This window comes from Pseudomonas sp. GW823-FHT02E01 (assembly GCF_058797535.1).
The window spans coordinates 57,672-519,044 of sequence record NZ_JBXAJS010000003.1 but is presented as its reverse complement, the minus strand read 5'-3'; the positions used below and the strand labels follow the sequence as shown (position 1 = coordinate 519,044).

399 protein-coding genes and 9 pseudogenes (2 of these 408 running past the window's edge) are annotated in these 461,373 nt (G+C 59.4%); 181 read left to right on the top strand and 227 right to left on the bottom strand.

Annotated elements, in window-relative coordinates:
- Positions 1-849, top strand: partial view of a patatin-like phospholipase family protein gene (locus AC1RDQ_RS09620; RefSeq protein ID WP_224795386.1) — the 3' portion only. It extends 375 nt beyond the left edge of the window; the window shows 849 of its 1,224 coding nt (coding positions 376-1,224); its start codon lies off the left edge, out of view; the stop codon is at positions 847-849.
- Between the two features lie 129 nt (positions 850-978).
- Positions 979-1,188, top strand: coding sequence for a hypothetical protein (locus AC1RDQ_RS09615; RefSeq protein WP_492587156.1), 210 nt, complete (start codon positions 979-981; stop codon positions 1,186-1,188).
- Positions 1,189-1,418: 230 nt separating this feature from the next.
- Here the strand turns inward: AC1RDQ_RS09615 and AC1RDQ_RS09610 are convergent, their stop codons facing one another.
- Positions 1,419-1,946, bottom strand: a complete 528-nt coding sequence (locus AC1RDQ_RS09610) for an SDR family oxidoreductase (protein ID WP_492587059.1) — start codon at positions 1,944-1,946, stop codon at positions 1,419-1,421.
- A gap of 444 nt (positions 1,947-2,390) precedes the next feature.
- On the opposite strand from AC1RDQ_RS09610, the gene gfa reads away from it, so the two are divergent.
- Positions 2,391-2,969 carry an S-(hydroxymethyl)glutathione synthase gene (gene gfa, locus AC1RDQ_RS09605; protein ID WP_492587058.1) on the top strand — a complete coding sequence of 193 codons (579 nt, stop codon included), beginning with the start codon at positions 2,391-2,393 and terminating at the stop codon, positions 2,967-2,969.
- Positions 2,970-3,052: 83 nt separating this feature from the next.
- Here gfa and AC1RDQ_RS09600 read toward each other — a convergent pair.
- From AC1RDQ_RS09600 to AC1RDQ_RS09570, 7 genes and pseudogenes are all read right to left on the bottom strand, one after another.
- Positions 3,053-3,181 (bottom strand): annotated as a pseudogene (locus tag AC1RDQ_RS09600) (histidine/lysine/arginine/ornithine ABC transporter ATP-binding protein); the annotation flags it as partial.
- A gap of 3 nt (positions 3,182-3,184) precedes the next feature.
- The gene (gene ctlX / locus AC1RDQ_RS09595) at positions 3,185-4,141 is read right to left on the bottom strand and encodes a citrulline utilization hydrolase CtlX (RefSeq protein WP_492587057.1); all 957 of its coding nucleotides are present in this window, start codon (positions 4,139-4,141) and stop codon (positions 3,185-3,187) included.
- 252 nt (positions 4,142-4,393) lie between these two features.
- Complete coding sequence (locus tag AC1RDQ_RS09590) at positions 4,394-4,873, bottom strand: Lrp/AsnC family transcriptional regulator (protein WP_007974731.1); 480 nt, start codon at positions 4,871-4,873, stop codon at positions 4,394-4,396.
- Between the two features lie 12 nt (positions 4,874-4,885).
- Positions 4,886-5,647 (bottom strand): ABC transporter ATP-binding protein, encoded by a 762-nt coding sequence (locus tag AC1RDQ_RS09585; protein WP_218495840.1) that lies wholly within the window; start codon positions 5,645-5,647, stop codon positions 4,886-4,888.
- A 56-nt stretch (positions 5,648-5,703) separates the two neighbouring features.
- A complete protein-coding gene (locus AC1RDQ_RS09580) occupies positions 5,704-6,414 on the bottom strand; it encodes an ABC transporter permease (protein ID WP_492587056.1) in 711 nt (236 codons plus the stop codon).
- Positions 6,411-7,136, bottom strand: a complete 726-nt coding sequence (locus tag AC1RDQ_RS09575; protein ID WP_102669631.1) for an ABC transporter permease — start codon at positions 7,134-7,136, stop codon at positions 6,411-6,413. The genes AC1RDQ_RS09580 and AC1RDQ_RS09575 overlap by 4 nt, the downstream gene beginning before the upstream one ends.
- 59 nt (positions 7,137-7,195) lie before the next feature.
- Positions 7,196-7,975, bottom strand: a complete 780-nt coding sequence (locus tag AC1RDQ_RS09570) for a transporter substrate-binding domain-containing protein (protein WP_492587055.1) — start codon at positions 7,973-7,975, stop codon at positions 7,196-7,198.
- 621 nt (positions 7,976-8,596) lie between these two features.
- Between AC1RDQ_RS09570 and ocd the strand changes: the two genes are divergently transcribed.
- On the top strand, positions 8,597-9,643 hold the full coding sequence (ocd, locus tag AC1RDQ_RS09565) for an ornithine cyclodeaminase (RefSeq protein ID WP_340311899.1): 1,047 nt from the start codon (positions 8,597-8,599) through the stop codon (positions 9,641-9,643).
- Positions 9,644-9,701: 58 nt separating this feature from the next.
- Here the strand turns inward: ocd and AC1RDQ_RS09560 are convergent, their stop codons facing one another.
- The gene (locus AC1RDQ_RS09560; protein ID WP_492587159.1) at positions 9,702-10,037 is read right to left on the bottom strand and encodes a hypothetical protein; all 336 of its coding nucleotides are present in this window, start codon (positions 10,035-10,037) and stop codon (positions 9,702-9,704) included.
- Here AC1RDQ_RS09560 and AC1RDQ_RS09555 point away from each other — a divergent pair.
- Positions 9,969-14,801, top strand: a complete 4,833-nt coding sequence (locus AC1RDQ_RS09555) for a M10 family metallopeptidase C-terminal domain-containing protein (protein ID WP_492587054.1) — start codon at positions 9,969-9,971, stop codon at positions 14,799-14,801. The two genes, AC1RDQ_RS09560 and AC1RDQ_RS09555, sit on opposite strands and share 69 nt — an antisense overlap.
- Positions 14,802-14,886: 85 nt before the next feature.
- Here AC1RDQ_RS09555 and AC1RDQ_RS09550 read toward each other — a convergent pair whose 3' ends face one another.
- On the bottom strand, positions 14,887-15,030 hold the full coding sequence (locus AC1RDQ_RS09550; RefSeq protein WP_408003763.1) for a type 2 periplasmic-binding domain-containing protein: 144 nt from the start codon (positions 15,028-15,030) through the stop codon (positions 14,887-14,889).
- Positions 15,031-15,155: 125 nt separating this feature from the next.
- Here AC1RDQ_RS09550 and AC1RDQ_RS09545 point away from each other — a divergent pair, with 125 nt between their 5' ends.
- The 4 genes from AC1RDQ_RS09545 to AC1RDQ_RS09530 all read left to right on the top strand — a co-directional run bounded on the left by AC1RDQ_RS09545 (position 15,156) and on the right by AC1RDQ_RS09530 (position 19,448).
- Positions 15,156-16,592 (top strand): NAD(P)-binding protein, encoded by a 1,437-nt coding sequence (locus AC1RDQ_RS09545; protein ID WP_492587053.1) that lies wholly within the window; start codon positions 15,156-15,158, stop codon positions 16,590-16,592.
- 198 nt (positions 16,593-16,790) lie between these two features.
- Positions 16,791-17,246, top strand: coding sequence for a glycine zipper 2TM domain-containing protein (locus AC1RDQ_RS09540; protein ID WP_154946429.1), 456 nt, complete (start codon positions 16,791-16,793; stop codon positions 17,244-17,246).
- A 200-nt stretch (positions 17,247-17,446) separates the two neighbouring features.
- Positions 17,447-18,262 (top strand): AraC family transcriptional regulator, encoded by an 816-nt coding sequence (locus AC1RDQ_RS09535; protein ID WP_492587052.1) that lies wholly within the window; start codon positions 17,447-17,449, stop codon positions 18,260-18,262.
- A gap of 109 nt (positions 18,263-18,371) precedes the next feature.
- Positions 18,372-19,448: a threonine aldolase family protein gene (locus tag AC1RDQ_RS09530; RefSeq protein WP_492587051.1), complete on the top strand. Its 1,077-nt coding sequence runs from the start codon at positions 18,372-18,374 to the stop codon at positions 19,446-19,448.
- Positions 19,449-19,515: 67 nt separating this feature from the next.
- Here AC1RDQ_RS09530 and AC1RDQ_RS09525 read toward each other — a convergent pair whose 3' ends face one another.
- The 4 genes from AC1RDQ_RS09525 to AC1RDQ_RS09510 form a co-directional block, all read right to left on the bottom strand.
- Complete coding sequence (locus tag AC1RDQ_RS09525; RefSeq protein ID WP_492587050.1) at positions 19,516-19,773, bottom strand: Atu4866 domain-containing protein; 258 nt, start codon at positions 19,771-19,773, stop codon at positions 19,516-19,518.
- Positions 19,774-19,788: 15 nt separating this feature from the next.
- Positions 19,789-20,526 (bottom strand): SDR family oxidoreductase, encoded by a 738-nt coding sequence (locus AC1RDQ_RS09520; protein ID WP_492587049.1) that lies wholly within the window; start codon positions 20,524-20,526, stop codon positions 19,789-19,791.
- A 142-nt stretch (positions 20,527-20,668) separates the two neighbouring features.
- Complete coding sequence (locus tag AC1RDQ_RS09515) at positions 20,669-21,592, bottom strand: NADP-dependent oxidoreductase (protein WP_057716605.1); 924 nt, start codon at positions 21,590-21,592, stop codon at positions 20,669-20,671.
- 75 nt (positions 21,593-21,667) lie between these two features.
- On the bottom strand, positions 21,668-22,108 hold the full coding sequence (locus tag AC1RDQ_RS09510; protein WP_492587047.1) for a DoxX family protein: 441 nt from the start codon (positions 22,106-22,108) through the stop codon (positions 21,668-21,670).
- A gap of 198 nt (positions 22,109-22,306) precedes the next feature.
- On the opposite strand from AC1RDQ_RS09510, the gene AC1RDQ_RS09505 reads away from it, so the two are divergent.
- Both AC1RDQ_RS09505 and AC1RDQ_RS09500 read left to right on the top strand, forming a co-directional pair.
- A complete protein-coding gene (locus tag AC1RDQ_RS09505; RefSeq protein WP_492587046.1) occupies positions 22,307-23,224 on the top strand; it encodes a LysR family transcriptional regulator in 918 nt (305 codons plus the stop codon).
- A gap of 34 nt (positions 23,225-23,258) precedes the next feature.
- Entirely contained in the window at positions 23,259-23,717 is a 459-nt protein-coding gene (locus tag AC1RDQ_RS09500; RefSeq protein ID WP_492587155.1) for a metallophosphoesterase family protein, read from the top strand.
- Positions 23,718-23,736: 19 nt separating this feature from the next.
- Here AC1RDQ_RS09500 and AC1RDQ_RS09495 read toward each other — a convergent pair whose 3' ends face one another.
- Complete coding sequence (locus AC1RDQ_RS09495; RefSeq protein WP_340311894.1) at positions 23,737-24,195, bottom strand: winged helix-turn-helix transcriptional regulator; 459 nt, start codon at positions 24,193-24,195, stop codon at positions 23,737-23,739.
- A 134-nt stretch (positions 24,196-24,329) separates the two neighbouring features.
- Here AC1RDQ_RS09495 and AC1RDQ_RS09490 point away from each other — a divergent pair, with 134 nt between their 5' ends.
- Positions 24,330-25,607 (top strand): MFS transporter, encoded by a 1,278-nt coding sequence (locus tag AC1RDQ_RS09490; RefSeq protein ID WP_492587045.1) that lies wholly within the window; start codon positions 24,330-24,332, stop codon positions 25,605-25,607.
- Here AC1RDQ_RS09490 and AC1RDQ_RS09485 read toward each other — a convergent pair.
- Together AC1RDQ_RS09485 and AC1RDQ_RS09480 are read right to left on the bottom strand one after the other, a co-directional pair.
- Positions 25,566-25,997: a GFA family protein gene (locus AC1RDQ_RS09485; RefSeq protein ID WP_150813169.1), complete on the bottom strand. Its 432-nt coding sequence runs from the start codon at positions 25,995-25,997 to the stop codon at positions 25,566-25,568. The two genes, AC1RDQ_RS09490 and AC1RDQ_RS09485, sit on opposite strands and share 42 nt — an antisense overlap.
- Before the next feature lie 192 nt (positions 25,998-26,189).
- On the bottom strand, positions 26,190-26,435 hold the full coding sequence (locus tag AC1RDQ_RS09480; RefSeq protein ID WP_492587043.1) for a hypothetical protein: 246 nt from the start codon (positions 26,433-26,435) through the stop codon (positions 26,190-26,192).
- A 330-nt stretch (positions 26,436-26,765) separates the two neighbouring features.
- Here AC1RDQ_RS09480 and AC1RDQ_RS09475 point away from each other — a divergent pair, with 330 nt between their 5' ends.
- A complete protein-coding gene (locus AC1RDQ_RS09475) occupies positions 26,766-28,088 on the top strand; it encodes a DUF1329 domain-containing protein (RefSeq protein ID WP_150813171.1) in 1,323 nt (440 codons plus the stop codon).
- Positions 28,089-28,249: 161 nt separating this feature from the next.
- Here the strand turns inward: AC1RDQ_RS09475 and AC1RDQ_RS09470 are convergent, their stop codons facing one another.
- From AC1RDQ_RS09470 to gabP, 5 genes are all read right to left on the bottom strand, one after another.
- On the bottom strand, positions 28,250-29,176 hold the full coding sequence (locus AC1RDQ_RS09470) for a 2-hydroxyacid dehydrogenase (RefSeq protein WP_492587042.1): 927 nt from the start codon (positions 29,174-29,176) through the stop codon (positions 28,250-28,252).
- Between the two features lie 42 nt (positions 29,177-29,218).
- Complete coding sequence (locus AC1RDQ_RS09465; protein WP_492587040.1) at positions 29,219-30,022, bottom strand: response regulator transcription factor; 804 nt, start codon at positions 30,020-30,022, stop codon at positions 29,219-29,221.
- A 114-nt stretch (positions 30,023-30,136) separates the two neighbouring features.
- The gene (eutH, locus tag AC1RDQ_RS09460) at positions 30,137-31,369 is read right to left on the bottom strand and encodes an ethanolamine utilization protein EutH (protein WP_218495873.1); all 1,233 of its coding nucleotides are present in this window, start codon (positions 31,367-31,369) and stop codon (positions 30,137-30,139) included.
- Positions 31,370-31,450: 81 nt separating this feature from the next.
- On the bottom strand, positions 31,451-32,215 hold the full coding sequence (locus tag AC1RDQ_RS09455) for an SDR family NAD(P)-dependent oxidoreductase (RefSeq protein ID WP_090455167.1): 765 nt from the start codon (positions 32,213-32,215) through the stop codon (positions 31,451-31,453).
- A gap of 197 nt (positions 32,216-32,412) precedes the next feature.
- Complete coding sequence (gene gabP, locus AC1RDQ_RS09450; RefSeq protein WP_492587038.1) at positions 32,413-33,822, bottom strand: GABA permease; 1,410 nt, start codon at positions 33,820-33,822, stop codon at positions 32,413-32,415.
- A 463-nt stretch (positions 33,823-34,285) separates the two neighbouring features.
- Between gabP and AC1RDQ_RS09445 the strand changes: the two genes are divergently transcribed.
- Complete coding sequence (locus AC1RDQ_RS09445; protein ID WP_090455163.1) at positions 34,286-34,894, top strand: trimeric intracellular cation channel family protein; 609 nt, start codon at positions 34,286-34,288, stop codon at positions 34,892-34,894.
- A gap of 333 nt (positions 34,895-35,227) precedes the next feature.
- On the opposite strand, the gene AC1RDQ_RS09440 is transcribed toward AC1RDQ_RS09445, so the two are convergent.
- The 14 genes from AC1RDQ_RS09440 to AC1RDQ_RS09375 form a co-directional block, all read right to left on the bottom strand.
- Positions 35,228-36,724, bottom strand: coding sequence for an aldehyde dehydrogenase (locus AC1RDQ_RS09440; RefSeq protein WP_489338430.1), 1,497 nt, complete (start codon positions 36,722-36,724; stop codon positions 35,228-35,230).
- The gene (locus AC1RDQ_RS09435; protein ID WP_492587036.1) at positions 36,721-37,626 is read right to left on the bottom strand and encodes a dihydrodipicolinate synthase family protein; all 906 of its coding nucleotides are present in this window, start codon (positions 37,624-37,626) and stop codon (positions 36,721-36,723) included. Before AC1RDQ_RS09435 ends, AC1RDQ_RS09440 begins: the two co-directional genes overlap by 4 nt.
- Before the next feature lie 95 nt (positions 37,627-37,721).
- Positions 37,722-39,053 (bottom strand): MFS transporter, encoded by a 1,332-nt coding sequence (locus tag AC1RDQ_RS09430; protein WP_218495877.1) that lies wholly within the window; start codon positions 39,051-39,053, stop codon positions 37,722-37,724.
- 170 nt (positions 39,054-39,223) lie between these two features.
- Complete coding sequence (locus AC1RDQ_RS09425) at positions 39,224-40,543, bottom strand: NAD(P)/FAD-dependent oxidoreductase (protein ID WP_492587034.1); 1,320 nt, start codon at positions 40,541-40,543, stop codon at positions 39,224-39,226.
- Between the two features lie 99 nt (positions 40,544-40,642).
- A complete protein-coding gene (locus AC1RDQ_RS09420; protein WP_090455155.1) occupies positions 40,643-41,365 on the bottom strand; it encodes a GntR family transcriptional regulator in 723 nt (240 codons plus the stop codon).
- 276 nt (positions 41,366-41,641) lie between these two features.
- Positions 41,642-42,625, bottom strand: a complete 984-nt coding sequence (locus tag AC1RDQ_RS09415) for a GlxA family transcriptional regulator (RefSeq protein WP_492587153.1) — start codon at positions 42,623-42,625, stop codon at positions 41,642-41,644.
- A gap of 112 nt (positions 42,626-42,737) precedes the next feature.
- A complete protein-coding gene (locus AC1RDQ_RS09410; RefSeq protein ID WP_492587032.1) occupies positions 42,738-43,736 on the bottom strand; it encodes a 4-hydroxyproline epimerase in 999 nt (332 codons plus the stop codon).
- A 12-nt stretch (positions 43,737-43,748) separates the two neighbouring features.
- The gene (locus tag AC1RDQ_RS09405; RefSeq protein WP_492587030.1) at positions 43,749-44,600 is read right to left on the bottom strand and encodes an ABC transporter permease; all 852 of its coding nucleotides are present in this window, start codon (positions 44,598-44,600) and stop codon (positions 43,749-43,751) included.
- Positions 44,597-45,445: an ABC transporter permease gene (locus tag AC1RDQ_RS09400; RefSeq protein WP_154909030.1), complete on the bottom strand. Its 849-nt coding sequence runs from the start codon at positions 45,443-45,445 to the stop codon at positions 44,597-44,599. Before AC1RDQ_RS09400 ends, AC1RDQ_RS09405 begins: the two co-directional genes overlap by 4 nt.
- Positions 45,442-46,560 carry a quaternary amine ABC transporter ATP-binding protein gene (locus AC1RDQ_RS09395; protein ID WP_057714867.1) on the bottom strand — a complete coding sequence of 373 codons (1,119 nt, stop codon included), beginning with the start codon at positions 46,558-46,560 and terminating at the stop codon, positions 45,442-45,444. Before AC1RDQ_RS09395 ends, AC1RDQ_RS09400 begins: the two co-directional genes overlap by 4 nt.
- A 78-nt stretch (positions 46,561-46,638) precedes the next feature.
- Positions 46,639-47,487 carry a glycine betaine ABC transporter substrate-binding protein gene (locus tag AC1RDQ_RS09390; protein WP_154909029.1) on the bottom strand — a complete coding sequence of 283 codons (849 nt, stop codon included), beginning with the start codon at positions 47,485-47,487 and terminating at the stop codon, positions 46,639-46,641.
- Positions 47,488-47,681: 194 nt separating this feature from the next.
- Entirely contained in the window at positions 47,682-48,368 is a 687-nt protein-coding gene (locus AC1RDQ_RS09385) for a GntR family transcriptional regulator (protein ID WP_057714869.1), read from the bottom strand.
- 427 nt (positions 48,369-48,795) lie between these two features.
- On the bottom strand, positions 48,796-48,957 hold the full coding sequence (locus AC1RDQ_RS09380) for a DUF2986 domain-containing protein (RefSeq protein WP_079246754.1): 162 nt from the start codon (positions 48,955-48,957) through the stop codon (positions 48,796-48,798).
- Between the two features lie 57 nt (positions 48,958-49,014).
- Entirely contained in the window at positions 49,015-49,581 is a 567-nt protein-coding gene (locus AC1RDQ_RS09375; protein ID WP_057716607.1) for a nucleotidyltransferase family protein, read from the bottom strand.
- 228 nt (positions 49,582-49,809) lie between these two features.
- On the opposite strand from AC1RDQ_RS09375, the gene AC1RDQ_RS09370 reads away from it, so the two are divergent.
- From AC1RDQ_RS09370 to AC1RDQ_RS09330, 9 genes and pseudogenes are all read left to right on the top strand, one after another.
- Positions 49,810-51,147 (top strand): MFS transporter, encoded by a 1,338-nt coding sequence (locus AC1RDQ_RS09370; RefSeq protein WP_218495894.1) that lies wholly within the window; start codon positions 49,810-49,812, stop codon positions 51,145-51,147.
- A 114-nt stretch (positions 51,148-51,261) separates the two neighbouring features.
- Entirely contained in the window at positions 51,262-51,798 is a 537-nt protein-coding gene (locus tag AC1RDQ_RS09365) for a P-loop NTPase family protein (RefSeq protein WP_090455142.1), read from the top strand.
- Positions 51,799-52,013: 215 nt separating this feature from the next.
- Positions 52,014-52,316 (top strand): annotated as a pseudogene (locus AC1RDQ_RS09360) (PAS domain-containing protein); the annotation flags it as partial.
- A gap of 288 nt (positions 52,317-52,604) precedes the next feature.
- A pseudogene (locus tag AC1RDQ_RS09355) lies at positions 52,605-53,579 on the top strand (methyl-accepting chemotaxis protein); the annotation flags it as partial.
- A 265-nt stretch (positions 53,580-53,844) separates the two neighbouring features.
- Entirely contained in the window at positions 53,845-54,180 is a 336-nt protein-coding gene (locus AC1RDQ_RS09350) for a hypothetical protein (protein WP_407515456.1), read from the top strand.
- Between the two features lie 312 nt (positions 54,181-54,492).
- Positions 54,493-54,771, top strand: coding sequence for a DUF2790 domain-containing protein (locus tag AC1RDQ_RS09345; protein WP_102669614.1), 279 nt, complete (start codon positions 54,493-54,495; stop codon positions 54,769-54,771).
- Positions 54,772-55,048: 277 nt separating this feature from the next.
- Positions 55,049-55,702 carry a hypothetical protein gene (locus AC1RDQ_RS09340; RefSeq protein WP_057714875.1) on the top strand — a complete coding sequence of 218 codons (654 nt, stop codon included), beginning with the start codon at positions 55,049-55,051 and terminating at the stop codon, positions 55,700-55,702.
- 72 nt (positions 55,703-55,774) lie between these two features.
- A complete protein-coding gene (locus AC1RDQ_RS09335) occupies positions 55,775-55,981 on the top strand; it encodes a co-regulatory protein PtrA N-terminal domain-containing protein (RefSeq protein WP_223504820.1) in 207 nt (68 codons plus the stop codon).
- Positions 55,982-56,092: 111 nt separating this feature from the next.
- Positions 56,093-56,545 carry a thiol-disulfide oxidoreductase DCC family protein gene (locus AC1RDQ_RS09330; protein ID WP_489340585.1) on the top strand — a complete coding sequence of 151 codons (453 nt, stop codon included), beginning with the start codon at positions 56,093-56,095 and terminating at the stop codon, positions 56,543-56,545.
- Between the two features lie 113 nt (positions 56,546-56,658).
- On the opposite strand, the gene AC1RDQ_RS09325 is transcribed toward AC1RDQ_RS09330, so the two are convergent.
- Positions 56,659-58,782 carry a TonB-dependent receptor gene (locus AC1RDQ_RS09325; RefSeq protein ID WP_057714878.1) on the bottom strand — a complete coding sequence of 708 codons (2,124 nt, stop codon included), beginning with the start codon at positions 58,780-58,782 and terminating at the stop codon, positions 56,659-56,661.
- Between the two features lie 267 nt (positions 58,783-59,049).
- On the opposite strand from AC1RDQ_RS09325, the gene pdxR (AC1RDQ_RS09320) reads away from it, so the two are divergent.
- From pdxR (AC1RDQ_RS09320) to AC1RDQ_RS09310, 3 genes are all read left to right on the top strand, one after another.
- Positions 59,050-60,558, top strand: a complete 1,509-nt coding sequence (pdxR, locus tag AC1RDQ_RS09320; RefSeq protein WP_057714879.1) for a MocR-like pyridoxine biosynthesis transcription factor PdxR — start codon at positions 59,050-59,052, stop codon at positions 60,556-60,558.
- A gap of 112 nt (positions 60,559-60,670) precedes the next feature.
- Complete coding sequence (locus AC1RDQ_RS09315; protein ID WP_492587028.1) at positions 60,671-61,741, top strand: sugar phosphate isomerase/epimerase family protein; 1,071 nt, start codon at positions 60,671-60,673, stop codon at positions 61,739-61,741.
- Between the two features lie 51 nt (positions 61,742-61,792).
- Positions 61,793-63,058, top strand: coding sequence for an MFS transporter (locus AC1RDQ_RS09310; protein ID WP_407515452.1), 1,266 nt, complete (start codon positions 61,793-61,795; stop codon positions 63,056-63,058).
- A gap of 66 nt (positions 63,059-63,124) precedes the next feature.
- On the opposite strand, the gene AC1RDQ_RS09305 is transcribed toward AC1RDQ_RS09310, so the two are convergent.
- The gene (locus tag AC1RDQ_RS09305) at positions 63,125-64,915 is read right to left on the bottom strand and encodes an acyl-CoA dehydrogenase C-terminal domain-containing protein (protein WP_492587026.1); all 1,791 of its coding nucleotides are present in this window, start codon (positions 64,913-64,915) and stop codon (positions 63,125-63,127) included.
- Positions 64,916-64,997: 82 nt separating this feature from the next.
- Between AC1RDQ_RS09305 and AC1RDQ_RS09300 the strand changes: the two genes are divergently transcribed.
- Positions 64,998-65,915 carry a LysR family transcriptional regulator gene (locus AC1RDQ_RS09300; RefSeq protein WP_090455129.1) on the top strand — a complete coding sequence of 306 codons (918 nt, stop codon included), beginning with the start codon at positions 64,998-65,000 and terminating at the stop codon, positions 65,913-65,915.
- A gap of 91 nt (positions 65,916-66,006) precedes the next feature.
- On the opposite strand, the gene AC1RDQ_RS09295 is transcribed toward AC1RDQ_RS09300, so the two are convergent.
- From AC1RDQ_RS09295 to AC1RDQ_RS09260, 8 genes and pseudogenes are all read right to left on the bottom strand, one after another.
- Positions 66,007-67,374 carry an ATP-binding protein gene (locus tag AC1RDQ_RS09295; RefSeq protein ID WP_150813186.1) on the bottom strand — a complete coding sequence of 456 codons (1,368 nt, stop codon included), beginning with the start codon at positions 67,372-67,374 and terminating at the stop codon, positions 66,007-66,009.
- Entirely contained in the window at positions 67,371-68,033 is a 663-nt protein-coding gene (locus AC1RDQ_RS09290) for a response regulator (protein WP_057714885.1), read from the bottom strand. Before AC1RDQ_RS09290 ends, AC1RDQ_RS09295 begins: the two co-directional genes overlap by 4 nt.
- Before the next feature lie 11 nt (positions 68,034-68,044).
- Positions 68,045-68,689, bottom strand: a complete 645-nt coding sequence (locus tag AC1RDQ_RS09285) for a tetratricopeptide repeat protein (protein WP_154909016.1) — start codon at positions 68,687-68,689, stop codon at positions 68,045-68,047.
- Entirely contained in the window at positions 68,686-69,495 is an 810-nt protein-coding gene (locus AC1RDQ_RS09280; RefSeq protein WP_159389897.1) for an SDR family oxidoreductase, read from the bottom strand. Before AC1RDQ_RS09280 ends, AC1RDQ_RS09285 begins: the two co-directional genes overlap by 4 nt.
- Positions 69,482-70,156 carry an iron-containing redox enzyme family protein gene (locus AC1RDQ_RS09275; RefSeq protein ID WP_090455124.1) on the bottom strand — a complete coding sequence of 225 codons (675 nt, stop codon included), beginning with the start codon at positions 70,154-70,156 and terminating at the stop codon, positions 69,482-69,484. Before AC1RDQ_RS09275 ends, AC1RDQ_RS09280 begins: the two co-directional genes overlap by 14 nt.
- Positions 70,153-71,634 carry an AMP-binding protein gene (locus tag AC1RDQ_RS09270; RefSeq protein ID WP_492587024.1) on the bottom strand — a complete coding sequence of 494 codons (1,482 nt, stop codon included), beginning with the start codon at positions 71,632-71,634 and terminating at the stop codon, positions 70,153-70,155. Before AC1RDQ_RS09270 ends, AC1RDQ_RS09275 begins: the two co-directional genes overlap by 4 nt.
- Positions 71,624-72,301 carry a thermostable hemolysin gene (locus tag AC1RDQ_RS09265; RefSeq protein WP_150813190.1) on the bottom strand — a complete coding sequence of 226 codons (678 nt, stop codon included), beginning with the start codon at positions 72,299-72,301 and terminating at the stop codon, positions 71,624-71,626. The genes AC1RDQ_RS09270 and AC1RDQ_RS09265 overlap by 11 nt, the downstream gene beginning before the upstream one ends.
- A 205-nt stretch (positions 72,302-72,506) precedes the next feature.
- Positions 72,507-72,698, bottom strand: a pseudogene (locus tag AC1RDQ_RS09260) (LysR substrate-binding domain-containing protein); the annotation flags it as partial.
- Positions 72,699-73,084: 386 nt separating this feature from the next.
- Here AC1RDQ_RS09260 and AC1RDQ_RS09255 point away from each other — a divergent pair.
- Entirely contained in the window at positions 73,085-76,003 is a 2,919-nt protein-coding gene (locus tag AC1RDQ_RS09255) for a multicopper oxidase domain-containing protein (RefSeq protein WP_492587022.1), read from the top strand.
- Between the two features lie 268 nt (positions 76,004-76,271).
- On the opposite strand, the gene AC1RDQ_RS09250 is transcribed toward AC1RDQ_RS09255, so the two are convergent.
- The 8 genes from AC1RDQ_RS09250 to AC1RDQ_RS09215 all read right to left on the bottom strand — a co-directional run bounded on the left by AC1RDQ_RS09250 (position 76,272) and on the right by AC1RDQ_RS09215 (position 83,376).
- Positions 76,272-77,777 (bottom strand): multiheme c-type cytochrome, encoded by a 1,506-nt coding sequence (locus tag AC1RDQ_RS09250; RefSeq protein WP_492587020.1) that lies wholly within the window; start codon positions 77,775-77,777, stop codon positions 76,272-76,274.
- A 411-nt stretch (positions 77,778-78,188) separates the two neighbouring features.
- Positions 78,189-78,647: a MarR family winged helix-turn-helix transcriptional regulator gene (locus AC1RDQ_RS09245; protein WP_057714893.1), complete on the bottom strand. Its 459-nt coding sequence runs from the start codon at positions 78,645-78,647 to the stop codon at positions 78,189-78,191.
- Between the two features lie 127 nt (positions 78,648-78,774).
- Positions 78,775-79,227: an Ohr family peroxiredoxin gene (locus AC1RDQ_RS09240; protein ID WP_057714894.1), complete on the bottom strand. Its 453-nt coding sequence runs from the start codon at positions 79,225-79,227 to the stop codon at positions 78,775-78,777.
- A 78-nt stretch (positions 79,228-79,305) separates the two neighbouring features.
- A complete protein-coding gene (locus tag AC1RDQ_RS09235; protein ID WP_223502248.1) occupies positions 79,306-79,746 on the bottom strand; it encodes an Ohr family peroxiredoxin in 441 nt (146 codons plus the stop codon).
- Between the two features lie 271 nt (positions 79,747-80,017).
- A complete protein-coding gene (locus AC1RDQ_RS09230; RefSeq protein ID WP_492587018.1) occupies positions 80,018-80,224 on the bottom strand; it encodes a hypothetical protein in 207 nt (68 codons plus the stop codon).
- A gap of 117 nt (positions 80,225-80,341) precedes the next feature.
- Positions 80,342-80,962 carry a hypothetical protein gene (locus tag AC1RDQ_RS09225; protein WP_223502260.1) on the bottom strand — a complete coding sequence of 207 codons (621 nt, stop codon included), beginning with the start codon at positions 80,960-80,962 and terminating at the stop codon, positions 80,342-80,344.
- A gap of 650 nt (positions 80,963-81,612) precedes the next feature.
- A complete protein-coding gene (locus AC1RDQ_RS09220) occupies positions 81,613-82,308 on the bottom strand; it encodes a tRNA (adenine(22)-N(1))-methyltransferase (RefSeq protein WP_492587016.1) in 696 nt (231 codons plus the stop codon).
- 111 nt (positions 82,309-82,419) lie between these two features.
- Complete coding sequence (locus AC1RDQ_RS09215) at positions 82,420-83,376, bottom strand: threonine dehydratase (protein WP_492587015.1); 957 nt, start codon at positions 83,374-83,376, stop codon at positions 82,420-82,422.
- Between the two features lie 96 nt (positions 83,377-83,472).
- Between AC1RDQ_RS09215 and AC1RDQ_RS09210 the strand changes: the two genes are divergently transcribed.
- Together AC1RDQ_RS09210 and AC1RDQ_RS09205 are read left to right on the top strand one after the other, a co-directional pair.
- On the top strand, positions 83,473-84,351 hold the full coding sequence (locus tag AC1RDQ_RS09210) for a helix-turn-helix transcriptional regulator (protein ID WP_492587151.1): 879 nt from the start codon (positions 83,473-83,475) through the stop codon (positions 84,349-84,351).
- 119 nt (positions 84,352-84,470) lie between these two features.
- Entirely contained in the window at positions 84,471-85,085 is a 615-nt protein-coding gene (locus AC1RDQ_RS09205; RefSeq protein ID WP_371319466.1) for an eCIS core domain-containing protein, read from the top strand.
- A gap of 51 nt (positions 85,086-85,136) precedes the next feature.
- Here AC1RDQ_RS09205 and AC1RDQ_RS09200 read toward each other — a convergent pair whose 3' ends face one another.
- Positions 85,137-86,093: an AraC family transcriptional regulator gene (locus tag AC1RDQ_RS09200; RefSeq protein WP_492587014.1), complete on the bottom strand. Its 957-nt coding sequence runs from the start codon at positions 86,091-86,093 to the stop codon at positions 85,137-85,139.
- A gap of 199 nt (positions 86,094-86,292) precedes the next feature.
- Here AC1RDQ_RS09200 and AC1RDQ_RS09195 point away from each other — a divergent pair, with 199 nt between their 5' ends.
- Together AC1RDQ_RS09195 and AC1RDQ_RS09190 are read left to right on the top strand one after the other, a co-directional pair.
- Entirely contained in the window at positions 86,293-87,246 is a 954-nt protein-coding gene (locus AC1RDQ_RS09195; RefSeq protein ID WP_492587013.1) for a hypothetical protein, read from the top strand.
- A gap of 78 nt (positions 87,247-87,324) precedes the next feature.
- Positions 87,325-87,747, top strand: a complete 423-nt coding sequence (locus AC1RDQ_RS09190; RefSeq protein ID WP_057716609.1) for an MAPEG family protein — start codon at positions 87,325-87,327, stop codon at positions 87,745-87,747.
- Between the two features lie 11 nt (positions 87,748-87,758).
- On the opposite strand, the gene AC1RDQ_RS09185 is transcribed toward AC1RDQ_RS09190, so the two are convergent.
- Positions 87,759-88,151, bottom strand: coding sequence for a GFA family protein (locus AC1RDQ_RS09185; RefSeq protein ID WP_057714901.1), 393 nt, complete (start codon positions 88,149-88,151; stop codon positions 87,759-87,761).
- A gap of 333 nt (positions 88,152-88,484) precedes the next feature.
- Between AC1RDQ_RS09185 and AC1RDQ_RS09180 the strand changes: the two genes are divergently transcribed.
- The 8 genes from AC1RDQ_RS09180 (at position 88,485) to AC1RDQ_RS09145 (ending at position 96,261) form a co-directional block, all read left to right on the top strand.
- Positions 88,485-89,165 carry a DUF3313 domain-containing protein gene (locus tag AC1RDQ_RS09180; RefSeq protein WP_057714902.1) on the top strand — a complete coding sequence of 227 codons (681 nt, stop codon included), beginning with the start codon at positions 88,485-88,487 and terminating at the stop codon, positions 89,163-89,165.
- 159 nt (positions 89,166-89,324) lie between these two features.
- Positions 89,325-89,786, top strand: coding sequence for a hypothetical protein (locus AC1RDQ_RS09175; RefSeq protein WP_150813256.1), 462 nt, complete (start codon positions 89,325-89,327; stop codon positions 89,784-89,786).
- A gap of 624 nt (positions 89,787-90,410) precedes the next feature.
- Positions 90,411-91,232, top strand: a complete 822-nt coding sequence (locus tag AC1RDQ_RS09170; protein WP_492587011.1) for a winged helix-turn-helix domain-containing protein — start codon at positions 90,411-90,413, stop codon at positions 91,230-91,232.
- Complete coding sequence (locus tag AC1RDQ_RS09165; RefSeq protein WP_090455109.1) at positions 91,229-91,711, top strand: hypothetical protein; 483 nt, start codon at positions 91,229-91,231, stop codon at positions 91,709-91,711. Before AC1RDQ_RS09170 ends, AC1RDQ_RS09165 begins: the two co-directional genes overlap by 4 nt.
- 646 nt (positions 91,712-92,357) lie before the next feature.
- Complete coding sequence (locus tag AC1RDQ_RS09160) at positions 92,358-92,690, top strand: hypothetical protein (protein ID WP_492587009.1); 333 nt, start codon at positions 92,358-92,360, stop codon at positions 92,688-92,690.
- A 127-nt stretch (positions 92,691-92,817) separates the two neighbouring features.
- Positions 92,818-93,831 (top strand): helix-turn-helix domain-containing protein, encoded by a 1,014-nt coding sequence (locus AC1RDQ_RS09155; protein WP_492587007.1) that lies wholly within the window; start codon positions 92,818-92,820, stop codon positions 93,829-93,831.
- Between the two features lie 263 nt (positions 93,832-94,094).
- A complete protein-coding gene (locus tag AC1RDQ_RS09150; RefSeq protein ID WP_492587006.1) occupies positions 94,095-95,690 on the top strand; it encodes an EAL domain-containing protein in 1,596 nt (531 codons plus the stop codon).
- Positions 95,691-95,760: 70 nt separating this feature from the next.
- Complete coding sequence (locus AC1RDQ_RS09145; protein WP_154909005.1) at positions 95,761-96,261, top strand: outer membrane beta-barrel protein; 501 nt, start codon at positions 95,761-95,763, stop codon at positions 96,259-96,261.
- A gap of 86 nt (positions 96,262-96,347) precedes the next feature.
- On the opposite strand, the gene AC1RDQ_RS09140 is transcribed toward AC1RDQ_RS09145, so the two are convergent.
- From AC1RDQ_RS09140 to AC1RDQ_RS09040, 21 genes are all read right to left on the bottom strand, one after another.
- On the bottom strand, positions 96,348-97,964 hold the full coding sequence (locus AC1RDQ_RS09140) for a mechanosensitive ion channel family protein (protein ID WP_492587005.1): 1,617 nt from the start codon (positions 97,962-97,964) through the stop codon (positions 96,348-96,350).
- A 288-nt stretch (positions 97,965-98,252) separates the two neighbouring features.
- Entirely contained in the window at positions 98,253-98,708 is a 456-nt protein-coding gene (locus tag AC1RDQ_RS09135; protein ID WP_057714911.1) for a YMGG-like glycine zipper-containing protein, read from the bottom strand.
- 536 nt (positions 98,709-99,244) lie between these two features.
- Positions 99,245-99,955 carry an NAD(P)H-dependent oxidoreductase gene (locus AC1RDQ_RS09130; RefSeq protein ID WP_057714912.1) on the bottom strand — a complete coding sequence of 237 codons (711 nt, stop codon included), beginning with the start codon at positions 99,953-99,955 and terminating at the stop codon, positions 99,245-99,247.
- A 9-nt stretch (positions 99,956-99,964) separates the two neighbouring features.
- Positions 99,965-101,611, bottom strand: coding sequence for an ABC transporter ATP-binding protein (locus tag AC1RDQ_RS09125; RefSeq protein WP_102669585.1), 1,647 nt, complete (start codon positions 101,609-101,611; stop codon positions 99,965-99,967).
- Between the two features lie 2 nt (positions 101,612-101,613).
- On the bottom strand, positions 101,614-102,441 hold the full coding sequence (locus AC1RDQ_RS09120; RefSeq protein ID WP_057714914.1) for an ABC transporter permease: 828 nt from the start codon (positions 102,439-102,441) through the stop codon (positions 101,614-101,616).
- Positions 102,442-102,444: 3 nt separating this feature from the next.
- Positions 102,445-103,404 (bottom strand): ABC transporter permease, encoded by a 960-nt coding sequence (locus tag AC1RDQ_RS09115; protein WP_492587003.1) that lies wholly within the window; start codon positions 103,402-103,404, stop codon positions 102,445-102,447.
- A 135-nt stretch (positions 103,405-103,539) separates the two neighbouring features.
- The gene (locus AC1RDQ_RS09110) at positions 103,540-105,141 is read right to left on the bottom strand and encodes an ABC transporter substrate-binding protein (protein ID WP_492587001.1); all 1,602 of its coding nucleotides are present in this window, start codon (positions 105,139-105,141) and stop codon (positions 103,540-103,542) included.
- Positions 105,142-105,240: 99 nt separating this feature from the next.
- On the bottom strand, positions 105,241-106,656 hold the full coding sequence (locus AC1RDQ_RS09105; protein ID WP_102669581.1) for an aldehyde dehydrogenase family protein: 1,416 nt from the start codon (positions 106,654-106,656) through the stop codon (positions 105,241-105,243).
- Entirely contained in the window at positions 106,649-107,839 is a 1,191-nt protein-coding gene (locus tag AC1RDQ_RS09100; protein ID WP_090455099.1) for a pyridoxal phosphate-dependent aminotransferase, read from the bottom strand. The genes AC1RDQ_RS09105 and AC1RDQ_RS09100 overlap by 8 nt, the downstream gene beginning before the upstream one ends.
- Positions 107,840-107,863: 24 nt before the next feature.
- The gene (locus AC1RDQ_RS09095) at positions 107,864-109,471 is read right to left on the bottom strand and encodes a 5-guanidino-2-oxopentanoate decarboxylase (RefSeq protein WP_492586999.1); all 1,608 of its coding nucleotides are present in this window, start codon (positions 109,469-109,471) and stop codon (positions 107,864-107,866) included.
- Positions 109,472-109,481: 10 nt separating this feature from the next.
- Entirely contained in the window at positions 109,482-111,581 is a 2,100-nt protein-coding gene (locus AC1RDQ_RS09090) for an acetate--CoA ligase family protein (RefSeq protein ID WP_492586998.1), read from the bottom strand.
- Positions 111,582-111,599: 18 nt separating this feature from the next.
- Complete coding sequence (locus AC1RDQ_RS09085) at positions 111,600-112,760, bottom strand: acyl-CoA dehydrogenase family protein (protein ID WP_008021395.1); 1,161 nt, start codon at positions 112,758-112,760, stop codon at positions 111,600-111,602.
- 40 nt (positions 112,761-112,800) lie between these two features.
- Positions 112,801-113,592 carry an enoyl-CoA hydratase/isomerase family protein gene (locus tag AC1RDQ_RS09080; protein ID WP_150813208.1) on the bottom strand — a complete coding sequence of 264 codons (792 nt, stop codon included), beginning with the start codon at positions 113,590-113,592 and terminating at the stop codon, positions 112,801-112,803.
- A 384-nt stretch (positions 113,593-113,976) separates the two neighbouring features.
- A complete protein-coding gene (locus tag AC1RDQ_RS09075) occupies positions 113,977-114,462 on the bottom strand; it encodes a hypothetical protein (RefSeq protein ID WP_492586996.1) in 486 nt (161 codons plus the stop codon).
- Between the two features lie 248 nt (positions 114,463-114,710).
- Positions 114,711-116,135 (bottom strand): amino acid permease, encoded by a 1,425-nt coding sequence (locus AC1RDQ_RS09070; protein ID WP_492586995.1) that lies wholly within the window; start codon positions 116,133-116,135, stop codon positions 114,711-114,713.
- Between the two features lie 208 nt (positions 116,136-116,343).
- Positions 116,344-118,599, bottom strand: coding sequence for an ATP-binding protein (locus AC1RDQ_RS09065; protein WP_492586994.1), 2,256 nt, complete (start codon positions 118,597-118,599; stop codon positions 116,344-116,346).
- Positions 118,596-119,369 carry a substrate-binding periplasmic protein gene (locus tag AC1RDQ_RS09060; RefSeq protein WP_492586993.1) on the bottom strand — a complete coding sequence of 258 codons (774 nt, stop codon included), beginning with the start codon at positions 119,367-119,369 and terminating at the stop codon, positions 118,596-118,598. The genes AC1RDQ_RS09065 and AC1RDQ_RS09060 overlap by 4 nt, the downstream gene beginning before the upstream one ends.
- A gap of 5 nt (positions 119,370-119,374) precedes the next feature.
- Positions 119,375-120,091: a response regulator gene (locus tag AC1RDQ_RS09055; RefSeq protein ID WP_057714926.1), complete on the bottom strand. Its 717-nt coding sequence runs from the start codon at positions 120,089-120,091 to the stop codon at positions 119,375-119,377.
- A gap of 92 nt (positions 120,092-120,183) precedes the next feature.
- Entirely contained in the window at positions 120,184-120,831 is a 648-nt protein-coding gene (locus AC1RDQ_RS09050; RefSeq protein WP_090455090.1) for a TetR family transcriptional regulator C-terminal domain-containing protein, read from the bottom strand.
- Between the two features lie 245 nt (positions 120,832-121,076).
- Positions 121,077-121,865 (bottom strand): class II aldolase/adducin family protein, encoded by a 789-nt coding sequence (locus tag AC1RDQ_RS09045; protein WP_492586991.1) that lies wholly within the window; start codon positions 121,863-121,865, stop codon positions 121,077-121,079.
- Between the two features lie 75 nt (positions 121,866-121,940).
- On the bottom strand, positions 121,941-122,990 hold the full coding sequence (locus AC1RDQ_RS09040) for an ABC transporter substrate-binding protein (protein WP_489340557.1): 1,050 nt from the start codon (positions 122,988-122,990) through the stop codon (positions 121,941-121,943).
- A gap of 315 nt (positions 122,991-123,305) precedes the next feature.
- On the opposite strand from AC1RDQ_RS09040, the gene AC1RDQ_RS09035 reads away from it, so the two are divergent.
- Both AC1RDQ_RS09035 and AC1RDQ_RS09030 read left to right on the top strand, forming a co-directional pair.
- Positions 123,306-125,267, top strand: a complete 1,962-nt coding sequence (locus AC1RDQ_RS09035; RefSeq protein ID WP_492586989.1) for an oxidoreductase — start codon at positions 123,306-123,308, stop codon at positions 125,265-125,267.
- Positions 125,268-125,446: 179 nt separating this feature from the next.
- A complete protein-coding gene (locus tag AC1RDQ_RS09030) occupies positions 125,447-126,043 on the top strand; it encodes a cupin domain-containing protein (protein WP_057714930.1) in 597 nt (198 codons plus the stop codon).
- Here AC1RDQ_RS09030 and AC1RDQ_RS09025 read toward each other — a convergent pair.
- Entirely contained in the window at positions 126,040-126,972 is a 933-nt protein-coding gene (locus AC1RDQ_RS09025; RefSeq protein ID WP_057714931.1) for a helix-turn-helix domain-containing protein, read from the bottom strand. The two genes, AC1RDQ_RS09030 and AC1RDQ_RS09025, sit on opposite strands and share 4 nt — an antisense overlap.
- A 162-nt stretch (positions 126,973-127,134) precedes the next feature.
- Here AC1RDQ_RS09025 and AC1RDQ_RS09020 point away from each other — a divergent pair, with 162 nt between their 5' ends.
- The 10 genes from AC1RDQ_RS09020 (at position 127,135) to AC1RDQ_RS08975 (ending at position 138,749) form a co-directional block, all read left to right on the top strand.
- On the top strand, positions 127,135-128,493 hold the full coding sequence (locus tag AC1RDQ_RS09020; RefSeq protein ID WP_492586987.1) for a glutamine synthetase family protein: 1,359 nt from the start codon (positions 127,135-127,137) through the stop codon (positions 128,491-128,493).
- Between the two features lie 151 nt (positions 128,494-128,644).
- Positions 128,645-129,733, top strand: a complete 1,089-nt coding sequence (locus AC1RDQ_RS09015) for a polyamine ABC transporter substrate-binding protein (protein WP_492586986.1) — start codon at positions 128,645-128,647, stop codon at positions 129,731-129,733.
- Complete coding sequence (locus tag AC1RDQ_RS09010) at positions 129,730-131,031, top strand: NAD(P)/FAD-dependent oxidoreductase (protein WP_492586985.1); 1,302 nt, start codon at positions 129,730-129,732, stop codon at positions 131,029-131,031. The genes AC1RDQ_RS09015 and AC1RDQ_RS09010 overlap by 4 nt, the downstream gene beginning before the upstream one ends.
- A 177-nt stretch (positions 131,032-131,208) precedes the next feature.
- Positions 131,209-131,805 (top strand): paraquat-inducible protein A, encoded by a 597-nt coding sequence (locus AC1RDQ_RS09005; RefSeq protein ID WP_057714935.1) that lies wholly within the window; start codon positions 131,209-131,211, stop codon positions 131,803-131,805.
- On the top strand, positions 131,802-132,458 hold the full coding sequence (locus AC1RDQ_RS09000) for a paraquat-inducible protein A (protein WP_150813220.1): 657 nt from the start codon (positions 131,802-131,804) through the stop codon (positions 132,456-132,458). Before AC1RDQ_RS09005 ends, AC1RDQ_RS09000 begins: the two co-directional genes overlap by 4 nt.
- A complete protein-coding gene (locus tag AC1RDQ_RS08995) occupies positions 132,439-134,115 on the top strand; it encodes a PqiB family protein (protein WP_429520920.1) in 1,677 nt (558 codons plus the stop codon). The genes AC1RDQ_RS09000 and AC1RDQ_RS08995 overlap by 20 nt, the downstream gene beginning before the upstream one ends.
- A gap of 17 nt (positions 134,116-134,132) precedes the next feature.
- Entirely contained in the window at positions 134,133-134,690 is a 558-nt protein-coding gene (locus AC1RDQ_RS08990; protein WP_090455082.1) for a PqiC family protein, read from the top strand.
- A 376-nt stretch (positions 134,691-135,066) separates the two neighbouring features.
- Entirely contained in the window at positions 135,067-136,080 is a 1,014-nt protein-coding gene (locus AC1RDQ_RS08985; protein ID WP_057714939.1) for an iron ABC transporter substrate-binding protein, read from the top strand.
- Positions 136,081-136,083: 3 nt separating this feature from the next.
- A complete protein-coding gene (locus AC1RDQ_RS08980) occupies positions 136,084-137,682 on the top strand; it encodes an ABC transporter permease (protein ID WP_492586983.1) in 1,599 nt (532 codons plus the stop codon).
- Positions 137,679-138,749 carry an ABC transporter ATP-binding protein gene (locus AC1RDQ_RS08975; protein ID WP_057714941.1) on the top strand — a complete coding sequence of 357 codons (1,071 nt, stop codon included), beginning with the start codon at positions 137,679-137,681 and terminating at the stop codon, positions 138,747-138,749. Before AC1RDQ_RS08980 ends, AC1RDQ_RS08975 begins: the two co-directional genes overlap by 4 nt.
- Before the next feature lie 4 nt (positions 138,750-138,753).
- Here AC1RDQ_RS08975 and AC1RDQ_RS08970 read toward each other — a convergent pair whose 3' ends face one another.
- Entirely contained in the window at positions 138,754-139,692 is a 939-nt protein-coding gene (locus AC1RDQ_RS08970) for a site-specific integrase (RefSeq protein WP_057714942.1), read from the bottom strand.
- Positions 139,693-140,153: 461 nt separating this feature from the next.
- Between AC1RDQ_RS08970 and AC1RDQ_RS08965 the strand changes: the two genes are divergently transcribed.
- The 5 genes from AC1RDQ_RS08965 (at position 140,154) to AC1RDQ_RS08945 (ending at position 145,891) form a co-directional block, all read left to right on the top strand.
- Complete coding sequence (locus AC1RDQ_RS08965; protein ID WP_492586981.1) at positions 140,154-141,533, top strand: UDP-glucose dehydrogenase family protein; 1,380 nt, start codon at positions 140,154-140,156, stop codon at positions 141,531-141,533.
- Positions 141,534-141,748: 215 nt separating this feature from the next.
- On the top strand, positions 141,749-142,927 hold the full coding sequence (locus AC1RDQ_RS08960) for an MFS transporter (RefSeq protein ID WP_492586980.1): 1,179 nt from the start codon (positions 141,749-141,751) through the stop codon (positions 142,925-142,927).
- 158 nt (positions 142,928-143,085) lie between these two features.
- The gene (locus AC1RDQ_RS08955; RefSeq protein ID WP_057714944.1) at positions 143,086-143,793 is read left to right on the top strand and encodes an HPP family protein; all 708 of its coding nucleotides are present in this window, start codon (positions 143,086-143,088) and stop codon (positions 143,791-143,793) included.
- A 97-nt stretch (positions 143,794-143,890) separates the two neighbouring features.
- Entirely contained in the window at positions 143,891-145,363 is a 1,473-nt protein-coding gene (locus tag AC1RDQ_RS08950) for a nucleobase:cation symporter-2 family protein (RefSeq protein ID WP_218495969.1), read from the top strand.
- 57 nt (positions 145,364-145,420) lie between these two features.
- Complete coding sequence (locus AC1RDQ_RS08945; RefSeq protein ID WP_218495971.1) at positions 145,421-145,891, top strand: LEA/WHy family protein; 471 nt, start codon at positions 145,421-145,423, stop codon at positions 145,889-145,891.
- 35 nt (positions 145,892-145,926) lie between these two features.
- Here AC1RDQ_RS08945 and AC1RDQ_RS08940 read toward each other — a convergent pair whose 3' ends face one another.
- Positions 145,927-146,943: an AraC family transcriptional regulator gene (locus AC1RDQ_RS08940; RefSeq protein WP_492587149.1), complete on the bottom strand. Its 1,017-nt coding sequence runs from the start codon at positions 146,941-146,943 to the stop codon at positions 145,927-145,929.
- A gap of 183 nt (positions 146,944-147,126) precedes the next feature.
- Positions 147,127-148,470, bottom strand: a complete 1,344-nt coding sequence (gene pssA, locus AC1RDQ_RS08935; RefSeq protein ID WP_492586979.1) for a CDP-diacylglycerol--serine O-phosphatidyltransferase — start codon at positions 148,468-148,470, stop codon at positions 147,127-147,129.
- A 217-nt stretch (positions 148,471-148,687) separates the two neighbouring features.
- On the opposite strand from pssA, the gene AC1RDQ_RS08930 reads away from it, so the two are divergent.
- The 3 genes from AC1RDQ_RS08930 (at position 148,688) to AC1RDQ_RS08920 (ending at position 150,753) form a co-directional block, all read left to right on the top strand.
- On the top strand, positions 148,688-149,251 hold the full coding sequence (locus AC1RDQ_RS08930) for a TetR/AcrR family transcriptional regulator (protein ID WP_057714949.1): 564 nt from the start codon (positions 148,688-148,690) through the stop codon (positions 149,249-149,251).
- A gap of 55 nt (positions 149,252-149,306) precedes the next feature.
- A complete protein-coding gene (locus AC1RDQ_RS08925) occupies positions 149,307-149,783 on the top strand; it encodes a nuclear transport factor 2 family protein (protein WP_020799197.1) in 477 nt (158 codons plus the stop codon).
- Positions 149,784-149,973: 190 nt separating this feature from the next.
- The gene (locus AC1RDQ_RS08920; protein ID WP_492586977.1) at positions 149,974-150,753 is read left to right on the top strand and encodes a TSUP family transporter; all 780 of its coding nucleotides are present in this window, start codon (positions 149,974-149,976) and stop codon (positions 150,751-150,753) included.
- On the opposite strand, the gene nudC is transcribed toward AC1RDQ_RS08920, so the two are convergent.
- Both nudC and AC1RDQ_RS08910 read right to left on the bottom strand, forming a co-directional pair.
- Complete coding sequence (gene nudC / locus AC1RDQ_RS08915) at positions 150,721-151,551, bottom strand: NAD(+) diphosphatase (RefSeq protein WP_057714951.1); 831 nt, start codon at positions 151,549-151,551, stop codon at positions 150,721-150,723. The genes AC1RDQ_RS08920 and nudC overlap by 33 nt on opposite strands.
- A 6-nt stretch (positions 151,552-151,557) precedes the next feature.
- Positions 151,558-152,370, bottom strand: coding sequence for a crotonase/enoyl-CoA hydratase family protein (locus tag AC1RDQ_RS08910; protein ID WP_057714952.1), 813 nt, complete (start codon positions 152,368-152,370; stop codon positions 151,558-151,560).
- A gap of 559 nt (positions 152,371-152,929) precedes the next feature.
- Between AC1RDQ_RS08910 and glgA the strand changes: the two genes are divergently transcribed.
- The 8 genes from glgA (at position 152,930) to AC1RDQ_RS08870 (ending at position 165,771) form a co-directional block, all read left to right on the top strand.
- Complete coding sequence (gene glgA, locus AC1RDQ_RS08905) at positions 152,930-154,513, top strand: glycogen synthase GlgA (protein ID WP_218495976.1); 1,584 nt, start codon at positions 152,930-152,932, stop codon at positions 154,511-154,513.
- A gap of 12 nt (positions 154,514-154,525) precedes the next feature.
- The gene (treZ, locus tag AC1RDQ_RS08900; protein ID WP_492586976.1) at positions 154,526-156,322 is read left to right on the top strand and encodes a malto-oligosyltrehalose trehalohydrolase; all 1,797 of its coding nucleotides are present in this window, start codon (positions 154,526-154,528) and stop codon (positions 156,320-156,322) included.
- Entirely contained in the window at positions 156,319-158,397 is a 2,079-nt protein-coding gene (malQ, locus tag AC1RDQ_RS08895; protein WP_492586974.1) for a 4-alpha-glucanotransferase, read from the top strand. The genes treZ and malQ overlap by 4 nt, the downstream gene beginning before the upstream one ends.
- Entirely contained in the window at positions 158,394-161,189 is a 2,796-nt protein-coding gene (locus AC1RDQ_RS08890; protein ID WP_492586972.1) for a malto-oligosyltrehalose synthase, read from the top strand. The genes malQ and AC1RDQ_RS08890 overlap by 4 nt, the downstream gene beginning before the upstream one ends.
- A gap of 21 nt (positions 161,190-161,210) precedes the next feature.
- The gene (locus AC1RDQ_RS08885) at positions 161,211-161,528 is read left to right on the top strand and encodes a DUF2934 domain-containing protein (RefSeq protein ID WP_223502216.1); all 318 of its coding nucleotides are present in this window, start codon (positions 161,211-161,213) and stop codon (positions 161,526-161,528) included.
- Between the two features lie 229 nt (positions 161,529-161,757).
- Positions 161,758-163,920 (top strand): glycogen debranching protein GlgX, encoded by a 2,163-nt coding sequence (gene glgX / locus AC1RDQ_RS08880; protein WP_492586971.1) that lies wholly within the window; start codon positions 161,758-161,760, stop codon positions 163,918-163,920.
- Positions 163,921-164,133: 213 nt separating this feature from the next.
- The gene (locus tag AC1RDQ_RS08875) at positions 164,134-164,892 is read left to right on the top strand and encodes a PIG-L deacetylase family protein (protein WP_492587147.1); all 759 of its coding nucleotides are present in this window, start codon (positions 164,134-164,136) and stop codon (positions 164,890-164,892) included.
- 114 nt (positions 164,893-165,006) lie between these two features.
- Positions 165,007-165,771 (top strand): endonuclease/exonuclease/phosphatase family protein, encoded by a 765-nt coding sequence (locus tag AC1RDQ_RS08870; RefSeq protein ID WP_090455067.1) that lies wholly within the window; start codon positions 165,007-165,009, stop codon positions 165,769-165,771.
- 158 nt (positions 165,772-165,929) lie between these two features.
- Here the strand turns inward: AC1RDQ_RS08870 and glgB are convergent, their stop codons facing one another.
- The 3 genes from glgB to AC1RDQ_RS08855 form a co-directional block, all read right to left on the bottom strand.
- Positions 165,930-168,161: a 1,4-alpha-glucan branching protein GlgB gene (gene glgB / locus AC1RDQ_RS08865; RefSeq protein WP_349733979.1), complete on the bottom strand. Its 2,232-nt coding sequence runs from the start codon at positions 168,159-168,161 to the stop codon at positions 165,930-165,932.
- A gap of 2 nt (positions 168,162-168,163) precedes the next feature.
- Complete coding sequence (gene treS, locus AC1RDQ_RS08860; RefSeq protein ID WP_492586969.1) at positions 168,164-171,505, bottom strand: maltose alpha-D-glucosyltransferase; 3,342 nt, start codon at positions 171,503-171,505, stop codon at positions 168,164-168,166.
- 232 nt (positions 171,506-171,737) lie between these two features.
- A complete protein-coding gene (locus tag AC1RDQ_RS08855) occupies positions 171,738-173,732 on the bottom strand; it encodes an alpha-1,4-glucan--maltose-1-phosphate maltosyltransferase (protein ID WP_492586968.1) in 1,995 nt (664 codons plus the stop codon).
- Between the two features lie 215 nt (positions 173,733-173,947).
- Between AC1RDQ_RS08855 and AC1RDQ_RS08850 the strand changes: the two genes are divergently transcribed.
- Entirely contained in the window at positions 173,948-174,115 is a 168-nt protein-coding gene (locus AC1RDQ_RS08850; RefSeq protein WP_198530240.1) for a hypothetical protein, read from the top strand.
- A gap of 36 nt (positions 174,116-174,151) precedes the next feature.
- Here the strand turns inward: AC1RDQ_RS08850 and AC1RDQ_RS08845 are convergent, their stop codons facing one another.
- Complete coding sequence (locus tag AC1RDQ_RS08845; RefSeq protein ID WP_057714964.1) at positions 174,152-174,649, bottom strand: MgtC/SapB family protein; 498 nt, start codon at positions 174,647-174,649, stop codon at positions 174,152-174,154.
- Positions 174,650-174,770: 121 nt separating this feature from the next.
- Between AC1RDQ_RS08845 and AC1RDQ_RS08840 the strand changes: the two genes are divergently transcribed.
- From AC1RDQ_RS08840 to mapR, 3 genes are all read left to right on the top strand, one after another.
- Positions 174,771-175,004, top strand: a complete 234-nt coding sequence (locus tag AC1RDQ_RS08840) for a DUF3203 family protein (protein WP_057714965.1) — start codon at positions 174,771-174,773, stop codon at positions 175,002-175,004.
- Between the two features lie 195 nt (positions 175,005-175,199).
- Entirely contained in the window at positions 175,200-176,612 is a 1,413-nt protein-coding gene (ccoG, locus tag AC1RDQ_RS08835; protein ID WP_492586967.1) for a cytochrome c oxidase accessory protein CcoG, read from the top strand.
- A 179-nt stretch (positions 176,613-176,791) separates the two neighbouring features.
- Positions 176,792-178,201, top strand: a complete 1,410-nt coding sequence (gene mapR, locus AC1RDQ_RS08830; RefSeq protein ID WP_218496000.1) for a GntR family transcriptional regulator MpaR — start codon at positions 176,792-176,794, stop codon at positions 178,199-178,201.
- A 150-nt stretch (positions 178,202-178,351) separates the two neighbouring features.
- Here mapR and AC1RDQ_RS08825 read toward each other — a convergent pair whose 3' ends face one another.
- The 8 genes from AC1RDQ_RS08825 to AC1RDQ_RS08790 form a co-directional block, all read right to left on the bottom strand.
- Complete coding sequence (locus tag AC1RDQ_RS08825) at positions 178,352-179,098, bottom strand: SDR family oxidoreductase (RefSeq protein ID WP_057714967.1); 747 nt, start codon at positions 179,096-179,098, stop codon at positions 178,352-178,354.
- A gap of 85 nt (positions 179,099-179,183) precedes the next feature.
- The gene (locus AC1RDQ_RS08820; RefSeq protein ID WP_057714968.1) at positions 179,184-181,301 is read right to left on the bottom strand and encodes a putative bifunctional diguanylate cyclase/phosphodiesterase; all 2,118 of its coding nucleotides are present in this window, start codon (positions 181,299-181,301) and stop codon (positions 179,184-179,186) included.
- A gap of 312 nt (positions 181,302-181,613) precedes the next feature.
- Positions 181,614-183,095, bottom strand: a complete 1,482-nt coding sequence (locus AC1RDQ_RS08815; protein ID WP_492586965.1) for an efflux transporter outer membrane subunit — start codon at positions 183,093-183,095, stop codon at positions 181,614-181,616.
- Positions 183,092-186,199: an efflux RND transporter permease subunit gene (locus tag AC1RDQ_RS08810; protein ID WP_090455060.1), complete on the bottom strand. Its 3,108-nt coding sequence runs from the start codon at positions 186,197-186,199 to the stop codon at positions 183,092-183,094. Before AC1RDQ_RS08810 ends, AC1RDQ_RS08815 begins: the two co-directional genes overlap by 4 nt.
- Complete coding sequence (locus AC1RDQ_RS08805) at positions 186,196-189,300, bottom strand: MdtB/MuxB family multidrug efflux RND transporter permease subunit (RefSeq protein WP_057714971.1); 3,105 nt, start codon at positions 189,298-189,300, stop codon at positions 186,196-186,198. The genes AC1RDQ_RS08810 and AC1RDQ_RS08805 overlap by 4 nt, the downstream gene beginning before the upstream one ends.
- Positions 189,297-190,613: an MdtA/MuxA family multidrug efflux RND transporter periplasmic adaptor subunit gene (locus AC1RDQ_RS08800; RefSeq protein ID WP_090455059.1), complete on the bottom strand. Its 1,317-nt coding sequence runs from the start codon at positions 190,611-190,613 to the stop codon at positions 189,297-189,299. Before AC1RDQ_RS08800 ends, AC1RDQ_RS08805 begins: the two co-directional genes overlap by 4 nt.
- Positions 190,614-190,790: 177 nt before the next feature.
- Complete coding sequence (tpx, locus tag AC1RDQ_RS08795) at positions 190,791-191,291, bottom strand: thiol peroxidase (protein ID WP_057714973.1); 501 nt, start codon at positions 191,289-191,291, stop codon at positions 190,791-190,793.
- Between the two features lie 147 nt (positions 191,292-191,438).
- Entirely contained in the window at positions 191,439-191,882 is a 444-nt protein-coding gene (locus AC1RDQ_RS08790; protein ID WP_057714974.1) for an SRPBCC family protein, read from the bottom strand.
- Between the two features lie 178 nt (positions 191,883-192,060).
- Here AC1RDQ_RS08790 and AC1RDQ_RS08785 point away from each other — a divergent pair, with 178 nt between their 5' ends.
- From AC1RDQ_RS08785 to AC1RDQ_RS08720, 14 genes and pseudogenes are all read left to right on the top strand, one after another.
- Positions 192,061-192,486 (top strand): YciI family protein, encoded by a 426-nt coding sequence (locus AC1RDQ_RS08785; RefSeq protein ID WP_057714975.1) that lies wholly within the window; start codon positions 192,061-192,063, stop codon positions 192,484-192,486.
- 364 nt (positions 192,487-192,850) lie between these two features.
- Positions 192,851-193,261, top strand: a pseudogene (locus tag AC1RDQ_RS08780) (hypothetical protein); the annotation flags it as partial.
- A gap of 4 nt (positions 193,262-193,265) precedes the next feature.
- Positions 193,266-193,367, top strand: a pseudogene (locus tag AC1RDQ_RS08775) (DUF1214 domain-containing protein); the annotation flags it as partial.
- 12 nt (positions 193,368-193,379) lie between these two features.
- Positions 193,380-194,327, top strand: coding sequence for a SphA family protein (locus AC1RDQ_RS08770; protein ID WP_340316342.1), 948 nt, complete (start codon positions 193,380-193,382; stop codon positions 194,325-194,327).
- Between the two features lie 8 nt (positions 194,328-194,335).
- Complete coding sequence (locus tag AC1RDQ_RS08765; protein ID WP_492586963.1) at positions 194,336-195,316, top strand: AAA family ATPase; 981 nt, start codon at positions 194,336-194,338, stop codon at positions 195,314-195,316.
- The gene (locus tag AC1RDQ_RS08760; RefSeq protein ID WP_057714978.1) at positions 195,313-196,248 is read left to right on the top strand and encodes a DUF58 domain-containing protein; all 936 of its coding nucleotides are present in this window, start codon (positions 195,313-195,315) and stop codon (positions 196,246-196,248) included. The genes AC1RDQ_RS08765 and AC1RDQ_RS08760 overlap by 4 nt, the downstream gene beginning before the upstream one ends.
- Positions 196,245-196,811 (top strand): DUF4381 domain-containing protein, encoded by a 567-nt coding sequence (locus AC1RDQ_RS08755; protein ID WP_492586962.1) that lies wholly within the window; start codon positions 196,245-196,247, stop codon positions 196,809-196,811. The genes AC1RDQ_RS08760 and AC1RDQ_RS08755 overlap by 4 nt, the downstream gene beginning before the upstream one ends.
- Entirely contained in the window at positions 196,798-197,790 is a 993-nt protein-coding gene (locus AC1RDQ_RS08750; protein ID WP_492586960.1) for a vWA domain-containing protein, read from the top strand. Before AC1RDQ_RS08755 ends, AC1RDQ_RS08750 begins: the two co-directional genes overlap by 14 nt.
- Position 197,791: 1 nt before the next feature.
- Positions 197,792-199,372: a VWA domain-containing protein gene (locus AC1RDQ_RS08745; RefSeq protein WP_492586958.1), complete on the top strand. Its 1,581-nt coding sequence runs from the start codon at positions 197,792-197,794 to the stop codon at positions 199,370-199,372.
- Positions 199,369-200,796 carry a BatD family protein gene (locus AC1RDQ_RS08740; protein WP_492586956.1) on the top strand — a complete coding sequence of 476 codons (1,428 nt, stop codon included), beginning with the start codon at positions 199,369-199,371 and terminating at the stop codon, positions 200,794-200,796. The genes AC1RDQ_RS08745 and AC1RDQ_RS08740 overlap by 4 nt, the downstream gene beginning before the upstream one ends.
- Positions 200,793-201,818: an HAD family hydrolase gene (locus AC1RDQ_RS08735; RefSeq protein WP_218496012.1), complete on the top strand. Its 1,026-nt coding sequence runs from the start codon at positions 200,793-200,795 to the stop codon at positions 201,816-201,818. The genes AC1RDQ_RS08740 and AC1RDQ_RS08735 overlap by 4 nt, the downstream gene beginning before the upstream one ends.
- A gap of 73 nt (positions 201,819-201,891) precedes the next feature.
- On the top strand, positions 201,892-203,472 hold the full coding sequence (locus AC1RDQ_RS08730) for an arylsulfatase (RefSeq protein ID WP_492586954.1): 1,581 nt from the start codon (positions 201,892-201,894) through the stop codon (positions 203,470-203,472).
- Positions 203,473-203,663: 191 nt separating this feature from the next.
- Positions 203,664-206,177 (top strand): spermidine synthase, encoded by a 2,514-nt coding sequence (locus AC1RDQ_RS08725; RefSeq protein ID WP_492586952.1) that lies wholly within the window; start codon positions 203,664-203,666, stop codon positions 206,175-206,177.
- Between the two features lie 223 nt (positions 206,178-206,400).
- A complete protein-coding gene (locus AC1RDQ_RS08720; RefSeq protein WP_492586950.1) occupies positions 206,401-208,761 on the top strand; it encodes a tetratricopeptide repeat protein in 2,361 nt (786 codons plus the stop codon).
- 121 nt (positions 208,762-208,882) lie between these two features.
- On the opposite strand, the gene AC1RDQ_RS08715 is transcribed toward AC1RDQ_RS08720, so the two are convergent.
- Together AC1RDQ_RS08715 and AC1RDQ_RS08710 are read right to left on the bottom strand one after the other, a co-directional pair.
- The gene (locus AC1RDQ_RS08715) at positions 208,883-209,362 is read right to left on the bottom strand and encodes a DUF934 domain-containing protein (protein WP_429520894.1); all 480 of its coding nucleotides are present in this window, start codon (positions 209,360-209,362) and stop codon (positions 208,883-208,885) included.
- Entirely contained in the window at positions 209,359-211,032 is a 1,674-nt protein-coding gene (locus tag AC1RDQ_RS08710; protein WP_057714988.1) for a nitrite/sulfite reductase, read from the bottom strand. Before AC1RDQ_RS08710 ends, AC1RDQ_RS08715 begins: the two co-directional genes overlap by 4 nt.
- Before the next feature lie 359 nt (positions 211,033-211,391).
- Here AC1RDQ_RS08710 and ccoN point away from each other — a divergent pair, with 359 nt between their 5' ends.
- A complete protein-coding gene (gene ccoN / locus AC1RDQ_RS08705) occupies positions 211,392-212,819 on the top strand; it encodes a cytochrome-c oxidase, cbb3-type subunit I (protein ID WP_492586949.1) in 1,428 nt (475 codons plus the stop codon).
- Complete coding sequence (locus tag AC1RDQ_RS08700) at positions 212,819-213,040, top strand: cbb3-type cytochrome c oxidase subunit 3 (protein ID WP_150813829.1); 222 nt, start codon at positions 212,819-212,821, stop codon at positions 213,038-213,040. The genes ccoN and AC1RDQ_RS08700 overlap by 1 nt, the downstream gene beginning before the upstream one ends.
- Before the next feature lie 57 nt (positions 213,041-213,097).
- Here AC1RDQ_RS08700 and AC1RDQ_RS08695 read toward each other — a convergent pair whose 3' ends face one another.
- From AC1RDQ_RS08695 to AC1RDQ_RS08680, 4 genes are all read right to left on the bottom strand, one after another.
- A complete protein-coding gene (locus tag AC1RDQ_RS08695) occupies positions 213,098-213,592 on the bottom strand; it encodes a hypothetical protein (protein ID WP_057714991.1) in 495 nt (164 codons plus the stop codon).
- Positions 213,593-213,737: 145 nt separating this feature from the next.
- Positions 213,738-214,259, bottom strand: a complete 522-nt coding sequence (locus AC1RDQ_RS08690) for a GNAT family N-acetyltransferase (protein ID WP_218496022.1) — start codon at positions 214,257-214,259, stop codon at positions 213,738-213,740.
- Positions 214,260-214,491: 232 nt separating this feature from the next.
- Positions 214,492-215,469, bottom strand: a complete 978-nt coding sequence (locus tag AC1RDQ_RS08685; RefSeq protein ID WP_492586947.1) for a LysR substrate-binding domain-containing protein — start codon at positions 215,467-215,469, stop codon at positions 214,492-214,494.
- Between the two features lie 73 nt (positions 215,470-215,542).
- Positions 215,543-215,983 (bottom strand): carboxymuconolactone decarboxylase family protein, encoded by a 441-nt coding sequence (locus AC1RDQ_RS08680; protein ID WP_150813834.1) that lies wholly within the window; start codon positions 215,981-215,983, stop codon positions 215,543-215,545.
- Between the two features lie 204 nt (positions 215,984-216,187).
- Between AC1RDQ_RS08680 and pdxR (AC1RDQ_RS08675) the strand changes: the two genes are divergently transcribed.
- The 5 genes from pdxR (AC1RDQ_RS08675) (at position 216,188) to AC1RDQ_RS08655 (ending at position 220,356) form a co-directional block, all read left to right on the top strand.
- Positions 216,188-217,621, top strand: a complete 1,434-nt coding sequence (pdxR, locus tag AC1RDQ_RS08675; protein WP_057714995.1) for a MocR-like pyridoxine biosynthesis transcription factor PdxR — start codon at positions 216,188-216,190, stop codon at positions 217,619-217,621.
- Positions 217,622-217,744: 123 nt separating this feature from the next.
- Positions 217,745-218,038 (top strand): putative quinol monooxygenase, encoded by a 294-nt coding sequence (locus AC1RDQ_RS08670; protein ID WP_218496030.1) that lies wholly within the window; start codon positions 217,745-217,747, stop codon positions 218,036-218,038.
- Between the two features lie 235 nt (positions 218,039-218,273).
- Positions 218,274-218,693, top strand: a complete 420-nt coding sequence (locus tag AC1RDQ_RS08665; protein WP_492586945.1) for a cupin domain-containing protein — start codon at positions 218,274-218,276, stop codon at positions 218,691-218,693.
- Between the two features lie 228 nt (positions 218,694-218,921).
- Positions 218,922-219,635 carry an ATPase gene (locus AC1RDQ_RS08660; protein ID WP_492586944.1) on the top strand — a complete coding sequence of 238 codons (714 nt, stop codon included), beginning with the start codon at positions 218,922-218,924 and terminating at the stop codon, positions 219,633-219,635.
- A gap of 145 nt (positions 219,636-219,780) precedes the next feature.
- Positions 219,781-220,356 carry a hypothetical protein gene (locus AC1RDQ_RS08655; RefSeq protein ID WP_492586942.1) on the top strand — a complete coding sequence of 192 codons (576 nt, stop codon included), beginning with the start codon at positions 219,781-219,783 and terminating at the stop codon, positions 220,354-220,356.
- Between the two features lie 90 nt (positions 220,357-220,446).
- On the opposite strand, the gene AC1RDQ_RS08650 is transcribed toward AC1RDQ_RS08655, so the two are convergent.
- Together AC1RDQ_RS08650 and AC1RDQ_RS08645 are read right to left on the bottom strand one after the other, a co-directional pair.
- Entirely contained in the window at positions 220,447-225,345 is a 4,899-nt protein-coding gene (locus tag AC1RDQ_RS08650; RefSeq protein ID WP_340316309.1) for an NAD-glutamate dehydrogenase, read from the bottom strand.
- Between the two features lie 513 nt (positions 225,346-225,858).
- Complete coding sequence (locus tag AC1RDQ_RS08645; protein ID WP_492586940.1) at positions 225,859-226,947, bottom strand: RHS repeat-associated core domain-containing protein; 1,089 nt, start codon at positions 226,945-226,947, stop codon at positions 225,859-225,861.
- Between the two features lie 211 nt (positions 226,948-227,158).
- Here AC1RDQ_RS08645 and AC1RDQ_RS08640 point away from each other — a divergent pair, with 211 nt between their 5' ends.
- From AC1RDQ_RS08640 to AC1RDQ_RS08595, 10 genes are all read left to right on the top strand, one after another.
- Entirely contained in the window at positions 227,159-227,512 is a 354-nt protein-coding gene (locus AC1RDQ_RS08640; RefSeq protein ID WP_150813843.1) for a hypothetical protein, read from the top strand.
- Between the two features lie 286 nt (positions 227,513-227,798).
- Entirely contained in the window at positions 227,799-228,758 is a 960-nt protein-coding gene (locus tag AC1RDQ_RS08635) for an AAA family ATPase (protein ID WP_057715002.1), read from the top strand.
- Positions 228,759-228,763: 5 nt separating this feature from the next.
- Positions 228,764-229,708 (top strand): DUF58 domain-containing protein, encoded by a 945-nt coding sequence (locus tag AC1RDQ_RS08630; RefSeq protein ID WP_218496037.1) that lies wholly within the window; start codon positions 228,764-228,766, stop codon positions 229,706-229,708.
- Positions 229,705-230,199, top strand: a complete 495-nt coding sequence (locus tag AC1RDQ_RS08625; RefSeq protein ID WP_057715004.1) for a DUF4381 domain-containing protein — start codon at positions 229,705-229,707, stop codon at positions 230,197-230,199. The genes AC1RDQ_RS08630 and AC1RDQ_RS08625 overlap by 4 nt, the downstream gene beginning before the upstream one ends.
- The gene (locus AC1RDQ_RS08620; RefSeq protein WP_057715005.1) at positions 230,192-231,274 is read left to right on the top strand and encodes a vWA domain-containing protein; all 1,083 of its coding nucleotides are present in this window, start codon (positions 230,192-230,194) and stop codon (positions 231,272-231,274) included. Before AC1RDQ_RS08625 ends, AC1RDQ_RS08620 begins: the two co-directional genes overlap by 8 nt.
- Entirely contained in the window at positions 231,271-233,004 is a 1,734-nt protein-coding gene (locus tag AC1RDQ_RS08615) for a vWA domain-containing protein (RefSeq protein WP_492586938.1), read from the top strand. Before AC1RDQ_RS08620 ends, AC1RDQ_RS08615 begins: the two co-directional genes overlap by 4 nt.
- Positions 233,001-234,650, top strand: a complete 1,650-nt coding sequence (locus tag AC1RDQ_RS08610) for a BatD family protein (RefSeq protein WP_492586936.1) — start codon at positions 233,001-233,003, stop codon at positions 234,648-234,650. The genes AC1RDQ_RS08615 and AC1RDQ_RS08610 overlap by 4 nt, the downstream gene beginning before the upstream one ends.
- Before the next feature lie 309 nt (positions 234,651-234,959).
- Entirely contained in the window at positions 234,960-236,204 is a 1,245-nt protein-coding gene (locus AC1RDQ_RS08605; RefSeq protein ID WP_492586934.1) for an exonuclease SbcCD subunit D C-terminal domain-containing protein, read from the top strand.
- Positions 236,201-239,842 carry an AAA family ATPase gene (locus AC1RDQ_RS08600; RefSeq protein ID WP_492586932.1) on the top strand — a complete coding sequence of 1,214 codons (3,642 nt, stop codon included), beginning with the start codon at positions 236,201-236,203 and terminating at the stop codon, positions 239,840-239,842. Before AC1RDQ_RS08605 ends, AC1RDQ_RS08600 begins: the two co-directional genes overlap by 4 nt.
- Complete coding sequence (locus AC1RDQ_RS08595; protein ID WP_492586931.1) at positions 239,839-240,435, top strand: glutathione S-transferase; 597 nt, start codon at positions 239,839-239,841, stop codon at positions 240,433-240,435. Before AC1RDQ_RS08600 ends, AC1RDQ_RS08595 begins: the two co-directional genes overlap by 4 nt.
- A 114-nt stretch (positions 240,436-240,549) precedes the next feature.
- Here the strand turns inward: AC1RDQ_RS08595 and AC1RDQ_RS08590 are convergent, their stop codons facing one another.
- The 9 genes from AC1RDQ_RS08590 to AC1RDQ_RS08550 form a co-directional block, all read right to left on the bottom strand.
- Complete coding sequence (locus AC1RDQ_RS08590) at positions 240,550-240,807, bottom strand: hypothetical protein (RefSeq protein ID WP_492586929.1); 258 nt, start codon at positions 240,805-240,807, stop codon at positions 240,550-240,552.
- The gene (locus tag AC1RDQ_RS08585) at positions 240,804-241,016 is read right to left on the bottom strand and encodes a hypothetical protein (protein WP_057716614.1); all 213 of its coding nucleotides are present in this window, start codon (positions 241,014-241,016) and stop codon (positions 240,804-240,806) included. The genes AC1RDQ_RS08590 and AC1RDQ_RS08585 overlap by 4 nt, the downstream gene beginning before the upstream one ends.
- 115 nt (positions 241,017-241,131) lie before the next feature.
- On the bottom strand, positions 241,132-241,257 hold the full coding sequence (locus AC1RDQ_RS08580; RefSeq protein ID WP_256353340.1) for a hypothetical protein: 126 nt from the start codon (positions 241,255-241,257) through the stop codon (positions 241,132-241,134).
- A 215-nt stretch (positions 241,258-241,472) separates the two neighbouring features.
- Complete coding sequence (locus AC1RDQ_RS08575) at positions 241,473-241,652, bottom strand: hypothetical protein (protein WP_492586928.1); 180 nt, start codon at positions 241,650-241,652, stop codon at positions 241,473-241,475.
- Between the two features lie 156 nt (positions 241,653-241,808).
- Entirely contained in the window at positions 241,809-242,978 is a 1,170-nt protein-coding gene (locus tag AC1RDQ_RS08570) for a lactonase family protein (RefSeq protein ID WP_492586926.1), read from the bottom strand.
- Positions 242,971-243,309, bottom strand: a complete 339-nt coding sequence (locus tag AC1RDQ_RS08565) for a DUF5629 family protein (protein ID WP_218496058.1) — start codon at positions 243,307-243,309, stop codon at positions 242,971-242,973. The genes AC1RDQ_RS08570 and AC1RDQ_RS08565 overlap by 8 nt, the downstream gene beginning before the upstream one ends.
- A gap of 120 nt (positions 243,310-243,429) precedes the next feature.
- On the bottom strand, positions 243,430-245,010 hold the full coding sequence (locus AC1RDQ_RS08560) for an aldehyde dehydrogenase (NADP(+)) (RefSeq protein WP_492586924.1): 1,581 nt from the start codon (positions 245,008-245,010) through the stop codon (positions 243,430-243,432).
- Positions 245,011-245,020: 10 nt separating this feature from the next.
- Entirely contained in the window at positions 245,021-246,013 is a 993-nt protein-coding gene (gene araD1, locus AC1RDQ_RS08555) for an AraD1 family protein (protein WP_057715016.1), read from the bottom strand.
- Between the two features lie 160 nt (positions 246,014-246,173).
- On the bottom strand, positions 246,174-247,496 hold the full coding sequence (locus AC1RDQ_RS08550) for an MFS transporter (RefSeq protein ID WP_407515374.1): 1,323 nt from the start codon (positions 247,494-247,496) through the stop codon (positions 246,174-246,176).
- A gap of 194 nt (positions 247,497-247,690) precedes the next feature.
- Between AC1RDQ_RS08550 and AC1RDQ_RS08545 the strand changes: the two genes are divergently transcribed.
- Both AC1RDQ_RS08545 and AC1RDQ_RS08540 read left to right on the top strand, forming a co-directional pair.
- Complete coding sequence (locus tag AC1RDQ_RS08545) at positions 247,691-249,427, top strand: IlvD/Edd family dehydratase (protein ID WP_057715018.1); 1,737 nt, start codon at positions 247,691-247,693, stop codon at positions 249,425-249,427.
- A gap of 176 nt (positions 249,428-249,603) precedes the next feature.
- Positions 249,604-250,323 (top strand): FadR/GntR family transcriptional regulator, encoded by a 720-nt coding sequence (locus AC1RDQ_RS08540; protein WP_032829613.1) that lies wholly within the window; start codon positions 249,604-249,606, stop codon positions 250,321-250,323.
- Between the two features lie 172 nt (positions 250,324-250,495).
- Here AC1RDQ_RS08540 and AC1RDQ_RS08535 read toward each other — a convergent pair whose 3' ends face one another.
- The 9 genes from AC1RDQ_RS08535 to AC1RDQ_RS08495 form a co-directional block, all read right to left on the bottom strand.
- Positions 250,496-252,880 (bottom strand): efflux RND transporter permease subunit, encoded by a 2,385-nt coding sequence (locus AC1RDQ_RS08535; RefSeq protein ID WP_407515372.1) that lies wholly within the window; start codon positions 252,878-252,880, stop codon positions 250,496-250,498.
- A 28-nt stretch (positions 252,881-252,908) separates the two neighbouring features.
- Positions 252,909-253,961, bottom strand: coding sequence for a WD40/YVTN/BNR-like repeat-containing protein (locus tag AC1RDQ_RS08530; RefSeq protein ID WP_492586923.1), 1,053 nt, complete (start codon positions 253,959-253,961; stop codon positions 252,909-252,911).
- 613 nt (positions 253,962-254,574) lie between these two features.
- Entirely contained in the window at positions 254,575-254,787 is a 213-nt protein-coding gene (locus tag AC1RDQ_RS08525; protein WP_492586921.1) for a hypothetical protein, read from the bottom strand.
- Between the two features lie 395 nt (positions 254,788-255,182).
- The gene (gene pepN / locus AC1RDQ_RS08520; protein ID WP_492586919.1) at positions 255,183-257,840 is read right to left on the bottom strand and encodes an aminopeptidase N; all 2,658 of its coding nucleotides are present in this window, start codon (positions 257,838-257,840) and stop codon (positions 255,183-255,185) included.
- Positions 257,841-257,850: 10 nt separating this feature from the next.
- Positions 257,851-258,681: a DUF2797 domain-containing protein gene (locus AC1RDQ_RS08515; RefSeq protein WP_492586917.1), complete on the bottom strand. Its 831-nt coding sequence runs from the start codon at positions 258,679-258,681 to the stop codon at positions 257,851-257,853.
- Positions 258,678-258,938 (bottom strand): YeaC family protein, encoded by a 261-nt coding sequence (locus AC1RDQ_RS08510; RefSeq protein ID WP_053158810.1) that lies wholly within the window; start codon positions 258,936-258,938, stop codon positions 258,678-258,680. The genes AC1RDQ_RS08515 and AC1RDQ_RS08510 overlap by 4 nt, the downstream gene beginning before the upstream one ends.
- A gap of 32 nt (positions 258,939-258,970) precedes the next feature.
- A complete protein-coding gene (locus tag AC1RDQ_RS08505) occupies positions 258,971-259,840 on the bottom strand; it encodes a rhomboid family intramembrane serine protease (protein WP_090455016.1) in 870 nt (289 codons plus the stop codon).
- Positions 259,837-260,811 carry a metallophosphoesterase gene (locus tag AC1RDQ_RS08500; RefSeq protein WP_371319467.1) on the bottom strand — a complete coding sequence of 325 codons (975 nt, stop codon included), beginning with the start codon at positions 260,809-260,811 and terminating at the stop codon, positions 259,837-259,839. Before AC1RDQ_RS08500 ends, AC1RDQ_RS08505 begins: the two co-directional genes overlap by 4 nt.
- Positions 260,808-261,698, bottom strand: a complete 891-nt coding sequence (locus AC1RDQ_RS08495; protein WP_008016128.1) for an NAD(+) kinase — start codon at positions 261,696-261,698, stop codon at positions 260,808-260,810. Before AC1RDQ_RS08495 ends, AC1RDQ_RS08500 begins: the two co-directional genes overlap by 4 nt.
- A 117-nt stretch (positions 261,699-261,815) precedes the next feature.
- On the opposite strand from AC1RDQ_RS08495, the gene AC1RDQ_RS08490 reads away from it, so the two are divergent.
- Positions 261,816-262,766 (top strand): DUF1853 family protein, encoded by a 951-nt coding sequence (locus AC1RDQ_RS08490; RefSeq protein ID WP_218498215.1) that lies wholly within the window; start codon positions 261,816-261,818, stop codon positions 262,764-262,766.
- Positions 262,767-262,961: 195 nt separating this feature from the next.
- Here the strand turns inward: AC1RDQ_RS08490 and AC1RDQ_RS08485 are convergent, their stop codons facing one another.
- A complete protein-coding gene (locus AC1RDQ_RS08485) occupies positions 262,962-263,522 on the bottom strand; it encodes an NADPH-dependent FMN reductase (protein ID WP_154860111.1) in 561 nt (186 codons plus the stop codon).
- A 174-nt stretch (positions 263,523-263,696) separates the two neighbouring features.
- On the opposite strand from AC1RDQ_RS08485, the gene AC1RDQ_RS08480 reads away from it, so the two are divergent.
- Positions 263,697-263,924 (top strand): hypothetical protein, encoded by a 228-nt coding sequence (locus AC1RDQ_RS08480; RefSeq protein WP_057715028.1) that lies wholly within the window; start codon positions 263,697-263,699, stop codon positions 263,922-263,924.
- Between the two features lie 88 nt (positions 263,925-264,012).
- On the top strand, positions 264,013-264,906 hold the full coding sequence (locus AC1RDQ_RS08475; protein ID WP_057715029.1) for a LysR family transcriptional regulator: 894 nt from the start codon (positions 264,013-264,015) through the stop codon (positions 264,904-264,906).
- On the opposite strand, the gene AC1RDQ_RS08470 is transcribed toward AC1RDQ_RS08475, so the two are convergent.
- From AC1RDQ_RS08470 to AC1RDQ_RS08450, 5 genes are all read right to left on the bottom strand, one after another.
- Positions 264,872-265,486 (bottom strand): GNAT family N-acetyltransferase, encoded by a 615-nt coding sequence (locus AC1RDQ_RS08470; RefSeq protein WP_057715030.1) that lies wholly within the window; start codon positions 265,484-265,486, stop codon positions 264,872-264,874. The genes AC1RDQ_RS08475 and AC1RDQ_RS08470 overlap by 35 nt on opposite strands.
- A gap of 14 nt (positions 265,487-265,500) precedes the next feature.
- Positions 265,501-267,756: an Orn/Lys/Arg family decarboxylase gene (locus AC1RDQ_RS08465; RefSeq protein WP_090455012.1), complete on the bottom strand. Its 2,256-nt coding sequence runs from the start codon at positions 267,754-267,756 to the stop codon at positions 265,501-265,503.
- A gap of 141 nt (positions 267,757-267,897) precedes the next feature.
- Positions 267,898-268,656, bottom strand: a complete 759-nt coding sequence (gene dnaQ / locus AC1RDQ_RS08460) for a DNA polymerase III subunit epsilon (RefSeq protein WP_046037200.1) — start codon at positions 268,654-268,656, stop codon at positions 267,898-267,900.
- A 213-nt stretch (positions 268,657-268,869) separates the two neighbouring features.
- The gene (gene rnhA, locus AC1RDQ_RS08455) at positions 268,870-269,322 is read right to left on the bottom strand and encodes a ribonuclease HI (RefSeq protein WP_007979123.1); all 453 of its coding nucleotides are present in this window, start codon (positions 269,320-269,322) and stop codon (positions 268,870-268,872) included.
- A 92-nt stretch (positions 269,323-269,414) separates the two neighbouring features.
- Positions 269,415-270,173: a class I SAM-dependent methyltransferase gene (locus tag AC1RDQ_RS08450; protein WP_007988453.1), complete on the bottom strand. Its 759-nt coding sequence runs from the start codon at positions 270,171-270,173 to the stop codon at positions 269,415-269,417.
- Between the two features lie 65 nt (positions 270,174-270,238).
- Here AC1RDQ_RS08450 and gloB point away from each other — a divergent pair, with 65 nt between their 5' ends.
- The 8 genes from gloB to fabI all read left to right on the top strand — a co-directional run bounded on the left by gloB (position 270,239) and on the right by fabI (position 280,930).
- Entirely contained in the window at positions 270,239-271,006 is a 768-nt protein-coding gene (gene gloB / locus AC1RDQ_RS08445; RefSeq protein WP_057715032.1) for a hydroxyacylglutathione hydrolase, read from the top strand.
- Between the two features lie 99 nt (positions 271,007-271,105).
- Complete coding sequence (locus tag AC1RDQ_RS08440; RefSeq protein ID WP_057715033.1) at positions 271,106-272,536, top strand: transglycosylase SLT domain-containing protein; 1,431 nt, start codon at positions 271,106-271,108, stop codon at positions 272,534-272,536.
- A 210-nt stretch (positions 272,537-272,746) separates the two neighbouring features.
- Positions 272,747-274,567, top strand: coding sequence for an extracellular solute-binding protein (locus AC1RDQ_RS08435; RefSeq protein WP_492587145.1), 1,821 nt, complete (start codon positions 272,747-272,749; stop codon positions 274,565-274,567).
- On the top strand, positions 274,564-276,405 hold the full coding sequence (locus AC1RDQ_RS08430; protein ID WP_492586914.1) for an extracellular solute-binding protein: 1,842 nt from the start codon (positions 274,564-274,566) through the stop codon (positions 276,403-276,405). The genes AC1RDQ_RS08435 and AC1RDQ_RS08430 overlap by 4 nt, the downstream gene beginning before the upstream one ends.
- Before the next feature lie 4 nt (positions 276,406-276,409).
- Positions 276,410-277,483 carry a microcin C ABC transporter permease YejB gene (locus tag AC1RDQ_RS08425; RefSeq protein WP_057715036.1) on the top strand — a complete coding sequence of 358 codons (1,074 nt, stop codon included), beginning with the start codon at positions 276,410-276,412 and terminating at the stop codon, positions 277,481-277,483.
- Position 277,484: 1 nt separating this feature from the next.
- A complete protein-coding gene (locus AC1RDQ_RS08420; protein WP_057715037.1) occupies positions 277,485-278,504 on the top strand; it encodes an ABC transporter permease in 1,020 nt (339 codons plus the stop codon).
- 1 nt (position 278,505) lies between these two features.
- Positions 278,506-280,116, top strand: coding sequence for an ABC transporter ATP-binding protein (locus AC1RDQ_RS08415; RefSeq protein WP_090455008.1), 1,611 nt, complete (start codon positions 278,506-278,508; stop codon positions 280,114-280,116).
- A gap of 19 nt (positions 280,117-280,135) precedes the next feature.
- The gene (gene fabI / locus AC1RDQ_RS08410; RefSeq protein WP_057715039.1) at positions 280,136-280,930 is read left to right on the top strand and encodes an enoyl-ACP reductase FabI; all 795 of its coding nucleotides are present in this window, start codon (positions 280,136-280,138) and stop codon (positions 280,928-280,930) included.
- Between the two features lie 176 nt (positions 280,931-281,106).
- On the opposite strand, the gene AC1RDQ_RS08405 is transcribed toward fabI, so the two are convergent.
- Entirely contained in the window at positions 281,107-281,961 is an 855-nt protein-coding gene (locus AC1RDQ_RS08405) for a LysR family transcriptional regulator (RefSeq protein WP_492586912.1), read from the bottom strand.
- A 112-nt stretch (positions 281,962-282,073) separates the two neighbouring features.
- On the opposite strand from AC1RDQ_RS08405, the gene AC1RDQ_RS08400 reads away from it, so the two are divergent.
- Entirely contained in the window at positions 282,074-282,499 is a 426-nt protein-coding gene (locus tag AC1RDQ_RS08400; RefSeq protein WP_492586911.1) for a VOC family protein, read from the top strand.
- 103 nt (positions 282,500-282,602) lie between these two features.
- Here AC1RDQ_RS08400 and AC1RDQ_RS08395 read toward each other — a convergent pair whose 3' ends face one another.
- The 6 genes from AC1RDQ_RS08395 to AC1RDQ_RS08370 all read right to left on the bottom strand — a co-directional run bounded on the left by AC1RDQ_RS08395 (position 282,603) and on the right by AC1RDQ_RS08370 (position 288,124).
- Positions 282,603-283,184 carry a GGDEF domain-containing protein gene (locus AC1RDQ_RS08395; protein WP_223502160.1) on the bottom strand — a complete coding sequence of 194 codons (582 nt, stop codon included), beginning with the start codon at positions 283,182-283,184 and terminating at the stop codon, positions 282,603-282,605.
- 74 nt (positions 283,185-283,258) lie between these two features.
- Entirely contained in the window at positions 283,259-283,840 is a 582-nt protein-coding gene (locus tag AC1RDQ_RS08390) for a hypothetical protein (RefSeq protein ID WP_154860122.1), read from the bottom strand.
- Between the two features lies 1 nt (position 283,841).
- Positions 283,842-286,010 (bottom strand): xanthine dehydrogenase family protein molybdopterin-binding subunit, encoded by a 2,169-nt coding sequence (locus AC1RDQ_RS08385; RefSeq protein WP_492586909.1) that lies wholly within the window; start codon positions 286,008-286,010, stop codon positions 283,842-283,844.
- A gap of 25 nt (positions 286,011-286,035) precedes the next feature.
- The gene (locus tag AC1RDQ_RS08380) at positions 286,036-286,491 is read right to left on the bottom strand and encodes a (2Fe-2S)-binding protein (RefSeq protein ID WP_492586907.1); all 456 of its coding nucleotides are present in this window, start codon (positions 286,489-286,491) and stop codon (positions 286,036-286,038) included.
- Between the two features lie 230 nt (positions 286,492-286,721).
- A complete protein-coding gene (locus tag AC1RDQ_RS08375) occupies positions 286,722-287,876 on the bottom strand; it encodes an NnrS family protein (protein WP_492586905.1) in 1,155 nt (384 codons plus the stop codon).
- Positions 287,876-288,124, bottom strand: coding sequence for a transmembrane sensor/regulator PpyR (locus AC1RDQ_RS08370; protein ID WP_492586903.1), 249 nt, complete (start codon positions 288,122-288,124; stop codon positions 287,876-287,878). The genes AC1RDQ_RS08375 and AC1RDQ_RS08370 overlap by 1 nt, the downstream gene beginning before the upstream one ends.
- A gap of 291 nt (positions 288,125-288,415) precedes the next feature.
- Here AC1RDQ_RS08370 and AC1RDQ_RS08365 point away from each other — a divergent pair, with 291 nt between their 5' ends.
- From AC1RDQ_RS08365 to AC1RDQ_RS08345, 5 genes are all read left to right on the top strand, one after another.
- Positions 288,416-288,940 carry a sigma-70 family RNA polymerase sigma factor gene (locus AC1RDQ_RS08365; RefSeq protein WP_150814632.1) on the top strand — a complete coding sequence of 175 codons (525 nt, stop codon included), beginning with the start codon at positions 288,416-288,418 and terminating at the stop codon, positions 288,938-288,940.
- Entirely contained in the window at positions 288,937-289,920 is a 984-nt protein-coding gene (locus tag AC1RDQ_RS08360; RefSeq protein WP_492586901.1) for a FecR domain-containing protein, read from the top strand. The genes AC1RDQ_RS08365 and AC1RDQ_RS08360 overlap by 4 nt, the downstream gene beginning before the upstream one ends.
- A gap of 99 nt (positions 289,921-290,019) precedes the next feature.
- Positions 290,020-292,509: a TonB-dependent siderophore receptor gene (locus AC1RDQ_RS08355; protein WP_492586899.1), complete on the top strand. Its 2,490-nt coding sequence runs from the start codon at positions 290,020-290,022 to the stop codon at positions 292,507-292,509.
- 103 nt (positions 292,510-292,612) lie between these two features.
- Positions 292,613-293,116 carry a VOC family protein gene (locus AC1RDQ_RS08350; RefSeq protein ID WP_057715051.1) on the top strand — a complete coding sequence of 168 codons (504 nt, stop codon included), beginning with the start codon at positions 292,613-292,615 and terminating at the stop codon, positions 293,114-293,116.
- A 33-nt stretch (positions 293,117-293,149) separates the two neighbouring features.
- Positions 293,150-293,983, top strand: coding sequence for an AraC family ligand binding domain-containing protein (locus AC1RDQ_RS08345; RefSeq protein WP_492586897.1), 834 nt, complete (start codon positions 293,150-293,152; stop codon positions 293,981-293,983).
- 176 nt (positions 293,984-294,159) lie between these two features.
- On the opposite strand, the gene AC1RDQ_RS08340 is transcribed toward AC1RDQ_RS08345, so the two are convergent.
- Positions 294,160-294,747 carry a LysE family translocator gene (locus tag AC1RDQ_RS08340; protein ID WP_492586895.1) on the bottom strand — a complete coding sequence of 196 codons (588 nt, stop codon included), beginning with the start codon at positions 294,745-294,747 and terminating at the stop codon, positions 294,160-294,162.
- Between the two features lie 91 nt (positions 294,748-294,838).
- Positions 294,839-296,170, bottom strand: a complete 1,332-nt coding sequence (locus tag AC1RDQ_RS08335; protein ID WP_492586893.1) for an aminotransferase-like domain-containing protein — start codon at positions 296,168-296,170, stop codon at positions 294,839-294,841.
- 89 nt (positions 296,171-296,259) lie between these two features.
- On the opposite strand from AC1RDQ_RS08335, the gene AC1RDQ_RS08330 reads away from it, so the two are divergent.
- The 5 genes from AC1RDQ_RS08330 to AC1RDQ_RS08310 all read left to right on the top strand — a co-directional run bounded on the left by AC1RDQ_RS08330 (position 296,260) and on the right by AC1RDQ_RS08310 (position 300,544).
- Positions 296,260-297,156 carry a DMT family transporter gene (locus AC1RDQ_RS08330; RefSeq protein ID WP_090454997.1) on the top strand — a complete coding sequence of 299 codons (897 nt, stop codon included), beginning with the start codon at positions 296,260-296,262 and terminating at the stop codon, positions 297,154-297,156.
- 91 nt (positions 297,157-297,247) lie between these two features.
- Positions 297,248-297,868 carry a LysE family translocator gene (locus tag AC1RDQ_RS08325; protein ID WP_492586892.1) on the top strand — a complete coding sequence of 207 codons (621 nt, stop codon included), beginning with the start codon at positions 297,248-297,250 and terminating at the stop codon, positions 297,866-297,868.
- A gap of 123 nt (positions 297,869-297,991) precedes the next feature.
- Complete coding sequence (locus AC1RDQ_RS08320) at positions 297,992-299,074, top strand: bifunctional transcriptional activator/DNA repair enzyme AdaA (RefSeq protein WP_340316228.1); 1,083 nt, start codon at positions 297,992-297,994, stop codon at positions 299,072-299,074.
- 35 nt (positions 299,075-299,109) lie between these two features.
- Positions 299,110-299,922: an isocitrate lyase/PEP mutase family protein gene (locus AC1RDQ_RS08315; RefSeq protein WP_492586890.1), complete on the top strand. Its 813-nt coding sequence runs from the start codon at positions 299,110-299,112 to the stop codon at positions 299,920-299,922.
- 4 nt (positions 299,923-299,926) lie between these two features.
- Complete coding sequence (locus tag AC1RDQ_RS08310) at positions 299,927-300,544, top strand: DNA-3-methyladenine glycosylase family protein (RefSeq protein WP_340316226.1); 618 nt, start codon at positions 299,927-299,929, stop codon at positions 300,542-300,544.
- Positions 300,545-300,658: 114 nt separating this feature from the next.
- On the opposite strand, the gene AC1RDQ_RS08305 is transcribed toward AC1RDQ_RS08310, so the two are convergent.
- From AC1RDQ_RS08305 to AC1RDQ_RS08295, 3 genes are all read right to left on the bottom strand, one after another.
- On the bottom strand, positions 300,659-301,756 hold the full coding sequence (locus AC1RDQ_RS08305; RefSeq protein WP_218498230.1) for an extracellular solute-binding protein: 1,098 nt from the start codon (positions 301,754-301,756) through the stop codon (positions 300,659-300,661).
- Positions 301,757-301,758: 2 nt separating this feature from the next.
- Positions 301,759-302,883 carry an agmatine deiminase gene (gene aguA / locus AC1RDQ_RS08300; RefSeq protein ID WP_057715060.1) on the bottom strand — a complete coding sequence of 375 codons (1,125 nt, stop codon included), beginning with the start codon at positions 302,881-302,883 and terminating at the stop codon, positions 301,759-301,761.
- Between the two features lie 100 nt (positions 302,884-302,983).
- Positions 302,984-303,868 carry a LysR substrate-binding domain-containing protein gene (locus AC1RDQ_RS08295; protein ID WP_090454991.1) on the bottom strand — a complete coding sequence of 295 codons (885 nt, stop codon included), beginning with the start codon at positions 303,866-303,868 and terminating at the stop codon, positions 302,984-302,986.
- Between the two features lie 251 nt (positions 303,869-304,119).
- Here AC1RDQ_RS08295 and AC1RDQ_RS08290 point away from each other — a divergent pair, with 251 nt between their 5' ends.
- Positions 304,120-304,518, top strand: a complete 399-nt coding sequence (locus tag AC1RDQ_RS08290) for a PaaI family thioesterase (protein WP_340316219.1) — start codon at positions 304,120-304,122, stop codon at positions 304,516-304,518.
- Between the two features lie 187 nt (positions 304,519-304,705).
- Positions 304,706-306,955 (top strand): TonB-dependent siderophore receptor, encoded by a 2,250-nt coding sequence (locus AC1RDQ_RS08285; protein ID WP_492586889.1) that lies wholly within the window; start codon positions 304,706-304,708, stop codon positions 306,953-306,955.
- A 152-nt stretch (positions 306,956-307,107) separates the two neighbouring features.
- Here the strand turns inward: AC1RDQ_RS08285 and AC1RDQ_RS08280 are convergent, their stop codons facing one another.
- Positions 307,108-307,716: a MiaE family protein gene (locus tag AC1RDQ_RS08280; RefSeq protein ID WP_090454987.1), complete on the bottom strand. Its 609-nt coding sequence runs from the start codon at positions 307,714-307,716 to the stop codon at positions 307,108-307,110.
- Positions 307,717-307,878: 162 nt separating this feature from the next.
- Between AC1RDQ_RS08280 and AC1RDQ_RS08275 the strand changes: the two genes are divergently transcribed.
- Positions 307,879-308,742, top strand: a complete 864-nt coding sequence (locus AC1RDQ_RS08275) for a universal stress protein (protein WP_057715063.1) — start codon at positions 307,879-307,881, stop codon at positions 308,740-308,742.
- Positions 308,743-308,890: 148 nt separating this feature from the next.
- On the opposite strand, the gene AC1RDQ_RS08270 is transcribed toward AC1RDQ_RS08275, so the two are convergent.
- Positions 308,891-309,361: a DUF1289 domain-containing protein gene (locus AC1RDQ_RS08270; RefSeq protein WP_057715064.1), complete on the bottom strand. Its 471-nt coding sequence runs from the start codon at positions 309,359-309,361 to the stop codon at positions 308,891-308,893.
- 458 nt (positions 309,362-309,819) lie between these two features.
- Here AC1RDQ_RS08270 and acnB point away from each other — a divergent pair, with 458 nt between their 5' ends.
- Positions 309,820-312,420 (top strand): bifunctional aconitate hydratase 2/2-methylisocitrate dehydratase, encoded by a 2,601-nt coding sequence (gene acnB / locus AC1RDQ_RS08265; RefSeq protein ID WP_340316407.1) that lies wholly within the window; start codon positions 309,820-309,822, stop codon positions 312,418-312,420.
- 346 nt (positions 312,421-312,766) lie between these two features.
- Here acnB and AC1RDQ_RS08260 read toward each other — a convergent pair whose 3' ends face one another.
- The 3 genes from AC1RDQ_RS08260 to AC1RDQ_RS08250 form a co-directional block, all read right to left on the bottom strand.
- On the bottom strand, positions 312,767-314,047 hold the full coding sequence (locus tag AC1RDQ_RS08260) for a serine/threonine transporter (RefSeq protein WP_057715067.1): 1,281 nt from the start codon (positions 314,045-314,047) through the stop codon (positions 312,767-312,769).
- Positions 314,048-314,527: 480 nt separating this feature from the next.
- Positions 314,528-315,913: a DEAD/DEAH box helicase gene (locus AC1RDQ_RS08255; protein ID WP_057715068.1), complete on the bottom strand. Its 1,386-nt coding sequence runs from the start codon at positions 315,911-315,913 to the stop codon at positions 314,528-314,530.
- Positions 315,910-316,491, bottom strand: coding sequence for a VspR family transcription factor (locus AC1RDQ_RS08250; protein WP_057715069.1), 582 nt, complete (start codon positions 316,489-316,491; stop codon positions 315,910-315,912). Before AC1RDQ_RS08250 ends, AC1RDQ_RS08255 begins: the two co-directional genes overlap by 4 nt.
- Before the next feature lie 111 nt (positions 316,492-316,602).
- Here AC1RDQ_RS08250 and AC1RDQ_RS08245 point away from each other — a divergent pair, with 111 nt between their 5' ends.
- Positions 316,603-316,857, top strand: coding sequence for a helix-turn-helix domain-containing protein (locus AC1RDQ_RS08245; protein WP_057716617.1), 255 nt, complete (start codon positions 316,603-316,605; stop codon positions 316,855-316,857).
- A 199-nt stretch (positions 316,858-317,056) separates the two neighbouring features.
- On the top strand, positions 317,057-317,506 hold the full coding sequence (locus AC1RDQ_RS08240; protein ID WP_057715070.1) for an Xre family toxin-antitoxin system antitoxin: 450 nt from the start codon (positions 317,057-317,059) through the stop codon (positions 317,504-317,506).
- Between the two features lie 687 nt (positions 317,507-318,193).
- Here the strand turns inward: AC1RDQ_RS08240 and AC1RDQ_RS08235 are convergent.
- From AC1RDQ_RS08235 to AC1RDQ_RS08155, 17 genes are all read right to left on the bottom strand, one after another.
- A complete protein-coding gene (locus AC1RDQ_RS08235; protein WP_057715071.1) occupies positions 318,194-319,387 on the bottom strand; it encodes an MFS transporter in 1,194 nt (397 codons plus the stop codon).
- Positions 319,387-320,124 (bottom strand): alpha/beta fold hydrolase, encoded by a 738-nt coding sequence (locus AC1RDQ_RS08230; RefSeq protein ID WP_057715072.1) that lies wholly within the window; start codon positions 320,122-320,124, stop codon positions 319,387-319,389. Before AC1RDQ_RS08230 ends, AC1RDQ_RS08235 begins: the two co-directional genes overlap by 1 nt.
- Positions 320,125-320,166: 42 nt before the next feature.
- The gene (locus tag AC1RDQ_RS08225) at positions 320,167-321,024 is read right to left on the bottom strand and encodes a cache domain-containing protein (protein ID WP_057715073.1); all 858 of its coding nucleotides are present in this window, start codon (positions 321,022-321,024) and stop codon (positions 320,167-320,169) included.
- On the bottom strand, positions 321,021-321,902 hold the full coding sequence (gene panC / locus AC1RDQ_RS08220; protein WP_057715074.1) for a pantoate--beta-alanine ligase: 882 nt from the start codon (positions 321,900-321,902) through the stop codon (positions 321,021-321,023). Before panC ends, AC1RDQ_RS08225 begins: the two co-directional genes overlap by 4 nt.
- A gap of 4 nt (positions 321,903-321,906) precedes the next feature.
- Positions 321,907-322,458 (bottom strand): glutathione peroxidase, encoded by a 552-nt coding sequence (locus AC1RDQ_RS08215; protein WP_057715075.1) that lies wholly within the window; start codon positions 322,456-322,458, stop codon positions 321,907-321,909.
- Positions 322,459-322,482: 24 nt separating this feature from the next.
- Positions 322,483-323,607, bottom strand: a complete 1,125-nt coding sequence (locus AC1RDQ_RS08210) for an acyl-CoA dehydrogenase family protein (protein WP_057715076.1) — start codon at positions 323,605-323,607, stop codon at positions 322,483-322,485.
- A gap of 42 nt (positions 323,608-323,649) precedes the next feature.
- Positions 323,650-324,450 carry a crotonase/enoyl-CoA hydratase family protein gene (locus tag AC1RDQ_RS08205; protein WP_057715077.1) on the bottom strand — a complete coding sequence of 267 codons (801 nt, stop codon included), beginning with the start codon at positions 324,448-324,450 and terminating at the stop codon, positions 323,650-323,652.
- Positions 324,447-325,520 carry an acyl-CoA dehydrogenase family protein gene (locus AC1RDQ_RS08200; RefSeq protein ID WP_057715078.1) on the bottom strand — a complete coding sequence of 358 codons (1,074 nt, stop codon included), beginning with the start codon at positions 325,518-325,520 and terminating at the stop codon, positions 324,447-324,449. The genes AC1RDQ_RS08205 and AC1RDQ_RS08200 overlap by 4 nt, the downstream gene beginning before the upstream one ends.
- Complete coding sequence (locus AC1RDQ_RS08195; RefSeq protein ID WP_057715079.1) at positions 325,520-326,668, bottom strand: acyl-CoA dehydrogenase family protein; 1,149 nt, start codon at positions 326,666-326,668, stop codon at positions 325,520-325,522. The genes AC1RDQ_RS08200 and AC1RDQ_RS08195 overlap by 1 nt, the downstream gene beginning before the upstream one ends.
- Positions 326,669-326,781: 113 nt before the next feature.
- Positions 326,782-328,089 carry an amidohydrolase family protein gene (locus tag AC1RDQ_RS08190; RefSeq protein ID WP_057715080.1) on the bottom strand — a complete coding sequence of 436 codons (1,308 nt, stop codon included), beginning with the start codon at positions 328,087-328,089 and terminating at the stop codon, positions 326,782-326,784.
- A 201-nt stretch (positions 328,090-328,290) separates the two neighbouring features.
- Positions 328,291-329,568 carry a cytochrome P450 gene (locus AC1RDQ_RS08185; protein ID WP_057715081.1) on the bottom strand — a complete coding sequence of 426 codons (1,278 nt, stop codon included), beginning with the start codon at positions 329,566-329,568 and terminating at the stop codon, positions 328,291-328,293.
- Positions 329,569-329,707: 139 nt separating this feature from the next.
- On the bottom strand, positions 329,708-330,211 hold the full coding sequence (locus AC1RDQ_RS08180; RefSeq protein WP_198530241.1) for a carboxymuconolactone decarboxylase family protein: 504 nt from the start codon (positions 330,209-330,211) through the stop codon (positions 329,708-329,710).
- 1 nt (position 330,212) lies between these two features.
- Positions 330,213-331,388, bottom strand: a complete 1,176-nt coding sequence (locus AC1RDQ_RS08175; protein WP_057715082.1) for a thiolase family protein — start codon at positions 331,386-331,388, stop codon at positions 330,213-330,215.
- Positions 331,385-332,287: a 3-hydroxyacyl-CoA dehydrogenase gene (locus AC1RDQ_RS08170; RefSeq protein WP_057715083.1), complete on the bottom strand. Its 903-nt coding sequence runs from the start codon at positions 332,285-332,287 to the stop codon at positions 331,385-331,387. Before AC1RDQ_RS08170 ends, AC1RDQ_RS08175 begins: the two co-directional genes overlap by 4 nt.
- Before the next feature lie 13 nt (positions 332,288-332,300).
- Positions 332,301-333,152: a fumarylacetoacetate hydrolase family protein gene (locus AC1RDQ_RS08165; protein ID WP_057715084.1), complete on the bottom strand. Its 852-nt coding sequence runs from the start codon at positions 333,150-333,152 to the stop codon at positions 332,301-332,303.
- A complete protein-coding gene (locus AC1RDQ_RS08160; RefSeq protein ID WP_057715085.1) occupies positions 333,152-334,216 on the bottom strand; it encodes an amidohydrolase family protein in 1,065 nt (354 codons plus the stop codon). Before AC1RDQ_RS08160 ends, AC1RDQ_RS08165 begins: the two co-directional genes overlap by 1 nt.
- A gap of 345 nt (positions 334,217-334,561) precedes the next feature.
- Positions 334,562-335,293 (bottom strand): TetR/AcrR family transcriptional regulator, encoded by a 732-nt coding sequence (locus AC1RDQ_RS08155; RefSeq protein WP_057715086.1) that lies wholly within the window; start codon positions 335,291-335,293, stop codon positions 334,562-334,564.
- A 183-nt stretch (positions 335,294-335,476) separates the two neighbouring features.
- Between AC1RDQ_RS08155 and AC1RDQ_RS08150 the strand changes: the two genes are divergently transcribed.
- The gene (locus tag AC1RDQ_RS08150) at positions 335,477-337,108 is read left to right on the top strand and encodes an ATP-dependent acyl-CoA ligase (RefSeq protein WP_057715087.1); all 1,632 of its coding nucleotides are present in this window, start codon (positions 335,477-335,479) and stop codon (positions 337,106-337,108) included.
- A gap of 205 nt (positions 337,109-337,313) precedes the next feature.
- On the opposite strand, the gene AC1RDQ_RS08145 is transcribed toward AC1RDQ_RS08150, so the two are convergent.
- A complete protein-coding gene (locus AC1RDQ_RS08145; RefSeq protein WP_057715088.1) occupies positions 337,314-338,114 on the bottom strand; it encodes an SDR family NAD(P)-dependent oxidoreductase in 801 nt (266 codons plus the stop codon).
- Positions 338,115-338,214: 100 nt separating this feature from the next.
- Here AC1RDQ_RS08145 and AC1RDQ_RS08140 point away from each other — a divergent pair, with 100 nt between their 5' ends.
- Positions 338,215-338,955: a DUF2889 domain-containing protein gene (locus AC1RDQ_RS08140; RefSeq protein ID WP_057715089.1), complete on the top strand. Its 741-nt coding sequence runs from the start codon at positions 338,215-338,217 to the stop codon at positions 338,953-338,955.
- Positions 338,956-339,039: 84 nt separating this feature from the next.
- Here the strand turns inward: AC1RDQ_RS08140 and AC1RDQ_RS08135 are convergent, their stop codons facing one another.
- The 4 genes from AC1RDQ_RS08135 to AC1RDQ_RS08120 all read right to left on the bottom strand — a co-directional run bounded on the left by AC1RDQ_RS08135 (position 339,040) and on the right by AC1RDQ_RS08120 (position 342,931).
- Complete coding sequence (locus AC1RDQ_RS08135; protein ID WP_057715090.1) at positions 339,040-339,615, bottom strand: aromatic-ring-hydroxylating dioxygenase subunit beta; 576 nt, start codon at positions 339,613-339,615, stop codon at positions 339,040-339,042.
- A gap of 95 nt (positions 339,616-339,710) precedes the next feature.
- Positions 339,711-341,111 carry a Rieske 2Fe-2S domain-containing protein gene (locus AC1RDQ_RS08130; RefSeq protein ID WP_057715091.1) on the bottom strand — a complete coding sequence of 467 codons (1,401 nt, stop codon included), beginning with the start codon at positions 341,109-341,111 and terminating at the stop codon, positions 339,711-339,713.
- A 123-nt stretch (positions 341,112-341,234) separates the two neighbouring features.
- Positions 341,235-342,233, bottom strand: a complete 999-nt coding sequence (locus tag AC1RDQ_RS08125; protein ID WP_057715092.1) for a fumarylacetoacetate hydrolase family protein — start codon at positions 342,231-342,233, stop codon at positions 341,235-341,237.
- The gene (locus AC1RDQ_RS08120; RefSeq protein ID WP_057715093.1) at positions 342,230-342,931 is read right to left on the bottom strand and encodes an SDR family NAD(P)-dependent oxidoreductase; all 702 of its coding nucleotides are present in this window, start codon (positions 342,929-342,931) and stop codon (positions 342,230-342,232) included. Before AC1RDQ_RS08120 ends, AC1RDQ_RS08125 begins: the two co-directional genes overlap by 4 nt.
- 139 nt (positions 342,932-343,070) lie before the next feature.
- On the opposite strand from AC1RDQ_RS08120, the gene AC1RDQ_RS08115 reads away from it, so the two are divergent.
- Together AC1RDQ_RS08115 and AC1RDQ_RS08110 are read left to right on the top strand one after the other, a co-directional pair.
- Entirely contained in the window at positions 343,071-343,469 is a 399-nt protein-coding gene (locus AC1RDQ_RS08115; RefSeq protein ID WP_057716619.1) for a Zn-ribbon domain-containing OB-fold protein, read from the top strand.
- Positions 343,469-344,659, top strand: a complete 1,191-nt coding sequence (locus tag AC1RDQ_RS08110) for a thiolase family protein (protein WP_057715094.1) — start codon at positions 343,469-343,471, stop codon at positions 344,657-344,659. Before AC1RDQ_RS08115 ends, AC1RDQ_RS08110 begins: the two co-directional genes overlap by 1 nt.
- Positions 344,660-344,668: 9 nt before the next feature.
- On the opposite strand, the gene AC1RDQ_RS08105 is transcribed toward AC1RDQ_RS08110, so the two are convergent.
- The 6 genes from AC1RDQ_RS08105 to AC1RDQ_RS08080 all read right to left on the bottom strand — a co-directional run bounded on the left by AC1RDQ_RS08105 (position 344,669) and on the right by AC1RDQ_RS08080 (position 350,117).
- A complete protein-coding gene (locus tag AC1RDQ_RS08105) occupies positions 344,669-345,454 on the bottom strand; it encodes an IclR family transcriptional regulator (RefSeq protein ID WP_057715095.1) in 786 nt (261 codons plus the stop codon).
- Positions 345,455-345,541: 87 nt separating this feature from the next.
- Positions 345,542-347,128 carry an MFS transporter gene (locus AC1RDQ_RS08100; RefSeq protein WP_057715096.1) on the bottom strand — a complete coding sequence of 529 codons (1,587 nt, stop codon included), beginning with the start codon at positions 347,126-347,128 and terminating at the stop codon, positions 345,542-345,544.
- Between the two features lie 39 nt (positions 347,129-347,167).
- Positions 347,168-348,052 (bottom strand): fumarylacetoacetate hydrolase family protein, encoded by an 885-nt coding sequence (locus AC1RDQ_RS08095; protein WP_057715097.1) that lies wholly within the window; start codon positions 348,050-348,052, stop codon positions 347,168-347,170.
- 1 nt (position 348,053) lies between these two features.
- On the bottom strand, positions 348,054-349,004 hold the full coding sequence (locus AC1RDQ_RS08090) for a VOC family protein (RefSeq protein WP_057715098.1): 951 nt from the start codon (positions 349,002-349,004) through the stop codon (positions 348,054-348,056).
- 66 nt (positions 349,005-349,070) lie between these two features.
- On the bottom strand, positions 349,071-349,829 hold the full coding sequence (locus AC1RDQ_RS08085; RefSeq protein ID WP_057715099.1) for an SDR family NAD(P)-dependent oxidoreductase: 759 nt from the start codon (positions 349,827-349,829) through the stop codon (positions 349,071-349,073).
- Positions 349,830-349,880: 51 nt separating this feature from the next.
- Entirely contained in the window at positions 349,881-350,117 is a 237-nt protein-coding gene (locus AC1RDQ_RS08080) for a ferredoxin (protein ID WP_057715100.1), read from the bottom strand.
- Positions 350,118-350,479: 362 nt separating this feature from the next.
- Between AC1RDQ_RS08080 and AC1RDQ_RS08075 the strand changes: the two genes are divergently transcribed.
- From AC1RDQ_RS08075 to AC1RDQ_RS08060, 4 genes are all read left to right on the top strand, one after another.
- Positions 350,480-351,742 carry an MFS transporter gene (locus AC1RDQ_RS08075; RefSeq protein WP_057715101.1) on the top strand — a complete coding sequence of 421 codons (1,263 nt, stop codon included), beginning with the start codon at positions 350,480-350,482 and terminating at the stop codon, positions 351,740-351,742.
- Positions 351,743-351,768: 26 nt separating this feature from the next.
- Positions 351,769-352,089 (top strand): 2Fe-2S iron-sulfur cluster-binding protein, encoded by a 321-nt coding sequence (locus AC1RDQ_RS08070; protein WP_057715102.1) that lies wholly within the window; start codon positions 351,769-351,771, stop codon positions 352,087-352,089.
- 20 nt (positions 352,090-352,109) lie between these two features.
- A complete protein-coding gene (locus AC1RDQ_RS08065; RefSeq protein WP_057715103.1) occupies positions 352,110-353,345 on the top strand; it encodes an NAD(P)/FAD-dependent oxidoreductase in 1,236 nt (411 codons plus the stop codon).
- 86 nt (positions 353,346-353,431) lie between these two features.
- The gene (locus AC1RDQ_RS08060) at positions 353,432-354,265 is read left to right on the top strand and encodes an oxidoreductase (protein WP_057715104.1); all 834 of its coding nucleotides are present in this window, start codon (positions 353,432-353,434) and stop codon (positions 354,263-354,265) included.
- Positions 354,266-354,321: 56 nt separating this feature from the next.
- On the opposite strand, the gene AC1RDQ_RS08055 is transcribed toward AC1RDQ_RS08060, so the two are convergent.
- The 5 genes from AC1RDQ_RS08055 to AC1RDQ_RS08035 all read right to left on the bottom strand — a co-directional run bounded on the left by AC1RDQ_RS08055 (position 354,322) and on the right by AC1RDQ_RS08035 (position 359,343).
- Entirely contained in the window at positions 354,322-354,672 is a 351-nt protein-coding gene (locus tag AC1RDQ_RS08055) for a nuclear transport factor 2 family protein (RefSeq protein WP_057715105.1), read from the bottom strand.
- 24 nt (positions 354,673-354,696) lie between these two features.
- Positions 354,697-355,998 carry an MFS transporter gene (locus AC1RDQ_RS08050; protein WP_057715106.1) on the bottom strand — a complete coding sequence of 434 codons (1,302 nt, stop codon included), beginning with the start codon at positions 355,996-355,998 and terminating at the stop codon, positions 354,697-354,699.
- A 45-nt stretch (positions 355,999-356,043) separates the two neighbouring features.
- The gene (locus AC1RDQ_RS08045) at positions 356,044-356,832 is read right to left on the bottom strand and encodes an SDR family NAD(P)-dependent oxidoreductase (RefSeq protein ID WP_057715107.1); all 789 of its coding nucleotides are present in this window, start codon (positions 356,830-356,832) and stop codon (positions 356,044-356,046) included.
- Positions 356,833-356,982: 150 nt separating this feature from the next.
- Complete coding sequence (locus tag AC1RDQ_RS08040) at positions 356,983-358,014, bottom strand: hypothetical protein (RefSeq protein ID WP_020798226.1); 1,032 nt, start codon at positions 358,012-358,014, stop codon at positions 356,983-356,985.
- A 51-nt stretch (positions 358,015-358,065) separates the two neighbouring features.
- Complete coding sequence (locus AC1RDQ_RS08035) at positions 358,066-359,343, bottom strand: cytochrome P450 (protein ID WP_198530242.1); 1,278 nt, start codon at positions 359,341-359,343, stop codon at positions 358,066-358,068.
- A 173-nt stretch (positions 359,344-359,516) separates the two neighbouring features.
- On the opposite strand from AC1RDQ_RS08035, the gene AC1RDQ_RS08030 reads away from it, so the two are divergent.
- Positions 359,517-360,182, top strand: a complete 666-nt coding sequence (locus tag AC1RDQ_RS08030) for a TetR/AcrR family transcriptional regulator (RefSeq protein WP_057715108.1) — start codon at positions 359,517-359,519, stop codon at positions 360,180-360,182.
- Between the two features lie 86 nt (positions 360,183-360,268).
- Here AC1RDQ_RS08030 and AC1RDQ_RS08025 read toward each other — a convergent pair whose 3' ends face one another.
- The 8 genes from AC1RDQ_RS08025 to AC1RDQ_RS07990 all read right to left on the bottom strand — a co-directional run bounded on the left by AC1RDQ_RS08025 (position 360,269) and on the right by AC1RDQ_RS07990 (position 371,500).
- Positions 360,269-361,870 carry a phytoene desaturase family protein gene (locus AC1RDQ_RS08025; RefSeq protein WP_057715109.1) on the bottom strand — a complete coding sequence of 534 codons (1,602 nt, stop codon included), beginning with the start codon at positions 361,868-361,870 and terminating at the stop codon, positions 360,269-360,271.
- Between the two features lie 97 nt (positions 361,871-361,967).
- On the bottom strand, positions 361,968-362,789 hold the full coding sequence (locus AC1RDQ_RS08020; protein ID WP_057715110.1) for an SDR family NAD(P)-dependent oxidoreductase: 822 nt from the start codon (positions 362,787-362,789) through the stop codon (positions 361,968-361,970).
- A 33-nt stretch (positions 362,790-362,822) separates the two neighbouring features.
- Entirely contained in the window at positions 362,823-363,641 is an 819-nt protein-coding gene (locus AC1RDQ_RS08015) for an enoyl-CoA hydratase/isomerase family protein (RefSeq protein WP_057715111.1), read from the bottom strand.
- Complete coding sequence (locus AC1RDQ_RS08010) at positions 363,638-364,609, bottom strand: VOC family protein (RefSeq protein ID WP_057715112.1); 972 nt, start codon at positions 364,607-364,609, stop codon at positions 363,638-363,640. The genes AC1RDQ_RS08015 and AC1RDQ_RS08010 overlap by 4 nt, the downstream gene beginning before the upstream one ends.
- Before the next feature lie 47 nt (positions 364,610-364,656).
- Positions 364,657-367,188 carry an efflux RND transporter permease subunit gene (locus AC1RDQ_RS08005; RefSeq protein ID WP_057715113.1) on the bottom strand — a complete coding sequence of 844 codons (2,532 nt, stop codon included), beginning with the start codon at positions 367,186-367,188 and terminating at the stop codon, positions 364,657-364,659.
- A gap of 35 nt (positions 367,189-367,223) precedes the next feature.
- Entirely contained in the window at positions 367,224-368,354 is a 1,131-nt protein-coding gene (locus AC1RDQ_RS08000; protein ID WP_057715114.1) for a WD40/YVTN/BNR-like repeat-containing protein, read from the bottom strand.
- A 95-nt stretch (positions 368,355-368,449) separates the two neighbouring features.
- Positions 368,450-369,808 (bottom strand): DUF1329 domain-containing protein, encoded by a 1,359-nt coding sequence (locus AC1RDQ_RS07995; protein WP_057715115.1) that lies wholly within the window; start codon positions 369,806-369,808, stop codon positions 368,450-368,452.
- A gap of 30 nt (positions 369,809-369,838) precedes the next feature.
- Positions 369,839-371,500, bottom strand: coding sequence for a DUF1302 domain-containing protein (locus AC1RDQ_RS07990; protein ID WP_020798236.1), 1,662 nt, complete (start codon positions 371,498-371,500; stop codon positions 369,839-369,841).
- 421 nt (positions 371,501-371,921) lie between these two features.
- Here AC1RDQ_RS07990 and AC1RDQ_RS07985 point away from each other — a divergent pair, with 421 nt between their 5' ends.
- Both AC1RDQ_RS07985 and AC1RDQ_RS07980 read left to right on the top strand, forming a co-directional pair.
- A complete protein-coding gene (locus AC1RDQ_RS07985) occupies positions 371,922-372,767 on the top strand; it encodes an SDR family oxidoreductase (protein ID WP_057715116.1) in 846 nt (281 codons plus the stop codon).
- Between the two features lie 90 nt (positions 372,768-372,857).
- Positions 372,858-373,742 carry a DMT family transporter gene (locus tag AC1RDQ_RS07980; protein WP_057715117.1) on the top strand — a complete coding sequence of 295 codons (885 nt, stop codon included), beginning with the start codon at positions 372,858-372,860 and terminating at the stop codon, positions 373,740-373,742.
- Here AC1RDQ_RS07980 and AC1RDQ_RS07975 read toward each other — a convergent pair.
- From AC1RDQ_RS07975 to AC1RDQ_RS07935, 9 genes are all read right to left on the bottom strand, one after another.
- Positions 373,739-374,524 carry a tyrosine-protein phosphatase gene (locus AC1RDQ_RS07975; RefSeq protein WP_057715118.1) on the bottom strand — a complete coding sequence of 262 codons (786 nt, stop codon included), beginning with the start codon at positions 374,522-374,524 and terminating at the stop codon, positions 373,739-373,741. The two genes, AC1RDQ_RS07980 and AC1RDQ_RS07975, sit on opposite strands and share 4 nt — an antisense overlap.
- A gap of 2 nt (positions 374,525-374,526) precedes the next feature.
- The gene (locus AC1RDQ_RS07970; protein WP_057715119.1) at positions 374,527-375,726 is read right to left on the bottom strand and encodes a phosphotransferase; all 1,200 of its coding nucleotides are present in this window, start codon (positions 375,724-375,726) and stop codon (positions 374,527-374,529) included.
- Positions 375,723-376,760, bottom strand: a complete 1,038-nt coding sequence (locus AC1RDQ_RS07965) for an amidohydrolase family protein (RefSeq protein ID WP_057715120.1) — start codon at positions 376,758-376,760, stop codon at positions 375,723-375,725. Before AC1RDQ_RS07965 ends, AC1RDQ_RS07970 begins: the two co-directional genes overlap by 4 nt.
- A 393-nt stretch (positions 376,761-377,153) precedes the next feature.
- Positions 377,154-378,515: a DUF1329 domain-containing protein gene (locus AC1RDQ_RS07960; RefSeq protein WP_057715121.1), complete on the bottom strand. Its 1,362-nt coding sequence runs from the start codon at positions 378,513-378,515 to the stop codon at positions 377,154-377,156.
- A gap of 27 nt (positions 378,516-378,542) precedes the next feature.
- On the bottom strand, positions 378,543-380,210 hold the full coding sequence (locus AC1RDQ_RS07955; protein WP_057715122.1) for a DUF1302 domain-containing protein: 1,668 nt from the start codon (positions 380,208-380,210) through the stop codon (positions 378,543-378,545).
- A gap of 64 nt (positions 380,211-380,274) precedes the next feature.
- A complete protein-coding gene (locus tag AC1RDQ_RS07950) occupies positions 380,275-381,765 on the bottom strand; it encodes an aldehyde dehydrogenase family protein (RefSeq protein ID WP_057715123.1) in 1,491 nt (496 codons plus the stop codon).
- The gene (locus AC1RDQ_RS07945) at positions 381,762-383,381 is read right to left on the bottom strand and encodes a GMC family oxidoreductase (RefSeq protein WP_057715124.1); all 1,620 of its coding nucleotides are present in this window, start codon (positions 383,379-383,381) and stop codon (positions 381,762-381,764) included. Before AC1RDQ_RS07945 ends, AC1RDQ_RS07950 begins: the two co-directional genes overlap by 4 nt.
- Positions 383,382-383,441: 60 nt before the next feature.
- Positions 383,442-383,651 carry a ferredoxin gene (locus AC1RDQ_RS07940; protein WP_057715125.1) on the bottom strand — a complete coding sequence of 70 codons (210 nt, stop codon included), beginning with the start codon at positions 383,649-383,651 and terminating at the stop codon, positions 383,442-383,444.
- A complete protein-coding gene (locus AC1RDQ_RS07935; RefSeq protein ID WP_057715126.1) occupies positions 383,648-384,928 on the bottom strand; it encodes a cytochrome P450 in 1,281 nt (426 codons plus the stop codon). The genes AC1RDQ_RS07940 and AC1RDQ_RS07935 overlap by 4 nt, the downstream gene beginning before the upstream one ends.
- Before the next feature lie 241 nt (positions 384,929-385,169).
- On the opposite strand from AC1RDQ_RS07935, the gene AC1RDQ_RS07930 reads away from it, so the two are divergent.
- Both AC1RDQ_RS07930 and AC1RDQ_RS07925 read left to right on the top strand, forming a co-directional pair.
- Complete coding sequence (locus AC1RDQ_RS07930; RefSeq protein ID WP_057715127.1) at positions 385,170-385,793, top strand: TetR/AcrR family transcriptional regulator; 624 nt, start codon at positions 385,170-385,172, stop codon at positions 385,791-385,793.
- Positions 385,794-385,930: 137 nt separating this feature from the next.
- Entirely contained in the window at positions 385,931-386,380 is a 450-nt protein-coding gene (locus AC1RDQ_RS07925; RefSeq protein WP_020798247.1) for a hypothetical protein, read from the top strand.
- A gap of 167 nt (positions 386,381-386,547) precedes the next feature.
- On the opposite strand, the gene AC1RDQ_RS07920 is transcribed toward AC1RDQ_RS07925, so the two are convergent.
- Entirely contained in the window at positions 386,548-387,459 is a 912-nt protein-coding gene (locus AC1RDQ_RS07920; protein ID WP_057715128.1) for a LysR family transcriptional regulator, read from the bottom strand.
- Positions 387,460-387,601: 142 nt separating this feature from the next.
- Between AC1RDQ_RS07920 and AC1RDQ_RS07915 the strand changes: the two genes are divergently transcribed.
- Positions 387,602-388,507 carry a helix-turn-helix domain-containing protein gene (locus tag AC1RDQ_RS07915; RefSeq protein ID WP_057715129.1) on the top strand — a complete coding sequence of 302 codons (906 nt, stop codon included), beginning with the start codon at positions 387,602-387,604 and terminating at the stop codon, positions 388,505-388,507.
- Between the two features lie 39 nt (positions 388,508-388,546).
- On the opposite strand, the gene AC1RDQ_RS07910 is transcribed toward AC1RDQ_RS07915, so the two are convergent.
- The 8 genes from AC1RDQ_RS07910 to AC1RDQ_RS07875 all read right to left on the bottom strand — a co-directional run bounded on the left by AC1RDQ_RS07910 (position 388,547) and on the right by AC1RDQ_RS07875 (position 397,565).
- Positions 388,547-389,473, bottom strand: coding sequence for a quinone oxidoreductase family protein (locus tag AC1RDQ_RS07910; RefSeq protein WP_057715130.1), 927 nt, complete (start codon positions 389,471-389,473; stop codon positions 388,547-388,549).
- A 95-nt stretch (positions 389,474-389,568) separates the two neighbouring features.
- Positions 389,569-390,816: an MFS transporter gene (locus AC1RDQ_RS07905; protein ID WP_057715131.1), complete on the bottom strand. Its 1,248-nt coding sequence runs from the start codon at positions 390,814-390,816 to the stop codon at positions 389,569-389,571.
- An 11-nt stretch (positions 390,817-390,827) separates the two neighbouring features.
- Complete coding sequence (locus AC1RDQ_RS07900) at positions 390,828-391,649, bottom strand: SDR family NAD(P)-dependent oxidoreductase (RefSeq protein ID WP_057715132.1); 822 nt, start codon at positions 391,647-391,649, stop codon at positions 390,828-390,830.
- Between the two features lie 59 nt (positions 391,650-391,708).
- On the bottom strand, positions 391,709-393,070 hold the full coding sequence (locus tag AC1RDQ_RS07895) for a phosphotransferase family protein (RefSeq protein WP_057715133.1): 1,362 nt from the start codon (positions 393,068-393,070) through the stop codon (positions 391,709-391,711).
- A 37-nt stretch (positions 393,071-393,107) separates the two neighbouring features.
- Positions 393,108-393,557: a nuclear transport factor 2 family protein gene (locus AC1RDQ_RS07890; protein ID WP_057715134.1), complete on the bottom strand. Its 450-nt coding sequence runs from the start codon at positions 393,555-393,557 to the stop codon at positions 393,108-393,110.
- Between the two features lie 33 nt (positions 393,558-393,590).
- Complete coding sequence (locus AC1RDQ_RS07885; protein WP_079246759.1) at positions 393,591-394,409, bottom strand: SDR family NAD(P)-dependent oxidoreductase; 819 nt, start codon at positions 394,407-394,409, stop codon at positions 393,591-393,593.
- A 66-nt stretch (positions 394,410-394,475) separates the two neighbouring features.
- The gene (locus tag AC1RDQ_RS07880) at positions 394,476-395,828 is read right to left on the bottom strand and encodes a DUF1329 domain-containing protein (RefSeq protein WP_057715135.1); all 1,353 of its coding nucleotides are present in this window, start codon (positions 395,826-395,828) and stop codon (positions 394,476-394,478) included.
- Positions 395,829-395,894: 66 nt separating this feature from the next.
- A complete protein-coding gene (locus AC1RDQ_RS07875; protein WP_020798258.1) occupies positions 395,895-397,565 on the bottom strand; it encodes a DUF1302 domain-containing protein in 1,671 nt (556 codons plus the stop codon).
- Between the two features lie 322 nt (positions 397,566-397,887).
- Between AC1RDQ_RS07875 and AC1RDQ_RS07870 the strand changes: the two genes are divergently transcribed.
- A complete protein-coding gene (locus AC1RDQ_RS07870; protein ID WP_057715136.1) occupies positions 397,888-401,451 on the top strand; it encodes an indolepyruvate ferredoxin oxidoreductase family protein in 3,564 nt (1,187 codons plus the stop codon).
- Between the two features lie 61 nt (positions 401,452-401,512).
- Entirely contained in the window at positions 401,513-402,070 is a 558-nt protein-coding gene (gene folE, locus AC1RDQ_RS07865) for a GTP cyclohydrolase I FolE (protein WP_057715137.1), read from the top strand.
- A gap of 39 nt (positions 402,071-402,109) precedes the next feature.
- Here the strand turns inward: folE and AC1RDQ_RS07860 are convergent, their stop codons facing one another.
- Genes AC1RDQ_RS07860 through AC1RDQ_RS07840 form a run of 5 tightly spaced genes read right to left on the bottom strand, consistent with a single transcriptional unit; the run spans position 402,110 to position 408,285 of the window.
- A complete protein-coding gene (locus AC1RDQ_RS07860; RefSeq protein ID WP_057715138.1) occupies positions 402,110-402,865 on the bottom strand; it encodes an SDR family NAD(P)-dependent oxidoreductase in 756 nt (251 codons plus the stop codon).
- 25 nt (positions 402,866-402,890) lie between these two features.
- Positions 402,891-403,943 (bottom strand): phosphotransferase family protein, encoded by a 1,053-nt coding sequence (locus AC1RDQ_RS07855; RefSeq protein ID WP_057715139.1) that lies wholly within the window; start codon positions 403,941-403,943, stop codon positions 402,891-402,893.
- Positions 403,940-405,235, bottom strand: a complete 1,296-nt coding sequence (locus tag AC1RDQ_RS07850; protein ID WP_057715140.1) for an acyl-CoA dehydrogenase family protein — start codon at positions 405,233-405,235, stop codon at positions 403,940-403,942. The genes AC1RDQ_RS07855 and AC1RDQ_RS07850 overlap by 4 nt, the downstream gene beginning before the upstream one ends.
- 24 nt (positions 405,236-405,259) lie before the next feature.
- Complete coding sequence (locus AC1RDQ_RS07845; RefSeq protein ID WP_057715141.1) at positions 405,260-405,997, bottom strand: SDR family NAD(P)-dependent oxidoreductase; 738 nt, start codon at positions 405,995-405,997, stop codon at positions 405,260-405,262.
- Between the two features lie 50 nt (positions 405,998-406,047).
- Complete coding sequence (locus AC1RDQ_RS07840; RefSeq protein ID WP_057715142.1) at positions 406,048-408,285, bottom strand: CoA transferase; 2,238 nt, start codon at positions 408,283-408,285, stop codon at positions 406,048-406,050.
- Between the two features lie 201 nt (positions 408,286-408,486).
- Here AC1RDQ_RS07840 and AC1RDQ_RS07835 point away from each other — a divergent pair, with 201 nt between their 5' ends.
- Positions 408,487-408,882, top strand: a complete 396-nt coding sequence (locus AC1RDQ_RS07835; RefSeq protein WP_237749997.1) for a VOC family protein — start codon at positions 408,487-408,489, stop codon at positions 408,880-408,882.
- Here AC1RDQ_RS07835 and AC1RDQ_RS07830 read toward each other — a convergent pair.
- From AC1RDQ_RS07830 to AC1RDQ_RS07820, 3 genes are read right to left on the bottom strand one after another with little or no spacing between them, the layout of a single operon-like run.
- Positions 408,879-409,658, bottom strand: coding sequence for an SDR family oxidoreductase (locus AC1RDQ_RS07830; RefSeq protein ID WP_057715143.1), 780 nt, complete (start codon positions 409,656-409,658; stop codon positions 408,879-408,881). The two genes, AC1RDQ_RS07835 and AC1RDQ_RS07830, sit on opposite strands and share 4 nt — an antisense overlap.
- 24 nt (positions 409,659-409,682) lie before the next feature.
- Entirely contained in the window at positions 409,683-410,711 is a 1,029-nt protein-coding gene (locus tag AC1RDQ_RS07825) for an aromatic ring-hydroxylating oxygenase subunit alpha (RefSeq protein ID WP_020798268.1), read from the bottom strand.
- 17 nt (positions 410,712-410,728) lie between these two features.
- The gene (locus tag AC1RDQ_RS07820; protein ID WP_057715144.1) at positions 410,729-411,670 is read right to left on the bottom strand and encodes a Rieske 2Fe-2S domain-containing protein; all 942 of its coding nucleotides are present in this window, start codon (positions 411,668-411,670) and stop codon (positions 410,729-410,731) included.
- A gap of 321 nt (positions 411,671-411,991) precedes the next feature.
- Here AC1RDQ_RS07820 and AC1RDQ_RS07815 point away from each other — a divergent pair, with 321 nt between their 5' ends.
- From AC1RDQ_RS07815 to AC1RDQ_RS07805, 3 genes are read left to right on the top strand one after another with little or no spacing between them, the layout of a single operon-like run.
- Positions 411,992-412,471 (top strand): MarR family winged helix-turn-helix transcriptional regulator, encoded by a 480-nt coding sequence (locus tag AC1RDQ_RS07815; RefSeq protein WP_057715145.1) that lies wholly within the window; start codon positions 411,992-411,994, stop codon positions 412,469-412,471.
- A complete protein-coding gene (locus tag AC1RDQ_RS07810; protein WP_057715146.1) occupies positions 412,464-413,645 on the top strand; it encodes an HlyD family secretion protein in 1,182 nt (393 codons plus the stop codon). Before AC1RDQ_RS07815 ends, AC1RDQ_RS07810 begins: the two co-directional genes overlap by 8 nt.
- On the top strand, positions 413,638-415,164 hold the full coding sequence (locus AC1RDQ_RS07805) for a DHA2 family efflux MFS transporter permease subunit (RefSeq protein ID WP_057715147.1): 1,527 nt from the start codon (positions 413,638-413,640) through the stop codon (positions 415,162-415,164). The genes AC1RDQ_RS07810 and AC1RDQ_RS07805 overlap by 8 nt, the downstream gene beginning before the upstream one ends.
- On the opposite strand, the gene AC1RDQ_RS07800 is transcribed toward AC1RDQ_RS07805, so the two are convergent.
- Both AC1RDQ_RS07800 and AC1RDQ_RS07795 read right to left on the bottom strand, forming a co-directional pair.
- Complete coding sequence (locus AC1RDQ_RS07800; protein ID WP_057715148.1) at positions 415,152-416,804, bottom strand: methyl-accepting chemotaxis protein; 1,653 nt, start codon at positions 416,802-416,804, stop codon at positions 415,152-415,154. The two genes, AC1RDQ_RS07805 and AC1RDQ_RS07800, sit on opposite strands and share 13 nt — an antisense overlap.
- Before the next feature lie 157 nt (positions 416,805-416,961).
- Positions 416,962-418,569 (bottom strand): IclR family transcriptional regulator domain-containing protein, encoded by a 1,608-nt coding sequence (locus AC1RDQ_RS07795; RefSeq protein ID WP_057715149.1) that lies wholly within the window; start codon positions 418,567-418,569, stop codon positions 416,962-416,964.
- A 183-nt stretch (positions 418,570-418,752) separates the two neighbouring features.
- On the opposite strand from AC1RDQ_RS07795, the gene AC1RDQ_RS07790 reads away from it, so the two are divergent.
- From AC1RDQ_RS07790 to AC1RDQ_RS07720, 15 genes are all read left to right on the top strand, one after another.
- Positions 418,753-419,565: an RraA family protein gene (locus AC1RDQ_RS07790; RefSeq protein ID WP_020798275.1), complete on the top strand. Its 813-nt coding sequence runs from the start codon at positions 418,753-418,755 to the stop codon at positions 419,563-419,565.
- Positions 419,562-420,020, top strand: a complete 459-nt coding sequence (locus AC1RDQ_RS07785; RefSeq protein WP_020798276.1) for a nuclear transport factor 2 family protein — start codon at positions 419,562-419,564, stop codon at positions 420,018-420,020. Before AC1RDQ_RS07790 ends, AC1RDQ_RS07785 begins: the two co-directional genes overlap by 4 nt.
- Positions 420,017-421,438, top strand: a complete 1,422-nt coding sequence (locus tag AC1RDQ_RS07780; protein ID WP_057715150.1) for an aldehyde dehydrogenase (NADP(+)) — start codon at positions 420,017-420,019, stop codon at positions 421,436-421,438. Before AC1RDQ_RS07785 ends, AC1RDQ_RS07780 begins: the two co-directional genes overlap by 4 nt.
- Positions 421,435-421,746, top strand: a complete 312-nt coding sequence (locus AC1RDQ_RS07775) for a Dabb family protein (protein WP_057715151.1) — start codon at positions 421,435-421,437, stop codon at positions 421,744-421,746. The genes AC1RDQ_RS07780 and AC1RDQ_RS07775 overlap by 4 nt, the downstream gene beginning before the upstream one ends.
- A 74-nt stretch (positions 421,747-421,820) precedes the next feature.
- Entirely contained in the window at positions 421,821-423,224 is a 1,404-nt protein-coding gene (locus AC1RDQ_RS07770) for an MFS transporter (protein ID WP_079246760.1), read from the top strand.
- Between the two features lie 47 nt (positions 423,225-423,271).
- Complete coding sequence (locus AC1RDQ_RS07765) at positions 423,272-424,357, top strand: mannonate dehydratase (protein WP_057715152.1); 1,086 nt, start codon at positions 423,272-423,274, stop codon at positions 424,355-424,357.
- 151 nt (positions 424,358-424,508) lie between these two features.
- Positions 424,509-426,041, top strand: a complete 1,533-nt coding sequence (locus AC1RDQ_RS07760; RefSeq protein ID WP_020798281.1) for a UxaA family hydrolase — start codon at positions 424,509-424,511, stop codon at positions 426,039-426,041.
- 187 nt (positions 426,042-426,228) lie between these two features.
- Positions 426,229-427,482, top strand: coding sequence for an OprD family porin (locus AC1RDQ_RS07755; protein WP_057715153.1), 1,254 nt, complete (start codon positions 426,229-426,231; stop codon positions 427,480-427,482).
- 429 nt (positions 427,483-427,911) lie between these two features.
- Complete coding sequence (locus AC1RDQ_RS07750) at positions 427,912-428,388, top strand: hypothetical protein (protein WP_057715154.1); 477 nt, start codon at positions 427,912-427,914, stop codon at positions 428,386-428,388.
- 262 nt (positions 428,389-428,650) lie between these two features.
- Positions 428,651-429,340 (top strand): Pycsar phage resistance system uridylate cyclase PycC, encoded by a 690-nt coding sequence (gene pycC / locus AC1RDQ_RS07745; protein WP_057715155.1) that lies wholly within the window; start codon positions 428,651-428,653, stop codon positions 429,338-429,340.
- Between the two features lie 402 nt (positions 429,341-429,742).
- Entirely contained in the window at positions 429,743-430,663 is a 921-nt protein-coding gene (locus AC1RDQ_RS07740; RefSeq protein WP_057715157.1) for a TIR domain-containing protein, read from the top strand.
- Positions 430,664-430,736: 73 nt separating this feature from the next.
- Positions 430,737-432,287 (top strand): Pycsar phage resistance system uridylate cyclase PycC, encoded by a 1,551-nt coding sequence (pycC, locus tag AC1RDQ_RS07735; protein ID WP_057715158.1) that lies wholly within the window; start codon positions 430,737-430,739, stop codon positions 432,285-432,287.
- Complete coding sequence (locus AC1RDQ_RS07730) at positions 432,284-433,063, top strand: E2 domain-associated cysteine-rich protein (RefSeq protein ID WP_131726871.1); 780 nt, start codon at positions 432,284-432,286, stop codon at positions 433,061-433,063. The genes pycC (AC1RDQ_RS07735) and AC1RDQ_RS07730 overlap by 4 nt, the downstream gene beginning before the upstream one ends.
- A 240-nt stretch (positions 433,064-433,303) precedes the next feature.
- A complete protein-coding gene (locus tag AC1RDQ_RS07725; RefSeq protein WP_057715159.1) occupies positions 433,304-433,867 on the top strand; it encodes a TIR domain-containing protein in 564 nt (187 codons plus the stop codon).
- 33 nt (positions 433,868-433,900) lie between these two features.
- The gene (locus tag AC1RDQ_RS07720; protein ID WP_241781141.1) at positions 433,901-434,737 is read left to right on the top strand and encodes a macro domain-containing protein; all 837 of its coding nucleotides are present in this window, start codon (positions 433,901-433,903) and stop codon (positions 434,735-434,737) included.
- Positions 434,738-435,407: 670 nt separating this feature from the next.
- Here the strand turns inward: AC1RDQ_RS07720 and AC1RDQ_RS07715 are convergent.
- The 3 genes and pseudogenes from AC1RDQ_RS07715 to AC1RDQ_RS07705 form a co-directional block, all read right to left on the bottom strand.
- Entirely contained in the window at positions 435,408-436,313 is a 906-nt protein-coding gene (locus tag AC1RDQ_RS07715) for a DUF4238 domain-containing protein (RefSeq protein WP_079246761.1), read from the bottom strand.
- Between the two features lie 216 nt (positions 436,314-436,529).
- Complete coding sequence (locus AC1RDQ_RS07710) at positions 436,530-437,414, bottom strand: site-specific integrase (protein ID WP_131726872.1); 885 nt, start codon at positions 437,412-437,414, stop codon at positions 436,530-436,532.
- 80 nt (positions 437,415-437,494) lie between these two features.
- Positions 437,495-437,749: pseudogene (locus tag AC1RDQ_RS07705) on the bottom strand (hypothetical protein); the annotation flags it as partial.
- A 185-nt stretch (positions 437,750-437,934) separates the two neighbouring features.
- Between AC1RDQ_RS07705 and AC1RDQ_RS07700 the strand changes: the two are divergent.
- Positions 437,935-438,384: an Xre family toxin-antitoxin system antitoxin gene (locus AC1RDQ_RS07700; protein WP_057716623.1), complete on the top strand. Its 450-nt coding sequence runs from the start codon at positions 437,935-437,937 to the stop codon at positions 438,382-438,384.
- 361 nt (positions 438,385-438,745) lie between these two features.
- On the opposite strand, the gene AC1RDQ_RS07695 is transcribed toward AC1RDQ_RS07700, so the two are convergent.
- A complete protein-coding gene (locus AC1RDQ_RS07695) occupies positions 438,746-439,570 on the bottom strand; it encodes an inositol monophosphatase family protein (protein ID WP_057715163.1) in 825 nt (274 codons plus the stop codon).
- A 265-nt stretch (positions 439,571-439,835) separates the two neighbouring features.
- Positions 439,836-439,982 (bottom strand): hypothetical protein, encoded by a 147-nt coding sequence (locus AC1RDQ_RS07690; RefSeq protein ID WP_198530243.1) that lies wholly within the window; start codon positions 439,980-439,982, stop codon positions 439,836-439,838.
- A 997-nt stretch (positions 439,983-440,979) separates the two neighbouring features.
- Here AC1RDQ_RS07690 and AC1RDQ_RS07685 point away from each other — a divergent pair.
- The gene (locus AC1RDQ_RS07685; RefSeq protein WP_057715164.1) at positions 440,980-441,633 is read left to right on the top strand and encodes a hypothetical protein; all 654 of its coding nucleotides are present in this window, start codon (positions 440,980-440,982) and stop codon (positions 441,631-441,633) included.
- 731 nt (positions 441,634-442,364) lie between these two features.
- Here the strand turns inward: AC1RDQ_RS07685 and AC1RDQ_RS07680 are convergent.
- On the bottom strand, positions 442,365-443,273 hold the full coding sequence (locus AC1RDQ_RS07680) for a site-specific integrase (RefSeq protein ID WP_057715165.1): 909 nt from the start codon (positions 443,271-443,273) through the stop codon (positions 442,365-442,367).
- A 176-nt stretch (positions 443,274-443,449) separates the two neighbouring features.
- Between AC1RDQ_RS07680 and AC1RDQ_RS07675 the strand changes: the two genes are divergently transcribed.
- The gene (locus AC1RDQ_RS07675; protein ID WP_057715166.1) at positions 443,450-444,430 is read left to right on the top strand and encodes a DNA-binding protein; all 981 of its coding nucleotides are present in this window, start codon (positions 443,450-443,452) and stop codon (positions 444,428-444,430) included.
- Positions 444,431-444,541: 111 nt separating this feature from the next.
- On the opposite strand, the gene AC1RDQ_RS07670 is transcribed toward AC1RDQ_RS07675, so the two are convergent.
- The gene (locus tag AC1RDQ_RS07670; RefSeq protein ID WP_057715167.1) at positions 444,542-445,486 is read right to left on the bottom strand and encodes a hypothetical protein; all 945 of its coding nucleotides are present in this window, start codon (positions 445,484-445,486) and stop codon (positions 444,542-444,544) included.
- Positions 445,487-445,604: 118 nt separating this feature from the next.
- Positions 445,605-445,901: a hypothetical protein gene (locus AC1RDQ_RS07665; protein ID WP_057715168.1), complete on the bottom strand. Its 297-nt coding sequence runs from the start codon at positions 445,899-445,901 to the stop codon at positions 445,605-445,607.
- Between the two features lie 255 nt (positions 445,902-446,156).
- Here AC1RDQ_RS07665 and AC1RDQ_RS07660 point away from each other — a divergent pair, with 255 nt between their 5' ends.
- The 10 genes from AC1RDQ_RS07660 (at position 446,157) to AC1RDQ_RS07615 (ending at position 458,038) form a co-directional block, all read left to right on the top strand.
- Positions 446,157-446,972 (top strand): hypothetical protein, encoded by an 816-nt coding sequence (locus tag AC1RDQ_RS07660; protein WP_057715170.1) that lies wholly within the window; start codon positions 446,157-446,159, stop codon positions 446,970-446,972.
- A gap of 330 nt (positions 446,973-447,302) precedes the next feature.
- Positions 447,303-447,956, top strand: a complete 654-nt coding sequence (locus AC1RDQ_RS07655) for a hypothetical protein (RefSeq protein WP_131726874.1) — start codon at positions 447,303-447,305, stop codon at positions 447,954-447,956.
- On the top strand, positions 447,953-449,863 hold the full coding sequence (locus AC1RDQ_RS07650; RefSeq protein WP_057715172.1) for a TnsB C-terminal domain-containing protein: 1,911 nt from the start codon (positions 447,953-447,955) through the stop codon (positions 449,861-449,863). Before AC1RDQ_RS07655 ends, AC1RDQ_RS07650 begins: the two co-directional genes overlap by 4 nt.
- Complete coding sequence (locus AC1RDQ_RS07645) at positions 449,856-450,794, top strand: TniB family NTP-binding protein (protein WP_057715173.1); 939 nt, start codon at positions 449,856-449,858, stop codon at positions 450,792-450,794. Before AC1RDQ_RS07650 ends, AC1RDQ_RS07645 begins: the two co-directional genes overlap by 8 nt.
- Positions 450,791-452,998, top strand: a complete 2,208-nt coding sequence (locus tag AC1RDQ_RS07640; protein WP_131726875.1) for a helix-turn-helix domain-containing protein — start codon at positions 450,791-450,793, stop codon at positions 452,996-452,998. Before AC1RDQ_RS07645 ends, AC1RDQ_RS07640 begins: the two co-directional genes overlap by 4 nt.
- 775 nt (positions 452,999-453,773) lie before the next feature.
- A complete protein-coding gene (locus tag AC1RDQ_RS07635) occupies positions 453,774-454,157 on the top strand; it encodes a tautomerase family protein (RefSeq protein WP_349733881.1) in 384 nt (127 codons plus the stop codon).
- Between the two features lie 28 nt (positions 454,158-454,185).
- Complete coding sequence (locus tag AC1RDQ_RS07630) at positions 454,186-454,773, top strand: TetR/AcrR family transcriptional regulator (protein ID WP_223502143.1); 588 nt, start codon at positions 454,186-454,188, stop codon at positions 454,771-454,773.
- 182 nt (positions 454,774-454,955) lie between these two features.
- Positions 454,956-455,921 carry a 2-hydroxyacid dehydrogenase gene (locus AC1RDQ_RS07625; RefSeq protein ID WP_492586882.1) on the top strand — a complete coding sequence of 322 codons (966 nt, stop codon included), beginning with the start codon at positions 454,956-454,958 and terminating at the stop codon, positions 455,919-455,921.
- Positions 455,922-456,065: 144 nt separating this feature from the next.
- Positions 456,066-457,133 (top strand): phosphotransferase family protein, encoded by a 1,068-nt coding sequence (locus tag AC1RDQ_RS07620; RefSeq protein WP_492586880.1) that lies wholly within the window; start codon positions 456,066-456,068, stop codon positions 457,131-457,133.
- A gap of 137 nt (positions 457,134-457,270) precedes the next feature.
- Positions 457,271-458,038: an SDR family oxidoreductase gene (locus tag AC1RDQ_RS07615; protein ID WP_007976320.1), complete on the top strand. Its 768-nt coding sequence runs from the start codon at positions 457,271-457,273 to the stop codon at positions 458,036-458,038.
- A gap of 144 nt (positions 458,039-458,182) precedes the next feature.
- Here AC1RDQ_RS07615 and AC1RDQ_RS07610 read toward each other — a convergent pair whose 3' ends face one another.
- From AC1RDQ_RS07610 to AC1RDQ_RS07585, 6 genes and pseudogenes are all read right to left on the bottom strand, one after another.
- Complete coding sequence (locus AC1RDQ_RS07610; RefSeq protein ID WP_139212678.1) at positions 458,183-458,404, bottom strand: hypothetical protein; 222 nt, start codon at positions 458,402-458,404, stop codon at positions 458,183-458,185.
- Positions 458,405-458,664: 260 nt separating this feature from the next.
- Positions 458,665-458,799: pseudogene (locus AC1RDQ_RS07605) on the bottom strand (response regulator transcription factor); the annotation flags it as partial.
- A gap of 57 nt (positions 458,800-458,856) precedes the next feature.
- A pseudogene (locus AC1RDQ_RS07600) lies at positions 458,857-459,282 on the bottom strand (PAS domain-containing protein); the annotation flags it as partial.
- 143 nt (positions 459,283-459,425) lie between these two features.
- Positions 459,426-460,319: an RNA polymerase sigma factor SigJ gene (sigJ, locus tag AC1RDQ_RS07595; protein WP_492586878.1), complete on the bottom strand. Its 894-nt coding sequence runs from the start codon at positions 460,317-460,319 to the stop codon at positions 459,426-459,428.
- A 3-nt stretch (positions 460,320-460,322) separates the two neighbouring features.
- Entirely contained in the window at positions 460,323-460,757 is a 435-nt protein-coding gene (locus AC1RDQ_RS07590; RefSeq protein ID WP_492586877.1) for a carboxymuconolactone decarboxylase family protein, read from the bottom strand.
- A gap of 94 nt (positions 460,758-460,851) precedes the next feature.
- Positions 460,852-461,373 carry the 3' portion of a Zn-dependent hydrolase gene (locus AC1RDQ_RS07585; protein WP_218498239.1) on the bottom strand. The gene runs 762 nt beyond the window's last position, so only the last 522 of its 1,284 coding nucleotides appear in the window; the start codon falls outside the window, past its right edge; it ends in the stop codon at positions 460,852-460,854.

The window sequence follows — 461,373 nt, the reverse complement described above, 5'->3', positions numbered from 1 at the left end:
GGCGCACTGATTGCGCCTTTCGCCTTTCTCGGGCCGAAGTATGATGCAACGCTGAAGCGGGTCTATACCACTCTATCGCCCAAAGACGTCATTGCACCGCGCAGCTTTATCTCAGGCGTTTTGAGCGACGCAATGTCGGACAATGCGCCGCTGTTGAAGCTGACGCGCCAATCGGTGACCGAGGACATGCTCAAGGAGGTCGCCGCCGAGTACGCGAAGGGCCGCTTTCTGTTGGTCGCTACCGCAGACCTCGATGCGCGTCGCCCCATTATCTGGGACATGGGAAAAATCGCGACCTATGGTGGTCCTGAGGCATTGGACCTTTTCGTGAAAATCATGATCGCTTCCGCCTCTATTCCAGGAGGATTTCCGCCGATGATGATCGATGTGGAAGTCGACGGTAAACCCTATCAGGAAATGCACGTCGACGGCGGCATCATGGCGCAGGTATTCGCTTACCCGGCCGGGATCCGTATCAACGAGGAAGCTGCAAAAGCGGGAGTCACCCGCGAGCGTAAACTCTACGTGATACGCAACGCGCGACTCGATCCGGACTGGGCGCAGGTCGAGCGCAGCACGATGAGCATCGCTGGGCGCTCGATCGCCTCGTTGATCCACAGCCAGGGCATCGGCGACCTCTACCGGATCTACGCCACCACCCAGCGCGACGGTGTGGACTTCAATCTTGGGTTCATACCGGCGAGTTTCAACTTCCCCCACAAGGAAGAGTTCGACAACGAGTACATGCGCAAGCTCTACGCCACCGGTTATGACATGGCGCTGCAGAGTTTCCCGTGGCTCAAAGTGCCGCCCGGATTCGCTTCTCCGGGTACAACAACGGGAAAATAAGCTCGATTTCGTTGAGCAAAGGAGTGGAAATGTCTCCTAGCAAAAAAACCAAAGGTACGACAAAAACAGCGGAAGTCACGGAGGACGCGCCGGTCTTTCATTGCTGATCTCTTTCACGGAGGAATGACGATTTCGAACGCTGACCTACTCCCTTCTCTGCTCTTCAAGATCAATCATAACTTACTAGCCCTCGAAGCCGCGATCATGGAGCTTACCCTTTGGGTCGAGCAGCGCGGCTCGGGTGAGATTGGAGGCAATGTGCATAATGCGTTGGCAACAATCAGCAAGAACGAAGAGTTAATCAACATAACGCTAGCGGTGGCCATGACGCCTGAATGACTTTTTCCTGACAGACAGCAATCCGCCAAAAGCAGTCCCTTTTTTTGGGGGGAACCTCAGCTGTAATTTGTCGATCGATTCTAATGTGGGTGAAAAGAGATTAGATGGTGATTTATGACGGCGACCGAGGATCTGATTGTTTGGAATGGTCGATGGCAAATTGCTAATGGCATCGTGTCTTGCCGAACTTGCCACGCCCAGCAAAAAGAGATTGATCGTGTTGACGCGTTTCAACACTCCCCAGATTGCGGGTACGCAGGACAACGGTGTAACCCGTGGAATGACCTGGATTTGATCTGTAAAAAATTCGGGAGTACTCCTAGATCCACGCAAGCACGCAATGGTTTTTGATTGATACTGCAATGTCCGATATGGGGCGACTGCTGCCCGTCACGACAGACAGAAGTCGGCTGTGGATTCAGGTCAACAGCGCAGATGCGTTCAAACTCGTCCTCATCGTAGTTGCGTAGGGTCGCCGGCGCGGCGCGCCAGGAAATACCGGCGTTGGCAAATGCCACGTCGAGACGCCCGAACTGCTTGACGGCCTTACGCACCACTGATTTCGTCGCATCGGCATCGGCATCGGCATCGGCATCGGCATCGGCATCGGCATCGGCATCGGCATCGGCATCGGCATCGGTGACGTCGTGCTGGAGGTTGCTGGCTAGTACTCCCCTATGAACATAAATCGATGAACAATATCCCCACGATTCTGCCTGTACTCCCCCAGAGCAAGGAGACGGTCCTCTTATGAACACATGACATCGCCCACAAGTTAAATTCTGTATTGAAGCAGATCCCCGCCTCAGTTCTGAGGTCCACAGCTCTAGCTCTCTGAACCAACTCTTTGAATTCTCGCGAACTGATTTGTAGATTTGCCATCGATGCTTCAGACATTAAGTTTTCGTGCTCACCCTGCGATGTGTCTGAAGCAATATCGACGCTGGATCAGTGGGAATCCACGAGCAATAAGAAACCGCTTGCTACCCGGTTTTCAGGGCGTCTTTGAACTATGATTTTCTCTGGGATACCGGAGGCGACAGCCACTCTTTCCCCCCGTGGTCGCTTGGCCCAGGCGATCTTCGGGGCGATAAATCCAAAGGCGTCGAGGGTCGCACCCAGTTGCCGAAGATGGTCCAGGATGCGATGAGGTGCACGACCCCAGGCACTTTCGTCTGACACCCTGAAACGGAGAAGCCAACGTGAACACTTTGAAACTTCACCCTGCACTGGACAATGGTCTCCAGCCTGCCGCTGCGAATTTCACAGGAGGCACCCTGCAATGCTTGTGTGCGACCGACAAGGTCGAGGTCAAGATCGACGCACAAACCCTGCATAACCACGCGTGCGGCTGCAGCAAATGCTGGAAACCGCAAAACGCGACATTCGCCGTCATTGCCGTAGTACCTCGGGATAAGGTCAGCGTCACTGCCCACGGTGAGAAACTGGTAATTGTCGACGAAACCGCCACCATTCAGCGGCACGCCTGCAAGCAGTGCCATGCCCATCTCTTCGGGCGCATCGAGAACAAAGACCATGCATTTTATGGTCTGGACTTCGTCCACACCGAGCTCTCTCCCCAAAGTGGATGGGCTGCGCCGAGCTTCGCGGCATTCGTGTCCTCCATCATCGAAACCGGCACACCGCCAGCGCAAATGAAGGCCATCCGTGAGCGCCTGCGCTCGATCGGCCTGGAGCCCTATGACTGCCTGTCCCCGGACTTGATGGACGCACTGGCGACTCATGTCGCCAAACAGAAAGGCCTGCTCCCCGCCGCCTGATTGATCGGCCGCCGCGGTTTCTTCATCGGACCGCGGCCCCGACATCCCAAAAAAACCACTTCCCGCACACTGGGCGCGACAGGTTACTTCAGACTACCCGACAAAAACTGTTTCAACCGCTCGCTACGGGGCTGTTCCAGCACAGCGCTCGGCGCCCCCTGCTCCTCCATCCGGCCCTGATGCAGGAACATGACGTGGTTCGACACCGTTTTCGGTTAGCGATCCAAGCCGCTGATGGTTGCAAGGCAGGCACTGCCACCCTGCCTGGGCAGGAATACCTCGGCCAACATGCAGCGCGCGCTGCCGCCACCGATGCGCTCGATGGTGTCGATGTTCACCGGCAACGGCGTGGTGTGAGCTTCGATCAAGCGACGCTGATTGGCGTCCAGTGATTGCCAGGCTGTGCGCGACATCACCAGCAGCGGCTCGCCCTCTGCGTTGTGCACTTCCAGCATGTTGCCGGCAAAGGACTCCAACTGCGCCCAGTTCAAGGCGATGACCTGTTTGCCGCTGGTTTCGAGCCGTTCACGCAGCGCCGTACGTTCGCCCGAATGGGGCAAGGACGCCAGGCAAGCCACCGCCAGGCGGGTGCCGACACTCATCATCACATTGGTGTGATAAATCGCCACGCCCTGGCGATCCACCGCGTTGAACGCACAGAGTTCATAGCCCAAATGGGTGACCAACTTATCCAGGGCCTGGGCGTGGGTTCGCGTGGAATACCCGGCGTAGCAAATCCGCTGTTGCCGATCCAGGACCATGCTGCCGGTGCCCTCCAGGAAAACCTCCTGCTCTTCGAGGCTGGACAGGTCTAGCAATTGCTCGACCCGGTATTCGCCCAGCAGTCCGTCGAGTACACCTTTGTCCCGCTCCAGTCGCCGGTTGTGGCCCTGCATCGGATACAGCACCAAGGTGCCATCCGGGTGGCTGCTCCACCAGTTGTTGGGGAAGATCGAGTCCGGGGTATGGGGCGCTTCTCGATCGTTATGCACCAGGACTTCAACGCCGTGCCGACGCAACGCGGCAACATAGCCATCGAACTCGGCAAGGGCCTTGAGTTGAACGTCTTCAGCAATGGTTGCCGGACGCTGGAAGCGGTTGTTCGCCGCCGTGTCCTGATTGAAGGAGAAACGTGTCGGGCGAATCATTAAAACCGTATTGGTGGTTTGCATGGGCACAGACTCAATGAGGGTCGAGAGAGGCTCATTGTCTGTTTCGAGGTGGGAAAAACCCGGTTGATAACAGCTGTTGCGCTGATGAAAACGGCTGAAGATTCTGACCTCTTCAGCCGATTCGGTGAACAACACAAAGCAAATGTGGGAGCGGGCTTGCTCGCGAAGGCGCAGGGTCATCCAACATCAATGTCGACTGACACACCGCCTTCGCGAGCAAGCCCGCTCCCACCGTGTTTATCCGTTTGACGCTTACTCCATCGTGGTCTTGACCATCGCCAGTTCCGGGTGGCTGACCAGTTTGTCGATGTGCAAATCCGGGTCGTCAAACCAGACTTCGGTCAACACCCGGTAATGCTCCATATCACGGCAGCGCATGCGCAGGCTGTAGTCGAACGCGCCACTGATCAGGCGACATTCCAGCACCTGCGGACAGGCGCGGACCTTGGCCTCGAAGGCCTTTTGCGCCGCGCGTCCGCTCTGGTTCGACAACGCCACCAGCACCAGCAACGACAAGCCCGGCGTCAGTTTCTTCTCATCGAGAATCGCACCATAACCGCGAATGACCCCGAGCTGTTCCAGCTTGCGCACCCGTTCCAGACACGGCCTGGGGGTCAGGTGTACGCGCTCGGACAGCTTTTGATAGGTGATGCGCCCTTCGTGGCGCAACACTTCAATGATTGCCTGATCGATACGATCAAGCACGATCGACAGATCGCGGATATCCGCCATGTACGCCTTGCCTCACTTCAAACGACCCGATAGAAATTGCTGCAAACGTTCGCTGGTTGGCCGGTCGAGTATCGTAGCATCACCCTGCTCTTCGACCCGCCCCTGATGCAGGAACAACACCTGGCTGGAGACCTGCCGGGCAAAGCCCATTTCGTGGGTCACCATCAACATGGTCCGGCCCTCTTCGGCCAGTGCCTGAATGACCTTCAGGACTTCACCCACCAGTTCCGGGTCGAGCGCCGAGGTTGGCTCGTCGAACAACAGGATTTCCGGTTCCACCGCCAGGGCACGGGCAATCGCCACCCGCTGTTGCTGCCCGCCGGAAAGAAACGCCGGGTACTGATCGGCCACCCGTTGCGGCAGGCCGACTTTGTCCAGATACGCCCGAGCGCTCTCTTCGGCGGCCTTGCGATTCATGCCCAGGACTCGACACGGCGCCAGCACGATGTTCTCCAGTACGGTCAGGTGGCTCCACAGATTGAAATGCTGGAACACCATCGCCAGTCGCGTGCGCAAACGCTGCAACTGCTTCGGATTGGCAACGCGCATGCCGCCAACGCCCTGACGGGTGAGGACTCGCTCGCCATCCAGAGCAATGGCGCCTTCGTCCGCCCGCTCCAGAAAGTTGATGCAGCGCAGCATGGTGCTTTTGCCCGAACCGCTGGCGCCGATCATGCTCACCACGTCCCCTGCCCTCGCGTTTAACGAGACGCCCTTGAGTACTTCGTTGTCACCAAAACGTTTATACAGATTTTCAACGGTGAGTTTGTACATGCGAATACTCCTGAAGCGGCACACTTATCGGTGCCGCTCTGGATAAAGAATGGAAGTCAGTGGGCCGGGCCTAGAAAGCTCAGCCAGCGTTTCTCTGCCAGGCGGAACGCACCGACCAGCCCGAACGACAGCACGAGGTACAGCAGGCCGGCGATACCGAAAGCCTGAAACGTCATGAAAGTCGCGGCGTTGGCATCCCGGGCGATTTTCAGGATGTCCGGAATCGTTGCGGTGAACGCCACCGAAGTCGCGTGCAGCATCAGGATCACTTCGTTGCTGTAGTACGGCAGCGCGCGGCGCAGCGCCGAAGGCAGGATCAATTGCAGATACAGGCGCCAGCCACTGAGGCCATAGGCATGGGCCGCTTCGATTTCACCGTAGGGAATGCTGCGGATCGCTCCGGCGAAAATTTCCACAGCGTAGGCGCAGGTGTTGAGCGTAAACGCCAGTAAGGTGCAATTCATGGCGTCGCGGAAAAACGCTTCGAGCAATGGCTGCGAACGAACCACCGCAATGCCGTAGATCCCGCTGTAGCAAATCAGCAACTGGATATACAACGGCGTGCCGCGAAAGATGTAGGTAAACAGCTGAACCGGCCAACGCAAGACACCCCAGCGCGAGACGCGCAAGATCGCCAGGGGCAATGACAGGAAAAACCCCATGGCAATACTCGCCACCAGCAGCCACAGGGTCATCGCCAACCCGGTGAGGGTCTCGCCATCGCTGAACAGAAAGGGTTTCCAGTATTCGGCAATCAACTCGATCATCGCGCCATCCCCCGTACACCCTGGTTGTAGCGCCGTTCCAGCACACGCAAAACGTAGTTCGAAGCGCTGGTGATCAGCAGGTAAAGCGCGGCGGCCAGCAGCAGGAAATCAAGCATATTGAACGTACTTTTACCGGCCTCCTGCGCGACTTTGACCAGGTCCGACAAACCGATGATCGATACCAGAGCCGTGGCCTTGAGCAGCACCAGCCAATTGTTGCCAAGGCTCGGCAAGGCAAAACGCATCATTTGCGGGAACACCACGAAACGAAAGCGCTGCCAACGGCTCAGGCCAAAGCACGCCGCGGCTTCCTGTTGACCGCGCGGCACACTCAGAATCGCCCCGCGAAAGGTCTCGGTGAAATACGCCCCGTAGATAAAACCGAGGGTGATGATGCCGGCCACGAATGGGTCGATTTCCATGTAGGGCCAGCCCATGGCCTCGGTCAGGGCGCTGAGCCAGCCTTGCAGGCTGTAGAAAATCAGCAGCATCAACACCAGGTCGGGCACGCCACGGATCAGTGTCGTGTAAAAGGTCGCCGGGAGATTCAACAGCTTCAGCGGCGACAGTTTGGCCGCCGCGCCGAGCAGCCCCAGCGCCATGCTCACCAAAAGCGCGAGTGCCGACAATTTGAGGGTGACCCAGGTGCCGTGCAGCAACAAAGGGCCATAGCCTTGCAGGGCCGAAAGATCGAGCCCCAGAATATTCAGGAAGGAGTTCACGCCAGTCACCTGTCTTGATGCGCCCCGGTCGCTGCGATACAACGACCGAGGCACGAGGATCAGTTGTTGTAGAGGTCCAGATCACCGAAGTGTTTCTGCTGGATCTGCGCGTAGATGCCCTTGTCGTGCAGGGCCTTGATGGCGGCGTTGAGCATGCCTTTGAGTTCTTCGTTGTCCTTGCGCACACCAATGGCGATTTCCGACGGCACCAACGGGTCGCTGATGCCTTCACTGTTGTGGAAGTCCGCCCCTTGTGGCGAGGTCAGGAAACTCATCTGCGCTTGCAGCTTGTCCTGGATCGACGCATCGAGACGGCCAAATACCAGGTCGGCATAGACCTGATCCTGATTCTGATAGGCCCGCAGTTTCACCCCACCCGGCCCCAGTTTGGCCTTGGCGTAGGTTTCCTGAATCGTGCCCTGCATGTAACCGATGGTTTTTCCGCGCAGCGATTCGGCGGTAGGCAGCAGTCCGGAGTCTTTGCGGGTGACGATGGCGGTCGGTCCTGCGTACAGGCGATCGGTAAAGTCGATCTGTTTTTTGCGCGCGTCGGTAACGGTCATCGAAGATTCGATGGCATCGAACTTACCGGCCTTGAGCCCCGGAATCAGCCCGTCGAAATCATTGCTGACCCACACGCAGGTCAGCTTCAGCTCGGCACATATCGCATTGCCCAGGTCCACGCCGAAGCCCTGAACCCCGCCATCGGCCGTGGTGGATTCAAAGGGTGGGTAGCTTGGGTTGACGCCAAATCGCAGCTCCTTCCATTCCTTGGCACTGGCGCCCGTGGTGCAGCAAAGCAACGCGAGTGCCGGCAAAGTCAGCCATTTGATGTTCATTTTCTAGAGTCCCGGATTATTTGGATTTATAGCGATCCGGCGCTTGCGTCGGACCACACTTTTTTGACAGGGGCAGAGAGTCGATGCGGTCTTCACCGCAGCCGTTTTTGTTGTTGTTTTCGACTGGAAGGTGCCAGTCGTCGGAGTTGCACTCCATCTCAAGCGACGATCGACAAGCGCTTGAAATGGACCGTCAGAATGCCAATTGCCGGGAGGGTGCTGGTGTCGTAACCCCACGTTCAAACAGCGTGCCTGTGCTGAACGAAGGGCTTTCACAGCCGATTCTGTCGTCCACTGTGTCCCCACATAAAAGGGAGCGGCACAGGACATGTGCTTGTCTATGAGGCCTTCTTTACCTGCATGACGATGCTTCGTGAAGCACATCGCGCTTGAGCCGTGCGAGCGAGATGCGAGTGGTCACTGTCACCCGGCCGATTCCGCTGTGCGCTCTGTGTTTTTCGACTTCTCTCGCTGTGTCCAGGGTCAGTATTGGCCGAAATCTACTCTCCATTGCCTCGACAATAGGTCCGTTGCAAACACATGGACCGCCTCCTGAGTCTCAGCCGCCAAAGCGAAAGGCAGTCCAGACCGGCACACCATAAAAGCCCAAAGGAACCCAATATGACCCGTTACATTGACGTCAATGATCTGAGCCGTCTCGTCCAGGAAAAAGGCTTGCCTCGTTGCCTGATCGAAATGGCCGAGTACATCCGTCAAGACTACGTACGCTGGCCGGATTTCGAAAAGTGCGCGCGCCTGGCGAACCACTCACCTGAGGGCGTCATCGAACTTATGCCTGTGTCTGATGCCTCGCTCTATGCCTTCAAGTATGTCAACGGGCATCCGAAGAACACGCACAATGGCATGCTGACGGTCATGGCGTTTGGTGCACTGGGAGACGTCGATACCGGCAAGCCTGTCTTGCTGAGTGAAATGACGCTGACTACCGCCATTCGCACCGCTGCCACTTCTGCACTCGCCGCCCGCTACCTCGCCCGACCGGACAGTCGCCGAATGGCACTTATCGGCAACGGTTCACAGAGCGAATTCCAGGCCCTGGCATTTCATACACTGCTAGGCATTACTGAAATCAGCCTCTACGACATCGATCCTGCCGCGACGGCGAAGTTGGTAGCCAACCTGCGGGCCTACCCCGCCATACAGGTGACCGTTGCAAAAACCGTCGCGGAAGCCGTACGTGGGGCCGATATCGTGACCACGGTCACGGCCGACAAGGCCTACGCAACGATTTTGACGCCTGAGATGATCGAGCCCGGGATGCACCTCAACGCAGTGGGCGGCGACTGCCCCGGCAAGACCGAACTGCACCGAGACATCGTGGAGCGTGCGCGAGTCATGGTTGAGTACGAACCACAAAGCCGCATTGAAGGCGAAATTCAGCAGATGCCCGCCGACTCACCGGTTATCGAATTCTGGAAAGTCATCAATGGTCAGACCCAAGGTCGCCAGCATGCCAAGGAAGTCACCTTGTTCGACTCGGTCGGCTTCGCCATTGAGGACTACTCCGCCTTGCGCTATGTGCTGGATGTTGCAAGAACGCTCAACATTGGCAGCGACATCCAACTGGTGCCGGAGCTGCAAGATCCCAAGAACCTGTTCTCGTTGCTGCAGCCTTCAGCAACTGACGATGTAAGGCTTCGGGCCTGACTCCACTCGACTCTCCAAAGCGTTCACCTGGCGGCCCCTTCGGCTGCCAGGCGGAACCCTATACAAGGTCTCGGTCTTTTAAGTTTTTTTTCAGCGCCATCCGCTGCGCGAGCCACCCGGTCCATTGCGGACTCGCCACCTGAATGATCGTCAACAAACCGTTATTTCTCCAAAACATCTCATAACCGCTAATCAGCTTTATCTGTTTTTTGACGCTTCCCCGATATGCGGTCACAACTTTTGCGCTCCGGTGGGTCATAACACGGTAGCTGCCGATGGAGTATTGGCATCTGCCGAGGTTTTCGCCTGATACGGAGATAAACTCATGATTTTCAATGTCCAAAATTTTGGCGCCAAAGGAGATGGCATCACTGACGATACGGCTGCGATACAAAATGCAATTGATGCGGCGGCCGCTGCAGGCGGGGGGCAGGTGTACATGCCGACCGGAACTTATATCGTTTCGGGAGGTGAGGAACCCTCCGACGGCTGCCTGATGCTCAAGAGTAACGTCTACCTTTACGGCGACGGCATGGGCGCAACCACCGTCAAGGTGGCTGACGGCTCCGACACCAAGATCACCGGAGTCATCCGCTCCGCCTATGGCGAGCAAACCCACGACTTCGGTGTCAGCAACCTCACCATCGACGGCAACCGTGACAACACCACGGGCAAGATCGACGGTTGGTTCAACGGCTACATTCCAGGCGAAGCGGGCTACGACTCCAACGTCACCCTCGACAGCGTCGAGATCAAGGATTGCTCCGGGTACGGTTTCGACCCCCACGAGCAGACCGTGAACATGGTCATCAGGAACAGCGTGTCCCACGGCAACGGCCTGGACGGTTTCGTTGCCGACTTCCTCAGCGACAGCACCTTCGAAAACAACGTCGCCTACGACAACGACCGGCACGGTTTCAACATCGTCACCAGCACCCACGACTTCACACTCACCAATAACGTTGCCTACAACAACGGCGGCACTGGCATCGTCGTGCAGCGCGGCAGCGAGGACATCCCCTCCCCCAGCAACATAACCATCACCGGTGGCGAGGTGTACGGCAACGGCGCCGAAGGGGTGCTGATCAAACTGTCCAGCGAGGTGACCGTCAGTGGCGTCGACATTCACGACAACGCCAGTGCCGGGATCCGCATCTACGGCAGCAACCACGTCGAGATCATCGACAACACGCTCAACAACAATTCCCTGGGCAGCCCCGTACCGGAGATCATCATCCAGTCCTACGACGACACCCTGGGCGTGTCCGGCAAGTACTTCAACGGCAGCGATAACACCATCCAGGGGAACCTCATCACCGGCAGCAACCTGTCGACCTATGGCGTTGCAGAGCGCAATGAAGACGGCACTGATCGCAACGCCATCATCGGCAACACCATCAGCCACACCAGCAACGGTGCCACGCTGGTCTATGGCGACGGCAGCTACGTCAGCGCCACGGTGCCGATGACCACCGTGCAAGGTACGGCTGGCAACGACACCCTGCTGGGCAGCGCCGCCAGCGAGATTTTCTACGGCGTTGCCGGCAACGACACCCTCAATGGCGGGGCCGGTGGCGACATTCTGGTGGGTGGTGCAGGCATCGACAAACTCACCGGCGGTACCGGCGCCGATACGTTCCGTTTCGCCGCTCAGTCCGACAGTTACCGCAACGCGACCACAAGCTTTGATGACACCATCACCGACTTCGACGTCACCCAGGACAAGATCGACCTCGCCGGCCTCGGCTTCACAGGCATAGGCAATGGCCGTGGCGGCACCCTGCAGGTCAGCTACAGCGCCAGCAGCGACCGCACCTACATCAAGGACTACGACGCCGACGCCAGTGGCAATCGTTTCGAGCTGATCCTCTCGGGCAACCTGACCAGCACCCTGACGGCCAATAACTTCATCTTTAATCGGGTGATCACCGGCACCAGCGGCAGCGACTCGTTGTTGGGCAGCGATTCGGCCGACACCCTGTTCGGCCTGGCGGGCAACGACAGCCTCAGTGGCGGCGCGGGCGACGACAAACTCGACGGCGGCGCCGGCATGGACACCCTCACCGGCGGTGCCGGGGCGGACACGTTCGTGTTTTCCAGTCGCCTGGACAGTTACCGCAACTACAACACCGGCGGTGCCAACCTTGGTGACCTGATCACCGATTTCGATTTCACCGCCGACAAGATCGACCTCTCGGCCATGGGTTTCACCGGCCTGGGGGATGGCAAGAACAACACCGTGTACGTGGTGCTCAACAGTGCCGGCACCAAGACTTACATCAAGTCCCTGACCGCCGACGCCAATGGCAACCGCTTCGAAGTGGCACTGGACGGCAACTACCTCAACAAGCTGACCAACGCCAATTTCATCTTCGCCACATCGTCACCGACCAACCAGGCGCCGGTGCTGACCACGCCGCTGCTGGATCAGAACGCCACCGAAAACACCGTGTTCAGCTACGTGGTGCCGGCCACCAGCTTCACCGATCCGGACAATGACAGCCTCAGCTACACCGCCACCCTGGCCGATGGCAGCGCCCTGCCCGCGTGGCTGAGCTTCAATGCCAGCAACCTGACCTTCACCGGCACGCCGACCAGCACCGCGTCCGGTAATTACAACGTGCTGGTCAGAGCCACGGACCCGGCCGGTGCATCGGTCAGCGATAGCTTCGCCCTGGCGGTGGCCGATGCGCCCGCCAACACCGTCACCGGCACCAACAATGCCGAAACCCTCAACGGCACGGCGGGTGCCGACCTGATCCTTGGCCTCGGTGGCAACGACACGATCAAGGCCGGCACTGGCGCCGACACCGTCGACGGCGGCGCCGGACGCGACTCACTGTACGGCGGCGACGGTGCCGACACCTTCCGCTACACCAACGTGCTCGACAGCTACCGCGACTACGACACCGGCGGTGTCACGGCCACCGACACGATTTATGACTTCACCGCCGGCGTCGACAAGATCGATGTTTCGGGCCTGGGCTTTCTCGGCCTCGGCGATGGCAGCAATGGCACGTTGTACATCACCCTCAACGCGGCCGGCGACAAGACCTACATCAAGTCCGCCGAAACGGATGCCGATGGCAATCGTTTTGAAATCGCGCTCTTCGGCAACTACCTCAACACCCTGACCGCCAGCGACTTCGTGTTCGGCGAGAGCACCCGGCAGGACATCCTCTATCTGCCCACCCTCGGCCAATCCAATACGCGCCTGCTGCGCATGACGGAGGACGACGGTCAGTCCGGCACCTCGATGCTGGTCAACGACCTGGACCGCTACACCCCCTATGACGTGCGCAGCCAGTTCACCGATGCCGATGGCAACGGCATCGACATCGCGGTGGGCGGCAGCACGGTCACCGGCCTCTCGACGCTGAGCGCCGGGGAACTCGAGTTGTGCTGGTGGCTGACCGACACCAACCAGCCCGGGGCCGCGTTGTTGCGCGCCGTGACGCTGCTGCGGGGTCAGCTCAGCGAACTGCAATCGATCAGTAACGTCACCATGGGCATCATTTGGGGCCAGGGCGAGGAAGCAGCCCAGGAGATCGCCCGCGCCACGGACAAAGCAGCGGCAGCAGCGGCGTACAAGGCCGCGACCCTGAAGGTGTTTGATTACCTGCATGCCCAGTTCGGCAACTTCAGCGTGTACATGATGGAAACCGGTCACTACGAACAGGACGCAGCGCGTGCCCGTGGTTATTCGGAGGAGAAAATTGCCTCCATCGTCGAGGGGGGTGGTTATGTACGCGCAGCCCAGGAAGCCATCGCCGCCGAGCGCGCCGACGTCAAGCTGGCGGTGGACTACACCGACCTCCCCTTGCGCCACGAAGTCGATCCGCTGGCGTATCCCGACGACGTCTGGCACCTGCACGAGGAGTCGGCGGAGATCGTCGGCCAGCGCCTGGCCGACTACATTGCCAATGACCTTGGCTTCCAGGGCAACCCCAACGACAACAACAGCGTGCAGGACATTTTCGACAACGCCCGGAACATGATTTCCGGTACCGACCAGGCGGATACCCTGGCGGGCAGCTCGGGCAACGACACGCTGGATGGCAAACTGGGCGCCGACACCATGACCGGTGGCAATGGCAACGACGTCTATGTGGTCGATAACGCGTTCGACCGCGTGGTGGAAACCAACACCTCGACCTCGCAGATCGATACGGTGCAGGCCTCGGTCAGCTGGACCCTGGGCGCCAATCTCGAGAACCTGGTGCTCACCGGCGTGTCGGACATCAACGGCACCGGCAATGAGCGGCACAACTTCATCACCGGCAATGCCGCCAATAACGTGCTCAATGGTGCCGCAGGGGCCGACAGCATGAGCGGCGGCGATGGCAACGATACCTACTATGTCGACAACGCCCACGACGCAGTGATCGAGACCAACAGCAATGCGGCGCCTGGAGGAGTCGACAGTGTGCACAGCAGCCTGGCGGCCTTTACCCTCAGCAATAACGTTGAACATCTGTATGTCGATAGCACTGGCGCCGCCAATGGCACGGGCAACGCGTTGGACAACACGCTGTTCGCCGGAACCGGCAACAACGTGCTGGACGGACGCGATGGCATTGACACGGTGTCCTTTGAGCGCGCCCCGTCCGGCGTTACCGTAAACCTCTCGACGTCAGCGCAACAAAACACCACGGGTTCCGGGCTCGACACCTTGAAATTCTGTGAAAATCTGACGGGAAGCGCCTACGCCGACAGTCTGTCGGGCAACAGCGCCGCGAACGTACTGAACGGTGGTGCGGGCAACGATTCGCTGGTGGGCGGTTCGGGCGATGACCGGCTGATCGGCGGTTCAGGCACCGACAACCTCATCGGTGGCACTGGCGCGGATACCTTCGCGTTCAGTGCGCTGTCGGACATGGGCGTCGGGGCTTTGCGCGATGTGATCAACGGTTACAAGAGCACTGAGGGCGATCATCTGAGTTTCACCGGCCTGGACGCTAACCCGCTGACCGCAACCGTCGACGCCTTCACCTTCATCGGCAGCAATGCCTTCGACCCTGCCAACGCCACCGGTCAACTGCGCTTTGCCAATGGCATTCTCCAGGGCAGTGTCAACGCCGACGCCACCCCCGAGTTCGAAATCCAACTGGTGGGCGTCCAGGAACTGCACGCCAGCGATTTCACAGCCTTGGGTTAAGCCCACATCCTGCGGGAGCGGGTTCGCCCTGATGCCGGTCAGACGAGGGTGATACTGAACCTGCAGGCGTAAACGATCAGATGCGCTAGTGCGCACTCATGTAGTCAATGAACACGCGCAACTTGGGCGAGGCATAACGGCTGGCTGGCCACAGCATCCAGAGGACGACCTGGCGGTCAATGTAATCGTCCAGCACAGTGACCAGCTGACCGCTTTCCAGAGTCGCCATGGTATTTAGAGAGTCTTTAAATCTGTTGGCTATGTCGGCAAGGAACAACTGTTCTTTTGCGACAAGCGAAAACAACTAGCCTGATTCGATGGAGGAGTATTTTCAACTTTCATCAGGGCGTACCTATGAACACATCCACCATGGCAACGGATTATCTGGTCATCGGCGCGGGGGCAACAGCCATGGCCTTCGTCGATACATTGCTCGATCAGTCGGATGCGAGTGTGCTGATGGTGGATCGACACGCTCAACCTGGTGGACACTGGAACGATGCCTACTCGTTCGTCCGCTTGCACCAGCCGTCTGCCTTCTATGGCGTTAACTCCTGCGAGTTGGGCTCCGGCCAGAAGGACGAATCCGAATGGGGCGGTGGCTTGTATGAATTGGCCTCAGGCGCCGAGATTGTCAGTTACTTCGATCAGCTTATGCATCATCGATTCTTGCCGTCAGGTCGGGTGCGATATTTTCCGATGCACAACTACGAAGGTGATCGCACCGATAGTCATTGCATCACTTCCCTGCTCACCGGCGAACGTAATGCTGTCCAGGTCCGAAGGAAGCTGGTGGATGCGACTATTTCACAGGCAGCCGTTCCTTCGACCCATCCTCCGCATTACCGGATAGAGCCTGGTATACGGTGCGTACCGCTCAACGACTTGCCAAAGATCGGACAGCCTTACTTGCGTTACGTGGTGGTGGGGGGAGGAAAGACCGGCATCGATGCCTGTCTGTGGCTGCTGCAGAATGGCGTGGCACCAGGCAGGATTCAATGGATCGTTCCAAACGCCCCCTGGCTGTTGGATCGCGCCAACTTTCAACCCGGCCAGGAGAATGTTGTACGAACGATCGGTAGCCTCGCGAACCAGTTCGAAGCAATAGGTGCGGCAGATTCGATCCCGGACCTGTTCCTCAGGCTCGAAAGTGCCGGCGAACTGCTGCGCATCGATCAAGCCGTCGAACCCACCGCCTTCCGTGCTGCGACCATTTCACAGGCTGAGTTGCGTGCGCTACGGCGCATAACCAATGTAGTGCGCCTGGGGCGGGTGTGCGCGATTGAAGCCAGCCGTATCTCCCTCGAAAGGGGCAGCATCGCTGGAGATCCCGACGCCCTTTATATCGACTGCAGCGCAAGCGCTGTCCCGATTATTCCTGAGGGAAGCGTGAAAGCGTTTGATGGCAATCGCATCAACCTGGTGACAGTCAGCAGTTATCAGATTCTGTTCAGCGCCGCAGTCATCGCATACGTGGAAAGCCACCTCGACGATCAGATGCAGATGAATCAACTATGTGGGTTTGTCCCGCTGCCACGCTCACCGGTGGACTGGGTCAGGATGTGGGCCGCTTATCTGGGCAATCAGCGGCAATGGAAGAACCACGCGGGGTTGTCCAACTGGCTTGCGCAGTGCCATCTGCACCTTTTGCCGACAGTGCTGAGAAGCCTGCAGGAGGGGGATCCTGAAAAGCTTGCCGTGTTGAACCGATTTACTGAAGCAAGGAAAAAAGCCCTGGAAAACATGCCCAGGCTCCTGCAGGCCGTAGCAGGTTTGGCGCAAGAGTCCTGAGCGACTGGAGTCAACCAGAACACCTGCCGCCTTTTGCGTGAGCATGGGCGGATCAGTGGCCATCCTGGTCGTGCGCTGGCGCGCTTTCTCGACCTCAAACACCTTGCACAGCCAGACAAGCGCATGAACCGGACTTTTTCGTCTAACGTCATTGGATGCGTTTGCATGATCCACTTCCTCTGAAAATGGAGTTTGACGATGAAAACAATCTTTTCCTGGCTGACGATTTCGCTTTTTGGTCTGTTGCTTGGCGGCTGTGCCGCGGTGGGAGCCGGGAGCGGAGGCGCTGGCGAGATGGAGATCCGCTCGGGGAAAATCGAGCAGATCACACAGACCCAGATGCAGACCAATCACGATAGCGGCGTCGGTGCCATCTTGGGCGGTATTGGCGGTCTGGGCCTGGGTAGCCTGATCGGCCAGGGTACCGGCCGGGATGTGGCGATGGTCGCCGGAGCTCTCGCGGGGGCGGCAGGCGGCAACTACGTCGAAAAGAAAAAATATGATCAGCCCGTGGACGCACAGCAGATCATCGTTCGCACCCAGAGCGGCGTACTGGTTTCGGTAACGCAGCCGATCAACCCGACGCTGAGAAAAGGCATGAACGTGTACGTCGAGGGTGCCGGAAACGAAGCGCGAGTGGTACCACAAAGCTAGGACGGCTACCGGGCGTTGCGCAGCGGACAAATGAGCCGTCGTCACTTGCTGCGCAACATCCTCATGGCGAGCGAGTTCGGTTGACACTCAATGACTCATGCACGACCTCAGGCCAATTGCTGGCAACCCATGGATCTATACCTCTTGCACACTTAAACTTTGAGTCTCTCGCCCTCCTCGCCGATTGTTGAACGGGTTTCATGACTGAGCAAGCCAAGTACCATCACGTGTCCGAAGTACCAGGCCTGGTGCTGGGGTCCGCACGTTTTGCGGATGTCGGCTTCGATCGCCATTACCACCTCGATTTCCACATTGGTTTTGTCACCGAAGGCATCCAGCGTCATCGAGCGAAAGGCGAGTCGTTTCTTTTGGGGCCGGGAAGTGTTGCCCTGATGCCGCCGGGTGAAATCCACGACGGTGTATCCGAGGGCGGCGGCGCTTATACGCTCAAGACATTCCGTCTATCCCAGGCGCTGGTCGCGAGCCTGGCCGAGGAAATCAGCGGTCAACCAAAAGAGCTTGAATTGACCGGTGTGTTGCTCGAAGACACGGGGCTTGCCGGCAACCTGCGCGGGTTGCACGATGCAATGCAGCAGGCCGTTGGCCCCGGCAGCCTCGCGGTGCAGACGCAATGGTTCACCCTCCTTGAACCCCTGTTGAGCCAGTCACGGGCGATCAAGCCCGAAACGATTACCGGCTCGCTATCACCCCTGCAATGGTCTCGCGTCAGGGACTATTGTTTCAGCCACATCGATGAGCGAATCACCCTCGATGATCTCGCCGGACTATGTGGGCTGGGGCGTTTCCCGTTTCTCAAGCAGTTCAAGCGGACCATCGGCATGACGCCCCACGCATGGCTGCTTCGCCTGCGTCTCGAACGGGCGTGTGGCCTGCTGTCTGGCAGTGCGCAACCGATCATCGATGTCGCCCACGCCGTCGGCTTCTACGATCAAAGCCATTTCAACCGCGCCTTTCGACAGGCATTCGGCGTCGCGCCATCACGCTACAGGACTTAGGCCGTCGACCATCGGCGAGCGTCAATTTTTTACAAGCGCAACAACCGTCCCCCTCCATAGGATGCGCCAATCCGGGCGAAACACCTTCGCCTGCGCAGCCGAGAACTGGATGATGAACGGTGAAACAAGCAGACCGCCCGCGCTGGGTTTTTCAAGTGACAACATCGCAGGTGCATCGCCGGAGGTGGCACAAGCCCTCGTCAAACACAGCTCGGGCCAGGCGGGTCCCTATGGCACCGACGAGTTGACGGCACAGGTCAAGCGCAAGTTCTGCGAGATCTTCGAGCGCGACGTGGAGGTCTTTCTCGTGCCCACCGGCACCGCCGCCAACGCCCTGTGCCTGAGTGCGATGACACCACCCTGGGGCAACATCTACTGCCACCCGGCCAGCCATATCAACAACGATGAATGCGGCGCGCCCGAGTTCTTTTCCAACGGCGCGAAGCTGATGACCGTCGACGGCCCGGCGGCCAAGCTGGATATCGTCCGATTGCGCGAGCGCACTCGCGAAAAAGTCGGCGACGTACACACGACCCAGCCCGCCTGCGTCAGCATCACTCAGGCCACTGAAGTCGGCAGCATCTACACCCTGGATGAAATCGCAGCCATTGGTGACATCTGCAAGTCCTCTTCCCTGGGATTGCATATGGATGGATCGCGTTTTGCCAACGCCCTGGTGTCGCTTGGCTGCTCCCCGGCCGAGATGACGTGGAAGGCCGGCGTGGATGCCCTGTCGTTCGGTGCCACCAAGAACGGCGTGCTGGCGGCGGAAGCGATCGTCCTGTTCAACACCTCCCTTGCCACCGAGATGAGTTACCGCCGCAAGCGTGCAGGCCATCTCTCTTCCAAGATGCGTTTTCTGTCGGCGCAGATCGATGCGTACCTGACCGACGATCTCTGGCTGCGCAATGCACGCAAGGCCAACGCTGCCGCCCAGCGCCTGGCGCAGGGGCTTGATGGCTTGGGTGGCGTCGAGGTGCTCGGCGGCACCGAGGCGAATATCCTGTTCTGCCGGCTGGACTTGGCAATGATCGATGCGCTGCTGAAGGCCGGCTTCGGGTTCTACCATGATCGCTGGGGACCGAATGTCGTTCGCTTTGTCACCTCGTTCGCGACCACCGCCGAGGATGTCGATCACCTGTTGAACCAGGTGAGGCGAGCTGCTGACCGCACACAAGAACGATAGTCGATGGCGGGTGGCGGCTGTGCTCGCTCTGGTTCCAATGAGCAGCCGCCACTACAGCGTTCGGCTTCTACATCTGGCGAAAAAGAATCATGCCGGCGTGATAGAGAACCCCGTCACGAAACTCCCCATCAGCCGTGAAGTCGGTGTCATCGACGTACTCGATGTGGTCGCCTTCCAGCCAATATCGGCCCTGATAGGCACTCGCCTGCCGGCCCCGGGCCTCATCGTATCGACCACCTGGCAGAGGCTCATGGCGAATGAGCCCGTCAGCCGTGACCCACATACCGACGTACTTGTCCTGATCTGCGGATTTTTTAGCTGTCATGTTCAAGTCCTCGATTCAGAACGGGCTGGCCGTTGGACGGACAATCAGTTCACTGACATCCACATCAGCAGGCTGCTCGATGGCGTAAGCGATAGCGCGAGCAACGGCCATTGCAGGGATGGCGATCTTGCGGAACTCGCGCATCTCGGCCCGCCCGCCTTCATCGGAAATGCTCTCGGCCAATTCAGACTCGGTCACGCCGGGTGAAATCACCGTGACACGAATGTCCCCACCGACTTCCTGACGCAATCCTTCCGAGATGGCGCGCACTGCAAACTTGGTCGCGCAATAGACCGATGCCGTGGGGCTCACGGTGTAGGCGCCAATCGATGCGATATTGATGAACTGGCCTGATTGCTGTTTTTGCATCAGCGGTAAACCGGCCGCGATACCATGCAAGACGCCGCGAATATTGACGTCAATCATCTGATCCCATTCGCAGACTTTCAGTGCCTCGAGTTTCGACAGTGGCATCACCCCGGCGTTATTGACCATCACATCGACCCGGCCATGCAGGTCCAGGGCAAAATCGACAAACCCTTGAACATCGGCTCGCCGGGTGACATCCAATGCCTGGAAATGGGCGCTTCCCCCCCTGGCGTTGGTCTCGGCGCAAAGTATTTCGAGACGCTCCGTACGACGTGCGCCGAGCACGACATGCGCGCCCTTGCTGGCTAGCAGACGCGCCGTCGCTTCGCCTATACCGCTGCTCGCGCCGGTGATCAGAACGACTTTTTTCGAGATGTTCGACATGACCCTGTTTCCTCACTTGAGTGCCTGGTGACGCGAGAGCGGTGTCTCGCTGCCAGTCCAGAGTAGGGATAACGCCGGGCGGCCAGTTAGTCAGATCCTTCTGACAACTTGCCTGATCCTGTCGGGGATGACTGGCGACAACTTACTTCGCTGTATCGAGGACAAGCCTGCCCCGTAAGTGGCGGCCCATGCTTTTCTCGATCGCGACTTTCGCCTCGCTCAACGGGTAGGTTTCTACATCGACGGTAAGGTGTCCCTTGTCGAACAGTTCGGCGATGAGCGAGAGCTGCCGGCCATCCGAACGGGTGGCAAAGTTCGCGGGGGTCACGCCATAGTCGTTGGCCAGCGACATGTTTGGGGCGCTCACCGGCGATACCAGCACGCCGTGTTTTTTCAATACCGCAAACGAACGGGTTTGCGTTTCGCCGCCCACCAGATCCAGTATCACATCGAGGCCGGATACCAACTCTTCGAAAGCCTGGGTCCTGTAGTCAATGGTGTAGTCCGCACCGATTTCCTTCAGGTAGGCATGATGGTGTGCCGAGGCCGTTGCGTAGACTTCAGCGCCCAGGTACTTGGCAATCTGCACGGCCATGCTGCCCACGCCTCCGGCCGCGGCATGGATCAACACTTTCTGGCGACGTTGCACGCCAGCGTGTTCGGTCAGCGCCTGCCAGGCCGTCAGGGCCGTTGCCGGGACAGCGCCAGCCTGCAAGGCACTGAGGGATTTTGGTTTGATCGCCAGCTTGGAAACCTGGGCAACCGCTTTGGTCGCATAACCACCGACGATATTGATGAAGCCGAACACCTCATCACCGATGTTGAATTCAGTGACGCCCTCCCCCAGCGCGGCGACGGTGCCGGCCACCTCAACGCCCGGGGTAAAAGGCAGCGGCAACGGGATGAACGCTTTCATGGCGCCGGACAGGATCTTCCAGTCAATCGGGTTGACCCCGGCGCCAGCGACATCGATCAACACCTCACCAACACCGGCGACAGGGTCTGCAATCTCTTCCAGGCGTAAAACTTCAGGACTGCCGTATTCGTACACGCGCAGGGCTTTCATGGAGGCCTCGATAATCGAAAAGAAGGGACAAAACATTTGCGCTGCGAGGGCGCGGGCCCTGCGCAGCATGGGGGATCAACGACGGCGAGCGTCGAGGCTGAAGCGACCGGCACCGAAGGCCACGATCTGCAACAGGCCACCGGCAATCGCGATGTTCTTGAAGAAGTGGATGAACTGGTTCTGATCGCCCAGTGCGTTATGGAACGCCAGTGCAGTGAACACGCTGAACACGGCCAGTACAGCGGCGACGGTGCGGGTACGGTAACCGGCGATCAATGCCAGGCCGCCGCCGATCTCTACAATGATCGCCACCGCCAGTGCCAATTGTGGAAAGGGAAGCCCGACCGAACCGATGTAACCGACCATCATGGCCGGAGCGGCGAGTTTCGAAAAACCGGAAAGGATGAAGATTGCGCTGAGCAGTACGCGGCCGATCAACGAGGCCGAGGCTTGGGTCACATCGGAACGGCTCTGTTCAGAGGTGCTTGTTTGAGCGATGTTTGCAGAGGTCGTCATGGGGTATTTCCTTCAGTTGGCTTCGATTCGACAGGAACCGCCTTGGTGAGGAAATGTTGCCCTGCATCAGCTAATCTGAATAGCCGACTAATTTAGATTATTAGATTCGATTTTTTAGAAATGTATACCCATCCAACCGGTAAAGGAGAGATCAATCGTGCAATTATTCCGAGTGACGTCTGGATCAAGGAAACAGGCATGATCTCTGACCCGGGAACACCGACTCTGGACCAACTGCGGGTGTTCCTGACGGTTGTGGAAGTCGGCAGCTTCGCGGCGGCCGCCAGAAAACTTCATCGCGCCACTTCGGTTGTCAGTTACTCGATCGCCAACCTTGAAATGCAGCTCGGCGTGTCGCTGTTCGATCGCCAGACGACCCGCAAACCCCAGCTCACCGATGCCGGCCGCACGGTGTTGGCCGAAGCCAGGACCATCGCCAACGGTGTTCATGGATTACGCGCCAAAGTGAAGGGCCTGCTCCAGGGGCTTGAAGCCGAAGTTCATGTGGTACTCGATGTCATGCTACCCCCCGAGCGCGTAGTCGATGCACTCAAGTCCTTTCGCGAAGAGTTCCCGACCGTTGCCCTGCACTTGCACATGGAAGCCCTCGGCGCCGTCACTGAACTGGTGATCAACCGTGGCGCGATCATCGGCGTCAGTGGCCCCATGAACGAGGGCATCGACGGTATCGAAAGGATGGGGGTCGGCAGCGTCGAGTTGATTCCGGTGGCGGCCCCGAATCATCCGCTGGCTTCAAGCGACGCGAATGTTCCGGGTGCCGGACGAGAGCACACGCAACTGGTGCTGTCCGACCGTTCGGTGCTGACCAAGGACAAGGACTTCGCCGTGCTCAGTACCCGCACCTGGCGCCTGGCGGACCTGGGCGCCAAGCACATGCTGCTGCGTGAAGGCATCGGTTGGGGGAACATGCCAGCCCCGATGGTCCGGGAAGACCTGGAGAGCGGCCGACTCGTGCAACTGAACATACCGGAATATAAAAGCGGGATTTATACCTTCGACGTCATCTACCGCACGGATTTGCCGCCGGGGCCGGCTGCGAGGTGGTTGATTGACCGCTTCGTTCAACAATGCTCCGCGCAGGAGACATCCGCTTGAGCCTGGAAGCAGAATGCATCTCGAGCCGCCCGCGATGAAAATCGGCGTCATCTCCGACACCCACGGTTTGCTCCGCCCCGAAGCCATTGCCGCCCTGCAAGGCTGTGATCGCATCCTTCACGCGGGTGACATCGGTAGCGAGGCGATCCTCGACCAATTGGCCGCGATCGCGCCGGTGGATGCGGTGCGGGGCAACAATGACCTGGACGCATCCTGGGCGCGGGAGTTGCCCGATTGTCTGCACCTGGAGTTCAACGGCTGGACGGTGCTGCTGGTGCATGACATCGCCGACGTGGCGGCCGATCTTGATAGCCGCATCAAGCTGGTAATCACCGGTCATTCGCACAAACCGCGCATCGACTGGCGCGGTGAACGGCTATTCCTGAATCCAGGCAGTGCCGGGCGCCGACGCTTCAAGTTGCCTGTCACCCTGGCGTTGCTTGAGGTGGTTGACCAGTCAATCGAACCGCGGCTGGTATCGCTGCTCGACTGAATCGCCGTCACCGTTCGATTCACGACTCGCCGGCAACCACCCTCACTCTGTGGCAGTCGGACGGTCCAAGTTTTTGGCCGCTCGAGGAGCGAACTTCAATCGGCATCAGGGACTGGCCGTACTCATTGTCCAACAGCACTGAACGCGTCTCGTCCCCCGTGAACAGAAACCGTTCGCCCCACTGCCTCATACTCACCACCACAGGAAAGATCTCACGCCCTTTCTCCGTCAGGACGTATTCCTTGTAGGCACTTCCATCCGACGCCGGTTGAACGTCGAATACACCGACCTCAACCAACGTCTTCAGGCGCGATGCCAGAATGTTCCTGGCCACCCCCAGACTTTTTTGAAATTCGCTGAATCGGCGAATGTCGTCAAACGCGTCGCGAATGATCATGAGCGACCAACGATCCCCGATGGCTTCCAGTGTTCGTGCTACCGGGCATTCGCTGCTTGGCGATGAAGGGTCTACGACCATCGTGTTTACCTTTTGGATAACGACTGCCAAGTCCGTCGACCGGTCTTGAGCAATGTGGTTGCAATATGAAACCTGATTCGATAACAATAAATCCAGTTGCTAATTGAAACCAGTTTAGCGCCACGGAGGCTCACGTGAAAGCAGATACCGATTCAGCCACCCATCCTTTCCTCGCGCAGGCTTCGGGGCTGTCTGCGCAACTCACGTTTTTATTTTCTGTCACCTGCGCGCTTGCCGTCGCCAACGTCTATTTCGCACAACCCTTACTCGATTCAATGGCCCGCAGCCTTGATGTTGCCCCATCAATGATCGGGTTTGTGGTGACGGCGACTCAAGTCGGTTACGCGCTGGGGTTACTGTTCATCGTCCCTCTGGGCGACTTGTTAAACCGTAAAGGGCTGATTCTGACGCAAATGCTGCTGTCTGCGATTGCGCTGGCGGGAGTCGGCGCTGCACAGCAATGGCTGACCCTGTTGGGGGCCATGATCGCCGTGGGTTTGCTGGCCGTGATGGTTCAAGTGCTGGTGGCCTGCACCGCCGCGCTGGCAACGCCGTCTCAACGTGGCCAGGCCGTGGGAACCGTCACCAGTGGCATTGTCCTGGGCATTCTTCTGGCGCGCTTCACCTCCGGTCTGATCGCCGATCTGGCGGGCTGGCGCGCCGTGTATTTCGTTTCCTCGGGATTGATGCTGACCCTCGCGGCGGTGTTCTGGAAAGTGTTGCCTGCGGCAGTGACGCCACGCAGTCGATACACCTATCCGGCACTCATCCGCTCGCTCTTCACGCTGTTCATGACCGAACCGGTGTTGCGCATCAGGGGCCTGCTGGCCTTGCTGATCTTCGCCGCTTTTTCCGTGCTTTGGACATCCATGGTGCTGCCGTTGAGCGCCCCACCACTGTCGCTTTCGCACACGGTCATCGGCCTGTTTGGCCTGGCGGGCGTCGCCGGCGCCCTTGCGGCCAGAAGATCCGGGCGCTGGGCCGACCAGGGTTTGGGGCAACGCGTCACCGGTATTTCGCTGGCGATCCTGACGCTGTCCTGGCTGCCCATCGCCTTTGCACAGTCGTCACTGATCGCGCTGGTTTGTGGAGTGGTCTTGCTCGACTTCGCTGTGCAGGCCGTACACGTCACCAACCAGAGCCTGATTTTCGCGGCACGGCCCGACGCCCATAGCCGCATGGTCGGCGCCTACATGTGCTTTTACTCGGTGGGCAGCGCGCTGGGTGCCGCCGCCGCGACGCAGGTTTATGCGCTATGGGGGTGGATTGCCGTCAGCTTGCTGGGCGCTTCGATCAGTGTGACGGCCCTGGTGCTGTGGTTGTTCACCTTCCAACTGTCAACGGGTCCCAAAGCCGACCACGCGCCTGAATCAAGCATCGACCTGCAACTCATGCAGAAGAAACCCCAGTGAATCCGGGGCTGCGCAATGACTTTTTGCCGAGCGTTGTTCATCCCACGACATAGCATCATCGGTGCAGAAATCTCCAACACACTCCATGCTCAACTCGCCATCGAGAAGTCCAAGCGGAATCCAGTAGTAAGGCGTTTCGCGAAGAACATTAGGCACGGTCGAGCCACATCGTGAGCAAAAGTCATTTCTGTACCCGCTGGGTTTGCGCCATCCCGTGATCGTCCCTTGCCCTTGCTCCCACCGAAAGTCGCGAGCGTTGACCAGCGTGGCCAGATTATGGCCAACCCCGGTTTGCTTGCGGCACAGGGTGCAATGGCAGCGATAGAAAAATCGGGGTTCAACCGCCAGGGAAAAACGTACCGCCCCGCAAAGACATTGCCCTGATGCCATGAGTATCTCCCTTGAAAATTGATTCATCCGTATTTGCCGGTCAACGGGTTGGTATTGGAAAAGGGGGGCCGTCCTGTTACTGGCCCCTTATTGCCATGTCGGCTTGGCAAAATGATAACCTTGGGCTTTTCCTGCCCCTATTTCACGCAGCTCCCCACTAGCCCCCCCTGCATTTCAATGACGTTGAACCTATCAGTCGTCGTTGTCATCGCGATCACGGTAGCGACGGTGATCGCGATCATAGTCACTGCGATCATAGTCACGACGATCATAGTCACGGTCATAACCTCGATCATCCTCCCCTCTCTGGTCGTAACCACGTCGATGGTCATGATCGTGATATCGCCCGTACCGCTCTCCGTCATCCCAGTGCGGGCCGCACCCTCCCAACAAGACGGCGCTGGAAATGGCCACGATCAAGATTACTGCGCGATTCATATGAACGTCCTAAACGTCGGAAGTATGGAAGGGTCATGGCTGCTCGAAACCTTCGTCCGGGCAGTGTTCAGACATAGCTATGACCATTCGGTAACCCAATGATTCCGCTGAAAAATACAAACAAGTGACAGTCACTCTCCCATCGAATGCCCGCCGAGACAGCCCGGGCCTGTCATCAATAGCCAAGGGGCTGTCGTCGAATGAAAAGCGCCCCTGATAAGGGGGCTATCTAATGGCAGTACTGAAAAAGTCTCTGGTGATGAGTCGACGTAAGCGACTGCTGCGCCTGAGTCACGAGTTGCCTGGTACGCCAGGCAGGAGAATAACAATATGAAATTCGTGAAAAGTCTTCTGGCTGCCGTCCCCCTCATGGCACTGGCCATCGATGCCCGCGCCTATGTATCGAGCCAGGAAGCCGCCCGGCTGGGCACCAGCCTGACGTGGGTGGGAGCCGAAAAGGCCGGTAATGCCGACGGTTCCATTCCGCCCTACAACGGTGGCCTGACCACTGCGCCGCCCGGTTTCAAGACCGGCGACAGTATGCGCCCGGACCCCTTCGCGGGCGAAAGACCGTTGCTGGTGATCAACGGCAAGAACGTCGACGCTTACAAAGGCATGCTGACCGCCACCACTGTAGCGTTGGCCAAGCGCTACCCCGCCTTTCGCGTCGACGTCTATCCGACCCACCGCACGGCATCGCTCCCACAGGCGGTACTGGACAACAGCCGCAGAAATGCCACCAACGCCAGGTCCCTCAACGGCGGGATCGCCATCGACAATGTGATGCCCGGGGTGCCTTTCCCGATTCCGCAATCCGGCGCCGAAGCGATGTGGAATTTCCTGCTGCGCTACCAGGGCGTCAACATCCACTCCAAGTACGACTCCTGGAGCGTCGACACGGCGGGTGTACCGAGCCTGGCGGTAACCGGCGAGGCATTCGTCTCCTTCCCGATCTACGAGAACCTGTCGAAACCGTTCAACAGCTCCGACATCTACTATCAGTTGAAACTGTCCTATACCGGACCTGCGCGCCGAGCCGGCGAGTCGATCATGCTCAAGAACGCGACCAACCCGGCGGAGTTCCCTGGCCGCGCCTGGCAGTACATGCCTGCCCAGCGCCGCGTCAAACAGATCTCGATCCTGGCCTACGACACCCCCAACCCCGGTACTGCCCGTGCACTCGAGCTGTACGACTGGACGCTGGTGGGCAAGCAGGAAATGATCGTGCCCTACAACACTTACAAACTCACCTACGCTCGCGCTGCCAAGTCGCTGACCACGCCTGACTTCATTTCCCCGGACTTCGTACGTTGGGAAAAGCACCGGGTCTACGTCGTGGAGGGCAACCTCAAGCCGGGGGCGAAGCACATCTACCAGAAGCGCCGCTTCTACCTGGATGAAGACACCTGGGCCGCGGTGGCCTCCGATCAGTACGACACCAGTGGCCAGCTATACCGCGGCTCCTTCGCGTTCTTCAGCCAGAGCTACGACCAGCAGGTCCCGGACGCCACCCCTTTCATGACTTACGACCTGTCCAAAGGCACCTACAACATCAATGGCGTGGTGGGCCCCCATGGCGGCATCCGCTACATCGAGCCGCTATCGACGGCGCAGTGGGTGCCAGAATCCATGGCGGGTGCCGGTATCCGTTAGGTCCGCGGCGAAGCAACTCCCGATCATGCATGACCGATGAATAGCAAAGCCCCCAGGTTCAAAAGAACCAGGGGGCTTGAGACTTCGGGTGAATGTTTTCGTGCAGATATGGAGCGATTGCAACAGGCCAACCGTAGCGTTTGTCCTTGAAAAACGGGACTCTAATAACCCTTGAAACGATCAACCTCATTCAAGAATGGTCTGCCCTCTCGCTCTCTCTGAAGGTTCTCGACGATCACTGCCACACCCCCTTCAATCTGCACATCACTCGCGATGTGCGGGGTCAAAAGTACTCGAGGGTGTTTCCAAAAAGGGTTGCCCGGGGACGCAGGTTCCTGTGCCAGGACGTCCAGCACTGCGCCTCCCACGCGACCTTCATTGAGCGCTGCAAGCAGATCTTGCTCAACCAGGTGGGCACCACGCCCCACGTTGATCAGCCCCGCTCCCTGAGGCAGTCGAGCTAGCGTTGCAGCATTGAGTATGCCCTTTGTTTCGGGGGTCAGCGGCAACATGTTCACAACGATGTCGCACTGAGCTAAGAACTCATCCAGTTGCCCAGGTCCGACATAACAACGCCCTCCAGGAACATCCTTCAAGGAGCGATTCCAGCCACTGAGTTGAAATCCCAATGGTTGAAGACGACCAAGCGCAGCTCGCCCCAGATTACCAAGCCCCATGACGCCAACTCGCCGCTGCGAAGCGAGCACGATTGGCCTGGGTTGCCAGCGTCCTTCGCGTTGATCCTGCTGATACGCGAGGATGCCTCGATGCAGGGCAAGGACGGCAAACAAAACATACTCGGCCATGATGCCGGCCATCGAATCATCAACCAGTCGGACGAGCGAGACCCCTGCCGCCAAACCGGCCAGATCGAACTGATCGACGCCAGCCCCCGCAGCGTAAAGGACTCGAAGATTGCAAAACTGATCAGCAAATTTGGGGAGAGGCTCCCAGGCCAGGAGGTAACGCACCTCTGCCGGGTTACCTGCATCAGGCCATTCGCGGAACTCCAGTTCAGGCGCCATCGATGACAGGCAATCACGCCACTTCTGCGCATCGGCCGGGTCTGCCATGTACAGGATGCACATTGAAAGCTCCTTGTCCGCAATCGGGAAACAACCACTGTTTTTTCAGAGTGGCCCCGTCAGATAGTTGATGAACCGCCGAAAAAGCTCGGCGTTCGTGGAAATATCGAGGCGCTGGTAAATATTGTGCTTGTGAACCTTCACGGTGCCTTCCGATATGTTCAGCACGGCGGCAATCGACGTATTGCTATGGCCTTGCAGGATCAGTTTCGCGATATAGCGCTGGGTCTCCGTAAGCTGTCCCTGGAGGATGTGAACGAACGCATCTTCGGATCTCGCCTCGGTACTTTCCGAGCCCATGTAAAAATCGCTGTGCTTGAGCCGGCAATGCAGTTCCAGCAACGAATTGATAACCGGTGCCAGTGTTTCCAGCGCATTCATTTCCCCGGTCAGGAAGGCTCCATTCCTGAGGTTCCTCATCATCGAATAAACGATGGCGACTCGTGCCTGGACGGGAATGATGAAGCCAATTTCTTCTATCAGCGTGCCATGCTCGGACGACACGCAGGGATGCAGATCCTTGGAGATTGAAAACCCCGAAGAAAAGAAACTGTCGGGTGCCAAATCCCTCATCCGCCAGAGGCCGGCTGGATGATTATTGATGCAAGCGACATAGAACGGGTCTAGCAGGTAGCCGCCTCGAATGTAGGCATTCAGCGTTTTCTCCGGCACCGACTTGTTGTACCCGTTGTGTATCAGGATGGGCGTGTGATTGAAGCGGAACAGATAGCCGCAGCTCATATCGAAGCCCAGGATACTTCTCAGCGCTGAATCAATGGACGCGCCCATCCGCTCCGAACCCACGGCACTGATCAGGGTTGAGAGCATTTTCGCGTCACTGGCTTTCATATTGACCACACTTGTTCTGCAAAAATGGAACCTCCCAATGGCGCAAATGTAAACGCACGACAGCATGCCAGGCCATCGTGCGTGACTTCGAGCTCAACCCGGGAACCGCAGGTCTCAGGTCAACTCAGGGGCAGCGCCGAGTCCACTCTCCTTGATGTCCTTCTCGCCCAGTTCCAGCGCCTTGGGCACCGCAAGCCAATAGGCAAGCATCATGCCGATCAGGCCGCCGCTGAGTTTGCCGATGATCAGGGGAAGAATGAGCGAAGGCTGGAAGTTGGCGGAGTAAGCCAGATGGTCGCCAAAGGTGAACGCTGCACAAACGGAAAAGGCAATCACCAGTACTTTGTCCTTGGGCGGCATGTCGGCCACCAAGCGGAACATCGCCAGTATGTTCGCCGAAGCCGCGAGCAGACCTGCCGCGCCCATAGGAGAAAGCCCCAACACAGCGGCCACTTTCTCTATGGGCTTTGAAAGGAAACGCTTGATCAGGTAGACCATCGGAAAGGCACCGCACAACATGATGCCGACATAACCTGCGATTTCGAGCGCCCGGAATTGATCTTCCTTGTCGGCAATGATGGGGGCGAAACCCCAAGTGCCGAATACCGAACTGAAGAACGAGGTGAAGTACTCGACGATCGAGGCCACCAATACCAGGGTCACGACACCGTATACGACCTGACCAAGCCTCAAGAACAACAGCACCATCAGGTTCGGGAAGTAGCGCAATGCGGCGGCCAGTGCACCGCAGAACAGAATCAACGGCATCAGGTTCTGAACCAGCATGCCAAGATTGAAATGCAATGCCTGAGTGGCCTCGCCCGCCGTGGCAATGTCCGGCCTTACACCCAGTCCAAGAAACTGCATGCCCATTGCAATAATGATGATGCTGATCGGAATGCTCAGCAGGCCCGCCATGATGCCCAGCGCCATGTACTTGTGATCGGCCTTGTTGAGCATCGCAAGGCCAACGGGGATGACGAAGATCACGGTCGAGCCGGACTGAAACCCGGTTATCAGCCCCAGGATCCAGCCTTCGGGGCTTTGTGACAGGGCATGAGCCAATTGATACCCACCCAGATCAGAGGCAATGAATATCGGCCCGGCGATACCCGCATCCGCGCCCATGGCGAGAAACATCGGAGCCAGGACCTGGCTTATGAAACTGGAGATGAAGGGGATGGCGGCCATGATCCCTGCCACAGGCAGGAAGATCGGTCCAATGCTGTGGATACCTGCGTTGAATTCCTTTCCGAGTTCGGACTCTGCATTGACGATGGAGGCTATGCCGCCAATAACGGCGCACACCATGATGATATAAATGACATACGTACCTATATGTTCCATTGCTGCCTCTGCTATTTAAGAGTTTTTGTTTGGCAGAATTCAGGTGCAAACGAATTTATTATTGGTGGTCAGTGTTCCGGCTCAGAGCGCGGTGTATCCGTTATCGACGAAAAGATGCGTGCCGTTGACGAAGCTTGAATCATCGCTGGCCAGGAACAGAGCCGCAGATGCCACCTCGCCGGGCTCACACAGACGCCCCTGCATCGCCCCGATTGCCTCGTCGCTAGCGTCCACGCCAAACCGGCGAAGCAGATCAAGCTCGCGCTGGCCATGGGCGGTACTGATAAACCCAGGGCAAATGGCATTGCTGCGAATGTTTCGATCGCGGTACTCGACCGAGATGGCCCGCGAGAACATATGGCAGGCCCCTTTGGTGGTGCAGTACAAGACTTCCATGGGCGTACCGACCACACCGGAGATAGAAGAGGTGCAGATGATGCTGCCACCGCCCGACTCGATCATCCCCGGCAGGACAGCCTTGGTGACGAGGAACATGCTCTTGACGTTGATGCTCATCAGGCGATCCCAGTCGGCCTCGCTGGTTTCCAGGAACGGCCCGGCGGAAATCGTCCCGGCATGGTTCATCAACACCGTAATGGCGCCAAAGCGCTCCTCGGCTTGCCTGACAGCGCGATTGACCTGATCGGCCACCGACACATCCGCAGGCAGGAAACAGGCTACGCCGCCAGCCGCGTTAATCCGCGCGGCGACCGCTTCGCCCTGGCTGGTTGGCAGATCCAGGATCGCGACCTTCGCGCCCTCCCTGGCAAACAATTCCGAAACGGCCAGGCCACAACCCCCTGCCCCACCACTGATCAACGCTACTTTGCCTACCAGTCGACCCATTTTTGGTTTTCCTTATTGAAATCGAAGTGAAGTTTGCGATTTCAAGCTAAGTGCCAGCGACAGGACACGTCCATATATCGACCGATATACAAGACTTCAACCTATTGTTTTTACTTGTTTTTTAGTACTGAAAGACATCGAGCAGCGACGACTGGCTTGCCGTCGCTGCTCAATCAGGGGGTTCAATCTCTAATGAATTACGACTTTGCTGAAGCGGACGACCAGACCGTCTTTTGGGCGTGACGACGAGTATTGATCAGCCCCAATGCGATGATCACGATCGTCAAGGCCCCGGTAGAAAGCACCTCGCTACGGTGCGCGGGCATCGCGACCATGACGCCCAAGGCGAAAACGATAAAACCGATGACCAGCCACGTCAGCCAAGGGAACAACCACATCTTGAATTCGATCCGGGAACTGGATTTTTCCAGCTTCGCTCGCATGCGCAATTGTGAGAACGCAATCACCAGATACACCAGCAGGGCAATAGCACCGGAACTGGCGAGCAGGAACGCGAACACCTGCGACGGTGCAAAGAAATTCAATGCTGTTGTGGCGATACCGATTACCGTACTGGCGATCACGGCACCCCGCGGTACGCCGGCCGATGACGTGCGCTGTAGAAAGCCAGGCGCTTCATTACGCTTGCTCAGCGAGTAGACCATTCGGGAGGAGATGTAGATCGCGGAGTTCAAGCAACTGGCAACGGCAAACAACACCACAATATCAACGATGGTTTTCGCGAAGGGTACATTCATGATCTCCAACGCTCGCTGATACGACCCTTGCACTGGCAGCAACGGGTCATTCCATGGCACCACGGAAATGATCACAAAAATCGAGAGCAGGTAGAAAATGCAGATTCGCCAGATGACCGACTTGGTCGCCCGGGCGATATTTTTAGCCGGATCCTTCGATTCCGCTGCAGCGATAGTGACCGCTTCCGTGCCGACGAAACTGAACATGGTGGTCAGCAACGCGCCGATGATGGCTTCCCAGCCGTTGGGCATGAAACCGCCGAACTCAGTCACTAGACGACTGACACCGCTGACTTCCCGACCGGGTAAAACCCCAGCAATGGCACAGGCTCCAAGCGCAATGAAGGAGACGATGGCTATCACCTTGACCATGGCGAACCAGAACTCGAATTCGCCGTATTTGGCGACGCTGAAGAGGTTCGTCAGGGTGAGCAAAGCGGTTACGCCTACCGCGAACACCCATGTTTCGACCTGAGGGAACCAGCTGTTGAGCACAACGCCAGCGGCAATGGCTTCAAGCGGAATCACCAACACCCAGAACCACCAATACAACCAACCAATGGTAAAGCCGGCCCAGGGACCGATGGCGCGGTCGGCATAGGTGGAAAACGAGCCCGTATCGGGACTGGCGACCGCCATCTCGCCGAGCATTCGCATCACCAGTACCACCAGCAGCCCCGCCAAGGCGTAGGCGACGATCGCTGATGGCCCGGCTGCCGCGATGGCGTGGCCCGAGCCGATAAAAAGCCCCGCGCCGATGATGCCGGCAATGGAAAGCATGGTGACATGCCGCTGTTTGAAGCCAGCGGCCAGATTGTCATCCGTTGTTAGTTTGCTGTTAGTTGACATTAGTGAGCCCTTGTTATTTTTTTGGAGGCGAGCTGCCGCAATTCAGTGACTTGCAAATATGTTTGCAAGTATCAACTCTGAACTTTGAGAACAGCGTATTTCTAATGCTGTGGAACGTGAGGGTCAGGCTGGAAAGAACGAGATTTAAAAATCTGGGGTTTTATAGTCATGCATAATGCACCTCTTGTAATTTTAAGAATCATCACAATGCAAATCCTTATGACGGCCACGATGCTACGGCTTGCCCTGAGTCGCCGAATCGACTGGGTACGTCATTCGCTTATCTGTTTGCGACACAACGCCTCGCCAGCGCATCAATAAAAAACTTCCTGCACTAAGGCACTAGTTTAGAAAGACGCCCTTTAAAAGTTCAGTTATTGTTATATGTAACGAAGTCGAAATTCGCATTGTCTTACTCATCAACGCGGTTCTACCGCCGGGTCATCTGAGAAGGGAATACAAGATGCTTTATCTTCAGGAAATGCTGGGTATTGCGGTGTTTTCCATCACAGGTGTGCTGGCCATCAAGAAAGCCGATGTCGATTTGTTTGGTGCTGTGGTGCTCGGAATCATCACGGCTATTGGCGGCGGTACCCTGCGCGATCTGTTACTGGATCTTCCGATCTTCTGGATTGCCGACTTCAATTACATTTGGGCCGCTTTGCTTGCAGCACTCCTGGCGTTTTTTCTGACCCAAAGACTACAACAGCGTTACCGTCTGTTGCTTTATCTCGATGGGTTAGCTGCAGCGCTGTTCGGATTGGCCGCTACCGAGAAAGTCCTGGCATTACATCTCGCAGCGCCATTGGCAGTGATGATGGGAGTGCTGACCAGTATTGGAGGCGGCATCGCGCGGGATGTCCTGGCCGGAAGAGTCTCACTGCTGATGTCACGTGACATTTATGCCACGCCAATTTTGCTGGGATGCACGCTCTATGTTCTGCTGCGCAACGTATTCCCCTCGATCTGGATCGCCGGCTGGATTGCGTTGATTTTTACCTTCGGCTTGAGGTTTCTCGCCATCTACAAGCATCTCCAGATGCCGGCGATCTTCTCCACCAAACAGGGCTAGCAAAGCAAAGACAAGACCGGCCCCTAATCCCCATAGAAGCGCTAGGGTGCCCTGATTGCCGAGACCGAATGAATGCGTTACAAGGATTAAACCCAATGTGACGAGAATCAGCAAAAACGATTCTGAAAAACGGATGCGATCGCGAAATATTGCAACATCCAATAAGGCAATGAATGCTGGAAAGCTGGAAAGCTGGAAAGCTGGAAAGCTGGAAAGCTGGAAAATCCAAGTGTCGCCATTATCAGTTTTTTTGCCATTGCTTGATGCAGCACTCATCCCGACATTCGTGGTATTCGGGATGAGTGTGCATACTGCTGTCATCCGTTCGGTAGATTACCGCTCAGAGACGTCGATCCAGATGGTCTTGATTTCGGTGTACTGATCGTGGGCCCAGATTGACTTGTCGCGCCCGCCAAACCCGGACTCCTTGTATCCACCAAACGGCGTGGAAGCATCACCCTCACCGAAGCAGTTGACCGTCACAATCCCCGCGCGAATTTCGCGCGAGAGCTTGATGGCGTTGCGCAGGTTGTCGGTGTACACCGATGCCGCCAGGCCATACACCGAGTCATTGGCCAGAGCGATGGCTTCGTCAACGGTGTTGAACGTAGTGACCGCCAATACAGGGCCGAAGATCTCTTCCTGGAACAGTCGGCTGTCGACACCTACGCCATCGACAACGGTAGGCTCGACAAAGATATCGCGCTCGGTGTTGCCGCCAAACACAACGTCCAGTTTCTCGACGGCCGCTTGCTCGAGGTAGGAACGAACCTTCTCGAAATGCGCTTTGCTGACCATGGCACCAAGGCGATTGTCCGGATCTAGTGGATTGCCCATTTTCCATTCGCGCATCTGCACGCCGATGCGCTTCAACAACTCGTCCTTGATGTCCGCATGCACGATCAAGCGCGAGGAAGCCGAGCAGTTTTCGCCCATGTTCCAGAATGCGCCATTGACGACGTGGCTGGCGACCAGATCCAGGTCTTCAACGTCATTCATCACCACTGCAGGATTCTTGCCGCCACACTCCAGCACAATGCGCTTGAGGTTCGAATCCGCCGCGTAGTTAAGGAACCGGCGCCCGGTGGCTGTCGAGCCGGTGAAGCTGACCATGGACACGTCCATGTGGCGGCCAAGCGGCTCGCCCACTTCACCGCCCCCGCCGGACAGCACGTTGAAAACACCGGCGGGCACGCCTGCTTCATGAGCCAGTTCGGCGACACGCAGAGCCGTCAAGGTGGTTTCCTTGGCCGGCTTGACGATGATGGAGCAGCCCGCGGCCAGCGATGGGCCGATTTTCCACGCCAGCATCAGCAGCGGGAAGTTCCAGGGCAGCACCAGACCGACGACCCCGATGGCTTCACGCACCACCAGGCTCAACGCGCCGGAACCGACCGGTGCGGTGCTGTCGTAGATCTTGTCGATCAACTCCGCATGCCAGCGGATCATGTGAATGGTTTCCGGAACGTCCGTGAGTTGGCACTCGCGAACGGGTTTCCCGCTATCCAGGCTTTCCAGGACAGAAAGCTCGTGGGAGTTCTGCTCCAGCAGATCGGCAAAGCGCAGCAACACCTTCTTGCGCTCGCCAGGGCTCAGTTTATGCCAGCGACCATCTTCGAAGGCTTCCTTGGCCTTGGCCACCGCGAAGTCAACGTCTTGAGCGTTGCAGGCCGTGATCTCGGCCAGCACGTCATTGGTCGCCGGGTTGGTTGTCGTAAAGGTTTTGCCCGACACCGATGTGTAGGACTCACCGTTGACGAACGACTGAGTCGGGAACTTCAGGTCCCGAGCGATGGCGGCATATTCTGCCGCGCTGAGAAGGCCAGTCATTTTGCGCTCCCGGTCACCTGGGCGACGTCACGTTTCAGAGTGGTGATGATGTCCTGCAAGGCCTGTTTCTCGTGTTCGTACAGAGGTTGCAGAGGCGAACGTACACCGCCAGTGCGAAGGCCGTTCAACTCGCAGCCAACCTTGATCGACTGCACGAATTTTCCGCTTTCCAGGAAGTCCATCAGCGGCATGAAGGCGCTCATGATCTTGCGGCCTTTATCGAAGTCTTTTTCCACGACACAGGCTTCGTAGAGCGCAACGTGCTCACGGGGAATGAAGTTCGATCCGGCGCAAACCCAGCTGCGTGCGCCCCAGGCGAAGAACTCCAGCGCCTGATCATCCCAGCCGCAGGACAGGCTGATGTTCGGGTATTCCCGTGCCAGGCGATGGACTTGCGCCATGTCGCCGGAGCTTTCCTTGATGGCCACGATGTTTTTGCTTTCGGCAACGGCCGCGAAATACTCCGGCCCCATGCTGACGCCCATGCGTGCCGGGTAGTTGTAGAGCATGATCGGCAAGCCGGCGGCACGATCCACGGTCAGCGCATGGATGGCGTTTTCTTTCTCGGTAGGCAATGCATAAGGCGGAGAGCCCACCAGAATCGCATCGGCCTTGATCTCGCGAGCGGCCTTGGCATATTCGACGGAGTCTTCAGTGCGGATTGCACCGGTACCAATCACCAGTGGCAGTCGTGCGCCGATCACATCTTTAGCCTGGGTCGCCAGTTCGATACGCTCTTGAGAGGTGTGGGCGTAGTACTCGCCGGTCGAACCGCCAATGATAATGCCGTGCACTTTCGACTCGATCAGATACTCCAGCACGTCGGCGAAAGCGGCCTTGTCGATTTCACGGCTCGCGGTCAAAGGGGTAATTGCCGGGGTATAAATGCCTTCGAATTTCATGATTGCCTCTCCATTACTAAGGGAATGTTATTCAACCTGGCGTCCACCGCCATTTATCAGGGACAACTCATCGCTTACGGCTCAGTTGCAGCTTCTCAACTGCTCAGCGCCGCTGCGTCGCGCAAGTTCAACGAACGTGTTTCAGGTGCCATGGCCCAAGCTGCCATCAGCCCGATAAAGGTGACCACGGCGGCCACATACATCGTGTTGCCGATACCCAGGGTCTGTAGCGAAACAGGTACCAGGTAAGTGCCAACCGCTGCTCCCACTCGGGAAAGGGAAGTTCCGATGCCTACCGCAAATGCGCGAACCTCTGTAGGGAACAACTCGTTCGGATAAACAAGCTGCAGAACTTGTGCTCCACCGATAAATACCGCGTAGGCACCGAACAGGAAGAGCACCAGTACTTCATTGCTGTGTGAAAAAGTCGCCAAGCCCAACAGCGCCAGGCCCGACCATAGAAAGCTGTGAATAAGCATGCAGCGCCGGCCAATCGTGTTGATCAGCCTTGTCGCAAGTACACAACCGACCACAAACAGCATCGTGATGATCATGGAGCCGTATGAGGCCCACTCCCCTTTCAAATTCAACGCCAGGAGAACCTTGGGGGCGAACGCATAGACTGCAAAAACAGGAATGATCGAGCATGACCAAAAGACGGAAACAAAGAACAACCGTTTCCCATATCCGGAATGAAGCAAATCCAGGAATGACGTTTTTTTCTGGTCTGGCTCCTCAGGGAGATCGCGAAGCGAATAGTGCTGACCGTACACATGCTTGATCACGCGCTCTGCATCAGCCTCGCGCCCCTTGCTCAAGAGCCAGCGCGCGGACTCCGGGGTGCCGACACGCAGCAATAGCAGCAACAGCCCGATGACGGAGGCACTCGCCAGCGCATAACGCCAGGCGTCATCTCCGCCCACATTGAGGATTGAAGTACCGACAACGTAGGCAAATGCCGCACCGGCAAACCACAGGATGGTCAGCGCCGCGAGCCTGGGGCCGCGTTGTTTCTTCGGCAGGAACTCGACCAACAACGACGTGGCCACTGGATACTCAATGCCCACCGCCAGACCGATGATAAATCTGAGGGCGAACAATACCGGTGCTGACTCAACCCAGAACTGTGCCAACGAACAAACGATGAACAGCGTAGGCCCAACGAAATAAACCTTTTTGCGACCCAGCCTGTCGGTCAACCAGCCACCGATGAAACCGCCAAAAAACACCCCCATGAGTGCCGATGCGGCAATCATTCCTTGCCAGAACTCCGACAAGTTCAGGGCGGATGTTATTTGCATCATCGCTATACCGATAATGCTCAGTACATAACCGTCTACAAATGACCCGCCCCCGGAGCGGGCGGTCAGTAAACGATGGAAATTATTGAGAGGAACATCCTCAATAGAGGTATTAGGACTTGTCATTATTGTCTCCTATTCCGCTTCGGTCATTCAGAGGGCTGAAGCGCAAGCCCAAAATCCGGGCGAATCAAAGCCGCCTCGATAAGAAACCATCAGCCTTAATGGACTAACCAATAAGCTAAAAACTTCTAACCAATTACTTAACGTTTAACTTGCCTGTCAGAGTTGCGAAATCAGCTTTCTTTCCCTGCCCGGCACTGTCCCCATAGCAAGTTCATATTCACGCCTGCTGAAAGTAAGGGTTCCGGTGGGTTTCTGTTAGGTCCTGGGGACGACAACAGAAAATCGATCAGTGGGTCCTTCTTGCCTGCCAGCCAGTCTGCCAGCAAGGTGCCTGTCACCGTGCCACGGGTCACGCCCAGTCCATTGCAGCACAGTGCACCATAGACGTTGTTGGCCAGTTGCCCGAAGTGCGCCATGTGGTTGCGCGACAACGCTAGCGACCCGCCCCAGGTGTATTCGAAATTGACATCGGGGAGCATGGGGAATCTGCGATCAAACGAATCCTTGTGTCGCTGGATAAACCGCTCCAGGTATTTCTGATGGCTGCGTCCATCGGTATTGAAGCTGAAGCTGTTGCGCACCAACAGGCGGTTATCCGTTGTCCGGCGCAATGTAGTGCCGAAAGGATCGGCAGGAATAACACCCCAATAAGGCCGACCTCCCAAGCGTGCCTGCTCATCTTCCGTCAGCTGCCGGGTCAGGCTTGCGTACGTAAAGATCGGCAGCATGCGCCCTTTCAAAAAACCGAAGCTCATGGCGAACGCGTTATTGGTCAGCAGCAACTTGTCCGCAACAATACGACCGTTCTTATGGGTGAGGATGGTTTTGTCGCCGTACTCCACGTCGGTAATCGGCGTATTTTCATAAAGCGTCACGTTGGCCGGCAGGCTGTCGGCCAAGCCCTTTACCAAGGCGGCCGGCTGGATGAGTGCCGTGCCCGGGGTGAACAGTGCCTTGCGATAGAAAGGCGTGCCGATGTGATCCGGCAAGTCCTTCTCTTCGATCATTTCGTATTCTTGACCGAGTTTGTCCAGCCCACGGCGATAAGCATCCAGAACAGAGATACCCCGGTCTTCAATGGCCGCCTGATACTTCCCGCACATGCGCAACTGACAGTCGATCCGGTGTTTTTCCACGAGGCTCTTCAGAATGTGTTGCCCTGTCAGGTTCAACGCCATACTGATTTTTGCCGTCTCGATATCGCCGATATAGTCATCGGCACCGATATCGTGTGGCAGGTCGATGGCGAAGCCGGCATTTCTGCCGGAGGCCCCGTAACCGACCTCCTGGGCCTCGATCAGGACAATCTCGTCATCCGGAAAATTCAGCGCCAGTTGCCGAGCTGCCGCAAGCCCGGTAAACCCGGCACCCAGCACGACCCAACGGGCCGAGCGGATGCCCGAGTGGGGCGCACGGGCCACTCTCGGCTGGCTAAGGTGGAACCAGCCGCATGTAGAGTCATCTGCAGGTGTGTATCTGATTTTTGCCATTTTTCGCGACCTGGGCTCTTTTGTATTTGTAGTTACTAAAAGCGTCCCTTCTGCACGTTCTCGTCACACGGTTCATGCAAGTGGCATCGGTACTGCTTTTTAGTAGGTAAGTGCCACATCCAACCCTTCCGGCGCGGCGTACTCGGACATACGACGTCGCGACAATTCCAGATGCGCGCGCACGATATCTCCCGCCAGAACCTGATCATGGTTTTCAATGGCACTGATCATTTCGTCATGTTGTTGCGCCGCCACTTCCAGGTCTTCTTGCATGTCCACTGTCGTGGGATGGCGATAGAAGATCTTCCCCAGCCGCGCATGGTCGATCAGCAGGCGTTGCAGGCTTGGCATCAAGTAAGCGTTGTGAGCCATCTTGCCGATCTGCAGATGGAACTCGTCGTTGTAGAGCACTCGCTTCTCTACATCTTTCTCTTCGATGGCCGTGCGGAAGAACGCCTGGATGCGCTTGAGCTCTGCAATCTCCGATGGCGTTGCATGGGCGGCCGCCAATTGGGTGGTGGCGATGTAAATCAACGGGGCTGCCAGGAAAAAGCTTCTGAGCGACTGGTAGCTCATCGACGACACGCGGGCGGCACGGTTCGCCTCAAGATCGATGTATCCCTCGGCCGCCATCTGCCGCATGAGTTCGCGCACAGGTGGTCGGGAAAGGCCGAACTCGTCGCACAAGGCCAGTTCGTCAACGACTGCGCCAGGTGCCAGCTCCATGCTCAGGATCCGGCGACGCAACGCCTCTCCCAGCACAGCTTTACGGTCAACGGGCAGATCCGCGGTGGCTTGCAGATCGAGTTCTTTGGTAGCCATTTATTAGAAACCTTTGTACGGGTGAGTGAACGCTGTCTACTACCTGTATTCTCACTATAAAACAACGTAATTCTTTGTGTCTACAATTAAAATACACATTCAAAACAGCCTTCATCCCGAATCGACGGGTGGTTTTTGGGAGGCGGATTTAGGGTGGCGTCAGGGCGCCGGATTTTGGCAAAAACAGGCATTGGCACGCCCAGGCATACCCTGAGCGCACTCGACTCATAAATGGCGGATGGAGAGCGCCGTGAGCATCAAATCAATGGGGTTTCTTTACTTGACCAGACGAACTTCCTTCGACGGGCGATAGCCAAAGTAGGAGCTGTAACACTTGCTGAAATGGCTGGGTGAAACAAAGCCACAGGCAACCAGCACATCGACCTGGGAGAGCTCCGTGTGCTGCAGGAGCCGACGCGCTTCGGTGATGCGCAACTCCAGGTAATAGCGTTGCGGTGTAGTGCCCAACTGCTCCCTGAACAGGCGTTCGAGTTGCCGGCGTGAGCGGCCGGCGTAGGCCGCCAGTTGCTCCAGTTCCAGGGGCTCTTCGAGGTTGGCATCCATCAGCTTGACCACCTCCCGTAGCGGCGCACTCAAACAGATGTTTTCTGTCGGCTTGATGCGCCGGTAGCGAGACTCTTCAAAAGCAAGAATGTCCTCGATGCCTTCGACCAGCGCTTTGTCGTGCAGCCCCTTGATCCAGTCCAGCGCCATGTGGAATGCCCCGGAGGGACTGGAGGCTGTAAGCCGGTCTCGATCAATCACATAGGGCTCACTGCTGACCTGTGTCGCCTTGCAGAACTCGGCGAGTGCGGGACGGTGCTCAGGATGTATGGCGCAACGGTAACCCGTGAGCAATCCGGCGCGCCCCAGGAACCATGCGCCATTCCACAATCCGGCGAGCGTGATGCCCAGCCCTGCAGCAGTCTTCAGTAATTGGATGAACTCTTCGGACGCTCTCAGCTCTGTCCTGTAGCCGCCACAAATCACCAGCAGATCCAGGTCTTGAAGTACCGAACAATTGATACGGGCATCTGGCCGGATGACCAGGCCCAGGTCACTGATGACCTCCCCGTCGTTCAAGCCGAACGTCTGGGACGAGAACAGCTTGGGACGCAGTAGATTCGCGGTGACAATCGTATCCAGCGCCTGGGTGAACGCAGGTAAAGAGAAATGTTCGAGCAACAGGAATCCGGCTCGAACCATTTGCGTCGGCTGGTTGGGGTTGTCATTCACATAGCGAAGATTCTTCCCCTTCATGCCTCCGCTAAACTGGCGTCTTTCGATCAATCTTCGATCCACTCTATTACGTTCGAGAATGCGTCATTTGTAGCGTTGAGAAGCCCATCATCCTGACGCCACTCCTGCCGGGTCAAGCAAGTTGAAAGCCATGACGAAGGGGATCTTTGTCATCCACAAAAATGGTGTTGTGTCCGGTGATCTGCGCCCAGCCACCGATACTTGGCCTGATACCGTCAAACGTTCCCACTTTCACCGACGCTTCGACTTTTCCTTCGAAGATCGTACCGATCAGGCTTTCGTTGCGGTACGTGTCCCCGACCTTCAACCGTCCTTTGCCAAACAGTTGCGCCATTCGTGCCGAAGTACCTGTGCCACCGGGCGAGCGATCAATCGCCTTGTCACCGTAGAATACTGCACCGCGCCCGTCTGCTGCCGTCGAGTGTTCCTCGTCACACCAGATGACATGGTGAACGCCACTGATTCTGCTGTTCTCTGGATGCACGGGGTCACTGACTTCAGCCAAGGCGGCGCGCAGCTTCTGACTCAGGCTGACGATGTCTGCCGTGGTCAATCCGTTCAAACCCGGCCAGTTTTCCTGCGGCTCGACCACCGCATAAAAATTGCCGCCGTAGGCAATGTCTACGACAAGCTCGCCAACACCAGGCACATCCACCACCACATCGGCGCTGTGCAGATAACTGGCGACGTTAAACAGGCGGATGGAGTCAACATACTCACCGTTCATGGTGTAGTCGACATCCACGCGACCTGCCGGTGTCTCGATGGCCAGCCGACCAGGTTCGCGAGGCATGACCAGGCCTTCTTCGATGACGACGGTAGATAATCCGATGGTGCCCGCCCCGCACATCGGCAGGCACCCGCTAACCTCGATAAACAGGGCACCGAAGTCGCAATCCTCGCGGGAGGATGGATAGATGATCACGCCGGACATGATGTCGTGCCCTCGCGGCTCAAACATCAACGCTGTGCGTACCCAGTCATGATCGCGAACGAATATTTCGCGTCGCTCCGCCATCGACACGGATGGCAGCAATGGCCCGCCACCCGTGACGACGCGAACCGGGTTCCCGCACGCATGGGAATCAACACAAAAAAAACTACGTCTCATTCTGGAAATCTCTTACACGAGTTTGCGCGGGGAGTGACGCTGCAACGCGCCGCGAGACAGCCGATCCAGAAGGAGTGCGACAGCGACGATCGCCAGGCCGGCACGCAGGCCCAACCCCATCTCCATCCTTGTGAGGCCTCGGGTGACTTCAGCACCCAGTCCACCCGCCCCCACCAGGCCTGCCAACACCACCATTGCCAGCGACAGGAGGATGCATTGGTTCAGTCCCACCAACAGCGTCGGCGCGGCAGTCGGCAATTCGATCTTGAACAGTATCGCCCTCGGCGAAGCACCGATGGCCTGGCCCAGTTCAAGGAACTCCTTGGGCAGTTGCTTGAAGGCAAGGGTCGTCAATCTGAGCATCGGTGGAATGCCGTAGACGATGGTCGCAATGATCGCGGGCACCCGTCCCAGGCTAAACAGCATCACGGCCGGGATCAGGTAAACCCAAGGCGGTACGGTTTGCATGATGTTGAGGATCGGCAAGAACGCCTCGTCGACCCGCTTCACCCGTGCTGCCAGAATGCCGAGCGGAAAGGCGATGGATACCGAAATCAGCACCGCAACCGAGACCAGGGCAATGGTCTGCATGGACGCGACCCACAGCCCGGAGAACAGGCAGAATGCCAACATCAACCCGGCAAACAGGGCCACTTTCTTGTTGGCAAAAAACAATGCCAACACCACTACCCCACCGATCAGGGCATAGGGATGCGGCGCAAGCAATGCACCCTCAACGCCGCCCAGCACCGCCTCGATCACCTGACTGATGACTTTGAACAGCCCATGCAAATTGGCGTTGAGCCAATCGACGGCGGGTGCGAGAAATGCGCCTGGTGAAAAATGGATTTCTGCTGAACTCATTTCGATTCTCCCATCCGGGAACGTGCGGCGCTCTGCGCCAATCGATCCAGAATCATGGTCAAAATCACGATGGCAATGGCTGCGTTGATCGACTTGGCGATGTCCAGCGTGCGAACAGCGCCATAGATCGATTCACCCAGACCGCCGGAACCGACGATGCCGGCAATGACCACCATGCCGAAGGCCATCATCAGACTTTGATTGACCCCGGCCATGATGCTTGGCATGGCAAACGGCAGGCGGATCTTGAAGAACATCTGCCATCCGGTGACGCCGCTGGCGTCCCCCAGTTCGATGAACTCTTTTGGCGTCATGCGAATCCCCAGGGAGGTCAGGCGCATGGCAGGTGGCACAGCAACAATGAAGGTCGCCAACAGTGCCGTGGCCGTGCCATAGCCCAGCAGCGCAATGGCCGGCAGCAAGTAGATGTAGGGTGGCATGGTCTGGATCAGATCCAGGAACGGATCCACGACCCGATCAAATGAAGGCGCGAGCCCCGCCAGCACGCCCAGTGGTATCGCCACCACCAAGGCAAGCACGGTAGATGTCAGCACCAGGGCAAGCGTGCTGACTGTTTCTGGCCATAAACCAATGACATCACAAAACAACAAGGCCAGCCCGGTGAGGATCGCGAAACGCAAACCGACAGCCCGCCAGCCGATCAGGGCAATGGCTATCGCAATGACGTAGTAAGGTGGGTAGGCGATGCACCACTGCACGCCTTCGTAAACGCCCTTCAAAAACGCATTGGTCGTGTCGAACACGGACTCTCCATTGTCCATTAGCCATTCAAGGCTCGAGTCGACGACCGAATCGAATTGGTTGGAAAAGTCAGGCGTGCTCATGTTGAGGCCTCCAGTGCAGTGGCGGCCTTCGATACCGCGAACTCGTTTGGAATACCTTGGACGCCACGCAGCAAATCACGGGGCGTAATGATCCCCACTACCACTCCGTTATCAACCACAGCGAGTGCGTCGCGCTCGGACTTCATCGTCAAGCCGATAAGCTCGTTGATATCCGCATCGACTGAGGTTTTGATGAGCCGGGCGATGTCGCAGCCGGGGTTTGCTACCTTGAATGACTCCACGGGCGTCATGACGGAGTTTGCCCTGACCAGATGCAACCTGGAGATACCGGCGACAAATTCCGCGACGTAATCGTCCGCGGGGTTGAGGACGATCTCCTCGGCAGTTCCCACCTGAATGATCGCGCCGTCCTTCATGATCGCGATCCGGTCGCCGATACGAATCGCTTCGTCCAGATCGTGAGTGATGAATACAGCAGACTTGCCCAGTTCCTTGGTCAGTTGGCGGAACTCATCCTGCAACTGCCGGCGAATCAACGGGTCGAGCGCACTGAAAGGCTCATCCATCAGGATCACTTCCGGGTCTGCGGTAATTGCCCGGGCAAGCCCTACCCGTTGTTGCATGCCCCCGGACAATTCACTGGGGTAGCGCGACATCCAGTCGCTCAACCCGACTTTGGCCAAGGCCTGCTCGGCAACCTTGTAGCGCTCGGCCTTGCCCACGCCTTGTACTTCCAGTCCAAACGCCGTGTTCTCCAGAACCGTACGGTTAGGCAGCAACGCAACGCTCTGAAAAACCATCCCGATATGACGTGCCCTCACCTCACGCAGTTGTGCGGCATTCAACGACGAGAGTTCTTTGCCCTTGACTACGATCTTGCCGGCGCTGGGTGTGATGAGTTTGTTCAACAGCCTTATCAGCGTAGATTTGCCACTGCCTGACAATCCCATGATGCAGAAGATCTCTCCCCGGCGAACCTGGAGACTGACATCCGAGACCCCGACCACGCAGCCGTAGTTTTGCAGGATCTGAGTCTTGGTGAGCCCCTGCTGAACGACGGCATTCATCGCAGCAGGTGCGGCTTTCCCGAAGATTTTCCAGACTGACTGGCAATCTATCAGCACTTCGTTGGTATCAATGTTGGGCGTTGTCATTTTTCGTACCCGTCGAACCAGTTTTTCTGGTTTTTCTAATGAATCAAAGGGCGGCAGTGGCGTTTAAAAAGATGCTCGTTATTTCTTTATGTTTTCCCAGCGCTTCAACAGGTCAGCGTGCCCATCAGTCCAGCCTTGAATGGCTTGCTCCATGGTCTTGCCGTCCTTTACTTCACCGTTTATTGCCGTGATATCTGAAATCGGCACGTATACGCTGGCCATTACTTCACGTGCACGTGGGTTTTCCTTTGAGAAATCCTTGTGGCCAATCCAGTAGTAACCTTGTGGCGGTGGGAACACACCCTTTGGATCCTTGAGGAACTTCAGGTCGAACTTCTGCGCCATCCATGAAGGCTCCCACACAGTGACGGCAACCCACTCTTTACGATCGACTGCCGATTTCAATGCGGCTGTCATGGCAGCGGTACTGCCTTCGAGCAGTTGCAACTTGATGCCGTAGTCCTTGACCGCCTTGCTCGCGTCATTCATCAAGCCCGAACCTGGTTCGATACCGATGATCTTGTTGCCGAATTTCTCGGCGTTGTCATTGAGTTGTTCGATTGAGTCGATGTCGACGTATTTAGGTACGGCGATCGCCTGGTAAAGGCCGTAGGAAACCGGGGATAGTTTTTCCAGGCGGTTCTTGTTTTTGTTCCAGTAGTCATTCGCCGCGTAGTCGGTTTGTGAGGCAAGTACCTGGATATCACCTTTGGTCAGAGCGGCATAAGCGATACCCCACTCGGAAAACTCGATGACTTTTACGCTATAACCGGAATCCTCAAGCACCTTTTTGGTAATACCGGTAATGGGGGTCAAGTCTTCCCAGGTCAACGTGCCCATGGTGATTGTTTTTTCTTCCGCGTGAACAGGCAGCATTACCATGCCCATCATCGCGACCGCGCAGACTGCCTTCCAAATCTTCTTCATGGCGTTCCTCGATCTACGTTAATACTTTTTATATTAGTCTCTAAACAATAGAGGCCCGTGGTGCACAGCTATAAGCTCACCATCTGTTTCAGTTGTTGTTGCCTATCAATCCGTATCCGGATTGATATTCAATGCCGCCGTTTCTGCGACATCAACTCGTATCGATCCTCATGCCAATTAAGCGAGGACCGGTATTATTTAAATGGAGTTGGCAGGTCTGCCTTCATTCCATTGGGCGCGATAAACATTTCCATGTTCTCGCGGGAGAGCTCCCAATGCTCAAAGACCAGGTCAACTACAGCGCTCTCGTCACGACGCTCAATGGCTTCAATAAAAGAATCGTGGTGCTCTGCGGAAAGCTGTAGCCGTTGTTCCATGTCCTCATCGCGAGGGCGGAAAAATGTATGACCAATCCGTGCGTGATCAATCAGCAGTCTTTCGAGGCTGGGCTCAAGGTACTGATTGCCCGACATTTCACCCATGATTGCGTGGAATCGATTGTTTTCCACCACCATCATCAGGGCATCACGGGACACCGTCGCAGCACGGAAACGGCGTTGCGTTTCCTTCAGGTCAACCAGCTGCTGAGCCTTGAAATTCTGAACGGCCAGGCGACCTATCGCGGCGTACACCATGGGAGCCACCAGGAAAAAATTTCGCAGTGTCGAGTGGTTCATGGGAATCACCCGGGCACCGCGGTTCTCCCTGATATCGATGTACCCCTCACCGGCAAGACGTCGAAATACTTCCCGTACCGGGGTTCTCGAAAGCCCGTACCGTTCGCTGATGGCAACCTCATCCAGCGCCTCGTCAGGATCGAGCTCCATCGTGAGGATCTGACGCTTGAGGTCGTCATAAAGAGTGCTCTTGCCGTTTTTCACAATGACCTCCCGAGGCAGTCAAATCAGCGGTTACGGCTTGTTGTTGAATTCAGATTCGCACGGGTTTCGGGTGTCGTCAATGATTTGTATTTTTTATGTATACACAGAAAATACTGTAAGAACACACATAGGAAATAGATTATTTCCTTATAAATCAGATAGATAAAATTTAAAACCGAAATCATAGGGTCGTTAACAGAAATGTAACCTGTCGCAAATTGAACGGCCCTTCGGCCTCGGGATCGGGCACCTGGCTGGGTCGGATGTCCGACGGCGCCGTTTTCAAGACCGCAAACGACATGCTGCCGACATGACAAACAGGGCAATGTTCGAGAAATGTAGCGAGGGGGGATCTGGTCATTCAAAGCCGCGAAGCGGCTTCGACTTGAAGGAAGGGGTCGACCACGTCTACGCGGTCCGACCTGAATCAGCTCTCAGAGGCGATCGTTGACTCGCCAACGGTTTCTGCCGCCAGCTTCAATCGGTCCGCTTTACAAATGTATTTAGGCTTGCTCTTCGGTGCCAGTTTGGCACTGGCCTTTTTGGCCTTAGCCTTGAACAGTTGCTTTAGTTTCTTTTGACGGTTCATGTTGTTCTACTCAGCCTGTAATTCTTGAATGATATCAGCTTGAGACATTTAACCGATTCAACGTTGCTGTTCCACGATCCTGAGCCAGGGCCAGCGAGCCTGATAACTTCTCGCCTTCTGATCGAACAGCTCTGGCTTGAGATTCTTTGGGTTGATTCGAAGTAGCCCGTGCTCGGTGTCGGCCAGGCCGTTGGGCGCATAGACCTCACCCGTTTCGATATCCAGACCAATGCAGGTGCCGGCAATCAGGTAGCGATCTATCCCGTCTTTAGCCGACTGAAGCCTTGGATAATCCCCGCCAAAGCGCTGGCGGTACCACAGGTGGACGCGGGCCTGATTCTTGATCTCAATGTTCACGTCGAGGTCCTGGAACAGACGCTGACCTGATTCGATGACCTCATTCTCAGCTTCCCATGACAGGTCATCATCGAAGTAAAAGACGTCGTAATCCTTCACGCCCCACTCTGGCGGTCGCTGTGCCTGTTGATTCCAGACGGCCTGGAACAGGCAGCCGGCCGTTAGCATGCACTGGTTCAAACCGAGCTCCGGCAAACGAGCGGAAATCTCTGCGTTTACCGGATTGGTCATTGCGATCCTGACCAGGCTTTCGACAGTCAATGTCATCTTCATCCCTTCTGATTGATCTAATCCCGGCGACCGACAATACCCTCAACGCTGTTCAAATTTGCAAAAAAGTCGCCCTTTCCTCTCCCTCGGCCAATCTGGCGCGAATCATGCCTGATGCAATGGCCTGAAGTCGGTACTGACTATGTGGGTGACACTTTTGAAGTGAACCACCTCAGTGCCTGCCACGATAATCGATAGCTTACTGACGAACTGTCGAGGTCAAGCATGACGAACGCAACTACGGAACAAGTCAGCCCACAAACACTGAGAAGAGTGATTGTGGCTGCCGGCATCGGCAATTTCGTCGAGTGGTTCGACTTTGCGGTGTATGGCTTTTTGGCCACGACCATCGCCCAGCAATTCTTCCCCAGCGGCGATGCCAGTGCCGCGCTGCTCAAGACCTTTGCGGTATTCGCCGTGGCCTTTGCGTTTCGGCCCCTTGGAGGGATTTTCTTCGGCATGCTGGGCGACAGGATCGGCCGCAAGCGCACCCTTGCGATGACCATCCTGCTGATGGCCGGTGCCACGACCTTGATCGGCCTGCTGCCCACTTATGCGGCAATCGGGGTCATGGCGCCGATTCTTCTGTCCCTGATCCGTTGCGCCCAAGGCTTTTCCGCCGGGGGAGAATACGCAGGTGCCTGTGCCTACCTGATGGAACATGCGCCGAGTGACAAGCGCGCCTGGTACGGCAGCTTCATTCCGGTGTCGACATTTTCCGCCTTCGCCGCGGCCGCCGTGGTGGCCTACGCGCTCGAGGCATCATTGTCGGCCGAAGCAATGGGGAGCTGGGGTTGGCGCCTGCCGTTCCTGATTGCCGCCCCCTTGGGCCTGGTGGGTCTTTACCTGCGCTGGAAGCTCGATGAGACACCGGCATTCCAGGCGGTGACTCAGGAACATGCTGTCGCACATTCTCCACTCAAGGAAACCTTGCGCAACCATGGTGCGGCGATCTGTTGCCTGGGCGCTTTTGTGTCACTCACGGCACTTTCGTTTTATATGTTCACCACCTACTTCGCGACCTACCTGCAAGTCGCCGGAGGCCTGAGTCGCGCAACAGCGTTGCTGGTGTCACTGATTGCATTGCTGTTCGCTGCGGCGATCTGCCCGCTGGCCGGGCTGTATTCGGACCGGGTCGGGCGTCGAGTCACGGTGATGACCGCATGCGCGCTGTTGATCCTGGTCGTGTATCCATCGTTCCTGATGGCCAGCTCCGGCTCGTTCGCCGCGTCCATCGTCGGCGTCATGCTCCTGGCGATTGGCGCGGTGTTGTGTGGCGTGGTAACCGCAGCCTTGCTCTCGGAAACCTTCCCTACCCGCACTCGGTACACCGCCTCGGCGATCACCTACAACATGGCGTACACCCTTTTCGGCGGCACCGCGCCGCTGGTCGCAACGTGGCTGATCAGCACCACCGGCAGCAACCTGTCGCCAGCGTTCTATCTGATTGCGATTGCATTGCTCGCATTGGCGGGCGGGCTGGCATTACCGGAGACTTCAAGGATTTCCCTGCATGATGTTGCGGCGCAGGAGAAAGCCGAGGGCGTGGGCGCATCCGCCTGAAAACACGAAACGAGCCGGCCAGGCGTCAGGTGATCGAGGTCTCCCTAAGCGGCCGTTGACTGGCCGTCAAAACCCTGCACAATTGCCGGCTTTTTTCGCGACAGGACGTCACTCATGCAACGGATTGTAATTCTAGGCAATGCCGGTAGCGGCAAATCCACCCTCGCCCGCGCCCTTGGCAAGCGTCTGGGCCTGCCCGTGGTGCACCTCGATACCTTGTTCTGGGAGCCCGGCTGGATAGAACCCGACGCGGAGCAATTCCGCGCGCGGGTCAGCGCCGCGATTGCAGCAGATACCTGGATTTGTGAAGGCAACTATGCCCGGCGCACCTTTGACCTTCGCCTGCCCCGGGCCGACCTGATCATCTGGCTCGATACGCCGCGCCTGACCTGCTTCGCCCGAGTGATCATGCGCAGCGTCAGCAAGCGCCCTCGCCCTGACCTTGCAGCCGGTTGCCCAGAGAAGCTCGACCGGGCGTTCCTGACCTTTCTGAACTTTGTGTGGAATTTCGATCAGGGTTACCGCCCCGGTATCGAGGCGGTGCGCCTGACCACAGGTCCGCGGATTCCTGTAGTGCATTTGTGCAATAGCCAGCAGATTGCCGCCTTTCTCCATGGCTTGCCCGCAATGCCAGGCACCTGCCCTGTATAGAGGGCGCATGATTTCACATTGATATCGCCGATTTGTCATGAAATGACAAGAAATTGTCGTCGAATGAATGGTCGATAGCCTCCCCCGTCCATAAATTTCTCTTCGGGCCCGCGCGTTGAATCCCCCGATCTGACGCCTTGCCCGGCTGGCGCAATGCCTGGGCGCATTTCTGATTTATATGCTCAACATAATAATAATCCGAGGGGTCGCATTGTATGCGTGTGAATTTACCCGTAACCGAGCATGAAAGAGTTTTCCCCACCGAACAGCGATTGATCTCCACGACCGATCTGGATAGCCGGATCACTTACTGCAACGACGCCTTTGTTGCCATCAGCGGTTTCACCTACGACGAACTGGTGGGTCAGACCCATAACCTGGTTCGACACCCCGATATGCCACCCGGGGTATTCGTGCATATGTGGCACACCATCAAGCAAGGCAAACCCTGGATGGGTATTGTGAAAAACCGCTCGAAGAATGGTGATTTCTATTGGGTCAGTGCCTATGTCACACCCATCTATGAAAACGGACGCATGAGTGGCTACGAGTCGGTCCGCTCGGTGCCCAGCCGCGACCAGGTCCGCCGGGCATCAGCGCTCTATTCCAGGATGCGGGCCGGCAAGCCGATCATTGCGCGCAGCGCGCGGATTTTCCGGCCACTGCGACAGGGGTGGCCATTATTGATGGCTGGCGGGGTTTCACTACTGGGTAGTCAGTGGCTATCGACAACCGCGGCACAAGGGGTCCTGATCGCGAGCCTTGGAGTTGCCTGGTACCTGATCGAGTCCCGAAATCGCAAGGCCATCGAGCGTACCCTGGCCGAGCATCCGAAAGCCTTTTCCGATCCGTTGGTCGCCCTCACCTACAGCGATAACCACGGCCCCCAGGGGCAACTGGACATGGCCATGGTCAGTGAGGAAGCGCGCCTGCAGACAGCCCTGAGCCGGCTCGTCGATGCCGGGGTCAATGTCAAGGCCAAGGCGGCGCAATCATCCGAGCTCTCAGGTTCCCAGGCGCAGTCGCTTGATCGTCAGCGCAGTGAAACCGATCAGTCTGCCGCCGCCATTTCACAGATGGCCGCCACCATTCAGGAAGTCACGCAGAACGTCATCAGCACCGCACATGCCGCGTCGGAGGCTGACCAGTTGACCCGTGACGGTAGTGAGTTGGCCCGGCAAAGCCTGAGCGCCATGAAAACCATGCATGAGGCGGTCAACGAGATTGGCCAGGCGGTCGATGCATTGGCGAGCGAAACGCAATCGATCGGCAGTGTCGTGGATGTCATCACCTCCATTGCCGAACAGACCAACCTGCTGGCGCTCAATGCGGCCATCGAGGCGGCCCGGGCAGGTGAGCAAGGTCGCGGTTTTGCCGTGGTTGCCGACGAGGTGCGTTCCCTTGCACAACGCACCCGCACCTCCACCGAACAGATCCACGGCATCATCGCTTCACTGTATGCCGGTGCCGATCGCGCCGTATCAACGGCCAATCGTGGCGAGCAGATTTCCCGCGAAAGCATGCAAAGTGTCGAGGCGGTGCAGTCGGCGTTGGTCGGCATCAGCCAGGCCGTCACCCGGATAACCGGCATGAGCCAGCAGATGGCCTCGGCGTCTGAAGAACAAAGTCACGTGGCTGAAGATATCAATCAGCAGATCACCCGGATTGCCCAACTGTGCGACCACAGTGCCGGGCAGGCCAAGCAAGGCGCGGCGATCAGCCAGGATCTGGAAGTCATGGCCGATTATCTGCACAGCCTGGCCGAACGTTTCAGCCGATAGCCTTTAGTGCCTGTTGACCATCTTGCATCCGGACAACGGGCAGCCATCGGCCAGAAGCACTCATTCAATATCGGACTCTGTTTTGCCAGACACCGTAGGGGCGATTTAGCGTGGCGTCACATTGCGCCCCCACAAATTCATTCAGTGGAAAACAGCGACGCGTCCCTCAACGCCCCTAGTCCCAATGATAGAATCCTGTTTTGAAAAAGGAGTTTCATCTGTGGAGGCTGGAAAAATGAGTTGCCCATATTGCGCGGAAGTCATCATGGCTGAAGCCATTCTATGCAAGCACTGCCAATCCGACCTCAGGCAGAAAATACAAATCCCGCCTGGGCGGCCACTACCGTCAGAAAAGAGAATGGGCCCTGTCAGCAAGGTCCTGATCGGAACCATTATCGCCATCACCTTGTACCTGGCTTTCGGCTCTTCTGTCAGTAACAGGTCGCAAGACAAGGAAATGATGCAGGCCCGAGATGCCGTCGAACTATGCCGCCAGGAAGTAAACAGCTACTCCGGCCCTGCAGTCGGGAAAAGCATAATCGTAGAAACTTGTCAGAAGCTTGAAGACGAATTCCGTAAGGGTTTTGGCGACGCTCTATAGGAAAAGCCGATTACGAAGCCTGCCATTGAGCGGGCTTTTTTGCCTTTGGCATCAGGCAGCAAATCACTGATTCACCCAGCATGAAAATCCATCATGACATGTTATGACATCGTTAAAAAACGGACTTTGGTCAACAAATACGGGGTTAAAAGGACGAATGGTCGAGAGGCGTCAAGCGTGGGGAATTGCCGGGAGTTTGCAGCCACTACAGGCTTTTCAGGCAGGCACGTTCGTCGCGGCAAGGTGAACTTCACTTACTCAACGTGTCACATTAGGTCCCCGTCAAGCGAACTTCAGTGGAGGTATAGCCTTATGAGCATGGCCACAATTGTCAGTGCCGTGATTTCCAGTCTCGCACCCAGTGTCTTTGACCAGAACAACCTGCAAGAACCCGGCGCGCATGTTTCAGCCGTCGATTATCACTACGGTATGGACATCGATGTGAAACAGGTACTGCAGCGCACCGATACATCCGACAAGACCGGCGTAGTACCAGTGACTGTGGTCTACCTGGACAGCCAGGGTGAGCTTCACAAGATCCGTTTCCTCGAATGGGGTGCAAGCCCTGCCAGCCCCACCAGCATTGCCTGATCCGCTCGTCGATCGGATTCCGGGCCTCACCGCCCCCCCAGAAGCGGAAGTTAAACCTCCCATGCACTCAGTGCGATTGAGGTTTTTTGTTACCTGAAAATGGACATGATCGAATGACTAGACGTTCATTCGAGAAACTCACTTTTATCTTGGTGGCTTAATGTCGCAAGATTAATTGATAACAATTGCTGGATCTAAATGGCAGTCAGCAACGGTAAGTTCCAATCAAGCCGTGCATAGAGCCAAGTTGATTCACTATTGAAACCAAGAGGTCACCATGGAACTTAGTATGTTCTCTTCGTCCACCGTGGAATATGTGCGTTTAGGCGTTGTATATTTTCATCTTATCGCCTGCTGCGTAGCAATCGGGCTGGTATTGACCAGCGACATTGCAATGGTCAAGCAACTCCTGAAGGGAGATGCGTCAGGCCACCACGATGACGCGCACATGGAAAGCCTTCAAAAAACCGTAGTGCTTGCACTTGTAGCGCTCTGGATTACGGGCATTGGTATTGTCGGGATCGATTATGCCGGCAAGGGGATGGAATATTTCCTCAATCCAAAATTGCAAGCCAAAATCGGCATAGTTGTGCTGTTGACCTTTAACGGTTTCCTGTTGCATAGCGCGGTATTGCCGGCGCTGAAAAAAGCCGGTTCGTTACTCAAACTCTCCTTCAGCTTGCGCATGCTGGCGCTGTTCTCCGGCGCCCTCTCTGGCGTGTCGTGGTTCTATGCCGCCATGCTGGGTGTTGGTCGTCCGCTGGCCTGGAAGTATTCGCTGGTGGAGTTGCTGGCAGCCTATCCGGTACTCATCGTCGGTGGTTTCGGAGCGATGGTACTGCTCACTACCTGGGCAAAAAGCAGAGACACCGAAGCACGTAGGGACCAAGGCACCTGGTCACCAGGAAACGCCGCCCTGGCTGGATGGTGAGACAAGGAAGTTCAGCTTTAGCCAAAAAACCCATTTTTAGCAGTTCGTAAAATGTCACTTGAGGATACCCAAATGAAATCCATGAAAGCCCTTTTCGTAATCGCCGCTCTGACCGCTTCTTCTCTGGCGATGGCCACAGGTGGTGGTGACAAGACGTTCAATCGCATGGAGTCGGCCCGGAAAGTCTCGATGGAGGCCTTCCTGGTTGCACAGAAACAGAAGGCTGAAGCCGCTGTCGCTGAAAGCAAAGCCAAGACTACCAATCACACCAGCAGCTGATCGATGTAGCCTGTCCCCCCGGCTGACAGAAATGTGCAGCCTCAAGCCTCGCTAGCAGCACCCAAGGTGTTGCTAGCGCCGGTTTAACCGAGATCCCTTGGACCCACGCTTATGCCAGCCTCGCAAACCCGCCCCTCACCTGCGCCGTTGCTCAAACCAGGAGAGACGGTGGTCTTGTTCGACGGTGTCTGCAAGCTATGCAATGGCTGGGTGAGATTCTTGATTCGCCATGACCGCCAGCGGCGCGTGCGGTTGGCGGCGGTTCAGTCACCCGAGGGGCAGGCGCTGCTCGCATGGGCAGGTTTGCCCGTGGATCAGTTCCACACCATGGCGGTGATCCGCGACCGACACTACTGGGAGCGTTCGCAAGCATATTTCGAAGTCATTGCCCAGTTGCCCGCACGCTGGCACCCCGTGCTTCTGTTGCGCATCTTTCCTCGCACGCTTCTGGATTGGGCATACGACCGCATTGCGCTTAATCGTTATCGGCTCTTCGGGAAATACGACACATGCCTGTTGCCGGACCCTGATCATGAACAGCGCTTTTTGAAAGCCCCCCTGTGAACGCCCTCATGCGCATTAACCGGATCGCCCTGAGGAACCGGCTATCGCTTCAGGAGACAATCCCCTCAAACAAACGCCCGACAATGCCGGGCGCCCGTTCTTCAGGTCTGTACTCAGAAGCGATAGTTGGTGCTCAGCTCCAGCGTCCGTGGGGCACCGGGTGTGATCAGATCCACTGAGCCATGCGCCGAAGCGTAATAGTCCTTGTCGAAAACGTTGCGCAGACGCAGGGCCATGTCCCATTTCGGCTCGTTGTACAGCAGCGCGGCGTCCACGGTTGTGTAAGCCGGCATGACCACATTGTTATCCAGCGCGGTATAGCGATCATCGACATAGTTGGCCCCCATGCCCACACGCCAGGTTTGCGTCAGTGAACGCACCAACCACAGGTTGGCGCTGTGGCGCGGCGTCAGAGTGGGCACCTGCCCTTCGTTGGCGACCCCGTTGGTAAAGCTGTTGGACTTGGTGATTTCGGCATCCAGAAAGGCGTAACCGGCATAGACCTGCCATTTGTCACTCAACTGCCCGCTGGCGGTCAGCTCAAGACCGTCGGTGCGCTGCTCACCCGCAAGCACCAGTTTGGTCGGGTTCGCCGGATCGCTGGTTTTCATATTGGTGCGTTCCAGACGGAACAGCGCCGCGGTCAACGCCAGGCGATTGTCGAGCAGGTCCCACTTGCCGCCGATCTCGAAGTTGGTGGTTTCCTCTGGTTCAAGATCCTGGTTCGTCGTGCTCAGGGCGAACATCTCGGCGGAGGGTTGGTAGGAGCGGCTCACCGAGACGTAATAGGACTGCACTTGATCAGGCTGGTAGACCAGACCGACTCGCGGGCTCCAGGTCGTATCGGTGCGGGACAGCTCGCTGTGCGTCAGGTCATCGGCGTACTCCTGGTCGAACACGTCGTAACGCACACCCAGCAGTGCCTTCCACTGTGGCGCCAGTTCGATCAGGTCCTGTACGTAGAAGCCGGCGGTGTCCTGGGTGTTGGTACCCTTGGCGGTTTGCCGGTTGGCCTGGAACGGCACGTCGACCAAGGCATCGCGGTACACCGGCACCCGGGCCACATTGGATTGGCTGAATACGGACTGGTCCTTCACCTGGCGCCCCAACTCCACACCATAGAGCAGGTTATGGTTCATCCCGGCAAGCACGGCGCGCTGCTTGAGTTCGGTCTGGTTGAACCACCCGTCCTCCTTGCGCTGCACGTTGCCGCGGTTGAGTTTTACCAGCAGTTCACCATTGGGAGCAGTGACGAAACGTGTCGGGCTGGAGTCAGCGAGTGTGTTGTTGCGATCCAGGTCGTAGTGGTAGTAACGACTGGTATTGCTCAGGCTGAAATCGTCGTTGATCCGGTAGTCGACACCCGCCGTGAACGAGAACACTTCGCTGCGGGTGTAGTCATCATCCGGGTCGGCGGCACCGAAGCGCTTGTCGCGGTCCACATCGACCGGGCGGTCGCCTCGTGCCGGGATGCCGAAGTCAATCAGGCGCTTGTCATACAGATAGGTAGCACCCAGGTCCAGTTCCAGATCATCCGAGAGCTTGAAGTAGGCCGAAGGCGCGATGGCCTTGCGGTCGATGTAGCCGTCATCCCGGTAGGTGTCACTGTTCTCCAGCGCGCCTGTCACACGAAAGGCTTTATTGCCCTGCTGCTGATCGGCCCAACCGGCATCGAACTGAGTGCGTTTTTCGCCCTCGCTGTCGACACTGACGCCGACCTCCTGCTTGGGTGCGAAGTTGGGTGTCTTGCTAATGCTGTTGATCAGCCCCCCCGAAGAGCCTCGGCCATAGAGCACCGCAGCCGGCCCCTTGATCACTTCCACCCGCTCGACGTTGGACAGATCCCGGAAGTACAGCGCATCGTCGCGAATGCCGTCGACATACATGTCGCCAATGGCACTGAAACCACGGATGGTGACCTGATCGCGCTGACCGTCACCATTGGACAGGCCAATACCAGGGACGTTCTTCAGCACGTCCTCCATCGACCGCGCCCCCTGATCCTTGATGACGCTCTGGGGAATCACATTGACGGTTTGCGGGATATCTCGCAGAGGGGCGTCGATCTTCAGCGCGCTCCTGCTCTCGGTCGACATGTAGCTCTGCTCGCTGTACTCACTGTTCACAGCGGTTGCCGGTAGGGTTAGAGCAGACTCCGTTTCTGCCTGTAATTCAGGTACAACCAGAACACCCAGCAACGACAGAGAGGCTGGGTAAATGCGCGATCGAGCCACCATGGACACCTTTGTTTGAATTATCGCGCGAATAATAACGATCATCTTTTGTAAGTAAATACATATCATTCCTATATGCAACTCAGAACGATCGTCTCAATTTCATGGGCGGTCGACAGAAGCGTTAGTGCAATGCCGTACTCGGCAGCCATATTATTGAGACGCTGACGCTGTGGTGGATGACTTATCCAGCCCCCCTCGATACCCTTTCGCCCCCGGGTGCCTGACGGCAATTCAGGTCAAACCACACTTCATCCAGACGAACCAAAAATGAAATCCTCCGCAGGTTTGCTGTTGTCAGGTATCGAGCTGGACCGTGCCAGTTCCATCCCCTTGTACCGCCAACTCTACTTGCAGATTCGCAAACAGATCCTCAGTGGCAGGATTCAGGGAGGCGTGCGCCTGCCCTCCACCCGGACCCTGAGCAAGGAACTGCAGTTGTCGCGAATCAGCATTCTCAATGCGTTCGATCAACTGATTGCCGAAGGTTTTCTGACGTCGAGGACCGGGGCCGGGACCTATGTCGGCCATGAATGGGAAAGCCGCGGTATTGAAGACGATGAACACAAGCGCCAGCCCCCTCGCCTGTCCGACCTGAGCCAATCCATGCTGTCATTGCGCAGCGATCATTTTCGCGGCGTTTCCTATGCCGACTGGGCGACCGGCAGCCCGACCTCGTTCCTGCCCAGCCACAGCGCCTACGATGCATTCCCGCAATCGGTCTGGAAGCGGCTGTTGAACCGCCACCTGCACAAGCCGACCAAGGCCATGCTCGGTTATGGCGAACTGCAGGGATTGCTGGCCCTGCGCGAGGCGATTGCCGAGTACGTCTTCGATGCCCGTGGCATCGATTGCACTGCCGATCAGGTGGTCATCGTGTCCGGCGCCCAGCAAGCCTTCAACCTGCTGGGCATGCTGTTGCTCAATCCGCAGGACAGTTTCTGGATGGAAGATCCGGGGCATATCGCGGCGCGAATTGCGCTCCAGGCCCAAGGTGGTCAGGTCGTGCCGTTGCGTATCGACGAACAGGGGATCGATGTCCGGCAAGGCCTGGCTTTGTGTCCTGACGCCCGCCTGGTGTTTACCACACCTTCCCGTCAGCATCCCTTGGGCGTCACCATGAGTTATGGGCGACGCCAGGAACTCATCGACTGGGCCGCCCAGAATCAAAGCTGGATCATCGAGGACGACTGCGACAGTGAATTTCGCTACAACGGTCGTCCCCTGCCGGCACTCTATGCCATGGACCAATGGGCCCGGGTCATCTACGCCGGAACCTTCAGCAAAGTGCTCTTCCCCTCGCTGCGACTGGGTTACGTGATACTGCCGAACGCCTTGATCGAACCCTTCTGCACCCTGCGGGCGGTCATGGATCGCAGCCCGCCCACGCTGCTACAGGCCGCCACGGCGGATTTCATGCGCGAAGGCCACTTTCTCGGCCATATTCGCCGAATGCGCGCCCTGTACCAGGCTCGCCAGCAGGCACTGGTCGAACAACTGCAGAAACGGTTGGGCTCTTTCTTCAGGATCACGCCAGTGGAAGCCGGCATGCACCTGATCGCCTGGTTACCCGCGCATCTCGATGACGATGCCCTGGCCAGGGAACTCGGCCAGCATGACATTCATACCTATCCCCTGAGTGACTACTGCGTCGAACATGTCTTGCCACCCGCGCTGTTGATCGGCTTTGCCAGCACCCCCGAGGACCAGGCCCAGGCGCGCGTCGAAGCACTGGCCCAGGCCTTGGACAAAATGGGCTACCTGCAACCGGCCACTTGACCCAAGGCAAGTGGTCTTATGATTTAACTGATAATGGATCTATCGAGAGTTCCTGACTGGCGCGATAAAGGCTGCGCCGGTAGACCCGGTGTCTGAACCAGGAACGACTCGAATGAACAATAAGATCCAGGAACGATTCAACGCCTTGCTCAGCCATAAGGCTGTCGAGGCCGGACCCCCCCCCGTACTGACTGAGGCACTGGCCCACCGGTTGCTCGACCGACTGGCACAGTTGCGCCTGTTTGCCCATGCGTACCCCTTGCTGACCAACCTGACCCACGGCCGTGTCACCCCTGGCGACCTGCTGGATTTTGCCTATCGCCACGAACTGCAGGGCCTGAGCCTGCACCTGCTCGACGGTGAGGAAAACAGCCTCAGTCAAATGACAGTCGCGCAGCTTCAGGCGTTCGCTGCCAAGGCCAATGCGCTGGGGCTGGATGTGCATCTGGAAATCAGCAGCACGCTGAAAAAAGATGTCGATCAAGTGATCGCCATTGCCAAGACGCTGGGCACCCGCAACATCCGTGTCTACTCACGCTACGAAGGGGCGCTGTCCCGGGTCATGGACGTGATCGAGTCAGACCTGCACTACCTCGCGCAACAGGCAGACGAGCACAACCTGTTCTTCGACTTCGAACAGCATGAAGAACTCAAGAGCGCCGAAATCGCGCAACTGCTGAACCGGCTGAACCACCCTCGCCTGCACGCGCTGTTCGACTTCGGCAACATGATCAATGCCTGCGAGCAGCCCCTGGCGGCACTGCGCACCCTGGCGCCGCACATACGCCAGACCCACCTCAAGGGTGTGCGCATCGTGCCTGAACAAAACGGCTTCGGGCATTACGGCGTGCTGCAAGGCTGTGACGAAGACGACCTGCCCAACGCACGCATGTTGTTCGAATTGCTGATGCTCGGCGAATCATCCCCGCAAGTGATCGCCTTCATTCTGGAGCAGGAAAACCACTACGTCGCCCCGGCGTTCCGCCAGCTCGACGAAGCCGCCGACCCGTTCATTGCGTACCGGGAAATGAGTGAAACAGCGCTGCCGGAAGGCTTCTCGCTGGAGCGAATGCTGGCCGATGAGCACCGTTGGGCAAACAACCAGGTCGCCTACGTACGAGGTCTTCTGGCCGAGTTCCGCACCCTGGCCGAGTTGACCCTGGCCCATTGCGCTAACGCCTGAACCTGACGTGCCGACCGGCACTGCCTACCCAATAACGCCTGGAGAACAATAATGACATCCCAAGACAAGGCCAAATGGCTCAGATTCCTGATTCTCATCCTCGGTGGCGGCACCATCTACAAGCTGGCGAATCTCAAAGACGCCTTCTACATCCCCATGCAAGAATTCATGGGGCTGTCCCACACTGAAATCGGCGTGCTGCTGAGCGCCAACGCCATCATCGCCACCGCGCTCTTCGTGGTGGGCGGCATGCTTGCCGACCGGTACGACACGCGCAAGCTGATCCCCCTTGGCTTGATCGGTACCGGCGGCCTCGGACTTTACCTGGCGACCTTCCCGCCCTTCAGCAATCTGCTGGTGGTGTTCTGCCTGCTGGCAGTGTGTGCCGACTGCCTCTTTTGGCCTTCGCTGCTCAAAGCCATCCGCAACCTGGGTGACGATAAGGAACAGGGTCGCCTGTTCGGCCTGCTCGAAGGCGGGCGTGGCGTCATCGATACCCTGGTCGCCTTCTCTGCGCTGGGCGTCTTTGTCGCCATGGGCTCCGGTGAGAACGGTCTGAAATCGGCGATCCTGTTCTACTCGGTCATCGACATTCTTGCCGGTACCCTGACCTGGCTGCTGCTCAAGAGCGGCAATACCCAGTCGACCGTCAAGCCGAAGAACGGGTTGTCGAACCTGTTCGAGGCCATCAAGGTGCCGGGCATCTGGCTGGTCAGCCTCAACGTGTTCATGGTCTATATCGTGTACTGCGGCCTGACCTATTTCATTCCCTACCTCAAGGAAATGTACGAGCTGCCGGTGGCCCTGGTGGGCGCCTACGGCATCATCAACCAGTACTTCCTCAAGATCCTGGGCGGCCCTGCCGGTGGCTTCATTGCCGACAAACAGTTCAAGAGTTCCAGCCGCTATCTGAAGTGGGCATTCCTGGCGTTGTTGCCGCTGATGGGTGTCATCATGCTCATCCCGAAAAGCCCGGATTTCATCTACGCAGGCATGGCGGCCACCCTCTCCTTCGCGCTGATTGTCTTTTCCATGCGCGGCGTGTTCTGGGCACCCATGGGTGAAGTCGGCATTCCCCAGCACATCACCGGTTCAGCCTTCGGGATCGGTTGCCTGATCGGCTATGCGCCCGGCATGTTCGCCTACGTCATCTATGGCGCCATCCTTGATCACTTCCCGGGTCAGCAGGGCTACAACTACGTGTTCTCGTTGATGAGCGTATTGGCCATTGTCGGGTTCATGGTGTCCAGCCTGCTGTATCAAGCGGTCCGCAAGAATGCCACGATCACTGGCAAGGTCAGCGCCGCGCAAGCCTGAACATAGACGGTGCATGCAGTGCGGCGGTAACCGGGGTCTCTCGGTTACCGCCGCACTGTGCTGCCATCAAAAGGCGAAATCGGCCTCGTCCATGGCCATCAGACAATGGGCTCCGCCCCGCAGGCTTTCGCGGTGGCCACTGGCACGGGGCAGCACCCGGCGCCAGTAAAAATCCGCCGCTTGCAGCTTGGCCCGATAGAACCCGGGTTCGTCGGTACCAGCATCCAGTGCCGCTTGGGCACGCACAGCCGCCTGCAACCACAGTCCGCCCACCAGCACGTAAGCGCTGTACGCCAGGAAGTCCACCGACATGGCGCCGATTTCCTGCACATCACGCCGACACGCCTCGACCACCTCGGTACCCAGTTCACGCCACTCGGCGAGACGCTGCTGCATTGCCTCGGCCATTTGCCTCAGCGCTGCTTGCGAGCCGGCCGCGTCGACATGCACGGCCAGCTCATCGATCAAGGCGCCCAGTTCCGTTGCGCCGTCGCCCAGCACCTTGCGCCGCAGCAGATCCAGCGCCTGGATACCGTTGGTACCTTCGTATAGCTGAGTGATGCGGCTGTCACGCATCAACTGCTCCATGCCCCACTCGCGGATGTAACCGTGGCCGCCGTACAACTGAACGCCCAGGCTGGCGACTTCCTGGCCGACGTCGGTAAAGAAGGCCTTGACGATCGGAATCAGCAGCGCTGCCCGACGACTCGCCTTCTGGCGAGCCTCGGGTTGTGGGTCGCCGTGTTCGAGGTCCAGTTGCAGTGCGGTGTAGGCCGCGAGCAAGCGGCAGCCTTCGCTCAAGGTTTTTTGCGTCAGCAGCATGCGCCGAACATCGGGGTGCACGATGATCGGGTCGGCGCTCTTGTCCGGCGCCACCGGGCCGCTGATGGCCCGCGATTGCAGGCGCTCACGGGCATAAGCGAGGCCACCCTGGAAGGCGGCCTCGGCGATGCCCAGTCCCTGCAAGCCAACCTGGAAGCGTGCATCGTTCATCATGGTGAACATACAGGCCAGCCCCTGATTCGCTTCACCGATCAACCAGCCTTGTGCGCCGTCGAAGTTCATCACGCAGGTGGACGCGCCCTTGATGCCCATCTTGTGTTCCAGTGCGCCACAGCTCAGCGAATTGCGCGGCCCCGGAGTTCCATCGGCAGCGGCAATGAACTTGGGAACCAGGATCAGGCTGATGCCCTTCACCCCGGCCGGTGCATCCGGCAAACGGGCAAGGACCAAATGAACGATGTTGGCGGTCAGGTCCTGCTCGCCACCACTGATGAAAATCTTGCTGCCGCTGACCTGATAGCTGCCGTCGGCTTGAGGTTGGGCACGGGTTCGCAGCAGGGCAAGGTCGGTACCGGCCTGGGGCTCGGTGAGGCACATGGTACCGGACCATTCACCGCTGACCATTTTCTCCAGGTAAGCCTGTTTGAGCGCCTCGCTGCCATGGCGATGCAGAGCCAGTACCGCGCCTTCGGTGAGGCCGGAATAAATGCGAAACGACAATGAGGCGGCCATCAGCATTTCGTGGAAGCTGGCTGAAATCAGCTGCGGGAAACCCTGGCCGGCGAACTCCAGCGGTCCGGTCATGCTCGCCCAGCCGTTTTCAACGTACTGCCGGTAGGCGTCGCGAAATCCCTGGGGCGTTGTGACGTGGCCGTCGATCAACTGACAACCCTGCTCGTCACTGTTGCGGTTCAGCGGAGCGACCACTTCGGCGGCGAAGCGGGCGGCTTCTTCGAGGACGCCGTCGATGGTTTCCCGGTCCAGCCCATTGTTCAAACGCTCGCAATGGCCGCTGACATCGAACAGTTCGTGCAGCACAAAACGCATGTCGCGCAGGGGAGCTTGATAATTCATGTCGGCCTCATGGGTTGGCGCAGTGGAAAAGATTGCCGTCACCCTAAGCAGGCGCCTACTATTTTTGAAATTTCATTTTCATATGCCTGGTATTTGTAATTTGAATTTAAAAAGCTTCGATCTGAATTTGCTCCGGGTGCTCGATATGCTGCTGCGCGAACAGAACGTATCGCGAGCGGCCGAGCGCCTGGCCCTCAGCCAGCCCACGGTCAGCAATGCCCTCGCCCGCCTGCGTTCATTGTTCGACGACCCCTTGCTGGTGCGGGTTGGCCGTCACATGCAACCCACCTCCCGGGCGCTGGCGCTTGAAGGGCCGATTCGCGCGGCCTTGCAACAGATCGAACAGACACTCAATGCCGGGGAAACCTTCGACCCACGCCTGAGCCAGCAGCAGGTGCGCATCGCCCTGACCGACTTTGTCGAGCAGCTGTGCATGCCGCCCTTGCTGGCACGCCTGGGAGAGCTGGCGCCAAACCTGCGTATCGACGTTGCTCACCTGGCCCCCAGCCTTCCTGCCGAGCTGCTGGATCGGGGTGAACTGGACATGGTTCTGGGACGCTTCGAAGAAGTGCCAGCGCGTTTCACCCGCCGGGCCTGGCACAGCGAAACCCTGCGGCTGGCCGTGCGCAAGCAGCATCCGCTGGCACACGACACACTCACACTGGATGACTTTCTGGGGCTGCGTCATCTCTGGGTGAGTGGCGGCCAGTCGCGCGGCATGGTCGACCAATGGCTGGGCAAGCAAGGCCTGTCGCGTAAAATCGTCTACACCACGCCCAACTACCTGCAGGCGGCGCACCTGGTCGCCCATTCCGACTTGAGCGTCGTCCTGCCGACCCAATTGGCCAATCAATTCGCGCAGTTGCTACCGCTACAGGTGTTCGAACTGCCATTCGACGTCGGCTCGTTCCACCTCGAACTGGTGTATCTGGCGCAACGCCAACATGAGCCGGCGCTGGCGTGGCTGATCGAGCAAATCCTGGCGGTGCGGCCGGCTTGAACGGACGCCCGGTATAACGCCTTGCCTGAGCCAACGCCTGGGGTTTGCCGAAGTGATTTTTCGGTTGCGCCAGACAACACCAGGAACAACGTCAAGAGCGACGAATTTCTAACGTAGCGCGTAACCCTCCAGGGCTGCGATTCTCCAGTTTGATCTGCCCGCCAAAGCGATCGGCAATGGCCTTGACGATAGTCAGCCCCAACCCTGCACCCTGATGATTTCCGCTGCTGTAGAAACGCTCGAAAAGCCGTTCACGATCCTGCTCATTGATGCCCGGCCCCTCATCTTCGACAGTCAGTTCGTAGCTATTTTCCTTTTCTACGAGCCTGACGGTGATCACTCCGTGCCGGGGAGAGAAATTCGCCGCATTGGTCACCAGGTTGTTCAAGGCAATATCGATCGCAGCGGGGTCGACTCTGGCAAGACTGATGTCGTCCCTGACATCAAAAACCAGCTCGAGCCCCTTGCTCAGTAGCCAGGGCGTCAACTGAACCAGGCTTTCGCGAACGGTGCTGGCCAGATCAATAGGCACAGGCGCTTTAGTCCCTGCTGTAGGCTCTATACGAGCCATCGTCAGCAATTGGTTAACCAGTCGGCTGGTACGGTCCACGCCGGCAATCAAGAATTCGAGCGATGCGCGACGATCCGCTTCACTCCCCGCCGCCATCAGGTTTTCAGCGTGGATCCTGAGCACGGCCAGTGGTGTACGCATTTCGTGGGCGGCGTCGGCGATAAAGCGTCGCTCGCGCCCCATGACGTCCTGAATTTGCGCGAGCATACGATTGAGGGCGGCCTGCATGGGCTCAAGCTCAGTGGGTAGCGGCGTCAATTGCAAGGGTTCGAGTGAACCGGGATGCCGGGCCCGCAGCGTTGCAGCCATATTGACCAGTGGCTTGAGTCCCCAGCCGATGGCCAGCCAGATCATGGCGGCCAGCAACAAGCTCCCCAGGATATTGGGCCACAGTGTGTGGCGTACGATGCGGTCCACCAAGTCCATTCGCACGTCGTCCCGTTCGCCCACCCAGATGCGCAGGTTGTTCTCCTTGTCTACAAGCAGGAAGGCACGCCAATGCCGGTTGTTCAGGTCGACTACATCGCTGAAACCTGGTGTGACCGCGGGTGTGCTGAAGGACGGAGAACTGGCCGTATGTACCAGCACTTCGTTCCTGGCGTTCCAGACCTGAAACGCAATTTTCGTTTCATACGGATGCCCCTCGCCCCCGGGCGTCGCCTCGTTCAGGGCCTGGTTGAAAGCCTTGTACAGATCCGCATGTTCCTTGCTCACCATGGGCATACGCATGACGCCTTGTAGCAGGCGAGCGTTCTGGGCCAGATGGGCATCATAGACTTCGGCGATTTCGTGGTTGCTGTCGTGCAGATTCAACACACTGATCACGGCCAGGCCAGCGAGCATCAGGCCGATGATCAGGACCAGGGTCCGACGCCGGATAGAGCTCATCGACGCTCCTCCACCAAGTAGCCGATACCACGGACGGTGCGGATCAGATCGGTGGAGAACTTCTTGCGCAGGTGATGGATGTGCACTTCCAGGGTGTTGCTTTCGGCCTCCTCGTTCCAGCCGTACAGCAACTGCATCAAATGATCGCGAGTCATTACCCGACCCGGTGGCGAGAGCAGTTCGTGGAGCAACTGGTACTCCTTAGGTGTCAGGGCCACTGGCTCGCCTTTGTAGCTGACTTGCTGGGTGCCGGGGTTCAGGCTGATACCTGCGTGCTCGATCAGCGATTGTCCACGCCCGGCACTGCGACGAAGCAACGCACGTATGCGCGCCTTCAATTCTGCCAGGTCGAAAGGCTTGATCAGGTAGTCGTCGGCGCCGGCATCCAGACCGGCGATACGGTCTTCGGTGGCATCGCGCGCGGTCAGGATCAACACCGGCAGATTGGAACCGCTGTCACGCAAGCGCCTGAGCACTTCGAGACCGTCCATGCGTGGCAGGCCAAGGTCGAGCACCGCCAGATCGAAGATTTCACTGCGCAGCGAGTGCAAGGCGCTGTTGCCGTCCTGCAACCAGTCGACGGTATAACCTTCCCGGCTGAGGGCCTGATGAATACCCTCGCCGAGCGCCACGTCATCCTCTATGAGTAATAAGCGCACAGGGTCTCCTGTCAGCCGAGTTTCTTGTTCACATCCACCAACAGCGTCTCGATCTCCTTGCGGCGCCCGGCGTCAGCGCTCTCGCGGCCAGGACGAGGCGCAGCCTGCAAGGCTTTTTGCAGCGCTGCCCTGGCTTCAACATAACGCTTCTGACGGTAGAGGTGATCGCCCCAGAAGTACAGGCTGTCGATGCCGTTGGGGTTCATTTGCAATGCCAGCTTGAGCAACTGTTCGGCCTTGTCCGAATCGCCGAAACCGATGGGCCAGCCCGGTACGCGGTCATAGAGGGCCCCCAGACTGGTATAGGCTGAGCCTTGCAGGGCCTTGGGGTCCAGAGTCAAGGCTGTTTCCAGATCGGCTTTCGCATCCTTGACCTTGCTCAGCGCACCCAGCCCACCCTGTGCGCCCGCCCAGCTACTGGTGACGATGCCAGACCAGATCCAGGCCTCAGCCACCGTTTGGCGCTCCTGCTTGAAACTCGAAGCCTGAGCGGCCAGCTTTTCAAAAGCCGCGGTCCGTTGCCCCTCGGGCAACTCGTATTGAATGTGCGCCCAGCTTTGCTGGATACCGTTGAGGCGCTGCTGGTCGGCGGGGTCCAGCGCCCAGACGCTCTGGCTCATTGCGCCAAGCAGTAGGCAAGCGATGATCTTTCTCATGGTTTGACATTCTCCTGGTCGGGTTTCTGGCTCAGGCGGCGGATCAGGGGCAATTGTTTGCGCAACCCACGGTCCACCAGATGGGGCAAAAAGCTGTTCAGGCGTACAAAAAAACGTTCGGGCCAGCCCAGGTACAAGTCGCGACGGTCACCGGCAATGGCGTGAATCACTGCGGCCGCCACGGCTTGCGGATCGTCGACATTGGTCTTGAGCGCATCATTCAGCGCCTGGGCCGCCGGGCTGTTCATGCTGGTACGGGTCGCTCGCGGGGCGACGTAAAGCACACTGACCCGAGTGTCGGCCAGCTCCCGGCGCAGGGCCTCAGAGAACCCGCGCAGGGCAAACTTGGTGGCGCAGTAACTGGCGTAGCCGGGGTAGCCGATGGAGCCATAGGTCGAACCGACGTTTACCACCATGGCACTGGCGGCTTGCTTTAGCTGCGGCAACAAAAGTTTTGTCAGGCACATGGGCGCACTGATGTTCACCGCGAGCATCGAATTGATCTCGCTGTCGTCCAGCTGTTCGAGCATGGCGAAATGATTGACCCCGGCGGCATTGATCAGCAGGTTGATGCCACCGGTGCCCTGGGCCTGCGCCAACACCTGACGGCGGTCGGAGAGCAACGTCAGGTCCGCACGGACCCAACTCAGGTTACCGGGATAACGCTCAAGCAGCGGCACCAACGGTTCCCGATGCCGAGCCACGGCCAGCACCTGGGCACCACTGGCGCACAGTGCGGTGGCAATGGCCAGGCCGATGCCGCCGCTGGCACCGGTCAACACGACGCGAGCTTCAGACAGGCGCATGCAGATTCTCCCCGTTACGCGGCAAGCCACGAAACATATCGGTGTAGAGCCGGTACACCACTTTGGAGGCGTGAATGACGGCGGCCTGGTCGCCCGGGTCATCCAGACGGTTCATCAGTCGACGGTAGGTCTGCATATGTTCGATATCCAGTGAGCCGTGGGAACTGAGGTAGCTGAAGGCGCTTTCCGGCAAGTCCAGGCGCCGGCGAATGCTGCCGGCGGCGTGTGTGGCCAAGGCGATGCTCGTGCCTTCAAGTACGTTGACCATGCCGAACAGACCCACCGGATTGTCCCTGGCAATCAGATCGTAAAGGAAGCTGACCATCAATTCGATCGGCAATGACGGGCGTCCATCCCGTACAGCGGCTCTGTCACCGCCGCAGGCTTCAATATCATTGAGTACCCATTGTTCGTGGCCGTATTCGTCCTCGATGTATTCACATACCGCTTCGCGCAGCCATTCCAGACGTGATGCCAACCGCGCACCACAGGCCATCATCAACGGCACGGTATGGCGCACGTGGTAATAGGCCTGAGCCAGAAAGGCCCGGTAACTTTCCAGGCTGACGTCGCCCTCCAGCGCATCACGGATGATCGGCAGGTTGAACAACTCAATGCGTTCTTGCTCAGTGGCTTTTTGCAACGTGTCAAAAAAACTCATGGTGCGGATTCCTCGGAAAATGCAGATTCGCTCAATTGCCCCCGGTAGCGTTCGACGATGGCGTCACGGCGGGGCCGGCCATTGGCGGTGAGCAAGCCGTTGGTGGCAGTGAAGGGTTGGTCGAGCCGGCTCCAGTGGTGGACCTGGGCGTACTCGGGCAAAGCCTCGTTGGCCTGGGCCACGGCGGCGGCCAGTTGTTCGTCGGTGCAGTCCGGGCGATACGGCCAGAGCAGTGCATGGTTATGGGGCATGGCCTCGCCATAGACGAAGGCCTGGGCGACAGGCCCGCGCTGGGTCAATTCGGCTTCCACCCACTCGGGGTTCACGTTGCGCCCGAAACTGGTGACGAACTGATGTTTCTTGCGTCCCTTGAGGTAGAGAAAACCCTCGGCGTCGAACTCGCCGAGATCACCGCTGGGCCACCACTGGGCGGTGTGCGGCGCCTCTCCCAGATAGCCCAGCAAGGTTGAACCCTTGATCAGCACTTCGCCGTCCTCCGCCAAGCGAATCTCTACATGGGGCAATGGCCGTCCAACACTGCCGGGGCGCCGTGCTTGCGGGCGATTGAGGCACACGACCGACGCGCACTCCGACAGCCCATAACCTTCATGGACGGGGATGCGCACGCGTTGGGCGCGATGCAGTAGATCTTCGCTGACCCGGGCGCCGCCCACGGCGGCAAAACGCAGGTGCTGTGGGTCGAAAGCCTTTTGCTCGGCAGCGTTGACCAGCATCAGCAACAACTGCGGTACCAGAACCAGACTCTGGGGTGATCGGCTGGACAGGCAACTCAACAATGTCGGCACATCCACACCGCTGGCGCCTTCAATTCCCAGGGTTTTCGGGCCGGGCAGGCTCAAGGTAGCGCCGGCATACAGTGCGGCGTAACAACCGATGTTCTCCAGCAAAATGGCCAGCGGCAGCAGCGCCAGATGGTGTTGCGGATCGGTGGGTTTGCTGGCCAAGTCCAGCTCACGAGCGACCCGCAAAATGCTGTCTGCACTCAAGCACACGCCCTTGGGTGTGCCTGTGGTGCCCGAGGTAAAGGTCAACTTGGCGGTGCCTTCAGGCATCCGGTTCGAGCCACTGAACGTGCGGCGCCAGAACTCGCCGCACTTCTGATATCCAGCCGCTTGCAGTTCATCCTGCAGTTGCGGCTCGGCAATGACGAGCTCGGCCTGGCTTTGCTCCAGGCAATGCCTGCGTTGCCCCGGACTGAAAAAAGGCGGCAAGGCCACACAGGTCAAACCCTCGAACAACGCGGCCAGGTCCCAGAGCAGAGCCTCGACGCCATTGTCCAGCGTCAGGGCGACCACCCTGACCCGTTCATCGCGCAGGCGCTGCTGGCGAAAAATGACCTCGGCATACAGCGTGGCGTAGTCCAGCTTCAGATGATCGCCCCACAACGCAATGGCGTTGGTTTTTTGCTCAGCATGATTACGCAGGGTCTGTTTGAAGCGCTCCATTTCAGGCGACATGGCAGGCCCCTTCAATAGAGGTCGGCAAGCCCAGGCGACTGAACAGGCCAATGTTGCGCAAATGAATGAAACCGGAGCGAACATTGCCGAAATGAACCCACGGTTTGCTTTCGTAGTAACTGCCCCAGGCGTGGCGGTCCTCGCCCAGACGCGCCGGGTCGGCAGCACACAGGGTCACGGGCTTCAAGCCAAGGCGGTGAAAGCTATTGACCAGCCCCAGGTTCCCGGTGAAGGCAACCCATTCCAGCCCCCCCATGGCCAGCAGGTAGGTCATCGCGATGATGCTCATCCGTGCGCTGCCGGTGTCGCTGGCAGCCAGATTGCCTACCTCTACGATGGCTGAGCGGCTTACGGTCTGGTCGGCCGCGGCACTGATCAGCGGATCGATCGCATCGTCCAGGTAACCTTCCAGGAACAGCGGTCCGCTGCGCGCCAGACGCACGCCAATCACCGCGCAAAGCGCGCCGGACGCCTCGCTCATGCCAAACAGCTCCGGCATGAAGTGGCGAATATCGGCACCGTGGGCCTTACGAAAGCGTTGCTGGATAAAGGCTTCGAAGGCACTTCGTTGCGGGGCGTCCGGCAAGGCCCTGACGAGATACATCTGCTGCGCTTCGGTCAGGCCAAAGTGCAGCGGCAACTGAACGTTCCAGTTGAAATCGGACATTGAAAACATCTCCCCCGGATCAATTGGGGAGAAGTATCAAAGGCATTTCTTAACGAAGTCTGAAGGTGAAAAAACGATTGTCGCCTTGGTGACAGTCCGTAATGACATGCCATGGCCTGCTTCAGGAACGGACTTAGGCCAACAAATACGGGGGTTTAACCGGAGCCCCCGACTGGCTGGCCACAGTTACTCATGGCGCGGACGCTTATGCGCCTTCCAGTTGATCGCGCAAAAACTCGATGAAGCGCTGGGTTTTCGCCGGCAACAGGCGCGTCTCGGTCAGCGCATACACTGAAACCGAAGTGGCGTGCCATTGAGGCAAGACCTTAAGCAGCTTTCCATTGATCAGGTCTTGCTCAGCGATGCTCTCGGGCAGCAAAACGATACCCAGGTCCAGTGGTCAGTATCCCTGCCCTCACGCACTAGTCACTTCTGCCAACAGCGGGCACCGATTAAGTCGGGACGAATGAAAGCAGCCGGTCATCGACACATTCAGAAAACAGCCACTTCTCCTGGCCCAGACGCCCCGCACAATCGCACCCTTTATTGGGGGATATTCCCCGTCATCGGGGTATTCATCCTGGCTGCTCATACGCCAGTTTGAAGCCCGCGGACAAGGGGAGCGTGGCGTAGAGCCATTAGTCACCTCCTGTCACTTTCGGCGGGAAATTTGCATCGTTCCCATCCCGGCTCGAAATCAAACGTTTCGCCAGCCGGGCCAGGAGCCGTGGCTCGTTGCTCATCTATTGCCACGCTCCGAGGAACCCGTCAGAGGTGTTTGCGATGAAACAGGACACCGGAAGGTTGAATCCTAGTCTTTTGTCCAAAACCAGGCTGGCGCTGAGTATCTCTGCTGCCGCGATCATGTTGGGGCTGGGCTTGTCCCAGACCCAGGCAGTCCCCCTCGACAACACCGATCCCCCGCCTCCTACCGACCCATCGGCGTTCACCAATCCGCCCGCCGACCCCAATGCCGCATTGAGGGACTTGCTCAAGCAGCCTCCCGCAAACGTCGGCGCCTTCGACTTACCCAATGGTGTGGCCGGTAACCGCCAGACCCCCTTGGTCGACAATGTGCTGCCACCCGATCTGCAACCCAGCTTCAATATCCCCACCAACGGTAATGCCAGCCCGGTGTTCGGGGTTCAACCGTTCACACAGAAGCTTGAGCTTTTCGAGGAGTTCGGCTCGAACAAACTGGATGCGGCCGACCCTCCATCACCTGTTCCGTTTCCGGTTCCGACGCTGGGGCCCGCACCGGCGCAGGATCCCTTGAAGGTGGCGCGTAGCGGCCCGTCGCCGGCTGCGCTGGATGCCTTTCTCAGGCAGCCAGCTTTGACGCCCTTCCCGACAGAGTTCTCCAATGTACTGGACCGCAACCCGTGGAAGGCGCAGATCGAGGATTTCCTCAATCGCCGAGTCGATTCGCCCGCAGAAGGCCGGCCACCGGGAAAAGGTTGGTCGCACCAGCGTTTCAATGAGTTTTTCCCGCGCAACGCCTTCAAGACTGTGCAAGCAGGCGCGCACGTCAACAGCGGCTTGCGTGATCGTATGCAACGGCATAACTACGCCGTGGGGGAATTTGCGCCAGGCGGGCTCTATCACAACACCAGCGGCAACCCGGCCAACGAGGGCACAACCAAGGGCATACAAGTGCAATTTCACGACAACTTCCCTGTCCAGGACCATAATGCGCTGTGGACATTCGACGGCACCTTTCCGCCCAAACTGCTGCAAGTACGCTATGGCCAGGCGATGCTGATGCGTCATTACGATGCCTTGCCCATTGACCCATCGGCCAACCGGGGCTTTGGCCTGCACACCATCTCCACCCACGAGCATAACGGCCACTCGCCCGCGGAAAGCGATGGCTTTGCCAACGCGTTCTTCTTCCCGGGTCAGTACTACGACTATCGCTGGCCGATCCAGTTGGCCGGTTACGACAGCATCAATACCAGCGCTCAGGATCCGCGTGCGGCGTTCCCGTGCGACCCCGGTGAAGAGCTTTTCGTCAACGACGCCAACCCCGGCTTCAAGACCTGCGACCGCGGCACCATCAAGATCCGTGGCGACTGGCGCGAAACCATGAGCACCCACTGGTTCCACGACCACATGCTCGATTTCACCGCGCAGAATGTCTACAAGGGCAATGCCACGATGATGAACTACTACAGCGCCGTGGATCGTGGCAACGAGTCGGTCGACGACGGGGTCAACCTGCGCCTGCCCAGCGGTTCGGGGCTGGGGTGGGGTAACCGCGACTATGACGTCAACCTGACGATCGCCGACAAGGCCTGGGACAAGGCCGGCCAGTTGTGGTTCAACCCCTTCAATACCGACGGTTTTCTCGGTGATCAGGTCCTGACCAACTGGGAGTACAAGCCCTTCCTGGACGTGCGTGCCCGCCGCTACCGTTTGCGCATTCTCAACGGATCGGTTTCTCGCTACTTCAAGCTGGCGTTGGTGCGTCAGGTCAATGGTAATGGTGGCGAGTTTCCTGGCCCGAAAAGCTCCGGGGTTTCATACAACCGGGTGCCGTTCCACATGATTGCCAACGACGGCAATATCATGGAGCACGCAGTGCCGTTCGATGGCAGCCTGGACCTCGATGGCGACGGCGACACACAGGACCACAATGCCATTTTGCCGATACAGGGCATTGCCGAACGCTATGACATCGTCGTCGACTTCGCGAAAAACGGCATCAAGCCGGGCGACAGGATTTTCTTCGTCAACATCGAGGAGCATGAAAACGGCAAGCGTCCCGAACGTGACATTCCATTGGCGGATGTACTCTCCGGGAAGTACCTGCCCGTTGTCAGGCAAACCAGCCACGGGCCACAGTGGGTCAACGGTGACCCGGGTGTGGGCGTGTTCATGCAACTGAACGTCAAGCCTTACACCGGCCAGGATGTCAGCATGAATCCGGTCGACTTCGAGCCCGCCAAGCCTGGCAAGCCCGAGGGCAAGTTCATGATCCCCCTGCCCTTGCACCGTGATGACCCTGCCGATATCGCCCGGCTTGCCCAGGCGCGGCACCGCACCTTTATCTTTGGCCGCTCCAACGGCACGGATTTCAAGCCCTGGACGATCAAGACCGATGGCGGCGAAGGCTTCAACATGGACCCGCGCCGGATTTCAGCCGCACCACAACTGGCCACTGGCCCGACACCGGCAGGGTTCAAGGGTGAAGGCACGCTGGAAATCTGGAAGATCGAGAACGGCGGCAATGGCTGGAGTCACCCGGTGCATGTGCACTTCGAGGAAGGGATCATTCTCACTCGAGGTGGCAAGACACCACCCGAATGGGAAAAAGGGGCGCGCAAAGATATCTACAATATAGGTCGTCATCCTGAGAGCCTCGACAATGTCGAAATGGCCATCCGCATCCGTGAGTTTGCCGGTACCTACATGGAGCACTGCCACAACACACAGCATGAGGACACGTCGATGCTGCTGCGCTGGGACTCTGAGCACCCGGGCCAGTTCCAATTGATGCCCACTCCATTGCCAAGCTGGGACGGCGTGAGATTCGTGGCCTCGGTTGCGTTACCGACATTCCGTACGGGAGATGGTGTGGGACCACAGGTCGAGGTCGACAATAACCAGGAAGATAGCAGTGGCAGCGGTAGCGGTAGCGGTAGCGGTAGCGGTAGCGGTAGCGGTAGTAGCGGCAGCGGTGTTAGCGGAGGCAAAGGCTAGCGGAGTCTCTGCTCAACTATCTGAGCAATGCGGTGAAGTTGACCGAGCGTGGGCACATCCTGGTTGAGGTGTGCCTGCGCCAGGTCGGCTTGAAAGTCGACGGTGCGGACATGGTTGGCAGACTTCGACGGGGACTGGGCCACCACAGTCTGCATGTTGATTTGCTGCGCAGTTACCAGCCCCACAAGACCCATTTGCTATAGCGCGAGTTACTGGATGCAGTGGCTATCCGTGACGCGTTACCTGTTCGACGATGGTAATGACATGTTCATTCTTTGTAGTAAGCGCTAGCGTCGTCGAGTTTCAACTTCGCGGGTATCGCCCGCTTCGCCGTATCGGATCCGGTCGACAGGGGTACGCTCTGCGTGACATTGGCCATCCGGGTGATTTCCACCTGCAGCTTATCCTTGCCGAGCAGATAGTCGGCCAGCTTCTGGGAAAACGGCCAGTAGTTCAGATCGGCTGTCAGGGTCAGCGGTCCGACGGCGTCGGCCGGCACCAGGAAGGAGAACTCCCCGATATTGTAGCCCTTGGGCAGAATGCGATTGTCCGAGAGTATCTGCGTGGCATTCCAGACCTCGACGTCCAACGGATTGCCGTTCTTGTCGCCTATGTGCACTTTGAAATTTCGCGTGTTGACTTCAGTCTTGCCGTCCTTGATCGAACCCAGGCGATAGAGCTCGCGACCACTGGCATCCTGCACCCGAAAATCGATCCACATCTCCCGCCCCTCGGGAAAGCCGGTTGGCAGCTTGTGCCCTGCGCCGACGTTGGTCACTTTGACGGCTACCGAGGCGTATTGTCCGGGAATGATGGCGGCCGGCAGTTGCTGGAACGTTATTTGCGCCGCGCGCGCGAGCATGTCGCGTGCGCGTTGCGCGCCCTCCTCCTGACCAAGATGCTTGAGCATCGTCGCGTTGGCTCCGCTGAACCAATGCGAGGCCACCTCCTTACGGTCTGGCCCCATGATCGCGGCCTTGCCCGCAAAGCCCGGCATGTGGCAACTCTGGCAGGTCACATTGTTAAGGCTGTACGTGCTCTCCTGCCATTCGTCATAAGTGCGCTCCACCGCCACGCTGCTGAACGGGTGCGTGACGTTGTGGCAGGTGCCGCAAAAGTCCGAGCGCGTGTGCAGAGCGGAATACACGGTGTCGTGATAAGGCGAAACGGCATCCTTGCGCGGGCCGAACTTGGTCGGTTTGCCGTGCGCTCGCGGGCTCAGAACATAGGCGCCGTTATCGAGGCCCGTGCGGGCACTGATGTTGTGGCAGGTGTCGCAATCGACCCCGGGCATCGGATGATTCTTCGCACTGTCTTCAATCGAGGAGCGGTTGACTTGCGAAGTGATCTGCCCGGTGGTGAGACCGATCGGGGTATGGCAGCCGGTGCAGAAGTTATCGACCTTGCCCTCGGTGGCCGCGCTCGCACGCTTGAGCAAGGCCCGATAGATGGGCTCATCCCAGGCCTGGGACATCATCGACGAGCGCCACTGCCTGTAGATCTCCGTATGGCAAGCGCCACAGACCTGGGCATTGTCGAAGTCCTTCACATTCAAGACCAGGTTGCCGGTGGTATTGGCCCGATGCGGAAAGAACGGCATCGCGCCAATCACATGCATGAGCCTGGAGCGTGCCGGCTCCAGCCACTTCTCATTGTTTTGATTGTCATCGCCCTGAAGTTCGTCAGCCGCCACCAGCGTTACCGTCAGCAGGCAGGTTAGAAAGCACAACCGGTGCAGTGCTACCTGCGCACACGTATGTCTGGAGTGGCTCATAAGCATTTCCCCTGGACGGTTGCAGAGGATGACTGCAGTAGTTCTATTGAGTAAGCCCGGTATTGAGAAGCCAGGGCTACTTCGTGATGCAAACCGATGGCTACAGGCAATCACTCAATGGAGTACTGACAGCTCCACAGCATCCCGGCCCTGCACCTTGCATGAACGGGACAAGCTCACTCAGCAATTACTCTGCCAGCGTTGTATAAAATAGGCGCGGTGACCTGAAAGATCCGCAAACATTGACCAGCGATTGAAGTAACCGGTTAATGAACATGCGAATACCGCTGAGCAATAGCCCCCATTAGTGGGGGGCTCACTCCGAATCGGGGGGTGTCAGACGGGAGGGCCAGGGTTTCTCTGCGGGGTGCGCCTCGCAAATCCGGGGCTACTCACTTTACTCGATACGACTTACTCTCTGTCCTTGGTCGATCGAATGAGATTGCCCCGTAACTTCACAATGGCCTTCTGCATCTGCACGAAGTCGTCGGGATCAAGACCGGTTTGCGGGAAGCCGTCTTCGGTGAGACCTTCGCGCAGTTTTCGCCCCTCTTTGGTCAGACTGATCCGCACCTGGCGTTCGTCTTCCGGGTCGCGCTGGCGCATTAAATAACCCATCGCTTCCAACTTCTTCAGGATCGGCGTGAGGGTATTGGATTCGAGAAACAGCTTTTCGCCGAGGCTGCCAACGGTCTGGTTGTCTTCCTCCCACAGCGCAACGAGGGTGATGTATTGCGTATAGGTCAGGCCGAGCCGTTCGAGCATCGGCTTGTAGGCCTTGCCGAAGGCCAGGTTGGTGGAATAGACCGCAAAACACAGGAAGTCGGTGAGTTTGAGATCCAGGGCGGATGTCTTGTCGGTGTTTTTCATGGGCGTTCTCCTGGCTCAATCTTGCGAGACCGAAACTATACGTCGTACGCGATGGTATCGGAAGTGCGTATAAACGCCGACGGCCAGCTCACCGGGGAAATCCCCGGTGAGCTGGCCGTGTAGTGGGTTATGCCGTCAGGACGTTGATGTCGACATCAATATTGCCGCGTGTGGCCTTGGAGTAAGGGCAGATTGCATCGGCGTTGTGGGCCAACTCGGTCGCCACTCCCTGGTCCAGCCCCGGCACCCGCAAGGTCAGTCGGGCCTGGAGGAAGTAAGCCGCGCCGGTCTGGCCCAGGTCCACTTCAATGTCGACGGCGGTGTCGGTCGGCAGTGTCACCTTCATCTGTTGGGCGGCCAGCCCCACCGCTGCGATGTAGCAGGCCGACCAGGCTCCGGCGAACAGTTGCTCGGCTTTCGGGTGCGGCTGGACGGCGGTGAGCACGTGTGCCGGTGTATCGCTGCCGGGGGACGACAGCACGATATCGAGGTTGCCGTTATGACCGCGCGAGGTGTTGCCCGCGCTGTTATGAGTGGTGTGGGTTTTGCCGCTGGCCAGTACTTTTTCGATCTTGCTCATGATGATTCCCTCAGGATTACAGTGAGTTATGTTCGTGCACGCTTTTATCGCATGCGATATTAGTGGTGCATCCAGGCATCACGCCGTAATCACGTTCAGGGCAACGTCGATATTGCCGCGTGTGGCTTTGGAGTAAGGGCAGATGGAGTCGGCAATGTGCGCCAGTTCGGTCGCGACATCGTGTGCCAGCCCTGGCACTCGCAGGGTCAGTCGGGCCTGAAGGAAATAGGCCAGACCAGTCTGGCCCAGGTCCACTTCGATGTCGACGGCCATATCCGCCGGCAACACGATACTGCGCTCCTGGGCCACCAGCCCCACTGCCGCGGTGTAGCAGGCAGACCAGGCACCGGCAAACAGTTGCTCGGCTTTCGGGTGCGGCTGTGTAGCGGCAAAGACGTGGGCTGGCTGGGCGGAACCCGGTGACGACAGTTCGATATCGAGGTTGCCGTTGTGACCGCCGACACCGCTGTGGGTGGTGTGGGTTTTGCCAGTTGCCAGTACTTTTTCGATCTTGCTCATGGGGACTTCCTCAGGACTTGATGTTTTGTGCGATTATATCGCATGCGATATTTACGGCATTTAAAAAGACAACGTTCATCAATTGGCGTGTGCAATGATCCAGTTGTTGCCGTTTTGGCCATGGGAAGCGTGAGCGGTTGAGATAAACATTGTGCGGCGGCTTCCAGTGTTCATGGCTGAGTCTCCAAACGGCAGGGGTTGTCGTTATTTTTAATCGCTATCGATCAAATCGTATGCGATGGATGAATATTCAACCAAAGCTCCAATGATGTCAAAGTTTATTTTGTGCCTTGCCGATGAGCGGTAGACGCGAGATCAACCTCGCTACCCTCTCCCTTGCGGAAAGGATGATGGGCTTCTCACCGTCCGGCCCTCCGGAGCCCCCGGTTACGCGCATCGGATCGCTTTCACCCATGACAATCAACGCTTTGGCGCTGAAGTGAAATGGACGTTTTTCTCTCGAAAAAAAACCGGCCATTCGAGCCGGTTCTTTGATTTCCTGAGCCCCACACGCAAAAACCCCCTCACAAGGAGGGGGTCTGATGTTTGAAAGGTTCAGACAGGTTCACCCGTCTTTTCCTGGAGTCTCGTCAGTTCAGCGCAGCGCAGGAATTCCCGCAAACAGCCACGAAGTTTCTTGAACCGGAGTTGCTTCGTTGCGCTTACGCGCCCACTGGGTCAGCGCCACCATCATCGCAAAGCCGAGCACGATCAACACCGGATAGGCCATCAGCAACTCGGTGAGCGAATACTTCCAGGCCAGCGGTCGACCGACACCGAGCATGGCGGCATACAGCCAGGACACGCCCGACAGTGCGCCAGAGAACAGGGCAAACATTCGCACATTGATCTGTAGATCAAGCAGCGAACCGGCCTTCAGCATTGCCGGCAATACATAGCGGTGCAACAACATGCCGTTGAACGTCAGCAACATTACAATAATAACTTTTGCTTGAAGTTTCGGATTGGCAAAATAGGTCATGCCTTTTTCAAGGTAATCAATACCTATAATCGCAGCTCCGGTGACCCACAAGAAGATCAACGCATTGGAAACAGACTTCTGAAGACTGGCCATATGTTCATTATCGTGCCCCGACGACACGCGACCTTTCAATAAGTCCTTTACCATTGCCGCATCGCTGGCAAACACCAGGCCAATAGCTACGCAGCAAGCCAACAGGTGAACGTACACTACGCCTAAACGCAAAAACTCCATGGATTCTTTCTGGCCGATCAGGCCGATAATTGTACTAATATCCAAGATTACATCTCCACTTATTGCGGCAGTGCAAATTGACCATGCCCCAGGCATGCGAATTAATTAATTAATTGCGCCTGCACGATCAAGTTCGCATTGATTGAATCAACTAAATAATTTGGTATTACAAGAGAGAGCGACTCGCCCAGCAAGTCAGTGATGACGGCATACTATCACTCCAGGTCTCAGGTAAAAAAAATCCCCATGCGCATTCCATTCAATGCAGATGAGGTATACGTCCATTTTATTAGTGAGTGCAGCGCGAACTGTCAAAGGATCCGCCTGCCGGTAAATCAGAGCGAAGCATATCAAAATCGTTCACTTTTTGAGCAGTACGCTCGACAAACGGTACTAAATTCAACACCTGGAGGTACCTGTTTTCCTGGCTGAAACCTGCATAGCTACGGTGCTGAATCGCTTCACTTGGCATACCGAAAAAAAACCCGCTATTGCGCTGAACTTTCGTCGCCAGCCCCGACCAATGGCGAAAATTGCCTACTGGTCACCGGCAAATTCGAGTCGCCTGAAGGGGCCGTCGACGCGTCTCGCTCGACTCAGCCACACCCACGCTGAATCGAGGTTCTTTTTGGGCGGTGCCCCAGGCTTGCTCAAGCCAGCAATTGGGTGATCCACCGGGCCTGCCGAGCGATGTCCTGCACCGTCTCCTCGGGCACGGCCTGCTGCGCCAGGGCAAAGTGGCTCAGGGTCTTCTGTTTCTGGCGCAACTTGCGCTGCCACTTGACCAGGAACGCCGGGCTGCGGGTCTGCATCTGCAACGGGCCAAAGTACAGCTCCTGGGCGGTGTAGATCACCGGCCCTGCGCGTTCGGCGACGATGATTTCGTAGTCGAAACGATTTTCCCGCAGCACTTCCTCGCAGAGGATGCGATAGCCATTGTCCATCAGCCATTGGCGCAGTGGCTGCTCGCCGCCGTTGGGCTGCAGGATCAGGCGCTCCTGACCGCTCAGGTACGCCTTGCCACTGTCGAGGATGTCACGGATGGTTTCGCCGCCCATGCCGCAGATGCTGACCGCTGTAATCCCGTCTCCCGGCTCGATTGCCGCCAGGCCGTTGGCCAGGCGCACGGTGATTTGCGAGTCCAGGCCGTTCTCGCGCACAGTGCGGTTGGCCGCATGGAACGGCGTCAACGCCACCTCGCCGGCCACCGCCGCCGCAATGGCGCCACGGCGCATCAAGGCCACCGGCAGGTAGCCGTGATCCGAGCCGATATCGGCCAGGCGCGCACCGGCTGGCACATAGGCAGCAACGCGCTCCAGGCGCATGGACAATGTCTGTTCGTTCAACTGCGGCCCCTTTTCACCACTAACGTCCGGCGACTTGGGCCGGATCGGGGCGTGATTCTGTCGAGCAATGCCGTGCATTTCAAATTTATGTGACCAGGGTCATGGCCCTTTTCACGCAATCACTTGCGCATACACCGATCTGTCGACGTTGCCACCGGAGAGAATCACCCCCACCCTTCTTCCCGACATGGCTTCACGCTCCGAGATGAGCGCTGCCAACGCCGACGCACCGGCCCCTTCGGCAAGGTTATGGGTATCGGTGTAATACACGCGCATGGCTTCGGCGATCAGGTCATCGCTGACCGATACGATCCGCGCAGCACCTGCCGCGTAGACGGCAAAGGCTTCAGGAATCGGCTTGCGCACGGCAAGGCCGTCGGCAAAGGTGTTGGCCGAGGCGGTTTCGCAGATTGCGCCAGCGTTAAACGATAGCTGTGCAGCCGCCGCCTGCGTGGAAACCACGCCAACCACTTCGGTTTCCAGACCCAGCGCATTGCGGGCGGCGATCACCCCGCAAATCCCCGATCCACAGCCAATCGGTACATAAACGGTATCCAGGTCCGGTGCTGCGTTGAACAGTTCCAGCGCATAAGTGGCGACGCCTTTGACCAGCTCGGTGTGAAACGGCGGAACCAGGAACAGGTCCTGCGCGTGCGCCAGACGGGCAGCCTCTTCACGGGCATCATCGAAGTCGCGGCCATACTCGACCACTTCAGCGCCAAAGCCGCGCATGGCGTTGTTCTTTTCTACCGAGTTACCTTCCGGCACGACGATCAACGCCTGCAAACCCAGTGTGCGAGCCGCCAGTGCCAGGCTCTGGCCATGGTTGCCGCGGGTCGCGCTGACAATGCCCTTCGCGCCCGGGTGCTCGCGCTTGAGCCAGTGCATGAACGTGATACCGCCGCGCACTTTGAAGGCACCGGTAGGCGTGTGATTTTCGTGCTTGACCCACACCGTGCAACCCAACCGCTGAGCCAGCAAGGGCCAAGGGTACTGGGCTGTGGCGGGCATGACCTGGTAAACGTGGCGAGCAGCTTGTTCGATATCGTCGCGAGTCAGTGTGTACATCGGTTATCTCCCGGGGATTTTGCCCAGTCTGAACACGGGTGCCGTATTGCGGCTTTCAAAAAACCGACCTGACTTTTGTCCCCCCTCTTCACTACTATGGTGTCCATGAGTCATCGAAATCGCCCGCCGCCACCACGCTTGTCCGAACCGGTCCGTCGTATCGAGGCCGGCCCTTGGGCGATCGAATTGCTCCCCGGTTGCGCCTACGCGACCCGCTATGTCGCGACCCAGGCGGGAATCGGCTTCGCCTTCGACAGCCAGCGAGGCCTGCACGCCATCGGCAGCGACCGAATACGCCCCTTCGATGCCGTGCCCAACGGCCTGGCGTTCGTCCCCGCCGGGTGTGACGTGTTGTCCGAATCCCCCCAGGGCGGCGAATACTTGCGGGTGATTCGCACCGATGGCATGGCGTTGATGGGGGATCGTGCCTTCAACAATCGCATCGACCGGCAGGCCACCGCTCTCGCGTGGCGTATGCGTGCGGCGCTGTTGCTGTCCTCTGTGGAGGACGATTGGGAGGCCTGGGCACTGGCATTGTCCGAACGGGCGACCGGTAGCGAAGCGGTGTCGACAACACCCCATGGCTCGATAACCGGCAGCCGGATGCGCTTGCTCGATGAGTTCATTGATGCAGGCCTCGAAGACCCGTTGAGCGTACCGGCGATGGCGGGCCTGCTTGGATTGTCCGAAGGGTATTTCATGCGGGCCTTCAAAAACGCCACCGGCAAAAGCCCGCACAGCTACCTGATCGACCGACGCGTCGCCAAGGCCCGTGCCCTGATGCGCGATTCGACCGCCACCCTGACGGAAATCGCCTACGCCTGCGGTTTCAACTCCCAGGCGCACATGGCGACCACCTTCAAGCAACGTCTTGGAGTGAGTCCGGCGCAGTTGCGTCAGTCTTTGGGGTTAGAGCAGATTGAAAGCGAATCCCACGCCAAAGCTGACCTGCTCGGCGTGGCCAAAAGAAACTGAGGAACCCAGGGAATCGAACGGTGTCGCAGCGGTCCAACACGCGGCAGCACAATGGGCGCGAGACGCCCAACGTATTGCCTGCCGACCGCCTTTGCCCATGGGAGGACCCATTGCCAGCTATTTTTTTGCGTCAAGTTTTCCGGTTAGCGATCGTGCTCTTTTGCGCTGGCACCTCGTCCTCGGTTTTCGCCTGCCCGGCCGGGCAGTATCAGGTCTGCATGGTCGCTTGTTTTTGTGCTCCAGGTTCCGAAGAGGAAGCTGGAACGATCTTCGACGACATGAACCAGATGGCGGCCTCTGGATTGCAGAACTGGATTGTGCAATCGCGCAACACCGCGGCAACCGGCGATATCCAGCCAATCCCGCTGAATATCCGGGCCCAGCTCGAACCCTACTATGACATTCAAGTGCTCGATTCGGTTCGCTACAAGGTAGGCGATGATGTGGAGCTGAACGCCGCACACACCATGCTGCAGAATCCTGATGTACGTGCGGTCACCCTTATCGACATCATCGTCTTTCGAAATCCCGAAGATGCACTTAACGATGTCGCGCTGTGGGCGCATGAGTTGAAGCACGTGCAGCAGTACCAGCAATGGGGCGATCGCGAGTTCGCCACTCGTTATACCCGTGATTACGAAGCCGTCGAGGCGCCTGCCTACGAGATTCAAGCCCAGGTAGCCAGAGCGCTACGAACCAGCCAGGCTCGGGCAGAATCGCCTCGATATCCTTGAGCAAGGATCAAGCCTGGTCAGGTAACCATGAAGAGGTGGCACCGCCCCTTCTCATGCGGATTGTCTGCGCCAGGTGCCGGGGGATGTGCCGAATTGGCGTTTGAATGCGCGACTGAACGCGGCTTCGGAGTCGTAGCCAACGGCAAAGCCGATTTGCGCCACATTGCCGCGACCTTCGCGCAACTGTTGAGCCGCCACGTGCATGCGCCACAGCGTCAGGTATTGCATCGGTGGCTGTCCAACCAATGCCGTGAAGCGCTCGGCGAACACCGAGCGCGACATGCCCACTTCGAGCGCCAGGGCTTCTGCCGTCCAGCCTTCGGTTGGACGGGCATGCAATAGTGCCAGTGCATGGCCGATATGCGGATCCCGCAACCCCGCCAGCCACCCACGCCGCTCAGCGGGAAGGCTGGCGACATACTGGCCGACGGCTTCGACGAATAGCAGCTCCGATAGCTTGGCGATGACCGTTGTCGAACCGACGCGGCCCGCCGCGATTTCACTGACAGCAAAACGAAAGGAGCTTTCGATCCAGGTGCCCGAAGCCGTCGCGCGCAAATCCAGCTTCAATAAGGAAGGCAACGACGAAAGCAACGGACTGAAGGGTGTTTCTGAACCGAGGAACCCGCACAGCAACTGCGTGGCCTCGCCGCCCCCGCCGTACTTGATCCGTGATATGCCGCCGACTTCTGGCGGCTGGATGACTTCTCTGGCCGGCATGGGCGCAATGCTCAGGTCGCTGCCAAAAGAATGTGCGTCGTTGCGAGGAAGCAAAACGAGTTCGCCTGCCCCTACCTCGATGGCGGCACCACCGTCGATTTGAATTTGCATGCGCCCAGCGGCGACAAAGTGCGACGCAATGATGTGTCGAGGTGCCGCCAGGAACGGCTTGCAATCATCTGCCGAGATTCTGCCGTTGATGCACCAGGGCGCAGTGAGCTCCGCCTCGAGGAAGACCCCTCCAGACAGCCGAATCACACGCAACACATCAGAAAGCGCATCCAGCACTTGACCGCCCTCCTTTCCGGAGTCCGGAGCAGGTTTTCAGGCGCACCGGTCATTCACCGCCTGAACTGCGACGCCTAGATTAGCACCAACGCGGAATCAGCGATCGAAACTGTCCCCAGAGGCTTCACCCAGGGTCATTGGCTCCGACGTCAACCGAAATTGCCCCATTCCAACGGCACCAGGGCAGCAGGAGATCCATATGAACAGCGTCGTTACCCTACCCGGTTCAGCGTCAGGCAACACCGCCCGTTATGCGCAAATGGTCAGGTCATCGAAAAAGTCCGAATGGCAGATCGATCGCGATCTGCTCCAGGACCGCAGTTTCGACTTCTCGCGCAAATTCCTCCCCGACGGACTGTCGCAGGTCGACCGCCTGACCTTTCTCGATGCGGCCCAGGCGCGCCTGCTCAGTCAGATCCAGGGCCGGACCTATGCATACATCTTTGGCCTGGTCGAGCGCTTTATCAGTGCCAAGATGCTCGATCAGGGTCGGGCCCATGTATTTGACAATCAACTGGCCCTTGAAGCGCTGGTGCGTTTTTCCAACGACGAGATCAAGCACCAGGAGTTGTTTCGGCGCATGGAGACGATGATGAGTTCGAAGTTGCCTGCGGGATATCGTCAGGTTGCCGATCCAAACGAGGTGGCGCGCTCGGTACTGGCGGCCAGTACCTGGTCGGTGCTGGCGCTGACCTGTCACATCGAGCTGTTTGTTCAGGCGCACTACGTGCAAAGCATCGCCCCGCGCGAGGAACTGTGCCCGTTGTTCAAGGATGTCTTCAAATTCCACTGGAAGGATGAAAGCCGGCACGTCGTACTCGATGAGCTGGAATGGCAGGACGAGCACGCGAAACTCTCGTCGGCCGAGCACGACCAGGCAGTGAATGACCTGATTGCGCTGGTAGCGGCCGTCGACGCGATCCTGCAGGCACAATCGGCAGCCGATGCCGACTACTTCATCAGTCATGCTTCACGATCGTTCAGTGTCGATGAGACCGCGCAAATCAAGGCCTGCGTACTGAGCGCCTACCGCTGGCAATACATTATCTCGGGTGTACGGCATCCACACTTCGGTCGACTGCTGACGCAGATGACAACGCCAGCACAGATGTCCAGGATTCAGACCGCTCTGGCCCCCATCATGAGCAATTGACCGACAGCGCGCGACTGACTGCTCGTCGGTCGCGCTGCGGGACGACGTGCTGACAATGAACCATCGAGGATGGCGGCCATGACGATACCGATGTGGATGCTGCTTGGGTTTGCGACCTGGACCTTGCTGCTATTGATGGCAACCGTCGGGGTTTATCGCTGGGTCGCAATCCTGTTCTCGAGTGTTCCGATCGCCTCTTTCCGAAGCGATCGGCTCGAAGGCGAAGATTGGTATCGCCGCGGGACAAGGGCCCACGCCAACTGTGTGGAAAACCTGCCTGTGTTTGGCGTCATCGTGTTCGTGATTACAGCCCTTGATGTCAACGGCGCCGCAGTGAACTACTTGTCCACACTCGTCCTGATCGCTCGCGTGTGCCAGTCATTGGTTCACGTCTCCCATGAGCAAACCAATGCGTTCGTGGCAGTTCGGTTTGCCTTCTTTAGCGTTCAGTTGGTGTGTTTTCTTGCGCTCATTGTCATAGCCGCTTGTTATGGCATATGAACAGGTGCCCGCTAATCCTCAAATCGCCCCGTGCCGTCTCGATCGCGCTCGTAGTGTCGGGTGAGTGCAAACGCCGGCAACCAGGCCTCGCGCCGCACAGTCCAGCTCTCGTAGGTTGGCGTCAACTGGTCGGGGGCATCCAGAGATCCAAGGTTCACCTCGACTTCGTCTGCGCTGCGTGAGAACACCGACGAACCGCACTGCGGACAGAAGTGCCGCCCGGCGTAGTCACGCGTTTCGCCCTCGATTGTCACGGCATCCTGATGAAATATCGCGGACGCGTGGAACAGCGCCCCATGGTGCTTGCGGCAGTCGAGACAGTGACAAACACCAACCCGGAACGGGCGCCCCGACGCTACAAGACGCACTTTGCCGCACAAACAACCGCCGGTGAATCGGTCCATGCGGTGCCTCCTTCAGGCCGTCCGAAACGGCGTATCAGCGTGGAAACAGGAACGTCACGGCGATGCCAAAACCGGCGTTGCAAAGGGTTAGCGTAGGCAACTGTGATCGATGTGCAATTTGTCCTGACCGAGTGTTTAACAGTTTTTGAGAGTTATTGATTCGGATTATCCCACCGCTACGGGCAGCATTCGGCCCGCATTGACCGGCGTGCAAGCACCTGCTTTGCGTAACCGACTGGCAAATACCAGTGCCTGAAAACAAGGCGCCCGGACCAATGCCCGGGGCCAGGTCGGAACCCGAATGACAACTTTCATCACTTGAGAACCAAACATATGGGCATGTCGAATAAATGGATTGCGGGTATTGCTTTGAGCTGTGTATTTCAGGTCGGCTGTGTCTCGCAAGTCGCGCAGCAAGAGCAATACTCGGGCTTCCTGGGCAATTACCAGGGCCTGGAGGAGCAAACTACGCCAAGTGAGCAGAAAGTATTGCGCTGGGTATCGCCAGGGTTCGATCCACGCGCGTATTCCACAGTGGTGTTCAGGCAGATGGAACTGTATCCATCGCCGCAGCCGACCGCGCGCGTCAGCCTGAAAACCCTGCAAGACCTGCAATTGATGGCCAGCAACAGCGTCAAGACCGCCTTTGCCCGCCGCTATGCGATCGTCCCTTATCCACAGTTGGCGCCGACCAATTCACGGTCGCTGATCCTGCAGGCGGCGATCACTCACGTCAGCGCCAACAACGAAGGTATGCACTGGTATGAAGTCGTACCAATCGGGGCCATTGTCGGGGCGACACAAGCAGCCACCGGGCACCGGGACCAGACCGCCGAGATGTACATCGAAGCCAACCTGATCGACGCCAAAACCGGTTTGCCGGTAGCGAAGATCGTGCGCAAGGTGTTCGGCGAGACCATCAAGAATGCCAAGCAGCCGATTGTTGCCAATGACTTCAAGGTTGCACTCAAAGGCATGTCAGACGATATGCAGGCCCTGCTCCTCAAGCATTGACGTTCAAGCAAACCCCATCGCAAGCGTGAAAGTGCCTGCCGTCCACCGGCATTGGATGGCATTGCAAGCAAACCGGCATGGGGTTTCAACGTGGCGCCACGCCGCGTTTTCCCTCTGACAAACCGTTAGCCGTGCCGACGCCTGACGCGAGACTCGATGATGAAAATTCTGGCCCATACCCTGGCGATCCTGATGCTGTTGATGAGCACCAGCGCCCTGGCGGCAACCGTGATTCCCCTCAAAGGTCAGACCTCCCAGACCATCCAGCAGGACACCAGTGCCTGCCAATCCCAAGCCAACGCGCAGCATCCGGTACAAAGCACCGTGCCCTCCGGTGGTCGGGTCAAGGGCGCCGCAACCGCCGCGGTAGCCGGTGCGACGGCGGCGGAAGTTCGGGGCCGCCAACATGAAAACGTCTATGACCAGATCGACGACGATACCCGCCAAGACTATCGCCAGAACCACGCACGCAGTGCCGCGGCTGCCGGCGTCGTCGTGGGGGGCGCCAGGCAACGCCAGGCGCGCCGGGAGAATCTGAGTGAGAGCGAACAAAGCATCACCGCCAACAACTCCGTCTACAGCAGCTGCCTGCAACAACGTGGCTACGATGTTTTGCCTTGATCGATGACGACAACGGCGTGAAGAACCAAAAAAAAAGCCCCGGGCCCTTCATGAAAGGACTCGGGGCAAAGTCGTAGAACGAGAGGTGAGGATCGTTGACGCCGCGAGAAACAAACCGTGAACACGCAACGTTCCTCGAGATCCATTTAAATCGGTAACGTCCCTGGTTAAAAGCTAATAAGAATCAAAAATAATCTTTCACAAGCCAAGTGCACAAGAACACCATCATTGATTTGTTTCCTGATAGTTCAGGCTGATACAGAAACCTGGCGCAACAGCGAGGTTAGTTCATTGAGGTGTAGCCGCGCGTCCCCCCTCCTGCCCGAGCTTGCAGTTTTCGGATAGCGCAGTTAATCCATTCCAAGCATTATTCATGGTGTCCAAATCGAAAACCATGGGTCATCCAGCAATGCTTTTCCTTTGTATGATTGAACGGATACCTCTGACAGACAGGGCTGTTTGCCGAACTGCACGCCTCTGAAACGAGCCAATCCAGCATCGTAAATGCAACACACAGTGCACCTTCCGCTGGGCCCTCATCTTCGTTCACTTCCCAGACCAGAATGTACCGAGCCAAATCCGGCCCCTATACTCAGGCCAGCACCGCCTGAACGGAAGATTTCTATGAGTTACACCTTCAAGTTGAAAAATGGCGCCGTCGCGGTGTTCGACCCGGACAGCGCCATGCTTTCCATTACAACACCCCATGGAGATGTACAGAATTCCACGTTAGGTAGAGCTGAGTCGCGCCTGTTGGACCTGCTGCTCATGGAGCCAGGTGTCACTAAAAGCCGCGATGAAATCATCGACTACACCTGGAATGACCGCGTGGTTGCCTCCGGCAGTTTGAATCAAACGGTTTTCTCACTACGCAATATTCTCAATGACAGCCGGGATCACGAGATCTTGATGACTGTTCCTCGACGAGGATATTGCTTCAACCGGCAATGTGTCGTCGATGCACAAGCAGATGTACCGGCACCCCGGGAGGAAACAACGCAGCCCCCCGCCCCCATCGCTGAGCAACTACCGCCGGCTGGGAGTGATGGGCTGCTTGCACCCTCAGGTAAAACCAATGAATCCGCGCGCATTACAAAAGCCCAGCTGATCGCTTATATCGTTACGCTGGCAGTCGTTGCCTTTACTGTTTTTCAATTCGACTTCGACGCGCCAAAAATTGAAATTTCCAGTACCGACAAGAATGGGCTGGTCATACACGCCGTGGGCAGCGATCTTGCCGAGGCGCAAGCGCTGATGGAGTTGTCCGCCAAACAAACCGAACAGCTGCCACCAAACCTGAAGGGCCAGGTCTGGATCAACCTGTATAAAGCCAACTATTCCGTTTCGTGCATCCGCCAGGATCTAAGCACTGCAAATCTACAATTGAACAGCAGCGAAAGGGACCTCGCCTTGATGATTCGTCAATGTCTGGAAGTCACTTTATGAAATTTGAAATTTCGCAAGCGGTTCACTGGCCTCTTATAGGCTTGATCAATGCACTGTGCATTTTCTCTTTCGTTTACTCACCTTCGCACTACATGGAAAATATCAGTTACCAGACAAAATCCCGACAATGGCTGGAAGATCTCAACCAACTCAACACCGAAGAGTACCTCACTATCGGGCATGGCAGGCTCACGGGGACCACGCTGGAAAGCCTGAATGGGAAAATCCGCAACGCGACCATCTCAGCGAACATAATCGGAGAAAGCAATAAACACGTCGAGATCAAAGTCAGCAACATCAAGCTCAGCCAGGACAATGAACTTTTTGCCATTGAAAAGACCCCTGACCTGTTCTTTAGACGTCAATACGTCTTGCAAGAAGGCGCCATTCTGAACTACGAGTTGATCCCGACCCAGGATAAAAACGCGGTGTGTTTTTACATCCATGAACTTGGCCGTTTGCGCTGCATGAACCATTAATCGGCCTCCCGAACGGGCTCGACACCCGTCTGGCAAAGGTTCACATCAAAGAATTTTCAAACAAAAATAATACTTATTGATTTGAATCAAACGTCTCCCCCGCCAAAAATCCCTCCTCGATAATCCTTGGAATCGAGCCCGCTTGATTCTCGTCCGGGACAATGCCCTACAGAGGGAATCAAGTGAACGCCATGCATTTCCTGCGAGCCCATAAATCGACGACTTTCAGATTCCTGGGGGTCTTGTTTCTGTCTGCCATTCCACTTTATTCGTTGGCGCACGACGAGCACTCCGTCGAAAGCACGACCATTGAATATTATGAAGTTGAAACAAGCCCGGATGACAGCCAGAAACTATCGCATCTGAAGATTCACAGTGAGAATGAGTATCATACAGACGAGCAGAGCAGTGATTCTACTCTCCCCGCCCCACCACAAAGTGACACAGGCATGAGCTACGCCAGTTCGCTCATACTTCTATGAGGGGCGGGCAAACGCTGACTGACCTCTTCTGACGACCTGACAAATATGAGTTATTGACTTTGGCAGGCACCATCGAAGTGAGATTATTTGCAGCCCAAGTCGTGGCAGAGATGCAGCTGACATTCTGCGCTGCCTGAATAAACTGTTAATAAGGAATCGCCTCGATGCTACTGAAAAACATCGTCACCGTGTCGTTTGGTTTATTGCTTTCTCTCAAGGCCATGGCCGACGACAAGGGTGTCTACAGTGCCAAATTGACGAGTGTCGAAACCAACAAAAAGGCCCCAACTACTGTGAAAACTGGCTATCAGGTAAAAAACGGTTATCGTATTGACGACTTTTACGCCTTTACAGCAGCAGCCATTGACCCGATGAAACCCCAATCGCAGATCTTCAGTTCGAAAATCGATCCGCGCAACGTTCAACACATGGACGACTCACCGTTGGACAGCAAGTACGCATTTTCGGCGGAACTGGAACTGATCCGGGGACTCTGAAAACCCGTTCAAAGCCAATGACAATGGGGTCGATCTCACCGACAGCGAGAACGCCCAATCGCGCATCTTCTCCATGACTGCCCGTCAGGCTTGACCCTTATCATTTAACAGATGAGCCTTCAATTTCATGAGTATCGCACCGCCCGACGAGATCTTTCATTTGTCCTCTGCCTTGCCGAGCCAACTGAATAGAACAATAGGCAAATGGGAAATGAGCCTTATTCCGACCGAGCATGAAGCGCGCATTCGGCAACACAAACTCTTTCACAGTCCGCAACTGCAGTGCAGTCGCCTTGAGTTCGACTCATCCGTGACGCTGGTCAGTTCTGTCCCTGCCGGATTCGTGACATTCGCCATCTCCCAGGCACCGATTGGCCGACCCGTCGTAAACAATCAAAAACTACGGCCTGACGAAGTCATCGTACTGCACAGTGATGAATCGGTGCATTACACCTGCGAACCGAATGAAACACTTTTCACCATCACCACGACACTGGAAAACTATGAGCGGTGCCGCCAACATCACTCTGTCATAGATATCCTTGCAAACAGAACACAACACCGCTTCCAGGCTGAAAACTTTCAATTCATACAATCGGCCATTCAAGCCATCAGCGCGTGCTGTGTCGACATCAACGACGCTGCTTCAGCACAGCGCAGCGAAACAGAAGGTTCGACGATTGAAAGTGCGGTACTCGCTTCTCTGTTGCAATCGTTGACGCCCGCTGGCCGCTTCATCCGCAAAGTCCCGACAAGAAGAAAGGTGGCGATACAAGCCATACAGTACATTCATGAAAACACAAAAAAAACGCTCACTATAAAATCGCTGGTAAGGCAACTGGAAACCACCACACGCACTTTGCATTTTGGCTTTATTGAAACGTTCGGGATATCGCCAATCGCTTATATCAGAAACTTGAGACTCGCAAGCGCCCGTCGCGACCTGATCAATAAAACGTGGCCTACCGTCACAGAAACCGCGATGTTTTGGAATTTTCACCATCTGGGCCGGTTTTCCAAGGCCTATCAACTGGCTTACGGAGAGACGCCGTCGGAAACGGCCAAGCGCAACTCGGCCAGGCCAAGGAACACGACCTCATCTGTTTACAACCAGGTCGTCGGGGAGAGAAATTTTCGTTAACAGGCGTTTATCAAAGCCCCGAAAATGATGATTAATGATTTTCCTTGATTAACCACAAGTTTCCACAATTGCTTATTTGCCTACTCAAGGAGATAAGCATGCAACATCGAATAAACACACTGCCACTCAAGCAGAAAATCGCACTGTGTATTACCGTCTATGCCAGCGGCATCTTGTTGGCTTGGGTAATTGACTGGTACTGAAGTCGCTTAATCCGTGACGACAGAAAGCACAGCGAATTAATGATACCTCGGAGTTTTTCGATGGTTGCCGCATATAAAGCGTTACTTGGAAGGCACGCAGTCACTGTATGTCTGATTGCTGCAACAGGTTGGGCCGCATGGTTCTGTGCTGGAGGGCTGGCGGATCAATTCGTTGCACGGAAGTTGAATAACGTTTATGCCGATCTGCGTGCTGCTCAAGTGGAGCCCAATGCACAGATCGACAAAGTACTGGAAACCCTCGGCGATCTCGATCGCTCGGGTCAGGAATGCTCCATAGAGCAATATTCACAACTGGCTGACCTGGTCAAGAACCTGCGATTTGTTGATCAAGCGGCAATCCAGTTGCCCAATGGCAAGATCTGTTCCTCCTACGGACAAGCACCTCCCTCGATACTGGCCGATAGCGACAAGCGCAAGTTTTCCGTTGGAAAGCGAACCTACTGGGTGGATGCTGGCCACACGGTTTCTGCGGACACCGATTTTATCATTGTGTCGGAACAGTCAACCTACGTCTGGGCAAACAAAAAGCTCCTGCTCGACAACTTGAAGTTTCCCAAGGACCTGCAACTGGACCTCATCGGCCCCGGCGGCGCAGTGCCCATTGCCTCTACGGGCCACAAACCGCTGGCGATGCAGAAACCGTTCCACCTGGAAGAACTGGTTACCTCGGCAGACAAGGTCCTCATCGCCTTTGCGGGCAACCGAAATGAACTGATCTCGGTCATTTCTCTTCCGTTGAGCTACCTGACGAGTCTCAAATTCAAATTATTCATTGGCCTTGTGTGCGTGTTCGCAGCGCTGTTTTTGCTCGCATGGTGTGTCAAACGGCATTACACCTCTACCGCCGTACGGCTTCGCAATGCCCTGAAAGCCAACAGGCTGGATGTTCACTACCAGCCTATCGTCAACCTGACGACGGGCTATCTGGTGGGCGCTGAATCACTTTCTCGCTGGAACGACAACGGCACCCAAGTGCCTGCGGATGTTTTCATTGCGGTAGCGGAAAAATCCGACTTGATCCGCGTACTAACACGTTCGGTAATTCGACAGGTGGCGGAGGATTACAGCACCTACCTTTGGGCGTGCAAGGACTTCTACATTACGGTCAATCTTTGCGCCCAGGATATTCAGGACCCAAGTTTTCCAGACTATGTGGCCAGCGTGCTGGCAACCTACAACATGCCAGTGTCCGCCATGGCTTTTGAAATCACCGAAAGGACCCTGATCGATCAGAAGCCTGCCGCCCTGCAATTGCGACGGCTTCGTGCGTGCGGACATCGCATTGCCGTGGACGACTTCGGTATCGGCTATTCCAACCTCTCGCTCCTCGATTCAGTGCCTTTCGACATTCTGAAATTAGATCGCTCATTCATCGCCGACGACAAGATCGCGGCCAAGGATGCCTTGTGGCGCCATATTGCCCAGTTGGCCAGGTCGCTGAGACTCAAGGTCGTGGCCGAAGGTGTCGAGACTCAGGAGCAACTGCCGCATCTGGTCTCGGAGGGGGTTCTATTGGCGCAAGGCTGGTTGTTCTCCAAAGCGCTGCCAATTCAAGCATTGGCAAGACGCTACTTTCAATGTCCGGAAAACATCCCGCCTTACGACTCAAAAATATCAATCAATGATTTTTATTAACCCTTCATGGCCCCTCAAATGCTCGCCGAACCCTAACACCAGACAAACCTGAACAAGGACTCCACCACCCATGCTACTTCGAAACCTTGGCTTCGCTTCACTGCTATCGCTGCTGTCTTTTCAGGCGCTCGCTGATGACAAAGGTTTATATCTTGGAGCTGGCGTAAGCAGCATACAGACCGACGAATCCAGATTGGACGACGACGACACCAGCTACAAGGTTTATGCCGGGTATCGCGTCAATAGCTACCTGGCCTTCGAGGGGGCCTACGTCGACCTGGGTCAATTCAAGGACAAGAATGTCGATTTCGATGGTAAATCGGCTCAGGCTGCCGCCCATGTCGGCTTTCCGCTGGGCGATCGGTTGCGGGTATTCGGCAGTGTCGGTGCTCACGCCTGGGACGCCGACGGCAATGCCACCGACGACGATACCGGGGTTGACCTGACCTACGGCGTCGGCGTCGAGTTCGATGTCTTTCGCAACATCGGCGTGCGCGCTGAATACGAAGTTCTGGAGGTCGGAGAGATCGACCTGAATCAGACGACTGCATCCGCCTATATGCTTTTCTGACACCGCTACAACTGAGCGGCCTCCCCCGGGTCGCTCATCGCACTCTGCACAATGCTCGTCCTCGCTCTACCTATCCCACCCTGCCATTACTTCAACGTTTCCTTCGACTCCTGCGCAGGCGCCATGTACCACTTGTCCCTGGGCACCCATTTCTCTTGTTGCGGATCGCCCAGATAGTGCGGCGACATGATCTGCACACCGTACTCGTTGAACACGTCCTGGATGTTGGCGTGCAGCATGCTTAACAGCACGGCGCGCGGTCGAGGCTGGCTGGGTATGGCCTGGGCCACCAGCCGGTATTCCGGGTAGAAGTCCGACAATGCCGTCTGGAACACCTGCGGCGGTGGGGTTTCGAGGACGCCGGGCGTGCGTCTGGCGGCTTCCAGCAACATCCCTTCGACCTGCCGCCAGGGGGTGTCATAGCCAATGGTGACTACGGTGTCGACCACATAACCGGGGCCTTGTACGACCCGTGAGTAGTTCTTGGTGACCGTGCCGGTGATCATCGAGTTGGGCAGGGTCAGCACTTCGCCCAGGCCGGTACGAATGCTCGTGGTGAACATGCCCAGTTCAGTGACCGTCCCTTCGTGCTCGCCAATGCGCACGAACTCACCGGGACGCAGGGTTCGGGTGTACGTCAGGATCAATCCGGCCGCCGCCTGCCCGACGACGCTGGAAGCACCCAGGGAGATCATCAGGCCGACCAGCACCGACAAGCCTTTGAACGCATCGGTACCCGCACCCGGCAAGTAGGGATAAGCCATGGCCAGGGCAAACAACCAGATCGCCAGCGAAGTCAGGCGCTGAGTCGGTTTCAGGGTTTCGTGGTTCAGCCAGTTGAAGGTGCCGGGCGTGGCCATGCGCCGCAGTATCCGGCGAGAGAACGCTGTCGCGCCACGCGCAATGAAAAAGATCGCCAGCGCCACGCCGAGCCCGGGGATGGCCCCTAGAATCCCTTGCAGCAAATAGTCGGCGACTTCCAGCAGATAGTTGTTAAGGCTTTCACCCCAAGGCCGGGTATAGGGAAACCGCGACAGGACAAACCCCAACCACTCGTAAGAGAGCAGCAGCACGATGACCCAGCGCAGCAACTCCAGCACGCGGCTGACCAATGGATAAAGGAAGTTGGCGTCGATCAGCGGAACCTTTCCGACTTTCAGCGCCTGGGTGTGCCGATGCATCAGTTCAGGCAGTTTCTGCAGCACTCTGCGCCGCAGGTACGACATGCCGAACAGCAGCGCGATGTAAATGCCGGTGGCCAGCAACGCAGCGACGACGGAACGCAGGATCAACTGCAGGCTACGGGCTTCCCGGGTTTCGGCCACGACCTGGCGCAGCCTGTCGGCCGCGGCTTCGGCGGCCAGTTGCACCGAGTCGAATTCGGTCTCGTCGAAATCCTTGGGCGAAACGATAAAAGCACGGCGAGACCCCAGCAGCACCATGTAGCTTTTCATGATCGGGTCGAGGGTGACATTGAGGTCGTCGGCGTCATCCAGCGCCTCACCGATCACCGCTTTCGCCCGTTTGACCCGCGAGGCCGGGGCTTCACCGAGGATGGTCGCGCGAAACACCATGATGCTGCGGTTGGCCACTTTCAATTCAACGGGAGCATCGACCACTTTCGGGGCGTCTTCGGCCCACAATTGCACCGACCAAATCATCCCGAAAACAGTAAACATTACAGCGAGCAGCCTGCTCCGCATGTGTCAGATCCTTACGTCACGAAATTCAAATCCAGAGTATGTATCGCAGCGTAGTTCACCGATGAACGGTTGTCAGATTGGAGCTACAGGCCGTTTCCTTATCCGTCTGTTTTCTTGAAACAGCGAGCTCAAGCCCCGGAAATTGTGCTCTTGACCGAATTCTCGAAACATTGAAGATCCCTGTGGGAGCGAGCCTGCTCGCGATAGCGGTGGGTCAGACACCGGGATGTCGAATGTGCCGCCGCCATCGCGAGCAAGCTCGCTCCCACAGTGTGTTCCATACCTGATTCAAGGATTGACCTGATAACCCTTTCCCTGCAAACAGCTGGTGTAGGCCGTCGTGGTGTTCGCCTGGGTGGTTTTCGATTGCTCCCGGCGTTCCTGGCGCTGACGTGAAGCACCGACCACGGCGCCGGCCGCCGCCGTCTCCTTGGCGCGGTTCTGGCGATAGTCCTGTTTCCTGTCATCGTCGACACGATCATAAGCTTCGTCATGCTGATTGCCGCGCACCTGGGCCCCGACCGCGCCGGCGGCGGCCCCGGCAGCAGCACCCTTGATCCTCCCGCCGGAAGGCGTGGAAGCCGTCGAGGCGCTCTGGCTAGCGGCGATGCTGTTGCATTCGTTGATGTCGGCCTGGGTTTGTTGCGAACTTTGCCCTTTCATCGGCACCACCGATTGCGCCCAACCCGGGGCACTCAAAATCGACAATGCGATACACAGGCTGACCGGTGAAAATCGTTTCATGATGACCTCCGACAGGCTTGCCACAACGGGCAAGCCTTTGGGTCGACTGGCGGGCGGCAAGCGGCGCCATGCGTCGCCTGCCGATCGGGTGGAGTAACTGAAAAGTGTAGTTCAACGGCCCCGCACAGAAGGACTTCCGAACAAACGGTGGACGTTGTGTAGGAGCGAGCCTGCTCGCGATGGCGGTGTATCAGGCACATAAATGTCGAATGTACGGCCGATATCGCGAGCAGGCTCGCTCCTACAGGTCTATTGGTGATCTGCGGATGTGCGGTTACTCAGCCGGATCGAGCCGATCCAGCGCCCGATTCACTGCCAATACCAAACGAGGGGTGGTGGCCATACGCAGGTTGGTAGACCGGTCCAGGAACCCGGCGCATCCGAAGACGCCCTACGCAGGCTGCAGAATACCTGGCACACACCAAAAACCTGTGGGAGCGAGCTTGCTCGCGATGGCGGTGGCTCAGTCAACATAGATGTTGAAGCTGATGTCCTCATCGCGAGCAAGCTCGCTCCCACAGGGTTTAGGGTGTTAATCAGGCATTGGTTGTCAGCGGATAGAGCTTGTCATCAAACTCCGCCAACTTCGGAAACACCAGCGGCTGATCATCGCTCAGATGCTGCAGTCGCTGCCCGTAATCCACCAGAAACTGCTGGCGCGCCTCGTCACTGATGTACGGCACATGCCAGGCCACGAACGGCTCCAGCACATCAAAACCAACATAAGCCAGGGTGCCACGCAGGATCGGCCGCAGCATGTCCTCCAGCGGGCCGTGAATCGCGCCTTCGCCAAACATGTGCTCACGCCCGCCCAGGGTCACGGTCACCAGCGCTTTCTTGCCGGCCAGACCGCCCTGATCGTAGAAACGCTTGCCGCCATAGCAGATGCCCGACACCAGCACCCGGTCGATCCAGCCCTTGAGCATGGCCGGGGTGGAGAACCAGAAGATCGGGAAGTTGAGGATCAGCAGGTCGGCCCACAGCAGTTTGTCCAGCTCAGCCTGGATATCCGCCGCCAGCGACTGGCTCTTCACGCCCAGGCGTTGTTCCAGGGCATAGACCAGGTATTCGGGGTTTTCCCGATTCGAGAAGTCCGCGTCGCTGGCCACCGGGTTCCAGTTCATTTTGTACAGGTCGCTGACCTGCACTTCGTGGCCCTGGGCTTCAAGCGTGGCGACAGCCTGGTCCCGCAGGGCGGCGGTGAAGGATTGCGGCTCCGGGTGAGCATGGACGATCAGTACTTTCATGGTGGTTCCTTAGACTTGTTCCAGCGTATCGGTTGAAGGTGTGGAAGCGCGCGTGGCCAGCAACCGGTCGAGCCAGTCGGGGTCCATTTGCGGTTCGGAAGAAAACAGCAGCCCGGTGTAGTCCTGATGCGGCGGGGTGAAGATCTGGCTGCGCGAGCCGTGGTCCACCACCCTGCCCCGTTGCATCACCAATACCTCATCGGCGATCGCCCGCACAGTAGCAACATCATGGGTGATGAACAGATAGCCGACACCCAGTTGCTGCTGGATGCGGTTGAGCAATTTCAGTACGCCTTCAGCCACCAGTTGGTCGAGGGCCGAGGTCACTTCATCGCAGATGATCAGTTGCGGCTCGGCCGCCAGGGCCCTGGCGATGCAGATGCGTTGCTTCTGCCCGCCGGACAGCTCCCGGGGCTGACGATCCATGAAGGTCGCGGGGTCGAGTTCGATCATCTCCAGCAGTTCGGCAACCCGGGCGCGCATGGCTTTACCCTTGAGACCCAGATAAAACGTCAGCGGCCGGCCGATAATGTCGACGATGCGCTGGCGCGGATTCAGCGCGGTGTCGGGGATCTGGTAGATCATCTGGATGCGCCGCAGTTGCTCCTTGCTGCGCTGGCGAAAGTCCGCCGGCAAGGGTTCGCCGTCGTACAGCACCTGGCCGTAGGTCGGTGGCAGCAAACCGGTGATCAACCGCGCGGTGGAGCTTTTGCCACTGCCAGACTCGCCGATCACCGCCAGGGTCTGACCACGGTAGAGTTTGAGGGAAACGTCGTGCAGCACCGGTTGCTGGCCATAACTGGCGCAACTGTTGCGCAGTTCCAACAGCGGTTGTTCCTGCTGCGGACAGGCCTTGGGTTCGGTGCGGAAACTGCGCACCGCCCACAACGACTTGGTGTAATCCTCCTGCGGGTCACCGAGCATCTGCCGGGTTTCGGCCTCTTCCACCAGCTTGCCGTGACGCAGCACCATGATGCGGTCGGCCATCTGCGCCACCACCGCCAGGTCGTGGCTGATGTAGATCGCCGCGCTGCCATAGGTCGCGACTGCGTCACGAATGGCTGCCAGCACCTCGATCTGGGTGGTGACGTCCAGCGCGGTGGTCGGTTCGTCGAAGATGATCAGGTCCGGATGGCAGGCCATCGCCATGGCGGTCATGACCCGCTGCAACTGGCCGCCGGAGACCTGATGCGGATAGCGCTGGCCGATGGTTTCGGGATTGGGCAAGCGCAGTACCCGGTACAACTCCACCGCCTCGCGCATGGCCTGCTCACGGCTCATGCCGCCGTTTTTCACAGCGGTTTCGACGTGCTGGTCGATCAGGCGATGGGCCGGGTTGAACGAGGCTGCCGCGCTCTGTGCCACATAGGCAATACGCAGCCCCCGCAGTTTACGCAGGGCCTCAGGCTTGGCGTTGAGCAAGTCGATGCCGTCGAAGTGCACCGAGCCGCCGGTGATCCGGCAGCCGTCGCGGGTGTAGCCCATGGCCGACAGGCCGAGGGTCGACTTGCCCGCGCCGGACTCGCCGATCAGCCCCAGCACCTCGCCCCGTTGCAGGGTCAGGTCGATGCCCTTGATCAGCGGATGCCAGGCATCTTCGTAATGGCCTTCGATGTGCAGGTTGCGGATTTCCAGCAAAGGTTTTGAGGTCGTCATGTTCAGCATTCCTTGAGGCCGCTGGATTTGTGCAGCATCCAGTCGACGACGAAATTGACGCTGACTGTGATCAAGGCCACGGCCAGGGCGGGCAGCAACGGGCTGATGTCGCCAAAGGTGATCAGCACCGCGTTGTCGCGCACCATGCTGCCCCAGTCGGCGGTGGGCGGCTGGATGCCCAGGCCGAGGAACGACAGCGCACTGATGAACAGGAACACGAAGCAGAAACGCAGGCCGAACTCGGCAATCAGCGGTGCCGCCGCATTCGGCAACACCTCGCGGGTCACCAGCCACCACAGGCCTTCACCGCGCAGGCGTGCGGCTTCGACGAAATCCTGCACCACCACGTTCATCGCCACAGCACGAGACAGCCGAAACACCCGGGTCGCATCCAGCAGCGCAATCACCAGCACCAGCGACGTCGCCGTGGTGCCGACCACGCTGAGAATCAGCAAGGCAAAGATCAGTTGCGGAATGGCCATCAGGATGTCCACCACCCGGGACAATCCCTGATCGACCCAACCGCCCTTGATCGCTGCGATCAGGCCGCTCAAGCCACCGAGCAGAAACGCCAGGACGGTGGTGAGGAAGGCAATGCCCAGAGTGTTGCGCGCGCCATAGACCAGGCGGCTGAACATGTCGCGCCCGAGGTTATCGGTGCCCAACAGGAACTGCCCGCCCCAGGGGGCGAAGCCCTCGCCCACCACCTGGGTTTCGCCGAACGGTGCCAATACCGGCGCGAACACCGCCACCAGCACGTACAGCAGGATCATCAACAAACCGAACTTGGCGCTCAGGGGCGCCTGCCACACTTGTTTTAACAGGCTCATGGTCTACCCCTTCGGATGCATCAGGCGTGGGTTGCTGGCAATCGACAGCACATCGGCACTGGTGTTGAGCAGGATGTAGGTCGCGGCGAAGATCAGGCTGCAGGCCTGCACCACCGGGATGTCACGCTTGGCCACGGAGTCCACCAGCAACTGGCCGAGCCCCGGATAGACAAACACCACCTCGACCACCACCACGCCGACCACCAGGTACGCGAGGTTCAGCGCCACTACGTTGACGATGGGGGCCAGGGCATTGGGCAAGGCGTGACGGAAGATGATCCGCGACTGGCTGATGCCCTTGAGCCGGGCCATTTCGATGTAGGGGCTGGCCAGCAGGTTGATCAAGGATGCGCGGGTCATGCGCATCATCTGCGCGATGACCACCAGACTCAGGGTCGCCACCGGCAACACCGAACGCTCCAGTACCGTGCCCAATGAGGCGTCCGGTGCGAGGTTGGAAATGCTCGGGAACCAGTTGAGCTTCACCGCGAACACCAGGATCAGGATGTAGGCGACGAAAAACTCGGGGAACGACACCGCGCTCAGCGCCGAGGTGTTGAGCAAACGGTCGAACCAGCTGTTGCGGTACAACGCCGCGAGCATCCCCAGCAGCAAAGCCAGCGGCACCGACACCAGCGCTGCCAGCAATGCGAGGCTGAAGGTGTTGCCCAAACGCGTACCCACCAGTTCGGCGATCGGCCGCTGGTTGGCCAGCGACACACCGAGATCACCGTGCAGCAACCGCCAGATCCAATGGCCAAAGCGGGACAATGGCGGCAGGTCCAGCCCCAGTTGCGCGCGGTAGGCGGCCACGGTTTCCGGGGTGGCCGACTGGCCCAGCATGGCCTGGGCGATATCGCCCGGGAGCATGCCGACGGCCAGGAAAATGATCACTGAGACGGCGAACAGCGAGAGCAGGCCTAGCGCCAGACGCTGCCCCAACAGCTTGAAAATACTTCTCATCGTGCAGTTCCTCAATACAGATAGCAGCCCCTGTAGGAGCGAGCTTGCTCGCGAAAAACCCGAAGACACCGAGGTGAATCAGGTTTCCCGCATTACCGTTGGCCTCCATCGCGAGCAAGCTCGCTCCTACAGTGCCTACGCCTGCCACCACCGCTCGATCACCCGCAGGCCATCCAGCTCGCCATAGGGCGCGGTCTGCCCGCCGTGAACCACACGGTTGGAACGCGCCGCCACGGAACTGGCGAACAACGGCACGATCGCCCCGCCCTCGTCCCGGCACAGCGCCTGCATTTCGTTGTACATCTCGCGGCGCAGCGGGTCGTTCATTTCGCCGCGAGCGGCGTTGAGCAGTTGATTGAAGCGCGGGTTGTCCCAGTGGGTTTCGTTCCACGCCGCGCCCTTGGCGTAACCGATGCTGAACATGCGGTCGGCGGTCAGGCTGCTGTACCAGAACGAAGTGGTGAACGGTTGCTTCATCCATACGTTGGAGAAGAAGCCGTCCGCCGGTTCGCGCACCACGTCGATGTCGATCCCGGCGGCGCGAGCCTGTTCCTTGAACAGCACCGAAGCATCCACGGCGCCGGTATAGGCAGCGTCAGAGGCTTGCAGGCGAACCTTGAGCGAATCCAGACCGGCCTTTTTCAGGTAGAAGCGCGACTTGTCCGGGTCGTAGGTGCGTTGCTCCAGCGCGGTGTTGATGAAGCGGCTGCCGGGCTGGATCGGATGGTCGTTGCCCACCAGGCCATAGCCGTGCAGCACCGAGGCCAGCAGGGTTTCGCGGTTGATCGCGTGCTTCATCGCCAGGCGCACGTCGTTGTTCTGGAACACCTGGCTGTCGGTGAGCATCGGGAAGGTGTAGTGCTGGGCGCCCTTGGTTTCTTCGATGACCAGGTTCGGGTTGCGCTTGAGCAGCGCGACGGTTTTCAGGTCGACCTTGTTGATCACATCCACTTGCCCGGTGACCAGCGCGTTGACCCGCGCCGCGCCGTCGGCGATGGCGATCAATTCGGCACTGGCGAAGTGTGCCCGGCCCGGTTTCCAGTAATCGGGGCTGCGTTCCAGGGTCATGCGCACGCCCGGCTCGAAGTCCTTGAGGCGATAGCCACCGGTGCCGGCGCCGGCCTGCCAGTCCGCCGCGCCATCCTTGCTCGGCATGATCGCCAGGTGGTAATCGGCGACCACATACGAGAAGTCGGCGTTGCCCGAGTGCAGTTCGAACACCACGCTGTCGCTGCCGTTGGCGCTGACCTTGGCCACGTCACCCAGCACGGTCTTGGCCGCCGAGGTGGATTTCTCGCCGAGGTGGTGCTGGATCGAAGCGACCACGTCATCGGCGGTCAGGGTCTTGCCGTTGTGGAAGGTCACGCCCTGACGGATTTTGAAGGTCCAGATGCGCGCGTCCTGGGTCGAGGTCCAGCTTTCTGCCAGCTCGGGGATGGCCGTGCCGTCGACGGCAATTTCGGTCAGGGTGTTATAGACCGCCGAGAAGCCGACGAAGGTGAAGGTGTCCGCCCAGGAGCCCGGATCCTTGGAGTCCGTGGTGCTGCCACCGGCCAGGCCCAGACGCAGAACACCGCCGGGTTTTGGCGTGGCCTCCCCGGCAAAGGCGCCAAACGGCAGGCCCATGGAGAACGCCCCGGCCACCGCTGCGGCAGCGGCGCTGTACTTGAGGAAGTCTCTACGCGGAAAACTGAATTCATGGTTCGCTTGAGTAATCTTGTTTTTGTTATCGCTCATTGCATTGCCCCTGATCAAAAAGCTAATGAATTACCGGTTCAAAACCACGCAAAACACCGGGCCATGGCCCGGTGCATACAACGTTTGAATCGCCAACCGTCACACCTGGATCGCCTTCACTTCGACGAACTCGTTCAGCCCCTCCTCACCCCATTCGCGACCGTTACCCGACTGTTTGTAGCCACCGAACGGCGCCTGATAATTGAATGCGGCACCGTTGAGGAAGCACTGACCGGCGCGTAGCTGACGCCCCAGTTGCAAGGCGCGCTCGGCACTGCCGGCCCAGACGCCGCTGGACAGGCCGAACGGCGAGTCGTTGGCGATCTGGATCGCTTGCGCCTCATCGGCGTAGGGAATCAGGCACAGCACCGGGCCGAAGATTTCTTCCTGGGCAATGCGCATGCGGTTGTCGACATCGGCGAACAGTGTCGGGCTGACATAGAAGCCGCGCTCGAACGTCGATGGCGTGTCACCGCCGCACAGCAGTCGTGCGCCTTCCTGTTGGCCGACCTTGATGTAATCGAGCACGGTGCGTTTTTGCCCGGCCGAACACATCGGGCCGAGGAAGCTTTGCGGGTCGAGGGGATCGCCCATGCGCAGACTCAACGTTTCCGCCAGCGCCAGTTCGACGGCCTCCGCGTAGCGGCTGGCCGGCAGCAGCATGCGGGTCAGCGCGGTGCAGGTCTGGCCGGAGTTGATCATCACGTCCTGCACGCCGTAGCGCACCGCCGCTGCCAGGTCGGCATCCTCGGCGATCAACAACGGCGACTTGCCGCCCAGTTCCAGGCACACGCGCTTGACTGAAGGTGCAGCCGCTTGCGCAACCCGCACCCCGGCACCGGTGGAGCCGGTAAACGACACCATGTCCACGTCCGGGTGTTTGGCCAGCGCTTCGCCGACTTTCGAGCCCGGACCGCTGACCAGGTTGAACACCCCGGCAGGCAGGCCGATGTCCTCGATCATCTGCGCCAGCAGGAAGGCATGCAGCGGGGTTTCCTGACTCGGCTTGACCACCACCGTGCAACCGGCGGCCAGTGCCGGGGCGAGTTTGCCGATCAACTGGTGCAGCGGGTAATTCCACGGATTGATGAACGCGCAGACACCCACGGCCTCGCGGATCACCAGCGAGTTGCCAACTTCGCGCACCTCGTCCATGAGATGCGCCAGTTCGACGTACTGCTCAAGGCCAGTGATCGGCCCGTCGACCTGCACCGAGCGGCACCATTGCACCGGCATGCCCAGTTCCGTTGTGATGACCGCGGCCATCTCATCGGCACGATTGCGCAGTTGATCGGCCAGTGCACGGATATAACCGGCACGCACGCTGGACGGCGTGCGCGACCATGAAGCGAAGGCCCGGCGAGCCGACGCCACGGCGTTTTCAACATCGAGTTCATCACCCAGCGGAACGCTGCCGCAGACTTCCTCGGTGGCCGGGTTGATCACCTCGGCGATGCCCCGCCCCGACGGGGTTTGCCAGCGGCCATCAATGAACAGTGTCTTGTGATTAAGCATGAACCTGGGCCTCCATCAATTCCTGGGCACAACGGGCAATGCGCTGGCAGGCATCGCGCAGCGGTTCGGCACCGACCACCAGACCGAGGCGAATGTGCCCCGCCGCGCTCGGACCAAAGGCCTCGCCCGCCAGGACCGACACGCCGTGGCGATCCAGCAGACGGTCGGCAAACGCCTGGGCGCTGAGCCCGGTCTGACGGATATCGAGCATCACGAACATTCCGCCATCGGGTTTCAACGCCCGCACGCCGGGGCAATCGGCCAGGCTGTCGCACACCAGATCGCGACGCTGGCGATAGGCTTCGCGCATGGCTTCGAGTTCCGGCAGGTTGCTTTCCAGGGCCACCACGGCGGCGTCCTGAATGAAATCCGGCGAGCCGTAGAGCATGCACAACGCGAGGTTTTCCAGGTGCGCGGCCAAAGATGGCGGCGCCACCACCCAGCCGACGCGCCAACCGGTCATGGCGTGGGATTTCGACAGGCTGTTGAGGGTCGCGGTGCGCTCGGCCATGCCCGGCAGACTCGCCGGGCTGACGTGTTCGCCTTCGAACAGCAGTTCGCTGTAGACCTCATCGGAAATCAGCCACAGGTCGTGGGCGATGCACAATTCAGCCAAAGCCGTCCATGTACTGCGCGGCAAACTGGCGCCGGACGGGTTGTGCGGGCTGTTCAGTGCCAGTGCCCGGGTGCGTGGCGTGATGCGCGCGGCGACATCTTCGGGCAACACGCGAAAGCCGTTTTCCGAGCGTACGGGCACCGGCACCACCACGGCACCGCAAGCACCGAATACCGCTTCGTAGGTGACGTACATGGGCTCGGCGACGATCACTTCGTCACCCGGATTGAGTACGCATTGGGCCACGCTGAACAGCGCACATTGCGCCCCGGCCAGTACGGTGACCTGATCGGCCGAAACGCTTTGGCCGCTGCGTTGTTGATGACGCCTGGCAATGGCCTCGCGCAGGGCACGCTTGCCGCGCACCTCGGCATAGTGCGTGTTGCCGTTTAGCAGGCTGTCGATCGCACCCTGCACGATGGGCTGTGGCGTGTCGAAATCCGGATCGCCCACGGACAACAGCAGAATGTCTTCACCTTGCTCGCGCAGTGCCAGGGCGCGGTAGTGAATGTCCCACGCGGCGGCGCCGTCACCGGCGATACGTTGAGTCAGATCGGAAAAGCGCATGGCTTCATCCCCTTAAAATACAGATCAATGCGCACAGGCATGCTTGAGTTCGATCAGGGTCACGCCGTTGCGCTTGAAGCCATGGCGCAAGTCGGTCTGCAACTCGGCGAGGCTTTGCGGCTGGGTCACGGTGCAGCCGAAGGCACGCGCAAGGGCGGCGAAATCCGGGTTGCGTGGCAAGACGCCGATGGGCTCGATGTCCAGGCCGAGCATGTCGTCGCGGATCTGCCCCAGCGCATCGTTGTTCCACAGCAGCACCACCAGCGGGCTGTCCAGTTCTTCCACGGCGGTGGCCAGCTCCTGGGCGGTGTAGAGGAAACCACCGTCGCCCACCAGCACCAGCCCAGGCCGCTGCGGCGCACCGAATTTGGCGCCGATCCCGGCCGGCAGGCCATATCCCAAGGTGCCGTAGCCGGTCGGGTGCAACCAACTGCGAATGGCGAGGCTGTCGAAGGCATAGTTGCCGGTGTAGGCCAGTTGGGTCATGTCGGTGCTGATGAAAGCGTTTTCCGGCAGCTCCGCCGCAATGCGATCCAGAATCGCCTGATGGATCGACTGCAACGGGCCATGGCTGGCCTTGACCGCTTCACGCAGTGCGGCGACCGAGGCAATCGCAGCGCTGGCCTCGCGCACGTCGGTTGGCAGGCGCTCAAGCAAGCCACTGAGGGTTTGTTGCGCATCGCCATGCAACGCCACCGCGCAGGGGTAGAAGTCGTTGAATTTGCGTGGGTCGATGTCGACGCGCAGCAGTTCGCCATTGAGTGGCAGGCGTTCGCGCCAGAAGTCGGTGTCGGCCATTTCGGTGCCGACCGCCAGCACCACGTCAGCCTCGGCGATCAGGTTCCAGCCCGGCTCCACACACAGGGATGAGCCGGCGTTGAGCGGCGCGTCCGGCGGCAGCAGGCCTTTACCGGCGACGCTGGTGAACAGTGGCGCGGCCAGTCGGGTGCTGATTTCTTGCAGTTCAGAGGTGGCATTGAGGGCGCCACCACCGGCGATGATCATCGGCCGCTTGGCAGCCTTGAGTTTGGCCACGGCTTGATCAATTGCGGTGGTCGACGCCGGGCCACGCCCCGGACGACGCACTACCTCATTGCTCCAGTCACGGGCAATCGGCGCCGACAACACGTCCAGCGGCACCGAGATGTGCACCGGGCGCGGGCGCTCGCTGTCGAACACCGCGTAGGCACGGGCGATCAGTTCCGGCAGGTCTTCGGCAGTCAGTGCCACGGCCGAGAACGCAGTGATCGGCGCGGTCATTGCGCGCTGGTCCTGGCACTCGTGCAGGCTGCCCCAGCCCTTGCCCAGGCTGGCGCTATGGTTGACGCTGGAAATCACCAGCATCGGAATCGAGTCGGCGTAGGCCTGGCCGATGCCGGTGGCGGCGTTGGTCACGCCGGGGCCGGTGATGACGAAGCACACGCCGGGTTTGCCACTGACCCGGGCGTAGCCGTCGGCCATGAAACTGGCGCCCTGCTCATGACGAGTCAGCACATGACGGATGCCGCTGCCGGGCAAGCCGCGATACAGCTCCAGGGTGTGTACGCCGGGAATGCCGAACACGGTATCGACGCCGTAGTTGGCCAACAGGCGCACCAGGGCCTGGCCACCGGTCAATGTTTTGCTTTGCATGTTCATGTCCTCACTCGTGGCCGAAGCGAATCAACGCATCGACCGCAGTCGTGCCTTGGGCACTGACCAACAATGGGTTCACATCGAGTTCCAGCAACTGCGCGGCGTTTTCGCAGGCGTAATCGGCCACGGCGCGGATCGCGGCCACCAGGGCGTCGAGATCTGCGGACTCACGACCACGGAAACCTTGCAGTAGCGGTGCGCTGCGCAGACTGAGCAAGGCATTGCGGATCGCGCCGTCGGTGGTCGGCAGCAACAGACTGCGACTGTCCTTGAGCAACTCCACCAGAATGCCGCCGGCACCGATCACCAGGGCGAGGCCGAAATCGTTTTCGCGCTTGATGCCGACAATCAGCTCAGCCAGTGGCGGCTTGGCCATGGGTTCGAGCAACAGCTGATCGAACACGACGCCCGGGGCGTAAGCGGCAATGCTGGTGCGCATCTTCTCCAGGGCAGCGCTCAATGCCGCGCCATCCTTGAGGTTCAGCGCCACGGCACCGGCCTCGGTCTTGTGTGGCAGTTGAGCGCTGACCGCTTTGAGTACCAGCGGATAACCCAGGGTTTCTGCGTCCCTCAGCGCCTTGTCCGGCGTGCTCAATTTGCCGTTGGGCGTCGGCAGGCCAAAGGCTTTTAACGCCTGTTTGGAATCCCATTCATTGAGCAAGCGTCCCTCGCCTTCCAGCGCCTGCGGGCACAACGGCACCAGCGCCGATTCCCCCAGCGCCAGCAAGGCATGGCGATTGCGCTGATAACCGGCGATGCGGCCCCACGCGGCCAACCCGTCTTCAACGCCCTGCAAGGCTGCGACGCCTTGGGCGTGCAGACGTTCACGGGCATGGGCCGGCAGCAATTCAGGGAAGGCCGAGGTGACAAAGCCGGTCTTGCCGTGACGTTGCAGTGCCGCGCAGTACAACTCCAGCAGCAGGTCGCATTCCTTGCGCTCGCCGGTGAACTCCGACGGATAGTCGAGCACCAGCATCGCCGCGTCGGCTTCGGTGCGCAGCGCGCTGTCGAGCATACGGTTCAAGGCTTCGCCGTCGCCCCAGATCGCCGTGGTGAAATCCAGCGGGTTGACCAGGTTGGCATAGGTCGGCAGCACTTGCGCGAGTTCGCCGACCTGCCCTTGATCGAGTTTCGGCAGGCCCAGGCCGTTGCGTTCGGCGTAGTCGGCAATCAGCCCGGCGTCGCCACCGGAACAGGCCAGCGCAATCAGGCTGTTGCCCGCCGGCAGATTGCCGCAGGCCGCGGCTTTAAGGGTTTCGACAAAACTCACCGGGCCGCTGACGCGAATCACCCCGAGACGGTCGAACAGCGCGTCATACAGCGCATCGGAGCCGGACAGCGAACTGGTGTGACTCAAGGCCAGTTCGGCACCGATCTGCGACACGCCGGTTTTCAGGGCGATGATCGGAATGCCCTTCTCCAGCGCCTTGTGCGCAGCGCGGGCAAAACCCGGCACATTCTTCAGGCCTTCCAGATGCAGGCCGATGGCGGTGACCCGAGGTTCGTCGAGCAACACGTCCATCAGTTCAGCCACGCCCAGTTGCGCCTGATTGCCCACCGAGGCCATGTAGGCCACCGGCAGCGAGCGGTCGCTCATGGACAGGTTGTAGGCGAAGTTGCCGCTCTGGGTCAGCACCGCCACGCCCTTCTCGACTGCCTTGCCGCCGTGGGCCACCGGCCACAGAGCGGAGCTGTGCAGGTAGTCGAGCAGGCCGTAGCAGTTGGGGCCGAGCAAGGCCATGTCGCCAGCGGCCTTGAGCAGTTGCTGTTGCAGGGCCTGGCCTTCGGCACCGGTCTCGGCGAAGCCGGAGGCGTAGCAGATCGCGCCGCCTGCGCCGATGGCGGCCAGTTCGGCCACGCAAGTCAGGGTCAACTCACGGTTGGTCGCAATAAATACCGCGTCCGGGCCGCAAGGCAGCTCGGCAACGCTGCGCACGCAAGGAACGCCTTCGAGGCTGTCGTGCTGCGGATTGACCAGCCACATTTGCCCTTGGTAGCCGCCTTCGGCACAGCGCTTGAGGGCGCGGGCCATGCTGCGGCCGCCGACGAACGCCACGTGTTGCGGCGCGAGCATGCGTTTGAGGTTGTCACGAATGGTTTGGGACATGGGAGTTCTCCGGGCCGATCAGCGCAGCAGCGGCCGCAGCAGCTCGCGGGAAATGATGTGGCGCTGGATTTCCGAAGTGCCTTCCCAGATCCGTTCGATCCGCGCGTTACGCCAGATGCGCTCCACCGGACCTTCGTCCATCAGGCCCATGCCGCCGAAGATCTGCACCGCTTCGTCGGCGGTACGGCCGAGCACTTCACTGGCGAACAGCTTGGCCATGCCGGCCTCGCCATCGGTCATGGTGCCCTGGTCCATTTTCCAGGCGGTGTGCAGGGTCAGCAGTTCCGCGGCGCGGATTTGCGTGGCCATGTCCGCCAGCTTGAAAGACACGCCTTGATAGGTGCCGATCGGCTGGCCGAATTGCTTGCGGTCCGCCGCCCATTGCAAGGACACGTCCAGTGCGCGCTGGGCCTGACCGACACAGTTGGCCGCGACCATCACGCGCCCGGCGGTCAGCCAGGCGTTGGCCACGTCCCAACCCTTGCCGACTTCGCCCAGCACTTTGCTGGCCGGTACGCGGCAATCGTCGAAGAACATTTCGAAGGTGTGATAGCCGCGGTTGCTCACGCACTTCGGCCCACGGCGGATGGTCATGCCCGGAGTGTTGCGGTCGACCAGGAACGAAGTCACGGCGTTGCGCTTCTTGCCGTTGTGCTCGTAGGTGTCGGTCACGGCGAAGACGATGGCGAAATCGGCATGGCCGGCGTGGCTGATGAAGTGCTTGCTGCCGTTGAGAATGAAGTCGTCGCCTTCACGCACGGCGCGGGTCTTGATCGCATTGGCGTCGGAGCCGGCACCCGGCTCGGTCAAGGCGAAGCAGTCGATTTTTTCGCCCTGGATGCACGGCAACAGGTAGTCGTTGATCTGCTCGCCCTTGCAAGCCATGAGGATTTTCGACGGCCGTGCGACAAACACGTGCAGCGCCCAGGACACCTTGGACAGCTCTCGCTCGATCAGCGCCTGGGACAGGTAGTCCAGACCGCCACCACCCACTTCTTCGGGCATGTTGAAGGCGTAGAAACCTGCCGCGATGGCCTTGCCGCGAATCTGCGCTGCCAGTTCCGGGGAAACCTCGTCGGCGCGGTCGACTTGCTCTTCATAGGGCAGCAGTTCCTTCTCGACGAAGCTGCGTACCGAGTCCACCAACATTTCTTGTTCTTGGGTCAGTTGGAAATTCATGGTGCTACCTGTTGTTCGTGTTCTGGGAGATGGAGAGGAATCAACGACCGATGAAGCGTGCCGGGCGTTTTTCCATGGCGGCACGCAGGGCTTCGTTGCCGTCTTCGCTGCGACCGCAGAGCAGGCCGGCGGCGAGTTCGGCCTGCAGTTGTTCGGCCAGGCTGCGTTCGGCGCCTTCACGCATGAGTTTCTTCGTCTGGGCGAAGGCAAAGGTCGGGCCAGCGGCCAGGCGTGCGGCCAGTTCGCTGGTGACCGTCAGCAATTGATCGTCGGCACAGACATCGCCGACCAGACCGGCGTCGAGGGCACGGTCGGCGCCCCACAATTCGTCCAGGAACAGCAGACGCTTGGCCTGTTCGCTGCCGATCAGGCGCGGCAAGTGCCAACTGGCGCCGGCGTCCGGCGAGTACGCCATGCTGGTGTAGCCGGCCTTGAAGCGTGCCGATTGCCCGGCGATGCGCAGGTCGCAGCACAGGGTCAGGTCCATCCCGGCGCCGACGGCGGTGCCGTTGATGGCGGCGATGGTCGGTTTTTCCAGGCTGTGCAGGCGGGTCATCAGGGCGTGGGCGGTTTCGGTCCAGCCGTAGGTTTCCAACGCACCCCGGGCTTCGGCATCGGCCCATTCATCAAGGTCCGCGCCAGCGCAGAAGCTGCGGCCGCTACCGGTGAGCACCACCACGCGCACCGCTGGATCGGCGTTGAAACCGTCGAGCAAGCCGTGCAGGTTTTTCAGCGTCGGAATGTCCAGCGCATTGCGCTGGGCAGTGCGATTGAGGGTGATCCAGGCAACGCCTGCTTCGACCTGACTGAGCAGCGACGATTGAGTGGTCATGGGAATCCTCGAATTATTGTAATGGGTCTGAGGTGATGCGACTTGAGGCCATACTAAACGAGTGTTCAGTAAGGCGGCAATCGGCGGGGAAATGGGCTGTAACAAGCTCAATAAATAGTTAAATTATTGTTTTTATTGAGTTATTTGTTGATTGGCGAGCGTGAGCCGTTGGTACTGTTACAACTTCGAACAACTGGCGACAGGACGTCAGTCGCAGATCTTTTGCCCACCACAAACCAATGTGGGAGCGAGCTTGCTCGCGATGACGGCGTCAAATTCAACATCACAGTTGACTGACTTACCGCAATCGCGAGCAAGCTCGCTCCCACAGGAGATGTAACCGGGTTTGAGGGTGATGTTGTCGGAACTGACTATGGAATTGTTTTAACCGACCGATTTATCCGAAAGATCCACTGTGTACTTCACGTTGTTGAGGTAGATCGGTCCCAACGCTGTTGGTTGAGATACAGGCGCAAGTGCAATAGACAATTGCACTTCAGTGACACTAGATCGCATATCGCCGATGTATTCAAATACTGTGCTGGTTCCGGATAACGTGAAGGGTATGAGCAATATGATTGGCATCGGTTGGGAAGGCTCGAATCCGGAGAGCGTGCAATACAACTTGGTGGTAGCGTCTTCATCACCGGGTTCAGGCACGGAAACTTCAAGGAATAGCTTGAATTTCGGCCGCCTGATTGAGAAGCGCGCTGTTTCGTGCAATACCGGCTTTCCTTTACCCAGAGTGACTCTGGCTCTGTAGCCACTTCCATCCCTCACGACTTTCGCTGTTCCGTCATTTTCGCTCACCGTCCAATGCTCGAAGTTTCCGGTTGTAAAGTCACCGTTCCTGATCCGATTGCTGTTCATTGGGTGCTCCTTCCTGGTTGATTTTAATCTCGCACGGCAGACCGACGAATTCCGCATCATTAGGCTGTGGAGTTCCGATGCAATCTACTGTCAGATCTGACAGTCGCGACCAGCGGCTAATCGCTTGAAACAACTGTGGGAGCGAGCTTGCTCGCGATAGCGGTAGACCAGTCAACAGTGATGTTGGACCTGATGCCGCCATCGCGAGCAAGCTCGCTCCCACAGGGGGAAGTGGTTATCTGGAGGTGTTATGCAGTCGGCAAGCTCGGCGCCAATACCCCCTGACGCTTGCGATGGATCAGGAAGTACGCGCCATAGCACAGCGCAATGAATCCAAAGCCCCAATACAGCGACGGACGCTGGGTTTCATCCAGGGCCAGGAACACGAACAGAGAGCAGCACAATGTGATGCACATCAGCGGCAGCACCGGGAACCACGGCGCGCGGTATTTCAGGTCGCTGAGTTTGCCGCCGTCACGCAAATACGCCTTGCGGAACTTGTACTGCGCCAGCGCGATGACAATCCAGGTCACGGTGCCGGACATGCCGCTCACCGCCATCAGCACCATGAACAAGGTGTCGGCGGCGACGAAGCTGGTCATCAGCGACACCAGTGCGAAGCACAGGGTGATGCTCAAGGCGCGCAATGGCACGCCACGCTTGCTCAAGGGCGACAGGCTTTTGGGCGCCATGCCGGTTTTCGACATCGCCCACAGGATGCGCGTCGAGGCATAGAGGCCGGAGTTGCCCACCGACAGGATCGCGGTAAGGATCACGAAGTTCATCAGGTCGGCCGCATAGGGAATGCCGACCATGTCGAACACCTGCACGAACGGGCTTTCCATCAGGCCGGCCTGCTGCCACGGCACGATGGCCGACAGCACGATGATCGCCAGCACGTAGAAGATCAGCACGCGGAACACCACATTGCGCACGGCGCGGGGAATGCTTTTTTCCGGCTGGTCGGTTTCACCGGCAGCCACGCCCATGATCTCGCAACCCTGGAACGCGTAGACCACGGTCATCATCACCGCGAACACGGCTGACAGGCCGTTGGGGAACAACGAATCGCCGATCAGGTTGGTCGCCATCGGCGCAGGTGCGCCGCTGCTCAGGGGCATCACGCCGAAGATCACCAGCACGCCGACCACGATGAAACCGAGAATCGCCGCAACCTTGATCCCCGAAAACCAGTATTCGGCTTCACCAAAGGCGCGGGTCGCCATGGCATTGATACCGAACAGCACCACCACGAACAGCGCCGACCAGTACCAGATTGGCACCTCCGGGAACCAACGGGTCATCAGCATGCCGGCGGCGGTGAATTCCAGACCCACGGTGGTGGCCCAGCTCATCCAGTACACCCAGCCAATCATGAACCCGGTGGCCGGGCCGATGTATTTTGTGGCGTGGGTCTGGAACGAACCGGACACCGGCATCTGCACCGACAGTTCACCCAGGCAGACCATCACCAGATACATCAGGAAACCCGCGACCAGGTAAGCCAGGATCGCCCCCACCGGGCCGCCCTGGTTGATGGTCACTCCGGAGCCCATGAACAACCCGGTGCCGATGACGCCGCCCAGGGACAGCATGAAGATGTGCCGGCTCTTGAGGGCCCGGGTCAGCTGGATGCCTTTGTGATCAGTGCTGCGATCAGTGTTTTCGTTCATGTCGGCACCTCAGCAGTCAGAGAGGTGCGCAGCGCGCGACAGGACGTCACGGCGCAGGGAGGGATCAGCTTTACGGCAATTCATTATTATTATCTCCAATAAGCTTCGAAGACCGCGCTGCGGCGGTTGCGTCGATTATTGGAAAGCCATGTAAGTTCGCGTTGACCGTAAAGATCGAAGTTGTACAAAGTCGTAACAAACTTGTACGTCAGCTCTGCAACAGGCCTTTGAGGGTATCGAGCGAGTGCTGCAATTGCTCATCGAGCGTGAGGCTCATGCGGCGGATCGCCGATTCATCGTTTGCCAGCGCCAAGGTCTCCAGCGCCCTTAACGTGCTGGCCAAGCCCCGAAAACCCAGGGAATCGCAGCTACCGGCCAGGCGGTGAGCCAGTTGCGCGACCTCTGTGCAGTCATCGGCGGCCATGGCTTCATTCAGCGCGTCGCGGTGCTGCAGGATCGAGTCGCGCAGAACCGCCAGCAGACCCTGGACCTTTTGCGCACCGAGCAGGCTGCGATGGGTCTGTAACAGCGGCCAGTCCATTGCCTCATCGCTGAGCAGCGATTCGGCCACAGACACATGCCCTTCCAGCACCTGGCGCAGGTTTTCCAGTTTCAGGGGCTTGGCCAGGACACCGTCCATGCCGGCCTCCAGATAACCGCGCACCAGTGCCGGTTGCACGCTGGCGGTCAGGGCGAAAATGCGGGTATGGCGGTTCGACCCGTCGCTGTGGCGGATCTGGCGGCATAGCTCGACACCACTAATGCCCGGCAGATGCACGTCCAGCAGGATCAGGTCGAACACCTGCGCCGCGCAGTGTTGCAGCGCCTGATCCGCTTCTTCGGCGAGCCACACCTGGTGGCCGTCCCGTTGCAGCAAGCCCTTGACCACTTCGCGGTTGAGCGCCACGTCTTCGACCACCAGGATGTTCAGTGCCGGCCCCGCCGCCCGAACCGGCGGGGCCTCAGCTACGCCGCTGGCCGGCTGCAAGGACAACTCGAACCAGAAGCAACTGCCGCGCCCCTCTTCACTGTCCACGCCGATGCAGCCCCCCATCTGCTCCACCAGGTGTTTGCAGATCGCCAACCCCAACCCCGTGCCCCCAAAACGTTGCGCGACTTCTTCGCTGGCCTGGGTGAAGCGCTCGAAAATCTTTTCCTGCATCTGCGGGGCAATGCCGATGCCGTCATCCGTGACACAGACCCGCAACCGTTGCCCCAACGGTTCTCCGGTTTCGCTGAGCAGCGCCACCTCGACGCTGACTTCGCCGCCTTCGGTGAACTTGATCGCGTTGGCCAGCAGGTTGCTCAGCACTTGGCGCAGGAACTGCTCGGCGCCGTGGTGATGCTCGGCAATCCGCTGATCGACGCGGCAACTGAGGATTGTATCGTTGTTCAGCGCTCGCGGTTCCAACAGAGTCAGTACCTCGTCGAGCAACTGGCGCAGCGAGAAATCCACCGGTTCGGGATGGCTGACGCCCTCCTCCAGCTTGGCGAAATACAGCACTTCGTTGAGGATTGTCAGCAAGCCTTCGCCGGCCTTGTGCAAGGCATCCAGGCGTTTGCCGTCCTGGGCATCCAGACGAGCACCGCGCAGCAATTCGGCCATGCCGAGAATGCCATTGAGGGGTGTGCGCAGTTCGTGGCTCATGGTCGCCAGGAACCGCGACTTGGCAAGGTTGGCCGCTTCCGCTTCGTCCTTGGCGCGCATCAGGCTGGCGGTACGGCGCTCGACCATTTTCAGCAATTCGTCACGGTTGTCCTGCAAGGCCAGCCGATCGGTTTCCCGGCGCTCGATGTCCCGCAGGATTGCCCGGCGCATGTCGTCCAGCGCATGGGCCACGGTGTCGATTTCGTCACTGCCGCGGCGCTTGTCCAGGTGCAAGGGTTCCTGCCATTCACCGGCGGCGATACGCCGGGCAAACTCGGCCATGACTTTCAGGTGTCGGGTCACCAGTCGATAAAACAAGCCCGACAGGGCAACGGCCAGACCGCAGAGAAACACCGCCATCCACAACAGGCTGGTCAAACCGGTGGCGTAGAGACGCTGGTACACCGCTCCCAGATCGGTGCTGACTTCCAGTTCACCCAAGTTGCGCAAAGGGCCGGACGGCGGCTGATAGTCCAGGGCAAAGCGCTCGATGCGCAGCGGTCCCGCAGGGGCCGGATTGCCCTGTACCAGGTCGAAGTCGGCGCTGGTCAAGTGCACCCGCGCGACGTCGGAGAAGTCCACCAACCCGCGCAACTGCACATTCAACTGCTCCTGGTTCAAGTCCCAGAGGCTACGTTCCAGGCTGGCCAGGTACCCGGCGCGGATCAGTTCCATGCGCGAATCGATGTCGCGCATTTCCCGTCGATACTCGATGTACAGTTGCACGCTGCTGGCCAGCACGGTGAAGCACAGGCTGAACAACAGAATGAACAGCAACAGGCGTCGCAACAGTCCACCGGGACGGGCGCGAATCATTGCGCATCCGCCGGCAGGTTGATCATGTCGCGGTAGGTCACTTCGCTTTCGTTGAGCCAGCGCTCGATGTCACCGGCATCGACCATGCGCTGCAACTGCGCATTGATCTCGGGCATGCGAGTGGCCAAGGGCGAGCGCCGCGACACGGCAACCCGCAGGTAGTCCACGTTCAACGCCTTGGGCAAGGCGACGATGTCCTGGCCGCCGGGCAGGTTTTCCACGTACAGCTGGCCGGTGCGCCGCTCCTGAGTGATGAAGTCGATGCGCCCGCGAATCAGCTTGCCGAAGTTCTGGTGGCTGTCGGAAACCCATTCGATATTGTTGTTGCGCGCGACCATACGATCGAACTCCACGCCGTAGCTCTCACCGAACAACAGGCCACCGCGGTAACGGGCCAGGTCGTCCAGTTGTTCGAATTTCACCGGATGCTGGCGGTTGACGAACAACGCCACTTCTTCACGCAATACCGGCACCGTCGAGAACAGCATGCTCTGCTCCCGTTGCGCGGTGCTGTAGGCCAGTACCACATCGACCCGGCCTTCGGCGGCGTCCAGCAGGCAGCGTTTCCAGTTGCCCAGCACGACCATCTCGACTTCATACCCCAGTTGACCGAGCAAGTGCTTCACCACGCTGGGCGCCAGGCCACGCACCTGCTTGCCATCACTCCAGGAGATCGGCGGGTACACCGGGTAATCGCAATAGCGAACCTTGTCCGCCGCGACGGCATGGCCGGCCACCAGTATCGCCAGCAGGCAAAGCCATCGCGCCATCAGCTTCAGGCCGCCACGCTGGCGGTGAACAGGTAACCGGCGCCGTGAATGGTGATGATCAACTGGGGTTCGGCCGGATCGTCATGCAACTTGCGGCGCAGGCGCCCGACCAGCACGTCGATGGAGCGGTCGTTGGGCACCCATTCGCGGTTGCGGATCTGGTCCATCAATTGATCGCGGCTGAGGGTGTGGCCGCTGTTGCGCAGGAACACGCTGAGCAACTGGTATTCGCCGTGGGTCAGCAGGGTTTCGCTGCCGGACGGATCGATCAGGCGACGGCGGTCGGTGTCCAGCGCCCAGTCGGCAAACTGCTTGACCGGTTTGGCCGCCGCGATGGCGGGCGCTGGCGTTTGCGCATGACGTACCCGGCGAATCAGGTTTTTCGCCCGGGACACCAGCTCCCTTGGATTGAGGGGTTTGATCACGTAGTCATCGGCGCCGCATTCGAGGCCGACGATGCGGTCGATTTCATCGTTGCGCCCGGTGATCAGGATGATCCCGACCTCCGAACGTACTCGCAACTCGCGGGTCAGGGTCAGGCCGTCCTTGCCCGGCAGACGGATGTCGAGCATCACCAGGTCGACGGTCTGGCTAGCGAGGAAGGTTTCCGCCAGTTCCGCCGTGGCGGCGCAATGGACGTCGTAACCTTCCTGGGACAGGTAGGCGTGTAGCAGATCGCGAATCAGCGGATCGTCATCGACGATCAATACCCGAGGAGTCATCGCTTGGTGTCCGGCATAGGCCCGAGGGCCAGTTTCTTATTAGAGTGTTTTCCTGCGTCGGCGCCAGAGAGTATCGATTGCTGAACGACTGATCAACAGTCGCTCGTCTGCACGCAGAAGCGCTGTCGTCCGCCGGCCTGCAAACCATCGACCCAGGCCTCGCAAATCTGGATGCCCTGCTCCGGGGTGAAGGTGCCGGGGTTTAGCCCGGACTCCAGCCACAAGCCGTCGAGCAAGGCGCTGAGGCTGATGGCGGCGAGGTCGGCGTCGAAGCTTTCCCAGCCCTCCTCCTGAGCCAGTTCCGCCAGCACCTTGCGCAGGATGCCGCGATACTCGCCATAGGAATGATCGTGGGCCTGGTTGATGGCCTCGGCGGTTTTCACTGCGCCCCAGAACGCCAGCCACGCATCGATCAGTTGCGGATCGAGCAGCTCGGCGGAGAACGATCCGCGGAAAAACGCCGACAAGCGTTCCCGGGCATTCGGCGCGGCTTGCTCCATGGCGTCACGCAGCAAGGTCATGACCCGCCCGGTGATCGCCATGTAAGCCTCGGCCACCAGTTCGTCCTTGCCGGAATAGTGATGGCTGATCAGCCCCACCGAGACCCCGGCCTCGGCGGAAATCTTGCGGATCGACGCGCCCTGGAAGCCATGACGCTTGAGGCACACCAGCGTCGCCTCGATCAGGTTGGCTTTACGCAACTCCGGTTCCATGCGGGAAAAACGGGCTTCCTGATTCATGGGCGACACGCTCCTTGGTTCAATCGTTTAGGCCCGCGCGGGTTAGCGGCGGGCTGAACGAATGTACAGCAAGAGCGGGCAGTTTCTCTAGTCGGGTGTAAGCCAGGGGGACCGTGGTGCGCCCATCGCGAGCAAGCTCGCTCCCACAGTGGTCTGGGTTGTTCGCAGATCTTGCGTACGCCCACTCACCCTGTGGGAGCGAGCTTGCTCGCGATGGCGTCAGTCCATACAACACAGGATCTGGATCAGTCGCGGTAACCCGGCGCCACTCGATCCAGCATTCTCAACAACGCAGCCCAGGCCAGTTGCATGGCATCCGGATCAGCCAGCTGACCCTCCTCCAACGGCCGCCCCGGATCATTGAACTGCCGCTCGGTATGCGCGCAGACCTCGTCAGACGGCAGTACAACTTCACCGGCGGCCTGGGCGGCCAACTGGATTTCACAGGCCTTTTCCAGGTAATACATGCGCAGGAATGCCTGGCTCACGGTTTCGCCAACAGTCAGCAAACCATGGTTGCGCAGCATCAGTACCGATTTGTCGCCCAGGTCCGCGACCAGCCTTTTTTGCTCGCTCAAATCCAGCGCCACGCCTTCATAGTCGTGGTAGGCGACCCGGCCATAGAACTCCATGGAAATCTGGTTCACCGGCAACAGCCCGCACTTCAACGCCGCCACCGCGCAACCGGATTTGGTGTGGGTGTGCAGCACGCATTGCGCGTCTTCGCGGGCGCCATGAATAGCGCTGTGGATCACGAAGCCAGCCGGATTGACCGGATACGGCGACGGTTCCACAGCATGGCCATCAAGGTCGATCTTCACCAGATTGGACGCGGTGATTTCATCGAACATCAACCCGTAAGGGTTGATCAGAAAGTGATGCTCCGGCCCCGGAATGCGCACCGAGATGTGGGTGAAGATCAAATCGGTCATGCGAAAGTGCGCAACCAGGCGGTAACAGGCCGCCAGTTCCTCACGCAGGCGCTGCTCGGTGGCGCTGCGTTCGGGTGCCAGGTGGGTGGCGATGTTGTTCATTCTTGTGGTTCTCCAGGCTGATCGGCTGGGGCAGACAGTAAGGCTGGACGCTCGGACACGTCCAGCCATCGGCAGTTATTTGCTGGCCCAGGCGTTGAAGCGCTCTTCGAGTTCTTCGCCATGGTCGACCCAGAAACCGACGTTCATCGACAGTGCGCCCTTGAGGTTCTGCGGCGCGGTGGGCACCCATTGCGCCAGTTTGTCGTCCAGCCGTGCGGCGGCCTGGGTGTTGGTCGGGCCGTAGGGGATCTGTTGCACGTAGTTGACCTGGGCGTCCGGTTGATTGGCGAAGGCAATGAATCGCTTGGCCTGATCCACATGTTTGGACCCTTTGATGATCGCCCAGTAATCCATGCCGTACAGGCTGCCGGGCCAGACCAGACCCAGGTGGCTGCCTTTCTGCGCGGCGTCGGCGATGCGCCCGCTGTAGGTCGAGGTCATTACCACATCGCCGGCGGTCAGCCATTGCGGCGGTTGCGCGCCCGCCTCCCACCACTGGATGTAAGGCTTGAGTTCAGTGAGTTTGGCGAATGCCCGGTCCACACCCTGCGGGGTGCTGAGTACCTTGTAGACGTCTTCGGTCTTGACCCCGTCCGCCAGCAAGGCGAATTCCAGGTTGTACACCGCGCGTTTACGCAGCCCACGCTTGCCGGGGGTTTTCTTCACGTCCCAAAAGTCTGCCCACGAGGTCGGGGGCTGGGCCAGTTTGTCGGTGTCGTAGGCAATGGCCACGCTCCACACCAGCGCAGCGGAGCCGCATTCCTGTGCCGCTTCGGGGATCAACTGGTCGGCATGGCCCAGACGGGTCCAGTCCAGGCGCTCGTACATGCCTTCCTCGCAACCGCGCATCAGGTCCGGGCCTTCGATCTGCACTACGTCCCAGTCGACGTTGCCGGTATCGACCATCACTTTGATTTTGGCCATTTCGCCGTTGTATTCGCTCTGGATCACTTTGCTTTGATCCACGGCGGCGAAGGGTTGAAAGAACGCCACGTCCTGGGCTTTTTGTCCGGCTCCGCCGTATCCGACCACCACCATGTCCGATGCTGCCTGAGCGCTGCCCAGGCCCATGGCCACGGACAACACCAAGGGATAAAAACCGTGCTTGAGCGTGTGCGATTTCATCAGTGGTTCCTCTTGCAGGTGCCACGGGACCCAAGGCCCGCGCAGCCCTTTTTTATTGTTGTGAGGTTTGGCCCTGGAGCGGGCTCGAGACGAAACTACTGCAAGGCATAGTAAAAAAACAAGTTGATTTTTTACTAAAGGTAAATTTCTATAGATAAAAATAACAACACCGAAAACCTTATGCCTCTGTAGGAGCGAGCTTGCTCGCGATGGACCTGAGGGCGACGCGTTCATCCAGACAACACGCGTTATCGTTAACGTCCATCGCGAGCAAGCTCGCTCCTACAGAGGTAGCCTGCCAGGAGTACCCGCCACATGACGACCTCTGCACCCGCCTTCGCGCACCTGTTCGAACCCCTGGAGATCCGTGGCAAGCGCCTGAAGAACCGCATCATGTCCAGCGGTCACGACACGTCGATGCCCACCGACAACCTGGTCAATGAACAATTGATCGCCTATCACCGGGCGCGGGCCGAAGGCGGAGCCGGGCTGATCGTGCTGCAAGTGGCCGGCGTGCATGACAGTGCGCGCTACACCTCCCACGTGCTGATGGCCACCGACGATGCGTGCATCGAGGGCTACCGCAAACTGGCGCAAACCTGCCATGCCCACGGCACCCTGGTGTTGTCCCAGGTGTTCCATCCGGGGCGGGAGATCATGGAGTCCAGCGATGGCCTGCTGGCGGTGGCCTATTCCGCATCGTCGGTGCCCAACGAACGTTTCCGGGTGATGCCCCGCGCGCTGGACCAGGCAATGATCGACGAGATCGTCGCCGGTTATGCCGCTGCCGCCCGCCGCCTGCATCAGGCAGGCATTGATGGCGTCGAGGTCGTGGCCAGCCACGGTTACCTGCCGGCACAGTTCATCAATCCGCGGGTCAACCGGCGTACCGATGGCTACAACGGTGAGCTGGACCAGCGTTTGCGTTTTCTGCGCGAGGTCATCGCCGCCGTGCGCGCGGCGACCGACCCGCAGTTCATCATCGGCCTGCGCATTTCCGCCGACGAGCGCGACCCGGAAGGCCTGACCGAGGACGAATCCCTGGCCGCCGTGCAGTCACTGCAAGCGCAGCTCGATTACGTGCATATCGTCGCCGGCACCTCGGCTTCCCTTGGCGGCGCGGTACATATCGTGCCGCCCATGGCGATCGAAGCCGCTTACCTGGCCAAGGAAGCCGGGACGTTCAAGGCCAGTTTGAACATTCCGTTGTTCGTCACCGGGCGCATCAACCAGCCCCAGGAAGCCGAGCTGATCCTGGCTCGTGGCCAGGCCGATGTGTGCGGCATGACCCGGGCACTGATCTGCGATCCGCAAATGCCCAACAAGACCGACACCGGCCGCGTCGAAGACGTGCGGGCGTGCATTGCCTGCAATCAGGCGTGCATCGGCCACTTCCACAAGGGCTTGCCGATTTCCTGTATCCAGCACCCGGAAACCGGACGCGAACTGATCTTCGGCGAACGGCGACAAGCGCCACAGCGCAAACGCATCATGATCGCCGGCGGTGGCCCGGCCGGGATGAAAGCCGCCACCGTCGCGGCCCAGCGCGGGCATGAGGTGACGTTGTACGAAGCCAATTCGCAACTGGGCGGTCAGGTGTTGCTCGCGCAATTGCTGCCACGGCGCAGCGAATTCGGCGGTGCCAGCACCAACCTGCAGCGGGAAATGGAACTGGCCGGCGTGCGCGTAGTGCGCAATACCCGAGTCGACCGGGCACTGGTGGAGCAGGAAAAACCGGACATGGTGATCGTCGCTACCGGTGCCGAGCCCTACTGGCCGCCCTTCGAGCGCGGTGGTGAGTTGCAGGTGGTGGACGCCTGGCAGGTATTGCGCGATGAAGTACGGATCGGCCGTTCGGTGGTGGTGGTCGACTGGCGCTGCGACTGGATCGGCCCCGGCATCGCCGAACGCCTGGTTCGCGCCGGGCACCAGGTACAACTGGCGGTCAACGGCACCCATTGCGGGGAAAACCTGCCGCTGTACGTGCGCGATCAACTGGCCGGCGAGCTGCATAAACTGGGCGTGCCGATCACGCCATATGCGCGGTTGTATGGCTGCGATGACAACACGGTTTACCTGCAACACACCGCCAGTGGCGAACCGATGCTGATGGAGAACATCGACACGCTGGTGCTGTGCCAGGGGCATCAGCCGGTCGATACCCTGGGCGCGGAGTTGCAAGGGCTGGTGGAGTTTCGCCGGATCGGTGACTGCCTGGCGCCGCGCACCGCCGAAGAAGCAATTTATGAAGGCCTTAAAGTCGCGTGGGAGCTTTAAGGCTGTTTATACTCCGGGGCTTAGACGGCTAACACCAACCCTGTAGGAGCGAGCTCTGCTCGCGATGAACCCGAGAACACCGCTGGGTGTCAGGCTTCCAGCGTTATCGTTGGCGACCATCGCGAGCAAGCTCGCTCCTACAAGGGATTTGCGCCACTCCTCCCGGTTCGGATTTGACCATGAGCAACAGCAGCACCACACAGCCCGCACCCGGCAGCGCCGAACCGCATTTTCTCGGCACGCGCATTCGCGGCCTGCGCAAGCGTCGGGGCATGACCCTGACGGAACTGGCGCAACAGAGCGAACTCACCGCCGGCTACATCAGCCAGCTGGAACGCAACCTCGCCTACCCGTCGATTCCGGCGCTGTTCAACATTGCCCGCAGCCTCGGCGTCACCATCCAGTGGTTCTTCGCCAGTGAAGCGGTCACCGCGCCCGAAGACGATGGCATCGTGGTGCGCAAGAACAGCCGCCTTAACGTGCATTACGAAGACGGCATCGTCGACCAGTTGCTGACACCGCAAGCCAACCGCCAACTGGAAATGCTCCATTCGCGTTTCCCGCCCGGCACCTATAGCCAGCAAAGCTACAGCCACGACGGTGAAGAAGCCGGCTACTTGCTCTCGGGGAGTTTCGAGTTGTGGGTGGGCGAGCGCCATTTCCAGCTCAATGAAGGCGACAGCTTCAGCTTTTCCAGCCAGGAACCGCACCGCTATGGCAACCCTGGCGATGTCGATGCGGTGGTGATCTGGGTGATTACACCGCCGACGTTCTAACGTCGGCCGCGACCAGGGGACGGCGTGACACTCGCACGCTTGAGGGTGTCGCTCGGCAACTCCTTGAACAGCGCACGATAGCTGCTGGAAAACCGCCCCAGATGCCAGAACGACCAACGCATCGCCACTTCAGCCACGGTGGTTTGCGTCGGCGTGCGACTCAGCAATTCGCGGTGGGCGCTGTTGAGTCGGCGCAGGCGCAGCCACTGGGTCGGCGACATGCCGGTGTAGGTCTTGAACGCATGCTGCAACTGACGCAGTGAAAACCCCGCGATTTGGGACAGCTCCAGCAGATTGAGATGTTCTTCCGGGGTGTCAGCGGCCCATTCCCCTACCCGTTTCATGATCGAGCGCTCCCCGGCCCGACGCTGTAAGGCGCCCTGGTCGAGGCCGACACACGCGTTGTCGAGGATGAACAGGCAATCTTCCAGCAGTTGCTGGGTCAGCGCTTCGCGGCTCGGTGGATCGAAGGTCTGCGACAGCCGCGTCAAGGTTCCGCTGAGCCAACGGCAAAACAGCGCGTTCTGCTGGGCGTTGAGCGGTGCCATGAACAACCCTTCAAGCCTGGCGATGTCCAGGCTGTGGCGCTTTACAAACTCCGGCCCGAACACCACGGCGATTTCCTGGTAGTTCTCCGGGGTGATCCAGATGTTGCGGCTTTCGCCATTCAACACGTACAGCGCGTTGTCACCGCGATCGAAACAGAACGATAACGAACCCTGGGGCGCGCTGAAATTCTGCTCGACCCGGGTGTTCATCGACTCTTCGTAAATCTCCACGCCCTGCAGATCCAGATAACGCACCCTACCCGCGAAGTGCCCCGGCGACATCTGCTGGTATTGCTGCACCCAGCCCGGCGTGGCGCGGATTTGCTCGGCGACATCGGCGGTGTTGAACGCTTGGACCTGGAGGGAACTGGAACCTGTCATGGGGCGACCTTACGCACTCTTTTGGTGCGTTTTGTGCTGCTTAAAGTGGATAGATGGAACCGCAAGGCTCGCACAAGATAGTCGTCAACGCGCTACAGGGGAAGTGTCCGGCGGATGAAACCGGTCTCTCCTGGCGTTAATAAAACCAATAACGAGGTCTTTATGAATGTCCCTTTCGATCAGCTGTTCACTTGGCTGAAAGATCACAAGATTACCGAAGTCGAGTGCGTCGTCAGCGATCTGACCGGCATTGCACGCGGCAAAATTGCACCGACCAACAAGTTCCTGCATGAGCGAGGCATGCGCCTGCCGGAAAGTGTCCTTCTGCAAACGGTAACCGGGGACTTTGTCGACGACGACATCTACTACGACCTGCTCGACCCGGCCGATATCGACATGGTCTGCAAGCCGGACGCCGACGCCGTCTACGTGGTGCCATGGGCCATCGAGCCGACCGCCATCGTGATCCACGACACCTTCGACAAGTTCGGCAACCCGATCGAACTGTCGCCGCGCAATGTGCTGAAGAAAGTCCTGCAGTTGTACACCGATAAAGGCTGGCGGCCGATTGTCGCGCCGGAAATGGAGTTCTACCTGACCCAGCGCTGCGAAGACCCGGACCTGCCGCTCAAGGCGCCGATGGGCCGTTCGGGCCGCGCCGAAAGCGGTCGTCAGTCGTTCTCCATCGACGCGGCCAACGAATTCGACCCGCTGTTCGAAGACGTCTACGACTGGTGCGAACTGCAAGGTCTGGACCTCGACACGCTGATCCACGAAGACGGCCCGGCGCAGATGGAAATCAACTTCCGTCATGGCAACGCCCTGGACCTGGCCGACCAGATCACCGTGTTCAAGCGCACCATGCGTGAAGCGGCGCTCAAGCACAACGTGGCGGCAACCTTCATGGCCAAGCCGGTCGGCGACGAGCCCGGCAGCGCCATGCACCTTCACCAGAGCGTGGTGGACATTGCCACCGGCCAGCCGATCTTCGCCGATGTCGATGGCAACATGAGCGAGCTGTTCCTGCATCACATTGGCGGCCTGCAGAAGTACATCCCGAAAGTGCTGCCGATGTTCGCGCCGAACGTCAACTCGTTCCGCCGCTTCCTGCCGGATACCTCGGCGCCGGTGAACGTCGAATGGGGCGAAGAAAACCGCACCGTCGGCCTGCGCGTGCCAACCTCCAGCCCCGACGCCATGCGTGTCGAGAACCGTCTGCCGGGCGCTGACGCCAACCCGTACCTGGCCATCGCCGCCAGCCTGCTGTGTGGTTACCTGGGCATGGTCGAACGCATCGAGCCAAGCGCTGCGGTACAGGGCCGCGCCTATGAGCGCCGCAACCTGCGCCTGCCGATCACCATCGAAGACGCCCTGACCCAAATGGAAGAATGCGACACCATCAGCCGCTACCTGGGCAGCAAGTTCGTGCGGGGCTATGTCGCGGTCAAACGCGCCGAGCACGAGAACTTCAAACGGGTGATCAGCTCCTGGGAGCGTGAGTTCCTGATGCTCAGCGTCTGAGATCTTCACTGTCCGTAACGGCCTCATCGCGAGCAAGCTCGCTCCCACATTTGAAATGCGCTCCCCTGTGGGAGCGAGCTTGCTCGCGATGAGGGCCGCCAGAACACCAAAGAAACATCGATATAACCCAATAATTCCAAGAGGTATCGACATGCGTCTTTTGAAATCCATGGTCCCGGTCGCGCTGGCAGCACTGTTCAGCGCCGTTGCCCAGGCCCAGCCACAGGTCAGCGTCTACAACTGGACCGACTACATCGGCGAAACCACCCTCGCCGACTTCCAGGCCAAGACCGGGATCAAGGTGATCTACGACGTATTCGATTCCAACGAAACCCTTGAAGGCAAACTGCTTGCCGGTCGTACCGGGTATGACGTGGTGGTGCCGTCCAACCACTTCCTCGCCCGCCAGGTGAAGGCCGGCGCGTTCCTCAAGCTCGATCGCGAGCAACTGCCGAATTTCAGGAACCTCGACCCGAAATTGCTGGCGCTGCTGGAGAAAAACGATCCGGGCAACGCGCACTCGGTGCCGTACCTGTGGGGCACCAACGGCATCGGCTATAACGTCGACAAGGTCAAGGCTGTGCTGGGCATCGACAAGATCGACTCCTGGGCCGTGCTGTTCGAACCGGAGAACATCAAGAAACTCAGCGCCTGCGGCGTGTCGATGATGGACTCGGCGGACGAAGTGTTCCCGGCGATGCTCAACTACATGGGCATGGACCCGCGCAGCGAAAACCCCGAGGACTTCAAAAAGGCCGAAGCCAAGCTGCTGCAGATCCGCCCCTACATCACCTACTTCCACTCCTCCAAGTACGTGTCGGACCTGGCCAACGGCGACATCTGCGTGGCGTTCGGTTACTCCGGCGATGTGTTCCAGGCCGCCAACCGCGCCAAAGAAGCCGGCAACGGCGTGAACATCGCCTACGCCATTCCCAAGGAAGGCGCCAACCTGTGGTTCGACCTGCTGGCCATCCCCGCCGACGCCAGCAACCCGAAGGAAGCCCACGCCTTCATCAACTACCTGCTGGACCCGCAAGTGATTGCCAAGGTCAGTGAGTCGGTCGGCTACGCCAACCCGAACCCGGCCGCCAAGCAGTACATGGCCCCTGAGCTGGTCAGCAACCCCGAGGTTTATCCGTCCCAGGAAGTCCTCGACAAACTCTACATCTCCACCACGCCGCCGCAGTCGATCATGCGCCTGATGACCCGTTCGTGGAGCAAAGTGAAGTCCAACAAATGAATCAGTACACCAAGGAACACACCCACTCCTATTACGCGGCGTCCGCCAAGGGCATGAGGCAGCGCCCCGCGCTGGCCTCGGACCTGGTGGCCGATGTCTGCGTGGTCGGCGCGGGTTTCACCGGCATCAACACCGCCATCGAGCTGGCCCAGCGTGGGCTCTCGGTGGTCCTGCTGGAGGCCCGACGGATTGGCTGGGGCGCCAGCGGGCGCAACGGCGGCCAGTTGATTCGTGGTATCGGCCATGACGTCAGCGGTTTCGCCAAGCACATCGGCGCCGATGGCGTGCAGTACCTGGAACACGCCGGGAACGAGTCGGTGCAAGTCGTGGCCAATCGCATCCGCGAGCACGGCATCGATTGCGACCTGAGCTGGGGCTTCTGCGAACTGGCCAATACCCCGGCCCAGTTCAAGGCGCTCAAGGCCGAGCAGGTGCAACTGATTGAATCCGGCTACGCCTTTGAAACCCGACTGGTGGCGCCAGAACAAATCCGTGAACAGGTGGTGAACTCCAGTGTGTACGCCGGCGGCCTGGTGGACATGGGCTCGGGGCATTTGCATCCGCTGAACCTGGTCCTTGGCGAAGCGCAAGTCGCCGAGTCCCTTGGGGTGCGGATTTTCGAGCAGAGCCCGGTGCTGGAGTTGATCCATGGCAGCACGGTGCAAGTGCGCTGCGCCGGTGGCACTGTGAGTGCAGGCACGTTGGTGCTTGCTTGCAATGCCCATCTGGAAGAGCTCGAACCGAAGCTCAGCGGCAAAGTACTCCCGGCAGGCAGCTACATCATCGCCACCGAACCCTTGTCGCAAGAGGCCGCTGCAAAACTGATCCCGCACAATGTTGCGCTGTGCGACCAGAAGGTCGGCCTGGATTACTACCGGCTCTCGGCTGACCGGCGCTTGTTGTTCGGTGGTGCCTGCCATTACTCCGGGCGCGATCCTTCGGACATCAGCGCCTACATGCGCCCGCAGATGCTCAAGGTGTTCCCGCAACTGGCCGATGTGCGCATCGACTATCAGTGGGGCGGCAAGATCGGCATCTCGGCCAACCGCTTTCCCCAGGTCGGGCGCCTGAGCCAGCACCCGAACGTGTTCTACGCCCAGGGCTACTCAGGCCATGGCCTGAACGTGACCCACTGGTGCGCGAAGTTGTTGGGCGAAGCGATCCATGCCGGCCACAGCAAAGGCTTCGACGTGTTCAGCGCCGTGCCGCACATGACCTTCCCCGGCGGACGCGCACTGCGTTCCCCCTTGCTGGCCCTTGGCATGTTCTGGTATCGGATGCGGGAAATGCTGGGCTGACGTAGTCCTGCCGGGCGCCTGCTAACCACTGTGGGAGCGAGCAAGCTCGCTCCCACAGTGTTTTACGTATTCCCTCTTCTACCATCCCCTTGTTTCGACTTTCGATTTGCTCAATTGCGAGTCACTTCTATATTGAGGGAGTGCTCTGAACTTCCTGCCTTCTGTCGAGCTTGACCCATGGCAACTACTGATCAGCTGATCATCTGCGAGCACTGCGACAGCGTGTACCAAAAAGTAACGCTCGCCAAACATCAAAAAACCCTGTGTACACGCTGCGGCGGCGTGCTTCAGCGCTATAACGGCCTCACTGTGGAGCAGCGTCTTGCGTTGACCTTCACCGCGTTGATGCTCTGGATATTCGCCAATTTCTATCCGGTAATGAGCATCAACCTCAAAGGCGTGAAGAACAGCGCAACGCTCTGGGACTCGGTGCTGGCCCTGAGCCTGGGGCCTATCACCTTCATCGCCATGGTGGCGGCAATCGCCATGATCATCGCGCCGATTTTCCAGTTGCTGCTGCTGATCTGGGTGCTGGGCTTTGCACTCGGCGGGCGACGCTCGCCCGGATTCAAATTCTGCATGCGCTGGCTGGAAACCCTCAGGCCCTGGAGCATGCTCGAAGTCTGCCTGCTGGGCGCCATGGTCGCGGTGATCAAGCTCGCCGGACTGCTCGATGTGCTGCCCGGCATAGGGTTGTTTGCCCTGGCGGCGCTGAGCCTGATGATGATCCGCATCGCCGGGCGCGACATTCGCGAACTATGGGACATTGTATGAGCACGCCTCCTTACGCCGACGAGCTCAACCTGTGCCTGTGCCACACCTGCGGCCTGGCCTGCGACATGACTTGCGAGCCCCACGAATGCGAGCGTTGCGGTGCACCGCTGCACCGGCGCAAAGCCAATTCTCTGGCCCGCACCTGGGCCTACATGATCGCGGCCCTGGTGTTCTACATCCCGGCCAACCTGTTGCCGGTGATGAACACCGAGATGGTCGGCAACGGCGCCGACAGCACGATCATGAGCGGCGTGCTGGAGTTCTGGGAAGCCGGGGCCTGGGATATCGCCCTGATCATATTCATTGCCAGTATCGCGGTGCCGGGAATCAAGTTCGTCGCCATCACATTGCTGCTGGTCACCGTGCAACGCGACAGCGAGTGGGCACGCAAGGAGCGGTCGACGCTGTACCGCTTCGTCGAAGTCATCGGTTACTGGTCGATGCTCGATGTGATCGTGGTCGCCCTGGTGGCCTCGCTGGTGAAATTCCAGGCCCTGGCCGACATCGAACCGCGCCCGGGCATTCTGTTTTTTGGTCTGGTAGTGGTGTTCACCATGCTTTCGGCAATGAGTTTCGATCCCCGCATGATCTGGGATAAAGAACGGAAAAACCCACACAATGAGGAGGTCACTGATGAAGTCACAAGCCACTGACGGGCCACAAGTCCCCGGGCAGGCGCCGATCAAGACCCGCCGTTTCAGCGTTTCGCTGGTCTGGATCGTCCCGATCGTCGCGGTGCTGGTGGGTATTTCGCTGGTGGTCCACAGCATTTTGCAGCAGGGCCCGACCATCGTTGTCACGTTCAAGACCGGTAACGGCCTGACCGCGAACAAGACCGAGGTCAAATACCGCAATGTCGTGATTGGTCATGTCTCCGATGTGGAGCTCAGCAGTGACCAGAAAAGCGTCAACGCCACCATCAAACTGGAAAAGCAGGCCGAAAGCTTTACCCGCGAAGATTCGCAGTTCTGGGTTGTGCGGCCGCGCATTGGCGCGGGCGGTGTATCAGGGATCGATACGCTGCTGTCGGGCGATTACATCGGGGCCGATATCGGCCAGGCCAACGGCCGGGCAAAAAACTTCATCGGACTGGAGAATCCGCCACCCATCACCTACGGCGAACCGGGCAAGCGTTTTACGCTGTTCACCCAGGACCTGGGATCGCTGGACATCGGCTCTCCGGTCTACTACCGCAAGATCCCCGTGGGTCAGGTGGTGGCCTACGCGCTGGACCCGGATGGCAAGGGCGTGAACATTGAACTGTTCATCCATGCACCCAATGACAAGTACGTCACCGAAAACACCCGTTTCTGGAACGCAAGCGGCATTGACGTGAACGTCGGCGCCAATGGCTTTGCGGTCAAGACCGAGTCGCTGTCTTCCTTGCTGGTGGGCGGCATAGCCTTCCGCGCGCCCGACTACAGCCCCAACGACAAGCCGGCTGCCGCAGAGTACGCCTACGAATTGTTCGACGACCAACAAACCGCCCTGGCCCCGCCAAACGGCAAGCCGCAGTACCTGGCCATGCGTTTCGACCAGGCACTGCGCGGGCTCAAGGTCGATGCCCCGGTGGAGTTCCTCGGTGTGGAAATCGGCAAGGTAGTGGCGGTCAATCTGGATTACGACGAGAAAAAGCGCTCCTTCCCGGTCAACGTCGGTATCGTGATCTACCCGCAGCGCCTGGGACAGGCCCATGTCAAAATGCTCAAGGCGCTCAATCATGACCCTGATAACGAAGCCGCTGGCGTACGCTTGATCGGTACCTTTATCGAAAACGGCCTGCGTGCCCAGGCCCGCACCGGCAACTTCCTGACCGGCCAGTTGTACATTGCCCTGGACTTCTACCCCAAGACCGACAAGGTCGCCTTCGATGTAAACGCACGCCCGGTCATGATTCCGACCATTCCCGGCAGCCTCGAGCAATTGCAGGAAAAACTCGAATCCATGGTCGACAAGATCAACAAACTGCCGATCGAGCGTATTGCCGGCAATCTCGATGGCAATCTCGTCGAACTGCGCAAAGGCATGATGCAATTCAACGGAAAGATCTTGCCTGGCGTGCAAACCACTTTGTCGGATGTCAGCAAGACGCTGGAAACGGCCAATTCGACCCTGCAGTCGGCCAGTTCGACCTTGGCCGAGGATTCGCCGCAACGGGAAAAACTGGGGCTAACCCTGGATGAACTGGGACGCACGTCCAGATCCTTGCGTGATCTTTCGGATTACCTGGGACGGCATCCGGAATCGCTGCTTCGCGGTCGTCCAAATAATGCCGCCCCCATGGATCTGCAAGGGCCACCGCGCAATTGAACACAGGAGCAACACCCATGGCTTTACCGCTGAAGTTCACCCTGGTCACCGCGATGTTGCTGCTCGCCGCCTGCCGCAGTGACCCGATTCAATTCCATACCCTGACCCCGGCCCAGGAGGGCAATCACTCAAGGACCACCGTCGGCGTGATCCAGATCGAGTCGATCAGCGTGCCGCCCCAGGTCGATCGTGCGCAGATCGTCATTCGCGAGGGCAACAGTGGCCTGGCGATCCTGGAAACCCAATGGTGGGGCGCGACCCTGGTGGACGAACTGCGCAGTGCGTTGGTCGATCAACTGAGCAACAGTCCTGTACAAGGCCGACACTCGGTGCGGGTCGATGTGCAGCGTTTCGACTCGGTGCCCGGCCAGTACGCCTTGATGGACGTGGAATGGCGCCTGCGCAGCGCCAGCACCGGCGACACGGCACGGTTGATTTGCCGCAGCACCCTGCAAACGCCCTCGGGTGCGAGCATCGATGACCTGGTGCTTGCCCAGCAAAACAACGTCAAACGCCTGGCCGCGCTGATCAGCCAGGCTGCCGTCAGACCACAGGCAACCTGCCCTGCGCCCTGAATGTATTCATCCCCAGGATTAACGGCGACAAGTTCGCCGTTAATCCGTCCTTCCTGTTTCCTGCTGTCATTCCCCGCGACAGGCGGCCCGCAGCAACTGGCAACGTCAAATACGCCGAGGCACACGACAAAAAGGCAGCCGGGGCAGCGTCATATTCTGATCGGCGGCATCGTTTGATCGACGAGTCGAAACACAGGGGGCACAGTGCTGCTAATCTGAATGAAAATTACATGTATTAACGGTTTTTTTGACGTTATTTTCTCATTTGGATCTCTACATTTCCCGCACTTCAAAAACATGCAAATGATTCGCATTGGTTAACTGGCGTTTCAATGCCCATGACTTTCAAAAAAATGTACCAGGAGCAGCCCACAGAATGATTCCAAAAATCCCTTCGTTCTTGAAAAAGGCCCTGCTGGCCACCGCTTTGCTGAGCGCTGGCCAGGCCTATGCAGCCGACTCCGTCGGCATCGTGGTGTACAACGCGCAACACGCAGGCCTGACCAAGGCCTGGGTCGAGGGTTTTACCCAGGAGACCGGTATTCCCGTCACCTTGCGCAACGGCGATGACACCGAAATGGGCAACCAGATCGTGCAGGAAGGCGCGGCTTCGCCAGCGGACGTATTCCTGACCGAGAACTCCCCGGCCATGGTCCTGGTCGACAATGCCGGGCTGTTTGCGCCTGTCGATAAGGCCACGCTGGAGCAGATTGACTCCGCCTACCGTCCGGCCCACGGCAAATGGGTAGGCATCGCCGCGCGCTCCACGGTGTTCGTCTACAACCCGAGCAAACTGCCAGAAGCCGACCTGCCGAAATCGATCATGGACCTGGCTTCACCGAGCTGGAAGGGTCGCTGGGGTGCATCGCCCGGTGGTGCTGACTTCCAGGCCATCGTCGCTGCCATCCTCCAACAAAAGGGTGAAGCCGCCACGCTGGATTGGCTCAAGGCGATGAAAACCAACTATGCCAACTACCGTGGCAACAGCTCGGTACTCAAGGCCGTGAATGCCGGGCAGATCGACAGCGGCGTGATTTACCACTATTACAGCCTGGTGGATCAGTCCAAGACCGGCGAAAACAGCAAGAACACCGCCCTGCACTATTTCAGGCACAAAGACCCGGGCGCTTTTGTTAGCATCTCCGGCGGCGGCGTCCTCGCTTCCAGTAAACACCAGGACCAAGCCCAGGCGTTCCTCAAGTACATTACCGGCAAGGATGGCCAGGCCGTCCTGAAGAACGGCAAGTCGTTTGAATACGCCGTGGGCAAAGGCGCTGAATCCAACCCTAAACTGGTGCCTCTGAATCAACTCGATGCGCCGACTGTCGATGCGTCAAAACTCGACAGTAAAAAAGCCGTGGAGCTGATGACACAGGCCGGACTGCTCTAATTGATGCCAGAAACCCTGCCTGCGGAGGTCGCTGAGGCGACACCCGCACATTTACGTCGACGTTCCCGCGGAGTCTTTGCGGGACGTGGCGGTGTATGGGTGATCGGTTTGTCGGTGCTGGTTTCATTACTGGCACTGCTACCGATCGCCTACGTTATTGGTGTGTCCCTGCAAACCGGCTGGTCAACCGTTGTGGCCCTGGTGTTCCGCCCTCGGGTCGGTGAACTGCTGGCCAACACCGTGCTGCTGGTGCTGCTGACGATTCCCTTGTGCGTCGCGCTGGGGGTGACGCTGGCGTGGCTCACGGAACGCACGAATCTGCCGGGGCGGCGCTGGTGGTCGTTGCTGGCCACCGCGCCGCTGGCAGTGCCTGCGTTTGTTCACAGCTACGCCTGGGTCAGCCTGGTGCCACCGATTCACGGCTTGTTTGCCGGTGTCCTGGTCTCGGTCATCGCCTACTTCCCGTTCCTGTATTTGCCGGTAGCGGCCACTTTGCGCCGGCTCGATCCGGCCATCGAAGACGTCGCCGAGTCCATGGGGCTCAAACCCTGGAAAGTGTTTTTCCGCGTTGTGTTGCCGCAATTGCGCCTGGCGATCTGCGGCGGCGCCTTGCTGGTCGGCCTGCACCTGCTGGCCGAATATGGCCTGTACGCCATGATCCGCTTCGACACCTTTACCACCGCGATCTTCGATCAGTTCAAATCGACCTTCAACGGCGCAGCGGCGCACATGCTGGCCAGTGTGCTGGCGCTGTGTTGCCTGGCGATGTTGACGGCCGAATCCGCCGCCCGGGGTTCGGCGCGTTACGCCCGCGTCGGTTCGGGAAGCGCCCGGGAGCAACGGGTTGTACGCCTGAAACCGGTATCCACCCTGCTCTCGCTGACGCTGCAGATCGCGACCTGCGCCCTGGCCCTTGGCGTGCCCTTGATCACCCTGGGCAAGTGGCTCATCGCCGGAGGCGTGGAAGTCTGGGACATGGCCGAATTGTTGCCCGCACTTGAGCAAACCCTGCTGCTGGGCATCGGGGGCGCGGCGCTGACCACCTGCGCGGCGATCCCGATTGCCTGGCTGTCGATCCGCTACCCCGGTCGACTGCAGCGGGTGCTGGAAAGCTGCAACTACATCACCAGTTCCTTGCCCGGCATTATCGTGGCGCTGGCACTGGTGACCGTCACGATCCACTTTGCCCGGCCGATATACCAGACCACCTTCACCGTGCTGCTGGCGTACCTGTTGATGTTCTTGCCACGTGCCCTGGTGAGCCTGCGCGCGGGCATTGCCCAGGCCCCGGTGGAACTGGAAAACATTGCCCGCAGCCTTGGCCGCTCGCCAGCCCGGGCACTGTGGCTGATCACCTTGCGCCTGGCTGCCCCGGGGGCGGCCGCCGGCGCGGCGCTGGTGTTCCTGGCGATCACCAACGAATTGACCGCCACACTGCTGCTGGCCCCGAACGGCACGCGCACCCTGGCGACCGGGTTCTGGGCCTTGACCAGCGAAATCGATTACGCAGCCGCCGCGCCCTACGCCTTATTGATGGTTGTGCTGTCGCTTCCATTGACCGGACTTCTTTATCACCAATCGAAAAAAACGGCTGGCCGATGAACACTCTTGAATTGAATGCCCTCTACAAGTCCTATGGCGCCCATTGCGCCCTGGACAACGTCAGCCTCTCGGTGCCCAGCGGCAGTCGCACGGTTATCGTAGGCCCCTCCGGCTCGGGCAAGACCACGTTGCTGCGGATGATTGCCGGTTTCGAGTTCCCCGATTCCGGACGCCTGTCGCTCAATGGCCAGACCCTGGTCGACGGCACCCACGAAGTGCCGGCCCATCAACGCCTGATCGGCTACGTGCCACAGGACGGCGCACTGTTCCCGCACATGACCGTGGCAGCGAACATCGGCTTCGGCCTGGCGACCAAGGGCACTGAAAAACAGCAGCGCGTTGCCGAACTGATGGACAGCGTTGCGCTGGACGCGAAGATGGCCGAGCGCTGGCCCCATGAATTGTCCGGTGGCCAGCAACAGCGCGTGGCCCTGGCCCGGGCCTTGGCGCAACAGCCACGACTGATGCTGCTGGATGAGCCGTTCTCGGCGCTCGACACCGGATTGCGCGCCGCCATGCGCAAGATGGTTGCACGGCTGCTGGAGGACGCGGGCGTCACCACCATTCTGGTCACCCATGACCAGAGTGAAGCCCTGTCGTTCGCCGACCAGTTGGCGGTGATGCGTCATGGCCGACTGGTCCAGTCAGGGCATCCGCTGGACCTTTACCGCTATCCCGAAGACGAGCAAACCGCGCTGTTCCTGGGGGATGCCGTGGTGATGCCCGCACGCATCGAGGCCGGTTGGGCCCATTGCGACCTGGGCCGGATCCCCGTCAACAACCACCGCAACAACAGTTCGGCGCAGATCATGCTGCGCCCCGAACAACTGCAACTGGCCAGCATCCTCCCCAGCGACCCGGAAGCCAGCGGTTGCCGGGCCGTGGTCACCGATCGGGATTTCAGCGGCAACACCTGCACGCTGACGGTGGAACTGCAGCCATTGACCCGCAACGCGCAGTCGGGCCGATCACTGCTGGTGCGCAGTTCAGGCATGTATGCACCACCCGCCGGCAGCTCGGTTCAAGTCTCGACCATCGGCCATGCCCATGTACTGAGCGAGGTGTGATCGTTCACAGATCGAATCGATCCACCGCCCGACGCCGCTCGTTGTCATCGCGCACATCGTAGTTGGCCGTGGTCTGGATATTGCTGTGGTGCGCCAGCTTCTGCGCAATCGACAGGTCATGCTCTTCGATCACCCGGGTGATGAATGAACGCCGGAAGTCGTGGGGCATGATTTTCACCCCGACCTGCGCGCCCCGTTGTCGGGCGATGTAGTAAATCGCGTGTTTGGTGATGCGCTCCCGGGTGATGTGGCTGCCACGGCGGATGCGGTTGAACAGGAACGGGTCGTCCGACTCGCCGTCCTTGAGCATCGAACGGCGCAGCTCGAGCCAGGCTTCAAGCTTGGCGAAGGCCCAGGCCGGTGCGTACTTGATCAACTGCTTGTTGCCCTTGGCCGTCACCCGCAGGCTGCGCTCGGTGAAGTCGACCTGGTTCAGCTCCAGGTTCACCGATTCGGATTTGCGCATCCCGGAACCGTACAAAATCCCGATGATCGCGGCATCCCGCAGGCCTTGCGGCCGCGGATCGGCAGCGCAGACCGCCATCAGTTCCTGGATCAGCGTACGCCTGAGATTGCGCCCCTGGGACAGCCGTGTACCGGCCATGCCCTTCACCGTACGCATCTTCAACAGATGCTCCTGAGAGATCAGGCTCATGCGCCACGCTTCGTTCATCACCCCGCGCACCGCGTTGACATAGAGCGAAGACGTGTTCGGCGCATAGCCGTCCGAACGCAAGGTGGCCACCAACGCAATGACGTCCTCTGGCTGCAGATTGTGCCAGGGAATTTCCTCGATATCGTGGTCTTCGAAGCCCAGGCGGTCGGCGGCATCCTGCAGCACATAACGCATGGTCAGTTGGCTGGACGGCGCCAGTCGCGCCAGATACAGGGTCAGTGGATTGGTGAGGGGTGTGCGTGAATCAGATACAGGTAAGTCAATCAAACGAAACGGCCTTGAATTAAAACAGTTAAGTGAAACAACTAATAAGTAAAAAAACAATGATGTAAAGGCTATTTACGTTTACAGCCCCAGGGCTGCCCAAGAGTCAGGCATTTCTCCCTTTTTCCCGGCACGGTATCGGCGACGAGGAAATCGCAGTCGTAGAGCATGCCGCGGTTCTTCAAGCCTTGCGCCCGTTGCAGTACTGGGCAGCGTCGGCATTGTCCTGACGGTTGAAACGGCCGGATGTGGCTTTTTTCAACACGATAGACAAATTGAAATATGACCTTGCCTATCCTGACTCGGTTTTGATTATTCCTCAGGCGGCACCATGAGCCTGGTATTGCTACTGGTCGCCTGTCTGCTGACCTGTCTGGAAAAGCCTTGGCGTGCCATTGCTCTTCCTCGGCGTCATAACCATCAATATCCCGACCTGCTCGTGCGCCTGAATCAAGGAGTGACCCATGAAAATCAGTGTATTCGGTAGCGGATATGTCGGCCTGGTGCAGGCAGCGGTATTGGCGGAAGTCGGCCACGACGTGGTCTGCATGGACGTTGACGAGAATAAAGTCGAACTGCTCCAACAGGGCCACGTGAGCATATTCGAACCCGGGCTGGCCAGCCTGGTACGCGAAGGTCTTGACGCCAGGCGGTTGCAGTTCACCAGCGACGAAAAATTCGCCGTCCAGCACGGGCAGGTGCTGTTCATCGCGGTTGGCACCCCGTCCCGGGAGGACGGCTCGGCGGACTTGCGCTACGTGATGTCGGTGGGCGACGCCGTGGCACGTCATCGCGAGCAACCGGCGATCCTGGTGGAGAAATCCACCGTCCCGGTCGGCACCGGCGATGCCTTGCGTGCACACATCGACAAATGCCTGATCAGCGTCGGGCGCGTATTGCAGTTCGATATCGTCTCCAATCCGGAATTCTTGAAAGAAGGTTCGGCCGTGGCCGACTGCCGACGCCCGGACCGTATCGTCATCGGCTGTGAACGCGAAGAAGTGCGTGAGGTGATGCGTGATCTGTACTCGCCCTTCAACCGCAACCATGAGCGCATCATGTTCATGGACCTGCGCAGCGCCGAGCTGACCAAGTACGCCGCCAACTGCATGCTGGCGACCAAGATCAGCTTCATCAACCAGATCGCAGAACTGGCCGAACACCTGGGTGCCGACATCGAATCGATACGCCTGGGCATCGGCGCCGACTCCCGCATCGGCTACCACTTCATCTACCCCGGTTGCGGCTACGGTGGCTCATGTTTCCCCAAGGACATGCGCGCCCTGATCCACAGCGCTGAACAGGCCCATTGCTCCAGTGACCTGCTGCAAGCGGTGGAAGCCATCAACGAGCGGCAGAAATACAAGCTGTTCGAGCGCATCAACGCGTTCTACAAGGGCGACTTGCGTGGCAGGACCTTTGCTGTGTGGGGCCTGGCATTCAAGCCAAACACCGACGACATGCGCGATGCGCCGAGCCGGGTATTGCTCGAATCCTTGTGGGCCGCCGGAGCGAATGTCCGTGCGTTCGATCCGGAAGCCATGCAGGAAACCCAGAAGCTGTATCCCGATGAATCGAAGCTGATGCTCATGGGTACACCCGAGTCGGTCTTGTCCGGTGCCGATGCACTGATCATCTGCACCGAATGGCAACAGTTCAAGGCGCCGGACTTTCAACTGATCCGGCAGCGGCTCAACGCACCGCTGATCTTCGACGGCCGCAACCTTTACGACACAGACCGTCTGGCACGCATCGGTTTCACCTACTTCCCGATCGGTCGGGGTGAGTCGAGCAAATTGCCGATTCCGTACCAGCAATGGTTTGCCGAGTCAGTGGTCGCCTGAACACCACGTTCCCTCACATCCGCCAACAGTCTCCCGCGCTGGGTCTGCACGGCCGTCGGTGCATTGCCGCCAGTGCTGGGCGGGCGGTTCGACAAGAATGATTTTGTGCTGCGGCACCTCAAGCAAATCCCGTAGCAACGACCGCGTGTCTGACTGTTAGAGTAGCGCTCACGATCGGGCTGATGCCGGCCCGATTGAATAAGGATATTCGCGCCGTGACCAGCTACTCCCCCCTCATCCGCCGCCTGTTGATCTGCTCGCTGACCATCGTCGTCAGCCGCGCCATCACCAGCCCTTTGCTCACGCTGTTCGTCAGCGACAAGCTGGGGCTCAACCAGCAGGACGTTGGCTTGCTGCTCGGCATTGCGGTGTTCGTCGCCACCCTGCTCTCCCTGTATGGCGGCTACATCATCGACCGCTTCGAAAGGCGCCGGTTGCTGATTCTCTCGATGGCGTCCAGCGCTGTCGGCCTGGTGCTGCTGACCTTTGCTGAAAACCTCTACCTGACGACCATCACCCTGATCGTCACCGAAACCGCTTCATCGCTGTTCCTCATCGGTTCGAAAGCGATCCTCAGCGACAACCTCCCGGTGGGTCAACGCGCCAAGGCGTTTTCCCTGAGCTATACACTGACCAACATTGGCTACGCTGTCGGGCCGATGCTCGGTGTGCTGATTGCCGGGGCCTTTGCCAGTGCCCCCTTCCTGATCGCTGCGGCCATCGCTTTTTTCAGTATTTTCCTGATGACCGGGATCGCGAAGGACCCGGCGCGCTCGACTGTCGGCGGCCAAGGGCAGAGTTTCCTCAAAACCCTGATCACCCTGAAAAACGACCGCACCCTGATCCTGTTCACCGCCGGTTGCCTGCTCAGCACCGTGGTGCACGGGCGATTTACCTTTTACCTGTCGCAGTACCTGCTGGTGACCAGCAATCCCCAACACACCATGGAAATCATGGCCGCCCTGCTCGCCTGCAACGCCATCAGTGTGATCTTGCTGCAATACCAGATCGGGCGTTTTCTCAAGCGCGAGCAACTGCGCCAATGGATCATGGCCGGCACCGGCCTGTTCATCCTCGGGCTGATCGGTTTCAGCCTGGCGGACAGCCTGGTGAGCTGGTGCGTGGCGATGTTCATCTTCACCCTCGGTGAAATCATCATTTACCCGGCCGAGTTTCTCTTCGTCGACACCCTGGCGCCGGAAGAACTGCGGGGCAGCTACTACGGCGCGCAAAACCTTGCTGCCCTTGGCGGTGCGTTGAGCCCGGTGATTTGCGGCTTCATGTTGATGCACACCCCGGCGCCGACGATGTTTTATGCCTTGAGTGCACTCGCGGCCCTGGGTGGTTTGCTGTGCTACACAAGCGGTCGACGGAGCAAATTACAGCAAAATTAATGCACTGAAAGCTCATTAATATGAATTTGTCAGTAGCAGTATTGGACGGCACACTGTGCGCGTTCCTCCCCCAACAGTTGGAACAACTTCAAGGGCTTTCTGGGTTCCCCAGCCAAGCCCTTTTTTTTGCCTGGATTTTCTGCCGGAGTCTTCTCGAAATGCTTGCTCGCTGGTTGCCCGCCGCCATCAACACCCGCCCCACCGAATGGAGCCGCGCCGCCATCGGCATGGCCCTGGGGACACTGATGAGCGTGTGGCTCTGTAGCCAGGTGTTCGGCATTGAGGTAGCCCAGCACCTGATCGGCCCGCTGGGGGCGTCGGCGGTGCTGTTGTTTGCCGTGTCTTCGGGCGCGCTCGCCCAGCCCTGGTCGATTCTCGGTGGTTACTTGAGCGCCGGTGTGATTGCCCTGCTGGTGGCCCATGTGTTGGGCCGAACCCTGGGTAGCGCTTGCCTGGCGGCGGGCATGGCGTTGATCCTGATGTGCTGGCTGCGGTGCCTGCATCCACCGGCCGGTGCGTTGGCCCTGACCTTGGTGCTGGCCGATCCGGCAACCATTGCCATGGACTGGAAAGCCATTGGGCCGGTGATGCTCAGCGCCGCGACGATGCTGCTGTGCGCCCTGGCCTACAACAACCTGACCCGCGTTCGTTACCCCAAGAGCGCCAGCGAGCCCGCGGCCAGGATTCCTGCCGATCACCCGCCGGTCGACCGTCAGGCCATCACCGCCGAAGACCTGAAACTGGCGTTGGCCGACATGGAAGCGTTCTATGACGTGACCCCCGAAGACCTTGAACAGTTGATCCAGGCCAGCGAACTGCACGCCAAACGCCGCAGCGTTGGCGAAGTGCTCGCCCCACGACTGTAAGTCGCTGTTCTGGAGGTTCTTTTGCCGTGGCCGGGCGGTTCTGGCATCCTGCGCCTCCATTTTCTGACCCGGCCCGCCTTCTGGCACGCAAACCACCATGACCGCCTCCGAAAAAGCCCCCGCTCCACGCCACAGCGACCTGATCTACGGCCTCGATGACCGCCCGCATCTGACCGCCACCGTCTTCGCCGCCCTGCAACACGTGCTGGCAAGTTTCGTCGGCATCATCACCCCGACGCTGATCATGGGCAGCGCCCTGGGCCTGCAAAGTGAAATTCCTTACTTGATCAGCATGGCGCTGTTCGTTTCCGGCCTGGGCACTTTCGTGCAGGCGCGGCGCTTCGGCCCGGTGGGCTCTGGCCTGTTGTGCCTGCAAGGCACCAGTTTCTCGTTCATCAGCGTGATTCTCAGCGCCGGCTTCATGGTCAAGGCTCGTGGTGGCGGTACCGATGAGATTCTCTCGACCATTTTCGGCGTGTGCTTTTTTGCCGCGTTCATCGAGGTGGTGTTGAGCCAGTTCATCGGCAAATTGCGCATGCTGATCACCCCGGTGGTGACCGGCACGATCATCACGCTGATGGGCTTGTCGCTGATCAAGGTGGCGATGACCGACATCGCCGGCGGCTTCGGCGCCCCGGACCTGGGAGCGGCCAGTCACCTGGCCCTGGCGGCGCTGGTGCTGGGAACCATCGTAGTGTTGAACCGGGTGGATGTGCCGTTTCTGCGCCTGGGGGCGATTGTCATCGGCCTGACCCTGGGCTACGGGGTGGCATGGCTCATGGGCCAGGTGGATTTCAACAGCCTGCCCGAAGTGCCGCTGATGAGCGTACCGGTGCCGTTCAAATACGGGTTCTCCTTCGATTGGGTGGCGTTCATTCCGGTGGCGGTGATTTTCCTCGTGTCACCGCTGGAGGCCGCCGGTGACCTCACGGCCAACTCGATGATCTCCCGGCAACCGGTCAAAGGCCCGGTGTACATTCGCCGGATCAAGTCCGGCCTGCTCGCCGATGGCCTCAACTCGGCCATGGCCGCGGTGTTCAACAGCATGCCGATGGTGACCTTCGCCCAGAACAACGGAGTGATCCAGCTCACCGGCGTGGCCAGCCGCTACGTGGCGTTTTTCATTGCCGGATTGCTGGTGGTGCTTGGCCTGTTCCCGATGATCGGCGCGGTACTGCAACTGATGCCGAAACCGGTGCTCGGTGGCGCGGAACTGGTGATGTTCGGCACCGTCGCCGTGGCCGGGATCAAGATTCTCGCCGAGGCCGGCCTGCATCGACGCAACATGCTGATCGTGGCGATTTCCATCGGCATGGGCCTGGGCGTGGCCGCCGTGCCGGAAGTCTTGCGTGAACTGCCCAAGGCCCTGCACAACATTTTCGAATCGCCCATCACCGTCGGCGCGCTGTGCGCTATCGTTCTTAATATCTTCCTGCCCGAGGAGTTCATCGAGCTGGAGGAGGACGAATTCGATCCGGAAGCCTCCGTGCTTCAGGTGATGCAGAACCCCGATGTGACCGCCAGGGATGAACCCGCAAAGGCTACGGTGGTTGCACAGTCGAACCACTAGGTGGGCTCAAGGGCTGAGCCGCTGGCGGTTCAGCCTTTTTCAGATGAGAACACGTCCATGCGCAGCCTCCACGCGGTCCTGATTTCCCTCCTGCTCTGCCTGAGCGCCTGTTCCTCGCTGCCCAATCGAGACCCGTTGAAAATCAACGTCGTGGGTGTCGAACCCCTGCAAGGCGAAGGCATGGAAGTGCGCTTTGCCGTGAGAATCCGCGTGCAGAACCCCAATGACTACACCCTCACCTACAGCGGCGTTGCCTTGGACCTGGACATCAACGGCCAGCCCTTCGCCTCTGGCGTCACCGATGAGAGGGGTACGATCGGGCGCTTTTCCGACACCATCGTCAGCGTACCGGTCAGCGTTTCGGCGTTTTCGGTGATCCGCCAGACCTATGGCATCAGCCAGATGGAAACCCTCAACAACATGCCTTATGTCCTTCGCGGCAAGCTCTCGGGTGGGGTGTTCAACACGAAGCGGTTCGTGGACAGTGGCACGCTCAATCTGCCTGGACCGACCACTGGCAGCCGTTAAACGCCTTGGATGAATTGGCTGTTGCGCCGCTGAATTCACTCGGTGTCATTGAGAATCAGGCTGCGGTAATGCCCCGGATTTGACCCCGACCATTTGCGAAACGCCTTGTAGAACGAACTGACGTCAGCGAACCCGAGCCGCGTGGCGATTTCGCTGAAGCTGATCGTGGGTTCCGCCAGCCAGACAATCGCCAACTCCTTGCGCACGCTGTCCTTGAGGCCTTGATAGGTTTGCCCTTCTTCGGCCAGTCGGCGGCGCAAGGTTGAAGCCGACATGCACAGGCGTTGCGCCAGGGCTTCGGTTTCCGGCCAGTGTTCGGCCGGCAGGTGGCGCAGGTCGTGTTTGATGCGGCTGGCCAGGCTCTGCGGATCGCGGTACTTCACCAGAATGTTCGCCGGCGCACGGGCCAGGAATCGCTCGAGTTCTTCAGGGCTGCGCTTGATGGGCAGGTCCAGGCAATCGGCGGAGAAAATCATCCGGGTGCGTGGGCGGTCGAAGCGCAGGTTCTCGGAAAACATCACCTGATAGTCATCGCAGAAATCCGGTTTGGAACAGCGCAGCTCGATGGCAAGGATCGGAATCCGCCGTCCTGCCAGCCAGCAGGCAACGCCGTGCACGATCATCCAGTAAGTGAAATAAGTGAAGGCCCGGCGCGGGTCCTTGTCGTCCTCCAGCAGGACGATTTCCGCCAGACTTTGCTGACGTACCAACTGCGCCGGCAAGTATTCGAGGATCAACGACAGAAACGCCAGGCCGCTGGCCACTCCCGCCGCCACGTTGGGCTGGAGCATGGCGCTGCGACACAGGAACGCAAAGCTGCCGGATTTGAGTTTGCGTGGGTCCATGCCAAAGAACTCATCATCCCCGCGCCGTGCCAGCAACCGCCACAGGCGCGCATAAGCCGTGGCCGGAACGCGGACGTCGGTACTGCCCAACAGTTGCGGGTCGATGCCGACCTTGATCAACACCTCGTCCGTGGCGATTCCTGGCGCGCAGCTTTGCAACAGCGCTTCACGCACCAGTTGAATGGAGATGGTGTCTTTTTCCGACATGGATCGCGGCAAGCCCTGTTCTTGTTCGAGTGGGGGGCATATTAGCTGAAACAGTATCCCTGTTGATTGATCCACCGCTATCGCGAGCAAGCTCGCTCCCACACTGGATCTGCGTTGTTCACAAATGCTGTGAACACCCGGATTCCTGTGGGAGCGAGCTTGCTCGCGATGGCTTTTCTGAATTCACAGAATGCGGTAGAGCAACCGTTCGATCCGCACACGACTCACGCGCTTGAGGAACTTGGCCACGCCCGCCGGGTATTCGGCCAGGGTTTCCAGGTTCTGGAAGTGCTCGATTCGCCGGGTGTGCTGGAAGATCTCCGCCAGCTCTTTGCCACGCGGTTCCAGCAGTTCGCCATGGGGATCATCGAGCAACAAGGCGTTTTCCAGATCGAGTCGAAACGCTCGCGGGTTGAGGTTGTTACCGGTCAGCAAGGTATAGCGCCGGTCGATCCACATGCCCTTGAGGTGGTAGGTGTTGTCACCGTCACGCCACAGGTGCAGGTTCAACTGCCCGCTGTCGATGTTGCGCTGATGACGCTTGGCAAACCGGCGCAAGCTGATTTCGTACAGGTACGGCAGCGCCGAAATGACCCGGAACGGTTCGCTCGGCGGAATGTAGAAGTCGTTGGCCGTCTTGTCGCCGACCACAATGTCGATCCTCACCCCGCGGGCCAGCGCGCGGTTGATCTCGCGGATGATCGCCAGCGGCAAGTTGAAGTACGGTGTGCAAATGGTCAGTTGCTGCTGGGCGCTGGCGATCAGTTCGCAGATCACCCGGTTGAGCGGATTGTTCTTGCCGACGCCGAGCAGCGGGCTGACGGACAAACCGGTCCTGTCGGTGGTGCCCTGCGTGGTGTCGTACGCCGCGTGCTTGAGGCGACTGCGCAGGTCACCGATGTCATTGCGCAGGCTGCGGGTGGTCGGCAGGTTTGGCAGGTCGAGGCGGTGCACCGCTTTGGAAGCCACCAGGCCGTGCTGCACCAGGTGCTGCATCGAATCGGCCAGTTCACGATTGTGCAGCAGGTGATAGCGGTCGTAGCGGTACTTGTCGAACTTGTGCAGATACACGTTGTTCAGGCTCGCACCGCTGTAGATCACGCAGTCATCGATCACGAAGCCTTTAAGGTGCAACACACCGAACAGTTCGCGGGTTTGTACCGGGACTCCGTAGATCGGCACTTCGCTGGCATGGGTGCGGGTCATTTCCTGATACCAGGCGGAGTTGCCCGGTTGCTTGCCGGCACCGATCAGGCCGCGCTGGGCGCGCAGCCAGTCGACAACCACCACCACGTCCAGTTCCGGACGCGCCAGTTTGGCGGCGTGCAAGGCATCGAGAATTTCCTGGCCGGCTTCATCCTGTTGCAGGTACAGCGCAACGATGTAGATGCGCCGGGTCGCACTGGCGATTTTCTCCAGCAGGCAACGACGGAATTCGGCAGCGCCGCAAAGGACGCCAACGGCATCGGCCGTCAGCGGAAAACTGCGCAACTTGGGCAGCAGGGAGCGTTTGAAAAGCGACGGCATAGGGCTCGCAATGGGTCGAATCCGAAGAACCAGAGAGCTTACACCATCGATGGGTTCGGGTCTTGTTACTGTCTGTAATGACGCCATCGCGAGCAAGCTCGCTCCCACGGAAAAGCGCGCGTCAAAGTGTGGGAGCGGGCTTGCCCGCGAAGACCATTTGTCAAACGCCACAAAAAACCGATTGACCAAGGAGAACGATCGTTCTACTGTTTGCAGCATGAACGAAATCACTAGCAACGACACACGCGACATCATTCTGGATGTCACCGAAAAGTTGATCTACAAAAGTGGCATAGCCGCCACTGGCATGGATCTTCTGGTGAAAACCGCCGGCGTCTCCAGAAAAAGTATCTACCGCTACTTCGCCAACAAGGACGAACTGGTGGTGGCCGCCCTGCAACGCCGGGACCAGCGCTGGATGCACTGGTACAGAGGCGCAGTCGGCCAGGCACAAACCCCGGCCGAGCGACTGCTCAACCTGTTTACCGTACTCAAATCGTGGTTCGCCTCCGACGGTTTCCGCGGCTGCGCGTTCATCAACACCAGTGGCGAAACCGGCGACCCGCAAGACCCGGTGCGCCTAGTCGCCAAAGAACATAAACAGAAGCTGCTCGACTACGTGTGCGAGCTGTGTACCGAACATGGCGCCGAGGATCCGCAGTTGCTGGCCAAACAGCTGCTGATCCTGATCGACGGTGCCATTACCGTGGCGCTTGTCATGGGTGATCACAGTGCCGCCGATAATGCGCAATGCATGGCGCGAAAGTTATTGGACCTGTAGCAACCTGATCAAGCTCGACTGTTGTTTTAACTTTAACTTGATACGGAGACTTTAAATGTCTAATGCCGAAGTTCGTCCGCCATTACCCCCTTTCACCCGTGAATCGGCCATTGAAAAAGTTCGCCTGGCCGAAGACGGCTGGAACTCCCGGGACCCGGAGCGGGTGTCCCTGGCCTATACCCTGGACACTAAGTGGCGCAATCGCGCCGAGTTCGCCTACAACCGCGAAGAAGCCAAAGGCTTCCTGACCCGCAAGTGGGCCAAGGAGCTTGATTATCGGTTGATCAAGGAGCTGTGGGCGTTCACCGACAACCGAATTGCCGTGCGTTATGCCTATGAATGGCATGACGACTCGGGCAACTGGTTCCGCTCCTACGGCAACGAAAACTGGGAGTTCAACGAGGACGGCCTGATGGCCCGCCGCTTCGCCTGCATCAACGACATGCCGATCAAGGAAAGCGAGCGCAAGTTCCACTGGCCGCTGGGGCGTCGACCTGACGATCATCCGAGTTTGTCGGATCTGGGCTTGTAATTCAGCTTCACGCTAAACCCTGTGGGAGCGAGCTTGCTCGCGATAGCGGTTGTACATTCAACAGATCTGTTGCCTGTCACACCGCCATCGCGAGCAAGCTCGCTCCCACATTGGTTTTGTGTTGTACAGATGAGTAAGATGCTGCCCTTCCCCGCAGCCTCTTTCTGCACCCGCCGAATAAGCCGATCCCATGCCTTTCGAACTCAGCGTTGACCTCTCCACCCTGGCCATCCTGGCCATTGTCGCTTTTGTTGCCGGTTTCATCGACGCCATTGCCGGTGGCGGTGGGCTGTTGACCACCCCGGCCTTGTTGACCGCCGGCCTGCCGCCGCATCTGGTGCTGGGCACCAACAAACTCAGCTCGACCTTCGGCTCGGCCATCGCCAGCTTCACCTTCTACCGCCGCAAGCTGTTCCACCCCGCGCAATGGATTCATGCCATCGTCGGCACCCTGGTCGGTGCGCTGACCGGTGCCGTGGTCGCGCATTACCTGCCGGCGGAATGGCTGAACAAGATGCTGCCGGTGATCGTCTTCGCTTGCGGTGTCTATCTATTGTTTGGCGGCACGCCAAAAGCGCCACTGGACAGCGAGGCACCGATCAAGAAAAAGTGGCAGTCGACCCAAGGCTTCAGCCTCGGCTTCTATGACGGTGTGGCGGGTCCCGGCACGGGCGCGTTCTGGACCGTGAGCAGCCTGCTGCTCTACCCCATCGATCTGGTGAAAGCCAGCGGTGTGGCACGCAGCATGAACTTCGTCAGCAACGCGGCGGCGCTGTCGATCTTCATCTTTTCCGGTCAGGTGGACTGGATCATCGGCCTGTGCATGGGCTTGTCGTTGATGGTCGGCGCCTTCTTCGGCGCCCGCACCGCCATCAGCGGCGGCGCGAAATTCATTCGTCCGGTGTTCATCACCGTGGTGCTGGGCCTGACCGTGCGCCTAGCCTGGCAGCACTGGTTCAGCGTGGCCTAAGCGCCGCGCCACGTAGACGTCGATCAGGTAACGGGCAATCGAGCGTGACGCCGGTAACGGCGGCAGCTCGTGCACGTTGAACCACTGGGCGTCCTCGATCTCGTCTTCCTGACAGACGATCTCGCCACCGGCATATTCGGCGTGAAAGCCGAGCATCATCGAGTGCGGGAACGGCCAGCACTGGCTGCCCATGTACTGGATGTTCCTGACCTCGATGCTCACCTCTTCGCGAACTTCGCGAATCAGGCAGTCCTCGGCCGATTCGCCCGGCTCGGCAAACCCGGCCAGGGTGCTGTAGACACCGCTGACAAAACGCGGTGAGCGCGCCAACAGCACTTCATCGCCTCGGGTCACCAGTACGATCATGCTCGGCGAAATCCGTGGGTAGCTGCGCAGATCGCACGGCTGACAGTACATCGCCCGTTCGCGTGGCACCTGGGTCATGGCCTGACCGCAGTTACCGCAATAGCGGTGTTCACGGGCCCAGGTGCCGATCTGTGCGGCGTAACCGAGCACCTTGTAGAGCGTGTGATCGCCTTCGAGCATGAACGCCCGCAGGCCTTTCCAGTTGCAACCCGACACTTCGCTGTGACTGCGCAACTCCAGCAGATAGACCGGCTCGCCATCGAGATGACCGATGCCATGCTCGGCAAGAATCGACAGGTCCTGGCGCTTGAGCCATTCGCGAGCGAACAGTGCGCCGTTGTCATCGAACAGAAAGCCTTCGGGGCTGCGCGCGATGGCCCAGCCGCCGGGTTGATCGGTGTCCAGTACTGCGGTGGTCCAGCGAGGAATCATGGTTAATCAATCCAGAAATTCGGGTTTCTGTTTGCTCATATGGGCGGCCATGGCCACGCGCAGATCGGTGGATTGCAGCATGGCGGCGTTCCAGGTGGCGATGTATTCGAGGCCGTCATCGATGCGATGGTCGCGCATGTAGCTGATCATTTCCTTGGTGCCGGTGACGGCGATCGGCGACTTGCTGGCGATTGCGTAGGCAATGCCCATGACGCCGTCGAGCAGGCTGGCGTTGTCGCTGTAGACGCGATTGACCAAGCCCATGCCTCGCGCTTCGTCGGCGCCGAAGGTGCGACCAGTGTAAGCCAGTTCGCGCAGCATGCCGTCACCGATGATCCGCGGCAAGCGTTGCAGCGTGCCAACGTCGGCGGCCATGCCGATGTCGATTTCCTTGATCGAAAACTGTGCGTCCTCGGCGGCATATCGCATGTCGCACGCGGCAATCAGGTCGATGGCGCCCCCCAGGCAGTAACCCTGAATGGCCGCAAGCACCGGTTTGCGGCAGTTATCGACTGCATTGAAGGACGCTTGCAGGGTGAGGATCTTGCGCCGCAACAGGCGCGCATTGCGTCCGACGTCCTTGCCCAGCTCATTGGCCACACCGGCCAGCATCATCAGGTCGATCCCCGAGGAGAAATGCTTGCCTGCCCCGCTGAGAACCACCACGCGCACTTCATCGGTGTCGTCGATCCACTGGAAGATCTCGACGATCTCGCTCCAGAACGCCGCGTTCATCGAGTTGATCTTCTCCGGTCGGTTGATCTGTACGTGGGCGATTTTATCGACCAGCTCGACGTTGAACGCGCTGTATTGAGACATGCCAATGATCCTTTTGCGGGCAAAAATGAGGCCCGAACTATAACAAGGCATCAAGGTGGGCAGTAAGGCAGCGGTTCGGCCAAATGCGGGACTCAAACCGGCGCACCAGAACAGTGCGCTCCTGATAAATCACGTCGCACATTTATGTGACTGCCCAGTGACTTTTTGATGCCAAAACGCAAAAAAACCTGCACTTCGTCGGGGCGTTTGCACCTCTATCAGGCACGTTCGTACCGCTACAAACCGATTGTCGAACAATTTTGCCATCTGGCCTTTACCGCTCTAAGTTCTGGCCTAGACTCATTTTCTTGAGGCGAAACCGGTCGGTCACAAAGTGGAAAAATAGTCGAAACTTTTTCCAATCCCGATCGGTCCTCTGACAAGAAGGTGCGTTGCGACTGGTGCAATCCTTGCAATGGCTCATTCACCCCTTTTGCTTCGACGCATTGGGCAGCGCTTGCTCACTGATGCGTAGCGCGATTGCGCCCGGCCACAGCAATTGGCCATGAAACACCGTTTGCCAGACCTAAGAATTAGATCAACAACACGGGAGATTCATATGATCAGTACGGCTTTGGAAATACAGGGAGAGCGTGCTCATCAGGTCGGCGAATCGAGCGCCGTAACTGCCGCAAACACCCAACCCGTCGGCGTTCCTGGCACCAGGACGCTGACTCCGGCAGCCAACCAGAATCCCAACCGTAAAAAAGTGTTGTTCGTCACCTCGGAAATTGCCGACCTGGTGAAGACCGGTGGCCTGGGCGACGTTTCTGCAGCGCTGCCACGGGCCATGGCCCATCTGCACGATGTGCGGGTACTGATCCCGGGTTACCCGCAGGTGCTGAACAGCGAAAATCCGATCCATATCATTGGCGAGCTTGGCGGTCATGCTGCGCTGCCACCGTGCAAGATCGGGCGCATGGACATGCCCGACGGTCTGGTCATTTACGTACTGATTTGCCCCGAACTCTACGAGCGCGAAGGTTCGCCCTACGGCGCCAACAACGGCCGCGACTGGCCGGACAACCATATCCGTTTCGCCCGCCTGGGCCTGGCGGCGGCCGATATTGCCGCCAACCTCGCGCAGATCCATTGGTGCCCGGATCTGGTGCACGCCCACGACTGGCCGGCCGGCCTGGCCCCGGCCTACATGCACTGGCGTGGGCAGCGCACGCCGACGCTGTTCACCATTCACAACCTGGCCTATCAAGGCGTGACCAGCCTGGGCTCGTGCCCCGAACTGGGCATACCCCATCACGCGCTGCAACAGGAAGGCATGGAGTTCTACGGCAAGATGTCGTTCCTGAAGGCCGGCATGGCCTATTCGAGCCACATCACCACCGTCAGCGCGACCTACGCCCAGGAAATCACCACCCCGGATTTCGGCTGCGGCCTGGACGGTTTCCTCGCCGCCAAGACCCAGCAAGGCCTGCTCAGCGGCATTCCCAACGGCATCGATGAAAGCTGGGATGCGGCGACCGATCCGCACCTGTTCTGCCCGTTCAGCATCGGCGACTGGGATGGCAAGGCCGTGAACGCCGCCCATGTCCGCGAGCTGTTCGGTCTGGAAGATTCCCAAGGGCCGCTGTTCGCCGTGGTTTCGCGTCTGGTCTACCAGAAAGGCCTGGACCTGACCGAAGCGGTGTCCGAGTACATCGTCAAATCCGGCGGCCAGATCGCGATCATCGGCCGTGGCGAACCGGAAGAAGAACAGTCGATGCGCCAGCTTGCCCTGCGTTTCCCCGGGCAGATCGGCGTACGCATCGGCTTCAACGAAACCGACGCCCGGCGCATGTTCGCCGGCAGCGACTTCCTGCTGATGCCTTCGCGTTACGAGCCATGCGGCCTGAGCCAGATGTACGCCCAGCGCTTCGGTTCGTTGCCGGTGGCGCGCAACACCGGTGGCCTGGCCGACACCATCGAAAACGGCGTGACCGGTTTCCTGTTCGATGAATCCACGGTGCAGAGCTACCAGGAAGCCCTGAGCCGCGCGTTCAAGGTGTTCGCCTTTCCCGACCTGCTGCACGCCATGCGCTGCCGGGCCATGGCGGCGCCGTTCAACTGGTGCAAGGCGGTCGAACCCTACGCCGAGCTCTACGAACAGCTTGTGGCTAAGGCATTGGGGAAATCGCACAAACAGTAAGAGGCTTTCAAGATGCCGTTACGGACCCTTGAGACCTGGCCCCACGGCGCAATCATGCTGGACGCAGAGCACACGCGATTCGCGTTGTGGGCGCCAGATGCGTTCTACGTCAGTGTCGAACTGGAAAATGGACAGTCCTTGCCGTTGCTGCCCCAGGCCGACGGCTGGTTCGTGAGCAACATCCGATGCGCGGCGGGCACGCGTTACCGCTACAGCATCGACGGCGAACTGGAAGTGCCCGACCCGGCCTCCCGCGCTCAGGCCGGCGATATCGACCGGCACAGTGTGGTGGTCGATCCGCTGGTCTATGCCTGGCAACACAGTGCCTGGCTGGGACGGCCATGGAACGAAGCGGTGATCTACGAACTGCATGTCGGTGCGCTCGGCGGCTTCAGCGCCGTCGAGCAGCATTTGGCGCGGCTGGTCGAACTGGGTGTCACCGCGATCGAACTGATGCCCGTCGCGCAGTTTCCCGGTGAGCGCAATTGGGGTTATGACGGCGTCCTGCCCTACGCGCCCCAAGCGTCCTACGGCTCCCCCGAGCAACTCAAGCACTTGATCGACACCGCCCACGGCCACGGCCTGGCGGTGATTCTCGACGTGGTCTACAACCACTTCGGCCCGGATGGCAATTACCTGCATCGTTATGCCAAGGGCTTTTTTCGCGAAGACAAACACACGCCGTGGGGCGCGGCCATCGACTTGCGCCGTCGCGAAGTCCGGGACTTCTTCATCGAAAACGCCTTGATGTGGCTGCTGGAATACCGTTTCGACGGTTTGCGCCTGGACGCGGTGCACGCCATCGAAGACCCGGATTTCCTCCAGGAACTGGCACGACGGGTGCGCCAGCAGACGGGCCCGACGCGGCATGTGTGGCTGATGGTGGAGAACGAACACAACCAGGCCAGCCTGCTCGAACAGGGTTACGACGCGCAGTGGAACGATGACGGCCACAACGCCCTGCATGTGTTGCTGACCGGGGAAACCGACGCCTATTACGCCGATTACGCGCAAAACCCCACCGAGCAACTGGCGCGCTGCCTGAGCCAGGGTTTCGTGTTCCAGGGCCATCTCAACCGCCATGGTGTGGCGCGGGGTGAACCCAGCGGGCATCTGCCGCCCAGTGCATTCATTCTGTTTTTGCAGAACCATGACCAGATCGGCAACCGGGCCTTCGGCGAGCGCCTGCATCAACTCGCCCACCCGCAAGCGTTGCGGGCCGCCACGGTGCTGCTGCTGTTATCGCCGATGATTCCGCTGCTGTTCATGGGCGACGAATTTGCGGTCGAGCAACCCTTCCTGTTTTTCACCAGCCATCATGGTGAATTGGCCAAGCAGGTTCGCGACGGCCGGCGCAGCGAGTTCGCGGCGCTCAGCGCCTTTGCCGACCCGATCCTGCGCGAACACATTCCGGACCCGAATGATCCGCAGACGTTTGCAGCGTCCCGCCCGGTCCTGCCATCGACCGGCCATTGCGAGATGCACGACCTGTATTGCCGCCTGTTGCAGATCCGTCACCGGCACATCATCCCGCGCCTGCCGGGCGCCCAGGCACTGGGAACCGATGTGCTGGGCGAAGGCGCGGTCAGTGCATCCTGGCGCTTGGGCGATGGCAGCCAGCTGCGCATTGACCTGAACCTCAGCGCCAGGCCTGTAGTCCATACCTCACATACCGATGCCATGCGCTTGTTCGAATACCCGCCACAGAACCCCGACCTGCCGGCTACAAACACTCTTGCCCCGTATTGCGCGCTCGTCAGCCTCGCCGCCGCAGTCCCCTTTGCTACCTCGTTTGGAGAGCGTCCATGAGTGATGCGCAACTGGAAATCCTGGCCAGCCGTGCCGGCCTCGCCGTCGACTGGATCGACGCCAACGGCCGCCCGCAAAAAGTCGCGCCGTCCGTGTTGCGCAACGTGCTGGCCGGCCTGGGCCACCCGGCCGGCAGTGCCCAGGAAATCGACGCCAGCCTGCTGGAACTGCAAGAGGCGCAACAGACCCATCACTTGCCGCCATTGATCACCGCCGATGCGGGGATGGGCCTGGACCTGGCGCGTTTTTTCGAGCCCGGGACCCCTTGCGAAATCCACCTGGAGGACGGTTCGCGGCTCAACCTGAAACTGGACGCCAACGCGGTGCTGCCGGGGCTGGTACCGGTCGGCTATCAACAGATCAGTATGGACGGACAAAACTTCACTCTCGCCGTGGCCCCGGCCCGTTGCTACAGCGTGGCCGATGCCGTGGACAACCCGATCCCCCGAGCCTGGGGCCTGAGCGTGCAGTTGTATGGACTGCGCCGCCCCGGCGACGGCGGGTTTGGTGACACCCAGGCGCTGGAGGACCTCGCCCGGGTAGCCGGCGAGCGTGGTGCCGAGGCGCTGGCGATCAGCCCGCTGCATGCGATGTTTTCCAGTGACACCCAACGCTACAGCCCGTATTCACCGTCCAGCCGTTTGTTTCTCAACAGCCTTTACTGCGCCCCCGGCACCATTCTCGGCGAACGCGCGCTGCGTACCGCCATCGATGCAACCGGGCTGGCCATTGAACTCAAGGCGCTGGAAGAGCGTCCGCTGATTGACTGGCCGGCCGCCGCCGAAGCCAAGCATCGGCTGTTGCAGTCGCTGTACGAAGGTTTCGTCCAGGGTGAACACCCCTTGCACGAAGACTTCAGCAGCTTTCGTCACGCCGCTGGCGAAGCGCTGGAAAACCACTGCCGCTTCGAAGCCATCCAGGAGGCACGCGCCGCCCGGGGTGAACACCTCGACTGGCGGCAGTGGCCCGAACCCTGGCGCAACCCGCGCAGCGCCGAACTGGCGGCATTCGCCGAAGAGAATGCCGGGCGCATCGGCTTCTTCGCCTTCTGCCAGTGGCTGATCACGCGCTGCCTGGAGCGCGCGCAAACCGCCGCCCGCGCCAGCGGCATGAGTATCGGCCTGATCGCCGACCTGGCCGTTGGCGCCGATGGCGGCGGGAGCCAGGCCTGGAGCCGCCAGGACGAACTGCTCGCGTCCCTCACCGTCGGCGCGCCACCGGATATTCTCAACCGCACCGGCCAGGGCTGGGGGATTTCCGCGTTCTCCCCTGAAGGCCTGGTGCGCAATGGTTTCCAGGCCTTCATCGAAATGTTGCGGGCCAACTTCGCCCACTGCGGCGGCTTGCGCATCGATCACGTCATGGGCTTGCAGCGTTTGTGGGTCATCCCCAACGGATCGCCGCCGGCCGACGGCGCTTACCTGTACTACCCGGTGGACGATCTGCTGCGTTTGCTGACCCTGGAATCCCATCGTCACCAGGCCATCGTCCTCGGCGAAGACCTCGGCACCGTGCCGGACGGCCTGCGGGAAAAACTCATCGCCCGTTCAATGCTGGGCATGCGGGTATTGCTGTTCGAACAGGACAACACGCACTTCAAACCGATCCTCGACTGGCCGGACAACGCCCTGGCCACCACCAGCACCCATGACCTGCCGACCCTCAACGGCTGGTGGCATGGTCGCGATATCGACTGGAATGCCCGGCTCGGCATGGTCGATGCCAGCGGTGAAATCGAATGGCGCCAGCACCGCGAACGCGAGCGCGAAGGCCTGCGCCGGGCGTTGAGCCAGGACCCGCAGAACTTTCGCGAAGAGTCCCACGAAACCGACCAGGTGCTCGATGCCAGCGTGCGCTTCCTCGGTCATACCCGGGCACCCTTGGTGCTGCTGCCCCTGGAAGATGCCCTTGGCGTCGAACAGCAAGCCAACCTGCCCGGCACCACCGACACCCACCCCAACTGGTCGCGGCGCTTGCCCGGATACAGCGAAGCCTTGCTCGACGGAGCGGATGCCGCACGACGCCTGGAATTGCTCGCCTGCGCGCGGCTCCAGGCGGCCGAGCGTGATCGATGACCCAGGTGCCGACCCGACCACTGCGCGCCACCTTGCGCCTGCAATTTCACAAAGGCTTCACGCTCGAAGATGCGGTGCCACTGGTGCCGTATTTCGCCCGCCTCGGCATCAGCCATGTCTACGCCTCCCCGCTATTGCGCGCCCGCGCCGGGTCGATGCATGGCTACGACGTGGTGGATCCGACCAGGGTCAATCCGGAACTGGGCGGTGAGGCGGCGCTGAACAGCCTGGTCAGTGCTCTGCATGGGCACAACATGGGGTTGATCCTCGACGTTGTCTCCAACCACATGGCGGTCGGCGGCAACGATAATCCCTGGTGGCTGGATTTGCTGGAGTGGGGACGCCTGAGTCCTTACGGAGAGTTTTTCGACATCCAGTGGCACTCATCCGACCCGTTGATGGAGGGCCAGTTGCTCCTGCCGTTTCTGGGCAGTGACTACGGCGTCGCGTTACAGGACGGCACCCTGCCCCTGCGATTCGATGCCTGGCACGGCACCTTCCATGTCGAGCACTACGAACACCGCTTTCCCATTTGCCCCAGCGATTACGGGGAGCTGCTCAGGACCGATGCACCGCTCGATACGCAACAGGCCGAACAACTTAAAAACCTGGCCGATCGCTTCAGCACCCTGAGCTACCAGACCGACGCCCACAGCCTGGCCCTGCCATTGAAAGCAGAACTTCGCGATCTGGTCAGCGATCCGGCCATTGCCCAAGCCATTGAGCAGCACCTGAACAACTACGTCTCACTGACCGGCGAAGGCTTCCAGCGCCTGCACAACCTGCTGGAACGCCAGAGCTATCGCCTTGCCAGCTGGCGCACCGCCGCCGATGACATCAACTGGCGGCGCTTCTTCGATATCAATGAGTTGGGCGGACTGCGCGTCGAGCGTCCCGCCGTGTTCGAAGCCACCCACGCGAAGATCTTCCAACTGGTGGCTCAAGGGCTGATCGACGGGTTGCGCATCGACCACATCGACGGCCTCGCCGACCCGCGGGGCTACTGCCGAAAACTGCGCCGCCGGGTCGACAGCCTGTCAGCGGGCCGCCACCTGCCCATCTATGTGGAAAAAATCCTCGGCGAAGGGGAAACCCTGCATCGCGACTGGTCGGTGGACGGCACCACCGGCTACGAATTCATGAACCAGTTGTCACTGTTGCAACAGGATCCACGGGGCGCGCAGACACTGGCCGAACTCTGGCATCGTCACAGCGAGCGGCCCGCCGACTTCTGCCAGGAAGCACAACTGGCCCGTCAACAAGTCCTCGGTGGTTCCCTGGCCGGAGATTTCGAAAGCGTCGCCCAGGCCCTGCTGCAAGTGGCCCGGGACAACCTCATGACCCGCGACCTGACCCTCGGCGCCATTCGCCGGGCCTTGCAGGCGCTGATCGTGCATTTCCCGGTGTACCGCACCTACATAGGCCCCCTTGGCCGTTCAGCCCGGGACGAGGCGTTTTTCCGCCAGGCCATGGACGGTGCCCGCCAAACCCTGGGCGAAGCGGACTGGCCGGTGCTCGACTGCCTGGCCGGCTGGCTAGGCGGTGAACCCTGGCGTTCGCGCCCGGCCGGGCGTGAACGCAAGCGTCTGAAGCACGCCTGCGTACGTTTCCAGCAACTGACCTCGCCGGCGGCGGCGAAATCGGTGGAAGACACCGCGCTCTATCGATCGGCCGTCCTGCTCTCGCGCAATGACGTTGGCTTCAACACCGAACAGTTCAGCGCACCGGCCGCCGACTTTCATCAGGCCTGCATCGAGCGCCTCGACACCTTCCCGGACAATCTGCTGGCCAGCGCCACCCACGACCACAAGCGCGGCGAAGATTCACGGGCGCGGCTGGCGGTACTGAGCGAGCGCAGCGCCTGGTACGTCGACCAGATCGGCCTGTGGCGCGCCCTCGCCCGGCCCTTGCGCATCGACGATCAAATGCCATCGTCGGGCGATGAAATGATTCTGTACCAGACGATTCTCGGCAGTTGGCCGCTGGAGTTGGGGATCGATCATCCGCCGTCCCTCGAGGACTATGCAAAACGTATCTGGCAGTGGCAACGCAAGGCCCTGCGTGAAGCCAAACTGCAAAGCAGCTGGAGCGCGCCCAATGACCCTTACGAGCAAGCGACAGAGGACTTTATCCAGCGCCTGTTGCTCAGCCCCGAAGGTGAGCTGTTGCGTACGGCCCTGGCCAAGGCTGCCCGTTCGATTGCCGCCCCCGGCGCACTCAATGGTTTGGCGCAAACCTTGCTGCGCATGACCGTGCCCGGCGTGCCGGATTTGTATCAGGGCAACGATTTCTGGGACTTCAGCCTGGTCGACCCGGACAACCGTCGTCCCGTGGATTACGCCAGCCGCCAGCAGGCGTTGCAGCAAGCGGTGGACCTGCCGGACTTGTTGCAGAACTGGCGTGACGGACGCATCAAGCAAACCTTGATTGCGCGCACCCTGGGCCTGCGCGCCGAGCATGCCGAGCTGTTTCGGCGTGGCACCTACCAGGCCCTGGAAGTGGTGGGCAGCGAGGCCCACCGAGTGCTGGGATTTGTCCGTGAACGGGAGGGGAAACGCGCCATTGTGATTGTGCCGATACGTTGTGCCGATCTGCTGGAAAACGGTGCCGAACCACAGGTCCACGCGCCGCGGTGGGGCGAAACCCGGGTCAGACTGCCGTTCGCCGTCCCTGACGAACATCTGCAGGGACTTTTTTCCGGCATCACAGTCACAAAACACAGGGAGCTGTTGATCAGCGCCGCGCTGGGGGATTTCCCGGTCAATCTCATTATTCAAACTACCCACACTTGAGTTCAGTTCAGGAGCATTGCGATGAGTACCGACGAAAAACGCATCCGCGAATTTGCCTATCAGATCTGGGAATCCGAAGGAAAACCCGAAGGCCAGGAAGCCCGCCACTGGGAGATGGCGTGCAAACTGGCGGACGCCGAAGCCCTGGCCCCGAAAAAACCGGCCAAGGCTGCCCCGAAAACCCCGGTCAGCAAAACGGCCAATGGCAAGGCTGGTGATGCCAAGGTCGCCGCGCCAAAAACCAAGGCCAAACCGGCAGCGGCTTCAAAAGTGATCCCGCCGGGGGAAAAGGCCGTCGAGAAAAAGCCCCGGGCTGCGCGAAAACCGCCAGCGGTTTGAATATGTCTTGAGGCCCCTTCGCGGGCAAGTCGGACCGCCGCACCGCCGCTCCCACAGTGTTTGAAGGTGTGGCTGCAATCTGTGGCAACTCACAATACCTGTGGGAGCGGGCTTGCCCGCGAAGAGGCCATCACTTCCAGCATTGATGTTGCCTGACACACCGTTTTCGTCGGAGCGCCGCCCGGAGCAAGCTCGCTCCTACTGGTAACCCCCGTTTACAGGAGTACCTATGACCAGTCCGAAGAAAGCCGCCGCGCCAGACCCTCGTGTCGAAACCACACGAATCCGCGAAGGCCTGCCCTTTCCGCTGGGCGCCACCTGGGATGGACTGGGAGTCAACTTCGCTCTGTTTTCCGCCCACGCCACCAAGGTTGAACTGTGCCTGTTCGACGACGCTGGCGAAGTGGAACTCGAACGCATCGAACTGCCCGAATACACCGACGAGATTTACCACGGCTACCTGCCCGACGCCCATCCGGGGTTGGTTTATGGCTATCGCGTCTACGGTCCGTACGACCCGGCCAACGGCCATCGCTTCAACCCCAACAAACTGCTGATCGACCCCTACGCCAAACAACTGGTGAGCAAGTTGAAATGGTCCGAAGCGCTGTTCGGCTACACCATCGGCCACCCCGACGCCGACCTCAGCTTCGATGAGCGGGACAGCGCGCCCTTCGTGCCCAAATGCAAGGTCATCGACCCGGCGCACACCTGGGGCCACGATCATCGTGTCAGCGTGCCGTGGGACAGGACGATCATCTATGAAACCCATGTGCGCGGCTTCAGCATGCGTCACCCTGCCGTCCCCGAGAATCTGCGCGGCACCTTTGCCGGGTTGATGGTCGATGAAGTGGTCGAGCACATCCGCAAACTCGGTGTGTCGACCGTGGAGCTGCTGCCGATCCATGCGTTCGTCAACGACCAGCATTTGCTGCACAAGGGCATGACCAATTACTGGGGCTACAACAGCATTGCATTCTTCGCCCCCGACCCGCGGTACCTGGCCAGTGGCAAGATTGCCGAATTCAAGGAAATGGTCGCGCACCTGCACGAAGCCAATCTGGAGGTGATCCTCGACGTGGTCTACAACCACACCGCCGAGGGCAACGAACAAGGCCCGACCCTGTCCATGCGCGGCATCGACAATGCGTCCTACTACCGCCTGATGCCCGAGGACAAACGCTTCTATATCAACGATTCCGGCACCGGCAACACCCTGGACCTGAGCCACCCGTGCGTGCTGCAAATGGTCACCGACTCCCTGCGCTACTGGGCCACGGAAATGCACGTGGACGGCTTTCGCTTTGACCTCGCAACCATCCTTGGGCGCTATCACGACGGTTTCGACGAACGCCACAGTTTCCTGGTGGCCTGCCGCCAGGACCCGGTGCTGCGCCAGGTCAAACTGATCGCCGAGTCATGGGACTGCGGCCCCGGCGGTTATCAGGTCGGCAATTTTCCGCCGGGCTGGGTCGAGTGGAACGACAAGTTCCGCGACACCGTGCGCGCCTTCTGGAAAGGCGACGACGGGCAACTGGCGGACTTTGCCAACCGCCTGACCGCTTCGGGCGAAATGTTCAACCAACGTGGCCGGCGGCCTTACTCATCGGTCAATTTCGTCACCGCCCACGACGGTTTCACCCTCAACGACCTGGTGTCGTACAACGACAAACACAACGAAGCCAACGACGAAAACAATCAGGACGGCAGCAACAACAACCTGTCCTGGAACCACGGCGTCGAAGGCCCCACCGACGATCCCGAGATCAACGCGCTGCGCCATCGGCAGATGCGCAATTTCTTCGCCACCCTGCTGCTGGCCCAAGGCACGCCGATGCTGGTGGCCGGCGACGAGTTCGCCCGCACCCAGGACGGCAACAACAATGCGTACTGCCAGGACAGCGAGACCGGCTGGGTCAACTGGGACCTCGGCGACGACGGCAAGGCCCTGCTCAAGTTCGTCAAACGCCTGATCAAGTTGCGCCTGACCTACCCGGTCCTGCGGCGCGGGCGTTTCCTGGTGGGTAATTACAACGAGGACATCGGCGTCAAGGACGTGACCTGGCTGGCGCCGGACGGTACGGAAATGACCACCGAGCATTGGCACGATGCGCACAATCGATGCCTGGGCATGCTGCTCGATGGCCGCGCCCAGGAAACCGGCATTCGCCGCAAAGGCGTCGACGCGACATTGATGCTGGTGGTCAACGCACATCACGACATCGTCAATTTCCGGCTGCCTGAAGTGCCTGACGGCGGTTTCTGGACATGCATGATCGACACCAACCAACCGTCGATCCGCGGCCAGGAGCGCTTTGAGTTTGGCCACGAGTACTCGGTCACCGGCCGTTCGTTGCTGCTGTTCGAATTGCAGCATGAGGAAGTAGAGTAAAAGAGACGCCAGGAATTCATAGCCGTGACACCGCAGGGCGGAAATATCATTGCGGACAACTTCACGACGCGACGAATAGCGTTACATGAGCAATACTCGATTTGCGGCAATCCAGGGTTTGGCTTGTCGCGCCGCTATCCACCAGCCCTCAAGGGTCTGCCGGGCTTGTCCCATGCACGACTGAAGGCGACGCAGAACAAGGACGTATCCACCATGAAACCCGTTTCCCTGAGCGAAGTCAGCCTGCCCTCACAGATCTGGAACAGCGCCCCGCAACTGGACAGCATTCCGGTCATCAACACCCAATCCCTGGTACCCATCGGCGCACGCGCGGTGCTCATTGCCCCGCACCCCGGCGATGAAGTCGTGACCTGCGGCGGCCTGCTGCAATTGCTCAGTAACCTGGGCCACCCGCTGCAATTGATCTCGATCACCGACGGCAGCGCCAGCCATCCGGGGTCACAGCAGTGGTCGGAAAAACGCCTCAGCGTGTTTCGTCCCCAGGAAAGCGTGGAAGCCATACGTCGACTCGGGTTGCCGATGCACAGCCTGAAGTGGATTCGTGGCGGGTTTACCGATAACGCGCTGGCGGAGCAGGAAGATCAGATCGCCCGATTCATCACGCGCTACCTGCGCCCAGGTGATGTGGTGTTCAGCACCTGGCGCCAGGACGGCAATGTCGACCACGACACTGTTGGCCGCGCGAGCGCCAGGGCGGCGGCCAATATCGGGGCCACCTACAACGACGTACCGTTCTGGGCCTGGCACTGGCCGGCACGGGACCGGGAGCTGATTCCCTGGCACCGTGCCCGCAAGGTGCGCCTCGATACCTGGACCGTCGCCCGCAAGAGTCACGCCACCCATGCCTACGCCAGCCAACTGGACGGCGAACCGGCCATCGGCCTCGCGCCGTTGCTGCCCCGGCCGCTGCTGGAGCGTATCCGTTTGCCTTATGAAATTGTGCTGGTTTGAAAACGCAGCCCATTGGACTGAACTGCCTGCCATCGCATCAGTCGCATACATAAGCAGCCCTGAGTCAGAGGAGTGCATGTGGCCAGTCATTCAAAACCGCAGGTAACCGAATCAATGCCATTGAACACGCCCCCGGCGATTCATCGGCTTCGCGTGCTGACGGTCAACACCCATAAGGGTTTTACCGCACTCAACCGGCGCTTCATCCTTCCTGAATTGCGTGAAGCGGTGCGCAGTACGTCGGCAGACCTGGTGTTCCTGCAGGAGGTCGTCGGCGAGCACGACCGCCACTCCTCCCGCTACAATGATTGGCCACAAACCTCGCAATATGAATTCCTCGCCGACAGCATGTGGAGCGACTTCGCCTATGGGCGCAATGCCGTCTACCCCGACGGTCACCATGGCAATGCCCTGCTGTCGAAATATCCGATCCGCGAGTATCGAAACCTGGATGTTTCCATTACCGGCCCGGAACGCCGTGGCTTGCTGCACTGCGTGCTGGACGTACCGGGTCATCGCGAAGTGCATGCGATCTGCGTTCACCTCAGCCTGCTGGAAAGCCATCGTCAGCTGCAATTGCAGTTGCTCTGTCAGCTCCTCGAGTCCCTGCCGGATGATGCGCCGGTGATCATTGCCGGCGACTTCAACGACTGGCAGATGCAGGGCAATGCCACCCTTGCCCGCCACGATTACTTGCACGAAGCCTTCGAACGCCACCTGGGTCGTCCTGCCAAAACCTACCCCGCACGGTTTCCCTTGCTGCGCCTGGACCGCGTCTACCTGCGCAACGCCAGCAGCCATGAGCCGCAAATACTGGGAAACAAGCCGTGGACGCACCTTTCAGACCATTTGCCGTTGGCGGTGGAAGTGCATCTCTGAATCACGGCCATTCATTGCCAGGTGCCGGCGTCGATAGCACCGGCCCCTTCGCGAGCAAGTCGAATCGTCGCACCGCCGCTCCCACACTGGATTGATGCCGTACTCAAAACCAGTGTGGGAGCGGGCTTGCTCGCGAAAGGCAGCAACGCGGCTCTGGATCAGCCCTGCGGCCTTAACATCAATACCGCCAACGGCGGCAAATTCAGCACCAACGACAACGCCTGGCCATGGCTCGGCGTTTCCTCGGCGACCGCCCCGCCACTGTTGCCGTAGTTGGAACCGGCATAGATGGACGAGTCGCTGTTGAGCACCTCGTTCCACTGCCCGGCAAACGGCACCCCGACGCGATAAGCCTCGCGTGGCACGGGCGTAAAGTTGGCCACCACCAGCACCGGTTCGCCGTCCTTGCTCCAGCGCAACCACGCATAAACGCTGTTGATCGCGTCATCGCCGATCAGCCATTGGAAACCCTGCGGCACGTCGTCCTGCTCATGCAGCGCCGGCTCTTCGCGGTACAAGCGGTTGAGGTCGGCCACCAGTTTCTGCACCCCCTGGTGCTCGGGGTATTGCAGCAGGTACCAGTCCAGTTGCTGGTCATGGTTCCACTCGCGCCACTGGCCGAACTCGCAGCCCATGAACAGCAGTTTCTTGCCCGGATGCGCCCACATGAAACTCAGGTAGGCCCGCAGGTTGGCGAATTTCTGCCAGCGGTCGCCGGGCATCTTGTCGATCAGCGAGTGTTTGCCGTGCACCACTTCATCGTGGGAGATCGGCAGGATGAAGCGCTCGGACCACGCATACACCAGGCCGAAACTCAGTTCGTTGTGGTGATGGGCGCGGTACACCGGGTCCTGCTGGATGTAATGCAGCGAGTCGTGCATCCAGCCCATGTTCCATTTGTAGGCAAAGCCCAGGCCGCCCTGTTGCGTGCCCTGGCTTACACCGGGCCATGCGGTGGATTCCTCGGCGATCACCAGCGCACCGGGCGCTTCGAGGGCCACCACGTCATTGAGGTGACGCAGGAAGTCGATGGCTTCCAGGTTCTCCCGCCCGCCATGGCGGTTCGGCACCCACTCGCCGGCCTTGCGCGAGTAGTCGCGGTAGAGCATCGAGGCCACCGCATCGACCCGCAGGCCGTCGACGTGGAAATGCTTGAGCCAGTGCAGCGCCGACGCCAGCATGTAACCATGCACTTCGGTGCGACCCAGGTTGTAGATCAGCGTGTCCCAGTCCTGATGGAAACCTTCCTGCGGGTTGCCGTACTCGTACAGCGCCGTGCCGTCGAACTGGGCCAGGCCGTGGGTATCGGTGGGGAAATGCGCCGGCACCCAATCGAGAATCACCCCGAGTTCGGCCTGGTGGCAGGCGTTGATGAACGCGGCGAACTCGTCCGGCGTGCCATACCGCGCACTCGGCGCGAATTGCGACAACAACTGATAACCCCACGAGCCGCCGAACGGGTGCTCCATGATCGGCATCAGTTCGATGTGGGTGAAACCGAGGTCTTTGACATAGGGAATCAGCCGCTCGGTCAACTCGGGCCAAGTGTACTGGCGGGCCACTTCGCCCAGATCGTCCAGCTCGCATTGCCACGAGCCGGCGTGCAATTCGTAGATCGACAACGGCGCCGTCACCCGCTGGCGGTCACCACGGGTCATCATCCAGTCCTGATCCTGCCAGTCGATGTTCAAGGGTGAAGCGACTTTCGAGGCGGTGTCCGGTGGCAGGCTGGTGGCCAACGCCACGGGATCGGCCTTCAACGGCAGGATGCCGTGGGCGCCGAGAATCTCGTATTTGTAGGTGTCCCCGGCTTGCAGGCGCGGGATGAACAATTCCCAGACGCCTGTGGGGTGACGCAGGCGCATCGGGTGCCGGCGCCCGTCCCAGACGTTGAAATCACCGACCACCGACACCCGCCGGGCATTCGGCGCCCACACGGCGAAACGCACGCCGTCGATGCCGTCCACGGTTTTCAGTTGCGCGCCCAGGCACCCGCTGAGGTCGCGGTGATTGCCTTCGGCAAACAGATACAAATCCATTTCGCCCAACAACGGACCGAAGCTGTAAGGATCTTCTGCCGTTTGCTCGCCGCCGGCCCAACGGGTACGCAGCAGATACGCTTGCGCACGTTCGAAATGCCCGACAAACAATCCCGGCGTCTCTGTGGCTTCAAGTTGGCCGAGCTCTTGTCCGGTATCCCTGGCCAGCACCTGCACACTCAAGGCACCCGGCAGATACGCGCGAATGAATTGCCCGCCAGCGCCATCAGCGTGAGGGCCAAGAATCGCAAAAGGATCGATATGCTCGGCGCGCACCAATGCGTCGATATCCCGCGCCCTGGGCAGCAGCGCTTCTTTGTGATGACCCTGTTCCTTGTTCGAGACACTCATGACTACTCTCCATCAAGATCGGAAAAGGGTTTAAGCCCACTCAATAATCCATATAAACCGTGCAACGGCACGGGCAACCAGGCGGGGCGATTTTCCGCCTCATAAGCCACTTCATACGCCGCCTTCTCCAGACCGAACAACGCCAGCGCGGCATCCTCGCCTTCGGGATCTTGCCATGCATGGGCAAGACTAGCTGCCGCCAGCCGATAAGCGTCGACAAATGCTTGCCGCGCCTCGCTCAAGTAGCGATCGGTGACCCGCAAGCGCGCGGCATCGGCCGCTGCGGTGTTATCGACGCTCTGCACGTTGATCGCCATCGCCGCCGCATAGTCGAAGGACCGCAGCACGCCGCTGACATCCTTGTACGGGCTGTGTTTGCCCCGTCGTTCATGCAATGGCCGGGCCGGTTCGCCTTCGAAGTCGATCAGGTAGGCATCGCCCTTGATCACCAGCACCTGCCCCAGGTGCAGGTCGCCGTGCACACGAATGCGCAAGCCGCCCGCGGTCTTTTTGCCCAACGCCTGTACATGGCCGAGGATGGCTTTCTTGTTGTCCAGTAAACGGCCGACCAGGGTCTGGTCCGCCGGGTCAAGTTGATTTTTATGCTGCTTGAGCAAGTTCAGCGCGCGCTCGATTTGCGCCGCGACATCCTTGGCCGAGGCCAGCGCTTCCTTCTGCGTAGTGACCTGGGGCAAGAAGTCCGGGTTGGCACTCGGCGCCGCCAGCACCTGGTGCATTTCCCCCAGACGCTGACCAAGCATAGCGGCGAAATCTTTCAGTTCGCCGAGCGCGTTGTAATGCTGTTCCTGCTCGGACACGGCGTCGGCCAGTTCATCACGAAGCGCCCGTTCGAGGTTGTTCTGAGTCCATTCCCAGGCGTCGCCCTGATTGCTCAGGTAGCCTTGGGCGATCATCAGCAAGTTATCTTCACCCGCCCCGTCCCGGCGCACCACAGCCCCCAGCAATGGTGAAATATTGCTGAACCCGGCTTGCGTCAGGTACGCGCTCATTTCCAGCTCAGGGTGCACGCCGCAGGCGACCTTGCGGATCAGCTTCAGCACTAGGCTGTTGCCGATCACCACCGAGCTGTTGGACTGTTCGGCGGACAGGTAACGCACCGGCGAGTCGGCATTGAGGCCGAGTTTTTCCAGTTCGGCGGTGGACTCGAAGCGAATGTCGCCATCGCTGGAGGCCAATACGGTGCCGGCCTGAATGCCCTGCAATACGGCATGCACAAAGGTGTCCAGGCTGAAGGCATCGGTGATCAGGCCGACCTGGCGCCCACGCCGTACCCGCGACAATGCCAATTGCTGCGGCAAGGGAGTACCGACCTGATCTTCCGAGATAAAACCGAACGGCAACTGGTAGCGGCTGCTCTGGCCACCGCTGGTGACATTGATCTCGCTGAACAGCACCGGGTGCTGCGGATCGCCGAATCGCACGCCATAGGCCAGTTCGACCTGTTCGATGGCGGCGTCCTTACCCGCGAACCAGCGGCGGTTCTGCAGCCAGTTGGGCAGGATGCCTTGCACCAGCGTGTTGCGTGACGGCGCTTCGAGCAGTTCCTCCATGCGTTTTTTCAGTACCAGCGTGGTGAAGTCCGGCAGGCTCTGTGCGGGCTCCACGTGCCAGCTCGGCATCTGATTTTCCGCGGCCAGGCCGAACCAGTAAAAGCCGTAAGGCGCCAGCGTGAGGAGGAAATTCAGCTGGCCGATGGGTGGGAATGCGTTACCCCCGAGCATTTCCACCGGCACCATGCCGACGTAGGCCGACAGATCCAGCTCGGCGGCCTGGGCGCTTCGCGACACGTTGGCCACGCACAGAATGATTTCGTGTTTGCCGTCCACCCCGGTGTATTCACGGGTGTAGGCCAGAATCCGCCGGTTGCTGGGCGACAGCATCTTCAACGTGCCGCGCCCGAAGGCCTTGGAATGCTTGCGCACGGCAAGCATGCGCCGGGTCCAGTTCAATAGCGAATGCGGGTCGCCAGCCTGGGTTTCGACGTTGACCGACAGATAGCCGTATTGCGGGTCCATGATCGGCGGCAGCACCAGACTCGCCGGGTCGGCTCGGGAGAAACCACCGTTGCGGTCGATGGACCATTGCATCGGCGTACGCACACCGTCGCGGTCGCCGAGGTAGATGTTGTCGCCCATGCCGATCTCATCGCCGTAATACAGGGTCGGCGTGCCGGGCATGGACAGCAGCAGACTGTTAAGCAACTCGACCCGACGGCGGTCGCGTTCCATCAGCGGCGCCAGACGCCGGCGAATCCCCAGGTTGATCCGCGCCCGGCGGTCGGCGGCATAGTAATTCCACAGGTAATCGCGTTCCTTGTCGGTGACCATCTCCAGGGTCAGCTCATCGTGGTTGCGCAGGAAGATTGCCCATTGGCAGTTGGCGGGTATATCCGGGGTCTGGCGCAGAATGTCGGTAATCGGGAAACGATCTTCCTGGGCCAGCGCCATATACATGCGCGGCATCAACGGGAAGTGAAAGGCCATGTGGCATTCATCGCCGTTCAGGCCTTTCTTGTCGGTGTCGCCGAAGTACAGCTGAGTATCCTCCGGCCACTGATTGGCCTCGGCCAGCAACATGCGGTCGGGGTAGTTGGCGTCGATTTCCGCACGGATCTTTTTCAGGACGTCGTGGGTTTCCGGCAAGTTCTCATTGTTGGTGCCGTCGCGCTCGATCAGGTAGGGAATCGCGTCCAGGCGCAAGCCGTCGATGCCCATGTCGAGCCAGTAACGCATCACCGACAGCACCGCTTTCATGACTTGCGGGTTATCGAAGTTCAGGTCCGGTTGGTGGGAGTAGAAACGGTGCCAGAAGTATTGGCCGGCGACCGGGTCCCAGGTCCAGTTGGACTTCTCTGTATCGAGAAAGATGATGCGGGTGCCATCGTATTTTTGATCGTCATCGGACCACACGTAGAAGTCCCGCGCCGCCGATCCGGGTTTGGCCTTGCGCGCCCGCTGGAACCACGGGTGCTGGTCGGAGGTGTGGTTGATGACCAGTTCGGTGATCACCCGCAGGCCGCGTTTGTGCGCCTCGGCAATGAAGCGCCTGGCATCGGCCATGGTGCCGTAGTCGCTGTGTACGCCACGGTATTCGGCGATGTCGTAGCCGTCATCGCGCCGTGGCGAGGGGTAGAACGGCAACAGCCAGATGGTGTTGACGCCCAGGTCGGCGATGTAATCGAGCTTGGCGATGAGGCCGGGAAAGTCGCCAATCCCGTCGTTGTTGGAGTCGAAATACGATTTGACGTGGACTTGATAGATCACCGCGTCCTTGTACCAGAGCGGGTCCTTGATGAACGTGGCTGCCTTGGGTTTCTTCGCCATGTGCAACTCCTGGTGAATTCATCTTGGCCACAGGCTGAGAATCCCCTGTGGTGAGGATGCTTACCTGTGGCGAGGGGGCTTGCCCCCGTTCGGCTGCGAAGCAGTCGTCAATACAGCGACTTGGTGTGTTGGAAAGAAAGAGCGGGGCCGCTTCGCGACCCAACGGGGGCAAGCCCCCTCGCCACAGGCAGCCCCCTCGCCACCGGCAAGCTCGCTCCCACAAGTTCAGCGTCTACGCGGTAATGCGCCAAATCCCGAACGGCTGATACGCCGGGTCGATCCGCATGAACTGCTGCTTGCCGTGCCAGGTCCAGCGATGACCATTCATCAAATCTTCGCCCTGGGTGCTGGCGTAGTCAGGCAAGCCCATGTCCCATAATGGCAACTCGAAGTTCGCTTCCTGCACGTTGTGCGGATCGAGACTGACCGCCACCAGAATGAAATTGCCTCCATCGGCGCTGCGCTTGCCGAAGTACAGGATGTTGTCGTTCCAGGCGTTGTAGACCTTCAGGCCCAGATGCGTGTGCAACGCCGGGTTCTGCCGTCGGATACGGTTGAGCTGGGCGATCTCGGCAATGATGTTGCCCGGCGCGTTGAAGTCCCGCGGGCGGATCTCATACTTCTCGGAATCGAGGTATTCCTCCTTACCCGGTACCGGAGCCGACTCGCACAACTCGAAACCCGAATACATGCCCCACAGGCCCGAGCCCATGGTCGCCAGCACGGCGCGAATGAGAAACCCGGGACGCCCGGATTCGTGGAGGAACGCCGGGTTGATGTCCGGTGTATTGACGAAGAAATTCGGCCGGTAGCATTCTCGCCACGGCGACTCGTTGAGTTCGGTGAAGTAGGTCGCCAGTTCGGCCTTGGTGTTGCGCCAGGTGAAATAGGTGTAGCTCTGGGAGTAACCGACCTTGCCCAGGCGCGCCATCATTGCCGGGGTGGTAAAGGCTTCGGCGAGGAAGATCACCTCGGGGTACAGCGCCCGTACATCGGCGATCAGCCATTGCCAGAACGGCAACGGCTTGGTGTGCGGATTATCGACGCGAAAGATCTTCACGCCCTCCTCGACCCAGCCCACCACGATGTCGCGCAGTTCCACCCACAGGCTCGGAATCGCCTCGGGGGCATAGAAGTCGACGTTGACGATGTCCTGGTATTTCTTCGGTGGGTTCTCCGCATATTTGATCGTGCCGTCCGGCCGCCAGTTGAACCAGCCGGGGTGTTGCTTGAGCCATGGATGGTCCTGGGAACACTGGATGGCAAAATCCAGGGCGATTTCCAGACCATGGGCCGCAGCGGCCGCCACCAGTCGGCGAAAGTCTTCGCGGGTACCCAATTGCGAGTGAATCGCCTCGTGCCCGCCTTCCTCGCTACCAATCGCATAGGGGCTGCCCGGATCATCGGGACCCGCCGTCAGCGAGTTGTTCGGGCCTTTGCGGTAGCTGCGCCCGATCGGGTGGATCGGCGGGAAATACAGCACATCGAAACCCATGTCCTGGATCATCGCCAGTCGCGTATGCACGTCATTGAAGGTGCCATGGCGCGTCGGGCTGTCGGTGATCGAGCGCGGGAACAATTCATACCAACTGGCGAACTGCGCCAGTTCGCGCTCGACATCCACCGGGTACTCCGGGCTCAGGCTCAGGTAGGCGCGATGATTGACGCGGGCCATGAGGTCGGCGCTACGGGGGTGCAAAAACAGTGCGACCTGCTCGGTTTCGAGCAGTCCTGACAGTTCATGGTGCAAGGCCGCCAGTTGCTCGCTGAGTAGCCCTTCGCTACGCTCGGCGGCCTGCTGGACGTGAATCCGCCCTTCCTGCAATTCCAGACTGACGGGCACTGCTGCCGCATGCTTCTTTTCCAGCTCATGGCAAAAACTGGCGAACTGATCGATCCAGGCTTCGATACAGAACAGATAACGGCCCTGGCTGTCGACCCGGAACTGCCCCTGCCAGCTGTTATTGCCCAGGTCGTTCATGGCCGCGCTTTGCCAGGCGTCCTCGTCCTCGGCCCGCCAGCGCACGCGCACCGCCAGCTTGTCATGCCCGTCGGCGAAGACCTTGGCCGTCACCACCACGTCCTGCCCCACCACGGCCTTGACGGCGAATTGTCCGCCTTCAAGGATCGGCATGATGTTTTCAATGACGATACGCGGCAGCAACAACGCCTGCGACAGTGGCATGTGCGGGTTGTAGCTCAACTCAGTCGGTTTTTCAGCCGTCATCGAGCCTCTCTCCTTACGCCCCATGGACGCGCTTGTGTCTGGTCGCCACCCCGCCGGGCAATCCGCCCCGGGATGCACTCACTTAGGTTCCGAGCGACAGCCGCCGGGAAAGTTTCATCGGCAATTCCCGGAATCAAGTCCTTCGCGCTGCGGTCAACCAATCAGTCCACCTACTTAAGCACGACTCACGCCATGTGCCACCGGAGGCTTGAACAATGAACAATCCATTCCCGGCTGAAACCCCCGATCCCAACATCGACAACCCGGTGATCCCACCCAGCGATCCGCAACCGGTGCCCGAACAGGATCCGCCCGGCACGAACCCGCCACCAAGGGAAGATCCGCCAACGACGATGCCGCCGGTGATTGTGCCCCCTGAATGACGACAGTTGATCGCTCCCATACTGCCGGGGAAGATCTCATTGGTGATCCTTGTCGATCAGTTTCACAATCCCCGGCATCACACTGAACACTCCCAGCGCCAACAACGTACTGAACACCGCCGTCGCCTCCCGGCCCAGCCCGGCCGCGACGCCGATGGCGGCGGTCATCCACAGGCCGGCGGCGGTGGTCAGGCCCTTGACGTGCCCCTCATCGCCGTCGCGATTTTTCAGGATAGTGCCAGCCCCCAGGAAGCCGATCCCGGCAATCACGCCCTGCACCACCCGGCTCATGGCATCGGCCTGTGAGCCGGACATCTGCGGCACCAACACGAACAGCGCCGCCCCCATCGCCACCAGCATGTGGGTGCGCACGCCGGCGGCCTTGCCCTGGTGTTCACGCTCGAACCCGAGAATTCCGCCCAGCACCGCGGCCATCAACAGGCGCACGGTCACTCGCGTCAATTGCGAGGCATCGCCGATGTCGGCGAACTCGCCTTGCAGCGTCACCCAGACTTCGTGCCACCAAGTGTTCATGGGATTGTCCTTATGAGGGGCCATGGACGGTGGACCGCAGCGACCATTAATCGGTTGCACAGAACGATGACCGGCGGTTGCGGCCTGAAACTTTAGTTTCCACTGAAAAAAGGATCCCGTCATGACCGTACGCATCGAGAACCAGACCTGCTTTTTCACCACTGAAAATGGCGAACTCATTCGTCTGTGTCCCGACGTGACCATCATCACCGACGGAGCCATGGCCATGTCGGCAGTGGACATCGAAGGCGAGCGCATCTACATCACGGAAGCCGAGGCCGACGCCTTGACCGTCGCAGGCGCGGTGGATGGACGCCGGCACCTGAAAGCTACCGACAGTGGTTCGGTGATTTGACCGGGATTGAGCCGCACTTGCCGCCGCTGTTTTGCAAAGCTCCATGGACCCTGCAGCGGCGGCTGCTTCAAGTTGTCGCAGTCCGTGCAAACATGGCCATCTGATCCGCTTTTTAATGCAATACCTGAGTCTGTTATGCAAACAGATCGCCGCTCATAGTGCTCATGCCTGATGGAGGCTGATGAGCGAATGACCATGAGCGAAAGAATCCCCGTCCGAACCGTAGAAACATTCGAGCCTTCGCGCCCCAAGATGAAGGCCAAATCCAGCGACAACCTGATCCACACCCGCAGCTTCACCGGGCTGTTCCGCAACCTGCGCATCAGCGGCGCGGGTTTTCTGTTTGTGCTGTTTTTCGGCACCGTGTGGCTGAACTGGGGCGGCCGCCAGGCGGTGCTCTGGGATCTTTCGCAAAGCAAGTTCCATATCTTCGGCGCGACCTTCTGGCCGCAGGATTTCATCCTGCTCTCGGCGTTGTTGATCATTGCCGCGTTCGGCCTGTTTGCGATCACCGTGTTCGCGGGCCGGGTCTGGTGCGGCTACACCTGCCCACAAAGTTCATGGACCTGGATCTTCATGTGGTGCGAGAAGATCACCGAAGGCGAACGCAACCAGCGGATCAAGTTGCAAGCCGCGCCGTGGGGCCTGAACAAGCTGATGCGTCGCGCGGCCAAGCACACCTTGTGGTTGGCCATCAGCCTGCTGACCGGCCTGACCTTCGTCGGCTACTTCACGCCGATCCGGCCGTTGGCCGAAGAGCTGCTGACCTTCCAGATGAGTGGCGTCAGCCTGTTCTGGGTGCTGTTTTTTACCGGCGCCACGTACATCAATGCCGGTTGGCTGCGTGAAGCGGTGTGCATGCACATGTGTCCCTACGCGCGGTTCCAGAGCGTGATGTTCGACAAGGACACCCTGACCATTTCCTACGACGTGGCCCGTGGCGAAAGTCGTGGCCCACGCAAGCGCGAAGTCAAACCGGCCGAGGTCGGGCTGGGTGATTGCATCGACTGCCAGCTGTGCGTACAGGTCTGCCCCACCGGCATCGATATCCGCGACGGCTTGCAGATGGAATGCATCGGTTGCGCGGCGTGCATCGACGCCTGTGACTCGATCATGGACAAAATGGGCTACGCCCCAGGGTTGATCAGCTACACCTCCGAGCATCAGTTGCAGGGTGGCAAGACGCACCTGCTGCGCCCACGTCTTGTCGGCTACACCGCCGTGCTGCTGGTGATGATCGCAGCCCTGGTGATGGCGCTGGTGGAACGACCGATGGTGTCCCTTGATGTCAGCAAGGACCGGGGCCTGTTCCGCGAGAACAGCCAGGGGCAGATCGAAAACATCTACAGTCTGAAGGTGATCAACAAAACCCAGCAGCGTCAGGACTATCAATTGAGCCTGGTGGATGCCGATGATTTCCAGTTGCAGGGCAGGACCGAATTCAGCCTGGCGCCGGGCGAGATTGTCGATGTGCCGGTGTCGGTGGCGATGCTCACGGAGCGTCCGGCCAGCAGTTCACAGAGCATCGGCTTCAAGGTGGTCGACAGCGATGAGCCTGGCGTCTACAGCGTGGCGAAGAGCCGGTTTGTGGCGCCAATGAATCGCTGAGCCTTTAAGATGCTGACCTTTGTGAAGTGCAGTCTTGTTTTGGCAATGCAATCCACTGTGGCGAGGGGGCTTGCCCCCGTTGGATCGCGAAGCGGCCCCAAAATGGGACTGCTGCGCAGTCCAACGGGGGCAAGCCCCCTCGCCACAATTAATCGAACCGACTCCATTGCGGGACACCGATGAAACGCTACGAAAAATTCGCCGACGACATCGCAGAACTGATCCGCTCCGGCGTCCTGGGTCCCGGCCAGCGGGTGCCGTCGGTGCGCTACGCCAGCCAGACCTACGGGGTCAGCCCGTCGACGGTGTTCCAGGCCTATTACCTGCTGGAGCGTCGCGGCCTGATCCGCGCTCGGCCGCGCTCCGGCTATTTCGTCAACGCCCACGCACCCCGGCCGTTTTCCGAGCCGGTGATCAGCAATGAGGTCAACGAGTCGACGGAAGTAGACGTCAGCGAACTGGTGTTTTCGGTGCTCGACTCGATCAAGGACCCGAACACCGTGCCCTTCGGCTCGGCGTTCCCCAGCCCGACGCTGTTTCCCCTGCAACGTTTGTCCCGCTCTCTGGCCAGCGCCAGCCGCGACATGGATCCGCGCATGGTGGTCACCGACATGTCACCGGGCAACCCGCAACTGCGCCGGCAAATCGCCCTGCGCTATATGGTCGGCGGGCTGATGTTGCCCATGGAGGAACTGCTGATCACCAACGGCGCCCTCGAAGCCTTGAACCTTTGCCTGCAAGCGGTGACCGAACCCGGCGATCTGGTGGCCATCGAAGCCCCGGCGTTCTACGCCTGTCTGCAAGTACTCGAACGCCTGAAACTCAAGGCCGTGGAAATTCCCGTGCACCCGCGCGATGGCATCGACCTCGGCGTGCTCGAGCAAACCCTGGAGCGGCATCCGATCAAGGCCTGCTGGTGCATGACCAGTTTCCAGAACCCCATGGGCGCGACCCTGCCCGAGGCCAAGAAACAGCAGCTTGTGGAGTTGTTGCGGCGCCACCACGTGCCGCTGATCGAAGACGATGTCTACGCCGAACTCTATTACGGCCAGCAAGCACCGAAACCGGCCAAGGCCTTTGATACCGAAGGCCTGGTGATGCACTGTGGTTCATTCGCCAAGAGCCTGGCCCCTGGCTACCGCATCGGCTGGGTGGCTGCCGGGCGTTTTGCGCAAAAGATCGAACGGCTGAAACTCATGACCTCGCTGTGCGCCTCGATGCCGGCCCAGGCGGCAATCGCCGATTACCTGCAACACGGCGGCTACGACCGGCACCTGCGTAAATTGCGCCACGCCCTGGAAGACCAGCAAAGCGCCATGCTCGCCGCCATCGCCCGCTATTTCCCGGCGCAGACGCGGGTCAGCCAACCGGCCGGCGGGTACTTTCTGTGGCTGGAATTACCACAGCAGATGGATTCGTTGAAATTGTTCCAGATGGCATTGGCGCAAGGCATCAGCATTGCACCGGGGCCGATCTTTTCACCGACCCAGCGCTTCAGGAATTGTATTCGGTTGAATTACGGCAGCCCGTGGACCGAGGACTCGGAGAAGGCGATGGAGACGTTGGGGCGGATTGTGCGGTCGTTCTGACAGCGCCATGTCGTTTTATAAATTGCTATCGCGAGCAAGCTCGCTCCCACAGGTTTCTCTGTACACACAAGATTTGTGAGCACTTGAGATCCACTGTGGGAGCGAGCTTGCTCGCGATGAGGCCAGCGCAGACAACGCTTGTCTCAGGAACTAACGCCCACCACCAAGATCAACAAAAGTCCCCGTCGCATAAGAAGCCTTGTCCGACAACAACCAGACAATCGCCTCCGCCACTTCATCCGGACGGCCGCCCCGCGCCATCGGGATCGCCGATTCCAGCTTGCTGACCCGATCCGGATCGCCGCTCAAGGCATGGAAATCGGTGTAGATGTAACCCGGACGCACGGCGTTGACCCGAATCCCCTCACCCGCCACTTCCTTGGACAGGCCGATGGTGAAGGTGTCCAGCGCGCCTTTGGACGCTGCGTAATCCACGTACTCGTTGGGCGATCCCAAACGCGAGGCGACCGACGATACGTTGACGATGCTGCCGCCCTGCCCGCCGTGCCTGGGCGACATGCGCAGGATCGCGTGCTTGGCACAGAGCATCGGCGCCAGGACGTTGGTTTTCATGATTTTGAGAATGCGGAACTCGGACATCTCGTCGACCCGGGACTTCTGCCCGACGGTGCCGGCGTTGTTCACCAGCGCAGTGACCCGCCCCAGTTCACTGTCCACCCGATTGAACAGCGCGATCACTTCGTCTTCGATGCTGACGTCGGCCCGTACCGCAATGGCTTGCGCACCGAGGGCGCGGACTTGCTCCAGCACGCCGAATGCAGACTGTTCGTCCGCCTGATAATTGATGCAGATCCGATAGCCCTGCGCGGCGGCCAACAGAGCGGTGGCGGCACCGATGCCGCGGCTACCGCCAGTGATGACTATGACTTTGTCCATGCGAGCTTTCCCCCAATCAAAGCTTAAGCGGTCGGGGGCAAGAATAACCGCCATTGGCGGTTTTTGCATGGCTTCACATCGGCTGTCATGTCATCGACATCTCGCGCCTGGCACTGGCTTTCAACTGCTCGACCAACTGCTCCCCGCGATGGATTTCCACCATGAAACCTGCTGCCGGCAGCGGATGCCCCAGCAGGTAACCCTGCAACGAATCGCAGCCGAGCTGAGTCAGGAAGTCCTGCTGCACGCCGGTTTCCACGCCTTCGGCGACGATGCGCAACCCCAGTGCCTGCCCGAGGGCGACGATGGCCGAAACGATGGCGGCGTCATCGCTGTCGCGCTCCAGGTCCCGGACAAAACCGCGGTCGATCTTCAGCTCGTTGGCCGGCAGGCGCTTGAGGTACATCAAGCTCGAATAGCCGGTACCAAAATCGTCGATGGACAGGTCGACACCCATTTCCGACAGTTCCTGCAGCACCGTCATGCTCGCATCGGCATCGCTCATGGCGGTGGTTTCGGTGATTTCCAGGGTCAGGCTGTTGGGTGGCAGATGGTGCGTCGCCAGCGCCCTGGCGACGCTCTGGACCAGCCCGGCATGGCAAAACTGAATGGCCGAAAGGTTCACCGCGATGCGCCAGTCGGTGTAGCCCAGCACATACCACTCGCGCATCTGACGGCAGGCTTCGTTGAGCACCCACTCGCCGATCGGAATGATCAGCCCGGTTTTTTCCGCCAGCTCGATGAATTTGTCCGGCAACAGCATTCCTTGAGTCGGGTGTTCCCAGCGCAACAAGGCCTCGGCGCCCACTGGCCGGCCATTGGCGGCGTCGAACTTGGGCTGGTAATGCAGGCTGAATTCCTGCTGTTCCACGGCATTGCGCAGATCCTGCAGCAATTGCAGCTGCTTGCGGGCGTTGTTGTTCATCGAGACATCGAAAAAGCTGTAGCCGTTTTTACCCGCGCCCTTGGCGTGGTACATCGCCGCGTCGGCGTTCATCAGCAGTTCGTGGGCGGACTGCCCGTTACCCGGGTAGAGCGCGATGCCGACGCTGGCGGAAATGTGCAAATCATGTTCGGCAACCCGGAACGCGCGCGCGATCAACCCGACCTGACGGGCCGCCAGGTTCAAGGCGTCGTTCTGTTCGCTCAATTGCACCAGCAACACGAACTCATCGCCGCCGATCCGCGCCAGGGTGTCCTGGCTGCGCAAGTCTTCGCGCAGGCGCAGGGCCACTTCGCGCAACAACAGATCACCCATGTGGTGGCCAAAGGCATCGTTGACCGGTTTGAAGCCGTCCAGATCGATGAACATCAGGGCAAAGCACCCCCCTTCTTCCCGGACCCGCGACATGGCCTGATCGATTCGATCGGCGAGCAACGTCCGGTTCGGCAACCCGGTGAGGGTGTCGTGCAGGGCCAATTGGGTCAGTTCACGGTTGGCCTCGGTCAGCGACTGGGCCAGGCTCGCGGTGCGAGCCTCCAGGCGTGCATCGAGGATCGAGGTCAGCAGGGCAATGCTCAGCACCGCCAACGTGGTGATCAGTACCAGGTTGTCCAGGCCATTGCCGCTCAATCCATTGACCGCCGCGCCACAGAAACTGCCGTCGGCAAAGCGTGCGGCGGCCATCCCGGTGTAGTGCATGCCGACGATGGCGATGCCCATGATCACGGCGGCGCCACCACGGATCAGACGGACATAAGGCGTGTGCTGGCGCAGATGGAAAGCGATCCACAATGCTGCGCCCGAAGCACCGACAGCGATCAGCAGCGAGGCGCCGAACAGCGTCGGGTCATAGTCGATGCCCGGTTGCATGCGCATGGCAGCCATGCCGGTGTAGTGCATCGCGCTGATGCCGGCGCCCATGACCAACGCGCCAAAGGCCAGTTGCCAGGCCGGCAATTGCGGCTGGCTGACCAGCCACAGCGCAAAACCGCTGGAGAGCACGCCGATCAGCAACGACAACAGGGTGATGGTCCCGTCGTACCCCAGGTCGATCGGCAACTTGAACGCGAGCATGCCGATAAAGTGCATCGACCAGATGCCGATGCCCATGGCAACGGCCCCGCCCGCAGTCCACAAATGCACGGCGCGGCCTTTGGCGGTGGCAATGCGTCCGGTCAGGTCCAATGCGGTGTATGAGGCGAGAATCGCTACACAGAGCGAAATGATGACCAGGGTGGGGGAATAGCTGCCGATGAGCATGGAGACTTCTCGCGAAAGCCCCCTTGTTAATGGCTTTCATTCTCGGGTGGGGGCAAATGCGGCGATTGTACTGATTCCAAATGAGAACGCACTCACAAAATGAGCAAAGGGCCATCAGTCCGATGAAACGCTTGTTTTAAGGTTTTACATTAACTTGCTTCAAGCTGCTGGCACCTGCCACAAGGAAGGAGTCGAGAGCACAAAACCTGTGGGAGCGAGCTTGCTCGCGATGGCTGCGTCACATTCAGCATGGATGTTGCCTGACCCACTGCTATCGCGAGCAAGCTCGCTCCCACAGGGATTGCAGCTACGCTATCGGTTTTCGCTCACCTCAAGCTGCCCGCCCCAGCCACCCCCCAACGCGGCAATCAACTGCACACTGGCTATCAGGCGGCTTTGCAACAGGTCCAGGTTGCTGCGTTCATTGTTCAGCGCCGCCGCCTGGGTCACCACCACATCGATGTACGCGATCAAACCGGCCTTGTACTGGTTCTGGGTCAGGCGCAACGATTCACGGGCGGCATCCAGTGCCTGTTGGCGCACGACGGCTTCATCCTCAAGCACCTTGAGCTGCACCAGGTAGTTTTCCACTTCGCGGAATCCGTCCAGTACGGTCTGGCGATACTTGGCCACCGTTTCGTCATAGGCCGCTTCACTGCGGTCGACTTCCGCCGAGCGCTGGCCACCGTCGAACAGGGTCATTGCCAATTGCGGTCCGACCGACCAGAAGCGGTTCGGCAGGCTGAACAAGTCTTTCGAGGTACTGCTGCTGTAACCACCGTTCAAGCTCAGGGTCAGGTCCGGGTAATAGGCAGCCTTGGCCACACCGATGTTGGCGTTGGCGGCCATCACCGAGCGCTCGGCCGAAGCGATGTCCGGGCGACGCTCCAGCAACTGCGAAGGCAGCGCCAGCGGTACTTGCGGCAATTGCGGGATGTCCTGGCTTTGCGCCAGGCTGAACTCGGCCGGCGGCAGGCCGATCAGCACAGCGATGGCGTTCTCCAACTGGGCGCGTTGCCAGATCAGGTCGATCAGATCGGCTTCGGTGCTTTTGAGCTGTGTCTGGGCCTGGGCCACCGCGTCCTTGCCCGATACGCCTGAGCGGTATTGGTTTTCGGTCATCTTCAACGAACGCTGATATGCCTCGACCGTGTCCTGGAGCAAGCGTTTCTGGCCATCGATCACGCGCAGTTGCAGGTAATTCTGCACCAACTCCGACTGTTGACTCAGGCGCATGGCCGCCAGATCGGCAAAGCTTGCCTGGGCATTGGCGGTATCGGCTTCGAGGCCTCGGCGCAGCTTGCCCCATACGTCCGCTTCCCAACTGACGCCCGCCTGGGCCGAGTACGTGTCGCGAATACCGCTGGACGAACTGCTCAGGCTGGAGCTGCTGCTGCCGGTGCCCTGGCTTGAACGGTTCTTGCTGACGTTCAGGTCCACTGTCGGGAAAAACGCCCCGCGTGCACTGCGCACCAAGGCCTGGGCCTGGCGGTACTGCGCTTCGGACTGGGCGACGGTCTGGTTGGCGCTGTTGAGTTTTTCGATCAGGTCGTTGAGCTGCCGGTCGCCATACAACTCCCACCACGCGCCACGTGCCAGGGCATCGCTCGGGTTGGCCTGACGCCAGCCCTCCGCTGCCTTGTACTGCGCAGGCTCCGCGGTTTGCGGGCGCTGGTAATCCGGGCCGACGGCGCAGGCACTGAGCATCGCCACGCACAGTGACAGGCTCAACAGGCGCGAGCCTCGAGCCGTGATCAGCGGTGCAGCCAGGTTGAAAAGCGAACGGTCAGTCATAGCGGAGTTTCCAGAGCAACATCAGTACGCACCCCGCGCCATTTATTGAAGCGATGGCGCAGGTTGTCGAGATAGAGGTAAACCACCGGGGTGGTGTAAAGCGTCAGTACCTGGCTGAAGATCAGCCCGCCGATGATGGTCAGGCCCAGCGGCTGGCGCATTTCCGCCCCTTCGGCGCGGCTCAGCAGCAACGGCAAGGCACCGAGGATCGCCGCCAGGGTGGTCATCAGGATAGGTCGCAAACGTTGCAGGCAGGCGCTGCGGATCGATTCCAGCGGTGCCATGCCCTGGTTTCGCTCCAGTTGCAGCGCCAGGTCGATCATCAGGATCGCGTTTTTCTTCACCACGCCGATCAGCAGAAACAGCCCCAGCAACGAAATCAGGCTGAACTCGCCGCCCAGCGCATAGATCGACAGCAACGCGCCGACCCCGGCCGACGGCAGGGTCGAGAGAATCGTCAGCGGGTGAATGTAGCTTTCGTACAGCACACCCAAGACCAGATACACCGCCACCAGCGCCCCCAGAATCATCCACGGCTGACTTTTTTGGGTCGCCGCGAAAGCGTTGGCTGTGCCGGCCATTTTCGCGATCACGTCTTCCGGCAGGCCGACCTTGGCAATCGCCCGCTCGATGGCGGCACCGCCCTGCTCCACGGTCACGCCTTCGGCCATGTCGAAGGCAATGCTCTCCGAAGCAAACTGGCCTTCGTGGCTGACCCGGTCGTTTTCCAGGCTGTTTTCGTAATGGGCGATGGTCGACAGCGGGATTCGCGCGCCGTCAGCGGTGATCACCTGGACTTGCGTGAGGGTGATCGGGTCCTGGGCGTATTTCGGATTGACCTCCATCACCACCTGGTACTGGTTAAGACTGTCGTAGATGGTCGAAATCTGCCGCTGACTGTAGGCGTTGTTCAGCACCGCCGTGACCATGTCCATGTCGACACCCAGGCGCTTGGCCTGGTCTCGGTCGACGATCAGGGTCACTTGGCGGGCGCCCCGGCCTTCCCGCGCATCGATCGCCGTCAGCTCCGGCAAGGCCCTGAGCGCGGTGACGACTTTCGGATACCACTCGCGCAATGCCCCCAGATCCCCGCTCTGCAGGATGTACGAGTATTGCGAGGTGGTCTGCTCACGGCCACCACCGAATTGCAGGTCCTGGTCCGCCATGAGCATCAGTTGTGCCCCAGGAACCTTGGGCATTTCCTTGCGCAGGCGTTCGATGACTTTCTGCGCGGAAATGCTGCGCTCCTTGATCGGCTTGAGGCGCACCAGCATGAAGGCGTTGTTGGTGCCGTTATTGCCGCCAATGAACCCGGCGACGCTTTCTACCGCCTCATCCTTCAACACCGCCCGACGGAAAATCTCCATCTTCGGCTGCATCACGCTGAACGACAGGCCGTCGTCGCCGCGCACGAAACCGATCAGCTGACCGGTATCCTGCTGAGGTAAAAATGTTTTAGGAACAACCACATACAACGCAATGTTCACACCAATTGTCACGAACAGACTGAGCAAGGTCAGGCGCTTGTGGCGCAGCACCCAGTCGAGGCTGGTGGCGTATTTGCCGACCATCCAGTCGTTGGTCCGCCGGCTCCAGCGTTGCAGGCGGTTCTCCTGCCCCGGCGTGTGCGGCTTGAGCCAGCGAGCGCAGAGCATCGGGGTCAGGGTCAACGACACCACCAGCGAGACCACGATGGCCGCCGCCAGGGTGATGGAGAATTCGCGGAACAGGCTTTCGATGATCCCGCCCATGAACAGGATCGACAGGAACACCGCCACCAGCGACACGTTCATCGACAGCAAGGTAAAACCGACTTCCTGGGCGCCGAGGTACGCGGCCCTCATCGGCCGCACGCCTTCGTCGATGTGCCGGGAAATGTTCTCCAGCACCACGATGGCATCGTCCACCACCAGCCCGGTGGCCAGGATCAGCGCCATCAGCGACAGGTTGTTCAGCGAAAAACCGTAGAGGTACATCACGGCAAAGGTGCCGACCAGCGACACCGGCACCGCCAGGGTCGGGATCAGCGACGCACGGAAGTTACCGAGGAACAGGAACACCACCAGGATCACCAGCGCCACGGCGATCAGCAGGGTCATTTCCGCCTCGTGCAGCGTGGCCTTGATCACCGGCGAGCGGTCCATGGCCAGGTTCAGCTTGACGCTGGCCGGCAGCACCGCCTGCAACGCCGGCAGCTGGGCCTTGATCTCGTTGACCGTCTCGATGATGTTCGCACCGGCCTGGCGGTTGATCACCAGCAGCACTGCCGCGTCGTCGTTGAAGAAACCGCTGTTGTAACGGTCCTCGACGCCATCGCTGACCTTGGCCACATCCTTCAGGCGCAGGGCCGCGCCGCCGTTGTAGTGGATGATCAGCGACTCGTAGTCCTTGGCTTTTTCCAGCTGATCGTTGGCCTGGACCTGCCACAGCCGCTGATCGTCTTCCACTGAGCCCTTGGGCCGGCGCACGTTGGCATTGGCGATGGTGTTGCGCACATCGTCCAGGGCCACGCCGTACTGGTTCAATGACTGCGGTTCAAGCTCGATACGTACCGCCGGCAACGAACTGCCGCCGATCTGCACCTCGCCGACACCCTGAACCTGGGACAGGCTCTGGGACAGGATGGTCGATGCCAGGTCATAGAGCTGGCCTTTTTCCAGCACGTCCGACGTCAGCGACAGCACCATGATCGGCGCCTGGGACGGGTTGACCTTTTTGTAGGTCGGCATGCTGCGCATCCCGCTCGGCAGCAGGGTGCGCGAGGCATTGATCGCTGCCTGCACTTCCCGCGCCGCGCCGTTGATGTCGCGGTCCAGGTCGAATTGCAGGATCACCCGGGTCGAACCCTGGCTGGACCGGCTGCTCATGGTGTTGACCCCGGCAATGCTGCCGAAGGAGCGCTCCAAAGGCGTGGCCACGGTCGACGCCATCACCTCGGGGCTGGCCCCGGGCAGGCTGGCCTGGACCACGATCACCGGAAAGTCCATTTGCGGCAGGGGCGACACGGGCAGCAAACCGAAGCTCACGCCGCCCAGCAGCATGATCGCCAGGCTCAGCAGCATGGTCGCGACCGGGCGCTTGATGAAAGGTCCTGAAAGGTTCATGGCTGCTCTACCGCTTCCACGGACTCAGGCTTGCGGCCCCAGCGCCGACCGAGACGGTCGAAGTACAGATAGATCACAGGCGTAGTGAACAGCGTCAGAATCTGGCTCAGCAACAGGCCGCCGACCATCACCAGACCCAGCGGTTGGCGCAGTTCCGCGCCGGAACCGGTGGCCAGCATCAACGGCACGGCACCGAACAAAGCCGCCAGGGTGGTCATCAGAATCGGCCGGAAACGCAGCAATGCCGCCTGATAGATCGCCGTTTGCGGGTCCATGCCCTGGTTGCGCTCGGCGTCGAGGGCGAAGTCGATCATCATGATCGCGTTCTTCTTCACGATGCCGATCAACAGGATGATGCCGATGATCGCGATCATGCCCAGGTCGTTGCCGCTGAGGATCAACGCCAGCAAGGCGCCCACCGCCGCCGAAGGCAAGGTCGAAAGAATGGTGATCGGGTGGATGTAGCTCTCGTAAAGTACACCCAGCACGATATACATGGTCACCACCGCCGCCAGAATCAGCAGCAAGGTGCTCGACAACGAAGCCTGGAACGCCTGCGCCGCGCCCTGGAATTGGGTCTGCACGCCAATCGGCATACCGATGTCCTTCTGCACCTGCTCGATGATCTCGACCGCATGCCCCAGCGCCACGCCGGGCGCGAGGTTGAAGGACATCATCACCGCCGGGAACTGGCCGATGTGGGTGATCGCCAGTTGCGCCTGACGCTCCTCGACATGCGCCAGGCTGGACAGGCGCACCTGACCGCCATCGGTGGTCTTGACGTGAATCTGCTCCAGCGCCTGCGGGCCGATCTTCTCGCCGGACTGCGATTGCAGCACCACGCGGTACTGACTGGCCTGGGTGTAGATCGTGGAAATCTGCCGCTGACCAAAGGCGTCGTACAGCGCATCGGTGATGTTCGACACCGACACACCGACCCGCGACGCCGCATCGCGGTCAATCACCAGATAGACCTGCAAGCCCTTGTCCTGCAAATCGCTGGCGACGTCGGTCAATTCCGGCCGGTCGGCCAAGGCCTCGACCAGACGCCCGCTCCACAGGCTCAGCAGCTCCGAGTCCGGCGACGACATGCTGAACTGGTACTGCGTGCGGCTGACCCGGTCTTCGATGGTCAGGTCCTGCACCGGCTGCATGAACAGGCGGATGCCGACCAGTTTGTCCAGTTCCGGTTGCAGGCGGGCAATCACTTGCATGGCGCTCAGGTCGCGGTCGTTGTGCGACTTGAGGTTGATCAGCAACCGGCCGCTGTTGAGGGTCGAGTTGTCGCCGTCCACGCCAATGTAGGAGGACAGGCTCTCGACCGCCGGGTCGGCCAGGATGACCTTGGCCAGTTCCTGCTGGCGCTCGCTCATGGCGGCGAAGGAAATCGATTGCGGCGCTTCGGAAATGCCCTGGATGACGCCGGTGTCCTGCACCGGGAAGAAGCCCTTGGGCACCACCATGTACAGCAATACCGTCAGCGCCAAGGTGCCAATGGCCACCATCAAGGTCAGCGGCTGGTGCTTGAGCACCCACTGCAACTTGCGCCCGTAGGCGGCGATCATCCAGTCGATGAACGCACCGCTGGCACGGTAAAAACGGCCCTGCTCTGCTTCCTTGGGTTCGCGCTTGAGCAACCGCGCGCACATCATCGGCGTCAGGGTCAGGGAAACGACCAGGGAAATCAGGATCGCTACCGCCAGCGTAATGGCAAATTCGCGGAACAAGCGACCGACCACGTCCGCCATGAACAGCAGCGGAATCAGCACGGCGATCAGCGACAACGTCAGGGAGATCAGGGTGAAACCGATCTGCTTGGCGCCCTTGAGCGCCGCGTTCAGCGGGCTGTCGCCCTCTTCGATAAAACGCGAAATGTTCTCCAGCATGACGATCGCATCGTCCACCACGAAACCGGTGGCGATGGTCAGGGCCATCAGGGTCAGGTTATTGACCGAGAACCCAGCCAGGTACATCACGCCGAACGTACCGATCAGCGACAGCGGCACGGCCACCGACGGAATGATCGTGGCGCTGGCACGACGCAGGAACAGGAAGGTGACCATGACCACCAGGGCGATGGCGATCAGCAATTCGTGCTGCACGTCCTTGACCGAGGCGCGGATGGTCTGGGTGCGGTCAGTCAGCACCACCACGTCGAGGCCGGCCGGCAGGTTGTCGGTGATGCTCGGCAGCAGGGCCTTGATCCGGTCCACCACCTCGATCACGTTGGCGCCGGGCTGACGCTGGATGTTCAGCAGCACGGCCTGGTTCTCGTTGGCCCACGCGGCGAGCCGCTCGTTCTCGGCGCCGTCGACGATCTCCGCCACGTCCTTGAGCCGCAACGGCGCGCCGTTGGCGTAGGCCAGGATCAGGTTGGCGTAGTCCTTGGGCGACGTCAGTTGATCGTTGGCATCGAGCATCGAGACCCGGGTCGGGCCGTCGAAGTTGCCTTTGGGCTGGTTGACGTTGGAGGCGCCGATCAGCGTGCGCACATCCGACAGGTTCAGGCCGTTGGCCGCCAAAGCCTCGGGATTGACCTTGATCCGCACGGCCTGGCGTTGACCACCGGCAATGCTGACCATGCCGACGCCGCTGATCTGGGCAATCTTCTGCGCCATGCGCGTATCGACCAGATCGTTGAGCTTGGGCAACAACATGGTCTTGGAAGTGATGGCCAAGGTCAGCACTGGCGTATCGGCCGGGTTGACCTTGTTGTACACCGGCGGTGCCGGCAGGTCCTTGGGCAACAGGTTGGTCGCGGCGTTGATCGCCGCCTGCACTTGCTGCTCGGCCACATCCATGTTGATGTCGAGGCTGAACCGCAGGGTCAGCACCGACGCGCCGCCGGAACTGGTGGACGCCATTTGCGTCAGGCCGGGCATCTGCCCGAACTGCCGCTCAAGTGGCGCGGTCACCGCGCTGGTCATGACATCCGGACTGGCGCCGGGGTACAAGGTCATGACGCGAATGGTCGGGTAATCGACCTGGGGCAACGCCGACACCGGCAGCAATCGGTAGGCGATGACGCCGGCCAGGATAATCGCCAGCATGCTCAGCGTGGTGGCTACCGGGCGAAGGATGAACAGCCGCGAGAGATTCATGCGCCGCCCTTTTTCGCCTTGTCGGTGGTTGCAGGCTCAGCCGCGTTGACCGCCGATTTGCCTTGCAGGTGTTCGGTTGGCGTGGTCGGCACGTCCTGGCTGTCGTTGACCACCTCCACATCGCTGCCGTCTTTCAGGCGGTCAGTGCCTTCCAGTACGACCCGATCGCCCGCCGACAGTCCTTCGGTGACCACAGTGTTCAGGCCGTCACTGGCGCCGACCTTCAACTGACGGATCTTGACCTTCTTGTCACCGTCCAGGACATAGGCGAACGTGCCGTTGGTGCCGAACTGGATCGCGGCGGAAGGCGCCAGTACCACGTCTTTGAGGGTGTCGGCCAACAGGCGCACATTGACGAACTGGTTGGGGAACAGCGACTGATCGCGGTTCTCGTAACGGGCCTTGAATTTCAGGGTGCCGGTGGTGACGTCGATCTGGTTGTCCAGGCTCTGCAGCACGCCCGTGGCTTGCAGTTTGGTATCACCGCGGTCCCAGGCTTCAGCCGGCAGTTTGGCGCCGCTGCGATAACGGGCCAGCACGGTGTCAAGGCTGTTTTCCGGCAGGGTGAAGGCCACGCTGATCGGTTGGGTCTGGGTGATGATCGCCAATGCAGTGGTGTCGTTGGCCGCTACCAGGTTGCCGACGTCCAGTTGACGCAGGCCGACGCGACCGGTAATCGGGGCGCGGATCCTGGTGAATTCGAGGTTGAGCCTGGCGTCGTTGACCGCCGCCTGATTGGTCTTGACCGTGCCCTGGAACTGACCGACCAGCGCTTCGGCGGTGTCCAGGGTCTGCTTGGCAATACTGTCTTCGCGGTACAGGCCGCGATAACGCTCGACGTCGACCTGGGCGTTTTTCAGCTGCGCCTGATTCTGCAGCAAGGTGCCCTCGGCCTGAAGCAAGGCATTCTGGTAAGGGCGCGGGTCGATTTCGACGAGCATGTCGCCGGCCTTGACCATCTGCCCTTCTTCGAAATAGATCTTGACCAACTCACCGCCAACGCGACTGCGGACATTGATGGTGTTGAGCGCCGTGACCGTGCCCAACGCCTTGAAATACAGCGGGAAGTCACCGGTGACTGCCGGAGCCACTCGCACCGGCACCGGCCCGGACGCGCCACCGAATCCCGGGCGCATCCCACCCGACCTGCCGGTATGCCCGGCGACGGCTTTCTGCCCCGTAGCCTCTTTGGGTGCAGCGCTGCCGGGCCAGAATTTCCAGCACAGGCCAGCGATGACCAACAGGACAAGCAGGCCGAACAGCCAGCGACGAGGACTACGGGAAGCGGAGGATTGCATTGAGTGATCAACCATTGGGCGCGTGGGCTTTTTTACATGAGGCTGAACGATAAGCACTGGCGGGTTTTAAGCAAAGCGCCTTTACCGGCAATTTACCTTCGGCTTACGTAACAGGAGAATTATCCAAGACACTGAAACACAAATGAAAACGGCCTGGACAGGGCCAGGCCGTTAAACATTGTAAAGCCCGGCTTATTTCAGAACAGCAAGTGCCGCGTCATAGTTCGGCTCGTCAGCGATTTCGCCAACCAGTTCGCTGTGCAGCACGTTGTCGTTTTCGTCCAGAACCACGACGGCGCGAGCGGTCAAGCCTTTGAGCGGGCCGTCGGCGATGGCCACGCCGTAGTTCTGGATGAACTCGGCACCACGCAGGGTCGACAGGTTCTGTACGTTTTCCAGGCCTTCGGCACCGCAGAAACGGGCCTGGGCGAACGGCAGGTCAGCGGAAATGCACAGCACGACAGTGTTGTCGACGCTGCTGGCCTTGGCATTGAACTGGCGCACGGAGGTGGCGCAGGTCGGGGTATCAACGCTTGGGAAGATGTTCAGCACTTTGCGCTTGCCGGCAAAGTCTTTCAGGGTGACGTCGGACAGATTGCCGGCAACCAGGGAAAAGGCTGGCGCCTTGGAACCGGCTTGTGGCAGTTGGCCGTTGACTTGAACCGGGTTGCCTTTGAGAGTGACTTGAGCCATGAACGGAGTCCTTCTGAACGTTGTGGTGGAGAATTTTGACGAGGCCGAAGTTAACCACGAAATTGTCCGACGACCTATGGTCAAACATAAATTGTCATGTATCAGAGCACAAAACTGGATACAACCCACAATCCTGTGGGAGCGGTGCTACTTGAGTAACTGCAGCATATTGCGATGTCGCGCCTCGAAAATCCTCCGCATGTAGCCATTGACCAGCAACCACTCCAATGGCGCCCCCCCCATCGCCGAATACGTCACCCGGTCGGTATATAGCGTACCGCCCTCTCCCGCCTCGACCCGATGTTCATGACGAAAGGCACGCATCGGTCCCTTTAGCATCTCGTCGATGAAATGCATTTCACCGACTTCACGGATCACCACCGTCCAGTCAGACGGAATCACATTGAACATCCAGTGGCGAAAGCGGAATTGCCGCCCGGCTTCAATCCGCAAGTTGTTCAGATCGATATCGCCCAGCGGGGTAATGCGTTCGGGAAAAATCCTTGGGAAATTGACGCCTTCCAGGCAGAAATCGAGGACCTGTTCGGGCGTGCGACCCGGGATGAGTGTGGTGAGTTCCAGAATTGGCATACAGGAAACATTCCTTTGATCGTTGGACAGGCGCGCCAGAGATACGGTGTAGCGAAATGGCGGTCGAAATGAAGCCTGCCAAAGTGTCTGCTACGACAATTTTTTCGAGGGGCTGTCGATTTGCAACGCAGCCATTCGACTATTAAGCGAGTCACTCAATTACAACGGAGACATCACCATGCGATTTATGATCATCATCAAGGCCAGCCAGGATTCCGAAGCCGGCGTGATGCCCAGCCAGGAACTGCTGACCGCCATGGGTAACTACAACGAAGAACTGGTCAAGGCCGGCATCATGCTCGCGGGCGAAGGCCTGCACCCGAGCAGCAAAGGCGCTCGTATAAAGTTTTCAGGTGACAAACGCACGGTGATCGACGGCCCCTTCATCGAAACCAAGGAACTGATTGCCGGTTTCTGGTTGTGGAAAGTGAAGTCCAAAGAAGAAGCCATCGAATGGGTCAAGCGCTGCCCCAACCCGATGCCGGGCACCGAGGCCGAGATCGAGATTCGCCAGGTGTTTGAAGCGGAAGATTTTGGTGCAGAGTTCACACCTGAACTGCGCGAGCAGGAACAGCGGGTTTGGGAACAGGCGAAAAAGAACTGAGGTTGACTGAACCGGCTATTACTTGAGTTTCCTGTGGGAGCGAGCCTGCTCGCGAAGAGGTCGTCATATCCAACGCATATATTGACTGACAGGCGGCCTTCGCGAGCAGGCTCGCTCCTGCATCGGCTAGATAGCCACTTAACTTGTTTGGGCAAACGCTTGATCCGTATTAACTTTTTAGTACACGAAATTAACGAAAAACTACCCATAAAACGAAAGTATTGATCCTTCCTACTGGTTAACCCGCGGTTAACTGCTAAGTTCATCTGACGAGTCCTACAGGCTTGATCGGAAAGGGATCACGCAGTTACGGCCAGATTCAGGGGCCGTCTGCCCAATCAGCCACCAGGGAACGGGGGGATTAATGTCTAAGAATTTGCGGAAGTACGCCTTTGTATGGGTGACTTCATTCGCACCTGCTGTTTGTGCTCACGCGGATGACGCCGAGACCGCCAACAAAAGCAACAACCCGCTGAACCTGGCACCCGGTATAAACCTGCAGGATTACTACACACCCAAGCTGTTCGATACCAACGCTCACACCAATGATGCGCTGCTGCGCGGCGCCCTTCCGATGGCAGCCAATGACGTCATAGGCGTCCCGCAGTTGCTGCGCGTCACGCTCCCCGTCAGCACCCGACCCGATCCGCACAACGGCTACAGCACCGACATCGGCGACCTGAACGTATTCGACATTTTCCTGCTCAAGACCAAAGGCGTGCAGCTGGGCATCGGCCCGCAAATCACTGCGCCGACCGCCGAGCAGGATGAACTGAGGTGGTCCGTTCTACGGGATTTTGCGTTTGTATCTGCCAAAACCGGAAGTCACCAACGGCCAATGGCACATGCCGTTGCTGACTCCTGTCACCCCAAAACAATAAACGGAGTCAGGCATGTTCAGGCCTCTCGTAGTGCGCCCCTTGTTGGCGCTGTGCATGGTCAGCGGTAGTCCATTGGTACTGGCGGCCGAGGGCGGTGTCGGTCGCCCCATCACCGGGCAGCAAGTGTTTTCCAACGCCGGGATCGTGCCCCCGGAGCCGGGTTGGGTCATGTCCCTGACCAGCATCTGGTACGACGGCGAACTCAAGGGCAGCGCTCAAGTGCCGATCGTGGGTGCCATCAGTACCGGGCTGGACATGAAGGTTTCCTACACCATGGCCAACTTCACCCATGTCTGGGACACCGGCAAGGGTCCCTGGAACTATGCCTCGGCCATAGGCGTGCCAGTGCAGTACACCGACATCACCGCCAACGTGACCGGTCCCCGTGGCCGTACCCTGGGCACCTCGGACACCGGCACCCAGTTCGCCGACATGCTGGTGACCCCGATTGCGGCCGGCTACCACTTCGACGAACTCAACCACATCTCGTTCTCGCTACCGATCTACGTGCCGACAGGCGCCTACAACGTCGATCGCCTGGCCAACCCCGGGCAGAACAATTACACCTTCATGCCTACCGTGGCGTTCACCCACCTGGATGGCAAGGGCGGCGAATTCACCCTGTCGAGCGGCCTGGAGTTCTACACCGAGAACGACGCCACGGATTATCGCAACGGCAACATTTTCACCCTCGATGCACTGTGGACCCATGGATTCGGCAACGGCTGGAACGCCGGCATGGTGGCAGGCTATATCCAGCAGGTCACCGATGACTCCGGATCCGGCGCAACCAGTGGCTTTCGCGGGCGCTCCGTCGGCGCTGGCCCGACAGTGGGCTGGACCGGCAAGTTCGCCGACGCCCAGGCCAATATCAGTGCTCGCTGGGTTCCGGAGTTCGATACCAAGAACCGGCCTGAAGGCAATGGTTTCAGCGTCAACATGACCCTGGCGTTTTTCTAGGAGACCCCATGACCGCACTCAACGACCTCAATGCCCTGCAAGCCAGCATCGCCGAAGCCGTGCTCGGCCAGGATCAGGTCATTCGACAAATCCTTGTGGGCCTGCTGGCCAACGGTCATCTGCTGCTGGAAAGCCTGCCCGGCCTGGCCAAGACCCGCACGGTGAAAGCATTGGCCAGACACCTGGACGCGAAGATGAGCCGCATTCAGTTCACCCCGGATTTGCTGCCGTCGGACATCACTGGCGCCGAGGTGCTGCATCAGGTCGAAGGCAAGAACGAAATCCGCTTCCAGCCCGGCCCGCTGTTCGGCAACCTGATTCTCGCCGACGAAATCAACCGTGCGCCGGCCAAGGTCCAGGCGGCGTTGCTCGAAGCCATGGAAGAACGCCAGATCACCGTGGCCGGCAACAGCCATGTGCTGCCGGAACTGTTCATTGTGGTAGCGACTCAGAACCCGATCGAACAGGAAGGCACGTACCCGCTGCCGGAAGCGCAGATGGACCGCTTCCTGATGAAAGTGTTGCTCGATTACCCGAGCGCGGAAAACGAAAGCCAGGTGCTGCGTCTGCTGCGCGAAGAAGAACAGGCCCTCGGCGCCAGGACCGCTGCGGTGCAGGGATTCTCGTTGTCTCAGGACGTGGTGTTCGCCGCGCGCCGAGAAGTCAGTGCCGTGCACGTCTCCCCGGCCATCGACCGTTACCTGATCGACCTGATCAACGCCACTCGCCACCCTGTCGATTACGACGCCGACCTCGGGCGCTGGATCAGCATCGGCGCCAGCCCTCGCGGCGGCATCGGCCTGGACCGCTGCGCCCGGGCGGACGCCTGGTTGCAGGGCCAGGATTTCGTTTCGCCGGACAACGTCCGCGCCGTGGTGCACCCGGTGCTGCGCCATCGTCTGCAACTGAGCTACGACGCGGTGGCCGATGGCGTGAGCGCCGATCAGGTGCTCGACCGTCTGCTCGATAAAGTGGCGATTCCTGCGTGAACACCGACGGTCTGGTGTATGTCTCTCTGGCGCAGTTGATGGCCCTGGAGTTCAAGGCCCGTGACCTGAGCTTTCTGGCGCGTCAGCCCCAGGGCAGCATCCTGGCCGGCAACCACGCTTCACGCTTGCGTGGCCGGGGCTTGAACTTCGATGAGCTGCGTCGATACCAGCCCGGCGATGACCTGCGCCACCTCGACTGGCGCGCATCCCTGCGCACCGGCAAACCGGTGGTACGGACATTCACCGAAGAGCGCGACCGCCCGGCGCTGATCCTCGTCGACCAGCGCATGTCGATGTTCTTTGGTTCGCAACGCAGCTTCAAATCCGCGGTCGCCGCCGAGCTCGGCGCCCTGGCGGCGTGGATGGTGTTCAACGCCGGCGACCGCGTCGGTGGACTGGTCTTCAACGATCAACGCATCGACAGCATCGCCCCGCTGCGCAGCCGCAAACGGATCGAAGCGCTGTGCAGCCGCATCGCCCAGCAGAACCAGGCGCTCAATGCCGCCAACCCGGACGCCGAGGGCGAAGACCGGCTCGACAAGGTCCTGCAGCATTGCCTGGCCGTGGCCGGTCACGATCACCTGATCTGCATCGTCAGCGACTTCGCCGGGGCCGGCGAACGCACCTTGCAACTGATGCGGCAACTGGCGGCGCACAACGATGTAATTGCCATGCAGGTGTATGACCCGCTGGCGCTTAACCTGCCGAAAAACGGCCGCGTGCTGGTCACCCAAGGGCAATTGCAGGTGGAGCTGGCGGTGGATCGGCAACAGGTGCACCAGCCGCTTGGGGATTTTCTCAGCGGGCGGCTCAAGGATGTCGCGACTTTGCTGCGCCGCAGCCAGGTGCCACTGATGATGTTCAGCACCGCAACAGAAGCCCACGAACAACTGCGCGCCGAACTGGGCAAGCTTACCGGAGGGCGCCGATGAACCCCGCTATCCCGAGCATCGACCAGCTCAAGGAAATGGCGCTGCCGGTGCCGGTCAGTTATGCACCGCAAACCTGGGGGTGGTGGGCGTTGCTGACGTTGTTGATCGTTACGTTGGTGGTGACCGGTGCGCGGCGCTACCGGCAATGGCGGCGCGATCGCTATCGGCGCGAGGCGTTGGTGCGGCTGGAGGAATTGCAGCAGCGCAGCAATGACCTGAGTGCGTTGCGTGAGCTTCCGGAACTGCTCAAACGGGTCGCGCTCTCTATGCCTTACGCAAAACCTGTGGGAGCGAGCTTGCTCGCGATGGCGTCCGGTCAGTCACCACCACCTTTGATTGCAAGCTCGCTCCCACAGGACTCTCCAGCGGGGTTGGGGAAAGAGGACTGGCAGGCATTTTTGCAGCGGCACAGTAAACAGCCGCTACCCGTCGATTTCAGCCAACAACTGTCGCTGCTGGCCTACGCCCCCGACGCAACATTGCGGGACATGCCCGATGAACAGCGCCAACAGCTGTTCAGCACCTGCAAAACCTGGGTGGAGCGTCATCATGTGGCAGCTTGATTACCCCTGGCTGCTGATCCTGCTGCCGCTGCCGTGGTTCGGCTATCGCTACCTGTCCGACTACCGCGAAGCGCGCAGCGCCGTGCGTGTACCGTTTTTCGGGGCGATGAGCCGCGCCGTCGGCCAGGCACCGAGCCAGGCCGGCACCCGCAGCAACGGCTGGCAATTGCTCCTGAATCTGCTGGTCTGGGCACTGCTGCTGGTGGCGGCGAGTCGGCCGGTGTTGGTGGAAAAACCCATCGAGCGCCAGCAGCCGGTGCGGGACCTGATGCTGGCCATCGACATTTCCCAGTCGATGGAAACCACCGACTTCACCGACGCCAACGGCCAGAAAATCAATCGCCTGGCCGCAGTCAAGGAAGTGGTGCACGGGTTCATCGACAAACGTAAAGACGACCGAATCGGACTGATCGTGTTCGGCACAGGTGCCTATCCGCAGGCACCGCTGACCCTCGACCACGCCAGCGTGTCGCTACTTCTGGACGACACCGGCATCGGCATGGCCGGCCCCAACACCGCCATCGGCGACGCCATCGGCCTGAGCCTGAAACTGCTGGCCCAGGCCCACGAGCAGGAAAAAGTGCTGATCCTGCTCACTGACGGCAATGACACCAGCAGCGCCATCACCCCGGATCACGCGGCCGCCATGGCCGCGGCCAAAGGCGTGGTGATTCACACCATCGGCATCGGCGACCCGACTGCCGAGGGCGAAGCCAGGGTCAACCTGCAAGGCTTGCAGGACATTGCCCAAGCCACGGGCGGGCGTTTCTTCCGCGCCGAAGACCGCAACGCCCTGGATCAGGTCTACAGCACTCTGGACAAACTCACCCCGCATCAGGTGAAAACCCTCAGCCACCAGCCCAAACGCGATCTGTTCTGGTGGCCGCTGGGCGCTGCCATTGCCCTGCTGGCGCTTTATCACCTGGGCGCCCTGCTGCTTCCACGGCTGATGCTCGCCCGTCAACGGCAGGAAGCCTGACATGGACATCAACCTCAGCGACTTCCATTTCCTGCGCCCACTGTGGCTGTTGCTCGCGGTGTTCGGCGCATTGCTGCCATTGCTGTGGCGGCGCAACCAGGACCTGCAACGGCGCTTGCGCAGCAACATCGCCGCGCACCTGCTGCCGCATCTGCTGATCACCCCGCAGGACCGGCAACGTCTGCGTCCCGTGCATCTGGTATGTGCGCTGCTGGTACTGGGCGCCATCGCCGCCGCCGGGCCGACCTGGGAACAGGATCGGCCGGACTTTCTGGAAAACCGTGCGCCGCTGATCATTGCCATCGACCTGTCGCCCTCTATGGACGCCAGCGACGTTCCACCCAGTCGCCTGGAAGCGGTCAAGCACAAGCTCCACGACTTGATCCAGCGCCGCGCCGGTTCGCGCAATGCCTTGATTGCCTACGCCGGCAGCGCGCATCTGGTGTTGCCCGCCACCGACGATCCGGCGCTGCTCGATACGTTCATTCAGGCCCTGAGCACCGACCTGATCAGCAAACCGGGGAAAAATGTCAGCGCGGTCATCGATCAGGCCAAGCGCCTGCTCGCCGCCGAGAAAACGCCCGGCACTCTGCTGCTGATCACCGATGGCGCCGACACCTCGGCACTGGCCGGGCTGGACAAACAACTGGCAGACAGTGCGCTGCAAGTGCTGATATTGGCGGCCGGCAGCAGCGACGGCGGGATCATCCGCGATGCCAGCGGCCAGACACGCACCGACAGCAACGGTCGCCCGCAACTCGGCAGCTTCGATCAGGACGCCCTCAAGCAGCTTGCCTCAACGCTGGACGCCCCGCTGGGCAGCCTGACCCTCAACGATGACGATCTGGACTGGATCGAACTGCACGCCGAGCAGCACTTCCAGGCAGCCAGTGACGAGCAGCGCGAATTGCACTGGAAAGACGCCGGTTACTGGCTGTGCTGGCCGCTGTTGTTGCTCGCCTTCTTCAGCGTACGCAGGGGCTGGAGCCTGAACTGGATGGCTGGATTCCTGCTGGTCGTGAGCCTGGGCCTGCAACCGGCGCCGGCACAGGCCAACGCACTGACCGATGCCTTTTTCACCCGCGACCAGCAAGGTCGCTGGGCCTTCGAACATGAGCACTACCCTCAGGCGGCGGCGCTGTTCGTCGATCCGTACTGGAAAGGCGTGGCCGCCTACAACGCCGCCGATTTCGATCTGGCACTGGCCAGCTTCGCTCGGCTCGATACACCGCAGGCGTATTTCTACCTGGGCAACATCTACGTGCGCCGGTTCAAGTTCGATCAGGCCATCGCGTCCTATACCCAGGCGCTGAAATTGCAACCGCAGTTCCCGGAAGCCACGGCCAACCTGGCCCTGGCCATTGCCTTGCAGAAAGACACCGAAAGCGCCGAGAAAAACACGCCAGAGGTCAAACCCGACGAAATCAAGATGGACAAGGCGCCGGGTAAAGGCCAAAGCAAAAAGGTGGAAACCCAGCAAGCGGCCTCGGATGAGCAATGGTTGCAGAATCTCACCACATCGCCGGCGAAATTCCTCAAGCAGAAATTCAGCTTGCAGGATCAGGCGGGGGTCAAGCCATGACCTACCTTCAGGACCGAGTCGCTGCCATCGCGGGCAAGCCCGCTCCCACATTTGATCCAAGCACCCCACAAATCCACTGTAGGAGCGAGCCTGCTCGCGATGGCGCCAGATCAATCACCACAACACTCTGCGCCCTGCTCATTAGCCTGATCAGCCTCAACACATTCGCCGCCGACCCTCAGTTGAAAGTCCAGGCCACCCTGCAACCCGCCGACCCCGTCATGGTCGGCAGCCTGGTCAAGTTGCAACTCGATGTCTTCACCGACTCCTGGTTCACCAGCGCCCCCACCCTGCCCGACCTGAAACTGCCCGGCGCATTGGTGATGCCACCGGACGGCCATGCCCAGCACATCAACCAGACCTTCGACGGCCAATCCTTCAGCGGCATGCGCTACAGCTACCTGATCACCCCGAGCCTGGCCCAGGGCTTCGACATTCCGGCACTGACGGTACAAGCCACACCGGGTCAGGCCAGTCACGAACTCAGCGCCCAAAGCAAGCCTTTGCACTTCAACGCCGCGCAACCACCGGGGTTCCAGCCCGGTGAGGCAGTGCTGGTGGCTCAAGGGCTGCGGTTTACCCAGAAGACCGTCAATTCGGCCACGCCGCTGAAGGTCGGCGACAGCATCACCCGGGAACTGACCTTGCAGGCCGACGGTGCCCTGGCCATGTCACTGCCGACACCGACGCAGGATGTCATCAAGGGCCTGAGCCGCTACCCGAAAGCACCGCAGATCCGCAATCTGGATGACGGTCGCGGCAACTTCAATGGTGGCCAGCGCATCGACAGCGTGACTTATCGAATCGACACCGAAGGCCATTACAGCCTGCCTTCCGTCGAAATCAAATGGTGGGATGCCAGCAGCCAGCAAACCCGCACGGCCACGGTGCCTGCCGTGACCTTCGACGCGGTGGCCAACAGCGCCTACAAGCCGGTGTTTTCCATTACCGAAGACCTGAAAAAACTCGGCCAGCAGAATCGCCTGCACCTTTCCGGGCACTGGTCCGGACTATTGACACTGGTGTTGGCGGTAATGGCACTCGGCTGGTTCAGTCGCCCGCTCGTACACCGCACGCACCTCAAGTGGCAAGCCCGACGCCGCGCCCGACATGCCGCCTGGCTGGAGTCCGCCGACTACGCGTGGCGGCAGATCCCGCCGCAGATCGAAGGCAAACCGGTGCAACTCAGCGCCCTGTACCTGTGGACCCGACGCAGCCGCCGGGGCCTGAAACTGACCGGCCTCGGCCCGCGCCTGCAAACCTTCCTGCGCGCCTGTTATGGCCGCGAACCGGACAAAGACCAGGCGCTGCGCCAAATCAGGGAATCCTTGTCTACGCTGCATAGTCAGGCCGAGCGTAACAGGGAATCAGTCGCACCTGCCCTGCGCCCACTCAACCCGGTTCACGAGAAGGAATTCCCATGACAAATCCGATGACGTTGCGCCACCCGGGCTTCAAGTTTTTGCTGACCCTGGCCTTGAGCCTGCCGCTGCTGGTGCAGGCAGCCGAGCCACTGCCCTCCTGGAACGACGGTCCGTCGAAAAAACAGATCATCGAGTTCGTGCAGACGGTCACCGATCAAAACAACAAGGACTTCGTCAAACCCGAGGACCGCATTGCCGTGTTCGACAACGACGGCACCTTGTGGAGCGAGCAACCGATGTACTTCGAATTGCTGTTCGCCCTGGAAGAAGTCAAACGCACCGCGCCGCAGCACCCGGAATGGAAAACCACCCAGCCGTTCCAGGCCGTGCTGGAAAACGATCACAAGGCACTGGCCGCCACCGGCATGGAGGGCCTGCTGAAGATCTTCGGTGCGACCCACACCGGCATGACCACCGAAGCGTTCGATGACTATGCCAAGACCTGGCTGAGTCAGGCCAGGCATCCGAAAACCGGCAAGCCGTACACCGAAATGATCTTCCAGCCGATGCTGGAGATGCTCGACTACCTGCGCGGCAAAGACTTCAAGACCTACATCGTCTCCGGTGGCGACACCGGGTTCATGAGAGCCTTCGCCGAGAAGGTCTATGGGGTACCGCCCGAGCAGGTTATCGGCACGACCTTCGTTACCAGCTTTGAATACAAGGATGGCAAGGCGTCGATCCTGCGCACGCCGAAACTGGCCCACAACGACGATGGCCCGGGCAAACCGGAAAGCATCGACGCGGTGATCGGTCGTCGGCCAATCCTCGCCTTCGGCAACTCCGACGGCGACCTGCAAATGCTCCAGTGGACCGCCGATGGTCCCGGCAAACGATTCATGGGCCTGGTGCATCACACCGACGCCAAACGCGAATGGGCATACGACCGGCAGTCGCAGATCGGTCGTCTGGACAAGGCCCTGGACGAAGCAAACAAGCGTGGCTGGACGGTCGTCGACATGGCGTCCGAATGGCGTCGTATCTACCCGTTCGATGCCGCCACTTCCGAGCAAGTGCAATAAAAAGACGTTACGCAGGACCGCAATAAACGTTTGTCGCAGCACGCGACGCAAGTGAGCATAAGGAGCCAGTCAGATGACTCGCATACGTAAGTGGATACCGAAACTCGCCCTGGTGGCGACTACGGTCATGGCGTTTTCGGCAACCGCCGGGGCCGCTGAGAAACCCAACATTCTCGTGATCTTCGGCGACGATATTGGCCAGACCAACATCAGCGCCTACTCCATGGGCGTGGTCGGCTACAAGACTCCAAACATCGACCGGATTGCCAAAGAAGGCATGATGTTCACCGACTACTATGCGGAGAACAGCTGCACCGCCGGCCGGTCGACATTCATCACCGGACAGTCGGCGCTACGTACCGGGCTGTCGAAAGTCGGGATGCCGGGTGCCCCGGTCGGCCTGCAAAAACGCGACATCACCATCGCCCAGGCCCTCAAGTCCCAAGGCTACGCCACCGGTCAGTTTGGCAAGAACCACCTGGGCGACAAAGATGAATACCTGCCGACCAACCACGGATTCGACGAATTCTTCGGCAACCTGTATCACCTCAACGCCGAAGAAGAACCCGAGCGTCCGTACTGGCCCAAGGACGACCCCGCGTTCGTCAAGGCCTACTCGCCGCGCGGCGTGATCCACAGCTTCGCCGATGGCAAGATCGAAGACACCGGCCCGCTGAACACCAAGCGCATGGAAACCATCGACGACGAAACCACCGCCGCCGCGCAGGCGTTCATCGAGAAACAGGCCAAGGCGGACAAGCCGTTCTTCGTCTGGATGAACACCACTCGCATGCACTTGTTCACTCACGTGCGTGAATCGATGAAGGGCCAGAGCGGCATGCCCGGCAACGATTATGCCGATGGCATGATCGAGCACGACGGCGACGTCGGCAAACTGCTGAAAACCCTCGATGACCTGAAAATCACCGACAACACCATCGTCGTCTACACCACCGACAACGGCCCGAACCAGTTCTCCTGGCCGGACGCGGCAACCACGCCGTTCCGCAACGAGAAGAACTCCAACTGGGAAGGTGCGTACCGCGTTCCGGCGATGGTCCGCTGGCCAGGCAAGATCAAGCCGGGCGAAGAGTCCAACGAGATGTTCTCGGGCATGGACTGGTTCCCGACCTTGCTGGCCGCCGCTGGCGATGCCGACGTGAAAACCAAGCTGCTCAAGGGGTGGGCACCGACTTCCGGCGGCACCAACTTCAAGGTGCATCTGGACGGTTACAACCAACTGCCGTACCTGACCGGCCAGGCGCCCAAGGGTGAGCGCAAGGAGTTTTACTACTTCAACGATGACGGCGTGCTGGTGTCGATGCGCTTCGACAACTGGAAAGCCGTGTTCTGCGAACAGCGCGCACCGGGCGGCTTCAAGGTCTGGAGCGAACCGTTCGTATGCTTGCGCGTACCGAAAATCTTCAACCTGCGCATGGACCCGTATGAACGTGCCGACGTGGTTTCCGACCAGTATTACGACTGGCAAACCAAGAACGTCTACCTGGCGGCTGTAGCCGTCGAAAAATCGGCAACGTTCCTGCAGACCTTCATCGAGTATCCACCCAGCCAGAGACCGGCCAGCTTCAGCATCGACCAGATCCGTGCTGCGGTAGACGCCAAGATCGCTGAAAAAATGAAAGCTGCACAGTAAGACCGCTGGACCGCCGCTCGCCTTCATTGGCGAGCGGTACTGTTTCCGAGTTGGGACCGTATTGGCCCCAATCGCGGGCAAGCCCGCTCCCACATGGATTTTGTCGTACCGAAGATCCAGTGTGGGAGCGGGCTTGCCCGCGATGAGGCCCGTACAGTCGCAGTTTTCTTGAATTGCAAAGGCAATCCGCAATGACCTCACGTGTCGCCAGCAAATCGTCGGCCATACCTGCCCCGCAAGTCACCTCCCCGGCGCTGTTGATCCCCGCCCTGCTGCTGTTTGTCTCCGGCGCCGCGGCGCTGGTGTATCAGGTGCTGTGGATCAAGCAGTTGTCGTTGGTCGTAGGCGTCGAGGTCTATGCCATCACCACCGGGATCAGCGCGTTCTTTGCCGGGCTGGCCCTGGGTGGCTTGCTGTTCGGGCGCTGGGCGGACCGGATACAGCAACCGGTTGTGCTGTACGCCGGGCTGGAAGTGCTGGTGGCCGTGCTCGGTGTCTCTGCAACCTTTGCCATGAGCCTGGCGGCCAGCCCGTTTGCCTGGCTGGAGGCACACTTGGGCTTGCTGGCCTGGGTGCTGCCGTTCGCGCTGGTGGGTATTCCCGCCCTGTTGATGGGCGGCACCCTGCCGGTGCTGGTTCGCTCCCTGGCCACTGACCCGCAACACCTGGGCAAGGCCGGCGGGCAGCTGTATGCGGCGAACACCGCCGGGGCCATCGCCGGCACCCTGCTCGCCGCGTTCGTGCTGATTGCCACCCTCGGTGTGCGCGGCAGCGCGCTGGCCGCCGCCATGCTGAACCTGCTGGCCGCCGCAGGGGCCTTGTGGTTCCAGCGCCAGCGCGTGGCACCCGTCGATGCCCCGGTGAAACATCACACTGAAAAAGCCCCCGACCGCCTGGCCCTGTGGCTGTACTCCATTGCCGGTGGTGTAGCCCTGGGCTACGAAGTGGTGTGGTCGCAATCGATCGTGCAATTCATGAGCACCCGCACCTACGCCTTTGCCGTGGTGCTGGCGACTTACCTCACCGGCCTGTTCCTGGGCAGCATGCTGCTGGCCCGTCGGGTCGATCGCCTGCGCGATCCCTGGGGGGTGTTCGGCGTGCTGATTGCCGCAGCCGGCGCGATTGCCTTGCTGGAAGTGGCGTTGCTCGGACGCTGGCTGGTGCTCGCCCAGACCTTGGCCGAATCCTGGGTATTGTCATTGGGCGGCAGTGAACTGGCTGGCATGAGCACGCGGTTTGCGGTGGCTGCCTTGAGCATCGTGTTTGTGCCGACCCTGTTGTTGGGGGCTGCGTTCCCCTTGGCCCTGCGCTTGAGCGTCGGCGGCGAACAGGTGGGGCGCCATGTCGGCGAAGTCGTCGCGTTCAATACCCTTGGCGGGATTGTCGGTGTGATGCTCTGCGGCTTTGTCCTGATCCCGATGCTGGGTCTGGTACGGACCCTGGGCCTGCTGGCGCTGATTGCCGCCGGTATCGCGTACCTCGCCGTGCGCAAGGGCCATGGTGTGAAGAAAGGCCGGCGTCAGGCGGTGGTTGCCATTGGCCTGGTGTCCCTGGCGCTCGCCGTGTTCACGCCGGTCAACAAGCTCGCCAGCCTGCTGCCGGGCGCGCGCAATGGCACGCTGACGTTCTATGAAGAAGGCCGTGGCGGCACCGTCGCGGTGGTCACCCAGGGCAAGGGAGAAAGGGCGTTCCAGCGTTTGTACATTCAGGGCGTGTCCAATACCGGTGACGCCATGCCGTCCCTGCGCTACATGCGGATCCAGGCGCTGCTGCCCCTGCTGATCCACAACGGTGAGCCGCGCTCGGCACTGGTGATCGGGTTCGGTACCGGCATCACCGCGGGCGCCCTGACCCGCTATCCCGGCCTGGAACATCGCGTGGTCGCCGAACTGCTGCCTTCGGTGGTCAAGGCAGCCCCCTTGTTCAAGGGCAATTTCAACGCCGCGGCCGATCCGGGGGTCGATGTGCGCTTGCGTGACGGTCGCCAGGAACTGCTGCGCAATCCGCAGCGCTACGACCTGATCACTCTCGAGCCGCCACCGCCCTCCGCTGCCGGCGTGGTCAACCTGTATTCCCGGGACTTCTATCAATTGGCCGCCAGCCGTTTGCACAACCAAGGCCTGGTCGCCCAATGGCTGCCGCTGCCGACGCAGAACATCGACGACTCGCGCTCACTGGTGCGCAGCTTCCTCGACGTGTTCCCGTACGCGACCCTGTGGACCAGCGAGTTCCACGAGATGCTGCTGGTGGGTTCGATGGAGCCGATTGAACTGGATGCGGCGAAGATCAACGCGCGCTTCCAGCAGGACAGCGTTCGCAGCACCTTGCAGGATGTCGGCGTCGGTTCGGCCGCAGCATTGCTCGCGACATGGGTGACTGATCGTGAGGGGCTTGAACGCTTCGCTGGCGATGCGCAACCGGTGACGGACGATCAACCGCGCATCGAGTACGCACCCTGGGTTCGCTCGAAAGAGATCAGCCGCGTGTTGCCCGCCCTGCTCGCCCTGCACCAGCCGCCAGCCGTGTTGAACGCCGACGCCGGGTTCATCGAGCGCATGAACACCCAGCAACAACGCCTGATGCAGTTCTATCGGGCGAGCCTGCATGCGTACGACGGAAACCGTGACGCTTGGGCCAGGGATATGCGCGAGGTGATGCGTGGGGATTCGGGGAATCCGTATTACCGGTGGTTTGTCGGGGAGTGACGTGGCGCCTGACAGATCGCCTTCGCGGGCAAGCCCGCTCCCACAGGTTCGGTGTCGATCACAACATTTGTGCACGACACAAGACCTGTGGGAGCGAGCTTGCTCGCGATGGGGCCATCAGTCTCAAAACAATGCCATTTGACACACGCCGACCATCCGGCAAAGCTGCATCGAGCGTCATCGCGCGCCGCAAGGCAATCGCACCTGGACCATGGAAGTCGTAATGCCGAAACATAAAAATAAAGCTGCAACCACAAACCCTGATTCGCAACCGACCCTGATCAACCGTTATCTGTTCCCTGTCACCATCGGCATCCTGCTGCTGGCTGTGGCGGGTATTGGCTGGTTTTTGCTGGGCAGTACACCGACGCCGCTCAAACCAGTCCCCGTCAGCGCGCCTGCCGTGCAACCGGCCAAACCGCAACCGGTCGCTGTCGAGCCTGCGAAAATGGTCGATGAGCAACAATGCCAGGGCTGCCACGGCGAGCAGGTCAAGGATTGGCAAGGCTCCCATCACCAACTGGCGATGCAGCAAGCCAACGCGGACACCCTGCTCGGCGACTTCAACAACGTCACCTTCAAGGCCGAAAAAGAGACCACGGTGTTCTCGCGCAAAGGCGACGAATTCTGGGTCAACACGCCGGGTATCGATGGCAAGAATGCCGATTTCAAAGTCGCCTACACCTTTGGCATCGCCCCCTTGCAGCAATACCTGATCGAGGTCGGCGAAGGCCGGCTCCAGGCCCTCGGCGTGGCCTGGGATACCGAGAAGCAGCGCTGGTTTCACCTCTATCCGGGTCAGGGCGTGACCTTCAAGAACCCGTTGCACTGGAGCAAGCCGAGCCAGAACGCCAACTTCATGTGCGTCGAGTGCCATACCACCGGTTACAAGCGCAACTTCGATGCGGCGAAAAACACCTTCGACAGTCACTGGAACAGCCTCGGTGTCGGCTGCCAGGCCTGCCATGGCCCGGCGTCCAATCACCTGGAATGGACCGCGAAGAAAACCGACCTGATCCACGTAGGCTTTGCCGTCGACCTCAAGGACAAGAACGCCACCGCCGAAATCGAAACCTGCGCCCGCTGCCACTCTCGCCGCGCGCCCCTGGACGATGGCTACACGGTCGGCAAACGGCTGATGGACGACTACCTGCCGAGCGTCCTGACCCGCGAGTTGTACGCACTGGACGGCAAGATCAAGGACGAAGTGTTCGAGCACGGCTCCTTTGCCCAGAGCAAAATGTTCGACAAGGGCGTGCGTTGCAGCAACTGCCACAACCCCCACAGTACACAGTTGAAGGCACCCGGCAACGGTGTTTGCCTGCAATGCCACAACACCGCTGGCAAAACCACCGTGGAAGGCGTCGACGGCAAGGGCCTGCAAGCGAAAAACTACGATTCCATCGAACACACTCGCCACACCATGGGCCAGCCGGGTTCGCAGTGCGTGGATTGCCACATGCCCGGCAAGTTCTACATGGGCAACGACTTGCGGCATGACCACAGCTTCAGCATTCCCAATCCTGAGCGAGCAAAGAAACTCGGTACGCCTGACGCCTGCCTGACCTGCCACAAAGGCAAGGCCGGCGACAAGGTCACCGAGCAGTTCAAGCTGTGGAACACCGCCAATGCCAGCACGGTACAAGCCCCTCGCTACGACGACAGCCTGTGGCTGATTCGCAACGGCCAGCCCGGCGCCGCGCAGGCGTTGTTCGAGCAACTGCAACGCAGCAACCTGCCGGCGATTCAGCGCGCGACGCTGCTGGCCGAACTGCCGGCGTACCCGAGCGAACAGGCGTTGAAACTGGCTACCAGGGACCTGGGCAACCCGGCGCCGCAAGTCCGCGAGAGCGCGGTGCGGGCGATCAGCGCCTTCCTGCCGCCAGCGGAGCGCGCGCCATTGCTGACGCCGTTGCTGAGCGACCCGGTGCGGGCTGTACGCATCGCCGTCGCCCGGGACCTGCTCAGCGTCGCACGCAATGGCTTGGGCAGCGCCCAGGACGCCTGGAATGCCGCCATTGCCGAGTACGAAGCGGTGCAAAAGAGTCTGGCCGAGCGCGCCGAGGCCAACCTGAACCTGGCCATGCTCTATCAGGCCGATGGCCGCAGCGCAGAAGTCGAAGCTTTGCTGCGTACCGCCCTGCAGCGCGATCCGGACTTCTACCCGGCGCTGGTCACCCTGGTGCAATGGCTGGAGGCCAACGGTCGCAGTCAGGAAGCCCATGCCCTGCTGGGGCAAAGCCTCAAGGACCACCCCGACTCTGGCCTGCTGCAACACACTCAGGGCCTGGCGCTGATTCGTGCGGGCCAGGCCGCTCAAGCCATGCCGTACCTGCGCAAGGCCGCGCAACTGGATCCCCAGAGCGGGCAGTTCGGCTATGTGCTGGCAGTGGCCCTGCATGACAGCGGCAAGATTGACCAGGCGTGCGCCGAACTGGAACGGCTGTTGAAGGTGCAGCCGGCCAATCGCAATGCCCGGTTGTCGTTGATCCAGTATTACCTGGACAACGGCCAGGAGCCCAAGGCGCAAGTGCTGTTGCAGGGCTGGAAGAAAATGAACATGGGGGATCCGGCGTTGAAGTGACGGGAGATTCTTGTAGGAGCGAGCTTGCTCGCGATGGCGTTACAGGCGACGCGTTTGTTCAAAAAAATCGCGTTTTCGTTGACGTCCATCGCAAGCTAGCTCGCTCCTGCAGGGACCGAATTCAGCGCCGCCTGAACAACGGCCGCGGCTCAATCACCGAACGCCCGTACAACACGCTCATCCCCGCCAATCCCTTCAATGCATCTTCTGCGGATTTGTCTTCACGCACGGCAAAGCTGTCGAAACCGCATTGGCGCATGTGGCTGAGTTGATCGCGCAAGACATCGCCGATGGCGCGCAACTCACCGGCCCAACCCAATCGCGCACGCAGCAGATACGCCTGGCTGTACCCGCGGCCATCGCGAAAGCTCGGAAAATCCAGGGCGATCAAGGGCAGTTGGGTAAACCATGGCTGAAGGCTTTCCACTTCATCGTCCGGCCCCAGCCACACGCCGTTTTGCGACGGGTTTTCCAGCCAACGGCTCAGCGGCAGAATCGTTGCACCCACGGGCAGCGGTGCTTGCGGGTCGCGCACGAGCTTCCATGGATCATCCGCGACAATCCGCGCCACGCCCGCTTCCAGCCGCAACAGATTGTTCATGCCGACACCTCCAGCACTTTCGCATAGACAGCCTCCTTGAACGGCTCTAGCCCGATCCGTTGGAAGGCGTCGACGAACAGTTCTTCGCTCTCGCGATAACGCACGAAGGTGTCGATGATGCGCTCGATCACCTCGGGCACTTCGGCGGAGCTGAAGGACGGGCCAATGACCTTGCCCAACGCACTGTTCTTGCCCTGGGCGCCGCCGAGGGTGATCTGGTACCACTCGGTGCCGTTCTTATCGACCCCCAGAATGCCGATGTTGCCGATGTGATGGTGACCGCAGGCATTCATGCAGCCGGAAATATTGAGGCTGATATCGCCCAGGTCGTGCAGGTAGTCGAGGTCTTCGAAGCGTGCGGCAATAGCCTTGGCGATGGGGATCGACTTGGCGTTGGCCAGCGCGCAGAAGTCGCCACCGGGGCAGGCGATGATGTCGGTGAGCAATCCGGCGTTGGCGCTGCCCAGATTGTGTCCGCAGGCCAGGCGCCACAGGGTGAACAGATCGGCCTTGGACACGTCCGGAAGGACGATATTCTGCTCATGGGCAATGCGGATTTCACCGAAGCCAAAGCGCTCGGACCACTCGGCCACCGCCTCCATCTGCTCGGTGGTGACATCGCCCGGTGGCGCAGCGCTGCCGGGCTTGGTCGACAACACCACGCTGGCATAGCCCGATATTTTGTGCGGCTGCACGTTACGCTGCACCCAGCGAGCGAACGCCGGGTTTTCGGCCAGGTGCGTGCCGAAATCGAGACTGGTGTCGGACAGATCACGATAGGGCGGTGCGACGAACGCACTGGCCACCCGCTCGAACTCGTCAAGGGTCAGTTGCGCCGGGCCGTCCTTGAGGAACTGCCACTCTTCTTCCACTTCCCGGGCGAAGGCCTCGATGCCCAGGGCTTTGACCAGAATCTTGATTCGCGCCTTGTACTTGTTGTCCCGCCGGCCATGGCGGTTATACACCCGCAGCACCGCCTCTACGTAAGACAGCAGGTGCTGCCACGGCAAGCCTTCGCGGATCTGCACGCCGAGGATCGGCGTGCGTCCCAGACCGCCGCCCACCATGACTCGCAGGAGCATGTGCCCTTCGGAGCCAGGGTAAAGATAAAGGCCGATGTCATGCATCATGATCGCCGCGCGGTCCTGCTCGGCCGAGCAGATGGCGATCTTGAACTTGCGCGGCAGGAACAGGAATTCCGGGTTGATGGTCGACCACTGCCGCAGAATTTCCGCCAACGGTCGCGGGTCAATCATTTCGTCGGCCGCAACCCCGGCAAAGGCTTCGGTGGTGATGTTGCGCACACAGTTGCCGGAGGTCTGGATCGCATGCATTTCCACCTCGGCCAGGCGTTCGAGGATCGACGGCACCTGGGCCAGTTCGATCCAGTTGAACTGCATGTTCTGCCGGGTGGTGAAATGGCCGTAACCGCGATCGTAATCCCTGGCAATGCTCGCCAACGTACGCATCTGCCGGGCACTCAGCGTGCCGTAGGGAATCGCCACCCGCAGCATGTAGGCGTGTTTTTGCATGTACAGGCCGTTCTGCAGGCGCAATGGCAGGAACTCTTCTTCGTTCAGCTCACCGGCCAGAAAGCGCTCGACCTGATCACGAAACTGCGCAACTCGTTCGAGCACCAGTGCCCGGTCGTAGTCGTCGTACTGATACATCTGGCTACCTCATCAGAATTAGGCACAGAACCCTGTAGGAGCGAGCTTGCTCGCGATGGACGTCAACGAAAACGCGAACCTCCTGGATAAACGCGTCGTCCTTGACTCCATCGCGAGCAAGCTCGCTCCTACAGGGGGCGCAAGTCGGGCTCTGCGGCTCGTTTCGAGGTAACGACTATGAGCTTGCGGCGCAGTACGTTACAGATTCACTTGAACTCTAAAAAACCGTATCAGAACACGACTGAAAGCCACAGGAGTGGCGAAAAATCTGATCCGCACAAATGAATTTTCCCTGAGCCTGTTTTGTTTTTACCGGTGTTTTTACAGTGCACGGCATTGCAACCGAGGAAGCATTGACCATGAGCACAACAACCATCGGACAGGCCTATAACTACAAGGTCGTCCGCCAATTCATCGTGGCGACCGTAATCTGGGGCATCGTGGGGATGGCGATGGGCGTGTGGATCGCCTCGCAACTGGTGTGGCCGCAGATGAACCTGGACCTGCCGTGGACCACCTTCGGCCGCTTGCGCCCGCTGCACACCAGCCTGGTGATTTTCGGTTTCGCCGGCAGCGCGCAATTCGCCGCCAGCTATTACGCGGTGCAACGTACCTGCCAGGTACGGCTGTTCTCGGACACACTCGCTGCCTTCACGTTCTGGGGCTGGCAGTCGGTGATTGTGGTGATGCTGATCACCCTGCCGCTGGGCTACACCACCACCAAGGAATACGCCGAAATCGAATTCACCGGCGCGGTGTGGATGACCGTGGTCTGGATTGCATACGCCGTGGTGTTCTTCACTACCGTAGTGCAACGCAAGACCAGACACATCTACGTCGGCAACTGGTTTTTCGGTGCATTCATCGTGGTCATCGCCATGCTGCACGTGGTCAATCACCTGTCGATTCCAGTCGACTGGTTCAAGTCCTATCCGGTGTATTCCGGGGCTACCGACGCCATGGTGCAATGGTGGTACGGGCACAACGCCGTGGGCTTTTTCCTGACCACCGGTTTCCTGGGGATGATGTATTACTTCGTGCCGAAACAGGCGGGCCGGCCGGTGTATTCCTATCGCCTGTCGATTGTGCACTTCTGGGCGCTGATCACCCTGTACATCTGGGCCGGCCCGCACCACTTGCACTACACCGCGCTGCCGGACTGGGCGCAGTCGCTGGGCATGGCCATGTCGCTGATCCTGCTGGCGCCGAGTTGGGGCGGAATGATCAACGGCATGATGACCCTGTCCGGTGCCTGGCATAAGTTGCGCACCGACCCGATCCTGCGTTTCCTGGTGTTGTCCCTGGCGTTCTACGGCATGTCGACCTTCGAGGGGCCGATGATGGCGATCAAGACCGTCAACGCCCTCTCCCACTATACGGACTGGACCATCGGCCACGTGCACGCCGGGGCGCTGGGCTGGGTGGCGATGATTACGTTCGGTGCGACCTATCACATGGTGCCGAAGGTATTCGGGCGCGATCAGATGCACAGCACGCCGCTGATCAACCTGCACTTTTGGCTGGCGACCATCGGCACCGTGCTGTACATCGCCTCGATGTGGGTCAACGGCATCACCCAGGGCCTGATGTGGCGCGCGATCAACGATGACGGCACGCTGACCTACTCCTTCGTCGAAGCCTTGCAGGCAAGCCATCCGGGATTCGTCGTGCGCTTTGCCGGCGGGGTGTTCTTCCTCAGCGGCATGCTGCTGATGGCCTACAACGTGTGGCGCACGGTGCGGGTAACGGACGTGGCGATAGCCGAACGCGAGGCGCGGTTTGCCTGATGATTGAAGTCATATTGAACATTCTGGGTGTGGCATTTTTGTGGTTCGCCGTCGAGTATTGTCTGCGCCACCAGACCGCCGAGAGCCTGGACGATGCAAGCCTGATCCCGTTTGCGGATGACCCGGAAGTGGCGCGGCGGGTGGAATTGGCGACCGGAAAAACCGTTAGAACACTGCCGCCGCAAGAGGCGAACCCGGATTGGGAAACCCTCGATATCTGATGTGGCACCGATTACTGTGGGAGCAAGCTCGCTCCCACAGGGTTGTATGTCGAGATTTCAGGCACGCTCCCGGGGAATCAGGCTTTGCAGTTGTTGCGCCAGGAAGTTTGCATCGAACTCAAAAGTGTCCGGGTCTTTCAAGCCATTGGTCTTGCGCCACTGCCAGCCAGTGGATGGCGGCAGACACACCAGTGACACGCTGCCATAACGTGCTGCTGTAAAGCCCATCACCGCCACGGAAATCTGCCCGCCGACACCCATCACCTCCGGCACGAATTCCACCGGTTTGCCAGTGATCAGGATGCTCAGCTTTTCGGTCTTGAACGGAGAGCTCTCCACCGGAACACTCGGCCCCGACGCGACGTACACTTCGCGGTTCACTACGAGCAGGTCAGGTGCCTTGACCGGTTCCAACCACTGCTGGATCTGATCGAACAGCGCACCAATGCGCTTCGCCCACTCGGCCGATTGCGACTCGAACACTTGCTTTTTGTGCGCTTCGCTTTCGGCGTAGTGGCGAAGCATTTCGCCCAGTTGCTGTACATCGTCCATAGCGGTGTTCCTTTGGTTGAAGCGGTGTTGCGGACATTAAGCATGGCAGATGCGCGTGGCGGGCGTACGAGTAAAAGCGTGAGCGGTACTGCCACCGCCGGACTGAATGCGCAGGAGGCGGTGGCTTTCGCCTTGGGTGGCTGACTCAACCGGCCTTGGGCGTGCGGCGCAGGCGCGCCATGCTCAAGGTGTCCACCAGCACGCCGTCACGCACGGCGTAGTCGCGGAACAGGCCCTCGGTTTCGAAGCCGAACTTGCGGTACAGGGAAATGGCCGCTTCGTTGTCGGCATACACCGAAAGCTCGATGCGCTGCAGATTCATCCAGTTGTCGGCGATATCCAGCGCCGTCGCGAGCAGCTTCGAGCCCACCCCCTTGCCCTGCCACGCCACCGCAACGCCCATGCCGAAACTGCCGGCATGGCTGCGACGAATGCGTGAGAACTGCTCCAGGCCAATGTTGCCGATGACCGTGCCTTGATGCAGGGCCACCACATTCACCAAGCGTTCGTTATCCAGCGCAAGGCGACTGCGCCAGAGTTCGGTGGACTGAAACGGCATTTGCAGGGTTTGACGGGCGATGGCCGGGTCGTTGTACAACGCCGCAACGCCTTCGATATGGGATTCGTTGAAGCGTTCGAGGGTAATGACGGGTTCGGTGGTTGGCATGGGTGAATCATCCTTGAAGCAGACATGGCCGTTCACTCTATAACGAACGAAACCTCTGTGGCGAGGGGGCTTGCCCCCGTTGGGTTGCGTAGCGCCCCCCAACAAACCAATACTCGTTTTCACCCTGCAAACCGCAGTGCCCGTTATTACGGCTGCTGCGCAACCGAACGGGGCGGTGCGGCGGTCCGACAAGCCCCCTCGCCACAAGGATTGCAGTCTATTCAAGCTATCTTCATTCGAACCACTCCCGGCGCTCGCTGAAGGTGTTTTCGATCAATTCGACGATCATCCGTACCTGCTCGTCGTCCCCGGAATCAGCATTGACCGCCATCCACACCTGACGCCGCATAGGCTGGTCAAACAGGCCCGGCAAGGCAATCAGCCCGCGGTCGAAGTGGCTCATGTAGTGCGGCAGCAGGCCGATGCCGGCACTGCAACGGATCATCTCCAGCATCAGCTCCCAGGATTGCAGTTGCACCACCCCGGCCGGGCGCTGATCCACCAGCGTATTCCATGGCCGGAAGCTCTCAACCTGGCCGTCCTGCCGCCATTGCACCAGGAGAAAATCGGCCAGGTCATCCAGGCATTCCGGCCTGGAGGCAACCCGCGAGTAGCGCTTGGCAATGTGCGGCAGGTAATCGAGTTGCGCCAGGCGCCGGGGTTCGGTGGTGGCAAAGCTCGGTCCCGGTAACGACGATCCGGTCTCGCCCAGCCACACCACCACGTCGGCGCTGACTGCCTGCAAGGCCAACTCGCTGTCGAGCGTCATGATCTCCAGCCGAACGCTGGCGTTGCGCCGCAACAGTGCAACCAGGTCACGTCCGAGAATGTCATGCAGGATCGAATCCGCCACGGCCAGGCGAATCAACGGCTGCTCGACCACAGGCAAACCGCGCTCATGGGCCAGGGCGATCAATTGTGCGTGCAAGCGCAAGCCATCGCGGCTGAGGCTCAAACCATTGTCGCCATGGTTGAACAGCGAACATTGGAGCTGCGTTTCCAGCAGCACCAGTTGCCTGCGCAGGCGGGTGGTCTTGATGTTGAGACTGCGGGCGGCCTGCATGAAGCAACCGCAACGGGCGCTGACGGTGAAACACAGCGCCAGTTCGGGGTCGATAGCCGCCGCCAACTGGCGCCAGGACGCATTTTTATCAATAGCTACACGATATTCCGCAGCCCCCTGGTGGGCGCTGGCTTCCATGAATGACATCGAGGACTCCCTGTCGATCTGACACTGACAGGTGCATCCTGCGGATCGTTCATGAACCTGCTGTGACAATGACTCAGGCGCTGGGTGTCTGCCGAAAGCTCACGGCCAGGCGATTCCAGCTGTTGATGGTGGTAACGGCAATGGTCAGGTCGACCATTTCGCTTTCACTGAACTGCTCCCTGGCTTGCGCGTAGACATCGTCCGGCACATGGCTTTCGGAGAGCAACGTGACCGCCTCGGTCCAGGCCAGCGCGGCTCTTTCCCGAGGATTGAAAAAGTTGCTGTCGCGCCAGACCACAATGGAATACAGACGCCGGTCGCTTTCGCCCAGGCGCCGTGCATCCACCGAGTGCATATCGGTGCAAAAGGCACAGCCATTGAGCTGCGAAGCACGAATCTTGATCAGGTGCAGCAGGGCCTGCTCGATACTCAGGCTGCTGGCCAGGGCCTCCATGGCGATCATGGCTTTCATCGCTTTGGGCGACGCGCTGTAGTAATCCAGACGGGGGTTCATGAGGCGATCTCGTGCAGGCGTGATGTGATCTTCACGGTAGTCGCTGGCGCAGGGGCATGACAGATCCAATCAGGCGATTTCCCCGGGGACCACCGCCGCCAGACCAATTGACGGTTTTTCCATTGCACAACTTCTGTACCACAAGCGGATAAGAGTAATCTTGCGCGACGCACACGCGCCCAACAGCCCCGGAGCCTCGCCGGTATGGAACTACATGTTGTCATCAACGGTCGCAAGGACCTGGCCGGCCAGCTGTACAACCAACTGCGCAGCGCTATCGAGTCCGGTCGCCTGACCGCCGGGACACAACTGCCCCCCAGCCGCTTGCTGGCCGAACAACTGGGTATTTCGCGCAAGACCATTTCCGACACCTACGCCCAACTGACTTACGAAAACTTCCTCACCGGGGTGGTCGGCAAAGGCACCTATGTCAACGCGCGCTCGTCGAAGGTGCAGCGTAAACAGAACCACACCGAACTCGGCGGCTTCGAGGTGATCGAGTACTGGCGCAACCTGCCGGTGTTTCTGCGTCATCCGACCCTGGAAGGCTCGCTGCGCTACGACTTCATTGGTGGCGCCACCAGCAAGGGCCAGTTTCCCCAGGATGACTGGCGGCGCTGCACCTCTCATGCACTGCGCCAGATTGCCGGTTCCAAGGGCTTATACAGCCAGCCCGAGGGCTTGCCGGCGCTACGTAACGCCATTGCGCAGCACATCGCGTTCTCCCGCGGGGTCAATTGTCAGGATGAGGATGTGGTGGTGTGCAACGGTGCGCAGCAGGCGCTGGACCTGATTGCCCGGGTGCTGATCAGTCCGGGCAGCCTGGTCGCCATGGAGGACCCCGGCTACCCGCCGGCGCGCCTGCTGTTCGGCACCCATGGCGCCACGGTCATTGGCGTACCGGTGGACGCCGAAGGCATTGTGGTGGACCAGATTCCTCGCGGCACGCGCCTGATCTACGTCACCCCGTCGCACCAGTTCCCGCTGGGCATGCCGATGAGTCAGGCGCGCCGGGAAGCACTGCTGGCCAAGGCCCATGAGTTGGGTGCGATCATCATCGAGGACGACTACGACAGCGAGTTCCGCTATGAAGGCCGCCCCACCGATTCCCTGCAAAGCATGGATGAACGGGGAATCGTCGCGTACGTCGGGACGTTCTCCAAAACCCTGTTACCGGAACTGCGGCTCGGCTACGGGATCCTGCCGCCGGCGATCCTCGAGGCCGTGGTGCGCGCCAAGCAGCTCACCGACCTGCACACCTCGACCCTGCCCCAATGGGCGCTGGCCAAGTTCATCGCCGAAGGTTGCCTGCTCAAGCACATCCGGCGCTGCCATACGATCTATGCCGGGCGCCGCGAGCGGATCCTGGCGCGCATGGCCGGCGATCTTTCGCCCTGGCTGGAGGCGGTACCGTCCACTGCCGGCTTCCACATGGTGGTGATGTGCAAAGTGCCGATGGATATTCCATTGGTGATCGAACTGGCGAAAAAAGTCGAAGTCGGGCTATATGCCATCGACAGCTTTTTCTATCAGGAAACGCCCAGGGCCGGGCTTTTTTTCGGTTTTGGCGCCATCGAAACCCTCGACATCGACATCGCCCTGGACCGATTGCGCGACATCCTGCAGCAAGTGGCCTGACGGATTGGCCTGCGGTTTTATCCGGCGATTGGCTATTGGCGGTCCCGGGGGCCGGGCCTATCCTGCATAGGCGTTATCCCTCAATGAGCAGGATTCGTCCGGCCTGATTCAGGAGTGTGAGCAATGTCCCATGAAGTGATCAATACCGTACAGGTACAAGCCGCCGCCGGGCGCTCGGATGAACTGGGTAAGCAACTGCAAAAGATTGTCGAAACCCTGCGTGAACTTCCCGGGTGCGAATCCTATATGGTCGACCGCTGCCCCGAGGACACCAATCGCTGGACCGTCAGCGCCCACTGGCAATCGGAAGAGGCCATGCGATCGCATTTCAACAGCCCGCAAGTCCAGGGTTTCATCGACCTGATCGATTGCCAACTGGCCAACTCCGTCGACTTCAACAGCTTTCCGATCCGCTAGGCCCCCTGTAGGAACGAACTCGCTCGCGATGGTCGTCAACGATAACGCGTGCTTCCTGGTTAAACGCGGCGAATCTGAATCCATCGCGAGCAAGCTCGCTCCTACAGAATTACCCCCGCTGGAGCGAGCTGCCCAGACATTGGTCCCCTGTCCTTCCCGAATATTGGCTGTTTGTTTGTCACCCGCTGCGGACTAGATTTGTCCATGACAACTTATCCAACGCAGGTAATGAACCATGAACGTTTTGCGCTTCTGTGCCGCTCCCCTTGTTGCCCTGACCCTGACCATCGGTGCCCCTGCATTCGCCCATGAAGCCGGTGACTCCTCGGAAAAAGTCACGGTATTGCAGGATCACATGCTGAAAAACGTGCCGGGCAAAAAAGCACTGATGATCGAAGTCGACTACAAGCCCGGCCAATCGTCCATTGCCCACAAGCACGACGGTACAGCCATGGCCTACGTCCTTTCAGGGTCTGTCACCTCTCACGTGAAAGGCGAGAAAGCCGTGACGTACAAGGCGGGCGAATACTGGTACGAAGCAGCCGGCTCCGAGCATCTGGTATCGAAAAACGCCAGCGTTACCGAGCCTGCCAAGTTGCTGGTGTTCATGGTGTTGTCGCCGGACGAACAGGTGCTGGTCCCCCTGAAAAACTGATCGCTGATCGAATAGCCATAAATAAACACGCCCAAATTCGCTATTCGGGCGTTTTTATTTCCCGGGGCAATTAACCCGACTTATTTAAATCAAACAAAACTATAGGTCGACTAATATCCACGCAATCGGCTATTTCATTCTTCACTTTGCAGTTTAGTCTGGAGCAACTGCCGAACACTTGCGGCAATTCCAACTTCCTTACTGATGTTGTTTCACTGGAGTAACACAATGAAACTTGCATTTGTCAGTACGCTTACCCTATCAGTTGCGCTTTTGGCTGGCTGCTCGGTTCCCACCGCACCCTCTGCGGGGCCTTCGCTGGAAAGTGTGTTCACCGAACCGGTCGGCCGCAGCAACGCGACTCGTATTCCCAACGGCAGCAATGTGGCCTTGGGTGTGGTGTACAGCCAAAACACCCAGGCTAACCGTGCCTATCTACAGGATTACCAGGCCAATGCCGGCACGGGTTTTGGCCAGAGTCTGCTGGTACGGGAGATCCACGACGCCTATGTCGCCACCTCCAGACCCGACCTCGCGGTGGATTGGGTCAAAGCCTCGCTTCAACGGCAATTCGGATCGGTCACCGTGTACCCGGACATGCAGAGCCTCAAGGCGGCGAAACCGGATGTGGTAGCCATTGTCGACAGCCGCAGCCAATTGATCACCTCGCGCAGTTCGGACGTCGAGTCCAAAGTCAGTGCCGATTTCTATGACAGGCACTTCAACTACATTGGCACCGCACAAGGTTATGACGCCAGAGCGCTCAGCCCGGTATGGGCGGACTATAAACGCAGTGAAGAGATTGTTGCCGATATTAACGAGCAACAAAACGTGCAAGTCAGGGCATTGCAGAAATTTGACCAGTCGCTCAGTAATTTATTGACCAGCCCGACAAGTAACGTCTCGATGATCCACCAGACCTCAGAGCGGAAATTGTATTAAGACCAAGGCAGATAATGTGAGTAAACCCTGACCAGGACAGGAAGGGTTTGCTCACAATTAATCAAAACCATGACTTTCGATTAGCGCTATCTTTAGATCCGCGTTAAAGCGCGACCAACCGTTTTCTACAGACAGGGAAGTCTCAATGACTAAAGACCAGGAAAGATCCTTCATTGCCCGCATCAAGTGCAATGGTGTCAACATGACATTTTTTGACCAGATATTGAGCTCGAGGCATTTTGAACCTCAGAGACTCAAATCGCCGATCCCGCCAAATATAGTGTCTACCTTCGAAGCCTATGATCCTGTAAGCCGAGAACTGCTCCCTGTAGGTGGCAGAAAAAGGCCGGCCATGGTCATCCACTTCTGGTGTTATGACGACTACTACAACATGCAGATTTTGAGCGAAGCCTACTATCAAAAATATTTTAGCAAGAACGAACATGGCGTCCTGGGCGCCTTCCCGGCCGCCGGCGGTGATACCACCTCCTTCAATTTGCTGGACAGCAATCAGCAAATCATCACGCTTGATGATTTGAGCGGTGACACAGCCACCGTTCACTTGAAAGCACGCAACGCCGCCATTATCAAAAAAGAAATCTGGCGTGATCCGGCGTACAGCAGGTGCTTCACCGACAAGTCCGGCGACATTGCCAAGTTCGAGCTGAAAATTCTGGAAAGGCAGGTCTCCTCACCCGCAAGTTCAACACCCTACAGCTGAGTTCCAACCATGGGCCCGCGTGTTGTCTTTTCCCTTGAATGAAAAAAGCCCCGCATCTCTCGATGCGGGGCTTTTTCATTCAACGCCTGATCAGGCAGCCGGTTCCAGCTCGGCGGCGGCAACGGTGGCAGGCACCACCGCTTGACCGCTCAACGCCAGGTCCAGCAGTTCGCGGTTCGCCACCGCGTACATGGCGTAGTCGGTGCCGCTGGCGGCACGGATTTCCACCAGCATGGCACGCCAGCGTTCGATCATGCCTTCATGCTGCTGCATCCACAGGTCCAGGCGTGTTTCCACCTCCTGGGAACCGTCGCCCTGTTGCAGGACCGAGATGGTGATCGCACGTTGCTGCCAGTCGACGTCATCACGGAACGCTTCACGGGCCAGGGCCTGCCAGTTGTTTTCAACCGGCAGAGCGCTGATCTGTTGCAGGTACCAGGTGATGTCCAGTGCACTGCCCACGGCGAAGTAGGCCTTTGCCACGTCGGCAGGATCCTGGCCGGTCACGTCGGAAGCCTCGATGATCGGCAGCAGCGTATACAGGTGCGTGGTGCCAGCCACCATGCGCGCCAGCAACTCCGGCACACCGGCTTCGACGTACGCCTGATAACGGGTCTGCCAGGTTTCGCGGATCTCGCCACTGAGCAATTCGTCGAGCTTGAGGCCCAACGCCGCCAGATGCGGACCGAAGTGCGCGACGTCACGGGCAGCGTTCTGCTCGTTGCGACGGGCACGCAGGAACCAGCGAGTGGCGCGACGGCCCAGGCGCATCAGCTCGTCCATCAGCTCCAGTTGTACGTCGGCGGAAACCTTGTAGTCCAGGTTTTCAATCTGACGGAACCAGTGCGGGAGGTGGAAAATGTCACGCACGATCACATAAGCACCGGCCACGTTCGCCGGGCTCATGCCGGTCGACTCTTTGAGTCGTTGAACGAAGGTGATACCCATGTGGTTGACCAGATCGTTGGCAATCTGGGTGCTGACGATTTCGCGCTTCAGACGGTGACGACGCATCGCCGCGGAGAACTTGCTCACCAGTGTTGGCGGGAAAGCGGTTTCCATGTCGCGGGTCAGGTAGTCGTCGTCCGGCACCAGGGAGCCCAGCAACTGCTCCTTGAGGTCGATTTTGCTGTACGAAATCAGCACCGACAGCTCGGCACGGGTCAGGCCATGGCCTTCGGCGATGCGCTCGTTGATCGCTTCTTCGGCCGGCAGGAACTCGATGGCGCGATCCAGCTTGCCGCGACCTTCCAGGTCGTTCATCAGGCGCTTGTATTCGGCAATCCGCGGCAATGCACGGCGGGCTGCCAACGACAGGGCCTGAGTCTGCTTGTAGTTGTTACCCAGCACCAGACCACCGACTTCGTCGGTCATGCTCGCCAGCAACTCATTACGTTGCTTGTCGGTCATGTCGCCGGCCTGAACCACTTCGTTGAGCAGGATCTTGATATTCACTTCGTGGTCGGAGCAGTCCACGCCACCGGCGTTGTCGATGAAGTCGGTGTTGGAACCGCCGCCATTGAGGCCGAACTCGACGCGACCCAGTTGGGTCATGCCCAGGTTACCGCCCTCGCCCACGACTTTGCAGCGCAGTTCGTTGCCGTTCACCCGCAGTGCATCGTTGGCCTTGTCGCCGACATCGGCGTGGCTTTCGCTGCTGGCCTTGACGTAAGTACCGATACCGCCGTTCCACAACAGATCCACCGGTGCCTTGAGCAAGGCGTTGAGCAGTTCGGTCGGGGTCAGCTTGTCGGCCTGGATATCGAAGCGTTCCTGCATTTGCGGGGAAATCGCAATGCTCTTCGCGCTACGGGAGAAGATACCGCCGCCTTCGGACATGAGGCTGGTGTCGTAGTCCGACCAGGCCGAACGTGGCAGGTCGAACAGGCGCTGACGCTCGGCGAAGCTCGACGCCGGCTCAGGGTTCGGATCGATGAAAATGTGCAGGTGGTTGAACGCTGCGACCAGTTGCAGCTTGTCGGACATCAGCAAGCCGTTACCGAACACGTCACCGGCCATGTCGCCGACACCGACCACGGTGATGCTGTCTTCCTGGACATTGATGCCGCGCTCGCGGAAGTGGCGCTGTACGCCGACCCACGCGCCCTTGGCGGTGATGCCCATTTTCTTGTGGTCGTAACCGGCCGAACCACCGGACGCAAACGCGTCACCCAGCCAGAAACCGTAGTCGATGGCGATGCCGTTGGCGATGTCGGAGAAGGTCGCAGTGCCCTTGTCCGCCGCTACGACCAGGTACGGGTCATCGTCGTCATGACGCACGACGTTGGCCGGCGGCACCAGGGCGCCGTCCTTCAGGTTGTCGGTGATGTCCAACAGACCCGAAATGAAGATGCGGTAGCAGGCGATGCCCTCGGCCGCGATCTCGTCACGGCTGCCGCCCAGTGGCAGGCGACGCGGCAGGAAGCCGCCCTTCGCACCCACCGGCACGATCACCGAGTTCTTCACTTGCTGGGCTTTTACCAGGCCCAGGACTTCGGTACGGAAGTCTTCTTCACGGTCGGACCAGCGCAGGCCACCACGGGCCACGTTGCCGAAGCGCAGGTGCACGCCTTCGACACGCGGCGAGTAAACGAAGATTTCGAACTTCGGTACAGGCTTGGGCAGCTCGGGAATCAAGTGCGGGTTGAACTTGAAGCTGAAGTACGACTTGTTATGGCCGTTGGCGTCAGTCTGGTAGAAGTTGGTGCGCAGGGTGGCCTTGATCAGGTCCAGGTAGCGACGCAGGATGCGGTCTTCGTTCAGTACCTGGACGTCGTCCAGGGCGCTGAGGATCGCGTGTTCCAGGCGTTGCTGCTTGTCTCCCAGATCTTCGCCGGTCAGCTTGCGCGCCAGGTAGAAACGGGTCTTGAACAACCGGGTCAGCTCGTGAGCGATATCAGTGTGGTTGTTCAGGGTGCTGGCGATATAGCCCAGGTCGAAGCCCAGACGGATCTGCTTCATGTAGCGGGCGTAGGCACGCAGCAGCGCCACGTCGCGCCATGGCAGGCCGGCGGTCAGTACCAGACGGTTGAACCCGTCGTTCTCGGCATCGCCACGCACGATGTGGACGAATGCGTCCTGCAGCGTGTCGTTGAGCTGCTGGATGTCGAGTTCCAGGCCTTCGGCGGCGGTGAACGCGAAATCGTGAATCCAGAACTCGCGGCCACTGTTGTGGCGCAGGCGATATGGGAACTCACCCAGCACGCGCAGACCGAGGTTTTCCAGGATCGGCAGCACGTCGGACAGCGCCAGCGGGGTATCGGCGTGGTACAGCTTGCAGTGCAGCATGCGCTGGCCGGAAACCTGACCCAGCGGCTGGTAGAAGCTCATCACCAGCGGATTTTTTTCGTTGAGGCTCAGCAGGTGCTGCATGTCGACCACAGCCGAGTGGGCTGCGAAACGCTCGCGGTAACCGGCCGGGAAGCCTTTCGGGAAGTCGGCCAGCACGTTGGTGCCATGGGCTTCACCGAAGCTTTCAACGGTCAGGGCGGCGTAGTCGTCCTGCCAGCTGCGGCAGGCCTGCACCACTTCTTTTTCCAGCAGCAGCGGGTCGATATCGAGGCGGTTTTTCGGGTCGACGCGCAGAATCAACTGCACGCGGGCCAGCACGGACTCGGAGAAGAAGGTCCAGAACTCGCAGTCCGAGGCTTTCAGGCGATCCATCAGCACTTGCTGGATCTTCTGGCGCACTTCGGTGGAATAGATGTCACGCGGCACGTAGGCCAGGCAGTAGCAGAAGCGGCCGTACGGGTCTTTGCGCAGGAACACGCGAATCTTGTTGCGTTCCTGGATCTGCACGATCGACATCACGGTGCTGAACAGCTCGTCCACCGGGGTCTGGAACAGATCGTCGCGCGGCAGCACTTCGAGCACCTGCGCCAGTTCCTTGCCCAGGTGAGCCTTGGCCTGGAAACCGGAACGGCGTTCGATTTCCTCGACCTTGCGGCGGATGTACGGGATCACCCGCACGCTCTCGCCATACACCGACGAGGTGTACAGACCCATGAAACGGCATTCCTTGATGACCTTGCCGTCGGCGTCGATTTCGCGGATCGACACGTAGTCCGGGTAAGCCGGACGGTGTACACGGCTTGGGTGCGCGGCCTTGGCGAACGACAGCAGGGTCGGTTCGCGCAGGTAGTTCACGGCGTAGTCTTCGATGCGCAGGTCATCGTAAGTCAGGCCGGCACGCAGCAGCTTGGTCAGGCCGAGGAAGGAGTCCTTGTCATAGACGATATGGCCGCCATCGGCTTCGTCGCTGACCACGAACTCTTCGTAGCCGAGGAAGGTGAAGTGGTTGCCCACCAGCCATTCCAGGAAGCTCTTGATTTCGTTCTTCTCGTCGCCATCGACGGCGAACTGGCTGTTGTCCAGCTTGGTCAGGATGTCCTGGACCTTGGCCTTCATCGGCTCGAAATCGCCGACGGCCACGCGGACTTCACCGAGCACCTGCTCCAGTTCTTTGCTCAGCACATTGAGCTCGGCGGTGTTGGCGCAGCGGTCGATTTCCAGGTACATCAGCGATTCTTGCTGAATGTCGTCGCCCTGGGTGCCTTTAGGCAGGATTTCCAGCAACTCGCCCTTGCTGCCACGACGCACGCTCAGCACGGTGGTTTGCAGGGTATGGATGCTGTAGCCGCGGCGGTTCAGCTCGGTACGCACCGAGTCCACCAGGAAAGGCAGGTCGTGGTGCAGCACTTCGACCGCGGTATGGGTCGACTGCCAGCCGTGGCGTTCGTAATCCGGGTTGTAGACGCGCACTTGCGGCTGCGCGTGATCAAAGCGCTCAAGCATGCGCCATGCAGAAAGGGTGCAGCCAGCAAGGTCGGACAACCGACGCTGGGTCAGCTCGTCAAGGGAAATGATGCCGAAGAATTGTTCAGAAAACAGCGCCACTTGTGGCAGTGCCTGTTCACTGATGTGCTGCGCCAGTGCCGCTTGCAGTTGGTGCTGGAAGTCGGCTTTGCTGGCTGCGGTGAAGAACGCCATCTGTGGTACTCCGCTTGGGCTTGTTATTGATGAAAGCGTCGCGTGCAAAACCCCTTTCGGGGTGGTCCGTCACCCGGTTCCTGATTCTCGGGCAGAGGAAACAGGGTGACAGGTGGGTGAAGCTGGACGAGACACTCAGGTCACATTCACCTTCCGTGAATGGGCATCTGCAAAAACGACTGGACTGCGTGCAGCGCAATGTCTTTACGGGTGCTCATCCGTTGCGCAGCTTAACGAGTGCGGCAAGGCCCGTGCTTGCGGTGCTGCGACATATTCGGTCAACGGTACGCTGCTCTTGGCGTGTGCATCGAACAACACTAGCATTCGTATGGGATTTTGGGCGTTTTATGCACGAGTTTGCAGGACGCTGGTGTCAATATGACCGGCAAGGGTGATTACGGTCCCAGCATCTCATTTTGCTTGCATGATGCAGGTGACGAGTATGCCTTGACTGACAACTTGGAATGGGGACATCAGGCTTATTCGACTCGTGCAATAACCTCAAAATGGAGATCAGCCCCTCCTAATGTTGGCAGCCGGCTTTGATGGCGCTTTCGATTCAGGGTAAAAAGTCTCGGGTTTATACTGATAATCAAGATGTTTCATACTCGCCCGACTTAATGCCGAACGATCTTTTACTATCGCAAAATTTATAACTTCAGGAATTTCATTACCAACAATTTCTGCCGGGTCACTAACAAAACCCACTCTCCCGTGATAACCCTTCACGGGACGCCCAACAATTTGAGAAAGAGTTTCAGCGAGCGAACTCGACTGACCCACAGCATCTGCTGAACTGCATGAAGCTATTTGATAGCTATCAAATTCACTAGCAAAAATACCATTTTTTTCCAGAAGTTTGTTTAGCCGGGCTGCATCGAGCGAATCGCCATTAGCAGTCCCAATTGTGCCAGGCGCTCCGTGCCCCCAAATTACTACCTTACTCCCTTTGCGAGATTCGTAAGCAAATGCCACCAAACCGTCGGCGACTTTTCTATAACCACTAATACCTTTACCTAAAAATCCTTGACCGGCGAACTCAGGAGCCAACGCCAACCACCTGTATAAAAATGAATGCCCCGTAGGATCAGTCATATTCACAGGATCACCCTTGCAGTAAGCATAACTATTCAACCCACCATTTCCAAATGGACTCAAACTATCAGGGCTATTAAAGCGCATCAAAGACGGATTAAAAGCACGATAGCCATTACCAAGCAAGTAGTGACCAGTTACTGGATCTGATTGTTCACCATTGAAACCCAGCACACTCGCCAATCCGCTTTCCAAAGGACGATGACCGTATGGAGAATAAGCAATGGGTATGTGACGACTCATTTGGAGTGCGGCCAGTACAGAGCGTAAAAGATCCGATGCCAACAAACCGACTTCAATTTTTTCTCCACTTCGTTGCTGCTGCGCAAGGAGCTGCCCGGCGCTCTGAACAATCGAAACCGTCTCTGTACCCCGCACCTCCGTAACCAGATGGTCTTCAGAGTAAAACCGCTGACGCTCCGCGTCATCCAACGGGCTGGTACTCATCAGTCGATCCAGCGCATCGTACTGATAGCGGGTAAGTGTTGTTTTCTGCATGCCGTGCATAGAGGGGCTCCAACAAATCAAAATCATGGAAATATGATTATTGGAGAGATATGAATAGGTAACCACTAGCAGAACTGCTAGGCAGTTGAACTTGGACCGGTTTCTCCTGCAGATACGCAGTGTTGAATTTCATAGCCACTCAATACAATCCAGCAAAAAAACCTTCGCACTGGCACAATCGCACGCTACAGCCAAACATCTGGAATTTCCCATGCAAATGACCACCGCCCTCCTGATCGTCAACCCTTGCGACGACGAAGAAGACAACATGGCCATGCTCTGCTGCCACAGCGACCAGGGCGAAATGTTCCTGATGAGCCGCTACCCGGATGAAGACGAGCTGGAAATCACTCTGGACGGCGAGCCTTCGACCCTGGACGGCGTGAAAGTCACCCTGAGCCCTTCCCTGCTGAAGATCGAAATTGCCGCGGCTGATGCCGATGCGCTCAACGGCGACGATGTATTGGAAATCACCTTTGATGCCGACATGGTGGATATGGATGAAGTTGAGCTGACCTTGAAGAACATTCTTGATGGCACTGGCACCTTCATTAGCCAGCTCTGAATATCAGCGCCTGTTCCGACCTCATCGCGAGCAAGCTCGCTCCCATATTTGATTGCATGCCTCAGTGACGGCGTGGTCCCCTGTGGGAGCGAGCTTGCTCGCGATGGCGTCAGTAAGCCCGCCACAATACTGAAATGGAACGAACCTCCAACAATTTCACCCATCTTTTCCCGCACTTTGCGCAAAATGCCGTTAGTCGCCACCCCCCGCGATGGATTAAAGTAACGCCCCCAGCCCTGGCGCATTTCGAACGTCCTCGGCCACCCTTTTGCAGGAACAGTCATCGATGGAACATCGTGAAGCGCTGCTAGCGCTGCGAACCTTTCTTTCAACGCAGATTCTCGGCCAGGAAAAACTCATCGAGCGATTGCTCATCGCCCTGCTCGCCGACGGCCATATGCTGGTCGAGGGTGCTCCTGGCCTGGCCAAGACCAAGGCCATCAAAGAACTTGCCGAAGGCATCGAAGCGCAGTTCCACCGCATCCAGTTCACCCCTGACCTGTTGCCGGCCGACATTACCGGTACGGAAATCTACCGCCCGGAAACCGGCAGCTTCGTGTTCCAGCAAGGCCCTATCTTCCACAACCTGGTATTGGCGGACGAAATCAACCGCGCCCCGGCCAAGGTCCAGTCGGCCTTGCTCGAAGCCATGGGCGAGCGGCAAGTCAGTGTCGGGCGCAGCACCTACGAGCTGTCGCCGCTGTTCCTGGTGATGGCCACGCAGAACCCGATCGAGCAGGAAGGCACCTACCCGTTGCCGGAAGCCCAGCTTGACCGGTTCCTGATGCACGTGAAAATCGGCTTTCCCGATGCCACTGTCGAGCGCCGGATTCTGCAGCAAGCCCGTGGGGAAGCCCTGAACGGCGAAGCGAAGCCTGAGCGTCGGGTTACTCAACAGACGATTTTTGTCGCACGCAAGGAAATCCTCGGTCTGTACATGGCCGACGCCGTGGAGGAGTACCTGGTACAACTGGTCATGGCCACCCGCACCCCGGCCAAATTCGATCCGGAAATGGCCGAGTGGATCGCCTACGGCGCCAGCCCCCGAGGCTCGATTGCCCTGGACCGCTGCGCCCGCGCCCACGCCTGGCTGGCCGGGCGTGATTTCGTCAGCCCGGAAGACATCCAGGCCGTGCTGTTCGACGTGCTGCGCCATCGCATCATTCTTTCCTTTGAAGCCGAAGCCGCTGGCATCGATCAGGACCGTGTGGTCCAGCGGATTCTCGACGTCGTAGCCGTCGCTTGACCCCGATGAACGCCAGCCTGCCGCCCGAGCCGGGCATCCGTGTCAGCCTCGCCGACCTGATCGAGATGCGCCATCGCGTGCGCGAAGTGCAGCTGTTTTCCACGCCTGGCCAACGCAGCCCGCTGATCGGCCTGCACCATTCCAAATTGCGCGGGCGTGGCGTCGACTTCGATCAGGTGCGGGTCTATCAGGCCGGCGACGATGTGCGCACCATTGACTGGCGTGTGACCGCGCGCACCCAGGAGCCTCACACCAAACTGTTCCACGAAGAACGTGAGCGGCCGATATTCATCATGGTCGAACAAAGCCACCGGCTGTTTTTCGGGTCGGGCCTGATGTTCAAGTCGGTGCTCGCCGCCCAGGCCGCGAGCCTGATCGGTTGGGCAGCCCTGGGCCACAACGACCGGGTCGGCGGGCTGGTGTATGGCGACAATGAGCACTATGAAATCAAGCCTCGGCGCAGCAAGCAAAGCCTGCTGCAGTTGCTCAACCGGCTGGTGCGGGTCAACCGGTCGCTGACCACCGAGGGCGAGCCGGACCGCGACGCCTTTGGCATTGCCTTGCGCCGAGCGCGTGAGGTGTCACGTCCGGGCAGCCTTGTCATTGTGATTTGCGACGAACGCGCGCTATCGGAAAGCGCCGAGCAACAGCTGAGCCTGTTATCGCGTCATTGCGATCTGTTGCTGCTGCCGGTGTCCGATCCGCTGGATCATGCCCTGCCCGCCGCCGGCCTTTTACGTTTCGCCGAGCGCGGAGCGCAATTGGAACTCGATACGCTGAATTTCGACCTGCGCCAGGCTTACCGGGCCCAGGCTGAAGTGCGTATCGCGCGCTGGGAGCTGCTCGCGCAAAAACTGCGGGTGCTGATGATGCCGTTGAGCACTCAGAGCGAGATGGTCGAGCAACTGCGCGAGTACCTGAACCCACAGAAACCGGGGAAAGGTCGATGAGCAGCCTTGATCAACTGCAACCACTGATATCCCCGCCACCGGTGGAATTCTGGCCTCCGGCACCGGGTTGGTGGTTGCTGCTTCTGTTGGTGCCGCTGATCGGTTTGGGCCTGTGGAAGCTGCGTCGTTTTATTCCGGACAGGCGTCCCGTGGTGCGTGCAGAACAGCCGCTTGACCCGGTGCGTCTTGCCGCCCTGGCGGAGCTGGCCTTGATGCCCAAACCCTATGACGGTGCGCCGGCCGGTGCCTGGCTGCAGCAACTCAACGGTTTGCTCAAACGCCTGTGCCGCAACCATTACCCCTACAGCCAGAGCCACACCCTCAACGGGCGAAAATGGCTGGCGTTCCTCGACAATCGCTGCCCGGCCGCCGGCCTGACTCGCTGGATGGTGCTGGTCGAAGGCGCCTACAAACCCGAATGCAAACTCGACGACAAGGCCATCGCCGGCCTGACCCAGGCCGTCGACACATGGATTCGCAAGCATGTTTGAGTTCGCCTGGCCGTGGATTTTTGCCCTTCTGCCGCTGCCGTGGCTGATGCGCATCATATTGCCGGTGGCCGACAGTGGCGAACCGGCGCTCAAGGTCAGCTTCCTCAGCGACCTGGAAGGCCTCGCCGGGCGTCGCGCCCGGGCCAACCTGCCAGCATGGCGCCAGCAGGCACCGTTCATAGTGCTGTGGCTGTTGCTGCTGGTCGCGGCGGCACGCCCGCAATGGCTCGGCGAACCCTTGCCGATTGCCGCCAGTGGCCGTGACTTGCTGGTGGCGGTGGACGTTTCCGGTTCCATGGACTTCCCTGACATGCAGTGGCAGGACGAAGAAGTGAGCCGACTGGCGTTGGTCCAGCACCTGCTCGGCGATTTCCTCGAAAGCCGCGAAGGTGACCGGGTCGGCCTGATCCTGTTCGGTAGCCAGGCCTACCTGCAGGCGCCGCTGACCTTCGACCGCCACACCGTGCGCGTCTGGCTCGATGAAGCGCGTATCGGCATTGCCGGCAAAAACACCGCCATCGGCGATGCTATCGGCCTGGCCCTCAAGCGCCTGCGCTCGCGTCCGGCAACAAGTCGCGTGCTGATTCTGGTCACCGACGGCGCCAACAATGGCGGTGAAATCGACCCGTTCACCGCCGCCCGGCTGGCGGCCAAGGAAGGCGTGAAAATCTATCCGATCGGCATTGGCGCCGATCCAGAGCAAAGCGGTTCCGTGGGTTTCCTCGGCGTGAACCCGAGCCTGGACCTCGACGAGCCGTCCCTCAAGGCCATCGCCGAAGTCACCGGCGGTCAGTACTTCCGCGCCCACGATGGCAAGGAACTGCAATCGATCAAGGACACCCTTGACCAACTGGAGCCCGTGACCCAGCAACCGACCCAGGCCCGCCCGGCCCAAGCGTTGTATCACTGGCCGCTGGCCCTGGCGCTGTGGTTGAGCATGCTGCTGCTGGCCCCCGTACTCTGGCCGGACAACCCGTTGCAACGCCTGTTTACCAGGGATCTGTTTTTGCAAACGCAATTGCTGCCTGACTGGCGCCAGCGTCTCAAACGCCTGCGCCTGCGGAGGCGCCGATGAGTGCGCTGTGGCCGTACTGGTTCCGCCCCTGGTGGCTGCTGTTGCTGCCGGTGCTTGGCTGGTTGCTCTGGCAACTCTGGCACCGCAAGAAGCGCGCTGGGCGCTGGCAGATGATCCTGCCTGCGGCGTTTCACACGACATTGCTCAGCGGTGGCAGTGGACGTGACAGTAAATTGCCCTGGATCGCCCTCGGTCTCGCGTGGCTGTTGACCGTGCTCGCCCTGCTGGGTCCGGGCTGGCAGCGTGTCGAGCAGACCAGTCAAAAGCCCGCCGATCCGCTGGTGGTGATTCTCGAACTGACCCCGGAAATGCTCGCCACCGACGTCACACCCAACCGACTCGAACAGGCACGACGCAAGGTGCTTGATCTGCTACAGATTCGCAGCGACGCGCAAACCGCCATCGTCGTCTACGCCGGCAGTGCCCACACACTGGTGCCGCTGTCAGATGATCTTTCCACCAGCCGCAATCTGTTGGATGCACTGAAACCGTCGTTGATGCCAGCGGCCGGTCATCGCGCCGATCTGGCGGTGCTCAAGGCCCTGGCGTTGCTCGAACAGGCTGCTTTGGGCGATGGCCGGATCCTGCTGATTGGATCGTCCCTGACCGACCAGGAGCGACTGGGCATCCGTCGCGCGCTGAACGGCAAATCGACTCAATTTTTGATGCTCGGCATCGGCACCGCCGAAGGCTCGCCGATCACCCAGGAAGACGGCAGCTTCCTCAAGGATGAACAAGGCGCCATTCTCGTGCCGCGCCTGGACGAGCCCGGCTTGAAAAATTTTGCCAACGACCTGGATGGGCGCTATCGCCAGGCGCGCCTGGACGATAGCGACCTGCATGCCCTTGGCCTGCTCGACGGTCCACGCCACTTGCGCAACGACGGTCAGACCTTGCGCCTGGACACCTGGGCCGATCAGGGGTACTGGCTGCTGCTGCCACTGCTGCTGCTCGCGGCCTGCGCGGGGCGTCGCGGTTGGCTGCTGTGCCTGCCGCTGCTATTGGCGCTGCCTCAACCGAGCTACGCCTTCGACCTCGCAGACCTTTGGCTGCGACCAGATCAACAAGGCTTGCATTTACTCAAGCAGAAGCGCCCTGCGGAGGCCTCCCGACGCTTCGAAAATCATCAGTGGCAAGGCGTGGCGCTCTATGAGGCCGGCGACTACGCAGGCGCCGCCGAGCGGTTTGCCGAAGGCGACGATGCCCACTCCCACTACAATCGAGGCAATGCCCTGGCCAAAAGCGGTGAGCTGGAGGCAGCCCTGGACGCTTACGAACAGGCACTGGAACGTCAACCGGATTTGCGTCCGGCACTGACCAACAAGGCGCTGGTCGAACGCCTGCTCAAGGAGAAAAATACTCCTCCTGAGCCAGACGCCGCCAGCAACGCCCGGCCCGAAGCCGAATCGCCGGAGCCACCGCCAGGTGCCGCCGCACAACCCTCGAGCAGCGGCGAACCGAAAACCGAGGGGCAACCGAGCCGCCCGGGTGAGGAACAACCACCCACCACACCGCCGAAACCGGGTGGCAACGAGGTTCCGGGCAGCGAACTGGGTGACGAACAACACACCACACCGCCCTTGCGCCCGGCCACCGACAGCATCGAAGGTGAGCAGCGCCAGGCACTGGAGCAATGGCTGCGACAGATCCCGGATGACCCCGGTGAACTGCTCAGGCGCAAATTCTGGTACGAACAGCAACAACATCAGGATCAGGAAGAAACTCGATGACCCGCTTCACCGTTTTATTGCTCGCGCTGCTGCATGGCCTGTTGTTCTGCACCGTTCAGGCACAGGCAGCAGAACTGGTCGCCAGTGTTGATCGCAGTCGCCTGAGCTCAGGCGAGACGGTCGAGCTGACCCTGGAATCCAGCGATGTCACTCAGTTCGGCAAACCGGACCTGGCGGCGCTGGAGCCGTTGTTCGAAGTGCGCGGCACACGCCAGGTCAACCAGCTGAACACCCTGAGCGGAGAAAACCAGGCCACCACCCGCTGGATCGTCACCCTCCTGCCCCGGCAAAACGGCAGCGTGGTGATTCCGTCATTGCAACTGGGGGAATTGCAGAGCCAGCCGATCACCCTGCAAGTGGTCGAGAGCGCAACACCGGACAACCCGAACCAGCGGGCCGCGGTGTTCATCGATGCCAGCCTCGATCAAACCAGCGTGTACGTGCAGGCCCAGGCGGTCCTGACCCTGCGCATCTACCATTCGGTGTCGCTGTACGACGACAGCAGCCTGCCACCCTTGCAGATACCTGACGCACGCATCGAACAATTGGGCGACTCACGCACCTACGAAAAGGACATCGACGGCCTGCGCCATGGCGTGATCGAAATGCGCTACGCGATCTACCCGCAACACAGCGGCGAACTGATCATTCCGGCACAGGTCTTCAACGCCGCGCTGGTCGACCCACAACCGGTACAGGACGCAGCCCAGGGGCCAAAAGCCGGCAAGCTGATGCGCGTCACCTCGGCCGAACTGCTGTTGACGGTCAAGGCCAAGCCCCTCACCTATCCGGCCGACGCGCCCTGGCTGCCTGCCCGCAGCCTGACCCTGAGCGAAATCTGGAACCCGGAGCCGGATCACACTCAGGTCGGCGATTCGCTGACCCGCAGCCTGACGGTGAAGGCCGAAGGCTTGTCCAGCACCCAACTGCCACCGCTGCCCGGCACCGACGTCGGCGGCCTGCGCCGCTACCCGGATCAACCGGTGCTCGGCAACCAGAACAGCGAACGCGGCCTGGTCGGCAGTCGTGAAGACCGCGAGGCCCTGGTGCCGACAAGGACCGGCGCCATCGAGCTGCCCACCGTCAACGTGGTCTGGTGGAACACCTTCGAAGATCATCTGGAACACAGCAGCCTGCCTGCTCGCACGCTGCACGTGGTGGCCAATCCGAGCCTGCTGGCCGACACCCCGGCCGGCGCCTCACCGGTCGATGCCAGCGTCGACAGCGAAGCACTCTGGCGCTGGAAGCTCAGTACCTTGATCCTGGCCTGCACCACCCTGCTCGGCTTTGGCCTCTGGTGGCGTGCCCGCTGGCAACCGGCGGTGGCGCGTGTCGCGCAAACCGGCCCGAGCCCGCGCACCGTGCTCGACGACCTCAAGCGCGCCTGCCAGGCCAACGACTCCCACGCCACCCGCCAGGCTCTCGACGCCTGGGCCCGCCAGCAGCCGGAAACCCTGGCCGACATGGCCGCCCGCTTCGTACCTCTGTCCGACGCCCTCGACGGCCTGAACGGCGCGCTGTACAGCGAAACCGGCCAGTATTGGCAAGGTGACGAACTGTGGCGGGCGATCAAGGCGATCCCGATGGCCGAACGGGTTCAGGACCCTGTCGGTGACAGTGGGTTGCCGCCGCTTTATCCCAAGTAAACACCGACCTGGCGACAAAGATGCATTTGTGGCGAGGGGGCTTGCCCCCGTTCGGGCGCGAAGCGTCCGTAAATCCGGGCGGCTCGGTGTACCAGAAAAAAATCTGGGGCCGCTCCGCAGCCCAACGGGGGCAAGCCCCCTCGCCACAGGCAAGCCCCCTCGCCACAGGCAGCCGTCCTCGCCACAGAACTCCCTGCCATAAGAAATTTGGTGTGCAACCACACCCGACCGGTTTACCAGTAAACTCTTCCCCCTTTCGCCGCCTTCATTTTTCACGCGGCCATTACCTATTTTGTAGCGGAGTTCGCCTTGCGCTTGTTTCACACCTCCGACTGGCACCTCGGGCAGAACCTGCACGGCCAGGATCGCGATTTCGAACACGGCTGTTTTCTCGAGTGGCTGTTGCGTCAATTGAAGCTCGACCAGCCGGATGTGCTGTTGATTGCCGGCGATATCTTCGACACGGTCAATCCGCCGGTCAAAGCCCAGGAGCGTCTCTACGACTTCATCGTCAGCGCCCACGAACAGCAGCCGTTGCTGACCATCGTGATGATTGCCGGCAACCACGATTCCGGCTCGCGGATCGAACTGCCCGCGCCGTTGATGCGCCGCTTGCGCACGCATGCGCTGGGCCGTGTGTTGTGGCTGGATGACGGGCAACTGGATGCCGAGCGTTTGCTGTTGCCGCTGCCGGATGCCAAGGGCAAAACCGTCGCCTGGTGCCTGGCGCTGCCGTTCCTGCGCCCTGCCGAAGTCACCGGCGCGCATCTGGGCGACAACTACCTGCGTGGCATTGGCCAGGTCCATGAATGGCTGATCGAGGCGGCGAACGCAAAGCGCAAGAAAGGCCAGGCGCTGATCGCCATCAGTCACGCGCACATGGCGGGCGGTTCGGTGTCGGAAGACTCGGAGCGCAGCCTGATCATCGGCAATGCCGAAGCCCTGCCCGCCAGCCTGTTCGGACCGAGCATCAGTTACGTTGCCCTCGGTCACTTGCACAAGCCGCAGAAGGTCAATGGCGAGGAGCGCATCCGCTACAGCGGCTCGCCGATTCCGTTGTCGTTCTCCGAGATCAGCTATCAGCACCAGATCCTCGACATCAAACTCGATGGCGAAACCCTGCTCAGCGTCGAGCCGAAACTGATCCCCCGCGCGGTCAACCTGCAACGCATCGGCCCGGCGCCATTGAGCGAGATCCTGGTGCAACTGGCGGATTTGCCGAACATCGACCTGTTGGCCGACATCCAGCGCCAGCCATGGCTGGAGGTGCGGGTGCGCCTCGACGAGCCGCAGCCTGACCTGCGCAATCAAGTGGAAACCGCCCTGCAAGGCAAGGCCGTGCGCCTGGTGCGCATCGCCGCCGAGTACGCCGGCAACGGCGGCCGTGACGGTGCCGACGAAGGCAGCGCGCTGATCGAACTGGACCAACTCACGCCTCAGGAACTGTTCAGCCGCGCCTGGCAGGACAACTACGGCAGCGAGGTCGACGAACAGACCCTCAAGGACTTTGCCGAGCTGTTGCAGGACGTGCAGATGGAGAGCGAACAACCATGAAAATCCTCGCGATCCGCCTGAAAAACCTCGCCTCCCTGGCCGGGCCATTTGAAATCGACTTCACTGCCGAACCCCTGGCCAGTGCCGGACTGTTCGCCATCACCGGCCCCACCGGCGCTGGTAAAAGCACCTTGCTCGATGCCCTGTGCCTGGCGCTGTTTGGCGCCGTACCGCGCCTGAACAACACCGGGCGCGACGCCAAGGTGCCGGATGCCGACGGCGAAATCGCTACCGGCGACCCGCGCACCCTGCTGCGTCGCGGCACGGGTGAAGGCTATGCGGAAGTGGATTTCGTCGGCGTCGACGGCCGCCGCTACCGCGCCCGCTGGGAGGCCAATCGCGCCCGGGACAAGGCCGCTGGCAAGCTGCAGGCCAGCCGCCAGAGCTTGCGTGACATCGATCAGGATCAATTGCTCGCCAGCCAGAAAGGCGAATACAAGACTCAGCTCGAAGCCGCGCTGGGGCTGAATTTCGAACAATTCACCCGCGCGGTAATGTTGGCGCAAAGCGAGTTCAGCGCGTTCCTCAAGGCCGACGACAACGACCGCAGCGAACTGCTGGAAAAACTCACCGACACCGCGCTCTACACCCGTCTCGGTCGTCGGGCCTTCGACAAGACCAAGGAGGCCCGCGAGGCGCACAAGCTGCTGCAGGATCAGGCCAGCGGGGTAACGCCGCTGTCACCCGAAGCCCGCGCGGAACTGGATGAGCGCTTCAGCCAGGCGCAGCAACAACTCAAGACCCAACAGGCACAACTCAAACAGCTTGAACTGCAGGACACCTGGCTCAAGGACCTGCGTCGATTGCAGGACGAGCATCTGGCCGCCAGCGAACAACTGCAATCGGCGCAGACCCACTGGGAGGCCTTGGCCAGCGAGCGGTTGAGGCTCACCCGTCTCGAACAGCTGGCCCCGCAACGGCACCAGTTCGCCCGTAAAGCCGAGGTTGACGCGCTGCTGACACCCTTGGCGACGCAAATTGCCTTGCAGACGGAGCAACATGGCGAACTCGGTGAGCACCAGACGCAGCTTGAGCAACAGCTGAGCAGCGCCCGGATCGCCTTGAGCGAAACCCAACAGCGACAAGCCGACAGCGCGCCGTTGCTGCGTCAGGCCTTCGAAGCCCAAAGCACCCTCGCCCGCCTGGCCAAGGACACAGCCCTCAGCGCCGAAGCCAGGCAGCAGGCGCAACAGGCCTGCGCCCAGGGCCAGGGCACGATTCAGACCTTGCTCGATCAGCAAGCCCGAGGCGCCGGGGACTTGCAGCGCATCGCCACCGGGCTTGAGCAAAGCACGCATCTGGCACCGCTGAGCGATGCCTGGAATGCCTACCGTGATCGCCTGCAACAGTTGATGCTGATCGGCAATCGACTGAATCAGGGCCAGGCCGAACTGGCCAGCCTCGAACAAAACGCCGCGAGCACCGACCAGGCGCTCACCGCGCAGAAGCAGCAACTGGAGGTGCTGTTCAAGGAGGCCGGTGCCGAACCGGATGCCGTCGCCGAACAGATCGGCATCCTGGGTAGCCTGTTGCAGGACAACCGCAAGCAACTGCGCGCCGTCGAAGACCTTGCGCGCCTGTGGGCCAGCCAGCAGGACCTGGACAAACGCAGCGCCGAGCTGCAACAGCGCCAGCTCACCGCGCAGCAGGAGCGCGAACGCCTGACCCAGGACGGGGTCAAGGCCAAGGCTGATCTGAGCGTTGCCGAACAGACCCTCAACGTCACTCGCGAACTGCTGGAGCGTCAGCGTTTGGCGCGCAGTGCCAGTGTCGAAGAGCTGCGCGCGCAGTTGCAGGACGATCAGCCATGTCCGGTCTGCGGCAGCAACGAGCATCCGTATCATCAGCCGGAAGCCTTGCTGCAAAGCCTCGGTCGCTTTGATGAAAGCGAACAGGCCAACGCGCAAAAGGCCGTCGACCTGCTCAAGGAAAAACTCACTGACCTGCGTGCCGAAGTCGGCGGGCTGATCGCCCAGCAAAAGGAACTGCTGCAACAGCAGGAGCAACTGGCGACCCAGCAGCAAGCCCTCGCACCGAGCCTGGAAGCGCACCCGCTGGCAGCCCAACTGCTGAATCAGGATGCCGCCAAACGCGATGCCTGGCTCGTCCAGCAAAACAGTCAGCTCAACCAAAGCATCAACCAGGACGAGCAACGGCAGAGCGCGCTGCTCACCCTGCAACAGGATGCCGCACGCCTGACCCAGCAACTGCGCCATGCCGAAACCGCGCACCAGCAAGCGGCCCAGCACCTGAGCAATCAACAGCGCGAATTGAACAACGACCGCCAGCGTCTGGACGAAGAACTCAAGGCATTCGCCAACCTGCTGCCGGCCGAGACCCTGCAAGCGCTGCGCGTCGAACCGGCGGCGACCTTCATGCAGCTCGACCGGCAGATCGCCGAGCGCCTGGCGCAACTCGAACAACAAAAGGAAGAATTGGCCGAGCAGCAACAGCGCCAGCAACACCTGGAGAAGGAACAGGATCGCCAGCAAAGCCGCGTGCAGCAATTGCAGGCCGCCGAACAGCAATTCACCGGGCTGGCCGAGCAGCAACAGGCGAGCCAGCACACACTCGGGCAATTACTCGGCGAACACAGCAGCGCCGAGCATTGGCAGCAGCAACTGGAACAGACCGTGGAACAGGCACGCAGCGCCGAAGCCAGCACTGCGCAGACGTTGCAAAGCGTCGTCACGCAGTCAGTGCAAATCGCCGCCGAGCTCAAGGCCCAGCGCGAACGCTTGCATGCACTGGAAGGCGAAGAACTTGAGCTCGCCGGCAAGATCGGCGACTGGCGTGCCCGTCATCCCGAGCTGGATGACGGTGGCCTCGAAAACTTGTTGAGCGTCGACGACACCCAGGTCAGCGAACTGCGCCAGCGCTTGCAGCACAGCGAGAAAGCCATCGAACAGGCCAACGTCCTGGTACAGGAGCGCAACAAACACCTGCTCAATCATCAGGCACAACAGAACGGCAACCTCGATGTCGAGCAATTGGCCAGTGCGCTGATCGACCTGCAAAACCTCGCTGACGCCAGCGAGCAACACTGCGCCGAACTGCGCGCCGATCAGGCCGAGGACCAGCGCCGGCAGAACGCCAATCAGGCCCTGGCGCAGCAGATTGCCGACGCCTACAACGAGTATCAACGCTGGGCACGCCTGAATGCGTTGATCGGCTCCGCCACCGGCGACACCTTCCGCAAGATCGCCCAGGCCTACAACCTCGACCTGCTGGTGCATCACGCCAACGTGCAATTGCGCCAACTGGTGCGCCGCTATCGCCTCAAACGCGGCGGCAGCATGCTCGGGTTGCTGGTGATGGACACGGAAATGGGCGACGAACTGCGCTCGGTGCACTCACTGTCCGGTGGCGAGACCTTCCTGGTGTCGCTGGCGCTGGCCCTCGGTTTGGCGTCAATGGCGTCGAGCACGTTGAAAATCGAGTCGCTGTTCATCGACGAAGGCTTCGGCAGCCTCGATCCCGAATCCCTGCAACTGGCCATGGATGCCCTCGACGGCTTGCAGGCCCAGGGCCGCAAGGTCGCGGTGATTTCCCACGTACAGGAAATGCATGAACGGATTCCGGTGCAGATTCAGGTCCAGCGCCAGGGCAACGGCCTGAGTACCCTGGAGGTGAAATGAACACGCTGTATTCCTTCCGCCGCTGCCCATACGCCATGCGTGCACGCATGGCCCTGCGTTATTCGGGAGTGGCCGTGGAGATTGTCGAAGTCAGCCTGAAGGCCAAGCCCGCCGAGATGCTCGCGCTGTCGGGCAAAGGCACGGTGCCGGTGCTCAGCGCCGATGGCCGGGTGATCGACGAAAGCCTCGACATCATGCGCTGGGCCCTGGCACAGAACGATCCGCAGGACTGGTTGCTCAAGGATGATCCTGTCGCAGCGGAGCAAATCGCTCCTTTGATTGAACAGAACGATCAGGTGTTCAAGGTGCACTTGAATCGCTACAAGTACGCGGAACGTTATCCCGAGCAGCCGATGGAGGTTTATCGCACTGAGGGTGAGGTGTTCCTGCGCAGGCTGGATCAGTTGCTGGAAGGGCGCGACTATTTGCTGGCGGACCATCCGAGCCTGGCGGATGTGGCGTTGATGCCGTTCGTACGACAATTCGCCCATGTCGATCGCGAGTGGTTCGGGCAGACGCCTTACCTGCGCTTGCAGGCATGGCTACAGCGGCTTTTGGAGTCGGACCTGTTCACATCAATCATGAAGAAATAACCATCCCCTGTAGGAGCCAGCTTGCTGGCGAAGGTGTGTCAGTTGACGCTGTGGTGCCTGATACACCATCGCCAACAGGCTGGCTCCTACAAAGGTCCGTGGTGCGTCGAAGACTCAGGCCAGAACCTGACACATCCCGATGGCTGAGCAATCGACCTGGAACGGGCCGAAAAACACACCTTCACTCCTGATCGGCGGATTGCCGGCCAGCATGCCCTGGGCATTGGCGTTTTCGATGTTGCGGGCAATGTTGTGGTTGGCTTCGATGGCCCGTGCCACCGAGCCTGCCGAGCCCTGTCCGATCCCCAACAGGGAGGATCCATTGGTCATGAACGCCAGGAAAGCGATGACCCAGAGTCTGTGTCCTTTCATGCGCCGACGACTCCTGCGAGTTCAGCCTGATCAACGCTGGCGTTTTGCGCACGGTGTTCAAACTGGATGCCGGGATGAGCGACCTGGATCGGCGCCTCGAAGGTGGATTGCGACTGCGCTGAAAGGCTGACCAGCAGCACCATGGCAAGGTAAAGACCGATTGCCACATAGGCGCCGTGTTTGGCAGAAGTGAGAATTGCGCTGGCCATGATGTTCTCCGCAGGCATGTTTCAATGCCCACAGAATCGATCAAAAAAGCCGGGTTAACCACTCAGGGATATCCATAGTGACCATCAACTTCATTGATCATTAAGCCAGACTATTTCAGTCTTCAATAAAACTCATCAAGCGCTCGCGCGCAGCATCCGGCTCACTCGGAACAGGGTCGGCTGCCGACAGAATGGGGGTGGAATAGAGAAAAAGTAGAACCAATGCCAGACGCGTCACCATGCTGTCGATCCTTGCCGTGAGGAGGAGTCAAAAATCAGCGTCAATTTAAACTCATGGCAATGTGATATCAAGCGCGACATTGATGGCAAAGTGATGCTGTCGCAAATGCGTTATGCAGGAGCGACATCACTCTGATCGTTTTCAACACCTGTTTTTCAACATCAGGCTCTTCGATCATCAGTGACTTCGCTCCTGCATAAAGGCAGGGCTGACGTTCAGGCTTGGGTTTTGTGATCCAGCGCGGCGTAGAAGTTGGCGCTCTGTTGCAGGTACTTCGGGGTGTAGCTCTGGGTGTGGGCTTTTTTGTCGCTGATTTCAGCGTTGGCACTGGCTGGCAGCGCAACGGTGGCGGAAATGGCGGAAGCGGCGATGACAGAGAAGATGTTGAAGTTCATGGCGGTATTCCTCGGATTCGGTTGGCTTGCTTGCCCGGTGGGGCTGTGAAGCAAACTTAACCCTCGAGGGTTCGTGCCTTGAAATGCTTTGTAGCAGTACCAGATATCAGCGTCATTGATAAAAGCAGGCAGGCCCCATCAACCGGGGCCTGCGGCTTATTGACGCAGCAGAAACCTGAGGTCGCTCGGGGCATCCATCGGCAGTTTTTGCACGGTCTTGCCCAGCAGACCGGTCCTGACGTCGCGTTCGACGACGACAATCTGGTTGCTCTTCTGGTTGGCGATCAACAGGAATTTGCCGCTCGGATCGAGGCTGAATTCCCGCGGATGATCACCCTCCACCGCCCGCCGTTGCAGCTCACTGAGGTGGCCGGTCGCCGGATCGATGGCAAACACCAGCAGTTGATTGGCCGTGCCACGGTTGCTGACGTAGAGGAACTTGCCGTCAGCCGAGGCATGCAACGCCGCCGCAGCCTTGTCCGATACCGGTTGCCCGGCAGCCAGATCGACCATCTGCGTCTGTTCGAGTTGGCCGTTGTGGTAATCGAACACCGCCACTTGCGCGCTCATTTCCATGGTCAGCCAGGCGTGTTTGCCATCGGCGCTGAACAGCAGGTGGCGCGGCCCGCTGCCCGGCGGCAGTTGCACGAATGCCGGGGTGGCCGGGGTCAACGGCAGTTCCGGGTTGGCCTTGGGGTCGAAGCGGTAGGCAAACACCTTGTCGGCGCCCAGGTCATTGGCGAACACGTATTTGCCGTCCGGCGACGGGATCGTCGAGTGCACGTGGGCCGAGGCCTGGCGCTCGGGATTGACCCGACTCGCCGGGTGGCTGCTCATCTGCACCACCGGTTTGAGCTTGCCATCGGCCGCCACCGGCAATACCGCCAGGGTGCCGCCCGGGTCTTCGGCCACCGAGTAATTGCTGACAAACAAATGGCTGCCATCGATGCTGAGGCTGGAATGGGTCGGCTCGTTGCCCAGGCTTTGCACCTGGCTGATCAGGCTCAGCGCGTGGGTCTTGGGATCGATCGCGAAACTGCTGACACGCCCTACCGGATCGGTCTGGCCAGGGCCGTTTTCGTTGACCACGAACAGCTGTCGCTGATCTTTCGACAGGGTCAGCCACGACGGGTTTTCGCTCTTGATCACTTGCAGGGGGCTGGCATCGATCTGCCCGGCGCGGCTGTCGAACGCCAGGCGGTAGATGCCCTGGCTTTGACCAGCGGTGTAGGAGCCCACCAGCAGTTGATAGTCCTCGGCGGATGCGACCTGGACGCCCATGGCGCCGATGCTGCCGGCCATCAACAGTGGCCAGAGGTTACGCATCGTCTTGTTCGTCTTCTTCGTTGTCACCGCTGACGACATCGCCCAGGCACACCAAACGGTGTTCGCCCGAGTCACCGGTGATCAACCAGCTTTGCAGCGTAGAGTCGAAAGTCGCGGCCTGGACCTGCGCCGGAGTGAACTCCCAGTGTTTGGCCGCACGGCCATCCATGCATTCAATGTGCAGGTTATCGAACTCGTCGAGGGCGAATTCGAAGGCATGCAGCCCGTCGATCTCCACCATTCCGCAGTGTTCGAGGGCATTGAGCAAGGTGTCGGTTGGGGAAGTCATGGCAATCAATCTTTGAATGAGAAAGACGCAATGATAGCTCATGCACCACCTCCCCTGTAGGAGCGAGCCTGCTCGCGATGGCGGACAGCCAGTCAACATCTGCATTGACTGGACTACCGCTATCGCGAGCAGGCTCGCTCCTACAGAGATTGTGGTCAGCCGCTAGAGTGCCTCGCGGGACGACTGCCCATCCACCAGTCGCTGGATGCGCAGCGGATTGCCGTTCTTCAGTGCATCCGGCAGCAAGCTGTCCGGGTAGTTCTGGAAGCACACCGGGCGCAGGAAACGATCGATGGCCAGTGTGCCCACCGAGGTACCACGCGCATCGGACGTTGCCGGGTAAGGCCCGCCGTGGACCATCGAATCGCAGACTTCCACGCCCGTCGGATAGCCATTGAGCAGGATGCGTCCGACCTTCTGCTCCAGCAACGCCGTCAGCCCGGCGAACTGTTCGAAGTCTTCCGGCTCGCCGATGACGGTGGCGGTCAACTGGCCGTGCAGGCCATTCAGGGCGGCCATCAGTTGCCCATGATCGGCCACTTCAACCACCACTGTGGTCGGACCGAACACTTCCTCTTGCAACACTTCATCGCCATCGAGCAGCAGGCTGACATCGGCCTTGAACAGCTGCGGCTGTGCCTGATTGCCCTGTTGCGGATTGCCGGCCAGGTGCTCAATCCCCGGATGCGCGAGGAGTTTTTGCAAGCCTTGACCATAGCTGCTCAAGGTGCCGGCGTTGAGCATGGTTTGCACCGGCTGGTCGCCCATCAACCCGGCCACTTGCTGCACAAAGGCACTGAACGGCGCTGAGCGAATGCCGATCACCAGGCCCGGATTGGTGCAGAACTGGCCGCAGCCCTGAACCACCGACGCCGTTAGATCCCGGGCGACGGTGTCGGCCCGCGCCTGCAACGCCTCGGGCAAGACGATCACCGGGTTGATGCTCGACATCTCGGCGAACACCGGAATCGGTTGTGCACGGGCCGCGGCCATATCGCACAAGGCACGACCGCCCTTGAGCGAACCGGTGAAACCAACGGCCTGAATCGCCGGATGCTTGACCAGCGCCTCGCCGACGCCACCGCCGTAGATCATGTTGAACACGCCGGCCGGCATCCCGGTTTTCTCGGCAGCACGAATGATCGCGTCAGCCACCCATTCAGCCGTGGCCATGTGACCGCTGTGGGCCTTGAACACCACCGGGCACCCGGCGGCCAGCGCCGAGGCGGTATCGCCGCCGGCGGTAGAGAACGCCAGCGGAAAATTGCTGGCACCGAACACTGCCACAGGTCCCAAGCCGATACGGTATTGACGCAAGTCCGGACGCGGCAACGGTTGACGCTCCGGCAATGCTCGGTCGATCCGTGCGCCGTAGAAATCACCGCGACGCAGGACTTTGGCAAACAGACGCATCTGCCCGCTGGTGCGTCCACGCTCGCCTTGAATCCGCCCTGCGGGCAACGCCGTTTCGCGGCAGACCACAGCGACAAAATCATCACCGAGGGCATCCAGTTCATCGGCAATGGCCTCGAGAAACTGCGCCCGCCGCTCCGCGCTCAGGCTGCGATAGACCGGATACGCGGCCGCTGCCGCGCCGGCCGCCGCATCGACTTCCTGCACTGTCGCCTGATAAAAGGCGTGAGGCAAAGCCTCGCCCGTTGTTGCATCGACACTCTGCAACTTGATGCTGCCGGCGGCGCTGCGCTGGCCGCCGATGTAGTTGTGACCAAGGATCCGGGTCATGGGTAACTCCTCAAAGTGTGCCGACGGTGCCGGGCTCGAAAGCCGCTGCGACCGGTGCGATGCCGTTGATCAATGGCGCGCCGAATTCAGCCTGGGTGATCTCGAACACGTCACCCGGTTGCGTGCGAATGCCGTCGGCAAAGGACAGGGTCGCCGTGCCGAAGAAGTGAATGTGCACGTCCCCCGGGCGCAGGAACTGGCTGTACTTGAAATGATGGAATTCGAGGTTGGCGAGGCTGTGGCACATGTTCGCCTCGCCGCTGAGAAACTCGTTCTGCCACAGCACTTCGCCGTCACGCAGGATGCGGCTGGTGCCCGCCAGATGCTGCGGCAGTTCGCCAACCCGCAGTTCCGGGCCATAGCTGCAGCTGCGCAGTTTCGAGTGGGCCAGGTACAGGTAGTTCTTGCGCTCCATGACGTGGTCGGAGAACTCGTTGCCCACGGCAAAACCCAGGCGATACGGCTTGCCGTCGTGACCGATCACGTACAGGCCAGCGATCTCCGGCTCTTCGCCGGCATCTTCGGCAAACGGCGGCAGGGGAAACGGCTGGCCCGGCCTGACGACGATGCCGCCATCGCCTTTGTAGAACCACTCCGGCTGCACACCGGCTTCATCCACCGCCGGCTTACCGCCCTCCACGCCCCATTTGAAGATGCGCATGGTGTCGGTCATCGCGGTTTCGTCTCCACTTTGCTGGTGCATCTTGTCCCGGGCCGAGGCGCTGCCCAGGTGGGTCAGGCCCGTGCCGCTGACCAGCATGTGCGCCGGGTCCGCATGGTCCAGGGGCGGCAGGATGCGCCGTTGTGTCAGCAACTCGGCATAGTCGTGGCTGATGCCCAGCCCCAGGCTCTGTACCTGTTGCTCAAGGCTTGCGCTCGCCTCGATCGCCGCCAATGCCAGATCGCGAACGGTGCGCGTGTCCTGTACTTCTCGCACCAGGCCCGCCTCGACCACGCCGACACGACGTTCGCCGTTACTCAATTCGAACTGAACCAAACGCATGAATTTTCTCCTGTTAACCCAGAACCTGGGCAAACACGACTCCCTGTGGGAGCTGGCTTGCCCGCGATGACGGCGACACATTCAACATTGATGTGCCAGACAGATTGCTATCGCGGGCAAGCCCGCTCCCACAGGGTCCGTGGTGATTTGCTGTTTCCTGTCAGGTGCGCGAAGCCCCACGTGCACTTGCTGCAAATTGATCGGCTGGCAGGACGTGTTTGCGTTCCAGCAAGCGATACACCACACCGGTCAACACCAGCCCGAACACCATCACCCCCGACAGGAAGTACAGGCCAGAAGCCAGGTTGCCGGTGTATTCCTTGAGTGCGCCGATCACGAATGGACCGAGGTAACCGCCGAGGTTGCCCACCGAATTGATCAAGGCAATCCCCGCCGCCGCACTGGCTCCGGCGAAGAAGCGGCCCGGCAAGGTCCAGAACACCGCCGTGCAGGAGAACAGTGCGAACGCCACCAGGCACAGCGCCGCCAGTTGCAGCACAGGCACCGACAGCCAGGCGCTGAGGAACAGGCCAATCGCACCCAGCACGTAAAGCACGGCGAGGTGGCCGTAGCGGTCGTTCAAGCGGTCGGAACTGCGCGGGATGATCAGCAAACCGACGATGCCAAAGATGTACGGCACCGCCGAGACAAATCCGGTCACCAGGTCGCTGCCGCCGAACTGCTTGATCAGGGTCGGCAGCCACAAACCCAGGCCATAGATGCTCAGGGTCACCGGCAGGTAGAACAGCGCCAGCAGCAGGACGCGCTTGTCCTTGAGGGCGTGCAACGGGTTGCCGTGACGGGTCTGGCCGTAGGCATCCAGATCCTTTTTCAGCTCGCCGCTCAGCCAGTCCTTTTCCGCCTGGTCCATCCACTTCACCTGCTGCGGGCCGTCCGGCAGGTAACGCAGCACTGGCCAGGTCAGCAGGATCGCCGGGCAGCCGATGACGATGAACAGCCACTGCCAGCCATGCAGACCCAACACGCCGTCCATGCCCAGCAAACCACCGGACACCGGGCCGGTGATCATCATCGCAATGGGTTGCGACAGGATGAACAACCCGAGGATCTTGCCGCGATGGCGCACCGGAAACCATTGGGTGATGTAGTACAGAACGCCCGGGAAGAACCCGGCTTCGGCGGCGCCGAGCAAAAAGCGCATCACATAGAAGCTGTTCGGCCCCTGGACGAAGGCCATGCCGATGGTGATGGCGCCCCAGGTGACCATGATCCGCGCGAACCAGCGCCGTGCTCCGAAGCGGTCGAGCATCAGGTTGCTGGGGATTTCCAGCAGGAAGTAGCCGATGAAGAACAACCCGGCGCCAAGACCGTAGGCGGCATCGCCCAGGCCGATGTCTGCGCCCATGTGCAATTTGGCGAAGCCCACCGCGGAGCGGTCCACATAGGCGATCAGGTACAGCAGGATCAGGAAGGGAATCAGTTTCAGCGTGATGCGGCGGATAAGCCGCAGTTCCTGGCTCATGAGAACGGTCTCCGATTGTTGTTGTTATAGAACCTCGGGGGACGCCTCTCGCGAAGAATTCGCCAGGGCCATCCCTTCGTTTGAGCGGACTATATAGTAATACTATTTACTCAACAACACTTCCAAAGCGCAGAATTTGCGCTTATGTTACGCCTCAGCTCGAACAATATAGTCATACAATAAGAGAATCGATCATGTCTGATAAGAAACCCACCCTGCGCTCCGCCCAATGGTTTGGCACCGCCGACAAGAACGGCTTCATGTACCGCAGCTGGATGAAGAATCAGGGCATCGCCGACCACCAGTTCCATGGCAAGCCGATCATCGGCATCTGCAACACCTGGTCGGAACTGACCCCGTGCAACGCGCACTTCCGCCAGATCGCCGAGCACGTCAAACGCGGCGTGATCGAGGCCGGGGGCTTCCCGGTGGAGTTTCCGGTGTTCTCCAACGGCGAATCGAACCTGCGCCCTACCGCCATGCTCACCCGCAACCTGGCGAGCATGGACGTGGAAGAAGCCATTCGCGGCAACCCGATTGACGGCGTCGTACTGCTGACCGGTTGCGACAAAACCACCCCGGCCCTGCTGATGGGCGCCGCCAGTTGCGACGTGCCGGCCATCGTCGTCACCGGCGGGCCGATGCTCAACGGCAAGCACAAGGGCAAGGACATTGGCTCCGGCACCGTGGTCTGGCAGCTCAGCGAACAGGTCAAGGCCGGCACCATCAGCATCGACGATTTCCTTGCGGCCGAGGGCGGTATGTCCCGCTCGGCCGGCACCTGCAACACCATGGGCACCGCCTCCACCATGGCCTGCATGGCCGAAGCGCTCGGCACCTCCCTGCCCCACAACGCGGCGATTCCGGCCGTGGACGCACGCCGTTATGTGTTGGCGCACATGTCCGGCATGCGTGCCGTGGAGATGGTGCGCGAAGACTTGAAGCTGTCGAAGATCCTCACCAAGGAAGCCTTCGAAAACGCCATCCGCGTCAATGCCGCCATCGGCGGTTCGACCAATGCAGTGATCCACCTGAAAGCCATCGCCGGGCGCATCGGCGTCGAGCTGGACCTGGACGACTGGACCCGTATCGGCCGCGGCATGCCGACCATCGTCGACCTGCAACCTTCCGGGCGCTTCCTGATGGAAGAGTTCTACTACGCCGGTGGTTTGCCTGCGGTACTGCGCCGCCTCGGCGAAGCCAACCTGATCCCGAACCCGAACGCCTTGACCGTCAACGGCAAGTCCATCGGCGAGAACACCAGGGACGCGCCGATCTATGGCGAGGACGAAGTGATCCGCACCCTCGACAACCCGATCCGCGCCGATGGCGGCATCTGTGTATTGCGCGGCAACCTGGCACCGCTGGGCGCTGTGCTCAAGCCGTCCGCCGCCACGCCCGAACTGATGCAGCATCGCGGCCGTGCGGTGGTGTTCGAGAACTTCGACATGTACAAGGCTCGGATCAACGATCCGGAACTGGACGTGGATGCCAACTCGATCCTGGTGATGAAGAACTGCGGGCCGAAGGGTTATCCGGGCATGGCCGAAGTGGGCAACATGGGCCTGCCGGCCAAGCTGCTGGCCCAGGGTGTGACGGACATGGTGCGTATTTCCGATGCGCGCATGAGTGGCACGGCGTACGGCACGGTTGTGCTGCACGTCGCCCCGGAGGCCGCTGCCGGCGGTCCGCTGGCCGCAGTGAAGGAAGGCGACTGGATCGAACTCGATTGCGCCAGCGGCCGCTTGCACCTGGATATTGCGGACACCGAGCTGGCCGCGCGCATGGCCGATCTGCAACCGCCACAGAACCTGATCGTCGGTGGGTATCGTCAGTTGTACATCGACCACGTGCTGCAAGCGGACCAGGGTTGCGACTTCGACTTCCTGGTCGGTTGCCGTGGGGCTGAAGTGCCCCGTCACTCCCACTGACACCACCCTCCCCTTGTAGGAGCGAGCTTGCTCGCGATGGACCCGAGACCGCCGCGGGGTGTCAGGTTCCCCACGTTATCGTTGACGTCCATCGCGAGCGAGCTCGCTCCTACAGTCGACTCGCCGCGCCTGCTATCATGCGCGACACCTCTTCGCACAGGACCGTGCCGTTTCCCATGGATTACCGCAAACCCTCCGACCGCAAAAGCATGCACTCGCGCATCGTCCAGGAACTGGGCATGCAGATCGTCTCGGGACGTTTCCTGCCCGACGACAAACTGCCCGCCGAAGCGCTGTTGTGCGAAGAATATGCGGTCAGCCGGCCGGTGCTGCGTGAAGCCACCCGGGTACTGGTCGCCAAGGGCCTGGTGTATTCCCGCCCGCGGGTCGGCACCGTGGTCAAGCCGCGCAAGGACTGGCACATGCTCGATCCGGACGTGCTGCACTGGTTGATGCAGAGCAGTCCGCAGAATCAGTTTTTCGACCTGCTGACCAGCGTGCGCAGCATCATCGAACCGGCCGCTGCCGCCCTCGCCGCGCAATTCGCCACGGAAGCGGACATCGCCTCCATCGGTGAGGCCTACCAACGCATGGAAGCCGCACCGACGCCGGAGGCTCTGTTGCAGCCGGACCTGGACTTCCACAGTCGCATCGCCGATGCCACGCACAACGACTTGCTGGCCAACCTGTGCAACATGCTCTCGGTGGCCATCGCCGAAGCCTTGAAGCATTCGAACCAGCGGCCGAACCTGCATGAACTGGCGCTGCCCCGGCACAAGGCGATCCTGACCGCCATCGAAAACCGCGACGCCCTCGGCGCGCGGCATGCGACGTTGGTGCAGCTGGACGATGCCCGCAGCGCGCTGAATGTGGTGCTCGGCAGCGATCCCGCCTGATCACCGAAGAACCCTGTGGGAGCGAGCTTGCTCGCGATGGAGTATCAGTCGGAGTCAATGTAGCTGACACACCATCGCGAGCAAGCTCGCTCCTACAACAGGGAATGGTGTGAATTTGAGATATAAAAAAAGCCGCAACCCTGAGGTTGCGGCTTTTTCATTTCTGCCTGGATCAGTGGGCGAACAACGAATTGCCTTTCTGCCCCGCCAGTTTCTCCGGCTTGATCAGGAACCGCGCCAGTGCCGGCAACAGCCACAGCGCACCGAACATGTTCCACAGCAACATGAAGGTCAGCATCAGGCCCATGTCGGCCTGGAACTTGATGGCCGAGAAGATCCAGGTGCACACGCCGATGGCCAGGCACAGACCGGTGAACAGCACCGCCTTACCGGTGGACTTCAGTGTCTGGTAGTACGCCTCTTGCAGCGGCAGGCCGGCACGCAGGAAGCTTTCCAGGCGGCTGTAGATGTAGATGCCGTAGTCCACGCCAATCCCCACCCCGAGCGCCACGACCGGCAGGGTCGCCACTTTCACGCCGATACCCATGAAGGCCATCAGGGCATTGCCGAGTACCGAGGTCAGCACCAGCGGCAGCACGATGCACAAGGTCGCCGCCCAAGAACGGAAGGTGATCATGCACATGACCGCGACGCAGATGTACACGAGGACCAGGATGGTCAGTTCGGACTTCTTGATCACCTCGTTGGTGGCCGCCTCGATCCCGGCGTTACCGGCAGCGAGGATGAACTCCAGGCCTTCCTTGTTGTTTTCCTTGGCGAACTCCTGCACCGCATGTACCGCGCGATCCAGGGTCTCGGCCTTGTGATCGTTGAGGAACACCAGCACCGGCGCCACGGAACAGCTGTTGTTGTACAGGCCGTCAGCGCGGGCAATGGAGTTGTTCAGCACATCAGGGTTACGCGACAGGGTTTCCCATTTCAGGTTGCCCTCGTTCATGCCCTTGATCATTTGCTTGGACACGGTCACCAGGGAAATCGCCGACTGCACGCCCTCGGTGTTCTGCATCTTCCACATCAGCTCGTCAATCGGCGCCATAGCTTCGTAGCGCGAACAGCCTTCGGACTTGGTCTTGACCATCACCACCAACACGTCGGAGCTGGTGGAGTAGTTGTTGATGATGAAGTTGTTGTCCTTGTTGTAGCGCGAGTCCGGACGCAGCTCCGGGGCACCCTGGTCGAGGTCGCCGATTTTCAGGTTCTGGCTGTACCAAAGGCCGCCACCAAAGGCGACCAGTGCCAGCAGAATGGAAACCGGGGCCACTTTCGCGCTGGCAAAGTTCGACAACAGGCGCCAGAACGGATGCTCGCGAGTCGCGTCCTTTTTGCTGCGGTCGACGGCACGCTTGCTGATGCCGACATAGGAAATCGCCACTGGCAACAGGATCAGGTTGGTGAACACGATCACCGCCACACCGATGGATGCGCCGATGGCCAGCTCACGGATCACACCGATATCGATGATCAGCAGTGTGATGAAACCCACGGCATCGGCGAGGATCGCAATCATCCCCGGCAGGAACAATTGACGGAAGGTGCGACGCGCCGCCGTCAGGGCGTTGTCCGCCTCACTCGATTGCAGGGCGATCCCGTTGATCTTCTGCACGCCGTGGGAAATACCGATGGCGAAGATCAGGAACGGTACCAACATCGAATAGGGGTCAAGCCCGAAGCCGAAGAAGTGCATCAAGCCCAGTTGCCAGATCACTGCCACCAGCGTCGTGCTCAATACGGCGACGGTACTGCGCAGGCAGTTGGTGAACCACAGCAAGAGGATCAGGGTGATGACGAAGGCAACGCCGAAGAACATCACCACCATCACCAGGCCATCGATGAGGTCACCGACTTTCTTGGCGAAACCGACGATGTGGATCTTCACATTCGGGTTCTGTGCTTCGAACTTGGTGCGGATCTTGTCCTCAAGCTCGTGGGAGAACTGGCGATAGTCCAGCGCCAGCAGCTTGCCCTGGTCCTGCGGGTCCGGATAGGACTCCAGCAACGGAATGTCGACGATGCTCGACTTGAAATCGTTGGACACCAACCGCCCGACCTGACCCGACTTGAGCACGTTGTTGCGCAACAGATCGAGGCTGGCCTGGGAGCCGTTGTAGCTTTGCGGAATCACTTCACCGCCGGCGAAGCCCTCTTCCGTCACTTCGGTCCAGCGAACGCTGGGGCTCCACAGCGACTTGAGACCGGAACGGTCGACGCCGGAGATGTAGAACACCTCGTCGTTGATCTGACGCAGAGTCTCCATGTACTCCTTGGAGAAGATGTCGCCATCGGTGGCTTCCACCGAGATCCGCACGGTGTTGCCCAGGTTCGCCAGATCGTTGCGGTGCTCCATCATCTTCTGGATGAAGGGGTGCTCCAGCGGGATCATTTTTTCGAAGCTGGTGGACGGACGGATCAGCGTCGCCTGCCAGAACAGAAAAATACTGACCAGCAGGCAGATCGTGATCACTGCCGGGCGGTTGTTGAAGATCAGGCGCTCGAGGAACGTCGCCTTGTCCTGGTGATGAGTACTCAAGGAAGTCATAGCTCCGCCTTCTTATTATTAACCCGGCTCATTTGCCCGACTCGGTGCCGCTTGGCGAAGTGACGCGAACGCCGCCCTGCCCGGCCAGAACCAGATTGCCATTGCCTGCCGCAGTCACTGCCGAGACGGAAATACGGTCCGGACGGTTGACCACCTTGAAGGTTTCGCCATTGTCACTGCTGCGAATGACCGAACCACCGTTGCCGACGATCACGATGGAACCATCGTCGAGCAGCGTACCGCCGGACAGCCCGAACTCCAGGTCGCCACGTTCAGCCTTGAGCTCGACCTGGTCCCAGGTGGTGCCGAAATCCGTGGAACGGTAAAGATTGCCGCGCAGGCCGTAGGCCAGCAACGTATTGGACTGCGCCGTACCGATCACGCCGAACAGCGAGCCTTCGTACGGGCCTTCGAGTTTCTCCCAGGTCTGGCCCCAGTCCGCGGAGCGGAACATGCTGCCCTGCTCACCGACGATGAACAGCCCGGCGTCCTTGACCGCGGCGATCGCGTTCAGGTGGTACTGGTCTTCGTTATCCAGGCGGTCGCTGGCGTCTTCCCAATGCTTGCCACCGTCGGTGGTTTCCATCAGCGAGCCGTAGGCGCCCACGGCAAAGCCGCTGTCGACGTCCTTGAACCAGACATCGAGCAGCGGCGATTCGCGTTTCAGATCTTCGAATTGCTTGGTCCAGGTCGCGCCGCCGTCCTCGCTGGCGAGGATCTGCGCGTCATGGCCGACGGCCCAGCCGTGCATGTCATCGACGAAGAACACCGACGTCAGCAAGGCCCGGGTCGGGACCTTGGCCTGGGTCCAGGTAACGCCCTGGTCATCGGAATACAGGATGTGCCCACGATCCCCGACCGCCACCAGGCGCTTGCCGGCGTGGACGACATCGAGCATCAGGCTTTTGGCAGCCTTGGCGGATTCAATGGAATAAACAACGTCGGATGCCGGCGCGGCCGCGGCCAGCGCAGGCGCCGACAGCATGGCAGAGCCCAACACCGAGAGCGCTGTGGCCAGCAACGCGAATTTGCGTAATGCCGGCGGGCGGCAGATACCCACACCCATGACAGGCTCACTCATAGACCTTCTCCCATTATTATTGTTAGGTCGTTCAACCTTACTGGGCGCCGCAAGGGTGCGTGTCCGGACCGGCTGTTTCAGAGCATAGTCCTGAAACCCGCAATCCAGAGCCCCTTCGGAAGCTGGCCTATCCTATCGGTGTTTTTTAATGTCTGACAATCGACGCCACGTTATCTTTTGTTAACCGGGGGATGGGGGTGGGGTTCTGAATGGTTGGGTATCAGGTGGGGTGATTGCGGTTTTGGTGGTGGGTGGTAGTGACCGGTGTTCGGTGTACATATCCGTTGCAGCGGTAACGGCTGCTTTTCCAATCGGCGTACATATCCATTTCTGCGGTAACGGCTGCTGGCGGTTTCGCTCTTACAGCGAGTCCCTTTTTCAAACGCCAAAAAGGAACCAAAAGGCTTCGCCCCGGCGTACGGCACCTCGCCAAGGCTCGGTGTTCCCTCGCTACGGTGTCCATCAGGGGGCATCGCCTACGGTCTGCTTCGCGACGACCTCCTCTCGATGTGTTCGACTTCGTCGAACGGCGCTACGCGCCTAACCCCCTGATGAACACCTACGCTCGGCCTGCCGAAGGGGCGAAAGATCAAAAGCCAGATCAAGATCAAGATCAAAAGCCAAAGCCAAAGCCAAAGCCAAAGCCAAAGCCAAAGCCAAAGCCAAAGCCAAAGCCAAAGCCAAAGCCAAAGCCAAAGCCAAAGCCAAAGCCGTAGATGGGGGTTCTGAAAATTTTGTGCAACCAGATAGGATTCAAGCGACTGGCAGGCCGCCATCGCGAGCAAGCTCGCTCCCACAGAAGAGCAAAAAGCAGAGCATCCCGCATCACCGCATCGCTTCTCACCACTCATCAGGCCGAGCGTTAGCTCGCCTGCAGCTCTTGATCTTGATCCACCCGCCCCCTCGGCAGGCTGAGTGGAGGTGTTTATCCGGGGACTGGCGCGCAGCGCCGTTCGACGCAGTCGAACTCATTGCATGTAGGTCGAAGCGAAGCCGACCGGAGGGCAATGCCCCCGGATGAATACCGGAGCGAAGGAACCCCGAGCCTTAGCGAGGGGCCGTACGTTCGGGGCGAGACCTTTTGGTTCCTTTTGGGGCGTTTGCCAAAAGGGACTCGCCGTAAGGGCGAAACCGCCAGCCGCCGTTACCGAAGAAACGGATATGTACTCAATCAACCAAGAACCTGGTCGGCCCAAAGGCCGCCAAGTTCAAAAGCCAAGATCAAGCCAAACTCTTGCTGACCACTTCAAACACATCACTGGACAACTGCCCCGAAGCCCGAATCCGCTCCAGCTCCGCCTTCATCAAAGCCTGACGAGCGCTGTCGTACTTGCGCCAGCGAGTCAAAGGCGCCAACTGCCGAGAAGCAATCTGCGGATTGAAGCCATTCAACTCGATCACCAAGTCCGCCAGGAAGCGATACCCGGAACCGTCAGCGGCATGGAAGTTGATCAGGTTCTGCCCGGCAAACGCACCGACCAGTGCCCGCACCTTGTTCGGATTCTTGATGTTGAACGCAGGATGCTGCATCAACTGACGAACCCGCTCCAGACCACCAGGCAACACGCTGCCGGCCTGGACGCTGAACCACTGGTCCATGACCAGCGGGTTGTCCTTGAAGTGCTCGGCGAAGCTGGCCAGTGCCTTGGCCTTCTCGGCTTCGAACGGTGAGTTGACCAACACCGCGAGTGCGGTCAGGCGCTCGGTCATGTTGTCGCACGCGTCGAACTGCTCCAGGGTTGCCGCCAGGACTTGCGGCTTGCCGCTGAGCATCAGGTAGGACAACGCGATGTTCTGCAAGGCACGACGGGCGAAGTGTTCAGCCTCGGCCACGTACGGCGTCTGCTTCGACAACTCGCGATTGGCCTGATAACGCAGCCACAAACCTTCGAACAACGCGTCAGCCAGTTGCTTACGGGCAAATTCACGCGCCGTGTGAATCGCTTCGACATCCGCCACTTCGCTGATCTCGGTCAGGTACGCCTCGCTTGGCAGAGAGAGCATTTCCGCGACCATCGCCTGATCCAGCGACTCATCCGAAAGCACCGTGCGCAACGCCGCCACCAGACGCTGATCAAGTACCAGCGCTTCGCCCTTCTGCTGCTGGGCGATCAGCTCTTGCAGCACCTGCACCGACAGCTGCTGGCCGGCATCCCAGCGGTTGAAGCCGTCGCTGTCATGCTGCATCAGGAACATCAGCTGATCACGGTTGTACGGGAAGCTCAATTTCACCGGCGCCGAGAAGCCGCGCAGCAACGACGGCAACGGTTGTTCGGCGATGTCGACGAAGGTGAAAGTCTGCTCGGCTTCGGTCACCGAAATGACCCGCGAGGTGCCTTGCGCGGTGGCTTCACCGGACAGACGCAGGGCAATCGCTGCCCCTTTGGAATCCAGCAGCCCCAGTTCGACCGGGATCACGAACGGCAGTTTTTGCACCTTGTCCGGGGTTTCCGGGCAGCTCTGACGGAAGGTCAGGCTGTAGGTTTTCGCAGCGGCGTCGTAGGACTCAGTTACCGCCAGGCGCGGTGTACCGGCCTGGCTGTACCAGCGCTTGAACTGGGTCAGGTCAACGCCATTGGCTTCTTCCATGGCCTTGATGAAGTCATCGCAGGTCACGGCCTGGCCGTCGTGGCGTTCGAAGTACAGGTCGCTGCCTTTACGGAAGCCTTCGGCGCCGAGCAAGGTGTGGATCATGCCGACCACTTCCGAGCCCTTTTCGTACACGGTCAGGGTGTAGAAGTTGGAAATCTCGATGAAGCTGTCCGGGCGCACGGCGTGGGCCATGGGGCCGGCGTCTTCGGCGAACTGGTGGGTACGCAGGTACGCCACATCCTGGATGCGCTTGACCGTGGCCGAGTTCATGTCCGAGGAGAAACCGGCATCGCGGAACACGGTGAAGCCTTCCTTGAGCGACAGCTGGAACCAGTCGCGGCAGGTCACGCGGTTGCCCGACCAGTTGTGGAAGTATTCGTGGGCGACGATCGCCTCGACCCGCTGGTGCGCGGCATCGGTGGCGGTTTCGGCCTTGGCCAGCACGGCGCTGGAGTTGAAAATGTTGAGGCCCTTGTTTTCCATGGCGCCCATGTTGAAGTCATTCACGGCGACGATCATGAAGATGTCCAGGTCGTACTCGCGACCGTAGACCTCTTCGTCCCAGCGCATGGATTTCTTCAGGCTGTTCATCGCGTGCTGGCACTTGTCGATGTTTTCCGGCTCGACGTAAATGCGCAGCGCCACGTTGCGCTCGCTCATGGTGGTGAAGCTGTCTTCGACACACCACAGATCGCCGGCCACCAGCGCAAACAGGTACGCCGGTTTCTTGAACGGGTCTTCCCAGGTCGCCCAGTGCCGTCCCTCTTCACCGGGACCGGAAGCGATCGGGTTGCCGTTGGACAGCAGCACCGGATAACTGTGCTGTTCGGCGACGACCGTGGTGGTGAAGGTGCTCATCACGTCCGGGCGGTCGAGGTAATAGGTGATCTTGCGAAAACCTTCGGCCTCGCACTGGGTGCAGAACATCGTGCCGGACTTGTACAGGCCTTCCAGCGCGGTATTGGTTTCCGGGTGGATCCGGACGCTGGTATCGACCGTGAAGGTGGTGCTGGTCGGGTGCAAGGTCAGGTGATTCTCGGTCAGCTGATACTGCGCCTCGGAAAGCTCCTGGTCGGCAAGGGTGACCGACAGCAGTTCCAGCTGCTGGCCGTCCAGCACCAGCGGCGGCAGGCCCGGGCCACGCTCGGGGTTGCGGCGCATCACCAGTTGCGCATGGACCAGGCTGTGGTCCTCGTACAACTCGAAGGTCAGGTGCGTTTCGTCGATCAGGTACTCGGGCGCCTGATAGTCCTTGAGGTAGATCATCTTCGGTTGTTCGGTGCGCATGCTGGAGTCCTTACTGATGCACGGCGAGCTGGTAAGCCGTGTATTTACGAATGTTGATCACGCCGGTGTCGAAGATCAGGTATTGACCCTTGATCCCCATCAGCGTGCCTTCGGCAATCGGGTTCTTGTCCAGGTTGAAGCTGACGATCTTCGCCGGGTACTGCTCGACCGGGTAGCGGATTTCCAGCGGTTCGACGTCGGTCACCGGCTGGATCGCCTGCAAGCCAAATCGCTGCTGCAACCCGAGCAAGCCTTCGGCACAGCTGTCGAACAGTTGATCGCGGACCTCGGCCAGGTTCACCGCCGCCGCATCGCCCTTGAGCAAAGCGCGCCAGTTGGTCTTGTCGGCCACCTGGCTGCGCAACAGATCCTCGACGAAACCGGACTGCTGGCGAGTCGATACGTGCATGATCGGCAAGGCCTGGCTCGCACCCTGGTCGAGCCAGCGGGTCGGCAACTGGGTGGCGCGGGTAATCCCGACTTTGACCCCCGACGAATTGGCCAGGTACACCACGTGATCGGTCATGCAGAACTTCTCGCCCCACTCAGGCTCCCGGCAGGTGCCGGCCTCGAAGTGGCAGCGCTCCGGGCTCATGATGCACACGTCGCACTGGGCCAGTTTGGTCATGCACGGGTAGCAGTAACCCTGGCTGAAACTGGTCTTGGTCTTGCGTCCGCAATGGGTGCAGTGGATCGCGCCCAGGTATTCCAGGCGCACCGTGGTGCCGATCAACGGATTGACCGGGACCTCGGTTTCGCCCAGACGAAATGCGTATTGCACGTTCGGCCCGTCCAGGCGCGCCGACATTTTGCTGATTGCACCGCGGCCAATCTCGATCAATGGATGGCATCCGACTTGAACAGGATATTGGGCACTTGAATCGACTTGGAGCTGCATTCCTGCGGGCCCATGTAGCCGGTGCGCTGGTCCTCTGGCAGGTTCTGGATTTCCCAGGCGATCATCGCCTGCAGCGACAGTTCGCGTTGTTCGGCGGTGAGCTTGCCACCGTCGGACCATTTGCCGATTTCCACGGCCAGTTTCAGGCTCTCGTAGATATCGGGGGTGATGTTCTTGATCATTTCGTTAAAAGAGGACATTGGGTCTCCGTCTCTTTATTGCATGTTCTGAATTAGGCGGCCAGTTTACGGCGGTTATACAAACCGCCCAACAAACCGGTGAAGCATCCGATGAGTAACCCGCTGACGTGGGCCGCGTTGGCGATCTCGCCGAAGCCGATCATCGAGACCAGCCCGGACAGGCACAGCAGCAACCACACCAGCATCATCACCAGCACGCCTCGCGGCAGGCGATAGGCCGGGTTTGGCGCCAGCAACTGGAAGATCCAGCAATGCCCGAGCAGGCCGTACAGTACGCCGGACAAACCGCCGAACAAGGTCGGGCCACTGAAGAAATACTGGGCAAAGTTCGACACCAGGCTGAACAGCAAGGTCAGGCCGATCAGGTTGATACTGCCCTGGCGCGACTCGATGCGCCGCCCCAGCTCCCAGTACCACATGCCGTTCATCGCCAGGTGCAGGATGCCGAAGTGGATCAGCATCGGCGTGACCAGGCGCCACCACTGCCCCGCCGCCAGGCTGTCGGCCAGTGGCGTGAAGTGGATGTATTCGCCGACCACGCGGAACTCGAGGAAGGTCAGCCAGCGCATCGTTTCAAGGTTGTCGCCCAGCATGGTCACCGCGCCGACAACCAGGCTCAGCAGCAGCACCAGCGCGGTGGCCCTGGCGTATTTCAACTGCTCGACGAACCCCGGGCGCTTGACGGTCTGCGCCACCGGAATATCCAGTTGTTGATCGGGGTCACCCGCCGGAAAACGCTCGTACAGCGCACGCACGTCTTCACTGATGTTGTCCGGCACCCACAGCACCTGCTCGCCAGCTTCCTCGCTGACCCGATGGGGCACTTGCATGCGCTTGAGCAGGGTGACGAACCCGCTCAAGTCCACCGCCAGGGGCAGACGCAATACCGCTACAGCACTCATTGCAGCACCTCCGGCCGCTCGACATCGACCCAGACGAATTTTTGCGGATCCAGGCGGGTTTCCTGATCCAGTCGGTAGGCAACCAGCTTGCCGTACAGCACCGCGCTGTAATCCAGACAGGCCAGGTTCGGCCGGATCGGTGCCGGCTTGCCGCTGCGCCAGTAATGGCCGACGAACAACAGCGGCTCATCAATGCCATAGCGCAGCAAACTGTTCTTTTCGGTGGACGACAGCGGCGTCCGCGCCACGGGTTCCGGCAGTGCATCCGGTTGGAACACGATGTCGCCATAGGTTTTCGGATCGTCTTCCCAGAACTTGGTGCGGAAGAACGAACGCACCAGGCCGTCGCCGCTGGTCATGGTCAGGCCATGGGGCAAACGCATGTCCGTGCCGCGCAGCAGCCGGTCGAATACGGTGCAGGCAAAAGAGCCCGACTCCGCCGACGCCTGGAGAAAATGCTCGTCGACGCAGCCGTTGGGGAACAACGCCCGCAGCGGCTCGATCAGCCCCGCGTCCCAGCAGGCGTGGACCACGCGAAAACGCCCGGCATCGACGAACAATGGCAACTGGTAGAACCATTGCTGGAAGTCGTGCCAGTCACCCGGATGGTGTTCGAACTGGGTCAGGGTTTCGTGCAGCAGGCGGGCGTGGCGCGGCGTGTGCTCACGCACGAACTGCTTGCCGCTGCCGGGCAGTGCCGGCGTGCTCCAGCCCAGCGCATTGAACTCGTGGTTGCCCATGATGCACAGCGCCTGACCGGCCTCGACCATGTCGTGGACGATATGCAGTGCCTCGCGAATCCGCGGGCCGCGGTCGATGATATCGCCGACGAACACCGCCATGCGCGAGGCATGTCGCCAGACGCCACCCTGCTTGTGATAACCGAGTCGGTCGAGCAAGTGCTCCAGGGTCAGAGCGCAACCGTGCACGTCACCGATCAGGTCGTAGCTACGCGCGGGATCGAGCATCAGTCGCCTCCACCCCCCAACTTGCTGCCCCAGCCAAGCTTGGTCCGGCAGACTTCATAGTAATTGTGGTCCAACGGATGGATCAGCCGCAGTTTCTGGGCTTTCTTGCTTACGGTAATGGTGTCGCCCGGCGCGCAGGTGAAGTGGTTCTGCCCGTCGCACGAGACTTGCGGGTAAATCTGCATATCCTTGGACACGACGATTTTCAGCTCACTGTTGCCATCGACCACAATCGGTCTACCCGACAAGGTATGGGGGTACATCGGCACAATCACAATAGCGTCGAGCTTGGGATGCATGATCGGCCCGCCGGCGGACAACGCATAGGCGGTGGAACCGGTCGGCGTCGCGACGATCAGGCCGTCGGCCTTCTGGCTGCAGACGAACTGGCCGTCGATGTACAGCTCGAACTCGATCATTCGCGTGGATTTGCCGGGGTGCAGCACGACGTCGTTCAGTGCATCGCCCTGGCCGATGGCCTCACCGTGGCGGCGGACTTCGGCCTGCAACAAAAAGCGGTTTTCCACCAGATAGTGGCCATCCAGCACTTCGGCGACCTTGGTTTCCAGCTCATCGGGACGGATATCGGTGAGGAAACCCAGGCTGCCCCGGTTGATGCCGAGCACCGGAATATTGTGTTTGGCCAGCGCCCGGGCGGCACCGAGCAGGCTGCCGTCACCACCGACCACGATGACCATGTCGCAGACTTCGCCGAGCATCTTGCGCGACGAGGTTTGCAAGCCGTGCCCTGGCAGCACTTCGGCGATGGTGTCTTCGAGGATCACGTGCAGGTGACGATCGAGCAGAAACCGTTTCAGTCGGCGGACGGTATCCAGCACCTGGGAACTGCCCAGGCGACCGATGATGCCGATATTGCGAAATTGCTCCATGGGGCTCCTGCGGGGATCTGCGTGGCGGCGAAAACCACGATTATGGGCGAAAGCCGCCCGTAGACAAAATCCTTTCAGTTTCAGGGGTGTGCCCGGGTTTCGGGCTATGCTCGCAAGATGATGCTATTTCCGGATTTGCTCCACCTGCCCCATCAGTTACGCCATCCCGAAGTGCGTGACCTGGCGTGGGTCATCCTCGCGCCGCCCATGCTGGACAATACCCCGTGGCCGCAGCGTCACCCGCTGGCCGGCAGCGACTGGGTGCAGGCACCGGATCGGCTGGAGCATTGGCTGCGGCAGCTGGATCGGGACAGTTATGGCCTGCTGCACTGGCTGGCCCAGGCCCGGACCCGGCGCCTGGGTTTGTACTACGAACGCCTCTGGCAATTCGCCGTGCAGCATGCACCGGGCATTGAACTGATTGCCGCCAACATGCCGATTCGCCGCGAAGGGCACACCCTCGGTGAACTGGACATGCTGCTGCGCGACCGCGACGGCGTGCATCACCTGGAACTGGCGATCAAGCTCTACCTTGGCCCGCAATCCGGCGACGGACACGACACTGCCAAGTGGCTGGGCCCGGGCTGCCACGACCGGCTCGACCGCAAACTGGCGCACCTGAGCCAGCATCAATTGCCGATTTCCACGCGCCCCGAGAGCCGTGAAGTGCTTGCGGCGCTGGATATCCAGGCGTTCAGCGCACATTTATGGCTGGGGGGTTACTTGCTGTACCCGTGGCCCGGACAAGCCGCCCCGCCATTGGGTGCCCATCCACAGCATTTGCGGGGTCGCTGGTTGCATCAAAAGGATTGGCCGGCGTTGTTGGCCCAAAGCCCGCCCGGTCGCTGGCAACCCCTGCCCCGTCACGCCTGGCTGGCGCCGGCGCATTATTCGGCCGAGCACACCTGGAACCCCGGACAGATGCAGGCGTGGCTGGATGACCTGGACCCGCTGGCGCCAGCACAACTGCTGGTGCGCCTGACGGAAAATGCCAGCGGCGACTGGGAAGAGGCTGAGCGATTGTTTCTGGTGGCGGATCTTTGGCCGAATGTGCCGGGCAATGCCTGAGCTTTGCGTTGTCTGAGCCGGCCCCATCGCGAGCAAGCTCGCTCCCACATTGGAACTCAGCCGTATACACGCCTTGTACCCACTGAAGATCCCTGTGGGAGCGAGCTTGCTCGCGATAGGGTCAACCCGGTCCAAAGAGACAACTGTATCCCCGATTGTCCAACGCTCCGCCGGACAAAGCGCTGGCCATGACCATCAGTCTTTCTTGTGCTGCTCGACCCATTGCCCATAGGCATTGATGAAACTTTGCAGGAACGGCTTTACCGACTCGGACAACTTGCCCGATTCGTCGAACGCCGAACCGGCGTTCCCCAGATAGGCCTCCGGTTGCTGCATCATCGGCACATTGAGAAACACCATGGATTGACGCAGGTTGTGATTGGCACCAAACCCGCCGACGGCCCCCGGCGACACACTGATAACGGCTCCCGGCTTACCGCTCCAGGCGCTTTTGCCATATGGACGCGAGCCCACGTCAATCGCGTTTTTCAACGGTGCCGGCACCGACCGGTTGTATTCCGGGGTCACGAACAACACCGCGTCGGATGAGCTCACCTGTTGTCGGAAAGTGCTGTAGGCTGCCGGCGGTGAAGCGCCATCGATATCTTCGTTATAGAGCGGCAGATCGCCAATTTCGACGATGTTGAGCTTGAGATTGGCCGGCGCCAATTCTATCAGGGCCCGTGCGACCTTGCGGTTGATCGATTCCTTTCTCAAGCTGCCGACCACGACGGCGATCGTATAGACGTTGCTCATAAGATTTCTCGACTGTCCGATAGGAAGAGCTTGTAGTTATAGATGACGATTCAAACAGCGGGCGACCGAAAACCCCGTCCCTGACTATTTTTTTCCCATAGGAAAACTTACCTCGCCCAAGCACGGTCTACAGTGCCGCAAATTGAGTGATTTATCTCCAGAGGTTCTAAGCAGATGGCAGCAGTACTCGTCGGTCAGTTCCATGCAAGAGACGCGCAAGGCCGCATTTATTCGGTGCACGAGTTTCAGGACTCCACCCCGGCGGCAGAAGGTTCAGGGCCTGTCACCACCTACAAACTGGCCATTGGCGACCGCGTCAACAAGGTCGACGACAATGAATTCATGCTGGTGCAAACCGGCGTGACCATTACCCGCGAACCGCAAATCGCCAGCGCTTCATAACCCGTCGTTATGAGCAGAAGTCATATGCACGGACTTGGGGTAGGATTCAGCCACTGACTCCTCCACCTGCTGAACATGGACTTCACGCATGCGCTTACGCCATATCGAAGTGATCCAGGCACTCTTGCAGACCGGTCACCTGGGCACCGCCGCCGAATGGCTGCAGTTGCCGGTGGCCGAAGTCGAGCGCTTGCTGCGCGACGCCGAGGATCAGTTGGGTTTCATGCTGTTCGCCAGCGTGCGCGGACGATTGCAGGCCACCCGCGAAGCGCGGGAACTGCAGGTGGAAATTGCCCGGGTCTACGATGCGCTCGAACCGGTGCAGCGCCTGGCCAACAGCCTCAGGCAATACCTGGCGCCGCCGCTGCGCATCATCTGCACCCCTCCCCTGGCCAACCAATTGTTGCCACACAGCATCGCGGCCCTGCGCCGACGCCTGCCCGATGCACCTTGCACGCTGCTGAGCCAGCCCACCCGCGACATCGTCAGAAGCCTGCTGCTGCGTGAAAGCGATCTGGGCCTGAGCCTGCATGACCCCGATCACGCCGACCTCGACTGCCATGTGATCGCCCAGGGCAAACTCCAGTTGCTCGCCCCCCATGGCTGGCTGCAACCGAAACAGAAATACATTTCACTGCAGGATCTGGCCGGCCAATCGATGATCGGCCTGGAGGGGCAGGACCCGTTGAGCCCGGCGCTGGAAAACAAACTGCACGGTTTGCGCCCTGCCCCGGTGATTCAGACCCGGGTCCAGACGCATCAGATGATGCGCAGCATGGTCGAGGCCGGCGAAGGCCTGGCCATCGTCGACCCCTTCACCGCCCTCGGCGCCAAAGCCTCGGGGCTGGACACCTGCCCGCTGGCGCCAGCGGTCCCGATCAGCCTCTACGCCCTGACCCTGAAAAACGCCGAACCCTCTCCGGCGGTTCAGACACTGCTAACCATCGTCACGGAACAAGCCGCGGCGATGCTGACGAACTGAACGGATTTTCCAGCGGGTTTTCGAACAATCGATACCAGAACAGCGCCACTTCGGCGGTGTTCGGATCGATGCCGCGATAGCGCAGATGGTCGATCCCACCAATCACGTAACCGCAGCGTTCATAGAGTCTGCAAGCCCCCAGGTTGTTGTTCTGGGTTTCGAGCATGATGCCTGGCAGCTTTTTCTTGCGGCTCCAGAACTGCGCCACATCCAGCAGGGCCTTGGCCACGCCATGCCGCCGGGCCGGTGCGTGCACCGCCAGCTCGTCGATATGGGCAAAGCCGTTCCAGTTGGTGCTGACCACCAGGTGCCCCACGGGCTGGTCATCCAGATAAGCCATGAAAATCGCGCTGTCGGCGGAATCGCGAAAGCTGCTGAATTCCTCGGGATCGATGCCGTAGCACTTGCGATAAGGCGTGATCGGGGTGACAGGCCACTGTGCCACCGGCGCTCCTATTTGTGCCGCACCGTAGGCCGCGACTTCAAAACTGAAATCACTGCCCCAGATATAGGCGGCAAAACCCTCGTCGGCAACCCTTACCGACAACCCTGGATAATTCGGATTTATAACCGGCTGCATACTGGGAAATGTCCTCATTCCTTGATGCAATCGACGGTGTAGCACCGTCCACTGCCCTGATCTTCATGTTGCAATCCGTGCACATCAGCAACGAACCCCGGAAAACTGCTATCGAACGTGCGGGCAAACGCCAGGTAATCGATGATCGAGCGGGTCGACTCGGTAAAGCGCTCACCCGGCATGATCAGCGGAATGCCGGGTGGGTACGGCACCAGCATCACTGCAGCGATCCGCCCGTCCAGCGCATCGATCGACACGGCTTCGACTTCACCCCGCACCAATTGATCATAGGCGTCCGCCGGCTTCATCGCGACTTCCGGCAGAACGGTGTACATGCGCTTGAGGTGCCTGGCGGTGGCGTTACTGCGATAACAGGCATGCAACTGATCGCACAGATCACGCAACCCCATGCCCTGATAGCGTGCGACATTCTCTTGCGCCACACAGGGCAGGCAACTGGCCAGACTGACGTTGGCGTCGTAGCTGCGCTTGAACTCCAGCAGTTCGGTGAGCAGCGTGCTCCACTTGCCCTTGGTGATGCCCATGGAGAACAACACCAGGAACGAGTACAGCCCGGTCTTCTCGACCACCAGGCCGCGCTCCCACAGGAACTTGCTGACCACCGCCGCCGGAATCCCGCGCTCGCTGAGGGCGCCACCGGCCGTCAATCCCGGCATCACCAGCGTGACCTTGATCGGGTCGAGCAGCACATAGTCGTCGGTCACGCCGCCAAAGCCGTGCCAGTCGGCATCGGGTTGCAGCAACCAGTCCTCAGTGACGACCCGCTCGATGCCTTCCGCCGACGGCGGTTGCCAGATCGAGAACCACCAGTCATCGGCGGCAATGTGCTGGCGCAAATTGGCCAGCGCACGGCGAAAACTCAGGGCTTCGTCGAACATTTCCTGCAACAGCGAACGCCCGGCCGGCCCCTCCATCATCGCCGAAGCCACATCCAGCGAGGCGATGATGCCGTACTGCGGCGAGGTCGAGATGTGCATCATGAATGCTTCGTTGAAGCGATCCCGATCCAGTTGCCGCGCACCGCCATCGCGCACGTGAATCATCGATGCCTGACTGAAGGCCGCCAGCAACTTGTGGGTCGAATGGGTGGTGAACACCAACGGGCTGTCTTCATCACGGGAGGTGCCCATGCCGTAGCGCCCGGCAAAGAACTCATGAAACGCTGCATAGGCGTACCAGGCCTCGTCGAAGTGCAACACCTCAACGCTATTGCCCAACTGCTGTCTGATCAGTTCGGCGTTGTAGCAGAGGCCGTCATAGGTTGAATTGGTCACCACGGCAAGCTTGACCTTCGGTGAACGCCCCTTGGTCAGCGGACTGGCGTCGATCTTGGCCTGGATCGATTCGCGACTGAACTCACTCAGGGGAATCGGGCCGATGATCCCCAGTTCATTACGCTCCGGACACAAGTACAGAGGGATGGCGCCAGTCATGATGATCGAATGCAGCACCGACTTGTGGCAATTGCGGTCCACCAGCACCAGGTCATCGCGGGCGACCACCGAGTGCCAGACAATCTTGTTGGCCGTGGACGTGCCATTGATCACGAAAAAGGTGTGATCGGCGCCGAAATTGCGTGCTGCACGGGCCTCGGCTTCAGCCAGGGGGCCGGTATGATCGAGCAAGGAGCCGAGCTCCGGTACCGACACCGAAAGATCCGAGCGCAGGGTGTTTTCCCCGAAAAACTGGTGAAACGCCTGCCCCACCGGACTTTTGTGATACGCCACGCCACCGCCGTGTCCGGGGGTGTGCCAAGAGTAGTTGGAGTCCGCCGTGTGCTGCACCAACGCCTTGAAAAACGGCGGCAGCAGGCCATCGAGGTACTTGCGCGCGGCGCGGGCCACCTGCCGGGCGAGAAAGGGCACGGTGTCCTCAAACAGATAAAGAATGCCGCGCAACTGATTGAGCTCGGCCATGGCGTCAGCGGGTGCGTTTTCCAGGGTCACTTTTTCGCCCAGGGCGAAGATCGGCAGATCCGGTGCACGCACCCGCGCCAGACCGATCAGTTCGGCCATGTTTTGCAACAAATGAGAATGGGTGCTGGCGTCTTCAGAGGCAATCAACATGCAGGACAGGCCGTGGTAAGTCGACGCCACCAGTCGTCCTTCGGTGTAGTCCACCGCCGAAACGACGCTGAACCCTTCCTGCTCCAGCTCCCGGGCAATCCCCCGCACGCGGTCACCGGCAACGCTGTCGGCCTTGATGTCGCGATGAACGATCAGGACCGGGAATTTCAAGTCTTTGTACATGAGGCTCAGCGTCCTGAGGCGGCAGACCAGAGCCTGCCAATCACCTCAGGTTAGAGTGTTGCAGCGGATGTGGCGAGCGGGATGCACCAACTTGTGGCGACGAGGGAGTTTCCCTGTGGCGAGTATCTGCCAAACAGGGTGTTATGCCTGCGCTTCAGCCTCGGCCAACTGCACCCACAACGCCGGGGCACCAGCGGATTTGCCGATGATTTCCAGGCGCGCCGCGTGGCGGGCCAGGTCGTCTTCACTGGCGCGGATGATGCGCGTCGGCTGACGGTCCGCCGGCAAACGGCGAATCTCGGTGGCCGAATTGTCCGCCCCTTCACCCGAGCCATTGCCATCGGAGGCGTTGCCGGCCAGGGACAGACTGGTCTGCCCCCCGGTCATGGTCAGGTAGACGTCGGCAAGAATCTCGGAGTCGAGCAAGGCGCCGTGCAGTTCACGACCGGAGTTGTCGACGCCATAGCGTTTGCACAGGGCGTCGAGGCTGTTGCGCTGCCCCGGGTGACGTTCCCGGGCCATCATCAGGGTGTCGAGGATCGAGCAGTGCTGCGTGATGTCCGCGCGGTCCTGTTGGCCCATCAGGGCGAATTCGTTGTTGATGAAGCCAACGTCGAACGCCGCGTTATGGATGATCAGCTGCGCGCCCTTGATGAACTCGAAGAACTCTTCGGCCACCTCGGCAAAACGCGGCTTGCCCACGAGGAATTCGTTGGTGATGCCGTGGACGCCGATCGCGCCCTCGTCACTTTCGCGATCGGGTTGCAGGTACACATGGAAGTGCCGGCCCGTCAGGCGTCGGCCGATCAACTCGACACAACCGATTTCGATAATCCGGTGGCCGTCGGTCACCGGCATGCCGGTGGTTTCGGTGTCGAGTACAACGGATCTGGTGGCCATCAGTGCTCAGCTCTCAATCGGTCAATCGTGCAAAAGCGGCGATGTTAACACGCTCGCCGGGGTCTTTCAGGTACACCGAGTCGCCGCCTTCGCGAGCAAGCCCGCTCCCACATTGAATCGGCGTCAGCTCACAACTTTGTGGACGACACGAATCCAGTGTGGGAGCGGGCTTGCTCGCGAAGGCCACGGCGCGGTGCATCGGCAGTACCCGAATCAGCCCTGCTTGTACCCACGCACTTCATCCACACCACGGTTGGCCAACTGGTCGGCCCGTTCGTTGCCGTGATGGCCAATGTGTCCGCGCACCCATTTCCAGGTGACCTTGTGACGGTTGACCTGCTCGTCGAGCAACTTCCACAGGTCAGCGTTTTTCACTGGTTCCTTCGCCGCGGTTTTCCAGCCGCGCTTCTTCCAGTTGTCCATCCACTCGTTGATGCCTTTCATCACGTACTGCGAGTCGGTGACCAACAACACCTCGCAGGGACGCTTGAGCTCCTCCAGGCCACGGATCGCGCCCATCAGCTCCATGCGGTTGTTGGTGGTATTGGCTTCGCCGCCCCAGAGTTCCTTCTCGACGCCCTTGCACACCAGCAGTGCGCCCCAGCCGCCAGGACCAGGGTTGCCTTTGCAGGCGCCGTCGGTGAACAGTTCTACGCTATCGCTCATGCCAATCTATCCAGAAAATGCGCTGGCCCGCCGATCGCTGATCGACGACGCCCGAAGCCGGGACATGCCCGGCCACAAATGAAAAGTGTGTATTACGGTTCGATGTTGCGCCGGTTGACCTTGGCCATCGGCAACGGGATCAGCTTGCCCATCGGTTCGCGCCGCTCCTGACGGACCGGTCGCAAGCCCACCACGATCTTGCGCGCCACCAATAAATAGAAGCCGCCGCCCGACAGTTGCCAGTCACCGGCCTTGCGCTCCCAACCGGCCAGCCGGGTCTGCCACGCCGGTGACGCAAGCGGCGGACGATAGCACCCGAAGCGGCGTTTCTCCAGCGCGAAACCCAGCAGGTTCAGCCAGTCGGCGACCCGTGACGGCGAAATGCAGCGCGCCTTGCGCAGCGCATCCTGGGCAAACACATGCCGCAGGCCCCAACTGCTCCAGGGGTTGATGCCAATGATCAGCAAATGCCCGCCGGGACGTACGCTGCTTGCCGCCTCGCGAAGCAGACCGTGGGGCGACAGGCAGAAATCCAGGCCATGCTGCAGCACCACCACATCGGCAGCATGCTCGCTCAGCGGCCAGGCCTGCTCCTCACAAACGATCTCGACCCCCGGCAACGGCGCACCAAGGCGTACATTGCGCTGTACCTGAGGGGCAGACGGCGGAGTCTGGGCCGAGGGACCGTAATGCACCAGATAGCCACCAAAGAACCGCCCGAGCTCGTCTTCGAGCATGCGCCGCTCTTCGTCCAGCAGAAATTGCCCGAGGGGACCGGCCAGCCACTCGCGGGCGGCGCTGATCAACGCCAGCCAGTCAGGATCGGCTTGTGCGAACGCTTTATCAGTCATTGCATTCTCCAACGCGCCAGGAAGTTCTAAGATGCGCCAATGTTTTCCGCTTGGCGAATCCGACGATGATACAGATCACTGCCCTGCCCGCCTTCACCGACAACTACATCTGGTTGTTACAAGACCACGGCAGCAAGCGCTGCGCGGTCGTCGACCCGGGTGATGCCGGCCCCGTACAAGCCTGGCTTGCGGCCAATCCGGGCTGGGTACTGAGTGATATTTTGATCACTCATCACCATCATGACCACGTCGGCGGCGTCGAACAGCTGAAAAAAGCGACGGACGCGAAAGTCTATGGTCCGGCCAGCGAAACGATCCCGGCGCGGGACGTTGCGCTAAAGGACAACGACAAGGTCTGCGTGCTCGGCTGGGACTTCGACGTCCTCGCGGTCCCTGGCCACACCCTGGGGCACATCGCCTATTACCATCACGGCTTGCTGTTCTGCGGCGACACACTGTTTGCCGCCGGCTGCGGACGCTTGTTCGAAGGCACGCCACAGCAAATGTACAGTTCGCTGACACGCCTGGCCGGGTTGCCGGAAGACACGCTGGTGTACTGCACCCACGAATACACCCTCGGCAACCTGAAGTTTGCCGCGGCCGTCGAACCGAACAACCCGCACACTGCCGAGCGCCTGGCCAAAGTCACCCGCCAACGGGAATCCGGGATCATGACGCTGCCGTCGACACTGGCGCTGGAAAAGCTCACAAACCCGTTTTTGCGCTCCGGTGAAACATCCGTTAAAGAAAAAGCGGACGAACGGACCGGCACCGATAACTCGGCGCCCGATATGGTTTTTGCGGCGCTTCGAGCGTGGAAAGACAGGTTCTAAAGGGGCCTATCAAGATTGCAACAATTCTGAAAGGTTGACCGCGCAGGGTGCGCTTCCTAGAATCGCCCGACATTTTTGCCCGGAACTTACTTCCAGCCAATGTCGTCACCTATTCGCAAAGCCATCAGTTCAGACGCATTGACCCGCTTGGCTCAAGCCATTGCGGTGGCTGTGTCCGCCACCCTGGCGGGCTGTTCCAGCCATGCGCCGCAGACCGATGCGGCGCACACGCAGAACATCGCCGCGCGCGCCAAGCAGAAGCCGATCTGGCTCAGCGAAAAACCCAGCCCGCAAATTCCCCAGGACGTCTGGGAGCGCATGCGCCAGGGCTTCCAGCTGCAAGACGGGCTGGGCGTCAACCCGCGCATCGAGCAACAGCGCCTGTGGTTCGCCAGCAATCCATCTTTCCTCGAAAACGCCGGCGAACGTGGCAGCCTCTACATTCACTACATCGTCGAACGCCTTGAAGAACGCAACATGCCGCTGGAACTGGCCCTGCTGCCAGTGATCGAAAGCGCCTACAACCCGATGGCCTATTCCCGGGCCAACGCGGTGGGTCTTTGGCAGTTCATCCCGTCCACCGGGCGTTACTTCAACCTGCGTCAAACCCGTTTCTATGATGGCCGTCGCGACATCACCGCGTCGACCACCGCCGCCCTGGATTACCTGACCCGCCTGCACGACATGTTCAACGGCGACTGGATGCTGGCCCTGGCGGCCTACAACGCCGGCGAAGGCACCGTCAGCCGGGCCATTGAGCGCAACGAACGCCTCGGCCTGCCGACCGACTACTGGAACCTGCCGCTGCCCTCTGAAACCCAGGCCTATGTGCCAAAGTTGCTGGCACTGTCACAGGTGGTGATGGCGCCGGAAGCCTACGGCGTGAACCTCAATCCGATCGCCAACGAGCCCTACTTCCAGGTCGTCGAAATCAACCAGCGCATGGACCTGTCCAAGGTTGCTGAAGTTGCCAACATCGACGAAGACGAACTGTTCCAGCTCAACCCGGCCTTCAAGCAGCGCACCACCCTCGATGGCCCGCAACATCTGCTGGTGCCGACCTCCAAGGCGCAATTGCTGACCAGCAGCCTGCAGACCATGCGTCCTGAAGAGCTGATCAGCAAGAAATCGCTCAAGCCGGTCTTCGAAGGTGCCGACGACAGCCAGGTCGCCAGCGTCAAGCGTTCCTATCGGGTCAAGCGGGGTGACAACCTCGGTTCCATCGCCAAGGCCAACAACGTTGACGTGAAGGACCTGCAACGCTGGAACAAACTGAGCGGCAAGAACCTCAAGCCGGGCCAGACCCTGGTCATGCAGGACAACAGCAAACGCAACTCCGGGCGCGTCAACACCGTGATTGCGGCCAATACCAAGAAGCAGCAGGCCAAGTACAAGGTCCAGCAAGGCGACTCGCTGTACATCGTGGCCAAGCGCTTCAACGTAGAGATGCAGCACCTCAAGCGCTGGAATCCGCGTGTCGGCCAGGCGCTCAAGCCTGGTCAGATGTTGACGGTGGCTAATCCGCACTAACTGTAGGAGCGAGCCTGCTCGCGAAAAACCCAAGGGCACCGAGTTGATTCAGGTGCCCTGCGTCATCATTGACCACCATCGCGAGCAAGCTCGCTCCTACAGGAATGCGATCGCCCGGATCCCCCGTCTTTTTCCTGTCCATACAAGCTGTTACTGTACGGTCCACAAAGCCCAAGCCGCCTGGATCGGATCCCCTATTTGAAGCGTTCCCTGCCCCTGCTCCTGATCAGCCTGGCCTTGAGCTCCACCGCAAGCGCGACGATCAGCGAAAGCCATGGTTATGCGCAGTTCGGCACGCTCAAGTACCCGGCCCGATTTACCCACTTCGACTGGGTCAACCCGCAAGCGCCCAAGGGCGGTACTTTGCGGGTGATGGCGTTTGGCACCTTCGACACGCTCAACCCCTACACCTTCAAGGGCACCAGTCCGGTCACCACGCCGAGTTTCCTGCAATACGGCATCAACGAGCTCAACGAACCGCTGATGGTCGGCACGGGGCAGTACGCACCTTCGGGTGACGAGCCCGCGTCCAGCTACGGCCTGATTGCCCAGTCGGTGGAGTACAACGAGAACCGCAGCTGGGTGGTGTTCAACCTGCGTCCCGAAGCACGCTTCCATGACGGCACGCCGATCACCGCCTACGACGTCGCGTTCTCCTATCGCGTGTTGCTCAAGGAAGGCCATCCGCTGTACCGCACCAGTCTTCAGGAAGTGTCGCGGGTCGACATCCTCAACCCGCAGCGCATCCGTTTCGTGTTCAAGCGTGCCGGCAATCCGCTGCTGATCCTGCGCCTGGGTGAAATGCCGGTGCTGGCGCAGCACTACTGGAAAGGCCGCGACTTCAAGGCCACCACTTTCGAGCCGCCGCTGGGCAGCGGGCCGTATCGCATCACCTCGGTCACGCCAGGACGACAGATCGTCTTCGAACGGGTCAAGGATTACTGGGGCAAGGACCTGCCGGTCAATCGCGGCAAGTACAACTTCGACCGCATGGAAGTCGAGTTCTACCGCGACAGCGTCGTGGCGTTCGAGGCGTTCAAGGCCGGTGAATTCGACATCTATATCGAGCACCAGGCGAAGAACTGGGACACCGGCTACAAATTCCCTGCCGTACGCCGCGGCGAGGTGATCAAGGCGCAGATTCCCCATCAGATCCCGACCCAGACCCAGGGCCTGTTCATGAACAGCCGCCGTCCGGCTTTCTCGGACACCAAGGTCCGTGAAGCGCTGGGGCTGATGTTCAACTTTGAATGGACCAACCGCTCGCTGTTCGGCGGCGCCTACCAACGCGCCATGAGCTATTACCCCAACAGCGAGTTCTCGGCCAGCGGTTTGCCGGTCGGACATGAATGGCTGCTACTCAAGCCCTATCGCGAGCAACTGCCGGCCAGGCTCTTTACCGAGCCGTTCAGCCTGCCGCAGACCGATGGCCGCGGCATTCCCCGGGAGACCCTGCGCAAAGCCCTCGGCCTGCTCGCCGAAGCCGGCTGGAAGCTCAATGGCCAGCGCCTGCAAAACACCGCCGGGCAGCCTCTGCGCCTGGAACTGCTGCTGGTCAACCCGAACCTGGAACGCATCCTCCAACCTTACGTCGAGAACCTGGCCAGCATCGGCATCGACGCGCGGCTGCGCACGGTCGATCGCGCGCAATACAAGCAGCGCCTCGACCAGTTCGATTTCGACATGATTCTGATGACCCTCAACCAGACGCTCAGCCCGGGCCTGGAACAATGGCAGTACTTTCACTCCAGCCAGGCCGGGGTCAAGGGCAGCAAGAACTACGCCGGCATTGCCAACCCGGTGGTCGACCATTTGCTCGAACAGTTGCTGGCCGCCCGGACCCGCGATGAACAGGTCGCCGCCGGCAAGGCCCTCGACCGCGTGCTGCTGTGGCAGCACTACATCGTTCCCAACTGGTACCTCAATTATCACCGTCTGGGGTACCGCAACCGGCTCGCCTTCGTCACCACCCCGCCCTACACCCTGGGCCTGAACGCGTGGTGGCTGAAATCTTCGGAGAAAGATCAATGAAACCCATCCGTGCCCTGCTCCTGCAGGCCAGCGGTCTGCTGTTCGCCGGGCTGGCCTGCGCCGCCCCGCAACATGCCGTGACCCTGTATAACGAACCGCCGAAATACCCGGCCGATTTCAAACACTTCGACTACGTCAACCCGGACGCGCCCAAGGGCGGGATTTTCCGCCAGGCCGGTTTCGGCGGCTTCGACAGCCTTAACCCCTTCATCAGCAAAGGCGTGCCGGCGGACGATATCGGCATGATCTACGACACCCTGGCCAAGCAAGGCCTGGACGAGCCGTTCACCGAGTACGGCTTGATCGCCCGCCTGATCGAGAAAGCCCCGGACAACGCCTGGGTGCGCTTCTACCTGCGCCCGGAGGCACGCTTCCATGACGGCCATCCGATTCGCGCCGAGGACGTGGTGTTCAGCTTCCAGATGCTGACCAAGGACGGCGCGCCGATGTACCGCGGCTACTACAGCGATGTGGCCGAAGTGATCGCCGAAGACCCGCTCACCGTACTGTTCAAGTTCAAGCACACCAACAACCGCGAGTTGCCGCTGATCCTCGGCCAGTTGCCGGTGCTGCCCAAGCACTGGTGGGCCGACCGCGACTTCAACAAGGGCAACCTGGAAATCCCGCTGGGCAGTGGCCCGTACAAGGTCAGCGAAGTGAAAGCCGGACGCTCGGTGCGATACGAGCGGGTCAAGGACTACTGGGGCAAGGACCTGCCGGTCAATCGCGGCTTCTACAACTTCGACGTGATGACCACCGACTACTACCGCGACAACACCGTGGCCCTGGAGGCGCTCAAGGCCGGGCAGTTCGACTACTGGCTGGAAATGACCGCGAAGAACTGGGCCAACGCCTACAACATTGCGGCGGTCACCGAAGGTCGACTGGTCAAGGAACAGATTCCCAACGGCAATCCCACCGGCATGCAAGGGTTCGTATTCAATATGCGCCGCCCGGTGTTCCAGGATGTGCGGGTGCGCCAGGCCTTGTCGCTGTTGCTGGATTTCGAATGGACCAACAAGCAACTGTTCAACAGTGCCTACGCGCGTACCCGCAGTTATTTCGAGAACTCGGAAATGGCCGCCACCGGCCTGCCTGACACCGATCAGGTGGCGATCCTCGAACCGTTCCGCAGCAAGCTGGCGCCGCAGGTGTTCAACGAAGCCTTCCAGAACCCGACCACCGACGGCAGCGGCATGATCCGCGCCCAGCAACGGCAAGCCTATCAATTGCTGCAGGAGGCCGGCTGGCGCATCGTCGATGACAAGATGGTCGACGCCACCGGCAAGCCGGTGGTCATCGAGTTCCTGTTGGCCCAGACCGAATTCGAACGGGTGCTGCTGCCGTTCAAACGCAACCTGAGCGACCTGGGCATCGACCTGGTGATCCGCCGGGTCGACGTCTCGCAGTACATCAACCGCGTGCGTTCCCGGGACTTCGACATGATCGTCGGCAGCTTCCCGCAATCCAACTCGCCGGGTAACGAACAACGGGAATTCTGGATGTCGGACGCCGCCGACAAGCCCGGCAGCCGCAACTCCATGGGTCTGAAGGATCCGGTGGTCGATCAGCTGGTCGAGCAACTGATCAACGCCGATTCGCGCAACAGCCTGGTGGCCCACGCCCGCGCGCTGGACCGCGTTCTGCAATGGGGCTATTACGTAATACCCAACTGGCACATCAAGACCTGGCGCGTGGCCTACTGGAACCACATCGGCCATCCCAAGGTCTCGCCTAAATACGATATCGGCACGGCCACCTGGTGGGTCAAGCCGGACATCAAGCCGGCAATAGAAGTCGAAACCACACTGCAGGCCGATCCTGCGGGCACGGAGTAATCAGATGCTGGCGTACATTTTTCGGCGACTGTTGCTCATCATTCCGACCCTGTTCGGCATTCTGCTGATCAACTTCGTGATCATCCAGGCGGCCCCCGGTGGACCGGTGGAGCAGATGATCGCCAAGCTCGAAGGCTTCGAGGGCGCCACCAGCCGCATCGCCGGCGGTGGTGCCGAAGTCTCGGTGGCAGGCTCGGCCTATCGCGGCGCCCAGGGCCTGGACCCGGCGCTGATCAAGGAAATCGAGCACATGTACGGCTTCGACAAATCGGCGCCGGAACGCTTGTGGATCATGGTCAAGAACTATGCATCCCTGGATTTCGGCGACAGCTTCTTCCGCGACGCCAAGGTCATCGACCTGATCAAGGAAAAGATGCCGGTGTCGATCTCCCTCGGGCTGTGGAGCACGCTGATCATGTACCTGGTGTCGATCCCGCTGGGGATCGCCAAGGCCAAGCGGCACGGCAGCCACTTCGACGTCTGGACCAGTTCGGCGATCATTGTCGGCTACGCGATCCCGGCGTTCCTGTTCGCCATCCTGTTGATCGTGGTGTTCGCCGGCGGCAGTTACCTTGACTGGTTCCCCTTGCGCGGGCTGACCTCCAACAACTTCGATGAACTGAGCATGGGCGGCAAGATCCTCGACTACTTCTGGCACCTGGCGCTGCCGGTGACCGCGCTGGTCATCGGCAACTTCGCAACCATGACCCTGCTGACCAAAAACAGCTTCCTCGACGAGATCAACAAGCAATACGTGATCACCGCCAGGGCCAAGGGCCTGACCAACCACCGCGTGCTGTACGGCCACGTGTTCCGCAACGCCATGCTGCTGGTGATCGCCGGGTTTCCTTCGGCCTTCATCGGCATCTTCTTCACCGGCTCGTTGCTGGTGGAGGTGATCTTCTCCCTCGACGGCCTCGGCCTGATGAGTTTCGAGGCGGCGATCAACCGCGATTACCCGGTGGTGTTCGGCACGCTGTTCATCTTCACCCTGCTCGGGCTGGTGGTGAAACTGATCGGCGACCTCACCTACACCTTTGTCGATCCGCGCATCGACTTCGAAAGCCGGGAGCATTGAGATGAACCTGTCCCCTCTCAATCGCCGCCGCTTCGAACTGTTCAAGGCCAACAAGCGTGGCTGGTGGTCGCTGTGGTTGTTCCTGGTCCTGTTCGGCGCCAGCCTGGGTGCCGAGTTGATCGCCAACGACAAGCCGCTGGTGGTGCACTACGACAACAACTGGTACTTCCCGGCGCTCAAACGCTACCCGGAAACCACCTTCGGCGGTGAATTTCCGCTAGAGGCGAACTACAAGAGTCCGTACATCCGTGAACTGCTCAAGGCCAAAGACGCCTGGGTGCTGTGGGCGCCGATTCCCTACAGCTACCAGAGCATCAACTACGACCTGAAAGTCCCGGCCCCGGCCCCGCCCTCGACGGACAACCTGCTGGGCACCGACGATCAGGGCCGCGACGTGCTGGCCCGGGTGATCTACGGTTTCCGCATTTCCGTACTGTTCGCCCTGACCCTGACCGTGCTCAGCTCGATCATCGGCGTGATCGCCGGGGCCTTGCAGGGTTTCTACGGCGGCTGGGTGGATCTGGCCGGGCAGCGCTTCCTGGAAATCTGGTCTGGATTGCCGGTGCTGTACCTGCTGATCATCCTTGCCAGTTTCGTGCAGCCAAACTTCTGGTGGTTGCTGGGGATCATGCTGCTGTTCTCATGGATGAGCCTGGTCGACGTGGTGCGCGCCGAGTTCCTGCGCGGGCGCAACCTGGAATACGTACGCGCCGCCCGCGCCCTGGGCATGCAGAACGGCGCGATCATGTTCCGTCACATCCTGCCCAACGCGATGGTTTCGACCATGACCTTCATGCCGTTCATCCTCACCGGCGCCATCGGTACGCTGACCGCCCTGGACTTCCTCGGCTTCGGCTTGCCGGCGGGCAGCCCGTCCCTGGGTGAACTGGTAGCCCAGGGCAAATCCAACCTGCAGGCGCCGTGGCTGGGCATCAGCGCCTTCGCCGTGCTGGCCTTGATGTTGAGTCTGCTGGTGTTCATCGGCGAGTCCGCTCGCGATGCCTTCGACCCGAGGAAGTGAAATGAATCAGCACAATCTGATCGAAGTACGCGACCTGTCCGTCAATTTTGTCGTCGGTAATCGCTGCCAGCGGGCGGTCGAAGGCGTCAGCTTCGACATCAAGCGCGGTGAAACCCTGGCGTTGGTCGGCGAGAGCGGTTCCGGCAAATCGGTCACCGCACACTCGATCCTGCGCCTGCTGCCCTACCCGCTCGCCCGGCATCCGTCCGGCACCATCTTGTATTCCGGGCAGAACCTGCTGGACCTGAAAGAAAAAACCATCCGCCACATTCGCGGCAACCGGATTGCGATGATCTTCCAGGAGCCGATGACCTCGCTCAATCCCCTGCACTCGATCGAGAAACAGATCAATGAGGTGCTGGGCATCCACAAGGGCCTGACCGGCAAGGTTGCGACCAAACGCACCCTGGAGCTGCTGGAGATGGTCGGCATCCCCGAGCCGCACAAGCGACTCAAGGCCCTGCCCCACGAATTGTCCGGCGGCCAGCGTCAGCGGGTGATGATCGCCATGGCCCTGGCCAACGAGCCGGAACTGCTGATCGCCGACGAGCCGACCACCGCGCTGGACGTGACCGTTCAGCTGAAAATCCTCGAATTGCTCAAGGAATTGCAGGCCCGATTGGGCATGGCCCTGCTGCTGATCAGCCATGATTTGAACCTTGTGCGAAGAATTGCGCACCGCGTATGTGTCATGCAGCAAGGTTGCATCGTCGAACAGGCATCGTGCGAAGAACTGTTCCGCGCGCCGCAGCATCCGTACACTCGGGAACTGCTGGCAGCGGAGCCCGGCGGCAAGCCTGCAAGCAACGTGATCGGCCCGCCCTTGCTGGCGGTCGAGGACCTCAAAGTCTGGTTTCCGATCAAGAAAGGCCTGCTCAAGCGCACGGTGGATTACGTCAAGGCGGTCGACGGCATCAATTTCAGCCTGCCCCAGGGCCAGACCCTGGGGATAGTGGGAGAAAGCGGTTCCGGCAAATCGACCCTGGGCCTGGCAATTTTGCGGTTGATCGCCAGCAAGGGCGCCATCCGCTTTGAAGGCCAGCAGCTAGACTGCCTGACGCAGCAACAGGTCAGGCCGCTGCGACGGGAGATGCAAGTGGTGTTTCAGGACCCGTTCGGCAGCCTGAGCCCGCGGATGTGCGTGAGCCAGATCGTTGGCGAAGGCCTGCGGATCCACAAGATGGGCACCGAGGCGGAACAGGAACAAGCGATCATTGCAGCACTCAAGGAGGTAGGTCTGGATCCGGAAACCCGGCACCGCTACCCCCACGAATTTTCCGGCGGGCAACGGCAGAGAATCGCCATTGCCCGGGCATTGGTGTTAAAACCGGCGTTGATTTTGCTGGACGAGCCGACTTCGGCCCTCGACCGCACGGTACAACGCCAGGTAGTGGAGCTTTTGCGTTCACTGCAAACCAAGTACAACCTGACGTATCTGTTTATCAGCCATGACCTGGCTGTGGTGAAAGCGCTGAGCCACCAGTTGATGGTGGTCAAGCATGGCCAAGTGGTCGAACAGGGAGACGCGCAAAGCATTTTTGCCGCCCCCCAACATCCGTATACACAGCAGTTGCTGGAAGCCGCTTTTTTGGCTCCGGCCACTGCGCAATAACCTGAAAGAGGAGCAACACATGGGTTTTCTCGCCGGTAAGCGCGTACTGATCGTCGGTGTCGCCAGCAAGCTGTCCATCGCATCCGGCATCGCTGCCGCCATGCATCGCGAGGGCGCTGAGCTTGCCTTCACTTATCAGAACGACAAACTCAAGGGTCGTGTCGAAGAGTTCGCACAAGGCTGGGGTTCGAGCCCTGAGCTGTGCTTCCCGTGCGATGTGGCCAGCGATGAAGAAATCGCCAAGGTCTTCGAAGAGCTGAGCAAGAAGTGGGACGGCCTGGACTGCATCGTGCACTCCGTCGGCTTCGCCCCGGGCGACCAACTGGACGGCGACTTCACCGAAGCCACCACCCGCGAAGGTTTCCGCATCTCCCACGACATCAGCGCCTACAGCTTCGTGGCCCTGGCCAAGGCTGGCCGCGAAATGATGAAAGGCCGCAACGGCAGCCTGCTGACCCTGTCGTACCTGGGCGCCGAGCGCACCATGCCGAACTATAACGTCATGGGCATGGCCAAGGCTTCCCTGGAAGCTGGCGTACGTTACCTGGCCGGCTCCCTGGGCCCGGACGGTACTCGCGTCAACTGCGTATCGGCAGGTCCCATCCGCACCCTCGCCGCTTCCGGCATCAAGAACTTCCGCAAGATGCTGGCCGCCAACGAAGCGCAAACCCCGCTGCGCCGCAACGTCACCATCGAAGAAGTCGGCAACGCCGGCGCCTTCCTGTGCTCGGACCTGGCGTCCGGCATCAGCGGTGAAATCATGTACGTGGACGGTGGCTTCAACACCACGGCCATGGGCAGCATCGAAGAGTAATCTTCGGTCAGCCAAAAAAACCCGCCTCTTTGGCGGGTTTTTTATGCCTGCGATTTCCCGGACAAACACAATCCCTCTGTGGGAGCGGGCTTGCTCGCGAAAGCGGTGTGCCAGTCAACATCAATGCTGAATCTGAAGCCGTCTTCGCGAGCAAGCCCGCTCCCACAGGGTTAGTGTTATGTCAGGCATTGCGCAAACAACTGCTGAATCGGCTGCATCCGCTGGCTATAGCGCTGCAACAGCACGATCTCCCGATGGAAGGTCAGTTCGCCCAGCGGGACGATCCGCACCCCCGCCCCATGCTCCAGCCACAGCCCCGCCTCCGGCAACAACGAAACCCCCAACCCACACTCGACCATTTTGACAATGGCCTCCAGTTCATCCAGCTCCAGCGCCACGTGCACCTCGATCTGCCGCTCGCGCAGAAACCGCGTCACCAGCCGCCCGCCAAACGAATTGCGGTCGTAGCGTACATGAGGGTGCTCGGCGAGCAGTTGCAGCGGATCATCGCCGTCCAGGTCCGCCGGTACGATCAGCACGAACGGTTCCCGGCGAATGACCTGCGCAGACAATTCCTTGGGCAACTCAAACGGCGGCTTGATCAGGATCGCCAGGTCCACTTCTCCCGTGTCGACCTGGCTCAGCAGGTTCAGTGACACACCGGGCACCAGCTTGGGCTCCAGCAAGGGCGCCTGTTGGCGCAAGCGCACCAGCGCCTGGGGCAGCAGCCCGGTCTGAGCGGTCGCCACCGCGCCGATTCTCAGTTCGCCCCGGTACTCGCTGACATCGTCGCTGACGGCCATGCGGCTGAAGGTCTCGAGCATTTCCCTGGCCATCGGCACCGCACGCTGCCCCGCCGCGTTGAGCAGCGCCTGGCGGCCGGTGCGGTCGAACAGACGGATGCCAAGGGCTTGTTCCAGGTTGCGAATCTGCGCGCTGACCGCCGACTGCGTCAGGCCGATGTGCATGCCCGCTGCCGCGAACGTGCCGTAACGCGCCACCGCGATAAAGGTTTTCAGTTCGCGCAGCATGGTGGCCTCGATTGATCGAAATAATTTGAGCTCGATGCAAAAATTATCGTCTTTCAATCAAAAAGCACAGGGCTAAACTCGACACATTCCCACCCACACCGAGGTTCGCCTGATGCAACTGTCCCCTTTTCACCTGGCCATTCCGGTCTACGACTTGCCGGCCGCCCGACATTTCTATGGTTCAGTGTTTGGCCTGGAAGAAGGCCGCTCAAGCGATCAATGGGTGGATTTCAATTTTTTCGGCCATCAACTGGTGATTCACCTGGCACCGAAAAACCCCACGCAAGAAGCCGCGCACACCAATGCCGTGGATGGTCACGATGTGCCGGTGCCGCATTTTGGCGTGGTGCTCGAGATGGCCGAGTGGGAGGCGCTGGCCGAGCGGCTGAAGTCGCTGGAGACACGCTTCGTGATCGAACCGGGGATTCGTTTTCAGGGGCTGGTGGGTGAACAGGCGACGATGTTTCTGCTTGATCCTTGCGGGAATGCGCTGGAGTTCAAGGCGTTCAAGGATATTGGGCAGTTGTTTGCCAAGTAGGCGTTGCCTGTCGGGACGCCATCGCGAGCAAGCTCGCTCCCACAGTGGATTTGTGGCGTTCATAAATCCTGCTCGCGAAGAGGCCCGCTAATGCAACACCGCCCTAACGGCTCATCACACGCTCGGCCTCCTCCAGCAGTTCCTCGATTGAGTCATGAACAGCGGGGTTGTATTCGACCTGGGTAACGCTGAACCGAATGTCATAACTGCGATGCGCCGTGGCGTTGCGCTCATCGAGTATCTCATTGAGTCGCACCTTGATCGCCTCAATCTCAACGGCACTGGACCCGGTCAGCAGCGCCACGAACCGGTCGCCGTCGAGTCGGCCGACCACATCGTTTTCACGAAAGCCGATACGCAGGACATCGGCGAACGTCTTGAGCGCATCGTCACCTTTGGCCCGGCCATACAGATAGCAGATGAGCTTGAATTCATCGAGGCTGAGGTACAGCAGTGTCGCTGGCGTCTCCAGTTGTCGGCAGGCATCCAGCCCGAGTTGGGCCAATGCAGTGAAACCATGGCGATTGGACAGCAGCGTCAGCTCGTCCATGCTCGCCATCTGCACCCCTGCCAGTTCTTGTTCGGCCTGGCGAGCCAGTTCGCGCAACCGTTCACGTTCTTGCTGTGGCGTGAGCAACGGGTTGGCTGATTGGCCCGGTTTACCTGTTTTGCCTGAGATCAACATCGTTCACTCCCTTGGCGGGTATGTACGTTAGAGTCGCCCGTACCCACATTGACTCCCTGTAAGCGTGCCGCTGGTCAGCTACCTGCCACCGGGCACGGTCCTCCCGCATCGGCCCAGCGCTTGAACCGGGCGACGAAAATATCGTGGGGCACCGGTACCGGCGCGCGATTGCCGCCGGGGTTCCAGCCCCACAGCACCAGCTTGTCGTCGCTGACGTGCTTGATCAGCGCGGCAAAATCCCGATCGCCGTTGCTGGAGCGATCCTTGATCATCGCGCACAACCGGTCGGCTGGCAGGCCGATCCAGGCCATGCGGTGCGCGGCCGGTGGCAAACTCCAGTGCGGCGCACCCGGTGGTGCGTGGGGGCCGTAACTGGCCGGCGGATTGCTTTGCGCATGGCAGGTTGCACAGGGCAACCCGGCCGAACCCTTGCCGTCCATGCCACGCACGACATTCATGGCGTGGGGCAAGCCGGCATCGAATTGCAGCGGCGAATCCCCAGGAATATGGCAGTTCTGGCACCGGGGGCTCTGGAAGACCTTCTGCACGGTGTCGAACGCCTGCAAGGCCTCGCGGTCATCGGCGAACACGTGCGATGCGTAGGCGATGAGACAGACCAGGATCACCGCCCCAAGCAACCAGTGATGTCGTTTCATCTCACACCCCCGCCAGCTGCAAGGGCAGCTCCCGCAGGCGCTGCCCGGTCAGGGCAAACACCGCGTTGGCCACCGCTGGCGCCATGGGTGGCACACCGGCTTCGCCGATACCACCGGGTTTGTCGCTGCTGGGCACGATATGCACTTCGACCACCGGCATTTCGTTGAGCCGCAGCACCCGATAGTCGTGATAGTTGGACTGCACCACCTGCCCGTCCTTGAGTGTCAGCTTGCTGTGCAAGGCGAAGCTGAGGCCAAAGGTAATGCACGACTCCATCTGCGCGGCGATGCTCTGGGGGTTTACCGCAATGCCGCAATCCACCGCGCACACCACCCGGTGCACGCGGATGGCGAGGTTGTCCTGGGACACCTCGGCCACTTGGGCCACGTAGCTGCCGAACGACTCATGCACCGCCACACCCAAGGCATGGCCGTCCGGCAGTGGCGCCTTCCAGTTGGCCTTCTGCACCGCGAGGTTCAGCACACCGAGATGGCGCGGATGGTCCTTGAGCAAGGTGCGCCGATATTCCACCGGATCCTTGCCGGCCGCCGTGGCCAGTTCATCGATCAGCGACTCCATGACAAAGGCGGTGTGGGTGTGACCCACCGAACGCAACCACAACACGCTGATGCCGGTTGTCGGTGAATGCAGTTCAATCTGGTGATTGGCCAACCCTTCGAGGTAGGGGCTGTCCGCCACGCCTTCGACGGAGGTTTTGTCGATCCCGTCCTTGACCATGCTCGCTTCAAGCGAGGTCCCGGCCATGATCGACTGCCCGACCATCACATGTTTCCAGGCCAGCGGCAGGCCGTCAGCGCCCAGCCCGATACGCGCATGGTGCAGGAACGCCGAGCGGTAATAGCCGCCGCGGATGTCGTCCTCCCGCGCCCACACGGTTTTCACCGGTGCGCCGGCAGCCTTGGCGACATACACCGCTTCGCTGACGAAATCCGACGTCGGATTGGCCCGGCGCCCGAAGCCGCCACCGAGAAACTCGGTATGGATCACCACCTGTTCGGGTTTGAGCCCGGTGATTTTCCCGGCGACCATTTGGTCCAGGGTCTGGAACTGGGTGCCAGTCCAGATTTCGCATTTGTCCTTTGTGATGCTCACCGTACAGTTCAGTGGCTCCATCGGCGCATGTGCCAGATAAGGCACGCTGTACTCAACGTCGATCTTCTTGGCCGCTTTTGCCAGCGCAGCCTGGGTATCCCCCGCCTGGCCTGCGTTCAGGCCAGGGGTGGTGGCGAGTTTGCGGAAGTTCTCCAGCAACGCCTGGCTGTCGAGCCCGGCGTTCGGCCCCGGATTCCACTCGACTTTCAGCGCATCGCGCCCCAGCTTCGCCGCCCAAAAATGATCGGCAATCACCGCGATGCCGGTCGGCACTTGCACCACTTTGTGCACACCCGGAATCGCCAGCGCTTCGGCGCCTTCAAAGGATTTGACGCTACCGCCGAAGGTGGGCGAACGGGCGACCATCGCAGTCATCAGCCCGTCAAACTGCACGTCCATGCCGAACTTCGCCCGGCCGGTGATTTTTTCCGGAGTGTCCAGACGCTGGGTGGGTTTGCCGATCAGCTTCCAGTCCTTTGCGTCCTTGAGTTTGATCGAGGCCGGGTCTGGCCGTGGCAATTGCCCAGCCTCATCGGCCAGTTCGCCGTAGGTGGCACGGTGCTCACCGGCCATGACCACCCCCGATTCGGTATGAATCTCGGACGGCGCGACGTTGAAACGCTTGGCCGCTGCGTCGATCAACATCAAGCGCGCCGCCGCGCCGGCCTGGCGATAGCGGTCGAACTCCATCCAGGTCGAGGTCGAGCCGCCGGTGATTTGCATCCCGCCAAAACCAGGCAGGCCGTAATCGGCGGCCGAAGCCGGTGCATGCTCGACGCGGATTTTCGTCCAGTCGGCGTCCAGTTCTTCGGCGATCAGCATGGTCAGGCCGGTCCAGATGCCCTGGCCCATTTCCGAGTGCCCCAGCAATACGGTGACACTGTTGTCGTTGCCAATACGCAGGAAGGCATTGGGCGCAAACACGTTGCCCTGGTTTTCCGCGCCCATGGCGAAACGGTGGGCACCGGGTATGGCAAACGCGACCACCAGCCCGCCGCCCAGCATGGCACTGCCCTTGAGAAAACCACGACGCGATAACGCGTTGATGCTGTTCATGGCACAAGCTCCCTTCAACCCGGCCTCAACCCAGCTCGGCGGCGCGCTTGACCGCCGCGCGGATCCTCGGGTAAGTGCCGCAACGGCAGATGTTCCCGGACAGCGCCTGATCGATGTCGCTGTCGGTCGGTTTCGGAATTTTCGCCAGCAATGCGGCCGCCGACATGATCTGCCCGGACTGACAGTAGCCACACTGGACCACGTCAAGTTCCGCCCAGGCCTGTTGGACCGGGTGCGAACCATCCGCGGAAAGGCCTTCGATGGTGAGAATCTTTTGCCCATGGGCCACGGCCGTGGCCGGTGTGATGCACGAGCGCAGCGGTGCGCTATCGACGTGCACGGTGCAGGCCCCGCATTGGGCGATGCCGCAGCCGAATTTGGTGCCGGTGAGGTGGGCGACATCGCGCAAGACCCAGAGCAGCGGCATGTCGGCGGGGACATCCAGCTCCTGATCCTGGCCATTGATGTTCAGGGTCAGCATGGCGCGGTTCCTCAGACTCAGGGGGATCTGAAGGGGCGTCGCTGCGGCCTTGTAAAACCTGCGCGCGCCTCGGGTTACCCTTCAGCTAAGCGCAAATTTGCCGGCAGGCCGAGGCGCATCGACCACCGGTCACCTGTAGGAGCGAGCTTGCTCGCGAAAAACGTCAGTACAACGCGGTCATTCAGACAGGGCGCGTTATCGTTGACGTCCGTCGCGAGCAAGCTTCGCTTCTACACCCTCGGCTTGAACAAAATACCGGTGTAACGCGACAGAAACAGCCCGAATGCCATACACCAAAGCAGCGCCGACATTCCCAATCCCCACCCGGAAAATGGCACCAGCCACACCCGTGACACACCCGCCACCAGCACCAGGGCAAATCCCACAACGATCGCCTTTGACGGCTGCAACAAGCGCCCGGTGTGCCCCAGGCTGACCCGCGCGATCATCGCCAGAACCAACCCGCCGATGCCGCCGACGGCCAGCGAATGGGTGGCCAGGCTTTGCTGCGGCATCCAGCCCAGGTGCCACAGCGCCATGGCCAGCGTCGCCACCGCGAGCCAGGTGTAAGCCAGGTACAGCGACCACAGCAGCGGCACGCGCCACAGACCGCGATCATGCCAGCGCCACAATCGCAGCAGATGCAAACCGCTGATCAACGCAAACAACAGCGCCAGCCACACGCGTGGGGCGTCATTCAAACCGGCGGCAAAAGACACCGCCGCCAGCATCGCGCTGATCAGCAACACCTTTCCCGGCAACGGATGAGCCGCAGGCGTTGCGGGACGGTTCAAGCCGCGCTGGATGAAGAACGGAATCACCCGCCCGCCGATCACGCTCATCAGCGCGCCCACCAGCCATAAAGCGGCCAGCACGCCATGCCGCTGCAGATTCACGTCTTCATTGAAAATACCCAGCAACGTCAGCGCCTGACAGCCTGCCAACAACGTGACCATCAGTAAAACCGGATAATTTTCCCGCTTGCCGGCGGCGATCAAATCCCGTCCCAGCACACACGCCAGCAGCGGCAGAAAGGGCACTTGCAAGGCCAGCAACAGGATGGCGGGCATCGGCATCAACCAGGCCAGCCGAGCGATCAGCCATACCAGCACCAGCCCGATCAGCGGCCACCCATTGAGCCCTGGCCGGCCGGTCCAGTTAGGTACCGCCGTCAACAGAAACCCGGCAATGATGGCCGCGGTAAAACCGAATGGCATTTCATGGCGATGCCAGGCGAGCATGCCACCCATTGGTTGTGCGCCGGGGAGTCGACCGTACAACCACAACGCCCAGACCGCCACCGCGATGGCCGCGAACCCGGCACCCGCCAGAAAAAACGGGCGAAAGCCGAGGGAGAAAACAGGTGCCGCAGCGATTCCACGCATCACGCCACCACCCTGGCCGGTGTTTGGCTCAGCCCGTACTGCGACAGCAGGCGCATGACATAGCCGATTTTCAGCAGGGTCGGGCCGAGGATGGTCATGGCGTGCATCGACACCAAGGCGACAATCGACAGGTGCCCTGCATAGAGATAGGCGCCGTAGACTCCGGCGAGCAACATGACCAGGCCAACGCCGAGTACACGACTGGAGAGATGCAGAACGTTTTGAGGGTTGCTGAAGAAATGGGACATTTTCCGTACGCCTGTAGCCGCTCAGTTGTACGTTTGATGTTTCATGTTCCGTGCCAGCTCATGAGCCCTTGTAAACCGGCGCCTCCAGATCAACGAAGTCAATTTGACTCAACCCCGACATTGTCCTTATGACAACATCAAGAGTCATTACGACAACAACGTCCTCCAGACACGATTCAATCAACCTAAAAGCAAACCAATATCATTTGCACAGACATGGGCCATTTGCTTTAATCGCGATCAATTCTTATTTACACAAGGACGCGAACCGCCCATGGACATGCGCTCACGATGACGGTTGCCGATTCCTCCTGCGTCCAGACCCTCTACGCCACGCATCACCGCTGGTTGCACGCGCTGCTGCGCCGGCGTCTGAACAACGCGTTTGATGCTGCCGACCTGGCCCATGACACCTTCATCCGTGTGCTCAAGCGCCCTCAGGTGTTCGACGGCGAAACCCACGAGCGTTCGTATCTGGCGACCATCGCCCGAGGCTTGTGTATCGATCACTGGCGTCGTCGGCAACTTGAACAGGCCTGGCTGGACACCCTCGCGGCGCAGCCCCAAGCCGTTCACCCTTCGCCAGAGCAGCGGGCGATCATCGTCGAAACCCTGTATGAAGTGGACGCCATGTTGCAACGCTTGCCCCAACGGGTACGTGATGCGTTCGTGTTGGCTCAGTTGCAGGGGTTGCCCTACCGCGCCATCGCCGAAGAAATCGGCGTGTGTGAGCGCATGGTGAAGAAGTACCTGGCCCAGGCACTGATGCATTGCGCCATGCTCGAAGCAGAACTCGATGGCCTGCTGATTCAATGACACAGACCGCATCGAACGCCATCAGCCATGCCAGTCTCGAACAAGCTGCGCAATGGTATGTCCAACTCAACGACCAACAGGCCGGGGAACAAGACCGCCAGCATTGGCAAGCCTGGCTGACGCAAAGTAGCGAGCATCAGGCTGCCTGGCATTATGTCGAGCGGGTTGGCCAGCGCTTTGCCGCCTTGCAGAACGATCATCCGCAAGCGGTCAGCCATGTACTGCGCAACACCGAACGTGCCGCCATCAGTCGCCGCCACACCGTGAAGGGTCTGCTGGTTCTGGTGTCGGGAGGTTTGCTGGGGTGGAGTGCCTGGGAGGAAACCGCCTTGGCGCCCACCCTGGTTCGCTGGCGCGCCGACCTCTCCACCGGCACCGGCGAAACCCGCGAAACCCGGCTCAGCGATGGCAGCCAGATCTGGCTCAATGCGTTGAGCGCGCTGAATGTTCGGTTTGACAGCACACAACGACTGCTGCTGTTGCGGCTTGGGGAGGTGTTGATCGATACCGCCAAAGACAGCCACCGCCCGCTGCTGGTGCACACCGCCCAAGGCCGGATGCGCGCGCTGGGCACGCACTTCAGTGTGCGCCAGGAGGATCGGCAGACATTGCTCAACGTCTACGAAGGCGCCGTCGAAATCCGGACTGCCCAAGACCAGGTTCAGGTGGTGGAAGCGGGACGCCAAGTAGCATTCAGCGAAAACCACATTCCGACACCGACCGCCGCCACGGCGACTCGTGAAGCCTGGCGCCGTGGCCTGCTGCTGGCAGACAACCTGCCGTTGGGCCAATTGCTCCAGGAGCTGAGCCAGTACCGTCACGGGCATCTGGGCTGCGACCCGTCGGTGGCCGGGCTGCCGGTCATGGGTTCGTTCCCGCTCAAGGACACCGATCAGGCCTTGCGCCTGCTGGAAGCGGCATTGCCGGTACGGGTGCAGAAGCCGCTGGACTGGTGGGTCAACGTCGGCCCAAAAGCCTGATGAAGGTTTTTTCTGTCGCGCCGGTTCCCTTTTGCCTTTTTCGTCCGGTTAACCCTTCAAGCAACTCGATTGCCGATTGATCCGACTCCCGGGAACCCCATGCCGCGCGCCACCGTTACCCGCAACCGCTTCGCCTTGCATCCGCTGATGCTGGCTCTGGCGGTTGTCTTGCCGGGCCTGGACGTGTCGCGGACTCAAGCCGCCCCCCTCGTCAACAGCGAACAACCCGGCAGCCAGGCACGCCATTACACCATCGCTGCCGGATCGCTGGTGAGCGTCCTCAACCGCTTTGCCGAACAGGCCGGGATTTTTCTCGCCGGACACAATGACCTCGCGGCCGGCAAACGCAGCCCTGGTCTTGACGGTGTCTACAGCCAGCAGCAAGCGTTGCAACGACTGCTGCAAGGCAGTGGCCTGCAAGCGCAACGCCAGGGCACCGGCAGCTACGTGCTGCAGGCCACAGCCGTGACACAAGATGCACTGGAACTGGGGGCGACGAACATTTCCGGGCAGGCACCCGGGACGATCAGCGAAGACTCCCGCGCCTACACCGTCGGCTCGACGTCTTCAGCCACTGGTCTGCCGCTGTCCCTGCGCGAAACGCCGCAATCGGTCACGGTCATCACCCGCCAACTCATGGACGACCAGGGGGCCACCAGCATCGTCGATGTCCTGCGCCGCACTCCTGGCATCAGCGTGCAAAACTACGACAGCGAACGCTGGGAATTTTCCAGTCGTGGCTTGCCGATCACCAATTTCCAGTACGACGGCGTCAATACCGACTACGACGGTGTCTACGACTACGGCACCTCGAGCACCGACATGGCACCCTATGACCGCGTTGAGATCATCAAAGGCGCGACCGGCCTGATGACCGGGGCGGGTGATCCCTCGGCAACGGTCAATCTGATTCGCAAGCGCCCGACCCCGGTATTCAAAGCCTCGGTCACCGGCACCGTCGGCTCCTGGGACAACTATCGCAGCGAAGGCGATATTTCCGGCCCGCTGAGCGCCAGCGCAAATGTCCGCGGGCGTCTGGTCGGTGTCCACCAGGATCGCAGCGCCTACACCGATCACTACCGCAACACCAAGGACATCGCCTACGGCATTGTCGAAGCCGACTTGACCCCGGACACCCTTGTCACCGTCGGTATCGACCAGCAAGACACCCGTTCCCGGGGCGCCAGCTGGACCGGTTTTCCGATGTACTACAGCGACGGCTCGCGCACCGATTTCTCCCGGTCCTTCAACCCGGCCACCGACTGGAGCCGTCGCGACTTCACCAACCAGACGGTGTTCGCCTCCGTGCAGCAGCAACTGGTCAACGATTGGGCACTCAAGGTCAGTTACGACCGCAAACACCGCCAGCACGATACCTTCCTCGCCTCCGCCAGTGGCGGCAACCCGGACCCGGTCAGCGGTAACGGCATGTTCATGTACATGGGCAAGTTCGAGGGCGATCAGGTTCAGGACAACATCGACGTCAACCTGACCGGTCCATTCACCCTATGGGGTGGCGATCACGAACTGATCGTCGGTTTCATGTCAATGAACACGCGCCAGGACATCCCGGTGTACGGTTCGGTGTACCCGCCAGTGGACGGCAGCATCTTCGACTGGCGCGGCGAGTTTGCGAAACCCGGGATCCCACGGGTGGGCACCAACGACATTGTCCAGCGCCAGACCGGTGCCTACCTGGCTACCCGGCTCAAGCCCGTCGATGACCTGGCGCTGATCCTCGGCACGCGTGTCAGCGACTTCTCGGGGCACGACGACCTGGATTACAGCGACCCGCACACCGCCGACCTGCGCGACAGCTATCGCCAGAGCGGTGTCGTCACGCCTTATGCCGGGCTTGTCTATGATTTCGACGACACCTGGTCGGTGTACACCAGCTACACCAGCATCTATCAGCCGCAAATGAGCAAGGACGCCAACCGGCGACTGCTCGATCCGGTACAAGGCAAAAGTCTTGAAGCGGGCATCAAGGCTGAATACTTCGACGGGCGCCTGAACGCCAGGTTCGCCCTGTACCGCATCGAACAGGACAACATCGCCGAGTATGTCAGCGGCGTTGATATCGAGTCGGTGTACCGCGCCGTCCAGGGTGCCACCACCAAAGGCTTCGAGATCGAACTGGCCGGCGAGTTGCGGGACGGCTGGAACCTGTCGGCCGGCTACACCTATAACCACACCCGCGATGCCAAGGGTGATTACGTCTACGGTTCGGTGCTGCAAACCACTGCACCGGAACAGGTGGTGCGAGTATTCAGCACCTACCGCCTGCCTGGACCCTGGGACAGGCTCACCGTCGGTGCAGGCGTGAACTGGCAAAGCGAATTCTTTGGCAATGTGTTCCGTCCCGACCCCGCCGATACGGTGAACTTCGGTCAGTACACGACGATCACCCAGCCCGGTTACGCCCTGGTGGACGCGATGGCGCGCTATCGCTTCAACGAGCACCTGAGCACCACACTGAACGTGAAGAACCTGTTCGATAAAACCTACTACACCGGGCTTGGCAACTTTGGCACCGGGTTTTATGGCGAACCGCGCGCCGTGCAATTGACCACCCGATGGGCGTTCTGATCGTGGCCTGAAACGGGTGTTTGGCGATCTACGGTACTGCCGAACGAACTCAGGCTGGCTACGCTGTAATCCAGCATGCATAACCTGCCGAGGAGTGCCCGCCATGCAACGTGTTCAAAAACTCACGCCCTGCCTGTGGTTCGACAATCAGGCCGAAGAGGCGGCAAAGTTCTATTGCTCGATCTTCGACCATTCGAAAATCACCGCCATCACCCATTACGGCCACGCCGGATTCGAATTCCACGGCCGGCCCGAAGGTTCGGTCATGACCGTCAGCTTCGAACTCGACGGGCAGAGCTTCACCGGTCTCAACGGCGGGCCGATGTTCACGTTCAGTGAAGCGGTTTCGTTTCAGGTCAATTGCCAGACCCAGGAAGAAGTCGACCATTACTGGGGCCGCCTGTCGGCCGGCGGCGCGCCCGAGGCCCAGCAATGCGGCTGGCTCAAGGACAAGTTCGGGCTGTCATGGCAGATCGTCCCCGTTGCGATGATGGACATGATCAAAGACCCGGACACGAAAAAATCCCAACGAGCCATGCAGGCGATGATGCAGATGAAAAAACTCGATATCGCCGAACTGCAACGAGCCTTTGACGGCGAGAGCTAATACACTCGGGCACTGACCTGCCGAGGAGCGAGCATGAAGCACGCCGTTGCCAAGAACGCCGACAAGGCCCCGCGCTTCTGGCGCGATGATGCCCTGCCTTTCATCGAAGCCCGCTCCATCGCTGACGGGCGCGAAGTCTGCTACACACGGCATGCCCACGAGCACTTTTCCATCGGAGCGATCACCGCCGGGCGCAGCACCTATCTCCATGAGCAGTCGGCGTTCGAGGTCAGCGTCGGCACTGTCGTGCTGATGAACCCCGGCGACGTCCACGCCTGCAACCCGATCGAAGACCAACCCTGGTCGTACCTGATGCTGTACGTCGATACGCCGTGGCTGACCGATTTTCAGCATCAGCTCGGGTTCTGCGATGACGCGGCGTTTCGCCGCTTTTCAGTGACCCATACCCGGGACGCCAACCTGTTTGCCGGCCTCGCGGGCTTGTATGAGGTACTGGTCGATCCACAGCAAGACGTGCTGCGCAAACACAGCGTGGCCGTGGAGTTCTTTACCGAGGTTCAGCTCCGGTTCAACCCGATCGATCAGCCGCTGCGCGAACCCAATTTCAAGCTGGAGCGTGCTGCCGATTACATCCGCGACCACTGCACGCAAACCCTCAAGCTCGAAGACATATGCGAGGCGGCGCAACTGTCACCGTCCTACCTGATCCGCGCCTTCAAACAGCATTACGGCATGACGCCCCACGCGTTCCTGGTGAACCGGCGCATCCAGTTCGCCCAGGATCAATTGCGCAGCGGCAAGCTGATTGCGGACGTGGCACTGGAAGCGGGGTTCGCCGATCAGGCGCATTTTCAACGGGCATTCAAACAGCACCTGGCGGCGACACCGGGGCAGTATCGGGGCTGAGGCAACACAAAGATGCTCTTGAGCCTGACTCTCCCCTGTGGCGAGGGGGCTTGCCCCCGTTGGGCTGCGAAGCGGCCCCCGACGTTCTTTCAGACATACATTGCATGCAGGATTTACGACGGCTGCGCCGCCGAACGGGGCAAGCCCCCTCGCCACAAAACCTGCAGTGACTGCCGTTACGGCAGCAACAGGTACACCGCGCTCACCACCAGCAGCAGCGCCATGGCGCGATTGAACAGGCGCATCCCCGCCGGGTTGTTCAGGAAGCCGCGCAGAAATGTCCCGGCATACGCCCAGCAACCGACCGACGCATAGCAGATCACCAGGTAAATCGCGGCGAATTGCCAAACCAGGCGTGCCTCGCCATCGGCGACAAACGCGCCCATGCCGGCCACGCAGGCCAGCCAGGCTTTCGGGTTGAGCCATTGCATGATGGCGCCATACAGCATCGACGGCGCCTGCGCCGATTCGCCGGCTTGCACCTGCCCATTGTCGGCCGCCAGCTTGAAGGCCATGTACAACAGAAACGCCACGCCTGCCCATTGCACCCCCTGCGTCAGTGCCGGCCATCGTTGCAACAACTCATGCAGGCCCAACCCCATCAACACCAACAGCAAAACAAACCCCAGGGTGGCCCCGACCACGTGACGCTGGCTGGCCCGGAAGCCAAACCGCGCGCCGGAACTCAACGCCACAATGTTGACCGGCCCCGGCGTGATGGACGCGACCAGCGCAAACGCTGCCATGGACATCATCAGACTCATTGCACACCTTCTTCCATCGAGTTGAACAAGGCCCTCAAGGTAAAGACCCCACCGGTTCGCGTATTGAAGAAAACTACCCTTCCCGGCCTCGCTACGAGTAATAGCTGACGATGCTTTTCACTTTGCTCAAGGCAGTGCGCAACGAGTCCATGTCCACCGAACCCAACGCCAGGCGTATCGCGTGCGGCACGTGGACCGAAATCGCAAAAGGCTCGGCCGGCGACACCGACACCTGCTCGCGCATCAGTGCCATGGCGATCTGGTCGGCCCGGGCGTCCTCCGCCAACGGCAGCCAGATGAAGTAGGAATTGGGGTGACTGATGGTCCTGAGCCCTGCCAGCATCTCGCGGGCCAGGGCTTGCCGGGCCCGGGCGTCTGCACGTTTTTGCGATTCCAGTTGGCTGACGGTGCCATCGTCGAGCCAGACCGTGGCGATGGCGGTCACAACGCCGGGAGTGTTCCAGGTGGTCGCCATGATCGTGCGCTCGAAGGCGGCGACCCATTGCGCCGGTGCGGCGATGAAACCGACGCGCAGCCCGGTGGCGACATTCTTCGACAGACCGGATACATACACCGTCCTCTCCGGCGCCAGCTCGGCCAACGGTGGCGGTACGTTTTCAGCCAGGAACGCGTAGGCGGCGTCCTCGATGATCGTCAGGTCATGCCGGCGCGCAATCGCCACCAACTGCTCGCGCTGATCCAGGTCCATCACCCAGCCCAAAGGGTTGTGCAGGGTCGGCATCGAGTACAGCGCCCGTACCGATCGGCTGCGACAGAGTTTTTCCAGGGCAGGCAGATCAGGCCCGGTATCCGTGACCGGAATGGGCAAGACTTCCAGATGCAGGGTTTCGGCCAGCGTCTTGAAACCGGGATAGGTCAGCGCATCGGCGGCGATCACATCACCTGGTTTGAGCAGCGTCATCATCGCCACCGCCAGGCCATGCTGGGCGCCGCTGACGATCAACACCTGTTCAGCCGGCACGCTCAGCCCCCGATCAAGCAGATGGCGCGCGACGGAGGCCCGTTCGTGCAGGCGTCCCGCGTGAGGCTGATAGCGCAGGAGGGATTCAAGGTCCCCGGACAAGGCCAGTTGACGCAAGGCAGTGCGCAACAGGTCGGCCTGACCGGGCAATGACGGGTAGTTGAAATTCAGGTCGATCATCCCCGCCGCCACCACGTGCTGCGAGATGCCCTGCCCCGGCGGCAGCGAGGTCTCCCTGACAAAGGTCCCGCGTCCGGTTTCGCCGCTGACCAGGCCCATACCCTCCAGCTCGGCATACACCCGGCTGGCGGTGACCAGTGCCAGACCGTGCTCGGTTGCCAGTTGCCGGTGAGTCGGCAGGCGCGTACCGGGCGGCAGATGCCCGGAGCGGATGTCGGCGGCAAAGGCATCTACCAGGGTCTTGTAGCGGGATCGAGGCATGTCGAGATGTATCCATGACAATTTTTTGATTGTATCGATAGTCGCTCATAGGATGAGTTTCGTGCAATCAGACAATGAGCGTGAGCCAAATGGAACGGACCTCGAACCTGCAACCCCGGACGCTGGAAAACAGCACCAGCGGCTGGATCAACGGCCTGATCGGCGTGGTGATCTTCAGCGGCTCGCTACCGGCGACACGGGTGGCGGTGCTGGAGTTTGACCCCGTGTTCCTGACGGTTGCGCGCGCGACCATCGCGGCGGTCCTGGCGTTGTGCCTGCTGTGGTTATTCAAGGAAAAACGCCCGGCGCGCCAGCAACTGATTCCGTTGATGATCGTCGCCCTGGGCGTGGTCATCGGCTTTCCCCTGTTGACCGCGCTGGCGCTGCAATACGTGACTTCCGCGCACTCCATTGTCTTTGTCGGCCTGCTGCCCCTGGCAACAGCGGTGTTTGGCGTTCTGCGCGGCGGCGAGCGGCCAAGGGCGGCGTTCTGGATTTTCTCGGTGCTGGGCAGCCTGCTGGTGGTCGGGTTTGCCCTGTCCCAAGGGCTGACCGCCTCCCCCCAAGGCGACATCCTGATGCTGCTGGCCATCCTCGCCTGCGGCCTGGGTTATGCCGAAGGCGCGAAACTGTCGCGCACCCTCGGTGGCTGGCAGGTGATTAGCTGGGCGCTGGTGCTGTCGCTGCCGGTCGTGGCCGTGCTCAGCTGGATGCGCATGCCGGCTTCGTTCACCGGCATCAGCACGCCGGCCTGGTTCAGCCTGGCTTACGTCTCGCTGTTCAGCATGCTGATCGGTTTCGTGTTCTGGTATCGCGGCCTGGCCCAAGGGGGCATCGCCGCCGTCGGGCAATTGCAGCTGCTTCAGCCGTTTTTCGGGCTGACCCTGGCCGCCACCCTGCTGCATGAGCATGTCAGCCTCGGCATGCTGGGTGTCACCGTCGCCGTGATCCTCTGCGTCACCGGGGCGAAAAAGTTCGCCAGATAACCCCGTGTACGGTGGTTTGCGCCCATGACTGTATGGGTCTGGCCAAGGGTGAGCCGTGATAAAAATAGCGCTCTTGCTACAGGAGCCCACCATGGACCTCGCCACCCTCACCCTGTTCCTGCCGGCCTGTTTTGCCCTCAACATGGCGCCAGGCCCCAACAACCTGTTGTCGGTCAGCAATTCGACCCGCTATGGCTACCGCACCGCGTGCGTGGCCGGCATCGGCCGGTTGCTGGCGTTCGCCGGGATGATTGCCCTGGCCTCGGCGGGGCTAGCGGTGGTGTTGCAAACCTCTGAGCTGCTGTTCTACGCCATCAAGATCCTCGGCGCGGCTTACCTGTTCTACCTCGCCTGGCAATTGTGGCGCGCAGATTCGGGTGTGGAAAACGTGGTCACCTCAGCGCCCGTGGGCACGCTGGCGCTGGCCCGGCAGGAATTCCTGGTCGCGGCCGGCAACCCCAAGGCCATCCTGATTTTCACCGCGTTCCTGCCGCAATTCGTCGACTCGACCCACGCCATTGCGCCGCAGTTCGTGGTGTTGGGCGCGCTGTTTCTGGTGCTGGAATGGGTCGCCATCGGCGCTTACGCCTACATGGGCCTGCACATGCGCCGCTGGTTCGCCAGGCCATCGGGCAAGCGGATGTTCAACCGCTGCTGCGCCGGGTTGCTGTCGGCGGCGGCTTCGGTACTTCTGATGGCCAGACGCGCCTGAAGTAGATATTTTTCCCATGTGGGAGCGGGCTTGCTCCCACATTGACTCGCAGTGTTCAAAGGAGCGAAATTCGCTGTCGATTTTCCGGTGGAGGTCGCCCATGACGCGATCTATGCTGGGCCCATGAACCTACAAAAAACGCTTCTACCGCCCCGTGCCGAGATGGTTCGCGCCATGCTCGAACGAGACACCTCCTACGAGGGGGTGTTTTTCACGGCGGTCAAGACCACAGGCATCTTCTGCCGTCCCGGTTGCACCGCCCGCAGCCCGAAGCCTGAGAACGTCGAGTTCTTTGCCAGCGCCGAACAATGCCTGGCGGCGGGCTATCGCGCCTGCAAGCGCTGCAAACCGCTGGACACCGCCGCCAGCGCGCCGGACTGGGTGCAGAAACTGTTCAAGTCGGTAGACGCCGACCCGGAACAGCGCTGGACCGACGCCCGGCTACTGGCTGAAGGCATCGAACCACTGAAACTGCGTCGCTGGTTCAAGCAGCACTTCGGCATGACCTTCCACGCCTGGCTGCGCACCCGGCGCCTGGGCATGGCGCTGGGCGGGATCAAACAGGGCGACTCCATCGATGAAGTCGCCTTCGATTCCGGCTACGAGTCCCTGAGCGGTTTTCGCGATGCCTTTCAAAAATCCTTTCACATCACCCCGGGCCGGGCGGCCAACAGCGAGCCGCTGCTGTTCACGCGCCTGACCACACCCCTGGGGCCGATGATCGCCATGGCCGAACGGCGCGGGCTGGTGCTGCTGGAGTTTCTCGATCAGACCTCGCTGAACCCTTCGGTCCAGGCGCTGCAAAACCGTTTCGGTTATGCCGTGGCACCGGGGCACAACGCACATTTGCAGCAGATCGAAGAGCAGTTGTCCGCGTATTTCGCCGGTACGCTCACTGAGTTCAGCGTGGCCTTGCACATGCCCGGTAGCGAGTTCTCCCGCCGGGTCTGGGCTGAACTGGCGAAGATCCCTTACGGCCGGACCACCACCTACGGCGCCATTGCGGCGATTCTGGGCAAGCCCGGTGCCAGCCGGGCGGTGGGCCTGGCCAACGGGCATAACCGCTTATCGATTGTCGTGCCCTGCCACCGGGTGATCGGCGCCGACGGCTCGTTGACCGGCTACGCTGGAGGCCAGCCGCGCAAGGCGTTTCTGCTCAGGCTGGAAAACGCAGCGGTGCAGCTCACGGAGCAGCTGGCGTTCTGATCCCCCCACAGTTTTTTCATAAGGAAGGAAATTCGATGGACAGGCTCGACAATCAACTGCACCAACTGCATCTCGAGGGTTTGCTGATCCTCACCAACGTCGCCGATGCCGCCGGTGCGCGGCTGGTGGAGCAACTGGGCAACAAGGCCGTCGCCACCAGCAGTGCGGCGGTGGCCTGGGTACATGGCTATCCGGACGGCAACACCCTGCCCCTTGAGCGCCTGGTCTCGACGGTCGAGTCGATCGCCCGGGTCATTTCGGTGCCACTGACCGTGGACATCGAAGCCGGTTACTCCGATGACCTGGAACGGGTGGCAAAAGTGGTTGACGCCGTGATTGCCGCCGGCGCTGTCGGAATCAATATCGAGGACGGCTCCTCGCCGCCGGAATTACTGGTACGCAAGATTGAAACCGCGCGCCAGGTGGCCGATCGACGTAACGTGAACCTGTTCATCAATGCGCGCACCGATGTTTATCTTCGGGGTCTGGTGCCTGCCGAAGATCGCGTCGCCGAAACCCTCGAGCGCGCCAAGCTGTATCAGGCGGCCGGTGCCAATGGCCTGTTTGCGGCGGGCGTTACCGCGGAGTACGAGATCAAGGCGCTGTGCCACGGCACCTCGCTGCCGCTGAATGTGCTTGGCTTCCCGGGCCTGCCGTCACCCGAAGTGCTCAAAGAACTTGGTGTGCGCCGCCTGTCCGCAGGTTCAGGCATCGCCGAATTCCTCTACGGTGCCATGGCCGGCATCGCCAAAAGCTTTCTGCAAACCGGCAAGTTCGATACCCACGACCTGAAGGCCCTCACCTATGGCGAAGTGAACGCCCTCTTGAAACCGTCCGGGAAAGCCTGAGCCCATGGCTGACGGCTATCAGGCGGCCAGTGCGTTCCTGGCGGCCATCGATGACGACTGGCGCCGCCACATCGACGCCGTCGGCCCGTGCCTGCACCAGCCGCACGCGGCCCGTGATCCCTATGAGTCGCTGGTGCGGGCGATTGCTTATCAGCAACTGCACGCCAAGGCCGGTGATGCGATTGTCGGCCGGCTGCTGGCACTGTTCGGTTCGGGTGCGTTTCCCAAGCCTGAACAGATCGTCGCGACCGATTTCGACCGACTGCGCAGTTGCGGGTTTTCCGCGAGCAAGATCGCGACCATTCAGGGTATCGCCCAGGCGTCGCTGGACGGCGTGGTGCCCGATTACGCCACGGCGCTGGCCATGGACGATGAAGCGCTGATCGAACGCCTGATCACTTTGCGCGGCGTGGGCCGCTGGACCGTGGAGATGCTGCTGATCTACAGCCTGGAGCGGCCGGATATCCTGCCGGCCGATGACTTTGGCGTGCGTGAGGGCTATAGGCGACTCAAGGGCCTGGAGGTGCAGCCGACGCGCAAGCAGATGATCGAGATCGGGTTGGGGTGGAGCCCTTACCGGACGGTGGCCTCCTGGTATTTGTGGCGGGTGCCTGGCCGGTAGACCGCGTTATCGTTCATCGCGAGCAAGCTCGCTCCCACAAGGTTCGCGTGATCTTTGTGGGAGCGGGCTTGCTCGCGAAGACGTCAGTCCAGTCAACACACCATCAAGGACCAGTTACAACCCCGACTTCAACCGGCTGAACGCCCTGATCAACGCCCGGTTGAACGCCTTGCCATTGTCATTCTTGCTGTACAGCGAAGCCCGGACCGCGGCCGGCGGATACGTCCCCGGATCGTTGCGAATCGCCGGGTCGATCAAGCCGTCCGCCGCCGTAATCGCATTGGCGTAGTGGATGGTGTCGGTGATCGGCGCGATCACTTGCGGGGTCATCAGGTAATCCATCAACGCCAGGCCGGCCTGCGGATGCGGCGCGTCCTTGGGAATGACCATGGCATCGAACCAGATCAACGTGCCCTCCTTCGGAATCCGGTACTTCAGCGAGTACGGCTTGCCCGCCGCCTCGGCCTGGCCCGCCGCGATGGCCACGTTGCCGTTCCACGACATCGCCACGCAGGTGTTGCCGTTGGCCAGGTCGCTGATGTTCAGGTCGTTGTCGAAGTAGCGGATGTACGGACGAATCTTCGCCAGTTGCTGCTCGGCCAACTTCAGGTCATCGAGGTTCTGGCGGTTGATGTCCAGGCCCATGTACTTCATGACCGCCGCAAACACTTCGTTGGGATCGTTGAGCAAGCTGACCCCGCAATCGGCGAATTTCGAGACCACGGCCGGATCGAACAGCATCGCCCAACTGTCGGTCGGCGCGTCGGGCAGGCGCTGTTTGACAGCCTGTTCCTGATACCCCACACCCGTGGTGCCCCAGGCGTAGATCCCGGCATAGCGGTTGCCCGGATCGAACACCGCCATGTGCTGGCGGAACTCCTCGCCGACGCCGGCAAAGTGCGGCAGTTGCTGCTTGTCGACCGTCTGCACCGCGCCACTCTCGATGGCCCGGGACAGGTGCTGCCCCGCCGTCAGCACCAGATCGTAGCCACTGCGGCCGGTGAGCAGCTTGGTCTCGACGGTTTCCAGGGAGTCGAAGTGGTCGACCACCACATGGATGCCGGTTTTCGCTTCAAAATTCTTCAAGGTGTCCGGGGCCAGGTACTCGCCCCAGATGTACAGGTTGACCACCGGTTTGGCGGTGTCGGCAGCCTGCACACACAGGGGTGCAAGCACCAGCAGTATTGCTTGAGTCAGTTTGTGCAGGCCCACGATCACGCTCCCTTTTTGTTGGAGGTGGTGACGGCGTACTGCGGCATGGTAATGCACGCGACGTTGCCGCCACCGAGGAGGATTTCCCGGGAGTTTTCGATGCCGACGATGCTGTGTTGCGGGAACAGCTCGGCCAGGGTCGCCAGCGCCACTTTGTCGTTGCGATCACCAAACAGCGGCACCACGATGGAGCTGTTACCGGCGTAGTAGTTGATGTACGACGCGCAGATTTTCGTCCCGGCCTGGCGGGTATGGGTGCTGTCCTGCCGGTCCAGGCCTTCGGCTTCTTCGGCGGTCCACTCCAGCACATCCGGCTGCGGCAGCTTGTGCACGATCAACTCGCGGCCACGACTGTCGCGGGTGCTGCGCAGGATGTCGTAGGCCTCCTGATAGATTTCCCATTGCGGGTCGTCGCGGTTGTCGGTCCATTGCAGCACCACTTCACCGGGGCGCACGAAGCACGCGAGGTCGTCGACGTGGCCGTCGGTTTCATCGAACTTGCAGCCCCGTGGCAGCCAGATCACCTGCTCGGCGCCGAGGTAATCGGTCAGGCGGCGGGTGACTTCGTCCTTGCCCAGGTGCTGGTTGCGATTGCGGTTGAGCAGGCATTGCTCAGTGGTCAGGATGCTGCCCTGGCCGTCGCTCTGGATGCCGCCCAATTCGGCGATCAACGGTGCGCGATAGCGGTCGAAGCGTTCGATTTCGAGGATCTTGCCGGCGATCTGGTCGTCCTTGTCCCACGGATAGTACAAGCCGCCGTCGAGGCCGCCGTAGGCGTTGAATTCGAAGTCGACGCCGCGCACTTCGCCACGCTGGTCGTTGACCACAAAACACGGGCCGCTGTCGCGGAACCAGGTGTCGTTGCAGGTCATTTCGACCACGCGTACTTGCGGCGGCAACTGGCGACGCGCGGTGGCGAACTGTGCCGCCGAGGCGCACACGGTGACCGGTTCGCTCATGGAAATGGCGGTGACGATCTGCACCCAGACTTTCTGCGCCGGCTTGGCACCGTTGCGCCAGACGTCGGTACGCTCCGGCCAGCCGAGCCAGCAACCGGACTTGGCTTCGAATTCGCCGGGCAGACGGAAACCGTCCTGTTTGGGAGTGGTGTCGAGCAAACGGGCCATGGTCAAACCTCTTCAGCGGGGATTGGAATGACCACAGGCTAAGGGCGACAGCGACTGGCTCGCCAACGATGATTATTTCGGAATACTTGAATTCAACTCATCAATCGAGCAACTGATCGTTGAACCATTCCAGCATTTGCGCCACCGCCGGACGCTCCAGCCGCAGCCGCTCGCACACCAGCGCATATTGGCCCAGCGCGGTCATGCTCGAGGTGAACGGCCGTACCAGCCGCCCGCTGAGCAAATCTTCCTGGGCCGTCAAGTTGTCGCCCATGGCCACGCCCTGCCCTTGGGCCGCGGCCTCCAGTGCCAGCCCGGCGTGGGCGAAATACAATTGACGATCAGGGCGCTGGTCACCGGCATGGCTGGTAAGCCACGCGGTCCAGGTCTTGCCGTCCTGGTCGTCGTGCAGCAGACAGTGGCGGGCCAGGTCCTTCGGGGTTTTCAGGGTGCCCTGGTTGAACAGGCCGGGGCTGCACACCGGGAAGAACTGCAACGCAGGCAGCGGTCGGACGAAATACGCGGTGCTGTCCACCGGGCCGGTGCCGTAGGTGATCGCCAGGTCGATGTCTTCCCCGGGCGCCGTGGCGTCGATCGGCTGTTCGTACAGATGCAAGGTGATGTGCGGGTAACGCGCGTAGAAATCCGTGAGACGACTCATCAGCCACTTTTGCGCCAGCTCGGCGGTGACCGCCAGACGCAATACCGCCAGGGATGAAGGGTCGCGCAGTTCATCGCAGGCATCGCCAATCAGTTCGAAAGCCTGCTGCAAACTTTGCATCAGGCGCCCGGCGGCCAGGGTCGGGCGAATCTGCCGGCCCTCGCGCACGAACAGCGGCACACCGAGTTGCTCTTCGAGTTGGCGAATCTGGTGGCTGACGGCGCTGTCGGTGACACACAGCTCGGCCGCCGCCCGACCGAAATGGGCGTGACGGGCGGCGCATTCGAAGGTTCGCAGGGCTGCCAGGGAGGGTAAGCGTCGCATGGGGGTCATGTCCCGGTTTCGAGGGGGACATGCTGACTTGGCCTTGAGTGGGCGTCCAGTGGGACCGCGTTATCGTTCATCGCGAGCAAGCTCGCTCCCACAGGGGATTGCATTCCAAATGTGGGAGCGAGCTTGCTCGCGATGGGGCCAGTATATTCACCATAAATCCACCGCCCTATCACGCTGGCTGATCAACGATGACATGCCCCCGAACCCGGCGCATGTTGAACCCTCAACCGGAGGGATTCGCCATGCTCAACACACTCAAACAGATCAACTCAACCTCGGCCTTCAACCGCTGGGCCGGCTTTGAAGTCACCCGCGCCGAAACTGGCGAAGCCGAGCTCACCATGGCCTTTCGTGAAAACGACATGGCGCAATACGCCGGTTTCCTGCATGCCGGCCTGATTGGCGCGATGCTCGACACCGCCTGCGGATTTGCCGCCGGGACTGTGGCGGGCAACGTGCTGGCCTCGCACTTTTCAGTGAACTGCCTGGCACCTGCGATCGGTGAAGTGTTCATCGCCCGGGGCCGAGTGGTGAAGGCCGGCAAGAAACAGGTATTTGCCCGCGCCGAACTGTTCGCGCAAACAGCCGGTCAATTGAAACTGGTGGCGACCGGCGACGCGATTCTGGTGCCGGTCGAGTAGCCCTTACGGTCTAGGCTGTTCAGGGTACGCTCAAGAATCCATCGCCCAGTGGCATGAGCGTCTCGGCCTGGTCTGCCGAGAATAATTATCAGTTTTTTTCATACGGCAGTTCCCCTTTGCGTTTTTCGTTCGGTCAACCCCTCAGAAGCACTTCAACTACCGATCGATTCGATGCAAAGGGATCCCCATGTCGCACCCGCTTGTCGCCCGTTTCCGTTTTGCCTTGTGCCCTCTGGCGCTGGCCCTGCCTGCCGCCCTGCTGAGCCTTGTACCCGTTGTCCACGCCGCTGAAACCGATGCCGAAAAGAACTCGGCCCGGGACGACGGCGTACTGCAACTGGGCGCAACGACCATTTCCGGCCAGGCGCTGGGCGCTACCACCGAAGGCACCCACTCCTACACCACCGGTTCAACATCCACGGCCACCGGCCTGCCCCTGTCGATCCGCGAAACGCCGCAATCGGTGACCGTAATTACCCGTCAGCAGATGGACGACCGCGGTGTGCAGAGCATCGGCGACGCGCTACGCAACACCCCCGGCATTTCGACGCAAAAGTACGACAGTGACCGCACCGAGTTTTCCGCCCGCGGCTTTGCCATCACCAACTTCCAGTACGACGGCGTGAACATTCCGTATGACGGTGTCTACGGTGAAAACCCTAACAACGGCGACGACGCGTCCAGCCTGGACCGCATCGAAATCGTCAAGGGTGCGACCGGCCTGATGACCGGTTCGGGCGACCCGTCCGCCACCGTCAACCTGATCCGCAAGAAGCCGACCAAGGAATTCAAGGCGTCGATCAGCGGCACCGTCGGTTACTGGGACGCGTATCGCAGCGTCGGCGATATTTCCGGTTCGCTGAACGATTCCGGCAGTGTGCGTGGCCGCTTCGTCGGTGCTTATTCCGACAAGAACTCCTACCAGGATCATTACAGCCAGAAGAAAGACCTGTTCTATGGCATCCTCGAAGCCGATCTGACACCCGACACCCTGCTGACCTTCGGCGTCGACAAGTCAAGCACCACCCCGCGAGGCTCGTCCTGGACCGGCAACCCGGTGTACTTCTCGGACGGTGGCCGTACCGACTTCCCGCGTCACTTCAACCCGGGCGCCGACTGGAGTCGTCGCGACTTCGACGACATCACTTACTTCGCCTCCCTGGAACAGGCCCTGGCCAACGACTGGAAGTTCAAGGCCAGCATCGACCAGAAAACCACCGATCACGACACTCGCCTGGCCTCGGCCAGCGGCGGCAACCCGGACCGCGCCACTGGTGAAGGCATGTTCCTGTACTGGGGTCGCTGGGAAGGTCATCGCGTGCAAAACACCGCTGACGTGAACGTCACAGGCCCCTTCACCCTGGGAGGCCGCGAGCATGAACTGGTGGCTGGCTTCATGGCTTCCCACTCGCGCCAGACCGGCGCGACCTACGACACCAGCGCCTTCGAATTGGTCCCGGGCAGCATCTACGACTGGAACGGCGATCTGCCGGAACAGAACTTCCCGAAAAACGGCAAGTACGAACGCATCCAAAGCCAGAATGGCCTGTACCTGGCCACGCGCCTGCACGCGACCGACGATCTGTCGATCATCCTCGGCAGCCGCCTGAGCACCTTCAAGTACAACGAGGATTATTCGTACTATCCGGGTGCGGGACTCGATGACACCCATGCCAGCTACAAGGAACATGGCGTGGTCACGCCCTATGCCGGTGTGGTTTATGACCTGGACGACACCTATTCTGCATACGCCAGCTACACCAGCATCTACCAGCCACAAACCTACAAGGACGCCAACGGTTCGACCCTGGCACCGGTCGAGGGCGCCAGTTACGAAGCCGGCCTGAAAGCCGCTTACTTCGACGGGCGACTGAACGCCAGCCTGGCCTTCTTCCGCATCGAGCAAGACAACCTCGCCGAATCGATCGGAACCAACCCGGTCACCAACGAAGGCATCTACAAAGCCATCGACGGCGCAACCACCAAAGGTGTGGAACTGGAACTGGCCGGTGAAGCGGCCGAAGGTTGGAACCTGTCGGCCGGCTATACCTACGCCCGCACCCGTGACGCTGATGAACAGCGCATCTTTGGCTTCCCACTGGCGACATCCAAACCGGAACATGTCGTGCGTACGTTCACCACCTACCGCCTGCCCGGCGCACTGGATCAGGTGACCATCGGTGGCGGTATCAGCTGGCAGAGCGCGTTCTACGGCAAGATCTACAGCCCGACAACGGGCGGCGACACCCGCATCAAGCAAGGTGGCTACACCCTCGTCGACCTGATGAGCCGCTACCAGTTCAACGAAAACCTGAGCTTCACCGTCAACGCCAACAACGTGTTCGACAAACGCTACCTGACGGGCCTGGGCAACTTCGACACCACGTACTACGGCGAACCACGCAACGTGATGTTGACCACCAAGTGGGATTTCTAAGCTGAGCGCCCGCCAGAAAACTGATACCTGTCAGTTAACACCGGAACCTGTGGGAGCGAGCTTGCTCGCGATAGCGGACTGTCAGCCACCTCAGGTGTGACTGCCTGATCCGTCATCGCGAGCAAGCTCGCTCCCACAATGGGTTGCGGTGTTTATGCCGCAGCCGGTATGCCGCTATGGAAGCGAAACTCCACATCCGGGGATTCGATCAGTTCCTGCTCGGCGGCACGGACCCTGTCGATCACCTGGGCGATGTCCTTGGCGTCCCCATATTGGTAGGCCAGCTTCAGGTAACCCTGGAAATGCCTGGCCTCGCTCTTGAGCAGACCGAAATAGAACTTGCCCAGTTCTTCGTCCAGGTGCGGCACCAGCGCTTCGAAACGCTCGCAACTGCGGGCTTCGATGAAGGCGCCGACCACCAGGGTGTCCACCAGTTTCACCGGCTCGTGACTGCGCACCACCTTGCGCAGCCCCGACGCATAGCGCCCGGCGGACAGCTGGCGCAGTTCGATCTTGCGCCGTTTCATCAGGCGCATGACCTGTTCGTGGTGCACCAGTTCTTCCCGGGCCAGGCGCGACATCATGTTGATCAGATCGACGTGGGAGTGATACTTGGCGATCAGGCTCAACGCGGTGCTGGCGGCCTTGAATTCGCAGTTCTTGTGGTCGATCAGCAGGGTTTCCTGATCGGCCAGCGCGGCCTGGATCCAGCCGTCGGGGGTGCGGCAGCCAAGGAACTCGTGAATTTCGGGAAGGATCATGGGGCTCACGGAAAAATAGGTTCAAAACGAAGGGCGCCGATTATACCGGCCTGCCCGCAGACCACCAGTCGCCGACCGTTGATATGCATCAAGTCCCCGAATCGCCGACAGCAACTATAGTTGTGCAACGCCGTGCTTTTTCATTTTCAGGAGATCCCGCTCATGCAAGCCATTCGCAGCATTCTGGTGGTCATCGAACCCGAGCACTCGGAAAGCCTGGCGCTCAAACGGGCGAAGTTGATCGCCGGTGTGACCCAGGCGCAGTTGCATCTGCTGGTGTGCGACCCCAAGCATGATCACAGTGGAATGTTGGGTGTGCTCAAGGCCGCTTTGACGGAGGACGGCTACAGCGTCACCACCGAGCAGGCCTGGAACGACAGCCAACACCAAACCATCGTCGATGTGCAGCAAGCCGAAGGTTGCGGCCTGGTGGTCAAGCAGCACTTCCCCGACAGTCCGTTGAAAAAAGCCCTGCTGACCCCGCAGGACTGGAAGCTGTTGCGGTCCTGCCCGACTCCGGTGCTGCTGGTGAAAACCGCCGATTCATGGAAAGACAAAGTGATCCTGGCAGCCATCGACGTCGGTAACACCGACCAGGAACATCGCCACCTGCACAACACCATCATCGATCATGGCTATGACATCGCAACCCTGGCCAAGGCCCGCCTGCACGTGATCAGCGCCCACCCGTCGCCGATGCTGTCGGCGGCCGACCCGACGTTTCAACTGAGCGAAACCATCCAGGCGCGCTATCGCGAACAGTGCAAGGCGTTCCAGGCGGAATTCGACATCGACGATGATCACCTGCACATCGAGGAAGGCCCGGCGGATGTGCTGATTCCGTTCATGGTGCACAAACTGCAGGCAGCGGTGACGGTGATCGGCACCGTAGCGCGCAGCGGGTTGTCAGGGGCGTTGATCGGCAATACGGCGGAAGTGGTGCTCGATGCGGTCGAGAGCGATGTGCTGGTGCTCAAGCCGATGGAAGTGGCGGATCATCTCGAGGAGATTGCGGACAAGCATTGAAGCCGAACATGCTTTTGTGGCGAGGGGGCTCGCCCCCGCTGGGTCGCGAAGCGGCCCCCTGCATTCCGGCAGATGTACTTGTACCAGCTCAATTTGCGACGGCTGCGCCGCCGAACGGGGGCAAGCCCCCTCGCCACATATCAGCGGGTCAGCCGCCAAAGGCGTCTTGCAGGAACCCCGGCGCAATATAGCGCTGGTAATGGGCTTCGGAGAGCAGGAAAAATTCCCGATCAATGGCGTCGCGCAATTCCGGCAGGTTCCACTCGCGAAACTCCGGCAGCAGCACCATCCCGTAGGCTTCCAGGTTGTTGATCACCCGCGCACCGCGCGCGATCAACTGGTAGGCCCAGCAATATTCCGACTGATGGGGCACGAAGCGGATCTTGCGCTGTTCCAGCTGCATTCGGAGCAGTGCCGGATCGAAAATTTCCACCTTGGCGGCCATCACCTGTGACAGCAACTGCTCAAGACGCAGCCATACCGCGCGCTTTTCTTCCTCGTTGTAACCGTTCCAGTGGATCACTTCGTGGTGGAAGCGCTTGCAGCCACGGCACACCAGGTCACCGTAAACAGTGGAGCAGAGGCCGACGCAGGGAGTCTTGATGGTCTGATTGGGCATAGATAGGCAAAAACGCGAAAAAGCAGAACAGGCCGGCATGTTAGCCCTTTGTCGGCCATTGATCACCCCTCAAAGTTCAGGGCCTGTGGAGAATCGGGCTCTGGTGACCGCCACCACCAAAGTCCAATAAACACTGACTTACCTTTAATTTTTTTTTGCCGTAGAATCAGCCTGCCTTTTTAGGCGCCAATGTCCGTTAGAAGCTGTTTTCAAAGCGTCACGAGCACAGTCGTTCCTTCAGAGCGGTGTTGGCGAGGGGTTTTTCCAGCGGGGAAAAGCCCAACGCCAACCCTCATCAGCTCCCGTTCTGCAGGCGTAAAACTTTGAAAGCAGCTTCTGTAAGGAATTGTCGGTAATTCTGGCTAAGTGGCTCACAACGCCATGCAGCGCATGAGTACGGCAATTTCGGGATGAGCGTCCCGGACACCCATTTGGGACCACTGATGAGGGTAATAACTGTGCTTGAAGCCTACCGCAAACATATCGAAGAGCGCGCAGCACTGGGTATCGTTCCCCAGCCGCTAAACGCCGAACAAACTGCAGGCCTGGTCGAGCTGCTGAAAAATCCCCCGGCTGGCGAAGAAGCATTCCTCGTTGACCTGATCACCAATCGCGTTCCGCCTGGAGTGGACGAAGCAGCCTATGTAAAGGCCGGCTTCCTGTCCGCCATCGCCAAAGGCGAAGCCAAATCCCCCCTGATCGACAAGAAGCGCGCTGTTGAACTGCTCGGCACCATGCAGGGCGGCTACAACATCGTGACTCTGGTTAACCTGCTGGACGACGCCGAACTGGCTCCAGTAGCGGCCGAAGAACTCAAGCACACCCTGCTGATGTTCGACGCCTTCCACGACGTCGCTGAAAAAGCCAAGAACGGTAACGTTCACGCCCAAGGCGTGCTGCAATCCTGGGCTGACGGCGAGTGGTTCGTGAAGCGCCCGACCCTGGCCGACAAGATCAGCCTGCGCGTGTTCAAGGTCACTGGCGAAACCAACACCGACGACCTGTCCCCTGCTCCTGATGCCTGGTCCCGTCCAGATATCCCGCTGCACGCCCTGGCCATGCTGAAAATGGCTCGCGACGGCATCGTGCCTGACGCACAAGGCGTCACCGGTCCGATGAAGCAGATCGAAGAAATGCGCAACGCCGGTTTCCCTATCGCCTACGTCGGTGACGTGGTCGGTACCGGTTCTTCGCGTAAATCGGCGACCAACTCCGTACTGTGGTTCTTCGGCGACGACGTTCCTTATGTACCGAACAAGCGTGCCGGCGGTTTCTGCTTCGGCAGCAAAATCGCTCCGATCTTCTACAACACCATGGAAGATGCCGGCGCACTGCCAATCGAATTCGATGTTTCCAACATGCACATGGGCGACGTGATCGACCTGTACCCGCATGCTGGCAAAGTGTGCAAGCACGGCACCGACGAAGTCCTGACCACCTTCGAAATGAAGACTCCGGTGCTGTTGGACGAAGTTCGCGCTGGCGGCCGTATCCCGCTGATCATCGGCCGTGGCCTGACCGAGAAGGCTCGCACCGAGCTGGGTCTGCCACCTTCGAACCTGTTCAAGAAGCCTGAAGCTCCGGCTGAAAGCACCAAGGGTTTCACCCTGGCGCAGAAAATGGTCGGCAAGGCTTGCGGCGTGACCGGCGTTCGTCCGGGCACCTACTGCGAACCGAAGATGACCACCGTGGGTTCCCAGGACACCACCGGTCCAATGACCCGTGACGAACTCAAAGACCTGGCGTGCCTGGGCTTCTCGACCGATCTGGTGATGCAGTCCTTCTGCCACACCGCGGCTTACCCTAAGCCGATCGACGTGACCACCCACCACACCCTGCCTGACTTCATCATGACCCGCGGCGGCGTTTCCCTGCGTCCGGGCGACGGCATCATCCACTCGTGGCTGAACCGCATGCTGCTGCCAGACACCGTCGGTACCGGTGGTGACTCCCACACCCGTTTCCCGATCGGCATCTCGTTCCCGGCCGGTTCCGGCCTGGTTGCGTTCGCCGCAGCCACCGGCGTCATGCCGCTGGACATGCCTGAGTCGATCCTGGTTCGCTTCAAAGGCGAACTGCAGCCAGGCGTCACCCTGCGTGACCTGGTTCACGCCATTCCTTACTACGCGATCCAGGCTGGCCTGCTGACCGTAGAGAAGAAAGGCAAGAAGAACGCCTTCTCCGGTCGCATCCTGGAGATCGAAGGCCTGCCTAAACTGACCGTAGAGCAAGCGTTCGAACTGTCTGACGCCTCGGCTGAACGTTCGGCTGCCGGTTGCACCATCCAGCTGTCCAAAGAGTCGATTGCCGAATACCTGCAGTCCAACATCACCCTGCTGCGCTGGATGATCGGCGAAGGCTACGGCGATGCACGTACTCTGGAACGTCGCGCTCAAGCAATGGAAGCCTGGCTGGCCAACCCTGAGCTGCTGGAAGCCGACAAAGACGCCGAATACGCCGAAGTCATCGAGATCGACCTGGCCGACATCAAGGAGCCTGTGCTCTGCGCGCCGAACGACCCGGACGACGCTCGCCTGCTCTCCAGCGTTGCTGGCGAGAAGATCGACGAAGTGTTCATCGGCTCGTGCATGACCAACATCGGTCACTTCCGCGCCGCCGGCAAGTTGCTGGAACAGGTCAAGGGTCAGCTGCCAACCCGTCTGTGGCTGTCGCCGCCGACCAAGATGGACGCTCACCAGCTGACCGAAGAAGGCTACTACGGCATCTACGGCAAGGCCGGCGCTCGCATGGAAATGCCAGGCTGCTCGCTGTGCATGGGTAACCAGGCACGTGTAGAGCCGAACTCGACTGTAGTGTCGACTTCGACCCGTAACTTCCCGAACCGTCTGGGTGACGGCGCGAACGTCTACCTGGCTTCGGCCGAGCTGGCGTCCGTGGCTTCCATCCTGGGTCGCCTGCCGACCGTCGAGGAGTACATGGAATACGCTGGCAAGATCGACAGCATGGCGGCCGATGTCTACCGCTACCTGTCCTTCGACCAGATCGCCGAGTTCCGTGAAGCTGCTGCGAACGCCAACATCCCGGTCGTTCAAGCCTAACGTTGCAACGCAATGAAAAACGCCGCCCATCGTGAGATGAGCGGCGTTTTTTTATGGCTGTTTTTTGTGTGTATATCCGTTTCTGGAGTAATGGCTGCTATTTGTTCCGCGAGCCGACCTGGCTCTGACTGAGGTCCCCGAACCTCTGTAGGAGCGAGCCTGCTCGCGATGGTCGTCAACGATAACGCAGGCTGTCTGAATCCCCGCGGTGTCCCGGCGTTTTTCGCGAGCAGGCTCGCTCCTACAGCCGACCGCGGCAGACCGAATACCCCCGAGCCCCTCCAAAAAAAAACGGCCGACCCGAAAACCGGATCAGCCGTTATTTACTCAGCAAATCAAACAGCAATCACGCACTCAGCGAATAGACCAACGCCGAAATCGCCACCAGGCCCACCGCCGTCACGAAGACATTGGACGCCTGACCGCGATAGCGTGCCATCGCCGGCACCTTGCGGATGGCGTACATCGGCATCAGGAACAGGATCGCCGCGATCACCGGGCCACCGAGGGTTTCGATCATGCCGAGGATGCTCGGGTTCAGCGTGGCGACGATCCAGCACACCACCAGCATGAACGCGGCGGTCATACGGTCCAGGGCCTTGGCGGACGGACGCTTGCCGCTCTTGACGATCAGACCCTTGAGGCCTTCGCTGGCGCCGATGTAGTGCCCCAGGAACGACTTGGAAATGGCCACGAAGGCAATCAACGGCGCCGCGAAGGCAATGGTCGGATTGCTGAAGTGGTTGGCCAGGTACGACAGGATCGACAGGTTCTGCGCCTTGGCTTCAGCCAGTTGCGCTGGCGACAGGGTCAGCACGCAACTGAAGACGAAGAACAGCACCATCACTACCATCAACAGATGGGCACGGGACAGGATCTGCGAGCTGCGTTCCTCGGCGTGTTCGCCATAACGACGCTTCTGGTCGACCGCAAACGCCGAGATGATCGGCGAGTGGTTGAACGAGAACACCATCACCGGAATCGCCAGCCACAGGGTATGCAGCAGCGCCGACGGTGCAGGCACTTGGCTCGCGGTGGCGAGAATTCCGCCGTTCCAGTGCGGAATCAGGTACACCGCCAGAAACAGCAGCGCCACGATGAACGGGTAAACCATCAGGCTCATGGCCTTGACGATCATTTGCTCGCCGCAGCGCACCACGGCCAGCAGGCCAAGGATCAGCACCAGCGACAACACGGCGCGCGGTGGCGGCGTGATGTGCAATTGATGCTCAAGGAAACTGCCCACGGTGTTGGTCAGCGCCACGCTGTAGATCAGCAGGATCGGGAAGATCGCGAAGAAGTACAACAGCGTGATCAGCGCGCCGGCCTTGATGCCGAAATGTTCTTCCACCACTTCAGTGATGTCGGCGCCTTCGCGACCGGACAACACGAAACGGGTCAGCCCGCGGTGTGCGTAGAACGTCATCGGAAACGCCAGCAACGCCAGGATCAGCAGCGGCCAGAAACCGCCCAGGCCTGCGTTGATCGGCAAAAACAGGGTTCCGGCACCAATCGCCGTGCCAAACAGCCCCAGCATCCAGGTGGTGTCTTGGCGATTCCAGCTCGTAAGCGTCGCGGGTGTCGCGTCTACATAGCGTTCGTTAACGCTATTGGCCTGATCATTCATCCGGTGGGATCTCCACATTCCGGTCACTTGCCACCCGGCCAGGACGCGTCGGAATACCCGACAGGCGGCGCCCGGCCGAAACAGGGGCGCGATTCTGGAGGATTAGTGAGCAGAAGCAAAGACTTAGGTGAGGAACGGTGGTACCAGATAGACGAAAGTCCCCTGTGGGAGCGAGCTTGCCGTAGGTTTTCAGTATTGTTTGGACTTTTTTCACGATCTTTGAACGGACGCTTGGACTCCACAGGCCATTTTTCGAGGTAGTTCAGACGTTTGAGAGTGACAAAGTGAACCCCGAAAATGGGTATCACTCCCTAATTATTACGTGAGAGGTGAGTGACCATTCACCCATTACTCCGCGGTAAGCGCACTAGACAAAACGACCTAGAGGCTACCGTCGACCGGAGGCAAAACCGCTAGATAGCGGAACTTCTCGGCGATTGGGCCAAGGCTGTTACGACCTGGTGTTGGATAAGCAACACATCAGAAAACGGCCAGCAATTGCTGGCGATAACTTTTCGAAAAGCTTATTTGATAAGTCGATACAGAAGCCAGATCGCCCGGGGGTAACACCTCCTGTACTGAAGCGGTAGGGGCTGAGGTGAATGGTTCTTTCAGCGCACAGCGAATCGAGCTATCCAACTCACCGTCTGTCGAGCAAGCCTCAGGTGCTGATGCACCTACAGCGCACACGACAGCCAAATCTTCCGGCAAATCATCGGCGATACGCTGTGAGAATCGCTTTAGTGTCGGCTCCGCCAAGACGAACAACCAAGCTTGATCGTCAATCTCGCCCATACGACGAAGGACTCTTCCCAGGACCTGACGGTAATGCAGCTCAGTACGAATTCGACTGAGATAGCAGCATACCTGGAGCCGAGGGATATCAGTTCCCTCGCTGATCATTCCCACAGCAACAATCCAACGGCAATCGCTATTTTTGAAACCGTTGATTACCTGTTGCGCGTCCGGGGTTTTGGTGGTCACGACCTGGAAGCTTTCGCCCCTGTCCTTCAACGCCATAGCGACTTGGTGAGCATGCTCGATATTCGTGGCGACAACCAAGCCCGCGGCATTGTGTTTGAGCATCCGCACTTCATCGAGCTTCTTGCTTCCCAGATTGAGCAACTGGTTGAGCGCATCCTCATGACAAATCAGGTCCTCGTATGAGACCGGAGACTCATGCAGTAGCTTAGCGATGCTAGGAAAAAGCTTGACGGTACTGTCGCTCGCAGAATCTTCTTTGAGCCTTAACATCTGGTTATCTAGCAGAACGATGCGAGGTGACCGGCAAACCCCATCGGAAATGGCTTCTTTAAGGCCGTAGCGATAGTCGCAAATCAATCGACCTTCCGGGTTGGAGTAACGAGCCAGCGCAATGCCTCTGTCATCGGAACGCCATGGTGTCCCCGATAGAGCTAAGGTGAAGGCGGCACGATCCTGCATTTTCAGTAAAATTTGTTGCCCCCAGGCGTTGCTCAAAAGCGGATCGTATCCGGAGCAGTGATGGATCTCGTCGAACACCGCAAGCACACGGTAGTCATCGAAAAGCTTCCAGAAGTCGTCATCCTGGTGCTCCATGGCCTGATAGGTACTTGCAGCTCCAACGGCGCCAATAAGTCCATCAAGGCGCCTCCCCAATACAGCGGAGAATGTCGAGCGAAAGCCGTCGACTACTTGGCATGACGGAGCAAAACAGAGTACGAGATCAATCTTGCCCTGCTCCAACAGTTGTCGAGCCAGCTCAGCGGCCATTCGAGTTTTACCCGCCCCTGGAGTCGCCTGACAGAAGAAGTGTGGTGTTGTTTTGTAGTGCTCAAGCGCAATTTCAATGCATTGGCTCTGCCATTTTCTCGGTGATGCTTTCATCGCGCGGACATGACTGTTTTGAGCGTCTTTTCGACCGCTCGCAGATGTCCTAAAAGACGAGAGCTTCGGTCTCGAGCTTCCAGATACTCACCTTCGACTTGGTCTTTCAGGTGCGGCATCTCGTCAAGCAATTGCTTATAGCGCTCTGCCTCTCCCATCGAGGAAAGGAAATCGAGCCGAATCTCTTTGAGTATGGATTCCAGGTGCTCGATCACATCTGGACCTGGCTGCTCTGGGTCAATGCTTTGTAAGGGCTGATGAGACGGTTTATTCACCGGCTTAGCACTGCTCTCGTACCCATTATCGATGAGTTCCACCTGCAAGTTCGCTGGAATACCCTGCCAGTGATAGATCTGACCCCGCTTCTGTCGTTTTTCATCCTGAATGACCCATCCGGTACGCAGCATGCGTCGGATCTGCTCATAGACATATCGACGCAAGTCGCTGCTGTTGAACGTCATACCCGTCAGGTGCGCAGCGTAGGCGTCACGTAGATCCTGGGTCGTAAACTGGCGTAGATGCCCCTGCTGAAACAGGTCGTAGAGCCGCCTGTCGAGGATGAATGAATCGGGTTTCATGCAGGCACCTGGAAGGGAAATTCGCGGAACAGCCAAAATGCGGATTATAATCCGTGGTTGATTCATCCGCAAACGCACGATAGTGCCGCCTCAATGGGAACCGAGGCGGTTATGCATCAGCTTGCAAAGGCATTGGGCGAAAGAATACGGACACAAAGGAAGGCCAAAGGATTTTCCCAAGATGCCTTGGCGCATGCCTGCAGTGTCGATCGTAGCTATATGGGGCGTATTGAACGTGGTGAAGTCAACATCACCGTGGAAAAGCTATATCGCATAGCTAGCGTATTGGAATGCGAGCCTCAATTCCTCTTGCCTGAAGCGCTGTCTCTTCACGAATTGGCTTCTGATTTGGCGGCAAGCGACTGAGCCAACAAGCATGCGTCGACATGAATTTAGCTATCCCTATTATTTTTTCCCCGACCGAACGCCCTAGTGATTGGGCGCTTCCCTACCCCCTCCAGTTCTAAATGACCCCATGCGGCAGCGGCCGTAAAAATTTGCGCGCTTTCATGCGATACAATGTGCCAGATACTAAGTGGCAAAGATCCAACCATGAAGGTGCGCCATGCTTGCCGAAGTGCTGAACGAGAATTCTTATAGTGACTTCCGGGACCGGTTGTCAGAATTTCTCAATGTCCCCATCGACGCTTCAGACTCGGACATCCATGAGATGATCAATGCCGGTTTTTTAGCCGATCGGATCAACATTTTTTGCGAGCAGGGCAAAATCCCCCCGCAACAACGCGACCAGATCATCCCTTACAAGACACTCAGCTCCAGGTTGACGCTCGGGCAGAGACTCACGGTGGATGAGAGTGAGCGCTTATTTCGACATGCCTACATCGCCGCTATGGCAGAAGTACTTTTTGGTAGAAGAGAGAAAGCCAGTTCGTGGCTCTCGAAGCCTAAGGATCATTTTTCTGGGAAAAGTCCAATAGCAATGCTCTCAACCAAACAAGGCACTCACCAGGTTGAGCAGTTACTAATACAGGTTGCTGAAGGGTACGCATTTTGATCGTTGGGCACGTCGGTGCAACGCAGAATTGAGAGATTCTTCCTCCAGCTAAACCGACCGGGAATAGACGGCGGCATCGCCGCACCGAAGACCTCCACGATCCGCGCCACCGCGATGTCAGTGCTCATGACCATGCGCTTGACGTCGAGGTGAATGGAGTCGATGCGAATCATTGCGTCTGTCCACGAACGAATCGGGCACAGCCATCAGGATCGGAGACAGGCCATTTCACGACTATCGTTCCGTGTGCGCAGAGGCAACCCGATGCTGACGGACTGCTAGTTCTGAATGTTTGGCGCTAGCTTCACGACAAGAAAGCAGGCAAGTCACTGAGGTGTCGATCACCGTAAAGCGACAACCAATTGCGCAGTCGTTGGCGTTGAAAACCCTCCACTACAACATTAATAAAGAGCCATTCATGCGCATCGTCTGGGATACAGCTCGCCCCACGGGAGACGCGTCACCGCCCAGTCAACGTCCACCGCGAAAGCTGGACCACTCCAGATGACCTCGTGCCGATTTTCGGAATCGGGAACGGAATGCCGCCTTAACAACCTTCCAGCGACAAGCCATTACTAGTGGGTCTTCCAAGTGGTAGCGTTGGTAACCGTTTTTTGATAGCCGCTGTCGAGTACCGCCGCTGTGCCGTGGGCCGGATATCCGTACCAACAGCACCTCTTATCGCTCCTACCTTTTATTCCTACACAAATAGAGCACCGCAACAAATCCACCCATCGACATCAACGCAGCACAGAGAAATATCGCCGCATAGCCTAGGCCAGAAGCAACCAGGCCCATCACCGGGCCGGCCAGCCCCACTGCGATATCAAAGAATAAAGAAAGTGCACTGAGCGCCGAATTACGGTTGGCCGCCGGAGTGCTGGACAGTGTTTCCACCCCTAACCCCGGATAGACCCATGACACCCCTATCCCGGTCAGCGCACCGCCAGCAATTGCCAGTGCAGGAGATGGCGCGAGCCATATCAGCAGCATGCCCAGGGTCTGTATAAGCAGGCAGCCGCCCACCACCTTGTAGCCCCTGAATCGCTGCAGTATTCCCGGCGAGGACAAGCGGGCAACGATAAAGCCAGCCCCGAACCCACTCAAACAGTAGGCGGCGTGGTCCCAGCCCTGGCTGTCGAAGTACAGTGCGACGAATGCCGTCAGGCCGCCAAACCCTACCGAACTGCACACCAGGACCAGACCATTGGGCATGACCGCGAAGAGAACTCGATAGAATGCCAATCGGGCGCCTGTGATCAAAGGCGCCGGGCGCTTGCCCAGCGCCAAAATCAGGAATATCAGGCCTAGCAACACCGTGCACAGCCCGACACTGGCGATACCCAACGAATTACGCAGCAGCACGCCCAGCGGCGCTCCGACTGCCGTACCACCGTAAGCCGCTATTCCGTTCCACGACATGACCTGTGCTGCCCGAGGCGCACCACATAACCCAATGGCCCAGGTGCAGCAAGGCGTGGAGATCATGGCCGTGGAGGCCCCCAACACCAGCCTGCCCAGCAGTATGAGTGTCAGGGTCAACCAGGGTTGGGTGGGCAAGATGATCGCAAGCGCGGTCAGGGTGCCACTCAACATCAAGCCACTGAGCCCACACACCACTGCGTATTTGGCGCCCTGGCGGTCAGCCACGCCACCGGCCAACGGACGAGCCAGGAGCGTCGCCAGGTACTGCGAGCTAATCACCACGCCGGCAAAAACCGAGGTCAGGCCTAGGTCATTGAGGACATAGCCCGGCAACACTGCAAGTGGCAAGCCACTGCAGACGTACGAGATAAAGTTGAAGCAGATAATGGACAGGATCAACCAGTTGCTGCCGATAGCCTTGCCATTACTGCGGCTTAAAACACCGATGTCGCCCATCACTGCCGCTCTAGGCCCCGTACGACATCCGCAAGCAACTGCGGGTGTGATACGAACGGCTCGTGCGCCGTATCGATCTCGATAACCACGCCCGCGCCGGCACGTTGAGCAAAACGCCGCTGCCAGTCGACGGGAAGGATGTTGTCGCGCAGGGTGATGATGTAACTCGCCGGAATGATTCCCGGATATCCCACGCGACTGATGGAGTCTGTCGCAACACAAAGTGGCGTCGTGTCCTGGCTCACTTCGCTTAACAACCAACCAAGGGTTTGCTCGCTCAAGTCCTGACCGAACATCGCCACGGCCAGCACTTGAGGGGTTGTTTGCGCCGGGTCCAGCGGCCAGCCGACATGGTCCGGGCTTTCGCCATGCAGCCTGGTGCCAAGCAGCTGCAGAATTGATTGGCCTTCACTGGGCAATGCGCAAGCCAGGTATAGCAACTGCGAATACAGTTGGGGAGCGGCCATGACCATCATCGGAAGCAAAACTCCCGCGATGGAATGTCCAAGCAGGACGGCCTGGTTCACGCCGAGTGCACGCAGGTCCTCATTCAGTTCATCAACCACATCATCGAGCCGCAGGGACCCAACATCACGGCCGCGCTTGGTACCGCATCCTGGCATATCCAGGGTAATTACTCGTTCGAAGCATCCAGGCTGCTGGTTGAGCGCCTCAACGAAGGGCCCCCAACACCAGGAGCCGTGGTTGCCGCCATGCAGCAATACCAAATCAGTCATGCGCACGCTCCTGAGAGTGGGTACCGGTCGTACCTGTCTTGATCACTTGACTGCATAGCAACCCACGGCGACGACGAACCCGTTTACCCGCTGCAGAAAAGTTCTCTTGTATTCGTTTTGCCCGGTAATCGGGTTACGCCACAGATAAGCGATCTCACCTGTTTCATGGCCGCTCATCTGTTCGAGGATGTCCTCGCCAATCGGCTTGCCATCGACTGAGCGCAATGAGTTGAAGTCGGTGCCGATCAACCGGGGCGAAAAACCGTGAGCGACAAACCGCTTGGTCTTGAGATCCACCACGAAGGCATACAGATCATCCTCGGTGAACTGTTTATCGTGCTGATTAATGAGCCCGAAGGTGGTTTTCGCGTCGTTGGCAACTTGTCGCGAAATCTGCCCAAGCAGCTGTTGTGCCTGTTCGGGGGAGGACCGTGGCATGTAGTAACCCACGACGATCAACCGATCCTTGACGCGCTGATAGAACACGCGTTTACGCTCGACCTTGGCGTGTTGCCAGTTCCACCAGCGGTATTCGGCGCTACGCACAATGCCGTCGTCCGGCTGTGCAATGGCATGCTTGAATGCCGCCTGGAGGTCGTCGTCCAGGACGCTGAACACCGGCTTGCCGACCAGCGAAACGGAAGGCCCACCGCTGGCGAGCATCACACCGGAGGTATCGACCACGTAGATGTACAGTTCACCATCGATAAAGGCCCCCTGCCGACTGAACTCGGCCAACGCGGAGTCGCCCTTGGCTTTGTACTCGGCAACAGCTTTTACCAACAAGGCATTGGCGCGTTGGGTGTCAGCACTGTAAGCGTCCACCGGTGCTTGCTGAGCAAAGCCGACGAGGGAGAAAAAGCACAGGCACAACGCAGCGAACGCTCGATAAAGACTCATTGTTGTTCCTCTGGTGAAGTTTCCGATGCCCGAAGGTCCACCGTCAGATTGTCAATGAGCCGTGTTTTGCCAATGCGCGCCGCCACCAGAATCACAAAGTGAGTATCGGTGCTTTTCACAGGTGTTAAATCCTGGGCATTCCTGACTTCAAAGTATTCCAGTTGAAAACCGGCGTCGCTGATACGTTGATGACATTCAATCAACTGGCGCTCAGCCACCCTCCTCTCGAGCTGGATACTCGCCGCCATTTGCTTCAAACAAGCGTAGAGGACGGGGGCTACCGAGCGCTCATGCTCGGTCAGATAGCCGTTGCGCGAGGATAATGCCAAGCCGTCCGCGGCCCGGATCGTCGGTGCACCGACAACGTCAGTCACCATGTTGAGATCCCTGACCATCGAGCGCACGACTGCCAGCTGCTGATAGTCCTTTTCCCCGAAAACCGCCACGTCTGGCTGGGCAATGTTCAGCAGCTTGGCGACGACTGTGGCCATGCCGTCAAAGTGACCAGGGCGTGCCGCACCGCAAAGACCTTCAGAAGCGTTCGGCACACTGACGATGGCCTGATTGAGCATTCCATCCGGATAGATCTGTTCGACAGCGGGGGCAAACAGCACATCACACCCGGCATTGACCAGTCTTTCGCGATCAGCATCGGGCGTGCGGGGATAGTTGGCCAGGTCCTCATTGGCCCCGAACTGGAGTGGGTTGACGAAGATGCTGGCGACGACGAAGTCCGCTCGCTGCTTTGCGCAATGAATCAGGGCGATATGACCGTCATGCAAATTGCCCATGGTCGGCACCAGTGCGACTTTCTTGTTCTCACCCCGGGCGCGGGCAACGAGCGCACGCAACGCGCCAACCGTATCGACTGTCTGCACCGCGTTACGCCTCTTTGGCCAATTGCGCCTCGATTGCCTCAAGCAACCGCGGATCATCCGCTGCAACGTCCGGAGCGAAACGAGCGACGACCGCACCCTGGCGATCGATCAGAAACTTCTCGAAGTTCCAGAGCACGTCCGTCGTGTTGGCAGACTCGATGCCGTAACCCAGCAGACGCTCGCGCATTGGGCCTTCGCCTGTGGACTCAGGTTGCGCGGCGGTCAGCTCAGCGTAGAGAGGATGCTGCTCGGTACCGACAACCGAGATTTTCGAGAACAGCGGGAAGTGAACGTCATAGTTCACTGAACAGAACTCGGCGATTTCCGCATCGCTATACGGCTCCTGTTCCCTGAAATCGTTGGCAGGGAAACCCAGCACTTCCAGCCCTTGTGAATGCTTGCTCTGGTAGAGCTTTTCCAGACCTTCATATTGCGGGGTCAGCCCACATTTAGAAGCCAGGTTGACCACCAGCAGGACTTTGCCCCGATAATCGCTAAGGCGGCTGGCACTGCCATCGATCTGCTTCAGCGAAATATCGTAAAGGGAGTTACTCATTTGTCTGCCTCATGCAGGTTGGCTTCAAAGGGTACGGCCGATGATTTCTTTCATGATTTCCGAGGTGCCGCCATAGATGCGGGCCACTCGCGCGTCGACCCAAGCGCGGCTGATTTTGTATTCGCTCATGAAGCCGTAGCCGCCATGCAGTTGCAGGAACTCGTCGAGCAGCTTGCCCTGCATTTCCGATCCCAGCAGCTTGGCCATCGCTGCGATTTCGGGCGTCAACTCGCCGCGCATCACCTTGGCCAGGCAGTCGTCGACGAACACCCGCAACATGGTGGCTTGGGCCTTGGCTTCGGCAAGCTTGAAGCGGGTGTTCTGGAAGTCGAGAACCGGTTTGCCAAAGACTTTGCGTTCACGGGTGTAGCCGATGGTTTCTTCCAGCAGCGTGTCGATCGATTGGGCGGCACGGATAGCAATGATCAAGCGTTCCCAGGCCAATTGGTGAGTCAGGTATTTGAACCCCATCCCCTCCTCGCCCAATCGATTGCCAACCGGCACCCGTACCTCATCAAAAAACAGCTCGGCGGTGTCCTGCCCTTTCAGGCCGATCTTTTCCAGTAGACGTCCCTTGGCGAAACCCGCACGGCTTTCTTCAACGCAGATCAAGGTCAGCTCTTTGGCCGTAGGATCAATCTTGGTGGCGGTCACCACCAGCCCGGCATTGCCGCCGTTGGTGATGAAGGTCTTCTGGCCGTTGACGATGTAGTCATCACCGTCGCGGCGCGCCGAAGTGCGCATGGATCGCAGGTCGCTGCCGATGCCTGGTTCGCTCATGGCGATCACGCCAATCAATTCACCGCTGACCATGCGCGGCAGCCATTGCTGCTTCTGCTCCTCGCTGCCGTAGGCAACGATGTAAGGGGTGACGATTTCCGAGTGAGTGGTAAAACCAACCGCGGTGGCGTTGGCTCGCGCCAGTTCTTCGATCATCACCGCAGAATGACCGAAGTCGCCTCCCGGGCCGCCGTATTCTTCGGGCACCGTGGAGCACAGCAAGCCGTTCTCGCCGGCCTTGAGCCAGACTTCCTTGGGCACGATGCCGTTCTTTTCCCACTCGTGCAGGTAAGGCACGATTTCGCGGTCCACGAAACGGCGGGCCTGATCACGGAACATGTTGTGGTCTTCTCGAAATACGCCACGCATCTTGCTTACTCCAGATCGATTCTTGTTGTTGGCACTGAGTAATCAGCGGTCCCGGTATTGCGGCTCGCGTTTGTCGACAAAGGCGGCCACCGCTTCCTGATGGTCTTCGGTGTGATGGGCGAGTGCCTGGTACGCAGCAGACAATTCCAGTAGCGAGTCGAGTCGCATATGTTGGCCTTCGCGCAGCAGGCGCTTGCACAGCCGCAACGCATGGCCCGGGTTGCTGGCGATCCGCCGCGCCAAGGCTTGCGCTTCCGACTGCAAGGTTTCATGGGTGCAGACCTGCTCTACCAGACCCCATTCCAGCGCTTTTGCAGCATCTATAGCGTCACCGGTAAACGCCATCAGGCTGGCTTTCGGGATGCCGATGATCCGCGGCAACAGCCAGGCGCCGCCGTCACCCGGAACAATGCCCAGGCGCACAAAACTCTCGGCAAAGATCGCCTTGGGCGCTGCCAGCCGGATGTCGCACATGCACGCCAGATCCAGGCCCGCACCAATCGCCGGGCCGTTGACGGCGGCGATCACCGGGATATCCAGCTCGTAGATCGCCAGGGGAATACGTTGAATGCCATCACGGTAGGTATTGCGCAGCTCATAAGGCGAGCCGGCGAAGATGCCGCCACGCTCATGCATGTCCTTGACGTTGCCGCCGGCACAGAAGGCGCTGCCATTACCGGTGAGCACCATGACCCGCACCGTCGGATCGCGACGTAACTGGGCACAGAGGTCGACAAATTCCTGAATCTGCTCGGGCGTCGTCAGGGCGTTGCGGGTTTCGGGATGGTTCATGCGCACGGTGACAACACCGCCATCGCGCTCAATCTGAAGAAACTGACTCATACCGGATCACTCACAAGTCGGGTTAATGATTGTTGGCCATGACCTGTCAGTAACGGCCAGTACCCCTCGCTGCCACCCTGGCAAACCCGGACGCCCAGCCGCTGGCTCCAAAGGCTGGCCGAGCCGAATTCGCTGCGCCACGCCCACAACCGCCGGGTGAGCAAATGCAAGGGGTATTCCTCGGTGAAGCCGATGGCGCCGTGCACTGAATGGGCAATGCCGGCGCCGACGCTGGCAGCTTCTGCGCTGCTGATTTTTGCTGCTGCAATGGTCAGCGCTGCGAGTCCTGAGCGGGATTCCACGAAGGCCGCCTCGGCGGCAATCCCGGCGGCGGCGGCTTGTTCCGCGAATACCGCCAGTTGCTGTTGAATGGCCTGGAACGAGCCGATGGTCTTGCCGAATTGTTTGCGTTCCCCGGCATAATTGGCAGTCATGTCCAATAGCGCATGCAATGCCCCGGCGGTCTGCGCCGCGCGCAGCATCGCGCCACCCAGCTCCAGGACATTGGCGTCGAACCCGTTGGGCAGCGGCACTTGCGCCAGTACCTGGGCGCTGGTGAAACCCAGGTCATCACGCGGTTCGCCAGCCACATTCAGACTGAGCGTGAGTTCGCTGGCAGTGCTACGCGATAGCAACACCACATGCGGAACACCCGTCGAGCTGTTGGCAATCGCGACGACCTCTTCGACATTGCGCCCCCAAGGTACCGAATAGGCGGTGCCATTAACGCGCTCGCCATCGAGCACCAGACTGGCATTGGCAGCCATGCTCAGCGCGCCAGCTCGCCCCTCCAGACCGGTCTTGCTCAGCAGCCAGTTGGCCAGCAAGGCCTCACCCAATGGGGCCGGAACGGAAAAGCGTCCGGCGGCACGCACCAGCACATACATATCAGCCCAACTGGCTTCGGCTCCGCCCAGCGCTTCGCTGACACCCGCCAAAGTGAAGCCCGACTCATCCAGCGCGGCCCATAAATCCGCCGGCCATTCCCCGCCCTCACAGCCCATTACATAAGCGGGCGTCGCCAAATCGGCAAACAGGCGTTCAATCGTCGTTTCAAATATCTCGCGCATTATCGCAACCCCAGGCCGCGGGCAATGATGCCGCGCAGAATTTCACGAGTGCCCCCGCGCAGTGAAAACGAGGGCGCCATCTGAGTCAGGTAGGCGAGCACGCGGGCATGCTCGCTGCCGCCGTCTTGCCGTGGCTCGGTTTCCAGCAGCAGTTGGGCCACCTCGGGGATTTCTTGTTCGAAGGCATTGCCGAGGTCTTTCACACAGGAAGCCGCCCAGGCTGGGTGCTCACCCGCTGCCAGCTGTGCCGTGACCGACAATGACATATTGCGCAGGGTCAGCAGCTTGGCCGAAAGACGCCCGATTTCTCGTGCCTGTAACGCGTTGGGGGTCTTGCCCAGCGCATCGATCAGGGTTTTCAGCAGCGCCATGCAGCTGAGGAACCGTTCTGGACCGCTACGCTCGAAGGCCAGTTCGGCGGTCACTTGTTCCCAACCTTTGCCTTCAGTACCGATCAAGGCATCAGCAGCCAACCGCACATTGTCGAAGAACACTTCGTTGAAGTGCTCGCCACCGGCCAGGTCGCGGATGGGCCGGATGGTGATGCCGGGCAGGCTCAGGTCGACGATGAATTGCGACATGCCCTCATGCCGGGCGGCCTGTTTTTCACCGGTACGCACCAGGGCAATCATGTACTGCGAATGGTGGGCGTTAGTGGTCCAGACCTTCTGGCCATTGAGCAGCCAGCTATCACCCTCACACACGGCATTGCTTTTGATCGACGCCAGGTCCGATCCGGAATTGGGCTCGCTCATGCCGATGCAGAAGTAACTTTCACCTCGGCAAATGGCCGGCAGGTAATGCTGCTTTTGTTGCTCGGTACCGAAGCGATTGATCAGCGGACCGCTTTGGCGGTCGGCGATCCAATGGGCCGACACTGGCGCACCGGCGGCCAGCAATTCTTCAATGATCACATAGCGGGCAAAAGGCCCCGCCTCTGCGCCGCCGTAGGCTTTGGGCAAAGCCATGCCGACCCAGCCTTTAGCGCCGAGTTTCTTGCTGAACCCGGCGTCGAAGCCCATCCAGGACTCGGCGCGCCGGGTGGGCGGGTAATCGGCCAATGTTTCGTGGATAAACTCCCGCACTTCTGCGCGAAGCGCCTCAGCCTCGGGAGGAATACTGCTGTAGGTAAATTGACTGATGGCCATATGCGCTCTCTAACGCTGAACACAGGCGCAATCGCTTCGAATGAAGCGACCACAGGACGGCAACCGCCCCCCGCAGTCGCCGTTGGCCGACGACTGCAGAGAACAGCGGCAACTTACAACGCGGTTTGCGCGTCAGCCTGGGCGAACATCGCGTTGATGTCGCCGGAAGTCACTGGTTTGTTGTCGTGACGACCATGGTCGGCGCCGCCCAGGCCCAGGGCCGGTTCGATGCTGACGTGTGTCGCCTGAGCACGCAGCGCGCCGACTGTGCAGTTTTCCCGACCGTGGATGGAGAACGGATCAAAGGAAAATTCGCGCATTGCGTTCAAGTGAGTGACCTTGTCGATCATTTCTTTTGGTAGGTGCTGCAACCCTTCCCACGCTGTTTCCGGCGAGTTCGGCCAGGTGCAGTCGGAGTGCGGGTAATCGCTTTCCCAGGTCACCATGTCGGCGTTCAGGTAGTCGAGGTTCTTCAGCCCGAAATTGTCTTCGATGAAGCAGGTGATGAAGTGCTTGTTGAAGATGTCGCTAGGCATCTTCCCGCCGAAGTTGGAGTTGGTCCACGCGTTGTGGTGACGGTGGGTGAAGTCAGCGCGCTCCAGCAGGTACGGAATCCAGCCAATGCCACCTTCAGAAAGAGCCATGCGCAGGTCCGGGAATTTCTTCCACATCGGCGCCCAGATCCAGTCAGCGGCGGAGTTGGCGATAGAAATCGGCATGGAGGTAATCCAGGCGTCGATGGGCGACATATCCGATGCGTGCTGGGCTTTAACGCCGGTGCCGATATGGCAGCAGATCACCACCTTGTTATCGCTGCAGGCCTTCCACAGTGGATCCCAGTAATCGCTGTGAATCGATGGGTAGCCGTGAATCGCCGGGTTGTCCGACATCGAGAGTGCATGCACGCCCTGTCTGGCCAGGCGCTCGACTTCGGCGGCAGCGGCTTTCATGTCCCACCACGGCACGATCATCAGGGGAATAAAGCGACCTGGCGCTGCGTTGCACCAGTCGTGCAAATGCCAGTCGTTATAGGCCTGGATAGCGGCCATCGACACATCGCGGTCAGCGTGGACCTGGAAGCGTTGCCCGGCAAAGCCCGGGAAGGTTGGAAAGCACAATGAACCGAGCACGCCGTTGGCGTTCATGTCGTCGACACGGTCCTTGATGTTCCAGGTACCACGGCGCATTTGGTCGTAGCCCAACGGCTCCATGCCGTATTCCTCTTTCGGTCGACCGACCACGGAGTTGAGGCCCATGTAGCCTGTGGCCTGCTCCTCGAAGACCCACACGTCACGATCGCCTTTCTTGACCACATGAGGTTCACGCCCCTTGAAGCGCGCAGGCATGTGGCGAGCAAAAGCATTCGGTGGCTCGATCGCGTGGTCATCGACACTGACGAGAATCAGATCTTCAACTTTCATTGTTTTCCCCTTCGCATTCGGGCTTGTTGTTGTGCCTGAATCATAGTGCACATCGCGACTTAATTAAACACATTTTTTGAATGTGTTCATATTAATTCCGGTGCGCGGAAAAACCCTTGAGGCAGAACGCGTTGAACCGCGGCAGGCGCAAGACCTGTCGCGGTTCAACCAGAGGATTTACAAGAGGGGTACGGACGCCGTTCAGTCCCACAACACATGCAGGTAATGCGGACCGCGCAGCTGTGCACCGACGATCTGGGGCCCCGGCTTGTCTGGGTCGAGGCGGATATTGGGCATCAAGTCGAGGATCGCATTCAGTGCGCAATTGATCTCGGTCTTGGCAACGAATTGACCGATACACATGTGTGGGCCAAAGCCGAAGCCAAACGAAGGTTTTGGTTTGCGGTCGATGTCAAATTTATCGGCGTTTTCGAACGCGTCCTCATCGCGGTTGGCGGAGGTAACGATACATTGCACCATTGCCCCTTTGGGGATCGGCACACCGCGAATCTCCAGATCCTTGGCGGCCTGGCGCACCTTGAAGGTGGCCACGGGCTCAAAACGCACCGCTTCATCGATGGCCTTGTTTACAAGGCTACGATCATTGCGCACCCGCTCCAGCACATCCGGATTTTGCAGAAGCAATGCCATCAAGGTTCCGAAGGTGCGGGTCGTGGTTTCGCTGGCAGCCGGGAGCAGTGAGCGCACGAAGGTGGTGATCTCATGATCGTCCAGGGAACGCCCTTGGTACTCGACGCCAATCAGCCGGCTGATCAAGTCATCCCCCGATGCGCCCGCAGCCCGACGTTCCGCTACCACCACTTTCACCACGTCATACAGCGCTTGTGCGGCGTCCATGGCAGCGCCACGGGCGGCGGCGGCCTTCTGCGGGTCGACTTGCGGACCGGCCAGGATTGCCAATGCCCAGGCGGCGTATTGCTCGATTTGCTCAGGGCGATCCTCAGGAAAGCCAATCAAGGAGTAAATCACCCGGATCGGGAAATACAGGGCGAAGTCCATCAGGTCGCCCCCTTTGGCGGGCACCATCGGCTTGATGTATTCCTCGCGAATAACCCGGTCGATCCTGGTTTCTTTCCAGCGATTGACCGTCTCCGGCATGAATACCGGTTGCAGCAGATTACGCATGCTCTTGTGGGCATCACCATCCATTGCCGTGAGGATCAGGCCATCGAAAAACGCACCCAGCCCTTCGGCGATAAAGCCACTGGTAAATGTACCGGCGTCACGCATGACGGCCATGACATCGTCGTATTTGAACAACGTGAAGGTGGGTCGCTCGGCATCCAGGCCGGCAATCGATGGCACGCCCAGACGGGCCATGAAGTTGTCTTGGAGCACAGGCGAATTGGCGCGCATCTCGCTGTAGGTCGCGTGAAGATCGATATCACTGGTGCCGCGATAATTGCTGGCGACGTCGGTAAATACCTTGGTCAGGTCGCTCTGTACCGGTGTGGACATGATCGTCTCCGTTGTTATTGTCATTATTTTCTGAGTTAGCCTGCAGAAGGCTATACCTTTCGGCTAATAATAGGCCTGAGCAGGACAGTATTGGACACTTTTCAATAATTCGATCAACTATTTTAGATGAGCGACCTGCTCAGTAGGCCTGTTGCACCAATGTCATGCGGCCACCGGCCAACATCAGCGCGCAGTACATTCCAAGCTCTACCACTTGGGCGGTGGAGAAAAACGCGCCCAGTTGAGTAAATTGCTCGTCATCGATGCTCAGGTAATCGCTGGCAAACAACTCGGCGTAGCGCAGCGCTGCACGCTCGGCTGGCGTGAAGTACTCGCTGTCCGTCGCCATGCACGCAATATCCTCATCCGTCACACGATCGGATTTGCGCGCCAGCTGGCAGGCCTTGCAGGTGGTGATGCTGGCAATCTTCAGCCGCACCAGTTCGCGCAAGCGCTCATCCAGCAGACTGTCGCTGTGCAGGCTCTCCATTAAGCCCAGCCAGGCCAACGCCACCTTTGGTCGATGTGCCCAGACCTGCACCGGCGTCGTAGAGCTGAGCATGCGACTGCTCTGACCACGCTCGACCGCGTCTTGCAACGCGGCCGGCATGGCATTCAGGGGAATCAACGGCAAGCGAGCCATCTCAATCGAGCCGTTCGATGATGGTCGCCGTGCCCATGCCACCGGCGCAGCAAATGGCTTGCAACCCATAACGCCCGCCACGGCGCTCGAGCTCATTCAACATCGTGGTCATCAAGCGAGCGCCGCTAGCCCCCAATGGGTGTCCGAGGGCAATGGCGCCACCATTGACGTTCAACTTACTGTGCGGCACACCGGTCTCCTGCATCCAGGCCAGCGGCACGGAGGCAAAAGCTTCGTTGACCTCAAACAGATCAATGTCATTGATACTCAGTCCTGCCTTGGCAAGTACCTTTTGAGTAGCGGCAATCGGGCCGGTGAGCATCAATGTCGGGTCAGAGCCGACTGTGGTGAAGGCCACGACACGCGCTCGTGCTTTGAGGCCGAGCTTTTTCGCGGTGTCGGCACTCATCAGCAGCAACGCTGCCGCACCGTCGGAGATCTGCGACGAGTTACCAGCGGTGATGCGCCCGGTGTCCGGACGAAAACTGGTTTTAAGTGTCGACAGTTTTTCCCGCGACGTATCACGACGAATGGTTTCATCGTGACGCAACACACCAGCGGGTTCCGACAGCTCTTTTTCGCGGAGTTCTTCAACCACCACCGGTATTGTTTCATTATCGAAATAACCGGCATCGCAGGCAGCCGCTGCACGCTGGTGACTGGCGAAAGCGAAATCGTCCAGCGCATCGCGGCTGAGCGCCCACTTGTCAGCCATACGCTCGGCCGCCTCCCCCTGACTGGTCAGCTCATAACGTTGCGCCGCCATCCAGCCAAATGCCGCGCCGTGGATCTCACGGTTACTGCCCATGGGCACGCGACTCATGTTTTCCGCGCCACCGGCCACCACAATATCGGCGGCACCCGCCGCGATGGCGCCAACGGCCATATGCACTGCCACTTCACCCGAACCGCATTTACGGTCGATAGTCAGCCCCGCAACGGTGACCGGCCAGCCAGCGCCGAGTAACGCCGTGCGGGCAATATTGGCGGACTGTTCGCCAATTTGCGTGACATTGCCGAAGATCACGTCATCGACCAACGTCGGCGAGACATCGACCCGCTCCAGCAAACGGCTGATCACCAACGACCCAAGGTGATCAGCGCGTACGCCGGAAAGGCTGCCGCGGAACTTGCCGATGGGCGTTCGTACCGCATCAACAATGACGATGTCTTTCATAGCGCACTCGCCTTGAGCCCTGAACCCGGAACTTGCTTACCCTCTTCATAACGGTAAACCCCGTGCCCGGACTTGCGCCCCAGTCGTCCGGCGGCGACCATTTTGATGATCAGCGGGCAAGGTCGAAATTTTTCGCCCAAGGTCTGGTGCAAATAACGCAGTACCGACAGCCGCGTGTCCCAGCCGGTCAAGTCTCCCAATTCCAATGGACCCATCGGGTGGTTGAAGCCCAGGCGCAGCGCCGTGTCGATGTCCTCGGCGGTTGCGGTGCCTTCCTGGAGCATCCACATCGCCTCGTTACCCAGCAGCGCAGACATTCGACTGGTGGTCAGTCCTGGCGACTCATTGACCACGATCGAGGTTTTATTGATCTGCTCGCACAGAATGCGAGTGCGCGCCACCACTTCATCGCTGGTGGCCAAACCACGCACCAGCTCCACCAGTTTCATTTTGTGCACGGGGTTGAAGAAGTGCATGCCGATCACGCGATCGGCACAATCCACCGACGCCGCAATCTCGGTCACGCTGAGGGCCGACGTATTGGTGGCAATAATGGCATCCGCCGCCAGCAGCGGCGCCGCCTGGCCAATCACCGCCTTCTTCACCGCCAACTGCTCGGAGACTGTCTCCACCAGCCAGTTGGCCCCCATCGCAGCTTCGCTCAAGTCGCTACACGTCAGCAGATTGGCCAGCGATTGCTGAGCTTGTTCTTCGCTGACCTTGCCCAGACGCACACCATCGGCAAGGATCTTTTCGATGCTTGTCCGGGCGCTCGTCAACGAGGCGGCATTGGTATCGACCAACAGCGTATTGAAACCTGCGCTTGCGAACGCATGTGCAATACCGGTGCCCATCAGACCGGCACCCACCACGACTACTTTTTCTTTATTGGCGTTCATGTTTGGCTCTCGATTAGGCGCGGTTCTTTTTACTGACCACATTGCGCAACGTGCCAATGCCTTCGACGCTGGCTTCGACCACATCGCCTTCCTTGAGGAACAAGCCGGTGCCCATCCCCACTCCCGCCGGCGAGCCGGTGAACAGCACGTCGCCACTGGCAAAACTCGAACGCTGTTGCACGAAGCGAATCAGCTGGCCAACATCCCAAGTCATTTCACCGGTAGAGCCGTCCTGACGCACTTCACCATTCACTTTCAGGGTCAGGCGCAAGCGTGGTGAGCCCTCGGGAAACTCATCCTTGGTCACGATCCAGGGCCCAAGACCGGTGGTCTGGTCCTGGCTTTTGGCGGCGAACAGGTCCATGCCGATACCTGCCGGCCCACTACGTTGCAGGTCACGCGCACTGACGTCATTGCCGACGGTGTAGCCGAGCACGCAAGCAAGCGGGTTTTCCAAGTCGATTTCTTCGGTGCCGATGACGGCCACCAGTTCAACTTCGTGATCGAGCTCTTCAGTCAACGGTGGAAAGCGGATCGAGTCATTGGCGCCAATCAGCGCGCCATAAGCCTTGAGAAAAGCCACTGGCTGAGCCGGTGCCTGCAATCCGAATTCCACCAGGTGCTTGGCGTAGTTGGCACCCGCCACTACCACTCGGTTAATCGGTTCAATCGGGGGCAGCAGGCGGACCTTCGACAGCGGCAGCGATGGCCCGGCAAAACGCACCGAACTGATACCGCGCCCGGCGGCTACCGCCGGTGCCCAATCCTTGAAATCACCGGAAATGGGTGTCACTTGATCTTGAGCGACATCCACCACAGCCCAAAAGACGCCGGTAGAAAAATACTCACATCGCGCCAGTTTCATCAGCCACCTACCTTGCCCAACTTGGCAGGATCCAGGTGCAGCAAGCGGCATGCGTTTTCATAACGGATCTTGCGCATGTCCGCATCGGACAACTTCAGGCCGTGGGTCAGATCGTGGCGCACGGCATCGCTACCGCCGAAGTTGCTGCCGTACAGCACATGGTCCGCACCGATGATGTCGACCAGAGCCTGGCGCATCGGTACTTCATGCAACTCTACGTCGAAGTAGAAGTTTTTCATGTACTCGAGCAGTGGCTTCTTGTTGTATTTGACGTCGAGGTTTTCATTGGTCTTGGCCAGGCGACCGAGCTGGTACGGGACATAACCGCCGCCATGGGTGATGTAAACCTTGAGGTCAGGGAAGCGATCCAGCACGCCGCCGCAAATCAGGTTCCAGAAACAACGGGTTTCGTCGTATTGCATGCCGACGATAGCGGTGGTTTCGTAGCGGTCGCTGTTAGCGTTCTTGCCCCAGGTAACGGACTGGTTATAGCCGTGTACAAAAATCGGCAGGTCCAGGTCACAGAGGGTTCTCCACACCACATCAAGTTCCGGCGAATCGAATTCCAGACCGCCGAAGTTGGCACCGCCAGCAACCAGGCCCTTGGCGCCCAGCTCTGTGCAAGCGTGACGTATTTCAGCCGCCGCCGCTTCAGGTGCATTGAGCGGTGCATGAGCCCAGAACATCAGGCGATCAGGAGCTGCGGAGCAGTACTCGGCCAGCGTGCTGTTGACGGTGCGGGCGAATGGCACGGCGAATTCGGCTTCAGTCCAATACATGTAGCAATGGGACGGGACGGAAACCACCTGCAGGTTCTGCCCTGCGGCATCCATACCGGCCAGGCGCACTTTTGGGTCAGCCCAGCGTGAAAAATACTCCTCAAGCTTGGGACCATTACCGGAGCGCACGGCAGCCTTACGCTCTGGCGACCCGAGACCAAGAATCCAATCACCTACACGCAGCTTGATATCGCCGTCGGCGTGTTGCTCGAAGAACGGCCCCCAGTGCGGGTGCTGGTTGTAATAGCCAGGGTGGGGTGCGTGGGCGTGTAGATCGATAAGCATGTCTAGGTACCTCGAAGTTGGCACTTTTTTATTGGTTATTGGCGCAGTGCCTTCACGTGACCAGGATCAAACTGCCGCGAAAGGGGAAGCCAGGGGCTCACTGCTAAGACCAGAGCTTAAATTTAAATTGAGCAGAAATCAAAAATCTGTTCAGATTATTTTCAAGGTGCGTGAAAAAGCCCGATCCAGAGCCTTCGTCAGATGTCAAAAACACTTCGAAGAGTCAAAAAATGGACACAGAAAGGAAAAATCGCGGCACGCAGGCGAGAGAAAATTATCAGGCGGAAACGAAAAGCCCCCGAAATACGGGGGCTTTGCCTATAGCGAAAGATTGTGGGTCGAAAGTTAGCGACGGGTGCGGGAGGTGGAACCCATGATCAAGGCACCGAGCAGTTTTTTCACCCGCACCGGGAACAAACGTCGCCCCGCCGCTTCCGGCACCAGGATTTCACTCAACACGTATCGAATGATCATTTCGCAGATCAGCTCACGGTCAAGACGGACCCCGAGGCGCTCATCCCAATCGTCGAACACGATGCCCAGGCCATCCTGAAAGCGCACGATCGAATCGTGGAAAATCCGTCGAAAGAAGCCCAGTGCGTAGTCAGGTGCAACCACCAACAACCGCCGGGCTCGACTCTGCTCAAGGTAGTTGTCGAGATAGGCAAACAGCGCGTTGAGGCGTGCTTCCGGGTCGCTGATATGGCCCAGCTCCTGGGACAGCGAACTGTGGAAACTTTCGCGTTTATGCCGGGAAAAGGTGTCGAGCAAGTCTTCCTGGGAGGCGAAATAGCGATAAAAGGTACCGCGCGAAACACCCGCGACCTGGCACACATCCAGGATCGAAATGCGATCCGCACCCGACATCAGCACCACTTCTTCAGTGGCTTTAAGAATGTTGGCAATGGTCTCTTCCGAACGGCGGTTCGGCTTGACCTTGGTGCCTACCACGCCATTGGCGGCGGTACGTCGCTCCACCGGTTTTACCGGAGCCGTTCCTGCATCAGGCAGCGATTTTTTTTTCGTTTTGGAGGCCGGCGTCGGCGCTTCTGCTTTCTGGGATGCGGCTTTTGGCATGGATTGACGGGCTCATTGAGAGTAAAGATAGGTCAACACTAGCACAGGATCTGTGCATAAATAAGATTTCATGTTCAACTTATTGCTAAAGACATTTTCATATTTTGTATTTAGAATCAAATTCTCTCATCAAAATAAAATCAGGCAAACCAGCAGCTTTAGGCGCCTAAAAGGAGAATATTCATGGGCAGCAGTGGCAATCCAGAAACTTGGGCAGTGGGAGAACGAGACACTGTCATCGAAGCGCTAAGTCGTGCAGTAGCAAGGCATCCAGACAAGATTTTGTTGGATTTCAGCGGCGAGTTATACACTTATGCTCAGGTTGACTCACTCTCAACCAAGATGGCCAACGCACTCGCTACCTTGGGCGTGAAAGCCGGTGAAACCGTGCTGACCATGCTCGATAACAACATCGACGCTGTCACCACCTGGCTGGCCATCAATAAGCTCTGCGCCGTGAGCGTGCCGATCAACACCGCGCTCAAAGGGGAATTTCTCCGGCACCAGATCGCCGATACCGGCACTTCAGTGGTGATTTGCGAAGCGGCCTACCTGCCACGCATCACGCCGCTCGCCGAACAACTGCTGGACGTCCAGCACATCCTTCACCGAGGCACGGCCGATGCGATCCCCGATTGCCGAATTCGCATTGCGCCGCTGGATGAATGGCGTGGCCATGACGCCACTCCACTCGCCAATAAACCGCAACCTTCAGACCTTGCCTGCCTGATTTACACCTCAGGCACCACAGGTCCTTCAAAGGGTTGCATGATCAGCTACAACTTCATGTGCAACCTGGCACGCCTGCAATTGCGCGCTGGCCCAGCCAGTGCCGATGATGTGACCATCACGCCATTGCCGCTGTTTCACATGAATGCGCTGTGCGTATCGATCATCGCCAGTATTCTGGTTGGCGCACGCGCCGCCATTCTCCCGCGATTCTCCGTTTCGAATTTCTGGCAGGAAGTGGAACGCTCCGGCGCTACCATCGCCTCGATCCTGGGTGGCATGGGCGGTCTCCTCGCCCAGGCGCCAGATAACGAAGCGATGCTGCGTTGTGTCGGGCAGATCCATACCGCTCGAGGCAACCCTTACACCGAAGAAACCAAAAAGATCTGGCGCGAGCGTTTCGGTACCAAGCTGGTGGGCGGCAATGGCTATGGCCTCACCGAAGCCTGCGTTATTACCTCATTGGCCGCCGGCGAGTACGCCGCGCCGGGCTCCTCGGGAAAACGCATTTCGGATTTCGATGTACGCATCGTCGACGACCTCGATCAGGAAGTAGCGCCGAACAGCGCCGGCGAAATTGTGGTTCGTCCGCTGCGTCCGGACATCATGTTCCAGGGCTACTGGCGCCGTCCGGAAGACACCCAGAAGCTGATGCGCAACATGTGGTTCCACACTGGTGACATTGGCAAGTTCGATGACGATGGCTTTTTCTACTTCGTCGATCGCAAGAAGGATTATCTGCGCCGCCGAGGCGAAAACATTTCCAGCTTTGAAATGGAAGCAGCCTTTGCTGTTCACCCGGCATTGGCCGAGGTCGCCGTACATGCGGTGCCATCGGATAAGGGCGAGGACGATGTGAAGGTCACAGCGGTACTGCATGAAGGCATGACACTGGATCCGGAGCAGCTGTTCCATTGGGCCACTGAATCGGTGCCTTACTATGCCCTGCCCCGCTATATCGAATTTCGCAGCAGCCTGCCGAAAAACCCGCAGGGACGGGTGTTGAAATACTTGCTGCGCGATGAAGGAAAAACCGCGACCACTTGGGATCTGGAAACCACATCGATCGTGGTTTCCAAAAAATAATCGTCTCTATCTGGCTGGAGTTGGCCATCCATCATAGAAAAAGCCCGCTTTGAAGCGGGCTTTCTCGTCTCTTGGGCCTGGTGTCGCCTTTGTAGGAGTGAGCTTGCTCGCGATGAACTTAAGGGACAACGCGCTCTACCAGAACGTACGCGTTATCGTTAACGTCCATCGCGAGCAGGCTCGCTCCTACATTGATCTGTTGAATTCAATACTCACGCACAGGAATGCCTTTAGGGCGAGAGTTATAACCCGGCAGATGCAGGCCTCCGTCGACGTGAATGGTTTCGCCCGTGATGAAACGCGACATCTCGGACGCGAGGAATACCACCACTGGGCCGATGTCGGCTTCAGGCTCGCCACAACGGCCCAATGGACGCATGGAAGCCGACATCTCGGCAAAGCCGGGGTTCTCTGCGGCGAGCTTGTGGAACGTGGCGCCCATTGCCGTGGGAGCGATGGCGTTGGTGCGGATGTTGAACCGCCCCCACTCGGATGCAGCGCTGCGGGTCAGCCCGACAATGGCCGACTTCGCCGTGTTGTAGTCCCCATGCAACCAGGCACCGATTTCGATATCGATAGAGTAGAAGTTGATGATCTTGCCACCGCCCCGCGCCTTCATATGAGGCAGCGCGGCTTTCATCGCCCACCATGCAGCCCACACTGTTGAGCCGAGGGTTTGCTCCAGCATGGCATCGGTTTTTTCTTCCAGGAGCACATTGGGGGTGGGCGCAAAGGCGTTGTTGACCAGGATGTCCAGCCCCCCGAATTGATCAATGGCCAATTGCACGGCGGCCTCGATGTCCGTTTTGCTGCACACGTCAGTCTTGATGAATACAGCCTGGCCACCTAACGCTTTCAGTTCGGCGACTACTGCCTCTCCACTGGCGACATCCAGTTCGGCGACCACCACGGCAGCACCCTCTTTGGCAAAGTTCAGCGCAATACCGCGCCCAATTCCGCCGCCTGCACCGGTAATCAGCGCAACCTGTTCATTTAGCAGTGCCATAGCCACTCCGTTTTTGTTTTTTTGTGAACATTATTGGTTATAGTGTCTAAATATAGCGTATTTCTTCAGGCTAAACAGTACTGGAACAAGGATATTGAGGATGACTGTATTTCGTCGCCGCGTAGACATCATTGCTCACCATGTCGATGGCACGGGTGAGGTCCGTGCGGCTCTGGAAGACGACTTTCACCACTTCCGTGTATGGGTTCGTCACCATGAAGGTGAAGTCACCGCCATTGGCGGTGAAGCGCTGCGTTATCCTTACTCCATGTGCCCGCAGGCTTGCGGTCAATTACAGCAGTTGCTGGGCATGAAGCTGGACTGTATAGCCCACTCAGTGACCCGGCAGGCCGACGCCAGTCATCAATGCACCCACCTGTTCGATCTGGCGGGTCTGGCCATTGCAGCTGCAGCCCGTGGCACTCTTGAACGTCGCTACGACATCAACATCGGCCAGCGCATCGCCAACCGTACCCGCGCCACCTTGATACGTGATGGCGATGAAGACCTGACCTGGGACGTCAACGGCACCATGATTGAAGGGCCATCTCCCTATTCAGGCATCAACCTTCGCGAAGGCATGGCACGCTGGGCGCTGAAGGCCCTCGGTGAAGAAGCCGCCGAAGCCGCCCTGCTACTTCGCCGTTGCACGTTGATCTCGATGGGACGCGCCTATAACCTGGACGAGCAGATTCACGCCGCGAACACTGGCCTTTGCTACAGCCAGCAACCCGAACGCGCCGAGCAGGCACTGCGAATGAAGGGTTCGACCCTGGATTTCAGCCATGAACAACTGAAGTTGTGCGCCGAGGACCAGGATTGGTTGGGGCAAAGGCCTTAGCCGCGCTGCTCCTGGTGCAAGAGCAGTGCGGCCAAGGCCCGCAAGACCCGACGATCCGGGTTCGCCCCGGACCGCCGATAGGACTCAGAGGAAGACGGCCAGATTGGGGGTTCCGAGCACCGCCTGGTCAAGGATGACTTCGCGCCGGGAAAGCTTGAACCCCGCCTCATGCAGACGCAGCACGTCACGTCGCTCGCCACTGATGATGTCGACATGGTGGTCGTTGAAACGGCTACGGGTCAGTAGCAGGTAACTGGTCACCACAAACTCATCGCTCTTGTCGGTTTCCTCGACAAACACGTTGGTCACCAGGCGTCGGGTACGCGAGGGAGGATCTTCCGCCCAGGCGCTTTTACCGGACAGGCGCAAAATGCGGCCCATGATCGAACGGTAGTCATCGTGGTAGTGCTGAACACTGCGCACGATGGTGGTTCTGAGCTCGGACGCCACGCGAGTCTGGCGCAGCGGTACGGTATACACCAGGTCGGTGTCCAGGCGTTCGGCCCACTCCTGCAGGCGAATCTGGTCGAGCAGCGTGGCTTCCTCGTAGAGAAAGGTCACCACATCGTTGTAGATCGGCGAGCCCACCGGCACCCGCTTGGTGCCGACTGGGGAACCCGGCTGGATATCCTCCACGCCGCGTTGTTGAACCTGAGCCATGAGTCATTCCCTCACTTTTATTCTTGTACTTGTTAATGCTGTTACCGGCGATTGCGACCCGCAAGGACCGCAATCGAACCAGGGCCAACAGGCGCTTATTGCTCGTTCGGTGCAGTCATCAGCTCGTGCCAGTACAACCACCAGTGCCACTGGGTATCGTCCTTGGTGAAGCCTTCGTTGACGATGCCAGGGCCCGGCCAACCCTCGGGTGCTCCTGTTTCGAAGCAAGCCTGGTATTTCAGCGTGCTCTTGCGGCCCATCGCGCCTTTGGCGGCCAGGGTCATGTGCGGCCAGGTATCGGAGTCATCCTGCTCGACCATGCCCGAGGTGCCGAACAACTGGATGGTTTGCTTGAGCATCTTGTCGCGCAGTTCAGGGGATGCGTCTTTCTCGGCAAACACCCAGTTGACGAACTCCAGCTTGTCTGGCCCGCGAGGCACGTAGGCGTGCAAGGTCATCGAGCCGACTACGCTGCCATCGGGCTGCGGAATGTAGACGAAGCCGAAAAGAATGTTCGGGAACATCCCGCCGACTTGCGGCGGCATGCTGGTCAGCACTTTCAACTGATCTTCAGTCAGATTGCGTGCCAGCTGTTCGACCATGTCGGCAGTCATGCCGGCAGGCGGCAATGCCTCCAGTTTTTGCTGCACGGTCAGCTCGGCCGGGTCGAGGCCGGTCAGGCGCTTGATCTTGCGCGCCAGGTCGATGCAGCGCAGCGCATGGCCGTGGGGCGAGCTGATTTCCACGCCGATCATTTCCGGACTGAGGTCGGCTGTTTCGCCCTCACCTTTCTTGGCGTAGTTACCCACTTCGCCCAACCAACGGTGCAAGGTCAGGGTGTGGAAACCATCGGCCGCCGATTGCTCACCCGCGGTTTTCCAGTTGGCGTTGACGATAAAGCGCTGGGGTGGGCCGAGCACTTCCATGCCCTTGTCGGAACGACAGAACAGCATGTCGTAGTACCATTTGGCATCACCCAGGAACTCGTCAAACGACGGTCCTTCAATGTTCCAGGTGGCAAATACCAGGCCGCCATACAGCGTGACCCGGGCTTTTTTCAGGCCCAGTTCTTCCTTGGGCAGCATTTTGCCGTGCATGCATTCACGCTCGACCGGCGAGCCGATGAAGTCGCCATTGGGGCGGAAAGCCCAGCCGTGATAGATGCACTTGTGAATTTGCGTGTTGCCGCAGTCGGCAGTGCTGATGCGCATCCCGCGGTGCGGGCACACATTGAGGGTCACGAACACCTCGCCCTGCTTGCCACGGGCAACAATGACCGAATCAGACCCCATGTCACGGACCATGAAGTCGCCGGAATTAGGAATTTCCGATTCATGACCCAGCAATACCCAGATCTTGCCGAAGATTTTTTCCATTTCCAGATCGTAAATTTCGTGGTCAGACAACACACGCATTTGCACTTCACGGCTGGATGGATAGATGAGGTCCGAGACCTTGGTTCCATCCGACAATACGGGGCTTGTTCTTGTTAGCATGCTTGCCTCCTAATCAGAGTGTCACGACAGTGGTTGCAACGAAATATAAGACACTTTTTCTATTTTTGTACATAGAATTCACCTTCTTTTCGTAAGTGAATTCTTTCGCCATTCAGGTAACCGTCAATCCTTGCTCGGCGCCTTCCCCACTTGAGTGCGCAGTACACCGATGCCGTCGATCTCCAGCTCAACCACGTCGCCAGGTTTCAAATAACGCAGTTGCTCCAGGCCGCAGCCGTTGCCGACCGTGCCGGAGCCCAGGAACTCGCCGGGGTACAAGGTTTCTGAGCGCGACACGTGGGCAATCACGTCCTCGAAGCTCCAGCGCATGTCGCGGGTATTGCCGCGCCCCCACTCCTCCCCGTTGACCCGGGCAACCATATTCAGGTCGTAGGGATCACCCAGTTCGTCTGCGGTCACCAGGCACGGCCCCATGATGTTGGCCGTGTCGAAATCCTTGCTCTTGGCCGGGCCGAGCATGCCGGGCATTTCCAGGGCCTGTGCGTCGCGCGCGCTCATGTCGTTGAAGATGGTGTAACCGACGATATGCGAACGGGCGGTTTCACGACTGATGTCCTTGCCGCGCTTGCCGATGTAGCAACCGAACTCCAGTTCGAAATCCATTGCCCGACTGAAGCTCGGCCACTGGAATTCGTCGTCGATGCCGATCACCGCAAAACGGTTGCCCTTGTAGTAGATGGGCTGCTTGTTGAAGGTTTCGATCACCCGGTCATCGGCGCGAGTGTTCATCGCCTTCAAGGTCGCTTCCGGATCCTCGGTACGCAACGCCCGGGCGCGACGGGCCGCGGCGAAACTCTGGCGCAGGTGCAATTCGAAGCAGGAGCAATCGCGCATCTGCGGTGGCGGCTGGATCGGTGCGCGCAGTTTCACACTGGCGCGCTCCAGCACTGCCGCCGAGGGGGCCTTGGCCACCAGGGAGCGGGCCAACTCCAGCGCAGGCTCACCGCCTTCCACCAGAGACAGAATGCTGCTCAGTGCCGGGGTTTCGCGGCTTTCCAGCAAGCGGTAGGCGATTTGCAGGTCGAGTACCTGCTGGTCCTGGTTGAGCAACGCACCCGCACGATCAAAGCCCTCGGCGTCGCTATAGGTCACCAGTCTCATACGCGTCCACTCACTGGCAACAGCGCACCGGTTACTGCCGCAGCATCGTCCGACAACAGAAACGCAACCACCGCCGCCAATGCATCCGGGGTCACCCAGCGGCGGCTGTCGGCTTCAGGCATGTCGGCACGGTTGGCAGGAGTATCGATGATGCTTGGCAGCACGGCGTTAACCGTCACGCCACGATCCTTCAGCTCTTCGGCCAAAGCCTCGGTCAACCGGGCGACGCCGGCCTTGGAAGCAGCGTAAGCGCCCATGCCTGTTGCGGCTTTGACCGAGGCCAGCGCTCCCACGTTGACGATGCGTCCTGCCTTGGAGGCCAGAAGCTGCGCCAGCGCCGATTGGGAACTGACCACTGCGGTACGCACATTCATCTGATAGAGGCGATCCCAAGTCTGCAGGCTACCCCCTTCGACGGTCTCCCAGGCAAACCCGCCCGCGACGTTGACCAAACCATCAATGCCGCCCCACTGCGTGGCAATCTGCTCGAACGCCGCACTGGCCGACTCGGTCGAAGTCAGGTCAACACCGCCCAGGCACAGCAGGTTTTCCGTGTCCAGCAAGGCGGCAGGCGCCTCGCTGCGATCCAGCAATGCAACCCGGGCGCCACGCGCCAGCAGGAATTTGCCAAGTGCGCTGCCGAGGGCTCCAAACCCGCCGGTGACGACTACCCTCTTGTCCAGTAATGACTGGGACATCGCGAAATCCTCTTGTTGTTGTTTTACGGCGCGAAGGTTCGATTCGTGCCTTCGTCGGTACGTATATATGACACTTTTAGAAAATATGTACAAATGATACCGTATGACTTCAAGTCAAACATTCACCTGCGGACCGCTGATGCCTAGAAAACTTCCTGCACTCAACGCCGACAACCGCGCCTTCTGGCAAGGCGGCGAACGGGGCGAACTGCTCGTTCATCGCTGCGCGGCCTGCAGCCGGTATTTCCATCCACCCGCCCCGCTTTGCCCGCATTGTGCAAGCTTTGAGGTGGCGCCAGAGCCGGTGTCCGGCAAAGGCAATGTGCTCAGTTACACCATCAATTACCAGGCCTGGGCCCCCGACCTGGAGGTGCCCTATGTGGTCGCGATCATCGAGCTGGTGGAACAACCTGGCTTGCAATTGGTGAGCAACGTGGTGGGCATTCCGGTCACGGATGTGCATATCGAAATGCCGGTACGGGTCAGCTTCCTCAATGTCGAGGATGTCTGGTTGCCTCTGTTCGAGAAGGATCAGTGATGTTCGATCATCGTTATGAAAAAGACGTCGCCATCACCGGCATTGGTCAATCGGAAGTCGGGCGACCGTCGAACAAGTCGGCGATGCGCCTGACCCTTGATGCGTGCCTCGAGGCCATTGCCGACGCTGGCCTGCAGCGTAGCGACATCGACGGTGTGGCCTGCTGGCCAGGCGACAACAACAATGGCGACCCGTTTTCGCCGATTGGCCCGAGCGCTCTGAAAAGCGCTCTAGGGCTCAACGTCAACTGGTTCGGCGGCGGCTATGAAGGGCCTGGCCCGCTGACTGGCGTGATCAACGGTGCCATGGCGATTGCGGCGGGGCTGTGTAAACACGTGCTGGTGTTTCGCACCATCACCGAAGCGTCAGCCCGCATGGTGAACAAACAAGCCAGCGCCTTGACCAATAAAACCCAAGGACGTGACAGCAGCTACGCCTGGCAGTGGTTCACGCCATTCAATGTGCTCTCGGCCACTAATCTGATGGCGCTGTACGCCCAACGTCACTTCCATGAATACGGCACCCGTGCGGAGCAACTGGCGCAAATCGCCCTAACGTGTCGCCAGAACGCCATGCGCAACCCCAAGGCGGTGTTTCGCACACCGATGAGCATGGACGATTACATGGCGTCGCGGATGATTTCCACGCCGCTGCGCATGTTCGACTGCGACGTGCATTGCGATGCATCGACCGCCATCGTCTTGTCGCGCCGCGATATCGCTCAGGACCAGCCGAACAAACCGATCCGCATTGAAGCCATGGGAGCTGCATTGAACCAGCCCTGGTCATGGGACCAAATTTCCCTGACCAAAATGGCCGCTTTCGATGTTGGCCAGATGATGTGGGCACGCACTGACTACACCCCGCAGGACGTCGAATCCGCGCAGCTGTATGACGGTTTTTCGATTTTGACCATGATCTGGCTCGAGGCCTTGGGCCTGTGCCCCGTCGGAGAAAGTGGTGCATTCGTCGAGGGTGGGACGCGCATCGCGCTCGATGGCAGCCTGCCAATCAATACCAATGGCGGGCAGCTATCCGGCGGGCGCACCCATGGCCTGGGTTACGTGCATGAAGCCTGCCTGCAACTGTGGGGCCGTGCCGAAGGGCGACAAACCCGTGAACACCGTGTCAGCACGGTGGCAGCAGGTGGCGGCCCGCTGGGGGGCAGCCTGCTTCTGGTACGCGAGTAACGGCGCGCTTCAGTAAAGTACGCCGGCCACTTCGCTGCAGAACTCGATCAGTGCCTTGCCCAGCTCGGCAAGGCCCTCTTCATCGCGTTGCCCGCGGAACATCACCGCGGAGACGGTGAAGTCGATGCTGTTGGTCGGTGAGTACACTGGCGCCGCGACGGCAAGAATCCCACCCGAAAAATGCCCGTCATCTACTGCCCAACCACGCTCGGCGGCGACCCGGACTTCTTCCCGGAAAACCTCCAGCGACAGCGGCTGGGCCCAGCGAATGGTTTCGAAACTGCTCTGCACTTCGGGATCGTCGAGGTCGATCTGAGTGGCGAACAAACGCCCGCTGGCGCCCATCAGAATCGGCAGGCGCTGACCTTCGGCCATATCGATGCGGACATCAGTCGGGCTGGCAGCGGAGCTGACAATGACGATGCGGTCAGGGCTCATCTTGCGCCAAAGGGTGATGGTTACCCGCTGGCGCGCGGCCAGGTTCTGCAGCAGGGGTTTGGCCATCTGCACGCGGTGGCCTTGGGTAACCAATTGTTCAACCAGACGCGCCAGGCCCAGGCCCACGGAGTAGCGCTTGGACATGGCACTGAAGTCGACGACCTCCTCTTGCACCAGCGTGCGCAGGATGTTGAAGCAGGTGCTGGGATTGATCTTCAGTTGTCGGGCGATGTCCACCGATCGTTCCGGTGTGCCCACCTGGCTGAGGTAACGCAGGATGCGTATCGCGTTGGAAACGGGCTTGACGAGTGTTGCGCCGGTTGATTTGTCGTTGTCGTTGACGTCAGTGAAGTCCATGCCCAATCCAGTCACTTTATAGTGTCGCCATTCTAGCCTGAGAATGAATTGCGCCGTAAAGTTTTGTCTGGGAATTATTCGAACATTTCAGTCGGATTGTCTGACCAGAGGCTGATGGATCAGCCGGCGGGTTTGCAGGTCCTCGCGACGAAAACGCTCGATGAGACGCTCCTGGGCATGGTCAGCCTGAGTCACCCGTGTCTGCTGGCGCAAATACTCCAGCCAGGATTCGACAATAAATCGCTCGCTGTAGAGCTGCGGGTTGGCCATGTCGCGGTACAGGCGCCAGTTCTGCGCACCGTTGCGCCGGCGCGCCTTGCCTACTGCGTATACGGCAGCCAGGAAGTCGTCGCAGTCCGGCGCCGTCACCTGGTACACGATCTCCACCGAGACCGGTCCATCGGCATGGGTCACCGGGCTGGCCAGCTGGAGTTTGTCGGTCAATTGCACCTCGGCAAAATCTGCCTCCTGACCCAGCTCCACACGGCCGTTACGGGTCAGCAGAATGCCGACCAGCAACAAAAGCGTCGAGAGCAGCAGGCTCTGGCTCAGCCCCAGATACTCGGCCAGCGCACCCCAGATCGCACCGCCGGCGGCCATCGAACCCATGAGGATCAATACATAGACCGATGCAACCCGGGCGCGCACCCAGTTGGCGGCGTACGTTTGCACAACCGTGGAAATGGTCGCATTGACCGCCATCCACCCAAACCCTGCAAGCAACATCATCGCGCAGACCCCATAGCGATTATGGGACAGCGCGGCAGTGAGGGTCGCGAGGGCAAAGGCAATGACGCCGCACACCAGCAAATGCCGCATATTCAATACGCGGTACAGACGCGGCAAGTTGAGCGCCGCCAGCACGGCACCCGCTCCAAGAAACGCCATGAGCAAGCCATAACCACCGGCGTCCATGCCCAATTCCTGCTTGGCCACCAATGGCATCAATGCCCACAAAGCGCTAGCGCTGCTGGTGAATACCAACACCTGCTTCATGGCGCTGAACAATACCGCCGAATGGCGGATGTAACGCAGGCCACTGCGCATGCCTCCGGTCAGGGTTTCCGGTGGCAAGCCCACGGCTGGCGGGTTGGGTACCAGGCGAAAGAGGAAGAGCAGCACCGAGAACATGCACAGCGCGATGGCCAGAAACACCGAAGTGGTGTTCCAGTAAGCAATCAACGCACCGGCCAGCGCCGGCCCCAAAGCGCGGGTCGCGTTGATGGAAATGCCGTTCAACGACACGGCCGCCGGCACCTGGTCGCGGGAAAGTACACCGACCATGGTCACCATCCACGCCGACATTCCCAATGCACTGCCGGTACCCAGGACAAAGGTGAACGCCAATAATCCCCAGGTTTCCAGGTGAGCGCTGTACGCCAACCCGCACAGCACCAGCGCGGCGAACAGCATCATGCACTGCGTAATAATGAGCCAACCGCGACGGTCCACCCGATCGGCAATCACGCCACCCGGAAAGGCAAACAGGAAGACCGGCAGGGTCACAGCGGTTTGCACCAGGGAGACCATCGCCGCAGACGTGGTCAATGTGGTCATGATCCACGCAGCAGCGACCGTCTGCATCCAGATCGCCATATTGACCACAGCGCCCGCCAGCCATAGGCCGCGGAACGCTCTATTGCGAAACGGCGCCCACGCCGAACCCTCGCTCATCATCACTCCTCAGCGTCTATACCGGTCAAAATCAGGGGTTTACTTATCCAGCGGCTGGCCCAGTCGCCCCACCGCGCGCGCGGGGCTCAGCTGGCGTGGTGCTGCAATGGTATTGCGCAGTCGGCCGATGCCTTCGATTTGCGCCTCGACCCGGTCACCCGACTGCAAAAAGCGCCCGCTTTCCAGACCCACCCCGTGGGTGGAACCGGTAAACACCAGGTCACCCGGCCGCAGACTGATACGTGCATCCAGATAATTGAGCAACTCATCCAGGCTAAAAATCATCTGCCGGGTGTTGTCTTGCTGGCGCAGTTCATCGTTGACACTCAGGCGCATCTCCAATGCCGGCTGCCCCGCTACACCCAGTTCATCCACCGTGACAATCCATGGCCCCACCGGAGTGGCGCGATCCATGGCTTTCTGGGTCAACAGGTCCAGGCGCCCAATCTGCTTGCCGGCATCCCGCGCACTGATGTCATTGCCCACCGTGTACCCCAGCAGACAGTCGCTGGCATGAGGCTCATCCAGCAACGGGCGGCCCACGACAGCGACCAGTTCCACCTCGTAATCGAGCTGGGTGGTCAGCGGCGAATAATCGATCTCGTCATCAGCACCGACCAGCGCTGACTCAGGCTTCATGTACGCCAGCGGGTGCGCCGGCGCATCACTGCCCAGGCGCTTGAGGTGGCTCAGGTAATTGAGGCCCACACCAAAAACCCGACTGCCCGGCTCCAGCGGCGCAAGCAGACGTGCAGCCGACAACGGTAACCATTCGTCAGCAAGGTCGAGGATGTCTGGTGCAAGCTTCGCCCCCAACCCGGCCCACTGGGCGAATGGCGCATTGATCCGCCTAAGCCGATCCGACTGCGCATCCAGCAACGCCCAGAACGCCTGCCCGGCTACCTCGACCCGCGCCAGGCGCATCTCAGTGTCTGGCCAGGTAGATGGGCAGATACTCGGCGTCGAGCACTTCTTCCGGTGTCTTGACGCTGGCCCCGAGAATCGGGCCGACCATTTCGTGGCCCCACAGGCTGAGTTTTTCCGGGTTCAACTCATAAGGGTCGCCTTGCCATGGCTCGATTTCCGCAATGGTCTCGAAGGCAAAGCCGGACGGGTTGAAATGGTAGAACGACAGGTGCGGATCCTGGGCATGCTGACCGAGGGTCATCATCATCGGCAGTTCGCGCTGGCGCACGATGTCGTAGGTTTCACCGACATCACGCACGTTGCGCACAAACAGCCCGACATGTTGCACGCCCATGCGTCCCGGGCCGTGGCCATAAGCGATGTCGTGACTGGTGTGATGATTGAGTTTGGAGCGGAAAAATCCGGTGCGCCCTTTGCCCGCGCCGGCGCCATACCAGCTGAAGCCCATGACGTTGAGCAGGAAGTCTTCCAGTTCCGGCGTGTAGTCCGGGGTGATCAGCACCACGTGGCCTGCCCCACGTTCGTCGGCCAGGAAACCACTGTGTGGACGCCCTGGCTGGAACGAGCGCGGCAGCCATTTTTGCCCGTAAAAGAGTTCGTGCTGATACCCCACCGGGTCGCGGAAGCGCACCAGTTCGCGAACACCACGCTTTTCACAGAGCTGAGCATCGCCACGGGTGAATTCGACATTGGCCGCGGCCAACTTCTTGATGCCGTCCTCGAACGCCATGCGCCCCACCGCTTCCCAGCCGATATAGGCAATTCGGTCAACTTTACCCGGATGGAACGCCAAACGATGACGGCGATCGTCGATTTTGAAGTACAGTGACTCAGGGTCACTCTCGGGATTCTTGCCGATACCAAAGCCCATCACCTGCGGGCCGTACTCACGCCACGCCTCGAGATTGGGGGTTTCGAAGCCCATGTAACCGATACCGATGATGTCCACGTTATTCACCTTGTTATTGTTCGAGATGAAAGGGTGCCAATGGCACCTGCACTGACGCCGCGTGTGTCAGACCGCGAGTAACCCGCCGTCGATGACGAAGTCCGAACCTGTAATGAACGAAGCTTCATCCGAGGCGACGAATACCGCCATGGCCACCACTTCTTCGGGTTCGCCGGGACGGTCCATCAATACACCGTCCAGCAGCATGGCGCGCATTTTCGGGTCTTCCAGAAACGGCCGGGTACCCGGCGTGGCGACAAAGCCCGGGCTCAGGCTGACCGCACGGATACCAAACGGTGCGCCTTCCACGGCCAACTGGCGAGTGAAAGAGACCACGGCGCCCTTGGCGGCCGAATGCGCGGCAATACCGGCGACTTTCGAACCGCCCCAGGCCGCGGTAGACGACACGTTGATGATCACTCCGCGCTGCTCGGCCAAGTGCTGCCAGGCGTACTTGGTGGTGTAGAACAGCAGGTCGATTTCGTTGCGCATGGTGAACTGCCAATCTTCGATCGACATCTCGCTGACCAGCCCGAAACGTGCGGCGGAAGCGTTGTTGTAGAGGACGTCGATGCGTCCGTGCTCAGCGACGGCGGCATCGATCCAGGTCTTGGCCTGTTGGTGATCGCCCAAGTCCACGGGCGCCGAACCATACAGGGTAAACCCCTCGGCCCGCATCAAGGCTGCAGTCTCTTCATGGCCTTCGGCGTTAAAGTCGCAGCCGACCACAATCGCCCCTTCGCGGGCAAAACGCAGCGCCGCAGCGCGGCCCTGGCCACCGCCGGTCCCGGTAATCAATGCGACTTTGTTGTGTAACCGTCCCATCCGCACATCCTCAACTCTGTGGTTATCACGTGACGACTGACGCTCACGCCATTAAACGGCTTCGTCTTCCTGGGTGATGGGCTCAAGCCAAATGGCCTCCGCCGGGCAGGCGGCAGCCCCTTCACGGGCCTCCTCCTCCAGTTCCGGTGGAACACGAGCATCGTCCATGTATACCAAGCCATCGGCATCAAGTTTGTACAGGCTTGGGCAGATCGCGGCACACAAACCATAACCACAGCAGCGGCTACGGTCTGCCACGGCTTTGAATTGCGCTTTTTCTGAACTCATTTTTGTCTCCTTTATCAGGTCCAGTCTCAGCAAATTATGAACACTATTTTATTTTATGTGCAATTAATTTTTAACGCGGATATGCTGCCATCTATCCGCTGTCGCAAAACACTGGTCTGGAATCCAAATGGATAAAAAACAGCAGGATGTTGAACACGACCGGATGCAGATTGATTGAAAGGTGGGTTCAACGCAGGAAATTCGTTTGTCTTTGAGTCAGATAGCTGTGCTGGACAAAGGGGATTTTCTGATTTTATTCTGAATAAAAAACCAGATTCTGTTCAAAGAATTTGCTGGCGGTGGTCCACATCACCATCCAAAGCAGTGCTTGGCTCAACAAAACCTATAAGGAAGCCAACTGAATGCACCCGTCCAAGAACGAAGCGGCCATTGATCTTCATGAGTTCCGGCAAAGCTGGAAGATCCTGATGTTGGCTGTCGCCGGTGTCGCCATCAGCATCAACGCCGCCCTGCTCTACGGCTTCGGCACCCTGGTCGTACCACTGGGCGATGCCTTTGGTTGGAGTAAAAGCGAACTGCAGGCCTGCATCACCTTCCTGTTTGGCGGCGCCGTGGTGTCCTTGCAACTGGTGGGTTGGTTCAACCTGCGCTACGGCATGAAGCGCGTCACGGTGATTTCCCTGCTGTTGTTGTCGCTCGGCTACCTGGCGACCACTCAACTGACCCAATCGATCTGGTCGATGTACATTGCCTTTGCGTTGCTGCCCATCGTCGGCATGGGCGCCCTGGCGGTCACCTGGACGCAATTGATCAGCCTGTGGTTCGACAAAAATCGTGGCCTGGCGCTGGCCATCGGGCTGTCCGGTACTGGCGTCACTGCCGCCACCATTCCCCGCCTGATGGCGTGGGGCATTGAGCAATGGGACTGGCGAGCGGCCTTCGTGATTCTCGCGCTTCTCAACCTGCTGGTACTACTGCCGCTGATTCTGCTGTGGTTCAAGCTACCCGCTGCGGTGGGTAACCGTAATGACGGCAGTGCGCTGGAGCAATTGCCCGGCATGGGTTTTCGTGAAGGCATGGGCTCGCTGAAATTCTGGACCTGCAACCTGGCACTCGGCCTGGTGATTTCTTCGATTGTCGGCATGGTCACCAGCACCGTGCCCATGCTGCAAGCCAGAGGTTTGTCCGCTGCGCAAGCCGCCACCATCTTCAGTGGTTTTGGTATCTCGCTGATCTTCGGGCGCATGTTGATCGGCTACCTGCTCGATCGGCTATGGCCGCCAGCGGTGTCTGCGCTCAGCCTCGTGCTGCCCGCTATCGGGTGTTTCATCTACCTGAGCCCCACCAACGAATTTGCCCCCCTGCTGCTGGCGGCCGTACTGGTCGGTTTCGGCGCCGGGGCAGAGTTCGACATTGCCGCCTTCCTGATCGCCCGCTACTTCGGTTTACGCGAATACGGCCGTCTGTTTGGCGTCCATCAGGGCTTGAATACCGTGGCCTCGGCACTGGCGCCGTTGCTCTTCGCCTACATGCTGGCACGCACCGGTTCTTATACCTCGATGCTGGTATACAGCGCTGCTTGCTGCCTGATCGGCCCCTTGTTGTTGCTGACCCTGGGGCGAGTGCCACGCTTCAACGCACAAACAATTCCAAGTCAATCCTGAGCCCCCAACAAGAATCGGAGCAGAACATGCCCACTTTGACGTTTATCGAACACAACGGCACGGCCCATCAGGTCAAAGGCGACGTAGGTCAATCGGTGATGCAAGCCGCTACATTCGCCTCAGTGCCGGGCATTCCTGCCGACTGCGGCGGCGCCTGCAGCTGCGCCACCTGCCACACCTATGTCGACGAGGCCTGGCTGAGCAAGGTGCAAGCCGCTGAAGGCATGGAAAACGACATGCTCGAATACGCGTTCGAGCGCCGTGACAACAGCCGCTTGAGCTGCCAGTTGATCATCAGCCAAGAGATGGACGGCATGGTCCTGCACCTGCCGTCGTCGCAATTCTGAATGCGCTTGAAGGAGCTAACATGACCCTCGCCTCAGTCGTTATCGTCGGTGCTGGCCAAGCCGGTTTTCAGGTCGCTGCCTCCTTGCGTCAGGAAGGCTATGACGGGCGCATTACCCTGATTGGCGATGAGCCAGGCCTACCCTATCAGCGGCCGCCATTGTCCAAGGCCTACTTGCTCGGCAAGATCCAGGGGACCAATCTGCTGTTCCGTCCCGCTGAGTTTTATGCCACCCAACGCATTGAACTGCTGCATGACCAGGCGACGGCAATTGACCGCCAGAACGGTCGCGTAGTGTTGGCCTCCGGTGAGGCGATCAGCTATGACCACCTGGTATTGGCCACGGGTGCACACAACCGGCCGCTGCCGGTGCCAGGCGCCGAGCTGCCTCAGGTATTCGGCATCAAAACCAAAGCCGATGCCGATGCCTTGGCGCCACTGGCTAAAGAAGCGCGCAATGTGGTGGTGATCGGCGCCGGGTTCATCGGTCTGGAGTTTGCCGCGGTAGCCGCAGCACAGGGGGCCAATGTCCATGTGCTGGAACTGGCCGAGCGGCCAATGGCCCGTGCCGTGTCGCGGGAAATGTCGGAGTTGTTCCGCCAGGCCCATGAAGCCTGGGGTGTGCATTTCGACTTCCGCCAGGGCTTGAGTCGCATCGATGGCGACAACGGCAAGGTCTGCGCCGTGCAAACCGCTGACGGACGTGCCCTGCCTGCCGACCTCGTGGTGTTTGGTATCGGTGTGATCCCCAATGCCCAACTGGCAACCGAAGCGGGTCTGGCCATCGAGAACGGCATCAAGGTCGACGCCAACCTGCTCACCTCTGACCCGCGAATTTCCGCATTGGGCGATGTCGCCAGTTTCCCGTGCCTGCAAAACGATGAACAGCACACGCGTCTCGAGTCGGTGCAGAACGCCATCGACCAGGCCCGCGCAGTGGCCGCACGGTTGATGGGTAAACCGGCGCCTTACGGCGCCCTGCCCTGGTTCTGGACCGATCAGGGTGACCTGAAACTACAGATTGCCGGACTCTCCAACGGCTACGACAGCACTGTTGTCCTCGGGTCTCCCCAAGACAAACAACTTTCCGTGCTGTGTTTCCGCAATGACCGCCTGGTAGCCGTTGAATCCTGCAATCGCATGGGCGATCACATGGCCGCGCGCAAGATTCTCGCCCGCGCGCCCAAGTTGTCGGCAGCCGAAGCCGCCGCTGACGGTTTCGACCTGAAAGCCTGGGAAGCGGCCAACCGCGACTGAGCGCCGCATGGACAGGTAAAACCCGCAGCCGCGCCCGCCTCCGAGCTGACGCGGCTTTTTTTTTGCATAACGACTGGAGCGATGCAATGAACAAAGTCTGGTTTATTACCGGTGCCGCCCGAGGCTTGGGCGCCGCCATTGCCAAAGCCGCCTTGGCTGACGGTGACCGCGTGGTGGTCAGTGGCCGACGTATCGAACCACTGGAAGATGCCTTCGCCGAGTTCGGTGAGCGCGTTTTGGCGGTGGCCCTGGATGTGACCAACGAAGCCCAGGCACTGACTGCCGTAGAGACTGCCGTCGCGCGATTTGGCCGAATCGATGTGCTGGTCAACAACGCCGGCTATGGGCAACTGGCACCCTTTGAAGACAATCTTGCCAGTGAAGCCGACAGCCAGTTCGCGACCAACGTGTTTGGTGTCTTCAACGTCTGCCGTGCCGTGTTGCCCGTCATGCGTGCGCAACGCAGTGGTCACGTATTCAACGTGTCCTCAATGGGCGGTGTGGTGGGGATGGGCGGTGCGGCGCTGTACTGCGCGTCGAAATTTGCCGTGGAGGGTTTTTCCGAATCCCTGAGCCTGGAAGTGGCGCAGTTCGGCATCAAGGTAACGCTAGTGGAACCCGGGGTTTTCCGTACCGACTTCCTCGACCCCAGCTCCGCTGTCTTTGGTACCCGTGGGCTGGAGGATTACGCCGCACTCACGGCCAAGGTCAAAGGCGCTTCGGCCGCCTACAACCACCAGCAAACCGGCAACCCGGCGAAACTGGGAGACGCGCTGGTTCACCTGGTTAACAGTGAACATCCGCCGTTGCGTTACCTGGCCGGCTCCGACGCTTACCTGCAAGTCAGCAACAAGCTCAACAATATGCTCGCGCAAATCGAGCTGTGGCGACAGCTTTCCTATTCCACCGACGGTGTATAAGCCGCCAGTGCGCACAACCTTTATGACAAGGCTGTGCGCACCCGGGCGATCAACCCTTACTGGTTGATGAAATAACGCACAAACAACTGCCCTTCTTCGAACCGATACAACTCGATTGTTTCGATGCCGCCTTCCTGCTCGCGAAAGGCATTCAGGTGATGGCACGCGGCTTCGTTGCCATTAACGATGCACTGCCGCACCTCGACGCGAATCTTCGGTTGCTGTTGCGCCCACATGCCTTCCAGGACCTGCCAGGCATCGTGCTGTGGTTTGCCGACGTATTCGATACTCAAGCCATTGGCCGAGACGCTGCGGTAATGTGCAAAAAAGCCCTCTTTATCGCCTTTGTTCCAGCAGTCGATCTGGCCGTGCAGGAAGTGCTCGATTGCGTGTTTGTCCATGCTCATATCACGTTCGTCCTCGGGTGGGGTTCAGGCGTGTTGCCGTTGTTGTAGAGTGTGCTGAAGCGCCAGAAATGCCGGTTCCATCTTCAACCACAACAAAATGCTCGGGCCGATAATGGCGCAGCAGAAACAGCACACCAGCACCGCCGAATAACTGCCGTAAGTATCGTAAAGATGGCCGAACAACATGGGCACCAGCCCGGCAGCAATGGTGATCAGGCACAGGTGCAAACCGAAGATACGCGCGTAGTCTTTCAGGCCGAAATAACGTGCCATCAGGAATGCCGCCAGATCGAATTCAGCCCCGGCACTTGCGCCGATACAAAGAGTGGCAAGCACCATTAACGGTGTGCTCTGCGCCCCGCCAAAGAGAAAGATCGCGCAGCCCAGCGCAGGCAGTGCCAGGCTCACCGCAGCCACCAGAGAAGGTGAAAAGCGGTCGAGCATGTAGCCCACCAACAGACGCCCGCCGATGATGGAAATACCAAAGGTACTGAATATCTGGCTGGCTTGCTGGCCGCTCAAGCCTTTGCTTTGCAACATCGGCACCATGTTGGTCACCATGCCTACGGTCAACGATACCGAAAGGATCAGCGCGATGTTAAAGCCCCAGTATTTCCCGGAGCGCAACGCTTGTTGGAAGGACATGCCGGCCAGTTCCGGGAGTTCCTTCTGTGTCGTCGCTTCAGTGCTGGCGTGCGGCGCCGGCATGCGCAACCACATCAAAGACAAGGGCAGCGTAAACAGCAGCGGCATCGCCCCCAATGCAATAAAACCCGCCTGCCAGCCATAGACGGCAATCAACCGCGACAGTAGCGGCGGCAGAATCATCGCCACCAGCCCGGTTCCACATAGAATCACTGCCAGCGCCAGACCCCGGTTGCGCTCGAACCAGAGGTTGACCAATTGCGTCCAGGTGATCGCAATGGTGCCGGCACAGACGATCGGCATGCTGAAAAACGCCAGGTACAACCAACCAATCGAGCCCTGAATTTGGGTGATCGCAAAATAACCGACGATCTGCAGCACGATCGAAACAATCGCCACTCGACGCAAACCGAAACGGCGGTAGAGCCAGCCGACCAACTGCGTAGAAATCGCCACACCGGCGAACAGGAAGGTGATCGAAGCCTGCAAGTCGCCACGGCTCCAGCCGAAGGCCTGCTCCAGCGGAATAACCAGGGTGCCGAAGGCATACAGCAGCGCAGCGGAAAGGCTGGTGCAGATGCCAAACAGACCCAGCAGTACCACGCGCCAGCCGCGCTTGAACTCGGAGAAATCATTGCCACCGTGGGCGGTATTGCTGCTGTTGCGTGTCTCAATTGTCATGACCTGACTCCCGGCGCGGGCCGCCATCGCGGACGCGCGACATGATTAGTGGCCCTTGAGGATTTCTTCGACTTTGGGCAGCGCGATCATGGTGGCGCCACCATCCACCAACAACGACGTGCCGGTGATATAGGAGGCCTCGTTGGAAGTGAGAAACATCACGGCATTGGCAATATCAGCGGACTCGCCCAGGCGCCCAACCGGGAAGTGTGCGGCGAGTTTGTGCGGCAGTTCATTGCCCAGGGTTTCCAGCATGTGGTCAGTGCCAATCAGCCCAGGTTCGACGACGTTGACCAGGATATTCATGGCGCCGAACTCCACCGCCAAACCACGGGCGAACGCATTCATGAATGCTTTGCTCGAACTATAGGCAATCAGTCGTGGTGTGTATTTGCGGTTGGCTTCGCCGGAGGAGATGTAAATCAGCCGGCCTTTGTCGGCTGCTTTGGACAGGTAAGGTGCGCTGTCCTTGGCCAGCCAGAACAACGACTGGATATTGCTGCGAACAATGTGATCGAAGGTGTCATCGGCCATTTCGGCGATCAGCCCGTGACTGGTGTCGGCGGCGCAATGCACCACGATATCCAGGGAGCCAAAATGTTCTACGCCGCCCTGCACCATCGACTTGATCGCCTCACGATCGGCGATGTCTCCACCGACCAGGCAGGCTTCACCGCCCAGAGCCTTGATTTGCTCGATTGTTTCTTCGCCGTATCGAGCGGTGCGTGCCGACACCACCACTTTGGCGCCCTCACGGGCATAGGCCAGGGCAATGGCGCGGCCCATGCCTCGACCGGCACCGGTGACCAGTACGACTTTGTCGCGGAATTTCATCGTGATTCCTCTTTATTGTTATTAGTTGAGGCTTTTTGTGGGAGCGAGCCTGCTCGCGATGTTTCTGAACGATAACGCGCCAAGCCTGAAGCCCCGCGGTGCTCTCAGGTTTTTCGCGAGCAGGCTCGCTCCTACAGGGGGTTCACTGATTTAGAGGTCCTTGCCTGGAACGTTACGGGCCGAGCCGTTACGCCGGTCCGACTCGCCCCAGCCCAGCCAGTGCGAAGGCTCGCGGGTATCGCCAACCCGACGCCAGCGCCCTTCCTGCTGCGCCGTGACCGGGAAACCGCCAACGAAGTCGATCATTTCGCCCTTCTCGTCAGGCAGGAATTCCCACTCCTCCTTGCCTTCGAGCACGATTTTGGCCGACTTCAAAAAGTAGCTACCGTCCTTGTGCTCGGTGTGCCCTTCGATATCGGTGGTGACCCGCACCTCGCCTTTTTCATTGTTGAAAATGGCGTAACCCAGGTGGTCGTGACCGACCATGAAAGAACCGGTATCCCACGTGCCGTCTTTATAAACGGTGACAAAGGACCACCAGATCACATGCTTGTTGTTGTTCACCACCAAGTCTTTCTTGAAGTGGATGGCGCCGCCTTCAGCCATGTAGAACTGGTCCAGCGCCATGGCGCCTTTTACCGGGCGCCCCTCGCAGACACCGGCGATATCCCACAACTGTGAAACGTAAAAGGTGCCCCACTCCACACCCGGCAAGTACCACTGCAAACCGGGTCCGAGCAGACGACCTTCGAGATGAAACAAGCCTTCTTCTTTCCAGGTCAGGCGTTCGCTGCTGGCCGTGATTTCCCAGCCATTACCGGCTTCACCCGGTTGGCTGGCCCAGCGTGCGGTATCACCTTCCAGGCTATGCACAGGCAGTGGCGTCAGTGCCTGGCGGGCCATTTTTTCGTGGTCCATGCGCAGGTGAACGTTGTCGACGTGGTTGTTCAGGTAGTAGAACTTGGTCGGGTTCGGCGTGCCATTGGGCGCCATCAGCGACCGCACGAATGAATAGATGTTGCCCTGTTCATCGCGCACCGAGCCGAACGGCGAGCTCTTGCTCAAATGCAGGCCGAAGAAGCCGCGCTCGGCAGACATCGAAGCGCCAGTGACCTTGTGCGGCCCGACCAGTTGCTGGAAGCCGAAATCACCGCGTTCTGGAATGGTTTTGAACGTTCTCATACTGCCCTCTGTTGTTTTTATCAAGGCCTGGAAACGGATTGGAATCGTGGGTCAGTCCCAGATCACCGGGAGTGTCGACACGCCGCGCAACTGCGCGCCGCCGATCTGCGGGACGGGCTGGGTCGGGTCGAGGCGCAAGTTGGGGAACAGATCGAGGATCGCGTTGACCGCGCAGCTGATTTCGACCTTGGCAACGAACTGACCGATGCACATGTGCGGACCGAAGCCAAAACCAAAAGAGGGTTTTGGCTTGCGGTCGATGTCGAAGACATCCGGGTTTTCAAAAGCGTCTTCGTCGCGGTTGGCGGACACCACCATGCACTGGACGAATGAACCTTTGGGGATCTTCACACCATGAAATTCCACTTCCTTGGCGGTTTCGCGCACTTTGAAAGTGGCGACCGGTTCAAAACGGGTGGTTTCGTCCATCAGCTTGCCAATCAGCGAGCGGTCGGCCTTGACGCGTTCGAGCAAGCCGGGCGTGGTGAGCAACAAGGTCATTACCGAGCCGAACATGCGCGTGGTAGTTTCCCCGGCCGCCGGCAACAACGAGCGAGTGAAGGTGATCACTTCATGGTCATCCAGCGTGCGCCCTTCGTATTCCGCGCGCAGCAAACGACCGACCACGTCATCGCCCTGGCTGCCCTCGGCGCGACGTTGCACCACGACCTCGGCCAGTGCGTCGTAAAGACCCTTGACGGCGATGCCGGCCTGACGCCGCGCTTCGACCATCTTGCTCGGGTCGATCTGGTTGCCGCCGACAATGGCCAAGGCCCAGGCCGCATATTGTTTGTACTTGGACGGTTCATCCGAGGGGAAGCCCATCAAGGCGTACATGATGCGAATCGGCAGCTCGAGGCCGAACTTCATCAGGTCGGCTTTCTTTGCCGGCAACATTGGCTGGATGTACTCCTCGCGGATCACCTGGTCGATCTGCGGGCGCCACTTGTTCACGGTCTCGGGCATGAATGCCGGTTGCAGCAAGGCGCGCACCTTGCGGTGTTCGTCACCGTCCATGGCCAGAATGATCAAGCCATCGAAAAACGCGCCCAGACCTTCGGCAATAAAGCCGCTGGTGTAGGTCGCACCATCGCGCAGAACAGTCATCACGTCCTGGTATTTGAACAAGGCGAAGGTCGGGCGAGTGCCCTGCTGGGTACCGGCATTGGTTGGCACCCCGAATTGAGTAATGAAATCGCCTTCATAGATGGGTGACTTCAACCGTTGCTCGCGGCACACCGCATGAATATCCAGGTCAGTACCGCGATACATTTCCGATACGGCGGAATACGCGGTGGCCAGGTCCAGTGCTGCGCTTTCGTTGCTCATCAGGTTCTCCTGTCTTGTTTTTATTGCTCTTGCACACCAAGATTGCCCGGCTGCCAATCCATGGTATGCGGTTGTGTCTGCACCGGTACTGCGCTTCGTTTGACTCTGGGTCAAACGATGGCGCCCGGGTATATGCTTCAAGGTGTGACCCCATTCAACAGGAGGAGTACGAGGTGGCGGTGAAGGCAGGAGAAGGTGGCGAACAGGGCAAACGCAATACGATGAATCGCCTGCTCGCTGCTGCGCGCGTGGAGTTCGCCAAGAAAGGCCTGGCCGGTGCGCGCGTGGAAGAAATAGCCCGGGATGCCGGGGTCACCAAGCAACTGGTCTACCACTACTACAACTCCAAGGAAGGGCTGTTTGTCGCGGTACTGGATGAATCCTCGGACAACATCATGTCGGAGCTGGTCAACCTCAAGGTTGAAGAGCTGCCACCGCCTCAGGCGATGCGCACCGTGCTCAATCACTTCTTCGACCAATACCGGTTTGACCCCTTCCTCGGCAGCCTGGCGCTGGAAGGCATCCGCTACCACGACACCCACGAAACACCGCGTAACCATTTTCTTGAAATGGCACCGAAGCTGATCGCCAAGCTCGACGCGATCCTGGTCCGTGGGGCCGCCAGTGGTGATTTTCGTGCGGACATCAACCCGCGCCTGTTGCTGGCCAGCGCATCGCTGGTGACCACAGGCTGGTTCACCAACCGCTACTCCATGTCCGCACTGGCCGGCCTGGATACCGACTCGGCAGAAGGCATGGCCACCTGGCGCCAGTACTCGGCAGATTTTGTCCTGGCGAGTATTTCGTTGGGTGCAGAAAAAAACGCCGGCAGCGTTTAACCGCTGGCAGCGTCTTTCTTGATGCACTGAACCCGTGGCAAGGGAGCAAGTTCACTCGCCACACAAGCTCAACGCTCGTACTGGCGCTACCTGTTTTTCTGCAGGTACTTGCTCACCCGTTTGGCCGCCAACCGCCCTGCCATGCCGTTGACCCCACCACCGGGATGTATGCCGGCACTGCCCAGATACAACCCCGCCACTGGCAAGGTATCGCCGCCCAAACCGTACGCAGGGCGCATGGTGCTTGAGCGCATGGAGGTGGTGTCGATATGCACCACGCAGCCATTGACCGTGTTCAAGCGCGCGGTAAAGTCCGGTGCGGCCTCGATGTGTCGGCCTAGCACCTGCCCTTCGATCCCTTCTATATAGTCGTACAGCTGTTCCTGTACCTGGTCGGCCACTCGCTCACGCAAAGCGTCCCAGCCTTCGTTAGGGTTAACCGGCATCACCGGAGGGTAGATGTACAACACGTCCTGACCGGCCGGCGCTTGTGAAGGGTCGGCGGCGCTCGGTGCGGCCACGGTGATGTAGGGCAACTTCGGTACCTCGCCTCGGGCGCAAGCGGCGAAGTTTTCCAGCACCGCCTCTTCGGTACCGATCAACATCACGGTTTTACGCAGATCCACACCGTCGCCGCGAATGGCAGCAAAACGTGGCACGGAAATCTGCCCGCGCAAGGCAAGATCCACCTTCAGTGGTCCCGATCCCTTGCCGTTGGCTGGTGCCATGGCGATGCGGGTGAGCAAGTGTTGGGGAATTTCACCACGGGTGACCATATCCAGCGCAGGCTTGGGGTGACAGCCGGCAATCACCGCACGGGCCATGAACTGGCGACCATCAGCCAGTTTCACCCCTTTTATCCGGCCATCCTTGGCCACGATTTCACTGACGCTGGCCGACACCAGCACCTGACCACCCAGCTCTTCCAGACGCGCCTGCATGGCGTTGCTCAACTGCTGCATGCCCCCCAGGACACGACCCACACCAAAACGATGGAGGAAACCGAGCAAGGCGTAATAAATGCCACCGCCATCGGCGCTGATATCACCCGCCAGACCGGTCAGTGCACACATCGCGGAAATGGTCACTGGATGCTCGAAGCGCTCACGCGCGGCCTGCAGCGCGGACCCGGTCATCAGCGCCATCAGTTCGGGCTTTAAGGCTTTGTGTTTGATCGCGGTGCCGAGCATCTTCAGCTTCACACCCAGGTTGGTCTTCGCCGGGTCGACGCGCATCATCGGCAGCGCAATGTCGAGGAACATGTCGATGACCTTCATGAACTCAAGAAACGCCTCGGCGTCCTTGCTGCTGAAGCGACGAATCTCGGCAGCGGTTTTCTCACGGTCACGCCAGAAAATCAGCGACTGCCCATCCGGATGCAAATACACATACCCCGGCGCGAGCTCCACCGATTTGAAACCGTGGCGCTCCAGCCCGAGTTCCGCCGGCACATGGGAATGCACACGCATCGACATCATGTCCAGGGCACAGGGGTGGACCAGGTGCTGCGGCGCTTCGGGTATCAGATAGCCCGATGACGCCATGCCGCCGACCTTGTCCAACGCTTCGAGCACCAGCACTTTCTTGCCTTCCATGCCCAGGTAACAGCCAGCCGAAAGGCCATTGGTGCCACCGCCGACGACGATCACATCGAAGTCGGTATTTCCCGCTTTGTGGTTCTGATTCATCACTTGCTTCCATGACGTAATTCAACCACGGCGGCGCGCGGCGGCTGTGGTGGCGAAGTACAGCCCCAGCGCACCGGACGGCGCACCGAGGCAAACGTTACATGCCGGTGCGACCCATCTGCGCGAACAACGCGCGCATCGCAACCAGGGATGGCGTGTGGCTGCTGAAACCACCGTCGGCGACCAGGGTAGTACCCGTGACGAAGGAGGATTCGTCACTGGCCAGGAACGCCACCACATCGGCGATCTGCCGAGGCGTGCCCAGCTCGGCGGTGCAATGGTTGTCGCGCAGAATGTCGAGCAAGGGTTCAGGCATGGCGTGTTCCGAAGGCGCCAGTCCGATCTGCACGGCGTTGCCGCGAATGCCTTGCTTGCCGTACTGCGAGGCCACCATGCGTGGCAGCATCATCAGCCCCGCCTTGGAAGTGGCGTAGCCGGTCAGGGACATATCGCCCTGCATGCCCAGACCCGAGGTGGCGAAGATGATCGAGCCCTTGCCGTTCTCCAGCATCACCGGAATCACATGCTTGGTGCACAGCACGGCGCCACGCAGGTTGACGGCGATGGCGCGGTCCCAGGCCTGCATGTCGAGGTTGACGAAATCGCGGTCCAGCTGGCGTTGCTCGGCATTCAGGATCGCCGCGTTGTTGTGCAAGATGTCGATACGGCCAAAACGCTCTTTCACCTGGGCAACCATTGCCCGCACGTCGTCTTCCGAGGACACATCGGTGGCAATCGCCAAGGCCTGATGGCCCTCGGCGACCAAGGATTGGGCAACGGCTGTCGCCCCTTCGAAATTGATATCGACCACGGCAATACTCGCGCCATGCGATGCCAGTACCCGTGCGCATTCGGCGCCCAGGCCGCCACCGGAGCCGGTAATAATGGCCACTCGTCCTGCCAGTTTTCCTGTACTCATGCCCTTATCCTTTTTGTTTTAGGGAGTGGCGTTTTATTCGCCGGTAAAACGCGGTTCGCGCCGTTCGCTGAAAGCCTGGGCCGCTTCGCGAGCGTCCTTGGTCGGGGCCAACAAGGCGAACAGATCAAGCTCCAGGTCCAAGCCACGCTTGAGATCCATTTCCAGTGCCGCCCGCGCAGCCTGTTTGACAAAGGCGGACGCGGTGGGTGGCTTACTGGCGATGCGCTGGGCAAAAGCCCGCACTTCTTGCACAAGGTTGGCACTGTCACTGGCCAGTCGACTGACCAGACCAATGCGCTGCGCCTGCTCGGCGCCCACACGGTCACCGGTGAGCAACATGTCCAGTGCCTGACCCGGTGCCACCACTCGGGAGAGTCGTTGTGTGCCGCCGCCACCGGGGATCAGCCCCAGACCGGTTTCCGGCAAGGCGAACACGGCATCGGGAGCGGCGAAACGGATGTCGCACGCCAGCACCAATTCCAGCCCGCCACCCATGCAGTAGCCATGAATGGCGGCGATCACCGGCTTGGTGATGCCGTCGAGGGTTTCGATCCAGCGTACGTTTTCCATGCGCTGGCGAACTTGCAAGCTGGACTCGGGGCCGCGGCGTTCCTTGATATCGGCGCCCGCACAAAAGCCCCGGTCGCCTTCCCCGCGAATCACGATCACGCGAATGTCCGGGTCCTGCTGCAACAACGCCAGTGCCTGCGGCACGCCTTGGCGGATCTCGTCGTTGATGGCGTTGATCTGCCGGGGACGGGTCAGTACCACCCAGCCCACCATGGCATCGCGCTCCAGGCGCACCGCATCGTTGATCAGCACGGGAGGCTGCTGGTTTTGCGCTGTACTCATGCAGGGCACTCCTCGAACTCGAAGACCTGACCATTGAGTTCTTGTGGATCGATCTTGATCAATGGACGACCACCCACGGCCTCCGAGGACTCGATCCACTGGAACCGGGTGCCGCGCGCACGCAGATCTTCCGCCTTGGCAGCCAGGTCATTGACACCAATACGGATGTAATACGGACCCGGACCCCAGTTATTGACGTAGTGACCGGCGTCGGTGTTCCAATAGGTCGCCTCGAGTACATCGAGGGTGGCACTGTTGGGCACGGTGAACCCCATGCGCGCACGGCGGTAGCCTTCGCTGCGGATGTTCTCCACCGGACCGCTCGGTTCCCAGTCGAGGTTGGTCGATACCTTGCGCAAGGTTTCATCAAGGTCACGGACCAGGAAGCCACGGGCCGTCACGCGTACCATGTCGCCGGGTTTGAGATCGCGTGGTTGCACCGGTGGCAACTGGTAGGTTTCCGGCGGCATCTGCAATGGCTCGGTCGGCATGATTTCAATGCACAGGCCACCGTCCACGGATGGCTGGTAGTACGGCTGCTCGGGAGTAGCACCCAGCCACAGACGGTCGAACGGCATTTCCGGGGTGCGCTGTGCCATGCGGAACGGCAAGCGCCGGCGCATCAGTTTGTCCACCAGTGCGTCGAACTTGTCCCCGTGCAGGGCCAGCACGATGGAGTGAGTGATCATCGGCCGATGATGACCCTGGAAATCTTTCAGGCTTTCCAGAAAGTCATGGAACAACGGGTCGCCGGGGTTCGGCCGATCCAGGTGCCACTGCGGTTCGATGCGCGTTGGCGACACCGCCAGGGATTTGTGTACCCGCAGAAAATGCGCGATGTACGGGTGATTGTCGAACGCCTGGCGCCAGCGTTCGTGCTTGTAGATCCCGAGCTTGTCGACCAACATTTCCGTCATGCCGTCCGGGTCCGGAACCATCATGTCGGCACTCATCAGTAACTCGAACATACTTCTCTCCTTGCAATTGCCAGCCTGGGCCTGTGCCCGGCTATTAGTCAGAGGGCACGCCGGGGTAAGGCGAGCTCAGTCAATGAGTGGGTCGGTGCGCCGGCTGCGGGCTTACGCGGTTCCTGCTGCGCGCGGGCGTCTTCGAGGTCCAAGGTCACTCCGGCCTTGGAGTTGCCCTTGGGATTTAGCAGGTAATGCGACAGGGCCGGGATCAACACCAGTGCACCGAGCATGTTCCAGAGGAACATGAAGGTCAGCAGGATGCCCATGTCGGCCTGGAACTTGATCGGCGACCAGGCCCAGGTAATCACCCCGGCCGCCATGGTCAGGCCCACCAGTGCGACCACACGGCCGGTGAAGTCCAGCGAGCGGCGATAAGCCACCGCCAGGCTGCCACCACGCTCCTGCACCGCCAGTTGCACACTGAGCAGATACAGCGCGTAGTCCACACCCACACCAACACCCACGGCGATGACCGGCAAGGTGGCCACCTTGAGGCCGATTCCCAACCAGACCATCAACGCCTTGCAGATGATCGTGGTCATCAGCAACGGAATCAGCGCCACCAGGGTTGCGCGCCAGCTGCGGAAGGTCAGCAGGCAGAGCAATGCCGTGGCACCATACACCGCCAGGTACATGGTGATGATGCCCTTCTCCACCTCGATGTTGGTGGCGGCCTCGATGCCGGCATTACCCGCAGCCAAGAGGAACTCCACCGGCTGTTCAGCGCCGACGACACTGTTGTTTTCCTTGGCGAATTCTTCGGAGACCTGCAAGACCCGGCTCAGGGTGTCGGCCTTGTGGTCAGCCAGATAGGCAATCATCGGGGTCACCGAGCACTGCTGGTTGGTGATCCCCGGGGCGGAAATCATCGCCGCATCCACCGCCGAGTTGGTGATCGCCTGGTCACGGCTGATACTCAGCCATTTCGGGCTGCCTTCGGCCATGCCGGAGCTGATCATCCGTACGGTTTCTGCCAGCGACTGGGTGGTTTGTACACCTGGTGTCTGACGCAGGCGCCAGGCCAGCTTGTCCATGCTTTGCAGCGACTGGTACAGGCGGCAGCTGTCTTCATTGGTCTTCATGATGACCACGAACTGGTCACTGGAAAGCCCGTAATGACTGGTGATGTAGGCGTTATCGCGGTTATAGCGCGAATCCGCTCGCAACTCCGGCGCACCGGGGTCCAGGTCACCGACCTTGAGATGCATCATCACTACGCTACCCGCCAGGGTCACCAGCAGCGACACGGCGATCACCGCGGTGGCCATCGGCCGTTCGGTGAACCGGTCGAGGCCGCTCCACAGACGCCCCAGAAAACCTTTGTTTTCTGCGCCGGCCTGGTCTTTGGCGATGGCGATACGCGCAGCTTTTTCACTGACGCCCAGATAGGACAGCGCCACCGGAATCAGCAGCAACTTGGTGAAAATCAGCACGGCGACGCCGATGCTGGTGGTCAGGGCCAGGTCGCGGATCACCGGGATATCGATGATCACCAGCACGGCAAAACCAACGATATTGGTCAGCAGTGCGGTAAGACCCGTGAGGAACAAACGGCGGAAGGTATAGCGCGCGGCAATGTATTTATGGGTGCCACGGCCAATGTCCTGAAGGATGCCGTTCATCTTCTGCGTGCCATGGGAAATGCCGATGGCAAAAATCAGGAACGGCACCAGAATCGAATACGGGTCCAGTTCGTAGCCGAGGATTTGCATCAAGCCCAGCAGCCACACCACGCCCGCCACTGCCACGCTTACCAGCAACAAAGTGCTGCGCAGGCAACGGGTGTAGAAATAGACGAACAGCCCGGCAATCACCACGGAGGCGCCAAAGAACAGCATCACCGAATACAGGCCGTCGATCAGGTCGCCGACCAGCTTGCTGAAGCCGACGATATGGATGCCGACCTTGTCGCTTTCCAGTGAGCGAATCTGTGCTTCCAGTTGCTTGGAGAAATCCCCGTAGTCCAGTGGTTTACCGGTCTGCGGATTGGTATCGAGCAACGGCGCGACAATCATGCTCGACTGGCTGTCGTTGGCCACCAGGTTGCCGACAATGCCGGCGCGCATGATGTTGCGGCGCAGGGCCTTGATCGACTTGTCGCTGCCGTCGTAATCGGAAGGCATCACCGCACCGCCATCGATGCCCTCCTCCGTCACTTCTTTCCAGCGGACGATGGGCATCCACAGCGACTTCATCCAGGAACGGTCGATACCCGGGATGAGGTACAGGGTGTCGTTGACCTTCTGCAGCGCCAGCAAGTAGTCGGCGTCGTAGATATCACCGGTCTTGTTTTCGACCACCACGCGAATGCTGTTACCCAACCCCGGAAGCTGGTCTTTATAGGCCAGGTAATTCTTGATATAGGGGCTGGAGCTGGGGATCATTTTCTCGAAGCTGGCATTCACTTGCAGCCGTGTAGCAAAGAAGCCCAACACCACGGTGGCGAGCAAGCAGGCAATGACGACCAACATGCGATGCCGGAAAATCACCCGTTCAAACCAGCCTCCGGAGCTCTTGTCAAAGTCCTCCAGGTTGGCAATCACTGGCATCCCGCTGTTGAATTTTTGCTCGACCATTTTTTCTTTCTCGTAGGGGAATCGTGCCGAGGGCGTCAGTTGGCCTGGGCGATATCGATGACCTTGGCGCCGCTAAAGCGCGTGACAACCAGGCTCCCAGCCTGACTGGTGGCACTGGCTGCATACACCTCGCCCATTCGCGCATCCGCCAGGGGCGTGACTTGCAAACTCTGTCGATCAACGCTGATCAGTTGCCCGCCCTGGCTCACGACGATCAAGGCGTTGCCCTGCTCGACAATGCTAACCAGGCTGCTATTGAGGTTGGTTTCCACGGCCTGCCATTGCTGTCCGTCATCGCGGCTGGCAAACAGGTTGCCGCGCAGCCCGTAAGCCAGCAGCAAATGATCGTAGGCGCGGACGCCGAAGTAGGTGCCGGTATAGGGCGTGTCGATTTTCACGAAACGTTGTTGCTGACGATCCAGGCGCATCAACAGCCCCTGTTCGCCGCTGATATAGAAAGTGTCCGCGTTCTGAGCCAGGCCATACAGGTGCATGCGCCGCTCATTGTCACTGCGCTCGATCCACGGCTCCCAGTTCTGGCCGTTGTCAGTGCTGTGCAACAACAGCCCAAAGGCACCCACGGCAAAGCCGTTGCCTTGTTCATCGAACATCACATCCAGAAAAGGTGCAGCCAGTACGCCTGGGGTCGCCGAGGTACCGGCGGACATTGCAACTTCCTTGACCACCGCGGCTGCGGACTCGTCGCCTTTTTCGGCCCGCGGACCGTAGTAAGCATTGAGCAACGTCAACAGGCGGCGCCCGTCGAGTTGTACTTGCCAGCTGTGGCCGCCATCAGTGGTGTGCAGCACCAGGGCATCGTGGCCGACAATCCAGCCATTACGCTCGTCGCGAAACCGTACTTGCACCAGATCGCTTGACACCGGACTGTCGACCTGCTGCCAGGTTCGTCCCGCGTCGGTGGAACGCTGGATCAATCCGTGGAGGCCGACACTGATCATCGCATCGCCAGCCCTGGCGACCGACAACAAGGGTGCGGGCAAACGCTCGTCCACCCGTTGCGCCGGCACGTCCAGCGAGTCGGTGGACGTCGTGGCCGCGCTATAGGCAGGCACGGTCAACAACGAACTCGTGCCAACGATCAACGCGACAGCCAGCAGCAGGCGCGACCTGGCGAGAAGAAGAGAAGCAGGGCAAAGGCTAATCATTATTTTTATTCCTTGACCATCCCGCATGGCAAAACTCTCCTGCTCTGCCCGTCAGGCTTGATGCGCAAACCGACGGGCAGGACAGGCGACTCATATCAGCGTTGAGTGACCCGGGCTACGATGGCTTCAGGGTTCATGTCGCGCTCGCTGAGCGGTTTGTCATAGAACTTGTAACCACCTTTGAGCCCATCGTTGAGCAACGCGTACATGCCTTTGTTGAAGTCATAAACGACGTTTTTCACGTTGTAGGGAATGTTCTTGTCGTAAAGCTGCACGCCACTGAGGAAGATCGAGCGATACAACGCGCCGCTCTTGTCCCAGGCGTCATACAGGCCAACGCCAAAGGTGTCTTCATCCAGGTAATAGGTGCGTTTGTTGTAGACATGGCGCATGCCCGGCTTCAACGTTGCCTCCACGACCCACACCCGATGCAGCTCCCAACGCTCGTTGGCCGGGTTGGCGTGGTGCGGCATGAACTGATCTTCCTGCTTGGTACCGAAGTAGAACTTGTAGGCGTTGTACGGGATGTACATCTCCTTTTTGCCGACCAGTTTGTAGTCGAACCGGTCCTGGCTGCCGGAGAACATTTGCAGTTCGTCGAACAGGGTCACTCCGCCCTGACTGGCCACGGGTGTATCAAAGGCAAACTCTGGAGCCAGCTTGACCCGACGCTGACCTGGGGAGTAGCTGAAGGAGCGACGTGCCTTGGCCAGTGGATCGAGGAAGTCGTTCAGCACCACGACTTCACCGGAGCGCCGCGCCGGATAGTCATTGCGCGAGAACACCCTGGCATACATCAGCGGATCACGGTCCGCCTGGGTGACCTGGTAGTACGGCGTTTCTTCGAAGGTCGCCTGTTCGGCGGTCTTGGTGATCGAACCATTGGCATCGACAACCCAACTGTTCGAAGACGAGGTCGTCGAGTAGCCGGTGCCGATCTTGTAGCGCACCTGCTGGTTCCACATCACTTCGTTGCCGTTCTTTGGAATCGGGAACGGCAAGCCGCCACGGCAGGATGGATCGACCGCCAGACCGTCCTTCTGAATCGTGCAACTGGTAGCGTTGCGCACGGTGGAATCGAGCACGGCCTGGGGATAGGCGGTCGTACGGTGGCTTGGATAAATGTCGATGTAATACGTCGGGTACTTCTTGATCAGGGTCTTTTGCCCTTCACTGAGCTTGTCCGCGTACTGGTCGACGTTTTTGGCATCGATGCGAAACAGTGGCTTTTCATCCTTGAACGGATCGACCCAGAATCCGCTGTCGGGTACGAAGCCGGCCGGCGCCTTGGTCAGGCCACCGTCATAGGCAGGGATGGTGCCCTCGGCGTTACCCGCCTTGATCGCCCCGAACGGGGTGAGGCTTTTGCCCAGTTCGGAAGCGTCACCGCCTGCCGCCAGGGTGTAGGTCGCCATGCTCATCAGGGCAATGGATAAGGCAAGTTGTCGTTTCATGAACACATTCTCCGATTCTTGTTGGATTTATCAGAAGGAGGTCTTGAAGGTAAATGCCAGCCAGCCGCGGTCGGTACCACCGACCGGACCGTTACCGGCTACAGTGCCGTTGGCCAGATGCTTGGGTTGGGCCTTGGTGTCTGCGTAACGCAAGCCGAACTCATAGAGTTGGGCATAAGTGGCCTTCAGGCCGACTGAGTAGGACAGCGCGCCTTCGTTACCGCCACCGGCAGTCGGGGCGTTGCCATGCAGGCCGTAGTTGACAGTCATTGGGACATCCAGGTCCCAGGAAGGCAGGACCTGAATGTACTGTGGCGTGTAGTTGACGGCAACTGCGTAGTAGTTCTTCGACGAGCAACCATCGGACTCATCGCCAGAGCCGGGGCTGCGAGGGTTTCTGGCATCGGTACAAGCATTCTCGCCAACCCCTTTGTACAACTCTTCGTGCTCGGTCACCCGATCCAGATGGCTGTAGGCGAATTCACCAACCAGCGTGCCGTTGTTCGAAATAAAGTTACGCGGCACGCCGTAAACAGCGTTGGCAATAAAGTGGATGGTGTCACCGCGAGGACCTTCATCGTCCAGGGCACTGACGCCGGTGGCATTCAATGCGCCGTTCATCCGATAGGACAATTCGGTACCGACCGCCACAGTGTTGAAGACCCGGGCGAAGCTGAGTCCCGCGAGCTTCACGCCACGTGGGTAAATCACCCGATAGGAACCCGCTGCTGCTTTGATTTCCGGGGCCAGCCAAGGCTGGTAATCGTCGAACTGACGGTAGTAGGCGCCGAAGGTCGATTCGATCTCTTCGACGTTGAGCTTGCCCATCACGCCCCAGTTCTTGCCATCACGCCCGAATTTCGAATCCTGACGTTGCAGGGTCGAGCCGTTGGCGGCCAACGGTAGCTGGTCCGGGCCTTCGAACAATGGGTCGGCACCACCAAAGTACGTGCCCCCGTAAGGGATGCGAGTGGGTTCCCATTCGTAGAAATACTGAGCGGCAACAGAGAGATGGTCGGTGAGTTGCGCCTTGGCTGATATTTGCCCGACTGGCAGGAACACTTCCTTGGTTTCAATACCAGGACTGGTCGAGGCTTTCACGCCATCACTTGGCGCCTGGGAATAAGACACGGCATGCGCGCCGATGAGCAGGCCCTCACCCCAGTAGTTGGTGTGGCGACCGGCTTTCACGTTGACCGGTATTTCGCCGACGTTGAAGTTTTTCCAGAGGAACGCATCGAGAATTTCGCCCGAAGGACCGTTCATGTAGCGGTCCACTTCACCGCTGTACTTGTTGTTGTGGTAGCTGGTCGCGAACCCTGGAATGTTGCTATGGACTTTGTCGTCATCGTAGGCCTGGTCATACCAGCCGGCAGCACTGAGACGAGCACCCCAATCGTTGAGATAGGAAAAATCGAACTCACTAAACAGATCGAGACGATTTGTCACGATCTCGTTTCTATCGAACTTGCCGTCCGACTCGTCGTAGTTCGGCGTATTCATGATGTGGCTGTCTTGACTGTCGGTCCGCATCCCCAGGTTGTAACGGACCGTATTGTCCCAACGCACGCGGTAGTCTGGGTTCGACATGTCGAACGAGGCCGCCATCAAACCCTGTGCACTGCCAACCATCAACAGTGTCAGAGCACCTTGAGTCAGCACTCGCCGACCCTGTTTGGTCTTCTCTTTCATACACACTACCTTTTATTTTTATTTTCTGACGTTAAGTGCGTTCAAACAGTCATTCCAGCGATCTGCGAAACCCCACAGGATCGATGCATGTCCCGCCTGGACAGTCCGCTCGAGAGGCCTGGCACGCATCCAGGACCACGTTCCTCTTCAGCTGAAAGCCACCGTAACGGATCGCAATGTAAAATTCCACATAAAGATTTCAGTTCTCTATTCAGAATTTCAACCTCGATTCCTTGCCTACCTGTTTCAGCCAACGGCGTCGTCAAGGACAATACTGCACACAAAACACATAAACGTTCAAATAATCTTTGACGATTGACCTCTTTGGGCTTTCAATAGCCCGGGCACACCCCCTGAATACGGGGCGTTCGGCAGGAAAACCCGCAAATGAACCGGCAGAAAAAAAACAACAGGAGCCAGCATGAACATTGATTTGAGTGCAAAGCGCGTGATTATCACGGGTGCATCCCGGGGCATCGGCCTGGCCATCGCCCGGGCTTTCGCGGCTGAAGGGGCACGGGTAGCGATTTGTGCCCGCAGTGAGGCAGCCGTCCGCGAGGTCGGTGCGCAGCTCGCGGAACACGCTCAGGCGGTCATTGCCCGAGCGGTTGACGTGACCGACAGTGAGGGAGTCAAGGCTTTCGTCGCCGAAGTTGCACACGCCTGGGGCGGTGTCGATGTGCTGGTCAACAATGCGGGTCAAGGACGCGGCGGTAATCTCGATACCCTGACGCCGGAGGCCATTCTCGAACATGCCAACATCCTGCAGATGGGACATTTTCGTTTCGTCCAGGCCGTGGTGCCGTTCATGCGTGAACAGCGTTGGGGGCGAATCATCGAAATCAACGCCCTGGCCGGCGCAATTCCGACGCCAGACGGCATTCCTTCGGTGATCAACCGCGCGTCGTGCATCGCCCTCTCCCGCTCGCTGGGCATGTCCCTGCCCAAGGACAATATCCTGGTCAACAGCCTGAACATGGGCTGGATCGATACCGGCCAATGGGACCGTCATTACAAAGAGATGGGGCCGGGCGTGAGTCGCGAGGAGTTCGACGCCATGGTGATGAAAGTCGTGCCGCTCGGACGCTACGGCAAGCCTGAAGACGTTGCCGGCATGGCGCTGTTCCTGGCCAGCGAATATGCCAGCTTCATCAGCGCTGCCTCGATCGACATAGCCGGTGGCATGGGCGGCCAGATTGCTTACTTCCCGACGCTCAAGCGCGACTTTGCCGCTGCCATTGCCGCTCGTAACGCTGCCAGCGAATAACGCGTACACGCAGTCCGGCATTCACAGATAGCCGCGACAGCGGCCTTGGTCCCGGTGCGCCCGGCGCACCCTCAACGTTGGCGCACCCTGATGAATCTGCTGCTACCCGTCCTTGCCACGCTGATCTGGGCCGCCAGTACGGTGGTCAACCGTCTGTCGGTCGGGGTGATCGACCCCGCAGCCATTTCCTTCTATCGCTGGCTGACGGCGTTGCTGGTGTTGTCACCGGTGTTGTTGCCCAGGGTATGGCGCTTGCGCCGTCAGATTCGCCCTTATTTGGCCAAGCTGTGGCTGCTGGGATTGCTCGGCATGTCGCTGTACCAGTCGCTGGCGTATTTCGCGGCACACACCGTCAGCGCCACCTCCATGGGCCTGATTCTGGCGACCATGCCGCTGCTCACCGTGCTGCTGGCCTTCCCGGTGCTCAATACCCGGCCGACCACGACATTACTGGTCGGCGCCCTAGTTTCATTTGCCGGACTGGCCTGGTTGCTGGCAGCAGGCGACTTGTCTTCACTCTGGCAGCACGGGGTTGGGCAAGGTGAGTTGATGATGTTGGCGGCGTCGCTGTCGTACGCGCTGTATTGCGTGTTGGTGAAGCGCTGGCAGATTCCCCTGCCGACCTGGGAAAGCCTGTACGTGCAAATTATCTGCGGCACCCTGCTGCTGGTGCCGCCTTTCGTGCTGGCACCGTCGATAGCCCTGACGGCAAAGAACATCCCACTGGTGTTATTCGCTGGCCTGTTCGCCTCAGCGCTGGCACCCGGATTATGGATGCGCGGCCTGCAAACCCTCGGCGCAGAAAAAACCGCCGTGCTGATGAACCTGGTGCCTTTGTTTACCGCGGTGTTGGCGATTGTGCTGTTAGGGGAAACATTGCACCTGTACCACGCGGTGGGTGGCGGGTTGATTTTGCTGGGGATTGGATTGGCACAATGGAAACCCGCCCGGGTGTTGGCCCGGGCTGCGACCTAGGCGACCAGCAAGGTATCTCGCAACGTCTGCAAGCGTGCGGTGCTCAAGCCACTGAAACGCTGCAGATAGCGATCCAGCCCGCCATACTCGGCCTCGATCACCGCATAAGCGGCATTCAGATATTCAGGCCGGGCATCCACTACCGCATCGAACGCCGCTTCGCTGACCGGCTGGCCAACCATACGGGTCACCGCATGACTCATCGCCTGCTGACGCTCTGCACTCAACTGACTGAAACGCCGCGCCGAACGCAAATAGTCAGTCATGATGTGTTCCGGCGCGACGCCGAGGGCGTGCAACAGCAGCATGACCGCCACGCCGGTGCGGTCCTTGCCCGCCGTGCAGTGAATCAGCACCGCGCCCTTGCCTGCAGAAAACAACTCGAACAGTGCCGGCAACCGGGGCGCCAACATTCCCGGTAGCCGCCGATAAACTTCCAGCATCATGCCCCGTGCACCCTCCGCCACCGGATTATTCGCCAGCATGAGGGCAAGGCGTGGATCCGCCCGGACATCGCCTATGACCTCCAGGTGCAACTCCCGGATTGCGCTATCGGGCAAGCGGTTCGGGTAACGTTCACGCTCACCCGCGCTGCGTAAATCGCAGACGGTCTGCAACCCCAGGCGCTGAAGTGTCTGCCAGTCTTCAGCAGTCAGCCCATGCAACTGGTCTGCGCGCAAAAGAATATCGCCGCCAATGCGGCGACCACAATGGGAGGGAATGCCTTTCAAGCTGCGAAAGTTATCCGCGCCTTGCAGACGCAAATCTTCCTGATTGACCACGCTCAACTCTCCAATAAATGTTGATACGCTTGCGTCAACGGCCTTGCGCCCTGTCCCAATATCGGTGTGCGGCGTGGCTTACGGCCGTGGGTTAACAAGCGCACAGTATCAAAATCTTCTGCGGCGGCGAAAAACCGCTCCACCATTGGCAGTCCGGCCTGCCCCCAATCATCCATGTTCGACATCCAGGTCTGCATCCCCCAGACCGGCCAACGCCGTACTTGTTCCCAGGCCGCCTCCTGACCCAGCACGCCTTCGGCTCCCAGGCTAATCAGTTTTTCACGGTAAACACGCAGCAAACGCAGCGCTTCGGCGCGGCGCTCCTCCACGGTCAACGCGCCGAGCATGAAATAGGCGACATCGCGCCATGGCCGGCCACGTCGGGCCAGTTGCCAATCCAGCCAGATACGTTGACCGTCACTGCGCAAGAAACTATTACCCTGATGGGAGTCACCATGGATCAAACAACAGGGTGAAGTCTGCTCCAGTTCAAAAGCTGCCAATTCATCGAAGGCATGGCTAAACAACTCCGGTGACTCGTACATCCATTTCGGCAGCAGCTGCTGGTACTCGGGTTTACGCAGATTGACCTTGATGTAGTTGTACATGCGCAGCAGACCGTCACTGTCCACCGGGTTGGCCATCGACACCGGCAACCAGCGCTGCTCCTGCAACTGCGGACTGTTCCAGGTAGCAGCATGCACCGTCGCCAGTGACTCGAGCCCCTGAGCAACACCGTCCACGCCAAGGTGATCGGTGCTATGACCAAATTGCCCGGCAGCCAGACCGAGGTCTTCCATCATAACCACGCCTCGACCGCCACCATCGGCGTCCCAGTCGGTGAAAAAGGTGCTTGGCAATGGCGCATCGGTCCAGCCGCGCGCCAGATGATACAGGCGCGCTTCCAACTCACAGATGTCGCCGCTCTCGAAACCTTCGGACCAATTCGACTTCAGGCACACATGCGCAGGAATACCCGCGCGCTGTCCGACCTCGTTCAACTCAAGCCTGGCGCGCAATTTGGTGGTGTGCCCGTTACGGACCTCCAACGCCGTCAACGCCAGGACCTCGCTGCCTGGATAACGCGGCTGCAATAGCTGCGTGAGCCAGGCTGCGCTGATCTCACTCAGTTGCCGAGGCAATCGCCCGCTGCGCTGCGGGTATGGCCGCCCGACGGCCATGTCCAACAGGCTGTCCGTCACGGCGTCAGTACCCGGCCAGCGTTGGTCGCAACCTTCAGCTTGAGGAGTTCGATCGCGTTACCGCTACGAATCCGTTCACGGTCTTGAGCGGACAAACCCAGTCCCTCGGTCAAGTCGCCATGGTCATAGGCGCCACCAAAGTTGGTGCCGTACAACAGACGCTCCGCCCCAACCACCTCGGCGACACCACGACGCAAGCCGGGCGCATGCACGTCGAGGTCGAAATAGAAATTCTGCATGTAATCCATCAACGGTCGCTGGTTGCGCGAGTCAGGTGCCATCGCCCGATTGAGCTCGCTCAAGCGCCCCAACTGGAAAACCGCCATGCCACCGGCATGGGTGATGTAGGTTTTCAGGGTCGGGAAAACATCCAGCGCGCCGCCGCAGATCAGGTACCAGAAGAACAACGTTTCATCGACGCAATCGCCCACGATCGAGGTGGTTTCGAACTTGTCGTCAGTGTGTTTTTCGCCCCAGTAGATCGACTGGTTGAAGCCGTGCACCATGATCGGCACATCCAGCTGTACGAGCTTTTCCCAAACAGGGAACAGGCGCTCATCGTGAGCTTCCAGGCCATTGAAATTGGCCCCGCCTACGCACACGCCCCTGGCCCCTAACTGAGTCACGGCGCGTTCGATTTCTTTGGCCGCGTTCAGTGGGTCCGCCAGGTTGGCGTGGCACCAGAAATCGAAGTGGTCGGGATCGGCCCGGCAAAATGCCGACAGTTCGTCGTTGCACAGGCGCGCGTATTCGTTGGCGAAATCACCTGCCCAATACATGAAACAGTGGGACGGTGTGGACATCACCAGCTTGTCGACACCCCGTTCGGCCATCAGCTTACGCCGGCTGGCGTGGGTCATGCGCGCGAGGAGGTTGGCCTGCGCCTCAGCGTCAGTAGCGGCTTTGGCCGGTTGCTTGGTACCGAGGGAAAAATGCCCCACGGTCAGCCCCTGCACCTTCATGAACGGCCCCCAGAACTCGTGGCGGTTCAGCATGCCCTCAGTCAGCAAGTGGGCGTGGACATCAATCAGCATGGCATTCTCCTTGTTGTAATAAGCCAGCAGGTCGAACGCCTCATTTGACAGGGCGTTCGGACCGGTTTGAGGGATAACTACACCGCCAATAATATAGACACTTTTTCTATATGTGTTCATTTATTATTGAAGTTAGAGAAGGTTTTTGGGGTGTGCCTTGTGTGGAACGGGCTTTTGCCGATTGGAAGAACCTGTAGGAGCGAACATGCTCGCGATGGAGGCCCAGACAACGCGTTCATCCAGACAGGGCGCGTTATCGTTGACGTCCATCGCGAGCAGGCTCGCTCCTACAGGGGTCGGCTGTCAGGCCGCCTCAAATGGATATGTACGCCAAAAGAATCCAGCAAAAAAAGCGGCCCTCTCAGGCCGCAAATGCGTGTCCATTCGATGCAATCAGCGTTGCGTTTCCTGGGAAACAATCGATTCAGGTTTCATGTCGCGCTCCGACAGCGGTGCGTCGTGTACCCGGTAGCCGCCCTTGAGGCCGTCGTTGAGCAACGACCACATGCCCTTGTTGAAGTCATAACTGACGTTTTTCACTGTGTACGGAAGGTTTTTGTCGTACAACTGAACGCCGCTCTGGAACAGCGCGCGGTACAGCACCCCGCCCTGGTCCCAGGCGTCATACAAACCGGCACCAAAGGTGTCTTCGTCAAGGTAATAGGTGCGCTTGCTGTAGACGTGGCGTTTGCCCGGTTTCAGTGTCGCTTCCACTACCCACACCCTGTGCAGCTCCCAGCGCTCGCAGGCCGGATTGGCGTGGTGTGGCTGGAATTGCTCTTCCTGACCGCAGCTGAAGTAGAACTTGTAGGCGTTGTAGGGAATGTACATTTCCTTGCGGCCGACCAGCTTGTAATCGAAGCGGTCCTGGCTTCCGGAGAACATCTGCAACTCGTCGAACAGATTCACCCCGCCCTGGTTGGGTACCGGCGTGTCATAGGAGAATTCCGGTGCCAGCTTGATGCGGCGCATGCCTGGGGTGTAGCTCCACGCGCGGCGCGGCTGGACTTGCGGGTCGAGGTAGTCGGCGAGGATGATCAGTTGCCCGGCGCTACGAGCCGGGTAGCTGTCCGCCGCCCAGGCGCGGTAGTACAACTGCGGATCTCGATCAGCCTGTTGGACCTGGTAGTACGGGGCCTCCTCCATGGTGGCGGACTCCGCGGTCTTGGTCACCGAACCCCGGGAATCCACCACCCAACTGTTGGACGACGCAGTGGTGGTGTACCCCGTGCCCTTGTAGCGCAGTACCTGGTTCCAGATGACCTCGTTGCCGTTCTGCGGTAGCGGGAACGGCAATCCACCACGGCATGCCGGGTCGACGGCCAGACTGTCCTTGGTGGTGTGGCAATTGCTCGCGTTGCGCGTGGAGGCGTCGAGTATCGCTTGCGGGTACGCCGCGGTGCGGTGGCTCGGGTAGACATCCAGGTAGTAGTCGGGGAATTTGTTGAGCAGCATTTTTTGCCCGCCGCTCAACCGGTCGGCGTATTGCTCCATGTTTTTGGCGTTGATACGCAACAGCGGTTTTTCATCCTTGAACGGGTCGGCCCAGAACCCGCTGTCTGGCTTGAAGTCGGGCGGGCTCTGTCTCAGGCCACCGGTGTATGGGGGAATGCTTCCATCAGCATTACCCGCGATAATCGCGCCAAACGGCGTCAGGGTTTTACCGATTTGCGCAACCTGGTCGGCTGGTGCCGCAGCCTGACTGCAGGTGGCGATGCTCAACAGCGCCACTGCCCATGCAAATTGTCCTTTCATAAACAGGTACTCCGATTCTTGGCGTATTTAGATGGAGGTTTTGAAGGTAAAGGCCAGCCAGCCTCGGTCAGTTCCGCCCACGGCGCCGTTACCACCGACGGTGTCACCGGGAATGTTTTTCGACTGGGCATCGGTGTCGGAGTAACGCAGGCCGAATTCGTAACGCTGCGCATAAGTCATTTGCACACCGGCAGACCAGGTCAGTGCGCCTTCGTTACCACCGCCGGCGCTGGCAGCGTTCCCTGACAAGCCATAATTGACGGTCAGCGGTACGGACATGTCCCAGGACGGGAATATCGACAGGTATTGCGGCGTGTAGTTGACGGCAATGGCGGCGTAATCGCGTGTCGAACAGCCGTCCTCCTTGTCCCCTGAACCGGGTGTGCCAACGCGTGGGTCAACGCAATTGTTGTTGTTTTCACCCAGGTAAAGCTCTTCGTGCTCGGTCACTTTGCGCAAATGGCTATAGGCGAACTCGCCCACCAGCGTGGCGTTCTTGGAGATAAAGTTTCGCGGCACGCCGTACACGGCGTTGACGACAAAGTGGTAGGTATCGCCACGTGGCCCTTCGTTGTCAGTGGGATCGACACCCACCGCGTTCAACGCACCGTTCTGACGATAAGAGATCTCGCTGCCTACCGACACGGTGTCGAGCACTGTGGAAAGACTCAGGCCGACGAGTTTGACGCCCCGTGGGTACACCAGCCGATAACTTGCGGTGGCGGCCGAGACTTCTGGCGCCAGCCAGGGTTGGTAATCATCGAACTGGCGATAGTACGCACCCAACGTCGATTGAATCGCCTCGACATCGTACTTGGCCATTACCCCCCAGTTGGCCGAGTCACGGCCGTATTTGGATCGCTCCCGGTTCAGGGAGAAACCTGGCGCTACCGGCAAGCGATCCGGCCCCTCGAAAAACGGGTCCGCCGCGCCGAAGTAGGTACCGCCGTAGGGAATGCGCGTGTAGTCCCACTCATAGAAATACTGCGCGGCCAGGGTCAGGTTGTCGGTAGCCTGGGCCTTGGCGGATATCTGCCCGATGGGCAAGAACACTTCCTTGGTTTCGATACCCGGACTGGTCACCGCCTTGGCACCATCGAGCGGCGCTTGCGAGTAGGAAATCGCATGGGCACCAAACAGCAAGCCCTCCCCCCAATAGTTGGTATGGCGGCCGACCTTGACGTTGACTGTGGCATCGCCCAGGCGCAGGTTCTTCCAGACAAAGGCGTCGAGTATTTCCCCCGACGGACCTTCGACGTAGCGTTTCACTTCCGAGCTGTAGCGGTCGTTGTAGTAGCTGGTCTGGAAGCCAGGGACGTTACTGTGCACATCATCGTTGTGATACGCCTGGTCATACCAGCCGGCGGCACTGAGTCGCGCGCCCCAATCCTTTTTGTAGGAAAAGTCGACTTCAGTCAGCAGGTCGAGACGGTTGGTGACGATGTCGTTCTTGTCGAACTTACCGTCCGATTCATCGTAGTTGGGGTTGTTCATGATGCGCCGGTCCTGCCCCTCCGTACGCATCCCCAGGGTGTAGCGCGCGGTATTATCCCAACGCAGATGAAAGTCCGGGTTGGTCAGTTCGATGGGCACCGCCATCGCCGTTCCACCGTAGCCGAACGCCAATTCCCCCACTGCCAGCAGTACCATCGCCCGCTGGGCTCGCATGCGCCCCTTTTTACTCATGTGTTTCATGCAAACCACCTTTTGTTTTTATTGTCAGTCGTTCCGTCTGCGTCCCGGTTGCAGGACGCTCTGGCTAGTGCCCGATGGGGTAGATGATGGATTTTTCCTGGGTGAACTCTTTGAGCCAGTTGGGTCCGAACTCGCGGCCCAGACCTGATCGCTTGAAGCCTCCGATCGGTGCATAAGGCAGGCTGCCGCTGCCGCCATTGAGGTACACGCTGCCCGCACGAATGCGCCGGGCTAGGGCGTAGGCCGTTGCGGCATCGGCCGAGGCCACGGCGCCGTTGAGGCCAAAGCGCGAATCGTTGGCGATGGCCACGGCCTCGTCGTCGCTGTCGAAGCCGATGACTACCCCCACCGGGCCGAAGATTTCCTCCTGGGCGATGAGCATGTCGTTGCGCACGTCATCAAACAGGGTGATGTCGCTAAAGAACCCTTGGCGCAGATGCGCAGGTCGCCCACCGCCACACACCAGCGTGGCCCCCGCATCGCGGCCACTGGCAATGAAATGCTCGACCTTGGCGCGCTGCGACGCTCGAATCAGCGGCCCCATCATCACGCTTGGGTCCGCTGGGTCGCCGACTTTCCATTGCCCTGCAATGGCTTTGGCGCACTGCACAAATTGCTCGCGTACCGAGTGGTGCACCACAAAACGCGTCAGCAACGCACAACCCTGTCCCGCATTGACCGCCAGACCGGCGACGGCACCCAGGGCGGTGGCCTGAATGTCGGCGTCGGCACGCACGATCAAGGCCGACTTTCCGCCCAGTTCAAGGTGCACGCGCTTCAGGGTCGGCGCCGCCTGGCTCATGATGCTGACCCCCACCGCTTCGGAACCTGTGAACGTGACCATGTCCACCCGTGGATCGCTGCTCAACAGGCTGCCGACATCAATACCGCCGGTGACAATGTTGAGCACGCCCTTGGGCAAGCCGACCTCTTCGGCGATCTTACCGAACAGCAATGCCGAGTACGGGGTAAATGGCGAAGGTTTGAGAACCAGGGTGTTGCCGGCCAGCAAGGCCGGAAATACCTTGGCGAGGTTCAGCAGAAACGGAAAGTTGTAGCCCGTGATACCGGCCACCACGCCAATGGCCTCACGTTCTACCGTGCCGCTGCCGAGAATCATCGGCCCCGTCGGGTTGAATGGATTGGGATTGGCCTGCACCGGAATCTGAACGCTGTCGCTGTGCAGCGACTGTTCGATAGCGGTCAGCACATGACCGAGTGGCATATCCACCTGCATGGCGTAGGTCACGCCTTGCGAGCAACCGACCTCAGCGATGATCAACGCAGCGATCTGCTCACGCTTTGCCACCAGCGCGGCATGCATGCGCCGCAGATAACCGGCACGCTCGGTCATGCTCAGCCACGGCCAGGGGCCGTTGTCAAAAGCGTTACGTGCAGCGGTAATGGCAGCATCGGCGCTGTGCAGATCACCTGTCGGCGCATGACCAATCACAGCTTCAGTGGCCGGGTTGAGCACGGCTTCGCGCGGGCCGTCGACACCCACCCACGCGCCATCGATGTACAGCTTGTCCAACTGGGTAAAGGGAACACTCATGGTGCTGGAGCTCCTGAGATCTTACCGGTGATAAGTTCAGCGGCGCGCATGGCAATGGCCATGGCCGGGGCGTTGGTGTTGCCGGAAACCAGGCACGGCATCACCGAGGTGTCGACCACTCGCAGGCCCTCGACGCCACGTACGCGCAGTTGAGGGTCGAGTACTGAGGCGCTATCGCCCCCCATGCGGCAGGTGCCGGAGACGTGGAAGGCGGTCTGGCCATACCGGCGGAACGCGGCAAGAATTTGCTCGTCACTTTCCACCTGCGGCCCCGGTGTCAGTTCACCGACGATGAACGGCTTGAGGACCGGCTGAGCGGCGAGACGGCGGAACCAGCGAAACAAGGCAATCGCCGAGGTGCGATCGATCTCGGCACTCAAGTAGTTGGCGTTGATCCGCGGCGGTACCGACGCATCCGTCGATTGAATACGCACCTCTCCCTGGCTCTGTGGGCGCAGGAAATAGCCGCCAATGGTCAGGCCGGGGTGCTTGTCGATTTCGACCTTGTTGCCATCGCCGTCCATGGAGTAAAGGCTGACGCCGATTTGCGCATCCGGACGATCCAGCTCCGGGCGGGTCTTGATAAAGCCGCCGGCCTCATGGGCAGCATGGGTCATCGGCCCTTTCTTGCGCAGAAAGTACTGCATCACCGCGCCCAGCAAACCCACCCCATGGAAGCAATGGTTGAAACTGCCACGGGTGACCCGATACTGCATGGCCATGTACACGTGCTCACGCAGGTTGCGGCCCACCTCGGGTGCGTCTTGCAATACCTTGATGCCCAGAGCGTTCAACAGCCCGGCCGGACCGATACCGGACAGTTGCAACAGCTTGGGCGACTCGATAGCTCCGGCGCACAACAACACCTCGCGACGCACCTGGAAGCGGGCCAGGCCCGCACGGCCACTGACGTTCACGGCACAGGCGCGGCGTTTGCTGAACTCGATGCGTTGCACGTCGGTGCCGGTCATTACCGTCAGGTTCGGTCGTGTGCGAACCGGGTCGAGGAAGGCTTTGGCTGCACTGAAACGCTGGCCCTTCCAGGTGGTTTGCGGTTGGTAGCCAAAGCCACCCTGGCTGACCGAGTCGACATGATTGGTGTCCTCTGCGCGCGCCACGCCAAGCTTGCCGGCAGCGCTGATGACCGCATCGCACAGAGCATCGCCAGAGGGGTGTACGGTGACCTTGAGTGGGCCACCGACACCGCGCCATTGGCTCTTGCCCAGTTGGTGGTCTTCCAGGGCAACGAACTGCCGGCCCATGTCTTTCCAGCCCCAACCCGTGCAGCCTTGTGCTTCCCAGTTGTCGTAGTCGGCTGGCGCCCCCCGCACATAGACCATGCCGTTAACCGAGCTGGAGCCGCCAATTGTCTTGCCCTTTAACCACTGCTCGTCGCTCATGCCCTCGCCGCGCTTGGCCTTGTAGCTCCACACATGGGGGTTGCCGGGGTTAAGCAGTTTGCCGATGCCACGGGGCATGGCGATCAATGCGCTGGTGTGATCCGGGCCGCTCTCGATCAGCAGTACTGAAACGGTCGAGTCTGCCGACAATCGATTGGCCAACACACAGCCCGATGACCCCGCACCAATGATGATGTAGTCGTAAGTTTTGCTCATTGTTGTTCTTCTTTTACTGGTGGCTGTAAACCTTCGAACGCCGCAGCCCCAAGGCAGCCTTTACCGGGATTCGGCGGATGTATCGCGGATCTCGATGTTCCGTTCCGGACAAGCCCGGGCACCCCGCTGAGCGAGGCTCTCCTGCCCTGCCGGCACGTTGAAGCCAGTGCTGGCGATGTATCCGTTGTCATCGAGTGGATAGAGCGCGGGCGCAACGTTGTTGCAGCGGGCATGACCCACGCAGCCGGGTTTGTTGATCAGCACCTTCATGCGCTGGCCGCCTGTTTGTTCGAGGTATTGGCCGTTGCAGCAGGCAGGTCCCACTGCAAGTGCAGGTCTTCCATGCCGAACACGCCGAAGGCGTTGAACCTGGGCGTGCTGTTGTCGGCGATACGAAAAGCTGGCAGCCGTTGCAGCCACAGCTCCATGGCGATACGCAATTCCCGGCGTGCCAGGTGCGAGCCGACGCAACGGTGCACGCCATAGGAAAACGCCATGTGCGGCGATGCACCGGCGCTACGCTGGAAGTCGACTTTGTCGGCCTCGTCGAACACTTCAGGATCAAGGTTGGCCAGTTCGGTGCTGATCAACACCATGTCGCCCTTCTTCATCATGACTTCGCCGATCTGCACGTCGCAGGTGACCGTGCGGCGCATGTTGACGATGGAGTACGAGCGCAGCAGTTCTTCTACCGCGTCGCCGATCAATTCAGGATTGGCCCGCAGTTGCGCCTGTTGCTCTGGGCTGCGCGCCAAATGGCGGAAAAACAGGCCCAGGCAGGAGGTCACGGTGTCCAGGCCGGCGATGAAGATCAGGAAGTTGATGCCGAGCATTTCATCGTCGGTCAGCGGCCGGCCATCGATCTCGCTGGTCAGCAAATAGCTGGTGAAGTCATCGCCGGGGTTGGCGCGACGCTCAGCGATGTGGTTGCGAATCCAGGTGGTAATGGCCCGCGCGTTGTCGGTGACCGTTTGCATGTCGAAGCTTTTGATCAGCGTCTGGGTCCAGTGCTGGAACAGCGGCCGGTCATCCAGCGGCCAGCCCATGAGGGTCAGGAAAATCAAGGTGGGAAAAGGTTTGGCGAACGCTTCGTTGAAATCGCAGCGGCCTTGGGCGACCACTTCGTCAATCAACTGATTGGCCAATAGGCGGATATCCTGCTCCAGCGCCTCGACCTTTTTCGGCGTGAACAGCGGGTTGAGCAGTGCGCGGTACTTGACGTGTTCGGGTGGGTCGATTTCCAGTGGCGCCAGGCGCCAGCTTTCACCGAGCAACATCGCATAGGGTGTTAGGCCGACGCTGCTGAAGGTTTGTGGGTCTTGCAGAATGCGTCGCAGGTCCTCGGCGCGCCGAGGTACCCAGGTTCCCGGCAAAAAGCCCAGGCGCGGAATCCAGAAAATCGGCGGGGTCGTCTGGTGCAGTGCGGCCGCCCAGGCATAGGCGTTTTCGCCTTGGGTGGTGAGCTCCGCCCACAGGTCAAAGTCACGTACCAGGTGCATGGGGATATGCGCGGGAACCGGCGTAGACGCTTCAGCGGGGTAGTTCATTATTGTTCTCCAGGGTCTCTGACGGACTGGAGAAACGGTAAGGCCGGAGGGCAAAAGCCACAACGAACAGAACCGCGAATCTGTTCGGCATACAGGGAATTCATTAACACTTTCGATGAAAATGTTCTAAAACTCATCTTGCCGGTATGAAAAACCCTCTGTCACTGTTGACCGATCACCGCCGGACAACCTCACGTCCGGCGCCAAGACACTAATAAAAAAAGCTCTGCCGAGGTACAGAATGTCTCACTTCGCTTGCGTGCAAACAGTCGATAAAAGCCACTCCGGACAACGCCACGCGTTGCGTTCTCAACGCACCCGGGAATTGCTGCTGGACCACATGTATCGCCTGGCCCTGGAAAAGGGCTATGACGGGGTCACTGTGCAGCAATTGCTGGACAGTACGGGGGTTGCCCGCTCCACCTTCTACGCGCACTTTCGCGACAAGGAAGACCTGATCGTTGCCGGGTATGAAGCCATTGGCATGCCCTCAACCAAGGTCACCGAGGTAGGTGGCGACCGTCGTGTCCTGCTGGACGTGTCAGCCTGGCTGTTCAGCGCTACCGAACGTCATGCGGCACTGACGACGTCATTTTTCAGCGGTCCCGGCCAGAGCGTGATTCTTGCCCATCTGGAAAATATCCTGATCATCCAGGTGCGGGAACACTACCGAAAACAGGGTTTGTACCAGGTGGAGCACATGCGTGGCGAAGCGGCGGTACGCTGTTTCGTGGGGGCCTTGATCGGGCTGTGGCTGTGGTGGGTACGCCACGACTATCCGAACTCGGCGCAAGAAATGACCGAGACCTTCGACAGCCTGATGAACAACGGTACCTGGCCGCCGGCCAACAACGCTCGGCAGTAGCGGCGTCACGATGCGGGTCGCCCCCCAATACACCCGGCAAAATGGCACCGCCCCTGTCTGCATCCCGCACAAGACAGTGCTCAATGAGCTATACCAAAATCTCCCGTACTACTTTTTCGGAGCACAGGAGATTTATCATGAATTTGAGAAATCAATCGGCGGCTCTGATGGCCACTGTGATGATGCTCGGCTGTACGCATTCATCAAACCAGACAGTGACCATTCCTTTGCTTGCTACGCCACAGAACACCGGCGAGATTGCCAATACGACATTGGCCAACCAAGGCAATGAGACCGCCTTTACCTTCATCATCGGCGGGGTTCCAAGCGGAACCCTCAGTCCCTTGAACCTCTATACGTCCATCCATAAAGGCAGCTGCAAACAACCCGGGCCCGTTGCCTACACAATGAATGACCGGATCAACACCAGCCGTATTTCAGATATCGGTGGCTGGACCTATTCACGAAGCGCGCCTGTCGCCATGTCAGAACTGTTTTCCACCGGGTACTCAGTGGTTGTGACAACCACGCCGGCCGATGGCAACGTCGATATTTTCTGCGGAGATATCAAGCAAGCAGCGAATTGAAATTGCGATACCACCCCTGAATTCTGTCCTCTGCGAAGACGCAAAAAAAACCACCTGTGTTGCAGTATCTGAATATCCAATACCACTGCACAGTTTTCGCGATTTACGATCCCCTCCTCACTCGACTCCGGCAAATAGCCAGTCAACGCTGCGCGCCAGCTTCAAAGCTACGAAGCGCAGGCCATGATCAAAAACTGCCGGAATGCCTGGGCCGATGCTGACAAACGGGTATCTGGCAGCCAGATAAGTCCGAGCTCCATGGGGGGAATCACGTCTACCAGCGGGCGGATCTCAATTTTCTTGCCCTCCAGGGACCAGGCCCGGTAGACCATGTCCGAGAGAATGGTCACGCCGAAACCATGACCCACCAACCCGCGCAATGCCTCCATGGATGAGGTGCGAAAAGCCACCTTGGGCGCCAGTCCACGGGATTCCCAGTAGCGCGAAGTCGAAGCCTCCCCCTCATCGACCGTGGCGAGGATATAGGGGTGCTCGGCGACGTCTTCGAGATTGATCGAGGTGGCGGACATCAAAGGGTGCTGACTGGCCAACCAGAGTTGGCGGCGAGAACGAATCAGCACCTGGTGAGCGAATCCCTGCAGGTTTGGTGTGTTGGAGACTATCGTCAGGCCCAGGTCGAGATCGCCATTGCTCAGGGCTTCCTCAATGCTGTGACGGTCCATGTCGATCAGGTCGATCTCAACCTGAGGGTAGCTACGTTTGAAGCGCGCCAGCAGCGCAGGCAAAAAATAGCCCAGCACCGTGTAAGAGGCGCCCACACGTACGGTGCCTTGCATGGCATGGCCTAGAAACAGCGGTTCACTGAGAGCGTCCTGCAGGGTGTCGAGGATGTGCCGCGCATGCTGGGAAAACTTGTTGCCTTCAGCGGTCAGTGACACGCCATGGGGCAGGCGGTCGAACAGGCTGACGCCCATGGACTGTTCCAGATGCAACACGGCCGCAGTGATCGCCGACTGCGATACATGTGCCTTCAGCGCCGCTTGGGAAAACTGTCCGGCGTCCGCGGCGGCGACAAAATAGCGCAGCTGGCGCATTGAAATATCTCTGCCCTTTGTCATCTGATTTTCTGATACCTACGGTCTGAATATATGAAACAGCCAGGTCCACAGCCTCGCTACACTCGAGACCGGGTAGCTGCTTTGCCGTAACGCCACCCTTCGAATTTCAGCACCAACAATAAAAATGGCTGAAGGTTGAAAAATGAACGCGATCCACTACAGCGAGTACGACTGTGAAGCGTCAGGCAATTTTCTGACCGAAGCTTCACTGGCCAAACAAGGCTTCGATCTGCGCGTTGAACAGGCGCAATGGTCGTGCTCCGGCACGGCCCTGATTGAAACCGGCAACAGTTGCCTGATACGCCTGATGCTGCCTGCCAGTGATCAGAGCAAGCCTAACTGCGGCAGTTTCCCCAGCCACGGCGCGCGTCAATTCCAGCCCTTGGGCAAACTGCTGTTCATTCCCCATGGCACCGAATTCCATCTACGCCACGATGCCTGCAAGCAAAAGGCCCTGGTGTGCCTGTTTGATCCCTCCGCCCTCGGCGCCCTGGGCAGTTATCGCTGGAACTGGAAGGAGAACGTCAGCGAAGCCATGCTTGACCTGCAGAGCGGCTACCTGCACGCGTCCCTGCAACGCCTGGCCGAAGAGGTGAGCAATCCCGGTTTCGCCAGCGAACTGCAAACCGAGTGCCTGCTAACCAGCATTGCCCTGGACCTGCGCCGTGAGTTTATCGACGCTCCCGTCGATGCCGTCGTTCCCTCACCCGACACTGAAAAACTCAGCCCTCGCCAATTCAACATCCTGCGTGAACTGCTCGATACCACGAGCGACGAAGGCCACTCGCTACGCCACTTGGCACAGGCCTGCGAGCTGCCGTTGCGAACGCTGTCCAGTCGCTGCAAAAACACGACGGGCATGACCTTGCGCCAATACGCAGCGCAACATCGCCTGCGAAAAGCCATGGCGCTGTTGGCCGACCCACGGTTACTGATAAAACAGGTTGCCTATCAGGCCGGCTTCAACAATGCCGCAGCCTTCAGTGCCGCATTCCGCAAAGAACTCGGCCTTACACCCGAAGAGTTTCGCCATCAGCGCCAGCGCTAAAAGGCACCCGGACAAGGGCACCTTTTAGCGACAGGGGTTTCAACGACGAATCGTGGCAGTGATTTTTGCGTGTGGCCCATCGACCTGCGCGGCCCAGGCTTCAGCTGCCTGATCCAGGGTGAAGTCAAGGTAATCCACCTGGATCTGCTGCTCTTTGGCGATCTTCAGCAGACGCAGCCAGATTTGCTCACGGTCTGCTGGCGGGCGCTGGCCGGTGCCGATGCACGACAGGTTGCGGAACAATAGATCGGCAATATCCAGATTGAGCTGGCGCCCGGCCCCCGTGCCAATGGTCACGATACGGGCGCCCCAATTGGTGGCTTTCAGAGACGTCAACATGGGTTGACCGCACACCAGGTCCAGCACCACGTCAAAGCCACCATCGGCCGCGTCCTTGAGTGCTGCGACATCATCGCTACCGCCTAGTGTCACCACCTCATCGGCAAGACCCCGCGACTTCAGACGGCCCAATGCTTCGCCCGAGCGCGCAGCACCGATCACCTTGCCCGCCCCCATACCGCGCGCCAGTTGCAAGGCGATCTGGCCGAGCGTCCCGGTCGCGCCCAAAATCAGGACTTTTTCACCCTTCTGGATCTCGGCTTTTTCCAGTGGAACGATGGCACCGGTAGCCGCAATGCCCATGCTGATTGCGGTTTTATCGTCGACATCGTCCGGCACATTCCACACTTCTGCTTGCGGCACCAGGGTGCGCTCTGCCCAGGCACCAAATGGCAGCACCGAGCGTTCCCCGAAATACACCCGACGGCCATCCGGCGCACGGCCTACGCCTTCGCCGCGAATGACACAGGGGTATTCCACACCGAGACGGTAGGCGCCGAGTACATCCCAGCCCCCCAGGCCAGCGGTATCGACATCGATCAGTACCGCGCCGTCTTGCGGCTTCGGCTCACGAAACTCCTCGACGACCGGCAGCGCATTGCGCTCGGAAATAATTGCTGCACGCATGGCATTCTCCTTGTCTGTTTTATTTTAAGGCTGCACTTAGAGCGGTAGTTGAACACAATTCAATTATTTGTCCATATGTTTAGCTTGAAATTCTGCTAGCGGGTCGCCAATGACTCGGCCTGATAACGCGGATACCCACCCAGCGTCAGGAGAAGCAAGGGGCCGACGACAAAGCAGATAAAACTGAACAACAGCATGGCCGAGTAGCCACCGGTCAGCTTGAACAGCCCCGCAAACAGCAATGGCGAGATCGCGGCACCGGCGGTAATCAGGCCCAGATGGGCACCGAACAAGCGACCGTAGTCGCGCATGCCGAAGTAGCGGGCGATCAGGAATGCCGCGATATCGAATTCGGCCCCCGCACCAACGCCCACCAGCAATGTGGCGAGGGTGTACAGGGCAATGCTGGAGTCGCCATATACAAAAATGCCGCAGGCAAATGCCGGCATCAGCAGCGCCAAAGAGGCGACACCGGGGGCCCACAACCGGTCAATCAGATATCCCACCAGCAACCGGCCGAGAATCAGAGATACGCCAAAGCTGCTGAAAACCTGGCTGGCCTGCAGGGCGCTCAGGCCTCGATCCTGCAACAATGGCACGATATTGGTGACCATGCCCACCACGCAGGACACCACCAATGTCATCGACAGGTTGCACACCCAGAACCGCCACGAACGCAGCGCCTCGCGCAACAGCAACCCGCCGGACCGTTCGCCGGTGACCGCAAGTGGTGCTGTGCTGTGGCTGACGACAGCGGTCGGCATTAACCAGCGCAATGCCAAAGGCAATGCCAGCAGCACCGGCAACACGCCCAATGCGATAAAACCCGCCTGCCAATTCCAGCGGCCGATCGCCCAGGCGGTGATCAGCGGCAGCATGATGGCCGCGAGCCCGGAGCCGCTGAGGATGATCGCCAACGCCAGGCCTCGGTTTTCCTCAAACCACAGGTTGACCAAGTGTGACCAGGTCACCTGCAACGTACCCAGCCCGGCCAGCGGCACCAGGAAAAAACCCAGGTAGAGAGTCCAGATCGAGCCACCGATACAGGTCAGGAGGAAGACGCTCACGGACAACGCCAACAGTGACAGCAACGTGATCAGGCGCAGGCCATATCGCAAATTGAGCCAGCCGGCCAATTGCGACGCGACAATGGTGCCCAGAGACAGTGCGGTGATCGCCGCTTGTAACTCCGCCCTGCCCCAGCCCATGGCCTGTTCCAGGGGAATTACCAGGGAGCTGAAGCTGTACAGCAGCAACGAACTGGAACTGGTGGCGACACCCACAAGTGCCAGAATCAGCACCCTCCAACCGCGTTTGAATTCTGCGTTATCAAAGCCTTTCATCGTGTTAGACCTCAGTCGTTGCCGATAAACACAGCCGCTTGCGTGCTCTGGCTCAACACCTGTGCACGGCGTGCCGGGCCAGGTGCATTGGCAAGCGGTTCGCGGGTGTCTTCGGGGTGTATCAGCGTCGGGCCATTGCCCAGTTCCTGAAGCGCCAATAGCGCCAGGTCTTCAGCCTTGGGCAGCGTCATTGTGAGGGCGTCGGGGATGTTCAGTTTGACCATGGCATCGCGCATGGTTGGGGTGTCCACGGTACCGATGACCAGGTTAAGCACATCCACACCACGATCTTTCCACTCCGCCCATAACGACTCGCCGAGGTTCAGCGCAAATCCTTTGGTGGCGGTGTACATCGCCAGTTTTCGAATCCCGCCCAACGCGGCTTGGGACCCCACCAGCAGCAATCCACCTCGCCCGCGTTCCAGCATTGCGGCACCGAAGGCATGGCTGCATTGCATCACAGTCAGGCAGTTGAGGCGCAGCAAGGCGCCCCAGTCGTCGACCGAAGTATCGAGAAAACGCGTGATGTAGGGGTCGCCCCCGGCGTTGTAGATAAACAGGCCGACTTGCCGCTTACCAACGGCCGCCAGCAATTGCTCACAGGCATCGGGATGGGACAGGTCCTGGATGAGCAGCAACACCTCAACGTCGTAACGTTGCTCCAGATCATTTTTCAACAGCGCCAGGGCTTCGCCACGGCGCGCCACCAGCACACAGTTAAGGCCACGCTCGGCGAGTGCATGGGCAAATGCGGCGCCCACCCCATGCGAGGCACCCGCGATCACTGCCCACGGGCCATACCGATGTTTGAAGGCGTTATTAGCAACAGACATAAACACTCCGAGAACAAAGGCCCGGCGGCCAGCCACCGGGCGAAGAAGGCTTCATCGCATCAGGCGACTGGCGGCAGGTCGATGTGGCTGGCGGAGGCGCCAATGGCGGTGCTGCCATAGACCAGGACGCGCCGCTCGATTTGCGCCATGAACAGGTGCAGCAAGGGTTCGTCGTATTCCGGCCCGGCGCTTTTGACAAAGGCTTCCAGCGCTGCATCGATCTCGCTGTAGTCACTGAAGGTGCGGTCCAGCAGCGCTTGCGCGTCCTGTTGCTCCAGCTTGCGCAAGTGCAACTCCATGGCATCGCCACGGCCCAGGTATTCCACAAGTTTGCTTACTGCGCGCAGTTTGGTTTTCTGGAAATCGCTGCCAACCTCAACTTGGGCCAAGGCATCGGTCAGCATGGTCAGCAGCTGTGCATTGGGTCCTGTGCCGACAATGTCCAGATTCGGTTTTTGCAGGGGAACACCCATGGCCTCGGCCAGCGCATGCACCACCACCCGGCGCAGGGCGATATCAAATTCGGTGTAGGTGTCATGCGGGTCACCCGGTTGTGGCGTGGCCACCGACGCCGAGAACTGCATGGTGCTGACCGTGGCGAAGAGCGCGGTGTGGTAACGCACCACATCAGGCTCCGCCGGTTCACCGGTCACTTGTTGATAGTAGCGATACAAGGCCGCAAAACTGTCTCCGAGCGGTTCGTAGTTGTCGCGCATGCGCGCCGAAGCCAGGTCGGCCAGAGGATCACCGATCATGGCGAACTCAAAATCGTAGAGGCCATGTACCTGTCCGTTCTCGAACAGAAACTGCCCCGAATCGTACTGAACGAAAGCAGGACGGGTTCGGTGCTGTGGCACATTGCGCCGCAGCCAACCGAGGGCGAATTCGGCCAGAGGCTGAGGCTTGGTTTTATTACGCGCATACAACGGGTAATAGGCTTCCAGACCTGCCAGTGTAATTTCCTCGGCACTTTTGGGCAGGCTGATACCCTGATCGATAAAGGGTTGCAACGGCAATTGGTGCATACGCGCCATGGCATCGACCCATTGGCGTGCAACCCCGTGACGTTCGGCATCGCTCTTCGCCGTACTGACGTCACGGCTACCCGGCACCAACTGCATCAGGATGGCTTGCGGGTCTTCGCAAAAGCCGTAGATATGCGGTACGGGCACGCCTTGCTGACCGAGCAGGGAGAGAATATCCGCCTCCCGACGCAGATCCGGGAATGGACTGACATCCCCACCGCGCTCGCCCCGAATATGCAACTGAAGGGTTTCGCCATCGCGTTGCAGCTCAAGGTTCCAGGCCGGGCGCCAGCGCAGCAGACGCTGCATGGCCGTGACCTTCCCACCCAGCAGCCCTTCGACAAAGGCCCGCAGTTTTTCTTCGACCGGATCACAGGTCGCACTTGTTGTTGGCATAGGTGTCTCCTCCAGGCGCTGATGTCCAGCGCTGCTATCAATGGCTGCTGACAACACCAGCGTTCGGCCCGCCCACAAGCTCCAGCGGCACGCCCTTTTTCTTCGCCAGGTCGGCGGTGTCCAGATATTCGCGCCAGGCACAGATAAGGCCATGCTCGTCCAGCTCATAGACCGCCACCATCGAGTGCGGCATGGGCACACCGTTGTTTACGCAGTAATCCTCACGTTCGGTCATTACCACTCGCTCGGAAGAGACGATGTGGCGCGTGTTGCAGTGGTTATGCGTGACATAACTCATCTGCCGCTCTATCTCCTTGCGCAGCGCGTCACGACCACGGATCACCGGACCACCGGGGACCCAAAGTTGCCAGACAGCGTCGTCGGCAAAAGTGGCCATGATGCGTTCGATATCCGGGCGCCTGCCGTCGCTGCCATCGCCCCAGGCGGCCAGCATGTCGAGGATGAAGCGTTCCTGTTCGAGTGCCATGAAACGGGCTCCAGTGCAGTGAATTGATCGGGATCAGATCGAGGCTTGGGGCAGCAGGAAATTGCGCACCACCGGCACCATCGGCGTACCACAACTCATACCGCCGTCTACGCGCATCAAAGTGCCGTTGACATAGGCGGCGTCGTCGCTGGCAAGAAATGCGGCCATGGCGGCGATGTCTTCCGGCTCGCCCAGCTGCGGTACGTTTTGCAGGTCGAGAAAAGCGCTTTTCATGGCCTCGTTGGCCCAGCTTTCCATGGCCGGTGTGCGAATCACCCCCGGCAAAATGCCGTTGCAACGAATGCCGCGTTTACCAAAGGTCGCGGCAATGGTTTGCACGTACCAATTGAGCGCGGCCTTGGAGGCGCCGTAGCTGAACTGGGAGATTTCGCCAGCAATCGAGCTGGTGGACGAGGTGAACAGAATCGAGCCGCTGCCCTGGGCGAGCATGTGCGGCAAGGCGTATTTGCACGCCAACACTCCGCCCAACACATTGACCCGCATGCAGTTGTGGAACAGCTCGGTGTTGAAGTTGATGAAGTCGATATCGCGGGTGGTGGCCGGGTTGCGGTACACCGCATTATTGAACAGCACGTCGATACGGCCGAAGGTCCGGACGGTCTGTTCAACCATCTCCCGCAGGGCGTCTTCCTGGCCGACATCCACTTGCAATACCAGGGCATTGACGCCGATCTCGGCCGCCACGGCCTGCGCCGATTCGGCGAAAAGATCGGTAACCACCACGGTGGCGCCTTCCCTGGCAAAACGCAGTGCCGAAGCGCGGCCAATGCCGCTGCCCGCGCCAGTGATCACGCAGACTTTGCCGTCCAGGCGTTTCAGAATCTCGCTCATAAACAGGTCTCGGGAACGAAGAAAAAAATCGGCGTCCGAGGTGAACGCCGAAAAGGGCGCACGATGTCAGCGGGTTTGACCACCAGCGATGGTCTGCGGGTTGGCTTCACGCTCGGCGACCGGCTCCTGGCGGTAGCGTGTAGGGCCATTACCGAACATGCCGTACTGATCACGGGTAAAGTCGTACAGCGAGTAGGAGTCCTGTTGCGGATTGTTGGGGATGCCGTAGGCCTCGATGTTGTACTGCGAGCCGGTACGGAACAGCGCGCCACTGTCGTCCCAGGCGTCGTAGACAGCCGCGCCGAAGGTGTCTTCGTCGATGTAGTAGCGGCGTTTTTTCTGCGCGTGGCGCACGCCGTCCTTGCGCGTGGCTTCTACCACCCAGACACGGTGCAGCTCCCAGCGTTCACAGGCCGGATTGATGTGGTTGGGCATGAGTTTTTTCTCCATGTCACAACCCCATTTCAGCGTGTAGTTGCTGTAGGGAATCAGCATTTCCTTCTTGCCCACCAACTTCCAGTCAAAGCGGTCCATCTTCCCGGAGAACAGGAAGATTTCGTCGTAGAACGCTACCCCGCCGAACGCCGAGTTAGGTGTGTCGTAGTTGAACTCCGGAGCCTTGCGTACACGCCGCTGGCCGGTGCTGTAGCTCCAGGCGTAGCGGGAGTCGGTGACCGGGTCGAGGTAATCCCAATACCCGGATGCCTGCCCGGCCGTACGGGCCGGCGCGACGACGTGCGACCAGATACGCTGGGCGATTTTCGGATCACGCCCTGGCACATCCATTTGATAGAAAGGTTTTTCGCCGGTGGAACGGTTGGTGTTGGTCAGCGTGATGTGGCCCTCATTGACCACATAGGCACTGTGGTTCCAGTCCCAGCCATTCACGCCCTGATAGTTGAGGATGTAGTTCCACATCACCTCGCGGCCATCGCGCGGCAGCGGGAAAGGCAGGCCGCCACGGCACGCTTCGCTGATCGACAGGCCATCGTTCTCGGTTTTGCAGTCTTTGCGGGTGGCGTTGCGCTGGGTAGCTGCCAGGAAGTTTGCTGGAAAGGTAGCGGTCCGGTGGGTGGGGTACACCTCAAGGTAATAAGTGTCGGGGTACTTTTTGAGCAACTTCATCTGCCCGGCCGTCATCTGCTCAGCGTACTGGTCCGCGTTGCTTGCGGTAATGCGCAAGCGTGGCTTTTCATTGGCAAACGGGTTCGGCCAGGTCCCATCGCCAGGCACCATACCGGCAGGGACTTTCAGACCACCGTCGTAAGCCGGAATAGTGCCCGCCGCGTTGCCATCGACAATCGAACCAAACGCCGTGAGCTTGCCGCCCAGGTCGGCTGTGGTAAAGCTCTCATCAGCCACCGCCGACCCCGCCAAAGCGATGGCTACGAGGCCTATCGCACAAGAATTAATCTTCATGACCTTCTCCATTCAGATGGGTGATCACCGAGCCCGGTGATCACTGCATTGCATTTCAGGGGCGGTTTAGAACGCTGTGCTGACGGTCAGGGAGACCCAGTTACGGTCGGACAGTCCAACGTCGCCGGAACCGCCGACGACGGTTTTTCCTACGCCATTGACATCGGCGTAATGGCGTTCGCTGCCGTAGCCGATATAAGACAGCGTCACGTCCATGCGCTCGTCGTAGGTGCCCTTCACGCCGGCCTTCCAGGTGTATTTGCCTTCGTTGCCTCCCCCTGTGGCGGCATTGCCGCTGACACCGTAATCCACGCTCATCGGGGTAGAAATATTCCAACCGGGGAACACCCCCAGCCACTGCGGCGCAAAGCTAACGGCAAGGCCGACATAGTTGTCGGTGGCGCAGCCGAAGTGTTTGTCCTGCCCCGCCGGGCAGCCGCGGTAGCCTTCGCCCTTGAACAGCTCTTCATGCTCTGTCACCTTTTCCACGTGACTGAACGCCATTTCGGTGATCAGGCTGCCGGTGTCGAAGTAATTGGTACGCGGCAGCAACCAAAGGCTGTTGACCACCAGGTGCCAGGTATCACCTCGGGCGCCCTCGTTGTCGACGGTGCTGATGTTGCTGGAGATCAGGGAAGTGTTCTGGCGATACGACAGGTCTACCCCCACGGAGCCGCCACCCAGTACCGGTCCTGCGGAGTAACCCAGGCCATAAAGCTTGACGTTGTTGGCGTAAACGTAGCGGGCGAAAGTCGGCGCCACTTGCAGGCCCCACGGGTTGTAATCATCGAACTCGCGGTAGTACAGGCTGACTTCCGAGTGCAGATAGTCGAAGCTGTAGGTACCCATCACGCCCCAGTTGCCCTCGTCCTTGGGCTTGAGCGGATCGATCAATGGCCGTGTGAAACCACTGAACAACGGCAAGCGGTCCGGGCCTTCCAGTGCGATGTCGGCGGAGGCCAGGTAAGTGCCGCCCTCAGGCGCACGAGTAGTGTCCCATTCGAAGAAATATTGCGCCGCCAGCGACAACTTGTCGGTGACCTGCGCCTGGGTGGAAATCTGCGTCAACGGCAGGAAGATTTCGCGCGTCTCGGTGCCGGGGTTACTCACGGCCTTGCGCCCATCCAGCGGTGCTTGTGAGTAGGAAATGGCATGCCCGGCAATCAACAGGCCATTGCCCCAATACACGGTGTGCCGGCCGGCACGCACGCTGACCGGGATGTCGCCAAGGTCGAAGCGGGTAAACGCAAAGGCGTCCAGCAATTCGCCGCTGGGTCCGCGGTGGTAGCGCTTGGTAAAGTTGGAGTAATGGCCGTTGGTATAGCTCGGCGTACTCTTACCCGGAAATGCGCCGGGGTAGAAGACGTTGCCATCGCTGGTTTCGACATCGGTGTCTTCGTACGCCTGGTCGTACCAGGCAGCGCCGCTGATGCGAAAGCCGTTGTACTTCTTGTAGGCCACCTCCATTTCGCTCATCAGGTCGACGCGATTGGTCACCACATCGCCTTTATCAAACTTGGAATCAGACTCGTCGTAGGTGGCGTTGTTGGCCAAGGCATTGTCACGCCCCTCAGCTCGCACGCCGACGTTGTAGCGAACGGTGTTGTCCCAGCGCGCGGTGAGGTCCGGATTGCCGGTATCGAACTCGGCAGCCCGACTGTTGCCAACGGACAAGACACACCCGATCACACTGAGCCAGATGGCCAGGCTTAACGGCTTTGGTTTTGCGTCGATCATCAACACTCCCTTCCCATTCTTTTTGTTATTGGCAGCCGAAGTGCCGGGCCGTTTCAACCGCGCCGAAGAGCGCTGGCCTGAGGGCTTCGGTATGGCTGAAGTAAACGGGACAGGGAGGTTTGGGCACAACGATTGGGAGCATTGCTGAAATGCATTTGATATTGATCAAATGCCAAAGAACATTCCGGTATTCAAATATCCAATACCACCCCGCTGTTTTTGTGATTTTACGATCCACACCCCCCCTCCCTAGACTCCGGCCAATAACTAGGCAACGCCGCTCTCCTGGCGCCGCCATGACAATAAAGCCTGGAGGATGAGCATGAGTGCGTCCCCGTCTCTGGATGACAAATACATCCAGCACAGCGGAAAAGTTTTACTCACCGGGATTCAGGCGCTGGTGCGCCTGCCTCTGATGCAGCGCCAGCGCGATCTGGCCAATGGTCTGAATACCGCCGGGTTTATTTCCGGCTACCGTGGCTCGCCGCTGGGTGGTTTTGATCAGGCTTTGTGGAAGGCCCGCGACTATCTCAAGGAACACCACACGGTGTTCCATCCGGGCATGAACGAAGATCTCGCCGCCACCTCGATCTGGGGTACCCAGCAGGTCAATATCTTCGAAGGCGCGACCTACGACGGCGTGTTCGGCATGTGGTACGGCAAGGGCCCGGGCGTGGACCGCTGCGGCGATGTGTTCCGTCACGCCAACGCTGCCGGCACCTCACAATTCGGCGGTGTGCTGGCGATTGCCGGTGATGACCACGGCGCCCGTTCCTCCTCCCTGCCGCATCAGACCGAGCACATTTTCAAAGCGGTCATGATGCCGGTGCTGGCGCCATCGGGCGTGCAGGAATACCTCGACTACGGCATGCACGGCTGGGCCATGTCGAGGTACTCCGGTTGCTGGGTTGCGCTCAAGGCGGTGGCCGATACCGTGGAAAGCGCGGCCGTGGTCGACATCGACATTCATCGCGTACAACCGATCATTCCGGATATCCCGTTGCCCGAAGGCGGCTTGAATATCCGTTGGCCTGACCCGCCCCTGGCGCAGGAACAACGCCTGCTGGAACACAAGCTGTATGCCGCCCTCGCCTACGCCCGGGTCAACCGTCTCGACCGTATCGTGATGGACTCACCGAAAGCGCGCATCGGCATCATCACTTCCGGAAAATCGTACCTCGACGTGTGCCAGGCGCTGAAAATCCTTGGTATCGATGAAACCCTCGCACAGCAGATCGGCCTGCGCGTGTACAAGGTCGGTATGGTCTGGCCGCTGGAAGCCGAAGGCGTGCGCCAGTTTGCCGAGGGCCTGGAAGAAATCGTGGTGGTCGAAGAAAAACGCCACATGATCGAGTACCAGCTCAAGGAAGAACTCTACAACTGGCGCGAAGACGTACGCCCGCGCATCGTCGGCAAGTTTGACGATAAAGGCGAATGGAGCCTGCCGCACACCGGCTGGTTGCTGCCGGCGACCAATGACCTGACCCCGGCAATGATCGCCCGTGCGTTGGCCAAGCGTATTTTGCACCTGCATCAGAATGGTCCGCTGCAAGTGAGCCTGGCGGTACTGGACGCACAACTGGCCAGCAAAGGCCAGTTCAGCAACCTGATGGAACGCGTGCCCCACTACTGTTCCGGTTGCCCGCACAACACCTCGACCAAGGTCCCGCAGGGTAGTCGTGCGCTGGCCGGTATCGGTTGCCACTACATGGCGGCATGGATCTACCCGCAGACCCAGACGTTCAGCCAGATGGGCGGCGAAGGCGTGGCATGGATCGGCCAGGCACCTTTCACCAAGACCCGGCATGTCTTCGCCAACCTGGGCGACGGCACCTATTTCCACTCCGGCATTCTCGCGATTCGGGCCGCCATCGCGGCCAAGGTGCAAATCACCTACAAGATTCTCTACAACGATGCCGTGGCCATGACCGGCGGACAGCCTGTGGACGGCAGCCTCAGCGTTGCGCAGATCAGCCGACAGCTCGCGGCCGAGGGCGTGCAACGTATTGTGGTCGTCAGTGACGATGTCGAGAAATATCAGCACATCCGTGATCTGGCAGACGGCGTGCCGGTGCTGCGTCGCGACAAAATGGACGAAGTGCAGGAACAGTTGCGCCAGTTCCAGGGGGTGTCGGCAATCATCTATGACCAGACCTGTGCCGCGGAAAAACGTCGGCGGCGTAAACGCGGCAAATTCCCGGACCCTGCACGTCGAGTCGTGATCAACGAAGCAGTATGTGAAGGCTGTGGCGATTGCAGCAGCAAGTCCAACTGCATGTCGGTGGTGGCGGTGGAAACCGAGTACGGCCGCAAGCGTGAAATTGACCAGTCTTCCTGCAACAAAGACTTCACCTGCCTCAACGGCTTTTGCCCGAGTTTTGTCACGGTCGAAGGTGGCACCTTGCGCAAACCCAAAGCCCTGGCCTCCGCGAAGAATGACGTGTGGGATTTGCCGACGCCCGCGACCGTAGCGCTGGAAGAACCATATAGCATCCTGGTCACTGGCGTGGGCGGTACGGGCGTGGTGACCATCGGCGCCCTGCTGGGAATGGCGGCGTTCATCGAAGGCAAAGGCACGCTCAATCTGGACATGGCCGGCATGGCACAAAAAGGCGGTGCGGTGTGGTCGCACATTCGCATTGCCGCGCACCAGGAACAGTTGTTTGCACCGCGGATTGCCGAAGGTGAAACCGCCCTTCTACTCGGTTGCGACCTGGTGGTCAGCGCCAACACCGAAACCCTATCCAAACTGCGTCATGGCGTGACCCATGCCTTGATCAACAGCGAAGAAACCATCACCAGCGCCTTTGTGCGTACCTTCGCCCAGCAGGCGGAAACTGGTGATTTGCTGAAACACCCGGACCCGACCTTCCAGACCGGCAACATGTCGGAGCAAATCGCCGAAGCGGTGGGCACTGAGCATGCGGATTTTATCGACGCAAGCAAAATCGCCACGGCCCTGATGGGTGATTCGATTGCGACCAACACGTTCATGCTCGGCTATGCCTACCAGAAGGGCTGGTTGCCGGTGGGTAAAGCGGCGCTACTACAGGCCATCGAACTGAACGGCACGGCGGTGCCCTTTAATCTCTCGGCCTTTGACTGGGGTCGGCGCAGCGCCCATGACCTGCCACGGGTATTACGCAAACTGGAAGCCGGCAAGGTGCAAAGCCCGGACCGCTTACTGTCGCAAAGCCTGGAAGAAACGCTGGCACGGCGCATGGAGTTTCTCACTGCGTACCAGAACTACGCCTATGCCCAACGCTACCGCTATCGTGTCGAGCAATTCATCAAGGCAGAAACCGCACTGCTCGGGCAACCCGGCAAGCTGTCGGCAAGCGTCGCCCGTTACTACTTCAAAGTGCTGGCCATCAAGGATGAATATGAAGTAGCCCGTCTGTTTACCGACGGCCAATTCCTGGAAAAAATCCAGGCTGGCTTCGAAGGCGACTATCGCCTGCGCTTCCACCTCGCTCCGCCGCTGCTGAACGATAACGGCTCCGGCCGTGAACCGAAAAAACGCAGCTTCGGCCCCTGGATGCTGCAAGGCTTCAAACTGCTGGCCAGGCTCAAGTTCCTGCGTAATACCTGGCTTGATCCATTCGGTCGTACCCATGAGCGCAAGGTGGAACGCAATTGGCTGGCCAACTACGAACAGATCCTCGACGAAGTGCTGGCGGGCTTGACCACCCAAAAACTGGGCCTGGCCCAGGATCTGGTGGAATTGCCTGAAAGCGTTCGCGGCTATGGTCCGGTCAAAGAGCGATTCCTCGGCCATGCGCAACAACGCCAGGCGCAATTGCTAGAGCAGTGGCGCAATGGCAACACCGCCCAATTCCATGATGCCAGCCAGAGCAACAGCAAAATCGCCGTCACTCAACTGTAAGCCTTGCCCGGGCTGAACATTGTGCAGCCCGGGATGTTGGTTCATTCAACAAGGTCAAACCATGAACGAAGAACTGGCCAGAAATTACCGTGAGATTCTCCACGGCGTAGGTGAAAATCCAGAACGTGAAGGCTTGTTGGACACGCCAAAGCGCGCAGCAAAAGCCATGCAGTACCTCTGTCATGGCTACCAGCAAAGCCTCGAACAAATCGTCAATGGCGCACTGTTTGAATCGGACAACGATGAGATGGTCATCGTCCGGGACGTCGAACTTTACTCCCTGTGCGAACATCATTTACTGCCGTTTATTGGCAAAGCCCATGTCGCCTATATACCGACAGGCAAGGTGCTGGGGCTGTCGAAAATCGCGCGTATTGTCGACATGTTCGCCCGGCGTTTGCAGATTCAGGAAAACCTGACACGCCAGATTGCCGACGCCATTGCCCAGGTGACCGATGCCGCCGGGGTGGCGGTGGTGATCGAGGCAAAACACATGTGCATGATGATGCGCGGTGTTGAGAAACAAAACTCGGTGATGAGCACCTCGGTGATGCTCGGCGCCTTCCGCGAGTCGTACAACACCCGCCAGGAGTTTTTGCAGCTGATCCGCGGTCGCTAGGCACGTGTGCCGGGCTCACCCAGGCACACTGCTTGCCACTCAACTGAGCATCATCATCCCGCCGTCAATCACCAGCGTCTGACCGGTGACAAACCGCGAGCCATCGCCGGCAAGAAACACCAGCACAGGGGCCAGGTCCCGGGCCGGTTCGCCCAGCTTGCCGCCGATTGGTACTTGGCCGGCCATGTACGCATCGTGTTGCTGCAATTGCTCGGCGCTCATGCTCGCGCGGGTGGCGTCGTACATCGGCGTCCACATCGCCGGAGCAATCGCGTTGACGGTAATGCCCAAGGGCCCCCACTCCCGCGCCACCGTGCGCGTCCACGCCAGTACGGCGCCCTTACTGGCGGCGTAATGGGCTTTGCCCGGCTGTCCGAGTACGCCTGCGGCAGAGGCGAAATTTATGATGCGCCCGCCGCTGCCCTTGAGCAGCTCATAGGCCGCTCGGTTGGTCAGGAAAGTGCCACGGGTATTGACCGCAAAGACCTTTTCCCACTCGTCCAGCGTGATGCTGTCGGCGCTGGCATTCGGCGCGATGCCCGCGGCATGCACCAGCACATCCAGACCGTTGAGCTGTTCGCTGGCCCAGGCAAAGGCCGCGTCCACCGATTGGCTGTCAGCGATGTCACAGACTCGCGAGTGCGCCCAACCACCACCGTCACCCGTTATCGAGGCTGCCTCGCCCAGGTCGAGACTGACGACATGGGCACCCTCTTCCACAAACGCCTTGACCACTGCCGCGCCAATGCCGCGGGCGCCCCCCGTGACGATGATCCGCTTACCGGCCAGTTGCATGGGCTGTTCCTCTTGTCTGGATATATCAGGATAGTTGCTCGATACGTTGCAACGCCGTAGCGATCAGGCGCAGCGCCGAGGCGTGGTGTTTTTCACCGGTGACCCTGCAGGCTTTACCTGCACAGGCACGTGCGTGGCTGACTTCGAGAAAAATGCCGAGCTTGAACCCAGCCAACACCAGGTACCAGGTCAAGTCCGCCAACGAGCGTGAGCTGCCGGCGCGGTAATGGGCGACCAATTCATCGCTGCTGCAAAAGCCATCCCAGGGATGCACTTCGATGGTGCCGGCGCCACGACCCTCGGCATCGGGCCAGGTCACCACCAGCCAGGCGAGATCGAGCAACGGATCACCGACGGTGGCTAGCTCCCAATCGACTACCGCGGCGAGCTCTGCGTCGTCGTGCCGGAACATGACATTGGACAGGTGAAAGTCACCGTGCTGGATACCGGCCTGGAACTGCTGCGGACAATGCTCGCTTAACCATTGGGCCAAGCGTTCGAGCCCCGGCAGACCCTTGGCGCCGGGCCAACCGGGATAGTCTTTGACACTGTCCATCTGCGCCAGCCAGCGTGAGACCTGACGCTGGTGAAAACCCTCAGGCCGGCCAAAATCCGCCAGCCCCACCGCCTGGTAGTCAATTTCGCCCAGGCGCAACAGCGCATCGACCATGGCCAGCCCCATGCGCCGGCGCATTTCAGACTGCTGCGCATGAGGCGCCGGCAAACCGGTCGCGCAGTTGGGATTGAAACCCTCTATTGGTTCCATCAAGTAGAAACTGGCGCCCAAAACGCCTGGGTCAGCACAATCGGCAATCAAACCGGCATGGGGCACTTGCGACCCCGCCAATGCCTTGAGCAAACGCGCTTCACGGGCAATCGTCTTGCCGCCGACTTCGCGCAGTTCCCTGGAAGGCCGACGCAGGACGAATTCACGCGAACCGCGCCGAAAGCGCAGCAGCAGGTTTTGCGTGCCTCCGGTCAAACGTATCGGGGCCTCGATGGGGCCGCGCTCCAGGCCTTGACTATCCATCCAGTCGGCCAGGCGCTCGAGGTCGACCAGATCCTGCCAGTCGTTCATGGATTGCGCTCGCCAAGGCTGGCCAATACGTCGGCGTATTTTTCCCGGGCACGGGCCTCGGCGGTGGGTCGATGGTAATCGGGGAACAATTCGTCGCAGGGCTGATAGTCGCGCAGCAGCTGTTTGGCAACCGTGACTTTGTGCACCTCGGTTGGCCCATCGGCCAGTCCCATCTGGAAGGAGCGCACGATGTAGCCGGTAAAGGGCATTTCTTCACTGACGCCCAGCGAACCATGCACATGCAGGGCGCGGGCGGCGATGTCATGCAACACCTTGGGCATAACAGCCTTCACTGCGGCGATGTCCTGGCGCACTCGCTTGTAGTCCTGGTACTGATCGATGCGCCACGCCGTGCGCATCACCAGCAAGCGAAATTGCTCCAGCTCGATCCATGAATCGGCAATTTTTTCCTGGATCATTTGCTTATCCGCCAAACGGCTGCCCTGGGTACTGCGCGACAGGGACCGCTCACAGAGTGCATCAAGGGCTTTTTGCGCCTGACCAATCACCCGCATGGCGTGGTGCACGCGGCCACCACCGAGCCGAACCTGAGCCACGACAAATGCCTGGCCGGGCGCACCGAGCATGTCGCCCGCGGGCACTCGCACCCTGTCGAATGACAGATAAGCATGGGTGGCGGCTGGGTCATCGGCGATACCGACGTTACGGATAATGCTAACCCCGGGCGCGTCAGCGGCGACGATGAACATAGACATGCCTTCATACACCGATACGCTTTTATCGGTGACCGCCATCACGATATAGAACGCTGCGTAGCGGGCATTGGAGGCAAACCATTTTTCGCCGCTCAGCAGCCAGTCATCGCCATCGCGCACCGCTTCGGTGGTGAACACGGCGGGATCCGCGCCACCTTGCGGCTCGGTCATGGCGAAGCAGGACACGATATCGCCATCGAGCAGCGGTTGCAGGTAGCGCTGCTTCTGCGCCGGGGTGCCGTAATGGGCGAGGATTTCCCCGTTGCCGGAATCTGGGGCCTGGCAGCCAAACACAATCGGGCCAAACAGCGAACGACCGAGAATTTCATTGATTAACGCCAGGCGCACCTGGCCATACCCTGCCCCACCCAGCTCCGGTCCCAGGTGACAGGCCCACAATTTGCGTGCCTTCACCTGCGCTTGCAGCGGCTTGACCAGCTGCTTGAACAACGGATCGTGGATATTCCACGGGCTGCCCAGCACATGATCGAGGGGCTCGACTTCCTCACGTACAAACTGCTCGATCCAATCCAGTTCCGCCTGTATCTCGGGGTCGGTCTGAAAGTCCCAGGCCATGGTGTGTCTCCTAGTAAATAACGATCAGGCCAGCAGCATGCCGCCGTCGACCAACAGGGTTTGGCCGAGCACATAGCTGGCCAGCGGCGAGGCAAGAAACAGCGCCACGTTGGCCATGTCCTGGGGCGTGCCCAGGCGCCCTTGAGGAATGGCCCGCAACGCGCCTTCGAGGCGCTTGGGGTTGCTGGTGGTTACCCGTGTCAGCTTGGTTTCCACCAGCCCGGGGGCAATGCCGTTGACCCGGATGCCGTCACGAGCCCAGGCTTCGGCCAGGGTGCGAGTGAGTCCAAAAGCACCGGTTTTCGAAGCGTTGTAGGCCGGATTGCCACGCGTGGAGTGGAAGGCGGCAGCGGAACTGACGGTGATCATCGAGCCCTTGGCCTGCATCAACAGCGGGTGAAACTTCTGTGCGCACACCATCAGGCTGATGAGGTTGACGTCGAGTACGCGCTTGAAACCCTCGGTCAGAAATTCCTGACGGTCGTAGAGCACCGTGCCTTGTGCTTGCACCAGCACATCCAGGCGGGTGAAGGGCACGCTGGCGACTTCAATCAACGCCGCGTCCGCAACGTCGACCTGGGCGTAGTGCAGGCCTTCGAGATTAGAGTCGGGTGAATCTCGATAGGCCGCTGCCGAGGCTCGTGTGCCCCAGACATGCACTTCGGCACCGCGCTGGCGAAAGTTCTGTGCAATGCCATTGCCAATGCCACTGGAACCGCCGATCACCAGCACGGTTTTACCGCTGAAATCCAACTCGTACATGGGTGTTCCTTGTGCTTGTCGATGAATGCTGTCGAGCAATAGCCACGCTTTTACAGCGCCACCAGACCCGCCGAGGCCATGCGCTCAATTTCACTGCGGGTGTAGCCGAGCTCTGCCATGACTTGCCGGGTATGTTGGCCGAGGGCCGGTGGCGGGCGATTCAGCGACAACGGCAAATTGCCGAAATCCCAGAACGCGCCAATCTGTTGCAGGTCCCCGTACACCGCATGGGGATAATGGGCATGCAGGCCCGCGGCAGCGTGTTCGGGGCTGTCGAGAAACGCATCCATCTGCGCCTCCAGCACGGCCTGCGCAGGAACCTGCACGCCAGTCAGTGCTGCCAGTGCCGCCTGCCGGGTGAGGCCTGCGAAATAATCCTCGGGACGACTGCCCACCAGTGCGGTGAAGCGCTGAATTTCATCAGGCTGCAGCGCTGCCACCGCCAGCCAGGCATCGCTGCACAGATACAGACGGTGTGCGTCATTCAGCCCCGTCTGTTGCGCGTCCATATGGGCGACAGGCGTGAGACTGCCATCCTCCAGCACCACCGCTTCGCTCATCGACAGCAACGTGGCGCCCAACAATGAGGAACTGACCATTTGCCCGGCGCCGCTGCGGTTGCGCTCGTACAACCCCAGTAGCAAGCCATAAAGCGAGGATAAACCGGCAAAAAAATCACCCACGCCAAAACGCAGCCACATCGGCGCTTGTCCTTCGCCGCCCTGCTCGACCTCCCAGCCGCAGGAGGCCTGCATCAGTTGGTCAAAGCCTGGCCAATCCGCACGCGGGCCGTTCGGCCCGTAGGCGCTGACATGGCAATAGACCAACTGCGGGTTAAGTGCTTTGAGACGCTCGTAGTCAACCTTGAGTTTGCGTGCGGCCGGCAGCCGCATGTTGTGGTGCACCACATCGGCCCAGCGTGCCAGCGTCTCGACGACGGGCTCGGTTTGCGGATCACCCAGTTGCAGCGCGACCCCCAATTTGCCCCGCTGGGTACCACTGAAAATTCGCTCCAGACGGCGCATGGCGTCACCCTTAGGGGCTTCGATTTTAATGACCTCGGCGCCCAGGTCCGCCAGCAGCATGCAGGCAAACGGCCCGGCCAGGTAGGCGCCCAGATCCAAGACTTTCAAGCCATGCAGCGGTGGCAATGGAGCGGGACTCCACTTGTGCCCTTGCACTGGGAGCAATGCATCAGCGCCCGGCAGTACTGCGTTCCCTTCACCAACCAGTGGTGCACTGCCGCCGACTCGCGCAGGTGGCTGCACCTGCCAGGCCGGACCCGGTTGCAGGGTCTTGCCCAGTTGTACATCGTCAACTTCAACCACATAGCCATTGAGGCGCGCCTGCTCGTCGAAGTAGATATCGCCAAAGGCGCCGGCGATTTGCGCGGCCACATCGTGCTGCCAGAAATGCTCGACCCAATCCTGCGCCGGTCGTGTGGCGATAATCGCCTTGTTGGCGCCGAAGTTGGGCGCCACATGGCTGGGTGGCCATAACGCATTCAGGCGAGTCACTTCGGTTTCGCCCAGTTCGCTGAGCGCTGCGGCCATCCACGGCGATTTGTCCGGCGAGTAATGCACATGCAGCCAGCGGCCATCGGCGCACTGGTGCAATGGAATCGGAATGTATTTATCCAGGCCCTTGGCGAAGGCTGGGGTTGGCGTTTGCGCCCGGTTCCAATGCATGGTCATGGGCACCAGGGCCGCCTGTGCCAGACTCGTATGGGCGATGCCGCCACAGCCGTCACGGTCCCGCGCCAGCAACCGCGCCATTACCCCGACCACACACAGCCAGCAGGCCAGCCAGTTGGCGAATGGCATGCGCACAAACACCGGGCCGGGGCGATGTGCGGGCTGCTCATCCAACAGGCCCAGGCGCGCCAGGATCAGTGTTTCCCGTGGTATGGCATTCGCCAGCGCGTGCCGTTGCGGCCAGCCGCTGATCGCAGAGACAACCAATCGGGGGAAGTCTGCGACGAGCAGCGCGTCTGCCAGACCATGGGCCTGCGCCTCTGCCGGGGTGAAATCGTGCAGCAGCACATCGGCGCTGGCCAGTAGCAACCGCAACTGCTGGCGATCGGCAGGGTTCTCCAGGTCAAGGGTGACACTGCGCTTGCCACGATTGAGCACCGCGAACAGCACCTGGTGGTCTCTAGCCGCGTTGCCAGGTGATTCAACCATGACCACTTCGGCACCTGCTTCACACAGTTGCAGGCCCGCGGCTGAACCGGCAATGCCGGAACACAGGCTGATGACGCGAATGCCTTCAAGGATTGCCTGGCTCATACAGCACCTTTCAGTGGCTTGTTCTGCTCAAAGCGTTCTGCAGCAAAGCTGCAGAACGAATCCATGGCGTCACCCTAAGCCATCGAAAATTAATTTCATATATAGATTAGTATTCCGAATATAGAATCATAAGCGCGGATATGAACAATAGTTAATAATCAGTTCAATAACACAATCAAGGGCCTCGACATGATCCTGCGCATGGACCACTTCACTATTGTCTCTGACCAACTGCAGGCGACACGGGATTTCTATGTTGAGGTGCTGGGTTTGGTTGAGGGGCCACGCCCGCCCTTCCCGGTTCCCGGGTTCTGGCTTTACACCCGGAACCAGCCAGTGCTGCATGTCGTGGGCGTAGCGCAAATGCCGGAACCGCGACGTGGCGTGCTCGACCATATGGCCTTTCATGCCAGTGGCTTGCAGACGATGTGCACGCGTCTAATCGAGCATGGCGTGCGCTTCAAAATCATCCGTGCGCCAGGCTCGCAACGCACCTGGCAGCTGTTCATGCAGGACCCCAACGGGGTTGAAGTCGAACTCGACTTTGACGCCAGCGAAGAGCCGCCAGCCGATTGGAAAGAACGCCGGGCCGGCTAGATCAACCCGGAGTAACTGCCGCCGTCGACCTGTAGGTTTTGCCCGGTGATGTAGCCGGCCTGAGCCGAACAAAGAAACGCACAGGCCGCTGCAAATTCACTCGGCTGGCCAAATCGGCGCGCGGCTATTGGCTTGAGCATTTCCACCCGCGCCTGCTCGACGCTGAGTCGGCGATGCTTGGCCAACTGCTCGGTCATGAAGCGCAGGCGCTCGGTTTCAATACGTTCGGGCAGCAGATTGTTAATGGTCACGTTGTCGCGCGCGACTTCGACTGACAGGGCTTTGCAGAAAGCCGTGAGCCCTGCACGCGCCGCCGTGGACAATCCCAGGGGCAAGCGTGGCGACTTGACCATCGCCGAGGTGATATTGACGATGCGGCCAAACCCCCGCTCGCGCATCCCGCCGACCACTGCCTGAATCAGCAGAATGCCTGAAAGCATATTGGCCTCAATGGCCGCCAACCAGGCGGCATGGTCCCAGTCCTCCAGACGGCCCGGTTCCGGGCCTCCGTTGTTGGTCACCAGTATATCCACCACCGGACACGCGGCCAGCAGCGCCTGTCGACCGGCTGCGGTGGACAGGTTGGCCACCACGGTGCGTGGCAGTCGACCCGTGCTGCGTAAAATATCTTGCGCGGTGTGGGCCAGGCTCTCGGCATCGCGGCCATTGATCAGCACCTCGCAGCCCTCCTGCGCCAATGCCAGCGCACAGGCTTTGCCAAGCCCTCGAGAGGATGCACACACCACCGCAATACGCCCACCAATACCCAGATCCATTGCAGTACTCCTCGTGCGTGGGTGTCAGTCGTTCATGCCGAGCAAGGCTGTGATATCCCGCCCGGGTTCAGCGTCGCTGCCGTAGGCGAACTGGCCGGCACGCTGACGTTCGACCAACTGTTCCATCTGGTAGCGATAACGGGTACCCGGCGTATCGAAGCGAGAGTGCAAGTCACGACGTTCGTCGACCTCGAAATAACGTTGGTTCTGCGGGCGCACCACCGAGTTGTCCTGGGGCTGGATGATGTAGTTGATGCGCGGCATCACATAGCGAAAAGGCGCGGGTGCAGCGGTGGTGTTGAAGGTGACGTCACACCGCGATCTATGCTTGCCCACCGGCAGGAACGGTTGCAGGTTGGGCACGTCATACCCGGGGCGAAAGCGCGGATAGGAGATGCACACGTTGCTGCGCAAGTGAATGTGCAGCACGGCGCGAAAGTCCTGGTATTTGGCGCGCACACCGCCGACCCAGCGCATGATGGGCGCCACTGACTTTTGCGCCACGGTACGAGTGCGGGTCACGGTCTCGGAGGTCCATTGCACCTCCACCACGTCCGACTCACTGATACCGTCGCCAATGGTATTGGCATGCAGGAAATCGGCATGGGTCAGGTCAATCAGGTTTTCCACCGACAGCGCCGAGGTCGCATCAAACCGCACAGTACGCTGGGTGTAACCGGGAAGACTGCCGTCCTGCGGTAGAAACGGAATATGCGGGAGCAACTGCATGTCGGCAGCGTCCGGATTGCCGTACCAGACCCAGATGTAGCCGTAACGCTCAACCAGCGGATAAAAGCCCCGTCCCCCGGTAAACGCTGTGAGTATCAGCTCTTTCTGGGGGAAATGCGGATGAAACTCGGCAGCCACCGCGCGCCCGTTGTCCCGCCACAGGTAATAGGGCTGGGCATGAATGATCCGGCGAATGGGCCGCGCACTCAGGTCGCGGCTATGGGACACCGGGAACCAGGTGTCACGCAGGTCGTAGTTGATCGGCGTCCAGTCACCCCGCACTTTGCCAGGGATCGTATCGGTGGAGGAAGGCACGGCATGCATGGTGGGAACTCCTGTGCTCAGACGACTGCGCTGACGGGAATCAGGCGCGGTTGGCGCAACCCACGCAGTTCACGGGATGAGGCTTGCAACAAGGCCGCGACGGCTGCGCCATCAATCAGGCTTTTCACCTGGAATGGGGCTTGTTTACGCAGGCGTGCTGCTCGCCAGCGCAACGGTGCCCTGGCCGGCACCTGCTCATGCACGTAGCCACGCCAACACAGGCTGGTGGTGCCACGACGATTGGCACCGGTCGCGATCATCAGCGTCACTAGCGGCAATTCATCTTCGCTCAGCAAATCCACCCGAACAGTACCGCCGTTCAATGGGACGGCGGTGCGCACAATCAAGGGGTAATCCACCACAAACTGCGAAGGCAGGATTTGTGTGCTCCATACCGCACCTCGTTCCAGAACCACACGCCCCTGCTCGCTGCGCAGATCGCCAAGGAAAAAATCGGTAAGGCGCACATGGGGAAACCCGAGCAAGCATTCCGGACCGTCGAGCATCGCATCCAGGTACTGGTCGTGACTCATGTTGACGATAGTGGAACCGGTAAATTCGCGTCCGCTGGGTTGGTAATCGCTGCTGGGCAATGCCCCTTGCGGTGCCCCCTCACCCAACCACACATGGACAAAACCATTTTCCTCGCGCACCGCAAAGGCACGCGCGGCATAACGTGCAGGTACGCGCTCATCGGCATGCAGATTGGGGATCTGCGTGCAGCCACCACTGGCGCCATCAAAGGTCCAGCCGTGATAACCGCATTGCAGGCCGGACTCGACGACTCGCCCCAGAGCCAGCGGCACCCGCCGATGTGGGCAACGGTCTTCCAAGGCAAAGGCTTGGCCGGCCGCGTTTCGGAACAGCACCAACTCCTCGCCGGCAAAGGCCACGGCCAATGGCGTTTGATCATTCACGGCCTCGCAAAGCGCCATGGCCCACCAGCCTGGGGTCATCATCGGGCTGCCTCTTTGTTATTGGTCTTGGGCAATTGCGTTGAACGCAGTCAGCGCTAACGGTAGTGCTTAGTGGTGGATAGAGCAAACATAATTCGACAGTTTTTTATTTTCTGTCGATATTTTTTTAACCCAGCATAAAAAGGCAAAATTCAGGCATCAAGCCGAAACATTTCGGCTTAAAGAGCACATTTCAGCTTGATAAGCGACCTCCAAATGGACATTTTTTCTTTATCTGATCATGTTTTAATGAAAAATAGCTAGCGAGCAATCCATAAGCCTGATTACCATTAGCTTGCTCATTGACTCCAAGGTGCGCTGACGATGACCCAATCCACCCTCGGCTTTGTCCTCCATGACGTTGCCCGCTTGATGCGTAAGCGCTTTGAACAATGGGCTCGCGCAGCCGGTCTCACGCGCTCGCAATGGCAAGTCCTGGCCAAGCTGTCGATTCATGAGGGCATCCACCAGAAAGGCCTGGCAGACCTGTTGGAAATCGAGTCGGTCACCCTGGTGCGCTTGCTGGACAAGATGCAGGAGCGCGGATTGATCGAACGCCGTAACCACCCCACCGACCGCCGATACTCCTTGCTGTTTCTCACCCCGGCTGCCCATCCGCTACTGCAGTTCATGCGCACCATCGGCGAACAAACCCGACAAGAAACCATGGCGGATTTCTCCATTCAGGAGCACGACCAATTGCTGCAGTACCTCGAACGTATGCGTGAACACTTGCTGACAGCCTGCGGCCAGCCCGTGGATGAGCTCACAGGCTGTGCAGCAAGCGAGGTGAAGCATGGCTGAGCCGACATTGCAGCGCCCTGCCGTGCACGCTGAAGCCCGACCGCTCGAGCCAGCTGAAAAACCCCAGATGCAGGCGACCGAGGCTTCGGCCCTTGATGGCCATGCTGAAGAACCGTCTGACACGGCACGCCAACGCTGGCGCATCGGCCTGTTTTTGCTGGCACCTATCAGTGTCGTGGCCTGTGCTGCCTGGTATGTGTTGGGTGGCCAGATCGTAAGCACCGACAATGCTTATATCCAGGCCGAGCGTGTAGGGGTTTCCACCGATGTCGCCGGAATCGTCGCGGCTATTGAAGTCAGTGACAACCAAAGCGTGAGCAAAGGCCAAGTGTTGTTCCGTCTCAAGCCCGAGCCCTTTGAAATCGCCGTGGCCAGTGCCAAGGCGCAACTGGAAAACGCGCGCAATCAGATCCTTTACCTCAAGGCCAGCTACAACCAATCGCTGGCCGAGATCGCCCAGGCTGAAGCCAAATTGCCCTTTTACCAGACCAATCTGCAACGGCTGGAAAAGCTGGTCAGCGTTGCCGCCGTATCCAGGACTCTCTACGACGACGCCCACCAGGACCTCGACAATACCCGTCAGCAGGTGGCGGTCGCCAAGGCCCAGGCCGCGGCGGCGCTGGCTCAACTGGGTGGGCGTCTGGACAGACCTCTGGAGTTGCATCCGTCCTACTTGCAAGCGCTGGCGGCACTGAATGAAGCCGAACGCAACCTGCGAAACTCCGTGGTCATCGCCCCATTCGACGGCGTCGTCACCAACGTTGACTCGCTGCAAGTGGGTGCGTATCTGCAACCACCCCAATCGGGCTTTAGCCTGGTGTCCAGCGAGCAGCTGTGGGTGGCTGCGTCACCGAAAGAGACCGAGCTGACCAACGCTCACATCGGCCAGGGCGTAACCATTGAGGTAGACACTTATCCGGGTGTCACCTGGCATGGCACCGTGGAAAGCATCAGCCCAGCATCCAGTTCGAGCTTCTCCCTGTTGCCGGCCCAGAACACCACGGGCAACTGGGTGAAGGTTGTGCAGCGCATTCCGGTGCGGATCCATATCGACGATGCTGCCGGCAAACCCGCGCTGCGCCATGGCATGAGCGCCGTGGTCGATATCGATACCGGCACGGCACGTGGCCTGCCGAAGCCGCTGGCAAACCTGTTCGCACGCCATCATGAGTGAAGTATCCGGACCACTTCCGCCATCGCCGTTGCGGGTACTGATCACCTTGTGTGTGGTGCTGGCGGTGGTCATGCAGGCGCTGGACACCACCATCGCCAACGTCGCCCTGCCCTATATGCAGGGCAGCGTATCGGCCAGCGCCGATCAGATTAACTGGGTGCTGACCTCGTACATCGTCGCCACCGCCATCATGACGCCGCCCTCGGCTTTCCTGGCCCGGCGCTTCGGTCGCAAACGCGTGTTGCTGTGGTCGATCCTGGGTTTTGTATTGGCGTCGGTGCTCTGTGGCATTGCCCGCTCCCTGGAAGAAATCATCCTGTTTCGCCTGCTGCAAGGGGTGGCCGGGGCGGCGTTGGTGCCATTATCGCAAGGCATCCTGCTGGATATTTACCCGCAGAAAGAACGAGGGTCGGCAGTGGCGCTGTTCGGGGTATCGGTCATGGTCGGCCCGGTATTGGGGCCGATGCTCGGCGGCTGGCTGACGGAACACCTCAGTTGGCGCTGGGTGTTCTTCATCAACCTGCCTATCGGGTTGCTGGCCTTCATCGGCATGACCCGCTTCATTCGTGAAACCCCGGCCGACAGGACCGCACGCCTGGACTGGCTGGGCTTTAGCTCCCTCAGCGTGGCCATCATGTCGATTCAACTGTTCCTCGACCGCGGCGAACAACTGGGCTGGTTCGACTCTGGGGAAATCATCCTGGAAGCGCTGGTGGCCGCCATCGCTTCGTACATTTTCATCGTCCACACCTTCACCCACGACAAGCCCTTTATCAGCCTGAAGTTGTTCAAGGATCGCAATTACTCGGTGGCGGTGGTGTTTATCTTCATCATCGGCATCACCTACCTGGCCTCGCTGGCACTGATGACACCCTACCTGCAAACCCTGATGGGCTACCCGGTTCTCACCGCCGGCATGGTCATGGGGCCGCGCGGCCTGGGGACGATGCTGAGCATGTTCCTTGCCGGGAAGATCATCGGCAAAGTCGATATTCGCTGGATACTGTTTTGCGGCCTGGTGTTGTCCGCCTGGTCGATGTACATGATGACCGGCTGGACACCGGCCGTGTCCATCCACACCATCGTCTACGTTGGCTTTATCCAGGGCGCGAGCCTGGGCCTGTTGTTCGTCCCGCTGACCACCATCGCCTTTACCACCCTGCCCCCGCATTTGCGGGGCGAAGCCACGGGTCTGTACAACCTGTCACGCAATGTCGGTTCGAGCGTTGGCATCTCGATCGTTACGGTGCTGCTGGCGCAAAACACCCAGATCAATCATGCCGAAATCGGCGCCTACGTGACGCCGTTCAACCGCCTGTTCGATGCCTGGCCTGTCAACAACCAGCTCAATCCACTGACCGCCAGCGGGCGTGCAGCCCTGGATGGCTTGATCACTGTGCAAGCCAGCTGGGTGGCTTACCTGGATGACTTCAAGCTGCTGATGTGGTTATCCATTGGCGTCATACCGCTGCTGCTGATATTCAGGACACCGAAGTCTCAAGCCAATCAGGCCTCGTAGCGAAAACGTCCCACCGCTACGTTCAGCTCATCGGACAGTTCGCGCAAGGACACCACGGCTCCGGATACCTGATGGGTGATCGCATCACCCTCTCCGGCCATGCGCGCGATGTGCTCGACGTTGGCCACGATGCCCCGCCCACCCTCGCTCTGCACGCTCACCGCATCGGCAATCCGGTCCACCCCGCGCGTGGAGTCTCCGACCAGTTCCGTCGCCTGCTGCAGGGTACTTTCCAACTCACCCAGCAGTCGGCCACTGTCCTCCAGTGCCACGGTGCCCGCACTCAATGCCTGGTCGACGATCCCGGACTGGTTCTCCAGCTTCAACGTCAACTGGTTGATCGAGTTGGCAGCCAGCGCCGAGCGTTGCGCCAAGTTACGCACTTCGTCGGCCACCACGCTGAAACCGCGCCCGCTTTCTCCGGCACGCGCCGCCTCGATGGCCGCATTGAGCGCCAGCATGCTGGTCTGCGCGGAGAGGTCCTTGACCTGACCGATGCTGGCGGTGATCGCTGTCGTGCTTTCGACAAAATCGCCCACCGAGCCGCGGATGGCGGAGAAGGCATGGCGCACGCTGTCGATTTTCTCGAGCAGTCGCGACAAGGCCAGGTGCCCGTCTTGCGCACCGCGCAAACTTGCTTCGGCGCAGCTGCGCAGGCTTTCAGCATGACTGGAGATTGCCGCAATGCCGTCGCTCATCTGCTCGATGGTCATCGACACCGCACCCACCGCACCGGCCTGCGCCGTGGAGCTTTGCGCCACGCGCGCCGAAGTACCCACCAGTTCCTCCGCCGACGCGCCGACCGATGCCGCAACACCGGCAACCTGGCGCATGGCCTGCTGAAAGCTATCAATGAGTTCGTTGAATGCCTGGGCCGTGTGGGCCACCTCATCTCGGCCCATGACCCGCACGCGTCGGGTCAGGTCGCCATCGCGCAACTCGATCGATGCCTGTTCGATTTCCCGGATGGGCCTGAGGATCTGGGCACGCAACAAAAGACTGACGATGACGGCGAGTACGCTGGCGCCGAGTAATACCGCAACCAACATCCGTGACACCTGGCGTTGCATAGTGCCGGCCTCGGCAAAGGCGCCAGAGGTCAGTTGCGCCTGCAGTCCCAGCAAACGATTGAATTGACCTTGCAGACCATTGTTGTCGGCGCGCACCCTGCCCAGCAGCGATGCCGCCTGTATTTGGTCACTCAAGGCCGCGCGCTTGAAATCGGCAAGGCCTTCGCCGACCACGGCGGCCTGTTCTTGCACGGCGCGGTAGAGTTCTTTCTCCTCCTCACCCAGACGCGTCTCGCGAGCCACCTTGTCCAACCCGGCTCGCATGTCGTCGACACTGGCCTGCATGTCTTCCAGATAGGATTCCAGCTCCTCGGCAGAAGCCTGCCCATTGGATTCAAGGATGCGTGCGCCTATGGCATAGGCCCCGACCATTGCCGCCTGCGACGCAGACGCGGTTTCCAGTACCTGGCGATACTGCTGGAAACGCAACTGGTCGATTTCCTCGATCACCGCCTGTTGCCTGGCCAGCCCATGATAGGCAAGGCCCGAAACAACCAATAAAGCGATAACAAATAATGCGGGCAGCACAAAGAGCTTGGCGCCGATTGAATAGCCTTTGAGAAATGACATTCTGATTACCGTTTTTGTTTTTATAGGAAATGACAGGCCAACATCAGCTCCATCATATTCTCTATACGGTATCTCATTCTACTATCAGAATGTTAGATGATACCTCAAATGGTTATCAGCACCTTCACGTTGGATAAACTAAAGCAATACAGGACCATCAAACTGTCCACTCCGTGATATTGGCCAAGGCTCCCCCGTGCTCCACGTAGATACTGAACAAATGCCCTGATCCTGGAGCGTTGTTCAGCATTTCCATCGGAATGTCGTGACGTGCGCTGGTGATGTACAAGGTGTCACGGTCTTCACCACCGAAAGCCAGGTCCGTCGGCCCTGGAATCGGCAAACCAATCATTCGATCAATGCTGCCGTCTTCGGCAAATCGAACCAGGCTCCAACCGTCGCGCAATGTGGTCCAAACACCCCCCTCTCGATCAAGGGCCAGTCCGCTCAGCCGCCCCGACCCTTTGGGCAACGTGGCCAAGCGCCGAACATTCACACTGCCTGCCTGCACGACGTAGACCGACCCGGTTTCCGGCCCGATTGCGTAAAACGCCTGCCCACGCTCATCCCAGCACATTGACGTGATGTTTTCCTGAAACTCCCAGGACAAGCGCAGATCACCATGCCGGTTCAACTCTCCCACCTTGCAGCCGGTGTGGCTCGCCAGGCACGCCCAGACACTGCCGTCAGGTCGACTACAAAGCCCCAAGAGGCTCTTGCCGGGCCAGTCGGGCAAGGGATGTTCGCAACCTTCAAAGTCAATCAGCGACCAACCCTGGGTATGGGCGACCAGCAATCCCTGGCTATGCAGCTCCATCGCCACGACCGGGGATTCGAGGCGGGCGAAAATACGCTCGCCATCGCCATCCAGCATGCGAATGGCCGGCGCCAGGGTATCCGCCCAAAACAGGCAACGAAGCTTGCTCGACCAACGCGGGAAAGCGCCATTGAACGCCCACGGACTATCGACCAGTTTGACGTCGGTGTCGCCGATTTGAATGCGCGGCTCGCTCAACTGAGCCCCCACGCGTCTTGCCGCTTCGCTTATCTCAGGGCCCAACAGCTCCAGACGCTCAAGGGTCAAGCGATAAGCCGGCCCTGCCACACTCAAGGCGCCGCGCACATTTCCCGCGTTATCCCGGATCGCCGCAGCCACGCAACGCACGCCCATCACAATCTCCTCATCGTCGATGGCATAGCCCCTGGCCCGGGTGATCTGCAACTCGGTATGCAGGCGTCGACGATCGGTGATGGTCAGTTCGGTCAGCGGTGTCAGCACCAGCCCCTTGATGATTGCCTCACGAGCGGCTTCATCCATCGCCGCAAGAATTGCCTTGCCCTGACCCGTGCAATACACCGGCTTGCTCTGGCCAAGCGCCGCCGCCGAACGCGTGGTGTGCGCGCCGTCGCAACGCTCGAGAGATCTGACTTGATTGCCATCGAGCACCGCCAGATAGGACGTCTCGCCGGTCAGATCGCGCAAGGCCCGCAACTCGAAACTCGCGGCCGCTACCAGGTCCGGCATCAGATAGGCATTGCGCACCAGTTCCAGATAACGGAACCCCAACCGGTAGACCTTGTGCACCGGATCGCGGCGAATCATGCCGCGCTCCACCAGGCTGGCGATGATTCGATACAGCGTGGTTTTGGGTAACTCCAGCTGCCCTGCCAATTCGGCCTGACTGACGCCCCGAGGCGCGGAACCAACGGCCTCCAACACATCCAGCGCCTTCTCCAGTGCACCCGTGCCCTCTCCTGCTTTCATGACTTATTCCCACCATATGGAACAACGAATGAACTGGATCATACGACGGGTATTGCACACGTCAACAAACCTCTAGGATCTGACGATATCAGGTCATCACAAACATTCTTTGTCCCAAATTACGGGAATAACCAATGACTTGGTGCACCTACACGCCATGCGTAAGAGCACAGGAGAACAACAATGACGCAGATCCACCAATACGCCGACACACTGGAAGAAACCGACGAGCGCCAGGTTCATGTCAGCGATGAAGTGCTGGCACGCCTAGCCCGTTGCAGCAGCGGTTCGCTGACCACCCAACTGTTCAAATTGGGTTTTCGTCAGCCAGCCCTGGTCGGCCTTCGCGCCATGAACAAAGACATCAAGCCGTTCGCTGGCCGCGCTTTCACCATGCGCTTCATACCGGCCCGCGAGGACATCGACACCTACGGCACCATGACCACCAAACCCAACCACAACAATCTGCAATGGCAGGGTGTGGAACAGATCCAGCCGGGCGACGTGCTGGTCATCGACAGCCAGAACGACCCGCGTGCGGCGTCGGCGGGCAATATCCTGGTGACCCGTCTGCTGGCCCGTGGCGCCCGGGCTATCGTTACCGACGGCGCCCTGCGCGACGGCAGTGAAATTGCCGCTTTGCCGCTGCCTGCCTTTGCCCGCGAAGTCACTGCAACCACGCGCATCTCCTATCACCACGTGGCTGACTTGCAGGTACCGATCGGCTGTGCCGGTGTGGCGGTGTATCCAGGGGACATCATCGTCGGCGACGGCGACGGTTTGACGGTGATTCCTGCGCATCTGGCAGAAGAGCTGGCCGATTACTGCACCGTGCAGGACGACCTGGAAGGCTATCTGGCGATGCGCATCGCCGCCGGCGAAGCACTCTGGGGCGTCTATCCACCAGGTCCAACCGCCATCTCTGACTACCACGCATGGGTAGCCTCAGGTCGTCCTGCCATCCCGAGCATCATCAACAAGGGGGATGAACAATGAGCAAACAAGCCGAATACGCCGCACTGATCCGTCGCTACTTTGCTGCTTGCAACGCGGGCGATCACGCCGAATTGGTGTCGTGCTTCACTCCGGATGCCGTGCACTACTTCCCAGCCGGATTGCCAGAAATTCCTTGGCGCACTGCCGAGACCATCGCGTCCAAATGGGTGTGGTGCGTCGAGAACCTCGGCTCGCAATGGACCATCGAGAAGATTCTCGTCAGCCATGACAGCCCTGAAGCGGTGATCGAGTGGACGCACTGGAAGGGTAAACTGGGTACCGCGCTGCGTGGTGACGAGTGGTACATCTTTGACGAGCATACTGGTCTGATCAAAGAGATCCGCGCTTACTACGCCTCACCTGCCGACAAGGAAGTGGCCATCAACGAAATCGTCGACTTCGATTACGCGGGTCGTGGTTACCACCTGGAACCGGCCACAGGAGGTGAACAATGAGCACCACCGAGTTTCAATTGATCGATGCAGCTGTCGAGGCTGCCGGTGCCGTCGCCGGGTTCTGGGCGGCCTCCGCGCCCTCCGTTCGCAGCGGCTTGCTACGTGGACTGGCCAGCGGTCTTGAACAGCACCAAGCCGCTCTTGTGGCACTGGCCGACGAAGAAACCGGCCTGGGTGCCGGGCGACTCAACGGTGAAGTGGCGCGAACGGCCTTTCAACTGCGTGGTTTCGCCGACGAGGTAGAGGCCGGTGTGCCATACCAGACAATCGACGATCAGGCCGTGGCTGGCGCGCCGCCCGTAGGTCGCCCACGCCTGACACGCACCCACGAACCGCTGGGGCCGGTGGCGATGTTTTCAGCCAGCAACTTCCCGTTCGCTTTTTCGGTCCTGGGCGGCGACACCGCTTCGGCATTGGCGGCCGGTTGCCCTGTGGTAGTCAAGACTCATTCCGGGCACCCACGGCTGTCGCGCGCAGTACATGAGGTGGCTCAGGGCGTACTTGACGGCATGAACTTGCCTGGCGGGCTGCTTGGCCTGGTCGATGGCGCCTCCCGCGCAGCGGGCCTGCACCTGGTAGCGCATCCGCAGATTGCCGCCGTTGCATTTACCGGTTCCTATCAAGGCGGGACCGCGCTTTGGAAAGCCGCTAACGAACGCCGTCGCCCTGTTCCGTTTTTCGGTGAGTTGGGCTCCATCAATCCATTGATCGCCCTGCCCGGTATTCTAGAGCGTGACAGCGAGGCCCTGGCGAACACCCTTGCTGCTTCGATCACCCAAGGCACCGGACAATTCTGCACCAGCCCGGGGGTGATCGTTTTACTCGACCATCCGGCCAGTGACCGTTTTGTCGCGCAATTGAGCGCGGCACTGCAACCGATCAAGACCCATCGCATGCTGACTCCCGGTATGCGAAACGGATTTGATGCAGGAGTCGCCCATCTGCTGGCATCCGATGCAGCGAGCCAAGTATTCGAGCCACTGGCCGATAGCGAAGGCCCGGCTCCGCGTCTGTTCAAGGTCGACGCCAAGGCCTTTATTGAAGACGCCAATCTTCGCGAAGAAATGTTCGGCCCCGCCGCCGTGGTACTGACAGTCGAGTCCATCGAACAGGCGACCGCTGTGTTGCACGCCATTGGAGGCAGCTTGACGGCGACGCTTTGGGGCTTCGAAGACGCCACCGACGACACCCGTGCGCTGCTTCGCGCCGCTCGCCAGATCGCCGGTCGAGTGTTGTTCTCGGGCGTGCCAACAGGCGTTGCCGTCACGCACGCACAGCAACATGGCGGCCCCTGGCCTGCGTCGACTCAACCACAAAGCACTTCGGTGGGCTACGCCGCGCTGCAGCGCTACCTGCGCCCGGTGGCGTTGCAGGATGCTCCTGCATGGGCACTCGCCCAGCAAGGAGCCCAGCCATGATGAAACACATCGTGATGTTCCGGCGCCTGCCTGCGGTGGAGAAAAACCCACAGCTGGAAAGCCATCTCGTGCAGTGGATGAGCGACCTCGCCAAGGACATTGAGTTTGCCCGCAGCTGGAAGGTGTCGGCCAATGAACTGGACCGACCGATCTGCTGGGACTACGTGCTGGAGACGACGTTCGACGATGCTGAAGCGGTCAACCGTTACCTGCCTCACCCGGCGCACGTTGCCCTGGTCACTGAACTGAAAAAGTACTTCGAATGGGTCGCTGTGGACTACACGGAGGCAGACACCCAGGCCGCTTGATCCCGGTACAGGTATTGGCTCCCAAGGGTCGCCAATGCCTGGGCACTCTACAAAAATAATTAGACGAGGCACACATGAACAACAACGAGCGCTACGCGCTGGAAGGCAACACGCCAGTTGCCGCGGTCTCGGCCCAATCGAAGGGCCACCAGGACGCGGCGGCGACCACGAAAAAGAGCAGCTATCGCTTTCTGATTCTGGCGTTGATCACCATCGTTCTCGCCCTGAGTACGGGGGATCGTGCTGCACTGTCGGTCGCAGGGACCGACATGAGCAAGGAGCTCGGTATCAGTTCTGTGGAAATGGGATACCTGTTCTCGGCATTCAGCTGGGCGTACGTAATCTTCCTGATCCCCTCCGGGTGGCTGACCGACCGTATCGGCTCGAAGCTTTCAATGATGCTGGCCGTGGTGATCTGGTCTTGCTTCACGGTGATGATGGGTATGGTGCATTTCATTGGCATGGTGGTACCACTGCTACTGGCCCTGCGCTTTTTGCTCGGTGCTGCTGAGTCTCCGGTCGGACCAGCCTCGGGCCGCATCATTGCCGCATGGTTCCCCTCCTCCGAACGCGGTATTGCCGGCGCCATCTTCAACAGCGCGCAATACCTGTCGCTGGCTGTCTTCACCCCAGTCATGGGATGGCTCTGCTACACCTACGGCTGGGAGTACGTATTCATCATCATGGGCGCCATCGGCCTGGTGATTGGTGCCATCTGGTGGAAATTCTACTACCTGCCCATTGACCATCCGAAGATGAACAGCGAGGAACTGGAATACATCCGCGCTGGCGACGGCCTTGTTGATCTGGAGAGTTTGAAATCCAAAGCGGCAAATACCGGCAAGGGCATGAAGCTCGGCGAGATCGGACAGTTGTTTCGCAGTCGCATGCTGGTCGGGATTTTTCTGGCCCAATACTGCATCACTTCGATCACCTGGTTCTTCATGACCTGGTTTCCGATTTATCTGGTCAAGGAACGTGGATTTGACATCCTTCAGGCCGGGTTTATCGCAGCAATTCCAGCGTTGTGTGGCTTGGTGGGCGGCGTGTCCAGCGGTTTTATCTCCGACCTGATCCTGAAGAAAACGGGCTCTTTGAGCATTGCTCGTAAAACCCCGATCACCATTGGCCTGTTGCTCAGCGCCAGCATCATTCTCTGTAACTATGCCGAAAGCGCTGCCGTGGTCGTTGTGCTGATGAGCCTGGCGTTCTTCGGTAAGGGTTTCGGCTCGATGGGCTGGACAGTGGTCGCCGACACCGCGCCCAAAGAGCTTATCGGGACTACCGGTGGCGTATTTAATGCCTTCGGCAACACCGCTGGAATCGTAACCCCGGTGGTCATCGGCTACATCCTTCAAACCACAGGTTCCTTCGATGGCGCACTGCTCTACGTCGGCGCTCACGGATTGGTAGCGGTCGCCAGTTACTGGCTGATCGTCGGCAAGATCCAACGCTTCAAGCTTCATCCGAAAACTTGAATTCGGTTTCCAACTGACTCCAATTAAAGATATGCGAGGCACCAAAAATGAAGATGATTTTTCGTTGGCACGGTCCGAAAGATCCAATCAATTTGCAGTACATCAATCAGATTCCCGGGTTGTACGGCATTGTTTCATCACTTTACGACACCCCGCTTGGAGAAGTCTGGCCGGTGGACCGTATCACCAGTCTGCGAGACGCAGCGGCGGCTTATGGTTTGAAAATGGACGTCGTCGACAGCTTCCGCGTGCACGAAGACATCAAACTGGGAAAGCCCAATCGTGAAGCGCTTATTCCGCAGTACATTGAAACGCTGAAGAATCTTGCCGCCAGCGGTATCAAGATCGTCTGCTACAACTTCATGCCTGTATTCGACTGGACTCGTACACAGATGGAGTACCAACTGCCCGATGGCTCCAATACATTGTCTTTCGAGGCCTCGTTGGTTGATCGACTGGACGTATCTAAAGGTGTGATTCCCCTACCCGGCATCGGTACAAAATACCCTGCAGAGAAGCTCCAGGCACTGCTTGAAGAATACAAGGATGTCAGCACCGAACAGATGTGGAAAAACCTTGAGTGGTTCCTGGGCAAGTTGGTGCCGGTTGCCGAGCAGCTTGGCCTGAAACTGGCCCTACACGCAGACGATCCGCCTCGTTCGGTGTTTGGCCTTCCTCGAATTATCAAAAACATCGAGGATCATCGCCGCGTACTGAGCATCATTGACTCGCCTGCGAACGGCCTGACGTTATGCAGCGGCACCATCGGCTCGGACCTCAACAACGATGTGCCGTCGTTCATCAACGAATTCGCCGCTCGCCAGCGTGTGCATTACGTTCACCTGCGTAACGTCAAGGTGTTCGACAACGGTGACTTTTATGAAAGCGCCCACCCGACGCAATGTGGTTCGCTGGATATGGCGGAAATCCTGAAGGCCCTGCATGACGCCAACTTCACCGGCTACGCCCGTCCAGACCATGGCCGCATGATTTGGGGAGAGACAGGCGTACCAGGATACGGCTTGTACGATCGTGCACTGGGCACCATGTACTTGCAGGGTTTGTGGGAAGGCATCGGCAAGGAAAAAACCAAGGCAGTGCTGCAAAAACAAGGGCCCGCCGCAGTAGCGTGATCGAGTCTTCCACCGAAGCACTGCCAATCTATTGCCGCGTACGCAGTCGAATGTGTGCTTTACGCGAGGACTGTCTCGCGGCAATTAGACGCTTCGGTCATGCCAGGCAAAGTCAGCAGCATCGACCTTATAAGAAAAGCAGGACTTAATTATGACCTCCCGTGAAATCAGCCCCGTGATCCGCCTGGACCCTGCCGACAACGTAGTGGTCGCACGCGTGGAAATCCCCACAGGCACTGCCATTACTAACGAATCATTGACTACGCTGCAGGACGTCCCGCTGGGGCACAAGATTGCTGCACGCATGATCGAAAAAGGCCAACCGGTGCTCAAGTACAACACCGTGATTGGCTATGCCAGCGAAGACTTGCCACCAGGTACCTGGATGCACAGCCACAACATTGAGTTCGGCGAAACCGCTCGCGATTATCGCTACGGCCTGGATTACGTGCCCACCGACCTGTTGCCAGCCGATAAGCGCGCGACGTTCCAGGGCATCATTCGCGAAGATGGCCGGGTGGCCACGCGCAACTACCTCGGCATTTTTGTCGTCGGCAATTGCGGCGCCACCGTGGCACGCAAAATTGCCAATCACTTTGACGAAGAGCGCCTGGCCGCCTTCCCGAACATCGACGGCGTCGTGCCCTTCGTGCATGAAATCGGTTGCGGCATGGAAATGACCGGCGAACCGATGAACCTGCTGCGCCGTACCATCGGCGGCCACATCAAGCACGCCAACACCGCCGGCGGCCTGCTGATTGCCCTGGGCTGCGAGCGCAACAATATCTATGGTTTCATCGAGCAGGAGCAACTTGTACTGGGAGACATGCTCAAGTCGCTGGTGATCCAGGACGTCGGCGGCGTTAAAACCGCGGTAGACCAAGGCATCAAGATGATTCAAGCGATGCTGCCCCAAGCCAACGCCGTGCAACGCGAAACCGTGTCGGCCGAACACCTGATCATCGGCATGCAATGCGGTGGCTCTGACGGCTTCTCCGGCCTCTCGGCCAACCCGGCGCTAGGCGCTGCGGTTGACATTCTGGTGCGCCACGGCGGGACCGCGATTCTCTCCGAGACCTCGGAAATTTTCGGCGTCGAACACACCTTGACCGCCCGAGCCGCCACCCCCGAAGTCGGTCGCAAACTGATTGACCGCATCGACTGGTGGCTGGAATACAACAAGGGCCGCGACACCCAGATCAATGGTCGCGTCAGCCCCGGCAACAACGCCGGTGGCCTGGCCAACGTGCTGGAAAAATCCTTGGGCGGTGCCAAGAAAGGCGGCAACGCACCACTGATGGATGTGTATGAATACGCCTACCCGGTGACGACCCATGGCCTAGTGTTCATGGACACCCCCGGCTATGACCCGGTGTCCGCGACCGGCCAGATCGCCGGTGGCGCCAACATGATCGCGTTTACCACCGGGCGTGGTTCGTGCTTCGGTTCGGTTCCTGCACCGACCTTCAAACTGGCGAGCAATTCGCCCATGTTCAATCGCATGAGCGATGACATGGACATCAACTGCGGCCAGATCATCGACGGCGACAAGACCATCCAGCAAATGGGCCAGGAAATCTTCGAGCGCCTGCTGACTCACGCCTCGGGAGACAAAACCAAGAGTGAACTCAACGGCCTGGGCGAAGACGAATTCTGCCCATGGCAGATCGGCGTGCTTGCATGACACCGGTGCCGTTGTCGCTATACGTTGCCCCTGCCGCATGGCCTTGCGGCAGGTCGCTCGACAGGATGCTCGGCTGACTCGTCACGTATGAGTCACCGTGTGCACTGAGTTCTCCTTCAAATAACAACAACGATTCCGCCGAAAAGGCGGTTGGCGCGGCCATGCCTGCGATTCAACGGGAGCCACCATGCAACACAACAACAAAGTGCTCATCTGCTCGACTTTGCTACCAATGGGACTGTTCAGCAGTGCCGGCCACGCAGCAGGTTTCCTCGAAGACAGCCACGCCACACTGCAGACCAGTAATTTCTACTTGAACCGAGACTTTCGCGAAGACCCGGGTATCTCCAAACGTGAAGAATGGGCACAGGGTTTCGTCCTCGACTACAAGTCCGGCTACACCGCAGGCACCCTCGGCTTCGGGCTCGATGCCATTGGCATGCTGGGGATCAAGCTAGACTCGGCCCCCGATCGCAGTGGCACCGGTTTGTTGCCGGTCGGCGAAGATGGTCGGGCCCCTGACGAGTACAGCAAGTTCGGCGCGGCAGCCAAGATCAAGGTGTCGAAAACCGAGCTGAAGGTCGGTACGCAGATTCTCAAGTATCCGGTCATATCTTCCAGCACCGGACGTATCCTGCCCCAGACCTTCCAGGGCGGCATCCTCACCGCCAAGGAACTGGACAACTTCACACTGACCCTGGGCGACATCAACCGCACCACGCTGCGTGACTACTCCCATAACCAGCCTCTGACCCTGGTCAACAAGAACAAGCGCTTCAAAGCCACTCCCGACGCCGACGACTTCAAAATGGCCGGCGCTGACTACGCTCTAAGCAAGAATCTGACCTTGAGTTATCAGTACGGTGAGCTGGAAAACATCTATCGTCAGCAGTATCTGGGCTTGGTGCATTCCCTACCATTGGGTAGCGGTACTCTAAAGACAGATGTGCGGTATTACCTCAGCAGTGATGTCGGTAATGCCGGTGCCGGCAAGGTCGACAACCGTACCCTTAACGCACTGGTCGCCTACAGCTTGGGTGGCCATGGCGTCGGGCTCGGTTATCAGGGGTTGAGCGGATCAACTGCAATGCCTTACATCGTTGGTACCGATGCGTACTTGACTAACTACATGATGGCAAACGACTTCATGGAGCGCGACGAACGCTCCTGGCAACTGCGCTACACCTACGATTTCGCCGTCTTCGGTGTGCCAGGCCTAACCTTCTCCACGCGCTACACAAAGGCCGATCATGCCAACCCGGCGACCGTGGCGGGTGAAGGCAGGGAATGGGAGCGTGACACCGATATTGGCTATGCGATTCAAAGCGGGACATTGAAAAATGTCGCGGTACTTTGGCGCTATGCAACGCTGCGCTCGAACTACTTGCGTGATATCGATGAAAACAGAATGATCATCAGCTATAACCTGCCACTGTTCTGACCATCAAAACCGTGAGGGAAGGATCGCGGATTTTCAGCTGGGCCGAACGCAGGCACGATCACCATCGGAGAACCTACTCACCACATTGAGTGGTTTGTCGGCTCTTCGTTGACCTTTGCTCCTCTGTTATTGGGTTAGTTTGAGGTTTTTTGCTTCGTGCAGGCGCACCTATCCCTTGGCAGGTGGCCCTTGAGATGTAAATTCATCAGTCGCGCCACGCTTTTCCCTTACCGCCGCCAGAGAACACTTTCTTTTTGACCTGGGACAAGGCAGCCCTGCACAACCCACGCGTGAGCTTCATGCGCGAGCACATGAGTCGACTTATCGAACAGGGCATTTTCACGTTGAGCTGCTGACTTTGGCCTTATTGGGCAGAACGGCGCGCGTCTGCCATTATCCTTTGCCACCCCTTCCTGTGTGCTTATCAACATGATCCAGTTGCAAGACTACTTTCGCAGCCGCGTTTCACAGGCAGCCTATGATCTGTTCGCGGTTTTTTCCCGCTTTGAATACGCGATGAAAAAGGGAGGTTTTCGGCGGCGTGACAGCGCTGATGCGGCATGGACCAAATTCGCTAACGATCTTCCAGCGGATATTTTTCCCCGCTTGCGCGCGGCACCCGAGGTGGCCATTTATTTCGACGCGCCGCCGGATCGATTGGTGGCCGACACTGGTGAAGGCGTCCAATGGTCCGGCACACCCACCACGCCGTCCACATTGCGAGAGTTGCTTGATTGCATAAAAATCGCCCGGAACAATCTATTCCACGGTGATAAACGGCATGACAACCGGAGGGACACTGAACTCATGGCTGCGGCACTGTTCGTGCTCAACCATATTTATGAATCCATTGAGCACGAGCCAAAATTTGATGCCTTCATCTCAGAAATGGAATATGGCCTGTGACCCTGAAGCAATTGATCTCAGACCTCAATCAACGGCATTTACCATTTTTGTCGGTACCTGACGATGTACTTCATCTAAACAACGAAGGCTTTTGCAGCTCGTTTCATTGACGATGCCTTGGCTTACCAAGTGGATACCGCCAACACTACAATGATCCGTTAGCGGTGCTCATTCGGTCGCAAGCGGCCGCTGCGAGAGGCGTTACCTGCAGCCAGTGCCGCAATCTTGTTTTTTTACCGTGCTAACCAACAAGGAAGAGAAAATGGCATTAGCTGAAGACCTGAAAAAATGGGTCGACGAAACCTTCACAGCCGCCTGGGAGGTTCAAGAGACGACTGGGGTTCCTAACCCAGCAGATCTGCGGCTGAACTCAAACCATGCAAAAGATCTGGACTCAGCGACCGTGTTGTATGCAGATCTGGACGGGTCTACAGACATGGTGAACACCAAGAAATGGGAGTTCAGCACCGAAATCTATAAAACCTTCCTCAAATGTGCTTCAGACATAATCAAAAATGAGGGTGGTGTCATCACCGCGTACGATGGCGATCGCGTGATGGGAATCTTCACGGGTGATTATAAAAACACTTCCGCGGCCAAATGCGCTTTAAAGATCAATTTCGCCGTTCAAGACATTATTCAACCCGCCATCTCAAAGGGATGGGCTACAGATTTTGTCTTAAAGCATGTTGTAGGCATCGACACCAGTCAGTTGAAAACAGCACGAATTGGAGTGCGAGGTGACAACGACTTGGTTTGGGTGGGCCGTGCAGCAAATTATGCCGCAAAACTCACTAATCTGGCCAACAAGCCGAGTCGTATTACCGAGGACGTCTATGAAAGGTTGGCATCAGACTTGAAACAAACCAATGGTACGGACATGTGGGTTCGCGAGTATTGGACGGAAATGGGCATTTGGACGTATTCCTCCACCTGGAAATGGAGGGTGTAGATTTATCATCACGCCTGAAGGGCGGAACATGACTTAACAAGCACTACAAAATCGTCTGCCGCCCGCGCCGCGACCATCAACACGACGTTACATTTGTCGCTAAGCCTCAGGTCCCCAGCACCACCCGTCTTGGACTGGTCATCAACCCCTTCATCTTTTCGGCAAAAGGTCGCACGCCCTCCACGCTCGATTCGGTCAGGAATGTACGCCAGAAAGTTTCTGAGCTGAAGAACGCCCCGCCAGCCCACAGACGGCACATTCGACAGCGTGTTGGATCAGAAAAACTCCTGCTCCGCTACCCGCACCCTCGACGGCATTTATCTTTTTTGGATCCCATTGAACTTTTTCGGCACGCCCCCATTTGCTGGAGAGACCCTTAACCCCCGCGGGGCTTGTCGATAAATGTCTACGGAAAAAATGATTGAGCGCTTTGAAGGCGCTGCGGGCCGGCCAGCCCTTGAAGAGGTTTTGCTAGAGCAGAAATTGGTCCTCGGCAATGAAGTGCTGGCCAAACTTCTGGCTGAGGCTGGCTCCTTGATGGAGCTAAAGCAAGATCAGGTTCTCATAGAGCAGGGAGGCCACGATACCGACGTTTTTTTTATCATCACGGGGCAACTCAAAATCAAAGTCCACGATCGGGAAGTGGCAATCCGCGGGCAAGGAGAGCACGTCGGGGAAATGTCGGCATTGGTGGTGACGGCGAAACGTTCAGCGACCGTCGTCGCGACAGAATCTTCGGTCGTATTGAAGGTTTCAGCACCCGACTTTAAAGCCGCAGCAAACGCTTTCCCCCGCATTTGGCAACACGTCACCCGTGAACTGGTTGAACGGCTGCATCAACGCAACGCTTTGGTGCGACCCTCCCACAAATCAGCCCGCGTGTTCATCATCTCGTCCAAAGAGGCGTTGCCGATTGCACGCGAAATCGAACGTCAGCTCGAGCATGACGCGTTCTTTGTCAAAATCTGGACCGAAGGTACGTTTCGCGCGTCGAAGTACACCATTGAAAGTCTGGAAGAACAGCTGGACGAAAGCGATTTTGCGATCGCAATCGCCCAGCCGGATGATGAAGTGACAAGCCGTGGCCAATCGCAGGGCGCGCCACGTGACAATGTGATTTTTGAACTCGGCATGTTCGTCGGTCGACTTGGCCGCATGCGCTCGATTCTGGTGGAGCCCAGGGGCGACGAAGTTCGCCTTCCTTCAGATCTGAAAGGTCTCACCACCATCACCTACCGCCCCGCCGCAGACAAAGAACCAGCCAAGCTGGGGCCTGTCTGCACCTCTTTGCGGGAAATTTTCAACGACCTAGGTCCGCGATAAAACCAATTCATCATCAGCAAATTACTGCCTTGCACCATGCCAGGTTATGCGTCCCTCAGGATAGGAGAGTTCAGTGAGCAAGAGTTGGAGCCACAACCGCGCAGTCGAACATATCGATAAGAAAATTGCTGATGTGAAAGACATCACCGTCAAAGACTACGTCCGCGACATGTCCTTGGAGTCGATCCCGACGAACGTGGCCTACCGGGTCGACGGTGTCCACATGTACGCGGATATCCAGAACCTAGAGGACATGCTCAACATCACGCATGTCGAAGGCACTGACTGCCATAAACGCACGCTACGATTCCTCGATCAGCATTACCGAGCAGTCAAGCGCATTCTCGATCGGGTTGACGCTCGACGGGTAGACTTCCACAGCCAACGGCTACATTCGTTGTTCACCAAACCTTACAACAGCGATACCGATGCCGAACTGAAGCGTGTGCAGCGGGCGGTCGCGACGGCCAAGCTCATGATCGATGTGCTTGCCCAGACAGGTGACGATGATGAGCAAATTCCTGCCGCGAAGCTGCGAATCGGCATTGATACCGGCCTCGCCCTGGCAGTTAATAACGGCCGCAAGGGGAATCGTGAACCGCTATTCCTAGGCGACCCGGCTAATCACGCAGCAAAACTGGCCAGCAACAACAGCGCCAAAGGCATCTACCTTACCAATGCTGCCCGTATGGCAATCGGCTTGACTGAGAAAGACGCGCCCGAAAAAGCTGCGTTGACGAATGAAGAAATCAAGGATTGCCAGGACGCCGCCAAATTGGACGTCACTGCCGACGAAATCGTCGAGGAATGGCGCGAGGACCTGAAGAACAATCCCATTGGCGGCTACCAGTTTACCCGCCAGACACCGCCACTGTGCGACATGGACATCAGCACGCTGACACCCGCCAACTCTAAACGCCAAGAAATGGTGAGCCTTTATGCCGATATCGACGGCTTCACGGCCTATGTCGCGGAACATATCGACGACAACGCCGAGGACGTCGTCCGTACGCTGCATGTAATACGCGCAGAACTCGAGCGTGTGGTTACGTCTGACTTTCAGGGGCGGCGAGTCCGCTTCATTGGTGACTGTGTGCAGGCGCTGTCGTGTGATGGTACTGCCCACACCACGGACGAACAAACAACGATCTCCGAATCAACCCGCTTAGCCGGCGCACTACGCAGCAGCTTCAACCTGGCAATCGAGCGTTTGAATGCAAAGGATTATGAAACGGGTGAACTGGGTCTCGCGATAGGCTTTGACATCGGCCCCATTTCGGTAACCCGCCTGGGCAGGCAAGGAGACCGCGTTCGCTGCGCGATAGGGCGTAAAGTGATCGAATCTGAAAATCGCCAGTGTGCCTGTTCTGGTGTCGAGACGGCGATTGGGCAAGCGGCTTATGACGCCGCGACTGACGCCGTGAAAGATCTGTTTGGCAAGACTCGCAAGATTGCCAACCTGGATTATAACGAGGCCACTGAGGCGCTGGCCGACAAGGGTGATGAGTCAGCCAAACAGGCACGTACGGAAGCGTATGCTGGTGCTCCGGCGATCATTCTCGCGGATAACCGTGAAGTTCGTCCTTACGCGATCACCACTGCCGGCGAGTCAGGTAACTCTTGATCACCGCACTTAATCTGATTGCACAATTCGCCCCCGATTTCGGGGGCGTTTGCACAGTTCACTCAGACTCTTCGGCGCTTCTGGAATTGCCGATCCGCTTGGTCGACGGCAGGGTTTTGCAGTACAAATTGCGCCTTCAACGGAGCGATGAATCGGTTTACGTTCAAGAGGAACAGCCCACTCATCTACCGTCCTTTTGCCCTGAGCGCCACATCAACTATGACGGCACGTTCTGTCTGTATTACCCAGCGGCCAGTCGCTTGACCGTGACTGACGAAGTATCGGCTGTGGCTTGGCTGGAAACACTCTACAGATTCCTCAAGCTTCAAGAACGGGCCCGGGTTCAGCGCAAATGGCCCAACAACGAGGTCTGGGCCCATGGGAACGCCGCCCATCACCAGATTCGCGCATCGACGGCTGCTAAAGCCCTAGATGGTGAATTTTCGGCAGCGCTTGAACAGAATCAGATTGCACTGCAACGTCGACGATCGAAAGGTCGGGCCATCCTGGAGATCAGGGTTCGCGGCGTTCACGTCTATAGCGTGTGGGAGTCTTACAGGCGAGTAATCAATCTGAAGCAGCGCTGCTTTTGCGGGACCGCTGGGCTTAGGCGTCCGAAGACATTACGTCGGTGCGGACCGCACGCCAAACAAGCCGTTGAACTGGCTTTTGCGCTACGTGATTGGCAGAGCGAAGAGGATCGCTATTGGCAAAGCATGCAGGATCGGAGCTGCTGTGGCTCCTGCGATAACTGCCCTCTTTTACCAACACCTTGACGAGGTGCTGAAGAGCTTCCAGGTCGGCTATACCCAGAAATCGTGTACTGGGGGTGCTGGTTGGCAACATGGGCGGCCTTCTCCGCAGGGTAACAAACGTATGACTATATTAATGAAAGGAACCACGCTAAATGGCCCCACCGCCAGAGCCGATTTGCCTTTCCAACCCTGATAATGGCAATGTGCCGATGTCCCGACTAAGCGCGATCCCTGCACGAGCCAATACCTCAAGGAGCAACGATGGCATACCGAAATGGTAACTATTGCGCGTTCTATGTGGCTGAGCCCTTCCACGAAAGTTCACTGGCTGCCCATGCCACCAAAGACTTCGTTTACTACAACATGCTGAGGGCTTGGAAGGCCAAAGATCCATCCTTTCCTTTCATCGATTCCCACGCGAAAACCTATAGCGTGAGGGACGGCAGTGATTGGGAAAGAACGTTAAAACCAAGATTGCGCGAACGCCTGCAGTCCTCAAAAAATATTGTATTGTTTTTAAGCAGCGCTACTTTTAGTTCAGTTGCTCTGAATGAGGAAATTGAATACGGGATCGAAAACCAAGGCCTCCCCGTCATTGTTGTTTACCCAGAATTTAAAACAAAAGGGTCTTTACTGCTGAATGGCGTCTTATCTGAGGATGTTAAAAAATTGTGGAACAGGCTTCCGACTTTTAGAAGACTGATGTCCAAGGTGCCGACTTTACACATACCGCTCAACCAAGAAACCATAGTAAGCGCACTGACCAACTCAGACTTTTCGCTTGCTTCCAAGACCCAACCGGATGTCTACCGCTATTCCGCATAACCAATGACACACCCATACAACAAGGAGAATAGCTTGCGCAAGGTTCGTTTTTTTGACAGTCAGTTGATGAAAAACTTTAAGGAACGGATTTCCACCACCAGCACCGTATTGTCCCTCGCATTGATTTTCGTGGAAATCCCTTCACAGATGAAGGCATTGGCGGGCGCTATTTTTATCGGCCTATTAATTGTAGTTTACGTCTGGTTGTGGCACAGAGCGAATCAGCTCAAAAGCGTGGATTTAGACATTGAAGGCAGCAAAGTCACGGTGAAGGCAGGCGACTTATTTTTGGAGCCAGGACTAAAAGTCATTGCATTCAACGAGTACTTTGACACCATCGTCGATGATCGCATCATATCGGCTCACTCCTTAAATGGGGTGTTTATTAACTTACACCTGCCGGGCACGCTTGCCAAACTCGATCACCACCTAGAATCGTACTCTTTTGACCATGACGAACTGGGTGATTTAAACACTGCCAGACGAGTTGGAAAACTGCAAAAATATAAAATTGGCACACTCTGTGTCTACGATGATTTCATACTCACAGCCTTTTCAAAGTTTGATGATCAAAATCGGGCAATGCTGACCATGTCCGAGTACCTGGAGTTTCTGATCAACTTCTGGGATAAAATTAATAAAGTGTACGCTCAACAAAGCGTCTCCACTCCCATTTTCGGGTCAGGCATTACGCGAATCAAAGAGCACAAAAACATCAGTGATGAAGACTTGCTTAAGATCATGTTATGGACATTCCGGATCAGTGAAATGCGATTTAAGTACCCTGCCAAACTGACGATCGTGATCCACCCAGACAAGATCAAGACCATCAATCTTCTGGACATAAAATCGGCGAAAAACGGCTTGTAAATGTGACCGTCAACGGCCGCCGCCTCCTTTGCCAAGCAGTTGAGGATCGGAAATAGGAATTGATGAGCGCCCTTGGCAATGTGAAGGGCGCGCTGTTTCTCAGGCGATGTGAACTCGGCAATCACCAATCACTGTGTTTGCCTGCGCTCGAGCCAGCCTCCTTGGACTCACCCTGCGCACTTCGGCGACCAGATGCGCGCTGACGCTTCTCGCCTTCCATACGTATGATTTGTATAGGACTGGGCCTGACGTCTTCCAGCAGCGAACTCAAGCGCTCCAACTCGCCGAGGGCGCGCAAAACCGCGATCAGGTTGTTCAACCACGGCTTTATACCCTGGTCCGGATCATTGCCTTAAAAAGTGATTTCTACCCAGCGCCGCTTTACCCGGGGTCAGGCCCGGCGAGGTCATCCCCCCGTTGGAAAATGGATTTGCCGTGTTTGCCATGGCTCAAGCGGATAAAAGTGTCATATTCACCGTTCGTACACAGGAGAATGGCGCCGAGCCAAGGCAGATCGGCGAACCGATTCCCTCTCCAAAGCAGCTAATCACACCGCTGCTCGAGCGCCTGCACCCAACAGCGGCGACGCGGCCCTCGGCGGACTAACCCAGTAAGCCATCCCCCTTAACGAGTTGGGGTGCATCTCGGAACAGGTGCACCCTAAATATCACTAACGATGCCAGGCATCTTCTGCCTTCAAAAAATCCACGACGTACTGACGCTGCTCGGCAAGAGTCGGGCGGGTCAGTGCCCAGCCGAGATGAGCGCTGACAAAGTCACCTTGCGCATCATCACAGTAGTACGCGGTCTGCGCTTTACCCAAGGTATAAAGGTTAATCAGCCGAGCCCGCGCAGGCGGCTTCAATAGATCAAACACTGCGATATTGGAGCTGTTGGAAAAGACCAAGGCCTTGTGCGGACTGATGGCAATGATGAACAACAACTTCTTCAAGTAATCGCCCCAGCGGGAGGTCGGATAATCCGAGCAGAGCAAGCTCAAGCGCTCATGGCTATACTCGCGCAGGTTCGCCTGGACCAAGCCGTCCGAAAACGGTTGCTCAAGCAAGGGTAGGATCTCGTTTTGGGTGAGCAAGACCAACGAAACCACGCCGAGCGAGTCGCTTGCCTGAAAATAATGGATGACCTCATCAATCGACTCCTGCGAGAAGCGCCGTTCGGCTTTCATTCTCTGGCGCAAGAGGTCCAGTTCCGAACGAACATCCATGAGCACCGCAGGGTGTCGAGCCTCCAGTAACGTCAAGGTATTCGCCAGCTGTCGGCGATCAGACAACCCCCAATCCTGGACGAGACTTCCCCGTGCCTTTTCGATGATCTTGTGACCGGTCTCATCAATCAGCGGAGTGATGTGGCTGGTTTCGACCTCAAAGCCGCCATCGGGAAAGTCGATACGATACAGATCTTCGATAGAAGCCGTGTATTTGATGGAGACCGGCTTGATCTCCATTACCCCGCTGTGAAGTAAGCGACGATAACGGAAAACTTTTCCACTCGCATGCTGCCAAGCTTTCAGGAAATGCTGAGGGATGAAATGGTGATTGCGTGGGGGATTCGACATGCCGTGAAACGCTCCAAGTGTCTAAATCCGATGCAAGACTCTCGACGCTAATATACTTCGCCTCGCCTCAGCCAACGAGAGCGAAAACGTTCATCTCGGGTGGACGGATATTAGGCAGGGCACTGCTTACCGATGTCACTTTCCGAACGGGACGTTGCTGTCGATGGACCGCCATGCCGGCTGCGCCCCCAGCCAACCGACATAATCCATCAGCACTTAGCGTCGCCATTTGCCAAAAGGTGCGGTCGTGTCGATATAGCGCATCGCTGAATGAACGTCTCGCCAACCGACATAATCCATCAAGGCCTTAGCCCCCCACTCGTTACGATTGGCCCAGGTAGCAAAACCGCGGCGCAGCGAATGCCCACTGTAACCTTCCCCATCCAGGCCATTGCGGGCAAAAGCCATACGTAAAAGCCGCGACATACTGTTCGCATTCAGTCCCTCTGCACTGACATGCCCCCAACGGTCAATGGCCCGGAACACTGGTCCTTGCTGCAGACCGCTGGCCGCCAACCAGGCCTCGTACGCCGCCACCGGACACAGACGCTTCAGCGCGGGCACCATGACTGTCCGTCCTTGATGATCACGATCGGTTTTGTCACTGACGAGGAAGATTTCCAAGCTTGCTCCCGTTTCGACTTTGATGTGCTCGACGCGTAGCTGGCACAGATCGTCGCTGCGAAACGCTCGCCAAAAACCGAGCAAGATGAGCGCCTGGTCCCGACAGGCGCGCAGTCGTTCTGCGGCAACAGTGGAGCTGGCCTGCTCATGTAACCCGGTGATGCACTCCTCCAGCGCCTGCAGTTGCAGCGCCTCTGCCCGTTTTACCGGCTGGGGATGCTCGGCGCGAATCCCGCGCAGCACATCACGCACCCGCGGCTCTTTGGTCGGATCCACAAATCCATGGCGCTTATGCCACTGAGCCAGGGCGGCCAAGTGAGTATGCAGGGTAGAACTGGATAGCTGCTCAGCATAGGTAGCCAGATAGCGCGCGACACTTTCGCTGGAAGCGGGCAATAGCCCCTGCCATGTCCCTTCAAAATGCTCAAGCGCACTGAGGTAGCGACGTTGCGTACTCGCCCGTCGCGCCGCCTTCAAGTACCGATCCACTGGGGCCGTCACGCCACACATCCTCCTCGCATACCACTAATAAGCCGAATATTTCCCAAAAAACCCTCTCACGTTTGAGAATCTTGGTTTCTCACACCTGTTGAATCGCTCACTTCAAGGCTAAATTGGCTAGATTGTGCAGCTGTAATAACGTAGGCCGTAGCGCAGTACGAAATCGTCAGCCGGGTGACGCCCCAGTCACCGAACGGCGCGTCGGCCTCCACGTAGCGCAGGGCGCTGTGCACGTCACGCCAGCCGACGTACTCCATCAGGGCTTTCGGGCTCCATTGATTACGGCTGGCCCAGGTCGCAAAGCCGCGGCGTAACGAATGGGAGGGCTATATTTTCAGGGATCAAATCGCAGTACCAGCGAGACGCCAGGTTCAATTGGAGCCCGTATAAAACTGCTTTTTCGAGACGTAAGAGGTTAGCAACAATCGGTCGGTACCTGACGAGTTTGCCAGAATGCTCTTTATAATAACTGCAGCCATTCCAAATGGGCCCCACCATGATTGCTAGCGTTATGCGCAAAGATGCTTACCGTGATTATCGAGTTCGGCTGGAGCTTATCCTTCATATTCCCACCAACGCGTCAGAGCAGGATATCCACGAGCTCATTGAGGCTGGCTTCTTGGCTGATAGCGTCATAGTTCTCTGCGATACAGGCTTGATCGGTCCATCAGAGCGCAATCAGATTACTCCGCTCAGAACCCTCAAAACTCGGTTGGCAACACGTCAGCGGCTCACGGTGCACGAGAGTGATCGGGTGTTCCGATTTGCGCACATCATCGCCATAGCCGTGACACTCTTCGGGAGTGACGAGAAGGCGAAGCGTTGGCTCTCTAAACCCAAGGATCGTTTCTTGGGAAAGGCCCCATTTGCGATGCTCTCTACACTCCAGGGCACTCGTCTAGTTGAGGAGATGCTGATTCAGGTAGCGGAAGGCATTGCATTTTGATCCCGTATACGACGTAAAAAGCATCATTCGTCAGCGCTATTCGCATGGGGTAGTGAAGGGCTTTCTCGCTTGTCTCGAGAGAAGAGTCGCGGCAATTCGACGCCCGAGTTTTCGGCGCGCATGAAAGCATCATCGGCTGGATAGCCGACGCCTCCAGTTCGGACATTTACATGTGGTCTAAAGCGAAAACGCCGAATGGGTTCAAATGTTCGCCGAAGACGCGCCTGTCCTGAAGAGCACAACCGCTAGCGAGGATGGACATTCAATTCGAGAGATTTACAGTCTGGCGCTTGCGGACTGTGCGCGGTTGAAGAGGACAAACGTAAGCGGTTGCCACTGCTTGAATGACTCGGGCAACGGATCAGTTGCAGGTTTCCGTGAAAATACGATCCCATTCACGGGCTAGCAAGCTGCGGCACGCCGACACTGAACCACCGAAGCAGCGTTGTGAGACCGTTTGCATATTGGCCTCAGTAGCGTATGCAATCGTTTGCCCTCGCTCATCGAATAAAACGCCGCCTGCTCCTCTCAAGAGTGCATGGCCCGCGACAACGTCATGCGCGGATACCGGATAGAGCGAAACACCGCAAACACCCTCCCCGGCGGCGACTTTGGCGAGCCGATAGGCAATGGAAGGCATGGCCACAAAGGTGCTGGGTTGGCAGAGCTCGCTGTTGAGTGCAGGTTTACTGATCGCCGCCGCACTGACCATCACGAACTCGTCGCTCGACAACGTTTTGGCAGTAAGCCGTGTTTTGACCGGCCGTCCATTGCGGCTCACCTCGGCCATGCCTTCTGCCCAGGCAATGCAATCAGGCACGCCTTCAACGGTGACGGGAGCATGCACCACACCTAATACCGGCGTTTGCATGTACAACAGACCGATGGAAAGGGCTGAGCCCTTGAGCCCCTTAAGAAAGTCCGCGGTCCCGTCGTTTGGGTCAACGACCCAGCACCATGGATGGCCGGTCAGACGATGTCCGGTTTCCTCTCCCCAAAAGTCGCAAGGAAGAAGCTTCAGCAGGTGTTGATGTAATAGCTGTTCGATTTCTACGTCGACGGCGGCCTTGTCACCCTGACCCCGTGGTCCGTCCATTCTCACCCACTCGGCAATCAGCAGTTGGCCGGCGCGAACAACGACCTCGATGGTCTGGGTGAGTAGCTGTTCAAGGTCAGGGTTTTGCACGAGATGGGATGCCCTATGGTTGAGTGGGGGGAAAGCGATGCTCCTCACCCGTCAGCCGCCCAATTGGCTGTCGGCCAGACGGGCAACGCCGCCTATCAAAATCGGTGTGTGCCCTTCTTGGCTCTTGTCCTCAAGATTCGATGGGCATTCCCTCAAAACTACACCTGCAAGACTGTTGATAGTTGATGAACTTACGCACAGCGGAGGGGGGGCGCTGCCCCGAGACGCAGCCCGTTGGTGGGTTAAGGATTGTCGAGTCACTTTTTCATGTACGCCCTTGTGCTTCGACCTGTACCAGCAAGCAAGCCGCTTGCCCCTGCTGGGTGATGACGAACGTATGCCCTTGCGCAACTAACACCAGCAACCGACGCATCCGACGGCGAGCCTGGCTTTTGCTGTAGGTGATGCGCATGGCCGATACCCCTGACTAGATCTCGATATAGATTAGCCTTTTCACTCCATGCTGCGACCTGAGTACACCGACGGCACGGCCCAACACGAGCCCTCCCAATTTGAGGACTGATAACGCCTAAAATTCTAGGCGTTACAGGGGTAAATCTGGCGTTGCGCCTAAAATCCTAGGCATTAGCTCAATGCAGTGGTTGGTCGCACGATGGCCGGGCTTCCGCGCAGACTGCTGGAAAACCCGCATTGGTTTCGTACGAGGGTGGCGCTGAAACGAACCCTCGCGTTGGGTGGAGTTTCGCCGAAAGCACGGAGGTCGAAACCACTACACCTTTCACTTGTTATCTCACATCTTTTTCCGACCGCGCTTCTGCAACTACAAGGCTTACCGACCTACGAGTAACAGACGTAAGACTCAAGGACTTCACATTTTTTCGCGCGCCTCCCAAGCGTATAAAATGCCGCATGGCCACGCCACACAATAGCTCCCGGCAAGCCCAACGCCGTCGAAACACCCTCCCCTTGCGAGTCGACCATCATGCGCCTGCGAAGTGGCCAATAGGCAAGTGTCCGAGCCACAGGGTGTAAGGATGGCGTAGGCAGCCTGGACTAACGGGCCGCCAGATCAGCTCGACCGCGACAGCAGACGGAGACGCCTAGATCGATAACAGCGACGTCAGTCGGATGGAGACCAAAAGACCGTCGGTGGGCGCGACCGAAGCAGTAACATCCATAGACGGTTTCCCGGCGAAGAGAACGAGCGATCGCTGAAGGCTCAGCTCGTTGGCCTGGGTGATTCCCTCGTGCGCACCAGCGCTGGCGGCGTCAGCGGTAGGGGCAGACCGACCTCACACCGGCTGACGACAGGATCCGAGTGCCGCCACCCACTGATTCCCCGCTTCGGCCTTGGTCGACATTGCCTCAGCGCAAATGCACCTTGCACGACAAACCGCCTATCGTTCAATAGGTGGGCAAGCCTCAACGCCGCTCTTGAAGGAGGCAGCATGTCAGCAAAGAAAATCGAGGTCCGCCGCGGATCAGACGGCTACACGCCGGCGTCTGAACAGCCGGACGGGATCCAGCTCCACATTGAGCTGCCGGCAATGAGCGGGCACACAGCAGACGTCTACCTCGATTGCCTCGAGGTCTTGAACCGTGTGTTTCTCGGTGCCCTGCCCCAGGCAGCGGCCGATACAGAGGTGCCTGCCTCAAGCCTCAGCGCGCCCCGCACGCTGAACCCGCGCACCTTATTCAGGGAGGCGGTCATGCTGGCAGAGGCGCGGCAGTTGATCCTGCAAGACGGCGACTGGGTGACCGCGGCGGGCTTGTCCCAACTCACCGGGCTCGAACCTGCAGCGCTCGCCGCCGGCCTCCGGGCGTGGCTGCGCGACGGCCGTCTCATCAGCGTGAACGACCGGAGCCAGGAGTACTTTCCAGCGTTCGCGTTTGGCGACGCAACGGAACCGCGGCCCATCGCCGAATTCGCCGCAGTGGTCAAAGTGCTGCGCGAAAAAAAGGACGGCTGGGGCATGGCGTTCTGGTTCGCCTCGAGCAATCACTTCTTGGCCGGCAATCGCCCCCAAGACCTGCTGCGATCGTCACCGCAGCGCGTGCGCCGCGCGGCGGAAGAAGAGGTGGCGGGGATACTGCTTGGCTAGTCCGGAGGTCGCTTGGGCGGCAAGCCGGTGTGTGACGGCGGCCGGGTAAACCCATCTGCTGGTGAAACAGCCTTGCCTGCAGTGACAGGACGGTGGATTCCCGCCAGCAATCCGACCGGTTCCAAGTCTCTACCCGCCGACAGGGCGGCGTCCAAGAATCGATTCGCACACGCCGAGCGCGCCCTGAGCGCCGCCTGCGCCGCGGCCTTGAAATGCTCAGCGACCTGCCATTTTGTCGTTTTGACTTTGCGCTTACCTTTCATCACGACTCTCGAAGTGAATCACAAACGTCTACTCCCGACAGGCCTTGAGACATGAGCGGACAGCCTTGGGACTCCGCCCGAACCCACGCTCATTGCTCCAAAGGTGCCACTCACGTTGATCAGGGTGGGCCACGCGTCTCCTAGACGTACCGTCAACCATGGCTCTCGCCCAAAAAACGCTCCGGGGTTTGAGAATCTTGCTTTCTCAAACCTGTTGAATCGCTGACTTCACCTGTCGAATAACCACGTTATACAGCCGTACGAACGTAGTTTGTAGCGCACGGTGAAATCGTCGCCACGCAGTCATTTCAACTCGGAGAACTTGTTGCGCCACCATTACCGAAGGCCCCGCCAAGATCGATATAACGTATGCCGATACGCACACTACGCCAGTCGACGTGATCCATCAGGCCCATCCAGCAGAGCTTCGCCAGCGAGCGTTTTACGGTGATGCAACCACCTCAACTGCTAACGGCGCAGGTCTCCAAAGGGAGCGGTGGTATCAATGTATCGCATGGCCGACTTCACATCCCGCCAGCCGACATAGTCCATCAGTTGCTTGGTGGTCCAGTTGTCGTTGTTCGCCCAGGTCGCAAATCCACGGCGCAATGAATGCCCGGTATAGGCATCACCATCCAGACCACTGCAAGCAAACGCCTCCCGCAGCACATAGGTCACGCCATCGGGCTTGAGCCCTTGGGTACTGATTTGCCCCCACTGATTGATGGGACGAAATACCGGTCCCTCCTGCAGTTCGCTGATCGAAAGCCAGTCCTCGTAGGCCTGCACCGGACACAAAAGCTTCAATGCCGGCAACAGAACCACCTGCCCGCGAAATTCTCGATCAGTCTTGCTGCTACCCAGAAACACCTCCAGCTGTTTCCCCCGGCATAACGTAGTGTGCTCCACCCGCAGTCGACACAGCTCGTCGGCGCGAAATGCCCGCCAAAAGCCCATCAGAATCAGCGCCTGATCACGGTAGGCCCGCAGGCGTGCCACCGGGTGATCACTGGCGATCTGTTGCTGCAGGCCTGCGACACAGCGTTCCAGCGCTATCAACGACAGAGGCTCGGCCTGTTTGACCAGTCGTGGGTGTTGCGCGCGGATGTTGCGCAGAACCTGGCGTACCTTTGCGCTTTTGGTGGGATCGTCAAAGCCGTGACTGTGATGCCACTGCGCGAGCGCGGCCAAGTGCAGGCCCAGCGTGCTGCTGGACAGGATTTCGGCATGTTCAGCCAGATACCGCACCACCGTGTCGCCGGACGCTGGCAAGCAACCACCCCAACCCTGCTCGAAATACCTCAGCACGCCCTGATAGCGCCGCTGGGTGCTTTCACGCTGAACGGGCCTTAAATAACGATCCGCCGGGCCTGTCATGGGATTCCCCTCCTCGCGTACCTCGAAAAAGCCCCACCGTGAAAAAGTGCCGCATAACTCTGGAGAAATCAGCATTCTCCAGAGCTACTTCGTCGCCCCGCCCGTTGCATTCCAGGCATTTGTACACCTGTACTTCCATACTGCGTAAAACACTACGAAATCGTAGGAGACTGGCCATGGCACGCGGCGGTATCAATAAGGCAGTGGTGCAGATCGCACGCAACGCCCTGCTCGCCCGCGGCCTGCACCCCAGCATCGACGCCGTACGCGTGGAGTTGGGCAATACCGGCTCGAAGACCACCATCCAGCGCTATCTCAAGGAGCTTGGAGAGGCCGAGGTACCGGCGCCGGAGATGCCGCTGGATGAAGAGATCAGTCGCTATATTGGCAGTCTAGCCGGGCGCGTCCAACAGCGAGCCGAAGAGGCGCTGGCGGCCGAGCGAGCGGCCTTCGACCGCCAGCAACTGGCGGCCCGGCAACAACGGGAAGTGGAAGCGGCCCATCTGGAGCATCTGCAACAGGCCCACGCCGCCCTAGGGCAAGCCCGACAGGCAGGCCTGATCCATGAGCAGAGCCTAAGCGGCCAGTTACAGGCGTGTGAGCTGGAACGCCAGCGGTTGCAGGAGGCCCATGAGCAACAGCTGCGCCTGCTGGAAGACCGGGCGGCGCAGATCGTTTCCCTGGAGGGTAAACACCGCCTGACTCAGGAGGCCCTGGATCACTATCGGGAACAGCACCTGCTCCAGCGTGAACAGGAAATCCAACGTCACGATCAGCAACTCCAGCACTTGCAGCGTGAGGCACGGACAAACCGCGACCAATTGCTCAGCAAACAGGAAGAATTAAGCCAGCTGTACCGTGATCTGGAGCGGATGAGCGGCGAACAGCTGCGCCAGCATCAGGAGACGCGCCGCCTGGAGCAGGCCCTGCAATCGGCCGAGGAGCAGGTGCAGGCCGCCGACCTCGAACATCAGAGCGATCTGCGGCAGCTGCAGGTCATCGCCCACGAGCTGACGGCCTTGCGCGAGAAGACCAAACAGCAGTTGCTCAAACTGCGGCAGACCCAGCGCGAGCTGCGGGCCAGGGCACTCCACATCAGTCAGCTACAAACGCTGGTAGAGCGTTTAACTCGATCTGCGCCGACTAGCCCCGATTGACCGCGGGCCCGACCATTGGCATCCCGCCTTCCGCCGCGCCGGCCCAAAGGTACTGGCGCCCAGGTACCTGCGAGCGGTCATCGATAGAGCGCCCGCAGCGCGACCGCCCGATCAAGCAGCCCTCTTCTCGCTTGCCCTTCGGCGCCGGCGTTTACCGTCCGCAGGTATTCCTTTAAGGCTGATTTGCAGCGGTGGAGACAAGTACCGCAGTTCCTTAGAGGTCAGCACCCGCCGGTTCCAATCGGCATCCCAGTACAAGCCGTAGCCGCATCTCACCGCCTCAAACCCTTCGGGATCAGCGCAGAAATAACCTAGCTCAAGTTCACCTTCGATGTGCACCCGTTTCATCAACCAGCGCGGAAGCCCGCGAAACAGGCGAACGTCGTTTGCAAATTTCTCGGTACTGACCGTCCACCCCGCCATCGATGGCAAGTGCCCCTCACGGAAATGATAATCCAGCAGCGGATACAGCCATTTTGTGGCGCCGGCGAATTCGCGCTGTACACAGATCAGATGGAGATAGACGATGAAGCGCGCCTGCACAAACTCGCGTGCCCAGCGGTATTTGTCCAGGCCACCGGCCAGAATCACCAACCAGAATCCCAGATCCTGCCAATAGGCAGCCGTGATGCGCCGCTGCAAGCGGGGGCGTTGCAGTCCGTGCAGCGGCTTGCCATGCAGTCTGAGCTGCATCACCAATGTCTTGCCATGATCGCTCGACACTTCTAGCAAGTGCAGAACCGCCCAGAGGGGGTTGTTCAACACCTCCTGCAGTGCCGGAAATTCGTTGATCAAGGCAGAGCGCAACTCTCCTTTTGGCAAAACCCCGCAGAGATAATTCCTCCACTTACCCGGTTCCCCACCGTCAGGTCCGATCAATCCCAGCCGCGCCTCGAAGGCTACACCCCAGCACACCAGCGCAGCGGGGGTCCTACTGATACCAGCCAGGAAAATGAGTTGATTGATAAAAACAGTCGCCCTGAGTTGATGGGCGAGGCGATGTACGGGGCTGGTCACTTCGACCGTCCTCCGCGCGTTAAAATTATCTAACAGCATAGCTTGCACCGCATAAAAAAAATTTGATGCTGTCAAGGTAGTGGCAAGGATACACAAAACGTAAAGACGGCCAGAAAAGGCTAACCATTGGACAGAATCGGCGTAAACGAACAAAAACCTACGCCAAGATGGCGAATTTCACCGCGTTGTTGGGGTTATATTTTTTAAAATTTTTCGCCAAAACGCCATTTCTTACCGGAAACAGGGGGCGAATAATCTCCGCACAACCCGATCTGGTTGCCACTTCCAGCGCTAAACAATGGGAGAAGAACATGATTGATGTGACGGTAAAGGCGGTAATTTCTCCCAGGTCTGTGAGTTTGGGCAGCAATTGCAGCAACGCGTTGAATGGCTCGCACTCGGGAAGCGGAGACGACTGCCAGTCATCCCCACCACCATCGCGCGCGCCCTTCATCCTGTATCCAGAGCAACTCGTTCCGTCCCGACCAATGATGGCACCTCAAGTTCGTAAACGAACATGGCGGTGCACCGCGCCTGCAGGGTGTGCAGCGTCGCCTGGTACCCGGCCCTGATCGGCGTGCTGGAGCTGATCCTGAACGGCCGCTTCACGGCACGCCCCGCGGGAGTGCAGCGGGACACAACGGCGACGGCTGCGCTTTGATCAGCCGAGAGCATGAGTAGGTTCTTTTATTTAAGGAGTCTTCGCATCATGAGCGTAAATACCACGGGTAAACACAGCCCATCTGCCACCATTCTGATCGAGACCCGGCAGATCACTTCAAACCTAGAAAAAGCAAACGGCCAACCTGGGCTGCGCTGTTTCATCTCGACGGCATGGGATCTGCTACACGACTGTCCGATCGACCAACGCGTCTCTTATGATGGAACGCTGGCCAAGGCGACGATCAGGTCGCCGGAAATGCTGTCGAAGTCCTCTACCGATGCCACCGGCCGTTCGAGCCAGTGCCATCTCAAGCGCTGGTATGGGTACCACGGTATCCCCTACGAAGTGTGTGTTATTCACAATGGTCGCGTCTGGTTGCGGCCCATTGGAACAAGGCGACTCGCGGCCAACGTCGGCTCATATGCTGCTCGTCCTTCTAAGCAGGATCTGGAGCGCCAGACCACGGCTTCAGCCTACGTGCGCGTACAGCCGGTCAAAGGCCAGCGTCTGCGCAAATCTCGGGCGTCCTTTGCGCAGCAACCATCCGAAATTCAACGCCTGGTTGGCTATTATTTCGAGTCCAAGTACTGCGTAGCAGGTGGGACGAAGTCTGAATTGGCCCGGCGGATGCAGGCAGAAATTCAGGCGATGAACCTCTCTCGCCCTAGCGATCAGCAGTTGAATATTCCGCCTCTCAAAACATTGTGCTTGTTCATGGACGAGTACTACTTTTTTGCGATGTCCAACGGGCGCACTGCCAAGCAAACGATCGTCAAGCTGCTCGCTGGCGTAAGCAGCAAGCCTTTTGATCGGCAGGCAAACCAAACGGGAGAGCAGTCGCCGCCCGAGCTTGATGAGTAGCGCCACACAAACTGCGCAATCCTTGCGGCTGGGCTCCATGTGGGCAGGTAGGTGCACTGGAAGGTCGGGTTCAAACAAAACGACTGGCCTGTGATGTGCGCTGTGCTCATCGAATGTCAGGCAATGTTTTTGGCGAAATGGGACAAACGCAGCTCCGTGTCAGAGGTCCCGCCGTTTAAACGGCCATCCCGCCATCTGTTGCTTGCGGCTGTGAGGACAGAAATGAGGACAAGCGCCATTCACTGCGCTTGTCCTGTTTCTTTCTGAGTTGCGTTGACCGAAATGGCAACGAAACCAGGCGATAGGTTTTCCCTCGGCGAGGACCAAACGATGAAGACCGAACTGTTCTTTCGACAACCCGAGTCTGTCCGCGACGTGGAGGTGCGTCTAATCAAACCACGGCGCTGCGGATCGCCCTTTCAGCAATTGGTGGTGTTCCAGTCAAGGAAAAATGGCAACCATTTACGGATGTCGCCCACCCTGCTGGATTTCTGCCTAATGCTGGAACGCAGACGCGACATCCGCTACTACCAGCCAACCCCATACACGTTGATTCAGCCCAGCCGGGCATTTCGGTACACCCCTGCCGTATGTGCCTATGGCGATGATTTGGGGCTGGTTTTTTTCGAAACCGCCAGGTTTATGTCCGACGGCTGTGAAGACCAGCTCGTTCGTCATGAAGACTGGTTCGGGGAGATGGGCTATCTCTTCTGCCCCTGTCAGCCGTATACGAACATCAGCTACTGCGAACTGCTTCAATGGCGCTACCTCTACAGCTATTCCTTCAGCTTCAAGGCACAAGGCTCCAGCCTCGCGCTGGATCTCCTTAAGCATCACAACAGCTGCACGGTCCAGGAACTCTTGGACGCCGGTGCTGATTTCAGCGACATTGCCTACCAACTCTTCTACGGAGGAGCAACCGCCGACCTGCGTCTTCCCATCACTCGCACGTCAGCCATCGCGTTAACGAGTGCACGGTCATGAACAACGAAGCAGATGGCCTCGAACTGATTGTCGGTGAGGAGTACCGCTACAACGGGCATGTCTACGTGATCGCGAACGTGTCCTGCGGAGTCGTTGAACTGCACAGCAGCACGCAACCATCGAACATGCGCCTGCAGAAGCTCGAGCGCCTTGAGCAAGCGGCGAAACGCCAACGGTTTGTACAGGTGCGTGAAGCTCCGTTTTCTGGCCGATACCACCAGATCGTGGCAGCCCTCAATCAGGACAGTCGTGCGGCATTTGATCGCCGCATTGCATATGTGCGAGCCGCCGTCGAACGATTCAATAGCCGGTTGCCAAGGCAAGCCTGCAAAGCACTGATCGCCGAGGTGCAAGACATCATCGGTGACACCAGCCCGCCGTGCTTCAACACACTACGCAACTGGGTGCACCGCTACCTGGAACGCAATGAATCGGTGACCGCATTGATTCCCTTGAAAAAGCTACACAAGGATCAATGGGAGCGACTGCCGGAGATCACTCGAGAAACGATCGAGGAGTGCCTGGACAAGTACTACTACATGGAGGAACCCGAATCGGTCAGTGACATTATTGGGGCGATCCAGTCCGCGCTGGAAACATACAACGCGCTTCGACCGCCGACTGACCAGCTCATCATCCCGTCCGACAGCACCCTCCGTCGACGGATCAAGGAAAATGGTGAGTTCCGCCGTCTGCTGAAACAAAAAGGCGCCCAGGAAGCAATCAAGGCCAGCCGATGGAGCGTGAAGCTCAGGCGTCAATATCGCCTCCTGCAGCGAATTGAAGGGGATACTCATTCTCTGGATATCGAACTGGTCAATGAGCATGGGGACACCATCGGCAAAGCTGCGCTTACCGTCTTGCTGGACGTCGCGTCTCGGCGTGTGATTGGTTGGGACATCTCGATCAACCCCCCCTCGGCACAGAAAACGATCCGCGCACTCAAGGACTCCCTCCACCGGGTGGGTGTCGGCGAAGAATACCGGCTGGACAATGGCTCAGAGAACACCAAAAAAGATGCGCTTGATGGTCTCTTCCCCTTGCTCGGGCCCAATATCACATACTGCCGGGTTCGGCGCCCCAACGAAAAACCTTACGTAGAGCGTTGGTTCAAAACGCTGACGACTGGGCTCACACACAGGCTGCGCGGTACCACCTTCTCCTGCCCCGAGGAGCGCGGCGATTATCCTTCAGAGAAAAAGGCGATCTACACCCTTGAGGTCATTAAGAAACGCTTCGAGGATTGGCTGGAAAATGTCTATCACAAGCGTCGGCATCGCGGGATTGGCACGTCGCCAAACAAAATGTGGGCCAAGCTAGCAAAGCAGCAACCGCCCTTGCGGCTGATCGCTTCCGAGGACATGTCCCGCCTCTTCTTGAGCCAAACAAGCTCCAAACTCGTCGAAGGCAGAGTCCGTTTCAAAAACCTTCAATGGAGCTGCGGTGAGCTGAAAAACCTCCACGATCTGGGTACCAAGGACCAGCTTCTCACCATTTTTTACGACGCAAGCGACCTCGGGGAAGTGGTGGTTACCCACCCCGATTACCCCGAAAAAGAGTTCCGCGCCAAAGGCTGTGAAATGAGTTATCAGGACGGTCTCACCCTAGACCTGCATCTGCTGTTAAACGCCGCTCAAAATAAGGAAGCTAAGGGACTCGACTTCAAAGAGGCACGCGACCACAGAACTCGCATCATGCAGGAGCGCTACGACTACGAACACAAACGAGGGCGCCGTAAAGCTGCACAAACGGACGAAAAAATTGGTCAGGCATGCCCTGCGTCAGAGACCACTCGCACTGCTCCGTCCATTGGACATCACCGCCCGACCACCGATAACGAGAAGTTCTTTGGTATGTACGCCGCGCCCGCTGTAGGCGACGTCTCGGAGGTTATGAAAAATGATTGATATTAGCAAGCAACTAGAGACTTTCGAGGCTCAGATCATCAACTACAAGGCCTATAACCTTGCCTACATGACTGTCATGCGATCTATTCAAGCCACGCAAATGCGAGGTATCCCGTCTTGCGTAGTACTTGTAGGAGAGTCTGGATGTGGAAAGAGCACATTGGCGCACCAAATCATGTCAACTTACCCCTCGCAGAGTACGGGGGAAGATGATCGCGGGATATGGAATAGTCGACCTACAATGTACTGTGGGCTTCCTACCAAAGCGACGATCAAATCCTTCGCCAAAGCTCTCTTGCAATCACTGGAATTTGAAGCATATTCCGGGGATGCATTTGAACTGACTCAACGCGCTCTCCGACAGATTTTACTACAGAAGGTGGAAGTGGCATTTTTAGATGAGTTTCAAATGCTTGCAGACAAAAAAGCAGAACAGGCATGTACTGATGTGATGAACTGTGTCGCACGACTTGTAGATCGTACCGGCATCCCGTTCGTCATACTTGGCACGCCAGACATTGAAGGTTTTTTTTACAAAAAAGGCATACTTCGGCGTCGATTTCCTTTTTTTGCCCGCCTCGACCCCCTCCAACTCGAACTTACAGATCAAAATTCTGACTTTCAAATTGTGTTGCGTGGACTTGATAAAAAAATGTATGAAATCGGGCAATTGGAGAAAGGCGTCCATTTGCATGAGCCTGAAATTGCGCTTCCATTATTTGTTGCATCCGGAGGAATATTGGAAGATATAAGGCTGCATTTGTCGAATGCGTTTTCCTTCTCACTGTATCGAGGAGACGCAATCTTACGGCGTGAAGATTTTACATATGCTTTTGAAATCACACGGCATGACAACTGTATTTTGCCGGCGGGGAATCCTTTTGAGGTCACTAAAAATATCCTGGTCGAAATAACGAGCGGCGACAAATGAAAATTTCCTACCTTTCCTTCATACCTTTTCCTTTACCCGACGAGAGCCCCATTAGCGCCATTCAGCGTACCGCCAAGGAAAACGGGTTCAAACATTGCCGTGCTCTACTGTCCTACCTAAATAAAGCGACACACCAATCACCTTACGGTAATATTTTGCTGGCCAACTCGGTAATATCTAGGACGCTTCAATCCTTCGCGCCGGAATATGCCGAGCAGATTAGTGCCAACTTTTACTCACCAATACACCCACTTATCAAGCATTCAAACGCGATAATCAATGGAATAGAGATTCGATATTCAAACTTAAGGTTCGAAGGTTCTGCACTCTGTACTCAATGCTGGAAGGAGGGGTATGAAAAATTCCCAAAGGACATAAAGCTATTCTCAGGCTGTCCTTTCCACAATTGTGCTTTCTTATTTAACTGCCCATCGTGCGGCAACAGAATAAAATGGAAAATTCAGCTCTCAGACGTTTGCAAATGCGGCGAACGCTTGATTAGCCCGAAATTGTCAAACTCGGAAAATAGCCTAAACAAATATTTACTTAAAATATTTCAACTAGGTGACACCGAGCAAGTAGTTACCATTCAACGAATTCTTACATATTTGGAGCTTGAAACCTCCACTTGCGACGATAATGTGAAACGCGCTCGGCGCGCTTTAGCGATAGCGCTTAGCCAAGGAGACGTGGAAAACATAATAAATTCAATCCATAGTTGCCTACCGAGCAGTACTGCAGAAGAAATTGATTTTATCTTGTTTTTTATAAAAGCCGAACTCAGCGAGACTATCGCAGCTACACTCCGCCAGCAATTACTTTTGACAACAATGGAGCAGAAAGCTTCTGTAGCGGAAATTACACTAACCATAAAAAATCTAATAAAGTATATAGGGATCTCAGCAAGGGCTTGGTATCCATTAAAACACCAGTATTGTTTATTTAAAGGAAATGGTCGAGCAGCAAAAATCAACCTCAAAGAGGCAATACAGTTGAAGAAAACCGTAACTGCCGATCTACAACCTCGAGACGACCTTGGTCAGAAGACCTTAGATTTACGTCGCAAACACGTTTTATCAATCAGCGCTGTTAAATACATGACTGATATCCCGGAACAGTCGATTAAAATATTGGCGCTAAACACGAACCTTTTGGGTCTAAAAAAGCGCTACATCCGGCAAATACAACAAGGTTCAGAATTGCTATTTGGCCGAGCCAGGATTGATGCTTTTAACCAGCGTTACGTGTGCAGTCACTATCTATCACGCAAATGGAATATTCCAATCTGCGAGATTAATGATGCAATATCAACGCACCATCTTCAACTCAAAGAATGCAACTTCATTAAGGAGACCATCATTATTAACAAATCATTTTCACAGCGAGTTTTCTCCATCGTAAAACAAAGTCATCCCTGCTCCACTCACAGCGCGAAACGGTTTAATCTCTTACGAATAACACCGACAGAAGCTTCAGACTACTTAACAAATTCAGAATGCGCTAAAATGCTAGGTATTTCCGCAGGGGAAATAATGTATTTAATCAGAGAACGAATCATCCCCTGCCATTATAAGGGTAGCAAAGGACGCTATCTTATTTCTAAGCAAGATGCGTTAGACTTCTCCAGAAAATATCTGCGAATTTCAGAACTATCAAAGCAGCTAAATATATCGCCTATGAGAGTTTCACGATTCCTTTCGTCTGTTGGAATAATGCCAGTACACGGCCCTTTGGTAAACTCTGGAAGAAACCATTTCTACAGCAGAACCGGAATTTCCGCCCGCACCTTAAACTCTCTAATAAAACATCAGCACGCAACAGCACAGCCACCAAAACCTCGATTTGATACAGAAGATTTAAATTCTGAGTTCTGTATAAGCGTAAACACAATCTGCAAAAAATTTTCAATTTCAAAGAATATGTTTTATGCATATTTTATTAAAAACGAACTAATTTCTTACAAAACATTTAGAACCGGTAGGCACATCACAGAAAAAAACGCTGAAAAAGTATGCAAAATTCTAAAAAATTATGTCCCTTATGGGATGGCCGCGGCAATACTAAATGTCCCCCGAGGCTATTTTAGACAGCTAGTCTCAAGCAAAAAGTTCATTCTAGATGATTCCATGTTTCATCCGGCAAAAAATCCAGGGCTCGTCTCACTCAAACAAATCGATGAGCTTCGCTCAAAAAATGCTGATTAGCTAATTTTTTCCGGTTATAGCTTAAAAACCGGTTGAACGACTCGGCATTCAAGACTGTAAAAAATTCTTTTATGTCAGCCCACAAGTATCAACTTTTAGTAACAGAGATGAGCATGCGAAGTATCATCCTTTCCTATACACCTCCGCTCCAACAACTCATGATTAAATTATACGACCTATCGGATTCAAAAGTATAACTTGTGCCGAACCCGGGCAATCAGAAATTAAATGCTGCCTGGGATATCTTACCGACAACATGATCATCAACAGCCCCTCTCATGATCATGGTTCAGCGCGCTCTCCTTCCTCACAGAATTCTTTCAGCTCTCCCTTCGCGTCGCGACTTCTTGGGTATCAGCCTCCAGGTTTAAAACTTGCGATAGCGATGAGAAGTTAGTGTCGGCTCTTAACTTATCAGAAAATTCCATCGAAACGGTCGAATGCTCCGGCGTACCAAACAAAAATACTACATCAAAGGCCTGTACCAATTTTTTTGAAAAAAAATTAACCAAAATTAATGAAAACTTGCGCGCTCCACGCCCATATATTCGGAGCGCTCGTGCCAACAAATAAAGGAACCCTATGCTTGCTCGCGATAGCTGCGGCACATCCAACATCTACTTGCCAGACACACCGCTATCGCGAGCAAGCTCGCTCCCACAAGGAATTGTAGTGTTTTCGAGGCTACGTTTCATCGCCAGACAGCATCCACCGCTTGATAAAGGTCTACCATCATGTATTTTTAACCGACCTGCATTCCTTCTGGAGTCTGCCCATGCCACTGGTTCGCGTCGACATCCGAAAACACCGGGACCCCACCCACGCCAGACGCATCGGGCAACTGATCTATGCCGCCATGCGCCAGACCATTGGCGTGCCTGAACACGACAACTTCCAGATCCTGGCCGAACACGACGAGCAGCATTTCATCTTTGATCCCGAGTACCTGGGCATCAACCGCACCGATAACCTGGTCGTCATCCAGATCACCCTCAACGAAGGGCGAACCCTGGAGCAGAAAAAAAACCTCTACAAAACCATCGCCGAAAGCCTTAATGCAGAGCTGGCGGTGCGCCTGGAAGACGTTTTCATCAATCTGGTGGAAGTGAAAAAAGAGAACTGGTCGTTCGGCAACGGGATTGCCCAATACGCCCTCTGATAGTCCACCTGCCAACCGAGAGTGACCCATGCCCCGAGTTTCCCGCAAACAAGCCGACCTCAACCGCGAGACTATCGTCGATGCCGCCACCCGGCTGTTTCGTGAACGCGGCTTGCACGGGATCAGTGTGGTCGATGTGATGGCCGCCGCGGGCCTGACCCACGGTGGCTTCTACGGGCACTTCGAATCCAGGGAAGCCCTGGCGCAAGAGGCCAGCGGCCGGGCTTTCGAGCAGGCCGCGCAACGCTGGTCAGGACGGGTGGCCGAACATGACAGCAAGGACGCCGCCCGCCGTGCCGTGGTCGAAACCTACCTGTCCAACGAAAGCCGGGACAAGCCGGGCGACAGCTGCCCGGTGGTGGCCTTTGCCGGGGACATGTGCCATGAGGCCGCCGAGAGCGGACTGCGCCAAACCTATCTGCAAGGCCTGAACAACCTGCTCGATTCCCTTGGCTCGCTGCTGGACGCAGAGGACGAAGCCGGCAAACGGCAGCAGGCGCTGGTGCAGTATTCGCTGATGTTCGGTGCGCTGATGCTGTCCCGGGCCACCCGAGGCGACCCGCTATCGGATGAAATTCTCGAAGCTGCCCGGGCCGCCCTCACGCCGTCGAAGTAAATCGCCCGCCCCCACGCAATAAAAAGATCGCAGGCATTACCAGCTCCTACACTCAGCGCAGTGTCCACAATGGCGCAGGAGCTGCCACGGACTGCGATCGCTGGTGGTTGCCAAGCCGCCCTGAAATCAGCAATCTCAAGTGACGTTCGAGCCGATTTTTCGATGCCCACAGGGAGCCAAGCATGCCTGTAACCGTTCTGGTACTGGTTGAAACCATCAATGAGTACCTGCCTATCCTCGAACATCAGGGCTTTCACCTGATCCTGGCCCCGACGCCCGCCGAGCGCGCCGAAGCCATTGCCCACCACGCCGGGCAGATCGACGCCGTCCTCACCCGTGGCCCGTTGGGGCTGTATGCCGATGAAATCGCCGCCCTGCCCAACCTCAAGATCATCTGCGTGATTGGCGCCGGCTATGAACACGTCGACCTGCAGGCCGCAGCGAACCGGGGCATCACCGTCACCAATGGCGCCGGGGTCAATGCCTCGTCCGTCGCCGACCATGCGATGGCGCTGCTGCTGTCGCTGGTGCGCGACATACCCCGCTGTGATGCCGCCGTTCGGCGCGGTGAGTGGCCGAAGATCATGCGTCCCTCCCTCGCTGGCAAACGCCTGGGCATCCTCGGCCTCGGTGCCGTCGGCATGGCCATCGCCAAACGCGCGGCCAATGGCTTCGACATGGCGGTGAGTTACCACAATCGCCAGCATCGCAGCGATGTGCCCTACACCTTCTGCTCCACCCCCACTGAACTGGCCCGTGCTTCGGACTTTTTGATCGTCGCGACCCCCGGTGGTCTCGGGACCAGACACCTGATCAACAAAGCGGTCCTCGATGCCCTGGGTCCTAACGGGTTCATCGTCAACATCGCCCGCGCCAGCGTGATCGTCACCACCGACCTGATCAGCGCCCTTGAACAACGCCGGATCGCCGGCGCCGCACTCGACGTGTTCGACGCCGAACCGAAGGTGCCGGATGCACTCAAGACCCTGAGCAACGTGATCCTCACCCCCCATGTCGCCGGGCTGTCCCCGGAAGCCACCCAGGGCACCGTCGAAATGGTGGGCAAGAACCTCGTGGCGTTTTTCTCCGGCCAACCGGTGCTCACGCCGATCGAACTGCCGTCGGCCGAGAGCCGGTTCGCCCATTGATGGCGATTCAAACAGCTGTATCAAAAACAATGATTGGCCGGCAACACGCTCACCTATAAGAGCCGTTCGCGGTTGTAGGTGTGCAGTGTGCGCATTAGATTAGCCAATAGTTTCAGGCCTCCAGAATAAGCAGAAGGGATAAGCATGGCGCTTAACGACCAGTCCACCCGTATCCGCACCGGCGAAGAGCTCGATGCCGGCCTGATCGATCCGTACCTCAAGGCCCATATTCCAGGGCTCAGCGGCTTGCCACGGATCAGCCAGTTTCCGGGCGGCGCTTCAAACCTCACTTACTTGCTGGAATACCCCGAACAGGAATTCGTCCTGCGTCGCCCGCCCTTCGGCCACAAGGCCAAGTCGGCCCACGACATGGGCCGTGAATTTCGCATCCTCAATCAACTGCGCGACGGTTTTCCGTACTGCCCGAAAGCCTACGTGCACTGCACCGACGAATCGGTGATCGGTGCCGAGTTCTATGTCATGGAACGGGTCAACGGCATCATCCTGCGCTCGGACCTGCCGCCGGAGCTGGGCCTGGATTCGGCGAAAACCGAAGCCCTGTGCAAGAGTTTCATCGACAAGTTCGTGGAACTGCATCGCGTCGACTACAACGCCTACGGCCTGGGTGACCTGGGTAAACCCGAAGGCTACGTGGCACGACAAATCAAAGGCTGGAGCGATCGCTACGAAAAGGCCCTGACCCCCGATGCGCCACAATGGGAAGCGGTCAAGGCCTGGCTCAACGACAAGATGCCGGCCGACCATCCGACCTCCAGCATCGTGCACAACGACTACCGCTTCGACAACGTGATCCTCGACCCGAACAACCCGATGCAGATCATCGGCGTGCTCGACTGGGAACTGACCACCCTGGGCGATCCGCTGATGGACCTGGGTAACACCCTCGCCTACTGGATCGAAGCCGATGATCCGGCGCCGGTGCAGATGATGCGCCGCCAGCCGAGCCACGCGCCGGGCATGCTCACCCGCCGCGAGTTCGTCGATTACTATGCCGAACGCTCGGGCATCCGCATCGACAATTTCGACTTCTACTACACCTACGGCCTGTTCCGCCTGGCCGGCATCGTGCAGCAGATCTACTACCGCTTCTACCATGGCCAGACCCAGGACAAACGCTTCGCGCAGTTCATTCACATGAACAAGCTGCTGGAGCAGATGAGCTTGCAGGTCATTTCGAAGTCCAGCCTCTGACCGTATGCGATCCCTGTAGGAGCGAGCCTGCTCGCGAAGACCGTGAACGATAACGCGCACTGACTGGCCTCAACTGAACAGCATTAGCCGCAACACGGCATTTGACTCGATAACAAGACTTTTCATAAGGGAATCCCATGTCCAAGACTCAGTTGTTCGACCTCGACGGCAAGATCGCTTTCGTCTCCGGCGCCAGCCGTGGCATCGGTGAAGCCATCGCCAAACTACTGGCCCAGCAAGGCGCCCACGTGATCGTGTCGAGCCGCAAGCTTGAAGGCTGCCAGCACGTCGCCGACGCCATCATCGCCGCCGGCGGCAAGGCCACCGCCATTGCCTGTCACATCGGCGAGATGGAACAGATCAGCCAGGTCTTCGCCGGCATCAAGGAACAGTTCGGGCGCCTGGACATCCTGGTCAACAACGCCGCGACCAACCCGCAGTTCTGCAACGTGCTGGACACCGACCTCAGCGCCTTCCAGAAAACCGTCGACGTGAACATCCGCGGCTACTTCTTCATGTCGGTCGAAGCCGGCAAGCTGATGCGCGAAAACGGCGGCGGCAGCATCATCAACGTGGCTTCGATCAACGGTGTTTCACCGGGTATCTTCCAAGGCATCTACTCGGTGACCAAGGCGGCGGTGATCAACATGACCAAAGTCTTCGCCAAGGAATGTGCGCAATTCGGGATTCGCTGCAATGCCTTGCTGCCGGGTCTGACCGACACCAAGTTCGCCTCGGCACTGGTGAAAAACGAAGCCATCCTGAACACCGCTTTGCAACAGATCCCGCTCAAGCGCGTGGCTGACCCAAGCGAAATGGCCGGCGCAGTGTTGTACCTGGCCAGCGATGCTTCCAGCTACACCACCGGCGTTTCGCTGAATGTGGATGGCGGCTTCCTGTCCTGATCGTCTGAACAGCACAAATCCCTGTGGGAGCGAGCTTGCTCGCGATGGCGTTATCAGATTCAACATCGATGTCGACTGATACGCCGCTATCGCGAGCAAGCTCGCTCCCACAGTCGGGGTTGTTGCACATCGCAGCGTCCGGGCTTACTGCGTGACGCAACGAGTCGTGGTAGTGACTCGGGTCACCTGCCCGTCTTCAGCCCGTACATCGCCCAGAACATCGGTTTTATCCATGGCCTGGCAGGTGCGTTCAGGAGGGGGTGGAGTGACCGCTGGAGGAGGTGGCGGACTGGCACAGCCGCCGAGGATCGCCACGCAGAATGCCAGCGACAAGGGTGAGATAACGCGTTTCCCAAGAGTTTTCATAGGTTGACCCGCGATAAGTGATAGACACATTTTTGTGACAACAAAACCGGCGCGCAAAATCCATGCACCTGTCAAAAAAATAAATATCTGCGAATCATTTATAGCCCAATCCGTGACCAGTACCCGTAAAAGCTGACAGTTCTTACATCACCGAATCAGGGCGCTGCAAGGAATTGCTGTCCAGTTCGTAACGCAGTTCTTCGATCAATGCGGTGACCGATAGTGCGTTTGTAGGTTAACCCTGCCCCTTCGACCGGGATTCACCAGAAAACAGTCCCCCGCTCCCGCGCCCGGACAATCGCCTCGCTGCGGCTGTGCACATTGAGCTTGGAGTACACCGTCGCCACATGGTTGCGCACTGTGTTCGGTGCCAGTTTCAGGCGCGCGGCGATGTCCTTGTCGGCCAGGCCTTCGCAGATCAGACCCAGTACATCGCGCTCACGGGCGGTTAGTTGCCCAGTGCTGGCCCGGTCGGTGACATCGTCCATGATCAAGACCAGCGACTCCGGTTTGCCACGGCCGTCAACCAATACCAGGCTGCGCACGCGATGGACCCAGGTGTACGCTTCGTTCCCCGCCGATGTCACCTCCACCAGCACATCGCTGAACGTCTCGCCACGGGCCACCCGACTGATCGGGTAGCTGTCGGCCGGCACGAGGTGATTGTTGCGATAACGCAAGGCGAAGCGTTTGACATAGGCCTTGGCATTGCTGCCCAGGTCGCTGATCTGCGAGGCACCGTGCATGGCCAGCGCCGCCTCGTTGGCCCACAGGATGCTCTGGTCGGGATCGAGCAGAATCACCCCGTCGGACAAGCAGGCGATGATTTGCTGCAACTGGCGACGATTGGCCTCCGTGGAAAGGACGTGCTGGCTCATTTCGACTCCACAAGTATGGTGCCCCTGTGAAGAATACGACCGCCGGAGTTTTGGTTAGTGCAACGAACCTTGCGGGAGCGGGCTTGCTCGCGAAAGCGGTGGAGTTGGTCAGCGAAAAGCCTGGAGGGCCGGTGGTCCTTTGACTATTGCACGTTAAAGGACGCGTTAAGCCCCGCCAACTTGTCCGGATTACGCATGATGAAAACCCGATTCACCCGCCCGGTTTCATCGAAAGCAAACGTCATCGACGCGGTGATAACACCGTCGGCCTTGATGATGACGCCTTGTGCACCATTGATTTCAACGGGCAGCCATTCACAGGTCTGCCAATAGGCGTGCAACGACTGACCAATGAAATCCAGCACGCTTTCGATGCCAAGCAGCGTTTCACGGATCGCCGAAGCCTTGCCGCCGCTGTCGGCGCAGAGTTCGACGTCTTCGCTCAGCATCACGCTCAAGTTCGCCGTGGAACCACTGGTGATGGCGTTGTGGAAGGCACTGAGCAACTGGTTTTGGCGCACAGGTTCCGGTTGATAGCGGGCCTGGGCACTGCCAAGACTCGCCTTGGCCCGAGACACCAGTTTGCGGCAAGCGGCTTCCTGCACCCCGACCGCATCGGCAACCTGCGGGTAATCCATGTCGAAGATTTCGTACAGCAGGTACGCGGCACGCTCCTTGGGTGTCAGCCGCTCCAGCAACAACACGAACGCGGTGGACAGCGACGAAGCCAGTTCATGCATGTGCTCGGGTGAATCCTGATGCGCCGTGTGGATCGGCTCCGGCAGCCAGGTACCGATGTAATCTACCCGGGACTTGTGCGCCGACCGTAGCAGGTCAATGCAATGGCGGGTGCAGGCGGTGGTAAGCCAGGCGGCCGGCGTGGCGATGGAGGCCCGGTCGGCCTCCAGCCACTTGATGAACAACTCTTGCACCGCATCCTCGGCTTCGACGCGCGAACCGAGAATGCGATAGGCCAGACCAAGCAAAAAGGGCCGACGCTGCTCGAACACAGTGGCGGCGTTTTCAGCGCAGTTCATCAATCAGTGCCTCGACACCTGCAAGCGGTTCCACAGGTTGATCATGCCGATCTCGGCCGTCAAGGCGCCGATCTGTTCGTCATTGAAATACGCCCTCAGTTCACCGCGCAGGCTGGCGTAATCGGTTTTTTCATCCAGTACCGTCAAGGCTTCGGTCCACGCCAGCGCAGCGCGCTCCGCAGCGCTGAAATCACTGACGTGACGCCAGACGATCAGACGATCCAGACGCTCGTTGGTTTCATTGGCTTCCCGGGCTTCGCGGGTGTGCATCTTCACGCAAAAACCGCATTGGTTGATCTGCGAGGCGCGCAGGTGGATCAAGTGCTTGAGGCCTGGATCAAGATCATGCTGATCGAGCGCGACATGAACCTGGGTCAGGCTTTCGAAAACCTGTGGAATCGATTGCAGCAGGTTGACCGCTTGGGTGTTGGACGACATCGTGTTGCTCCACTGATTGAGGGATTCAACAGGATGACGATTGAGGGTTGGGGTTTGTGACGTGCGCTGATTCATTCAGCGCACGTCACTCGGTTCAAGCAGCCAACTCTCCCTTCGCAATCGCCGCCGAGGCCGCCAGCATTGCCCGCAACAGCACCGCACACCCGGCCGCCAGGTCATCCGGCGCGGCGTTTTCGATTTCGTTGTGGCTGATGCCGCCTTCGCACGGCACGAAGATCATCCCGGCCGGGCCGAGTTCGGCGAGGAAGATCGCGTCGTGGCCCGCGCCGCTGACAATGTCCATATGCGACAGGCCCAGGCTTTGGGCGGCGCCGCGTACCGCTTCGACGCAGCCCTTGTCGAAGTACAACGGTGGGAAGTCGGCCGTTGGCGTGAGTTCGAAGGTCAGGCCGTGTTCGTCGCAGGTGGTTTCGATGACTTCACGCACTTCGGCAATCATCGAGTCCAGGCGCGCCGGTTCCAGGTGCCGGAAGTCCAGGGTCATGCGCACTTCGCCAGGGATGACGTTGCGCGAGCCGGGATAGGCTTGCAGGCAGCCGACGGTGCCGCAGGCATGGGGTTGATGGCTGAGGGCGGCGCGGTTGAGCGCACCGAC

Coding starts and splice junctions, on each gene's coding strand:
- ctlX (WP_492587057.1), bottom strand. CDS start 4,141: ATGCAAACCACCAATACGGTTTTAATGATTCGCCCGACACGTTTCTCC.
- AC1RDQ_RS09590 (WP_007974731.1), bottom strand. CDS start 4,873: ATGGCGGATATCCGCGATCTGTCGATCGTGCTTGATCGTATCGATCAG.
- AC1RDQ_RS09585 (WP_218495840.1), bottom strand. CDS start 5,647: ATGTACAAACTCACCGTTGAAAATCTGTATAAACGTTTTGGTGACAAC.
- AC1RDQ_RS09580 (WP_492587056.1), bottom strand. CDS start 6,414: ATGATCGAGTTGATTGCCGAATACTGGAAACCCTTTCTGTTCAGCGAT.
- AC1RDQ_RS09570 (WP_492587055.1), bottom strand. CDS start 7,975: ATGAACATCAAATGGCTGACTTTGCCGGCACTCGCGTTGCTTTGCTGC.
- ocd (WP_340311899.1), top strand. CDS start 8,597: ATGACCCGTTACATTGACGTCAATGATCTGAGCCGTCTCGTCCAGGAA.
- AC1RDQ_RS09555 (WP_492587054.1), top strand. CDS start 9,969: ATGATTTTCAATGTCCAAAATTTTGGCGCCAAAGGAGATGGCATCACT.
- AC1RDQ_RS09550 (WP_408003763.1), bottom strand. CDS start 15,030: ATGGCGACTCTGGAAAGCGGTCAGCTGGTCACTGTGCTGGACGATTAC.
- AC1RDQ_RS09545 (WP_492587053.1), top strand. CDS start 15,156: ATGAACACATCCACCATGGCAACGGATTATCTGGTCATCGGCGCGGGG.
- AC1RDQ_RS09540 (WP_154946429.1), top strand. CDS start 16,791: ATGAAAACAATCTTTTCCTGGCTGACGATTTCGCTTTTTGGTCTGTTG.
- AC1RDQ_RS09535 (WP_492587052.1), top strand. CDS start 17,447: ATGACTGAGCAAGCCAAGTACCATCACGTGTCCGAAGTACCAGGCCTG.
- AC1RDQ_RS09530 (WP_492587051.1), top strand. CDS start 18,372: ATGATGAACGGTGAAACAAGCAGACCGCCCGCGCTGGGTTTTTCAAGT.
- AC1RDQ_RS09525 (WP_492587050.1), bottom strand. CDS start 19,773: ATGACAGCTAAAAAATCCGCAGATCAGGACAAGTACGTCGGTATGTGG.
- AC1RDQ_RS09520 (WP_492587049.1), bottom strand. CDS start 20,526: ATGTCGAACATCTCGAAAAAAGTCGTTCTGATCACCGGCGCGAGCAGC.
- AC1RDQ_RS09515 (WP_057716605.1), bottom strand. CDS start 21,592: ATGAAAGCCCTGCGCGTGTACGAATACGGCAGTCCTGAAGTTTTACGC.
- AC1RDQ_RS09510 (WP_492587047.1), bottom strand. CDS start 22,108: ATGACGACCTCTGCAAACATCGCTCAAACAAGCACCTCTGAACAGAGC.
- AC1RDQ_RS09505 (WP_492587046.1), top strand. CDS start 22,307: ATGATCTCTGACCCGGGAACACCGACTCTGGACCAACTGCGGGTGTTC.
- AC1RDQ_RS09500 (WP_492587155.1), top strand. CDS start 23,259: ATGAAAATCGGCGTCATCTCCGACACCCACGGTTTGCTCCGCCCCGAA.
- AC1RDQ_RS09495 (WP_340311894.1), bottom strand. CDS start 24,195: ATGGTCGTAGACCCTTCATCGCCAAGCAGCGAATGCCCGGTAGCACGA.
- AC1RDQ_RS09485 (WP_150813169.1), bottom strand. CDS start 25,997: ATGGCATCAGGGCAATGTCTTTGCGGGGCGGTACGTTTTTCCCTGGCG.
- AC1RDQ_RS09480 (WP_492587043.1), bottom strand. CDS start 26,435: ATGAATCGCGCAGTAATCTTGATCGTGGCCATTTCCAGCGCCGTCTTG.
- AC1RDQ_RS09475 (WP_150813171.1), top strand. CDS start 26,766: ATGAAATTCGTGAAAAGTCTTCTGGCTGCCGTCCCCCTCATGGCACTG.
- AC1RDQ_RS09470 (WP_492587042.1), bottom strand. CDS start 29,176: ATGTGCATCCTGTACATGGCAGACCCGGCCGATGCGCAGAAGTGGCGT.
- AC1RDQ_RS09465 (WP_492587040.1), bottom strand. CDS start 30,022: ATGAAAGCCAGTGACGCGAAAATGCTCTCAACCCTGATCAGTGCCGTG.
- eutH (WP_218495873.1), bottom strand. CDS start 31,369: ATGGAACATATAGGTACGTATGTCATTTATATCATCATGGTGTGCGCC.
- AC1RDQ_RS09455 (WP_090455167.1), bottom strand. CDS start 32,215: ATGGGTCGACTGGTAGGCAAAGTAGCGTTGATCAGTGGTGGGGCAGGG.
- gabP (WP_492587038.1), bottom strand. CDS start 33,822: ATGTCAACTAACAGCAAACTAACAACGGATGACAATCTGGCCGCTGGC.
- AC1RDQ_RS09445 (WP_090455163.1), top strand. CDS start 34,286: ATGCTTTATCTTCAGGAAATGCTGGGTATTGCGGTGTTTTCCATCACA.
- AC1RDQ_RS09440 (WP_489338430.1), bottom strand. CDS start 36,724: ATGACTGGCCTTCTCAGCGCGGCAGAATATGCCGCCATCGCTCGGGAC.
- AC1RDQ_RS09435 (WP_492587036.1), bottom strand. CDS start 37,626: ATGAAATTCGAAGGCATTTATACCCCGGCAATTACCCCTTTGACCGCG.
- AC1RDQ_RS09430 (WP_218495877.1), bottom strand. CDS start 39,053: ATGACAAGTCCTAATACCTCTATTGAGGATGTTCCTCTCAATAATTTC.
- AC1RDQ_RS09425 (WP_492587034.1), bottom strand. CDS start 40,543: ATGGCAAAAATCAGATACACACCTGCAGATGACTCTACATGCGGCTGG.
- AC1RDQ_RS09420 (WP_090455155.1), bottom strand. CDS start 41,365: ATGGCTACCAAAGAACTCGATCTGCAAGCCACCGCGGATCTGCCCGTT.
- AC1RDQ_RS09415 (WP_492587153.1), bottom strand. CDS start 42,625: ATGAAGGGGAAGAATCTTCGCTATGTGAATGACAACCCCAACCAGCCG.
- AC1RDQ_RS09410 (WP_492587032.1), bottom strand. CDS start 43,736: ATGAGACGTAGTTTTTTTTGTGTTGATTCCCATGCGTGCGGGAACCCG.
- AC1RDQ_RS09405 (WP_492587030.1), bottom strand. CDS start 44,600: ATGAGTTCAGCAGAAATCCATTTTTCACCAGGCGCATTTCTCGCACCC.
- AC1RDQ_RS09400 (WP_154909030.1), bottom strand. CDS start 45,445: ATGAGCACGCCTGACTTTTCCAACCAATTCGATTCGGTCGTCGACTCG.
- AC1RDQ_RS09395 (WP_057714867.1), bottom strand. CDS start 46,560: ATGACAACGCCCAACATTGATACCAACGAAGTGCTGATAGATTGCCAG.
- AC1RDQ_RS09390 (WP_154909029.1), bottom strand. CDS start 47,487: ATGAAGAAGATTTGGAAGGCAGTCTGCGCGGTCGCGATGATGGGCATG.
- AC1RDQ_RS09380 (WP_079246754.1), bottom strand. CDS start 48,957: ATGAACCGTCAAAAGAAACTAAAGCAACTGTTCAAGGCTAAGGCCAAA.
- AC1RDQ_RS09375 (WP_057716607.1), bottom strand. CDS start 49,581: ATGACATTGACTGTCGAAAGCCTGGTCAGGATCGCAATGACCAATCCG.
- AC1RDQ_RS09370 (WP_218495894.1), top strand. CDS start 49,810: ATGACGAACGCAACTACGGAACAAGTCAGCCCACAAACACTGAGAAGA.
- AC1RDQ_RS09365 (WP_090455142.1), top strand. CDS start 51,262: ATGCAACGGATTGTAATTCTAGGCAATGCCGGTAGCGGCAAATCCACC.
- AC1RDQ_RS09350 (WP_407515456.1), top strand. CDS start 53,845: ATGGCTGAAGCCATTCTATGCAAGCACTGCCAATCCGACCTCAGGCAG.
- AC1RDQ_RS09345 (WP_102669614.1), top strand. CDS start 54,493: ATGAGCATGGCCACAATTGTCAGTGCCGTGATTTCCAGTCTCGCACCC.
- AC1RDQ_RS09340 (WP_057714875.1), top strand. CDS start 55,049: ATGGAACTTAGTATGTTCTCTTCGTCCACCGTGGAATATGTGCGTTTA.
- AC1RDQ_RS09335 (WP_223504820.1), top strand. CDS start 55,775: ATGAAATCCATGAAAGCCCTTTTCGTAATCGCCGCTCTGACCGCTTCT.
- AC1RDQ_RS09330 (WP_489340585.1), top strand. CDS start 56,093: ATGCCAGCCTCGCAAACCCGCCCCTCACCTGCGCCGTTGCTCAAACCA.
- AC1RDQ_RS09325 (WP_057714878.1), bottom strand. CDS start 58,782: ATGGTGGCTCGATCGCGCATTTACCCAGCCTCTCTGTCGTTGCTGGGT.
- pdxR (WP_057714879.1), top strand. CDS start 59,050: ATGAAATCCTCCGCAGGTTTGCTGTTGTCAGGTATCGAGCTGGACCGT.
- AC1RDQ_RS09315 (WP_492587028.1), top strand. CDS start 60,671: ATGAACAATAAGATCCAGGAACGATTCAACGCCTTGCTCAGCCATAAG.
- AC1RDQ_RS09310 (WP_407515452.1), top strand. CDS start 61,793: ATGACATCCCAAGACAAGGCCAAATGGCTCAGATTCCTGATTCTCATC.
- AC1RDQ_RS09305 (WP_492587026.1), bottom strand. CDS start 64,915: ATGAATTATCAAGCTCCCCTGCGCGACATGCGTTTTGTGCTGCACGAA.
- AC1RDQ_RS09300 (WP_090455129.1), top strand. CDS start 64,998: ATGCCTGGTATTTGTAATTTGAATTTAAAAAGCTTCGATCTGAATTTG.
- AC1RDQ_RS09295 (WP_150813186.1), bottom strand. CDS start 67,374: ATGAGCTCTATCCGGCGTCGGACCCTGGTCCTGATCATCGGCCTGATG.
- AC1RDQ_RS09285 (WP_154909016.1), bottom strand. CDS start 68,689: ATGAGAAAGATCATCGCTTGCCTACTGCTTGGCGCAATGAGCCAGAGC.
- AC1RDQ_RS09280 (WP_159389897.1), bottom strand. CDS start 69,495: ATGCGCCTGTCTGAAGCTCGCGTCGTGTTGACCGGTGCCAGCGGCGGC.
- AC1RDQ_RS09275 (WP_090455124.1), bottom strand. CDS start 70,156: ATGAGTTTTTTTGACACGTTGCAAAAAGCCACTGAGCAAGAACGCATT.
- AC1RDQ_RS09270 (WP_492587024.1), bottom strand. CDS start 71,634: ATGTCGCCTGAAATGGAGCGCTTCAAACAGACCCTGCGTAATCATGCT.
- AC1RDQ_RS09265 (WP_150813190.1), bottom strand. CDS start 72,301: ATGTCCGATTTCAACTGGAACGTTCAGTTGCCGCTGCACTTTGGCCTG.
- AC1RDQ_RS09255 (WP_492587022.1), top strand. CDS start 73,085: ATGAAACAGGACACCGGAAGGTTGAATCCTAGTCTTTTGTCCAAAACC.
- AC1RDQ_RS09250 (WP_492587020.1), bottom strand. CDS start 77,777: ATGAGCCACTCCAGACATACGTGTGCGCAGGTAGCACTGCACCGGTTG.
- AC1RDQ_RS09245 (WP_057714893.1), bottom strand. CDS start 78,647: ATGAAAAACACCGACAAGACATCCGCCCTGGATCTCAAACTCACCGAC.
- AC1RDQ_RS09240 (WP_057714894.1), bottom strand. CDS start 79,227: ATGAGCAAGATCGAAAAAGTACTGGCCAGCGGCAAAACCCACACCACT.
- AC1RDQ_RS09235 (WP_223502248.1), bottom strand. CDS start 79,746: ATGAGCAAGATCGAAAAAGTACTGGCAACTGGCAAAACCCACACCACC.
- AC1RDQ_RS09230 (WP_492587018.1), bottom strand. CDS start 80,224: ATGGCCGGTTTTTTTTCGAGAGAAAAACGTCCATTTCACTTCAGCGCC.
- AC1RDQ_RS09225 (WP_223502260.1), bottom strand. CDS start 80,962: ATGGAGTTTTTGCGTTTAGGCGTAGTGTACGTTCACCTGTTGGCTTGC.
- AC1RDQ_RS09215 (WP_492587015.1), bottom strand. CDS start 83,376: ATGTACACACTGACTCGCGACGATATCGAACAAGCTGCTCGCCACGTT.
- AC1RDQ_RS09210 (WP_492587151.1), top strand. CDS start 83,473: ATGGTGTCCATGAGTCATCGAAATCGCCCGCCGCCACCACGCTTGTCC.
- AC1RDQ_RS09195 (WP_492587013.1), top strand. CDS start 86,293: ATGAACAGCGTCGTTACCCTACCCGGTTCAGCGTCAGGCAACACCGCC.
- AC1RDQ_RS09190 (WP_057716609.1), top strand. CDS start 87,325: ATGACGATACCGATGTGGATGCTGCTTGGGTTTGCGACCTGGACCTTG.
- AC1RDQ_RS09185 (WP_057714901.1), bottom strand. CDS start 88,151: ATGGACCGATTCACCGGCGGTTGTTTGTGCGGCAAAGTGCGTCTTGTA.
- AC1RDQ_RS09180 (WP_057714902.1), top strand. CDS start 88,485: ATGGGCATGTCGAATAAATGGATTGCGGGTATTGCTTTGAGCTGTGTA.
- AC1RDQ_RS09175 (WP_150813256.1), top strand. CDS start 89,325: ATGAAAATTCTGGCCCATACCCTGGCGATCCTGATGCTGTTGATGAGC.
- AC1RDQ_RS09170 (WP_492587011.1), top strand. CDS start 90,411: ATGAGTTACACCTTCAAGTTGAAAAATGGCGCCGTCGCGGTGTTCGAC.
- AC1RDQ_RS09165 (WP_090455109.1), top strand. CDS start 91,229: ATGAAATTTGAAATTTCGCAAGCGGTTCACTGGCCTCTTATAGGCTTG.
- AC1RDQ_RS09160 (WP_492587009.1), top strand. CDS start 92,358: ATGCTACTGAAAAACATCGTCACCGTGTCGTTTGGTTTATTGCTTTCT.
- AC1RDQ_RS09155 (WP_492587007.1), top strand. CDS start 92,818: ATGAGTATCGCACCGCCCGACGAGATCTTTCATTTGTCCTCTGCCTTG.
- AC1RDQ_RS09150 (WP_492587006.1), top strand. CDS start 94,095: ATGGTTGCCGCATATAAAGCGTTACTTGGAAGGCACGCAGTCACTGTA.
- AC1RDQ_RS09145 (WP_154909005.1), top strand. CDS start 95,761: ATGCTACTTCGAAACCTTGGCTTCGCTTCACTGCTATCGCTGCTGTCT.
- AC1RDQ_RS09140 (WP_492587005.1), bottom strand. CDS start 97,964: ATGCGGAGCAGGCTGCTCGCTGTAATGTTTACTGTTTTCGGGATGATT.
- AC1RDQ_RS09135 (WP_057714911.1), bottom strand. CDS start 98,708: ATGAAACGATTTTCACCGGTCAGCCTGTGTATCGCATTGTCGATTTTG.
- AC1RDQ_RS09130 (WP_057714912.1), bottom strand. CDS start 99,955: ATGAAAGTACTGATCGTCCATGCTCACCCGGAGCCGCAATCCTTCACC.
- AC1RDQ_RS09125 (WP_102669585.1), bottom strand. CDS start 101,611: ATGACGACCTCAAAACCTTTGCTGGAAATCCGCAACCTGCACATCGAA.
- AC1RDQ_RS09120 (WP_057714914.1), bottom strand. CDS start 102,441: ATGAGCCTGTTAAAACAAGTGTGGCAGGCGCCCCTGAGCGCCAAGTTC.
- AC1RDQ_RS09115 (WP_492587003.1), bottom strand. CDS start 103,404: ATGAGAAGTATTTTCAAGCTGTTGGGGCAGCGTCTGGCGCTAGGCCTG.
- AC1RDQ_RS09110 (WP_492587001.1), bottom strand. CDS start 105,141: ATGAGCGATAACAAAAACAAGATTACTCAAGCGAACCATGAATTCAGT.
- AC1RDQ_RS09105 (WP_102669581.1), bottom strand. CDS start 106,656: ATGCTTAATCACAAGACACTGTTCATTGATGGCCGCTGGCAAACCCCG.
- AC1RDQ_RS09100 (WP_090455099.1), bottom strand. CDS start 107,839: ATGCGCTTTTCCGATCTGACTCAACGTATCGCCGGTGACGGCGCCGCC.
- AC1RDQ_RS09095 (WP_492586999.1), bottom strand. CDS start 109,471: ATGCAAAGCAAAACATTGACCGGTGGCCAGGCCCTGGTGCGCCTGTTG.
- AC1RDQ_RS09090 (WP_492586998.1), bottom strand. CDS start 111,581: ATGTCCCAAACCATTCGTGACAACCTCAAACGCATGCTCGCGCCGCAA.
- AC1RDQ_RS09085 (WP_008021395.1), bottom strand. CDS start 112,760: ATGAATTTCCAACTGACCCAAGAACAAGAAATGTTGGTGGACTCGGTA.
- AC1RDQ_RS09080 (WP_150813208.1), bottom strand. CDS start 113,592: ATGACCACTCAATCGTCGCTGCTCAGTCAGGTCGAAGCAGGCGTTGCC.
- AC1RDQ_RS09075 (WP_492586996.1), bottom strand. CDS start 114,462: ATGAACAGCAATCGGATCAGGAACGGTGACTTTACAACCGGAAACTTC.
- AC1RDQ_RS09070 (WP_492586995.1), bottom strand. CDS start 116,135: ATGAACGAAAACACTGATCGCAGCACTGATCACAAAGGCATCCAGCTG.
- AC1RDQ_RS09065 (WP_492586994.1), bottom strand. CDS start 118,599: ATGATTCGCGCCCGTCCCGGTGGACTGTTGCGACGCCTGTTGCTGTTC.
- AC1RDQ_RS09060 (WP_492586993.1), bottom strand. CDS start 119,369: ATGGCGCGATGGCTTTGCCTGCTGGCGATACTGGTGGCCGGCCATGCC.
- AC1RDQ_RS09055 (WP_057714926.1), bottom strand. CDS start 120,091: ATGACTCCTCGGGTATTGATCGTCGATGACGATCCGCTGATTCGCGAT.
- AC1RDQ_RS09050 (WP_090455090.1), bottom strand. CDS start 120,831: ATGAATCAGGAAGCCCGTTTTTCCCGCATGGAACCGGAGTTGCGTAAA.
- AC1RDQ_RS09045 (WP_492586991.1), bottom strand. CDS start 121,865: ATGAACAACATCGCCACCCACCTGGCACCCGAACGCAGCGCCACCGAG.
- AC1RDQ_RS09040 (WP_489340557.1), bottom strand. CDS start 122,990: ATGAAATCGCACACGCTCAAGCACGGTTTTTATCCCTTGGTGTTGTCC.
- AC1RDQ_RS09035 (WP_492586989.1), top strand. CDS start 123,306: ATGACGACCTCTGCACCCGCCTTCGCGCACCTGTTCGAACCCCTGGAG.
- AC1RDQ_RS09030 (WP_057714930.1), top strand. CDS start 125,447: ATGAGCAACAGCAGCACCACACAGCCCGCACCCGGCAGCGCCGAACCG.
- AC1RDQ_RS09025 (WP_057714931.1), bottom strand. CDS start 126,972: ATGACAGGTTCCAGTTCCCTCCAGGTCCAAGCGTTCAACACCGCCGAT.
- AC1RDQ_RS09020 (WP_492586987.1), top strand. CDS start 127,135: ATGAATGTCCCTTTCGATCAGCTGTTCACTTGGCTGAAAGATCACAAG.
- AC1RDQ_RS09015 (WP_492586986.1), top strand. CDS start 128,645: ATGCGTCTTTTGAAATCCATGGTCCCGGTCGCGCTGGCAGCACTGTTC.
- AC1RDQ_RS09010 (WP_492586985.1), top strand. CDS start 129,730: ATGAATCAGTACACCAAGGAACACACCCACTCCTATTACGCGGCGTCC.
- AC1RDQ_RS09005 (WP_057714935.1), top strand. CDS start 131,209: ATGGCAACTACTGATCAGCTGATCATCTGCGAGCACTGCGACAGCGTG.
- AC1RDQ_RS09000 (WP_150813220.1), top strand. CDS start 131,802: ATGAGCACGCCTCCTTACGCCGACGAGCTCAACCTGTGCCTGTGCCAC.
- AC1RDQ_RS08995 (WP_429520920.1), top strand. CDS start 132,439: ATGAAGTCACAAGCCACTGACGGGCCACAAGTCCCCGGGCAGGCGCCG.
- AC1RDQ_RS08990 (WP_090455082.1), top strand. CDS start 134,133: ATGGCTTTACCGCTGAAGTTCACCCTGGTCACCGCGATGTTGCTGCTC.
- AC1RDQ_RS08985 (WP_057714939.1), top strand. CDS start 135,067: ATGATTCCAAAAATCCCTTCGTTCTTGAAAAAGGCCCTGCTGGCCACC.
- AC1RDQ_RS08980 (WP_492586983.1), top strand. CDS start 136,084: ATGCCAGAAACCCTGCCTGCGGAGGTCGCTGAGGCGACACCCGCACAT.
- AC1RDQ_RS08975 (WP_057714941.1), top strand. CDS start 137,679: ATGAACACTCTTGAATTGAATGCCCTCTACAAGTCCTATGGCGCCCAT.
- AC1RDQ_RS08965 (WP_492586981.1), top strand. CDS start 140,154: ATGAAAATCAGTGTATTCGGTAGCGGATATGTCGGCCTGGTGCAGGCA.
- AC1RDQ_RS08955 (WP_057714944.1), top strand. CDS start 143,086: ATGCTTGCTCGCTGGTTGCCCGCCGCCATCAACACCCGCCCCACCGAA.
- AC1RDQ_RS08950 (WP_218495969.1), top strand. CDS start 143,891: ATGACCGCCTCCGAAAAAGCCCCCGCTCCACGCCACAGCGACCTGATC.
- AC1RDQ_RS08945 (WP_218495971.1), top strand. CDS start 145,421: ATGCGCAGCCTCCACGCGGTCCTGATTTCCCTCCTGCTCTGCCTGAGC.
- AC1RDQ_RS08940 (WP_492587149.1), bottom strand. CDS start 146,943: ATGTCGGAAAAAGACACCATCTCCATTCAACTGGTGCGTGAAGCGCTG.
- pssA (WP_492586979.1), bottom strand. CDS start 148,470: ATGCCGTCGCTTTTCAAACGCTCCCTGCTGCCCAAGTTGCGCAGTTTT.
- AC1RDQ_RS08930 (WP_057714949.1), top strand. CDS start 148,688: ATGAACGAAATCACTAGCAACGACACACGCGACATCATTCTGGATGTC.
- AC1RDQ_RS08925 (WP_020799197.1), top strand. CDS start 149,307: ATGTCTAATGCCGAAGTTCGTCCGCCATTACCCCCTTTCACCCGTGAA.
- AC1RDQ_RS08920 (WP_492586977.1), top strand. CDS start 149,974: ATGCCTTTCGAACTCAGCGTTGACCTCTCCACCCTGGCCATCCTGGCC.
- nudC (WP_057714951.1), bottom strand. CDS start 151,551: ATGATTCCTCGCTGGACCACCGCAGTACTGGACACCGATCAACCCGGC.
- AC1RDQ_RS08910 (WP_057714952.1), bottom strand. CDS start 152,370: ATGTCTCAATACAGCGCGTTCAACGTCGAGCTGGTCGATAAAATCGCC.
- glgA (WP_218495976.1), top strand. CDS start 152,930: ATGATCAGTACGGCTTTGGAAATACAGGGAGAGCGTGCTCATCAGGTC.
- treZ (WP_492586976.1), top strand. CDS start 154,526: ATGCCGTTACGGACCCTTGAGACCTGGCCCCACGGCGCAATCATGCTG.
- malQ (WP_492586974.1), top strand. CDS start 156,319: ATGAGTGATGCGCAACTGGAAATCCTGGCCAGCCGTGCCGGCCTCGCC.
- AC1RDQ_RS08890 (WP_492586972.1), top strand. CDS start 158,394: ATGACCCAGGTGCCGACCCGACCACTGCGCGCCACCTTGCGCCTGCAA.
- AC1RDQ_RS08885 (WP_223502216.1), top strand. CDS start 161,211: ATGAGTACCGACGAAAAACGCATCCGCGAATTTGCCTATCAGATCTGG.
- glgX (WP_492586971.1), top strand. CDS start 161,758: ATGACCAGTCCGAAGAAAGCCGCCGCGCCAGACCCTCGTGTCGAAACC.
- AC1RDQ_RS08875 (WP_492587147.1), top strand. CDS start 164,134: ATGAAACCCGTTTCCCTGAGCGAAGTCAGCCTGCCCTCACAGATCTGG.
- AC1RDQ_RS08870 (WP_090455067.1), top strand. CDS start 165,007: ATGCCATTGAACACGCCCCCGGCGATTCATCGGCTTCGCGTGCTGACG.
- glgB (WP_349733979.1), bottom strand. CDS start 168,161: ATGAGTGTCTCGAACAAGGAACAGGGTCATCACAAAGAAGCGCTGCTG.
- treS (WP_492586969.1), bottom strand. CDS start 171,505: ATGGCGAAGAAACCCAAGGCAGCCACGTTCATCAAGGACCCGCTCTGG.
- AC1RDQ_RS08855 (WP_492586968.1), bottom strand. CDS start 173,732: ATGACGGCTGAAAAACCGACTGAGTTGAGCTACAACCCGCACATGCCA.
- AC1RDQ_RS08850 (WP_198530240.1), top strand. CDS start 173,948: ATGAACAATCCATTCCCGGCTGAAACCCCCGATCCCAACATCGACAAC.
- AC1RDQ_RS08845 (WP_057714964.1), bottom strand. CDS start 174,649: ATGAACACTTGGTGGCACGAAGTCTGGGTGACGCTGCAAGGCGAGTTC.
- AC1RDQ_RS08840 (WP_057714965.1), top strand. CDS start 174,771: ATGACCGTACGCATCGAGAACCAGACCTGCTTTTTCACCACTGAAAAT.
- ccoG (WP_492586967.1), top strand. CDS start 175,200: ATGAGCGAAAGAATCCCCGTCCGAACCGTAGAAACATTCGAGCCTTCG.
- mapR (WP_218496000.1), top strand. CDS start 176,792: ATGAAACGCTACGAAAAATTCGCCGACGACATCGCAGAACTGATCCGC.
- AC1RDQ_RS08825 (WP_057714967.1), bottom strand. CDS start 179,098: ATGGACAAAGTCATAGTCATCACTGGCGGTAGCCGCGGCATCGGTGCC.
- AC1RDQ_RS08820 (WP_057714968.1), bottom strand. CDS start 181,301: ATGCTCATCGGCAGCTATTCCCCCACCCTGGTCATCATTTCGCTCTGT.
- AC1RDQ_RS08815 (WP_492586965.1), bottom strand. CDS start 183,095: ATGACTGACCGTTCGCTTTTCAACCTGGCTGCACCGCTGATCACGGCT.
- AC1RDQ_RS08810 (WP_090455060.1), bottom strand. CDS start 186,199: ATGAACCTTTCAGGACCTTTCATCAAGCGCCCGGTCGCGACCATGCTG.
- AC1RDQ_RS08805 (WP_057714971.1), bottom strand. CDS start 189,300: ATGAATCTCTCGCGGCTGTTCATCCTTCGCCCGGTAGCCACCACGCTG.
- AC1RDQ_RS08800 (WP_090455059.1), bottom strand. CDS start 190,613: ATGGTTGATCACTCAATGCAATCCTCCGCTTCCCGTAGTCCTCGTCGC.
- tpx (WP_057714973.1), bottom strand. CDS start 191,291: ATGGCTCAAGTCACTCTCAAAGGCAACCCGGTTCAAGTCAACGGCCAA.
- AC1RDQ_RS08790 (WP_057714974.1), bottom strand. CDS start 191,882: ATGCCAATTCTGGAACTCACCACACTCATCCCGGGTCGCACGCCCGAA.
- AC1RDQ_RS08785 (WP_057714975.1), top strand. CDS start 192,061: ATGCGATTTATGATCATCATCAAGGCCAGCCAGGATTCCGAAGCCGGC.
- AC1RDQ_RS08770 (WP_340316342.1), top strand. CDS start 193,380: ATGTTCAGGCCTCTCGTAGTGCGCCCCTTGTTGGCGCTGTGCATGGTC.
- AC1RDQ_RS08765 (WP_492586963.1), top strand. CDS start 194,336: ATGACCGCACTCAACGACCTCAATGCCCTGCAAGCCAGCATCGCCGAA.
- AC1RDQ_RS08755 (WP_492586962.1), top strand. CDS start 196,245: ATGAACCCCGCTATCCCGAGCATCGACCAGCTCAAGGAAATGGCGCTG.
- AC1RDQ_RS08750 (WP_492586960.1), top strand. CDS start 196,798: ATGTGGCAGCTTGATTACCCCTGGCTGCTGATCCTGCTGCCGCTGCCG.
- AC1RDQ_RS08745 (WP_492586958.1), top strand. CDS start 197,792: ATGGACATCAACCTCAGCGACTTCCATTTCCTGCGCCCACTGTGGCTG.
- AC1RDQ_RS08740 (WP_492586956.1), top strand. CDS start 199,369: ATGACCTACCTTCAGGACCGAGTCGCTGCCATCGCGGGCAAGCCCGCT.
- AC1RDQ_RS08735 (WP_218496012.1), top strand. CDS start 200,793: ATGACAAATCCGATGACGTTGCGCCACCCGGGCTTCAAGTTTTTGCTG.
- AC1RDQ_RS08730 (WP_492586954.1), top strand. CDS start 201,892: ATGACTCGCATACGTAAGTGGATACCGAAACTCGCCCTGGTGGCGACT.
- AC1RDQ_RS08725 (WP_492586952.1), top strand. CDS start 203,664: ATGACCTCACGTGTCGCCAGCAAATCGTCGGCCATACCTGCCCCGCAA.
- AC1RDQ_RS08720 (WP_492586950.1), top strand. CDS start 206,401: ATGCCGAAACATAAAAATAAAGCTGCAACCACAAACCCTGATTCGCAA.
- AC1RDQ_RS08715 (WP_429520894.1), bottom strand. CDS start 209,362: ATGAACAATCTGTTGCGGCTGGAAGCGGGCGTGGCGCGGATTGTCGCG.
- AC1RDQ_RS08710 (WP_057714988.1), bottom strand. CDS start 211,032: ATGTATCAGTACGACGACTACGACCGGGCACTGGTGCTCGAACGAGTT.
- ccoN (WP_492586949.1), top strand. CDS start 211,392: ATGAGCACAACAACCATCGGACAGGCCTATAACTACAAGGTCGTCCGC.
- AC1RDQ_RS08700 (WP_150813829.1), top strand. CDS start 212,819: ATGATTGAAGTCATATTGAACATTCTGGGTGTGGCATTTTTGTGGTTC.
- AC1RDQ_RS08695 (WP_057714991.1), bottom strand. CDS start 213,592: ATGGACGATGTACAGCAACTGGGCGAAATGCTTCGCCACTACGCCGAA.
- AC1RDQ_RS08690 (WP_218496022.1), bottom strand. CDS start 214,259: ATGCCAACCACCGAACCCGTCATTACCCTCGAACGCTTCAACGAATCC.
- AC1RDQ_RS08685 (WP_492586947.1), bottom strand. CDS start 215,469: ATGTCATTCATGGAAGCCAGCGCCCACCAGGGGGCTGCGGAATATCGT.
- AC1RDQ_RS08680 (WP_150813834.1), bottom strand. CDS start 215,983: ATGAACCCCCGTCTGGATTACTACAGCGCGTCGCCCAAAGCGATGAAA.
- pdxR (WP_057714995.1), top strand. CDS start 216,188: ATGGAACTACATGTTGTCATCAACGGTCGCAAGGACCTGGCCGGCCAG.
- AC1RDQ_RS08670 (WP_218496030.1), top strand. CDS start 217,745: ATGTCCCATGAAGTGATCAATACCGTACAGGTACAAGCCGCCGCCGGG.
- AC1RDQ_RS08665 (WP_492586945.1), top strand. CDS start 218,274: ATGAACGTTTTGCGCTTCTGTGCCGCTCCCCTTGTTGCCCTGACCCTG.
- AC1RDQ_RS08660 (WP_492586944.1), top strand. CDS start 218,922: ATGAAACTTGCATTTGTCAGTACGCTTACCCTATCAGTTGCGCTTTTG.
- AC1RDQ_RS08655 (WP_492586942.1), top strand. CDS start 219,781: ATGACTAAAGACCAGGAAAGATCCTTCATTGCCCGCATCAAGTGCAAT.
- AC1RDQ_RS08650 (WP_340316309.1), bottom strand. CDS start 225,345: ATGGCGTTCTTCACCGCAGCCAGCAAAGCCGACTTCCAGCACCAACTG.
- AC1RDQ_RS08645 (WP_492586940.1), bottom strand. CDS start 226,947: ATGCACGGCATGCAGAAAACAACACTTACCCGCTATCAGTACGATGCG.
- AC1RDQ_RS08640 (WP_150813843.1), top strand. CDS start 227,159: ATGCAAATGACCACCGCCCTCCTGATCGTCAACCCTTGCGACGACGAA.
- AC1RDQ_RS08635 (WP_057715002.1), top strand. CDS start 227,799: ATGGAACATCGTGAAGCGCTGCTAGCGCTGCGAACCTTTCTTTCAACG.
- AC1RDQ_RS08630 (WP_218496037.1), top strand. CDS start 228,764: ATGAACGCCAGCCTGCCGCCCGAGCCGGGCATCCGTGTCAGCCTCGCC.
- AC1RDQ_RS08625 (WP_057715004.1), top strand. CDS start 229,705: ATGAGCAGCCTTGATCAACTGCAACCACTGATATCCCCGCCACCGGTG.
- AC1RDQ_RS08620 (WP_057715005.1), top strand. CDS start 230,192: ATGTTTGAGTTCGCCTGGCCGTGGATTTTTGCCCTTCTGCCGCTGCCG.
- AC1RDQ_RS08615 (WP_492586938.1), top strand. CDS start 231,271: ATGAGTGCGCTGTGGCCGTACTGGTTCCGCCCCTGGTGGCTGCTGTTG.
- AC1RDQ_RS08610 (WP_492586936.1), top strand. CDS start 233,001: ATGACCCGCTTCACCGTTTTATTGCTCGCGCTGCTGCATGGCCTGTTG.
- AC1RDQ_RS08600 (WP_492586932.1), top strand. CDS start 236,201: ATGAAAATCCTCGCGATCCGCCTGAAAAACCTCGCCTCCCTGGCCGGG.
- AC1RDQ_RS08595 (WP_492586931.1), top strand. CDS start 239,839: ATGAACACGCTGTATTCCTTCCGCCGCTGCCCATACGCCATGCGTGCA.
- AC1RDQ_RS08590 (WP_492586929.1), bottom strand. CDS start 240,807: ATGAAAGGACACAGACTCTGGGTCATCGCTTTCCTGGCGTTCATGACC.
- AC1RDQ_RS08585 (WP_057716614.1), bottom strand. CDS start 241,016: ATGGCCAGCGCAATTCTCACTTCTGCCAAACACGGCGCCTATGTGGCA.
- AC1RDQ_RS08580 (WP_256353340.1), bottom strand. CDS start 241,257: ATGGTGACGCGTCTGGCATTGGTTCTACTTTTTCTCTATTCCACCCCC.
- AC1RDQ_RS08575 (WP_492586928.1), bottom strand. CDS start 241,652: ATGAACTTCAACATCTTCTCTGTCATCGCCGCTTCCGCCATTTCCGCC.
- AC1RDQ_RS08570 (WP_492586926.1), bottom strand. CDS start 242,978: ATGCGTAACCTCTGGCCACTGTTGATGGCCGGCAGCATCGGCGCCATG.
- AC1RDQ_RS08565 (WP_218496058.1), bottom strand. CDS start 243,309: ATGAGCTATCATTGCGTCTTTCTCATTCAAAGATTGATTGCCATGACT.
- AC1RDQ_RS08560 (WP_492586924.1), bottom strand. CDS start 245,010: ATGACCCGGATCCTTGGTCACAACTACATCGGCGGCCAGCGCAGCGCC.
- araD1 (WP_057715016.1), bottom strand. CDS start 246,013: ATGCGTTTGGTTCAGTTCGAATTGAGTAACGGCGAACGTCGTGTCGGC.
- AC1RDQ_RS08550 (WP_407515374.1), bottom strand. CDS start 247,496: ATGAGCCAGGAACTGCGGCTTATCCGCCGCATCACGCTGAAACTGATT.
- AC1RDQ_RS08545 (WP_057715018.1), top strand. CDS start 247,691: ATGTCTGATAAGAAACCCACCCTGCGCTCCGCCCAATGGTTTGGCACC.
- AC1RDQ_RS08540 (WP_032829613.1), top strand. CDS start 249,604: ATGGATTACCGCAAACCCTCCGACCGCAAAAGCATGCACTCGCGCATC.
- AC1RDQ_RS08535 (WP_407515372.1), bottom strand. CDS start 252,880: ATGACTTCCTTGAGTACTCATCACCAGGACAAGGCGACGTTCCTCGAG.
- AC1RDQ_RS08530 (WP_492586923.1), bottom strand. CDS start 253,961: ATGAGTGAGCCTGTCATGGGTGTGGGTATCTGCCGCCCGCCGGCATTA.
- AC1RDQ_RS08525 (WP_492586921.1), bottom strand. CDS start 254,787: ATGCGGGATGCTCTGCTTTTTGCTCTTCTGTGGGAGCGAGCTTGCTCG.
- pepN (WP_492586919.1), bottom strand. CDS start 257,840: ATGCGCACCGAACAACCGAAGATGATCTACCTCAAGGACTATCAGGCG.
- AC1RDQ_RS08510 (WP_053158810.1), bottom strand. CDS start 258,938: ATGTCCTCTTTTAACGAAATGATCAAGAACATCACCCCCGATATCTAC.
- AC1RDQ_RS08505 (WP_090455016.1), bottom strand. CDS start 259,840: ATGAGTGCTGTAGCGGTATTGCGTCTGCCCCTGGCGGTGGACTTGAGC.
- AC1RDQ_RS08495 (WP_008016128.1), bottom strand. CDS start 261,698: ATGGAGCAATTTCGCAATATCGGCATCATCGGTCGCCTGGGCAGTTCC.
- AC1RDQ_RS08490 (WP_218498215.1), top strand. CDS start 261,816: ATGATGCTATTTCCGGATTTGCTCCACCTGCCCCATCAGTTACGCCAT.
- AC1RDQ_RS08485 (WP_154860111.1), bottom strand. CDS start 263,522: ATGAGCAACGTCTATACGATCGCCGTCGTGGTCGGCAGCTTGAGAAAG.
- AC1RDQ_RS08480 (WP_057715028.1), top strand. CDS start 263,697: ATGGCAGCAGTACTCGTCGGTCAGTTCCATGCAAGAGACGCGCAAGGC.
- AC1RDQ_RS08475 (WP_057715029.1), top strand. CDS start 264,013: ATGCGCTTACGCCATATCGAAGTGATCCAGGCACTCTTGCAGACCGGT.
- AC1RDQ_RS08470 (WP_057715030.1), bottom strand. CDS start 265,486: ATGCAGCCGGTTATAAATCCGAATTATCCAGGGTTGTCGGTAAGGGTT.
- AC1RDQ_RS08465 (WP_090455012.1), bottom strand. CDS start 267,756: ATGTACAAAGACTTGAAATTCCCGGTCCTGATCGTTCATCGCGACATC.
- dnaQ (WP_046037200.1), bottom strand. CDS start 268,656: ATGGCCACCAGATCCGTTGTACTCGACACCGAAACCACCGGCATGCCG.
- rnhA (WP_007979123.1), bottom strand. CDS start 269,322: ATGAGCGATAGCGTAGAACTGTTCACCGACGGCGCCTGCAAAGGCAAC.
- AC1RDQ_RS08450 (WP_007988453.1), bottom strand. CDS start 270,173: ATGACTGATAAAGCGTTCGCACAAGCCGATCCTGACTGGCTGGCGTTG.
- gloB (WP_057715032.1), top strand. CDS start 270,239: ATGATACAGATCACTGCCCTGCCCGCCTTCACCGACAACTACATCTGG.
- AC1RDQ_RS08440 (WP_057715033.1), top strand. CDS start 271,106: ATGTCGTCACCTATTCGCAAAGCCATCAGTTCAGACGCATTGACCCGC.
- AC1RDQ_RS08430 (WP_492586914.1), top strand. CDS start 274,564: ATGAAACCCATCCGTGCCCTGCTCCTGCAGGCCAGCGGTCTGCTGTTC.
- AC1RDQ_RS08425 (WP_057715036.1), top strand. CDS start 276,410: ATGCTGGCGTACATTTTTCGGCGACTGTTGCTCATCATTCCGACCCTG.
- AC1RDQ_RS08420 (WP_057715037.1), top strand. CDS start 277,485: ATGAACCTGTCCCCTCTCAATCGCCGCCGCTTCGAACTGTTCAAGGCC.
- AC1RDQ_RS08415 (WP_090455008.1), top strand. CDS start 278,506: ATGAATCAGCACAATCTGATCGAAGTACGCGACCTGTCCGTCAATTTT.
- fabI (WP_057715039.1), top strand. CDS start 280,136: ATGGGTTTTCTCGCCGGTAAGCGCGTACTGATCGTCGGTGTCGCCAGC.
- AC1RDQ_RS08405 (WP_492586912.1), bottom strand. CDS start 281,961: ATGCTGCGCGAACTGAAAACCTTTATCGCGGTGGCGCGTTACGGCACG.
- AC1RDQ_RS08400 (WP_492586911.1), top strand. CDS start 282,074: ATGCAACTGTCCCCTTTTCACCTGGCCATTCCGGTCTACGACTTGCCG.
- AC1RDQ_RS08395 (WP_223502160.1), bottom strand. CDS start 283,184: ATGTTGATCTCAGGCAAAACAGGTAAACCGGGCCAATCAGCCAACCCG.
- AC1RDQ_RS08390 (WP_154860122.1), bottom strand. CDS start 283,840: ATGAAACGACATCACTGGTTGCTTGGGGCGGTGATCCTGGTCTGTCTC.
- AC1RDQ_RS08385 (WP_492586909.1), bottom strand. CDS start 286,010: ATGAACAGCATCAACGCGTTATCGCGTCGTGGTTTTCTCAAGGGCAGT.
- AC1RDQ_RS08380 (WP_492586907.1), bottom strand. CDS start 286,491: ATGCTGACCCTGAACATCAATGGCCAGGATCAGGAGCTGGATGTCCCC.
- AC1RDQ_RS08375 (WP_492586905.1), bottom strand. CDS start 287,876: ATGCGTGGAATCGCTGCGGCACCTGTTTTCTCCCTCGGCTTTCGCCCG.
- AC1RDQ_RS08370 (WP_492586903.1), bottom strand. CDS start 288,124: ATGTCCCATTTCTTCAGCAACCCTCAAAACGTTCTGCATCTCTCCAGT.
- AC1RDQ_RS08365 (WP_150814632.1), top strand. CDS start 288,416: ATGACGGTTGCCGATTCCTCCTGCGTCCAGACCCTCTACGCCACGCAT.
- AC1RDQ_RS08360 (WP_492586901.1), top strand. CDS start 288,937: ATGACACAGACCGCATCGAACGCCATCAGCCATGCCAGTCTCGAACAA.
- AC1RDQ_RS08355 (WP_492586899.1), top strand. CDS start 290,020: ATGCCGCGCGCCACCGTTACCCGCAACCGCTTCGCCTTGCATCCGCTG.
- AC1RDQ_RS08350 (WP_057715051.1), top strand. CDS start 292,613: ATGCAACGTGTTCAAAAACTCACGCCCTGCCTGTGGTTCGACAATCAG.
- AC1RDQ_RS08345 (WP_492586897.1), top strand. CDS start 293,150: ATGAAGCACGCCGTTGCCAAGAACGCCGACAAGGCCCCGCGCTTCTGG.
- AC1RDQ_RS08340 (WP_492586895.1), bottom strand. CDS start 294,747: ATGAGTCTGATGATGTCCATGGCAGCGTTTGCGCTGGTCGCGTCCATC.
- AC1RDQ_RS08335 (WP_492586893.1), bottom strand. CDS start 296,170: ATGCCTCGATCCCGCTACAAGACCCTGGTAGATGCCTTTGCCGCCGAC.
- AC1RDQ_RS08330 (WP_090454997.1), top strand. CDS start 296,260: ATGGAACGGACCTCGAACCTGCAACCCCGGACGCTGGAAAACAGCACC.
- AC1RDQ_RS08325 (WP_492586892.1), top strand. CDS start 297,248: ATGGACCTCGCCACCCTCACCCTGTTCCTGCCGGCCTGTTTTGCCCTC.
- AC1RDQ_RS08320 (WP_340316228.1), top strand. CDS start 297,992: ATGAACCTACAAAAAACGCTTCTACCGCCCCGTGCCGAGATGGTTCGC.
- AC1RDQ_RS08315 (WP_492586890.1), top strand. CDS start 299,110: ATGGACAGGCTCGACAATCAACTGCACCAACTGCATCTCGAGGGTTTG.
- AC1RDQ_RS08310 (WP_340316226.1), top strand. CDS start 299,927: ATGGCTGACGGCTATCAGGCGGCCAGTGCGTTCCTGGCGGCCATCGAT.
- aguA (WP_057715060.1), bottom strand. CDS start 302,883: ATGGCCCGTTTGCTCGACACCACTCCCAAACAGGACGGTTTCCGTCTG.
- AC1RDQ_RS08295 (WP_090454991.1), bottom strand. CDS start 303,868: ATGCGACGCTTACCCTCCCTGGCAGCCCTGCGAACCTTCGAATGCGCC.
- AC1RDQ_RS08290 (WP_340316219.1), top strand. CDS start 304,120: ATGCTCAACACACTCAAACAGATCAACTCAACCTCGGCCTTCAACCGC.
- AC1RDQ_RS08285 (WP_492586889.1), top strand. CDS start 304,706: ATGTCGCACCCGCTTGTCGCCCGTTTCCGTTTTGCCTTGTGCCCTCTG.
- AC1RDQ_RS08280 (WP_090454987.1), bottom strand. CDS start 307,716: ATGATCCTTCCCGAAATTCACGAGTTCCTTGGCTGCCGCACCCCCGAC.
- AC1RDQ_RS08275 (WP_057715063.1), top strand. CDS start 307,879: ATGCAAGCCATTCGCAGCATTCTGGTGGTCATCGAACCCGAGCACTCG.
- AC1RDQ_RS08270 (WP_057715064.1), bottom strand. CDS start 309,361: ATGCCCAATCAGACCATCAAGACTCCCTGCGTCGGCCTCTGCTCCACT.
- AC1RDQ_RS08260 (WP_057715067.1), bottom strand. CDS start 314,047: ATGAATGATCAGGCCAATAGCGTTAACGAACGCTATGTAGACGCGACA.
- AC1RDQ_RS08255 (WP_057715068.1), bottom strand. CDS start 315,913: ATGAAAGCATCACCGAGAAAATGGCAGAGCCAATGCATTGAAATTGCG.
- AC1RDQ_RS08250 (WP_057715069.1), bottom strand. CDS start 316,491: ATGAAACCCGATTCATTCATCCTCGACAGGCGGCTCTACGACCTGTTT.
- AC1RDQ_RS08245 (WP_057716617.1), top strand. CDS start 316,603: ATGCATCAGCTTGCAAAGGCATTGGGCGAAAGAATACGGACACAAAGG.
- AC1RDQ_RS08240 (WP_057715070.1), top strand. CDS start 317,057: ATGCTTGCCGAAGTGCTGAACGAGAATTCTTATAGTGACTTCCGGGAC.
- AC1RDQ_RS08235 (WP_057715071.1), bottom strand. CDS start 319,387: ATGGGCGACATCGGTGTTTTAAGCCGCAGTAATGGCAAGGCTATCGGC.
- AC1RDQ_RS08230 (WP_057715072.1), bottom strand. CDS start 320,124: ATGACTGATTTGGTATTGCTGCATGGCGGCAACCACGGCTCCTGGTGT.
- AC1RDQ_RS08225 (WP_057715073.1), bottom strand. CDS start 321,024: ATGAGTCTTTATCGAGCGTTCGCTGCGTTGTGCCTGTGCTTTTTCTCC.
- AC1RDQ_RS08215 (WP_057715075.1), bottom strand. CDS start 322,458: ATGAGTAACTCCCTTTACGATATTTCGCTGAAGCAGATCGATGGCAGT.
- AC1RDQ_RS08210 (WP_057715076.1), bottom strand. CDS start 323,607: ATGCGTGGCGTATTTCGAGAAGACCACAACATGTTCCGTGATCAGGCC.
- AC1RDQ_RS08205 (WP_057715077.1), bottom strand. CDS start 324,450: ATGAGTCAGTTTCTTCAGATTGAGCGCGATGGCGGTGTTGTCACCGTG.
- AC1RDQ_RS08200 (WP_057715078.1), bottom strand. CDS start 325,520: ATGCGCGAGATATTTGAAACGACGATTGAACGCCTGTTTGCCGATTTG.
- AC1RDQ_RS08195 (WP_057715079.1), bottom strand. CDS start 326,668: ATGGCCATCAGTCAATTTACCTACAGCAGTATTCCTCCCGAGGCTGAG.
- AC1RDQ_RS08190 (WP_057715080.1), bottom strand. CDS start 328,089: ATGAAAGTTGAAGATCTGATTCTCGTCAGTGTCGATGACCACGCGATC.
- AC1RDQ_RS08185 (WP_057715081.1), bottom strand. CDS start 329,568: ATGTCCACACCGGTACAGAGCGACCTGACCAAGGTATTTACCGACGTC.
- AC1RDQ_RS08180 (WP_198530241.1), bottom strand. CDS start 330,211: ATGGCTCGCTTGCCGTTGATTCCCCTGAATGCCATGCCGGCCGCGTTG.
- AC1RDQ_RS08175 (WP_057715082.1), bottom strand. CDS start 331,388: ATGAAAGACATCGTCATTGTTGATGCGGTACGAACGCCCATCGGCAAG.
- AC1RDQ_RS08170 (WP_057715083.1), bottom strand. CDS start 332,287: ATGAACGCCAATAAAGAAAAAGTAGTCGTGGTGGGTGCCGGTCTGATG.
- AC1RDQ_RS08165 (WP_057715084.1), bottom strand. CDS start 333,152: ATGAAACTGGCGCGATGTGAGTATTTTTCTACCGGCGTCTTTTGGGCT.
- AC1RDQ_RS08160 (WP_057715085.1), bottom strand. CDS start 334,216: ATGCTTATCGATCTACACGCCCACGCACCCCACCCTGGCTATTACAAC.
- AC1RDQ_RS08155 (WP_057715086.1), bottom strand. CDS start 335,293: ATGCCAAAAGCCGCATCCCAGAAAGCAGAAGCGCCGACGCCGGCCTCC.
- AC1RDQ_RS08150 (WP_057715087.1), top strand. CDS start 335,477: ATGGGCAGCAGTGGCAATCCAGAAACTTGGGCAGTGGGAGAACGAGAC.
- AC1RDQ_RS08145 (WP_057715088.1), bottom strand. CDS start 338,114: ATGGCACTGCTAAATGAACAGGTTGCGCTGATTACCGGTGCAGGCGGC.
- AC1RDQ_RS08140 (WP_057715089.1), top strand. CDS start 338,215: ATGACTGTATTTCGTCGCCGCGTAGACATCATTGCTCACCATGTCGAT.
- AC1RDQ_RS08135 (WP_057715090.1), bottom strand. CDS start 339,615: ATGGCTCAGGTTCAACAACGCGGCGTGGAGGATATCCAGCCGGGTTCC.
- AC1RDQ_RS08130 (WP_057715091.1), bottom strand. CDS start 341,111: ATGCTAACAAGAACAAGCCCCGTATTGTCGGATGGAACCAAGGTCTCG.
- AC1RDQ_RS08125 (WP_057715092.1), bottom strand. CDS start 342,233: ATGAGACTGGTGACCTATAGCGACGCCGAGGGCTTTGATCGTGCGGGT.
- AC1RDQ_RS08120 (WP_057715093.1), bottom strand. CDS start 342,931: ATGTCCCAGTCATTACTGGACAAGAGGGTAGTCGTCACCGGCGGGTTT.
- AC1RDQ_RS08115 (WP_057716619.1), top strand. CDS start 343,071: ATGCCTAGAAAACTTCCTGCACTCAACGCCGACAACCGCGCCTTCTGG.
- AC1RDQ_RS08110 (WP_057715094.1), top strand. CDS start 343,469: ATGTTCGATCATCGTTATGAAAAAGACGTCGCCATCACCGGCATTGGT.
- AC1RDQ_RS08105 (WP_057715095.1), bottom strand. CDS start 345,454: ATGGACTTCACTGACGTCAACGACAACGACAAATCAACCGGCGCAACA.
- AC1RDQ_RS08100 (WP_057715096.1), bottom strand. CDS start 347,128: ATGAGCGAGGGTTCGGCGTGGGCGCCGTTTCGCAATAGAGCGTTCCGC.
- AC1RDQ_RS08095 (WP_057715097.1), bottom strand. CDS start 348,052: ATGCGCCTGGCGCGGGTCGAGGTAGCCGGGCAGGCGTTCTGGGCGTTG.
- AC1RDQ_RS08085 (WP_057715099.1), bottom strand. CDS start 349,829: ATGGGACGGTTACACAACAAAGTCGCATTGATTACCGGGACCGGCGGT.
- AC1RDQ_RS08080 (WP_057715100.1), bottom strand. CDS start 350,117: ATGAGTTCAGAAAAAGCGCAATTCAAAGCCGTGGCAGACCGTAGCCGC.
- AC1RDQ_RS08075 (WP_057715101.1), top strand. CDS start 350,480: ATGCACCCGTCCAAGAACGAAGCGGCCATTGATCTTCATGAGTTCCGG.
- AC1RDQ_RS08070 (WP_057715102.1), top strand. CDS start 351,769: ATGCCCACTTTGACGTTTATCGAACACAACGGCACGGCCCATCAGGTC.
- AC1RDQ_RS08065 (WP_057715103.1), top strand. CDS start 352,110: ATGACCCTCGCCTCAGTCGTTATCGTCGGTGCTGGCCAAGCCGGTTTT.
- AC1RDQ_RS08060 (WP_057715104.1), top strand. CDS start 353,432: ATGAACAAAGTCTGGTTTATTACCGGTGCCGCCCGAGGCTTGGGCGCC.
- AC1RDQ_RS08055 (WP_057715105.1), bottom strand. CDS start 354,672: ATGAGCATGGACAAACACGCAATCGAGCACTTCCTGCACGGCCAGATC.
- AC1RDQ_RS08050 (WP_057715106.1), bottom strand. CDS start 355,998: ATGACAATTGAGACACGCAACAGCAGCAATACCGCCCACGGTGGCAAT.
- AC1RDQ_RS08045 (WP_057715107.1), bottom strand. CDS start 356,832: ATGAAATTCCGCGACAAAGTCGTACTGGTCACCGGTGCCGGTCGAGGC.
- AC1RDQ_RS08040 (WP_020798226.1), bottom strand. CDS start 358,014: ATGAGAACGTTCAAAACCATTCCAGAACGCGGTGATTTCGGCTTCCAG.
- AC1RDQ_RS08035 (WP_198530242.1), bottom strand. CDS start 359,343: ATGAGCAACGAAAGCGCAGCACTGGACCTGGCCACCGCGTATTCCGCC.
- AC1RDQ_RS08025 (WP_057715109.1), bottom strand. CDS start 361,870: ATGAATCAGAACCACAAAGCGGGAAATACCGACTTCGATGTGATCGTC.
- AC1RDQ_RS08020 (WP_057715110.1), bottom strand. CDS start 362,789: ATGAGTACAGGAAAACTGGCAGGACGAGTGGCCATTATTACCGGCTCC.
- AC1RDQ_RS08015 (WP_057715111.1), bottom strand. CDS start 363,641: ATGAGTACAGCGCAAAACCAGCAGCCTCCCGTGCTGATCAACGATGCG.
- AC1RDQ_RS08010 (WP_057715112.1), bottom strand. CDS start 364,609: ATGTTCGAGTTACTGATGAGTGCCGACATGATGGTTCCGGACCCGGAC.
- AC1RDQ_RS08005 (WP_057715113.1), bottom strand. CDS start 367,188: ATGGTCGAGCAAAAATTCAACAGCGGGATGCCAGTGATTGCCAACCTG.
- AC1RDQ_RS08000 (WP_057715114.1), bottom strand. CDS start 368,354: ATGATTAGCCTTTGCCCTGCTTCTCTTCTTCTCGCCAGGTCGCGCCTG.
- AC1RDQ_RS07995 (WP_057715115.1), bottom strand. CDS start 369,808: ATGAAACGACAACTTGCCTTATCCATTGCCCTGATGAGCATGGCGACC.
- AC1RDQ_RS07990 (WP_020798236.1), bottom strand. CDS start 371,500: ATGAAAGAGAAGACCAAACAGGGTCGGCGAGTGCTGACTCAAGGTGCT.
- AC1RDQ_RS07985 (WP_057715116.1), top strand. CDS start 371,922: ATGAACATTGATTTGAGTGCAAAGCGCGTGATTATCACGGGTGCATCC.
- AC1RDQ_RS07980 (WP_057715117.1), top strand. CDS start 372,858: ATGAATCTGCTGCTACCCGTCCTTGCCACGCTGATCTGGGCCGCCAGT.
- AC1RDQ_RS07965 (WP_057715120.1), bottom strand. CDS start 376,760: ATGCTGATTGATGTCCACGCCCACTTGCTGACTGAGGGCATGCTGAAC.
- AC1RDQ_RS07960 (WP_057715121.1), bottom strand. CDS start 378,515: ATGAAAGGACAATTTGCATGGGCAGTGGCGCTGTTGAGCATCGCCACC.
- AC1RDQ_RS07955 (WP_057715122.1), bottom strand. CDS start 380,210: ATGAAACACATGAGTAAAAAGGGGCGCATGCGAGCCCAGCGGGCGATG.
- AC1RDQ_RS07950 (WP_057715123.1), bottom strand. CDS start 381,765: ATGAGTGTTCCCTTTACCCAGTTGGACAAGCTGTACATCGATGGCGCG.
- AC1RDQ_RS07945 (WP_057715124.1), bottom strand. CDS start 383,381: ATGAGCAAAACTTACGACTACATCATCATTGGTGCGGGGTCATCGGGC.
- AC1RDQ_RS07940 (WP_057715125.1), bottom strand. CDS start 383,651: ATGAAGGTGCTGATCAACAAACCCGGCTGCGTGGGTCATGCCCGCTGC.
- AC1RDQ_RS07935 (WP_057715126.1), bottom strand. CDS start 384,928: ATGAACTACCCCGCTGAAGCGTCTACGCCGGTTCCCGCGCATATCCCC.
- AC1RDQ_RS07930 (WP_057715127.1), top strand. CDS start 385,170: ATGTCTCACTTCGCTTGCGTGCAAACAGTCGATAAAAGCCACTCCGGA.
- AC1RDQ_RS07925 (WP_020798247.1), top strand. CDS start 385,931: ATGAATTTGAGAAATCAATCGGCGGCTCTGATGGCCACTGTGATGATG.
- AC1RDQ_RS07920 (WP_057715128.1), bottom strand. CDS start 387,459: ATGACAAAGGGCAGAGATATTTCAATGCGCCAGCTGCGCTATTTTGTC.
- AC1RDQ_RS07915 (WP_057715129.1), top strand. CDS start 387,602: ATGAACGCGATCCACTACAGCGAGTACGACTGTGAAGCGTCAGGCAAT.
- AC1RDQ_RS07910 (WP_057715130.1), bottom strand. CDS start 389,473: ATGCGTGCAGCAATTATTTCCGAGCGCAATGCGCTGCCGGTCGTCGAG.
- AC1RDQ_RS07905 (WP_057715131.1), bottom strand. CDS start 390,816: ATGAAAGGCTTTGATAACGCAGAATTCAAACGCGGTTGGAGGGTGCTG.
- AC1RDQ_RS07900 (WP_057715132.1), bottom strand. CDS start 391,649: ATGTCTGTTGCTAATAACGCCTTCAAACATCGGTATGGCCCGTGGGCA.
- AC1RDQ_RS07895 (WP_057715133.1), bottom strand. CDS start 393,070: ATGCCAACAACAAGTGCGACCTGTGATCCGGTCGAAGAAAAACTGCGG.
- AC1RDQ_RS07890 (WP_057715134.1), bottom strand. CDS start 393,557: ATGGCACTCGAACAGGAACGCTTCATCCTCGACATGCTGGCCGCCTGG.
- AC1RDQ_RS07885 (WP_079246759.1), bottom strand. CDS start 394,409: ATGAGCGAGATTCTGAAACGCCTGGACGGCAAAGTCTGCGTGATCACT.
- AC1RDQ_RS07880 (WP_057715135.1), bottom strand. CDS start 395,828: ATGAAGATTAATTCTTGTGCGATAGGCCTCGTAGCCATCGCTTTGGCG.
- AC1RDQ_RS07875 (WP_020798258.1), bottom strand. CDS start 397,565: ATGATCGACGCAAAACCAAAGCCGTTAAGCCTGGCCATCTGGCTCAGT.
- AC1RDQ_RS07870 (WP_057715136.1), top strand. CDS start 397,888: ATGAGTGCGTCCCCGTCTCTGGATGACAAATACATCCAGCACAGCGGA.
- folE (WP_057715137.1), top strand. CDS start 401,513: ATGAACGAAGAACTGGCCAGAAATTACCGTGAGATTCTCCACGGCGTA.
- AC1RDQ_RS07860 (WP_057715138.1), bottom strand. CDS start 402,865: ATGCAACTGGCCGGTAAGCGGATCATCGTCACGGGGGGCGCCCGCGGC.
- AC1RDQ_RS07855 (WP_057715139.1), bottom strand. CDS start 403,943: ATGAACGACTGGCAGGATCTGGTCGACCTCGAGCGCCTGGCCGACTGG.
- AC1RDQ_RS07850 (WP_057715140.1), bottom strand. CDS start 405,235: ATGGCCTGGGACTTTCAGACCGACCCCGAGATACAGGCGGAACTGGAT.
- AC1RDQ_RS07845 (WP_057715141.1), bottom strand. CDS start 405,997: ATGTACGAGTTGGATTTCAGCGGTAAAACCGTGCTGGTGATCGGCGGT.
- AC1RDQ_RS07840 (WP_057715142.1), bottom strand. CDS start 408,285: ATGAGCCAGGCAATCCTTGAAGGCATTCGCGTCATCAGCCTGTGTTCC.
- AC1RDQ_RS07835 (WP_237749997.1), top strand. CDS start 408,487: ATGGACCACTTCACTATTGTCTCTGACCAACTGCAGGCGACACGGGAT.
- AC1RDQ_RS07830 (WP_057715143.1), bottom strand. CDS start 409,658: ATGGATCTGGGTATTGGTGGGCGTATTGCGGTGGTGTGTGCATCCTCT.
- AC1RDQ_RS07825 (WP_020798268.1), bottom strand. CDS start 410,711: ATGCATGCCGTGCCTTCCTCCACCGATACGATCCCTGGCAAAGTGCGG.
- AC1RDQ_RS07820 (WP_057715144.1), bottom strand. CDS start 411,670: ATGATGACCCCAGGCTGGTGGGCCATGGCGCTTTGCGAGGCCGTGAAT.
- AC1RDQ_RS07815 (WP_057715145.1), top strand. CDS start 411,992: ATGACCCAATCCACCCTCGGCTTTGTCCTCCATGACGTTGCCCGCTTG.
- AC1RDQ_RS07810 (WP_057715146.1), top strand. CDS start 412,464: ATGGCTGAGCCGACATTGCAGCGCCCTGCCGTGCACGCTGAAGCCCGA.
- AC1RDQ_RS07805 (WP_057715147.1), top strand. CDS start 413,638: ATGAGTGAAGTATCCGGACCACTTCCGCCATCGCCGTTGCGGGTACTG.
- AC1RDQ_RS07800 (WP_057715148.1), bottom strand. CDS start 416,804: ATGTCATTTCTCAAAGGCTATTCAATCGGCGCCAAGCTCTTTGTGCTG.
- AC1RDQ_RS07795 (WP_057715149.1), bottom strand. CDS start 418,569: ATGAAAGCAGGAGAGGGCACGGGTGCACTGGAGAAGGCGCTGGATGTG.
- AC1RDQ_RS07790 (WP_020798275.1), top strand. CDS start 418,753: ATGACGCAGATCCACCAATACGCCGACACACTGGAAGAAACCGACGAG.
- AC1RDQ_RS07785 (WP_020798276.1), top strand. CDS start 419,562: ATGAGCAAACAAGCCGAATACGCCGCACTGATCCGTCGCTACTTTGCT.
- AC1RDQ_RS07780 (WP_057715150.1), top strand. CDS start 420,017: ATGAGCACCACCGAGTTTCAATTGATCGATGCAGCTGTCGAGGCTGCC.
- AC1RDQ_RS07775 (WP_057715151.1), top strand. CDS start 421,435: ATGATGAAACACATCGTGATGTTCCGGCGCCTGCCTGCGGTGGAGAAA.
- AC1RDQ_RS07770 (WP_079246760.1), top strand. CDS start 421,821: ATGAACAACAACGAGCGCTACGCGCTGGAAGGCAACACGCCAGTTGCC.
- AC1RDQ_RS07765 (WP_057715152.1), top strand. CDS start 423,272: ATGAAGATGATTTTTCGTTGGCACGGTCCGAAAGATCCAATCAATTTG.
- AC1RDQ_RS07760 (WP_020798281.1), top strand. CDS start 424,509: ATGACCTCCCGTGAAATCAGCCCCGTGATCCGCCTGGACCCTGCCGAC.
- AC1RDQ_RS07755 (WP_057715153.1), top strand. CDS start 426,229: ATGCAACACAACAACAAAGTGCTCATCTGCTCGACTTTGCTACCAATG.
- AC1RDQ_RS07750 (WP_057715154.1), top strand. CDS start 427,912: ATGATCCAGTTGCAAGACTACTTTCGCAGCCGCGTTTCACAGGCAGCC.
- pycC (WP_057715155.1), top strand. CDS start 428,651: ATGGCATTAGCTGAAGACCTGAAAAAATGGGTCGACGAAACCTTCACA.
- AC1RDQ_RS07740 (WP_057715157.1), top strand. CDS start 429,743: ATGTCTACGGAAAAAATGATTGAGCGCTTTGAAGGCGCTGCGGGCCGG.
- AC1RDQ_RS07725 (WP_057715159.1), top strand. CDS start 433,304: ATGGCATACCGAAATGGTAACTATTGCGCGTTCTATGTGGCTGAGCCC.
- AC1RDQ_RS07715 (WP_079246761.1), bottom strand. CDS start 436,313: ATGTCGAATCCCCCACGCAATCACCATTTCATCCCTCAGCATTTCCTG.
- AC1RDQ_RS07700 (WP_057716623.1), top strand. CDS start 437,935: ATGATTGCTAGCGTTATGCGCAAAGATGCTTACCGTGATTATCGAGTT.
- AC1RDQ_RS07690 (WP_198530243.1), bottom strand. CDS start 439,982: ATGCGCATCACCTACAGCAAAAGCCAGGCTCGCCGTCGGATGCGTCGG.
- AC1RDQ_RS07685 (WP_057715164.1), top strand. CDS start 440,980: ATGTCAGCAAAGAAAATCGAGGTCCGCCGCGGATCAGACGGCTACACG.
- AC1RDQ_RS07680 (WP_057715165.1), bottom strand. CDS start 443,273: ATGACAGGCCCGGCGGATCGTTATTTAAGGCCCGTTCAGCGTGAAAGC.
- AC1RDQ_RS07675 (WP_057715166.1), top strand. CDS start 443,450: ATGGCACGCGGCGGTATCAATAAGGCAGTGGTGCAGATCGCACGCAAC.
- AC1RDQ_RS07670 (WP_057715167.1), bottom strand. CDS start 445,486: ATGCTGTTAGATAATTTTAACGCGCGGAGGACGGTCGAAGTGACCAGC.
- AC1RDQ_RS07665 (WP_057715168.1), bottom strand. CDS start 445,901: ATGAAGGGCGCGCGCGATGGTGGTGGGGATGACTGGCAGTCGTCTCCG.
- AC1RDQ_RS07660 (WP_057715170.1), top strand. CDS start 446,157: ATGAGCGTAAATACCACGGGTAAACACAGCCCATCTGCCACCATTCTG.
- AC1RDQ_RS07655 (WP_131726874.1), top strand. CDS start 447,303: ATGAAGACCGAACTGTTCTTTCGACAACCCGAGTCTGTCCGCGACGTG.
- AC1RDQ_RS07650 (WP_057715172.1), top strand. CDS start 447,953: ATGAACAACGAAGCAGATGGCCTCGAACTGATTGTCGGTGAGGAGTAC.
- AC1RDQ_RS07645 (WP_057715173.1), top strand. CDS start 449,856: ATGATTGATATTAGCAAGCAACTAGAGACTTTCGAGGCTCAGATCATC.
- AC1RDQ_RS07640 (WP_131726875.1), top strand. CDS start 450,791: ATGAAAATTTCCTACCTTTCCTTCATACCTTTTCCTTTACCCGACGAG.
- AC1RDQ_RS07635 (WP_349733881.1), top strand. CDS start 453,774: ATGCCACTGGTTCGCGTCGACATCCGAAAACACCGGGACCCCACCCAC.
- AC1RDQ_RS07630 (WP_223502143.1), top strand. CDS start 454,186: ATGCCCCGAGTTTCCCGCAAACAAGCCGACCTCAACCGCGAGACTATC.
- AC1RDQ_RS07625 (WP_492586882.1), top strand. CDS start 454,956: ATGCCTGTAACCGTTCTGGTACTGGTTGAAACCATCAATGAGTACCTG.
- AC1RDQ_RS07620 (WP_492586880.1), top strand. CDS start 456,066: ATGGCGCTTAACGACCAGTCCACCCGTATCCGCACCGGCGAAGAGCTC.
- AC1RDQ_RS07615 (WP_007976320.1), top strand. CDS start 457,271: ATGTCCAAGACTCAGTTGTTCGACCTCGACGGCAAGATCGCTTTCGTC.
- AC1RDQ_RS07610 (WP_139212678.1), bottom strand. CDS start 458,404: ATGAAAACTCTTGGGAAACGCGTTATCTCACCCTTGTCGCTGGCATTC.
- sigJ (WP_492586878.1), bottom strand. CDS start 460,319: ATGAACTGCGCTGAAAACGCCGCCACTGTGTTCGAGCAGCGTCGGCCC.
- AC1RDQ_RS07590 (WP_492586877.1), bottom strand. CDS start 460,757: ATGTCGTCCAACACCCAAGCGGTCAACCTGCTGCAATCGATTCCACAG.